Origin of the sequence: Cytobacillus oceanisediminis (assembly GCF_004366035.1) — a bacterium.
GTDB classification, from domain to species: domain Bacteria; phylum Bacillota; class Bacilli; order Bacillales; family Cytobacillaceae; genus Cytobacillus; species Cytobacillus oceanisediminis_C.
In genome coordinates, this window is record NZ_SOEE01000001.1 from 514,539 (window position 1) to 872,687 (window position 358,149).

The window sequence follows — 358,149 nt, forward strand, 5'->3', positions numbered from 1 at the left end:
GAAGTGTTAATATCATGTTTTGAATATTCATAGGACACCTCTTTCTTATTTGTATAAAGTAAAGCTTTATGAACTTAACAGCTGTCTACCCACAGTGCTTCCGTTTTTCTGTGAACATAAAAAACTCCCGTCTCTATGCCCAATGGCATAGGGACGAGAGTTTACCCGCGGTTCCACCCTATTTGCTGCGATTTTGACCGCAGCCTCTTTAGTTGTCGATAGACAATATTGCTCTGGAGCGCCCTTCCTTAACCATCCATGCCCGGCTCCCACTATCCCGGGTTCGCTTTAAATAGAAAAGGTTAAGTACTCTTCTCCTTCACAGCAATTATATTTTATTAATTTGAATCATAGCGGAATGGATTTGAATTGTCAATAATAACAAAAGCCAATGCGCTTCGATTATAAAGGAACGCATTACATTAAATCATTAAACTTAGCCATTTGATTCAGAAACTTCTTTGTCTTCAAGTTTAAGCCTGAATACTCTTCATAATAGGCAGAAATAATCTTTTTCAATTCAGCTTTGGTTTCCGGTTTGACAGAGATATTGCCGAGCCGGGACAAGTCAAAAAAATAAAACAGGCGAAGCAGCTTAATAGTCGCCTGGGACACTTTATAATGATAGGGATCCTTATCAAGGCAGCGGTGACAAATCAGACCGTTTTCCCGGATAGAAAATGCAAAATGCCCGTCAGTGCTTCCGCAGACAGAACATTGATCAAGTACTGGATATAAACCCAGGGCATTCAGCATTTTCATTTCATAAATGTTTGTGAGAATCTCCGGGTCATACCCTTCGTTTATTAAATTTAGCGTTTGATACAGCAATTCGAACAAGAATGGATTGGGCTTCTTATCCTCAATGCTTTTATCAGTCAAATCGACAATATAGCTTGCATATGCCGTCAGAAAAATATCTTCTTTAATGGACCGCATAGATGAAATCATGTCCCCCTGCTGCAGGGTACCCAATCCGCTTCCACGCTGAACTAAGAAATTCCCGTATGTAAAAAGCTGGGTGACAGCAGCAAGTCTGCTGTTCGGCTTTTTCGCTCCTCGTGCCATCACACCAACTTTTCCCCATTCACGGGTATATAAAGTAACAATCTTATTTGTTTCACTATAATTAGTTGTCCTGATGACGATGCCTTCACATTTATCAAGCAACCGTGACACCATCCCTGTCTTTCGACAAACCTATGAGATGGGAAAATCAGCTTCTGCTAGCTCTTCATCATTGCTGCCGGGTATATCCTGAGTTTCCTTTTCTAGCTCCTTGAAGAGAAGATATGTGTCAATATTTCCTGTCTGGGAAAACACTCTCCAGGTAAAATCCATCATCGAAAACCCCACCTTTCAGTTATTTCAACTAGCAATTTCTTTATCCCAATACATTTATCTATATCATAGCCTGTCTTTGTAAAATCATGAGACGAAAATATTGTCAATCACCTGTATGCATATAAATCAGAAATGAATAATAATGTAATTAGGGCTGGGTTTAGTACTCATCTTCACGGAAGCCAAAGTCGCGGAGCTGAGTCATTTTATTGCGCCAGTCTTTTTGAACTTTGACCCATAGCTCCAGAAAAACCTTTGATCCAAGAAGATTCTCAATATCCACCCTTGCTCTTTTTCCGATTTCCTTGAGCATTTTCCCTTGCTTTCCAATCACAATGCCCTTTTGGGAGTCACGCTCCACAATGATTGTAGCCATGACATGAATGACATCCTTATCTTCGCGGCGCTCCATTTTATCAATGGTTACAGCAAGCGAGTGCGGTATTTCTTCTCTTGTTAAATGCAGCGCTTTTTCCCTGATCAGTTCGGAAACGATAAATCTCTCTGGGTGGTCCGTTACTTGATCAGCTGGATAAAACTGCGGCCCTTCCGGAATATATTCTTTAATCTGTCCTAACAGCGTCTCTACATTATTGCCTTCTAAAGCAGAAATGGGGATAATTTCGCTGAACTCGTACTTTTCCTTGTAAGACTCAATAATTTTAAGAAGTTCATCAGGATGTACCTGGTCAATCTTATTGATTACAAGGAAAATCGGTGTACGGACTGATTGAAATTTCTCAAGTATGAATTCTTCACCGCGTCCAAAGCCTTCCTGGGCATTTACCATAAACAGGATGACATCCACTTCTTTAAGTGTATTTTGGGCAACTTTCATCATAAAGTCTCCCAGTTTATGCTTTGGCTTATGGATTCCTGGCGTATCAATAAAAATATATTGTGCGTCATTGGTAGTCAGGACACCCTGAACTTTATTGCGAGTTGTCTGCGGTTTATCACTCATAATAGCAATTTTCTGCCCGATTACGCGATTTAAGAACGTTGACTTTCCTACATTCGGTCTGCCGATTATGGAAATAAACCCTGATTTGTGTCCTTTTGGTGTAGTAGTGTTATTCATGTAAATCCTCCGGTGAAAATGCTCCTGGCAGTAATTCTTCAACTGTTAATTCCTTAATATCCCCTTTTAAGTTGGTTAAAACCACTTTCATTTCAGGCGGACATAATTCGGCTATTACCTGTCTGCATGCACCGCATGGGGGAACTGGACGGGCTGTGTCAGCAACTACAGCTATAGCTGAAAAACTTTTTACGCCATCCGAATACGCTTTAAAAAGCGCAGTCCTTTCAGCACAATTACACATGCTGTATGCAGCATTTTCGATGTTGCAGCCATGAAAGACCTGCCCCTCACTGCTTAATAGTGCCGCTCCTACTTTAAATTTTGAATATGGCACATATGCTCTATCTCTTGCAATCATTGCTTCTTTTATTAGTTGATCGCTGTTCACAATTATTTCTTCCCTTCCTGTAAAGCGAGTTGCTTCCCAAGCCAATAAAACCCAAGGTTTGGACCTCTACTGGGCCTTGTGAAATTAAGCAATGCGCTCAATAGCTTCTTCGGTAAGAAGCAGCCGCTTCTCTTTTATTTTACAACATTTTACTTTGATTTTCATCGTTTGTAGCAAAAACGTAATAAAAAAATTGAATTTTCTAAAAATATCTAGGCTGATTTAATTTTGAACCAGGCCATTGTTATAAAATGAGATTCCACAACATCTCCTCAGCATGCAATATTAACTGCTGTTCTGTCATTTTAGCGGATTCAGTGAGTGTTTTCAAATCCATGCTCTATATTTTTTTCAGCATAATTCAGACTTTGCTGTGTATATAGCAATACCAAAAAGAAAAGCTGCCCATCCGGACAGCTTCACATTACTGCGAAAATATGAGAATTTTAGGAAGAAATATAACTCCGCCTATAATTACACTTACAATTGCATACACCAGTACTGCTCCGGCAGCAATATCCTTTGCTTGCTTTGCAAGGGGATGATACTCTTCTGTAACCAGATCCACAACCCTTTCAATGGCTGTGTTCAGCAGTTCGAGTGAGAGCATGCCCCCGATGGCCAGGAGAATGATCATCCATTCAAGCCTGGAAATGCCAATGAATACCCCAAACATAATAACAGCTATCGACACTGCCAAATGGATCTGCAGATTCCTTTCATCCAATACTGCTGCCCTAATGCCGGAAAAAGCAAACGCAAAGGATTTTAGGACACTGTGTTTTCGGACCTTTCTATCTTGTGAGCCCGAATTCATCTAATATATCCTTTTGGCGGGAAAACATTTTTTTCTCATCTTCTGGATTTTCATGATCATATCCAAGAAGATGAAGGAAGCCATGGACCGCCAAAAAACCAAGCTCCCTTATAAAAGAGTGACCGTACTCCTCCGCCTGCTCCTTCGCCTTTGCAACTGAGATAATGATATCCCCCAGGACTCTCGGCATATCGGCACCAATCAGCTCGATTTCCCCTTCACCCAACTCTTCCATTGCAAAAGAAATAACATCTGTCGGCCGATCTTTATCCCGATACTCCCTGTTAATTTCGCGGATGCGTTCATTGGTCACAAATGTGATGGATACTTCGCTTTCCGGCTCCACAGATTCTTTAGAGGCAGCAAAATTAATTAGCTCTTCAATTTTGGCTATAGCATTTTCCTGAAGCTCATTTGTTTCGTCCAAAAAATCAATATTTAAATTCATGCCTGTTTCACCTTCTGTTTTGTCATTTCAGGATACTCGATACGTGAATGGAAAATCCCGTTTAACGTTTCGCAGAACGAGTGTGAAACGGTTTCCAGCTCTTTTAAGGTTAAATCACATTCATTCAGCTGTCCATCCTGAAGTCTGTCTGCGATTATCTTTTTGACCAGTTCCTCTATTTGTTCTGTTGTAGGATGCGCCATTGAACGGACTGCAGCTTCCACACTATCAGCAATCCCAATTACTGCCGACTCTTTTGATTGCGGTTTTGGTCCCGGATAGCGATAGTCCTCTTCCTTTACTTCCAGTCCATTCTGTTTTGCTTTGTAGTAAAAATATTTCAGCAATGTTGTTCCATGATGCTGTTCGGCAATATCCACTATCTCCTTCGGCATCTTATGTTTCCTCAGCATTTCAGCACCATCGGCAGCATGGGCTATAATAATATTCTTGCTGGTCTGCGGAGGGAGGCGGTCATGCGGATTTTCAATATTAACCTGATTCTCGATAAAAAACTGCGGCCGCTTTGTTTTACCGATATCGTGATAATAGCATCCCACCCTTGCCAGAAGGCCATTCGCCCCAATAGCTTCACACGCTGACTCGGAAAGATTGGCAACCATTACACTATGATGGTAAGTTCCGGGAGACTCGGTCAGTATCTTTCTCAGCAGAGGATGATTAGGATTAGAGAGTTCTATCAGCCTCATAGTAGACAAAATTCCAAAACCTGCCTCGAAATACGGCAGCAGGCCAATTGCCAGCACAGCAGACGAAATGCCTGAAATCAGAGCGATAACAAAGTAAAAGCCATATTCAATCGTATCATAGTGGCCGTTTCTTAAGAAAAGCATTGAAAAGATAACAAGGATGTTTACTGCGGATACAAATAAACCAGCCTGCAAGATTTTGGAGCGGCGATTCTGCTTGCTCAAAAACAATATGGCAGCCAAGCCGCTGCAGAGGATGTAAATGGCTGATGTAAGCTGAAATGTACCCGTGACGCCTTCATTAAAAATTACACTTCCTGCAATAGCCATAATGATCGTATAGTACATGGCAAGCTTTTCATCAATTAGTATTTTGATCAGCATAGCTCCCATGGCTGCAGGGTAAATGTATCCTATTTCTGAATAATCAGCATATTGGAACAGACTGATGACCTTCATCAGCAATATGGATAAGATAAAAATAAGGCTAAACAGCAATAGATAACTTTGCTTTAATTCGCGCTGCACGTTCATTTCATGGAAATAATAATAAAGGGCCGATAAGACAATGACGATTATCAGCGATAGCCCGATAAAAGGCTGAATCGAATTAACGCTGTCAAGGAGTCCGACAAGTTCCAGCTGCCTGTAAATGTCCCGGCTGATCAGCTGATTTTCTTCAACGATTATCTGTCCCTGCAGGATTTTAACCGGCTCGACACTCTCAACAGTCTGCTGCCGTAATTCTTCCGTGGCAGCAGGATCATAAAATTGATTTTGATATATAGCATAACGTCCCAGTTCTATTGCAGCTTTTTTCAAATCTGAATTCAAGCTGGTGAACTTCAGTTCTTCTTCAACCCGCTTTTTTGCGTTCTCCACCTGTTCAGCCGGAATTTCATTATTCATAATTTTATTGATGGCCGTTACCGTAAGGTCTTTTGCAATGCTCAGCTCTCCCTCCTTTGCCTGCAGCAAAGAAAGGAAAACCCCATCTGATACCTCACGTGTTACGTCATCAGTGAGCTTCTCCTTAACCATAGCCAATTTATCTTCAGGACCGGCTCCTGCAGGGTCTGGTGCCTCAACATCTTTATCGGCCTCATTTTGAGCATCTTTCTTTTTCTCTTCAATCTCTTCTTTTACTTCATCGTTCACTTCCGATACGGATCCGAAAATGGAGGTTACCAGGTCAACTCTGTTTTGTGCAATCTCTTTTTTTACAACGTAAATATCCTTAACGTTATTTTCTGCTTCTTTTCTCTTTCTTTCTGTGCTAGCTTTATCCTCTACTGTTATTGGTGACCTTATAGTCTGTTCAGCAACAGAGAACAGACTTAAATCCAGCTTTTCAGGCTTAACATTACTATACATGGAAAAATACATAACAATCCCCAAGAGAATAAATAAGAGAACACGAAAAAAGGTCATATTAAGCAAATTTCTGATTGTTGTCATACTCTGCTGAAGGTTTGGCACATTTACCCCTCCTGTCCTGGGTAAAAAAAATTCCAAAAAACTTTAAAAAGCATTCCAGTATTAATATGTAAAATCATAACAGCTTTGCTGAGAGTTTTCACCAAGAAAAAGGCCTATCTATTAACAGGTTACCTAAACATTTCGTTAATAGCAAATAATTCCATGATAATTCCTGCTGTCATTCATACCGGTAAAATTTTTTACTCAACGAAAAAACCGCCAAAGCAGGCGGTTTAACGGGTCATTAGTTATCTTCTTTTTCGTATGCCTGGATAATCCTGGCCACAAGCGGGTGCCGCACAACATCACTTTGTTCCAAATGAACGAAGGATAGCCCGCTTACACCCTTTAGTATATCTTCAGCCACTATCAGGCCCGATTTTACTCCTTTAGGAAGATCAACTTGTGTTCTGTCTCCAGTAATAATCATTTTTGAGCCGAAGCCAAGCCGGGTTAGAAACATCTTCATTTGGGCTTGAGTTGTATTTTGCGCTTCATCCAGAATGACAAAGGCATCATCTAAAGTTCTTCCGCGCATGTACGCAAGCGGTGCAATTTCAATTGTGCCTCTTTCAATCATTCTTTGTGTATGCTCTGCACCCAATATATCATGCAAAGCATCATACAATGGCCTTAAGTAAGGATCGACTTTTTCCTTCAGATCCCCCGGCAGAAAACCAAGGCTCTCGCCTGCTTCGACTGCAGGACGGGTAAGGATAATCCTTTTCACATTCCCATTTTTCAATGCATTAACAGCCATAACAACAGCCAAATATGTTTTGCCCGTTCCTGCTGGACCTATGCCAAAAACCAGATCATTCCCGCGGATTGCATGAATGTATTGACGCTGGCCTAATGTCTTAACACGAATGGATTTGCCTTTTGCATTTTTTGTGATTTCTTCTTCATATAAATCACTGAAATACTCAAGTGTACCCTTATGAGCCATTTGAAGAGCATACATAACGTCTCTCTGGCTTATATTTATTCCTTTCCGGATTACATAAAGCAGTTTATCCAGAACCTTTCCAACGAGTTCTACCTTGTCCATTTCTCCAGACACATAAACAGATTCTCCCCTGGTTACAATGGAAACATTCAGTTCTTGCTCAATAACTTTTAGGTTTGCATCCGAATTCCCCAATAGGGCAATTGCTTCGTTTGGGTCTTCTAGCTGCAGGTTCATTGTTTTCAAGTCTTCTGTCATTCCGAATCTCCTTGAATAATTGGTTGTCCTTCTGCAATATTCTCAATAATTTGGAAATGTATTGCTATAGTTACTTTACCATTGTCAATTGATTGGTGCAAAACTTTTTCTCCCATAACTTTAGCATTTTCATCTAAGCTGCTTTTTATTTTTTTTCTTGCCAAATCTTTTGCAGCTTCAAATCCCTCTTTATTGGAATAAATTCTTGTGACTTGCTCCCTTTCACGGAACGTTTTATTCACATATGAAATAGGAAGCTCCCATTTCAGGAATTTTACTCTTTGTTCCTTCTCCTCTAGTTCATACTCTTCAAACTCCAGGCTCCCAAACCCCCATATTGGGATCTCAAGATTTCCAATCGTAAGTGCATGCTTGACTTTTTCATTCCCGCTGAATACTTTAAAAGTGCTCTTAAGCGGAAGAATGACTTCAGATTTATACCATGTTTCCCCGAAAATCTCCCCCTTCGAAGGAACAGTCTCTGTTTGGCCCTCTTTCCCGATTATCCCTGAGACCAAAAGCTGCCCTGGCTGAACATGATCGTGTATATCAACGACTGGACGCCCTTCTTCAACAAACATATCTACAATGACTGCTTTCTTCTTTGCTACCAAATGGCGCGGACTTAAATACTCAGGCTTCTTAGGCTCATTTTTCTCTACGACCTGCAAATGGTAGGTTGTCCCTTTTAACTCCACACCTACCCAAGTAATTGCTTCAATATTGTTTGAAAGTTTACGCTGAATAGACTCCACGTTATCGACAAAGAACTGCAGCTTTCCTTTTTTTACCCCCATCTTGTCCAATTCTTTGATAATCTGATATTCAGTTGCAGGATTTGCACCCTTAATCTCTATTCCCCAAACCATATTGGATAAAAGGAGAATGACTGCAAAAAATGCGAGGGCACCAGCAGCAAATCCGCTGTTTTTCAGCAGCCTTTTCATAAGGAATGGAGCTCCTGCCCGCTGCAGGAACTCGATTCTGCAATCGCTGTTCCTGGCGTGGCTCCTTATTTTTTTTACATCTTCCAATTTCATTTTGAAGGTGACTGATTGCGTTCCATGGTTTTTCACATTCCAGATATTGATTTCGCTGCGGGTAAGCGCATTAATAAACCTTTCTATTCCCTTCCCGCTTGCTTTAACTGTTACAAGGCCCCTGTAAAATTCGATCCACTGGTTCTTCATTTCCTTCCCCCTGAATTCTTAATCAGTGTCTGAAATATAAGTTACTGAGTCAATTTTCCCCTCCAGCAGTATTTCTTCTGGCAGTATCGTTTTTATGACGAAGGCTTTCCCTCTAATTAAAAGCTGCCCCTGCTTCAAAAGCAGTCTTAATTCCTTATCTGAAAAAGCCAATAATCCCCTGTGGTTCTCTATATAGATATGGATTTGTCCAATCATTGTGATGCGGGGCAGATCCATCATGACATCTTGAGGAAGCTCCATATTTTTAGTCATCCAGCCGCGGACGAATTGTCCCCACTTTTTTGCCATAAAAAAAGAACCCCCTTTCATCTCATATTTATGAAATGAACGGAGGTTCTAGCACTTATTTTTGATAAGAATAGAATGTATCAATTCTGAAGTTAGATAACTGTCCGCTCCACAAGGAACGCTTCGACAGCAAATTCATCGCACGACCGAAAGCGGCAGCTTTTGGGATGCGCGCCATGCAGACGTTGCCACAGGACGTGGCGATCTTAGTCTGCGTTTCTTCGTGGGCAAGGCGCTTCCGCTTTTCTTATTGTCTCCTGTTCAGGGATCGGTGAGGATTTTTTGATCTTGGAGGCCCAAGAATTTCAGACAAGATAATTCCGTCAACAAGCGACTGTTTCCTAAGCTCAAAACTTCCTGCTCCTGATGGTTCCTTTGGCTGCTCTGCGTTTGTATTGGAAGCTGTTTTCGCTAATGTACTTGCTTTTCTTTCGACAGCTCTCCGCTGATTCTGAAGAGCCTTCATGCTTTCTTCAGCCTGCTGTTTACGCTGCCTGTATTCTTCTTCTATTCTTCTGGCTTTCTCTGCCTGCTGCCTGTATTCTTCTTTTAGCGTTACGGGCAATGCAGAATCTGCCGAAGTTCTTTCTGCCTGCTGCTCCTGCTGTAGTGAACGGGGAGTCTGTTTAACAGGCTTTTCCTTCTTCTTTTTTTTGAAGAAGGAGGAAATGAAAGCTATTAAGGCAATGAGAATAAAAGGATTCTCCAATAAGAATTCCAAGAGAGTTTCCTCCCTTCTCCCAATATGGGATCATTTAGTCATTTTTGCGGCCATTTTTGCCGTCATCACTCATATTGCCGATTGAGTCCCTCATTTCGGTATCAGCTGAGATGTTTTGGATATTCATATAATCCATTACACCAATATTTCCAGAACGGAGTGCTTCTGACATGGCAAGCGGCACCTGAGCCTCTGCTTCCACAACCTTCGCTCGCATTTCTTCAACGCGGGCTTTCATTTCCTGTTCTTGTGCTACTGCCATTGCACGTCTTTCTTCCGCTTTAGCCTGGGCAATCTTCTTATCTGCTTCAGCCTGTTCAGTCTGAAGTTCCGCACCAATGTTTTTGCCGATATCCACATCTGCAATATCAATCGAAAGGATTTCAAAAGCAGTGCCTGCGTCCAGACCTTTTGAGAGAACCGTCTGAGAAATCATATCTGGATTTTCCAAAACCTTTTTATGATTATCAGATGAACCGATTGTAGATACGATCCCTTCCCCGACACGCGCTACGATCGTCTCCTCTCCGGCTCCCCCAACAAGACGGTCAATATTGGCTCTTACAGTAATTCTGGCCTTAGCTTTTACCTCAATGCCATCCATCGCCACCCCTGCAATAAAAGGTGTTTCAATTACTTTAGGGTTAACGCTCATCTGCACTGCTTCCAAAACATCCCGGCCTGCCAAATCAATTGCGGCACTTCTCTCAAAACTTAAATCGATATTTGCACGATGGGCTGCAATCAATGCATTCACAACCCTGTCAACATTACCACCGGCTAAATAATGGCTTTCCAGCTGGTTTGTTGATACATTAAGCCCTGCTTTGTGGGCCTTAATTAACGGGTTAATAACACGGCTGGGGATAACCCGGCGTAGCCTCATTCCAATTAATGTAAAGATACTGACTCTGACACCTGCTGCCAATGCTGAAATCCACAGCATTACCGGTACAAAGGTGAATAATATCCCAAGTAAAATGACACCAAGTACCACGGCAACCAGAACAAATACTGTCCCTGCTTCTAACATATTCCTACCTCCTGATGATTTTATTTATCTAAATCAAGATTAGATACTTCCCTTACAACAATACGTGAGCCTTCTGCTTTAACAACTTTTATTTTTGCCCCTTTAAGGATAAAGCCTCCCTCACTGACAACGTCAATCCGTTCATCCCCGATGACACCTGTACCAGATGGCCTTAGTGCTGTAAGTGCATACCCCTCAAGGCCAATCAGTTCAATTCTGCTCTTATTTGAGATATAGCCTTTTTCTGTATTTGTGCTATCGGTTAATATTATTTTTTTAAAGAATTTCATCTTTTTACCAAACACCTTTATCATTAATATAGATGCCAATATTGAAACTCCCATAGCAATTAAGATAGACATTCCCATATGGGCTGGATTGTCCGCTGCCAGGAACAGGCTGCCCAATACTGCTGCTATTCCAGCTATTCCTGCAATTCCACCAGGAAGGAAAAACTCAGCTATTATTAAACCTATGCCAATTACAAACAGAATTAAAGTTTCATATCCTGCCAAACCGGCCACCATATGGCCATAAAAGAAAAGGAGCAGTGCCGATAATCCCATGAACCCAGGGATGCCGAAGCCTGGTGAATACAGCTCCAGAACAAGTCCGAGGCTTCCGATGGATAATAGAATTGGTATAACGACTGGATGGGTAATAAAACGGGCCACCTTTTCTGCAAAACTTTCATCAATTGTCTGTATTTCAGCTCCCTCAAACCCGAGCACTTTCAGTAATTCCGCCCTTGAATCTACTGTGCCTTCCGAATACCCTACCTCTTTAGCCTGTTCAGCTGTAAGGGTAAGAAGCTTTCCTTTCGGCGCCCCCAAATCTGGCATATCCACCGACTCATCTGCCATAGCAAGGGCATAAACAGGATCTCTGTCCGTTTGTGAGGCAGCACTCTGCATAGCCGCAAACCAGTATGATTCCGCTTTTTTCCCAGCCGTATTCCCCTGCTGGTCAATAATTGCAGCTGAACCCATTGTTGAACCCGGGACCATGTATATTTCATCCGTATTCAAGGCTATATAGGCACCTGCAGATAAGGCCTGCTTATTGACAAAAGATATTGTTTTTACATTTGTCGAGGTTAACAGCCTTCCGATTTGCCCGGCTGCATCCACTGCGCCTCCAGGTGTATTTATTTCAAATATAATGGCTGAGGCGTTTTCTTCTTCAGCTGTTTGGACCGCTCTGTTTAAAAATGCATAAAGCCCTTTTTCCACAGTTTCTTCAATAGGAACAATCAGTACTTTTTCATTATCAGCTTTTCCTTGAAAAGGGCTTCCTAAAAGCAGCAGAGCAAAGAACAATGAAAAGGCGGTTATTGCTCTTCTGGCAATCAACTTTTTCCCCCCTTTAACCGTAAAATTGATTCTACATGTATGTACGATTCAATCATTAAAAAGTTTCATTTTTTATTTTTCCCTATGATTAGTATTTACAAAGCGGCTGTATTATTAGTATAACCTAGAAATGAAAGTAAATCATTCCAGCAGTAATTAAGTCTTCATAGCCTTAAGGGTATGCATAAATTAAGAGACCGCAAAATAAAAAAGACCGTCAGCCAATGGCTTTCGGTCTTTTAATGCATAGTTTTATGAAAGGTGTTGTTGTACAAGTTTATTTACAAGTGAACCATCTGCTTTGCCTTTTACCTTAGGCATAATAGCAGCCATCACTTTTCCCATATCAGCTTTTGATGAAGCACCAGTTTCAGCAACCGTTTCTGCAACAATTTTTGAAACTTCATCTTCAGAGAGCTGTTTTGGCATATATAATTCGACATACTGAAGTTCAGTACGAATTTTTTCAACAAGATCTTCACGACCTGCTTTTTCAAATTCATGGAGGGAATCCTTGCGTTGTTTAACTTCGCGAGAAAGGACAGTCAGCTCCTGTTCTTCGTTAAGATCTTCACCAAGCTTGATTGCTTCGTTTTGAAGCGAAGCTTTAATCATACGAATGACAGTAAGCTTTTCTTTTTCTTTATTCCTCATCGCTTGTTTCATATCTTCATTTAAACGCTCGAGAAGACTCATTACATACACCCTCTCTTACCACTTACGCTTTCTAGCAGCCTCAGACTTTTTCTTACGTTTAATACTAGGTTTTTCGTAGAATTCGCGCTTTCTTGCTTCCTGCAAAGTACCAGTTTTTGATACTGAACGTTTGAAGCGACGAAGAGCATCTTCAAGCGATTCGTTTTTACGAACGACGGTTTTAGACATTCTCTTTCCCTCCCTCCGAGCACAACACACTTACATCAACAACATGGTTTATTCCATGTACCTTGCAATTATAATATAACAGCTTATCAAGGTCAACAGTAATTAGCCTGCTATGAGATTAGTTTTTATTTGATTGTGATTGTTTAATACCCCGTTCATAACATATTAAACAATTTTTGACACTTAAGCATGTCCCAGCATTCTGTCCCATAGTATTAATTGTAGGGGGTGAATACTTGGTCCAGCTGTTATTATTTTTTCTGCTAATCGGGTTATTTATTTATGGTATGACACTTTTAAGGTCAGGTCTATTTAATTTATCTGCCGATTCATTAAAAAAATGGCTGGCAGTGATGACAAATTCACCCTGGAAAGGCCTGGTTATTGGCACAATCGTCACCGCTGTCCTGCAGAGCAGCTCAGCGGTAATGATTATTACAATTGGAATGGTATCTGCACGCATGCTTACTTTCCCCCAGACAATCGGCATCATTTTAGGAACCAACATCGGGACAACATTTACGACAGAATTAATCACTTTTAATATAGAATCTTATATTATTCCGCTTGCTGCTGCCGGAAGCATCCTGGCTGTATTGAAGAAAAACAGCATGCGAAGCACAGGTCTGGCATTGCTGGGTTTATCAGCGGTTTTTGCGGCAATGCGCGGGTTTGAATATCTGGCCGGTTCAGTTAAAGATAATGATATGGTCAATCACTGGCTTCTTACCTTGGATGGGAATTATATGTTCGCAGTAGCGGCTGGAATTGTCCTTACTGCGATTATCCAATCAAGCACCGCAACAACTGGCATTATCATGGGGTTTTTAACTGCAGAAGCAATGGATTTAGATACCGGGATTGCCATAATGCTTGGGTCTAATATCGGAACATGCGTAGACGCTTATTTAGCATCGATCGGTTCCGGAAAAGAAGCAAGGCTGACTGCCTTTGCCCATATCTGGCTGAACTGCCTAGGTGTCGCAGCCTTTTATCCTTTTATTCACGCTCTTGCTGTTCTTGGACAAAGTGCATCCGGTTCCCCGGATGTGCAGCTTGCACACATCAGTGTTTTGTTTAATGTAATATCTTCACTGGTTGTTCTTCCAGTTGCAAATCAGTTTGGAAGGTTTGTCATCAGGCTTCATGACCGATAGAAACAATAAAAAAATGCCGGGAAATCCCGGCATTTTACAACAAGTATATTACTTTGAATTCCGATAACTGTTTAGCTCCAGGCACCGCCGGCCCGAGGTCATAAGCCGATAAACGGGCGCCTTCAGCTTTTCTTAGTAATCCGAATCGCTTGTTAAACCGTTGACAATAGCAGCGCCAGAGCTTGCCCCAATTCTCGTTGCACCTGCATCAATCATTTTCTGTGCATCTTCAGCGCTTCTTACACCGCCTGAAGCTTTAACACCGATTTCCGGGCCGACAGTTTTTCTCATGAGGGCGATGTCTTCTGCAGTTGCTCCGCCTGTTGAAAATCCTGTAGATGTTTTAACAAAGTCAGCACCTGCTTTTACAGAAAGTTCACATGCCCGAACTTTTTCTTCTTCAGTAAGAAGGCAAGTTTCGATAATAACCTTTGTTAATGCTTTTCCTTTGGCAGCATCCACAACCGCACGGATATCTCTTTCCACTAGCTCATTGTCTCCGCCTTTTAAAGCGCCAATGTTAATTACCATATCTACTTCTGTTGCACCGTTTTCGATAGCATTATTTGTTTCAAATGCTTTTGTTTCTGGTGTGGAAGCTCCCAGAGGGAAGCCGATTACCGTGCAGACTTTCACTTCAGTCCCGTTAAGCAAGTCGCTTGAAAGTTTGACCCATGTCGGGTTTACACAAACTGACGCGAAATTGTATTCTTTAGCCTCGGCACAGATTTTTTCAATTTGATCTTTTGTTGCATCGGCTTTAAGTAATGTATGATCGATCATTTTTGCTACGTTATTTGTCATTTTAACTACTCCTTTTAAAAAACAGTTGTACGTACCTCTTACATAATATCACTTAGACAGTAAAATATCGAGCACTATTTATGCTTTTTGTAATCGTTTTCGAAAGTAGTTTTTCCCAAAAGATATTAATAAATTTATCAAAGGCTTTTTTCGCATAGATTGTTGTTTTGCTTATGAATTCATCCTGTTGATTTCAGCAAGGGGCTCTTGCTTTCCGCAGGAAGGAACAAAGAAGCCTCCTCGGCTTCGCCTGCGGGGTCTGCAGGACATTGATTAAGCTTCCTGGAATGAACAACCGCACGAAGGAAATGCGTCAGCATTTTCGAGAATCAAGTGCCCACAGCGAAGATCTCTCAGTAAATAAACTAAGTTATTAAAAAGCAATTAACCTCCAATTCACAATAACAACTGTATAAAAAAAGGAACTACCATAAGGTAATTCCTTTAAACTGCCGCCTCTTTTGTTTCGCTCAAATCATCAAGAACTCTTACAAATTGACCTTCATTGTATGGATATCCAGCTTTTGTAATTTTAACTTTCACAATCTGGCCGACCATTGCTTCTGCCGCCGGGAAGACGACTTTCAAGTAATTGTCAGTGTAGCCGACAAATAAACTGCTGTCACTGCTTTCCTTAAAGCTTTCCTCTGGAATCACTTCAAGAACTTCGTCTTCATACTGAGATGCGTATTCTTTTGCAAGCTGATCTGATAATGCTATCAGGCGATGGACACGCTCATTTTTAACTTCTTCATCAATCTGGTCGTCCATTCTCGCTGCAGGTGTTCCTGTACGCTTTGAATAAGGAAATACATGAAGCTCGGAAAATTTATGTTCTTTAATAAAGTTGTAGGTTTCCATAAATTCTTCTTCTGTTTCTCCCGGGAAGCCAACGATAACATCTGAGGTAACAGCCAAACCCGGGAGAGCTTCCTTCAAGCGCTCAAGACGCTCAGCAAAGAACTCCATGGTATATTTGCGGCGCATTCTCTTTAGGACAGTATTTGAGCCAGACTGAAGAGGAATGTGCAAGTGCCTTACAACTACCTTGGACTGATCCATAACTTCAATAACTTCATCGGTAATCTGACTGGCTTCAATTGAAGAAATTCTTAAACGTTTAAGACCTTTGACCTGAGCTTCCAGATCCCTAAGAAGCATAGCCAGATTATAATCTTTCATGTCTTCGCCATAACCGCCTGTATGGATTCCAGTCAGAACGATTTCTTTATAGCCGGCATCAACCAGCTGCTGCGCCTGGCGGATTACTTCTTTTGGATCCCTGGATCTCATTAAACCGCGCGCCCAGGGGATAATGCAGAAAGTGCAGAAGTTATTGCAGCCTTCCTGAATTTTAAGGGAAGCACGTGTCCGATCGGTAAATGCCGGAACATCAAGCTCTTCGTAGACACGGTTCTTCATGATGTTTCCAACACCATTAATCGGCTGCCGTTCTTGTTTATACTGCTCGATATATTCAAGCATCTTTACTCGATCCTGGGTGCCAACAACAATATCCACACCAGGAATCGCCATAATTTCGGCAGGTGAGGTTTGTGCATAACAGCCCGTTACACAGATAACCGCATCAGGATTTTTCCTGATTGCCCTTCTGATTACCTGGCGGCTTTTCTTATCACCAGTATTTGTAACCGTACATGTGTTAATCACATATACATCTGAAACCGATTCAAAGTCTGTCCGTTCATAGCCAGCTTCTTTGAACAGCTGCCAAATGGCTTCTGTTTCGTAATGATTGACTTTGCAGCCAAGTGTATGAAATGCAACTGCAGGCATCTAATTTCACCCCATTAATTCAAAATGATAGGAAACAGCTGACAGCAAATAGAGAGGTGCTGTCTCTGTTCTTAAAATACGCGGCCCCAATCCGCAGGAAAGAAAGCCTGCTTCCTGCAGCAATGAAACTTCATTGTCAGAAAGCCCGCCTTCAGGTCCGAATACAACCATAAGCGATTGTCCTTTATTCATAGAAGTAAGGGTTTTATAGAGCACAGAGTCCTCTCCCTGCTTCGCTTCTTCCTCAAAGGCAATCAATTTATATGAATAATCTCCAGATAAATTCAGCAATGACTTCAAATCAAGAGGTGCAAACACTTCAGGCACCATGGTCCTGTGTGACTGTTCAGCAGCTTCTTTAGCAATCTTCTGCCATCTCTCTGCTTTTTTCACAGATTTCTTCGCATCCCATTTTACTACTGAACGGGCTGAAGTAAAAGGGATAAAACGGTGTGCTCCCAGCTCAGTGCCTTTTTGAATGATCCACTCAAGCTTATCCCCTTTAGGCAGTCCGCTCACAATCGTAATATTGGCAGGCAGTTCAGAAGACCCTTCAATCCATTGTACAACTTCTGCAGCCACATGTTCATCGGTAATTTCTGCAATTGAGCAAAGTGCACTATTTTGGGATTGATCGACACAGATAATCTGGTCGCCTTCTTTCATGCGCATTACTTTTACAATATGATGGCGGTCTTCCCCTTTAATTAGAAAGACATTTTCCTTTATAGCATTCTCTGTGAAATACCGCTGCACAACCTGCACCCTCTTTCTTGCCTGTCCAGTATACTTCCAACTGTAAAAGGGGGGTAAGTGCATTACCCCCTTTTTCACATTATTACTTTCTCCTTGCCAAAATAGCAACCCAATCTTCCATTTGAATAGTTTCTTCAACTTCAAATCCTGCTGCGGAAATAGCATCTCTTACTTCCTGTTTCTTCTGCTGGATAATGCCTGAAGCGATAAAGTACCCGCCTTCCTTGACAACAGATGCAACATCATCAGTAAATCTGAGAATCACTTCTGCCAGGATGTTGGCAACGACCACATCAGCCCCCTGACTTACACCATCGAGCAGGTTTCCTTGTGAAACTTCAACTATATCCTGCACTTTATTCAGCTTAATATTTAGTTTAGCTGAGTTAACTGCTACTTCATCAAGATCAAGTGCTTTCACTTGCTCAGCACCAAGCATAGCTGCTGCAATGCTTAAAACTCCCGATCCTGTTCCTACATCTACAACTTTATCACCCTGTTTTACTGTTCTTTCGAGTGCTTGTATACACATCACCGTTGTAGGGTGTGTTCCCGTTCCAAAGGCCATTCCAGGGTCAAGCTCTATGATAAGTTCATCACTGCTGACAGGTGTGTAATCCTCCCAGGTTGGGACAATTGTAAAACGTTCTGAAATTTTTACAGGATTATAGTATTTTTTCCAGGCAGTAGCCCATTCTTCTTCATTTACTTCACTAATGCTGACTTTATTTGCCCCAATGTCAATGTTAAATAATATCAGGTTATTGATGGCTTCTTTTATTTCATCGACTGTTTCACCAAGAAAACTGTTTACTGGCAGATACGCTTTTACAATTACGCCTTCTTCAGGATAATCCTGCGGATTGAGCTGGTAGATTTCACCGAATTGGTCCTTTCTTTCTTTTACAAGTTCTAAAGGATCCTCTATTACAACTCCGCTTGCTCCGGCTTCATGCAAAATATTCGAAATCGGTTCAACAGCTTCATTTGCAGTATGAATACTGATTTCTGACCATTTCACTACTACCAACTCCCATTCCTTTATTCACCTTTAAAGGCTCGTTTTACTTTAGAAAAAAAGCTTTCTTCCTGTTCTCCCTGAGGAACTGTTCCACTGACTTCAGCAAATTCGCTTAAAATCTGCTTCTGTTTTTCTGTCAGCTTTGTTGGTGTAATAATACGGACAATTATATGCTGATCCCCTGTGCCGTATCCTCTTACATTTGGAACACCTTTTCCTTTTAGGCGGAATTTGGTTCCTGTCTGTGTGCCAGCAGGAACTTTTAGTTTTACTTTCCCATGCAATGTAGGCACTTCGATCTCATCGCCAAGGGCAGCCTGCACAAACGTTATAGGCATCTCACAATATACATCATCGCCATCACGCTCAAAGAACTCATGTGAACGAACATGGAATACGACATAAAGATCGCCAGGAGGGCCTCCATTTACACCTGGTTCCCCTTGACCAGCCACTCGAAGCTGCTGGCCATCATCAATGCCGGCAGGAATTTTCACATGTATCTTCCTGCGTTTTTGTACTTTACCTGTTCCTCGGCAAGTAGTGCACTTCTCCTTGATTTCTTTGCCGGTACCGTTACAGTAGTGACAAACCCTTCTATTTACTATCTTGCCAAATGGCGTATTTTGTTCTACATTCAGCTGACCAGATCCGTGACAGTGACGGCATGTTTCCGGCTTAGTTCCTGGCTTCGCGCCTGATCCGCTGCAAGTCTCACACACCTCTTCACGCGGAATTTCAATATCAGTCTCTTTGCCAAATACTGCTTCCTCAAAAGATAAGGACATAGTGTACTGCAAGTCTGCACCCTGTCTTGGGGCATTAGGATCACGCCGGCGGGAGCCTCCTCCGAAGAAGGTGCTGAAGATGTCTTCAAATCCGCCGAACCCTTCAAATCCGCCTCCGCCAAAGCCCTGGTTAGGGTCCGTATGCCCGAATTGATCATAGTGGGCCTTTTTCTGGTCGTCGCTGAGGACTTCATATGCTTCTTTAACTTCCTTGAACTTCTCGTCTGCATCAGGCTCTTTATTAATATCAGGATGATATTTTTTTGAAAGCTTTCGATAAGCCTTCTTAATTTCATCCTTGGATGCACCTTTGCTGATTCCAAGAACTTCATAGTAATCCCTTTTACTCATGATTACCACTCCCCGATTCATTTCACATAAAGGTTATTGTATCATTCTCTAAATATATTCCGCAACCGCAATACACACTTCTAATACAGAGAATTATTCATTGGCATTTGCCTCTTCCCCAAAGAAAGGACCCCGTTCCACTCATAGGGCAAGGGGCAAAAACACTTTATGCATTTTTAATGGATTGCTTCAAACAGAAATAAAAGCCAAAGCCAAGAAAAACCTGACTTTGACTTTTGATTTGTACCTGTGACTGGCGTGTAGATCACACCATCATTTAATTGATGAATTATTTATCGTCTTTAACTTCTTCGAACTCAGCATCTACGACATTATCGTCGTCACTTTTGCTTTCAGCGCCTTCTGCGCCCTGTGCAGCTTGAGCCTGCTCATAAAGTTTCATTGTTAACGCCTGGACAACCTCCTGTAAAGCATCTTTCTTCTCACGGATTTCATCCAAATCATTCTTTTCAATTGCAGCCTTTAGGGCATCTTTAGCTTCATTTGCTTTGTTCACTTCAGCTTCATCCACTTTGCCTTCAAGATCTTTTAGAGTCTTTTCAGTAGTGAATACCAGCTGATCCGCTTCATTGCGTAGTTCAACTTCTTCTTTACGCTTCTTATCTGCTTCAGCATTATCTTCAGCTTCTCTTACCATTTTTTCGATTTCTTCATCAGATAAGCCTGTTGATGATTTAATCGTAATGGCCTGCTCTTTATTTGTGCCCAAGTCTTTAGCGCGTACGTTTACGATACCATTTTTGTCGATATCGAAAGATACTTCGATTTGAGGCACTCCACGAGGAGCAGGAGGAATATCGCCTAGCTGGAATCGGCCCAGTGTTTTATTATCTGCAGCCATCGGGCGTTCCCCTTGAAGCACATGGATATCAACAGCTGACTGGTTATCAGCAGCAGTTGAGAACACTTGGGATTTTGATGTTGGGATGGTTGTATTGCGTTCAATCAGCTTAGTGAACACTCCGCCCATTGTTTCTATTCCAAGAGACAGAGGAGTTACGTCCAGCAGGACAACATCCTTAACGTCACCTGTTATTACACCACCCTGAATGGCTGCACCCATTGCAACAACTTCATCAGGGTTAACTCCTCTATGCGGTTCTTTTCCTGTTTCTTTCTTAATTGCTTCCTGTACGGCAGGAATACGAGTTGAACCGCCGACAAGGATAACTTTATCAAGTTCTGAAGGAGTCAATCCAGCATCCTTTAACGCCTGGCGTGTAGGTCCCATTGTGCGTTCTACAAGGTCAGCAGACAGTTCTTCAAATTTAGCTCTTGAAAGTGTAACTTCAAGGTGTAATGGTCCTGCTTCCCCAGCCGTGATAAACGGAAGCGAGATTTGCGTTGAAGTCACACCTGAAAGATCTTTTTTCGCTTTTTCAGCGGCATCCTTTAAACGCTGAAGAGCCATCTTATCTTTGGCAAGATCAATGCCATTCTCTTTTTTGAATTGATCAACCAGGTAGTCAATAATTACTTGGTCAAAATCGTCTCCGCCAAGACGGTTATCCCCGGCAGTGGATTTTACTTCGAATACTCCATCGCCAAGTTCAAGGATAGACACGTCAAAAGTACCGCCGCCAAGGTCATAAACAAGAATTGTCTGGTCTTCATCCATTTTATCAAGACCATATGCCAACGCTGCAGCAGTAGGTTCATTGATGATTCGTTCAACTTCCAGGCCGGCAATTCTGCCTGCATCTTTTGTAGCCTGACGCTCAGCATCGTTGAAATATGCCGGAACTGTGATTACTGCTTTAGTAACATTCTCGCCAAGATAGTCTTCTGCATAAGATTTCAAATATTGAAGAATAATAGCAGAAACCTCTTGAGGCGAGTATTCTTTTCCTTCAATTTCAGTTTTATGATCCGTGCCCATGTGGCGTTTAATGGATATGATGGTGTTCGGGTTTGTAATAGACTGGCGCTTTGCTACCTCTCCGACCTGGCGCTCGCCGTTCTTGAACGCAACAACTGAAGGTGTTGTACGGTTGCCTTCCGGATTTGGAATTACTTTTGGTTCGCCGCCTTCAAGGACAGCGACACATGAGTTTGTTGTACCTAAATCGATTCCGATAATTTTGCTCATGTTCTTTACCTCCCCAAATATGTAGTTATTGATTTACTTTAACCATTGATGGACGAATGACTCTATCCTTTAACTTATAGCCTTTTTGAAATTCTTCGACCACGATATTGGAATCAAAATTCTCATCTTCCACCTGCATCACAGCCTGGTGTAAATGAGGATCGAATTCTTTCCCAACTGCTTCAATCTGTTCTGCGCCTTCTTTTTTAATAGCCTCCAGCAAGCTGCGGTAAACCATTTCCATCCCTTGAAGGATAGATTTAGCCTGTTCATTTTCAGCTTCCATCTGAAGAGCTCTCTCAAAATTGTCAATCGCAGGCAGCAAATCGGAGATTAAGCTCTGTGCTCTATATTTTTCAGACGCTTCAAGGTCAAGCCTTGCACGGCGCCGGGAATTTTCAAAATCAGCCTGAAGGCGGTAGATGCGATTTTCTTCTTCTTCCAGCTTGCCTTCCAGTTCAGCTATTTTCGCTTTCGCTGCCGTAAGCTCTCCATCAGTGCTTCCCTTATCAGTATCGGCTTCTGCTTCTGCCTCCGCAAATACCTCTTCAATAGGAGCCTCATTTCCGGTTCCTTCAGGTTCGTTGGTTTGTTCATTTAATTCTTGGTTTAGTGTGCCTTTCTCTTCTGCCAACATGTTCACCTCCCTTAAAGAATGGATGTTTCTTCGAAATAAAAACCATAAGGAAAGGAGTGGAAAGGTTTTTCCACCCTTAATCAATATCTCCACCATCATCTGTTTTGATACAATTTAGATAAAACAGCTGATAGGTCTGCACTGATATAGTTCAATAAGCTTATGACTCTTGAATATTCCATTCTTGTCGGCCCCAGAATGGCAATGGTACCGAGCTGTTCGGTGCCAATCGAATAGCTTGCTGTTATCAGACTGCAGTTTTCCATTGCTGAATTATTGTTTTCCCGTCCGATTTTTATATTGATCCCTGACTTGTTTTTACGGATTAAATCATATATGCCTTCTTCCTGCTCGATCATATTCATGAGGTTTTTAACTTTTTCTATATCATGAAACTCGGGCTGGCTGAGCATATTTGTTTTCCCGCCGAAGAAAAGCTTATCATAGGCTGGTATCTTGATTGTATCGGCAATTGAATTCAGCATTAAATCATAATTATTGATATGATGCCTTAAAAGAACGGCAACCTCTTTATATAGCTTATTGTTCAGACTTTCCAATGGTGCACCGGCAAGCCGGTCATTAAGGATATTGACAACCTTCTCCAAATCACTGGCATCAATGTTTTCCGGCAAGTGGAACATCCTGTTCTCCACATGGCCTGTATCTGTGACAATAATTGCTATTGCTGTTTCTTTATTCAACGGAACGATCTGAATTTTCTTCAGCTTGTTATCCCTTACTGCAGGCCCGAGGACAATGGATGTATAATTTGTCAGCTCAGATAGAATTTTTGCCGATCTTTGAACGATTTTCTCAAGCTCATAGATTCTTTCCGCAAAGATCGATTGCACTTTGTGGATATCATACTGATTTAATTTTTGCGGGGATAAAAGGTGATCCACGTAGTAGCGATACCCTTTTTCAGATGGAATCCTCCCCGATGAGGTGTGTGTTTTTTCAATAAACCCAAGTTCCTCTAAATCAGCCATCTCATTTCTGATCGTTGCGGAACTAAAAGAAATTTCTTCTTTTTTCGACAAGGTTCTCGACCCGACAGGCTGTGCAGTTTGAATAAAATCATCAACAATTACTTGAAAAATTAATAATTGACGATCTGTTAACACAGTTATCACCTCTGTTAGCACTCTTTGTTACCGAGTGCTAATTCTACTAATAAATTATCAAATCAAACGTGCAGTGTCAATAATTTGGCTTTCTTTTTTCCCGACGCAATACCTATGCCTGATTACCCTATAAAGGACTGGAATACTTCATTTCCAAGGAAACGTCCTCGCCTTGTCAATTTAATATGCTCTTCCCCTGCAACAATTAATTCTTTTTCGGTATGCTGTTTAATTTGGACTTCAAACAGCTCCAGCGGATCTTTGCCAAATCTCTCTTTAAAGCGACTTATTGAGACACCTTCCGTTTTTCTTAGTCCAAGAAACATTTCCTCTTCCATCTGTTCTTCCAAGGGCACTTTATGCTCTTCCAGGATCGGAAGCTGGCCGTTTTCAATAGGCTCCATATATTTTTTCAGGGGTCCGTGGTTTGAACGGCGAAGTCCTTTTACATAGCCATGTGCGCCAGCCCCAAAGCCATAGTACCATTTATTATCCCAATAAGTGATGTTATGCCGGCTCTCATAGCCAGGTTTTGCAAAATTGCTGATTTCATATTGCGCAAAGCCGTGTTTGTCCATTTCTTCCATTAATAATTCATACATCTCAGCTTCCACATCTTCACCAGGAGTCGGCAGTTTTCCTTTCCTCATCAGATTATAGAATACCGTTTTGGGTTCAATGATCAGTGAATAGCCGGAATAATGGGCAATATCCAGTGTAAATGATGTTTCGAGTGTATCTTTAAAATCCTGAAGTGTCTGGCCTGGAAGACTATATATAAGATCGATACTGATGTTATCGAAACCGACTTTTTTTGCAGCTTCAATTGATTGAAAAACGTCTCTTGCTCTATGTGACCTTCCAATTCTTTTTAAGAGTTCATCGTTAAAGGTCTGAACGCCAAAGCTGAGCCGATTGACTCCAGCATCATGCAATATTTGAAGTTTTTCCTCAGAGAGATCTCCTGGGTTAGCTTCGAATGTATATTCTGTGAACGAGTCATAGGGAAGCTGCCTTTTGATGATGCCGCAAAGCTTTTCCAGCTGTTTCTCGTTCAGCGCAGTTGGCGTGCCGCCTCCTACAAAGATAGAATCAAGGCGGGATGCAGGTACTTCTTTCAAAGCAAGATCCATCTCTATGTCAAGAGAGTCCAGATATTCTCCAACTGGCTGGTTCTTCAAGAACACTTTATTAAAATCACAGTAATGACAGATATGTTCACAAAATGGGATGTGTATATAAGCTGCTTTAATCATTTATTTCACTACTTTCATCATTCAATCGCTCTCCAATTAATTTATATAGCTTTTTGAATTTTACCCGTTGATTTCCGCCGGCAGGCACTCATGCTTTCCCACACGGCTGCCGAAGCTCCTCGACGCTCTGCGTCTGCGGGGTCTCCCCTGGTACGCTACTCCCGCAGGACGATGAATAAGCTTCCTTGAATCAACACCGAAAGCAGAAAATGCGGCAGCATTTTCGAGGATCTCGCGCCTTCTGCTCCAATCAACTCAATGGTTTAACTCATTTAGCCACTAGAAAGCAACAAATTTTAAAACACATTCAATTAAAAAGAGGTTAGTGCTGTTATTATTATGACAGCATATCTAACCTCTTAAAACAAAGCAAATATTTTACTTTTTAGGGCTGTTATCGTCCATCTTCAAAACTGCCATGAAGGCTTCCTGCGGAACTTCAACAGAACCAACCTGTTTCATCCGCTTTTTACCTTCTTTCTGCTTCTCCAATAATTTACGCTTACGGGAGATGTCCCCGCCGTAACATTTCGCCAATACATTTTTGCGGATGGCTTTAATAGTTGAGCGGGCTACAATTTTCTGGCCAATCGCCGCTTGAATAGGAACCTCAAATTGCTGACGGGGAATTAGCTCTTTTAACTTCTCAACGATTACTTTTCCTCTTTCATAAGCAAAATCCTTATGAACGATGAAGCTCAATGCGTCTACCTTTTCGGCATTTAACAGAATATCCATTTTAACAAGTTTTGAAGGCTTGTACCCAATTAGTTCATAATCAAAAGAGGCATATCCTTTTGTATTGGATTTCAGCTGATCAAAGAAATCATAAACAATTTCCGATAAAGGAATTTCATATATAATATTTACTCTGGTTTCATCCATGTATTGCATATCAATAAAGATGCCGCGTTTTTGCTGGCAAAGTTCCATTATGGCTCCCACATAATCATTAGGCGCCATCATTGTAGCTTTTACATAAGGCTCTTCGACACGGTCAATCTTTTGCGGATCAGGCATATTGGATGGATTATCCACTTTAACCTCTGTGCCATCAGTCAGGATGACATCATAGATAACACTTGGTGCTGTTGTAATCAAGTCAATTTTGAATTCGCGCTCAATGCGCTCCTGGATGATTTCCATGTGAAGCAATCCAAGGAAACCGCAGCGGAATCCAAAGCCAAGCGCTTGTGACGTTTCAGGCTCAAACTGCAGGGCAGAATCATTCAGTTCCAGCTTTTCAAGGGCTTCACGCAAATCATTGAACTTGGCGCTGTCTATTGGATAAAGTCCGCAATAAACCATCGGATTCAGCTTCCTGTACCCAGGAAGAGCTTCGTCTGCACCATTTTTCGCACTTGTGATGGTATCTCCTACACGTGTATCTCCAACATTTTTGATTGCAGCAGTCAAAAAGCCGACGTCTCCAACTGATAATTCAGCCAATGGAGTGGATTTAGGAGTGAACACACCGACCTCAGTAACTTCAAACTCTTTCCCAGTTGCCATCATTTTTATTTTATCTCCTACTTTTACCGTACCATCCACCACACGGATGTAGGCTACAACTCCACGGTAGGCATCATAAAGGGAGTCAAATATAAGCGCCTTTAAAGGGGCATCCGGATCACCTACTGGAGCGGGCACTTTTTCAACTACCTGTTCAAGGATTTCTTCAATGCCGATTCCTGCTTTTGATGAAGCAAGTACCGCTTCAGAAGCATCCAGGCCGATGACTTCTTCAATCTCATTGCGCACCCGTTCCGGATCCGCACTTGGAAGGTCAATTTTATTGATGATCGGAAGAATCTCAAGATCGTTATCCAAGGCCAGATAGACATTTGCAAGGGTCTGTGCTTCAATACCCTGAGCCGCATCCACCACCAGGATTGCTCCTTCACAGGCTGCCAGACTTCGGGAAACTTCATATGTAAAATCGACGTGTCCCGGGGTATCTATTAAGTGAAAAGTGTATACCTCTCCATCTTTAGCTTTATAATTTAGCTGGACGGAATTAAGCTTGATCGTGATGCCGCGCTCTCTTTCGAGGTCCATGGAATCAAGGAGCTGATCCTTCATTTCGCGTGATGTCAGCGCATTGGTTTTTTCAAGGATCCTGTCCGCCAAAGTCGACTTGCCATGGTCAATATGGGCAATGATCGAAAAATTCCTTATTTTCTCTTGCCTTTTTAGTCTCTCTTCTCTGTTCATTATAAATAATTCAACTCCTACTATAAGAAAAGCGCAAGCGCCTTAAGACAGGCGCCTGGAGCCAAGTGTGGTCAATTTTAAATAGTCCTTTTAGTTTATACACTATTTTTGATTATATCAGTACGTTTGTGAAGATTCAATGCTAAGCTTCACGTCTCTAACCGTTCAAAAAAAATAAGGCTGCCCTCCTGAGCAGCCTACTTTCCGATTATTAAGTCTGTGATGAATGCGACCGATTTTTCTGTCAGCTCTGATAAGCCTTCGGATATACTTTTTCCCAGAGATGAAAAAAAGTTATATGCTTTCATTTCTTCAAGCTTTTCTTTTTTCTGCTGAAGATCATGGCTGGACACATCATTTCCCAGGACAGATGCATGCACTTCACCTTCATTGGTTTCATTTAAGGTTAGGGCACTCTTGAAATCTTCGTCATGGAAACCCTTCATTCTGTGGATTCCTTCATTTGCCTGCTGCATTCCAAATAATACTGAGACAAACATAACCGCTGCCAGAAAAAGAGCTTTTAGCATAAATATTTTCATTCCGCATCATCCTAATACTATTTCTTTTCTGTTTCACCGCCAGCTGATGCATTTACTTCCTCGGCCTGCCAATAATATTCACTGAACACTTCTGCGAGTGCTTCTGCCGAACGGTTTAATTCTTCAAACGTATTATCTACTCCGCCAAATTCAACGAGGATGGCATTCCCAGATAAATCCTGATTGAAGTTGCCATTTGTCCCTGCACCCTCTTTTTTCATGATTCCCCTGCTCAATCCTTTGTACTTAACGTTCAATCTATCATGCAGCTCTTTCGCAAATTTTAAGTTCTTTTCATAGTTCGGGTTATTTCCGCCAATAATGAAAGCTAGTTTGGCATAAGACTCTCCGTTTATTTCTTTCGTTGTGTCTTTTTTTCTTTTTGAATCACGGTGAATATCGATTAGGTAAGACAAATCCCGGTTGGACGTAATTGCAGCCTGGACAACTTCTCTGGATTCCTGGTAGGAACGTCCATACGTTAATCCTTTCTTGCTTAAATTTGCCTGGATATCCGTTTTGTCAACAAAAGTCCCTATTCCTTTGCTCTCCATCTCTTCCTTAAGCTTATCACCAATCTTAGTAACATTAATTTTGGAATGAAAGGCTGCATCAGGATTGGTTACACCCTTCAGATAAGGAAGATAGGATTCCGTATTATGCGAAAAGTAAACATAGACTGGTTTTTTATCACCTGTAGACATCGGAGGTGTTTTCGACTGTTTCGAATCACCATCCGGCTCAAGGCCTTCGGTGTTTTGCAGAGCTGCCTCCTGTTCTGCCTTCAGCACTTCGATAGGAGGAGAAGATTCCACAGGCATGTTTGTATAATCCGTTCCTTCACCAGCAACAAGGATCTTACTGTCATAAATAGAGAAGAATGGAAGCTCCCTTCCCAAAAGGCTTCTGGGATCATCCAAATTGACATTTGTGGATAGCTTGAAAACCAAATTGGCAAAGCCCGGGGGTGAACTGGTTTTAGAAACCCCCTCGAGAAATGAGTGGTTTTCCCATCCAAGAAAATGATAAAGCATTTCTCCTGTCAGGCTGTTCGCAGCAGAATTAACTGAGGAGGAGCTGATTCTGTATTCCGGCTTTAATGAAGTTAATGCTCCGCTTATTGAAAATATCATAAATAGAAAAAGCAAAAATCCGCCTATGGCTTTCAGCAAGCTTGTCCCTTGAATGGTTACTACAAGTCCGTTCGATTTAAAAGGTTTCATTGTTCCACCTCTCCTTGCTAGTCTAGTAAATGTTATGACTTTGCTAGAGAAGATAGAACATGTTATTTCCTATCTGGTATAAAAACCGGCATTATCCTGATTCACTTTTTGATGGAGTGCTGCGTTCAAACCGTTAGCAATTAAATTTGACATATCTTCAATAAATACATCCACTTCCTTTGGAGTCACCATAAGGTTGTGGCCCAAAGGAGAAAGGACTTCATAAATAAGCTTCCGCTTCTCTTCTTCAGGCAAGGTTCCAATCATGCCAAGGAAGGTTTTTCTATGATGTTCTTCCGGGAGGTCGTCATCTGTCAGCTTTTTCTTCTCTCCAAAAGTCATTCCTGCAGGAGCGAGGGCACGTGATGGACGGTCCCCCTCTTTCATTTCCTTGCCGAAATGCTTCAGGATGTAATCAATTGTATCGCTTGTGATGGACACAGCATCAACAACTGTTGGGATGCCAATCGCTATGACAGGTATCCCTAAAGTTTCTTTGCTGATTTCTTTTCGTTTATTCCCGACACCAGAACCAGGGTGAATCCCTGTATCCGAAATTTGAATGGTAGAATTGACTCTTTCAATTGATCGGGAAGCAAGAGCATCAATTGCAATGACAAAATCGGGCTTTGTTTTTTCAACAATGCCATAAATAATGTCACTTGTTTCTATCCCGGTCAGGCCCATTACTCCCGGGGAAATAGCACTTACTGGCCGATAGCCTTCTTCTACGCTTTCAGGCTGCAGCTGATAGAGATGTCGTGTGATAAGCAAGTTTTCACAAACTTGCGGACCCAGTGCATCGGGAGTGACATTCCAATTGCCCAGTCCAACAATTAAACAGGATGCATCTTCATTGATTCCCAGCTGCTTAATAAATTGGGAGAATTCACTAGCAAATACAGACTCCACTTTGTGCTGCAGCTCCGTATCCTGCTGGCGTATGCCCGTCACTTCAAGTGTCAGATATTTTCCTTCTTTTTTCCCCAATGCCTCTGCACCTTCTTTTGTTACTTCAACAAAAGAAATTTTTATATCATTTTCTTCTTTTTCTTTAATTATTACGCCTTCTATTTGGGAAAGATTCTCCTGCTGATGAATATTGTCTTTCTGCCTGTCGGAAATAACCATTTCCCTGGCTTCAATGGCAAGATCCGTTCGGACTGAGTATTGGCTTAAATCTATTGATTCTTTCATATTTATCCCTCACATTCTCAGCTATTGGAAAATAACACACATTATACTAAAATTCAGATATATACTATCATTGCCTTTAAAGTCCAAAAACATGCAGAATCGCCTCCAGCAATTTTGATTACAGAGTATTGCATTATGCCCCCGTGTTTGATAAAATATCACTTGTTCTTAATTATTGTTAATGAATGTGAATGTCGAGTTATAGAATCTCGATGCTTTTTCAGGAGGTGAATGGAATGCCAAACATTAAATCTGCTATCAAGCGTGTTAAAACTAGCGAAGCTCGCAACGCTCAAAACGCTACAGTTAAATCAGCAATGCGTACAGCTGTTAAGAAGGTTGATGCTGCTGTCGTAAACAACGATGCTGCTGCTGCGACTGAATCTTTCGCTGATGCTGCTCGTAAACTAGACAAAGCTGCTGCAAAAGGTCTTATCCACAAAAATGCTGCTGCCCGTAAAAAGTCTCGTTTAATGAAAAAAATGAACTCTTTAAACGCGTAATGTTTGAAGATATTGGCTATCTTAAGGGATAGCCTTTTATTTTACACAAAAAAGCGGTCCAAATGGATCGCTTTTTTTTATGTAATCATCATTACTAATTTTGTCTCAATACTCAAGGTGCTGGAGGCTGTAAACGTAATCTCTTTAAGGATTTTTTTTGAGCGCCTGACTTTGCAGACGAAACAGGAACATTTCAATCAGCATGGTTTTATTCATGCCTCCAGTTTTCATTTGGTAATCTGCATCAGCAAGCAAGCTTATGATCGCTGCAAGTTCTTCGTCTGCAAACATATGCGCCTGTCCAGCTGCAAGTTTCACCCGGAAAGGATGAATCTTTAAGTAGCCGGCAATCTGCTGCTGGCCGTAGCCTCTCCTCGCAAGCTCCTTCACCTGATAAATCAGTCTGAACTGCCCTGTAATAACCGATAAAATCTTAATGGGTTCTTCATTTTGCTTTAATAAATCATAATAAATTCTCAGGGCTTCCTCTATTTTGCGGTGAACAACCTTGTCTACAAGGGAAAAAATGTTTTGCTCTAATGATCTTGATACCATTTTCTCTGCCATTTGTTCATCGATTCGCTTCGTGTCATTCGCATATAAAGCTAATTTATCGATCTCGTTTGTCAAGATAAAAAGGTTGGTGCCTGCCAATGTCAATATTAGCTCAACTGCCGATTCATCAATTTGCACGCCGTTAAGTGCTGCGCGCTCCCTGATCCAGGCTTTCAATTCTCCTTCATTAAGTTTCTTTGCTTCAAGGATTGCAGCCGTTTTTTTCAATTGTTTAGTTATTTTTTTCCGGTCATCCAGCTTTTCTGCAGATGAGGAAAATACCACTACTGAATACGGGGCAGGCTCTTTAAGATAGGCTTCGAGCTTTGACAGATTATGCTCCTGTTTAGCTTTCGATTTTTCTGATGTTAAAAAAACCGGGTTATGTAAAAAGATCAGTCTTCTTTCCCCCATAAACGGAAATGTCTCCGCATCTTCAAGCGCTGTATCGATTGGGGTTTCCTCAAGGTCATAAGAGGATAAATTAAAATCAGCTTCATCTTCGCTTAGCACATTGTTGATCAGAAGCTGCTTCGTTTCGTTTATAAGATAAGGTTCTGTTCCATATAATAAGTAAATAGGAGCAAAACTTTTCGCTTTTATCTGCTTCCAAATATCAAAAACCAATTTCTTTCTCTCCGTTCGCCTTACATTATATTCACTTTATTGCAGTTTAACGGGCAGGGATAAAGCCCCTATCCCGCAGATTGCATGTTCACTATATATCCTAAAGAAGCAATGGCAATTTGACAAGACATAAGAAATTGGCGCCCATAAGAACGCCAATTTCCAATCTATATAGAACGCTGCCGCCTGAGGCCCGGGATACTCAGGAAGCTGCGGTGCACCTTTGTTCTATTATTTTCCCCTTGATGTGCCGGCATATTTGTGACAACTCCTGCTATTGCAGGAAAAGGGCAGGGGAACTCTAGATTTTTTTATTTGAATGACTTATACTATATAGGAAATAGGAGGGGTAGACTGTGAACGAATTTGAAAAGAACGTCCAAAGCAAACGTAATGATGCCATCGACTCTGGAGTAGGATTCATCGTATCATTCGGTTTCTTCGCAACGTTATTTGTTATTGCAACAGTCATTAAATTTTTAGGAGCTTAATGGCTACATAAAGTAAGTAATTGTGTCATACCTCTGACACATCGAGGCTGCTTCAGCAGTCTCTTTTTTTGTGGCTGTAAGTGATAATAGGCATTGAGAGTATAGAAAGGGGGCTGAAGCATTTCTAACATATACTATGGAAGCTGAACGGAAAAGGTTCCTGAATTTCCTTTAAAAACATAGGTAACCGCCCCTTGCTTATCGGTTCTCAGAACATGCACATTAAATTCTTTAAGCCTGCCCATTACATCATTATGAGGATGCCCATACCTGTTGTTTCTGCCTGCAGAAATAACAGCAATCCTCGGGTTAACAGCAGCCAGAAATGAATCTGTTGTGGAGGTTTTGCTTCCATGATGTGCAATTTTTAAAACATCAATTTTCAAATTGGGATAAGATTTAATAAGCTGACTTTCCCCCGTTTCCTCCAAATCTCCTGTAAACAGCCAGTTAAGGCCACCCACTTTGGCAAAAAGGACAATAGAGCCATCATTTTTCCCTGTATACACGTCCTTCATCCGATTTCCAAATGGAGACAAAACTTGAAATGCGGAATCTCCTATTGACCAGTTATCTCCAGCTTTAGTGAATGCAATATTGGCTTTTTTTAATTTAGCCTGAACAATCAAATCCTTTTCATCCTCTGAGATTTCCGCCCCCTGCGAAATCACTACAGACTTTACCCTCATTTCCCTAATCACAGCTGATGCTCCTCCAATGTGATCCATATCCCCGTGAGTCAAAAAAAACTTATCTATTTTACTGATCCCTTTGCTTTTCAAAAATGGCACTACCGTGTCCTTTCCTGTTTCATAAGGATCGCTTCTCATCCTCCAATCCTCAGTGTCAAGCATAAGTGTGCCTCCAGCATCTATCAGATAATTCCCCTTTCCATATGGAAGCTTTATCAGAATGCTGTCCCCCTGCCCAACATCTATAAATGTAATTTCACCGGCAGGATTAAACACATTAGAAAAGTGCTGAATTAGTATGGCGAGGATTGGAAGCACACCGCTCTTGATAAGAACCTTTTTATTTTTTGACCTTTCCCAGCCGGCAAAGAATGCGGGAATCAGCAGCAGATAGACGATCAGCATAATCAGGGATGGCCTGCCAAGGACAATGGCCGAGTTAGGAATGGCCGAAAGTGATTCAGCAATCCAATTTAGAAAACTGATGAGTTTTTCAAATACATTGAGCAATAAATCTGCTTTCCCCCCTGTTAATAAATCAAAAATGAAGAGAATCAACACCACCGGAAGGATTATGGAAGAATATAAAGGCACAAAAATCAGATTGGCAATTATGGAAATAATGGATACCTCATAAAAATGCCACAGAAGAATCGGAATGGCAGCCATCTGGCAAACAAAAGAAACTGCCAGGATAGCAGCGTATGACTCAGAAAATCTTTTGAGGATGATGGGAGCTGAGAGAATAAGCGATAGAGCGACAGCAAATGACAGCTGAAACCCTGCATTATAGATGATATAAGGAGAGATAAAAAGGTAGCCAATAAACACAATAGAGATAACATCAGCTAGTTGAATAGGAGCCTTCAGCTTCTTTGCGAGCAAAACCACAAGCATCATAAACACAGCCCGCAGAACAGATGGTGCTGCCCCTGTCAATATTGCATATAAAGGCAAAACCAATAATAAGATGCTGGTCATTTTTTCTCTGGTGATTCCGGCGCGTATACCAGCAAGAAAGAACATCCCAGCAAGCATACCTACATGAAGGCCGGATATCGCAAGCAAATGGATAATTCCGATTTTCTGATAAGAAGCAATGGTAGTCTGATCAATAAAATCACGTTCGCCGAATACAAGGGCAATAGCCAGTGGAGCAGTCTGTTCAGGAAAATGATCCAGGAGATAATTAATTCCCATCTCTCTTATTTTTAAAATGGTTAATACGAGGCTGCTTTTACGGTAACTGCAATCGGAGAGGTGTAACTGTTCTATTTCGAGGATCCAAAAGATACTGTTGTGGTTTAGATATTCCTGATAGCTGAAGGAATTAGGATTGGTGGATGTTGAAGGGGTCTGTAAGGTGCCATTTACCCGGCATGTCATCCCTGTTCCCAGGTGGTCTGTAAGGGCCTTTTTTTCTGTTTCAGATTTAATTTTATACCTGGCTGCCAGCTTTTCTTTTTTTTCGGCTAAATCAATAAAGACAGTAAGAAGGTCACCATCTATTTTGGCAGATTCTTTCATTGTTATTTCGAACTCGCTCTCATTTCCAGAAAGGCTTGTCCTGTTGTGTTCGGATGCAAATTCACTGCGCATGATTAAGGCAAGGTAAATCATTATCAGAATAGCGGCGTTTTTGGATGATAAAATATTTCTTTTTAGGAGGAAAAAAGCCAGAAGAAAAAAAACGATAGCTATAGCAGGATGAAAAAAAGATGTCAAATTTCCCAGCAGCGAGGCAGCTGCTGCATAGATCCATCTGCCTTTCATATCATTTGCTCCTTTAGTTTTTTGGAAGGAGTAAGACCTAATCATTTCAGGTGCCACTCCTTCAATGGTTTAATTCTGAAAAAGCTTGTCCTTTGTTTCTTTATAGCCTTTCACCAAGTCCCGATCTTTTCCGCTTTTTTCAAGCTCATTTATTAGTTCTTCTATAAAATCACTTTTTTCTTGTTTGCTGTTATCAAAGGACACTTTTTCTGCTATTACCTGTACTGTTTTCACTCCAGCCTTTTCAAAGAGTTCAATTCCATACGGGTGATTTTTATAGTCCTGTGCGTAATAAACTGTTTTAATTCCTGACTGTATTATCGCTTTGCAGCATTGGAGGCATGGAAAATGAGTTACATATATTTCCGCATCAGTTGTAGGTACCCCGAATTTTGCACACTGTAAAATCGCATTCATTTCCGCATGAATGGTTCTGACACAATGGTTATCAATAACATAGCAGCCTTCATCAATACAATGTTCACCCCCGGCAATCGATCCATTATAGCCGCCGGCAATGATCCTCTTATCCCTTACAATGGTTGCGCCTACCGCAAGCCTTGTACAAGTGCTCCTTAAAGCAAGCAAATGGCTTTGCGCCATAAAATATTGGTTCCAGGAAATCCGATCCATCTTGCAGTCTCTCCCCTTCCGTCTTTTGCTCAGGCGTATATGCCCTGGAATTCAAAAACATAGCTTTTTCTCTCAATAAGTGTAAGCCTCAAGCTCGTTAAGGTCAATGAAATGAAATTATTTTACACTAATATGTTCTTTGAGTTTTTCAAAGGTCTTCTCTCCTATCCCTGATATTAATTTCAAGTCCGCAATATCCTTAAAGGATCCATTTGTCTCGCGGTGTTCAATTATGGCTGCAGCCTTAGACGGGCCGATACCCGGCAACATCTGCAGTTCCGATTCATTGGCTTGGTTTAAATTTATCTTTCCGTTATCTTGCTGTCCCCTCACCTCGATATTTTCATATCCGACTGCGGCCTCCTCGAGAACTTCGCCCTTTTCCGGAACATATATGACCATTTCATCCGTAATATTGAGGGCAAAATTGATTTTAGTTCCATCTGCTTTATCAGTCAGTCCGCCTGCTTTTTCCAGCAGGTCTATCACCCTGTCACCTTCTGCCGCTTCGTATACTCCCGGCTTTTGCACAGCACCTTTAATATCTGCCTTCATTGGCTGTGGCATCTGTCCAGCCTGTTCATCACTTTCTGTTTCTATTTCTTTATCATCACCTTCATTTTCCTTTAATTGAACTGCCTGTTCAATCCCAGGAACTTCAGCCTCTTGAACAGGCATGAAAAAATAATAGAGGAAGGCAGCCAATGCAATGGCGGCTCCTGCAAAGTAAATTTTATGTGTTTTTATCCATTCAGGCATTAAGGATCGATCCTTTCTTTTTGGAATAAATGTGTTTTTGATACATATCGTTATATGAGAGAGCTTGCTTTTGAAGGAGGGATAAAGCAATGAAAATCGGAATAATTGGCACAGGTAACATGGGGAGGATACTGACCGAGGCTTTCCTTGATGGCGGAACCGTTTCCCCATCCTCCATGACAATTACCAATCGGACAGCGGCAAAAGCGATGGAAATAAAGGAAACTCATCTGGATATTACCGTTGTAAATAACGCAAGAGAGGCAGCACATCGTTCTTCACTTATCTTTATTTGTGTAAAGCCTCATGATGTGTATAATGTCGTTCAGGACATTTTGCCGTTCCTGTCAAAAGATAAATGTGTAGTTTCAATAACCAGCCCTATAAGTGTAAAACAGCTTGAATCTATTCTGCCCTGTTCAGCAGCCAGGGCGATTCCAAGCATAACAAATCGGGCCTTATCAGGGGTTTCGCTATTATCATTCGGTGAACAGTGCAGCGAGCATTGGAAAGGGATACTTCATAAGCTTTTTGAAAGCATCTCCACGCCTGTCTTTATCGAGGAAAATATTACCCGGGTTTCTTCGGATATTGTCAGCTGCGGACCTGCCTTTTTCAGCTATTTGACACAGCGCTTCATCAATGCGGCAGTTACAGAAACGGAGATTGATAATGAAACAGCTACAAAGCTTGCAGGAGAGATGCTGATCGGACTTGGGGATTTACTGAAAAAGGGTTTTTATACATTGCCGACACTACAGGAGAAGGTATGCGTCAAAGGAGGAATTACAGGAGAGGGAATTAAAATTCTCGAAAGCGAGCTTGGCACAATATTTGAGCACTTATTCCAGGCAACACATTCCAAGTATGACGAAGATCTTGTTGAGGTAAAAAAACAGTATTCTCTTCATTAGCTATTCGATGTTAATGGAAATAATCCTTCTTTTTTCTAAAAAAACAGCCGGATTGCTTCAGACAATCCGGCTGTTATATATATTAATTCCTTTTCTTTGCAATAAAAATAATTCGTTCAGCCTGACTGCCTGGAGGGCCCTCTTCAAAATCTGCTGAAATGTCAAGCAGTTCAAATCCGCATTCCCTAAGCCAGCTTTCATATTGATCAATAGGATACGTACGCTGGAAGTGCAGTTCGTCATAGCGGTTATACTTTCCCGTTTCTTCTTCCAGAACAAAAAATGAAAGATCATGCTCTACAGAATTAGGATATTCCCCCTGATAGCTGTGCCAGATATATGAAATTTCTTCATCATTTTCAGCAAATGTCTGGTTCATAAATATCTGCATGATTTTATAAATGGAGTGGACATCAAATATAAAAAGACCCTCACTTTTCAAATGGGTGTGGACCCGCAAAAAAGTGTCTTTCACCTCTGATTCCGTCTCCAGATAATTTAAAGAATCACAAAAAATGCCAATAATATCAAATTCGCTGAATCCTTCAAGTTCTGCCATGTTCTGCAGGTAAAAGGGGATTTGCAGACCGTTCTCTTCCGCCTTTGCCTGTGCTACTGCCAGCATATCCTCTGATAAGTCCACACCTGTAACATCATACCCCTGTTTCCTTAGCCTTATTGAAAGCTGGCCTGTGCCGCAGGCAAGATCCAGAAGTTTTTTGCCGGGCACATTAAATTTTGCATGCTTTTCATTGACCATTTTAATCCAGCTGTCATAAGGGACATCTTCCATCAGTCTGTCATAGAGATAAGCGAACTTTCCATAGCTCATTGGTTAAGCATGCCCTGAACGTTCTCGATCGGTGCATCGCCCCAAAGTCTTTCCAGATTATAATAGCTTCTTTCATCCTTATGGAAAATATGAGCAACTATATCACCCATATCAACTAGAATCCACCTTGCTTCATCAAAACCTTCCATTCTTTTAACAGCAAACCCATGTTCTTCAGATTTTTCTTTCATTTCCCTAGCAATGGCCTGCACTTGTTTATCAGAGTTGCCGTGGCAAATTACAAAGTAGTCTGAAATCAGGGAAATGCCTTTCATATTAAGTACCGTTATATCTTCTGCCCGTTTATCATCCGCTGCTCTAACTGCTGTCATCAGCAATGTATTTTCATTCATCTAATCAGTCCTCCTTAGTCATTACAAGGTCATTATAAGTTTGGAAGGACGCTGGAAAAACCGGCTGCCCTTTTTTCATTAAAAACATGATGGTATTTTGGACGGCCTTGCTTAAGGCCTTATCCAGATTTGTTTCCGCTAAATCACGTACTTCATCAACACCTGGAAAATGCCTTCCAGGTTCAATATAATCCGCAAGATATATGATCTTTTCAAGAAGTGCCATTCCCGGCCTGCCTGAAGTATGATACCTTATGGCATCCAAAACCTCTTTATCATTAATTCCTGCTTCTTTCTCCGTCAGAAAAGCACCGACGGGAGCATGCCAAAGTTCACTATTGTACTCCAAAAGCTCACTTGGCATTCCTTCCTTAAGGATAATTTCCCTCAGTTCTTCCTTAGGACGGAATTTAGCATAATCATGAAAAATGGCCGCAAGTTCCGCTTTCTTTGTATCAGCACCATATTTCGCTGCAAGGTTAATGGCTGTTTCCATCACCCCTACTGTGTGAAGGTAGCGATGTTCAGTCAGCTGTTCCCTTACAATTGCAAGAGCCTGTTCACGATTCATATAAATGATTCTCCTTTATAAAACTCCTTATAGCATCCGGTACCAGATACCGAATAGTTCCGCCTTCCTTTATACGGCTTCTGATCATACTCGAGGATATCCCCATTTCCGGAACGTCAGCATAAAGAATCGGATACGGAGTCTGCAAATTGTAAGATGGCCTCCTCACTCCTATAAAGGTAATCAATTTAAGAAGTTTGTCAATGTTATGCCATTTGGGCAGATACTCAACCATGTCAGCTCCAATAATAAAATAAAATTGCGTTTGAGGATAGTTTTCCTTCAAAATCCTGATTGTATCGTAGGTAAATGAAGGGCCATCGCGCTCCAGCTCAATCAATTCCAATTTAAAGCCGGGATGGCTCTGTAATGCCAGTTTCAGCATTTTTGTACGATCACCGCTGCTGACATTATCAGACCTCTTTTTATGGGGAGGTTCATGGTTCGGCATAAACCAGATTTCATCCAAACCATGAGAAGACATTACCTCATTCGCGATAATGAGATGGCCTATATGAGGCGGATTAAAGGTCCCTCCAAGTATGCCTACCTTTTCCATTTACTCTCCTCCATACTTCCAGTTTTACGCTTAAGAAACTTACGGCAAGTCGATTTGTTTGTTTTCTTTCGATTCTTTATATAAAACAATTATATTCCCGATGATTTGTACAACATCAGCCTTTGTGCCTTTTGACAGCTGCTGCGCCACCGTATCCCTGTCTTCTTCACAGTTTTGAAGAATTGAAATCTTTAATAATTCACGGGCTTCCAGTGCTTCTCCTACTTGTTTAATCATATTTTCATTTACCCCGCCCTTTCCTACTTGGAAAATCGGGTTTAAATGATGGGCTTTTGATCGTAAAAAACGTTTTTGCTTTCCTGTTAGCATGATAATCCTCCCAGCTGATTTAAAACTTTATGTCTCATTCTTTCAATATCAGGTCCAATGCCAGTCCACATCTCGAAAGCAAGTGCACCCTGATATACAAACATATCGATCCCATTCTGAATTCCCGCACCCTTTTCAGCAGCTTCCATCAGAAGCTTTGTTTCAAGCGGGTTGTATATGATATCACTTACAAAAGCTCCAGGCTTAAGCTTATGTATTGAAAGTGGGCTATGGCCAATTTCCGGATGCATCCCTATCGATGTAGTCTGAACTATAAGATCGTATGTCTCGAGGCTTTCCTCCGCGTCCTGTCTGCTCAGCACTTGCGCTTGAATCTGAAATGGGCAGTCATTAATAATTTGTTCCGCCCTTTTTGGAGTCCGATTACAAATATCCAGAAGCTCAGGACCTTCTTTGGCAATTGTAAAATAAATGGCTCTTGCAGCTCCGCCTGCCCCTACTATGAGCACTTTTTTGTTTTTAATTGGCTGTTTTTGATTCAGCAGGCCTTTTACATACCCGCTCCCATCCGTATTATAGCCTATTAGCTTTCCATCCTGATTGACTACTGTATTTACTGCTCCAATAGCCTCTGCCAGGGGATCCAGTTCATCTAAAAGAGGGATGATAGCCTCCTTATGCGGTACTGTAACATTAAATCCCGCAATGCCCATTGCTCTGAACCCTTTAATAGCATCCGTCAGATTTCCCCTGGATATATGGAATGGCTGATAATGTGCATCAAGACTGTAAGCGGTAAATAGATCATTGTGCATAGCGGGGGACATTGAATGGGAAATCGGGTCCCCAATCACCCCAAACAGCTTTTTCAAAATTCCTCACCCCTTTGAAAAGCATAAGCAGCTGCAGGTCCACAGCCTAAATCAAAGACTTCCTTATCATGGCATGAACACCTTTAGGAACATAAGCAGCTACTTTGGCCCCGCCTTCATTTACAGTAATCCAGCCAAGTCCTGAAAAAACGATATCTGTTTTTGGTTCTTTTATTGTGAATTCATGTTTCACAAGCTCCGGGAAGGTTTCCATTTGTTCTTCCCTTGGGGGTGTGAGCATCTCTCCCGCATGATTCCGATACAGCTCATCGGCCTTTTCCGTTTTGGTGCGGTGAATAGTCAGCTCATTGGAGAAATGGCAAACAAATGAACGTCGGCCACCGGCCATGTAGTCAAATCTTGCCAGACCGCCAAAGAACAGAGTCTGCTCTTCATTCAGCTGGTAAACCTTAGGCTTAATTTCCTTTTTAGGTGTAATAACCTTTAAATCCCTTTTATCTACATAGTGGGCCATTTGGTGATGGTTTATTATACCTGGCGTATCTACTAAAGCTTTTCCGTCAGATAAAGGTATTTCGATGATATCAAGGGTTGTGCCAGGGAAGTGGGAAGTTGTGATGACATCGCCCTCACCTGTTACTTCCTTTAATATACGGTTGATGAATGTGGATTTACCTACATTTGTACACCCTACTACATACACATCTTTTCCTTCCCGATAATGGTCGATAGCTGCTGCAATCTCGTTAATGGAGTACCCTTTTGCAGCACTTGCCAGATAGACTTCTTCCGGTTTTAAACCCAGCTGTTTTGATTCCTGCTTCATCCAGTTAATCAGCTTGTTTGTTTTCACCGACTTTGGCAGAAGGTCAACTTTGTTTCCTACAAGCAGGATTTTATTGTTGCCTACAAAACGGTGGAGCCCAGGAAGCCAGCTCCCGTTAAAATCAAAGATGTCCACAATCTTCACGATAAGTGCATCACTTTGTCCAATTTCATTCAGGATCTTAAGAAAATCATCATCAGTCAAGCTTACATCCTGAACTTCATTATAATGTTTCAGTCTAAAACAGCGCTGGCAAATAATCGTTTCCTTCTGCAGAGCTGAATGAGGAGCATAGCCCAGCTCCTCAGGATTTTCTGTTTGAACTTTTACTCCACAGCCTATGCAAACAAATTGATCTTCACTCACTTCTTAATCCTCCCACTGAATCATTCCTTTTTTTCTGAACCAATTTAATATTCGTCTTTCTACAAGCCGGTTAAATTTTGTAAAAAATCCGTCAGTTTGGGCGACAGGCACGACCAAAATAGTATGGAAGCCGCTTCTGTTCCCCCCCAGGACGTCAGTCAGCAATTGATCACCAATCACAACGGTTTCTTCTTTTCTCAGCCCCATCTCTGATAGAGCTCTTCGGAAGGCCCTGCCCATTGGCTTTCTTGCCTGGTAGATAAATGGAATCTCAAGGGGGTGGGAAAAAGCCTTAACCCGATTTTCATTATTATTTGACACAATGGTAACCTTAATGTTGCTTTGCTTCATTTCTTCAAACCAGCTAATCAGCTTCGGTGTAGCATTTGGCCTGTCCCATTCAACTAGTGTATTGTCCAGGTCCGTGATAATTCCTTTGACTCCTTTTTCCTTTAAACTGTGGGGAGTTATTTCAAATATACTTTTAACATGCTGATCAGGCAAAAAATGCTTTAACACTATATTTACACCTCAATCATATATTCGTATGGTCCAACAATATTGTTCCTCAGCCCTCAAATACCTAACGGGCTTTATTAATAATTAGTTGCATCAGGGTTTTCACTATGGAAAAACACCGATTTTATCATACCCAATTTCATCCGCTCTTTCAAAATAAAAACTGGAGGATACAATCCCAGCTGTTCTATTTTATACGATTCCACAAAATGGGGAAAGACAATCAAAGCTCAGTATATTTCTATGGAATAGATATTATTTATTCTTAAAATAAAAATTTTTCGACAAAAAACAACCGCTCTCCAACCCTGTGGATAACTTTATGCACATAATCCAATATGATTTTTATACTTTTTCCCTTTTTATAAACAAAATAATCACAGGTTATCCACGGTTTCCTGTGGATAAGAGAACAGTTGTTCTAATCGTTTAATTTTGCTAGAGTAGGGGTACAACATAAAATCTTACATTATATGTATAAATTAATTCTTTTAGAACTGAAATATCAAGTGCCTGGAGGTGGGACAGGAATGCGTAAACTGTCAGATGATTTACTAATTGAATCATATTATAAAGCAAAGGAACTGCAGCTTAGCAAAGACTTCATTCGTTTAATCGAAACAGAAATCCACCGTCGCTCACTATCAAACAGCATAAAAGTTACTTCTTAAAAATGGACAAGCCCTTAATAGGGCTTTTTTTATTCTCCATATTTCTTAAAGACTGAAATAACCGGCCCAAACATTCACAATAACGTCCCAATCCGCTCCCCAACTTTAATGTGAGCAGGGGTCCTGATTGACTTTTCAAGTTCGAATTTCCCTTGCTCAAACAGGAGAATGACAGTAGAGCCAAACGTAAAATAGGCCATTTCCTTTCCTTTTTCAAGCTGCTCCCCTTCATGAGTAAGTTCAATGGAATTTACAAACATAGCGCCAACCTTCACAATCCCGATTGCTGCATCTCCATGCCTCACTTCAGTTATGCTCCTGTAATTTTTGGAAAGTGTATCTCTACCATATTTTAATCCCCATTTGTTGACCGGATAAGATTTCAGCCCAAGAATCCATTGATCTGCTACTTTTCCAGTGACCGGGCTGTGTATCCTATGATAGTGGCTCGGACTTAAATAAAAGATCATATAAGTGCCGCCTGCATATTTTCCTGCTTTATTTTCACCCAGCATCTCAGATATGGAATAGTTTTTTCCTTTTACTGAAATAACACGATCCTCCCGGATACTCCCAACATCTTCGATAACAGCATCTACAGGACTGACTGCCGAGTCAGGGCTCACATCTGTTACTCTTGCACCTTCTTTAAGCCTTCTAATGAAAAACTCATGTAGTGTTGGATATTCATGCAGGTTTTTTTCCATTTCACTTTCATTTATATTATAAATCCTTGAAAATGACGGAATGACCCGCCTGCTCAAATTTGATTTTGCAAATTTCTGCAGTATCCCGGATGTCCATCTTCCATTTGTCAATTCAATCAGCAGGCGATATACAGGTTTTAACAAAGGACATGCCCCCTAAAAAATATGTTCTTTACGAACAGGCATAAAAAGCATAGAATAAAATATTATTATATAACATATAAAACTAAGTTTGCCATAGACTTCCTCAGATTTGACGCTTTTTTTATTTTGGCTTTCTTGAAATTCTGTGAATTACTTCTATTTCTTTCCTTCCAGATGGTTCCCAATTAACAGTAAACTTTAACACATTGCCCATAAGAAAAAACTTCTTATAGTCTGCAGGCTGTGATTCCCAGGTGCAAGGAGTGTTTGACATGTTTTTACAGGATGTTCTTGATTTAACCATCAAGAAGCTAAAGGCACAGACAGCAAATATCTTAACTCTGTCTAACCTGTTCTTAGGGTGCTTTGCTATTTTATTTTCTATTAATGACAATTTGAAATTGAGTATGCTGCTGATTTTTATTGCAGCTCTTGCTGACCGGTTTGATGGGATGGCAGCAAGAAAAATGAATATTGAATCGGATCTAGGAAAGCAGCTGGATTCTATGAGTGATATTATTTCTTTTGGAGTTGCTCCTGCACTGCTCCTATACATGGGAGTCCTTTATGATTATGGGGCACCAGGCGCTTTCTTAACTGCTCTATATATCGGCTGTGGAGCTTTAAGGCTAGCCCGTTTTAACATCAGTGACAATAATGGCTATTTTACAGGATTGCCAATAACGGCTGCCGGCTGCCTGGCCACTTTATGCTTTCTGGCAATTCCATATTGGCCTTCACCTTTATTTCTCTTTATCATGCTGACACTTTCCATTCTAATGATAAGCCCTTTCAGGCTGAAAAAAATGTAAAAAAAGCCGTGCTCATATTAAGAGCGCGGCTTCAGCTTTTATTAATTCTCTGTTAATTCCAGGAATTCTTCCACATCGTCCATGCATAATTGAACGGCACCTTCCCAGAACTCAGGCTTTGTTAAATCTGCATTTAAATGCTTCATAGCTAAATCTTCGACTGTCATGGATGCAGTATCCTTTAATAATGCTATATATTTTTCTTCATACCCTTTACCTTCTTTAAGAGCCTGTGCATAAATTCCAAGCGAGAACAAATATCCAAAAGTATATGGAAAATTATAAAATGGCACGCCAGTAATAAAGAAATGGAGCTTTGAAGCCCAGAAAGACGGATGATACTCATCAAGTGCGCTTCCATAAGCTTCTTTTTGGGCATCCGTCATGATTTCATTTAGACGGTCCGCACTTACATTTCCTCGTTTTCTTTCTTCATAGAATCGTGTTTCAAACAGAAATCGTGCATGGATATTCATGAGCAGCGCAACAGACCTTTGCACTTTATCTTCTAAAAGCGCAAGTTTCTCTTCTTCTGTTCCTGCATTTTTCACTGCTGCATCAGAGACAATCATTTCCGCAAAAGTAGAAGCTGTCTCAGCAACATTCATGGCATAATTTCGGTTCAGCAAATGAAGGTCCTTCATCGCGTATGTATGAAAACCATGCCCCAGTTCATGTGCAAGGGTTGAAACATTGGATGGTGTCCCTGAGTATGTCATAAAGATCCTTGATTGACTGCTTTCGGGGAAGTAAGTATGGAAACCGCCTGGCGCCTTTCCTGGGCGATCCTCTGCTTCAATCCATTTTTCTTCAAACGCTTTTTTAGAAAAGGCTGTCATTTCTTCTCCAAAGTGAGCAAACTGCTCAAGGATAAAATCTGCACCCTGCTGATAAGTTAATTTTGTTTCTGACTTGGAGAGCGGGGCATCCAGGTCATACCAGCTTAATTTCTCTAAGCCTAAAAGCTTTGCTTTTCTCTCTAAATATTTAACAAGAGGTGCCTTATTTTCTGAAATTACATTCCACATCGTATCCAGGGTTTCTTTTTTCATTCTGTTTAAGTCCAGAGGTTCTTTGAGGAAGTCGCTCCAGCCTCTTAATTTATATATATTTAATCTAAAACCGGCTAAATGATTTAAGGTTTTAGATAAATAGTCTGACTGGCTGTTCCAGGATTTTTCCCAATTATCAAAAACTTCCTTGCGCAATTTTCTGTCAGGACTTGAAAACTTATTAGCAGCCTGTCCAACTGAAAGCTGCTTTATCTCGCCATTTTCAGTGTAAGGAATTTTTATATTTCCTACTATTACGTCATACATCTGGCCCCATCCGTGGTAACCATCAACTGCAAGAGCATTAATGACAGTTTCTTCCTCTTGCGAAAGCTTTTCTGAGGCATTTTCGCGGCGTTCGTTTAATACGAATGAAAGCTCATTTAAATCCTTATCATTTATAATTTGCTCCCATGAACCTTGATCTAAATTTGCAAGCTTCTGATCAAATGCCGTTAAAGCGTTTTGAAAAGCTGCACTAAGTTCCGTAGTTGCCCCTCTAAGATCTTTCGCTTTCTTATCCTCGGTATTTTGGGCCTGAAGACAGCTCACAAAAGCACCAGCCTGACGCACTTTTCTTGCCGTCTGCTGGAAAAGCTCAATGATTTCGCTTATTTCAGCTGCATCTGCAGCAGAATTAGCAGGCTGCCAGTTATGTATTTGATTAAAAAATAAATCAATATGCTTCCTTGTTTCCAGTAAATGCTGATCAAATTCTGCTGAGTCGCTTCCATCCTTAAAAAAGACATCCAAATCCCAAACTGACGAATAGGCTGTTACAGTCATATAATCCCCCCATAAAAAGTTTCGACTACAGAAATATTATACAGTGATTTTTCCGAAATTTCTATAAATATTCTATAAAAGAGGCCCACACCCCCTGGTATGAGCCAACCGCTGGATATTTCTATCTGAAATAGCCGCCGCCATAGTATGCAAACCCTCCAAAAACAAGCAGCAGGATCAGCAGAACAACTGCGAGGGCCAGCCAGAATCCCCCGCCTCCATAATAACCGCATGGATAAGGAGGGGGAACAGGATAACCGCCATAACCATAAGGCATAACCTTAACCTCCCTTCGCCTTCTATTATTAAGATATGTAATTTATGGACCAGCGTTTAGGCTTTTACACTAAAATATCGGTGAAAAACCGGTATGTTCTTGGCACCTCTCTTAGATTAGTTCATTGGATATACCAGAAGGAATTTTATGGGAGGAGTGTTAAATGAAAATTATCTCAATCTGCAAAAAATGCAAAGGTACAGGCAATATAACAGCATATAAATTCATAAAGAAAACCTGCCCTGCCTGCAATGGATCCGGCAAAGTGACTAAACACCTTTCCGACTTCAAAAAAGAGGAACGAAATAAGACTTTTCTTCACTCTTCATAGGGAGCTATTTAACAGAACCCTTCCCTCAGGCAAGGGTTTTTTATTTTACACTGAAATACTATATAATGACATCGATAATCAAAATAACCGTTAACCCGATATGAATTGGAGTGAAATCAATGAAACAAGGCAGAACGATTTTGGCAGTTCTCCTATTATTGCTCGCAGCTGGCTGTTCTGCTGAGAAAGAGCAAAGTAAAAAAACTGCTGATGAACCATCAAGTAAAACTTCAGATGAGGCTGACTATACTATTATTGAGGCATCAGCTCAGCAAATCGAGCATATTCAAGGAATTGGATACCCGGGAAATGATACTGGACTCTACCTATCGTCCAGCGATGGCTTAAAGTTTTATAAAGATGGCATTTGGCATGAGACCACTTCCCTTAACCATGACTACATGGGTTTTCAGGCAGTCAAAGAGGGATTTATTGTAAGCGGCCAGCCTGATAAGAACTCAGTCATAAAAAACCCTCTTGGTATTGTGAAAAGCACTGATAAAGGAGCTTCTTTTAAAAACCTGGCTTTTAGCGGAACAAGTTCCTTCCCTTTTTTAGCTGCCGGCTACGATACAAATATAATCTACATGATCAACCAGGATAAAAGCGAAGAGCTCGAGGCAGGTGTCTACCGCTCTCAGGACGCAGGAAAAACATGGGAGACAGTCAGCTTAAAAGGGCTTGAGGCCGACACACTTGGAATGATTGCGGCACATCCAACTCATCCGGAAATCATGGCCATGTCCACAAGAAGCGGCATCTTCTTCTCACAGGATAGAGGTGAAACTGTGAAATTAGTATCTGACCCAGTCATGGCTACAGCCCTCGCTTTCACAGAAAATAGCTTGTACTATGCGTATGCGGATCAGGAAAAGGTTCAAATGAGCAAAATCGATCTTGAAACGATGGAAAACTCACAAATTAAAATCCCTTTTCTCAGCTATGATAACCCTATTACATACATTGCTGCCGATAATAAATCTAAGGGAAGGCTTGCAATTTCAACGTATCTCAAAGATTTATATGAATCTGCAGACAGCGGTGCGAACTGGCAGCTTTTATTAAAAAATGGAAGAATTGAATAAATCAAAACGGAAGCGCCTTATCAGAGGAACTTCAACTTAAGACCGCAAATATCCTGTGGCGAACGTTGAAGCCTGCACATCCTGTGCAAGTCCGACAGGCATAAGGCGATTCACACTGGAAACCTCCCAAAGCAAGTTTTGGTCGGGTGAAGCATCTCTGCCGAAGCGTTCCTTGTCCTGATTTCTGGAGTTATTTGACTTATGACCCGAGGGGGCGAGGGGCTTAAGCTGGATGCTGACAATCATTCCGCAGAGGTATTTTCCACCGCTCCATTATATAGGTCCTATACAATTACCAAAGGGACAGTCGAACTGTCCCTTTAGCTGTTATTTTTCCTTTTTTCTTTTTCCGCCCGATAAAACTCATGGAACATTTTCATCAGTGCCCTCTTTTCAATCCGGGAGACGTAACTTCTAGAGATGCCAAGCTCTTTGGCAATTTCTCTTTGTGTTTTTTCTTTTTGCAGGTCAAGCCCGAACCTTCCGACAATTACTTCTTTTTCCCTGTCATCTAAAACATCAATATACTCCTTCACTTTTTCCAGCTCCATATTTAACTGTATCGTATTAATAACATCCTCAGATTCCGACTTAAGAACGTCAATAAGGGATATTTCGTTTCCTTCTTTGTCCTGCCCGATGGGATCATGAAGGGATACATCTTTTTTCGTCTTCTTCAGTGCCCGCAAGTGCATCAGTATCTCATTTTCAATACAGCGGGCTGCATAGGTGGCAAGTTTTGTGCCTTTTCCTTCCGAATAACTCTCGATGGCCTTTATCAGTCCGATTGTCCCTATTGATATCAGATCTTCAGAATCCTCGCCTGTATTTTCGAATTTCTTAACAATATGGGCGACCAGCCTTAGATTATGTTCAATAAGCATATTACGTGCATGCGCATCGCCTGCAGCCATCAATCGCAAGTATTTCTTTTCATCTGCAGGAGACAGCGGTTGAGGAAATGCATTATTTTTTACATAAGATACAAGAAACACAATCTCCTTAACCAAAAACCCGAGTGCAGTTAAAATACCGGACATCGTTCCACCCCCGCTTAGAATGCGTTCAAAAATGTCTATAACTAATTCCTATGTATGGATAGAGTTGTTTTTGTCTGTCCAATAGAGATATTTTCTTCAGAAAATATTTTCTTCTTCATTTACACTGCAATTTGACAAGCTATCTGTCATGATAATAGGATATAATCATTTATAATATCGCTGTTATCCCCAATACATAGCTTTGGAAGAAAGAGGTTTTGATATTTGAATGCCCAGAGAATCATTTTAGCTCTCGTCTTTTTTATTGTTCTGCTTGACAGTCTTGCCAAATTTATTTTCGAAGGTTTTTCTTTAAAAACCTTGATGATATTGCTTGCAGTGTCTGGAATCGTCTTATTTCTCTGGATTTTCCCAAAGAAAAAGGACTGACTTTTCAATTCCAAAGTCAGTCCTTTTTTTTTTAATGCAAGCTACTCCGCTACGCTCACCTCAGCTGATATGATGCAGCCGATAGTGCCGCACACAACCAATCCCATTACGATCCAAAACATCTTTCACACCCCTATTAAATTCCTTATTTTCTTTAATGTAACATGGTTTCTGCATCAGAAAAGGAGAGGAATGTGAACATTCTGTTAATCCGGATCATATGGATCAGTTCCTTTTTTTACGGAATTTCAGGGTTAAAATTAATATATGCAAAGACATGCGCCTTACCTCCTAACCGGTTACAGCTTCGTTAGGTGGAATCTTTCTCCACCCAAAAAATTGCCTGACGTCCTTGTAAAATGTAAAACATTTAGCAAACCACCTTTCCTCATTTTTTATCACTGAAAATTAAAATGGACGGTAAATAGAGAATTGACGATCACGGTTTTGATCGATAATTTTTTTAGCCATTTGTTCGCGAACAACATCTTCTGCTGATAATTGACGTTTTTTTATTGTGACTGTCAAAAATAATATATTTAATGTCATTAGATATTCCACCTCCTCGTTCACATCCAGCCTGAAGGCACAAAAAAGCCGCAAAGAGATACACTCCCAGCGGCCTGGCCATAAGGCATAAAAAACCGCAGGGCACAATTCTCCCTGCGGCATGGATATGTAATGTCAATTAAGCAAATCTAAGCGATCCATTCCATGTAGGTCGAATTTGTAAAATATTTATTTAGCTGTGCCTCTAATACAATTGCCTTTAACATCATTTCATTCGACCTCCTTTTTAGAATTTTTTCACTTATAATGGTAATTATATCCACGATTATATAGTTTGTAAACCTTTTTTGATCATTTTTATTTATTTTTTTATTAAATAAAAAAAACGCCCGGAGATCCGGCCGTCATTTTATTTATTTCCTCATTAGATATTCCTGTCCTTCATCCGTTTCATTCAATTTACTTCGGCATCGTTTTGAAAGGATAAAGAAAAGGATTGAGCCAAACAGGAAAGCTGAAGAAGATCCAGCCATTATATATAAATCAGTAACTGTGTTTGCAGTGTCAGGGATAATCAAACCAATGTAAAAAAATGATCCGACAGCAAGCATAGAAATTGCAAAACGCTTGAAATCCACCATTTTTTCAAATAAATGCTTTGCTTCATTCTTCATTTATTATCACCTTCTATGGAATAAATCTTATAAAAGACTATAATCCTACTTTAACATATATGGCAGCTGTGAAGGTGATGTAAATATTGTAAGCGAGGGAAAAACATCCAAATAAGAAAAGCGGAAGGCGTCTGAAGCTAGACAGTTATCGAAGTTAAAAACATTATAGATTCTGATATTACGAAAAAGACGGCTTCCCATGATGAAAAGCCGCCAAAACACCGTTATCTTTTATTATTGCTTTAGGGCATCCACAATCTTCATTACAAGCGTAGCGGAATGAAGTGCCGCCTTCTCCAAAAATTGCTCAAATGAAACATCGGATTCTTTTCCAGCAATATCAGAGAGTGCACGAATGACAACAAAAGGAGTCTTAAATTGATGGGCAACCTGTGCCACTGCCGCTGCTTCCATTTCTACTGCCTGCAAGTCTGTAAATTTATCACGGATATAATCCACTCTTGCTGGATCATTCATGAAGGAATCACCTGTTGCAATTAACCCTCTGACAACCTGGATATCCCCGATTTCCTTTGCACACGCTTCAGCGATCTGTACCAGACTGCCGTCTGCTTCAAAAGCAGGCGGCAATTGGGGCACCTGACCATATTCGTAGCCAAAAGCGGTAACGTCTACATCATGATGCCTAACCTCCGTGGAGATTACCGTGTCTCCCACATTCAGTTCTGGATTAAAGCCTCCAGCAGAACCCGTATTAATGACAAAATCCGGCTTATATCTCTCCAAAAGTATAGCTGTGGACATGGCTGCATTTACTTTGCCTATGCCTGAACGGAGAAGCACCACTTCCGCACCATTCATTTTCCCTGCTGTATACTCGCACCCGGCGATCGTTTCCTGGCTCTTGTCTTCTATTTTATCTCTAAGTAATGTTACTTCTTCTTCCATTGCTCCAATAATAGCTATTTTCATAAATAAAACCTCTTTCTCATTTTTCTAAGCTTTTGATTGCATTCATCAGTAATAGAGTGCCCATATGCAATATCCAAACTCTATTCTACCATCATAGACGGGATGTTTGCCATATTCGAAAATCCATCCATACAGCCCCTATCCAGAATTGAAAGTTGCCAGACTTAAATGCACACCATAAAATAAATATTGAAACAGTATTGAAGGGAAGGGAATCACAATGAATTTTCAGTTTGATTTGATAGAAGATAAGGTTGAGTTCTTTGAGGCTCTTGCTTTAAAAGAGCTTGAAAAGAAAATAAATGCACAAATTGAGCATAATAAAGCAATTCTTTTAACCGTCCATCACGTTTCCCATCAAATGCATCTCGATGAGAATGGGAGAACGTATTACTCGGCGGTAGTGCACTTTAAGGCAAAAAAATAAGGACGCCACCGGCGTCCTTATTACCTAATTAATTTATTTCATTTAATACTTCCACTTTGGATGGCTTCCAGCCTTCTCCGTCAACCCAGTCAATATAGACGCGGTACTTTTCGCTTTTATCTTTTGTGGAAATTGTCCCAACAGAGCTGTTTGGCCCATTATTGCCAAGGAACCAAACAGTCATATTGCCCTGTTCAATACCTGTAGCATATGAAATGGCACTGAGCATTTCCTGCCAATCCACATGATTTTGATCGTAGACAGCAGTATGTTCTCCGGACTGAGATGTGCCGACTGGTTTCCATGCTGGGTTTTCAATCGTTTTTTCAACATCAGGACCGCTTCCGCCTTCTGTTACGACTTGTTCTTTATCTTCCTCAGACTCATCTTCAGCTTTATTCTCTTCAGCTTTTTTATCTTCTTTATCAGATTCTTTATCTGCTTTCTCTTTGTCTTTACTCTTATCCTGCTCTATGTCATTGTCCTGGTCTTCCCGGTTACTCTCATTTTGTTTCGATTCAGATGCTGTCTGTTCATCAGCAGGAACTGCCTGATCATTATTTCCGCCAAAGAATATTTTGGCTGATACCACAATAATTAGGACGATAACAAGTGCAATAAGACTATTTAAAATAATATTGGTTTTTTTTCTTTTTTCCCGTTTTCCAAAACGGGATTCTCTGCTATTCCCTTTCAAAGCTTTCTCCTCCCCAATCTGTCAGGATTTCAAGTAAATATCAAAAGGATCTGTTGATTTCCGTACAGGCACGCAGCGTACCCGCGGGGAGTGCTGCGTGCTTCCTCGGCTTTGCCTTTGGTGCCTCGCATTCCCTCACTTCCCGCAGGACATTGAATAATCCTGCCTTAATCAACACAGACCGAAGAAAATGCAAATGCATTTTCGAGGATCAAGTACCCTCCGTTCCAATCAACTCAGTGCATAAACTTAGGGCATAAACTCTACATACGTTGAAAGAATCAATATTAATAAAATGAGAATAACTTTACCCAAACAGCGCTGTCAACATTCTAACATGGAATCAGGTTATCTTAAAAGAATTAACCTATAGACGTACTGCAAGCAGTTAAATGGACGACAGCAGCATGCGGAAAGTTACACTATACCATATTTACTTAAGAGTCCGCAGAGCCAGATGGAGGATTTTCTTCATTATGATTATTGTTATAGATTTCTTTCACAATATCTGCAAAAAGCGGATTTACTCCTCCTGTGTCTTCAGTAACTTCCAGGTTTACAGCTACAAGGGCATATTTTGGGTTTTTATAAGGAAAATAACCCGCAAACCATTTATTGTGAAGCTGTTTCCCATCTGCCATTATACCTGTTTCTGCAGTACCCGATTTGCCTGCAACCTCATATGGAAGTTCTTTAAACCAGCGTCCGGTCCCTTCTTCATTTAACACTACTTCCCTAAGCAGCCTTTGAAGCTTCATAGCGGTAAAAGGGGCAATTTTATCTCCCTCCAGCTTCTTTTCCTTGAATTCTATAAGAGATGTACTGTTTTTATATTCTATTTCAGAAGCAACCCGGACCATTTCTTTATCTCCTCCTCTAGCTATAGTTGCCATCATATTGGCAACAGCAAGTGGAGTGGCTCTTACTTCATGCTGTCCGATCCCTGTCAGACCGGCAAAATTACTGTCTTTTTTTGCATCTTCAGACAGAAACACTCGTCCCTTTTCTTCGCCTTGAAGCTGTTTGAAATCATTAAAATGATAAATATCCCCCTGCCAGCTCACAGGACCCATTAATGAAAGTTTTTCTGCATACTCCTCAAGGAGATCCGGGTTAATATCTTTTAGCTCCTTAGCAATGGAAGCAAATGTATTATTGCAGCTTCTGGCAAAGCTATCATTAAAATTCAGCATCCCATGCTGGTATTTAAGATCAGGTTCCCCGTTTATTTTCCTGCTGCAGTCAAATTGCCTTTGCGGATCGTCCAGGCCTTGATCAATTGCCGCAGCTGCCACCACTGTTTTAAAAACAGATCCCATAATTTGCTGTTTAATCATATGATTTACTGTCCCGCTGCTTTCTGCATCAAAAGGATTGTCTTTATTAATAGAAGGACGTGACACCATTGCCAAAACCGAATTAGTCTCTATATCAAGAAGGACAACTCCACCTTTTTTAATCCCATGCTGATCAGCCAATTTTTCGGTCATCATCTGCAAATCGTAGTCCAAGGTTGTTCTAATATTAACCGGATAAAAGGGATTTGCTGGCTCAACATATTTTACATCAATGCCAAACAGCGGGCCGCCAGTCCCATCCACATGATAGACAAGTTTTGATGCCCCTTCAGGAAGCAGAAACTCATCAAAGCTTTTCTCCATGCCGGTTATGCCAATCATTGTGTCAGAAGAAAGATCTTTGTTCGGATATCTTTCATTTAAAACGTTCTGATTTTGTCCGGTAATTCCAATTAGCTGAGATGCAGGCTTCTCAGAACGGCTGTATTTCTTCTCAACAGCAAATACACCCGGAATTTTCAATGCATTGATGTCCTCCATCTGCTCGATTGACAGCTGTATTGGCTTTGGGGTTCCAAAAGCAAAAGGCTCTTTTGCATTCTCAACCGAATGTCGCAAGGAATACTCCGAAGCACCCGTAATCTTAGATATCTTCTTTATATCCCAATCCATTCTTGCAAGGAAGGGGAATAATATAAGAACAGATTTATTTTCAAATGTCATTGGATTTCCGCTGCGATCCAGGAAATTCCCTCTGCCGGCATCAATAATCATTTCCTGGGACCGCTGACGGACACTCGATTCCAATAAGTTGATTTCTCTGTCTGTAAAATGCTCTGTTGAAACCAACTGCAGCTGTACCAATCTGCCCATAAGAAAACAAAGGACCATGAAACTAACGATAAGCCAGCCAACTGCTCTTTTTCTCCACATAAAAAAACACCTCGTCAAAAGTCTTGACGAGGTTTTCTTATTTCAAACCAGCTATTCTTATTTAATAGAAACAATGCGTACGTTCATTTCTCCACCAGGAGTCTGAACAGTCACTTCATCTCCAACTGTACGGCCAATCAGGCTTTTGGCAATTGGTGAATCATTTGAGATTTTCCCTTCAAAAGGATCCGCCTCTGCACTTCCCACGATAGTGTAAGTTTCTTCATCTCCATCCGGAAGCTCTACGAAAGTAACGGAACGGCCAAGTCCAACAATATCTCCGGCCATTTCTTCCTCTTGGATGATCTTTGCATTGCGGATCATATTTTCAAGAGTGGTAATCCTGCCTTCAACAAATGCCTGCTCTTCTTTCGCTGAATCATATTCTGAGTTCTCGGAAAGATCTCCGAAGCTTCTTGCGATTTTTATACGTTCAACCACTTCTTTGCGTTTAACCGATTTTAAATATTCAAGTTCCTGCTCAAGTTTTTCTTTACCTGCTTGTGTCATTGGGAAAACCTTTTCTGTAGCCAAAACCTTCACTCCTTCGAATTACACATTCTTTAAAAGTATGTGTTCTATAAATGTATGTACTTCTTTTTATCATATTTTTAGGAAAATGAACAGGAGCGCGTCCTTTGTTAAAGGGCGCGCAGATCATCTTTTTATGTTCACTGGCTCTGATAAATTTTAAAATGCTGTTCGGCAGCAGCTTAGCCATTCGGTAAAAGGATAAGTCCTATTGAACATTTTCAATGCTATTGTTTCATAAAAATGACTTTTGTTCAAGAATTGTTTGAATTTTTGTGACCATTAAATCGATGGCAACATAATTATGCCCGCCTTCAGGAATAATGATGTCAGCATATCTTTTGGTCGGCTCAATAAATTGATTATGCATTGGCCGTACCACATTTACATATTGTTCAATGACTGAATCCATTGTGCGTCCCCGTTCTTTTATATCCCTGAATAAGCGGCGGATAATACGCAGGTCAGCATCCGTATCTACATATAATTTCATGTCCATCAGATTACGGAGTCTCTCATCCTCAAGGATCAGAATGCCTTCTAAGATGATAACATCCTTTGGTTCGACTTCAATTACCTCTTCGGACCTTGTATGCATGGCATAATCATATACAGGCTTGTTAATCGGTTCATATCTTAGCAGGCTTTCAATATGTTCAATTAGCAGGTCGTTATCAAATGCAAGCGGATGGTCATAATTCGTTTTCAATCTTTCTTCAAAAGGCAGATGAGTCTGATCCTTATAATAATAGTCCTGTTCGATCATAAGGATTGAATGCCCTTTGAAACGGTCATAGATCGCTTTGGTTACGCTCGTTTTTCCTGAGCCGGAACCGCCGGCCACCCCAATTACAACGGGTTTGCGTTTCATTGATTAGAGCTCCTTTCGCATCATGTTGTTAGGGTATACCGGCTTATCAACCTTAAATTGAACAATTTGAAGCGGATGGCGCGCTGCATCCAGCTCATTGCCTTTTTCATCCCATATTTTATCGATGACTTGTGTAAAATTGTCAATTTCAGGACCAAAGAATTCTACTTCTTCTCCAGGCTGAAATTTATTTCTCTGCTGAAGGGTAACAACCTGTGTATCCGGATTGTATTCCAGTACAAGCCCAACGAAATCGATATTCGTCTTTTTGCTATGATTTCCAAACATTTGCTCTTTATACCCAGGAACCCCTTCAAAGAAAGCGGGAGCTGTTTCGCGGTTTGCACATTTATCAAGCTCTTCCAGCCATTCCGGCTTAATCTTGAAGTTATCAGGATCTGCACAATAGGCATCAATCACTTTACGGTACACGGTGACTACTGTTGCAATGTAATGAATGGATTTCATGCGTCCTTCTATTTTTAAGCTGTCAATTCCCAGTTCAATCATACGGGGAATTGATTCAATCAGCTTAAGATCTTTCGGACTCATGGCAAAAGGAGCATCTCCTTCGCTGTATAAAGGAACTTCATTCTCGTCTTCAAGCTGGTATAAATCATAATCCCATCGGCAGGATTGGCAGCAGCCGCCTCTGTTGGAATCACGGGCTGTCATATGATTGCTGAGTGTACAGCGTCCGGAGTAGGCAATACACATTGCCCCGTGGATGAAGGTTTCAATTTCAATGTCTACCTTCTCCTTCATTTCTTTGATTTCCTCCGCACTTGTTTCACGCGCAAGGACGACACGCTCCAATCCTTCTTCTTTCCAGAATTCCACTGCCTTCCAGTTAGATAGGGATTGCTGCGTGCTTAAATGGACTTCTATCTCAGGTGCAACACGGCGGCAGGTTTCAATGATAAGCGGATCTGCTACAATGATTCCTGCTACTCCTGCTTCTTTAAGGCCCAGCAAATACTCCTCAAGACCATCAATATTTTCGTTATGCGCGAATATATTGGTTGTGACATAAATCTTAGCTCCGTATTTTTTGGCGAATTCCACGCCTTCTTTCATTTCTTCAAAAGTGAAATTGCCTGCGTTCGAACGGAGGCCATATTCCTGTCCGCCGATAAACACGGCGTCTGCACCATAGTGGACCGCAATCTTCAGCTTTTCAAGGTTTCCTGCCGGAGCAAGCAATTCAGGCTTCTTTACAATAACCCTTTTGCCGTTGACAATTTCGGAAATTTTCTCCTTTACCGCTGCCATAAAGCTTCCTCCTCTTTCTTTTTAATATAGTCAAATCAGTAGACGGTTTCTTTGAAGAAGAACCCAGTATCAAGCTTACGGTTAGCTGGCTGAATTTCTTCAATTTCACCGAGTAGATCGTCTTTTATTTCATCGTATTGGTCCGGGTCTTCGACACATAGATCAATAGCTTTTCTGTAGAGCTTAGTGACTTCGATAATATATTCAGGACTTTTTAATACCCCGTCAATTTTAAATGAATCAATGCCTGCTTCAATCATTTCCTGCAGTTCATCAATAATGCAGATGTCATTGGGGCTCATAATATGAGTGCCATTTTCATCTTCAAAGATAGGGTATTTGTTTTCCCGTTCCTTATCGTGAAGGAACATGCTTTTTTCCTGTGCGCGGTTTTCAACTTCCAGAGCTTTTCCCTGGTATTCATAATAATTGCCAAGCAGGGAGCGCTTAGATTGGAACATTGCAGTCATGCCATGAACCTGCACTTCAATTTCCACTTCAGCATTTTCTTTTATTTCAATGATGGCATCCATATTAATCTCTCTTGCCAGGACTGCGCGTTTAGCGCCCTTTCTGCCCCAGTAATTGCATGTATACCAGTTTGTTGCAGTAGTTTCAGTATTCCAATGGAGCTTCATGTCAGGGGCAGCCGAGCGGGCTGCCATCAATACAGCAGGATCCCCAAAGATAATAGCATCTGCATTAATTTTTTTTAAGAAACTGATATAGCCCTCGAGTTCAGGCACTTTATCATTATGAAATAAAGCATTCATCGCCACATACACTTTTTTCCCATGCTTGTGGGCAATTTCCACCGTTTTTTGCACATCTTCCCTTGTGAATTCTCCTGCAAGCCTAAGTCCATAACGTTGTTCACCTACAACAAAGGCATCTGCACCAGCCGACACAAGCTGCTCGATATCTTCAACTCTTGCGGGTGTTACTAAGAGTTCAGGTTTTCTCATTGTTATCACCTCTTTTTACTAATTGCCACGCCATCCCCAACAGGCAAAATAACTGTGTGGTATTCAGGATGACTCATTAACCATTTATTAAACACATCAATTTTTTTTACCAGATTCCGGATACGTTTATTTTCTATAACAGGTTCACACACAAGACCTTTAAAAAGGACATTGTCTGTAATGATTACGCCGTCATAAGAGAGATAGCGGGAATATAATTCAAAAAACCGCTGATATTGTCCCTTTGCTGCATCGATAAATATAGCATCATAGGGTCCGTGTTTTATGACATCCTCCTCAACTTCCAGAGCATCTCCCTTTATGATGCGGATTTGCTCCTTTTTCCGGGCTTCATCTATATACTGCTCGGCAAGCTGATAACGTTCCACATCGCGTTCAATTGTAATAATTTTCGCTTCAGGAACTGCAAATGCCATTCTGATTGCAGAATAGCCGATTGCTGTCCCTACTTCCAAAATCGTTTTAGGTCTTTGGATGCGCAAAAGCTGAAGCATCGCCTCAATCCCCGCCAGTTCCATGATCGGAACATTATGTTCCTTGGCGTATTGCTCCATTTTGTCCAGTAACTGGGGTCTTTCAGGTATTATCTCCTCTATATATGCATGCAGCTTATCGTTCATCAAGCTGGCATCACCTCGATCAGACGGAATTTTATTGTCAAGCTGCGGCTCCCAGGAACTCACGGGTCTCAGCCGCTTTTCTATTTAGACATGAAAAAATAGCGTTCACAGATAGGATGTGAAAATGCGCTGTACGGCATTCCGGCTTAGGGTGAGCCAGTATCCATGCTTGTCCGTGATTTACGCTATCGCAAAGCTTTATCGCAGTCCAACGGACAGTAAGACCCCACTCCAAGACTGAATGAAATCAAAGAAGTATATATGAGGTCAAACTGTCCGTAAAGGCCCAAAAGAAGAACAAAGATTAAGACGCCACATCCTGTGGCAACATCTTTGTAACCCACATGCTGTGGGCCTCAACTAACAATTATCGGGGATAAAGCCCCACTAATTGGAGTTTCACTGTATAAAACACCTGATCTATTTTACCATAATTAAAAGGGGAATGCTATATCTGCCCATTCCCCTTTTGCTTTTCAATTATTTGTAATATGCTGTGCTTTCTTTTGGTTATGCTCATCTAGAGTTTTTGAGAAAAGCACTTCTCCTGTAGATGTAGCCAGGAAGTACAGGTAATCTGTCTCTGCAGGCACCAATGCTGCTTCAATCGATGAAACGCCGGCATTGGCAATTGGTCCGGGCGTTAGTCCAGGATACTTATATGTGTTGTATGGCGAGTCGATTTCCAAGTCTTTATATAGGACCCTTGATTTATGTTCTCCATGTGCATAAAGGACAGTTGGATCTGTCTGCAGCGGCATTCCTGTGTCTATCCGATTGTAGAAAACACTTGCAATCTGATCACGGTCTACTTTCGCCGTTGCTTCTTCCTCTATAAGCGATGCCATTGTCAATAATTTGTGCGGGGTGTATTCTCGCTCGTCCATGTCACCTTTATACTCTTTAATAACTGATGCCGTTTTATCGAGCATAACTTTGACAATTTCCTCTATAGACGGATCTTCTTTGTAAAAAGGATAGGTTGCCGGAAATAAGTATCCTTCAAGGGGATACTTAATATTCTGTGCAAGGATTTCCTTTGTCAGCAATTCAGGATATTCTGCCATTAAAGACTCAATAAAAGCTTTATCATTGAGTTTCTTCAAAACGTCTTCAGGCTTTTTATCAGTCTTTTCGGCAATGATTCCTGCAATCTGCTCAAGCTGTTTCCCCTCTGGAATGGTGATCTTGAAAGCCAATTCTTCCATAACCTTACCTGTTTTCAAGCTATCCAGGATTTCCTTCATGTTCATGGAAGGCTTTAATTCATATTCTCCTGCCATGAATCCAGCTTCATTTTTAAATTTCACATAATATTTAAAAACACGTGCATCCCTGATAATTCCATTTTCTTCAAGAACAGTGCCGATTCCTGTTACAGATGAACCGATTGGTATTTCTACTTTCTTTGGCTTATCATTGTCGGGATCAACAGGCTTTAAAGCTGAATTAATATAAAAATATCCGCCGCCAATCACTGCAGCAGCTGAGATTAATAATATGATTGCAACTATCATTACAATTTTCCTGACTACTTTCGCTTCCCCTTGGCGCTCAATCATTTTTTCGCGTATTATTTCTTTTTTTCCTTTTTTATCGTCTGCCGACATCACATATCCCCTCCGTTCCAAAGACGTTGGCTTCTTTTGCAAAAGACAAGCTAAATCATGATGTTATCCAGTAAATTAACCAGTATGCTTGCTTGCCAACAGGCCTAAGAATAACTTCGTATCATCATTTTTGTTTCCTGATACATCTCGGCTTATTATACTATATTTTCTTTTGGAAGTCGCAGGATATTACAAAAACCAAGGTGATTCGCCAATAATTTCAACGCTTTTCATTTTTGCTTTTTTTAATTATAGGCCTTTTGAACCCATATCAGAAATCAAGAGAAAAAGAAAAGCGCAAGCGCCTACCCCCCGATATCTCGAAGGGTAGGCGCTTGCGCTAGACAATTCCTGAAGTAAAAAGATATAAATTCTGATAATAAAATAAAAAACTGGCCCGGGGGCCAGTTTTATTAATCTTCTTGCTCATCAAGGAATGTGTTAAGCATTTCTTCAATTAAATCCCATTCCTCTTCTGTTTCGATTGGCTGCAGTTCGCCGTCCTTGCTGTCTTCACTTGGGCTGAATGCTGATGCATGAATTTCAATTTCTTCATCATCATTTTCATCCGCCCCCACAGGGTAGTAAAGGACATATGACTTGCCGAATTCTTCGGAATCAAACGTGAACAATACTTCGCAAAGCTGCTCGTTGCCTTCCTCGTCAATTACAGTAATATTGTTATCTCCATGGTTCATTTCTGTTCACCTCATTAAATTTGGCTATTTAAAAAGCCTTGTAAAATCATAACGGCTGCCATTTTATCAATGACCTTTTTTCGTTTCTTGCGGCTGACATCCGCTTCAAGCAAAACTCTTTCAGCTGCAATTGTAGAAAGTCGCTCGTCCCATAATACGACTGGAAGACCAAATAGCTTTTCCAGCTCTGAAGCATAGAACTGGCTTGCTTCACCGCGGGGGCCAATGGTTCCATTCATATTTTTAGGCAAGCCGACAACAATTTTACTGACTTCGTGCTCTTTTATTATTTCACTAATTCTTTCAAAACCAAACTCTTTTTCTTCCTCGCTGATTTTGATGGTTTCCAAGCCCTGCGCTGTCCATCCAAGCGCATCGCTTAGAGCGACGCCGACTGTCTTAGAGCCGACATCCAGTCCCATAGTCCGCATGTTTACCCCTCACGCTGCTGTTTTAAGTATGATTTAACCAATTCCTCGATGATCTCATCCCGTTCAAGTTTACGGATGATATTGCGGGCATCCTTATGGCGGGGAATGTAAGCTGGATCCCCGGACAGCAGATAACCGACAATTTGGTTAATAGGGTTATACCCTTTTTCCTGGAGGGCCCCATAAACTTGAAAAAGAACTTCATTCACATCTTGTTCGATTGGTTCTTCAGGAAAATTGAACCTCATTGTTTTATCAAATGAGCTCATATTCTTACACCTCGCTTTTCTGTATGAAGGATGAGGATAGCTTATATATACCGGAACTGAAATCCGGTGAACAGCCAGCTTGTCCAGCTCTTCATAACGGTTTGGCCTGCAGCCTGAATAAACAGAGCGATCAATAAATATGATCTTGTTCCTGACAGGAAAACATGGTGAAGAACAAGCTGTTTCTTCCTGATGATGAACAATCTCTCTTGGTTACCTTCATTTTACACTACTTTTCAGGGATATCAAACGGATTTAACCCATTCTTCCACAAATTGCAGAGCACTTTCAAGTTTTTCCGGATCTTTTCCGCCAGCCTGGGCCATGTCCGGACGGCCGCCGCCGCCGCCGCCGCATTTTGAAGCGACTTCTTTGACCGCTTTGCCCGCATGGAAGCCTTTTTTGATCAGATCATCTGTTACCCCGGCTATTATATTCACTTTACCCTCATTTACACTGCCTAATACAACAACTGCAGATCCGAGTTTTTGTTTTAAATCGTCGGCCATATTGCGCAGGTTATTCATGTCTGACGCCTGGACCTTCTCAGCAAGAACAGTAATGCCGTTGATTTCTTTTGCCTTTGATACCAGGCTCCCTGCTTCAATATTGCCCAATTTCGCAGCTAAAGATTCGTTTTCTCGCTGCAGCTGCTTCATTTCTCCAAGCAGCACATCAATTCTTGAAGATAAATCTTTTGGATTGGTTTTTAATTTGCCTGATGCTTCTTTTAAAACATGTATCTGGTCATTCATCAGCTTGTATGCAGCCTCGCCAGTTACAGCTTCAATTCTGCGAGTTCCTGCCCCAATTCCGCTTTCCGATTGAATCTTAAACAATCCGATTGAAGAAGTATTCCGAACATGGCACCCGCCGCAAAGCTCAAGACTATAATCTCCAACCTGAACAACACGGACAATCTTGCCATATTTCTCTCCAAATAGTGCCATAGCTCCCATTGCTTTTGCCTCGTCAATATCTTTGAAATTGATATCAACATCAAGGCTTTTCCAAATTTGTTCGTTGACAATTGCCTCAATTTTCTCAAGTTCTCCAGAGGTAATTTGCCCGAAATGGGAGAAGTCAAAGCGCAGGCGATCAGGGCCTACCAGAGATCCAGCCTGGTTGACATGGCTTCCCAATACATCTTTTAAAGCCTGATGAAGCAAGTGAGTTGCAGTGTGATTCTTGATTACCTTAGAACGGATTTGCTCATTTACCGAAGCCATTACAGTTGCTTCAGCCTTCAGCGTCCCTTCTTCAATGACAGCTCTATGAAGGTTTTGTCCATTTGGCGCTTTTTGAACATCCTTAATGGACACCTTTAATCCCTCTGTTTTAAGAGTTCCCTGGTCCGCAATCTGTCCGCCGCTCTCTGCGTAAAATGGTGTTTCATTTAAAATCAGCTGGACTTCTTCACCAGCACAAGCTTCATCAATTAGCTGACCGTCTTTTACAATGGCTGCTACTTTAGATTCTGTCTGAAGCTTATCATATCCAACAAATTCGCTTTCAATTTTCAGCTCACCTAATACGCCGCCTTGGACCTGCATGGAATCTACATCCTGACGCGCTGAACGTGCACGCTCGCGCTGTCCTTCCATTTCCTTTTCAAATCCGGCATGATCTACTTTCATGCCTTCTTCTTCCGCATACTCCTCAGTTAATTCTACGGGGAATCCATACGTATCATAAAGCCGGAAGACATCAGCCCCCTGAATCGCAGCACTTCCTTTTTCCTTTTCTTTCTTAATAACAGATGACAGGATGGCCAAACCCTCATGAAGTGTTTCATGGAAACGTTCTTCTTCGTTTTTGATGACTTTTTGAATAAATTCTGTTTTTTCTTTTACTTCCGGATAGAAGTCATGCATTATTTCTCCTACTACCGGCACCAAATCATACATGAATGGCTCATTTATATTGATTTGCTTGGCATATCTGACTGCACGGCGAAGCAATCTTCTCAAAACATAACCCCGTCCTTCATTGGAAGGCAGTGCACCATCCCCCACTGCGAATGCTACAGTGCGGATATGATCGGCAATAACTTTAAATGCAACATCCGTTTCTTTAGAAGCTCCATATTTCTTGCCCGAAATTTCTTCTGTTCCTCGGATAATCGGCATAAATAAATCTGTATCAAAGTTGGTAGGCACATTTTGAACGACAGATGCCATCCGTTCAAGTCCCATACCCGTATCAATATTTTTCTTTGGAAGAGGCGTATAGGTGCCATCCGGATTATGGTTGAATTCAGAAAACACTAGGTTCCAAACTTCTAAATAGCGATCATTTTCACCGCCTGGGTATAGTTCAGGATCTTCCGGGTCATTTCCATATTCAGGTCCGCGATCATAGAAAATTTCTGTATTTGGACCGCTTGGGCCTTCTCCAATATCCCAGAAGTTTCCTTCCAGACGGATAATTCTTTCTTCCGGAACTCCCACTTCTTCCCGCCAGATTTTAAAAGCTTCGTCATCTTCGGGATGAATTGTAACAGATAGCTTTTCTTCTTCAAACCCAATCCAATTTTTATCAGTCAAAAACTCCCAGGCCCAAATAATGGCTTCTTCTTTAAAATAATCACCAATTGAGAAATTGCCCAGCATTTCAAAAAATGTATGGTGCCTCGCTGTTTTGCCTACATTTTCGATATCGTTGGTGCGGATGGATTTTTGGGCATTCGTAATCCTTGGATTCTCCGGGATGACACGGCCGTCAAAATATTTTTTTAGAGTGGCGACACCACTATTAATCCAAAGCAGAGAAGGGTCTTCGTGCGGAACTAGAGAAGCACTGGGTTCAACAGCGTGTCCTTTCTCCTTGAAGAAGTCTAAAAACATTCGGCGTATTTCTGCACCTGATAATTGTTTCATTCTAACCATCCTCCTAAAAATATGTAAAAACTTTTAAAAACAACAAAAAAAGCCCTCATCCCTGGACAGGGACGAGAGCTTGCTCGCGGTACCACCCTGATTATGGAAGAATATGAACAATGACCAGACCTTTATCCAGTTCATAATCTAATCTCCCATCTCTCAGATCCTTAACGCGGATAAACGGCAGGGATTAGCTGCACTCTGGATTAGCTTTCTGTTATCCTTCATCTAGGAGTTCTTTCAGCCTGGGAACTCCCTCTCTAATATGAATGCAATACCTGCATCCACTCAGATGGCCTATAACATACTTTTTCCGTCAACATGATTAATATAGCTTTATAGACGAATTATAGCGATTTATCTTTGTTGTTGTCAACATCATGATGATGTTTCAGTGATTTCTGGTTGTTTATTTTTTAAAAAGTGTTTTTTCGCATGAATGATGCTTACTTTAATGACAGCTAAAATTGGAACTGCAATGATTAAGCCCAATATCCCTGCTGCTTCCCCTCCAGCCAGCAAGGCCAGCATAATGAGAAGCGGATGCATATGAAGGCTTTTTCCGACAATGAGGGGTGATAGGATATTCCCCTCAAGAAACTGAAGAACAATAATGATGCCAATCGTAATTACGATCATCTTGACCGATAAAGCAGAGGCAATGATTACAGCCGGTACCGCTCCGATAATTGGGCCAAAATAAGGAATCACATTAGTAACCCCTATTATAGTGCCAAGCAAAAGAGGGTAGCGCATATCAAAGATCCAGAAAAGCAGGGAAGAAATGGTCCCGATGGCCGCACAAACCAAAAGCTGGCCTCTAATATAGCTTCCCAGGGACTTATCTACATCCCTTAAGAATAAAACGCCTTCCTTTCTCCATTTCCTAGGCGTCAAATACCAGGCAGCCTTTTTCATAATCGAAAAATCTTTAAGGAGATAAAATGAAATGAAGGGAATAATAGCGATAATCACAGCATAATTCAATACATTAAGAAAAAATGAGATTACCTTCGATAAAAGATTATTCAACCGTTTCTCTACCGCTGCAATGACATCATCTATCCTGGTTTGCAGGCCATCAGGCCATGTTGATGTTTTACTCTGAATAAGGTCTATCCATCCCCGGTACTGATTGGCAAATTGAGGAGCATTTTCCGCAAGATCACGCAGCTGGTGAATAAAAGCCGGAATCCCTTTATACAAAGCAAGGCCAATTCCCCCGAAAAATAAAAAATATATAATAAAAACGGCAAGCCCCCTATGAAGGCCAGTTTCATGCAATTTCTCCACAATCGGGTGAAGGAGATATGTAATAAATGCTCCAATGACAAAAGGAATGAATACTGCAAACAAGATTTCCAGAACAGGCATCCATAATGGCTGAAGCTTTAGGAAGACGAAAATCACAATAAACAAGAGAAGCAGAAATCCAAGCCGGTAGTACCATTTCATTTGAATATTCAATATGGCCCGCCTCCTTGTTTTTATTGTGATAGCTTCCTTGGGATTTATACATGTACTTAATAAATAAGCGCAAGTACATCAGCCATTTCATTCCACCAAAAAGCTGGCCCTTGTAAAAGAACCAGCCCCAAAATCATTTTTAGAATAAAGCTTTCGTTATTTTTTTTTGCATGCGTTTCATTTTTCGGCCTGATATCATATTATTTTTTTGCGCGTAATTATAAGCAGCCATGCCTGCCCCAAGCATCATTGCAGAGGTTAATATTTTGTTCAAACTGGCTCACCTCTTTCGTCCATAATTACGAAAGATACCGGCGCTCATCTTCTTCAAATAAATCATCAAGGGAGCTAAGTGTACCATCTTCCTCTACTTGATGAGTATTAATGATCCCCTTGGCCAAGGAAAGTTCTATAAAGCAATTCCAGCAGTAAAATTGGTTAATTCCAATTTTTCCAATATCTTTGCTCTGGCAATTTGGACATTTCAGCACGGATAAGACACCTCACTATTTTACATTTACAATTATGGCGTCTTTTCCAATTGCAGGCGGGTCATCGGTTTTTATGACACGTTTTCCTTCCAGCACATCTGAAAAGAAGCCATCCGACAGTTCGTACCCTACAATCGTGCCCAATTCTTCCTTGAAGTATACATCCTCCAGCAAGCCCAGCCGTTCACCTTCCTGGCTCATAATCATTTTTCCAGTTAACCGGTTATGGGTCTCACATGTATAATCATCTTGTTTTGGCATTGCTTGCAGAACAGAGGAATCTTCAATCATTACTCCATCCCAGCCAAAAGATGCCACGTCCTCAATATTGATGATATATGTCTTTTTCAGAAGAGCGCCCTTTCGCAGCAGTAATCCCTTTACTTTCCCGGTGCCTGAAATGGATAAATCACAAATATCGCCTGCTTTATTGCCGGTTTTCAATTCAAAAACCGGCAAACCTTTTAATAAAGAAAATGTCCGCAAAGAGAATCCCGCCTTCCCGAACATTTATAGTTTTCACCGTTTCTTTAAAAAAATGAAGGAAAACCATTCCCATGGGACCCATAAAGTATTACTAAAACCGGATTGGAAGGTCTGCATAATCATTACCTTCCATTGTACCTTGGCTTATTAAAACGTTCGCTGCGCTCCCCGCCGTCTGCCAGTTCCTCTGAAAATTCATAATCCTGCTGTGGCTGTTTATGGCGTTTCACTCCATGGAGATTGAGAAGAGAGCTTCTGATTTTCTTTTCCACATTTATCTCTCCTTTTCATATTTATTTTCAAACGGCCAAACGGCTCGTCTATTTCTGAGATATACAAAAAGAACAGTCTGTTATTTAGACTGTTCTTATTAGCTATATTCTTTTTCCATAAAATCATACGGTGTTATATTTCCCATTCCTATCATTGGATCGGCTTGGAGAAGCCTTTCTTCGAGGGTTAGGGTTTCAGGCAGGGGCGACTCACCTGTATCTTCCTGCATTGCTTCACCTTTTAATGGGATTGCTTCTCTAAGCTTTTCTGAAAGAGTTGTCAGGCGGGCTTGTTCATCCGCACGTTCCACACCGATTTTCAACGCATCTTCTTCACCGCACAGTATCAAAAATTGTCTGCTGCGGGTAATGGCGGTATAAAGAAGATTTCTTCTAAGCATCCTGTAATAGCTTTTAACAACTGGCAAAATGACGATAGGGAATTCACTTCCCTGGGATTTATGGACTGAACAGCAGTATGCATGTGTAATCTGATTAAGATCCTGCCTTGTGTAAGTAGCTTCCGCACCATCGAAGGATACGACAATCATATCCTGTTTTTCCGTATTTTCCTTTGCGTAAAAAATAGATACAATCTCACCCATATCCCCATTAAACACATTATTCTCAGGCTGATTGACAAGCTGAAGGACTTTATCGCCGATTCTGTATTTCACATCACCAAAGGAAAACTCTTTCCTCGTTCCATCAGGGTTTGGATTTAGTATTTCCTGCAATATTTCGTTTAGCCTGTCAATTCCTGCAGGTCCGCGGTACATAGGGGCAAGCACTTGAATATCCTTTGAGGAATAACCTTTCTTTTTGGCATTCAGGACAACCTTTTCAACAACATCCGCAATTTGGGCCGGCTGGCATTTGATAAAGGAACGATCTGTCTGCTGTGCAGAAATGTTCGCGGGAAGTTTGCCTTTTTTCATTTCATGAGCCAATTCAATGATTGAAGATCCTTCAGCCTGTCGGTAAATATCTGTTAAACGAACGGTAGGAATACGATCTGAACGCAAAAGATCTTTTAAAACCTGGCCTGGACCCACTGAGGGCAGCTGATCTTCATCCCCCACAAGGATTACCTGCATATTTTCAGGGAGAGCCTTGAAAAGCTGATTAGCAAGCCAAACATCAACCATTGAGGTCTCATCTACAATTAAAATCCTGCCTTCCAATGGACTCTCTTCGTGCCGGTCAAACCCTTCGGTCCCATTCCAGCCAAGCAGACGGTGAATGGTTACCGCGGGCAGCCCAGTTGACTCGGCCATCCGTTTTGCAGCCCTTCCAGTAGGCGCAGCCAGCAGGAAGGGAAAAGGCTCTTCCTTTTTATAGTCTTTTGGCTCAAGAGAGCAGCCATGCAGTTCGGCATATAACTCAACAATTCCCTTAATAACGGTTGTTTTTCCTGTACCCGGGCCGCCAGTCAGTATCAGCATAGGAGACATAAGAGCTGTTTGAATGGCTTCCTTTTGGGTCGGGGCGTACTGAACACCCAGACGTTCCTCCAGATTGCCAAGGGCCAAAAGAAATTCCGACTCCGGAAACTGTTCATCATATTGTGTTTGCTTAAGGATCCGTTTAATATTGGTTACAAGTCCCTTTTCAGAAAAATAAAGGGATGGAAGGTATATCTTTTGGCCTTCAGCCATGATTTTCCCTTCCTCTTCAAGCTTAATCAGTTCCTTGGATATATCCCTGTATTCAATTGTATCACGCTTATTTTCTTCTAAAAGCTTCTTCGCACTTTGCAGAAGTGGTTTTGCTTCAAAATAAACATGGCCTGCCTGCATGCTTTCCATTTCAAGTATGTAGAGGCAGGCTGCTTTAATACGATCAGGATGATTACCAGAAATGCCGATTTGATAGCCCAGTTCATCTGCACGGCCAAAGCCGACTCCTTCTATATCCTCAACCAGCTTATAAGGGTTGCTTTGGACAACTTCAATCGTCATTTCTTTATATACTTGATAAATTCTCATGGAAAGCTGCGGGCCAAAACCATATTGATTTAATGCAATCATGGCTTGCTCAAGGCCTTGATGTTCCATAAGCGTGTCGTAAAGCAATTTTGCTTTTTCAGGTGACAGTTTTGGAACCTTATCGAGAAGAGAAGGCTGATTTAGAATGCGTGTAATCGCATCTTCTCCAAGTGTCTCAACGATTTGCTCGGCAGTTTTCTTTCCAATCCCTTTAAATAATTCGCTTGATAAATAATTGGCTACTCCTTGTTTGGTCTGGGGAAGATCTTTCCTGTAATGGCTTGTGTGGAATTGGACGCCGAACTTAGGGTGATCCTTGAATTCACCGTAGAAAATATATGTTTCATGCTCATGCATCTTTGGCAGATAGCCTGTAATGACCGCTTCTTTTTCATCATAAGAGTCATTCGTTTCATCAACCCGAATGCGCACAACCGTATATAAGTTTTGCTCATTATGAAAGATTGTGACAAGATGTCTGCCTTTTATGAACTTTCCTTGTTCGGCAAAAAGATCCATGGAATCCTGTTTCTCCATTTCCTTATCCTCCCCATAATACAACTTTTAGCTCAGGTCACTGCCGCCTTTTTCAATCAGCTTTTTTCCATATCCGGCAAGCATATGATCCGGCTGAATTTCCAGTGCCCTATTAAAGTAAGAGAGTGCTTCATTTTCCTGTTCTTTAAATCCATAAGCTACTCCAAGGTTGTAATAGGCATCTGCATGCTCCGGCTCAATTTTAATGCACTTTTTCATCTGCTGAATTGCTTCATCAATATAATCGAGCTGCGCCAGGCATAATCCATATTGAAAATGTGCTTCGGCATCGTTTTCATTCAGCTCCACACTGCGCTGCAAATAAGGCAAAGCCAGCTTTCCCTGGTCAAGTGCTGTTAGGGACATGCCGAGCATGAAGAAGTTGTCTCCGGTTTCCAGGCCTTTTTTCAATGCTGTTTCAAACATCTTTTTGGCTTCGTCAAACTGCTGCAATTCATAATATAAGTTTCCAGCACTGTAGTACGCAGCACCCGCGTTTCCATCAAGTCCTATTGCTTTTTCATAGAACCTCAGCGCTTTTTCGTTTTCCCCTACAGCTGATAGCACATTTCCAAAGTTAATATAGGAAACAGGATCAGAAGGGTTTTCTTCAATCGCTTCCATAAAAACCTTCGCTGCTTCTTCCCATTTTCCTTCTTGCATATATTGAATACCCATTTGGTTCTTATCCATTATTCATCACTCCATTCAAATCAAAGTATAGCATATTTGAATTTTCCTTTTCCGCTGTCCGCTATTCCCATAATAAAACCCCGATTCTATGTAAGAATCGGGGTCCCTTCTTTTCTTAACCCACATAATCCAGCTGTTTGCCATCTTTGAATATTTTATCAATTGTTCCGCCGCCGAGACACTCGTCACCATTATAAAAAACAACTGCCTGCCCCGGGGTAACAGCTCTGATTGGCTCCTCAAAAATAACTTGTACTTTTCCATCTTCAAGAGTCCGAACCTTAACTCTGCTATCCGCCTGGCGGTATCTGAACTTAGCCGTACATTCAAATTCCAGCGGCTGTTCTGAATGGTTAACCCAGCTGGCATTAACAGCAATAATGGAGTCTGAATAGAGCATTTCATTGTGGAAGCCTTGTCCAACATACAAGACATTCCGCTTCAGGTCTTTGCCGATTGCAAACCATGGTTCACCTGCTCCGCCAATGCCAAGTCCATGTCGCTGCCCAATGGTATAATACATCAGGCCATCATGCTTGCCGACAATCTTTCCATCCATGGTTTCCATATTCCCGGGCTGAGCGGGAAGGTAATTTCCAAGGAACTCCTTGAAGTTACGTTCACCAATAAAGCAAATGCCCGTGCTGTCTTTCTTTGCTGCAGTTGCCAAACCAGCTTCCTTTGCCAGTTCGCGTACTTTTGATTTTTCAATATCGCCAATAGGAAACATAACTTTTTCAAGCTGATCCTGTGTTAACTGATTCAGGAAATATGTTTGATCCTTATTATCATCAAGGCCTCTTAGCATTTTGTATTCGCCATCCCTGAATTCCACGCGTGCATAGTGGCCAGTAGCCAGGTAGTCTGCGCCAAGGCTCATAGCATGTTCAAGGAAAGCCTTAAATTTAATTTCCTTATTGCACATGACATCAGGATTGGGTGTTCGTCCTGCCTTGTATTCTTCAAGGAAGTAGGTAAACACTTTATCCCAGTATTGCTTTTCAAAGTTGACTGCATAATAAGGAATTCCGATTTGGTTGCATACCCGGATGACATCATTGTAATCCTCTGTGGCGGTACAAACACCATTTTCGTCGGTATCATCCCAGTTTTTCATAAAAATCCCGATCACATCGTACCCCTGTTCCTTCAGAAGCAGGGCCGCAACAGAAGAATCAACGCCTCCGGACATTCCGACCACTACCCGGGTATCCTTTGGATCTTTTTTCATCTCTATTTCACCTCAATTCTAAACACTTAGACTTGCTTTGTTTCAACTATCTTATCTATTTAGCCAGCCGCTTCACGATTTTGGCTATTTGTTCTGCAGCTCTTTCAGCTTGTTCCTTTGTGTTAAAGAGGCCGAAGCTGAAACGGATGGAATTTTGCAGTTTGTCTGATCCTTTTCCAAACATGCTGACAAGGACATGGGATGGATCGATGGAGCCTGCAGTACAGGCCGACCCGCTTGATGCTGCTATCCCAGCCAAATCAAGATTAACTAGCATGGCTTCAACATTTGTTCCGGGAAAGCTTAAGTTTAAAACATGAGGCAGGGAATAATCAAGTGATCCGTTCAGTTCAAAAACAGCATCTTCCTGCTTCAGTTTATTCATGAACAGCATCTTAAAAGAATGCAGCTCGTCCCGCTTAGTTTCCATCTCATTCTGAGTGATCCGAACAGCCTCCTGGAAGCCTGCAATAGATGGAACATTTTCAGTTCCTGCCCTGCGCTTCCTTTCTTGTTCACCGCCAAAAAGACGGGAAGAAAGTTTCACATCAGGATGGGCGTATAAAAAGCCGATCCCTTTTGGGCCATTAATTTTATGGGCGGAGACGGAAAGCAAATCCACTTTCAATTCCTGCACATCAATTCTTTCAAGCCCGTAAGCCTGAACAGCATCGGTATGGAATTTAGCAGGATGCTCCGCCAATAACTCACCTATTTCCTTAATCGGCTGAAGCGTCCCTATTTCATTATTTCCGTACATGATGGTTACAAGAATGGTATCCTCCCGGAGAGCATCTTCTACGTCCCTTACCAAAACACGCCCATTTGGATCAACAGGCAAATACGTTACCTCAAAGCCCTGTTTTTCAAGCTCCTCACATGCATGCAAAACCGCATGGTGTTCAATTTGAGTTGTGATAATGTGTTTGCCCCTATGGCGGCAGGATTCAGCTGTTCCAAAAATCGCATGATTATCAGCCTCTGTACCGCCGCTTGTAAAAATAATGTCATTGGTTTTTGCACCAATACTGTTTGCTAAAGCAGATCTTGCTTCATCGACAATATGGCGTGCACTCCGCCCGAAATAATGAATGCTGGAAGGATTTCCATATTCAGATTTCATGACTTCAGTCATCCGTTCAATCACTTCAGGATGCATTGGCGAAGTTGCCGCATGGTCAAGGTATATTCTTTCCAATTTATTTCACCTACTTCATTTCGTCCTGCTGCTTTTATTTCCACATGAATTATTCCCTGATTAAGGACTAAATATAAAACATATAAGCATCCGATTCGCCAGTATCTGTATGGCTGGCAAGATCTTCAAGCGTTGTGTTATCAAGCACATCTTTCACAGCATCACGAATACGCATCCACAGTTCTCTCTTTGCAGGCTCTTCATCTTCAATTCCTTCCACTGGACTGATCGGTCCTTCCAGAACTCTGATGATATCCCCGGCAGTAATCTTTGTCGGCTCTTTCCCCAAAATATATCCGCCGTATGCCCCGCGGATGCTTTTAACAAGACCTGCGTTCCGAAGCGGCGCTATGAGCTGCTCCAGATAGTGCTCAGACAGATCATTCGTCTGGGCGATCGATTTTAGCGAAGTGGGACCCTCCCCATGCTTTTTAGCTAATTCAATCATTATAGTTAACCCATAACGGCCTTTAGTAGATATTTTCATCAGCTTGCACCTCTATCCTTTTCTTTAAGCATTTGATTCGCATAGATATCCTTTTCTCTAAGTTTTGCCAAAAATCGGTCAGTTAAAGCCTGGCACTGCGGCAAAGCAGCCCCGACAATCGGCCCGACTGCCAAACTGAGCACAATGGTGCCCCAGAAAACAGGGCCCCCAAGCTGCCATCCAACAGTCAGTACAGCAATTTCCATTAGACCTCTGACATTTCTGACTTTCCAGCCGGTTTTTGCTGATAAGGCAATCATCAGGCTATCCCTTGGCCCTGCTCCGAGCTGAGCAGAAATATACAGCCCCATTCCATAGCAATAAACCACTATGCCAAAACCAAACACGGCCAATTTTCCCGCCAGCCCATTTGGGGTCTGCATAAATGGCAAAAGCAAATAAGCGTCAATAAACAGACCAATTAGTATCATATTCAAGAATGCACCGGCCTGTGGAAATTCCTTTGAAATCAGTGCTGCAGCAGCCAATATGAAAATCCCAACAATAATGGACCAACTGCCTATCGTCAGGCCTAGCTCATAGTAGAGTCCTACATGCAGAACATCCCAGGGGGTTGCCCCTAAATCAGCTTTAATTAACAACACAATCCCCAGGCTCATAACAAGCAGCCCTATTAAATAAACCAAAAACCTGGGACCGATTTGCCCTTTATTTTTCAGTAACATGTGCCCAACGCTCCCCGCGAGACCTGCAAAATATATAAAGTTTATATCCTTAGTAATATTATAGACTTTTGACATTATAGCATATTTTAGGAGGAAAAGGGGCGGGCCGGGATTGAACTTAGGACAATGCCGGTCTGGCCTAATTGATTTCGCACCGGGAAATGTTATGGTATCTTAAATAGAAAGCGAAAACTTTGCTGAAAATAGATAGGCAGACTGCAGGCTGCCAGCAAAAGGCTGGAGTGATAACTTTGAACATTAAACCTCTTGCATTCCGGATGAGGCCGAGAACGATTGATGAAATCATTGGCCAGGAGCATCTTGTTTCAGAAGGAAAAATCATCTATCGCATGGTGCAGGCAAAGCAGCTGTCATCGATGATTCTGTACGGCCCCCCAGGTATAGGCAAAACCTCGATTGCAAGTGCCATTGCAGGGAGCACCAAATACGCTTTCCGTACTTTAAATGCTGTGACTAACAATAAAAAAGATATGGAAGTGGTAGCGGCAGAGGCCAAAATGTCCGGAAAGGTTATTCTGCTGCTGGATGAAGTCCATAGACTTGATAAAGGCAAACAAGATTTCCTGCTGCCCTATCTTGAAAATGGCAGCATCACTTTAATTGGCGCCACAACCAGCAATCCGTATCATGCAATTAACCCCGCTATCAGAAGCCGATGCCAAATTTTCGAACTAAAGCCGCTGTCTGCTGATGATATAAAAAAAGCACTGACAAGGGCTTTATTGGATAAGGAACGTGGCCTTGGCAATAAACAAACTGAAGTTACCGATGATGCGCTAACACATCTTGCCACCGCTTCAAATGGTGATGTCAGAAGCTCTCTAAATGCATTGGAATTGGCTGTGCTTTCAACTAATGAAGATGAAGAAGGAATCATTAAGATTGATTTGTCTGTTGCAGAGGAATGCATTCAGCGCAAAAGCTTTACACACGATAAAGATGGAGATGCCCATTACGATGTCTTATCCGGTTTTCAAAAGTCCATTCGCGGAAGCGATGTAAATGCGGCATTGCACTATTTAGGAAGATTAATTGAAGCAGGCGACCTGCAAAGCATAAGCAGAAGACTTTTGGTTATCGCTTATGAAGATATCGGCCTGGCATCGCCGCAAGCCGGAGCCAGAACCCTTGCAGCCATAGAAACAGCTGAAAGGATTGGATTCCCGGAAGCAAGGATTCCACTTGCAAATGCGGTTATTGAGCTCTGTCTCTCTCCAAAATCCAATTCAGCATACACAGCATTGGATTCCGCAATAGCGGATATCCGAGCAGGCAAAAGCGGTGAAGTCCCCGATCACTTGAAGGACGCCCACTACAAAGGAGCAAAAGAGCTTGGCAGAGGCATCGGCTATCTATATCCTCACGATTACGAAACAGGCTGGGTCAAACAGCAGTACTTGCCGGACAGAATAAAAAACAAAGTGTATTATCAGCCGAAGAAAACAGGCAAATTCGAACAGGCATTAGCATCTATCTATGAAAAACTCCTTAAATAGCAAAAGGTCTGGCAGCAATGCCAGACCTTTTGCTATTTGCGCTTTTAAGCAGAAACATCCCTTTTATTAAACACATAAAATGCAAGCACCTGGAAAAGCAGGAAGTATATTAATATCATCAGGATGGAAAATCCAATCGTCATTCCGTGAACCATTGGCATTCCTTCAAAATATTGAAGGAGGTCTGTATTGGCAAAAAGGCTGTATTTGGCCCAATCATATTTCATTGCGATCAGCCTTGTGACCTGTCCTCCCATAAACATCAGAAACAGGGAAAGACCTATCGCCAGCGAGCTATTCCTGAAAACAGCAGAAATCATAAAAGCCATGGTTGCAAGCATTAGCATATTAATGGATTTAAGACCATAATAAGCTATCAGATGAAGTCCCATGCTTTGTTCTGTTACTGTTCCGTTGTAATAATATAAATAAGGAAATGCTTTTTCAGGGAATCCAAAGAGGAGTCCGCCCAGCAGTGCTGAATATCCGAAGAGGACGGCCAGCACCAGCAGACCGAATAAAACCACGGTAATATACTTTGCTCCCAGGATTTTTACTCTTTTGATAGGTCTAATCAAAAGAAGTTTGATGGTTCCCCATGTAAACTCGCTTGACACGATTCCCCCGGCAATGATGATCGTAAACAGGCCGGCAAATTCAATCAGCTGTGAGGTATCTGATACAAACCCCCAGACAGAGTATTCCTGATTCGGTGAAATATCATTCTTAATTCTGTATTCGTTAATGGCCATCTCCCTTTGATACTGTTCCTTCATTTCTCTGGGAGCCATTTCCCCCATCTCTTCAAGCTGTTTTTGATAGCTTTCGTTTTGGGTCTGCAGTCCTCTTTTCCATTCCGTATTATCCGGGACTGTACCCCCGCTTTCCTGATACTTTATAAAGGCTCCTGCAACAGTCGTCATAATTAAAAGAAGTCCAATCATGACATATGTGCCCGGGCGCCTAAATATCTTCATCCATTCATTTTGAATCAGTCCGAGCATCACCTGTTCCCCCTTTGTACTCTGTTACTTCCAGAAAACGATCTTCCAAAGTTTTGGTCACTTCACGAATGGAAAATATTTTCATGTCTTCACGGACAAACGCTTTTATCATTTCAGGTATGTCTTCACGGACAAGCGGAAGTATCACACAATTTTCTGTGAGCTGTACAGGCAAACCAGGCTGTGCACGTATTAAAATTCTATTTGCTTTTTCAGGATCATCCACTTCTACTTCATAAATTTTTTCTTTCCCTTGTACAAAATCACTGATGTGCTGAACATCAATCAATTTCCCGTTTTGAATAATGCCGATTCTGTCACACATCATTTCCATTTCAGATAGTAAATGGCTGGAAACAATAACAGCCATTTCTCTTTCTCTTGCAAGCATCCTCAGGTGGTCCCGAATCTCCCTGATGCCTGCAGGATCAAGCCCATTCGTAGGTTCATCCAAAATGAGGATTTTGGGATCATGCAAAAGACACTGTGCCAGACCAAGCCTTTGCCTCATGCCAAGCGAGTATGTTCTGACTTTATCATGAATCCGATCCGCCAGTCCTACTAGCTCAACCGTTTCATTAATTTTTTCTTTAGTTACACCTTTTGACATTCGTGCATAATGAACCAGATTTTGATAGCCAGACAAAAACTTATACATCTCAGGATTTTCCACAATGGCTCCAATATGGGAAACCGCCTTTTCAAAATCTGTTTTGATGCTGCTGCCAAGAATTTTAATGTCCCCGGAAGTAATGCTAATCAAACCCACCAGCATTCGAATAGTGGTGGTCTTACCCGCACCGTTTGGGCCAAGGAAACCGAATACCTCTCCCTTTTTTACCTCAAAGCTGACAGAATCAATAATTGTTCTTCCTTTTATTACTTTTGTTACTTCCTGTATTTCTACAAGAGTATCCATTTAGGTATCCTCCTCCCATCTTTTAAAGTCCAGTTCTTTGCAGACGCCTTTAAAGTCGGGATTATTATTTGGCTTACACTTTGTTATTTTACCTTTCAACAACTGAGAATGGAATATTTTCATGTATTAGGGTGACGATAAGCAAAACAATCGTATTTTCTGAGGTGGTTAAAGGAATGAAGGAACGGAAAGATTTATGGAGACCGGAAGAGGATCAATTACTCGAAGAGACAGTACTTGAATATACATCAAATGGGGATTCAAAAGCATCAGCTTTTAAGAAGGCAAGTACTGAACTCGGCCGTACAGTTTCAGCTTGCCAATACCGCTGGAACACGGTCATAACAAAAAGGACAGATTATGGAACCCAAGAAAGCTCAAGCAATAATGCAGCCAGTCAAACCCATGAAGCTCCTGACACTGTTCCCATTGAAAATTTGGCTCAAGTCATACACTTTTTAAGGAACTTTGCGAAAGCACATCCTGATTCAGAGCAAATCAAGGAAAATAAACGTCTGCACGAAGAACAAATGCACTTAAAGCTTCAAAATCAGCAGTTAATTAGAAGGTTGAAGGAAAAAGAAGCGGAATTTAAAAATCAGCTTATGCAATATGAGGAAATGGCAAGCATCCTGAAAGAAGCCGAACAGCTGCTGAAGCATGAAAGCAATGAAGAGAAAAGAGCTGTTCATTGATTGGAGCAAATCCAGGACATTAAAATGCGGTAAAGACCGGCCTGCAGAAAGCCGGTCTCTTTTCAGTCATTTACACGTGCAATTTTAATATCGCTTAATAGTTCTCTATTTACATAGCTGGCCATGATTAAACCTGCAACAGAAGGAACAAATGCGTTTGAAGATGGCGGCATTTTGGCCTTTCTGATTTCAGCATCATCTTTTCCTACTGTTTTTCGGACGTCTTCCCGGATAACGATCGGGCTTTCATCGGAGAATACAACCGGAACGCCTTTTCTGATTCCTTCTTTTCTCAGGCGTGTGCGGATAACCTTTGCAATCGGGTCAGTATGAGTTTTGAAGATATCAGCAATCTGGAACCTGGTTGGATCCATTTTATTTGCAGCACCCATGCTTGAAATCATTGGAATCCCTCTGTTCAAGCATTCTTTCATTAGATGAATTTTATATGAAATCGTATCGGAAGCATCAACTACAAAGTCGAGTCCATAATCAAAGAATTGCTCATAGGTTTCTTCTGTATAAAACATTTTTAAAGCAATAACTTCACAATCAGGATTGATATCCCTGATTCTTTCTTTCATTAAATCCACCTTTGGTTTCCCGACAGTGGATAATAAAGCGATGACCTGCCTGTTCACATTTGTAATATCAACATCGTCTTTATCAACCAGAACAAGCCGGCCAACACCGGAACGCGCCAGTGCTTCCGCTGCAAAGGAACCTACACCGCCGATGCCCAGTACCGCAACGGTACTATTTTTCATTTTTTCAAGGCCTTCTTTGCCAATAGCCAATTCATTCCTGGAAAATTGGTGAAGCATATATATATCAACTCCATCAGATGTTATTTAATAAGCATGTATATCTTATACCCGATAATGAATATATCATACTTGAATTTTAAAGCAAGTAGTTCTATAGGTTTAATTACATTAACATTTTAAGCAATAATTAAATCGAAGCTTTCTCCTCAATAGTGTTAACAGCGCTATCATAATTAATCCTTATCATCATATCAACAATAACTCAGTTCAAGTACGATCAATATAAACAGGACAAACAAAAAAATCCATGCTCATTAGCATGGATTTTTACACCGTATGTACTAAAGAGTCCCAATCGTGCCGTCGCTGTTGATGCCCTCGTTTTGAACCCGCACTCAGCAGGTGGGTGTCCTGTTTCCTGCGTTTGTAAGTCCTCATCCATGAGGCTTTTACGCTGCGGGAAAACTCCGGACTCCCGAAGGAATAATGTTGGTCAAAATTTCAGGTTTTACAACGAACACATCAGGACTCTTTATTTATTGATATGATCATATCACACGGTTTCTTCTTTTTCAAGCTGATGAAATGGAGCTAATTTGAACAATTTTATCCATTTTATTCCTTATAATTATACATCCTGCTTCAAAATCAGGAGTTACTTCCCAGTTTATTTTTCTGAATAATGAGTTTTCTCCACCATACAATCATTATATAGGAAATTACTCACTTTTTTTCAAATTAAGAGCTAAATGCAAATCATTAAGCTGGGACTGGCTAACTTCACCAGGAGCTTCTGTAAGCACACAGCTCGCACTGGCTGTTTTAGGGAAGGCAATCGTATCCCTCAGATTTGTTCTGCCTGCCAATAGCATGACAAGTCTGTCTAATCCGAGGGCAATTCCGCCATGCGGAGGAGTGCCATATTCAAATGCTTCAAGCAGGAATCCAAACTGTTCAACAGCTTCTTCTTTTGAGAAGCCAAGCACACTGAACATTTTCTCTTGAACGTCTCTTTCGAAAATACGCAATGATCCGCCGCCAAGCTCGTAACCGTTTAATACAAGGTCATATGCTTGTGCACGGACTTGAGCAGGATCTTTATCAAGAAGATCTAAATCTTCTCTGGCAGGCATTGTAAAAGGATGATGGGCTGCATAATAGCGGCCTTCTTCCTCATCGTATTCCAAAAGAGGCCAGTCTGTAACCCAAAGGAAATTAAACTTGCTTTGATCAATCAGATCAAGCTCTTTTCCAAGCTTTAATCGCAGAGCGCCAAGTGCATCTGCCACAACATTTTTCCTATCAGCCACAAAGAGGAGCAAGTCTCCTGGCTCTACTGACAGAGCTGCATAGAATGCTTTTTGCTCATCCTCAGTCACAAACTTGGCAATCGGACCTTTTAAACCGTCTTCTTCCGCTTTTAACCACGCAAGCCCTTTTGCACCATAAACAGCAGCAAATTCTGTTAGGGCATCAATATCTTTTCGTGAATACTTTCCTGCCCCATTTTTTACATTAACGGCCTTAACCTGTCCCCCGGAAGCTACTGCCCCGGCAAATACTTTGAAGCTTGACTCTTTTACTATTTCCGATAAATCCGTCAATTCCATCCCAAATCGTGTATCCGGCTTGTCAGATCCAAAGCGGTCCATCGCTTCCTGATAGGTCATGCGCGGGAATGGAAGCTGGACATCCAGGCCTTTCACTTCTTTCATGACCTTTTTCATCATGTTTTCCATCAGGCCGATGATTTCTTCCTGGCTCATAAAACTCATTTCGATGTCGACCTGAGTAAATTCAGGCTGGCGATCTGCACGCAGGTCTTCATCACGGAAGCATCGTGCAATTTGGTAATAGCGTTCAAATCCGCCTACCATTAATAACTGCTTAAAGATTTGAGGTGATTGTGGAAGAGCATAGAATTCACCCGGATGCACACGGCTTGGAACTAAATAGTCACGGGCTCCTTCCGGGGTGCTCTTCGTTAAGATCGGTGTTTCTACATCAAGAAATCCCTCGCCATTCAAGAAATCCCTCATTGCTTTTGTTACTTGATGACGCATCTTAAAGGTATCAAACATGACTGGACGTCTCAAATCCAGATAGCGATATTTTAGGCGGACATCTTCAGAAACATCCGTTTTATCATCAATGACAAAAGGAGGTGTTTTTGCTTCATTGATGATAGTCACTTTCTCTGCCTTAATCTCAATGCGCCCTGTTTTCAGGTTCTCATTGATGGTGCCTTCTTCACGCGCAATTACTTCTCCCTCTATATCAAGAACAAATTCATTGCGGATCTTTTCAGCTGCTGCAAGAGCTTCAGGGGAAACTTCCGGATTAAATACAACCTGAACAATGCCAGTGCGGTCACGAAGATCCACAAATATCAGACCGCCCAAATCCCGTCGTTTTTGTACCCAGCCTTTTAAGCTTACTTTTTCTCCTATAGCTTTTTCCGTTACTTCCCCGCAAAAATACGTTCGCCCAAACATTCTAATTCCTCCCAAATATAAAACTGATTTATGATTGATAAAGCTCCGTAAATTTTTCAATAAAAGAATCAAGACCAAGTTCTGTCTGTTCTCCCGATTCCATAGATTTTACATTAATTTTGTTCGCTTTAAGTTCATCTTCACCCAAGACAGCAACAAACTTCGCATTCGACCGGTCTGCCGCTTTAAACTGGGCTTTAATTTTTCTGTCAAGATAATCTCTTTCAGCAGAATATCCTGCCATTCGAAGTTTTTGAAGAAGGCCGACTGTGTAATCCTTTGCTTCCTCTCCAAGGGATACAAGGTAGCAGTCAATACCCTTATTAAGAGGCATATCCACCTTCTCTGCTTCAAGAGCAGCAATAAAACGCTCGATACTTAAAGCAAAACCTATTCCCGGTGCTTCAGGACCGCCAATTTCCTCAGTGAGTCCATTGTATCGTCCGCCGCCGCAAAGAGTAGTAATAGCTCCGAAACCTTCAGAATCACTCATAATTTCAAAGGCCGTATGATTGTAATAATCGAGGCCGCGAACAAGATTTGGATCGACGGTAAAGTCAATATCCAGGTTCTTTAAATACCTTTGAACCTTTTCAAAGTAGGCTTTTGAATCATCATTCAAATAATCAATGATGGATGGAGCAGATTTCATAAGTTCATGTTCACGGTCCTGTTTACAGTCCAGGATGCGCATTGGATTTTTTTCAAGGCGATTCTGACAATCCTGGCAAAACTCCCCGATCCGCGGCTTGAAGTGATTGACCAGAGCCTCTCTGTGTGCAGATCGGCTTTCTTTATCTCCCAGGCTGTTCACAATCAATTTAAGCTTTTGCAGGCCCATGCTTCTATAAAGTGACATTGCCAGTGCGATAACTTCCGCGTCAATTGCCGGATCCGCGCTGCCGATCGCTTCGACGCCGAATTGGACAAACTGGCGGAAACGTCCTGCCTGGGGGCGTTCATAACGGAACATGGGTCCCATATAATAAAGCTTTACAGGCTGGCTCGCATCACCGTACATTTTATGTTCAACGAATGACCTTACAGCAGAAGCCGTTCCTTCAGGGCGAAGTGTCAGGCTTCGTCCGCCGCGGTCTTCAAACGTGTACATTTCTTTTTGAACAATATCCGTCGTGTCTCCAACACTGCGCAGAAATAATTCTGTATGTTCAAAAATAGGTGTTCTGATTTCACGATATTGAAATTTCTCACAAAGTTCCCTGGCCTTTTCTTCTATCAATTGCCATTTTTCAACTTCCCCCGGCAAAATGTCCTGCGTTCCCCTCGGTATTCGGATAGACATGAAAATTACCTCCTAATGCAAAATGATAACTATGTATAATTTATCGATCCTTAACGCTTTAGCTAATAGCAGCCATGATCGCAAGCATCGCCAAAATAAAAAAACTCCCGCCTCCTTGTATATTAAATACAAGGGACGAGAGTTTGGTTTTCCCGTGGTGCCACCCTAGTTGAAGCCAATAAATAGACTTCCTCTTTTACAGTTAACGCCTGTTAACGTTCAGCTCCTACTAAAGATCACGCCTTTTCAGAGAGAAACCTACGAAGTGTTCTTTCGTTAAATCATCATGTGAGAATGCTTTCAGCCGGGAGGCACTCTCTCTCTTTTCATGTGGGGTTTAACTACTCTTCTCCATCAATGGTTTATCGAAAAGCAGAAACGCCTTGGTCAGGCGCTGCTGCTAGACATCTAATTGTTTATTTGTCATTTTATTTATATTATAATACGGAGCATTTTCATCAATGTCAAGACTAAAAACATGTTAAGATCGTTCCAGCTTTTTTTTCAGTTTCCTGACATCCTTGAGAGATAGTCCAAACTCTGATGCGAGTTCAATCATGTTTGAGTTTTGTTCTCTTTGTATAAAATCATGAAAATCTACCCCGAACAGCTGATTTTCACCAGATTGTGCAGACATCCCTTTTTCTCCAAATCTCATAGTACTCACCCTTTTTTTATGTAGTCTGTTCTATTCTTTCCATTTTCAGATGAAATGTTTCATAATAGGACAAATTTAATTCCCGGCTAAAAATGATTGCTGATAAACCGATATTAGAAGGGAAATTGCACAAGATGCAGAAGTATTCTAGGACCAAAGTTATCTTGACTGCCGGCACCTGGTTTGTTTTTCTTTTAATAAGGATTTTAATTATGAAAGGAGGCGGCCTGTTGAAGAAAAGAAAACCACTTATTCTCGTGATATGTCTTATCCTTTTGGCTGGCATAACACAGGAGGGTACACAGGTTAAAGCTGAAAACAGTACTGTAACAATCACCACAAATAATCTTAACGTCCGTCAAGGCCCAGGCTTAAGCTACCCCATTCTGGGACAAGCCCAGAAAGGAGATCAATTTAACGCCCTTTCCCGTGAAGGAGATTGGATTAAAATTAATTTCCAGGGTCAAAGCGGCTATGTGGCCAGCTGGCTTATTTCTGATATGACGACCAGTCAGACAGGAGAAAAAGCAGCCAGTACAAATTCCCAGGCAATCATCACAACAGATGGCCTGAGGGTGAGAAAGGGACCTGGTACAAGTTACGGTGTTCTGGGGACTATACAGAAAGGAACAGCCTATAAGGTCAAGAGCACTGAAGGAAGCTGGGTTAAGATCCAAACACCTTATGGAGATGGATGGGTCGCAAATGAATTCGTCCAATACAGCGGCAGCCAAGAGCAAAATTCATCAAGCAGCAGCCAAACCGGGGAAATTACGGCAAACTCCTTAAATGTAAGAAACAAGCCATCGCTTACTAGTGACATCATCGGCAAACTAAATTCGGGGGAGACAGTAGCTGTTATTTCTCAAAATGACAGCTGGACAGAAATCTCTTTCTCAGGCAAGGCCGGATGGATCAGCAGCCAATATATTGCTGTTCAATCCTCACAATCAAAAAGCAAGCCAAAACAGTCGGCGTCCGGGAAATCCGGCACTGTTACGGCAACTTCTTTAACCGTGAGAAATAAAGGATCATTAAATGGGAAACCAATAGGTTCTGTTACAAAAGGACAAACTTTTCCTATTCTTGAGCAAACTGATAATTGGGCAAAGATTGAATATCGGACTGGTTCTTATGGATGGGTAGCAAGCTGGTTCATAGACATGACAGCCGAGAAAAATTCCGGCTCTTCCCAGCAAAGTGTAAACGGAAGTTCTGCAATTATATTACATAACGGATCAAATATCAGAAAAAAAGCGAGCACCCAGTCATCTGTCATTCACAGGGCAAATAAAGGGGACAGCTTTGAAATTATAAGCCTGAATGATGATTGGTATGAAGTTCGCCTTCCAAACGGCGGGACGGGTTTTGTAGCAGGATGGATCGTCAAGGTTGAAGGGTCTGCACCTGCAGTAACAAAACCGGGAGCAGAACAGCACCTGCGAAATAAAACAATCGTCCTTGATCCCGGCCATGGAGGCCGAGATAACGGGACCACAGGGGCACGAGGGACTCGTGAAAAAGATATTACAATCAGGACCGCTCAATTACTGGCAGACAAATTAAGATCTGCAGGTGCAAATGTTATTCTTACCAGAAGCGGAGATACCTATTTGCCTCTTCCTTCCAGAGTAGGCATTTCACATTATCATAATGCAGATGCTTTCATCAGCATTCATTATGACAGCACGCCAGATCGCACTGCAAGAGGAGCGACTACTTATTATTATCATCCTTTTCAACAGGAACTTGCAGCCAATATCCACTCCAATGTAATAGCCATGACAAATCTGAGAGATCGGGGCTATAGAGCTGGAGATTATCATGTGATAAGAGAGAATAAACGCAATGCAGTTCTCATCGAGCTTGGATATCTGAGCAATCCGGCTGAAGAGGCCCTGATTGCTTCTGCACAGTATCAGCAATCAGCAACAGCAGGGATTTATCAGGGACTTGCCCGTTACTTCAAAAATTAGCAAAAAGCCCCGGCAAATGGATGCCGGGGCTTTTTGCTAAATAAAAAAAATCTTACTTGCTTTCTAAAATTAAAGTAACAGGTCCATCGTTGGTTAATTTAACATCCATCATGGCCCCAAATTCACCTGTTTCTACTTTCAGGCCTTTAGCTTCTAAAAACCGGTTAAAAGCATCATAGATTTTTACGGCATGCGCTGGGTTAGCCGCTTCCATGAAATTGGGCCGTCTGCCCTTCCGGCAATCTCCATATAAAGTAAACTGGGAGACCGAAAGAATTTCAGCTTCCTGATCCAGCAGTGAAAAATTCATTTTACCATTTTCATCTTCGAAGACGCGAAGATTGGCAATTTTATCAGCCAGAAATGCAGCGTCCTCTTCCTTATCTTCATGGGTGACTCCAACGAGCAAAACAAACCCCTTTTTGATGCTTCCGACGGTTTTTCCGTCCACCGTTACGCTGGCTTCTTTGCTCCGCTGCACTACAACACGCATTCTATCTGCACCCCTTTAGTTCATAATCCTTCTTACTGCATAAATATCAGGGATTTGTTTAATCCGTTCTACAACCTTTTGCAGGTGGCTGACATTGTGTATGGCAATGGACATATTAATCGTTGCTGATTTATTGCGGTCTGATCGTCCTGATACGGCTGAAATGTTGGTTTTCGTTTCATTAACAGCCTGAAGGACCTCATTTAATAATCCCCTGCGGTCATAACCGGTAATTTCAATTTCAACATTGTATTCTTTCCGGTCATTTAAGGCTGTTTCCCACTCAACCGGGATGAGCCTTTGTTTTGCATCATCCGTTTCTATATTGGGACAATCATCACGGTGTACAGAAACTCCTCTGCCCTTTGTAATAAACCCAACAATTTCATCCCCAGGGACAGGATTACAGCAGCGGGAAAGGCGTATCAGCAGGTTATCAATGCCTGAAACCCGGACACCGGATTCGCGTTTTTTGGCAGATGGAAAAGTCTTCAATTCCGAAACAGCATTTGTAATATCGGAGGTTTGTTCGAGATCGCGTTTCTTGCGCCATTTTTCTGTCAGCCTGTTGGCAACCTGAAGTGCAGTTACTCCGTTATAGCCAACGGCAGCATACATATCTTCCTCTGTGGCAAAGTTGAACTTTTCTGCGACCCTTTTAACATTATCAGATGTCAAAATTTCCTTCAGGTCGAAATCCATATTTCGAATCTCCCGCTCAACAAGCTCTTTCCCTTTTTCCACATTTTCTTCTTTTCTCTGCTTTTTGAAAAAGGTTCGGATTCTATTTTTAGCCTGTGAAGTCTGAGCAAGCTTCAGCCAATCTTTGCTAGGTCCATAGGAATGCTTTGATGTCAGAATTTCGATGATATCGCCGGTCTTCAGTTTGTAATCAAGCGTGACCATTTTTCCATTGACTTTGGCACCGATCGTTTTGTTTCCAATTTCCGAGTGAATTCGATAAGCAAAGTCAATGGGAACGGAGCCGGAAGGAAGTTCGATGACATCCCCTTTAGGAGTAAAGACAAACACCATATCGGAAAATAAATCGATCTTCAGTGATTCCATGAACTCTTCAGCATTTGCAGCATCATCCTGAAACTCCAGGATTTCGCGGAACCAGGTCAGCTTCTCCTCAAATGAAGAGCCCTCATTCACTCTTTTTCCTTCTTTATAAGCCCAATGGGCAGCAATACCAAACTCTGCAATTCTGTGCATATCCATGGTACGGATCTGGACTTCCAGCGGGTCACCTTTTGGCCCAATAACCGTGGTATGAAGAGATTGATACATATTCTGTTTAGGCATGGCAATATAATCTTTAAAACGGCCGGGCATCGGCTTCCAGCATGTATGAATAATCCCGAGAACCGCATAGCAATCTTTAATGCTGCTTACAACAATTCGAACAGCAAGAAGATCATATATCTCATTGAATTGCTTGTTTTGAAGCGCCATTTTTCGATAGATGCTGTATATATGCTTAGGGCGGCCGGATATCTCTGCTTTAATTGAAACCTCTGACATTCTGCCCCTCATGACATTAATAACATCATCTAGATACTCTTCCCGTTCCGCTCTTTTTTTCTTCATCAGGTTTACAATCCGATAATATTGCTGCGGATTTAGGTACCTTAGAGCCGTATCTTCAAGCTCCCACTTAATCTTTGAAATTCCAAGCCTATGGGCAAGAGGGGCAAAAATTTCAAGTGTTTCGTTCGAAATGCGGCGCTGCTTTTCAGCTGGCAGATGCTTAAGTGTCCGCATATTATGAAGACGGTCAGCAAGCTTAATTAAGATTACACGGATGTCCTGGGCCATTGCCACAAACATTTTCCGATGATTTTCAGCCTGCTGTTCTTCCTGTGATTTATATTTAATTTTCCCCAGTTTTGTTACACCATCGACAAGCATTGCCACTTCTGAATTGAAGGCTTCTTCGATATTCTCCAATGAGACTTCGGTGTCTTCAACCACATCGTGAAGAAATCCGGCAGCAACCGTTGATGGATCCATCTCCAGGTCAGCAAGGATGCCTGCCACTTGAATTGGATGGATAATGTATGGTTCACCGGACTTCCTATATTGTTCACGGTGGGCATGCTTGGCAAACTCGTACGCTTTTTTTACAAGCTCTGCATGCTCATCGTTTAAATATTCTTTTGCTCTGTTGATGACTTGCTCGGCGGTCAGAACTTGATCGTTCGCCATGGAATCACCTTTATCTCCCTGAATTTTATGCATTTGCATAATGTAATAATTTTAAAATTGGATTTATAACAAGTTATAAAAAAATTAATATTGCTACTATTATCGAAAAAAAAAGTGAAGATGTAAAGGGATAGACTGTTATTTTTATGGGAATAACAAAAAAAATGTCGATTTTTGTCCGAATTTCTTTATTGTTTTTCCATAATTGGTTTTGGAAGCACTTTATATGTCTATTTTCACAGATAATTAAAAAGAGCACCATTTCGTATGGCGCTCTCTTAGTATGAAAAATTAATACTGCATCAATGTCAGAATATCGTAATCGTCAAGCTTTTTACGGCCGTCAAGGTATGTTAATTCGATAAGGAATGCAATGCCTGCCACTACTCCGCCAAGTTCTTCAACCAGCTTGATGGTAGCATCGATTGTTCCGCCCGTCGCAAGGAGATCGTCTGTGATCAGAACTCTTTGCCCAGGTTTGATGGCATCTTTATGAATGGTTAAAATATCTTTGCCATATTCTAGGCCATAATTAACCTTGACTGTTTCACGGGGAAGTTTTCCTTCTTTGCGGACAGGGGCAAAACCTACACCTAATGAATAAGCAACAGGGCAGCCGATGATGAATCCACGGGCTTCCGGGCCAACAACCAGATCAATTTTCTTTTCACGAGCGTATTCAACAATTTGGTCAGTCGCATATTTATACGCTTCACCGTTGTCCATAAGTGTTGTAATATCTTTAAATTTTATGCCTGGCTTCGGCCAATCTTCAACAATTGTTATATACTGTTTTAAGTCCATTTTTCTTCCTTTGCCTCCTCAAGTTTTACAGCCCCTTGCATAACTTCATCAAACCAGTCTTTGAGCTGCTGAAAGGATGAATAGAGCAAATCGCTCTCAAGAGTGTATTGTGCCTGTTTAAGCTGATAGGTTCGCGAATCAGCTAAATCACGTTTAATTGATGTGTTGTTTAACGAAATGACACCATTATTTATTTTAACAAAATCCAATTCAAAAAACACTTGAGACATAAAATCTACCGTTTCCCTGCTCCATCCCTTAAGCTTCGCTATATCATTCCCATGACGGCTGATATCGATCGAGCCTTTTTTAGCAAGCAGGGCAAAATACCACTTAAAATGATCTCTTGTTGGTATAGTGCTGAAATAGTCACTGTCCTCTTTATAAAAATGAGCATAAATTCTGGCAGGTTTTTTTCCAGAGAATACATGAGCAAGTATTGCCTTTGAAGGCGGCAAATCAGCAATCACGATGTTTGAACCTTCTAGGTTTAAACCTTCTGCATCCTCTTCAGATGTTATTTTCACCATATTTTCCCCTGCATATGTCCTGAACTTGGATATATGTTCCTCATTAAAAAATATCCAAGTTGTGTTTACCTCAGGAATGACGCTTTGAAGCCTTTCGAGCCGCTTTAAACTCCGGATATCGAATAGCTGCCAGGAGTTCACTGCCATATCCTGCAGGAAGATTTGCGGTTTTTTAATATTATTCCACTCATTAATCGATAATTCACCAATAACGGACAGCTTGGAATATGGTGATATTTGTTCGTGCAAATGTCCGAGGCCGAAACCGATTCCATCAAGGGAAGATCCATCATTCTCGATTGTGAGCTTTATATGAGTTTGATCAGATCCGATTTTTCTCATCGCGGCAATATTGGACTCTTTTATCATAACTTTCGGTTTTGGATTTCCCATCCCAAATGGAGCGAGCAGCTGCATCTCTTCTATAGAAGAAAGATTTATATCTTTTAAATGGAAAACTCCATCAATACTGGTTACTGGAATAAAATCTTCCTCGGACAGCTGTTCATTTGCAAGAGTATTCAGTCTTCCTCTGAGGTCAGCGACCGATTCAATTGACAAGGTCATTCCTGCTGCCATTGGGTGCCCTCCAAAGTGAGGAAGGATATCCCGGCATTCAGATAGATTTTTGAACAGATCAAAACCTTCTATACTTCTTGCGGATCCCTTTGCCAGTCCTTTTTCACTATCATAACTAAGAACAATGGCCGGGCGGTAAAACTTTTCAACAAGCTTTGAAGCTACTATTCCGATTACACCGGCATTCCAGCCTTCTTTGCCTACAACAATAACTGAATTCTCACTGATTGGAAAATTTGTTTCGACCTCTTTAATTGCTTGAGCTGCAATATCATTGACAATAGCTTGCCTCTCTTTGTTTAACATTTCAATTTCTTCGGCAATGGCTTGTGCTTCATAAGGATCATTTGTCAGGAGCAAATCCACTGCAGGATCCGCACTTTCAAGCCTGCCGGCTGCATTGAGGCGAGGTCCGATTGTAAAGCCGATGGTTTCTTCACTAATGGATGGAAGTTCTATTCCAGCCGCTTTAAACAAGGCATTCAAACCTGTATTCTTAGTTGATTTCAGCTTTTGAATCCCGCGCTTGGCAATTAGCCTGTTCTCTCCCGTTAAAGAAACAAGATCGGCAATTGTGCCAATCGCAGCTATTTCCAAAAGGTGATCAGGCATTTCACCATTTAGCGCATGTGCAAGCTTAAAGGCTACACCAACGCCGGCCAGTTCCCGAAATGGATATGTGCTGTCCGGATGCTTTGGATGCACAATTGCCAATGCTTCAGGAAGCTCTGGGCCAGGCTCATGGTGATCTGTAATAATCAAATCCAGTCCAAGCTCTTTTGCAGCCTTTGCCTCGTTTACAGCCGAAATCCCTGTATCCACAGTAATAATTAAACGGATGCCGGTTTCAGCCGCATGTTCAAAAGCAGGAATATTAGGGCCATAGCCTTCAGTAAATCGATTCGGTATGTAGAATTGGACGTCAGCACCGAGATCTCTAAGTGCCATCATCATGACAGAAGTGCTTGTCACTCCATCCGCATCATAATCACCAAAAATTAAGATAGGTTCCTGTTTTTCAATTGCTGCTTTTATTCTGGATACAGCTAATGCCATATCTGTCATTAAAAAAGGATCATGAAATTCCTGGTCTTTATCCATTAAAAAATACCGTGCTGAATCAACGGTATCCATCCCGCGATTAATTAACAGCGATGCGGCCAGAGGAGCAATATTCAATTCCTTTGAAAGCTGCTGCACCTTATCCTCCTGTGTTTGCCGAACAATCCATCGCGTTCTTGAATGTAACATACGTTCACCCCTCAGCTTATTAATTATACAAGAGGGGGACATGGGTTTCAATAAGTTAAAATCGGGATATTCCATACAGATCTGGAAAGAAAAATATTAATTGCCTTTTGAGTGCAAAAGAAAAAAACTTGAGCAAAAGCCCAAGCCTCTTTTAATTTAATGTATATCCCTATCCAGTTCTTTTTCAAGTTCTTCTTTATCGGCATGATCCTTTACCTCATTTCCTGCTTTCAGCTTTTCATTTTCCCTTTTTAGTATTCTCACTTTCCTTTGAAGTGAGTAGATTCGAACAAGGCCCACGGAACCCACAATTAGTCCTCCCATAAGGACTGATCCTAAAATCACAAGAATCAGCGGCCACTGGCTTTCCCCAAACAAGTAGTTTACCGTTACATCATCAACATTGATCACTGCAAAAACAGCCACTATTAGTGCAAATAAAAAACCAAATAATAAAGCCCATTGAAACTTCATACAATCCTCTCCCTACTATACTCTCTAATTTATACGTTCTTCACTATAAGGATTAATGTGCACAAATACATTTTGCACATTTTCCAATTCAAGCAGTTTGCGTTTCACCTCTTTGCCGACCCGGTGACCATCCTCAACAGTCATATTCGGATCCACTGAAACTTTAATATCAACAATAACATAATGCCCGTGTTCCCTGGCGTGCAGTTCATCAATCCTTTTAACCTGATCTACGGATTCAGCAGTTTTGCGCATCTCAAGGGTATCTTCCTCATGAAGAACATGATCAAGGGTGCTATGAATCGATTCTTTTCCAAGCTGCCATGCCATTCTAATAACCATAAGGGAAACAATGAGGCCTGCTACAGGGTCTGCATACTCAAGCCATTCAATCCCCATTATACCTCCAATGACCGCACACCCTATTCCAATCAAGGCTGCAATTGAAGAATAAACATCTGAACGGTGTTCATAGGCATTTACAATTAAAGCATCACTGTTAAGTCTCTTTCCCAAATTATACTTATAACGAAACATTGCTTCTTTCACAATGATAGAAACCAGCACGGCTGCTATCGCAATTGCTTTTGGAGGTTCAATTGGCGAAAAAAATGATTCAAATGATGATTTGCCAATTTCAATTCCCACAAGGAACAGCAAGACCGCAACAATTATGGCTGCAATCAATTCAGCTTTTCCATGACCATATGGGTGGTCCTCATCCGGCGGCTGTTTCGCAGCTCTCAGCCCCAAATATACAGCAAAGGATCCGGCTACATCTGAAGCTGAATGAACTGCATCCGCCACCAGCGCTTTACTCCCTGAATAAACTCCTATTCCCCATTTGATGGCAGCAAGAATAATATTGCCCACGATGCCAATCATAGCTGCAAATTCAGCCTTCTTAAAACGATCGTTATTTTCCAAAGCGATACTTCCTTCCTCCCTGTACTTGTTTTTAGTTTATCCTATTTCCCGGAATCATTAACCTTTTTTGTCAAATAGACGGCATCCGGTTTTCCAGATTAATAAAAAAACTCAGGCGTTCGCCTGAGTTTTTTGAACTTATTAAACTTGAGGTTCGTCACTGATTTTGCGTTTTTCTTTAACGGTATGAATAACACCTTTTTCCTTCAGTTCTTTGCCTTTCCATACTGCCCAAAGCTGCGCAGCAAGGAAGATCGATGAATAGGTACCAGCGATTAAACCGATCAGAAGTGCAAACGAAAAGTTTCTGATTGACTCACTTCCAAACACCAATAGCGCGACGACAGTGAATATAACTGTTAAAACAGTATTCACAGAACGGCCAAGCGTTTGGCGAAGACTCTTGTTTACAATATCAGCAATATCTTCAAATGACTTGAGTTTTTTCTTTTTCTGCATATTCTCACGAATCCGGTCGAACGTTACGATGGTATCATTGATCGAATAACCGACTACTGTCAGAACTGCCGCAATGAAGGTAATGTCCACTTCCAGACGGGTGAAGCTAAATACAGCAATGATAAAGAAAGCATCATGAAGCAGCGCGAGAACTGCTGGAATGGCCATCTTGATCTCAAAGCGAATGGTTACATAGATGATAATACCCACAGAGGCTATCGCAAGAGCTTTTAGTGCATTTTTGGCAAGCTCTTTTCCTACAGTCGGTGAAACTGTGCTGACATTCGGATCTTGACCGAATTTTTCATGAAAATGAGTTTTAACTTCTGCTATTTCATCTTTTGTCAAAACATCTTTAAACCTAGCAACACCAATATCTTTCGCATCACCTGAAATGACAATATCATCGGTCTCAATTCCAAGAGCTGATAATTCAGCTTGAAATTTTTCTTTTGTTAAAGTCTCACTAGCCTGCTGCTCGATGCGAGTACCGCTGACAAAATCGATTCCTAGATTTAAGCGGAATATAGAAACAACAATGATTCCTACTGCAATTAAAACAGCAGATAAGATGAAAAATTTCTTGCGGTTCCCTACAAAATCAAATTTATCGAATTTGGTAGGCAAATCCAGGGTATCGTAATTTTCTGCAATATTTTTGATCTCACTTTTCTTAACCCCGAACCAGCCTGGCTTTTTATTCAGTGCTTTACTATGGACCCAAAGCCCAAGAAGCAGCCTCGTGCCGTATACAGCAGTAATAAAGCTTGCCAGGATGCTTATAATAAGCATGGTAGCAAATCCTTTTACAGAACTTGTCCCATACATGAATAATACTGCAGCAGCTAAAATAGTTGTGATATTTGCATCAAATATTGTCGAAAGAGAGTTTTTCCCGCCAGCCTGAAAAGCTGATTTGATTGTTCTGCCCACTTTCATTTCTTCCCGGATTCTCTCATAGGTAATGATATTCGCATCAACTGCCATACCAACTCCCAGAATCAGAGCAGCGATACCAGGCAGCGTCAGTACGCCATTCATCCAGTCAAATACAAGTAAAATCAGATAAATATAAAAAGATAATGTGAGAGTAGCAATAAATCCAGGGAAACGATATACAGCAATCATGAAGATAAAAATAATTGCAATACCGATTATACCGGCAAGAATAGTTGTTTCCATTGCCTGCTCACCGAATTTCGCACCTACAGAAGTGGAATAAACTTCATCGAGCTGTACAGGCAGGGAGCCGGCATTTAATAAATCCGACAGTGTCTGTGCTTCTTCAATCGTAAAGTTCCCAACAATGGACACGGTATCCTGATTAAAGATCTGGCTTACCTGTGGAGCAGATAAGTATTTTGGCTCTTCCTTTGCTGACTCAGCCTGGAATGAATCCTGGCCTTCTTCAAAATCAAGCCAAATGACAAGCAGGTTATTTGGCGCTCCCATATTGACAATTTTTTGAGTTACATCTTTAAATTTGCTGGCACTCTTCAGCTTCAATGAAACACTTGGCTTTCCGTTTTCATCGAATGTCTGCTTTGCCCCATTTTCAGCAAGGTCTGAACCATCCATCATCAATTGATCATTCACATCTCTAAATGATAGATTAGCTTCTGTGGACAAAATTTCCCTTGCCTTATTCTGATCTGTTACTCCAGCAAGCTGAACACGGATCCTCTTATCTCCCTCAATCTGGATATTCGGCTCACTGACTCCAAGAACATTGATCCGCCTGTCCAGTGCTTCGGCAGTACTTGCAAGGACTGCTTTATCAACCTTCTGCCCATCTTTTGGCGTTACCTCATAGAGGACCTCGAATCCTCCCTGCAAATCAAGTCCAAGCTTAATATTTTTTAAGATGTTGTTTGTCGTTGCCCCTGCCAGGCTTCCCAATAATACAACAATCAGGAAAAAGGCAACGATACGGCTGCGCTTTACCATTATGAATAAATCCTCCTTAGCTTATCGCCCGCTTATTGAAATAACAAACACCACTTCAGCATCTGCGAAGCATAATTAACCATACAGGCTTGCGTCGGGAAGCTGCATATTTGTACAATACAGCCTCCCGTAATAAGACTTTTCGTTTAAACCCTAGCCCGCTTTTACCATTCATTCTTATAAACTTCATTCTATGTATGAACAATGACAAGAAAAAGACCGTTTACTCCGCTTTTCATTATGAGACAGATTGTAAAACCTGTCAATTTGTCATATACCATGGTATTTTTTTGTGAAAATTGGAAAATAAACTACTTTAACAATTCCCTTCTTTCTTCTTCATTATCAAAAGCAAAGTCAGCCTCTTTAAAAGCCTCAATGGTAGCATAGTGAATGTATTCGCTCACTTTTACCTCCATTATTTCTTCCACAATTTCAAATAGCCTGACATTTTCTTTTATCTTTTTCCACTTTTTCTTTGTGAGGAATCCCCATAGCTCCTGTTCAGTCACTTTTCTATATCCCAGCAGCCGAAATTCATCCAGTTTGCTTTCCAATGCAGGCTTTACCGTAGTGCGAAAATAATCATATTCATGGCCGATTTTCACTTTCAGCCGCCTCCCCGCCATTATTCACATGGAAATTATGATAGCTTGTCATGCTTTGTCCTCTATCTTGCATATAGATAATTGTATATGATAATACCCATTTTGAGAAGGCAGGGAGTTGAATGTCCAAATTTCTGAAAGGTACCATGATCCTGCTAGCTGCAGGCCTGGTGACCAGGGTCCTGGGCTTTATAAACAGAATTGTCATCGCCCGATTTATAGGAGAAGAAGGCGTTGGCCTTTATATGATGGCTTTTCCCACCATGATTCTTGTCGTCACCATCACACAGCTTGGGCTGCCGGTTGCTATATCTAAGAATGTGGCCGAGGCGGAGGCAAAGGGAGATACAGCAAAAATCAAGAAAATATTAGTTGTTTCCTTAGCGACGACTATCTCACTTTCAATTGTTTTCACTCCTGCTTTAATTTTGCTTGCTCCATTATTATCAGATACACTCTTTACCGATAACCGCACACAGCTGCCCTTGATGGCAATCGCCCCTATCGTGCCAATTATTGCAGTTTCTTCTGTCATTCGGGGTTATTTCCAGGGCAGACAGAACATGAAGCCTGCAGCCTATTCCCAGATGATTGAACAGGTAGTCCGAATCAGCCTGATCGCTTTGATGACTAAGGCATTTCTGCCATACGGAATTGAGTATGCGGCAGCAGGAGCCATGCTTGCAGCTGTCATAGGGGAGCTTGCATCATTGCTTTATTTATTGACTACATTTAAGCTTAAAAAGAAATTCAGAGTCAGGAAACAATTTTTTAAATTTGTGTCTTCCGGAAAAAGTACATTTAACGAATTGATGACCGTTGCCCTTCCAACAACAGGCAGCAGAATGATCGGTTCAGTTGCCTGGTTTTTTGAACCGATTGTGGTAGCACAGAGTCTGGCACTTGCAGGGGTGGCGGCCGCTGCGGCTACGAAGCAATATGGTGCTCTTACCGGCTTTGCCATGCCTCTTCTGATGCTTCCATCGTTTATAACTTATTCTTTGTCAACATCTCTTGTCCCGGCTATCAGCGAAGCAAATTCCCAAAACAATATGCGCCTGATCGAATACCGGCTTCAGCAGGCACTTCGGTTTGCATTTATTACTGGCGGCCTGGCAGTGGTGGTTCTTTATGTCCTTTCCGATCAATTGATGGAAGTAATGTACGGCTCCCCAAGCGGTTCTCATTTTATTAAATTGATGGCACCATTTTTTCTGTTTTATTATTATCAGGGACCGCTTCAGGCAACTTTACAGGCATTAAATCTGGCCCGTGCCGCAATGATCAACAGTCTGATTGGCGCTGCCGTTAAAACGGCAGTCATCTTTCTTCTTGCCAGCCAGCCTGCATTTGGCATCAATGGTGTGGCGATGGGAATTCTGACCGGCACAGTCCTGGTGACCATGCTTCACTTTGCAACCGTACTGAAAGCTATTTCGTTTACTTTTTTCATTAGGGACTATTTAAAGACGTTTATTGCCATGTTTTTGTCAGGAGGCATTGGCTTCTGGATGCTCAAAGATTTACTTTCTCCTGACTTGAATACAGCAGTGAGGGTAATTGTGATTTCTTCTGCCATCGCTTCTGCATACATCATTTTCTTATTATTATTCAAGCTGATTAAAAAGGGGGATCTGATTCGGATTCCATGGGTTGGCAGACTGTTATCAAGGTTTGCATTTAGATAATTTCCGATATCAGAAGGGCCAGCTCAATCTTTCATATCTTGAGCTGGCCCTCAATTTATTTCCTTTTGTCGATCAGATCTACATAAAATTGGCCATTTTCATAGCTGCAGAATGATATACTGGATAACTCTTTATACCCTTCTTTTCTAAGCTCCTGACGCAGCCAAAAGTCACTTTTATTTATCGTTTCCAGATTGGTTTTCTGAATTGTCCCATCTATGATTAAAGGGATCGTAATCCCCCCCTCTTTGCTGTCCTTTTTTTCAAACACTGACAAAGTACCGGAAGATTCAAGGATGGCAAATTCCACATTTGAGATTTTGGCAATATCTTTTTCTCTTAACTGCAGAAGCAGGTCATCAAAGTTATACCGCTGTTTCCTCATGGCATTTTCATCAATTTTTCCTTTATTAATAATAATGGTCGGTTTCCCATCAACGACATCCCTGAACGTTTTGCTCTTCAGGGAAAATATGGCCAGCACAATCTGCACAACCATCAAAAGGAGCATTGGCAGCACGTTTTTCAAGATTTCTGAATCCGGGGTTTCAATCGCTACTACTGCAAGTTCAGCAATCATGATATAGACGACTAAATCCAGGATGCTTAATTCACCAATTTCTCTTTTGCCCATTAGTCTAAAAATGAGAAGAATGACTGCATAGAGAAATAATGTTCTTCCTACAATGATTAGATATTCTTCCACTTCTACAGCACTCCTTTTGATGCAATCCTTTATATCCTTCCGCATATTGAAACTTTTATGATTTTATCAGGCTTTTTCTTTGAACATTTTAGATTCTATTTTTTCATTGTGTGAATATGCTTGTACTAAGGATTAAGCTGAATAGCCTCTGGGGTAAAAGCTGTTCCTATTTACTGATTCAGAAGGGAGAGGGTCAATATAGAAGAGTCAAAGAACTTCGGAAGCGCCGTACTTTATGGAATTATCGCCATTTTTGCCATTGCTGTAGCGAGCAGTCTCATTTTTTCACTGCTTCTGCGGTTTACCTCGCTGCAGGAGTCTTCCCTGCAGTATATTATTACTGCTTTTTCGTTTGTTTCTCTTTTTGCGGGCGGGTTCATTTCCGGAGGTAAAGGGAAGCAAAAAGGCTGGCTGATTGGAGGCTTGACAGGCCTTATTTACTCAATCGTTATTTTTCTATTTCAATATTTAGGACATGACAGTCTATTTGATATGGAGCAAATGATATACCACACATGTTTCACGCTGACTGCAATGATGGGCGGTATATTGGGAGTAAATCTCAACACCAAAAGAACAGCTTAAAAGAAAAGCGGAGGCGCCTTGCGCACCCCCGACACCTCGAGGGGGTAAGTTCCTCCTAAAAGCTAACACTTTTAGTCGTCCGATGAATATGCTGTCGAAGCGTTCCGTGTGGAGCTAGACAATTATCGAGGTTCAAAGTATGTCCTACTATAAAAAAAGAAGGTCCGGAAATTCAGGACCTTCTTTTTTTGATATTAAGATTTTGCTAATACATCTCCAGTTGCCTGCGTTACTTCGCGAATCGCTGCACGATCGTATGTAAGACGGCTTCCGTCACCACATTTAATAACCACTTTGTCTTCGTCGATGGCATCAACGAATCCATGAAGGCCGCCGATTGTAACAACCTTATCTCCCTTTTTCAAATCACCCTGCATTTGCTGAACTGCCTTTTGGCGTTTCTGCTGCGGACGAATTAACAGGAAATAGAATAAAACAAACATCAGCAATAATGGTCCTAATGTTCCTAAAAGCTCCATAGTTTTCCCCCCTTTCAAAGATTGTCCCGCTTTAAGGCTGCTCCTTAAATGAACTCTCTTTTAATATTAAAAGTTCTTCGCGTTAGGCTTATTGAATCCATACCTTTCGAAAAACTCTTCTCTAAAGTCACCCAAACGATCATCTCTAATCGCCTGTCTTACCTGCTCCATTAATTTTAGCAGAAAATAGAGATTATGGTAAGTTGTAAGCCTGATTCCAAAGGTTTCATCACAGCGGATCAAATGCCTGATGTAAGCACGGCTGTAATTGCGGCAAGTATAGCAATCGCAATTCTCATCAATTGGGCCAAAATCTCTTGCAAATTTTGCATTTTTAACAACCAGTCGGCCATTACTTGTCATCAATGTTCCGTTTCTGGCAATCCTTGTAGGAAGAACGCAGTCAAACATATCAATCCCTCTGATTGAACCATCAATCAGGGAATCGGGAGATCCTACTCCCATAAGGTACCTTGGTTTATCAGACGGCAAAAGCGGTGTTGTGAACTCTAGCACACGGTTCATTACATCTTTAGGCTCGCCCACAGATAAACCGCCCACAGCATACCCCGGGAAATCAAGAGAGGTTAAGTCTCTCGCGCTTTGTTTACGCAGCTCCTCATATTCTCCACCCTGTATAATTCCGAAGAGTCCCTGATCATTCGGTCGTTTATGTGCTTGTAAGCAGCGCTCAGCCCAGCGTGAAGTCCGCTCTACTGACTTTTTCATATATTCGAAGGAGGCTGGATAAGGAGGGCATTCATCAAATGCCATCATAATATCTGAACCAAGGGAATTTTGAATATCCATTGCTTTTTCAGGTGATAAAAACAGCTTGTCGCCATTCAGGTGGTTCCTGAAATGAACGCCTTCTTCTTCAATCTTACGGAATTCACTAAGACTGAACACCTGAAACCCGCCGGAATCTGTCAGAATGGCCCGGTCCCAATTCATAAACTTATGCAGGCCGCCTGCTTCTTCTACAATTTCCTGACCCGGTCGAAGCCACAGGTGGTAAGTATTGCTCAGAATAATGCCCGCTCCCATTTCCACTAATTCTTCAGGGGACATGGTTTTTACTGTAGCTAGTGTTCCCACGGGCATGAACACAGGAGTTTCAAAAGATCCATGCGGCGTATGGACCCGTCCCAGACGGGCACCGGTTTGCTTACATGTTTTAATTAATTCATAACGAATTGCAGTCAAGTTGCAGTTCTCCTTCCATTTTAAAAGCTCAGGAGCAATTATTACTGCCTGGCAAGGCGAAAATAATGCTACAAAATGAGCATAGCATCTCCAAAGCTGAAGAACCGATAACGCTCCTCCACGGCCTGATTATAGGCATTCAGTACGTTCTCACGGCCTGCTAGTGCACTTACAAGCATAATTAATGTCGATTTAGGCAGATGAAAATTCGTAATCATGCCATCAATTGCTTTAAATTCATAGCCAGGATAAATGAAAATATCTGTCCAGCCGCTTGATTCTTCAAAACGGCCATTGTGCAAGGAAGCAATGGTTTCTAAAGTCCTCGTGGATGTAGTCCCCACACTGATAATTCTTCCTCCATGCTCACGGACTTCATTCAACAGCCGTGCAGTCCCTTCTGTTACCTGGTAAAATTCAGAGTGCATTTCATGCTCATTCAAATCCTCCACATTAACAGGCCTGAAAGTTCCCAGACCAACATGCAGAGTAATAAAAGCAATATGCACACCCATTTCCTTAATCTCTTCAAGGAGCTCCTCTGTAAAATGAAGGCCTGCTGTAGGGGCTGCAGCAGAACCGCGTTCACGGGCAAACACAGTCTGATAACGGTCACGATCATCAAGCTGCTCCTTAATATAAGGAGGCAATGGCATTTCTCCCAATTGCTCCAGCACCTCATAGAAAATCCCGTCATACTTAAACTCCAGTACCCTGCCCCCATGATCTGAAGTTCCAGTACAAACAGCAGTCAAATTGCCGTTCCCAAACGTTATCTCAGTTCCTTCTTTCACTCTCTTGGCTGGCTTGACCAGCGTTTCCCAGGAATCCCCTTCAAGCTGTTTAAGAAGAAGCACCTCTATTTTCGCACCCGTGCCTGTTTTCTCTCCAAACAGCCTGGCAGGAAGGACCTTTGTGTCGTTCAGCACAAGACAATCTCCAGATTTGAGATAATTTTTAATATCTTTAAATACACTATGCTGAAGATTTCCGGTTTTTTTATCAAGGATCATTAGCCTGCTGCTTGTCCGATCAGCTAAAGGCGTTTGTGCAATTAATTCCTCAGGCAAATGAAAATCAAACCAATCTACTTTCATGATGTCACCCTCTGTTATTCATATAGACTACCGAAGCCTTCCAATAAAATAAAAGATGGCAGAAAGAATAACACTGATCAAAATCGATGTAACGACTGGAAAATAAAATGTCGTATTGCCTTTCTTGATCACTATATCCCCCGGCAGCTTGCCAATATTAATAAACTGGCTTATAAATCCGATCGCAAAAATGATGGCACCAATGACCATCAGCCACTTTGATATGCCGCTCAATCAGCAGGCACCTCCATCTGAAAATGGCGGTACACCAGGCCAGTTACAATTCTTCCTCTTGGCGTCCGCTGAAGAAACCCAATCTGCAATAAATATGGTTCATAAACATCTTCAATCGTGTGTGCTTCTTCCCCAATGGTCGCCGCAATTGTTTCAAGGCCAACAGGTCCGCCGCGGAATTTTTCTATAATCCCTCTTAATAATTTATGGTCAATATGGTCAAGGCCTAAACGGTCAACCTGCAAAAGCTCCAAAGCTTCCTTGGCCAGCGTTTCACCAATCTGGCCATCTGCTTTGACCTGAGCAAAATCCCGGACTCTCCGGAGGAGCCTGTTTGCAATTCTAGGCGTGCCCCTTGACCTTCTGGCCACCTCAATGGCGGCTTTTGGATCTATACCAGTGTCAAGAACCTCAGCTGTACGGACAACAATATCAGTCAGCTGCTCTTCTGAATAGTATTCAAGCCTGCTAAGCACTCCAAAACGATCCCTTAACGGGGCCGATAACGACCCAGCCCTTGTGGTCGCGCCAACTAGTGTAAAGGGCGGTAAGTCCAGTCTGACTGATCTGGCACTTGGCCCTTTTCCGATGACAATATCCAGACAGAAGTCCTCCATTGCCGGATATAGAACTTCTTCGATAGAACGCGGCAAGCGATGAATTTCATCAATAAACAGGACGTCACCAGGTTCCAATGCAGTCAGGATCGCAGCCAAATCACCAGGCCGTTCTATGGCAGGTCCTGCAGTAGTTCTGATATTTACTCCCATTTCATTGGCTATAATGGCAGCCAGTGTGGTTTTCCCCAATCCAGGCGGTCCATATAGAAGGACATGATCTAAGGTCTCCTCGCGTATTCTGGCAGCTTTGATAAAGATCTCGAGGTTCTCCTTTACTTTATCCTGTCCAATATACTGCTTTAGTGTCTGCGGGCGCAGACTCTGTTCAAATGAAAGATCCTGAAGATCAGCTTCACCGGATATTATCCGCTCTTCCATACATAATCACCTACTTAATATCAGCTTAAATGAATCGGACCGGTTACAATACATTACAGTTTTAAAAGCTTTTGCAGGGCCTTCTTTATGTATTGGTCCGTTGTAAGCTTTTCCTTCTTCAGTTCCGGTGTAATCTTTTTCAGTTCCTTATCTGAATAGCCCAGCGCTTTTAATGCAAGCAAAGCTTCTTCCAGGTCTCCTGAAGGCCCGCTTTCAGCCTGAAGTTTATCCCCTGAAAACAGATTAGGGAAAAAGTCAGGTACAATATCCGGCAGCTTCCCTTTCAGATCAAGAATCATCTGCCTCGCTGTTTTCTTTCCGACTCCAGGAAACTTAACGAGGAATGCTTCATCTTCATTTTCAATCGCCTGCACCACCTGTTCCGGTTCACCTGAAGCAAGAATTGCAAGAGCTCCCTTCGGCCCAATTCCGGTAACATTCAGCAGCTTGGTAAACAGGGTCTTCTCCTCCCGAGTCTGAAAACCGTACAATGCCATAATATCTTCCCGTACATAATGATACGTGTATATCCTGACCTCCTGCCCGAACTCCGGGGTATAGCTAAATGGATTGGGCGTTAAAATCTGATAGCCAATACCATTGTTTTCAATAACCACATATTCCGGTCCGATAAAATCCAGCTTGCCTCTTACGAATTCATACAATGCCTTTCTCTCCTCTGATTTAACTGTACCTCATTGTACCATATTATATTTTAGGCACGAAGAATAAAATGCTGAACAGGCTGGGGCAGATACATTGTTTGTGGACGAAAATCCTTTGGTAAGCAGGACGCTTATATCAGCCAATGCCTTAAACTCATTCTATAAATTAACATCCACTTTTATCAATTGCTTCCCGCCTCTTTCAATACCGAGATAACGCAAAGTTTCAGCGGAAGAATGGTGATTATAAATGGACATAATGATTGAAATGGCAATCCCTTTTCTATATGCATGATAGCCAAATGTTTTTCGAAGTGTATGTGTGCCGATCTTCCCTGGAATTCCAGCTTCCTTTGCAGCATTATTTATGATCCGATAGGCTTGCTGGCGGGTAATTGGCTGGTTATTCTTTTTAGATTTGAAAAGGTAATCACATTCAGAGCAATCATGCTGGGTAAAATATTTTTTCAGTTCTTTTTTCACGCTGTTATTTAAGTAAAATGCTTTATTTTCGTCGCTATTGAGATCATTTAAATAAATAAACTCTTTTATCTCCTTCCCATCCCAAACATCACTAATTTTCAGAGATAGCAAATCACTCACCCTTATACCGGTATTTATGCCCAATACAAAAAGCAAAAGATCCCGCTGTGACTGATGTCTTAAAATCTCTTTAATTTTATTTATGCTTTTGATGTCCTTGATAGGATCAACATATTCCACAAGATTCCCTCCTGCAACTAATGTTACATAAGTATAAGCTATCAAAAAATAAGTAACATTACAAATGATTGGTGCAGTTCATAAGAAAAGCGGAAGCGCCTTGCTTACCTCCGACACCTCGAGCAGGAAGACGCTGGAGCTAGACAGTTATCAACGTTCAAAAATAATTACTTTCTTATTGTTTAAAAAAACGGAAACATGCAAGAGAATCCCATTCCCTTGCATGTTTTACTGCATTTTCAATTCGCTTGCTTTTCACCGGCAGTATAGCTTTTAAAGGTCTCCAGAACTTCTACATATCGATCTTTTGTTACAATGGGAATTCCTTTTTTTAATTCTTCACATTTTGTGCTTTCTAATCTCCCTAAATCGATTTGAAAGAAAGACTGAATGATATTTGTTTCTTGCGGCCTTCCATTGAAAATGGTTAAGGTGCCGTCCTCGGTTACACCGAAGTACCCATTTGCTTTTAATAATGGCGATATATCATCCATTTTCCGGCGGAACACCATATAATCTATATCCATATCAACAAGCTGCCATTGATCATATTTAGCCCAGAAATCTTCAAGGGTCCATATGGTTTCCTCTATCGTTTCCTGGCTCACTTCCCCATCCAGATATTCTCTTTCCAAAATGACATCCATCTTAAGCGGCCCTTCAATGTGTTTTTCTGCTGCCTCAGCATATACAGAAGTACCCTCAGATAAAAAGTTGAATGCATCTTTCTGGAAGAAGGGGTAAAAGGAAGCAGCTCCTATTAATAGCAAGCTCCATATGGTTCTCATGATCGATCACCTCGATTAAATAGTAACTTATGCAGCATCCGCCTGAGCTGTTTTCGCTAATCTTTATGATTAGTGTGACCAACATTTTCATGTTTATCCTGAAAAAATTTAATTATGTAAAAAGGGGCAGAGCCCAGCAGCTTTGCCCTCTTTCCTAAATCATTATTTTTCCCTGCGGAATAAACTTTTTAAATCCCAATCAATTTGCTCTCGCGGACCGCCATCACGCAGATTGTTATCAATGTTTCTTAAACGGCTAAACGTTCCTTCGTCTGTTACCACCGTGGCAGATCTCCCGCGTAAATATGGCTGAACCGCTTCATGAATCGCTTCTTTCGTCTGTTCTTCCTTATCATAATCATTCAAGTCTACAGCAATCAAAACATCGCTTCCATAAGTAACAGATCTGACATCTTCAACGTTCGGAACAGAAGCTGCAACGTCGCCAATTTTTTCAGCAAGCTCACCTTCATAAGCTTGATAATAAGAGTTTTTGGCTTGTCGTGTATTGTCATCGAGATGTCCATGATAATTCGCATCGCTATGGCTAAATCGATTATCTCTCCGTAAAAAGCTGCGATCCCTGTCAGCAAGAGGAACAGTAGGGTTTTCAGTATTCTCATTTCTTACTCTTCTTGCATTATTGTCCACCCGGTTGTAGCCGTTATTTTTTCCCTCTCCGCCCAGAGTATGATCCATCATTTCTGTCAGAGGCCCATCATTATCTGTACCATCTTCTACCCGGACATTCCCACCGCGGTTTCCGTGATTTTCATTTGAATAATACCCCATGGGCTGACCAATTTCATTCTTTCGATCAACAGATGCATCTTCATTTGTTCCGCATCCTGCCAATCCCATCGTCATGATGGCAGCAATCGGAACTGCAATTAATTTCTTGTGCAAGCGAAAAACCCCCTCGCTAATATTACAAGCCATGAGCATTTCTGCTCTTTCTTAGCTTGTGAGCGAAAGGAGGCTTTCATTCTGTCCATTTACGTCCAATTTTTTTGTACATTATTTGTTTTTCTCATTGACGGCATATTTAAGAGCCTTAATAAAACGCTGTCTCTCAGCAAACTGACCTACAGTTAAATCCAAAACAGGACGAATCTTTACAGAATCAAGATATGTTCTATCCCTTATTACACGATTCCATTCCCTAAATATATCAGTTGGAAATGCCAATGCATGAAGAAAGCCCTTTTCTTCAAGATTGGATTTAAATATTGAATATTTCCCCAAATCGTCAAATGACCATTTCATAAAAGGGAGGATGCGGTTTGCATACTGCAGGTAATCGGAATGAGGGGTACCTATTGTTATCAGGTCAAAATCAAGCAAATATAAAGATTGATCTTTTGCTCTGAGAAAATTATGATGGGCTACATCACCGTGCAGAATAACCTTCCTCCCGGATTGAAAAAGCCAGGCTTCCTCTTCAATGCCTTTTAAGGCCCAATCTGCCCAGGCTAATAATTCATTAATAATTTCTTTTTGGACAAAATATCTTATTACAGGGAGATTATTAAGGAAAAGGGTCGCTCTCTCTCTCCACTTGTCTGCCTGCCGATATGCCGGCACAACCGTTTGGTAACGGCTTACAAGCTTCTCTGTAGTATCGTGGAAACTCTTCAGCAAATTCAGCCCTTCCAAACGATCCCTCTTCAAAAAATAGGTGAACACTTCTTCCGAAGGCGGGATGTACTCCAGACACCCAAAATATGTCCGGTCAAAAAACAAAGGCGGTTCTTTGGCAATCTCATAAAAAATATATGTTTTTGCAAATCCTTCATTCATTAATGATGAAGTAAATGCCTCCTGAAGCTTTAGCCGGTGATAGGATGAAAATCCTTTCAATATAAAGGCCCGCTCTTGCGTCCTCAGTAAATAAACCTTCTTTCTGATCGGCTTTAACTCTTCAATTTTAAAAGGCAGCTGATCTCGCAAATAGGAGAGGAGACGATTTTGAACTAAATCGTCTCCTCCATTATTAACCGTCGTATTCACTGCTTTCGTCAATGCTTCTTGGCATTCCAAACGCCTCTCCGCCCATTTGGCCAAAACCTGGACCGAATCCTGGTCCAGGACCATAGCCAAATCCCGGACCATATCCCTGCCCTGGACCGAATCCTGGCCCTGGACCGAATCCTGGCCCCGGACCGTAGCCTCCCGGAGCAAATTGCGGTCCTCCACATCCGCAATCATTGGAAGCACCCATCACTGAACCAGGCATTAATGGCTTTTGAGACATACCCGGAGATTCTTCCATTCCCTGCACCTGCGGCATGTGTGGCATTTGATGCGGCATCTGCATTCCCATATCTTCTGCACCCATTACACCCGATGGCATTTGATGCGGCATCTGCGGCATCATTGCTCCTTGCACCTGCGGCATCTGATGCGGCATTTGCATTCCCATATCTTCTGCCCCCATCACACCCGATGGCATTTGATGCGGCATTTGCATTCCCATGTCTTCTGCCCCCATCACACCCGATGGCATTTGATGCGGCATCTGCGGCATCATTGCTCCCTGCACCTGGTGTGGCATCTGATGCGGCATCTGTGGCATCATTGCTCCCTGCACCTGGTGTGGCATCTGATGCGACATCTGCGGCATCATCGCCCCTTGCACCTGATGTGGCATCTGATGTGACATTTGCATTCCCATATCTTCAGCCCCCATCACACCCGACGGCGTTTGAGCCATTGGCATGAACGGTGAAGATTCATCATAATCCGGACTTTCAACTCCAGCCATCATACCCATATGAGGCATTTGATGCTGCGGCATCTGGTGTGGCATCTGCGGCATCATCGCTCCCTGCACCTGGTGTGGCATCTGATGCGGCATCTGCGGCATCATCGCTCCCTGCACCTGGTGTGGCATCTGATGCGGCATCTGCGGCATCATCGCTCCCTGCACTTGATGTGGCATCTGGTGCGGCATCTGCGGCATCATCGCTCCCTGCACTTGATGTGGCATCTGGTGCGGCATCTGCGGCATCATTGCTCCCTGTACTTGAGGATAAGGCATTTGCGGATAACATGGGTTAAAAGGAAACATTGGCTGATATTGACCTCCTTGATGTGTATATAAAGAAGATTCGCTTTCCGGCGATTCAGGACTTTCTTGATTTGAAGCCGTCTTTACCTGCGGAAGGATATTGACTGGTTTAGGCGGGAGCTGGGGCTGTGGCTTGTATTCTGATATAGGCAGTGGTTTTTGCTGTGGTTTTGTTTCTGCAGGCTTCACTGGTTTTTCCTTCACTTTAACCTCTTTAGCCGGAAGCGGTTTCTGCTGCTGCGGTTTAACCTCTTTTGCTGGAAGCGGTTTCTGCTGCTGTGGTTTAACCTCTTTTGCTGGAAGCGGCTTTTGCTGCGGAGCCGGCTGCTGAATATTCATCATATAATAATTATTTATATCAATTTCAGGCATAATAGGCTTTGGCATTTTAGGCGTATAAGGTTTTTTGGGAACTTCTTTTGGTGCAGGTTTTGGCACTTCTTTCGGAATTTCAACCTTTGGCGCCGTTACTTTTGGCATTTCCTTTTTCGGTGCTTCTTTTACCGGCTTTTCCTTAGGTGCTTCAGCTGATGGCATGGTAATAGGTTTCTCTTTGGCAAAAGGTTGTTCTGCTTTTGGCATTTCCTTTTTGGCACCCATATTTATTTTTGCTTCCGGTTTTCCTCCAATAGGAGCCTCTTTTTTTATTGAGCCCCCGCTTGCAGGAACTTTTATTTTCATACCGGGCATAATCATATCAGGGTTGCTGAGCTGTGTATTCATCTTTTTCAGCTCTTCAAAATTCACGCCGTACTTTTTGGCAATCTTCCAAAGAGTATCCCCTTTCTGTACGATATGGATTTTCACTCTGAATTCCCTCCTATGCGTAAGGTGATACTTCCATCACAATGATGGTTAGTAGAACCAATCGGGCATTTACGGGCATTTCATCCATTTATTTGAAAAGTGCAGATTAGTGCCCGTTAAATCGCGATGAGTCCATATAGTGTATGAAGAAATGGGCAAATTGCTAACAATCTACACAAAAAGATATGCATTTTTCCCAGGATTTATGATTCATCGTTTCTTCTAATCCTATTAACAGCAAAGGGCAGCAAGGCAATAAAAAAATCCTCCCGGCGGGGAGAATTTTTTTATTGCCTTAATTTACGCAGAGTATTTCTGTGTAATTTCCGCTGATTTAATGACCTGCTAACCTTATGCAAAGGCTCATGGACGTTCGAGCATCCTATCTAATGCCAATTTAGCAAATGCTGCTGTTTGTTCTTCAACCTGAATTAGATTTTGGCTTTCCCCCTGCTCAATTGCTTCAAGGCACCAAACAAGGTGCGGTAAATCGATTCGGTTCATGGTCAGGCAAGGACACATATGAGGGTTAAGTGAGATGATTTTTTTATCTGAATGCTGGGTGATAATCCTTTTAACCAAATTCATCTCTGTACCGATCGCCCATGAAGACCCAGGTTCTGAATGTTCTATTGCATCTATTATATAATTGGTCGACCCGGCCATATCGGAAAGTTCCACAACTTCCCTTCTGCATTCCGGATGGACAATGATCTTCATTGCCGGATATTGTTCCCGAACTTCTTTGACATTTTCAACAGTAAAGTTTTCATGAACTGAACAATGGCCTTTCCAAAGAATTACTTTAATTTCCTCAAGCGGCCCTTCATATTCCAGCTGATCCGTAACGGGGTTCCATACAGCCATTTCCTCAAGCCCAATTCCGAGGTTAAAAGCCGTGTTTCTTCCAAGATGCTGGTCAGGCAGAAATACAATTCTCGGCTTCTGCTCAAACGCCCAGCTCACCATTTTTTCAGCATTCGAAGAAGTAACTGTTGCTCCCCCATGGCGGCCTACAAAAGCCTTGATGGCCGCAGTAGAGTTTACGTATGTTAAAGGAAGCATTGTATCGCCAAACATATTCTGCAGCTTCGTCCAGGCTCTTTCTGTTTGGCTGATATCAGCCATATCGGCCATAGAGCAGCCTGCGCGCATATCAGGCAATAGCACCTTTTGACTAGAATCTGTTAATATATCTGCCGTTTCAGCCATAAAGTGAACTCCGCAAAACACAATATATTCTGCCTCTGCATTTTCCTGTGAAAGCTGGGCAAGCTTTAGTGAATCACCAGTAGCGTCCGCAAACTGGATGACCTCATCCTTCTGATAATGATGACCCGGAATGAACAGCTTATTCCCAAGCTTATCTTTTATTTCTCTTGCTCGATCCTCCAGTTCCTTTACAGTCATCATTCGATATTTTTCCGGAAGAATATTTGTTTGTTTTTCTGCTGTCTGAAAAATATTCATTTCCTCCATACCCCTTTGCCAATTATGCATATATTTTTTTTAGGACTTTATATCTTTTAACGCCATAACTGTCTAGCTCCACATGGAACGCTTCGACAGCATATTTATCGTACGAAATAAAAGCGTTAGCTTTTAGGAGGAGCGCCTACCCCCTCGGGTGTCTGGGGCAGGCAAGGCGCTTCCGCTTTTCTTATTCAACAGTAACCTTCACACTTATATCAAGTGATTTCACGGAATGAGTAAGAAAACCCAATGAAATAAAATCAACCCCTGTATTGCTGTAAGCTGACAGGTTATCCAACGTGATTCCGCCGGATGCTTCTGTCAGGATCCCCTTCGGCACGCTGCTGATCCACTCATTAATCTCTTCAGGGCTCCTGTTGTCAAACATGATTACATCTGCACCTGCCTCAACTGCTTCAAGGACCTGTTCTTTTGTTTCCGTTTCGACTTCAACTTTTACGATATGCCCAATTTTTGACCGCACTTCTTCCACAGCTTTCGAAATTGAGCCTGCAAAAGAAATATGGTTGTCTTTAATCATGACTGCATCATAGAGGCCATATCGATGGTTAAATCCCCCTCCGCATCTGACTGCATATTTTTCAAGCATTCTAAGGCCAGGTGTAGTTTTTCTTGTATCGCAGATTTTCGTATGTGAACTATTTAATACCCGGACAGCTTCACTTGTTTTTGTTGCAATCCCGCTCATTCTTTGGAGCAGATTTAAGATCACTCTTTCTCCTTTTAATAAATCGGATACAGGCCCTGTAGCTTCAGCAAGGACTTGACCTTTCTCTATCCATTCTCCATCCTTTACGTTTAAATTGACTTCAGCCGCTGAATTCAGCACCTTGTATCCTGACCTGATTATTTCTTCTCCGCAAAAAATGCCATTGTCTTTTGCCAGAAAAACAACCTTTCCTGTCTGATCCTCTCCAAAAATAAGTCCGCTTGTCAGGTCGCGGTCACCGATATCCTCGAGAAAAAACTGTTCAAGTTGCAATCGCAGCTTTAATTTGTTCATTTTTACCATCCTTTTCAGATTTTCGGGATTGAATAATCCTTTTGCCAAGCCATTCAGGGCTTTCCAAAGGATGATCCTGCCGGAAATGACCACCCCGGCTCTCTGTTCTCTTTAATGCAGAATCTGTTATCAGATAAGCTGCGATAAGCATGAAAGCCCGTGTTACTTCCTCTATTGAAAGATCATCAAGTTCTGCTTTAATCCATTCTTCAATTTTGCAGCCTTTAAGCCAGGCAAGCTGATCTAAAAGCCCTTCTTTTGTTTTAATAATCCCTGCATTTTTCATCATTCTCATTTTAATTTCTTGAATTGAAGGCAAACTTTCTTTGATTAGACATCTGAATTCTGTATCGGGAAATGTCAGTCCTTTAGCAGGTTTACTTGACGGCTGCTCATTAAGCCACTCCGCAAGCCTTTTGCCCAAAAATAAACCTTCCAGCAGAGAATTGCTTGCAAGCCGGTTAGCGCCATGTACGCCTGTGCATGCAGCTTCACCAATTGCATACAGGCCAGGAATGCTGGTGCGGCCCAATAAATCTGTTTTAATTCCTCCCATTAAGAAGTGGCTTCCGGGTGAAACCGGAATTTTCCCAATGCTAATATCTACTCCGTTTTGTTCACAGATTTTTGTTATCGCAGGAAATCTGGATTTAAAGTTCTCAATTGAGGAGATATCCAGGAATACGGCTTTCCCATCCTCTAAAGAATGAAAAATTGCCTGTGACACAACATGTCTGGGCGCTAAATCTCCCTGTGGATGAAGTCCTGCCATTACTGGTCTTCCTTCTTCTGTAATGAGCCGGCCGCCCTCTCCCCTGACAGCTTCCGAGATTAGCCCCAATGCTTTACCGTCTTTATAGAGAAGTGTGGGATGAAATTGGATGAACTCCATATCCGCTATCTCCGCACCTGCTCTGTACGCTATGGCAATCCCATCTCCTGTTACGGTATCGGCATTGGATGTATATTCATATAGCTGGCCGCAGCCCCCTGTCGCAAGCACAACATGAGATGAAAAGAATCGATGAATTACACCATTGGAATCTTTTCCTTTTACCCCTATACAACTGCCGTCGGTTTCATTTATCAGCAATTCAAACACAAGAACATTTTCCATGATTCGAACGTTTAGATTTTTCTTTGACAGCATAAAATCAATGACTGTTTTTCCAGTGCAATCCCCGCCTCCATGAACAATTCTGTTTTCTGAATGAGCCCCTTCCATGCCTAATGCAATTGTTCCTTCAGAATTTATATCAAACAGGCATCCCTCTTGATTAAGCTCTTTTATCAAAGAGGGTGCTTCACTTGTCAGGGACAGCACTGCATCAGAATCATTATGAAACCTTCCTGCTTCGAGTGTATCCATGTAGTGCTTGGATGGGTGATCATTTACTCCAAGGGCAGCCGCAATGCCGCCCTGCGCCATATATGAGTTTCCATTTTTTATAGTTGACTTTGTGAGAATAATCACATTCAAGTCCTGTCGCAGCTTCTTAGCCAACTGCAAAGCGGCTACCCCGCTTCCAATAATCAAAACGTCGGCATTCATTATTTTTTACCTCCTGTTTTTACAGGTGTCTTGACACCTATATTTACACAGATTTAGAATTATGACAAGAGGTTTTCGTAGTTTAAGAGGAACTTCTGGCATTTCGAAGGCGCTATTTTTAAGAGAGAGCAGGTGAGAACATGAAATATTTCGATTATGCAGCATCATGTCCGCTAGATCCGGAAGCGGCAGATGCCTATATAAAAGCCTCAACTGAATACTTTGGCAACTCCCGCAGCCTTCATGATACCGGGAGCGCAGCAGAAGGGCTTCTTGAAAACTGCCGGAGAGAATTAGCCATACTTTTGGGAGTTGAGAGTGAAGGAATCTACTTTACCAGCGGAGGTACAGAAAGCAATTTACTCGCTATATTAGCCTTGCTGTCTGCCTCTGAAAAATCAGGAAAACATATTATAGCGGGAATGGCTGAACATTCCTCTATTCATAGTGTCCTAGAGAAATTAAGCCTTGATAAAGGGTATGAAATTACAGAAATCCCTTTTGGAGCGGATGGCCGTATTGACTTAAAAAAATTAAGTTCGTCCATCAGGGATGATACCGTCTTAATTGCCATACAGCATGGCAATCCTGAAATCGGCACATTGCAGCCTGTCCTTGAGATCAGCCAGCTATGCAGGCAAAGACAGATATTTTTGCATAGTGATTGTGTCCATACTTTTGGAAAATCAGATTTAAAAGAAGTCGCCCGCTTTGTTGATAGCCTGTCCTTTTCTGCCCATAAATTTTACGGTCCAAAAGGGGTGGGAGGGGTTTACCTCAAACCCGGCAGGCGGTGGAGCTCCTTCTTACCAGGCGTATCACATGAAAAAGGTTTCAGGCCAGGCACCGTGAACCTTCCGGGAATTGCCGGAATGACAGTAGCTGCACAGAAAGCTTATGTCAATTTAAACAGACATAACAGCCATTTCCAAACTCTGCGTGAAGCACTGCTGAAGGAGCTTGAGTCTTTACAGGAGAAATTTGTATTATACGATTTTTCAGGCTCTTACCAGCTTCCTTCTACATTGGGACTTCGGCTAAAAGGGGTGGAAGGGCAATATATCATGCTTGAATGCAACAGACATGGATATGCCGTATCTACAGGAAGCGCATGCAGCACAGGCATGAAAACTGTTTCTAAAACGATGGTGGCCCTGGGAGTTACAGAAAAAAAAGGCAAGGAATTTTTCCGGATTTCATTCGGGTGGAACACTGATGTTGAGGACGCAAAGTCACTGGGGGAAAAGCTGGCAGAAATAGCCCGGGAACTAGGACCTCTCTAATCTTTTATATTTTGCCGTTTCTTATGTTAGAATGAGACATTATCGGATTATAAGGGTGAGGAAAAATGAAGGAACAAAAAAAGGTGCTCGGAGAGGAGCGAAGGACCTTTCTGCTTCAGCTTCTTAAAGAAAGCGGACAGCCCATTACAGGAGGCGACCTTGCAGCAAAAACAAATGTAAGCAGACAAGTAATTGTTGGGGATATCACCCTTCTAAAGGCAAGAAAAGAGCCAATCATTGCCACGAGCCAAGGTTATATGTATCTTCACCAGGCTTCCCCTGCATCTTCAGCTGAGCGGGTTATTGCCTGCCATCATGACCCCGCGAGGACTGAAGAAGAATTGAATCTGCTTGTCGATCATGGGGTTACAGTAAAAGATGTAAGAATTGAACATCCTGTTTATGGTGACTTAACTGCCTCGGTTATGGTATCAACCCGTCAGGAAGTCAAGCAATTCATGGATAAAATTAAAGCCACAAAAGCTTCCTTCTTATCAGAACTGACAGATGGCATTCATCTTCATACTCTTTCTGCAGCCTCAGAACGGAAACTCGATGAAGCTGAGAAATTATTAAAGGGAGCAGGATTTCTTATTGACCAGGAATAGAGATAATCCTTATTATTTTCAAATAAGAAAAGGATCCGGATATTATGCCGGATCCTTTTCTTTTGCTTAATCCTGAAGAACTTTTGTATTTTTATTGCGAAGCTGAAAGTATGGATAGCTTCCCAAAATCTTAACGCTGCAGCCCAGTGCCTCCAATTCGGCAACTGCCCCAGGGATAAGGACATCATCCTGCTTCATATCCACGTCAATGATAAAGAAGTAATTTCCCAATCCTGTTTTCATCGGCCTTGATTCAATCTTAGTCAAATTGAGATTCCTCCAGGCAAATGCCGAAAGCACTTGATGAAGTGCCCCTGACCTATCAGCCGGCAGCGTCACCATAACAGTCGTCTTGTTCCCGGAAAACTCTTTGCGGTCTTCATTAATTGACAGCTCTTTACTGGATAATACTATGAACTTTGTATGGTTAAAATCAAAATCATGGATATCCTCTTTAACGATCGCCAGTCCATACACTTCTGCCGCTAATTCATTAGCGATGGCGCCTGCACGCAAGTCTGGATTTTCTTTAACATATTGAGCTGCTGCAGCAGTTGAAGTAGTGCTTTCGCAAGGGATTCCTTTCAGCTCTTTATGCAGAAATTTATGGCATTGTGCAATGGCATGGGAATGGCTATAGACTGCTTCAGTTTTATCCCATTCCTTAACATGATCAGGATGGACCATAAAATGCTGGCGAATCGGGGCTGTCAGTTCGCCGATTATTGGAAAATCCACTTCATGGATTAAATAATCCAATGTAATATTTACTGATCCTTCCAATGCGTTTTCAAGAGGAACTACCGCCAGTTCTATTTCATTTTCATTTAATGCATCAAAACAGGCAGGTATCGTTGGGTAGGCAACGGCTGTCTCATTCGGAAATAAACTCCTTGCAGCAATATCTGTAAAGGTGGCCTTCGGGCCCAAAAATCCTATCTTCACGGTAATTACCTCCTTATTCGTCAGACTTATCTTAAATCACTGAAAATTCTCTTTATACTTTACCACTTTAACATATGTATGTAAATTACAAAATAAAAAATTAAAAAAGGGCAGGGCACAGAGCGCATTTTCTCACGCACCCGTCCCCAGCACCTCTACCTTTTCTACAAACTCCAATTTTCGAAGCCTTGCCAAGAGCTCCTCAATCTCGATGCCCATTTCAGTTACATTCAGGGAAAGCGTGACATTTGCCCTTCCCTGGAGTGGAATGGTCTGGTGTATTGTTAGGACATTGCACCCCGATGTAGCCACAACGCCCAATAAATGTGATAAAGTCCCCGATCTGTCTTCCAAATGAAAGAATAAAGTGATCAGCCGTTCTTTGACAACAGTATGGAAAGGAAACACAGTGTCTCTATATTTATAAAAAGCACTTCTGCTCAAATCGACTTTTTGGACAGCATCCCAAACCGATTCGGCTTTTCCCCTTTCGATCATTTCCTTCGCATCCAATGTTTTCTTCATTGCTTCAGGCAAAACATCTTCGCGAACCAAATAAAATTTCTTATCGAATCTATCTTTTCTCATTTCTCCACCCCGTCAATCGAGAAGGTTAGTCAATAAACTCGAATTCATAATCAAGCAGCTTAACGGTATCACCGTCTTTTGCTCCTTTTTCACGAAGAGCATCATCTACACCCATTCCGCGCAGCTGTCTTGCAAACCTGCGGACAGATTCATCTCTTGAGAAATCAGTCATCTTAAAGAGTTTCTCAATAGCATCGCCAGATACGATGAACACTCCTGCAGGATCTCTCGTAATGACAAATTCCGTCTGGTCAGCCTCATGCTTATAAAGAACTCGGTGCACACCTGTGTCTTCTTCTTCTTCATGTGCCAGCGGGAATTCAGGTGTTTCTTCAAGCTTATCTGCAACAGCAAATAATAAATCCCTTAACCCTTGTCTTGTTAAAGCGGATATTGGAAATATCGGATACTCTTCTTCAAGCTGTTCTTTGAATTTTTTAAGATTTTCATCTGCATCAGGCATGTCCATTTTATTAGCCACAATGACTTGAGGCCTTTCAGTTAAACGAAGGTTATACTCTTTTAATTCTTTATTGATGGTTAGATAGTCTTCAAATGGATCCCTGCCCTCAACAGCAGCCATATCGATAACATGCACAATAACTCTTGTTCTCTCGATATGCCGTAAAAATTGATGACCTAGGCCTACTCCCGAATGGGCACCTTCAATTAATCCAGGCAAGTCTGCCATTACAAAGCTGCGGGCGTCTTCAGTCTCAACCATTCCCAGATTGGGAACAATCGTCGTAAAGTGGTATTCCGCAATCTTCGGTCTTGCTGATGATACAACCGACAGGAGCGTGGATTTACCGACGCTCGGAAAACCGACTAAACCAACATCAGCTAAAAGCTTAAGCTCCAGCACAACATCTCTTTCCTGGCCCGGTTCGCCATGTTCGGACAATTCCGGAGCAGGATTTGCCGGTGTCGCAAAACGGGTATTCCCTCTGCCTCCGCGGCCCCCGCGGGCTATGACAGCTCTTTGTCCGTGCTCCGTCAAGTCTGCGATTACTTCCCCTGACTCGGCATCTGATACAACTGTTCCCGGCGGGACTTTAACAATCATGTCTTTTGCATTTCTTCCATGCTGATTTTTAGACATGCCATGCTCACCGCGGGGAGCTTTAAAATGGCGCTGATAACGGAAATCCATTAACGTGCGCAATCCCTCATTCACTTCAAAAACAACATTGGCGCCCTTACCGCCATCTCCGCCGGCTGGGCCTCCATTCGGCACATATTTTTCACGGCGGAAAGCAACCATTCCGTTGCCCCCGTCCCCGCCTTTAACATAAACTTTGACCTGATCGACAAACATATATTATTCCTCCCGTCTGCAGTATGTCCCAATTGTCTGGCATTCAGCCAAATACCGGCACTGACTGGATCCACTCTTACATTTAAGAAATGCCCCAGCCTGCAGAGTTTCACACTTAGTATTGCTTTCTGCGGCGGAAATCACTCTTTGTCATTCGCAATGAATGGCATAAATAACTCCAGTGCAAGCTCCTCTTCAGCTAACTCCTGAACAGCAGCCGTTATGTCATCGTTCTTCTTTTTGAAGAACTGATCCAATTTATCGATATCTGTTAGTATTCCGCTAAAATCAAAAAAGAAACGAGCCCCTTCTTTTTCATGCCTGATGGATACAGATAAATGATTATCATGGTAAGGCCTTACTGATGAGTCCAAAATGGCAAAAAAAGAGCCTGTCCACTCAGAAAGGACAAAGTCATCCAATCTGCCGGAAATGGTATCATCGAGCACCTCATATTCAAGCTGAAAGTAGTGGTTCTCCCAATTATAAGTCAATAAAAGCGAAGCAAACCCAGGCAGGTTTAAATTAGAAAGTCTTGCTTCCTGCTGTGCTTCCACCACGATTTCATCTATGATTTCCTTAGCCCTGTCTACCTTGTTAAGGGAAAGGTTGCCTTTAATTAATTGTATTTTGTTCAGCCAGTCATGCCGGGCATGACGCAGCACTTCAATCATATTCCAGTCTTTTTCCATATATGCACTCCTGTATGGTTATTAGGCTGTCAGAAGACTGTGCTTGCTGTAAGTATATCAAAAAACATAAGTACAGTAAGCAAATTTATGTTAAATAAGAAAATATTGCTTATGCGAAGAAGAGCTGCTGTCTTCTGTAGCTATAAATTCATTAGATAAAATGTGAAGTGCACTGACGGATTTTTGCCAAAAAAAGAAAACCCTAACCTTGTGGGCTAGGGTTTTCTCGAAAAGGCTTACGCCTCTTGAGCTGCAGGATATACGCTCACTTGCTTGCGGTCACGTCCAAGACGCTCGAACTTAACAACACCGTCAACTTTCGCGAATAGTGTGTCATCGCCGCCTTTACCCACGTTTACACCTGGGTAGATCTTAGTACCGCGCTGACGGTATAGGATTGAGCCGCCAGTTACGAATTGTCCGTCTGCACGCTTAGCGCCAAGACGCTTAGAGATTGAGTCACGGCCGTTCTTTGTAGAACCTACTCCCTTTTTAGAAGCGAACAACTGAAGATCTAATTTTAATAGCATTTATTCCACCTCCTGCTTTTTGAAGGTAATCTTTATATACTTTCCGTAGTCTTCTTCAATCGTCTTCAATGAAACAACCATGCCTTCAAGAAGAAGCTGCACTTTCTCATTCATGTCATCCTGTAGATCAGGAAGGACACATCGGAGAAAGCCATCTCCGTGGCTGATTTCTGGTGTCACGCCGGTTAGGGCATGGACAGCATTAATGGCACCAATGGAAACGGCAGATACGCCTGCACAGACGATATCCTTGCCTCTGTTTGCAAAGAATGCATGACCGCTTATTTCAAACGAATGAATATTTCCGGAATCTTTACGAATAATCGTAACTTCAATCATCTGAATCGCCTGATTAAGCGTTGATTTTTTCAATCACAACTTTAGTGTAAGGCTGACGATGACCTTGCTTCTTACGATAGTTTTTCTTTGCTTTGTACTTGAATACAGTGATTTTCTTTTGACGGCCTTGTTTTTCAACTTTAGCTGTAACAGTAGCACCTTCAACTACAGGGCTTCCTACTTTTACGCTGTCTCCGCCAACGAAAAGAACTTTTTCAAAAGTAACTGTTTCGCCTGCTTCAGCGTTAAGCTTTTCGATGTAGATAGCTTGACCCTCTTCTACACGTAATTGCTTACCGCCAGTTTCGATAATCGCGTACATGAACTGCACCTCCTCTTAGACTAAGACTCGCCATCCCAGGCGCCGACACGAAAAGCGGGCTTATGTACCTGTTCTGTGCGGTTGTAGCACGGGTGCGCTACAAACATAACATAAAAATCCTATCATATAATGATTAATCATGTCAATAAGAATTATATGATTCTCTTTGTTTGCACCTAAGTGACTTTATTGCGTGCCTACACAATTATAATGCTAATGGGGTTATTAGGGAAGTGGGAAATACTGCACTAAAAAAGCAGGCGGAGTGGTTAACCCTGCCTGCTTTGATCTAACCTAGCTCATTTGCACTGCCAAACTTACTAATTTCATAAAACGGCTTGCGATTTTCCTTATAGGAAAACACGATTTTTAAGCCAATGCTATCTTCGATTCTCTTTTTATGGGCATCATTTTCCCCTGAGAATACCGCTGCTGTGTCTGGGGTGGTTTCGATTATGACAGCTTCATGGTCATTGCCGCGATGTTCCCACAATTCCCTTTCCAGTCTGAAGGCAATGGTTTCAGCACTCAGCACTCTTCCGGTGCCTTCACATACTTGACACCTTTCGGTAAGTGATTCTGAAATGGCTGGTTTTGTTTTTTTTCGGGTCATCTGGAGGATTCCAAGCGGGGTGAATCCAACGAGATTAGTGCGTCTTTCATCTTTTTTCAGCGCATTTTCCATGGTGGAGAGAATATGCTTCCGGTCAGATGCTTCTTTCATGTCGATAAAATCGATTAGGATCATGCCGCCTATATCGCGGAGCCTGATCTGTCTTGCAGCTTCTTCGGCCGCCTGCTCGTTCGTTTTTAACACTGTATCCCTGCGGTCCTGCTTACCAGCGAACTTTCCGGTATTTACATCGATGACTGTTAAAGCTTCGGTCTCATCAAAAATAAGATATGCGCCAGTTTCAAGCCATACAATCCGTTTCAGCGCTTTATCAATTTCTGCTTCAACATTAAAAGCGGAGAAGATATTTTCCTTGCCAGTGTGCATCCGAATTGGCAGGCTGGTGTGTTTCTGGAGCACACTCTTCAGTGCTAAGTCGTCCACTGCAATTTCTCCGTCAGACATTTTCTTCGCTTCTTCCTTAATTTCATCAATAAAAGAATCCGCTTCGTAAACTTTTCCCGGTTTTTTCTTTGCTTCTGCTGCCAGTAAAAGGTCCCTGTACTCCAGCCTTAGCCTTTCAAGTTCATCTATGAGTTCAATTTCTTTCTTGTTATCACAGGATGTTCTAAAAATCAGCCCTTCATTTTCTTCTTTAGCACGATAGCCAAATTGGCGCCAGCTTTCTCTTGCTTCGCTATCCTCAATTTTCTTGGATACAGCAACATAACGGCCATTTGGCATATATATCAGCGAATCTCCTGAAAACTCAATCACACCTGACAATCTCGGTCCTTTAGTTCCGGCAGCGTCCTTTTCAACTTGAACAAGTATTCTTTCTCCCTGATGGACAAAAGAAGAGATGCTCCGTTTTTCCTTTACTTGCGATTCTTCGGCAGAACAAACATAGGCTGCCAGTTTGTCCCGGTGAATAAATCCGCTTTGATCTTCCCCAATCTCTACAAAAGCTGCATTCAATCCAGGCATTACTTTTGCAACGGTGCCCAAGTAAATGTCCCCTACTGATGAACGCTGCTTCGGCTGATCGATAAATAGCTTCTCGACCCTCTTATCTTTTAAATGCGCAAATCGGCGCTCTCTTGATGCATAATTTACAACTAACATGTCCAAAACTATTTCCTCACTTTAAAACATTATATATTCATGTTAATAAAAATACGCTCTTCAGTAAACATAAAGCAAATCTCCAATTTTAGCAGTCAGCACTTTTTCTGCAAAGCACGCATGCAGCAATTCATTTTCATCTAAAGCACCCTTCTCTTTCCCGTCTTTTTCAACTATGATTGGGTGTTTGCATCCTCGCTGAAATCTTTCCAGAACGTCAATAACCAGTTCTTCCTCTCTTACAACGATTGGTTTTAATGTTCGGAAGTCACTGTGCTTCCCATAGTATCTTTCGAGGAGAAAACGGATAAATATGAATCGGCTCTGCTTCCATTCATGATATAGCGAAAACACCAAAAAAGCGAGGACTACCCATATATTCAGGTTTACTGGAGAGGTCAGCAAAGTTAATATTATGAAACTGATTAGACCCGCAGCCGAAATGAAAAGTGTTTTTCTGTGCGCTTCCGGAAATGCCTGATTAAGAGAAAGCCATAAAAAAACAAGCTTTCCTCCATCCAATGGCCAGACAGGGAGCAGATTAAAAATCAGTATCATTAAATTGAACTGAATAAATAAGTGAAAAATATCTGCAGATACAAAAGAGAGCTCATAAAATAACAGCGCCGCCCCCATCATCCAAATATGCTGAAGCGGCCCTGCTATAATGACTACGATCTCCTCCTTCAGAGGCCGGTTTCCGTGTTCATCCATTTCCGCTACACCGCCAAATGGCAAGAGGGCAATCTTTTTTATTCTCCAGGAAAAAAGGGATGCTGCAGCTGCATGGCCCATTTCATGAACGAAGATAATCAGGAGCAGCATACATAATTCCATAAAATGAGCAGTCGCGACAGATAGTCCGATAATGGCCCATAACAAAGGATGAATATGAATATATTTAATTAATCCTGTTATTTTATTCAAATGGAATCACCTGGATCGGATCTATAAAATCATCATCTTTTTTAATCGCAAAATAAAAAGACCCTTTTTCTCCATCACCAGTGTCACCTGCAATGCCTATACCGGTTCCTTTTTCAACGTATTGATATAAATTCACATTAATTTCAGCCAAATTGCCATACCAGGACTCACTTTTATCACCATGCTGTATAATAACCGTATTTCCGAAACCATCTTTCTTTCCAGCAAACCGCACAAGCCCTTCACTCATTGCTTCAATGGATGCTTCTTTACCTGTTTCGATTGTTATTCTCTGGCCATTATCATTAAAGTCTTCCAGGATTTTTGCAGAAGCAGGCAATGCATACTCACTGTTTTCATCAAGATTCTTCTCATCCTTTTTGCCATCTGAAAATGGGAGCAGAGCCAGTGGTTTTCCGAATTGTTCTTCATACCAGCCGGAAACTGCGGCAAATTGAAAATCCTTCTCCATGGCTGCCTTTACAAAATCTCTTGCAGGATCAAATGTTGCAGCCTGGTTTTTAAAAAGAATAGCTGCGAATAAAAAAATACAGGCAGAAGCAAGCAATTTGAATAGAAATAGTTCCTTTCGAAATAAGGGGTGATTGCCCTCTTCGAGTTTGCTCTCGTATGAAGGCAGCTTACTAAACCCATACCGCTCTTCATCTTCTGTCCAAAGAACAGTTGAATCTCTCTTTTTTGAGAATCTTTCTTTCTCCTTTTTTCTCCGCTCGATTCTCTTGCGTATTTCATCCGCTCTTGAATTCATAATATCCCCACCATTTCTATATAGCTCTATTTGTACAAGTTTATGAGTTGTCCAAATAGAGTATGACTTGAAGTGGGTGTCTGAGATAAAAAAATAAACCGGAGAAGGCTCCCCGGCTAGTTCAATAAATTTAAATTATTTAACACCAAAAAATTTTTTCAGCTTTGAGAATACACCTTTATTCTCTTCTTCAAGTGGCTGAAGCGGAACAGCTTCACCAAGTATGCGGCGGGCGATATTACGGTAAGCAACAGAAGCTTTGCTGTTAGGGTTTAATGCAATAGGCTCACCATGATTGGATGCCTTGATCACTTCATCATCATCTGCGACAATTCCAATTAAATCAATCGACAAATGTGCGGTAATTTCATCGACATCGAGCATGTCGCCATTTTTCATCATATGGCTTCTAATTCTATTTATTATCAGTTTTGGAGCTTCTACATTTTCCTCTTTTTCAAGCAAGCCGATAATCCGGTCAGCATCACGTACGGCTGAAACTTCCGGAGTGGTAACAACAATTGCTTTATCTGCACCAGCGACAGCATTTTTGTACCCCTGCTCAATTCCGGCAGGGCAGTCTATGACAATGTAGTCATAATCCTGCTTTAATTCATCGACCAGCTTTTTCATCTGCTCTGGTGTAACAGCCGTCTTATCACTTGTTTGAGCAGCAGGAAGCAAATACAGCAAATCATCAAACCGCTTGTCTTTAACCACAGCCTGATGCATTTTGCACCGGCCTTCGACTACATCGACCAGATCATAAATAATGCGGTTTTCCAGTCCCATCACCACATCAAGATTTCGAAGGCCAATGTCTGTATCCACCAGGCACACTCTTTTTCCCTGAAGGGCCAGAGCAGTACCTACATTTGCGGAAGTAGTCGTTTTTCCGACTCCGCCTTTTCCGGACGTAATGACAATCGCTTCTCCCATCCTAGCTTCCCCCTTGCAATCTAGTTATATTAGGTCTTAGATGCATTAATACTTGTAATCTATCTACAGTTATTTGATCATTTTCATCTATGTAAGCACATTCCATTTCTCTTTTTTCGTCATCTTGATCTTTGTCTGGAGCCCGATTAATACAATTGCTGATCCTTAATTGGGATGGTTTCATAAGCGAAGCAGCAATCACGGCTTCCTTATTCCCATGGCATCCGGCATGGGCTATGCCTTTTAGCGCCCCCATTATAAAGATGTTTCCTCCTGCCATGACAGTGCCCCCGGGATTTACATCTCCGATAAGAAGCAGATCTCCCGTTACTTCGAGAACCTGACCGGATCGAATCACCTTCGCAACAGATACAATTTCATTTTCTTCCTTCTGTTTTTCAGCTTCTTCTTTGGTAATGACATTGGAGCTTATGGACTCAACGATCAGGTTCTTCTTTTGCCTTATTAACTCCTTCAATTCTTCCTGCTGCTCTTCTGTGAGATAACGGTTGCCGACTTGTACCCTCACTGAAAGAAGCCGGTCTTCAACAGATCTGGAGTTTTCTGAAAGCTTTCTATCAAGTTCTTTCTTCAGTTCTCCATATGAACAGGAATCATCGAGATGCAATGTCAGACCATCTTTCGTCCCTTTTATTGTAACGTTTTGGTTTTTTTTCATTTCAAGATGTTCACCTCAATGATAAGAAACACATAAGTGCTGGCGGCACTCTATTATAAAGCAGTCCATTCACTGCTATTTTTCAACCGCAGGGCCATTCTTTTAAAAACAAATTATGCCAATTATCCCTATCCAATTAGACCATAAAGGTAGAATTCGACAGAAACCTTCTAAATTCCTTTTTTACTAAAAATTATTCATTTAAAAGAAACCGGATTAATCCGGTTTCTTTTTAAATGAACTATGAAATTATATCACTTTAAACGATTAGTCATTTAAGCTATCTGCAAATTTTTCAGAAAGTCTTTTAAATGGATAAACAGCTAAAATAATGAAAATGGCATTTAATATCAGAGTTGGCACGAGGCGTGAAGATAGAAAAGCTGCAAAAACCATATCAGTATGATGAATTAATAAGTTCATCTGGTAGACACCTGCCTCAAGGAGGGTGATGCCTAAAAGCACAATAATGGAAGCCATAGCCATATTCGTCTGAAGAATTTTCATTAGTTTAGTTGTAATAAAAACAATGACTGGAAATAGAAACAGGTATATGCCGATAATTTCCACATACACAATATCAAAAAGCAAGCCGAATAATAAACCGTAAAGAATTCCGTACTTCTTTGAGCCAAAAATGGTCAAAAAAAGCAAGCCGGCCAGCAGGAAACGGGGAACTGCTATTTTTCCGCTGCCTAACAAATCATGCGGAGTTATTTGAACAAATATGCTTTCACCGATAAATAAGGCCAGGAGTATGAGAGGAAGAAGGAATCTTCTCACAGTTCCTCCTCCTTCTCATCAACCATTTCCATTAGCTCAGGCTGTAAAGCACCTCTTTTGACAACCATTACATGTCCAATATCGTAGAAATCTGCCCCCGGCTTAACATAGGCGGTTTGAGTGAGACCAAATTCATCAGGAACAACATCTACAACCTTCCCAATTAGTAAACTTTTAGGGAATACACCACCTAATCCTGATGTAATTACATTTTGATCTTTTTTAATCTTAGCATCATATGGAATCCTCTTAAGCAGAAGGAGACCTTTTTCCTTATCATAGCCTTCGATTAGGCCATATTCACTTTTCTCAGCCTGTATCTCTGCAGAGATGCGATTTGTAGGATCCATTGAACTAAGAAGCTGAACTGTTGAAGTAAAGGTATTGCTGCTTTTCACTTTGCCGATTAGGCCTTTAGATGTAATAACAGCCATGTTCGGTTCAATGCCAGCATTTTTCCCCTTATTAATGATAAGCAATTCATGCCATCTGTCAGGATTTCTTCCTATAACAGTTGCCTGCTTTGGCTCAAATTCACTTAAAGAGTCTTTCTTATCCAGAATCTCACGAAGTTCTGTATTATCCTTTTTCAGCCGCTGAACCTCAGACTCAAGGCGTGCAAGCTCATCCAGCCTTGTCTTTAGCTCTTTATTTTCTTTGTATGTATTTTGCAAGTCTTCGACATTTTCAAAGAATCCTGCCACATAATTTACAGGGCTGGAAACAGCATTTTGTATAAACCCGGTAGTATCTTTTAAAAATTGTTCAGGCCAGGTCAAATTTTCTCTATCTTTTAAAGAAAATCCAATCAATGCCACGAGAATAATAATGCTGACAAGCAAAATAATCAGGCGTTTGTTCAAAAAGAACTGTGGCATCCGTTACACCTCGATTAGTATTTTTTCAGAAAAGATTGCGCCATTCAGGCACTGCTCAACAAAATATAACATATATCTGTAAAATTATCATTTTACTAAGAAAAAGCGGAAGCGCCTTGCCCACCCCTGACAGGCATAAGACGAGCCAGCCACACAGAAAGGCGATCTTTGCCTTTTTGGGAGGATTAGCTTGTGACCTCGAGGGGGAGGCGCTGCAGCTAGACAGTTCTCGAAGTTCAAAATTTTATGCTTTCTTATTTTATAACCAAATTTGAGCCCATGCACTTTTTAAGAAGTGAATGGGCTTTATCATTTTCTTATTCAGGCTTCTATTTATCTGGATTCTTTCGCCTTCGTTTTGAATAAATCGATGTGGTCAAGAGCTTTTCCAGTACCAATTGCGACACAGTCCAATGGGTTTTCCGCTATAAGAACAGGCATTTTTGTTTCTTCGCTGATCACCTTGTCGAGGTTGCGAAGAAGCGCCCCCCCTCCAGTCAGGACAATGCCTCGGTCCATAATATCGGCTGCCAGTTCAGGAGGAGTTTTTTCAAGTGTATTTTTTACTGCATCCACAATCGCATATACAGTATCATTCAATGCTTTTGAAATTTCTTCAGCAGTAATTTCAATAGTTTTTGGCAGGCCAGTCAGCAGATCGCGTCCGCGGATTTCCATATTTTCAACGCCTTCAGGATCTCCAGCAGAGCCAACCTCTACTTTAATGGTTTCTGCTGTACGGTCACCAATCATTAAGTTGTAGGTTTTGCGGATATAATTGATGATCGCGTCATCCATTTCATCACCGGCAATGCGGATGGATTGGCTCGTAACAATTCCGCCCAAGGAAATGATGGCTACTTCGGTAGTTCCTCCCCCGATATCAACCACCATGCTTCCTGTCGGTTCCCAAACAGGGAGATTCGCCCCGATTGCAGCGGCAAACGGCTCTTCGATGGTATAAGCATCGCGTGCCCCTGCCTGGCGGGTTGCATCGACAACAGCACGTTCCTCAACAGCTGTAATGCCGGATGGCACACAAACCATTACATATGGCTTGCCTGAAAAGAAGCCCTTATTTTTATTGGCTTGTTTAATATAATATTTCATCATGACCGCGGTTGTTTCATAATCCGCAATTACGCCATCCTTCATTGGACGGAGCGCGACAATATTGCCAGGTGTACGGCCGATCATATTTTTCGCATCATTACCGACAGCTACAATATTTTTAGTATCTGTCTGCAGTGCTACTACTGACGGCTCTCTGACAACAATTCCTTTTCCTTTAACATAGACAAGTGTATTAGCTGTTCCTAAATCTATTCCAAGGTCTCTAGTACCGATTCCAAACATAAATGGTATCTCCCTTTCTGATACAAATTGCTCATTTTCCTAAGTAAGGTATTCTAATGGAATTTTCTTTAATTTTTCTAGTACAATGAGCCTCCAAAATGCAAGGCATCTCAAAAATCATAACCAATATTATAGCGCAACGTCAAATAAAAACATAGTGTTATAAATACCCTTTTTCCTTTAAACTGACAAATTTATTTTCACCGATGATAAGATGGTCCAGCACATCAATGCCGATTATTTTTCCGGACTCTGCAAGTCTCTTGGTTACTTCAATATCTTCCCGGCTTGGAGTCGGATCACCGCTCGGATGATTATGAATGCAGATAACCGACGCAGCTGACCTGCGAAAGGCCTCTTTAAAGACCTCTCTCGGATGGACAATTGAAGCATTCAGGCTTCCAATAAAGATGGTCTGCTTATGAAGCACCTGATTTTTTGTATTTAAATAAAGGCATACAAAATGTTCCTGAGACAGGAATCGCATATCATGCATGACATAATTTGCTCCATCCTCAGGAGAACGGATAGTATATCTGTCGTCATATGTGAGATTGGAAATCCTCCGGCCGATTTCAACTGCTGCCAGCAGCTGAATTGCCTTTGCCGATCCTATTCCTTTAATGGCCGTTATTTCATCCAAGGATGCATCTTTTAATAGCCGGAGTCCTTCAAAATGGGTTAGAAGCCTGTTCGCTAATTGGAGGACAGATTCATCTTTCGTGCCTGTTCTGAGTAATATCGCTATCAGCTCGTGATTGGATAAGCTTTGCGGACCATTTAGGACAAATCGCTCACGAGGGCGTTCATCTTGAGGGAAATCTTTAATCAATAGAGTATCCGTTTGCATATTTTCCTCCCTAAACTCTGGGGCGAGGGAGCCGAGGATGAAAAAAAGTATATTAAGGAAGCGAATATCCTGCTTTCCTTAGTTCACGAACCGTTCTGGAGACAGGAAGGCCGACAACAGAGAAATAATCTCCATTTATGCTTTTTACAAGCATGCTGCCCATACCTTGTATCCCATATGCTCCTGCCTTGTCAAATGGTTCACCGGTGCCGATATAAGAGTTAATTTCTTCATCTGTTAACTCCCAGAACACCACATCGGTTTTTTCATAAAATGTATTCACATTTTCAGGCGTTACGATGGATACACCTGTGTAAACAGAATGGGTGGCTCCAGCCAGACTTTTGAGCATAGTAAATGCTTCCTTGCTGCTGCCTGGCTTTCCTAAAACATTGCCGTCTTTAACTACAACTGTATCTGAGCCAATTACATATGAATCAGGGTGCTTATTAAATACAGCCTTTGCCTTTCTATGGGCAAGCTCCTTCACGATCTCTCCTGGTGTCAGCACTGGATCAAAACTTTCATCGACATCACTGCTGGAGACTTCAAATTGCAAATGAAGATTTTCAAGAAGTTCTTTTCGCCGCGGGGAAGAAGAGGCTAAAATGAGGTTTTGCATGTAATCACCTTACCTTTATGTATCATATTGGGAGATACAGATTAATCGTATCAAAAAATTGCCAGACAAACAATTTTTAAGAGGTCATTTATAGATATTTTTATCATAAATTATCGAAAAGTGACAAAAAGAAAGAGTCTGTCTAAATTTCCCGAACAGACTCCATTTAATATGTGATATTTCCCAGAAAATATTCGAATCGGATAAAATTATGGCACAATATGCCAGGTGCTTACTGCCCGTCTGACTGGAGCAAAGACTGATAAGCCGCAAGAAATGCCAGCAGGTGCTCCTGAATTTTACCAGCTGATGCAGAATCCCCTGCCTGCTGGTATGTTTCTATTTGCTTCGAGGCATTCAAAAGTTCCTCTCTTATAGATGTCAGGCCTTTATTTTGAATTTGATCTGCCTGCAGTTCATTCACTGCCTTGCTATGATTTTTTATTTCCTGAGCCGTCTCAGGGGCTATTGAGCTGCCGAGAGAGGCACTGGCAGCACCTTTTGAAAGGCTTTGATATAACACCGGAGCAATTTCAGACAGTTTTTTCTCTTCAGCATTCAGCCCTTCAATTGCTTTACCTTCAAAGGCTACTTCCTTTGCAAATACATCAATCCCTTTGCTTTTTAGATCGGCACCTATTTCCTTCGCCTGATCAAGACTTCCGGATACCCCTAAAAAAAGAAAAGTCTGCTCTCCCATTTTTAATGATTGGCTATAAACTCCTTTTTGTGAGTTAGCTTCCTGGACTTGCTCTGCTGCTTCGCTGTTTGACCATACGCCGCCTTGAACTACGTAAGCTGTTAATGTTTCTAATTCTGCGACTGCAGCGGGAGCCTGCTGAACTGATGCTGCCGGAGTTTCTTTAATTGGAGGGGCCACAGTTTCGGCTGCCTGATCGGTAAATACCAGCTTCAGCATGATGAACCCGAAGGTAGTCCCAAGCAGAACAGCAAAAAAGACAGCCAGAAAAATGGATGTTAAGAATCCTTGCTTATTTCTTCCCTGGAATTTCTTAGCCAGTGTACTCAACCCATTTTTAGCCGGTGATTTAGGAGGAGCTGCTATTTTATATTCCTTTATATCCGCATCTTCCGTTTCCTCTGGCAGGATCCAGTCGAAGCTGTCATCCGCCTCTTTGCCGGCCGCTGTTTGTATGGACGCGAAAAATTCAGTTTGTTCCTGCTTTTTCTGTCTATCCAGCTGTCTCGGATCCCATGCTTTTTCCTGCATTTCTTCCTTTTTCTCCTGAAACGGACGGTCCTTGCCATTTATCTTAATCGTAATCGTTTTTTCGCTTTTAGGCTTGTCCATATCTCTTCCTCCTTCCGTGCCGTTTCCTGAATTGTTTTCATCCTAACATAAGGAAAAAAAAAAATAACAAGACTTTTGTCGTCTTGTTACGGAAGGATTTCGTCAAATTTTTCATTTGGATTTTCGGTTAATTTATGTAATTAAAATCAGGATCTAATTTATTTATAAGGATTCCTTCATTGGCATTAAAATAGAAAAATTACAGATTTTATACTCATTAACTTCTTGACAATTCTGAGTATCTCTATAGGACTGCGTGAAAGTACCACTTTATCAATTCATTGCCATAAAAGTAAGCAATTATTGTTCCCAAACCAATAAAAGGACCGAATGGAATTGGTTTTCCCTTTTTCACAACTCCTATAAGCATGCCTATACCACCTAGAAATGCTCCAAACAAAGTGGCTAGAAAAAACGAAAGCATAACAAGCTTCACACCTAAAGCAATACCAATAACTGAGTATAGCTTTATATCACCCCCACCCATGCCGCCTTTACTGATTACAGCTATAAATAAAAGGAGTAAAAAACCAAGCACCCCACCTGCTATACTGTCCCACCAAGGAGAAAGAGGAATAAAAATACGTTCTGCTAATAGGATCACACCAAAAACTAAGAGAACTTTATTTGGAATGATCATATATTTATAGTCAGATACAAATATAATAACCATAAGAGAAACTAACGTCCATGCAACAATCAACTCGGAAGTCCACCCTAAAATTAATGGAGCAGCAGCAAACAAAGTACCTGTCGAAAACTCTATAGCCGGATATAAGGCTGAAACTGACACCTTACAGCGTCTGCATTTTCCACCTAGAAATACATAAGAAAGAATTGGTACAAGCTCCAAATATGATAAAGTTTGCTTACAGTGTTTACAATGTGATCTCGGCTTTACTATTGATTGATTTTCAGGAACTCTTAGGCCAACTACATTGTAGAAGGAACCTAGTATGGTACCGAATAAAAATAATATTATTAAGAGATTTAGCATAAATATTAACACGCCGGTGCAGGTACAAGAAAGCTGATTTCCTGAGTGTCCTATTTTATATAGAGGCCCTCAAATATTGTTATATGCACGCAGCTTGTTTCCTCCTCCTAAATTTGCAAAACTAAAAAATGATCAATTGTATATGAATATACTTGAACAGTATATGTTGAATTCTTATGAACTTCAATGATGTAAATCACTAACATTATACCAATACACTTAAGACAATATATTTAATAGGTAAAACGGTTGATTTGCACAAAAAAATCCTTTTGACAAACAAAAGGATTTTCACTTCACATATTCCGCTACCCTATTTCTCCCTGCCCGCTTAGCTCCAACATATAATGCTCTGTCAGCATGGCGTATAAGGGCCAGTGAATCATCAGCATCTTCAGGTGCAGCAGCTACCCCAATGGAGGCGGTTATATAAACTTTTGTGCTGCTGCTTCTTCCATCGATATTCTGTTTGAGTATGAATGGACGGTTGGCAATGTTCTGCCTGATAAGCTCTGCCCAGCCTATCGCATCGTCTTTGCTGGTTTCAGGCATTAAGACAACAAATTCCTCGCCGCCATATCGGGCAGCAATTCCTGCCGTATTTATTAAATTTGTCAGCCGATCAGCCAGTTCGCAGAGGATTTCATTTCCGCTTTGGTGCCCATAAGTATCGTTCACTTTTTTAAAATGATCGATGTCAAGTATGATGAGTGAAAGGAGTTCTCTTTCACCATTTTGCAATCTGCTGAATTCTTCATTTAATTTAGCTTCTATATATCTATAATTGAATAGTTTCGTTAACGCGCAGCGCTCGCTTTTGGCTTTTGTTTCCTCATAGTGCTTTGCATTCTCTATTGCTATTGCAAAATGTGAACATAAAATATCGACAATCATGAGCTGTGACTTTTCATAGGACCTCTTTTTTGCCGAAGAAAGCAGCAGCATCCCCAATACTTCATTGCTTCGGATTATTGGAACACAAATAAGGCTTTCGGCATCTCCAGGCAAGAATTCCTTAGCAATGCTTTTCCATTTCTTCCTCGAATGGAAAAGGGCAGATTTTCCGGTGCCCAAAACCAATCCGCTGATTCCCTCACTTTTTTTGGTGGGCTTAAGGTCATTCTTCTTCATTTTGCCATGTTCAATTCGGTAAATGGTATGAAGTTCATCGTTATCCTTAATATCAAGAATATAGGCATAGTCAACAGGCAACATTTCGCTCAATTTCAAAATGAAAAGCTCCATAACCTCATTCACATCAAGGCGCTCTGCCATTTGATGCCCTATATCTGCGGCTTTTTGAAGGTAATCAATTACCTTTTCACTTGAGTAATAAAGATGAAGAATGATTGAAAGACTTACAAATGGCACCCCTACAAACAGCAGTGCAAGAATTCCCACTTCAGAATATAAAATGTAAAGGATAAGGCCTATCGGGAATGTTATGAGAGAGGTAATAGTTTCCCATATAAGGTCTTTTTCCAGAAAGGATATTTTCCTGCCATACAATGCAGCCTGAATTACGCTGATCAATACCTGATTTAGAGTAAAATGGATTACAGGGTATGCTGCAGCAACCCAGAAATATTGGGGATTATCTATTAGATCTACGCCTATTTTGCCACCCATTGCAAAGTAAGCCAGCCCGCTCAATAAAGATAAAGTAAAGAACAAAAGTGAGTTAAGCGGCAGACGAAACAGCTGATCCTTTTGTATTTTCAGCCTTAAAAGAAGTACCAGGATCCCCAATTGCACCAATATCATTTCAGCAAGGAGCCCAAAGGTTAAAAACACTGCCATCGTAACCCATTGAATTAAAAAAATTGGTGTATTATTGATTACCATCGGCATGGAAGAAACGAAAAACATCAATATGAAAAAGGCAACCAAACTGATTCCCTGTCCTGAAAAATCTGGAGGGTAAAAATGATAGGTTAGCATGGAACCTGCAGGAAATATTAGTATCCATAATAACCATATTATTTTTTTGGCTTGTGAACTAACTATCTTTTCCCCCTCCTCCAATTTATTCAGGAAAATAGTTGGATAATACGAACATTTTATCAAATTTTCTAACTTTTGTCATATTTCATTTATTATTTTCCAAAAGATTCAAAAGAATAGGTTTCACTTCTGAGAGGAAGTAAAGTGATCCAGTAATAACCAGCACGGTGTTCTTTCCTGCTTCACGCAGTTCAGCCTCCAATAGCTCTTTCCAGTCCGTATGAAACTGTCTCCTGCTGTTTTTACTGAGATTATATAAATCTTCAGCTGCTGCTGCTCTCGGAAACTCAAATTCGGTAAAGTTGATGCGATCTGCAGCAGAATCAAGCTTACTGATCATTTTATCAAGCTTTTTATCAGCAAGCGCAGCGAATACAATATTTTTGCTTTTATCTCCAAAACGGTTGTTCAGCTCAGCAGTTAAGGCAGCTACCCCTTCTTCATTATGCGCTCCATCTATTACCACCAGCGGGTCTTCAGATAGAATTTCAAATCGTCCTGGCCAGAAAGCACTTTTCAATCCGGCTCTTATATGATTTACCTCTATAAGGAAAGCATAAAGTTTATTTAATAGCTCTGCTGCCATTACGGCAAGGGAAGCATTTTCAGTCTGGTGTTTTCCGCTCATTCCTATCTCAAGATCAGGGAAGTTCTGAAAGACTGTCTTTAGGGAGAAGAATTCACCCAGGTTCAGGGAATTATGATCAGAAATAGTAAACTCATTCCCAAGCTGATAAACAGGGGACTTCATGCTTAAAGCTTTATCTTGAATAACAGCGAGCGCTTCTTCTTGTTTAACAGCTGTAATAACACTGATTCCGGGTTTAATTATTCCCGCTTTTTCAAAAGCAATTTCCTCATATGTATTTCCAAGGATAGCTGTATGATCGAGTCCGATGCTTGTAATGATTGATAATACAGGATAGATGATATTAGTAGAATCATACCTTCCGCCAAGCCCCACTTCAAACAAAACGAGATCCACCGGCTGTACATGGCCAAAATATTGGAAAGCCATGGCGGTAATGATTTCAAACTCGGTTGGACCGCCAAGTTCCGTCTGTTCCAATTCAATCGCCAGCGGATATATATCACTAACAAGCCGAACAAGATCTTCATCCTTAATCGGAATACCGTTCAGAGAAATCCGCTCATTAAATTTCTCAAAATATGGCGATGTAAAAGTTCCGACAGAATAACCCGCCTCTTGAAGAATGGATCTTAAAAACGTAACTGTTGAGCCTTTTCCATTCGTTCCGCCAATATGGACGGACTTAATTCTTCTCTCGGGATGCCCGAGTTTTTCCATCATCCATTCCATCCTTTGCAGTCCCGGCTTCATTCCCAGTCTTAGCCTTGAATGAATCCATCCCAGTGCTTCCTCATAAGTAGAAAACATAAAATGCACCTCCGTTATACAGGAAGGAAGACGAATCCTTCATATGGACCCGCCTTCCGCAACTATTAATTATTCTCCTTTTAGCTCTTTAATGCGCGTTTCTACAGCAGCTCTCTTCTCGCTGTAGTCTTGTTCTTTTGCTTTCTCTTCTTCAATTACCTTTTCAGGCGCTTTTTTAATAAAGCCTTCGTTTGAAAGTTTCTTCTGGACTCTTTCAACTTCATTATTTAATTTATCCCATTCTTTCTGAAGGCGGGCAACTTCCTCTTCAATGTTAATCAGGCCTTCAAGCGGAAGGATGATTTCTGCACCAGTCACAACTGCTGTCATTGCCTTATCAGGCGTCTCAACATTAAGAGCCAGCACCAGTTCTTCAGGGTTACAGAATCGTACAATATAGGCACGGTTATTTTCCAGTATGCCCAGAATTTCCTCATCCTTAGCTTTTACCATCATTTTAATCTTCTTGCTCATCGGCGTGTTCACTTCAGCACGGCTGTTGCGGACAGAGCGAATAATTTCTACAAGCAGCTTCATTTCATTTGCAGCCTGATCATCAGTGTAATCACCGTTAACTGCCGGCCATGTGGCAGCCGTAATGGATTCACCTGAATGAGGAAGGTTCTGCCAAATTTCTTCCGTGATAAATGGCATAAATGGATGCAGCAGTCGCATTGTATTGTCCAGAACATATGCCAGGATGGAACGAGTGGTTTTCTTGGCAGCTTCATCTTCTCCATACAGTGGAAGCTTTGCCATTTCTATATACCAATCACAGAAGTCATCCCAAATGAAGTTATATAGCACTCGGCCAACCTCGCCAAACTCGTAGCGGTCAGACAATCTTGTAACCGTCTCAATTGTTTCATTCAAACGGGTTAATATCCATTTATCGGCAACAGACTTTTCACCGCTTAAATCAATTTCTTCGTATGTTAATCCATCCATGTTCATTAATGCAAATCTGGATGCGTTCCAAATTTTATTGGCAAAGTTCCATGTAGCCTCAACCTTTTCCATACTGAAGCGCAGATCCTGTCCCGGCGAGCTTCCTGTAGAAAGGAAATAGCGGAGTGAGTCAGCACCATACTGATCAATTACATCCATTGGATCAACGCCATTTCCAAGGGACTTACTCATCTTGCGACCCTGTGAGTCACGAACAAGACCATGAATTAATACATCCTGAAATGGGCGCTCTCCTGTAAATTCTAGACCCTGGAAGATCATTCGCGATACCCAGAAGAAAATGATGTCATAGCCAGTTACCAAAGCAGCAGTCGGATAGTATCTCTTGAAATCGCTTGAGTCAGTATCCGGCCAGCCCATTGTTGAAAATGGCCATAAGGCTGAACTGAACCAGGTATCCAAAACATCTTTGTCCTGCTCCCAGTTTTCAACATCTTCAGGTGCTTCGTGCCCTACGAAAACCTCACCTGTCTCTTTGTGGTACCAGGCCGGGATCCGATGTCCCCACCAAAGCTGGCGCGAAATACACCAGTCACGGATATTTTCCATCCAGCGCAGATACGTTTTTTCAAATCGCTCTGGAACAAAGTTTACTTTTTCTTCTTTAGTTTGAAGAGCGATGGCTTCATCAGCAAGAGGCTGCATTTTTACAAACCATTGTGTTGAAAGATAAGGTTCAACAACTGCGCCGCTGCGCTCTGAATGGCCCACAGAATGCATATGTTCTTCAATTTTGAAAAGTACTCCTTCTTCCTGAAGATCCTTCACGATTTGCTTGCGGCATTCAAATCGGTCCATACCTTGGTATTTACCGGCTCTGCTGTTCATTGTGCCGTCTTCATTCATTACAAGAATTCTTTCAAGATTGTGGCGGTTTCCTATTTCAAAATCATTTGGGTCATGAGCCGGCGTAATTTTTACTGCGCCTGATCCGAAATCCATTTCTACATAATCATCTGCAACAATCGGAATTTCGCGTCCTGTGATCGGCAGTTTAACTGTTTTGCCGATTAAATGCTTATAGCGGTCATCTTCCGGGTGTACTGCTACAGCTGTATCGCCAAGCATCGTTTCAGGGCGTGTAGTTGCAATTTCGATATGTCCTGAACCATCCGATAAAGGATATCTCATATGGTAGAAGGCACCCTGAACATCCTTATAAATAACTTCAATATCAGAAAGAGCCGTTTTTGTGGACGGATCCCAGTTGATAATGTACTCGCCGCGATAAATCAATCCTTTATTATAAAGTGAAACGAAAACTTCTCTTACAGCTTTTGAAAGGCCTTCATCCAGTGTAAAACGTTCGCGGCTGTAATCAAGGCCCAATCCAAGCTTTGACCATTGCTGGCGGATATGGCTGGCATACTCCTCTTTCCATTTCCATGTTTCTTCTACAAATTTTTCACGGCCTAAATCATAGCGGCTTTTGCCATCATTGCGAAGCTTTTCTTCAACCTTTGCCTGAGTAGCGATGCCCGCATGGTCCATTCCTGGAAGCCATAGAACATCATATCCCTGCATACGCTTCATTCGTGTAAGGATATCCTGAAGAGTCGTATCCCATGCATGGCCGAGATGAAGCTTTCCTGTTACGTTCGGAGGTGGAATCACAATTGTATATGGCTGCTTTGTTTCATCGTCTTTTGCTTCAAAGAACTTACCTTCCAGCCACCAGTCATATCGTCCTTTTTCAATCGCCTGCGGATCATATTTCGTCGGCATTGATAATTCATTATTATCCATGTGTCATTCTTCCTTTCTGAAAAGCAATCCCTAAAAAATAAAAAACTCCATTCGCCATAAAAGGACGAATGGAGTTTGCTTCGCGGTACCACCTTTTTTTCAATCACTAAAGAAAATCAGGGAAAGACATTCTTATAGAGATTGACACTTAAACAGATAACGGATTTCCCGTCTTTTACTACTTGGCTGCTGCCTTTCGCAAAAGATGCTCTAGGGCGACCTTCCAACAGTTTTGCCTGGATAACCTTTCAGCTGCTGGTTTTCCTCTCTAAAAGGCAAATGGCTATTGTACTCTTCCCTGTCTTAGCATCGATATACAATTTTATATATAAAATATACTACCCAATAAAGACTGTTATAGTCAATAAGGATACCCGAGTTTTTTATATATTATTCATTATTTCCATCGAAGTGATGATGATTTTGCCCTGAAAAAGATTTCTTCAGGGGAATTTTAAAATACTGTTGTACAGTAAAGAAACGAAAATAGGCACTTTACCGAAAAATGAATCATAGAATATACATATGAACATTTGGGAAAGGGGCATGCGACAATGAGAAGAAAATATAATCCTTACACACTGCCTCCCTGGTTAAGAACTTTCAGGAATGTGTGTGCACAGTTCATAATCCCGTTCTGTGTTTTTCAAGGCATAAGAACAATATTGCTGCCTACCACCTTTGATGTACTGCTGCTATCGCTGTTCATTCTGATTGCTATCGCTTTCCATCTTCAATTGGTTTAGGAGCCCGCATCTTTTAACTTTGGGCTCCTTCCTGCGCTTGAGCTTCGGCAGCTGCTTTAGCTTCTTGTTTTTGCCTCTCAATCTCATCGATTCTCATTGCAGCATATTCAATATTTTTCAAAAGCCAATACTGCCTTTGCAAATGCTGGACAGCCTTTCTCTCTCCCCTTTTCCCCTCCCCTTTATAATATTGTTCAGCAGCCCTGATAATAGGACCCGGATGAGCAAAGTAGCTTTGAAACAGCAGCATCTCATCGTCTCTAAATGGAAAGTATTTCATATAAGTGTAAATCCACTCTACACATTCTTCTGATCTTTTTGGATAAGTTTTCAGTGTCCTTGATAAAAACGGCAATACATCATGGAGCGGCGATCCCTGTCTTGCATTTTCAAAATTTGTGAAGTACCCATATCCCCTTTCATCGTATAGAAAATGCTCGGTTGAAACTTTCCCATGAATGATTACCGTTCGTGCTTTGTCGTTTTCTTTTGTTTTTTCATACCAATCTTTGAATTTGTTTGTGGAATATTTTAGTGCCTGGCTGACGTCGTGAAAATATAGGGAAAACATTAGCTCAAAAGGAGACATATACTCTTTTCTTTCGCAGGCTTCAATGAATCCCTCTAAAAACTCCTTTTCTTTCTCCCATTCCTGCAAAGTTTTTTCATAATGTTCGGTTCGGTCTTCCTTGTTTATAGGAACTTCCCGCGAGGACAATGTATGCAGTCTAGCCAATTCCCTCAGCATCTGCTGATGCCTCTCAAATCTATCCTCTTTTTCTTCATTAGGCATCCATGGCATTAAATAAAATAATTCATTCTGATGGAGCACCCCATATCTTCCATCCACCGTCGGGTAAATAGGGACGATTCTGTTATAGCCTTTTTGAAAGAGGGTTTGTACATGCCTTATAAAATCAGCTCCATGCTGAGGCTTTATTTTCTTTAAAGCAAACACACCTTTGCTGCTGTAAACCTTCTGAACTCTCCCAAACTCCTCTACAAAATGCGGCTCTAATGAATAATGATTTAAAATAGGGGAGACTTTCCGCAGCCGATTTTTTTCTTCCACCTTAACCACTCACTTTCCAGAATGAGAAAAAATGATGTAATTTTGAAATATATTGGTTAAACGAAAATAGCTGAGCGGGTTATCAATACCTGCTCAGCTTTTAACCATTTAATGGGCTACCGCAACAGGAATGTACAGCACTTGCCCTTCATAAATATCCTGATTGATTTCAAGGTGATTCACCCGTAATAGCTGCTGGGCTGGTATATCATACCTTTCAGCAATGGCATCAATTGTGTCGCCGTTCTGCACAATGCAAACCTTGAGCTTAACATGTTCCTCTGTCTCTTCCTTACGGGCAAAGAACTCTGTTAAAGACATGCTTTTCTTCTTGGAGAGTTTCTTCTTCTTAGCTTCCTGTTCTGAAGAGGATGAGGATTCCTCAGTTTCCTCATGAGTTTCCTGTGCAGCCGCCTGAACAGGTTTCTTTTCAAAGGAAGGACTATCTGATTCGGACGCTTCCGTCATTTGATAGATTTCCTGTGCGGTTGGTGGTGCTTCCTCCTCATTGCGCTGAGAAGAAAAAGATATTTCCGGTGCAATTTTCGGAGTCTGTTCTTCTTCTGGCTGCTCTTGTTTTACTTCGAGCGCTGCCGGCGCTGATGGTTTAATGACGGTCTGCTCTTCCACTTCAGGCTGCTTCCTTGCTTCTGCCTCAAATGGAATATAAACCTCATCGGTTTCTGACTGCTCTTCCTGCGGGTCCTCTTCCCGTATATCTTCCTCGGCAGCAGCGTATACCTGTTCCTCTGTTTGTTCCTCTTTTTCTTCCTCTGTTTCTTCCTCTGTTTCTTCCTCTATTTCTTCCTCTCTTTCTTCCTCTCTTTCTTCCTCTTGCTCCTGTTCTTCTTGCTGATATGACGCCCATTCCTGCTGTATTATTTCTTCTTCCTCTGTCTCCTCTGCAACTTCAGAAGATCTGTTTAAAATCTCTAATTCTTCCGTTTCATTTTCAGTTTCAGCTTCCGCTTCTTCCTCCCATTCTTGAACAGGAACATGCTGCTGATCACCATATAATCCGGTTATGGTTAAATTAGCTGTCAATTTCATACAGCTTCTTTCCGGCAGAACATAATCGAACGACTCTACCGCAACATCAATATCGTAGATGCTTTGGATTCTATTATTCGGTATGGTGATATCGACAGGAAAATAGTGTTTGAATTCACAAATTCCTTCTCCTCTTTCTTCAATTGTCTGAACGAATTTGGTGACTGCCAAATCCTCTTGATCTTCCTCGGATACTTCTTCATCGCTGCGTCTATACTCACCTGCCAGTTCAAGTGCTCCCTGGATTGTTACATATTGATCGCTTTCCTGAATTGTTATATTGGGGTCTAACGAGATGGTAATCAGGTCCGATACTTCCTGTCCTTTTTGAAACCATACTGATTCTTCTAAAGAAAATCGTAAGCACGATGGATTCCCCTGAGACAAAGCGACTCCTCCCTTCGAATCTTTACGTTTAATCACTATGTCATTAACAATCCTATGAGGGATTAGGATACTTTATGATTAGAAAAATAGCGCTCTGAGGGAATCTTAGATAAATTTAGAAAAAAGTAACCATTGATAAGATTTTCTCTCGGCTGCGCATCCAAAGGATGCATAAAGACTCAAATAATAATTACAAGGGCATAAAAAAACACCCATCAATCGATGAGTGTCAAGTCTTGCTTATTTTAATTTTGAAAATGCCTTTTCAGCTGCCTGGATAGTCTTTTCGATATCTTCATCCGTGTGTGCAGTTGAGAGGAAGAGTCCTTCAAATTGGGATGGCGGCAGGAAGACTCCCTGGTTTGCCATTTCCCTGTAGTACTCTGCAAAGAAATCCAGGTTGGATGTTTTGGCTTTTTCATAGTTAATCACATCTTCATTTGTAAAGAAGATGCCAATCATAGATCCAGCACGGTTAATGGTGTGCGGAATATCATATTTTTCAGCAGCTGCTTTAAGCCCTTCTTCCAGTCTGTCTGCTTTTCTTTCGAATTCCTTATAGGAATGTGGAGTCAGCTGGCTTAAGGTCTCGAAACCGGCTGTCATGGCAAGAGGGTTTCCTGATAGTGTTCCTGCCTGGTAAATTGGACCGCTTGGTGCAATCTGCTTCATAATTTCCGCTTTTCCGCCATATGCACCGACTGGTAGCCCACCGCCAATAACTTTTCCAAGACATGTAATATCCGGCGTCACGCCAAAGTAGCCCTGCGCACAATTATAGCCGACGCGGAAACCAGTCATTACTTCATCAAAAATAAGCAGGGAGCCGTTTTGCTCTGTAATTTCTCTTAAGCCTTCAAGAAAGCCTGGCTGAGGAGGAACGACACCCATATTTCCCGCTACCGGTTCCACAATCACACCTGCGATATCGTCTCCGAATTGCTCAAAGGCATATCTTACGCTTTCAAGGTCATTGTAAGGAACCGTAATTGTATTTTTGGCAACCCCTTCGGGAACCCCCGGACTGTCTGGCAGCCCCAAAGTTGCTACACCAGAGCCAGCCTTGATTAAAAGGGAATCGCCGTGGCCATGATAGCAGCCTTCAAATTTCATGATTTTATTTCGGCCGGTATATCCTCGAGCAAGCCTCAAGGCACTCATAGTAGCTTCTGTTCCGGAAGAAACCATTCGTACCACTTCAATGGAAGGCACGCGTTCAATGACCAGCTTGGCAAGCTCGTTCTCGATTTCGGTAGGAGCTCCAAAGCTTGTCCCCATTTCAGCTACTTTCTTTATACCCTCGACCACACGTTCATTAGTATGGCCCAGGATTAATGGGCCCCAGGACAAAACATAATCGATATATTCATTTCCATCGATATCGTAGATTTTAGAGCCTCGTCCGCGTTCCATAAAAATGGGATCCATATTAACTGATTTAAAGGCACGTACAGGAGAGTTTACTCCTCCAGGCATCAATTCGCTTGCCTCTTTAAAAGCCTTGATAGATTTTTCGTAAGAGCGCATGTCATCCCTCTTTTCGTTTAATAAGAAGTTTTCAATTAGCAAGACATCTATTATTAGTCCTGTTCCTTAATCCACCTTGCCGCATCTTTCGCATGGTAAGTAATAATTAAATCACTTCCTGCACGTTTCATGCCTGTGAGCATTTCCATTACGATTTTCTGTTCATCGATCCAGCCGTTCTGTGCAGCAGCTTTAACCATTGAATATTCACCGCTCACATTATAAATCACTATCGGCAGGTTGATGTTGTTTTTAACATCCCGAACTATATCCAGATAAGGCATTCCCGGTTTAACAATCAGGAAGTCAGCCCCTTCCATTAAGTCAGATTCCGCTTCGCGCATGGCTTCCATGCGGTTTGAAGGATCCATCTGATATGCTTTTCGGTCGCCAAATTGAGGTGTGCTGTCAGCTGCATCACGGAAAGGACCGTAGAATGCAGATGCGTATTTAACCGCATAAGACATAATCGGGATATCTTCAAATCCCGCTTCATCAAGACCTGCTCGGATGGCTGCTGTAAATCCATCCATCATATTTGATGGGGCAATTATGTCTGCTCCTGCTTTAGCCTGGCTGACAGCTGTCTGCACAAGCAGTTTAAGTGATGCATCGTTCAGCACTTCTCCATTTTCGATCAATCCGCAGTGGCCATGATCGGTATACTCGCAGAGGCATGTATCAGCAATTACGATAATTTCCGGATATTTAGCTTTTATTAATCTTGCAGCTTCCTGCACGATTCCATGATCATGATAAGCCTGCTGCCCGCATGCATCTTTCTCTTTAGGTATTCCAAATAGGAGCACCGATTTTATTCCAAGAGAAACGACCTCATTCATTTCCTCTTCGAGGTAGTCAAGCGACAAATTGTATATTCCCGGCATTGAAGGGATTTCTCTTTTAATGCTGTCTCCTTCTGCCACGAAAATCGGATAAATTAAATCCTCTGTACGCAAGAAGTTCTCACGGATAAGCGCTCTCATATTCGGACTTTTGCGAAGGCGTCTATGTCTATTAAATTGAAGATCCATTAATTTCCCCTCCTGATTTCTGCCAAGTAGCTAATAATGCTCTTAAGCATGCTATGTACTGTATATTCTTCAGGAACTGCATGAACCTGCAGCCCACAGGCCTTTGCGCGTTCTCTAGTCACAGGCCCGATGCAGCCTACCACACTGTCTTTAACAGCATTCTGATATCCAAGCTCCTTTAAAGCCCCTATAAAATGATCTACTGTGGAAGGGCTGGTAAAAGCAAGAATATCTAACCCTTTTCCTGAAAGCTGTTTTTTTATCAGACCTATGCTTTCACGTGGAAAAGTTGTCTCATAAACAATGATTTCATCAACTTCTGCACCATTTTCCGAAAGGGAGGCTGCGATATAGTCACGCGCCAGATTCCCTTTGGGGATTAATACTTTCATTCCATCTTCTACAAATGGCAAAAAATCCTCAACAAACCCTTCAGCAACATATTCCCGTGGCATAAACTGCACCTTTAATCCCTTATCAATAAGCAATTTCTTAGTCTTCTCTCCGATAACCGCTATGTTAGGGAAAGGCCCGCCCAGACTCAGATTTTCAAAAAAAGTGTCCACAGCTGTTGTGCTTGTGAAAATCACCCAATCATACGTTTGAATCCGCTTATGTGCTTTAAATAAAGCTTCCTTATCCTGCAAAGGCTCGAAAGCAATCAAGGGGATCTCAACTGGTATCCCCCCATAGTTTTGGATGAGAGCCGAAAAGGAGTGAGCCTGCTTTTTCCCTCTTGGCACTAAAACTGTCATGCCTTCTAAAGGGGAAGTCTGTTTCATTGCCCGTCAAGCTCCTCTTTCACCCTGTCAATCAGCTCTTTGGCCCCTTGTTCGGTTAGCTTGGCAGCCATCTTAACACCAAGCTCTTCCGGATCAGAACCTGTTAAGGTCTCCTTATAAATCATTTTTCCATCAGGGGAACCTACAAGTCCGGTTAACTCCATTTCACCTGTATCATTAATTGTGGCAAACCCTGCTATCGGAACCTGGCATCCGCCTTCCATTTTATGAAGGAACGCACGCTCTGCACGTACAGTCTGGTTCGTCTCAGAGCATGTGAATTTATCCAGCAATGCCCGAAGTTCCTTATCACTTTCACGGCATTCAATAGATAGTGCGCCCTGTCCAACAGCCGGTACACAAACTTCCGGTTCCAGGAATTCTGTAACAACATCAGCCGCCCAGCCCATTCTGGAAAGACCTGCTGCTGCAAGAATAATCGCATCATATTCTTCCGTTTCCAGTTTAGATAGTCTGGTATCAATGTTTCCTCTAATCCACTTAATTTCCAGATCCGGACGCTGTGCCAGCAATTGTGCCGCTCTGCGCAGACTGCTTGTTCCTACAATAGATCCTGCCTTTAAGTCATTCAGTTTTATATGCCCTTTGGAAATAAGGGCATCCCGATGGTCTTCCCTTTCAGGAATGCTGCCGATTGTCAGGCCTGCCGGAAGAACAGCGGGCATATCCTTCATGCTATGTACAGCCATATCTATTTCTTCATCAAGCATGGCCTGCTCTATTTCCTTTACGAACAACCCTTTTCCTCCGACCTTTGAAAGGGTAACATCTAGAATTTTATCACCCTTAGTGACAATTTCCTTCACCTCAAACTCAAAGGATGGATCAATGCTTTTCAATTGGCTGATCACCCAATTTGTCTGAGTTAATGCCAGCTTGCTTCGTCTTGAACCTACGATAATTTTTCTCATGACTGCCTCCTGCAATTAAATCTAGCTGCGGCTCCCAGCACCTAGAAGGTCATAAGCTGTTCTGCTCTGCGGCAAACTGCGCCGCGCACCAGCCCATCTTATGCTTGTCGGGGCTAAACAGTCGCCTCCGCTTTTCTATGAATACCAAAAATGGAATGATGAAAGTTTGCCAAACAAAAAGAAGTTAATTAATACAATTAAAAATGATGCCAAATTCCAGAGGGCTAATGATTTTCCATATAGGCCCTTTCCAACTTTCATATAGAGATAAATACTATATAATGCAAGGACAATGAAAGAACCGATCACCTTGGAGTCATACCAGACCATATGGGGCAATTTAATGTAGGCCCACTGAATGCCTAAAATTAAACTTATCATCAGCATAGGTACACCTATTACATTTAATACATACGACATATGTTCAAGCTTTGACAAATCCGTTATCCGGAGCAGCCTGGTTCCCCACTTTTTCCTTTTCAGCAAATCGTATTGAATCAGATAAAGCAATGAAAAAACAAAAGATAGCGAGAAGGCTCCATATGAAAGGATTGCAACCGTTATATGAATTAGCAGAAGTTCTGAGATGAGCTGCTGTGCTTTGACAGCCGAATCAATCTGCACAGGTGCGAATGTATGGATCGCCATTATGATAAAGCCGAGAACATTTGTAAAAAAGACGATGAAATCGACTCTGAGCAGCCTGTTAATTCCCAAAGAAAGAGTGATAAGCACCCAGGCATAAAAGTATAGGCCCTCAAAAATGGTCAATACAGGAAACCTTCCTGTATTAATCATATAAAGTATCAGAAACACCGTTTGAAGCACCCATACAAATGCAAGTAACCAGAAGGCAATTCTATTCGCCTTCCGGTTATGATGAAGAAAATCAATAAAATATAATAAGACACATAGGGCATACAGAACCACCGTTAATTCGTGCAGCCGTGTCATAAAGATATCAGACATGGACAGGACCCCTTTTATGATTGAAAGGAAGTCTGCGTTGAATGAGCGAATGCGTGCTTTGGTTTGGCTGCTGTGTTCACGTTCTGCTGATCTGAAACAAGTTCTTCTATATTAAAGATTTTTACAAATAAGTCCAATGCCTGTTCGGAATCTTTCTGTCCAGCCATTTCTTTAGCTTGTAAAATAGGATCTTTTAATAGCTGATTGATGATGCTCTTTGTATGCTTGTTCAGCACTTTTTTATCACGATCACTCAAATGAGGCAGCTTTCTTTCAATGCTTGTCATGGTTTCACTCTGTATAGCCAGTGCTTTCTCACGCAAGGCGGAAATTACCGGAACAACACCAAGCAAGTTCAGCCATTGCTTGAATTCAACAATGTCCCCTTCAATCATAAGCTGAATCTTCTCGGCTGCCTTTTTACGCTCCTGAAGATTTGCTTCAACAATGCCTTCAAGATCATCAATATCATATAGGAAAACGCTGTCCAGGTCAGCCAGTTTCGGATCCAGATCTCTTGGGACAGCAATATCCACCATAAATAAAGGCTTGCCTTTGCGCATTTTTTCTGCGTAAGCCATCATATCCTTCGTGACAACAAACTCTTTTGCCCCAGTAGAACTAATTAAAATATCAGCTTCAACAAGGGCACATTGAAGCTCATGCAATGTTTTTGCCTGGCCCGCATAGCGGCTTGCGAGATCCTGAGCTTTTTCGAATGTACGGTTAATAACCGTTACTTTACTGGCTCCGTTGGCATGAAGGTTTTGGATTGCCAGCTCACCCATTTTACCGGCTCCTAAAATAAGAACATGTTTATTTTCCAGGGAGCCGAAAATCTTCTTAGCCAGTTCCACTGCTGCATAGCTGACAGAAACTGCATTTGCTCCTATCTCCGTTTCAGAGTGTGCCCGCTTAGCGAGCGTTACTGCCTGCTTAAACAAGTGGTTAAAAACTGTTCCGGTTGTATTTTCTGATTGAGCCTCCAGAAAACTTGTCCTTACCTGTCCTAAAATCTGTGTTTCGCCAAGGATCATGGAGTTAAGACCGCATGCTACCTTGAATAGATGCTCAATGGCCCCATCCTCTTCATAAATAAATAGGAATGGAGAAAATTCACTCTGATCCATTTTGAAATGTTCTGCCAAAAATTCCTTTATATAATAGCGGCCAGTATGAAGCTGGTCCACAACTGCATAAATTTCGGTCCGATTGCATGTAGACAGAATGACATTCTCTAAAATGCTTTTTTTGTCATTTAATGTCTTCATTGCCTCGCCCAATTGTGAAGGATTAAAGGTTAGACGTTCACGGATTTCAACAGGGGCAGTTTTATAGTTTAGACCGACGACCAAGATATGCATTGAAATTGACACCCCCAGAATTATTGCCTAGTTCATTAATATTAATTATATCATTTCTAATTTTTCAATTAACGCTTAAATGTGAACAGATATTGAACTCATATGGTACTATATTTTAAACAGGAGCCTGATCTTAAATAGACAAATACTCCCTTATGTACAGTAACAAAAAAACTTGCCGGATTCAAGTATACCTTATTGGAAGTGGTGTTTTTTATGAAAAATCAGCGTATTTTCCCAGGAATTATTTTACTCGGATTTGGAGCCTACTTTTTCCTTCAGCAGAGCGGATTTACTGCCTTACAGCCTTTCTATTCCTGGCCTACTCTTCTCATTATCGTCGGAGCAGCCTTTTTAATTCAGGGATATGGAGCAAGGGATTATGATTCCATATTGCCAGGTGTCATTTTGACAGGATTTGGCCTGCACTTTCATGTGGTGAACCGCCTGGAAATTTGGCCGGATCACATCGGAACATTCATTCTGATAATTGCTCTCGGCTTCCTCCTTCGGCATCAGAAAACTGGGGCAGGATTGTTCCAGGGCATCTTATTTTTAATTCTTGCCGCATTGCTTCTTTTTTATGACAGGGTTGCAGAGTGGATGGGACTGCTGGAAAATGGTGTTGCTGATGTTTGGCAGTTATGGCCGATTCTTTTAATGTTAATTGGATTATATTTTTTATTAGTGAAGAAAAAATAAAGCGCAAGCGCTCGTTCCTGCGAAGAAGTATTCAATGATGCATATACTTTGTGCTCACCCCCGGCACCTCGAGGGGGCAGGCGATGGAGCTATACAAAAAAAGACAGGGATATTAAACTTTTCCCTGTCTTTTTATATTCAAACTGTTTAGAGTACTGAATCGAGAAAATTTTTGGTTCTTTGTTCTTTTGGATTGTTAAACAGATCCTCCGGATGCCCCACTTCTACAATTCTTCCGTCATGCATATAGACAGCCCAGTCTGCCACTTCTCTTGCAAAGCCCATTTCATGAGTGACGACGACCATAGTCATCCCTTCAAGGGCGAGCTCTTTCATTGTGGAAAGCACTTCCCCCACGAGCTCCGGATCAAGTGCAGATGTCGGCTCATCAAAAAGCATGATATCGGGCTTCATCGCCAGCGCCCTTGCAATGGCTACACGCTGTTTTTGTCCGCCCGAAAGTTTTGATGGATATACATTCTCCTTGTCAGAAAGCCCTACTTTATTTAATAATTCCTGGGCATCTTTCTTCACTTGATCCTTTGGACGCTTTTTCACATGTAAAGGTGCTTCCATCACATTTTCGAGAACAGTCATATGAGGAAATAAATAAAAATGCTGAAAAACCATTCCTACTTTTTCTCTCACTTTATTTAGATCATGTGTTTCTTTTTCAACCTTTTCGCCCTCAAAAATGATATTGCCGCTGTCCTTTAATTCAAGAAAGTTTAAGCAGCGGAGAAGTGTGCTTTTTCCAGACCCGCTTGCACCAATCAGACAAACAACATCACTTTCTTTCACTGTTATATCAATGTCCTTTAGTACATGCAGATCCCCGAATGATTTGTTCAATTTTTCTACCTTAATCATATACGATTCACTCATGCTTCATTCCCCCTTTAATCACTGCTTGCCATTCTTTTCTCAATCATATTTACAAGGATGGAGAAAATAAGTACAAGTACTAAATAGTAAACAGCTACGATCAGCAGATAGCTCATGTAGTCATATTCATTGGAACCGTATGTCGTTGCCACATTAAAGAGCTCGTACATGCCGATAAAGGAAGCAAGTGATGAATCCTTCAAAGCAATGATAAATTGATTGCCAAGAGGCGGCATAGCCCGGCGGAAAGCCTGAGGCAGAATGATCCTTCTCATTGCAAGGCCAGCAGTCATACCAAGCGAACGCCCTGCTTCCATTTGTCCTTTGTCGATGGATTGAATGGAGCCCCTGAAAATTTCGGCTATATAGGCACCATTGTGAAAAGCAAGACCAAGGATAACCGACCAAAACTGTGAAATATCCAATGCTGTCAATCCGAAATAGAAGATGAAAATCTGGACAACAAGCGGCGTTCCCCTTACAAGGAAAATATAGATGTCCGCAATCCATTCCAGAATTTTAATTCTCGAAATCTTTAAAAAGGCAAAAAACAATCCTATAAAAATAGCAATAAACACGGCTACGATGGTTAATTGAAAGGTTAAGAGCATTCCCTTTAAAAATACGGGATATGTATCAATAAACTTTGTAAGCAAATCCACAAAAATCCCCCTTCAGATGGCTATTTCAGTTTGTGTAAAAACAAAACAGGCGAATGTTTGTCACACATCCGCCCGCAATGTTATTCCTTCTCAGGATCAACTGTTATATCTTCACCGATATATTTTTTGCTGATTTCTGTGAGTGTTCCATTCTCTCGAAGAGTTTCAAGAGCTTCATTCACTTTTTCGAGCAGTTCTTTATTGTCCTTTGCAACAGCAATTGCCTGCTCACTGCGGCCCAGCAGCTCTTTGCCTTCGATCTTCATTCCGGCGCCAATCGCTTCTTTACCTGTTACGAAGTCAGTGATGACTGCATCATGTTTCCCCTTGCTCAAGGCCTCCAGGGCGACAACATCACTATCGTAGAACTGGATGTTATCTGTAGCCTCCTCTGCATTTGAAGTGTATGTAGACCCCTTCGATACTGCTATTTCCATGCCTTCGAGGTCGGCAAGCGTTTCAACACTGCTATCTGGACGCACATAAATTTGCGGGCCAGAATAGTAATATGGCGTCGAAAAATTGACGGCCTTCAAACGTTCTTCCGTAATGGTGTGGCTGGCTACCGCTGCATCAAAGCGGCCGGATTTCACACCTTCGACAATACCGCCAAACTTAAATTTATTCTGTACCGGCTCGAGACCGAGTTCTTTTGCTACAGCTTCAGCCACATCAATATCAAAGCCGCTCATGCTTCCATCATCATTTGTATAACTAAAAGGTTTGAACTCTCCCGAAGCCGCGTACGTAAATTTGTCATTTTCTACTAAATCCATTCCGCTTTTAGACGCTTCCTCTGATCCGCATGCCGCGAGGACCAATAAAAAAGCAGCTGCTATAATTCCTTTTAACCAATGTCTCACTAGTCTAAATTCCCCCTTCAGTATCTCTCTTTTATAAATGCCTCTTAACTCTATCATGATTTTAAAATATTCTCAAAATTCATATTTTATGATAATTAATGATATTAAAGAATTTAAGCTGTTCTCATTAACTGACCCTCTTTGAACTCCAATATGACTCCATATCCTCCAGTATTCTGCAAATTCCTCACCCTTCGACAAATATATTATCCTTTTTATTCCATTGTTTTTACTCTCCTGCGGAATATCGAAATGAAAGATCTCCAGGACTAATGACCTAAAGGCAGAAATAACAAAATATCCCGCTGCACAATGCAGCGGGATATTTTGAATTACATAAAGCTTTTCAATGCAGACCAGGCCTTGTCTTTTCCATAACCCGTTTCGGAGGAAAACATAATGATCTGGTCATTTGGATCGATATCCAGTGTTTCTTTCGTGATTTTCATATGTTTTTGCCACTTGGACTTAGGTATTTTATCCGCTTTTGTAGCAATAACTACACAAGGAATATCATAATGCTTTAAAAAGTCGTACATCATGACATCGTCACTTGAAGGGGGATGGCGCAAATCAACTATCAGCACAACTGCTTTTAACTGCTCTCTGCTGGTTAAGTATGTTTCTATCATCTTCCCCCAAGCTTCACGTTCCTTTTTGGATACCTTAGCATATCCATAGCCTGGAACATCAACAAAGTGAAGAATTTCGTTAATAAGGTAAAAATTCAGGGTTTGTGTCTTCCCCGGTTTAGAGGATATTCTGGCAAGTCCCCTTCGATTAAGCATTTTATTAATGAATGAAGATTTGCCGACGTTGGAACGGCCGGCAAGGGCGAATTCCGGCAAATCACTTTCAGGGTATTGATCAGGCTTAACAGCACTGATGACGATTTCTGAGCTGGTTACCTTCATGCTTGAGCACCGCCATTCAGGGCATGTTTTAAGACTTCGTCCACATGTGATACCAATACAAAATCAAGCTCTTCCCTAATGCTTTCAGGGATATCTTCAATGTCCTTTTCATTATCTTTAGGGAGGATGATTTTAGTCAATCCTGCACGATGGGCGCTCAAAGACTTTTCTTTCAAACCGCCAATAGGAAGCACTCGGCCTCTTAAAGTGATTTCCCCTGTCATTCCCACTTCTTTACGGATTGGCTTTCCAGACAGGGCAGAAACCAGGGCGGTTGTAATGGTAATCCCTGCAGATGGACCATCTTTTGGAACAGCACCTTCTGGAACATGGATGTGAATGTCATGCTTTTCATGGAAATTCTCATCAATGCCCAGTTCCTTTGCTTTAGAACGAACATAACTGAATGCCGCTTGAGCAGACTCTTTCATGACATCCCCAAGTTTGCCTGTCAGAACAAGCTTCCCTTTTCCAGGAGAAAGGGATACTTCTATCTGAAGGGTGTCGCCGCCAACTGTTGTATAGGCCAGCCCTGTAGCAACGCCAACCTGGTCTTCGAGCTCAGCCTGACCGTAGCGGTATTTTGGCTTTCCAAGAAACTCTTCAGTATTTTTACCATTCACAATCACTTTCTTCTTTTCGCCGGATACGATAATTTTAGCCGTTTTCCTGCAAATAGTAGCCAGCTGACGTTCCAAGCCCCGGACTCCTGCCTCACGAGTATAATAGCGGACTACCTTCTGCAGGCCATCTTCACGAATCTGAAGCTGTGATTTGGAAAGTCCATGTTCTTTAATTTGCTTAGGCAGCAGGTGGTCTTTCGCTATATGAATCTTCTCCTGCTCTGTATAGCCTGCAATCGTGATAACTTCCATTCTGTCCAGCAGCGGACCAGGGATCGTTCCGAGATTGTTGGCTGTGGCTATAAACATGACCTTTGAAAGATCATATGTTTCTTCAATGTAATGATCACTAAAATTATGGTTCTGCTCAGGGTCTAAAACCTCAAGCATCGCAGATGAAGGATCCCCGCGGAAATCAGAAGACATTTTGTCGATTTCATCAAGCAGGAACACAGGGTTAATCGTCCCTGCTTTTTTCATGCCCTGAATGATACGGCCAGGCATGGCACCTACATAGGTTCTTCTATGTCCGCGAATCTCAGACTCATCCCGGACTCCGCCGAGGGATACACGGACGAAATTGCGGTTAAGGGATGTCGCGATGGAACGTGCAAGGCTTGTTTTACCGACACCAGGAGGCCCTGCAAGACAAAGAATCGGCCCCTTAAGAGAATTCGTCAGCTTTTGCACCGCAAGATACTCCAGAACCCGCTCCTTCACTTTTTCCAGGCCATGATGGTCTTCATTTAGAATTCTTTCCGCCTTCAGGATATCCAGGTCATCATCTGTTGCCTTTGACCATGGCAATGTGACAAGCCATTCGATATAGTTGCGGATAACTGCACTTTCAGCTGAACTGGATGGAACTTTTTCATATCGGTCCAGTTCTTTTAAAGCTGTCAGCTCGACATGCTCAGGCATGCCGGCATTTTCAATCTTTTCCGTCAGCTCAGCTATTTCTCCCGTCTTGCCTTCCTTATCACCCAGCTCTTTTTGGATTGCCTTCATCTGTTCACGCAAATAATACTCCTTTTGCGTTCGCTCCATTGATTTTTTCACACGCTGGCCAATCTTTTTTTCAAGGTTCAGAACTTCTTTTTCATTATGGATGATTTCAATAACCTGGTTCATGCGCTCTTTTACATCTATGGTTTCAAGAATTTCCTGTTTTTCTTTAAGCTTTAAAGGCAAATGGGAAGAAATGATATCTGCCATGCGCCCAGGCTCCTCTATATCTGCTACAGAGGAGTACGTTTCGGCTGAAATCTTCTTCGATACCTTTATGTATTGCTCAAAATATTCAAGCATGGTCCTCATCAATGCCTGATCTTCTACGTCCTTGGTCTCAGGATCCTCAAAAACCTTTACACTAACGGAATAATGTTCGGCTTCTTCCTGAAAATCAATGATTTCCGCTCTCTTAAGCCCTTCAACAAGAACTCGGATTGTACCGTTTGGAAGCTTGAGCATCTGCTTTACACGAGTTAGCGTGCCCATTCCATATAGATCATCTTCTGATGGTTCATCTATAGATATATCCTTTTGTGTTGTTAAGAAAATTAAATGGTCATCTACCATTGCTTTTTCAAGGGCCTGAACCGATTTCTCACGGCCTACATCCAAATGCAGAACCATGGTCGGATAAACAAGCAAGCCCCGAAGCGGCAGGAGGGGGACGATGATTTCTTTCTTTTTCGCCATTCCTTTGCACCTCCAAAATGCATCTTTTTAAACCCTATTATTGCTAATAATTTCTTTGTACAATTCTATCGTATTTAAATAGCAGTGTCTATTAAAGAGAAATTGCTGAAAGCCTGTATTAAAAAGATATTCATTTATAATTACACTTTATCCTTCTTTACGCAAATAAAACTTCGGTTTGTAGCCTAAACTGCAAACCGAAGCTTCTGACCGCGATTAGCGGGAGGCGTTTGTACAGCGAGTTTTCAATAACTGACAAACCCTGAATGGATTACTGGGCCACACATCATATGCTCTCTTTTTTCTTTAATTCGATTGAAGCGGTTATGGCCTGCTCTTTGAGATACTCTTTTTGCAGCGCCGCATCAAATACTTCGTTCAAATGGGATACAGGAATAATCTTAATGCCTGTTATCTCATTTAAGATGGATTGCATATTTTCTTTTGGGATAATTACTGTCTGTGCTCCTGCTTTTTTAGCAGCTTTCACCTTTGGATATACGCCTCCAATTGGCTTGACATACCCGTGAATGCTGATTTCCCCGGTCATAGCTACAGTATTGTCCACTGGCCGTTTATAAATAGCAGAATAAATCCCTGTCGCCATGGCAATGCCTGCAGAAGGGCCGTCAATTGGAACCCCGCCGGGGAAGTTGACATGAATATCATATTCGTCAGCCGGTACGCCCATTGATCTCAAAACAGTAATAACATTTTCAATTGAACCCTTGGCCATACTTTTTCTGCGGATTGATTTTCCTTGGCCGCCAATGCTTTCTTCTTCTACTATGCCTGTTATATTAATACTGCCCTTTTCTTTTGCAGGAATCACAGTAACTTCAATGTCAAGCAAAGCACCTGTGTTCGGTCCATATACAGCTAGCCCATTTACAAGACCAACAGCGGAATGGGAATTGATTTTCCTTTCCATTCTAGGTGAAAGCTGACTCGATTGCACAACCCATTCAATATCTTCATCTTTTATGTAATCACGATCTTCTGTAATCGCTAACCCTGCAGAAATTTGAATCATATTAACCGCCTCTCGTCCATTTCTTGCATAATTGGCGAGAATTCCTAGCGCCTTTTCACTAATGGTGAGATTGACCTTTTCCGAAGCCTTTTTGGCTACAGCGGAAATTTCTTCTTCTGCTAACTCTCTGAAAAAAACCTCCATGCATCTGGAACGAATGGCAGGCGGTATTTCATTCGGAGTCCTGGTGGTTGCTCCAATCAAGCGGAAGTCTGCCGGCAGGCCATTTTTAAAGATATCATGAATATGGGTTGGTATTTGAGTATTTTCTTCATTATAATAAGCACTCTCCAGAAATACTTTCCGATCTTCAAGCACTTTCAGAAGCTTGTTCATCTGAATGGGGTGAAGCTCACCGATTTCGTCAATAAAAAGCACGCCTCCATGTGCATTTGTAACAGCACCCTGTTTAGGCTGCGGAATTCCTGCCTGGCCCATTGCCCCGGCTCCCTGATAAATTGGATCATGAACAGAACCTATCAGAGGATCTGCAATGCCCCTCTCATCGAATCTCGCGGTAGTAGCATCCAGTTCTATAAAAACAGAAGCTGCCTCAAAGGGGGACTTTGCATTTTTCTTGGCTTCTTCCAGTACCAATCTGGCCGCAGCCGTTTTTCCCACGCCGGGTGGACCATAAATAATTACATGTTGAGGATTGGGTCCGCATAATGCCGCTTTCAGAGATTTAATTCCATCCTCCTGCCCCACAATGTCTGCAAAACTGGCTGGACGAACTTTTTCTGATAAAGGTTCTGTTAATGAAATGGAACGCATCTTTTTCAATACATCCATTTCCTTCCTTGATTCACGGTCGATAGAAACCTTTTGTGTCCGCTGGCTCCTAAGCAAATTCCAAAAGTAAAGCCCAATGACAATTCCAAAAAACAATTGGATAAATAAAGCGATCCCCGTCCAACTCATTGTGTTCCCTCCTGCATTATTTGTCTCGTTGATAATGCTAGTATCTCCCTGACTGAGTTGGAATAAACAAGGAATTCATTTAAAAGTAAGCACGGAAAGCGGAAGCGCCTTGACCACGAAGGAACTCAGATTAAAGCCCCACGTCCTCCCAAAAGCTGCCGCTTTCGGTCGTGCGATGTATCGCTACCGTAGCTTTTCCTGTCCTGTGGCAATGTTTGAATGAACCCCCTTCCTTGAGGGCCTCAAGCATAAATTCAGAAAAGCATAAAAAATGGCCATGCCCCAAGGCTGGCCACTTTTTATTATGCTGACGTCTTGCGCTCTTCTTCTACGACTGTTCCGTCCTCCAAAACAAGTTTTGGCGAACCATTTTCAATAACCGTTTCTTTGGTAATAATGCATTTTTTAATATCTTCGCGTGATGGAAGATCAAACATTACATCCAGCATGATTCCTTCAATAATGGAGCGCAGTCCGCGGGCACCTGTTTTTCTTTCAATTGCTTTTTTAGCAATTTCTTCAAGTGCGCCTTCTTCAAAATCAAGCTCAACATCATCAAGTTCAAGCATTTTCTGATATTGTTTGACAAGTGCATTTTTAGGTTTAGTTAAAATCTCAATCAATGCAGCTTCATCAAGCTGGGAAAGGCTTGCAATAACTGGAAGACGTCCAATAAATTCAGGAATTAAACCGAATTTCAGCAGGTCTTCAGGAAGCACTTTTGCAAGAAGATCCTTTGGCTCGATTTCTTTTTGATTCTGGTCAGATCCAAAGCCAATAACCTTTTGGCCTAAACGGCGTTTAATAATTTGCTCAATGCCATCAAATGCACCGCCGCAAATAAACAGGATATTGGTCGTGTCAATCTGGATAAATTCCTGATGAGGATGTTTGCGGCCGCCTTGTGGCGGTACGCTCGCAACTGTCCCTTCCAGAATTTTCAATAGAGCCTGCTGCACACCTTCACCCGATACATCACGAGTAATTGACGGATTTTCCGACTTACGTGCAACTTTATCAATCTCATCAATATAAATGATTCCTTTTTCTGCCTTTTCTACATCATAATCTGCTGCCTGAATAAGCTTTAGGAGGATATTTTCAACATCTTCCCCTACATATCCGGCTTCAGTCAATGATGTTGCGTCTGCAATTGCAAACGGAACATTAAGAATACGGGCCAATGTCTGAGCAAGCAAGGTTTTACCGCTTCCAGTCGGACCGATCATGGCAATGTTACTTTTTGATAGTTCAACTTCATCTATCTTGCTGTTGGAATTGATGCGCTTATAGTGATTATATACCGCAACAGATAACGATTTTTTCGCCTGATCCTGGCCAATTACGTACTCATCCAGAATATCGCGGATTTCAGCTGGCTTTGGCACATCTTTGAATTCCACTTCTTCTTCTGTACCCAGCTCTTCTTCCACAATTTCAGTGCAAAGTTCGATGCATTCATCACATATATATACTCCTGGCCCGGCAACAAGTTTGCGGACCTGATCCTGTGTCTTGCCACAGAAAGAACATTTCAATTGCCCTTTTTCATCATTAAATTTAAACAAATCCTTCACCCCTTGAAAAAACTTCAAAACGATATATTAAGCTTGCGAGATCACATGCAAATAGTTCTTTATTCAGCCTAGAAAGGTTGGGAATTATAATGGACTCTGTGTAATATACGTGCAAACATGCCCTCTTTAATAATTCACACTTTCTTAAAAATCAAAACCTTCAGCAGTTATGTATTGCATTGTAACACATTTTTACAGTGGACAGGAAATGATAACTCTTAAAACATTTCAATTATGTATGCATGCATGTGATGGGATTTCGCAAAGAAAAAACAGGCTGAATTTTATATGTACTTTCATAAGCTTAACCAAAAATGGCTAAATTAAGTCGGCCCCTTGGACCGATAATTAAAATATCTATATATGTATTTGTATTCCTGTCCATGTTCAATATGCCGTAAAACTTTTCACCAGGCAAAAGATACAAGGGAGATTTTAATTATGATTGTCTTGATGGTATAAAACAAGGCACGATATACTCGCGCCTTGTTTCTTATTAAAAGGGAGAAAATTTCTGCTGTCGAAGTTAGACTGCTGTCTAATTCCGCCTCCTTGCTCCTCGTGGTCATAAGCCAAATTACAACTGAGGTTCAACACCTCCTCCGTAATTCGTCTTATGCTTGTCGGGGCAATGCAGTCGGCTCCACTTTTCTTTTATTATGCAACAGTCTTACTATTTTCCACAAGGAAATCTACTGCTTTTTTAATTTGAAGATCTGCTTTTAGGCCTTCAAGGCTTCCAAGAGCTTGTGTGATCTGGTCAGCAGACATATTGTACATTTCTGCCATTTTGTTAAGTTCTTCTGTAACTTCTTCATCGCTTACTTCGATGTTTTCTGCCTTTGCGATCGCTTCAAGAGTAAGGTTAACGCGTACGCGCTTTTCAGCTTCCTCTTTCATTTGCTCGCGCAGTGCAGCTTCATCCTGTCCGGAGAACTGGAAGTATAGTTCAAGGTTCATGCCCTGCGTTTGCAGACGCTGTTCGAACTCCTGCATCATGCGGTTAACTTCTGTGTCAACCATTGCAGCTGGAATTTCCATTTCTGCATTTGCTGCTGCTGCTTCAACAACTGTATCGCGGACATGGTGCTCAGCTTCATGCTTCTTGCTTTCTTCTAAGCGAGATTTGATTTTTTCTTTTAATGCATCCAAAGTTTCAACTTCTTCGTCTGCATCTTTAGCAAACTCATCATCAAGCTCAGGAAGCTGTTTTGTTTTGATTTCATGTACAGTTACTTTGAATGTTGCAGGCTTTCCAGCTAGCTCGGCTGCATGGTATTCCTCTGGGAAAGTAACTTCAACTTCCTTAGATTCTCCAGCCGCTGTTCCAGCCAATTGATCTTCAAAGCCAGGGATGAACTGTCCTGAACCAAGTTCAAGTGAGTAGTTCTCAGCTTTTCCGCCTTCGAAAGCTTCGCCATCAACGAATCCTTCAAAGTCCATAACAACTGTATCGCCAGTTTCAGCTTTTCCTTCTTCTTTAACGGCAAGTTCAGCTTGTCTTTCCTGAAGTGAAGTTAGCTCGCTGTTAACATCTTCATCCGTAACGTTTGTTTCAAGCGGCTTGACTTCAAGGCCTTTGTATTCGCCAAGCTTTACTTCAGGCTTAACAGTAACTGTAGCTTTGAAGATTAGGTTTTTTCCTTTTTCGATTTGCTCAACATCGATTTCAGGACGATCTACCGGCTCAATGCCTGTTTCATCAATTGCATTAGCATAAGCTTCTGGAAGAAGATAATCTACTGCATCCTGGTATAAAGATTCAACTCCGAAACGCTTTTCAAACATTCCGCGAGGCATTTTTCCTTTACGGAATCCTGGAACGTTTACTTGCTTAACTACTTTTTTAAATGCAGCGTCTAAGCCTTCATTCACTTTCTCTGCATCTACTTCAATTGTAAGAACCCCGCGGTTCCCTTCTAACTTTTCAAATTTAGCAGACATACAATCATTTCCCTCCAAAAATCTATTATCATTTCATTCAACACAGAATGTTATGAATATCTCTTGTTTTTCAAGCCATATCCATTAAATAAAAATGTATATATACACATAATACAACCATTATATTATAACATACACTCTCTGTCTTTCAACATTGAAGGCTAAATATTGGGATAAGAAATTTCTTCTATCTTTCTTATAAAGGCAAGAGCCTGTTCAATCTCCTCTTCTGGAGCTTCATAAATATCTCCCAGTTTGCTGAAAGAACTGGTTAAGCCATGGTACTCATATGAAAGCATATGGTATGCCGCCGCCCAGGACGCAGCGTTATCCGGTGAGGCCTCAAGCGGATATAATAGGAAAAAGTGCCTTTCTGCAAGGCTCTTTGTATTTTCATATAATACTGGATCTTCCTGCTCGAGCTGAATCTCCAGTTTGTTGACTATTTTTAACAGCATCGGCTGCTGATGTACCGGGGGGAGTTCAGCAGGAATAACGCGAACACTCTTATCAAATTTTCGAATCGGTACATATTTATCATAACCATGCTCGGTAAGCACATTTAACAGCATTGTTTTAAAGAAAGGATTACCGTCATGCGCTTCAAGATATGCTTTAATATCTTCTATATATGGCCTGATATTATGTTCTGCCAGCTGTGCAGCGATCTGCATTTGGTCATGCTGATCCTGGTAGGAGAACAAATTGAGCTTCCTATTTTTGAATTCCTCCATATCAGGTGCACCAGTCTCGGCTTCAGAAGGTGAAGCAGCCATCTTTCTGCTGAACTCAAGCATTCTGCTGAAATGCTCAAACTTCTCCTTCGGGATCTCCCTCTCTTCAAGGAGAACTTCAATCATTGCTGCAATCTCGCTGTATTGGTGCAGCTGCACAAGGATCATTAAATAAAGGTCCATTACTTGTATGTAATCCCCAATGCCTGTTTGGAGCATTTTATTAGCCAGTTCTTTCGCTTTTTCCAACGCTCCCGCTTCATAATATGCCAGAACAAGCCCGATATGGACATCGGTATTCTCAGGCTCCATCTCCATTGCTTCTTCAAAGAACTGGATCGATTCCTGATACCTTTTCTGCTGAAAGGACTCAAGCCCCTTTTCCAGCAGTCTTTTCTCAAGGCCGGGAAATAGAATGATTTTATTGTATTGTTTTTTCCGTTCCCGCTTTCCCATGTTAATACCGCCTCAATTTATATTTTTGAAGTTAGTGTAGCATGAATCAGCAGAAAAACAAAAAGATTCATGGTTTCCCGCCATGAATCTTTCATACATTCTTACTGTACCGCTAACAGTTTTTCTTCAAAATTTGAAATGCTACTTTCTAATTGAAGGGTAATCTCTATTTCATCCCAGCCATTAATCAGCATTTTCTTCCAGTAATCATTAATAGAGAATGATACTGAAAAACTATGTTCATCTTCAATTACTTGATTCTGCAAATCAACCTTCAATTCGTATGGCTGGCTTTTAGCACACTTGAGCAGATATTCGACTGTTTCAGCCGGAAGAGTAATTGGCAAAAGTCCATTTTTTAAGCAATTTTGATGAAAAATATCAGCAAATGAAGGGGCAATGATGACTTTAAATCCATAATCCCCCAAAGCCCATGGGGCATGCTCCCTTGAAGAACCGCAGCCGAAGTTTTCATTTGCAATGAGTATAGGGGCACCCAGGTTTTCTTCCTTATTCAACTCAAACTCAGGGTTAGGCAGACCATCTTTTGTAAATCTCCAGTCATAGAACAGATACTGTCCAAACCCCGTTTTCTCAATTCTTTTAAGAAATTGCTTTGGGATAATCTGATCAGTATCCACATTTGCTCTATCTAAAGCAGCCGCTTTCCCTTGCAGTGTTTTAAATCCGCTCATCTTGTTCTCCTCCTTTTTATTGAACTGTTTCTGCGCTAAGCAAAGCACCTACGTCCACAAAATGTCCGTACAAAGCTGCTGCAGCCGCCATTAATGGACTGACAAGATGTGTTCTGGCTCCTGACCCCTGGCGTCCTTCAAAATTTCGGTTGGATGTTGATGCACAATGCTCTCCGCTTGGCACAATATCATTATTCATGCTCAAACACATGCTGCAGCCTGATTCCCTCCATTCAAAACCAGCCTGCTTAAAGATAAGATCCAGCCCTTCAGCCTCCGCCTGCTTTTTGACCTGCTGTGACCCTGGAACAACCAGTGCACGGACTTGAGGATGAACTTTCTTCCCTCTAATTATTTCTGCGGCCTGTTTTAAGTCTTCCAGCCGGGAATTTGTACAGGACCCGATGAAAACATGCTGAATCTGGATGTCTTCAATTTTCTGCCCTTCCTGCAGCCCCATATAATCTAAAGCTCTAGAAAGTGATTTTTGTTCAAGCTCGTTTTTGCATTCCTCAAGTTTTGGAAGTTTTTCATTCACCTTGGAAGTCATAGAAGGATTCGTCCCCCAGCTGACCATAGGCGCAATATCTGCTGCATCAATTTGAATGGTTTTATCGTATGCCGCATCAGGATCGGATACAAGCTCTTTCCAATTCTCGACCGCCTGTGCAAATTCAGCTCCTTCTGGTGCATACTTCCGTCCTTGCAGATACGCAAACGTCGTTTCATCAGGACTGACAAGCCCCGCCCTTGCTCCTCCTTCAATGGACATATTGCAAATCGTCATTCTTTCTTCCATTGACATTTTCGCAATGGCATCACCGCAATACTCAATAATATGGCCCGTACCAAAGCCAATTCCGTTTTTGGCAATTATATAAAGTATTACATCTTTAGCGGTAACACCTTTTTTCAGATCGCCATTTATCTCCAGCTTTAATGTTTTAGGCTTGCTTTGCCATAAAGTCTGGGTAGCCATGACATGCTCCACTTCACTTGTTCCAATGCCAAATGCTATTGATCCAAAAGCTCCATGAGTCGATGTATGGCTATCACCGCAAACAATTGTCATGCCTGGCTGGGTAAGACCCAGCTCCGGCCCGATAACATGGACTATCCCCTGTTCAGGACTATCCAGCCCGGCAAGAGGGATGCCGAATTCCAGACAGTTTTTTTCCAATGTAGTCATTTGGTTTAGTGCAACAGGATCATTGATGACTTTTCGGTTATCAGTAGGAATATTGTGGTCAACTGTAGCAAACGTTTTATCAGGCCTTCTGACTTTTCTGTTTTTCATTCTTAAACCTGAAAAAGCCTGAGGGGACGTAACTTCGTGCACTAAGTGGAGGTCTATGTACACCAAATCCGGTTTCCCCTCTTCCCTGTGGACTACATGCTTTTCCCAAATCTTATCTATTATTGATTTTCCCATTCCGTTCCACTCCCTTTTTAAAAGAAACACGGCCGATGAAGGCCGTGTCTCAGTTTTTAAAAATCAGCTGAGACTGTTTCCAGCCATCATTTCAGCTTTATGCATAAGCCCCCATGATATTAAGAATAGCTTCGTTATCCAAAAGGGTAGCCTTTACCTCTTCAATCATTTCAGAAGTAGTAACCACCTTTTTTCCAAATGAAACAATATCTCTTGTACGATAGCCAGCTTCAAGTACTTGATTAACAGCATTTTCAACCGCTTCAGCTTCCTCTTCCATTCCGAAAGATAATCGAAGCATCATGGCTGCTGATAAAATCATGGCAATAGGATTGGCTGCATTCTTACCTTGAATATCCGGTGCTGAACCATGGATTGGTTCATATAAATAAGGCCCGTTTTCCGAAATACTGGCGGAAGGAAGCATCCCTAAAGAGCCAGTCAATACAGACGCTTCATCGCTCAAAATATCACCAAACATATTTTCCGTTACTACAACATCGAATTGCTTCGGATTTTTAATCATTTGCATCGCTGCATTGTCAACAAGCATATGCTCCAATGCCACTTCCGGATATTGCTTTGCAATTTCGTCCGCTACCTCTCTCCACATTCGGCTTGATTCCAGAACATTGGCCTTGTCAACAGAAGTCACCTTGCCACGGCGGCTTCCGGCAAGTTCAAAGGCCAGTTTAATGACACGCCGCATTTCTTCTTTTTGATAAAACAATGTATCTACCACAGCATCTTTTCCGTTTTGCTGGGTCCTCTCGCTTGGCTTGCCGAAATACAGGCCGCCAGTTAATTCCCTGACCATCAGCATATCCACACCCTCAATTACTTCATTTTTTAATGGGGAAGTATCAGAAAGGCTGGAATAATATTGAGTTGGCCGCAGATTTGCATAGAGATTCAATTCCTTGCGGATCTTCAAGAGACCCTTTTCAGGACGAAGGTGGGGAGGCTGCTGGTCCCATTTAGGCCCTCCAACCGCTCCAAGCATGACCGCATCGCTATCTTTGCAAAGCTCCAGTGTTTCATCAGGCAGTGGGGTTCCGGCTGTATCAATAGCAGAACCGCCAATTTTGCCATATGAAAATTGGAATTGATGTCCGAACCGTTCTCCAACAGCCTGCAGGACTTCAATTGCTCCCTTCACCACTTCTTTGCCGATCCCATCTCCTGGAAGTACTGCGATACGTTTTTTCATTTTTAATCCCTCCGTCTGTTTTTTTGTTTATTTTTATAGATTATTGTTTTGGTTATAGTGATGTCAGCACGGGGCACTAAAGCGAACCCGCGGGGAGGAAAGGGAGCTTCTATTAATTCGCCTCTACCGCTTGCGCCTGTGCTTTTTCTTTCATATATATCACTCTATTAACAGCGTTCAAGTAAGCCTTTGAGGATGCTTCGAGCACATCCTGGGCCAATCCGCGGCCGCTGGTTTCCATTCCTTCGTAGTTCAGCTTCACATAAACCTGGGCTAAAGCGTCTCTTCCTGCCCCTACGGATTGAATGCGGTAATCAAGAAGGTTAGCTGATCCATTCAGGCATTTTTCCAATGTGTTATAAAGCGCCTCTATGCTTCCTGCTCCAGTACCGGCTTCCTGGATCACTTCGTTGTTTGATCCTGACAGGGTAACAGTTGCTGTTGGAACAGAGTTCGTGCCATACTGAATTTGGATTCCGATCAAATCATAGAATCGCTGTTCCTTGGAGAGCTTCTCTTCAAGTACGATGGCCGCAAGGTCGTCGTCTGTCATCTCTTTTTTGCGGTCTGCCAAATCTTTGAAAACTGTGAATAGCCGGTTTGCTTCTTCATCTGCTACTTCAAGTCCCAGTTCACTCAGGCGGTTTTTAAAGGCATGGCGTCCTGAATGTTTTCCAAGCACCATGGAATTGGATTGGAATCCGACTAGATCAGGGGATATAATTTCATAAGTTGTTTTTTCCTTCAGTACCCCATCCTGGTGTATTCCTGATTCATGTGCAAAAGCATTTCTTCCGACAATCGCTTTATTGGCTGGTACCACCATGCCTGTCAGCTTGCTGATCAGGCTGCTCGTTCTGCTGATTTCCTGAAGATTCAGACGGGTGGAAGCCTGATAATGATTATTTCGGATATAAAGGGCTACCGCCAGCTCCTCCAATGCCGCATTTCCTGCTCTTTCACCAATCCCGTTAATAGTGCCCTCAATCTGCGTTGCTCCATTTTCTATAGCTGAAAGGGAATTAGCTATGGCCATTCCCAAGTCATCATGGCAATGAGCAGATAAGGATACTTTATCAATAGAAGGAACATGATTTCTTAAATATTGAAAAATCTCTCCATATTCCTGCGGTGTTGTGTATCCAACAGTATCCGGTATATTAATGATCCTCGCCCCAGCCTGGATTACCTTTTCGATTATTTCAGCAAGAAAAGGCAATTCCGTCCTGGTAGCATCCTCCGCAGACCATTGGACGATTGGGAACTTTGAAGCAGCATACTTAACTGTTTCCACTGCTGTTTCAACCACTTCTTCTTTCGTTTTCTTTAACTTATATTGTCTGTGAATCGGAGAGGTTGCCAGGAATGTATGTATCCTTGGCTCAGCCCCGTCCTTCAATGCTCCCCATGCGGCATCTATATCAGAGATAACTGCTCTTGCCAGGCCTGTGACCGAGCAATTTTTAATCGTCTGGGCAATTTTCTGTACAGAAGCAAAATCACCTTTTGACGCTGCAGGAAAACCAGCTTCAATAATATCAACATTCAAGCGCTCCAGCTGCCTTGCGATTTCTAACTTTTCGGAGAAGTTAAGGTTTACACCGGCCGATTGTTCCCCATCTCTTAAGGTTGTGTCAAATATCTTAATTGTTCGCACTTACGACCACTTCTTTCTTCTTGCTGCTATTGACAAACGGCATCATTTTGCGAAGCTCTCTTCCAACCTGTTCGATCGGATGCTCATTTTCTCTTTGATTTACGGCATTGAATACCGGTCTATTTGCTTGGTTTTCCAGAATCCAGCCTTTAGCAAAATTGCCTTCCTGGATATCTTTCAAAACTGCCTTCATTTCTTCTTTCACTCTTGCATCTACCACCCGCGGGCCGCTGACAAAATCTCCCCATTGAGCAGTATCTGAGATGGAATAGCGCATTCCTTCCAGACCGCCTTCATACATAAGGTCAACGATGAGTTTTAGCTCATGAAGACATTCGAAGTATGCCAGTTCCGGCTGATAGCCAGCTTCAGTAAGAGTTTCAAATCCTGCTTTCACCAAAGAGGTCAACCCGCCGCATAGCACTGCCTGTTCGCCAAACAGATCTGTCTCTGTTTCTTCTTTAAACGTTGTTTCCAATGCACCTGCGCGAAGAGATCCAATGGCTTTAGCGTAAGCAAGGGCCAGTTCCTTCGCTTCCCCCGTTACGTCCTGATGGACTGCAAACAGTGCTGGGACACCTGCATCCTGTTCATATGTTCTTCTGACCAAATGGCCTGGTCCTTTAGGTGCTACAAGCAGTACATCACACTCTTTTGGAGGCACAATCTGATTAAAATGGATATTAAATCCATGTGCAAACATTAATGCCTGGGTTGATAGATTTGGTTCGATTTCTTCCTTGTATACTTTTGGCTGGAGTTCATCCGGCAATAAGATCATCACTACATCAGACTGTGCAGCAGCCTCAGCGACCGAATATACCTGGAAGCCGTCTTCTTCTGCTTTTTCCCAAGATTTTCCTTTTCTAAGGCCGATTACAACTTCAACTCCGCTGTCCCTCATGTTTAACGCATGCGCATGTCCCTGAGAACCGTATCCGATGACCGCTACTTTCTTTCCGTTTAAATAAGCTGCATTTGCATCTCCGTTATAATACATTTTTGCCATGTTTTATCTCCCTCTCCGATTAAAATAATATTTTAGTATTAGATTTATTAAACAATGGAATATGATTTGGACTGCTGTGAAGTACGCTGTGTTCCTCTAGGGAATGCCGTTGTTCCCGTCCGGGCAAGCTCTTTGATTCCATAAGGTTTAATGAGTTCAATGAAAGCTTCTACTTTATCAGATTCACCTGTAATCTGAACAGTCATGCTATCCTTGCTGACATCAATAACAGAGGCTCTGAAGGGTTCAATCAAGGAGTATATTTCATTCCTTGTATAAGGGACCGCCTGAACTTTAATGAGGGCGAGCTCCCTTGCCACTATCGATTGATCCGTGATATCAGTCACTTTTATCACATCGATTTGCTTGTTTAGCTGTTTAGTAATTTGTTCACTGGCACTGGAGTCCTCAACATGGACCACACAAGTGATGCGCGACATCCCTTCATGTTCAGACAGGCCAACTGAAATGCTCTCAATATTAAAGTTTCTTTTGGAAAATAAATTTGTGATTCTGTTTAGAACACCCGGCCGATTCATCACAGTCAGGCATATGACTCTTTTCATGGTTTTACACCTGCCATTTCATGAAGTCCTTTCCCAGGTGCAATCATCGGATACACGTTTTCATCCGGATCCACCCGGAAGTCGATAAGTACTGGTTCGCGGTTATGAAGCACTTCATCCAATAATTCTTCAGCTTCTTCTTCAGATTGAATGACATATCCTTTTATTCCGTAAGCTTCTGCCAATTTTACGAAAGATGGCTGTACTGGAATTTTGCTGTGAGAGAAACGGGATTCATAAAATATCTCCTGCCATTGCCGAACCATGCCAAGGGCCATATTATTAAAAATTATAATTTTCACCGGCAGGTTCATTTCCTGTATAATGGCAAGCTCCTGTGTTGACATCTGGAACCCTCCGTCTCCGCAAATAGCGAGTACGCATGCTTCCGGGTCGGCCAGCTGAGCTCCGATGCTGGCGGGGAAACCAAACCCCATTGTACCAAGCCCTCCTGATGTCACCCATCTGTCTGCCTTATTAAAGCGGTAGTATTGGGCTGCCCACATTTGATGCTGTCCTACGTCTGTTACGACGATGGCATTCCCTTCCGTTTTTGAATGGAGCATTTCCATGACTTTCTGAGGCTTTAATCGTCCAGATTCTTTATCATAGAAATATGGATATTCCTCCTGCCACCTCAGGATGGTTTCCATCCATTCTTTATGGGCCGGGGGTTTTCCATCCTGCAGAATCAGCTGCTCAAGAGCTTCTTTTGCATCTGCCACAATCGGAATGGACGTTGGAACGTTCTTGCCGATTTCAGCAGGATCAATATCAATATGGGCGACTGTTGCATGTGGTGCAAAATGCTGTAAGTTTCCTGTTAGTCTGTCATCAAATCGGGCTCCAATATTTATCAGCAAGTCACATTCTGTGAGTCCCATATTGGCTGTATAACAGCCATGCATCCCTGCCATTCCGATAAATAATGGATGATCTGCGGGGAACCCGCCGAGGCCCAGGAGTGTGTGAATAACAGGAACCTGCTGCTGCTCTGCGTACTCTTTTAATTCTTTGGATGCTCTTCCATGAAGCACGCCAGCACCAGCCAGGATGACAGGCTTTTTCGATCTGCTGACCGCTTCAGTTAATTTCCTTATTTGCAGGTAATTTGGTTTTAATGTCGGCTGATATCCCGGCAGATTCACTTCCTTTTCTTCCTCAGGCTGATCTGAAACTCCCGCAGCAATGTCTTTAGGGATATCGATCAGTACCGGTCCTGGCCTGCCGGTTGAAGCTATATAAAAAGCTTCTTTAATAATTCTCGGGATATCTTCAATGCTGCGGACCTGATAATTGTATTTTGTAATTGGAGTGGTTATCCCCAGGATATCTGCCTCCTGAAAGGCGTCTGATCCAATGACTCCCGTTGCCACCTGGCCTGTAAAAACAATCAGCGGAAGTGAATCCATCATTGCGTCTGCAAGCCCGGTAACAATATTAGTGGCTCCTGGTCCTGAAGTGGCAATTACAACACCCGGCTTTCCAGATATACGGGCATACCCTTCAGCAGCATGAATTCCTCCCTGTTCATGACGCGGCAGCACATGAAGAATCTTTGAATGATACAGTTTGTCGTAGAGTGGAAGAACAGCTCCTCCAGGATAACCAAAAATCACTTCAACATTTTCTTTCTCCAAGGCTCTTAATAACAGATCAGCACCGGTGACAGGATGTGTCTCCGTTTTTGTTTCTGTTAAGGCAGCTTCCTGCAGCATTTGTTGATAACCTCCTCATGTTTTTTTAACTCCAATATAAAAAGCCCTTCCACCCCTAAAGACACCTATCGATTGTAGGTATAAGGGATGAAAAGGCTTTGATAACCTGTTCCACGGTACCACCCTGATTCACGCTTATAGTGCGTGCACTCATGAACAGCCACATGCTGTCCGTTTTGATAACGGGTGAAGAACACCCGGCAGCCCCTAATCGAACATCTTTCAGGACTGCGCTCAGAGGTGAGTTCATTTTAAGAGGGCATTACCGGTTTTCAGCAGGTCCGGCTCTCTGTGAATGCCTGTCATAAAACTACTTATCCTCTTCTACGCTTTTCCTATTCTGAGATTTTGATCTCATTACACTAACGCTTTAAATCATTGAATTATTAAATAAAAAAAACCCAAAATACTTATTACAAGAATGATTTCACTGAGATGAAGGTTATAATTCTATTTAACTTAAAGGTGTGAATTTCTTATATTGAGGACTATCTTACGCCCATTTTTATCAGCCGTCAACACCCTTTTTATGAATTATTTGATAATTTCGATTAGTCTGTTTTTGTGTATCCGCTTACATTGTTGATATATTCACATTCTCTGGGACAAAAAAATTTTAGATAATTTTTTTATTAAGGGAAATAACACCTGAAATGCGGTTTGAAAATTTAAGAAATTCTAAAATATTTAAGTACTGAAGGCTCTGCTGGCAGACTTCTGCCATTAAAACTAAATTAAAAATAAAAAAACTCACCAAAAAGGTGAGTAAGAATTCGGTAAGATATGTAGTGCTGCCAGATGTGTAAATGGCGTCCCAGGAGAGATTCGAACTCCCGACCGACGGCTTAGAAGGCCGTTGCTCTATCCTGCTGAGCTACTGGGACGTATTGAATATTATTTCTTGATTGAGAATTAATTAACTCAACGACAAGATTTATTATATTAGACAAATGTTAAGAAGTCAACACTTTGTAAGATATTTTTTTATTATTGAGGGAAGACTGGCTTCCCTCAGTTATTATATTCAAATTAATCGCTTTTTACCAGGGAAAAATTTTGTGTCAGTTCAGGAATTTTCCCATTAGATAAGTCATACACATCCAGTGTAACAATCTTTCCCCTGGCTTCCAGTATGACATATGTTTTTTCCTTTCTTCCTCTCGGCAGCCGTATGCTCCCAGGGTTAATAAATAATATCCCATTAGACATTTCAGCTCCCAGACCATGTGAATGGCCAAAACATACGATATCTGCTTCCATTTCACGTGCCTTGTATGAAAGATTCATTAAGGTAGACTTAACGGAATATCTGTGGCCGTGTGTGACAAAAAAGCGGAGTTCTCCAGCTTCTTCTATTCTATCCTCCGGGAATGCTGCCTCAAAGTCACAATTTCCTCTTACAGCAGCGTAGCCTCTTAATGATTCATGATCTGCCTGAAGCTCAGAATCTCCGCAATGAATCATCAGATCCATATCAGGATGCATTTCGCGGATTTGGCTGAGTTCAGAGGTTAACCCATGGCTATCACTGACTATCAGAACCTTCATGAGTACTCAGCTCCGGCCACGAAAGAAGGAAGCAGCTCCTCCAGCTGTTTGAGAGCATTCGCCCTATGACTGATCTGGCTTTTTTCCTCCGGCATTAATTCAGCCATTGCTTTATCTTTTTCTTCCGCAAAGAAAATAGGATCATAGCCGAATCCATTAGTCCCTCTCTTTTCTCTTAAGATATGGCCTTCACAAGTCCCTGCAACTGTTACAGTAGTTTTTCCGGGTGCAGCGATTGCAAGAGCGCAATAGAACCGCGCCTGCCGCTGATGATCCGGAGTGCTTTCGAGCTCATCGAGAACCTTTTCCATGTTTTTCTGGTCGTTTTTTTCTTCTCCTGCATAGCGGGCGGAATAGATGCCTGGCTTTCCACCTAGAGCATCAATGATCAATCCAGAATCATCGGCAATTACCATTCTCCCAAAAGCTTCAGAAACGGCTTCCGCTTTCAGAATGGCATTCTCTTCAAACGTGCTTCCTGTTTCCTCTACATCGTGAAAATCAGGATAATCCAGCAGCGTTTTAACTTCATACCCAAGAGGTTTGAACATCCGTTCAAACTCTCTGGCTTTGCCTGCATTTTTGGTTGCGATAATCACTTCCTGCATGCTATGACCTCCCCTCCAGCTTTTCTCTTTTGCTTTGAATGCTTTCTGTGATATTCACTCCAAGCGCAGCCTTTTGAAACTCAAACAGCTCTGATATGCCTTCCTGTGCAGCACCCAGCATTTCCTGCAGCTGGGTATAAGAAAAAGTCGCTTCTTCACCCGTTCCCTGAAGCTCCACAAACTCACCGCTGCCAGTCATAACGATATTCATATCTACTTCCGCTGAGGAGTCTTCAATATAATTCAAATCCACTGCAGTCTGCTTGTTTTTAAGAATTCCCACGCTTGTGGCAGCAAGAAAATCATTGATTGGGTAGTGAGTAAGCTTCTTGCTGCTGTAAAGTTTATCCATCGCCTGTGACATAGCGACAAAGGCTCCTGTAATGGATGCTGTCCGGGTCCCTCCATCCGCCTGGATTACGTCGCAATCAAGCCAAACCGTTCTTTCGCCAAGTGCTTCAAGATCCACCACTGCACGGAGAGCACGGCCGATCAGACGCTGGATTTCCATTGTTCTCCCTGAGATTTTCCCTTTTGCAGATTCCCTGATATTTCTCTGTTCGGTTGCTCTTGGAAGCATGGAATATTCAGCTGTTATCCAGCCTTTCCCCTGTCCCCTCATAAAAGGAGGGACCCTCTCATCGATACTTGCTGTGCAAATCACCTTCGTGTCTCCCACAGTTATAAGGACAGAGCCCTCAGGATGCTTTAAGTAATCTGTTTCAATATGTATAGGCCTAAGCTGCTTCGGTTCACGTCCATCTGCACGCATAAGCTGATTCCCCCTTCTTTTGCTTATGTTAAAAAAATTATTTAGCCAGGGCATCGCCCTAAGTATGTTTTTGTCCAGGTACATTGGCATGCCTTCATTTTACCAACAAAGAAGAGGCGGCATTAAATGCCAACCTCTTTTTCCTGTTACTATATAGTATAACAAAATCTGCACTATTAAAAACTTCCTGTATTCACATTTTCAGGGCGGGTTACAGGCTCAGATAGTTTTTGGCCATCCTCATTGACAATCTCTGCTTTGCCATCGACTGTGACAGCCACGCTTTCGATGCCCTTTTGTTCTGTCAGTGAAAGGACAAGTGCATTCAGCAAGTGCTTGGAAATCATTTTCTCTTCGAAGCTGCTGAAAACATTCTCATTGAAGTTTAATGTGACTTTTCCTTCTTCAACTTTTGGAGCGTCAAGCAGCTCTACATCCGGAAGGAAGTCTGTCACCAGATTGGAAGCATAGTTCGGCCCTTTTATCAGTTCGGATACAACCGCTTCAACTTTATTGTCGATATCATTGCTGACACGCTTGGTGACAGGCACGTAATAATAGTTTTCTTCATCCCCGCCCAGATAATAAACGGTAATCGGCTTCGTATTCGTGATATCCACTACTTCCGTTGTATCCATGTTTATTCCATTGGCTCTGCTCAACGCCGAACTGACCGGAGTGCCATTCACAGGCATCTCCTTTAATTCATGTCCGTTTAATGTCAGCTTAACTTTATCAATGGAATCAAATTGTGTAAGTGTCCAAGTAATTGATTGGAGAATATTCTTTTCATCTTCCTTAGCATATTCCTTAAATTCTTTTGAAAAATCGACGGTTGCAACTTTATCTTTAATATTTACAGAAACTTTTGTATCAGCCGGAAGGACTGCACGGAAATCATTAGGAAGAAGCTCTGTAACGGGTCCGTTTTCTACCAGGTACTCTAACGCCTGTGTTGCAACTGAATTAGTTTTTGGCAGGTCAATAGTCTGGGGAACGACATACCCGTTCTTATCAATCAAGTAAAGCTCTGTTTTAAGATTTGCCGTAACCCCCTCTTCATTTTCGGCTGTTTCTTTTCCAGCTGTTTCTTCGGCAACACTCTCGCCTTCATCAGTATAAGATACTGCTTTTGGCGGATCGACTTTTTCCTTCCCCTGGCTTCCAAACAATCCGCAGCCTGATAATAGAACAGATGATACCAGCACAGCTGACACTATTGACGTTTTTTTATTTATAGACATACATAATCCCCCCTGAGACAGTTTGTACTACATGTATACGAGCCTATCTGAAATTTAGACCGGCTTTTGGGATAAAAGTGTTAATAGATTTTTGACAAATTTGGACACAACCGAAAGAGAGGTGTAAAATGGCATCCATTAAAAAAAGAAGCCCCATAAGGAGCTTCTCTGTCATATTTGTTTCAGCAGTTCATCTTTTACCAGGACGGCTTTGATTTTAAAATAATCTATTTCTTCCGGAAGTTCTTCTTTGATTGGTTTAAGTTTGTCTCTTCCAGCTTTTTCAGCAGCCTCTAAAACCAGCTTTTCTTCCGTTTCATTGAAAATATCTGACCAGTCAATTACATTGCCTTCTCTGATAGAGCGAAATATATGCTCTTGAATTGTTATCGGTGAGAAATTTCGCTTTTTGGCTATTTCTTTTATTGAGTCCCCATCCTTGTAATAGTCAAAGGAAATCTGATAGCTTGGGCGATCATCTATTGGTTCCTCTGTTTTTGAAGGTGCTTCTGCAGCATGCTTGGGCGAAATATCATGCACTTCGGCATATTCTCTGATAGCCTGGATAAAGTCTTTCCCATACTTTTCAAACTTCATTTGCCCTACACCTTTAATATTTAACATCATGTCCTTGCTGACGGGAAAATAGCGGCTCATGTCTTTTAATGATGCATCAGTAAATACTACGAAAGGAGGGACATTTTCCTCATCTGCAATCTTTTTCCTGAGTTTTCTCAGCATCTCGAACAGCTCATTGTTTTCCTCTGTCTCCTGAACAGGCACCGGCTCACTTATTTTCATAAATAACTTTTTCTGCCCCTTCAACACAGGAACCACACTGGCAGACAGCCTTACTGTCGGATATTTTCCATCTGTTAAAACCAGATAATCCTCAGCCAGCAGATAGTTTATCATATCAGCAATCTCTTTTTCTTTGCGGTTTTTCAGCAAGCCAAATGTTGAAAGTTTATTAAAGTTCATTTCGCGGATTCTCTTGTTATTGGAGCCTTTCAAAACCTGGGTTGTCAAAGTAATGCCAAATCTTTCTCCCATCCGCTTAATGCATGAGAAAATCATTAAAGCTTCCTGAGTAATATCCATGCTTGTCCGTTCATCCAGACAGCTGCTGCATTTGCCGCATCGAAGGGGATCAGCATTCTCATCAAAATATTCAATGATATAGGACTGGAGGCATTTTTCTGTATGGCAGTAATTAACCATATCCTTAAGCTTGCTGTATTCCTGCTCCATTTTTTGTTGATTCAGGCTGCTTTCATCTATCAAAAACTTCTGCAGCTGGATATCCTGAGGGGCAAACAGCAGGTAGCATGTGCTATCCACGCCATCTCTGCCAGCCCTTCCCGCTTCCTGATAATAGGCTTCAATATTCCGCGGAAGATTATAGTGGATGACATATCTGACATTGGATTTATCAATCCCCATTCCAAAAGCATTCGTGGCGATCATAATGTCTGATTCATCGTATACAAAGGCATCCTGTGCTTCTTTTCGTTCTTCTTCCTTTAAGCCTGCATGATACTTGGCAGGTGAGCAGTCCTTGCTTTTTAAAAATTGGTACAGCTGGTCCGTTTCCTTGCGGCTTGAAGTATATATAATTCCCGCTTCGTTTTTATGTTTCTTGATGGTCTGCAATAAAAAGTCTCTTTTGTTAACACCTTTCAAAACGTGGAAAGATAAATTCTCTCTTGCAAAACCGGTAATGAACGTATATTCCTCTCCGATATTTAAAAGCCTGCGAATATCATCTGCGACGTCACGGGTTGCTGTTGCTGTCAAAGCAGCGATTACAGGTTTCTGGTTCAAGCTGTTAAGCTCTGCGACAACAGAACGATAACTTGGTCTGAAATCATGGCCCCATTGAGAGATGCAGTGCGCCTCATCAAAGACGATAGCACTAATTGAAATACCATTTAATAATTCCAAAAAGGCCTTGGAACCAAATCGTTCCGGGGCCACATATACGAGCTTATATACACCATTGCGTATTCCGGCCACAACATGCTGATATTCGGCAGAAGACAGCGTGCTGTTGATAAAAGCAGCCGGGATGCCTGCAAGGCTAAGAGCATCTACTTGATCTTTCATCAGGGAAATTAATGGAGAAATTACAATGGCCGTTCCGGGGAGTACAAGAGCGGGTATTTGGAAGCAGATTGACTTTCCGCCTCCAGTTGGGAGAATGCCAAGAGTATTGGTTTGAGAAAGGATATTTTGAATAATCTCCTGTTGACCAGGGCGGAAAGAGGTATATCCAAAATATTTTTTAAGATAGTTTTCGGCTTGTGCCAGCAAATTGATCACCAACTCAACTAATATATTTTGTCTTTCATTCTCATGATACCAAAGCTTTTTTAAAATGTAATCCTAAAAGAAAAAAACACCTTCTGAAAAAGTTCAGAAGATGTCTGCATTTATTAAAGCGATATTTTTTCTACGGTATTTACAGGAAACCCCAGCCACTTTGAAGCAATTTTAGAAAAAATGGCTGTTGAGCCCGTTGTGCAAAATTTATATTCAGGGTTCTCTGCAGCAGCTTTTAGCATTCCATAGTGATGCAGAATGGTACTTGCTTCCCTTGCTGTTTCTTCACCGGAACTGATGACATTTACGTCTTTTCCCATTACATTTTTTATAATTGGTTCTAATAAAGGATAATGGGTACATCCGAGAATAAGTGTATCCATTCCTTTGCCTTTAATAGGCTGAAGAGTCTCAGCCACGATTTTTTTGGCAACAGATCCTTCATACTCACCGCTCTCTACAAGAGGAACGAATTTAGGGCATGCCAGACTATGCACATCAGATTTCCTGTTTAACTGAATCAGCGCATTTTCATATGCCTTGCTTTTGACTGTGCCTTCTGTGCCAATGACACCAATTTTATGATTTTTTGTTACTTTTATAGCTGTTCTGGCCCCAGGGAAAATGACACCGATAACCGGTATCGTGAGTTCCCTGCGTATTTCTTCAAGGGCTACAGCAGTAGCAGTATTACAGGCAATGATCAGCATTTTAATATTTCTGTCAAGCAAGTATTTCGTCATTTGCCAGGTAAAAGATTTTACCTCGTCACCAGGCCGGGGGCCATAGGGGCATCGGGCTGTATCTCCAAGGTAAACAATATCTTCATTTGGCAGCTGCCGCATGATTTCTTTTGCGACTGTTAAGCCTCCGACTCCGGAGTCAATAATTCCTATAGGTTGTTTCACAAGTACCGCCTCATTCTCCTCGCATATCATGGTGTAATTTCATTAAGTTATCTTTTAAGAACAAGACCTCATTATGTGATGAATTTTTCAGAACTTCTTTTAGATAATCCTGGCGTTTTTTTATAACTTCTTCAATAATCCGTTCTCCCTCTTCAAGCAGGTGGATCCTGACCACTCTTCGGTCATTTGGGTCTTTAACCCTCTTCACAAGGGTGTTTTTCTCCATTCGGTCAACAAGATCTGTTGTCGTGCTGCATGCAAGATACATTTTGTTTGATAGTTCACCGATGGTCATATCGCCTTCTTCAAAAAGCCATTGCAATGCAACAAACTGAGGAGGGGTAATGGTGAAATCACTTAGAATTTCCCTTCCCTTCTGCTTGATAATGCCGGATATGTATCTTAAGTCTTTCTCAATTTCAGCTACAACATCATTTATTTCATTTGTTTTAGGATCTTCAAGCTTCATTCTTAAACACTCCCATTTAAGCTTTTACGACGTTTTCTGCCCTTGTGCATTTATTTTCACCTTTTTCCGTATAAATTTCAAGATAGAAATAAAACCAAATAATGAAAAAATCCCTTTATAAATGTGATAACCGGCTTCCCAGAAGGATAGCCGGTCTAAATTAAAGTTCTAGCTCTCCCATTCGAAGGAGCTCTACAACAGCTTGTGATCGCCCCTTTACACCAAGCTTTTGCATGGCATTGGAAATGTGGTTCCGAACCGTTTTTTCACTTATAAACAATTCACCAGCGATTTCCCTTGTTGTTTTATCTTGTACTAACAATTCGAATACTTCTCTTTCTCGTTTGGTGAGTAACGGCTTGTGAGTATATTCATTCTCCTTCAAGTATTGTAACCCTCCTTGCCTTTCGCCAGCTATGAACCGCGGGATGGGTATATATTTAGTCACCATATCATATGTCAGCAAAACAGCCGAAGTGACTATATTTAGTGAAAGGAGAAAGTTATTTTCAAAAATGTGCCATTTGTGCCGCTAGGCTCGTACTTTAACCCCGCTTTTCAGCATTTCTTTCATCTCTGCGGTCCAAGGCACACCCTTGCCTGTCACCTTTGATATCTGCACCATCGTGCCCCTGCCGGTGAAGCAAACTGAACCGTCTGATTTCTTGCCCATATAATGAAGATCAACAGAAGAATTACCTATCGAAGCAGCTTTTACATAAATTTGTATCTCTTCATCAAAGAAAACCTGGCAGATAAAATCGCATTGGAGGTCTGCTACGACTGGTATGGTTTCATTATCATGTTTTACCCAGTCCTGCATAAAGCCTTTGCTTTTGAAGAATTCTATCCGTGCTTCTTCATAATATGTAAATGGAACGGTATTGTTCAAATGTCCAAACATATCTGTTTCAGAAAATCTGACTTTTACTGGATGGAAGAAAATAAATTCTGCTTCCCATTTTTTAAAATCGTCAATATAGCTCAATTTTTTCATGTTGGTTCCTCCCGGCTATTTATGAATGAGCGCTCACTCTGTTGTATTCCATTATAGTGTTTTTTGAATTATTTGAAAACCATTCCGCATGTGTTAAAATATAATGCCTCTACTCAAATTATGAAAAATTCATTCTGCCCGTTGATTTCCGCTGCAGGCACTCGAGCTTTCCCACGGGGCTGCCGACGCTCCTCGTCGCTTAGCATCCGCGGAGTCTCCCTTGGTACTCTACTCCCGCAGAACGTCGAATAAACTTCCTTGAATCCACACCGCATGAAGAAAATACGAATGCATTTTCGAGGATCTCGCGCCTTCCACTCCAATCAACTCAGTGGTTAAATTTAATTAGCTGCTCAAAGAAACAAATTATACGAATATAGCCTAAAAAACCCCTCTCCAAAAAGGAAAGGGGTTTTAAGATTTTTAGATCTGGTCGCTTCCAAAGAAGTTTTTGAAAGACTGGAATGTTGTATCGCGGTTAAGTGCCGCAATGGATGTTGTTAAAGGAATGCCTTTCGGACAGGACTGTACACAGTTTTGAGAGTTTCCGCAGTTGGCTAGTCCGCCATCACCCATGATTTGCTCCAGGCGTTCTGCTTTATTCATTTCACCAGTTGGGTGAGCATTGAACAAACGAACCTGTGATAAAGGAGCTGGCCCAATAAAGTCAGATTTGCTGTTTACATTCGGGCATGCTTCCAGACAAACACCGCATGTCATGCACTTTGATAATTCATATGCCCATTGGCGCTTTCTCTCAGGCATACGCGGTCCAGGTCCCAAATCATAAGTACCATCGATCGGGATCCACGCTTTAACCTTTTTCAGGGAGTCGAACATACGGCTTCTGTCGACCTGCAGGTCACGGACTACAGGGAACGTGCGCATCGGCTCAAGACGAATCGGCTGTTCCAGCTGATCTACAAGTGCCGTGCAGGACTGGCGGGGCTTTCCATTAATAATCATTGAACATGCACCGCAGACTTCTTCCAGGCAGTTCATATCCCATGCGATTGGAGTAGTATGTTCACCCTTCACGTTGACCGGATTACGGCGAATCTCCATAAGGGCAGAAATAACATTCATATTTGGACGGTAATCTATTTCAAACTCTTCCTGATAAGGGGCTGAATCAGGAGTATCCTGGCGGCTGATTACAAAACGGACTGTTTTTGTTTTTGTTTCTTGCATGGATTAATTCTCCCCTTTCTTTTTGGAATAGTCTCGCTTACGCGGTTTTATTAAGCTTACATCAATGTCATCGTAATGGAATGCAGGAGCGGAATTTGCATCGACAAACTTCGCCATTGTTGTTTTCATGAATTCCTCATCGTTACGCTCCGGGAAATCCGGCTTATAGTGTGCACCGCGGCTTTCATTACGGTTGTAGGCACCAATAGTAATAACACGAGCCAATTGAAGCATATTCTGCAATTGGCGCGTAAAGCTGGCACCCTGATTGCTCCATTTCGCAGTGTCATTAATATTGATGTTTTTATAGCGCTCCATAAGTTCAACAATTTTTTCATCTGTTTTCAAAAGCCTGTCATTGTGGCGGACAACCGTAACATTGTCTGTCATCCATTCACCAAGCTCTTTATGAAGGACATATGCATTCTCTGTGCCATCAAGAGACATGATATTATTCCATTTTTCTTCTTCCTGTTTTACGTGGCGGTCAAATAATGATGATGGCAGATCTTCAGCACTCTTATCAAGGCCGCTGATATATTTGACAGCATTCGGACCTGCTACCATACCGCCGTAAATGGCTGATAGAAGGGAGTTAGCACCCAAACGGTTGGCACCGTGCTGTGAATAATCACATTCACCTGCAGCAAATAAGCCAGGAATATTCGTCATCTGATCATAGTCAACCCATAGTCCGCCCATTGAATAGTGGACAGCAGGGAAGATTTTCATTGGCACTTTACGAGGGTCTTCACCCTGGAATTTTTCATAGATTTCAATAATTCCGCCAAGCTTAATATCAAGCTCTTTAGGATCTTTATGGGAAAGATCAAGATAGACCATGTTTTCCCCATTAATGCCAAGCTTCTGGTTAACACACACGTCAAAAATTTCACGGGTTGCAATATCACGAGGCACCAGGTTTCCATAAGCAGGATATTTCTCCTCAAGGAAATACCATGGTTTTCCATCTTTATATGTCCAAACTCGTCCGCCTTCACCACGTGCAGATTCACTCATTAGGCGAAGCTTATCGTCTCCAGGAATAGCGGTTGGGTGAATTTGAATAAATTCTCCATTTGCATAATAAGCACCCTGCTGATAAACAATCGAGGCAGCTGAGCCTGTGTTAATAACAGAGTTAGTGGATTTACCGAAGATAATTCCCGGTCCGCCGGATGCCATAATAACGGCGTCAGCAGCAAAAGACTTAATCTCCATAGAAGTCAGATTCTGGGCAACGACACCCTTACAAGCTCCATCATCGTCGATTACTACCCCTAAGAATTCCCAGCCTTCGTACTTTGTTACTAATCCTGCAACTTCATGGCGGCGGACCTGCTCGTCCATCGCGTAAAGAAGCTGCTGACCTGTTGTAGCACCAGCGAATGCTGTACGGTGATGCTGTGTTCCACCAAAGCGGCGGAAGTCAAGCAGCCCTTCAGGTGTACGGTTGAACATAACACCCATACGATCAAATAAGTGAATAATTCCTGGTGCAGCCTCTGCCATCGCTTTAACAGGCGGCTGGTTTGCCAGGAAGTCTCCGCCATAAATTGTATCGTCAAAATGAATCCAAGGAGAATCGCCTTCCCCTTTTGTATTTACCGCTCCGTTGATGCCGCCCTGGGCACAAACAGAGTGAGAACGTTTAACCGGCACTAAAGAAAATAATTCAACCGGAGTCCCGGATTCTGCAACTTTAATTGTCGCCATTAAACCGGCTAAACCGCCGCCGACAACTATAACCTTTCCTTTACCCATAGTGACTCACTCCCTAATTACTAATACAACTTTGAAAAGCGCAGAGCGCCTGCCTATCGCGCTTAAAGCCAGACCGCTCTCAAAGCTGCAATATTATTGGCACGTTATAAACCCGAAGTCTAATAGTCTTTTATTGGCTTTAAATAAATGCTGTAAGAGCACGTACACCAACAATAGATAATGCAATGAAAATTCCGATCGTTACATAAGTGGAAATAACCTGTGAACGAGGAGATACTGTAATTCCCCAGCTGACAAGGAATGACCAAAGCCCATTAGCAAAGTGGAAAATCGCAGAAATGACTCCAATAATATAGAACCAGAACATAAATGGATTAGATAGGATGTTCTCCATCATCTGAAAGTTAACTTCTGCTCCAAATGCAGCCTGTACACGTGTTTCCCAAACATGCCATGCAACAAAAACCAGTGTAATGACACCTGAAACACGCTGCAGCATAAACATCCAGTTGCGGAAGTATCCATATCTGCTTGCGTTATTTTTTGCAGTAAAAGCAATATAAAGTCCATAGATTGCATGGAACAGCAAAGGTAGATAGATTACAAACGTTTCAAGGAATATTCTGAATGGAAGACTTTCCATGAAATGCGCTGCATTATTAAAAGATTCCTCTCCCCCTGTTGCAAAATGGTTCACTACAAGGTGCTGCACCAAAAACAAACCAACCGGTATAACCCCAAGTAATGAATGCAATCTGCGATTAAAAAACTCACGATTACCTGCCATAAACTTTCCCCCCCTGATTTTAAAAAAATGATGCTGAGCCCCCGCTCAGGACATCATCTCGAAAATGTTATTCATTTTCTTACAATTATGTGACATGTCCATTTTACTCCCAAGATAATAGAGCGTCAAGAAAACGGATACATAAAATGTTCCATATTAATAAAATTTTTAAAAAATATTTACGGCTAAAAAACATATATTATTCTGTGGTTCAATCTGACCTAGTTGCTGCTCTCCAGTATACTGAAATAGTAATTATTTCTATGCAAATCGTTCTATTTTTTCCCGAATTGATATTAACTCCCTCAGCATATTGTATATAATAGAATCATAGAAAGAGGGGAGACTATTGAGCGAATTAGCATCTGCGAAATCCACTAATGAAAATCACATACAGTCAGTTCCGGTTTTTGGCTATGAACTAATCCGGGAAGTGCTGCTGCATGACCTTTTGGGAAATGAAGCACCGGAAATTTTATATTGGGCCGGCAAAAGGATCGCACGCATGTATCCTCTGGAAACAGCCGGCCAGATTGCCGAGTTTTTTATAAATGCCGGCTGGGGAAATCTTTCCATCGCAAACGAATCGAAACATGAAATTGAAATGGAATTATCAAGCCAGCTGATTGCAGAACGCTGCAAAAAGAACCATAACTGCTCCTTTCAGCTTGAAGCCGGATTTATAGCCCAGCAGATTGAACTTCAAAAAGAAGTCATTTGTGAGGCATTCGAACATCCCCGCAAAAAAACTGGCAAAATCCTTATTACAGTGAAGTGGGACAAAAAGGATCCTGCTGAGTAATATCATATGTACAAACAATAAGCTATCAATTTTGATAGCTTATTGTTTGATATTCCTGGAATTAAGCCTTAACCGGAGAAACCGACAGCTTGAATGCATCATGTAAAGCATCAACTGCATCAATCATTTTGCTGTTTTCAACAACCGCCGATACTTTAATTTCTGATGTGCTTACCATTTTCACCGTTATTTCATTCGCGGAAAGTACTTCGAACATTTCTGCAGCCACACCCGGATTGGAAATCATGCCTGAGCCAACAATCGAAACTTTAGCAAGGCCGGATTCCCACTCAATTCTGTCATAATTTAATTGTTCTCTATGCTTTTCCAGCACTTTTACTGTATCTGTGAGATCTTCATTCTTTATTGAAAATGAAAGGTTTGTCGTCTGAGCCTCTGTCATGCTCTGGATAATGATATCAACGTTAATGCGATTTTTGGCAAGCGCCGAGAAAATAGTAGACAATCCAGTCAGTGAATTAGGAAGGCCAAGAATCGTCACCCTTGTTATATCATCCTCAAAAGCCACACCGCGCACGACTAAGTTTTGTTCCATTTTTACTTCCTCCTCAATGATTGTTCCGGCTTCCTTCTCAAGGCTTGAACGCACTTCAAGGGGAAGTCCATAATTTTTAGCAAATTCGACTGCTCTTGGATGGAGCACACCTGCCCCCAAATTGGCCAGTTCAAGCATTTCATCATAAGATACTGAATACAATTTTCTGGCATTCTTTATATAGCGGGGATCTGATGTAAATACCCCGGTAACATCAGTATAAATATCACATTTATCAGCTTTAAGTGCTGCAGCCAGTGCAACAGCCGTTGTATCAGAACCGCCTCGTCCAAGTGTGGTGATGGAACCATCTTCAGTCATCCCCTGGAAGCCTGCCACAATCACAATTTTCCCCTTGTTTAATTCACCCTGAATGGTGCCCTGATCAATATTCACTATCCTCGCATTGCCATGGACTGCTTCTGTTTTAATACCTGCCTGCCCCCCTGTAAAAGAGACGGCGGGATGACCTTTCGCATTTAAAGCCATCGCCAATAAAGAGATGGTCACCTGTTCGCCGGTTGTTAGCAGCATGTCCATTTCCCTTTTATCAGGTGAGGGGGAGATTTCCCTGGCCATGCCAACCAGCTGATCAGTTGTTTTGCCCATTGCCGAAACAACCACAACAACATCATTTCCCCGATTTTTTTCTTCAATTACCCGATTGGCAACATTTTGAATTCTGTCTACAGTCCCCACGGAGGTGCCCCCGAATTTCTGCACAATGATTCCCACAGCTTTCCCTTCTTTCTAAAGAACTAGTAACTTTGTGATTTGCCGTCCTATGTAAGTGAAGCATGACAGTTCACTCTGCTGTATTTGACAATGGCCTTAACTTTAAAATACCCTTTTGGGCAATAAAAAAAGCAATGGAATAGTTTACTATCCCATTGCTGTGCAGCCAAAGTATAAAAATGAGCAAACACAGTGAGATAGCTCTCCAGGACGGCATTGTCCTGACAATCCTGCATTTGTTCAATGCAGAACCAGCAGAAAAAATGATGAGATTTTCTCCACTTCGGCGAACGTACCCTTTCAAAGCTTTTCATGGAAGCTCATTCTTCTCCAAGCTTTTACTGATGAAGTTCGCACCTCTACCTTCACTTAACGATTCGGTTCACAGTCCAGAAACTTTGTTTGAACTAAATGAACATACGCTTTATCGCTATAAAGTGATATTGATATAAAGTTTGAATTAGTATAACATATCTGAAATTTTCTGTCTATATCCATTTATGACTTAGGATTTCCACTTTGTTCCTCAAGCCTCAACTTCAATTCATCAGCAACATTCTCAGGAATGCCTATTTTCCTAAACTCCTCAATTGGTGCTTCTTTCATTTTCTTTACAGATCCAAATGCTTTCAGCAGCTGTTTCTTTCGTTTTTCTCCTATGCCGGGAATATCATCAAGAATAGATTGAAAGGCACTTTTTCCACGAAGCTGGCGATGAAAAGTAATCGCAAAACGATGCACCTCGTCCTGAATTCTCTGAAGCAGATAAAATTCCTGGCTGTTCCTTGCAAGCGGAATAATTTGAAGAGGATTACCAAATAAGAGCTGAGAAGTCCTGTGCTTTTCATCCTTCACCAGGCCTGAAATCGGAATATCCAGTCCGAGCTCATTTTCAAGCACATCCCGTACAGCTTCAACATGCCCTTTTCCCCCATCAATCATAATTAAATCCGGAAGCGGCAGCTCTTCTTTCAATACCCTTGTATATCTGCGCCGGACCACTTCTCTCATGGATTCATAGTCATCAGGGCCTTTAACGGACTTAATTTTATATTTACGGTATTCTCTTTTCTCTGGTTTGCCATCAATAAAGACGATCATGGCTGAAACAGGGTCCGTTCCCTGGATATTTGAATTATCAAATGCTTCTATCCGGTGAGGAGTATAGATTCCAAGCTGATCCCCCAGATTTTCTACAGCCTTAATTGTCCGTTCTTCATCACGCTCAATTAAAGAAAACTTCTCCTGGAGAGCAATTTTTGCATTTTTATAAGCAAGCTTCACCAGGTCCTTTTTTTGTCCGCGCTGCGGTTTTAGCACTTTAACATCCAGAAGCTGTTCTGCCATTACAGCATCAACCGAATCCGGTGCCAATATTTCACGCGGTTTAAAGTGGTTTGTTTTTATATAAAACTGGCCGAGGAAAGTTAAGATTTCTTCTTCCGGCTCATTATAAATAGGGAACATTGATACATCCCGTTCAATGAGTTTACCCTGTCTGATGAAAAATACCTGAACACACATCCATCCTTTATCAACCGCATATCCAAATACATCCCGGTCTGTAAAGTCTGTCATTGTCATTTTTTGCTTTTCCATCGTTGCATCGATATGGGCAATTTTATCCCTGAGCTCCTTCGCCCTTTCAAAGTCCAATTCTTCTGCAGCTGCTGTCATTTTTGCAGTCAGGTCTTTTTTAATCTCTTTGTATCCGCCATTCAAGAATTTTGCAATCTCATCTGTCATTTTCTTATACTGGTCTTCACTTACGGCCTTCACGCATGGCGCAAGACATTGGCCTAAATGATAATAAAGGCAAACTCTGTCCGGAAGAGTTGAACATTTGCGGAGAGGATAAATTCGGTCGAGCAGCTTTTTTGTTTCATTGGCAGCCTGCACATTGGGATAAGGTCCGAAGTATTTTCCCCTGTCCTTTTTTACTTTTCTGGTTGTAATCAGACGGGGATGGCGTTCGGCCGTCAATTTGATAAAAGGGTAACTTTTATCGTCTTTCAGCATTACATTATATTTCGGATCATATTTCTTGATCAGATTCATCTCAAGGATCAATGCTTCCATATCTGAAGAAGTGACAATGTACTCAAAATCTACGATCTCATTAACAAGTCTTAATGTTTTTCCGTCATGTGAGCCTGTGAAATAGGATCTTACACGGTTTTTCAGGATTTTTGCCTTCCCCACGTATATAATGGTTCCCTGCCTGTCTTTCATCAAATAACAGCCCGGCTGGGCAGGAAGCAGCATCAGTTTATTTTTTATCGTATCATTCATGGCACTTCACCTCCCCGGTTAAAACTTTTTACTGAAGTTCTATTTATACATTATTTGATCTGCTCATTTTGGGGTGCAAGCTAGAAATAAAGCTAGTTTGCGCTGGCAGCAAACCAATATTATTTAGCCTCTAAAATGCAGATGGCACATTATTACCATCTTATTATATCAGCCTGGAAACCTGCAGCATAACAACAAAACACATATGACAAAAAAAATCCCGATGTCCTCTTGGGACACCGGGAAAATTCCTTATAAATTAAGCGTGTTTTGAAAGTAATTCAGCAAGAGCTTCTTTCGGCTGGAAACCAACCACTTTATCTACAACTTCACCGTCTTTTAGAACGATTAATGTCGGAATGCTCATTACGCCAAACTTGCCAGCAGTTTCCTGGTTTTCATCAACATCTAATTTTACAATTTTCACTTTATCGCCCATTTCAGAATCAAGCTCTTCTAAAACAGGAGCGATCATTTTACAAGGGCCGCACCAAGGAGCCCAGAAATCTGCCAATACTAATCCCGAACCAGTCTCAGCAGTGAAGTTTTGGTCAGTTGCGTGTGTAATAGCCATTTGATATGCCTCCTAAAATTTAACTCAAATACTAACGACAGTATATCATCGTTTATTATATGTTGCGAACAATCTGCTCGATCGTAATTTACCCTATTTGGAGCAGATTATTCTCTTTCTTTCCCTGTTGGCTCTATGTATAATGGGCGGCCATCAGCCGCCCATTATTTATACTATCTTATGCGTTTACTTTAAGCTTTTTGAATTCTTCAGTTAACAGCGGAACAACCTCAAACAGATCTCCAACAATACCGTAATCAGCTACTTTAAAAATATTGGCTTCCGGATCTTTGTTAATGGCTACGATTACTTTTGAGTTGGACATCCCAGCTAAATGCTGAATAGCGCCGGAGATACCGCATGCAATATATAGATCAGGTGTTACAACTTTACCGGTTTGGCCAATTTGCAGAGAGTAGTCGCAATAATCAGCATCACAAGCTCCGCGTGATGCACCCACTGCTCCATTTAGAACCGAAGCAAGTTCTTTTAATGGCTCAAAGCCTTCCTCGCTCTTAACGCCGCGGCCTCCGGCAATAATAACCTTAGCTTCGGATAAATCAACGCCTTCACTGGCTTTGCGGACAATTTCCTTTATGATTGTGCGAAGATCTTTGATTTCTGCGGCAACAGAAGCAACATCTCCTGATCTTGATTCATCTTTCTCCAATGGAGCTATGTTGTTTGGACGAATTGTTGCAAAGAGGAGGCCATCTGTAACAATTTTCTTTTCAAATGCTTTGCCTGAATAAATCGGACGTGTGAACACCAGGTTGCCGCCTGCCTCTTCAAGGCTCGTTACATCAGAGATTAAACCTGACTCCAGCTTGGCAGCGATTTTAGGAGCAAGATCTTTCCCTAATGCTGTATGTCCAAAAATCAGGCCTTCGGGACTTTCGGAATCAATTACAGCCATTAAAGCCTGTGAAAAACCGTCAGGAGTATATTGCTTCAGCTTTTCATCTTCAACAGTTACAACACGGTCAGCACCATAGTGAATCATTTCATTAGCTAAAGCGCTTACAGAATCACCAATTAAAACACCTACAACTTCTCCGCCTTCTGACGCAGTCTTACCAGCTGCAACAGCTTCGAAGGATACATTACGCAATGAACCGTCACGGACTTCACCTAACACTAATACTTTTCTAGCCATATGTTTTACCCCCTGCGTTATTATTATCAGTTATTGATGATCAGACAACTTTGGCTTCAGTATGAAGAAGTTTTACTAGTTCCTTAACTTGATCTTCCAACTCGCCTTCAAGAACTTTTCCTGCTTCCTTCTTAGGCGGCAAATAGATCTCAATTGTTTTTGTTTTGGCTTCAACATCGTCCTCATCAAGATCAAGATCGTCAAGCTCAAGCTCATCAAGCGGCTTCTTTTTTGCCTTCATAATTCCCGGCAAAGATGGATAGCGCGGCTCATTTAAACCCTGCTGGGCAGTAACCAATAATGGAAGTGATGTCTCAATTACTTCCGAATCCCCTTCAACATCGCGCACTACTGTCGCAGAGCTGCCATTGATATCAAGCTTTGTAATAGTTGTTACATAAGAAATGCCCAAAATTTCTGCTACACGAGGTCCAACCTGTCCCGAACCCCCATCAATTGCTACATTTCCTGCAATGATTAAATCAGCATCTTTGTCTTTCAAGTATTCGGATAAGATTTTTGCAGTCGTGTACTGATCTCCATCTTCAAGATCATCTTCTGTATTAATTAATACAGCTTTATCGGCACCCATCGCAAGAGCGGTACGGAGCTGCTTTTCAGCTTCTTCTGTTCCCACGGAAACAACCGTCACTTCTCCGCCATTCGCATCCCGAACCTGGATTGCTTCTTCAATTGCATATTCATCATATGGATTAATGATAAATTCAGCGCCATCTTCATTGATTTTGCCGCCGGAGATTGTAATTTTTTCTTCAGTATCAAATGTTCTCTTCATTAATACGTAGATGTTCATGATTTCCCTCCTAGTAATTAAGCATTGTCATAAAACAAAGCCATTAATTAAAACATTTCTTCACTTCGAAAGATTGAAAATATTTAACGCATACAGAAAGGCTAATCTGCTTGGATCAGCCCGCTTTTTAGAATTGAGCGGGCGCTCGCTCACAGACCATAATTTAACCAATGAATCTTCTGAAGATTAAATCATCCTCATACAAGTTTATTATAATAGATTATGAGGATGAATGTAATCTTTCGGCACAAAACTTTTTAAAACACTATTTTCCGGTAAAGCTTGGTTCACGCTTCTCAATAAACGCAGATATGCCTTCCTTGCCATCTTCAGAAACAAATACTTCTCCAAACAATTCTGCTTCTTTTTTAACACCTTCGTAGAATTGCCCCGTCTTTCCGTAGTTTAAGAGCTCAATGGCCGCCTTGATCGAACCAGGGCTCTTCTTGGCAATCTTTTTCGCCATATTATACGCATTGTCCAACAGCTGCTCCTCAGGATAGGAATGGTTAGCCAGACCATATTGCACGGCCTCAAGCCCGGTAATTGGGTCACTTGTGAAAAGCATTTCTGCTGCACGCGCAGCACCTACATATCGGGGAAGGCGCTGAGTTCCGGCAAAACCAGGAATTAATCCAAGCTGAAGCTCTGGAAGGCCCAGCTTTGCGTTTTCAGCTACGAGACGGAAATGGCAGCCCATGGCAAGCTCCAAGCCGCCGCCCAATGCCGCTCCATGAATCGCTGCAATAATTGGTTTAGGGAATTTTTCCATTCTTTCAAAGAGATCCTGTCCATAAGTCGCCAAGCTTGAAAAATCTTCACCGCTTTCAATGGTTGTAAATTCTTTAATATCAGCACCTGCTGAGAAGAATCTGCCTTCTCCATGAATAAGGATTACCCTAATTTCTTCATTATCTTCAACTTCATCCAGGACAGCTGAAAGCTCTTTCAATAGACCTGATGAAAGAGCATTCGCGGGCGGACGTTCAATAGTAATCGTCGCCACGAAGTCCTGATGGGACCATTTTAGATATTCCATCTTATCCCTCCTGATTATATTATGGAGCACTTTATCTGCCTCAAAGTTTTCCGCACCCTCCGATCAAAAGTTTATGAACAGGCTTTGCCAATGCAGTAAGATCATATTTTTGCTCATTCATTACCCATGTGGTCACTGTTTCATCCATGGTGCCAAAAATCATCTGGCGCGCCAGCCTAATGTCCAGATCAGCTGGAAACTCACCGCTCTCCCTGCCATCAGCAAGAATTCTTTCCACTAAAGCAAGGTATCCTTTGAGCACCTCATTAATTTTATGGCGAAGGTCTTTATTGGACTGCCTCAATTCGAGCTGGGTTACAATTGCCAGATGCCTGTCTTCCGAGAGCATTCTAAAGTGTGATTCTACCATCATTAATAATTTCTCTGCAGCTTTTTCTTTTCCTGCAATTTTTTCTTCAATTTTCTCAACAAAGTAGCCCATTTTATCCTGAAAGAGGGATATTAATATATCTTCTTTGTTTTTAAAATATAAGTATATGGTGCCATCAGCGACACCAGCCTGTTTGGCAATTTTTGATACCTGTGCCTGGTGATATCCATTTTCAGCGATCACGACTACAGCCGCATCAATAATTTGCCGGTATTTAGGCTTTGTTTTTTTCAAGCGGTTCCCTCCTTTCAGAATAAACAGGTGCATTGATTTTTTAGAAGCAGCAGGGCTGGAGTAATATCATTCCTGCTGCCGGGATTGGCCAATCAGCTTCGTTTATTTTTAATTTTAAAAATCAATCTGAAATGAATGAATCATCATTCATATTTTTATAATAGTAGGACAATTCATTTGTGTCAAGAAATTATCCCTAGAAATATATTTTATTATTACATTTCTTTTATGTCTGGACAAGCTTAACGGCTCAAAAATAAAGAGCCGATTGAAAATCGGTCTCTGAAGTTAAGCCCGCTTTTCCTCTTCTTCTTTGAATTTCTTTTTTTCTTCATCTACTAATGCCCTTCTCAGTATTTTTCCAACAGCTGTCTTAGGAAGCTCCTTGCGGAATTCATATAGCCTTGGAACCTTATATGCTGCAAGATGCTTTCTTGCAAACTCATCCAGCTCTTCTTCCGTTGCTTCTTTGCCCTCTTTCAGCACAATATATGCTTTTACTGTTTCTCCGCGATATGGGTCAGGTATACCTGCAGCAATCACTTCCTGTACGGCTGGATGCTCGTATAGCACTTCCTCTATTTCACGAGGATAAATATTGAATCCCCCTGCAATAATCATATCTTTCTTCCTGTCCACTACATAGAAGTATCCATTCTCATCCATATAGCCCAAGTCACCTGTAAGCAGCCAGCCATCTCTTAAAGCCTGTGCTGTTTCTTCCGGGCGGTTCCAATATCCTTTCATTACCTGAGGACCTTTAACTGCAATTTCGCCAACTTCTCCTGCCGGAAGCGCTTCTCCCGTTTCCAGTGAAAAAATGGCTGCATCTGTATCAGGCCACGGGACACCTATACTGCCTTTGACACGGGGGCGATCCCATAAGAAATTCGCATGTGTAACAGGTGAAGATTCCGTCAAACCATAGCCCTCGACAAGTTTTCCTCCTGTTATTTCTTCAAATTTCTGCTGGACTTCAACGGGCAGGGCAGCAGATCCGCTGATGCAAGAGTCTATGGAAGATAAATCATATTTTTTTATATCCGGATGGTTCAATAACCCAATGTAAATCGTTGGGGCACCGGGGAATAAGGTTGGTCTCTGCTTATGAATAGTTTTCAGGGTCGTTTCCGGATCAAATTTCGGAAGGAGGACCATTTTGTGAGCATCCATAACAGATAAGATCATAACTGTTGTCATTCCATACACGTGAAAGAACGGAAGTATGCCCAGCACTGTTTCCTCGCCGCGCCTGCACTTATAAAGCCAGGCTTTACACATAGCTGTATTGGATACAAGATTGCTGTGCGAAAGCATGACACCCTTTGGAAAACCGGTTGTGCCGCCTGTGTATTGCAATAATGCCAAGTCTTCTTCAAAATCGAAGTCATGCATTTTCATCGGTTCAGCCGGCCTCTTTAAAATTTCCGTCAGCAAATGGTTATGCCCTTCATGTTTTACATTTACGACAATGCCATACTGTTTTTTCTGGATAAAAGGATATATTAGATTTTTAGGGAATGGAAGAGCCTCTTTGACAGCGGTTACAATTATATGATTCAATTCTGTCTGCGGCACCACTTTGCTCACTTTCGGATATAATATATCCATTGTAATGATTGCTTTTGCTCCCGAATCTTTCATTTGATATTCCAATTCCCGTTCCATATACAGCGGATTTGTCTGGACAACAACCCCGCCTGCCATCAAAATTCCATAATAGCTGAAAACGGACTGAGGAGTATTCGGAAGCATGATCGCTACGCGGTCCCCCTTTTCAATTCCAAGATTCTGCAAATATGCAGCAAGCTTCAGGGAAGATTCATATATATATTTATATGTGAATTCCTTTCCCATAAAGTGGATGGCTATTTTCTCCGGAAATTCTTCTGCAGCACTCTTCAAATAATCCTGTACCGGCTGTTTGGGATATGACAAGGTTGAGGGGATTTCTGCCGGATATTGCTTGAGCCATGGGTTTGCTTCTGCCATTTTGTCCCTCCTTTGTTTCATGCCCATAAGAAAAGCGCAAGCGCCTTGCCCACAAAAGGAACACACACTAAGAACGCCACGTACTGTGGCAGCGTCTGTATGACCCCGAGTCCCTAGGAGCCGAAACAAGACAAGCTTGTGACCTCGAAGGGGTAAGCGCTGGAGCTAGACAGTTATCGAAGTTCAAAGTTATACTTGCTAACTTTTAGAAAAACGATGGACATCCTCTGAACTTTTAGAAGATTCTAATTGTTCAACCTTATTATAATATAATGCTGGTTCTATGACAATTAGAATAAGACCTTACACTCAGGAAGATATTTTTTCAGAGGGCTGTCCAGCCTATCGGGGATATTCTTTTTAATGGACATAATAAAAAAATCGCCATATATACTGGCGATTTTTCCATATCTCTATATCACAAAAATATTATGCTATGAAAAATATATAAATGGCTCCTATAAGAAGAAACACTCCGCTAAGAACCAGCAGAACCTTTGCTAACTTTTCCAATGTTAATTCTCTCCTTATGATAAACCTGCACCGATGACATAAGACAATCCGATAGACAGCACCATGGAAATAAAACCGACTGCCCTATTATTATTTTCAATTTCTTCGTCAATTCTAAACTTAGGTGTTAAAAATTCAAAAATGAAATAGCCGATCAATAATAGAAAAAATCCAAAAACTCCCCAGGTAATCATTGTCAGCAAGGTATCATTATGCATGATGGAATGCCTGAAAATATTGGCAATCCCAAAAATTTTTCCGCCGGTCGCCATTGCTACAGCGATATTTCCATTTTTGATTTCTTCCCAATTGCGATACTTGGTAACTAATTCAAAAATAGCTAAAAAAACAATCATACATAAAATGACTACACTATAATAAGCAGCTGTCTGAATAAATTCATTTTCCCAAAATTCTTTCATTTCCATTCTCCCCGCTGGAATTTAAGTACCCTCCCCCCTAATAAAAAACAAAGGGGAGCGGGTGTCAAAGCTTATTTAAATTCAACGACAGTAACCCCTGTGCCGCCTTCTCCTGCTTCACCAAATCGAATTTTTTTAACTGACCTGTGATTTTTTAGATATTCCTGAACACCCTGCCTTAAAGCACCAGTCCCTTTACCATGAATGATGGAGACACGGGGATATCCAGCCAAAAGGGCATCATCTATATATTTCTCCACTCTTAAAAGTGCGTTTTCATACCGTTCACCCCGTAAATCAAGTTCAAGGCTCACATGAAAATCTTTGCCTTTAACTGTTGCCACCGGTTTTGTTTCAACAGGTTTTGGACTCTTAACATATTCTAAATCCCTTTCAGCAACTTTCATTTTCAAGATGCCGATTTGAACCTGCCATTCATTGTCAGACACCTTTTCAAGCAAATGCCCTTTTTGTCCAAAACTCAGAACTTTTACCTCGTCGCCTGCTTCAAACACATGTTTATTATTCTTTGGCTTTAATTTATTCTTGGCTGAGCTCATCTGCGGTGCAGCTTCGGACAGACGTTTCTTTGCTTCTATCAGCTCATGTTCCTTCACTTCAGCATGCTTCTCTATGCGCATTTTTCTTAAATCGCGGATAATTTCTTCTGCTTCTGCCTTGGCTTTCTCAACGATATCCTCAGCTCTCTCTGCTGCTTTCTCATGCATTGCATCTTTTTCCTCATAAAATTCTGCCATTTGCTTTTGCAGATCTTTATGAAGTTTTTCTGCACTTTTCAAAAAGTCATTGGCTTCTTCCATGTCAGCCTCTGCTTGTCTTCGGCTTTCTTCAAGGGATGCAATCATATTTTCAACCTGATTTGTATCTGCTCCAATATAGGATCTTGCGGTCTCAATCACTTGATCCTTGAGCCCAAGCCGTTTTGATATTTCAAAGGCGTTGCTTCGGCCTGGAACCCCAATCAGCAGCTTATAGGTTGGACTAAGCGTTTCAATATCAAATTCAACACTGGCGTTGATAACTCCTTCTCTGTTATAGCCATAGGCTTTCAGTTCAGGATAATGAGTTGTGGCGATAACTCTTGCCCCCCGCTTGTATACTTCGTCAAGAATAGAAATCGCCAGGGCAGCACCTTCCTGCGGATCTGTACCTGCACCAAGCTCATCGAATAATACCAGACTATTGAAGTCAACCTGGTCAAGAATATCCACGATATTAACCATATGCGAAGAGAAAGTACTCAAACTTTGTTCAATTGACTGTTCATCCCCGATATCAGCATAAACATTTCCGAAAACAGCCGTTTCAGAACCATCCAGCGCCGGGATCTGCAGACCTGCCTGAGCCATCAATGTACAAAGCCCCACTGTTTTTAATGTAACTGTTTTACCGCCGGTATTTGGTCCCGTAATGACAATGGTAGAATATTCAGCTCCGAGCTTAATATCATTTGCCACTACCTCATCAATAGGAATAAGCGGATGCCGGGCTTTAAATAATGAAATTTTCCCTTCATTATTAATTTTCGGCTTGGAGGCCTTTATGCGTTTACTGTACCTGGCTTTAGCAAACATAAAATCTATTTCCCCAAGCACATCTACAATGGTCTCCAGTTCACTGCTGTTTTCAGCGGCCTGTACTGACAGAGCAATGAGAATCCGTTCGATCTCCTGCTGTTCTTTTACCCTGATTCCCTGCAATTCATTGTTCAGCTGGACAATGGACGCGGGCTCAATAAATAATGTCTGGCCAGAGGAGCTTTGGTCATGGATAATGCCGCCGTAATGTCCCCGGTACTCCTGCTTTACAGGTATGACAAAACGGTCATTGCGGATTGTAATAATCGCATCAGAAAGCATCTTTTGGGCACTGGAGGAGCGAATCATGCTCTCCAGGCGCTCTCTAACACGTGATTCTTTCGTGCGCAGCTGATTTCGCAGAGAACGGAGAGACTCGCTTGCACTGTCAAGCACTTCTCCATTGTCGTCAACCGCATTGCGGATAGACGTTTCCAGGTCAGCCAGTACAATAATTTTATCTGTATATCCCAGCAGGATCGGCAGGCTGCTTTCTTCTTCGGCAAATTCCTCGATGAATCTTTTCATCTGCCTGCTTGCATGAATCGTGCTGGATATCTGGTTAAGTTCCTGGGGACTAAGCATCCCTCCAATGACCGCTCTCTTCACATGAGGGCGAATATCGAAAATGCCTCCAAGCGGTACATTCCCCTTAATTCTAAGAACTGTCACGGCTTCATCTGTCTCTTCCTGCCTGCGGATAACTTCTTCATAGTCAGTGGAGGGACGAATATTTAAGGCCTTTTTTCTTCCCAAGGATGAAGAAACGTGCTCAAGCAGCTGTTCCTTCACTTTATTGAACTCAAGTATCTTCAATACTCTTTCTTGCATGAGGATTTTCCCCTTTCATGCCCAATTTCCTACTGGCGTTCTTTCAGAAATTTGAGCAAATCTTCTGTTTCCATGGCATTTAGAACGGATTCCTTCTTGATCCATCCCTTCTTTGCCGCAGAAACGCCGATTTCCATGTGATTTAAAGTGTCTATTTTATGTGCATCCGTATTAATCACTATTTTCACACCGGCTTCCTGAGCTTGTCTGATATGCTCGGAAGCAAGGTCCAGCCGGTTCGGATTTGCATTCAGCTCAAGGGCTGTATTTGTTTCCTTTGCAAGCTCAATGAGCAATTCCATGTCTACTTCATATCCTTCCCTGCGGCCGATCAATCTTCCCGTAGGGTGGGCAATTATGTCAACATGGGCATTCTTCAGCGCTGTTTTCAAGCGAGCCATGATTTTTTCCTTCGGCTGTGAAAAAGAAGAATGAATGGAAGCAATGACAATGTCCAATTCTTCTAGAAGTTCATCATCATAATCAAGTGATCCATCGGGCAGAATATCCATTTCCACTCCTGACAGAATCGTGAAATCATCGAATTGCTCATTAAGCCGCTTTATTTCTTCTTTTTGACTGCGAAGTCTTTCAGCAGTCAAACCGTTCGCCACTTTCAAGTACTGAGAATGGTCTGTTATAGCCATATATTTATAGCCGCGGGCCCGGCATGCTTCAATCATTTCCTCAATAGAATAGGCGCCATCACTCCAGGTTGAGTGCATATGTAGGTCACCCTTAATATCTTCAAGAGATATTAATTCCATGTCTTGCTTATATTCATCCACTTCTTTCCCATCTTCTCTGATTTCAGGAGGGAAGAATGGCAGTCCAAAATGGGCGTAAAATTCCTCTTCATTTTTAAAAGTAAGGATTTCACCTGTTTCTGTGTTTTCAACTCCGTATTCACTGATTTTTTCCCCGCGCTCTTTTGCAAGCTGGCGCATTCTGACATTATGATCCTTTGATCCAGTAAAATGATGGAGTGTTGTGGCAAATTCATGCGGCTGAACTAAACGGAAATCAGCCGATATATCATAGGAATGTTCAAAAACAACGGAAACCTTTGTATCTCCTGCGGCAATCACTTCTTTAATCCCGGATAAACTTAATAACTGCTCTTTGACTGAAGCAGGATTGTCTGTAGCTATAATAAAGTCGAGGTCTTTTATTGTTTCCCTCATTCTCCTTAAGCTTCCTGCCCTTGAGTATTTTTCTATATCCTTCATTTCCTCCAGGGCCGCTTCTATGCCTTCTGCTATAGGCAGCATGTATGCAAGCGGCAGCCGCTCTGGTCTTGTTCCTGCGTTTTCAAGGGCAGCGAGTATTTTTTCTTCCGATTTTTCCCCAAAGCCTGCAAGTCCGCGGACCTTTTTATTGCGGCACGCATCCTCAAGATCTGCGGCATTTTCGACGCCCAGCTCTTTATATAGCTTGGCAATTTTCTTGCCGCCCAGTCCAGGGAGCTGAAGAAGAGGAATTAATCCAGAAGGCACTTCTTCTTTTAATTCATCCAGAACAGAGGACTTTCCTTCTTTTATATACTCCTCAATAACAGCAGCGGTTCCTTTCCCGATGCCGGATAGCTTTGTAAAGTCTTTTATTTCAGTCAAGCTTTCATCGTTTGATTCAAGGGCCAGTGCCGCTTTTCGGAACGCAGCTGTTTTGAAAGGGTTTTCTCCTTTTAATTCCATATAAACAGCGATTGTTTCTAAAAGCCTCACAACATCTTTTTTATTTATACTCACGAAAACCACCTGCCTGTATCTGTATTCGTATCCGTATTATCTCTTATTTTGCGTTGGAACTTCAAATTATGGCTATCTCTAAAAGCCGCTTGCTAAGTTTAACCTTTAAATATTGCCCGTTGTTTCCGCGTGGAGGCACAGAGCTCCCCGGCTTCGCCAATGGGGTCTCCTGCTCCCTCTCCTCCCGCAGTACAGTGGATTTAGTTAGTTTGCGGCTTAAATCCACAAAACTTATATTAACAGCCTTTCAAAAAGAAAACTTCTCTAGAAATAGAGAAGTTACGCAGCCATATATTCAACCCACATTTCTTTGAGCTGGTTAGAGAGAACAGGCGTATTCTTAACCATTAATTCTGCCATAAAGGAATTATTGATCGGCCCCTGCAGCACTTCTATTGGAACCAGTGCGGCTATGTATAATAGAATAAACATGATAAGATAGACTTCGATAAATCCAAGAATGCCGCCAGCCCAAACATTCAGCTGTTTTAGGACAGGAAGATGGGCAACAAAATCAAGCATGCTTCCAATAATCTGCAGTAAAATTCTTACCGCAAAAAAAATCACGACAAATGCAATGGCGCGATAGTAAGCATCTTCAAGATCTGCATTCTCAAATAACGTCTGAATCGCCGAGTCACTGCTAAAGCTGGGATATGGCACCCATAAGGTAAGCTTAGGTGCTAGCTCGCCGTAATACATACGGGCTACAATGAAAGCAATAATGAATCCAGTCAAATGAATTAATTGGAGGATAAATCCTCTTTTCAATCCTATAAAAAAGCCCAAAACCAAAATAATGATAATTGCAAGATCCAGCATGACTACTTTCCGTCCTTTACTCTATTTAATTCGTTTTCCAGCCGTTCCAGACGGTCTGTTAGCTTTATATAATCATTAACAGCATTGACTGCGGTTAGCACGGCTAACTTACTAACGTCGAGTGAAGGATTCTTCGAACTGATCTCACGCATTTTATCGTCAACCAGCGAAGCGACAAGGCGAACATGGCTGGAGCTCTCTGAGCCTACTATTACATATTGCTGTCCATAAATATCTACACTTGTGCGATTTCTTTGTATCTCTGACAACGTCCATGCCCTCCTTTTTTAAAGAATCCTAATCAATATCATAACATGAACGTATATTGGTGGGAAGTCAAAGCATGTCAAAAGAGCTCAGTTCTTAAGAAAAGCGGAAGCACCTTGCCCACCCCCGACAAGCACAAGACGAGCCGCCCGGAAAGGCGTTCTCTGCCTCTTTGGGAGGTTTGGCTTGTGACCTCGAGGGGGTAGGCTGCTTGCGAAAGACAGTTATCCAAGTTCAAGATTATGCGGAATCTTTGTATTACTCCCCCCAAAAAAGCAGCAGATTCAAACAGTTAACAAAGATGAGGAGAATTAATATGAGCCAAGTAGTACTTTTAAAAAAAGCAAATGAAATCTCAGAAATGATGGCCTATTATTCAGGCAGACTAAATGACAAGCAGCCTCCTGGAAGCGTATTTGCTGCAAAGGTGCCAGGATGTTCAATCACTGCCTATAAATCAGGGAAAGTCCTCTTTCAGGGCAGCGGAAGTGAAACAGAGGCAAAAAAATGGGGAGATACCGCACGCTGTGCACAGCCGAGCAAAAAAAACAGCCCTGCAGCTGCCAACTTGCCGGAAAATATCAGTTCCCTTTCTGTAATAGGATCAGACGAAGTGGGTACCGGCGATTATTTTGGCCCCATCACGGTTGTTGCAGCTTACGTAAAAAAAGATCAAATCCCTTTGCTGAAGGAGCTCGGAGTTAAGGACTCCAAAAATCTGGGAGATGAGAAAATCATTGAAATCGCAAAACAGATAAAGGATATCGTTCCCCACAGCCTGTTAACCCTGCATAATGAAAAATACAATAAGCTTCAGCAATCAGGGATGTCACAGGGTAAGATCAAAGCATTACTGCACAATCAGGCAATCGGGCATGTTTTAGGGAAAATTGCCCCTGAAAAGCCTGAAGCCATTTTGATTGACCAGTTTGCAAAGGAAGAGGTTTACTTCAACTATTTGAAAAACCAGCAGACCATTCAAAGGGAGCGGGTCTTTTTCAGCACAAAAGCGGAAGGAATCCACCTGGCAGTTGCAGCAGCATCTATCCTGGCCCGCTATGCGTTTGTGCGCCACTTTGAAAATCTTAGCACAAGGGCCGGTTTCCGGCTCACTAAAGGCGCAGGTCCGAAGGTTGATGAAGCAGCAGCCCGGCTGATCAGAGAAAAAGGGCGTGAAGCATTGCCTTCTTTTGTAAAACTGCACTTTGCAAATACTGAAAAGGCGATGAAGCTTTATAGCAGGAAGTATAATTGATAATGAAGCAGCCAATTTAAGGAGATTGGCTGCTGTTTTACTGTTTAAGAGAACCATAACCTATTTGGAATATATATTTATCAGCCAAAATGAGAGTTTTATTGCCAAATGAGCTCTTTTAACGGCCAAATAATGAAAAATGAAAAGGCAGCCCTCGGGCTGCCTTCTTCATTTTATCCTCTCAATACCGCTCCGGCTTTTTCCTTCACAGCATCCAACACTTTATCATGTGCTTTTGTAACATCTTCATCCGTTAGTGTACGTTCAGGATCGAAGTATTTAAGGGAGAAAGCAATTGACTTTTTGCCCGGCTCCATCCGTTCGCCTTCGTACAGGTCAAAAACATGAACGTCTTTTAATAACTTGCCGCCAGCTTCTTTAATGATTCCTTTAAGCTCGCCCGCTGCTGTTCCCTTATCTACTACAAGGGCAATATCCCTTGTGATGGAAGGGAAACGCGGGATAGCTTCATACTGCAAAGGTGAAACTTCTTCTTCGAGGATTGCTTTTAAGGAAAGCTCAAACGCATATGTTTCTTTCAAATCAAGCTCTTTTTCCACAGTCGGATGGATTTGGCCGACAAATCCCACTGATTCCCCGGAAAGCAATACTTCTGCTGTTCTTCCAGGGTGCATCCCATCCTTTTGTGCCTGATGGAATTCAGCCTTATCGGATAGTCCCAGCTTATCAAATAATCCCTCAAGAATTCCTTTTACAGCGTAAAAATCAACCGGCTTCTTTTCTCCCTGCCATGGGTGGCTGTGCCATAAGCCAGTAACCGCTCCAGCAAGGTGCTCACGCTCTTCTGGCAGATCCTCTTCTCCATTATTGGAGAGGAACACCGCTCCTGTTTCATAAACAGCCAGACTGTCGTTCTGGCGTGCAGAGTTATATTTTAATACTTCTAGAAGCTGCGGAACAATACTTAATCGGAGCAGGCTTCGATCTTCACTCATAGGCATTGCCAGCTGCACAGGTTTGCGCTCTTCCAGTGCATATTGAGTCGCTTTTGCTTCATTTGTTAGAGAATAGGTTACTGCCTGGTAAAGTCCTGCACCTTCAAGGTAGCGGCGGACCATTCTGCGTTTGTTCTGGTATTCAGTTAGATGCCCTGGTGTAGAAGATCCAACCGGTAAAGTGGATGCCAGATTGTCGTAGCCAAATAAGCGGCCAACTTCTTCAATAAGGTCTTCTTCAATCGTAATGTCGCCTCTGCGTGTTGGAACTGTAACAGTAATCGTATCGTTATCAGTATTTGTTTCAAATTGAAGACGGGCAAATATATCCTCTACTTCTTTCATGGATAATTCAGTGCCAAGTACACGATTGATTTTTTCAAGCGTTACAGACACTACAGCAGGTTCCACCTGCAGTGCATCAGCTTCCACAGATCCTTCAAGCACTTCCCCGCCAGCATATTGTGCAAGTAATTGAACAGCTCTTTCTGCAGCAGCTCTAACTCTGTTCGGATCTACACCTTTTTCAAAACGGGCACTTGCTTCGCTTCTTAAGCCATGATCTTTTGAAGCTTTTCTAACCGTTGCCCCTTTAAAATAAGCTGATTCGATAAGGACATTTTTAGTATCCGACTGTACTTCAGAATTTGCCCCGCCCATGACACCGGCAAGTGCAATGGGTTCTGCCCCATTTGTTATTAAAAGGTGATCTGAGGTTAACTCACGCTTGGCATCATCAAGAGTGACAATCACTTCACCATCTCTTGCTTTGCGGACAAGGATTTGCTTTGATTCCAGCCGGTCATAATCAAAAGCATGAAGGGGCTGGCCGTATTCAAGCAGAATGTAGTTTGTGATGTCCACCACGTTATTGTGAGGACGAATGCCCGCCGCCATTAAACGAGCCTGCATCCATACAGGAGATGGACCTATTTCTACATTTTTTACAACCTTCGCAACGTAAAGAGGATTATCTTCTTTTGCTTCAACCTGAACTTCAATATAATCAGAAGCCTTTTCAGAAGAAGTATCAGCCTGCGGCTCAGGAATCTTTACTTCTCTTCCTAAAATGGCTGCTACTTCATAGGCAACACCCAGCATGCTTAAGCAGTCAGAACGGTTCGGAGTCAGCCCAAGCTCAAGGATCTGGTCGTCACGATTAAGCTGCTCAAGAGCATCCTGGCCAACTTCTGTATCATTAGGGAAAACATAAATGCCTTCAGAGTATTCCTTTGCAATCAGCTTGCTTTCAATGCCCAGCTCTTGAAGCGAACAGATCATTCCATTTGATTCTTCACCTCGGAGCTTCGCACGCTTAATCTTGAAATTGCCTGGAAGCACAGCTCCAACGGTAGCCACGGCCACTTTCTGTCCCTTATCCACATTTGGGGCACCGCATATGATTTGTACAGGCTCATCAGCTCCTGTATCAACTAAGCATTTATTCAGCTTATCAGCATTTGGGTGCTGTTCTCTTTCAAGGACATGCCCTACAACAACACCTTTGATTCCTTCATTCAAAACCTCTACGCCTTCAACTTCAATACCGCTTTTTGTAATCTTTTCTGCAAGCTCTGCAGGTGTAACGCCTGATAAATCAACATATTCCTGCAGCCATTTATATGAAACGAACATTTATGATCCTCCTCTTTTATTGTCCAGCTCCGACTCCTAACCCCTCGAGGTCATAAGTCATTCTGCCGTGAAGGTTAAAGAACAACCTTCCTGTCAGCTTGCCTTATGCTTGTCGGGGTTGAACAGTCGCCTCCGCTTTTCTAATTACTCGTGAATTGAAAATTGCTTTAAGAAACGTACATCATTTGTATAGAAGTGGCGAATATCATCCACACCATACTTCAGCATGGCAATTCGCTCAGGTCCCATCCCGAATGCAAAGCCTGTGTATTTCTTAGAGTCGAAGCCTGCCATCTCAAGAACATTGGGATGAACCATTCCGGCGCCAAGAATTTCAATCCAGCCAGTGCCTTTACATACACTGCAGCCTTTTCCACCGCAGATTTTACAGGAAATATCCATTTCCACAGATGGCTCTGTAAACGGAAAGAAACTTGGACGAAGACGGATTTCCCTGTCATCCCCGAACATTTTCTTCGCAAACACTTCCAGTGTCCCTTTCAAATCGGTCATTCGGATGTTTTCATCTACAACAAGCCCTTCTATTTGCATGAACTGGTGGGAGTGTGTAGCATCATCATTGTCACGGCGATACACTTTTCCCGGACAGATGATTTTAACCGGCCCTTTGCCTTCATGTTTCTCCATTGTTCTTGCCTGTACTGGCGAAGTATGGGTACGAAGAAGAATCTCTTCTGTAATATAGAAGGAATCCTGCATATCGCGGGCAGGGTGGCCTTTAGGGAGGTTCAATGCTTCAAAATTATAGTAATCTTTTTCAACTTCAGGGCCTTCAGCTACTGTATAGCCCATTCCAATGAACAAGTCTTCAATTTCTTCAATAATACGTGTCAGCGGATGATGGTTTCCTGATTTGACAGGACGTCCAGGAAGAGTAACATCTATCTTTTCAGCAGACAGCTTTTCCTGTACTGCCGCTTCCTCAAGATGCTTCTGCTTTTCTTCAATTCCCGCAGCAATACTGTCTCTTACTTCGTTAGCAAGTGCTCCCATTTTAGGGCGCTCTTCCGCAGACAGTTTCCCCATTCCTTTTAGAACTTCCGTTATTGGACCCTTTTTGCCCAGGTAAGAAACACGGATGTCATTTAATTCTTTTAAATCAGCAGCAGTGCTGATTTTTTCCAACGCTTCAGTTTGCAGTTCCTTTAAACGCTCTTGCATCTAAATATCCTCCTTGAAATGAATATTTTTACTTTTTTAGCCAAAATAAAAAACCTCTATCCCCATAAAGGGACGAGGTTTCGCGGTACCACCCTTTTTAACACATATATGTACTTCATGCACGTGTTCACTTCATTGGGATAACGGCTTATGCCGGTACATCTTTACATGGAAAAGCAGAAGTGGCTTAGGATGAACTTCAACTAAGAGCCGCCACTTCCTGGGGCGAACGTTGAAGTCAGCACATCCTGCCTATGTCCCACAAGTAAACCTTGAGGGGCTAGCCGCTGCAGCTGGACAGCTCACCAGAGCGCCAACAATACTTTTCAATGGTCCCGATGCCAACTCAGGAGGTGAATGTTCCCTTGCATTTCCTGTAAAAATGCTTTCAGTCTTAGGCATTTTCTCCCTGAAAAGGCTGACTGCAAGGTAATGGTCTCCGTCATCGTTTTGTTATTATAATTTTGCTGTTAATTATATTACATTCTTGAGGCTGTTTCAAACGGTTTTCAAAAAATTGCCGCCCATTTTCTATTTTCTTAAGTGATAAAGAAGAATTCCGGCAGCCACCGCCACATTTAGTGATTCGCTTTTCCCGAATATCGGTATATAAAGGTTTGCTGCTGTATTAGCCAGAAGCTCTTTATTCACCCCATTTCCTTCATTTCCAACGAGCAGCGCGAAGGAATCAGAGGACTCATACATCGTGTATTCCTGGGCATTTTCCAAAGCGGTTCCATAGACAGGGACTTTACTTTCTTTCAGTCTGCTGATCCAATCAGACAGATTCCCTCTTAAAACCGGCAAATGGAAGTGACTGCCCTGTGCAGAGCGGAGCACCTTTGGGTTATATGCGTCAACGCTTCCTTCACCCACAATAACGGCATCGATACCAGCAGCATCAGCCGTCCTGATCATCGTACCCAGATTGCCTGGATCCTGCACGGCATCAATTAATAAAAACTGTTTTCCTTTCACTTCCTCAGAGGATCGTTCCTGACTGCAGACAGCAAAGATTCCCTGCGGCGTTTCCGTATCCGCCAGCTGTCCGATGATTTCTTCTGTAACCATTGTTACAGGGATGTCGCCATAATCCCATCCGGGAGGCATGTCTTTATTTTCACTAATGATTATTTCAGCTATTTGATTGGCTTTGAGTGCTTCTTCCACTAGATGAAAGCCTTCAACCAAAAAGGTTTCTGTTTTGTCCCGCTCTTTTTTGGTTAAAAGTTTCTTCCATTCTTTAATTTTTGGGTTTTTTGCAGATTGTATATGCTTCAACACGGTCTCCCCTTTTATAGAAAATCCCGCACAACCGGAATTTCTTATACAGTTTTCTCATTATAGCCTATTTGAAATACATAATAAAAGCGAAATTAGAGAAGATAATAACGAATTAAATCTGGAAGGAGTGCATTAAAGTGAATTTAAACCTGCGCAATGCCATTTTACACAATGTTTCAGGGAACTCTCAAGACGAACTGAAAGATACGATCGTAGATGCCATTCAAAACGGGGAAGAGAAAATGCTGCCTGGATTAGGTGTTTTGTTTGAAGTAATTTGGAAAAACTCTTCAGAGGAAGATAAGCTGGAAATGCTTCAAACTTTGGAGAGCAGCCTTAAATAAAATGGAAAAACTCCGGTATAGCTCCGGAGTTTTTTAATTCTGCTAATAAGAAAGGAAAAAACTTTGAACTTCGATAACTGTCCAGCTCATGCACCATCACTCTCAGGTCTAAGCCAATCAGCGGGCGCCTTCCGCTTTCTTATTCAAAAGTAATTCTGTCCACTGTTTCCCGATCAAGCTTCTTAATCACTTCAGCAATAAGCTTAACGGCATTTTCATAGTCATCGCGGTGAAGCATTGCTGCATGGGAATGGATATAGCGTGTTGCAATAGTGATGGAAAGTGATGGAACTCCATTATGAGTAACATGAATGGCTCCTGAATCTGTTCCGCCGCCAGCGATGGCATCAAATTGATAAGGGATATTCAGTTCATCCGCAGTATCTGTTACTAGATCACGAAGACCTTTGTGCGAGACCATTGATGCATCATAAAGGATAATTTGCGGCCCTTTGCCCATTTTGCTCATGGCTTCTTTTTCAGAAATCCCTGGTGTGTCACCTGCGATTCCCACATCTACACCAAATGCGATATCCGGCTCGATTTTTTGGGCCGAAGTGCGGGCTCCGCGAAGTCCAACCTCTTCCTGAACCGTTCCTACACCATATACTTCATTTGGATGATCAGCATCTTTCAATTGCTTAAGCACATCAATGGCAATTGCACAGCCGATGCGGTTATCCCAAGCCTTTGCCAATAGCATCTTTTCATTATTCATAACCGTAAACTCAAAATATGGAACCACCATGTCACCAGGCTTTATTCCCCATTCTTTCGCTTCTTCCCGGCTGGAAGCACCAATATCAATGAACATGTCTTTAATTTCAACAGGCTTTTTCCGCGCATCCGGTGACAGGATATGCGGAGGCTTAGAACCAATTACCCCGGTGATATCTCCCTTGGACGTTACAATCGTCACACGCTGTGCAAGCATAACCTGTGACCACCAGCCCCCAACTGTCTGGAAGCGGATGAAGCCTTTATCATCAATGTTTGTTACCATAAATCCAACTTCATCTAAGTGGCCAGCAACCATGATCTTAGGGCCGCCTTCTTTGCCGGATTTTTTAGCAATCAGGCTTCCCAGCCCATCTGTTGTCACTTCATCAGCATATGCTGTTATGTATTTTTTCATAACCTCGCGCGGTTCGCGCTCATTTCCCGGAATTCCTTTGGCATCCGTTAAGTCTTTAAGCATGGTTAGCGTTTCATCTAATTTAGCCATCATTTCGACTCCCTTAATATTTATTCAACCCTATTATACAGAACATGCGATTTAATATAAAGAATTATCAGACGGATATTTTCTCCGCCTGCAGGATTAGTATCCTTCAGCCTGCCTTTTATAATTTACTTCATTCTTATCTATATATGCTTTTTCTATATGTGAAGAGTTAAAACCAAGCATTTCCCCTAGCTGTAAATAGGCAGCAATAAGCTCTTTATAATCGTCCAGGGAACGGCTTGTCCGAAACTGTCCGATTCCAGTATAGACAGACAAAAACTGGCCATTCACTGACTCCGCCTTTTCCAGTGGAGCAGCATATTCCTTTTCATCGTCAAATCCGCATTCAATTCCAAGTGATAAAATAAAATGTATACCGTCTACAAACTCTTCCAATACTGTTTCCTGAGGTGAGGATGGCTTATGGCTCCAAAACTTGAAGCATCTTGTCTCATTTGCAAGCTCTCCCAATTCAACCAGCAGCGCAAGCACCTTACGTTCAAATAAATCTTCTTCCTCTAAACCGTGATTTGATTCTATATGGCTGTCCAGCCCTTTTTGCATTTGAAATAATAGCTGATAATTCATTTTCCACCATCCTATATGAAATAAATGATTAACATACAAAATTAGCCTATCAAAAAAATTATAACAAATCGCAAAAAAGTTGAAACTTTTTTTAATCTCATCCGTAAAGTAAGGAAAATAATAATGGAGGGCTGGTTAATATGTGGCTCCTGCGTATGCTATTGTTTGCTCTGATTCTTTTTCTTATATACACCGCGGTAAAATATCTGCTGAATTCTAAGAGAAAGCTCGAGCTTGCCCACGAACAGAAACGATATTATTTTTGGGATGACCAGGATAATGTCAGGAAAAACTTCCTGATTACGTATAAAGGGGTTTTATTTGAGGGCGAAAAATATCTGGGAACCACGGACAATGCTTTTGATGTGGTCTCCATTTTCATCTGGCCGCATAATACATCGGCCCTTAAAGGGATGGTAAGGGAGGATTTTCTTTTTATAGAAAGAAAGATAACCGAGGCTTATCCCACTGCAAAAATTGACTGGAAAAGCCCTGTGAAGGAATTTATGCATAAAACAGCTTCACCAGGAGATGAAATTAAAGACCATTTATAATAAAAAACGTTCGGCAGCCCCGAACGTTTTTTTATGCTGCTTTAAAGAATTCCTTCCATTTGATGACAGTCACCTTTTCCCTCAGCACAAATACTAAAACAGAAAGGGAAATCAAAATCAGAATAATCATTGAAGGAGTGAATCGGCTGATGAATTCACCAAAAACGGTATAAAAAACAGCCAGCGGCAAATTGGTGATCCAAGAATTTTTTAAATATTGATCAAAACCCTTATTCCTTTCCATAAGACAAAAGTTCAATAAATGGTAATGAATAAATGGGATGAGCCTTAAAACCGCAACCTGACCGACAGTCAAATTCCGGTATTCCCCGAACCACCTCGTTTTTAGCAATGAAAGCTTTTCATGTGTCCTCGGCATTTTTGTGATCAAAAAATAAAAAAGAATGCTGCTGATCATCAGACCTGCAACGGAGAAAACAGAACCAAAAAAACTTCCGAACAGAACTCCTCCAGTTATGCAGACAAGCGGTACCGGAATGAATAGAAACTGCCTGATGATATGAAAAAAGATAAAAACAATGGGAGCAAGAATTCCAGCAGTCTCAGCCATGGCAAACAATAGAATCAATTGATCATTCATGCCTTCACCTCTCCCCGATGTCTTTCCTGCTGTTCCCTAAAGCTTATGGATAGCCCTGATTGTTTATGACAAGAGAATAACCAGGTACACAAGCAAGCCTGCTTCAAGCATCGCCAGAATAGGCAGTCCCCATTTAAACTGCACATGCTTTGTTTTATGCCTGAAAGTCTTCATTCCGAGAGTCATTCCCGCAGCCCCGCTCAAAATGGCTGTGATCCAGAGATTTTTTTCGCTGATTCGATACTGATTCCGTTTCGCCTTCTCCTTATCAAGCTTCATCAGATAAAAACCAGCCACATTCATAATCAGATAGATAAGAGCAATTGTCTTGACCATGAGCTTTCTCCTTTATTATGTATTAAGTCTTTATTGAGCTTAAATGAAACGAAAGCATCTGTCCATTTAGAGCAAAATAAAAGCCATTCCCGCATTTAAGGGAATGGCTATTTTATGAAAAATTATTACTTACTTGCTAAGCTGCTGCTTTGCAACTGATGCTAATTCAGCAAATGCTTTTTCGTCAGCGATTGCTAATTCAGCAAGCATTTTGCGGTTAACTTCGATGCCAGCAAGCTTTAAACCATGCATTAAACGGCTGTAAGAAAGACCGTTCATGCGAGCTGCTGCGTTGATGCGAGTAACCCAAAGTTTGCGGAAGTCGCGCTTTTTCTGGCGACGATCGCGGTAAGCATACATTAGGGATTTCATAACCTGCTGGTTAGCAACTTTATATAATGTATGTTTTGAACCGAAATAACCTTTAGCTAATTTAATGACTTTTTTACGACGTTTGCGAGTAACTGTACCGCCTTTTACACGTGGCATATTATTTCCCTCCTAATTTCGAGATATTACTTAAGATTTACTAGTAAGTTACGGATGCGCTTGTAATCGCCTGAAGAAACAAGAGTTCCTTTGCGAAGCTTACGCTTTTGCTTTTGAGATTTGTTTGCGAACATATGGCTTCTATAAGCGTGAGAACGCTTCAGTTTACCAGAACCTGTTCTTTTGAAACGCTTAGCAGCGCCGCGGTGAGTTTTCATTTTTGGCATTGGGAATTCCTCCTCTTACTTGTCGTTTTTCGGTGCTAAGACCATAAACATGCTTCGGCCATCCATTTTTGGATGTGATTCCACTACTGCAACTTCATTGCATGCTTGTGCAAATCGGATTAAAACACGCTGGCCAATTTCCTTATGCGTAATGGCACGACCTTTAAATCGGATCGATGCTTTTACTTTATCGCCTTTTTCAAGGAATTTAATAGCATTGCGAAGCTTTGTATTAAAGTCATGCTCTTCAATAGTCGGGCTAAGACGAACTTCTTTAATACTGATAATCTTCTGGTTTTTGCGAGCTTCTTTATCTTTCTTCTGCTGCTCGAATTTGAACTTTCCGTAGTCCATGATACGGGCTACCGGAGGTTTCGCACTCGGTGCAACCAGAACAAGATCCAGATTGGCACGAGAAGCAATTTCAAGTGCGTCGAATTTTGATTTAATACCTAACTGCTCGCCGTTTTGGTCGATAAGACGGACTTCGCGGGCGCGAATGCCCTCGTTTAACAACATATCTTTGCTAATAGCTAGACACCTCCAAGGTTTAATGCGAACACAACGTTTGGGTCAAGAAAAGCGCAAGCGCCTGCTGGAGCAGACAGCTTTATAGCTGCCAGCTCCACCGGACCAAAGCTGAATCGCAAGTTATACAACATTTCTCTTCCGGAGCGGAAGCAGAGCTGTTTTAACCAAATAAAAAAGTGCGGATGAAAACACCCACACTTACGTTTATAAACAGAAAATGTTCACGTAAAACCTGCCAACTGCACTTTGCGTCAATCAGGTGAGAAGCGGGTGCTTCTTCTTTTCCTCAAACTGTATTCAATTTACCTTAGCTACTATATCACAAAGTATGATTTTGTGTCAAACGAATAACTTTTATCACAACGAAGAAAAGCATAACAAAATTAAGCGCTTTTGGCAATATGATTTTAATATTTTTTCAAAATGAATTTAATGCCATATTTCTGGTTTGCACCAGCTGACTTGGATATTACAGATTCTGCATGTTGTCACGAAGACTTCACAAAAAAAGGGCCGCAGGTCATGCAGCCCTTTTTCATAGTTATCGTTTAACTTCAGCTTTTAGTGCTGAGATGAAATCTTCAAATGAAACCGTTTCTGATTTTTGCTCTCCATATTTACGGACATTTACAGCTTTTTCAGCTACTTCATTGTCCCCAACAACAAGCATGTATGGAGTCTTTTGCATTTGCGCTTCGCGGATCTTATAGCCGATTTTTTCATTGCGGTCATCCAGTTCTACGCGGAAGCCCTCTGCCTGAAGCTGCTCCTGGACTTGTTTTGCATAATCAAAGTGAATATCAGGAGAAACCGGAATGACCTGGACCTGAATCGGGGCAAGCCAAGTTGGAAACGCTCCCTTATACTCTTCAATCAAGAATGCCACAAAACGCTCCATAGTGGAAACGACACCACGGTGGATAACGACGGGACGATGAGGCTTTCCATCTTCAGCTACATAAGTCAGGTCAAAACGTTCAGGAAGCAAGAAGTCCAGCTGGACAGTGGATAATGTCTCATCCTTGCCAAGCGCAGTTTTAACTTGAACATCCAATTTCGGGCCGTAGAAAGCTGCTTCTCCTTCTGCCTCAAAATAGTCAAGACCGATTTCATCCATGGCTTCTTTAAGCATGGCCTGTGCTTTTTCCCACATTTCATCGTCATCAAAGTACTTCTCAGTATCCTGTGGATCTCTGTATGAAAGACGGAATGAGTAATCATTGATATCGAAGTCTTTATATACTTCAAGAATCAGGTGTACTACGCGCTTAAACTCTTCCTTAATCTGATCAGGGCGGACAAAGATATGAGCATCGTTCAGAGTCATGCCGCGTACACGCTGAAGGCCCGATAGTGCTCCTGACATTTCATAACGGTGCATTGTTCCAAGCTCTGCAATACGGATTGGCAGTTCACGGTAGCTGTGGATGCCATTCTTATAGATCATCATGTGATGCGGGCAATTCATAGGACGAAGAACAAGCTGCTCGTTATCCATTTCCATGACAGGGAACATGTCTTCCTGATAATGATCCCAGTGCCCGGATGTTTTATAAAGATCTACACTTCCCATGATCGGAGTATATACGTGGTCATAGCCCAGTCTTTCTTCCTTATCAACGATATAGCGCTCGATATTGCGGCGGATTGCTGCCCCTTTTGGAAGCCACATCGGCAAGCCCTGTCCAACTTTTTGCGAATTCATGAACAAGTTAAGCTCTTTGCCGATTTTACGGTGGTCACGCTCTTTCGCTTCCTCAAGGAGACGCAAATGCTCGGCCAGGTCTTCTTTCTTAAAGAAAGCTGTTCCATAAATGCGCTGAAGCATCTTATTGTCACTGTCGCCTCTCCAGTAGGCGCCAGCAATACTTAATAACTTAAACTCTTTTAGTTTGCCAGTCGATGGAACGTGGACTCCGCGGCAGAGATCAAAGAACTCGCCCTGCTCATAGATTGTCACTGTTTCATCTTCAGGAATAGCTTCAATCAGTTCAAGCTTGTATTCATCACCAATTTCCTTGTACATCTGAACCGCCTCATTACGGCTGACTTCCTTGCGGACAACGTCAAGGTTTTCATTAATGATTTTCTTCATTTCTTTTTCAATCACAGGAAGGTCTTCTGGGGAAAGTGATTCTTCCAGGTCGATGTCATAATAAAATCCGCCTTCAATGACAGGACCTACCCCAAGCTTTACATTTTTATATAAACGCTTGATTGCCTGCGCCATTAGATGGGCAGTACTGTGGCGAAGAACCTCCAGCGCATCGTTTGAGTCCGGTGTTACAATTTCAATAGCTCCATCCTTTTCGATTGGACGGCGAAGATCATACATTTCTCCATCCAGCTTGCCGGCCATTGCCTTTTTCTTCAGGCCCGGGCTGATTGAAGCTGCAATATCTTCTGTTGTCGTTCCCTTTGGAAACTCCTTTACAGCTCCATCTGGAAACGAAACTTTAACAACTTCTGACATGATATTTCCTCCTTATTTATAAAGTGAAACTCCAATCCTCCTAAAACGCGTTATACACTTAAAAAAATAAAAAAACCCGTCCCTAAAAAAGGGACGAGTTGTATTTAACACGCGGTTCCACCCTACTTCTCGTTCTCTTAGAAGAAAAACGACTCTGTAGTAAGATAACGGTCTTTTCCCGCCAGCCCATTTCCTGGCTGGAGTTCAGAGGCGGTAAGCATTCGAATCGTGTTAGGAAGGTTTCAGCCCTGCCTTCCCTCTCTTTAAACCGTATTAGAATACCCATATCCTCATCGCAACTTTTGCTCGATTTTTATAATATGTACGTTATTATAGTTTGTTATTTCAGGAAAATCAAGGGTATCTTTTACATTTTTCTTCATTGGCATAAGAATGGGCGTTTTGAAAGTTATAGAAGGCTTCAATAGAGCTTAATTCAAGTCTTTCTTCAAAAATATTGCGGATTGTTCTGACCAGCGGCTGCTCGAAATCATCTGAATACAGATAAATGGCGGAAGGTGCAATTGAAAGCAGAGGCGCAATCGTAACGGAATCCACATATACAGGATGATTGGATAATAGCTTGCGGTCAATCATTCTTAATAGCTCTCCTCGTTTAATTTCGCACAAGTGCTCATCATAAAAATAAACACCTTCATCCATAACGACATGAATCGTATTAATCTTTGGCTGCTTTCCTGACAGGAAATCTCTCAATGTATGAATAAACATCTGATATTCCTGCTCCATTTTATATTCATCGATGGAAACTTCAACGTATTTGGTCATTTCATTCATAAGCGGCCGCATTCGGAATTTTACGAAAGAATCAAAAGAAAAGGAAATGTTATTCTGGAACAGCTGATCAACTGCACTCTTCAAGCTTTCTTTTACATCCAGGCCACTGACAAACGCGGCAAGATCCTCCCGGCTTCCTTCCAAAATAGAGTGAATAATTTCAAGAATCTGCTGCTGTTCACCTTCATCCTCATAATAATAATGCTCCATCAGTATCCGTTTAAACCAATCATCCTGCTTCTGGTTCACTATAAATTGAAAAAATACTTCCTTAACAATATTCAGGACATCGCCGTTATTTTCTGCAGAGACTCTGACTATATGTTGATCTTCAAAATGAAGAATATTATTATCACATTGACAAAAAGACTGCAGCTGCTCATAAAGATGCTCATAAAAATTCCTCGCATCCGTGCTGCTTTGGAAAATGATTTCGATCAACCAAATCCCCCCTTTATACAAATCTCTGTTCTATGTATATGGCGGACTTGGCCAAGTTAGAAGTAGGATTAGCCTTTTAGTGCATTAAACTATAAGAAAAGCGGAAGCGCCTTGCCCACCCCCGGCGTCTCGTGGGGGCAGGCGCTCCTCCTAAAGGATAACGCTTTTAATCGTGCGATGGATATTCTGCCGAAGCTTTCCCTGTAGAGCTAGACAGTTATCAAAGTCCCAAGGTATGATTCTTACTTTATAATAAAAGCTGCCGGAAGTTTTATCGGCAGCTTAATATGTTATGCTCTTCTGTTCGGTCCTTCCACAAGCACTGGTTCAGCAAGGTATTTAATACGCTCCATGATTCTCCTTGCCTTCATTTTCTCTTCCTCTCCGCGCTGGCTGTAGGAGAGATGATGTTCGAGACCCTTCAGGTCGAAATTGGAAGTAAAGAAGGTTGGGAGGCTTTCCTGCATGCGGAACTGCAGAATCGGCCCTAAAATCTCATCCCTTGTCCAGCTGGACATGGTTTCTGCACCAATGTCATCGAACATTAAAACCGGTGCTTTTTTAATGGTTTCTATTTTACTGTTCAGAGTTTGATCTCCAATTGAATTTTTCAATTCCCTGAATAGTTCAGGAACGTATACAATCATGGAGGATACTTTCTGGCTTGCAAGCTTATTAGCGATAGCACCAAGCAAATAAGATTTGCCTACACCGAATTTTCCATAAAAATAAATTCCTTTTCCCTTGGATCCCGGCTGGTAGTCCATAACAAAAGATGCCGCTTTATCAACGGCCTCAATGCGATCGTCATCATCATATATGGAATCAAAAGTGGCATGAAGGATATCAGATGGTACATATAAACTCTGAATTAATTTTTCGTTTCTCCGCTGCTCATCGTGCATGACCTTGCGCGGGCACTTATCATATTTCAGATCGACTGACCCTCTTTGAATCACAAGCTCCGGATGATAGCCCTGCATAAAGTTCACACAGCCCTCCAAGCTAGGACATTTATTGCACTCCTTGCTCTGCTGTGTATATTCAAAGAGTTTGCTAAGGCTCTTTTCAACCATCTCAGATGTCAATTCATCCCGATGAGTTTGGATAAATGCCTTCACTTCAGGGTGATTAAGCGTTTGGTTTCTCATTTTCTCATACCTTTTTTGAAAACCTTCATTGCCCGCAAGGCGTCTTAATGTTTCATTGATTTTCTCCATCAATCAGTCACCTCCTGTGATCGCAGTTTTTTTAATTTTTCGTTAAGCTCCCTCTTTTTCATTTCCAGCTCATACTGTTCCTTTTCGCTGTTTTGCTTCTGAGACTCTTTCTTTTTGGCGGCTGCACTGCCTTTTTCATCAAACCAGTCCGGCAGCATCTCCGTCCTGATCGGCTTCTTTTTGTTTCCAGCTGTGCTGGCTGTTTTCTTTCCTTCCGCCCAATCCAGGTATTGCCGGTGTTCTTTCTTAGCTAAATCAATAGCTTCCTGGGGTGTTTTTATTTTCTTTCTTGCCCAGTGGCCAGCTATTTTTTCTACGTAGCCTTTGGTCAATTTCATATCTGTTTTGAGCATAACATATTGAATCAGAACATTAATTACCCCGGGCAAAAGCTTTTGCTGGAACATGACATCTTCAATAATCTGCAGATCACCTTTCGATGGCTCTGCCCCTCCGGATATATCCTTTAAAAGCTGCCTTGGTGAGGTGATCTCCAAATAACGGATCAATTCTTCTTCCTGGGTTTCAGGCTGTTTTTTATGAGTCTGATGGATGGCAGGATGAACCCTGTCAATCAGGGATGGCAGCTGGTCCTGATTTTGGAATTGATACCAATCCCGTGCAGATTTTCTTAACTCCTCAATGTCTATCTCATTATCTTCATTTACAGCGCTGATGACGATATTTTTCATTTGAATAGGGTCGATTCCGTACAAAAAGGCAAGATTGCTGATGGATTCCTTTACTTTAACTGTAATGGCCTTTTTCGGTACAAGCGATTCATTCAGCCCTGCCTGAAGCAGTTCAAAATTAAAATCTTCATTCCCGATTTGAATGCCTTCCTGCTCCTGCCTTCCAATATACCCTTCCCCCTCTGATTCATTCATCAGCTGCACCACTTCATCGCCAACCTCAAAAGTACCTGGGTGTCCTGATTTAAATACATCCTGAAAAGCCTTGGTTACTTCCTCATACCCTGTGGCTGTCATCACCTTCTGATCTGAGAAGAAGCGCTTCAGCCTCATAAATTGGTTTCTGCCCAATTTCTTATAAAGATAAATATTGAGCATGCCATCAAGGAAAAATTGTTCAGGTGTCAGCGGGGGGAGCAGTTCATAAATAAATGACCTTGTCTCCTCATCTTTGTTTACGTATACCTTTAAAAGTCCTATCCCTTCAAGCTTGAGGCGGGCTTCATATATATCCTTAAGCCCCATGTCCATGAAATTCATTAAACTATGGTGTGAATTAGAAGATGACCATAGCCTATTTTCTTCAAGTTCCGCCCATAATGTCATATATAAACTGAAGCATACAGAGCCAATGAGCGGCTGGTATAACAGCGTCAGCACTTTTCGGTCATAATCATGCAAAAGCCCGCTGGCTGCTACTGTATATCGATCAATGGGGAGCATCTCCTGCCAATGCTGGGCCATGGTGTTCACCTTTTTCTATTAAGAATATTTTTTACACTTATTAATCTCAAAAGCATATACCGTAAAAAAAGAGCCAAAGAAGTCCTTCAGCCCATCAAACTATTTCATTAGAAATCAGAGACAGCGGCAGCTGACCTGATTTAAGATTGTTCTTTTTTGATTAATTCTTTGAGTTCATCAATAAAAACATTGATATCCTTAAATTGCCTGTATACCGATGCGAAACGGACATATGCCACATCATCCACATTTGCGAGCCTGTCCATGACCATTTCGCCAATTTCATCGCTTTTTATTTCGGAGACACCGTTGCTGCGGAGCTCTTTTTCCACTTCAAAAGTAATGTCCTCCAGGTCCTTTAGGGCAACCGGCCTCTTTTCACATGCTTTAATAAGGCCTCTCAGTATTTTTTCCCGGCTGAATTCCTCTCTGGTGCCTTCTTTTTTCACAACGATTAAAGGAATTTCTTCCACTTTTTCAAAAGTCGTAAACCGGTATCCGCATTTCTCGCATTCCCTTCTGCGCCGAATGGACCTGCTGTCATCAACAGGACGGGAATCGAGAACACGGGTATTATTGTTTTGGCATGAAGGGCATCTCATACAATCAGCTCCGAATTCTTTTATAAGTAAGTTATTTTGCTGGCGTTAGACCAATTACCGAATTTTATTTGTTACTCTTATCTTATAAAAAAGGAGTTGTCAGTACAAGTACTACTATTTATCTGCGTTTCTTGCAGAACCGAGAAAATCATGCCGTTTATTCACCTTTTCATAAATGGAAAGAGCTTCTCTCTTAAGGATTGGGTGGACACCTGCCGGAGAGGATTGCTCAGTTGAGATATTGATATCTACCGCCGTTTCGAAAGGCCTGACAGTCACGACTGTGACAATGGCAAAACAAGATTTAATTTTCTTAATTTCTGCTGCTATCTCGCCGCGTTCTCTGGAAATGCTGAGAATGTTCACATTTTGGTCTGCTTTAAATAAATCTTCGATCGTTTGCATCATTTGAGCTGTATTAGTTCTATAATATCTTGTAGTGAGCTCAGGATCAGAGTGGTTTTCATTTGTTTCACACTGCTTTTTATAGCGGCTGGCAAATTGCCTGAAAATAGACATCCTCTTTCCTCCGTTATTTATTATGTATCCTTATTGTACTATTTTTTACAAATGTCTCATAGATTCTTGTTTATCTTACATATTATGCCCGTTAATTTCCGCTGCAGGCACTCAAGCTTTCCCTCGGGACTGCCGACGCCCCCGACGCTCTGCGTCTGCGGGGGATTCCATTGTACGCGACTCCCTCAGGAAGTTGAATAAACTTCCTTGAATGAGCATTTTCGAGGATCTCGCACCTTCCGCTCCAATCAACTCAGTGAATAACTCATTTAGAAGATTAAAAACAATAAATTGAAGTTTTATACTCCGGGCAAAATAAAAAGAGGTGTATTAAATACACCTCTGGATTGCCTAAGATCATTCTGTTATTAAAGTACTTGAGCTTGTTTAACTTGAACTGGACCCATACCGCGAGGAATTTCGATATTCTCACGCGTTTGAGCTCCTAACGATTCTGCAATAAAGTCTGCAGCGATGTTAGGGTCAAGATCTCCACACGTATACACATCAATGCTGGCATAGCCATGCTCCGGGAAGCTGTGAATAGTTAAATGAGATTCAGAGATGATAACCACTCCGCTTACACCCTGTGGCGCAAACTTATGAAATGCAACCTCGCGAATTTCAGCACCAGATTTTAATGCAGCATTTACGAATGTCTGCTCAATAAAATCCATATCATTTAACTTTTCAAAATCGCATCCCCAAAGTTCTGAGATTACGTGACGACCCATAGTTTCCATATTCAAATTTCCCCCTTTAAACTTTTAAGCTATTAATTAATGAAATTCCAGATTTAAACTGGTCCATAACTACCACGGGGGAAAGTTAGTCCAGAGAGGTCCTAACCCTTTAAGTAGCTACCATACCAAAACCTCGGAGAAGTTCACGAGGATTAGTATACTTTGTTTAATTTCTTTTTGCAACACATTGTTTTACATTTTTTTTGGCAAAATCTTTGAAGGCTTTGTCCTTCTCAGGATTTAATTCTGTCCAATAAAAGGAGCCTGCCGGGGAATGGCAGGCTTAAGGGTATGGGTAGTTTTATATTGAGAGAAACTGGCAATTAACCAATTTTTACTGCAGATGCCTGAAAAAGTTCCTGTGCAACAAATTTTGTTAAATCTACAACGCGGCAAGAATAGCCCCACTCATTATCGTACCATGCAAGTACCTTTACTTTGCTGGTGCCGATTACCATTGTTGATAATCCATCAATGATGGCAGAGTGTTCATTTGTGTTGAAATCAATTGAAACCAATGGTTCGTCAGTAATATCAAGGATACCGTGCAGCGATCCCTGTGAAGCAGCTGCAAAAGCCGCATTCACTTCTTCTATTGTAACGTCGCGCTTTAAGTCCACCACGAGGTCAACTAAAGATACGTTAGGCGTTGGGACACGGAGTGCCATTCCATGCAATTTGCCCTTTAAGTGAGGCAATACCAGCGACAATGCTTTTGCGGCACCAGTGGAAGTCGGGATTATGGACTGTCCGCAAGCACGGGCCCGGCGCAAATCCTTATGCGGGTTATCAATATTTTTTTGGTCGTTAGTATATGCATGAACTGTTGTCATAAGTCCGTTTTCAATGCCAAATTGTTCATCAAGGACTTTTGCAACAGGTGCAAGGCAGTTTGTTGTACATGATGCATTTGAAATAATATCATGTTCTTCAATTTTTAATGCGCTTTCATTTACGCCCATAACAACAGTCACATCTTCATTTTTTCCAGGAGCAGTAAGTATTACTTTTTTAGCCCCGGCTTCAAGGTGAAGAGCTGCTTTATCACGTGAATTGAACTTTCCTGTAGCTTCAATGACGATATCGATGTTCAATTCTTTCCACGGAAGTTCTTCAGGATTCCTGTTGCTGACAAGCTGAACACTTTTGCCGTTCACTACAATAGCATTGTCTTCCGGAACAACACTTCCTTCGAATTGTCCGTGGTTTGTATCATATTTAATCAAGTGTGCCAAAGTTTCAGCTGGATAACTTGCATTTATGGCAACCACTTCAAGATTTTCATCAAGGATGGCTTTTCTAAAAACCATACGTCCAATTCTTCCAAAACCGTTAATCGCTATTCTCGCCTTCATGTTACGGCCCCTTCCGCATTAGTGTTATACTTTTGTTACCCTAAGATGTAATTAGTATAACATATTAAAAATCATTTGTGATGGATTAAATGCGGATTTTTTAATGTTTAACAATTCAGAAATATGAGCTCTTTACTTTCAGCAGGTTTTATGGGGGAATGTGCAAAAATACTGAAACATAATGTTTATTTTTGTCATACTAATTGGGTATTAAATGCAACAAAAAAAAGAGCCTGTAACAGGCCCTTAGATAGCATTCCATTTTCTTAAAATACTCCACAATTGTTTCTCTGTTTCTTCAATCCTGCCATTATTATCAATTACAGCATCGGCCAATGCCTTCTTTTCCCTTAAAGGCATTTGGGAACGGATTCTTGCCATTGCTTCTTTTTCGGAAAGCTGATTTCTTTGCATCAGCCTCTGCAGCTGTATACCTTCATCTGCATAAACTAATAATGTTTTGTCGCACATGTATTGTAATTTACTTTCAAATAAAAGCGGTATATCTAAAATAATCAGCTGTTCATTACGGCTGATTGCTTGTTCCTTTTTGGCTGTCATTCTTTTGCGGACGGCAGGATGTACAATGCTATTTAAGGCTTTCCGCTCATTTTCATCATGAAAAATAACGGAGCCCAGTTCTGCACGATCAATTGAACCGTCTTTGAGGAGAATGCTTTCCCCAAAATGACGGACAATTTCCTGATAAGCTTCTTCTCCTTTTTCAACAGCTAATCTGGCTTCTATATCCGCGTCGATTACAGTGTACCCTTTTTCGATTAGGAGAGATGAAACGGTGCTTTTCCCGCTTGCAATCCCGCCTGTCAAACCTACAATCAGTGACATAGTGTGTTCCTTTCATATAAAATGCTAGATTTTTAATATCCCGATTACGATTAAAATAATTCCAGGGATGAATGAAAACTTATGAACCCATCCGCTTTTGGAGAAGAGGGATCCTACTTGCATTCCCATAAACACAAACAGAGAACTCATAACGGCGACAGTCATTGCCAGGTAGAAAGGTGAGTATCCAAGCATGGCTGCACCGATTCCAGCTCCGAAAGCATCAAGGGATAAAGCAAGCCCGAGCATAAGTGCTTCAATTCCTGTGATGGTTCCGGATTTGTCAAAATCAGCGGACATCGGCTTTTTCAGGATATTAATGACAAGCCCAAGAGATTTGATTTCCAGGTTCACAATCGTTTTTTCATGCGGCAGGACATCCTTAACTTTTTCCGGCCTGAAAAATTGATAAAGTACCCAGGCACCGAGAAAAATAAGTATAACTCCCCCTAAACTTTCAGCTAAAGCCGGAGATAAAAAGGCTTCTATAAAATGGCCAATTGTCATGGCAGCCATTAATATTAAAGCTGAACAGCAAGCGATTATACTGATCGATTTAAATGGTATGCTCATTTTCCTTAAGCCATAGGTTAAACCGACACTAAAACTGTCAAGACTGACAGCAAAAGCAAGTATCAAAAGAGAGAATGTATGCGCCATAGAATAGAGCTCCTTCCTGTCAATCGCTAAGATAGTATATGGAAGAAGCCCATCCAATGTTATTCGAAACGCATTTCAGCTCTATTCTGCATTATTATTTTTTCTGGCAGGCCGGACAGTAAACTGTCCCCCTGCCTCCTGTCACGATCCGCTCAAGCGTGCTTCCGCAGACTTTGCAATCTTCCCCTTTTCGCCCATACACAAAAAGTTCGAGCTGAAACATGCCAATTTGCCCTTGGGAATTAACATAGGAGCGTATGGTGCTCCCTCCCTTTTCAACTGCTTCCCTCAAAGTATCCGCAATCTCTTTGTGAAGTGTCTCCAATTCACTCCTTGTTAAGCTATTTGCCGCTCTTTCAGGATGTATTCGTGAACGGAATAATGCTTCATCGACATAAATATTTCCTAACCCTACGATCGTTTTCTGATCGAGAAGTGCAGTTTTGATATTGCGGGAGGTCCGTGCAAGTCTCGCAGCAAGGTCGTCTGCTGTAAACTCTTCCGCAAATGGTTCCGGTCCAAGGTGTGCCAGCGGAAGAGTCGTAAATTCTTCGCCCTTTGCATATAAGTGCATCGTTCCAAATTTACGGACATCCTTATATCTGAGCTCAGTGCCATCTGTAAAATGAAAAATCACATGAGTGTGTTTTTCAACAGGATCTTCTTCTAAAAAAAGTCCGTACCTGCCTTCCATTCTCAGATGGGACACAAGGGCATAATCATTGGTATAGAGTATTAAAAACTTTCCTCGCCTGCCAATGTCCTGAAAAATTTGACCTGCTAAAGCATCCTTGAATTGGCCAGCCTCTTCCGGATGCTTAACCATTTTGGGCCAGAAAACCGAAACATGTGCAATGGTTTTGCCGATCACCAATTCCTGCAATGTTCTTCTGACCGTTTCAACTTCTGGAAGTTCCGGCATGGTCCTCCCTCCTTTGTAAATCAGTTAAAAATGCTTGGGACTTTGCTTTATGATATATTTTGAATCCTGTTTGCTGGGGTGTAACTTTCCGCTGCAGGCACTCGCTTTCCGCGGGGCTTCCGGGAGCCTCCTCGGCGCTATGCGCCTGTGGGGTCTCCGTGGGTTCGCCACTCCCGCAGGAGTCTCGCACCTTCCACTCCAATTAACACGATCTTTAATAGCACTTAGCATATCACAACAAGAAAAATCATTTTAGGTGAATTACTTGCAAAGTAAATTCCTCAAGATCAACTTTTATTTCGCATCAAACCACGTTGGCCCAAAGGAATAATCCACTTTAAGCGGAACTTTTAATTCTACTGCATTTTCCATAACGTCCGGTACGATTTTTTTGAGCGTCTCTATTTCATCCTCTGGCACTTCAAAGATCAGTTCATCGTGAACCTGCAGTAAAAGGCGGGCTTTGAGTTCTTCTTTTCTTAGGCGGTCAGCCATATCAATCATGGCTTTTTTAATTATATCTGCCGCGCTTCCCTGGATCGGTGTATTCATGGCGGTTCGTTCCGCAAAGCTTCGAAGGTTGAAGTTTCGGCTAGTGATTTCAGGCAGATACCTTCTTCTGTGAAGAAGGGTCGAGACATATCCTTTTTGTTTAGCATCATGGATAATATCATCCATATACTGCTTAACGCCAGGATAACTTTCCAGATAGCGGTCAATAAATTTACCCGCTTCTTTCCGTGTGATGCCTAGGCTTTGGGAAAGGCCATAATCACTGATTCCGTAGACAATTCCAAAGTTAACTGCCTTTGCATGGCGCCGCATATTGGACGTAACTTCATTGGCATTAACGTGGAATACTTCCATTGCCGTTTTCGTGTGAATATCCATATCTTCAATAAATGCTTCAATCAGCTTTTCATCATCTGCAATATGAGCCAGTACTCTCAGTTCAATCTGCGAGTAGTCTGCTGCAAAAATGGCCCAGCCAGGTTCTGAAGGGACAAATGCCTGCCTGATTTTTCGCCCTTCCTCCAGACGGATCGGAATATTCTGCAGGTTTGGATCTGTTGAACTTAACCTACCTGTCTGTGTAAGAGCCTGATTAAATCTGGTGTGGACTTTGCCTGTTTCATAGTTAACCACCTTAAGCAGGCCTTCAATATAAGTGGATTGAAGTTTGCCAAGCTGGCGGTAATGCAGGATGTCCCGGATAATTTCATGGCTGTTCTCAAGTTTCTCCAGGACATCAGCAGATGTGGAATAACCTGTTTTTGTTTTTTTAATGGCGGGCAGCCCTAATTTTTCAAAAAGGATCACTCCGAGCTGTTTTGGAGAATTGATATTAAAGGCTTCCCCGGCAAGCTCATGTATGCGCTTTTCGATTTCATCCAATTTGGAGAGCAGGTCTTGTCCCATTGTTTTCAGGCGCTCAAGATCCACTTTAATACCGGTTGATTCCATATCAGCCAATATCAGAGACAGCGGCATTTCCAGGTCATAAAACAGCTCGGATTGCTGGTTTTCCTTCAATTCACTATCCAGTTTTTCCTTCAATGTCATCAAGGCCGCTGCTTTCCTTGCCAAATGCCCGGCAAGTTCCTTTTCTTCCGGAATCCGTCTTTTTGCTCCTTTTCCGTAAAAAGCTTCATCAGATTGAATCGCGTTATAGCCATGATTTTTTGCTATAGAGGCCATATCTTCAATAGTCTGAGACGGGTTAATAAGATAAGAAGCAATATAAAGGTCAAAATCAGCACCTTTTAAATGAACACCATGATGCCGGAGTGAGACTTCCGATCTTTTGGCATCATAGACTGTCTTCTTTTTGGTTTCATCTTCAGCCCATCTTTTAAAAACATCTGACTCTAAAGCCGTATCTTTGGAGAAGAAGAAATTCCCCTTAGCATTCGCAACGGAAAAACCAATGATGTCTGCATAATGGTAATTATCTTCTAGAAGCTCGACATAAAATGCATTTTCATCTGTAAACATCTCTTCCTTAATTTCATCTGCAATGATAAATTCAATTTCTTCAAGATTTTCTTCGACCGCTTCTGTGTCACCGCCAAGCTTTTCCAGTAAAGAGTTAAAGCCTAATTCTTTAAAGATGCTTATGACTTTTTCTTTTTCAAAACCTTCATATTCAATGTCTTCAATTCTAATTTCAACTGGGGCTTCTCTCGTGATAGTGGCAAGCTCTTTGCTCATTAAAGCTTGATCCCTGAATTCTTCCAGCTTTTCCTTCAGTTTTTTTCCGCTCACCTTATCAACTGACTCCAAGAGCTCTTCAAGGGTTCCAAACTCTTTGAGCAATTTAAGGGCTGTTTTTTCTCCCACTCCTGGAACACCTGGGATATTATCTGAACTATCTCCCATTAGACCTTTCATATCAATAATTCTGTCAGCCGTGATTCCGTATTTTTCTTCTATATGAGCTGGTGTATATTCTTCAATATCAGTAATTCCTTTACGGGTAATGCTGACTGTTACAGCATCGGAACTTAACTGTGTCAAATCCTTATCCCCTGATATAACTTTTACTTCACATCCATCTTTTTCAGCTTGAAGCGACAAAGTTCCGATGATATCATCAGCTTCATAGTTTTCCAGTTCATATCTGGAAATTCCGTAAGCATCCAGCAGCTCTCTTATATAAGGGAACTGTTCGGACAGCTCAGGCGGAGTTTTCTGCCTTCCTCCTTTATACTCGCTGAAGGTTTTATGGCGGAAGGTTGTTTTTCCGGCATCAAATGCCACAAGGAGATGAGTTGGTTTTTCATCCTCGAGAATCCTTTGCAGCATCATGGTAAATCCGTAGACAGCATTTGTATGTATTCCTTTATCATTGTTTAAAAGCGGCAAAGCAAAAAATGCCCGATAAGCGATGCTGTTGCCATCAATCAGAACAAGCTTTTTTTTATCCAACTAATATCTCCTCCTCTTAAGAAAAGCGCAAGCGCCTTGCCCACAATAAAAAAGCCGACATTTTCCTTTATTCTATCATGAGCAGATAGAGAAAGAAAAATAACGGCTTTGGGGTTAAAAGTAATTAATCCGTATACCCCATCAGCAGTCGGGCATATGGTGAGTCCGAAGGGAGAACAATTACAGTCTCGCCATTAATGGTCTTTTTATAGGATTCAAGCGTGCGGTATAAGGAATAAAATTCAGGATCCTTTGAGAAGGCTTCGTTGTAGACTTTCGCAGCTCCCGCTTCTCCTTCCGCGCGGATCGTTTCAGCATCTGCCTGGGCCTTGGCCAGCATTTCCCTGACATTCCTATCCGTTTCAGCAATGATGATATTCTTCTGGGCATCACCCTTGGACAGGTATTCCTGGGCTGTTGACTGGCGCTCTGAAATCATCCTGGTGTACACGGACTGTTCGTTTTCAGAAGGTAAATCTGTTCGTTTAATTCGGACATCTGTTACTGTGATTCCATAGTTATCATTAGAAAGCAATTCATTCACTTTAGTAGTAATCTGATCATTCAATGATCCCCTTGATGACTTTTCATCATTAATTATTTCATCATAATTCAGCCGGCCCAATTCGGAGCGGGTCACGGAGTAGATGAACTCTTCCATTCTGGCCTCCGCCCCCTCCAATGATCTGGCGTTTGAGATCATTTTCTTAGGGTCATCAATTTTCCATACTGCATAATTATCAATAATCATGACCTTTTTATCCTTTGTATTGATTTCAGCTTCGGACACGTCATAAGTCATTTGGTATTTTGGGAGCGTGGAAACACTTTGAATAAATGGTATTTTGTATGTTAATCCAGGCTCGCTCTCAATCCTGACCACCTCACCAAATTGCCGGATGACCCTGTACTCCCCTTCCTTTACAATAAAAAGGTTGCTGAAAAGAATTGCGAGTGCGGCAATGACAAGCACAAGGATGAGTCCAAGTTTGGTATAACTTCTCCACTTGAAATTCCCGCCCCGCTCATTGATATTTACGACATTTTGATCACTCATTATCCGCACCAGCTTCCTCTTTCGGTTTGGTCTGTTCTTTCTCAAGCGGCCTGATCGGGAAATATTTCATTGTATTTCCATCGTCATTCATAATGTAAATTTCAGCACCTGGAAGGACTTGCTCCAGCGTTTCAATGACAAGCCGCTCTCTTGTGATGTCAGGATTATTCTTGTATTCTCCATACAATTTATTAAATACCGCCACATCTCCACGTGCTCTCTCCAGGCGCGCCGCTTTTTCACCTTCCGCTTTGGAGGCAAGAGCCTCCTTCTCACCTTCTGCTTCATTCATTCTCTGGTTCTTATATTTTTCTGCTTCATTTTTTTTGGTATTGGCGGTTTCCCTCGCATCCGTTACATCCGTAAAGGCTTTTCTGACATCATCATTCGGCAGTTCCACATCCTGCAGTTTGACTGCAAGAACGGATATGCCAATATCATATTTTTCAATTAAAGAGGTTAGGAGCTCTCTGACATCAGCTTCAATCTCTGCTTTTCCTGAAGTTAGCGCATCATCAATTTTAGATCCGCCTATAATACTTCTTAAGGATGAGGAAGTAGCATCATATAGGATTTCTTCTGGGTCTTCAGCATTATAAAGATATTTTTCCGGATCCGTAATTTTCCACTGTACAACCAGATCTGCCAGAACGATATTTTCATCACCGGTTATCATCTTTGTCTCATCAGGAAAATCCTTTATTTGTCCATCTTTTTCTTCATATCCAAACTGCAGCGAAAAAGTTTCTTTTGAAAGCTTCTCCACGCTTTGGACAGGCCATGGCAGTTTGAAATGAAGTCCCGGCTCCGTAATGCCTTCCTCCACTTTCCCAAATGTTAAAATGACTGCCTGATCCGATTCATCGACGGTGTACCATGTTGTAAAGGCAACTATACTTAACATAACAATTGCCAGAATTAGGCCTGCGATTGTATAAATCCGCTTTAAGCTGACCATTTCCTCTCCCCTTCCCTAGCACTCTTTCTATAACTTTTCATACGATTTATTTACGTAAAGGTTTCATAAATATGACAAAAGTTAAAGAAAGAAGGAAAATCAGCAAAAATGAAAAAGGCGAAAGCGGGGTCAGCTTTCACCTTTTTCTATGGCTCCTTGGATGAAGGGGTTTAACAATTATGATTTTATCAGCGGAATGTAAAGGGGGCATAAATCTGCTGTAAAATTAATGTAAAGTTAAACCTGCCACTTCATCCATTTTTTTCATTATTCATTTTAGGAAGTTCAATTATAAAGGAGGTGCCTTTGCCGACCTCACTCTTTACTGAGATGGATCCTTTATGTGCTTCAACCAGATGCTTTACGATGGCAAGGCCAAGTCCTGTACCGCCGGAATTCCTGCTTCTAGCTTTATCCACCCGATAAAAACGTTCAAAAATACGAGGGATTTCACTGGCTTCAATTCCAATCCCCGTATCCTTTATTTCAGTCAAAACTGTGCTTCCGGTCTTTGCCGCCGAAATATAGATGACCCCCTGATTCGGCGTATATGAAATTGCATTTGATATGGTATTTATAAACACCTGCTTAAGCCGGTGAACATCACCTTCAATATATACCGGTTTTTCATCTCTCTGATATTCAAAAACAATTTCCTTTTCTGCTGCTTTCCCTTTCATAATGGCCATTACATCTTCGAGCACATCAGTCAGATCCAGCTGCTGAATGGAAAGGCTGAATCCTTGCTTTTCTATTTTCGATAGATCCAGCAAATCCTGAATAAGAGATTGAAGCCGATCACTTTCCTTCAAAATGATACTGAGGAAATCATTTAGAGCCTGTTTGTCTTCCATCGCTCCATCCAAAAGAGTTTCCGAAAAACCCTTTATAGAGGTTATAGGTGTTTTCAATTCATGAGAAACGTTTGCTACAAAATCCTTCCTCATCTGCTCAAGCTTTTTCAGTTCTGTAATATCATGAAAAACAAGTAAAATCCCTTTCCATTCATCATTCGTGCCAATAATCGGGACTCCATATACTTCAAAGTAACGCCTTTCGATATTAACGGGAATAATAAGCTGTTTTTTTACTTTCTGCTCAGTCATGAAAATTTCTTCAACCATTTCGGTAATACCTTTGTGCTCAATCACTTCATAATAGAGTTTGTAAAGATATTCAGAAGGATTTGCATTGAAAACCTCTTTGTATGGCCGGTTCATTAAATTAATATAGCCTCTGCTGTCAATAAGAATCAGGCCGCTTCCCATGTTTTCAATGAGAGCCCCAAGCCGATCCTGCTGCATTTCCTGGGACTTCACCATTTCCTGAAGATTCCTTGCTAATACATTGATAGACTTACTCAGCATACCTGTTTCGTCTTCCTGATCTTCATATGTTCTTGCCCGGTAGTTTCCCTTTGTAAGTTCAATTGCAACCTTTGTGGCTGACTCGATAGGTTTTGTATACCGTGCCGTAATTCTTGATCCAAGCAGAATAATAACAAATAAAGAAAGGCCCAGGCTGATAGTCAAAATCCACCAAATCTGCTGGTAAGCCTTTTGGAATTCAGCCATCTTTGTGCTTAAGAAGATATAGCCCTCCTTCTCGCCATTTATCATGACAGGCTGCCAATAATAGTGCAGGTTAAACCCTCCGGCCACTTCCAATCCTGATTCATTTGCAGATTCCTTTTTTAATACTTCTAATATAATTTCCTGATGCCTGCTTTGTGTTGTCTCACTTTTGACGCTGCTGTCCATTAGTATTCTGCCCTGGCCATCAGTAGCAGTTACACGCAAATCAAGAATGGCTCCGAACTCATTGACCTTATCAAGGCTAAGGGATCCAATGCCTCCGTTGCCCTCAACATAGCTCGATACCAGTTCAGACTCTTTTTGCAGCCGTGCATCAAATGTTTTTAGATAATAGCTTTTAAAAAGCTGGCCTAAAAGAAGGCCTAACGCAATTAAAACAACCAGAATTAAAGTGAGCAATGCGAATAGCAGGCGGGTGCGAAAGGTGTTCATTCTCCTTTAGGCTCCTCCAATTTGTAGCCCAGTCCGCGAATGGTCTTTATATATACAGGTTTTTTAGTGTTTGTTTCAATCTTCTCTCTTAAATGGCTAATATGTACATCAACGATTCTTGTATCTCCCGCAAAATCATAATTCCAGACTGCGCTAAGAAGCTGATCCCTTGTAAGAACACGGCTCTTATTCTTGGCAAGATATAATAGCAATTCAAATTCCTTCGGAGTTAATTCAAGGAGTTCTTCTTCAAAATAAGCTTCATAATGCTGTGGAAATATCTTCAGGCCGCCAATCCTCAAAGAATCGCCATCTTCTGTTTTCTCCTCAGCAGCCTCAGGCACAAATTGAGTTCTCCTTAAGATGGCTTTAACTCTGGCAACCACTTCGCGGGGGCTGAAGGGTTTTGTCATGTAATCATCCGCACCAAGTTCAAGTCCAAGTACTTTATCAAATTCATCATCCTTGGCAGTCAGCATCAAAATAGGTGTCCCAATTTTCTGCTGTCTAAGCTGTTTGCATACTTCAATTCCATCAAGCTTTGGAAGCATAAGATCAAGTACAATTAGATCCGGCTTTTCAGAAATGGCCAGATCTTTTCCTTCCTGGCCATCCATGGCTGTGATCACTTCATAGCCCGCCTGCTGCAGGTTATATTGAAGTAAAGTTACGATAGATTGTTCATCATCTACAACTAGAATTTTCTTATCCATACGATCCTCCGAGTGAATGAATTACCCCTGTTTGAAACCTCAGCTGAAACAGCACCATTGGAGTGTCAGCGATCTTTTTAAAAGCAGGTATCCCTCCTGCCTATCAAACCCCTATTTACCATATACCTTTATTATAATATATTTCATGATTTTTTTTCGGATCAATTGTGGGATAGGACTGGATTCATAAAAAAAAGATGTGCGTTTTCTGCACATCTTTTTACTATCAGAAATTATCCAGAGCATTCCCATCCATCGGCTGAGGCTTGTATGGCGGGCATATAAGGAGCTGTCCGTTAATAACCGTCTGCTCCTCTTCATTTGTCCCCTGTACCTTAATTTGTACGGTGTGACTTGAGGTGTTCACTTCTATTACCTCGAATAAAAATTGAACTGTGCCATAATGAAAGACAGGCTTCACATACTCGATCTCCTGCTTTAAAACATGGCTTCCTGGCCCCGGCAAATATTTTGATATGGCAGAGTTAATGATGCCATTCAGCATAACACTTGGCACAATCGGTTTTTTATAAGGTGTTTGTGAGGCATAGTCATGCTGGATATATAAAGGGTTTGCATCGTTCGTTAAGCCCAGGTACAGCAATAGGTCCTTATCTTCTATTTTTTCTGTAAGCGTCAGTTTTTCGCCAACAGATATTTCATCAATGGTTCTTCCCAGTTTTCTTTTTTTTCCAAGCAGCATATCTTAGCACCTCCAAGTATTGTAACCGTTTACATAGTTGCTGTAAAAAATAGACTGTAAAATATTTTAAATTATTCAGTCTATTTTTTATATGATATCATTTTATACTATTTCCCAAAAGGGCTTCCAGTAAAAAAATTCGGAGAGTCGACCCCGAATTTTTTTACTATCTATTTCCGAAATCATTGACTGGCTTAAGAATTCTGCAAGCTGATTCAGCACGGGTCACTTGCTTTCTGCGGGGCGGGCGGTGAGCCTCCTCGCCGCTTTGCGCCTGTGGGTTCTCACCAGGACATTGAATAATCTCCCTTGAATCAACACCGCACGAAGGAAATGCGATAGCATTTTCGAGGATCAAGTGACCTCCGCTCCAATCAACTCAGCGATTAAACTGAGACAGCTGAATTGAAAACACTAGCCATCTTTCCTTAGTATGCTAACACTTCCATTACCTTGCGAACTGACTCTGCCGATTTATCGAGGGCAGCTTTTTCCTCGCTTGTCAGTTCAAGTTCGATTACTTTTTCAATACCGTTTGCTCCAAGGATTGCAGGCACACCCAGATAGATTCCTTCGTAGCCATATTCCCCTTCCAGGTAAGCAATGGAAGGCAGTACGCGTCGCTGATCTTTAAGGATAGCTTCACACATTTCCACAAGGGAAGCAGCCGGAGCATAGTATGCACTTCCATTGCCTAATAAGTTGACGATTTCCCCGCCGCCTTTACGCGTGCGCTCAACAATGGCATCAAGACGATCTTTTGAAATTAATGTTTCCAAAGGAATGCCGCCTGCATATGAATAGCGGACTAGCGGAACCATATCATCACCGTGTCCGCCAAGTACGAATCCTGTAATGTCTTTAACAGACAAATTCAGTTCCTGGGCCACAAATGTGCGGAAACGGGCAGTATCAAGAACACCCGATTGGCCAATTACACGGTTTTTGGGGAAGCCTGATTCTTTGAAGACTGTATAGGTCATCGCATCCACTGGATTAGTCAGAACAACAATATAGCTGTTTGGGGAATGTTTTAAAATCTCCTGAGCTACACTTTTCATAATCTTTTGGTTCGTTTGCACAAGGTCGTCCCGGCTCATGCCTGGCTTCCTGGCTATGCCTGCTGTAATAACGACAATGTCAGAGTCCTTTGTATCTTCATAGCTGGACGTACCCGTGATGTTCGCATCGAATCCTTGAACAGGACTTGCTTCAAGCATATCAAGAGCTTTACCCTTTGTCGGATTTTCCATTTGCGGTATATCGACCAGTACAACGTCTCCAAGTTCCTTTTGGGCAAGCAAAAATGCGGTTGTTGCTCCAGTAAATCCCCCACCGATTACAGAAATCTTTTTGCGTTTCAATGACATGAGCAGTTCCTCCTTTAGGAAATGAAAGTATCAGGAATTTGCATTCCTTATGTAAGAGCTGTTTTATTAAAACAGTCATCCTATTAGCTTTACACATTCATCACTTACAAAAATCGCCAGCTGTCCAGCTGCAGAAGTTTCCCTAAGAAGCAATCTAAATAACACTGCAGAAATAGTATATTAGCCAAAAGCGCCTTTTATTAAAGGCGCTTTTGTTTTTTTACTCCATATTTTTAATTAATTCGTCTGCAAATTCAGAGCATTTCACTTCAGTTGCTCCATCCATTAGACGGGCAAAATCATATGTTACGACTTTTGAAGCAATAGATTTTTCCATAGATTTAACGATCATGTTTGCAGCTTCGTTCCATCCAAGGTGTTCAAGCATTAATACACCTGAAAGAATAACAGAAGAAGGGTTAACCTTATCAAGGCCAGCATACTTTGGAGCTGTACCATGAGTTGCTTCGAAGATCGCATGTCCAGTTTCATAGTTAATGTTAGCTCCTGGAGCAATACCGATGCCGCCAACCTGTGCAGCAAGTGCGTCAGAAATATAATCGCCGTTCAAGTTCATTGTCGCAACAACATCAAACTCTTTTGGACGGGTAAGGATCTGCTGAAGGAAAATATCAGCAATCGCATCTTTAACAATAATTTTGCCGGCTGCTTCTGCTTCTGCCTGTGCTTTGTTCGCAGCTTCAACACCCTGCTCATCTTTAATGCGGTCATATTGAGCCCAAGTGAATACTTTTTCTCCGTACTCCCTTTCAGCAAGCTCATAACCCCAATTTTTAAAGGCACCCTCAGTAAATTTCATGATATTGCCTTTATGTACAAGTGTTAGAGATTTGCGGCCTTCTTTGATTGCATACTCAATGGCAGCGCGTACAAGACGGCTAGTTCCTTCTTCTGAAACAGGCTTAATGCCGATGCCTGAGGTTTCCGGGAAGCGGATCTTATTAACGCCCATTTCATCCTGAAGGAATGAAATTAGCTTTTTAACCTCATCAGAGCCTTTTGCATACTCGATGCCGGCATAGATATCTTCAGTATTTTCACGGAAAATAACCATGTCAGTATCCTGAGGGCGCTTAACTGGAGAAGGAACTCCTTCAAACCAGCGGACCGGACGCAGGCACACGAATAGGTCAAGCTCCTGGCGAAGCGCAACATTCAGGGAACGGATGCCGCCGCCGATTGGCGTTGTTAATGGTCCTTTAATCGCAATAAGATATTCATTGATCAAATCAAGTGTTTCCGAAGGAAGCCACTCACCAGTCTGATTGAAAGCTTTTTCTCCTGCTAACACTTCTTTCCAGACAAGCTTGCGCTCACCTTTATATGCTTTTTCAACAGATGCATCCAATACACGGGAAGCTGCTGCCCAAATATCAGGACCTGTTCCGTCTCCTTCGATAAAAGGAACGATTGGATTGTTTGGTACGTTTAATACACCATTAGTAACTGTGATTTTTTCACCTTGCATTGTTATACCCTCCATTTTGAAAAGTGCGAGCATCAGCCTTTTTATTTATATAGTTTACGGCACGATGCTGCATCAGTATATCAGAATCAAAGGTTAGAAGGCATTTGCCCCTAACCTTTTTCCTGCTCTCTCTATTACAGCAATTTTTTGATAAAAAGTAAAATGCTGAGTAGTAATTTTAGTTCTATTAATCTGCTTTTTCTGCTTTTTAAAGACCTCTTTGCTCTACTGGAACGTATTTTTGCATTCCCGGGCCAGTATAGTCAGCACGCGGGCGGATCAGACGATTATTTTCATATTGTTCGAGAATATGAGCCAGCCAGCCGGAAACGCGGCTTACAGCGAAAATCGGCGTGAACAGGTCGTGGTCGATTCCCAGGCTGTGGTATACGGATGCAGAATAGAAGTCGACATTTGGCGGAAGTTTTTTCTCTCCGGTAACAATCGCTTCAATTTGCGTGGACATTTCGTACCAGTGTGGTTCCCCTGTAAGTTCTGTAAGCTTTTTGGACATTTCTCTTAAGTGCTTGGCACGAGGGTCGCCCTGACGGTATACACGATGCCCAAAGCCCATGATTTTCTCTTTCTTTTCAAGCTTTTCACGGATATATGGCTCCACATTTTCAAGAGTGCTTATTTCAGTAAGCATTTTCATTACGGCTTCATTGGCACCGCCATGCAGCGGCCCTTTTAAAGCGCCAATTGCAGCTGTAACTCCGGAATAGATATCTGACAATGTGGCTACACATACACGTGCAGTAAAGGTGGAAGCATTTAGTTCATGGTCAGCATGAAGAACCAGCGCTTTATTAAATGCTTCAATTGCGATTGGCTCAGGCTCTTTGCCTGTAAGCATGTATAGGAAGTTGGCTGCAAATCCAAGATCTGTTCTAGGAGCAATTGGCTCAAGGCCTTTTCTTACTCTAGCAAATGCCGTTACGATAGCAGGCATTTTAGCTTGAAGGCGAATTGCTTTTTTATAATTTGCTTCTACATCCATCTGGTCTGCTTCTTCATCATAAAGTCCCAAAAGAGACACCGCAGAACGCAGAGCAGCCATTGGATGCACTTTGTCGATTGGATATGTTTTAAAATGGTTCAGAACTTCCTCTGGAAGAGAGTAGTTTGCTGCAAGCTGACTCTTTAACTCATCCAGCTGGGATTGAGTAGGAAGCTTTCTGTGCCATAAAAGATAAATAACCTCTTCAAAGCTTGCATTTTCAGCCAAATCATCAATATTGTAGCCTGCATAGGTTAATGTATCGTCTATGATGGAGCTGATAGACGAAGTAGTAGCTACTACCCCTTCAAGACCGCGTGTTACTGTCATACCGAATCTCTCCTTTACATAATAAAATTTCCCCATACCCATTTTTGTCTGTACATTAAACATAAGTAAGCCGAACCTGATTTTTCATTTTTCAGAAAAGCTTCCTTGTCATGTCCACATTCTGTTTTATCTTTACTATGAACACTTTTATAGGGCTGCTGGACAGCCATTGCAAAGCCGGCTGTATTAGCCGATCTACAGACCAAAACCATGAAAGGTGAAACTTCCATTTAGTGAAAGGGCACTCCCTGATATACGGAAGAAATAAACTTTCTTTTGGCGTGCATTCCATCGAGCGGTTGCTCGGTACTCTTTAAAAAAAAGAAAATGCTTACATTTTTTCTGAATAGAAAAAATAAAAATATATTAATAACATTTTAATAGAGCTTAACTGAATATAATAGGTACCGTAAAATAGGTTACGCTTACAAGTCCTATTATAAACAATTATCTGACTTTTGTGAACGAAAAGCACTTAAAATGTTAAAAAATATTATTTTCCAAAAAAAGTTTATTTACAATAATGCCCAAGGGCAATAAGAAAAGCGGAAGCGCCTTGCCCATCCCGACACTTGAGGGGATAGGCTGCTTGCGCTAGACAGATATTAAAGTTCCAAGTTTTCTTTCTTCTTAAAAAAATCGATCATGAGCACAGTATCGATCATTTAAAGAGTTCAAAGATTTTCATTGCCATATACGCAATTCCTGCCCCTATTAGAGGACCGACGGCAACACCTTTAAAAAGGGAAACAGCAAGAATGGTCCCAAGAACAAGAGCAGTTGTTATATGAGGGTCTTCCGCCAGCAGAACGATGCCGCCTTTTGCCAAAAGCGCAACTGCAACCCCTGAGATAAGGGCAACCCATGCATAAGGGGATTTGAACGCTCCGCCTAAATCACGGAAGCCGATTTCACCGCTTGCTATTGGTGCCAGGACAGCGATTGTAATAATGGTTACGCCCCAGTTAATCCCTTTGGACTGCAGGAATGAAAAGGCTTTTGAATCGAGGCCGGCTGCTTTAAGGACAATCAATACAAAGACAGCAATGATCAATGATTGATTTTTTGCTATTACACCAATACCCAGCAACAGAATCAAAAAAATGAGCGATTGGGAAAACATTTGCTAATTCACCTGCCAGCTTTCTATATTATCGTAACATAATTTAATTCATTTTAATAATTTCTGAGTTCTTTACCTGATTTTAATAAATAGAATAAGTATTACTAGACAATAGCTAATTATTTTTAGCTTCATCAAAATTGATGTATGATATGACTAATAACATTACATAAAAACGGCAGCTGCAATGACTTAGTCTGTTCTAATTAAATAAGGAGGCTATTACTTGAACCCGGCATATATCTATCGGACCGTAAGATTTTTCTTTGTCATTGGAGTAGTGATCTTAAGTCTCTATGCTTTCTTATATTTATCCAAAGTGACTTACCCTTTCATTATCGGACTGGCCATTGCCTTTCTCATAAATCCCTTTGTCAACATGATGGAAGTTAAATGGAAAATCCCAAGGGCTCTTGCAGTCCTCATTGCTTTGATTCTTATCTTTGCCATTTTTGCTGGATTAATCACATTACTGGTGGCAGAGATCGTATCAGGTGCAGATTATTTGGCAAAAGTCGTACCGCAGCACCTCGATACTTTAATTGACTTCATTGAGCAGTTCTTTGCTGGGCAAATCATTCCTCTTTATAACCAGCTTGCAAGTTTATTTAATAATCTTGGCACAGGCCAGCAGGATACCATAATGACAAACATAGAAAATGTCGGAAAGCAATTTGGCTCCACCCTGGGAGATTTTATCCAGGCATTCTTCGAGAAAATCCCAAATATCCTTTCCTGGTTTCCCAATGCAGCAACTGTCCTGATATTCTCGCTGCTGGCCACTTTTTTCATCAGCAAGGATTGGCATAGGCTTTCAGGCCTCTTCAGCCGCATACTGCCCAGCCGTGCAAAAAAGAGCGGCAGAACTGTATTTGCCGATCTGCAGAAGGCCTTGTTTGGCTTTGTCAAAGCGCAGGCTACCTTAGTATCCATCACGACTGTTATCATACTTGCCGGACTGCTGATTTTGCGTGTCGATTACGCTATTACAATTGCACTTGTGACTGGCCTTGTCGATATCATTCCCTATCTCGGAACAGGGCTGATTTTTGTGCCATGGATCATCTATGAGGCAATCGGCGGAGAAATGAGCAGGGCAATCGGACTTGGCATTCTTTATATCATCGTATTGGTACAGCGGCAGATTATGGAGCCAAAGATCCTTTCATCAAGCATTGGACTTGACCCTTTAGCTACCCTGATTGCTTTATTTGTCGGTTTTAAACTGATTGGATTTCTGGGCTTAATCGCCGGGCCGGTTACTCTTGTACTCATCACAACTCTTCATAAAGCTGGAGTATTCAGGGATATCTGGTTGTTTATAAAAGGCAATGATGAAGCAGATTAAGCTGAAGAACCTGAATGTGAGCATCGCCTTCAATCAGGCTATGTAATGGATTGCCTATTTGGCACTTGCCTAACCAAAAGATGTGAAGGCGTCGGAAAATACAATGCCCAATAAAAGAAACAAGCCGCTCCAATTTAAAGGAGCGGCTTTATATATAGCTATTTTCACCTGATTATCGTGATCGTTCCCTTGTTCATCCATTTTTTCAGACCTAAATACAGGATGTTTTTAAATACTTTTCTTGCAGAAGGGAGAAGCAATGCAAATCCTAATGCATCTGTAATAAATCCCGGTGCAAGTAGCAGGGTGCCTCCAATAAGGATGCAGGCCCCATCAAGAATGGCATCTCCAGGCACTTGCCCGCAGCGAAGCTGATCCTGTATTTTTCTGATTGTATCAAGGCCCTGTTTTTTGGCCAGATAAGCACCGAGAACGCCTGTAAACAAGATAACCGCAAGAGTAGGCCATAGCCCAATTGTGTTCCCTGATAGAAGTAAAACACCAATTTCAGCAGCAGGAACGATTATCATCAGCAAGAGAATGTAGCGCATCAAGCCACCTCTATTTTGTATAAGACTTACCTTTATTATACCAAACATGGAACTGATAATATAACAATTTGTCTGCCCAGGCATCAAAAAAAGGAAGGGCAGCCCCTTCCTTTTTTAATCCTTACAGCACGCTTGCGTGGCCGTTATAAATTACGCCGCGCTGAGAATCGACTGTAACTTCCTGTCCATCTTTGAGAAGGGTTGTTGCTTTTTCAACCCCTACAATGACAGGTATGCCAATATTAAGGCCTACAACAGCTGCATGACTTGTAAGTCCGCCTTCTTCTGTAATAAGTGCACTGCATTTTTCAATAGCAGGGACCATTTCACGGTCAGAACCGATTGTAACCAGAATAGACCCTTCTGTTACTTTTGCCAATGCTTCCTCTGCATTTCTCGCCACAACGACTTTTCCAAAGGCTGATTTGCGCCCGATTCCTTGTGCCTTAGCCAGGATATCCCCCACCACATGAATTTTCATTAAATTGGTGGTACCAGCTTCACCAACAGGCACACCAGCTGTAATAACCACTAAATCTCCTGATGCAACAATTCCGCTGTTCACACTTTCCTCAACTGCAATATCAAGCATATCATCTGTAGTAGACGCTTTTTGGCCAATTTGAGGATAAACACCCCATGTTAAAGATAAGCGCCGTGATACATAGTCGTTTGAAGTAACGGCAACAATAGGAGCTTTTGGACGGTACTTTGAAATCATTCTTGCTGTATGGCCGCTCTCAGTCGGTGTAATAATTGCGTTAACATCCAGGTTTAGAGCTGTATGTGCCACTGATTGTCCAATGGCATCTGTAATGTTATGCTCATTATCTTTGCTGCGGTTTGATAGAATTTCTTTATGATCTAAGGCAGATTCTGCTCTTGATGCAATGTTGTGCATCGTCTGAACAGCCTCGACAGGATAAGAGCCTGCAGCCGTTTCACCGGATAACATGATAGCATCAGTACCATCAAAAATGGCATTTGCTACATCACTCGCTTCTGCGCGTGTTGGACGGGGGTTGCGCTGCATGGAATCCAGCATTTGTGTTGCAGTAATAACAGGTTTACCCTGTGCATTGCACTTTTTAATTAATTTCTTTTGCACAAGCGGAACTTCTTCTGCTGGAATTTCGACACCAAGGTCTCCGCGCGCTACCATAAGACCGTCAGAAATTTCAAGAATTTCATCAATGTTATCTACACCTTCCTGATTTTCAATCTTAGGAATGATGTTGATATAAGAGGCGTTGTGCTCTTCAAGCAGCTGTCTGATTTCCAAAACATCAGACGCTCTGCGGACAAAAGAAGCAGCAATGAAATCTACGCCCTGTTCGATTCCGAAGATGATGTCCTGAGCATCTTTCTCCGTTATGCCAGGAAGATTCACAGATACACCCGGAACGTTGACGCCTTTTTTATTTTTAAGTGTTCCGCTATTTAAGATTTTTGTGTGAATTTCACTGCTGGCTTTATCGATTTTTGTCACTTCAAGTCCAATTAAACCGTCATCAAGCAGAATTTTGCTTCCTGTGTGTACATCTTCAATTAGCCCTGCGTATGTAACAGAAAACTTTTCTGCTGTTCCTTCAACCTCGTTCATGGAGATAATAATGTTTTCCCCAGCTCTCAGTTCTATCGCACCTTCAAGCATATTGTTTGTGCGGATCTCCGGTCCTTTTGTGTCTAAGAGGATCGCTACTGTCTTGCCGGTCTTTTCCGCAGCTTCACGGATGTTCTGAATTCGCTGTCCATGCTCCTGGAAATCACCATGAGAAAAATTTAACCGGGCAACATTCATGCCTGCTTCAATAAGCTGTGTTAACTTTTCAACACTTTCACTGGCAGGTCCAATAGTACAAACGATTTTCGTTTTACGCATTTTAATTTACCTCCTGATTTGATGCAGCTTGATTACAAGAAAAGCGGAAGCGCCTTGCCCACCCCCGACAAGCACAAGACGAGCCTCTCGGAAAGGCGTTCTTTGCCTTTTTGAGAGGATTTCTCGAAATGTGGAGGCGACTGCCCAGAGACGACAGGCATAAGACCCTGAGTCCCCGGGAGCCGAAACAAGACAAGCTTGTGACCTCGAGGGGGTAGGCGCTGGAGCTAGACAGTTATCTTGTCAGCACAGGGCCCTTTGGGCGCATCGTGCTGGTTTATATGTGACAAAATTAAATAGACAGCTCTTTCGAAAGTTTGTATAGGTCCAGGTCAAGTGTATGCTCTCTATCCAATATTTCTATTATATCATGGTCAACAAGTTTATTATTTTGAATTCCTACTGCACGTCCGCCTTTGCCTTCAAGGAGAAGTTCTACTGCATGTGCTCCAAGGCGGCTTGCCAGCACCCGGTCGAATGCAGTTGGGGATCCGCCCCTCTGCATATGGCCAAGTACAGACACCCGTGTATCAAAGTTTGTTGTTTCCTTTATTTGCTTGGCAAATTCCACTCCGCTGCAGACTCCTTCTGCTACCACAATGATACTATGCTTTTTGCCGCGTTCATGTCCCTTTTTAAGTCTCTCTGCAATTTCATCCATACTATAGCCTGCTTCAGGAATGAGGATTGTTTCCGCACCGCCTGCTAATCCTGCACATAAAGCGATGTCTCCTGCATCTCTTCCCATTACTTCAATGATAAACGTTCTTTCATGGGAAGTAGCCGTATCACGGATTTTATCAATTGCATCAATAACCGTATTTAAAGCTGTGTCAAAGCCAATAGTATATTGGGTTCCCGGAATATCATTATCGATGGTGCCAGGTACGCCCACACAGGGAAATCCTTGCTCTGTCAAAGCTTTTGCTCCACGGTATGAACCGTCCCCTCCAATTACCACAAGACCTTCAATGCCGTGCTTATTCATCTGTTCAATGCCTTTTTGCTGGCCTTCTCTTGTTTTGAACTCTTCGCTTCTTGCCGAATGAAGGACTGTGCCGCCGCGATGGATGATATCACCAACCGAACCAAGGTCAAGCTTCTTAATATTCCCTGACATTAAGCCGGAATATCCGCCATAAACACCATACACTTCAATATTATGATAAATCGCTTTACGGACAACTGCTCGTACAGCTGCATTCATGCCAGGAGAATCGCCGCCGCTTGTTAATACTCCTATTTTCTTCACAATAATCACCCCGAATGTAATTTATATAAAAATAAGAAAGCGTGTTGTCTGCTGCGCTGTTTTTTAACAGCCTATAAATCATGGACACGCCTGCCCAGGAATTTTACTTGTAATATAGGCTCTTTATGTAAAGCAGAGCATAGTCTGCTTATCTTATTATTGAACAAAACGCTATTGAATATTTCTAAAATACCATGAAGAAGGGATCATCTCAACTTAATCAGGCAAATTCAAGGAAATACAGAATTGTCGGGTAACTGAAAGCGTTTTATACAAGAAAAGCGGAAGCACCTCGCCCACTTTTGGAAGGCAGATTAAGAACTCCGCGTCCTGGGGCAATGTCTGCATGACCCTCATCCTGTTGGCCTCAAGCACAAGATGATCCTCAGGGAAAGGCGTTCTTTGCCTTTTGGGAGGGGGCAGGTGCTGGAGCTGACAGTTTTCCACATCGGAATTTACATCATTTTTCTTTTGACAAGCCTGCAGTATAAGCCTCCCGCTGACATAGATGGCTTGTGCAATGGAATAGGCAAAAAATAAAAGCGTGCCCGAAGGCACGCTTTTATTTTACCCCAATAAATTCCTTTAAAAACGAATATTCACCAATGGATTTGAACTTGTTGTACCGGTGGTCGATAAGCTGATCTTCAGAAAGATTCATCAAATCCTTCAATGATTGATAAAGGACCTCTCCGATTTCTGCAGCCTGCACCTTTACATCTTTGTGGGCTCCGCCCTTTACCTCTTCGATAATCTCATCTACAACACCTAATTCTTTTAAATCCGGAGCAGTAATTCTCATGGATTCTGCAGCCTTTTTGGCCTGCGTGGCATCTTTCCAGAGAATGGCAGCAGCTCCTTCTGGAGAAATAACCGAATAAGTGGAGTTTTCAAGCATATGAATATGGTTTCCCACACCGAGAGCCAGCGCTCCGCCGCTTCCCCCTTCACCGATGACGATACAGATAACAGGCACCCTAAGGCTGGCCATTTCAAACAGGTTTTTTGCGATTGCCTCGCTCTGTCCGCGTTCCTCTGCGGCTTTCCCAGGATAGGCACCCTTTGTATCAATGAAACAAATGATCGGCCTTCGGAATTTATCTGCCTGCTTCATGAGTCTTAATGCTTTGCGGTACCCTTCGGGATGCGGCATTCCAAAATTTCTGCGGATATTCTCTTTTGTGTCTTTTCCGCGCTGATGCCCAATGACAGTAACCGGAAGGCCCCTAAACTTTGCAATGCCTCCAACAATGGCTTCGTCATCCCCAAAAGCACGATCTCCATGACACTCGAAAAAATCCTCAAAAAGATAGGAGATATAGTCCTGGGTGGTTGGCCTTGCAGGATGTCTTGCAATCTGTACACGATCCCACGGTTTCATATTTTCATATATATCGGTTTCTAATTTCTCCAAGCGCGCTTCCAGCTTCTCTATCTCAGAGGATAGGTCTACATCGGCTGTTTTTGTAAACTCTTTTAATTCAGCAATCTTTTTTTTCAGCTCCATAACCGGACGTTCAAATTCTAATTCTCCTGCCATTGGAAGTCACCTCCTGGTTGATGTATCGATAAAATGGCTGATATCTTGTCCTTTAACTCTGTTCTGGGGATGACTGCATCCAATTGTCCGTGTTTTAATAAGAATTCTGCTGTCTGGAAGTCTTCCGGCAGTTCTTCACGGATCGTTTGTTCTATGATTCTGCGCCCCGCAAAGCCAATCAAAGCACCAGGTTCCGCCAAATTGTAATCTCCCAGTGAAGCAAAGCTTGCAGACACACCGCCTGTAGTCGGATGAGTCATGATGGAGATAATCAGACCTCCATTATCACTGAATCTTTTTAAGGCTACACTTGTCTTAGCCATTTGCATCAGGCTCAAAACGCCTTCCTGCATTCTTGCTCCGCCTGAAGCGGTAAATATAATAAAAGGAACTCCCAATTCATCAGCTTTTTCAATGGCACGGGTAATTTTTTCTCCAACTACTGAGCCCATGCTTCCCATTCTGAATGTGGAATCCATAACGGCCACTGCTATTTTTTGGCCATTTACAGTGCCTGTCCCAGTCACTACCGCTTCATTAATTTTTGTTTTTTCCCGATCTTTTTCCAGCTTTTCAATATAATCCGGGAAATTAAGAGGATTTTCAGATATCATGTTTGCGTTAATTTCCTCAAAGCTACTGGCATCCAAAAAGCTTTCCAAGCGCTCTTTTGAATTCATGGTATGGTGGTATTGACAATGGAAACACACTTTAAGGTTCTTAACCAATTCTTTTGTATACATGATCTTCTTGCAGTTCGGACACTTTGTCATGATTCCTTCCGGCACATCCTGCTTTGCCGTTTCCGATGGAATGGTTGCATATTTCTTCTTCTTCGTCTTAGTGAAAATATCTTTAAGCAAGATGAAACCTCCCTGATATTCGCTGAATCATTTCCATTAATTTCAATAGTGGTCAGACCACCGATTTAAAAATGAATGCCTAACTCTCCTAGGCTCCATTTATGCTTGTCTGATTATTTAAATATAGAGGATATCAGCTATAAAATCTGCAAAAAATTGTCGTTAGCTTTTCGACAATTTTCTCAGATTTCTATATACACGAATAACTTCGGATTCATTTCTGGAAATCAATGTCTCAATCAGCCTTGCATATTGTTCCCTAGTTACCATCATTGTCTCCAGATCCAAAGAATTATAATAATCTTTAAGGATAATCCAGATGCGGAGGAAAAGATGATTATCTGCAAGTGTGACAATTTCCAGGAAAAAGTCATCATCTGAGTAGTCTGCTTCAAGAGACCACTTTTTGAACCTAAGAAGCTGATCTTCCCCAGCCTTTTGAATGATTAGCCATAAACAATCAAGTTCGATCAGAAACTTGGTTTCTTTAACATCTCTTATGGATTTCTTATCCTGAAGAATAAACGTGCTGAGCAGCTGTACGAGCTGATGTCCTCTAAAATCCCTCATAAAAGTCCCCTCACCCCTCCTTGTCTCTATTAAGCCAAGAAGTTCAAGGGCTCTTAATGCTTCCCGTACGGAAGAGCGCCCGACACCCAGGCGCTCTGACAGCTCTCTTTCAGAAGGCAATCGATCTCCAGGCTTAAGTCCGTCATGTTCAATCATGGACCTAAGCTGTTTGACAATGCCGATATATACCTTCGTGTTATTTTGAGGTGGATTCACGTATGGAGTCACTCACCTTTTCCAATTACAGCAAGTTGCTTCGTTTTTTCCTTTACTTCTTCAGGATCCACTTTAATGCGGGCAACACCTGTTTCCATAGCTGCCTTTGCCACAGCGGCCGCAACTGCAGGCGCTACACGGGGATCGAATGGCCCAGGGATGACATAATCCGCATTCAGTTCATCCTGATGAACCAAATTGGCAATGGCTTCCACAGCAGCTACTTTCATTTTCTCATTGATATGAGTTGCACGGACATCCAGAGCTCCTCTGAAAATTCCAGGGAAAGCCAGCACATTATTGACCTGGTTCGGAAAGTCGGATCTTCCTGTACCAACTACCATCGCTCCAGCAGCTTTCGCTTCTTCTGGCATAATTTCAGGAGTTGGATTGGCCATAGCGAAAATAATCGGGTCCTGATTCATAGCACCAATCATCTCTGCCGTTAACGCTCCTGCCACAGAAACACCGATGAATACGTCTGCACCTTTAATAACATCAGCCAGGCTTCCCTTGGCATTCTCACGATTCGTATATTTCGCTACTTCATTTTTTATCTCATTCATTCCCTGTGGGCGGCCTTCATAGATGGCACCCTTCGTGTCACACATAATAATATCGCGAACACCATAGCTATAAAGAAGTTTAATGATGGCAATTCCGGCCGCACCCGCACCGTTTGCCACAACCTTAATTTCATTCATTTTCTTTCCCGAAAGCTTCAAGGCATTCACAAGACCTGCAACAGTCACAATGGCCGTGCCATGCTGGTCATCATGGAAAACAGGAATATTTGTTTCCTTTTTTAGCCGCTCCTCTACATAAAAGCAATTTGGAGCAGCAATATCTTCAAGGTTTACGCCTCCAAATGTAGGTTCAAGAAGTTTTACAGTCTCAACGATTTTATCAACATCGGTCGTATTGAGGCAAATTGGGAATGCATCCACTCCTGCAAAACTTTTGAATAGTACAGCCTTACCTTCCATTACAGGAAGGGCGGCTTCCGGTCCGATATTTCCTAATCCCAGCACAGCTGTTCCATCTGAAACAACCGCGACCATATTACCTTTCATCGTATATTCATAGACCGTTTCCGGCTTATCATAAATCTCCTTGCAGGGCTCAGCAACCCCCGGGGAGTAAGCAAGGCTTAAGTCTTTGGCATTTCGCACCTGTACTTTTGATTTAGATTCCAATTTCCCTTTATTAGCTCTATGCATATGCAGTGCTTCTTCGCGTAAGGTCAAAATTTTCACTCCTCATATTCCGGATAGGATTTATATATATAAACATAGATCGACGGACAAATATCTGCTGCCGCTCTGCCAGATTATCAGATGGCGCAGGGCTTATCTTTCGCTTCAGTGGTCAGACCAGTTTATTTTTCTTCTTACAAATATACCATAATTGTTATTGTTGTAAAGGCTAATTACTTTAAAATGACGTTATTCTGCCCAAGCACTTTCATAAGCAAATGAAGGAAATCTTCTGATGGCGAGATCAGGTCCTCTTCACCCAGGCGGATGGTTTTTCGGGAGCTTTCATAATATAAAACCACCTGAACCCGGCCTTCATTTTTCTTAAATAACTCTTTAAGCGAACGAAGATTTTCAGATGTTTCCCGATCCTCGGTAATCCTTAAATATAAAACCGGATCCTTGTTTTGCATTTTTTCAATTGCTTCCTTCACATCATCAAGATGCTGGACAATCAGCTGCTTCTTTCCGTCCCGTTCCTCTATCCTTCCTTCCGTAAAGACGATGCTTCCCTGGGAGCATAGCATTGAAAATCGGTTAAACACCTTTGGAAAAACAACTGCCTCCATATCCCCCGTCTGGTCGCTCAAGGATAGAAATGCCATTGGCTCTCCTTTTTTCGTACGGATCTTTTTCACCTCGGATAAATATGCAACTGTTTTTGCCTTATTTGCATTTCTTTCGAGTTCAAGCAGCGGACTGGCATCCAGCAGATGAAAAGATGATTCGTAAATTGAAACCGGATGATCTGATAAATACAGGCCCAGCACATCTTTTTCAAATTTCAGCTTGTCCTCGGAACGGATCGGATCTACTTCGGTATATTTAGGCTTAGGAAAAAATTCATCATCCTCAAAAAAATCAGCTTGATCGTCTTCCGGCATAACAAGCTGGGCATGTTCCGCAGCCACATCCAGACTTGCAAGCAGAACAGCTCTATCTTCCCCAAATTCATCAAAGCTGCCTGAATGAACCAGGGATTCGAGGACCTTGCGATTAACAGCTTTTGTTGAAACCCTTATGCAAAAATCAAACAGATCTTCAAAGCGCTTATTTTTCCTAGCCTGAAAAATATCCCTTAAAGCTGCAGCACCTACGCCTTTTATGGCTGCAAGACTATACCTGATTGAATCTTTCTCTACCAGAAATGAATAGCCGCTTTTATTTATGGATGGCGGGCTGAGCGCCAAACCCATCTGTTTCAGTTCTCCGATATACTGGGCAATCCTGCCTTCATTGCCTACTGCTGAAGTCAGCAGTGAAGCCATAAAGTAAAGCGGATAATGAGTTTTTAAATATGCCAGCTGATAAGCTATGAAACTGTATGCAACCGCATGGCTCCGGTTAAATCCATAGTTTGCAAACCGGACAATCAGATCATATATATCATGAGCAGCTTGTTCATTATAGCCTTTCTTCACCGCTCCCCCTACAAAATGGACACGCTCACGGTCAAGCACTTCTTTTTGCTTCTTGCTGACTGCTCTCCGAAGCAAATCGGCTTCACCCAGTGAAAATCCTGCCATTTTTGCAGCGATTTGCATAATTTGTTCCTGATACACGATGACACCATACGTATTTTCAAGAATAGGCTTCAAATCAGGATGCGGATATATAATCGGCTTCCTCCCTTGCTTTCTATCAATAAACAGCGGGATATTTTCCATTGGGCCGGGGCGGTAAAGGGCATTGACAGCCACAATATCTTCAAAGCGTGTTGGCTGAAGCCTTGTCAGAACACTTCGCATCCCCTCAGACTCAAGCTGGAAAATGCCTGTAGTATCTCCTCTTCCCAAAAGACTGTATACTGCCTCATCATCCATGGGAATGTTTTTTATATCAATCTGTGTGCCTGTCTTTCTCTGAATAGAGCTTAAGATATTCTCGATTAGTGTCAGGTTCCTAAGACCGAGAAAATCCATTTTTAATAGGCCGACATCCTCAAGATGTTCCATCGAGTATTGGGTCAAATAAACATTCTCATGTCCCTTTTGAATGGGAATGGCCTCAACCAGCGGGTGCTCGCTGATTACAATACCGGCAGCATGAGTGGATGTGTGCCTTGGGAGACCTTCCAGTTTGATAGCCGTTTCAAAAAGTCTGCGATTTAAATCGGATTCCTCGATGAATCTTCTTAAAGGCTCTGATTCTTTGTAAGCCTCTTTGAGACTGATGCCCAATTTGGAAGGTACTTTTCTTGAAAGCATGTCCAGCTCTTTCGGATTAAGCCCAAATGCCCTGCCGACATCCCGTAGTGCCGCCTTAGCTGCTAATGTTCCAAACGTAAGAATTTGAGCAACATGGAGCTCTCCATATTTCCTGGACACATACCGAATCACCTCATCCCTTCTGTGATCCGGGAAATCGATATCAATATCAGGCATGGAAATTCTTTCTGGATTAAGGAACCGCTCAAATAATAACTGATGCTCAATTGGATCCACATCTGTAATATATAAGACATAAGCAACCATCGAACCGGCAGCAGATCCCCGCCCCGGACCGGTTAAAATCCCATTTTCTCTCGAAAACTTCATAAAATCCCAAACGATTAGAAAATAATCGCTGAACTTCATGTTATTAATTATATTCAGCTCATACTGCAAACGCTCCCTATGCTCACCATCTGCATCCGGATATCTGTCAGCAAAACCCTTCCAGCAAACTTCTGCCAATAGCTCATCGGCACTCATCCCTTTTACAGCAGGGTATTTAGGGAGGTTCTGTTTATCCAGCTCAAGCATTACATTGCATTGCTCTGCTATCTTAATCGTATTTTCCAAAGCATCCGGATAACCCGATAACAATTCTGCCATTTCCCCGGATGACTTTAAATAATACTCATCACTCTTCAGCCGCTCTCTCGCTTCATCCTGAAGCTTTTCTCCATTTTTAATGGCCAGCAGGCACTCATGGGCAAAAGCATCTTCTTTCTTTATGTAACAGACACCATTTGAAGCCGCCAGGCCAATCCCGGTTTCCCCGGAAAGCTGAACCAGAAGTTCATGGTTTTTTTTCTCTTCACGCAGTCCATGATCCTGTATAGCTAAAAAGAAGGAATGCGGATCGAAAAGACTGCTGAAAAGTTCAGCTGTTCTTTTTGCCTGGCCGTATTCACCTGCCTCAAGATAGTGTTCTATCTCCCCATCAAGGCCGGGAGTTAAAGCAAACAATCCTCCTGCATAGTGCTTAAGCCATTTAACAGGGATGCCTTCAGGCGATTTTGTCTGGACTGTGCTTGTGATTTTTAATAGATTCTGAAAACCCTGTCTGTCTTTAGCCAAAAGAACCATCGGATAAGCTTCCCCTTCGGATACCTCGCTTAATACATCCACAGAGAGGCCCAGGATTGGCTTTATGGATTGCTTAAGACATTCTTTATAAAAGGCAACAGCTCCGTACATGACATTCCGGTCCGTTAAAGCCAGGGCAGGAAACCTGTTTTCCCTGGCGCCTGACACAAGCTGTTCTACTCTTGCCGTGCTCGATAGCAGGCTATAAGCGCTATATACATGAAGGTGAATAAATGACACGTTTCTCACACCCTTACTTACTCTGTATTTTCATTATAGAACGCCCGTTTCCAAAAAGAAAATATGTTCTCTTTCTAACGGCAGCTAAAAAACATATTTTCCTAAGTTTGTCCATATGATGAAGTATCAAGATAATTCTGGCAGGGCCATTCCTGCAGCGAGGATGGATGATATGAATACCCAGCCCTTTTTTTCCACTTTAATTGATAGTTATTTTATTGCTTTCGGTGTTTTGATAGGAGGTTCAATCATTGGAGGTATGGCTGCTTTTCTGACAGGAAAGCCTCCTTTAAATCAAATCTTCCAGATTTCTAATATGATACGCATCTGGGCTATCATTGCAGCAATCGGAGGAACCTTTGATACAGTTTACAGCTTTGAAAGAGGTGTCATGGACGGACAGACAAAGGATATATTTAAACAATTCATGCTGATCCTTTCTGCTCTCGGAGGGGCCCAGACAGGCGCCATGCTTATTAACTGGCTTACTCAGGAGAACATTTCAGCATGAGGATACCGCCTTACTACCGATTGCCATCCTGGCAGCGCTTTTTAGCAGGAATGGCCATAGGAGGCATCATCAGCTGGTTTATTTTTTTATTTGTTTTTGGACAGTGGCAGGAGAGATACAGCAAAGAAATCAAGCTTCAAAAGGATGCTATTTTTGAATTGGAAAAAGATAAGGAAATCTGGCAAGAGGAATTCAAAAAACTAAATAAAGAAAACCAGAAAAAACTGACTGTCCAGGATATATCCATTAAAATTGTCAACAGCGAAAAATATAAATTGGATTCCTTCAGTGTTTTTCAGCTGGAAGATGAAATAAAAGAGGATATTAGCATGATGGTTGCCAAAGACATCGATACTGTTTACAAAAGCAGCGAACTGATCAAGAAAATAATAGAAAATAAAACACATCGGGTAAATGAAAAGAGATACCGGGTGGAAGTTAAAGAACTGGTCATCTATACAACCGTCTCAATTGAATTAAATATTATGCTGGATTAATGCCCGGCTTTTGCCGGGCATTAGATGTTAGTTAGCTTTGCAGACATCCTCCAAATCTCTTACAACCGATTCCATCTCTTTCCATGAATAAATGGAAGCTCCGGCAGCAAGAGGATGTCCTCCGCCATTATACTTTCTTGCAACTTCATTAATAATTGGACCCTTCGAACGGAACCGCACACGGATTTGATCGCTCTCCTCAATAAAGAAAACCCAAGCTTTTATTCCCTTCACATCGCCAAGAATACTTACAAGCAGGGAAGCTTTAGAAGGTACTGCCTGAAATTCTTCGAGCAGCTCTTTTTTCAGGATCATGACAGCTGCCCCGCTGTCTCTCATTTCAAAGTTCTGCAGCACATAGCCCTTCAATTTAACAATATTTGCGTCCAGCTCGTACATCTTATCAAACAGTTCCGGCCGCGAAAAATTATAGTGAATCAGTTCACCTGCATATGAAAACGTCTTTTCTGTCGTGCTTGGATAGAGGAAACGGCCAGTGTCCCCTACTATTCCGGCAAATAACACTCTAGCAGCTTCATCAGACATTTTCAGACCCTGATCTTTGCCGAAAAGATAAAACTCATAAATCATTTCACTGGTCGAGCTTGCATCCGTATCAACCCACATCATATCTCCATACGGATCCATATTCGGGTGATGATCAATTTTGATCAGTTTATTACCCGTTCCATATCTATCATCACATATCCGTTCCGCATTTGCTGTATCACAGACAATGACCAGCGCCCCATTATATGTATCATCAGATATCTCATCCAGCCTTCTCATATAATGAAGTGTTTCTTCTTCCTTCCCCACAGTGAAGATTGACTTTTCAGGGAATGAAGCCTTCAGAATTTCAGCAAGACCTCCCTGTGAACCATATGCATCCGGATCAGGACGGACATGCCTATGAATAATGATTGTTTCATATTTTTTAATTTCATCAAGTATCTTTTGTTTCATGGCGCGCTCCTTTTTTCTGAATACTACTTTATTTTTACCACATCATCGTGAAAAGAAAAAGAAAACACAGCACGCTTATGGCAATTTTTTAATAATGAAGGTAAAATAATAAGAGATTGTCGAAACTTGGAGGTTATGAAATGCCTATCTTTGTTATCCTGATTATTCTCTCTTTTTCTTTCTATATTTTCTACAAAGTGAAATTCTTCAGAAGCAGACAGCCGGCTGAAAGACAATGGATATCAGCCAAGTCCAGGATTGCGCTTGGAACATTCGTCGCCATATTTGGCGTTAATCAGCTGTTTTTATACAATACAACAACAGCTCTCATTGTGGGAATTGTGTTTATCCTTGTTGGAGTATTAAGCATATGGGGCGGCATAAAAGCATATAAGTTTTACATGCCTCATGCTGCAAAAGAAGTTGAGCAAGCAAGGAAAAGTTAAATTTAAACCGTACTTCCGAAAGAGCTCTGCAAAAAAAGCCGTTCAAAATGTGAGCGGCTTTTTCTTCATTAGTAAGAAAGGATATCCTTGAACGTGATTACTTTCTAGCGCAAGCAGCCTGCCCCCTTGGGGTGAGGCCCCAGGACAAGGAAGTCTTCGTCAGCATAAACATCGCACGACCGAAAGCGGAGCTTTTGGGAGGATGTGGTTCTTAGTCTGCGCCTTTGTCGGCAAGGGGCTTCCGCTTTTCTTATTTTAATGTCTGTCAATAAGCTGGCACATCATCATCGCCTTGCCTACAAGGACACCTTCGTTAAAAACTTCCACATCCACTTTTCCGAACTTCCGTCCTACTTCCAATACTTTTGGATAGATTTCAAGCATACTGTCGATTTGAACAGGCTTAATAAAGTAGACCGTCATATTTTCAACTACGAGATCACCTTTTTTATAGCTTCTTAACACTCTGTTTGCAGCTTCCGAAACAATGGTTGTAAAGACTCCATAGGATATGGTTCCAAGGTGGTTGGTCATCTGGGGAGTAACCTCACAGCGATAAACGTCATCCCCTTTTGTTTTTCCCCGAGTCATAACCAGCTGGTTGGTGACTATGTCGTCAATTGTTTCACCCACCTGCGGCTGCCTTTGGATCATCTGCAGCGCCTTCAGCACGTCCTGACGGCTAACAATCCCTTCGAGTTTATTGGCTTCATCTATCACAGGAAGCAATTCAATCCCTTCCCATACCATCATATGCGAGGAAGACGCAACGCTCGTTTTTCCGCCAACCGTCATAGGGTTTTTGGTCATAATTTTTTCAATAAGCGTTTCTTTATCATGTCCCATAATATCCTTTGAAGTGACAACTCCCTGCACTCTTAGATTACTGTCGACAACCGGGAATCGGCTATGGCCGGTTTCACGATTGTACGTTAGCCAATCTGCAATTGTATCGGTTGTTTTCAGGAAAATCGCTTCTTCCAGAGGAGTCAGGATATCTTCAACAAGTACAATCTCCTTTTTGATCAGCTGGTCATAGATAGCCCGATTGATCATAGTTGCCACTGTGAAGGTGTCATAGCTGCTTGAGATCACAGGAAGCTGCAGGTCGTCAGCAAGCTTTTTGACATGGTCTTCTGTATCAAAGCCCCCAGTAATTAACACAGCAGCCCCAGCCTTCAAAGCTAATTCGTGTGCCTGGGTCCGGTTTCCGACAATCAGCAGGTTTCCGGCATCCGTGTACCTCATCATCGCTTCAAGCTTCATCGCTCCAATAACAAACTTGTTCAGTGTTTTATGGAGACCGGCTCTTCCTCCGAGCACCTGGCCGTCAACGATATTAACAACTTCGGCAAAAGTAAGCTTCTCAATATTTTCTTTCTTTTTCCGCTCAATTCTTATTGTCCCAACACGTTCTATTGTACTGACATATCCCTTATTTTCAGCATCCTTAATTGCTCTGTATGCAGTCCCTTCACTCACTGCGAGCGCCTTGGCGATCTGTCTGACCGATATCTTTTCTCCAATTGGCAGTTCATCAATGTAATGTAATATTTGCTCATGCTTAGTAGCCAAGACTTTCACCCTCTACAAATTATTCCTTATTTTTCATTATAAGGGTAAAGAGGCCTTGATACAATTGACTTCGCCAATCTTAAATTATCTCAGTCTAACGGGCAGTAAAACCCCACTGATTGAAGTTTCACTTTATCTGCCGAAGGAACGCACCCGCTTCCTGTCTGCCATTTTGCCCGCCTGTTTTCCCGAAGCAGCCGCTTTTTTCGGGGCAAACAGCAATGCAGTCAGGTTTCCGGCAATGACAAAAAGGGCAAGGGCCAGCCAGCTGATGGCAAAGACCCCTTCAGTCCCTCCATTAAACACACCCATTCTAGGAGCGGCATAATAAAGCATCAATCCGCACAGCAGCAAACATAGCAAATATCGATTTTTATTCAATCTAGCTTCCTCCTTTATCCTATCCTCCCTAAAATGTATGCGGACAGGCTGGGAAAATGATTGATTTTTAGTCATAAAGACAAACGCAGCCTCCTTCAGAAGCTGCGTTTTCATATTATAATTCGATTGAATCTCCTGCTTCCAGCACCTGCCCGACTCCTGTTTCCAGCATGCTGATGAATTTATGCGGATCCTGCCTTATTGGCGGGAACGTGTTGAAGTGAATCGGAACCACCTTTTTGGCGCCAAGGAGTTCTGCTGCGTATGCTGCATCATCCGGACCCATAGTAAAATTGTCTCCGATCGGCAGAAATGCCAAATCTATCGGATGCCGATCGCCAATTAACTTCATGTCAGAGAATAACCCTGTATCCCCTGCATGATAAATCGTTTTTCCTTCTAAAGTGATGAGAACACCAGCCGGCATTCCCAAATAAATGATTTCCTGATTCTCTGTCTCGAGGCCTGTTCCATGAAATGCTGGTGTCAGCTTTACTCTTCCGAAGTCAAAATCATATCCGCCGCCGATCGACATTCCATGCGCGTTAACCCCCTGCCAGCCCAGATAGGTGGCAAGCTCAAAGTTGGCAATGACAAGACAATCATTCCGCTTTGCCAGTTCAATCGTGTCCCCAAGATGGTCACCATGTCCATGGGTGACAATGATGACATCTGGCTTTTGATCCTCAGCTTTTAAGTCTGTCAAGTCATTCCCGGTAATAAAAGGATCTATTAAGATGGTTTTTCCCTGTGATTCGATTTTCACTATGGCATGGCCATGAAATGATACTTTCAATTTTATGCTCCTCTCTAATTTTAAGTTATGTAAGTTACTTCAACGAAAAACAAGTTATTCCTGCTTTCTTTATAATATATACCCGAATTGGCAATCTTTAAAAAGTTTACATTTTCTTATTTAGTTGCTACTCTCAAAGTATCAGTACATAAGGAGGTTCACTATGAATAACAGATTGCAGAAATTGTCACAGTGGATGAGGGAAAATGATATCCAGGTCACCTTTGTAACATCACCGGATAATGTTTTTTATTTAAGCGGCTTTTTAAGCGATCCACATGAACGCTTGCTTGGGCTGGCTGTTTTCCAGGAAGAAGAGCCTTTCCTCGTATGTCCGGCCATGGAAAAAGAAGATGCCAAAAAAGCAGGATGGAGCCATGAAATTATTGGCTACAGCGATATTCAGAACCCTTGGGAATTTATCCAGACATCCATACAAAAAAGAGTTGGTAAGGTAAATAAAGCAGCAATCGAAAAAGAGCATATGAATGTAGAGCGGTATGAAGCCATTTCTGCTCTGTTCAGCGGCGCTTCATTCGCTTCGGCAGAAGAAAAGCTTCGTCAGCTTCGTATGGTTAAAGATGAAAAAGAATTGGAAATCATTCGCGAAGCATGTGAACTGGCTGATTTTGCGATTGAAACAGGCTGTGCCGAGATCCAGGAAGGAAAAACGGAACTGGATGTTCTGGCTGCAGTAGAATATGCGTTAAAGAAAAAAGGCGTTAATGAAATGTCTTTCTCTACCATGGTCCTGACGGGGGCTAACGGAGCTTCTCCTCATGGCACACCAGGAATGACGAAGATTCAAAAAGGGGATTTAGTCCTGTTTGACCTCGGAGTTGTCTGGAATGGCTACTGCTCAGATATTACTAGAACTGTAGCTTATGGTGATATCAATGATAAACAAAAAGAAATTTATGATACCGTCTTAAAAGCTCAGCTTGCAGCTGTTGAAGCGAGCAAGCCGGGAGTCACTTGCGCAGATATTGACCTGACAGCTAGAAACCTGATAGCAGAAGCCGGCTACGGCGAATATTTCCCGCATCGATTGGGCCATGGACTAGGTGTGAGCGTTCATGAATATCCTTCATTAACAGAAACAAACTCACTTTTGCTTGAAGAAGGTATGGTATTCACCATTGAGCCAGGAATCTATGTCCCAGGCGTTGCCGGAGTGCGGATTGAAGATGACCTTGCTGTAACAGCAGACGGAGTTGAAATTTTAACCAAGTTCCCGAAAGAGCTTCAGGTTATTAAATAGAAATTTATAAAATCCCACAGAAAATCCGGAGCTATTCAGCCCCGGATTTTTTATGAAATAAGTGTATAAAATCAGCATTCAGATAAGTGTCTATCTCGAGCCGATAAGCGGGCACCTGAAGCTTTTTCTATTGCTGTTCCAATTGCGTAATCGTATCTGAATAGTCAAGGCTATGGGCTTCAGCTACCGCTTTGTATGTCACATAACCATTTAATGTATTAACTCCCTTTAATAAAGCCTCATTATCCAGACATGCCTGCTTGTAGCCTTTATTCGCAATTTGTACTGCATATGGCACTGTCACGTTGGTCAGTGCAAGAGTGGATGTTCTGGGAACTGCTCCAGGCATATTAGCCACTGCATAATGAACTACGCCATGCTTTTCATATGTGGGATTATCATGTGTTGTAATTCGATCAGTTGTTTCGAATATTCCACCCTGATCGATCGCAATGTCCACGATTACAGAGCCCGGGTTCATCGATTTAATCATATCCTCTGTGACAAGCTTTGGTGCTTTTGCTCCCGGAATAAGTACGGCTCCAATCACGAGATCTGAATCCTTAACAGCTTCAGCGATATTGTAAGGGTTAGAGATCAGAGTTGTTACATCTATTCCGAAGATATCATCCAGCTGCCGAAGGCGGTCGGGATTCAAGTCAATCATTGTGACCTTTGCCCCAAGGCCTATTGCCATTTTTGCAGCATTGGTTCCAGCAACCCCGCCGCCGATAATGGTAACATTTCCACGCTGTACACCTGGTACCCCCGATAGCAGGATTCCTTTCCCTCCATGTATTTTTTCTAAAAATTGGGCTCCTACCTGAGCTGCCATTCTCCCGGCTACTTCACTCATTGGAGTCAATAGAGGCAAACTCCGGTTGGGAAGCTGGACTGTTTCATAAGCGATGCCAGCTACTTTCTTATCAATTAAAGCACTTGTCAAATCAGGTTCAGCAGCCAAATGCAGATATGTAAAGAGAATTAACCCTTCCCGAAAATATACATATTCGCCTGGTATCGGCTCTTTTACCTTCATGACCATATCCATTGACCATGCCTCTTCTGGAGTTTGAACAATATGTGCACCAGCACTTATATAGTCGTTATCCGAAAAACCGGAACCTGTCCCGGCATCTGCTTCGATGTAGACTTCATGTCCAAATTGAATGAGATTCATAACCCCAGCAGGGGTCATAGCAACCCTGTTTTCATTGTTTTTTACTTCCTTTGGAACTCCGATACGCATGCTGCATACCTCCGTATTGTAAGTGATGTACCTATTAACTTTATATGGCAATTTGATGGAAAAGTATACAATTGCTTTGCCCATTTTTTCTTTTTCCGCATTCTTAATCCTCAGCTAAAAAGCTCTCATGATTTATGAGAGCTTTGCTTCTTTTACTTATTGTAGATACCCTTCATTCCGTTCGTGAGCTTCCATGTCAAACTCGGCATTCGGCTGATCAATAACACCGCTGTTATAGGCATTCATGATTTGTGCGCTAACTTCATTTGTACCCTGCTCATCAAAAAAATATGCGGATCCTGCTTGTGGTTCTCGCTTTTCCATCCTCATCTGCTCCTTTAATATATTTTTATCAGCCTTACTATTGTTCGATTTTTTGTTACAGATATTCAGATTTAACAGCTGTATAATATAGGTAAAGGAGGAGATACAAATGGGCATGAAGTATAAAAACATATTAGTCGCTGTAGATGGTTCAACGGAAGCAGAATGGGCTTTTAAAAAAGCGATTGAAATTGCGAAGCGCAATAACGCTTCTCTTGTATTGGCACATATCATTGATACCCGCACCTTTGCTACTGTTGAAGCCTATGACCGTACAATAGCTGAAAGGGCTGACCGTTTCGCTACTGAATTAATGGAAAAATACAAAAGAACGGCAATGGATGCAGGCATCGAGAATGTAACATATGAAGTCGATTATGGTTCCCCAAAAGTGAAAATCCCAAAAGATATTGCAAGAAAGCACAACGTCGACCTGATCATTTGCGGTGCAACAGGCATGAACGCAGTTGAACGTTTCATCATCGGCAGTGTATCTGAACATATTACCCGCTATGCCCGCTGTGATGTCCTCGTTGTCAGAACGGATAAGGAAGATGAAAAATAGAAAAAATGGCGCTGCCTTTTGCAGCGCCATTTTTTCATTATTTATTGGCAATCTCTTTAATGCCGAGAGATTCCTTCGCTTTATCAATCGCGATGCTTACTTGTTTGAATCCTGTCCCGCCTGCACTATTTCTTCTTTTGACAGCTGTATAAGGATTCAGTACTTCATAAATATCTTCTTCGAACAATGAATGGGCGTTCTTGAAATCATCAAGCGGCAAATCTCCAAGGAAGCATCCCTTTTGTACACAGACAAGAACCAGTTTCCCGACAATCTCATGCGCTTCTCTGAATGGAATGCCTTTATCAGATAGATAATCCGCCAATTCAGTAGCGTTGGAAAAATCATTTTTAGTTGCTTTTTCCATTTGCTCTTTTTTAATCTTCATGGTGCGGATCATCCCTGCAAAGATTTTCAGCGAACCTGTGACTGTCTTTACAGTGTCAAACATCCCTTCCTTATCTTCCTGCATATCTTTATTATATGCTAGCGGCAGACCCTTCAGTACTGTCAGCAGCCCCATGAGGTTACCGTATACACGCCCCGTTTTACCGCGGATGAGTTCCGCCATATCCGGATTCTTCTTCTGCGGCATAATGCTGCTGCCGGTTGCAAAGCTGTCATCCAGTTCAATGAATTGAAACTCCTGGCTTGACCAAAGGATGAATTCTTCACTTAAACGGGACAGATGCATCATCAGGATTGAGCTTGAGGATAAAAACTCAAGAATAAAGTCTCTGTCGCTGACCGCATCCAGGCTGTTCTCATAGATCCCTTCAAATCCCAGAAGTTCAGCCGTATACTCACGGTCAATTGGGAAAGTGGTGCCAGCCAGAGCCCCTGCTCCAAGAGGAGATAAGTTTATTCTCTTTAAGCTTTCAGAAAAACGCTCTTTGTCCCTCTCAAGCATCCAGAAATAGGCCATTAAATGGTGGCCGAAAGAGATCGGCTGGGCCCGCTGCAGATGAGTATAGCCGGGCATGATGGTTTCCACATTATTTTCAGCCTGGATGATTAACTCTTCCTGCATTTCCTGGATCAATTCAACAATCTGCTCCACCTGCTTGCGCAAGTATAAATGCATATCTGTTGCCACCTGGTCATTTCGGCTCCTTGCGGTATGAAGTTTACCGCCGACAGGCCCAGACAGTTCGGTCAAATGACTCTCAAGATTTAAATGGATATCTTCAAGCTTTACTGAGTAAGCCAGTTCATCCTTAACTGCTTTCTCTTTAAGCTGCTGAAGGCCTGTTTTGATTTTTTGAGCTTCGTCTTCTGTGATGATTCCTGTTTTAGAAAGCATGGCAACATGGGCCATGCTTCCTTCGATATCTTCCATAACCAATTCCTGGTCAAATGAAATCGACGCTCCGAACTCATCTACCCATTCTTCAGCAGATTTTGTGAATCTGCCTCCCCATAATTTTTTCACACTGTCACCTTCTTGCTGTTTTGAACAATGCTCTGTACCTTTGTAGGCAATCCCCAAAGCTTAATAAAGCCCACTGCCGCATTATGGTCAAATTCATCATCAGAAGTATAAGTTGCTAACTTTTCATCGTACAGGGAATAAGGCGATTTTCTTCCTTCAACAATCGCATGGCCTTTAAACAGCTTCACTCTTACTGTTCCTGTAACAAAGGTTTGTGTCTCTTTCAGGAAAGCTGTTAAAGCATTGTTAAGCTGAGAGAACCACAATCCCTCGTATATAAGCTCAGCCACTTTTTTCTCAATAACCGGTTTAAAGTGGGCCATTTCTTTTACCATCGTTAAATCCTCAAGCTCTTTATGTGCTTTAAGAAGTGTCATTGCTCCCGGACACTCGTAAACTTCACGGGACTTGATTCCGACAAGCCGATTTTCCACATGATCGATACGCCCAACTCCATGCTTGCCTGCAACCTCATTCAGTTCGGCAATAAGCTCGGAAAGCTTCATACTTTTGCCATTCAAGCTGACTGGTACACCCTTTTCAAAGCCGATTTCAACCGTATCAGGTGTATCAGGTGCTTTTTCAAGAGAAACAGTAAGATCGTATGCATCTTCCGGAGGAGCTGCCCATGGATCTTCCAGGACTCCGCACTCATTGCTTCTGCCCCATAGGTTTTGATCAATGCTGTATGGAGAATCCAGATTAATTGGGATGGGGATATTGTTTTGTTTTGCATATTCAATTTCTTCCTCACGTGACCAGCTCCACTCACGAACCGGAGCTAACACCTGAAGATCAGGGTTTAGGGCCTGTATTGCCACTTCAAAACGAACCTGGTCATTTCCTTTGCCGGTACATCCATGCGCGACTGCTACTGCACCTTCTTTTTCTGCTACTTCAACAAGCTTTTTGGCAATCAGCGGGCGTGAAAGTGCAGAGACTAATGGATACTTATTTTCATATAAGGCATGTGCCTGCAGCGCTATTAATGCATATTCATTAGCAAATTCCTCTTTTGCATCAATCACATATGATTGGACAGCTCCAACAGTTAAAGCTTTTTTCTGGATAAAGTTCAGATCTTTTCCTTCACCAACGTCAAGGCAGCAGGCAACAACAGCATAACCTTGATCCTGCAGCCATTTAACCGCAACTGATGTATCCAAACCGCCCGAGTATGCAAGAACAACTTTATTTTGTGACATTTATATTTCCTCCTTAGATTATACGTATAAATATACAGATAAATTATGTTTTTATTCATTTATTATTCTCTTACTTTAACAACCTTTTCTTTAAAAATCAATACTTATTCTAAAAAATGTATAAAAATAAATATAATTTCCCCAATAAAAAAAGGCAAAAGGCCCATTTTGGCTTTTGCCTGTAATAGTTTAGTCATTTAATGCATCATAAACCGCTGAAATTACACTTCCATACTGACTGATGCTGTAGATGTCACCTTGAAACTTATGCGGATCTTTTAATGGATCGATGACTGGAGAATGTTTTTTATTTGTCAGGAGTGCGATAGCTAAATTATTTTCCCTGTCTATCACCGTTACCGTTCCTGTCCAGCCAGTATGCCCAAATACCTTTTTCCCGGCATACTGGCTGAACATCCACTCCATACTTGAATCTCCGTTCAGACGCCAGCCTAACCCATATGTAGGATTCATATCATATGGTTCTACAAACTTATCAATTGTTCGTTTATCAAATATCTTTACATTTCCATAGCCCCCATCATTAAGCATCACCTGCATCAGTACAGCAAGATCTGAAGTTGTGGAAAAGAGGCCAGCATGCCCGGATATTCCATCCATTGAATAAAAAGACTTCTCATCATGGACCTCTCCCTGGAGAGTATAGGTCCGGATATTAGGGAAGGAAATGACCCCATCCCTGGTGTTGCCGTGTAATTCAGTTGCAGCGAAATCCTTTTCTTTGAATCCCTTGCGGAGCGGATTAAATAATGTTTGCTTTAACCCTAAAGGCTTATAGATTTGATTCTCAGTATAATCGTCAAGCTGCATTCCCGTTATATTTTCAATAATAAATCCCAGCAGCATATAGTCAATGTCACTGTAAACCTGTCTGGTGCCAGGTTCATACTGAAGGGGAGTTTTTAAAATCATGGAAAGCGTTTTACTGCGTTCCTGGGAATACAATTCTCCCGCCCTTTCAGGATTATGATAATGGATGCTTGAAGGAAACCCGGCAGTATGATGAAGCAAGTCGATTATCCGGAGTTCACCTTTCCCTTTTATTTCATCGTCCGCTGAATCTTTAAATGCAGGAAAATAATGCTGAATTTTTTCTTCAAGATTGATCTTTCCTTCACTGACAAGATGCTGCAGTGAAAAGTTAACGGCATACATTTTCGTGTTTGATGCTAAATCAAACATGGTTTTTGTCTTCATTTTCAGCGGATGATTTAATGGATCTGATTCATCAAAGGTTTTGGCTGAACCATATGCGGAGTTTTTAACTATCTTTCCATCTTTAATTACGACCAAAGCTGCTCCTGGAAAACCATTTTCTATTTCTCCCTCGATCAGCTTATCAACCTCGCTGAGCTTTTTGGAAGAAAAGCCTGCATCCTCGGGGCGCTTTGCTTTTGACAAAGTTGGATATTCTAATGGTTTTTTATGTTTAAAGACATGTTCTTCTGAGCTGCTGCTATCTGTTATGCCCAATTCTTCTCCTAAGGCTGCAATGGGATAAGGCAAAAGCAAACTCAACACCAGGCCAAAAACTGTTAAGCGTGTTATAAACCTTTTCATATTCTCCCCCTTTTAAATTATTTAAATATTCTTAATAATTAATATGTTAGCCGATTTCTATTAAATCTGTAAACCAAGCCCATAGCTTTTCCGTCAAATCAGTACTTGTGAACCAAGTTCACGTATTTCCATTAGTTCCATAGTAGTGTCTGCAAAAAAAGATTCAATACTAAAACATCCATGCACCATAAACACCTTTATAGTAAAATAAAGACAAGATTATCGTTTGGGGGATTCATAATGGAGGAGCATTTTTCACATAATCACCGTCTTGGCATTCCTATACCCGCCTTTGACCGGGATTGGGATGAATATTCACCAAAAACACAGCAGTTGATCCTGTTTCATTGGGAAAAAATAAGAGGCAGGATTCCAGATCGTATTGCTGAGCTTGAAGCGGGTATCAACAGGAAACAGGCTGAGCTATCAGATGAGGGTAATTTCGAAAGATCATGCAGACTTAACAGTGAAATTTCAGAACTGGCATCAGTCATAAATGATCTGTGGCTATGGTATCGAACGAATCAGGATATTACAGGGAAAATGCATTCATAAAAAAGCGGAAGCGCCTTGCCCAAGAAGGAATGCAGACTAAGAACCCCTCGTCCTCCAAGAAGCTGCCGCTTTCAGTCGTGTAATGTTTAATGCTGCCGAGGCCTTCTTTGTCCTGTGGGCCTCAACTTGAGGGGGAGGCTGCATGCGCTAGACAGTTCTCAAAGTTCAAAAATTATAATTCCCTATCTTCTTAAAAAAAACCTTTCCGCATCGGAAAGGTTTTTTGCCCTTTATAAATCTTTTCTTAGTTCCCTGACAATATGCCCGAGTTCAGGCAAAATCAGCTTATTCATCGCAAGGCGAACTGCCCCGGATGATCCTGGTGTTGAGAAAACGGCTTTATTTTGCACTGTGCCTGCAGCAGCTCGTGAAAGAATGGCCGCAGACCCGATATCTTCCGTATAGCTTAGCATCCTGAACAATTCGCCGAATCCGTCAATTTCTTTATCAAATAATTCTCTTACTGTCTCAATAGTGACGTCTCTTAACGCAATTCCAGTGCCTCCATTTGTAAGCACAGCATCAATGCCGGGGTTTCCACACCCTTTTAATACGGCCTTGCGAATGAGACTTCCTTCATCCTTGACGATTTCATAGTCAGCTATGACATGTCCTGCCTCTTCCAGCAGGCGGATCATCAGCTTTCCGCTTTTATCCGTTTCCTTATCTCTCGTATCACTCACGGTGACCACTTTGCACCTAATTTCTTTTGGCGCTTCTTTTTTATGCTCGAATGTACTCATTTGGCATCACCTTTACTTAAAAATCATAGTTATCCGGGAGTTTACCGCTGATTGTTTTTTCTATGCAAATATCTCATTTGATAATACTTATGAGCGAAATCTGTTACCTTTCTTGTCAGCTGATAATTAGTTCCGGCTCCAATGGCCATGCTGATGAAAGGAATTCCTTGAACGGATTTTCTCCGAAAAAAGTAAATAGCCATCGCTTTAAAAAGCTGCTTCATTGGCTGCTCAATCCAGGTTATATCAGTCAATTCTTCTTTTCCTTCATAAAAATAGAATTCTTCCTGATTCTTCAGCTCGTTCATTAATTCTTCCCAAGCGCTGCCCTGCATGCGCGGCGGCAGTGTTGCAGCGTGAAAAACCTTAAGAGAGCTCATCATTTCGAATGGTGTATTGACTTCAAAACCATAGGTCATCGCAATCAGCTGGACCGCACGAAGATTAATAACCGCCATAGCAGGAATATCTGTACCCAGCATGAGTGAGCTGCCTGAACCTGCAATGCCGCCTTGCGCAAAAGAATAAAGACGATGCCGGGCAATCTGCTGTTGAGCTATGTATTGAAGCTGGTCGATAGTCAATTGCTTAAGGTCTTCAATCGTCTCAATATCAGAATGAAAAACACGGCCTGCCGTCAAAATGCGTTCTTTCGCATCCATTTGAAGCTGTGAGCCTTGAATAAGCGCATGAAGATGAAACAGCCAGCTATCCATTGCTGAAAAAAACTGCTGCTGAACTTCTTCAGGCAATAGTGAGAAAGACCTTTCCAATGATTTATCATAAACCATTTCCAAATCATTGGGCTCATAATTCAACAGATTGTTCTCCCATTCCTGAATACCGGTCAAAACACTTTCTTCCCGTTCGTTCAATGGCATCGCAATACCTCCCAAAACATTTTTTCTTGGACTCAGTATAGCATAAGTCAGATGATGAATTCTCCTTCCGCCTGGCGGGCACTTAATCTCAATAAAACAAAAAAGCAAGAGCGTTAAGCCCTTGCTTTGTTATGATTGTTATTTAGACAATCTTAATACATCACGTGCAATCATGACTTCTTCATTTGTTGGGATAATCATGACTTTAACTGGTGAATGAGGGTAGTTAATGAACGCTTCTTCACCGCGTACTTTATTTAATGCAGGATCCCAGTATACGCCCATGAATTCCAGCCCCTGCAGAACACGATCACGGATGACATCACTATTTTCACCGATTCCGGCTGTGAAGATGATCGCATCTACGCCATACATTCGGGATGCATAGGATCCGATATATTTATGGATTCTGTTTGCGAATACTTCAAGAGCCAATTCTGCTCTTTCATTTCCTTCAACAGCTTGAACTTCAATATCGCGAAGATCACTAGAGAAACCGGAAACACCCAGCATACCGCTCTTTTTATTAAGAACGTCAAGAACTTCATCTGCATTCTTCCCCGTCTTTTCCATAATGAATGGAATAAGTGCAGGGTCAATGTTACCTGAACGCGTACCCATTGTAACACCCGCTAACGGAGTGAATCCCATTGAAGTATCGATTGACTTTCCGCCTTCAATTGCAGTAATACTCGCTCCATTTCCTAAATGGCAGGAAATGAGGCGAAGCTGTTCAAGCGGACGGCCAAGCATTTCTGCAGCACGCTCTGATACATATTTATGTGAAGTGCCATGGAATCCATACTTTCGAATGCCATATTTCTCATAATACTCATATGGCAAGCTATATAGGAATGAGCTTTCAGGCATTGTCTGATGAAATGCTGTATCAAATACGGCCACTGCAGGCACATTTGGAAGAACCTGCTGGAATGCTTTAATTCCCGTAATATTTGCCGGGTTGTGAAGAGGTGCAAGTTCAGAAAGTTCATCTATTTTCGAAAGCACTTCTTCCGTAATGACTACAGAATCGTTAAATGCCTCACCGCCGTGTACAACACGATGGCCAATGCCTTCAATTTCATCAAGAGATTTAATAATCCCAAGATTTGTTAATTTATCAAGCAGGATTTTAACCGCAACTGCATGATCAGGAATATCAGTTACTTCCTTGATTTTTTCGCCATTTACAGAAATATTGAAGACTGCGTTATCCAGCCCAATACGCTCGATTAATCCTTTCGTAATAACTTCTTCACTCGGCATGTCAAATAATTGAAATTTTAACGAAGAACTGCCGGCATTGATTGCTATGATTTTTGCCATAAAGCTACCGCTCCTTTAGAAGATGTTCAAAGGGACTTCATTGTCTCTCCAAACCCATACTTTTATATAACAATGTGTGATACGACACTAGAAGTAATACAACTTTATTTTGTGCATCGTCCACAATTAATATCTCTCAATTTTCCATTTAAACACTGTAAGCAATACATTTCAAGAAGCACCTTGCAATGGTATCGTTTACATGATAAATTAAATATTTTCTGATACTTCCCTATATTAATACATTTAAAAAAGAAGCCGGCAAAATGCTCGGCTTCTTTTCGTTTATCCTTATTTGCTTTCTTTAAACCAGACATCAATTTTCTTGAGAATTTTTTCAGCTTCTGCTGTTTTGGATAAGCTGGGCAAGTTGACCAGCAGAGCCTGCTTAGGCGGAGTGACTCCATCCCCTTTTTTCTGAAGGATAAATATGCTTTTGGCCGCTTTTTCATTTTTGAACATGGTAAGCGGAAGCTGGACCAAACCTTGAATATAGGCATTTTCCTTAATGAATTCATGCAGCTTTGGTGCCTGTTCACTTTCAAACAGCCCATTTGGAATGATAAAAAATAAATATCCTCCAGATTTGACATGATTCATGCTCTGCTCAATAAATAAGTGATGGGAATAGGAATTTCCCTCATCTGCTTTTAACTTATACTCAGCTGAACGGACATCATTCGGATAATAGCCAATAGGCAGATCACTCACTACAGCATCAGCAGCTTCTATAAACAGGGGCTCAAGGCTATCCTGGTTAAAAAATTGAATGGGATGTTCCTGTAAATTGGCATTTATATAAGCAAGCTTAATTAATAAATCGTCAATCTCAATCCCAGTTGCCTCAACGGTTTTATCCTTTTGGTGATTCATAACGGTTGTCAATAAATTTCCTGTTCCTACTGCAGGATCCAGCAGGCGAAAACTTTTTTCCTGAATGAATTTTTCGACCAGATACCCCATTAGCATGCCTACTGCATCAGGAGTCATTTGATGATTTGGCTGGACGTTTTCTTTCATGCCTTTTAATATGGCAAGCTGAAAGGATTTTCTAATCTCTTCTTTTGTGCAGCTGCTTAAGTTAATGGATTCATAACTCTTCCTAAGCCTTTTAACTGTTAATTCGCTAAGCTCATCTTGAAGAATGCTTTCATGGAATAAATTCTCTCCTGTTTCAGCAAGAGCTTCCAGGTATGTAGAATGCAGTTCTTCCTGCATAATTGTAGCCGTTTCATTTAAAATCGTAAATAAATCCTCAACCGGAGTTATTTTCACAGCTTATTCCTCCCGTCCTTATTCTTTTTCCTATTTTAAATGGCTTTTGTTTCATTCACAAGTTTGGTGCAGAGTGAAGAAGTGAAAAATCCTATAGAATGTTGTTTATCTAATAAATGATGCCCGCTGATTTCAGCTCGGGGCACTTGCTTTCCGCAGGGAGGAATGAGAGCCTCCTCGGCTTCCCATGCAGGGTCTCTCAACTCCCTCTCATCCCGGAGAACATTGAATATGCTTCCTCGAACTACACTGCACGAAGAAAATGCGGTAGCATTTTCGAGAATCAAGTGCCCTCCGCTCCAATCAATTGGTTAAAATTAGTTTGCAGCTAATTTCTTACGAAAAACAGCTAGAATAACATCTGAATCAATCAGGAAGCCAACAGCATAAAAAATAAAGCTCCGGAACAAATCCGGAGCTTTCAATATTCGTATAATTATTTCGCTTGCTTAGCAGCTTCAACGGCTGCTTCATAGTTTGGATGATCTGTTGCTTCACTTACATATTCCGCATATGTAACTGTGTCATTTGAATCGACAACAAAAACAGCACGAGCCAATAGGCGAAGTTCCTGGATGGCAACCCCATAAGCTTCTCCGAAAGAAAGGTCACGGTGATCGGAAACGGTTTGAACATTTTCAATGCCTGCTGCTGCACACCAGCGTTTTTGAGCAAATGGAAGATCCACGCTTACCGTAAGAATCTTAACATTGTCAAGCTTGGAAGCTTCTTCGTTAAAACGGCGTGTCTGCGCATCACAAACTCCCGTGTCAATAGAAGGAACTACGCTGATTAGACGCACCTGCCCTTTTGAATCAGCAAGTGTTACTTCAGAAAGGTCATTAGCCAGCACCTTGAATTCAGGAGCTTTATCTCCAACTTTTACTTCATTGCCCAGCAATGTTACAGGATTTCCTTTGAACGTAATAGATGCCATTTAAATCGTCCTCCTTAATCACTTATGTACAGTGTAAATAATATCTTTTCAGAATCTTTTTTGCAATTATTAAGGCTGTATTCCAAGAAAAAAGTTAACTCTCCCTGGGAAAGTTAACTTCCTTTTCTTAGATATCAAGGTCTTGTTTCTTGCCGCTGTACTCATCATTGTTTTGATTCTGAGGCTGGCTTTGCTGATTGCCGTTTCCTCCATCTTTCTTGTTGAACATTTGCTGAATTTTATCGACGGCCTGTGGAGCAAGATCAAGAATTTTCTCATATAAATGAGTGCTTTCATCCAGATGAACCATTTTCACCCCTTGAGAATTGACAATCAAAAAGGCGATTGGAGTGATGGAGACACCGCCGCCGCTTCCGCCGCCAAACGGGTGGCCCTTTTCCTCGCCTGATTGTCCATCAAGCATGAACTCGCTTCCTCCTGCGGCAAAGCCAAAGCCGACCTTTGAAACGGTTAAAATTACACTTCCATCAGGGGTTTCTACTGGATCCCCAATTATGGTGTTAACATCAATCATCTCTTTCAGGTTTTCCATGGCAGTTGTCATAAGACCTTGAATAGGATGGTCAGACATTCATTGCTCCTCCTTTTTTATACAGTTTTAGTACCATCATCAGATAAGGCAGAAAGCGGCTTTGTCCTGAAGTCGGGCCGTTCGCCTTTCCAATATTTGATCAGTTTAATTCCTGCTAACATAGCATGCCCGACACGAAAATGAATCATACATGAAATGGCTGTTTGTGAGACGGAAAATTGGAAATGGGGAGTGACAGTGATACTGGGAGGCGTTTTCAGCTTCATATAATGACTTATTAATCCAAGAATGCTCCCTTTTATCGCCCAGAGAGCTCCAGTAAGCATCCCCGTATGGGCTGCATCCCCAAGGCCAGCAAATGTATGCCATTCAAGATTCCGGATGGTCACACGCTTTAGAAATTTCCGTATTATTTTGTGAAGAGACACGATATGATTTATCATTGATTTCGTATCATGCAAACTATTAATAAGATCTCTCGCGGAGAATTGCTGTGTATCTTGTTTAGGAGCATCATCCTGTGGTCCAGCCGCTGTTTTATCCTTAACAACAATAGTTGGCGAGTTATCATCAACTTTTATTAGAGGGACTTCTATTTTGTATCTGATCAGGCCGAACCAGGCTTTGAATTGAATTTTTAAATGGTCATTATCATTTCCATGATAAAAATGAATATATATCTTTAGTTTTGTTGCCATGATTAGAATTAAAAGAAGTATGAGGACAATTACGGCAATCAGAAGCCACTTCACTTTTTTCATCCCCTTTCAGCATTGTATTATGCCCAACTGAAAAAAAATAAACCTGCCACCAAACGGTGACAGGCTTCCTTTTCTCAGTTATAGACTTGTTCATTTTGCCTTTCATGAACTACAGAGGTATCTGCAAAAAGATCATGCAGTCCCTGTTTCTTCGGCAGGAATGCTACAATCACATACCCGACAAAAATGGTCGCTGATATAAAACGGCCGATCCATTCCCGGAACAGAATTGTGCTCCATGTCAGTTTCTTTCCTTTAAGATTTACTACCTTTAAACCAAATACCATTTTACCGAGCGTCTGGCCAAAAAACTTTGTCATCAGCACAAAATAGGCATAAAACGTAATGGCAGTAGCTATGGAAATTGGAGCAAACAAATTGCTTTCATGCAGAGGAATATCAAGCGCTCTAAAAATTGGATTAATCAATATCCGGTCAACACTGCCAACCACAACTAAATCTAAAAGATAAGCCCAAAATCTCATCCAAAACCCGGCAAACCTGAATGGTTTCTCAGTTTTCTGAATGGGGAGGGTTTCTGCTTGTGTGATCGTTTCATTAACAGCTGGATCTGCTTCATCAGGGGCTGGCTCATCCCTGCCTTCACCCTGTAATGAAACAGGACGGGCAAGCTCTCTTTCATTCTGTTCATTTGAAGTCATTTTCTCTCCACCTCCCTATTCAGCATAAAGATACATTAAACGCGGTGAGTTTGGCTGAGATAACAATTTCATCATCCCTGCCATTTCCAGGTCATCACCCATGATTTTTCGTGCTCCCATGCTGAACATGGAGCCGAACCCAAAATTCTCAGTGTACTTTACAACCTGGGCACCATCTAATTTATGGTCTTTCTTTAATTGGTCAATTACATCATCGTCATAGCCAAAACCGTCGATTAAATTCAGTTCTTTCGCCTGACGTCCGTCATAAATACGGCCATCAGCAATTTCTTTAACCTGTGCCTCAGTTAGTCCGCGGCCTTCCGAGATGACTTTAACAAACCCTGCATATGAATTATCAATCATGGATTGAAGGATTTTTCTTTCCTCATCTGTCATATCCCTGGTAGGGCTCATAATATCTTTATACGGCCCGCTCTTAATCGTTACAAACTCGACACCATACTTTTCTGCAAGCCCTGCATAATTATAGCCCTGCATGATAACACCCAGCGAACCAGTCAATGTCTCGGGGCTCGCAAATATCTTGTCAGCCGGAGCGGATATATAATAGCCTCCGGATGCAGCCATTGACCCCATTGATATGTATACCGGCTTCTTTGTTTCTTTTTGAATTTCCACAATCTTATCATGAATTTCGGCGCTTTCCACTACCCCTCCGCCTGGAGAATTAACCTTAATGACAATCGCCTTTACTGTGCTGTCTTCTTTCACATATTCAAGATTATCCATGAATCCTTTGTGATTATATCCCGGGCTTGCAAATAACGAAGCTGCATCTCCTGTATCCTGAATCACTCCATTTACATCAAGCACGGCTATCTTTTTCTGTGCATTTCCCTCTTCAATGACTTCTTCCAAAAATGCTTCATTGCTTCCTGCAAACAGTTCATTTACCGAGCTTTCAAAATCTGTAAATGCAAATGCAGTTACAAAGTTCAGCACAACGGAAAAAACAAACAGTCCTGCTGCTATTCCTAGTGCAGCCCAACGTTTTCCATTCATTGTGAAATCCTCCTTTTAATATGCTTTCTCCTTTACATAATCAGCCGCCTTGTGCCTTGTTTGACTGATTATGATTCCCAGAAAACCGATTCGTCACATATTCTTCATACGTATAAACTTTTAAAATGTTTCAAAAAAAGGTAAACTGAACTCAGGCAACCATAATCATAGCAAAATATGAATTATTTGGGAAAGAAAATCATCAAGGACATTTCCCCCCCTGGGATTCCACAACCTTTATTACTGTTTGGAGGAATGAATATGCCTGAAAGACGCAATATATACTTTTATCATAAAAAAGATGAAGCAACAATGGAAAAAGTAGCACCGCTTTATAGCCTGGCTGAGGAGCATGCCTTTACCATAGTGAATGACTTCAAACAAGCAAATATCATTGTAAGCATCGGGGGAGACGGAACGTTTTTGCAGGCTGTCCGCAAAACTGGCTATAGGGATGATTGTTTGTATGCCGGAATTTCAACGACTGGCAGCCTGAGCCTGTACTGTGATTTCCATCTCGATGATACTGCCAAGATGGTAGAGGCAATGACAAATGAACAAGTAGAAGTAAGACGCTACCCCACTATTGATGTTACGGTTGATGACCAGACATCGTTTCAGTGCTTAAATGAATTCAGCATCCGTTCTGCCATCATTAAAACTTTAGTAATCGATGTCTTTATCGATGATTTTCATTTTGAAACGTTCCGCGGGGACGGAATGATTGTTGCCACCCCAACTGGAAGCACAGCCTATAATAAATCTGTAAATGGAGCTGTTGTTGACCCGCTGCTTCCCTGCATGCAGGTGAGCGAACTCGCTTCACTGAATAATAATCGCTATCGCACACTCGGATCTTCCTTTCTCCTGAGCGGAAACAGAAAGCTTACCCTAAAGGTGGTTCAAGATGGCAACGACCATCCTACAATGGGAATGGATAACGAAGCCCTCAGCATCCAGCATGTAGAAAAGATTGATATTAAACTTAGCGACAAAATCATTAAAACCGTAAAACTGAAAGACAATTCCTTTTGGGAAAAGGTTAAGAGGACATTTTTATAAGAAAAGCGAAAGCGCCTTGCCCACCCCCGACACCTCTAGGGGGTAGGCGCTGGAGTTAGACAGCTCGACGTTCAAAGATTATACCTTCTAATATATAAAGAAAGAGTTTCGCATGGTGGTGCGAAACTCTTTTTCTATATGCCTATGCCTTTTCCGCGCTTTAGTTTTGTTTCCCAATGGACAAAGAGTTTTGTCCTAGAAACAGAGTAAATCGTTAAGGCCAGCCAAATAAACATAAAGGAAAGCAAGTGAAGTTTTGTAAAGTGCTCATGATAAACGAAAATCCCCAGAATCAGAGTAATTGTCGGCGCAATATACTGCAGAAAACCAAGCATGGACATCGGTATCTTTTGTGCCCCTTTAGCAAAGTACAATAGCGGTACTGCTGTGGCGGCGCCTGCTCCTATTAGGAGCAAGTCGGAGCTTAGCGAAACATGCAGGAATGCCTGTTTGCCATCCATGAAAAGAATAACCATATAAATAAATGCTATTGGGGTCACTACAAGTGTCTCAAGCGTTAATCCAACTGCTGAATCTACCTTTATAAGCTTTTTGGCAAGCCCATAAAGACCAAAGGATAAAGCGAGGACAATGGCTATCCAGGGAAACCGCCCGTAGCTGACAGTCAAAATCATAACCCCTGCAAACGCAAATCCAAAAGATATATATTGCGCCGTTGATAGTTTCTCTTTAAAAACTACCATGCCCAGAATCACACTTACGAGCGGATTAATATAATAGCCAAGACTAGCCTCAATCATCTGATCGGTATTGACCGCCCAAATATATAAAAACCAGTTGGTGCTGATCAGAAGGGAGGCAATTATAAGGGCGTAGAGCTGCTTTCTATTTGTTTTAAATCCTTTCAGCGTTGCAGCAAAATCATTCCATTTCTTCGATGCCAGCAAGATCATCAGCATAAAGAAAAACGACCAAAAAATCCTGTTTGCCAAGATCTCATCTGCTTGAACGTGATCTAAAAACTTCCAATAAACCGGGAGAATGCCCCATAAAAAGTAAGCAAACCCTGCGTATAGAGCTCCCGTTTGCACTTCATTATTTTTCATTGCCGTTTCCTCAATTCTTTCTAGTATCGAAATATTTATATTATACTTCTGCCATAAAAGTATTTGCAATCATTTTCCTGGCAAAACGATGCCAGGCACCTGCAGAATAGGCGCCTGGCACTTTCACTTATGCTTCGTATACTATTATTCCGTCAATAACGGTTTTGTTAACTGAAATAGCGGCAATTTGCCCTATTGGCATTTTAAAGATGTCTTCATTCAATATGGTGAAATCTGCCAGATATCCTTCTTTTATAATACCTCTATCATTTTCATGGGATGCGGCATATGCACTGCCTTTTGTGAATAAGCTTACTGCTTCATAAACAGTTAACGCTTCACTTGGGTAAAAGACCGTATTATGCGGATCATCTATATTTGTTCTTGTAACAGCCGCATGAATTCCAAGGAACGGATTGGCCGGCTCAATAGGTGCATCAGAACCTCCTGCACAATGTATCCCTTCTTTCAGAAGTGTCTTCCATGCGTAACAGTACTCCATATGTTCTTCACCAATCCGGTCAATCACCCATGGAAAATCTGAAGCTGTAAATCTAGGCTGGATATCAAGAATTAAAGGCAGCTTTTTAGCCCTGTCTATAAGATCTTTGCGCAGAATTTGTGCATGAATGAGCCTGTCTCGCCCCAAACCTTCCAGTGGGTGCTTTTCTATCGCATTTAATGCCATTTCAAATGCCAAATCCCCAATCGTATGGACGGCAACCGGCAATTCATGCTTGCGGGCTTTCTCCACTAATCCATCAAGCTGCTCCTGTGAAAAAATGGCAACTCCCGAAGTGGATGGGTCATCTGCATACGGATGGCTTAATAAAGCTGTTCTTCCGCCCAGGGCTCCATCGGCGAATATCTTCATAGCTCCAAACTCTATATGGTTACTTCCCTCTAAATACCCTCCGCCTGATTCCTTCATTTCATCCGCAACCTCATGATGAACAAGCAGATGTGCACGGAAAGATAGACCATCCTCCTCTATTACCTGCTTGAAAGCCTGATAAGTTTGGCTGAATCCTCCATAATAATTGAGATCCTCAGTATGTCCTCCTGTCAGCCCAAGCTTATAGGCATCTTTAATAGCCGCATGAAGCGACTTCCTTAAATAGCTATCTGATACAGTCGGCATCACATTAAATAAAAGCTCCTGGGCCTGGTCCTTCAAAAGTCCATTTAGTTTCCCAGATTCATCTTTATCGATTACTCCTCCTGGGGGACATTCAGTATCTTCAGTAATATTTGCTTTTTCTAATCCAAGGGAGTTCACTGCAAGGGCATGTCTGCACACACGTTTCAGCATGACAGGATGCTTCGGAACAAATTGATCAAGCTCTGAAGCATAAATAGGCTCCGGCTGATCCCATAAATTTTCATTCCAGCCTTCCCCAATGACCCACTCTCCCTCTTCTATGGTCTCTGAAAATTCCTTTACAGCCATAAGAACTTCCTGCTTTGATGTGTGTTTAGATAAGTCGAGCCTTATTAACCTTTCACCATGCCCGATTAGATGCATATGGCTATCCACAATTCCCGGCAGCATGGTGCTTCCCTGCAGATCTATCTCATTTTGAATCTCTTCTTTATATTTGCTTTTTAAATCTCTCAAGACGCCAATTTCAATAATTTGGCTTCCTTCTGTATAAACGGACTCTATCTGATGACCTTCCTGCTGAAGGGTATAAATTGAGCCCCCATGCCAAAGCGTTCCCATAAATCTTTTCTCCTTTAATAGAGTGAAACTTCAATTAGTTTGGGTCCTTTTTCCACTGATAGTTAGTTGAGGCCCACAGGAAGTGGGTCACAAAGACGTTGCCACAGGCCAAGGAAAGCTGCGGCAGCGATACATCGCACGACCGAATGCGGCAGCTTTTGGGAGGACGTGGCGTTCTTGGTCTTTGTTCTTCTATCGGACCTTTACGGGGAGTTTGCCCCCCACCTCATTTATCACACTGAGTGTTAAAGTGGGGGTCTTACTGCCCTTAAGACTGCGATAACCTAAAAGTTCACATTTACCATAGTATAACAAAAATACAGGCGGAATTCCCGCCTGCATTTTTTACACATTTAGTTTTGTGCGGAAGCAGTTTCCGCTTCTTTTTTCCGTAATTCCACACGCATAATTTTTCCTGAAGTAGTTTTAGGAAGCTCTGACAGAAATTCAATTTTCCGAGGGTATTTATAAGGAGCTGTCAGCTCTTTTACATGTTCCTGCAGCTGAGAAACAAGGTTAGGTTCGCTTTGGTCCACACCTTCCCTTAATACAACGAATGCTTTAACGATTAATCCGCGCACTTCATCCGGACTCCCCACAACTGCACACTCAGCTACATATGGATGCTTTACAAGCGCATCTTCCACCTCGAAAGGTCCAATAGTATAGCCTGAACTGATAATAATATCATCCCCGCGTCCCTCAAACCAGAAATAGCCATCTTCATCTTTCTTTGCTTTATCTCCGGTAATATAGTAATCACCGCGGAATTGCATAGCTGTTCTTTCCGGATCTTTATAATAATTTTTGAAGAGCGCAGGAGTTTCGACATGGACAGCGATATCTCCTACCTCACCAACAGCACATACCTCACCTTCTTCATTAATAATGTCAACTCTGTTGCCTGGGGTCGGTTTGCCCATTGAACCTGCTTTTAGCTCCATATCCTTCGTAATGCCGACAAGCAGGGTATTTTCTGTTTGTCCATACCCATCACGGACATTTACGTTAAAATGTTTTTTGAATGTATCAATCACTTCGCGGTTTAGCGGTTCACCGGCTGAAACAGCACTATGAAGCGCCGGCAGCTTGTATTCATGAATATTATCTGCCTTTGCCATCAGCCTGTATTCAGTCGGCGTACAGCAAAGTACGTTTACCTGGTAATCCTCTAACAGCTGCAGGTATTTCTTCGGCTCGAACTTTCCATTGTAGACAAGTCCGGTAGCACCAGAACCCAGAACAGAGAGGAATGGGCTCCAGATCCATTTTTGCCAGCCAGGGCCTGCTGTTGCCCATACTGTATCGCCTTCATTAATGCATAGCCAGTTCGGTGCTGCTGTTTTTAGGTGAGCAAATGCCCAGCCATGTGTATGTACTACACCTTTAGGATTTCCTGTTGTTCCTGATGTATATGAAAGGAACGCCATGTCATCCCGGGATGTATCAGCCAATGAAAGGTCATCGGAAGCCTTTTTCATTTCCTCATCCAGCTGAGTCCAGCCATCTGCGTTTCCGCCTATCACAAACTTCGGCAGTGCTGCAGCTTCCTTAATATCTTTAAATTGATCAACATATGGATAGTAACTTACAATACCTTTTACATCCCCATGATTAATTCGGTATTGCAGATCTTTTGACCGAAGCATTTCTGAACTTGGTATGACGACAATTCCGGCTTTTAGTGATGCAATGTAAACCTGATACGCTTCAATCAGTCTTGGAACAATGATCAGAATAACATCCCCTTTATTCAGACCATTTTCCAAGAAAACGTTTCCAATTCTATTTGCATTTAGGATCAGTTCACTGTATGTAATCTCTTTCTTTTCTCCCAGTTCATTTTCCCACTTTATTGCAAGTTTGTCCTTATCTCCGGCAAACCGCTCCATTTCTGATACGAGATTGTATTTCTCCGGTGCAATTAATTCTTCCCGTTTCATCAAATCTCCCCCTGACAATTTCATATGCTGGTGTCTGAACTTGGATGTGAACTCTATAGAAATTATTATACTAAATTATTATAAAATTTTAAATTATTTATTTTTTGAAAAATAATTTTTGCGCAAAAATAAGGAGCAGGAATGATTCCTGCTCCTTGTAGCCATATTATTTAATTATCTTTGGAAACCGCCTAATTGCTGTTCAGCCATTTGAACTAAACGCTTAGTGATTTCTCCACCTACAGAACCGTTAGCGCGAGAAGTAGTTTCAGCACCAAGGTTTACACCGAATTCAGTAGCGATTTCGTACTTCATTTGGTCAAGAGCCTGTTGTACTCCAGGAACTAGAAGTTGGTTTGAGCTGTTGTTGTTTGCCATGTGATTTTCACCTCCTTGTGAGTATAGAATGTGTAGAATCACATGGCCATATACACTAATTAATTGGTAATTGTTGTATTATTTTTGAAGTTAAATTTAACAATTGCTGTTTTGGCATATAGATGAAGACCGTTGATTTCCGCTGCGGTCACTTGCTTTCCGCGGGGAGGAACTGGAAGCTTCCCGGCTTCGCCTGCCGGGTCTCCCGCTCCCTCTCCTCCCGCAGGTGCTCCGCTACAATTAACTCAGCGAAATAAAACCTGTATCCGCCACTTAACAATTAACCTGCATTTAGATCAAAATAGCTCCCCAAAAGACTCTTCATTGCGCGATTGAGGTTTAATAACCATCTTTTCGGTATCCTCAACTGCTTTTGCGATGAGCGGTTCGAAGTCAACAAAGCTTTCGAAGCGGCGGACTTTGTCGCGTTTTGGTTTTGTTTTTGGGGATGATGGGACAAAAACGGTACAGCAATCTTCAAATGGCCTGATGGATATATCGTGAGTATCGATGCTTTGAGCAATCTCGATGATTTCTGATTTATCCATTGTGATAAGAGGACGAAGGATAGGTGTTGCAGTCACATCATTAATGGCAAACATGCTCTCGAGTGTCTGGCTGGCTACCTGTCCTAGGCTTTCCCCAGTGATGATGGCTAGACCATCATTTTTATTGCGTATTTCATCAGTGATCCGGAGCATTAATCGTCTTGTAGCCGTCATCGTATAATTCGACGGTACCTGCTGATGGATCAGCTGCTGAATCTCTGTAAATGGGACAATATGGAGTACAACGGTTCCAGCAATATTAGCAAGTTTTTCAGTTAAATCAATTACTTTTTGCTTTGCACGCTCACTCGTGAAAGGCGGGCTGTGAAAATGGACAGCTTCAATTTCCAATCCTCTCTTCATGGACAAGTAACCAGCTACCGGACTGTCAATTCCCCCAGAGAGCATAAGCATGGCCTTTCCGCTGGAACCTGCAGGAAGTCCGCCAGCCCCTTGAATAGTTTCGCATGATAGGTAAGCCGCCTCTTCGCGAACTTCAATTTGCAGATTTATATCCGGTTTTTTCACGTTCACTTTTAGCCCCGGCACATTCTGCAGGAGGTGTCCGCCAAATTCATGGTTAAGTTCATCTGTATTTAAAGGGAAACTTTTATCCGCTCTCTTAGCCGTAATTTTGAAAGTCTTTCCTTCTTCAAAATGTTTTAAGAACAACCCTAACGCGGCTGCCTTCATTTCTTCGATATTTTTAGTGGTTTTAACAGCAGGACTGAAAGACTGTATGCCAAAAATGCCCCTAAGGCGATCAGAAATCTCTCTGCCATCTGCACCATTCATAACAACGTACATCCGGTCTCTTGTAGATTCTATCTTGATCCCGGGAAATTCATTGAGCACATCGAATATGCTTTTTCTTAATTTATCCACAAACATATTCCGGTTTCTGCCTTTTGTGGAGATTTCTCCATATCGTATAAGTATACGATCATAATTTATCATGATTTCATAACCTCTCTTAGCCTAATAACGTTCTCTTTTACTGCCTCAATAAAAACCTCTGCCTCTTCCATTGTATTATCATAAGATAAGCTGATCCTGACTGCACTTTTTGCATCTTTTTCAGGGATTCCCATAGCCATCAAGGTGCTGCTGGCAGCAGCTTTCTTTGAAGAGCAGGCACTTGTAGTTGATATATATATCCCGCGCTCTCCTAAAGCGTGGACAAATACCTCTGCTTTGAATCCTTCTATGGAAAAATTCACAATATGAGGAGCAGAGTTTTTTTCGGGAGTATGGACAGTAATACCCTCGATTTTATTCATTTCCTCAAAAATATACCTTTTAATGGATAAAATTTGGCTCAAACGCCTTTCCATATTATTTATTGTCAGCCTTAGCGCCTTTGCCATTGCTACAATGCCAGCTACATTTTCTGTGCCGCTTCTCATTTTCCATTCCTGATTGCCCCCGGATAATAACGGTGAAAGACGAAGACCATCACGAATGAACAAAACCCCATTCCCCTTCAAACCATGGAATTTATGAGCCGATATCGTACACAGATCCACGCTTGCTTGATAAAGATCAAGAGGAACCTTGCCGATTCCCTGGACATTATCTACATGAAATACCACTCGCGAATGCTTCTTCAGCATCTCTCCAATTTCCTTTATTGGCTGAATGGAACCAATTTCATTGTTTACATGCATGACAGAGACTAAAATAGTTTCCGGTGTAATTTCCTTTTCAATGTCTTCAGCATGGACAATACCGTTTTTATCCGGTGCAATGATGGAGATGCTGCAGCCCAATTCCTTCAGCTGATCCATCGCTTCCTTCACTGAAGCATGTTCCAATCCAGTTGTGATAATGTGGCGGCCTCTTTTTCTATGCATTAGAGCCGTTCCTTTTATTGCAAGATTATTGCTCTCTGTCCCTCCGGATGTAAAATACACCTCATTATGCTTAACATTTAGCAGATGAGCAATTTGCTCACGTGCCTGCATCAGCAGCCTCTCAGCTTTTCCGCCGAATCCATGCAGGGAAGAGGGATTCCCAAAGTATTCTGAAGAAACCTTTATAAAAGATTCAAGCACTTCTTTATATGGTTTTGTCGTTGCACTGTTATCAAAATATATCACGGACTTCTCCTTTCCGTTAAGAAAACCCTTTAGCCAACTGTAAATCATATCATAACCACGTAAAATTGGAAATGTAATTAAAGCTTTTGTTTTTTTCTTTACTATTAAATTATTCAAGTTTGTACAGTTTAACCAAATGAATGAATTGCTGCCCCAGTGGAAAGCTGTTAACATTGCACTGTGAGTAAGGACAGCTCCAGTTTATTATTATAAAATACTTAATATTAAGACTTCGAATTTTTTCGACATTTTTTTTAGCACCTGTGCTAATATGAAAATGTTCTAAACATTAAGATATGGAACCATTTTCAGGAGGATATATATGGAGAATAAAACATTGGCACCAAAACAAATTCTCGCCGTCGGACTCATGTTATTTGCTCTATTCTTTGGGGCGGGGAATATGATTTTCCCTCCATTCCTGGGACAATCTGCCGGCACGAATGTATGGACCGCTATTATCGGATTTTTAATTACAGGGGTCGGATTGCCTCTATTAGGCATTATTGCCATTGCCAAAAATGGCGATTTACAGACTATTGCAAGCCGGGTACACCCTTTATATGGAATTATTTTTACGATTATTATGTACTTAGCTATCGGGCCATTTTTCGGAATTCCGCGTACCGGAACTGTTGCTTTTGAAATAGGGATCACTCCGTTCTTGTCTGAAACCGCTTCCAATAGTACTTATACTTTATTGGCTTATACCATTGTCTTCTTTTGCATTACAGCATGGCTTTCTTTGAATCCATCGAAGTTAGTGGATAGAATCGGGAGTATTTTCACACCTGCACTCCTCATAATCCTTGCTGTCCTGGTGATTAAAAGCTTCATTACTCCAATGGGCGAATTAAAAGCGCCAATGGGGGCATATGAAGAGGGGCCGTTCTTTAAAGGCTTCATTGAAGGCTACCTGACTATGGATACAATTGCAGCTTTAGTATTTGGTATTATTGTTATTGGTTCAATACAGGGCATGGGTGTGACAAATAAACATTCACTGATGAAAATATGCATTACAGCCGGACTTATAGCAGCTGCTGGTCTTGCGGCAGTATACTTGTCCCTTGCATTTATTGGGGCATCAAGTATGGAAGCTATAGGTCAACTTGATAATGGCGGCGCTATCCTATCCGCTGCTTCTCAGTACCTATTTGGTCCTGCTGGAGCATTGATCCTTGGATTGGCCATTACGGTAGCATGCCTAACAACATCTGTCGGACTCGTTTCCGCTTGTGCGCAGTACTTTCATAAGCTGCTTCCAAAAGTACCTTATAAAATCATTGTTATCATTCTTTCGCTGTTCAGCATGGTGGTTGCAAACATTGGTTTAACTCAGCTGATTCAACTTTCATTGCCAATCTTAATCATAATTTATCCTCTGGCCATCGTACTGATCCTGCTTTCCTTTATGCACAATGCATTTAATGGATACTCTTCGGTATATATAGGGGCTTTAATTCCCACAGGCTTAATTAGTTTTGTGGATGGGCTAAAAACTGCTGGAATGGATGTATCCGTTATCACAGACTCACTGCAATTCCTGCCATTCTTTGCTGAAGGAATCGGCTGGATAGTGCCTGCCATTGCAGGAGCTGTTATAGGTTACTTCCTGGCAATGGCTTTCGGAGAATCTAAAAAGCCAATTGCAGTAAATGACTAAACAAAAAACCAGATCCAACCGGATCTGGTTTTTTAGTGCTCAGTAATCATTTCTTCTATTCTCTTGATCGCACCCGGCTCGACCTCTTCGATCGAAGCTGCAGCCTGCTCCAGTGCTGATTTATATTCATAGCTTCTGAATGAAGCTTCTGCTTCCTTTAACCCTTTATCAATAGATGGATATCTGCTTCTGTATCGGTTTCCATATTGAATGACTTTCTCTGCTAAAAGGATCGTCTCAATCATATCACCCACTGAATCAGCAGCCTTATCGACAGTAAGCACAGCAACTTCAAGATATTGCTGAACCGCAGGAATATTCAATGGTTTCTCATCGAGTTTAGCCAGCACATTATCTATGCTTTCTTTCGCATCCTGGATCAAATATTTATATTCCTGGGAAACTCCGGGCACATTGTTTTTGGAGATAAGCCTTATCGTTTCTGCCACTTTCTTGCTTAACTCTTTCACCTTTTCCCTTGCAGACATCTCGTCTTTTCTTAAGGCCTGGAGCATTTCCGCAAAGGCTGTCTGCTCATCTGAAATTTCCTCAATGTGTTCCTTGATTTCAGCAAGTTCTTCTCTCAAGACTGTATGGGGAGTACTCCCGCTATTAAGCTTATGCTCCAGCACTTCGAACTTTTTGAAGAGCTGAGTTATTTTTTTCTCCAGGTGGATTTGAATTTCCAGATCCTTGTCTGGAACATGATAGCTATTCCTGATAGCCGTTATCTCTGTCTTAAGCTGATTATTCATATCTTTATTATTATAAAGCATGTTTCTTGTTGCCTCATCCTGTTGACTCAAGTAATGTCTGGCATGTACTTCCTTTTCGAGCAGATCATACAGAAGTTCAATATTATCTTTAATCTCTTCGACTCCTTTTTGAACTTCCTCGATTTGCGCTTGATCAATGGAGCCGGCATATCCTTTTACTTGTTCTTCAAGCCTCTCAAGTTCTTTATCTAGTTGAAGGTGATCAAGCAGATACCCCTGATCCAGCATTTCCTTGTACCCATCCCTTAACTCTTCCAGCTGGGAAGGGATCTTGGATTGACACTCAACCATCAGATTGGGAATAGATTCCATTTTAACCTGAGAATCCTCAAGCAGGGCTTTGATCACTAAAAGGGTTTCACGAGCTTCAAGGTAATTGCCCTTCTCGGTTTTCTCATCGAATTCTTCAAATTTGGCCAATGCTTCATCCAGCTGTTCTTCAAGAATTTTTTCTGATTTACCGAATGTATGGCGATGCGCAAGCAGAGACTTTTTGCATTGGCGATACATTTCTTTCAGTTCTTCAATTTCCGCTCTATTTTTTTCTTCACTGCCTACCAGCTCATTTAATTCACTCAGCAGATTTTTTATGCTTTCTTCAATCTCAGTTAATCTCTTCTCTATTCTCTGCTGGATTTCCTGGGAATTCTTAAAGCGGTATTTATCGATGCTCTCTTCAGCATCAAATAACAATTCCTCCACATCCGGGAGCTGTGATGTTACGATCTCATCCCATTCATTTCTCCAGCGCTCAAATAATTCTTCTGTCTGGCCCGTCATATTAAGCTTTTTCACTCTTGACATCTCATCCAGGACTGGGCGGTCCGTTATGTCCATTTTCCATGTTTCCAGCCTGTCAATTTCCTTATAATGTTTTTTCTTTAAAAAATAACCCGTGAGATATAGGCATAAAAGAATGACTATAACTCCAATGATGTATTCCATTTTAAAGCCCCCTGTTCTGTTCCCGAGCCAATATGTATATGTAAAGTTTTTATTTAAGAAATATCAAATGCCCGCGGGCGTTTTTTCATTTTCACATGTTATTTTCAATGCTTTTATGATACCATGTAAACGACATTTTTTGACTATTTATTTCATATTTTTATGAATTTCTTCTTTTATATCTTGTCTAAATTGCTATTTTCGGAAAATACTTGGAACATCCGTATTTTTTTATTGAACTATATGAGCTGTTCAAATACAAACAATTCGCTTTTTATAAAAGATTTCCTTCTTTATTTAAGAGATATGTTAAAAAGTGACTTGAGTACTGGATAAATGAAACTTCAAACAGCGGGGTTTCTTCCCGACTGTTTGTTAGTTGAGGTCCTCAGGAAGTGTGTCACAAAGACCTTGCCACAGGACATGGCGTTCTTAGTTTGTACTTCTTTCGGGCCTTTACGGGCAGTTTGACTCTCTCGATTCCTTCTAAGATACCTTAGAGTTTAACTGCCCGTTAGACTGCGATAAACATTTGCTGAAAGGAAGTTCTCCATATGCTAAAAGACGGACACATCCACACTCCCTATTGTCCGCATGGGACAAAGGACGCATTGGAAGATTATGTTGAAAAAGCAATAAATCTGGGTTTTAAAGAAATTTCATTTACTGAACATGCTCCGCTCCCTGAGGGCTTTGAGGATCCCGCACCTGCTTGCGACAGTGCGATGCGCAAGGAGCATCTTGAGAAATATTTTATTGATATATCAAGGGTGAAAGCTGCTTATCAAGGGAAAATCAGGATTAATGCGGGGCTTGAAGTGGATTATATTGAAGGCTTTGAACAGGAGATCCGCAAATTTCTTGATATGAACGGGAGATATATGGATGACTCTATTTTATCTGTACACTTTCTAAAGCATGGAAGCCGCTACGAATGCCTGGACTACAGTCCCGATGTTTTTGCAAAGATGATCGAAGAATACGGTTCTATTGAAGCAGTTTATATGAATTATTTCCGCACCCTGCTTTTATCTATAAAAGCAGATTTGGGGCCGTATAAACCAAGAAGGATTGGGCATATAACCCTGGTGAAAAAATTCCAAAAAAAATATCCCGCTGATCGGGAATTTAGAGAGGAAATATACCAAATCCTTGATGAGGTGCAAAATCAAGGCTATGAACTCGACTATAACGGAGCCGGTTTCTCCAAGCCGTTATGCAAAGAGTCCTATCCTCCCGATTGGGCTGCAGAAGCAGCGGCCCAAAAAGGCATTTCACTGATTTATGGGTCCGATTCTCATCAGGCAAAGGAAATGGGTCAGGGCCTTGATTGGATGAAACACCTATAAATGCTTTTAGAGCACAGCAGCATAAGGTTTTCCGGCATGATTGCACAGGACTCCATCAACCCAATTGAAGATCTCCTTCGTGTATTTGTCTGCGAAATATTTTTCATGGGGAAATACATGCAGAACTTCAGCCATATAATGTGTGTTCAAAAATGGCATGGACAGGAGTCCTTTCAGCTGGACAATCATATAATTGGCTGTATGGATACGAAACTCTTTTGTTTTCATTCCCCTTTCCAGCACCTTGCCAAAATAAAACTTCTCCTTTGCTAAATAAGTGGACATGATTTCCCTTACCACTTGGGAATCTATAGAAATTTCCCGAAGTATCAATCTTGTTAAATGGCTATGTTCAAATTGATAAACCATGATATTTTGCGCAATTTTTTTCAGGCTAAAAGCCGCCCCCTGCTCAAGAAATGAAAACCCCTTCTCTATCTCCTGAATATACCCTTCAAAAAATTCAGTAAAGCAATATTCAAGCAGCCCGTGTTTATTATCGAAATAGTATGCGATATTCGCTGGATTCGTCTGCGCTTTGCCTGCAATATCACGGATGGAAGTCCCTGAGAAACCTTTCGTATTAAATAAGGATATAGCGGCCGACACAATTGCCTCTTTTGAATTTTTTTTCATCTTTCCCGCCTCGCTTTCTTTTGTAACGTCTCTGTTCCTGCACATATGAGCGAATAATAAATTATGGGTTTAATCAAAAACGGATTTGTTGTGATAATTAAACATTCTTGCTAAAATCGTCTTATCCTTTTTAAAGTTCTCGACAATGTCTATCTAATTTCCTGTTCATCTGCCAGGAAATTCATATATCTATGAGAAAGTAAGGTGAATTGTGATGTTTAGTGTCGAATCATACAAGGGAACCCGTGAAGAAAATTATCAATTATTGATTAAACAGCTCTCTGCTCTTCTTGAAGGAGAAACGAACAGCATTGCAAATCTAAGCAATGCATCAGCACTTCTTAATCAATTCCTGGACCGTACAAACTGGGTAGGATTTTACCTGATGGAAGAAGGCGAGCTAGTTCTCGGGCCATTTCAGGGTCTGCCGGCATGTGTAAGAATCCCCCTTGGTAAAGGCGTTTGCGGGACAGCTGCCAAGCAAATGGAAACAGTCCGTGTTGAAGATGTCCACCAATTTCCTGGACATATCGCCTGTGACGCAGCTTCACAGTCTGAAATCGTCATTCCGCTAGTCAAAGAGAGCAATCTTCTTGGTGTGCTGGATATTGATTCTCCAGAAAAAAACCGGTTTGATGAACTTGACCAAAAATACCTGGAAGACTTCTCGGAAGTACTTATATCATTCCTTTAACAGAATGGCAAAAAGGAGATGACCGTATCTGAGGCCATCTCCTTTTACTATTAGACTCCTTCGAGTGCCTGGGACAGGTCATCCCTGATATCTTCAACTGACTCAAGCCCAACTGAAAGCCTCAGCAGCGTATCTTCAATGCCCATTTTTTCACGTGATTCCTTTGGAACCACTGCATGAGTCATAGTAGCAGGGTGCTGAATTAATGTCTCAGCATCTCCAAGGCTCACGGCAATTTTAATAAGATTCAGCCGGTTCATAAATTCCTGGGCAGACTCTTTCCCCCCCTTTAGAGTAAAAGAAATCATCCCGCCAGGTCTCCTCATTTGTTTTTGCGCAATTTCAAAATCTGCATTATTGCTGTCTCCAGGAAAATAAACTTTTTCTACTTTTGGATGTGCCAGCAAGTATGATGCAAGCCGTTCCGCATTGTCACAATGCCTGTCGAGCCTGACTGCAAGTGTTTTCAATCCCCGCAGAAGCAGCCAGGCATCAAAAGGTGAAATAATGCCTCCAATGTCTTTTTGAGTCGTCATGGAGACTTTATCCAAAAATTCTTTAGGGCCTATTACAAGCCCGGCAACTACGTCACCATGGCCCCCAATGTATTTTGTCGCACTATGAATGACAATATCACATCCCAGTTCGATCGGATTCTGCAAATATGGCGAACAGAAGGTATTATCCACTACAACTGGAATTCCTTTCTCTCTCGCTGCTTCTGCAACCATTTTCAGATCCACTAATTTCATTGTCGGATTTATTGGTGTTTCAACATATATACAGGCAGTCTCCGGTTTAATTTCATCAAGCAGCTGCTGCTTTGACTCCATAGCTGAAAAATCATGGCTGATTTGAAATTTTTCCTTCATCATCTCCAGGAGTCCAAATGTACATCCATAAACTCCCTGAGAACATAAAATATGATCACCTGTTTTGGTTAAAGCAAACAGGACAGCTGAGACTGCAGCCATACCAGACCCAAAAGCAAGGGCTGCTTCCCCATTTTCCAGTGCAGCCATTCTTTCTTCAAGCATTTTAACTGTTGGATTGCCCAGACGGGAATAGATATAGCCTTCTTCTTCACCGGAAAAACGTTTTTCCCCCTGCTGTGCTGTCTCAAATGTAAAAGTTGACGTCTGGAATATTGGCGGTGCGAGGCTCCCCTTGAACCTTTCAGCATCGTATCCTTCATGGATGACCTGCGTCTCGAAGTTAAACCGATGTTTCCTATCCATTTTACCTCTCCTTTTCGTTGCAAACGCTTACATTATTATCTATAATAAACTTCTCTTTTCAGCATATGATAATAGTATATTTTTTGAAAGTATTTTGTTTTGGAAAAGTATCAATAAAGACTGCCTTTCCAAAGGCAGTCCCTAGATATATGAATCTGCAGCCGACTCAATGATCACTTTATTTTTCCCTGTATTTTTGGCGGTATATAATGCCCTGTCAGCCCTCTTAAAAAGCGCAGCATATGAATCTTTTTTCCCCCTGCTCCAATACGAAACACCGCATGAAATGGTTACCTGGGGATCTGTGATTTGACATACCTTTCTGACAAGCCGTTCAGCAATAAGTGCTCCCGCAGGCAATGAAACACCGGGCAGGTAAAGAGCCAGCTCCTCTCCGCCCCATCTTGCGCCAATATCAGTGCTGCGGATATTTCTGTTAATTAAATCGGCAACTTGAATAATGATTTCATCGCCAACCTGATGTCCGTATGTATCATTTACCAATTTAAAATCATCTATATCTACAAGCATAAATGTTCCTTCATGATCTTCATTCATGGACTGATGAATCCGATCATCCAGATAATTTCGGGAATATAGCTTCGTTAAGTGATCCGTTACAACCATCTTTTCAAGCTCTTCTCTAAGCATTGAATTGGTAAAGGCGAGCGTGGAATGATGAATCAAAGACTGGAGAAGCTTGAAAGTTTCAAATGAAAAATGATAAGGTGAAGTATGCATGACAAGGGCAAATCCCTTTAATACTCCAGATTGGGTCATTGGAACAGCCATGATCGATTTATAAAAGCTGGCCGTACCCTCGAACTGTAAAGAAAAATCCCCAATAAAAAGAGACTCTTTCTCCTTGATGATCTTTTTCCTTATATACTGAATATAGACTTCTGCCTCTTTGGTTTGAAAAAATTCAGTACTGCCCTGGATTATATTCACATCTGCACTATCAGAAGTTATCAAGATGAAACCCGCTTCTTCAGCATCAAAGGAATGCAGAATCTGATCTGCCATGAAGTTCATGGTTTCTGTCAGGCGCAAATTCGAATTCAGGCGGTGGGAAGTTTCGTTAATTAATTGAAGGTCCGCTATCAATCGCTTGGATTGCTGATAAAGCTGCGCATTCTCCAGTGCACTGCCTGCAGTATTGGCCAGAAGCGTGATAAATTCAATTTCATTTTTAGGGAATATGATGGTATTAGGCGCAATGACCTGAAGCACTCCATAAACCCCCTGCTTCCCTTTTAAAGGGGCATATAAGATAGAGCGCATTTCCTGCAGGGAATCTTCAAATTGAACAGCTCCTGTGACATATGCCTGCATGGCCGCGATGTTTTCGCTGTCATATTCAAGGTCTCTGATGGGCAGATCCCCATGATTATTGTTATCCTGAGACAGCAGAAGATAATAGGTAAAAGTGGGGTACATTTCCTGCAGAGTATAAATAATCTCCCCCAGCACCATATCCATATCCATTGAGGAATGGAATTTCTCCGTAACTCTATACAGCTGTTTATAACGTTTTTCTTCTGATGCAATTTTGGCCAGACTCTGAGCTTTATCAAGAAATTGCCCGCATTCTTCGCTAAGCTCCTGAATTACTTTTTCTGTATAGGAATGAAAACAGCGTGATTCACCTGTTAAAATCATGCATCCCAGCAGCTGGCCTCTCTTTACAAGAGGAATCATTATTTGTTCTTCCTTAATCTCCGTGCTTAAACTCTGCAACTCTCTGTTATTGTTAGCCCATCTTTTTAAATCATTTGAAAAAGCAGGTGAAAGCAAAGCATCCGGGTTCGTGGAAGCTTCTGCAAAAAACTCCTGCTTCCATTCATTAAAGACGTACAGAGTTATATCACCCGCTCCGGTAAGGGCTTTAATGGCAGAGAGCATTTCATTCAGCAATTTTTCATAGTGAAAGAAACCGTTCTCCGTATCGATAATGTCAAAAAATCGGCTTTTTAAATTAAGTATGATTTGGCGTTCAAGTGTATCCATCTTTATTATCACCTATCAAATGTCTCAGATCATGAATCTATAAACCAATAAGGTATATTATAACGAATAAGAATTAATATTTTCGGCATACATGTGGCTATTTCGTTTCAACTTTCCTAAATTCATAACTTTTAATAAAAGTAATTGCAGCAAGAAGCACACATTAAAATAAAAAAAGCGAAGCTGCATTCCCTTTAATCTAATAATTCCAATTTTTTCTTTATTATATCATATCTTTCAAGTTGACTCTTTATTAAGTTTTCTAATTTCAAGTGAATTATGGCACAGGACAAAATCTTCGCTTATAATTTAAACATCCTTTAAATATGAAGAAGTAAAAAATAAAATCATCTTGACTTTTATCCTCTAAAAATTATATAATACTCCTTGTGTAAAATATTGCAGCCTATGTGAGCACCTTGATGCACTCATTTTGTTCCTCAACCAGAGTTTTCTGGGGATGGGGTACTGTGTAACCCTCTGCTGCTAGGGCGAAGGTACATGAAAACAAAATGGACATGATTGTTGTGCGCATCTGTTTCTGTTTTTATTTTACCCAAATAAAAACACAAAAGGAGGAGTCTTAAATGGCTCGTTATACTGGTCCAAGCTGGAAATTATCCCGTCGTCTTGGAATCTCTCTAAGCGGAACTGGTAAAGAATTAGAAAAGCGTCCTTACGCTCCTGGACAACATGGTCCAAACCAGCGCAAAAAATTATCTGAATACGGATTACAATTGCAGGAGAAGCAAAAGCTTCGTCATATGTACGGAGTAAATGAGCGTCAATTCCGCAATTTATTCGATAAAGCTGGCAAAATGCCTGGTAAGCACGGTGAAAACTTCATGATTCTTCTTGAATCACGCCTTGACAACGTGGTTTACCGTTTGGGTCTTGCACGCACTCGCCGTCAAGCTCGCCAGCTAGTTAACCATGGTCATATCATGGTTGATGGATCTCGCGTTGATATTCCATCATACCGCGTAGCACCTGGTCAAACAATTACACTTCGCGAAAAATCTCGCAGCCTTGACATCGTTAAAGAAGCGATCGAAGTTAACAACTTTGTACCTGACTTCGTATCTTTCGATGCAGACAAGCTAGAAGGAACTTTCACTCGCATGCCAGAGCGTTCTGAACTTCCAGCTGAAATCAACGAATCTCTAATCGTTGAATTTTACTCTCGTTAATAATTTAAAAACTGCCGATGCATTTCGGCAGTTTTTTTGTTGTCCGGAAAACGCTGAGATAACTTAAATCCCTCCGTTACAGGAGGGATTTTAAGTTAGTATTTAATTAGGAAATATTTCTTCTTTCCGCGGCGAATGACAGTAAATTGGCCTTCAATCTTGTCCTTATCAGAAAGAGTGTAGTCAAGCTCAGTTATGCGTTCACCATTTACTGAAACAGCGCCATTCGTCACATCTTCACGTGCCTGGCGTTTGGATGGGGAGATTTTGGCAGCAACAAGCAAATCAACGATCCCCAATTCTTCGCCTTCAGAATGCTCATAAGATGGAACATCCTTAAAGCCTTGTTTAATCTCTGAAGCAGAAAGGTTTTTAATTTCTCCGCTGAATAACGCTGCTGTAATCTTGATAGCCTGTTCCAATGCTTCATCCCCATGAATCAGGCGTGTCATTTCTTCAGCAAGTGTTTTTTGGGCTTTGCGGAGATGCGGTTCTTCCTGAACAGCTTTTTCAAGGCCTTCAATTTCTTCACGGGATAAGAATGTAAAGAACTTAAGGTATTTGATTACATCCGCATCTGCTGTGTTAATCCAGAACTGGTAAAACTCATAAGGAGATGTTTTCTCCGGGTCAAGCCAGATTGCTCCGCTTTCCGTTTTGCCGAATTTTGTTCCATCCGCTTTCGTAACCAAAGGTATGGTCAGGCCGTATGCCTTGGACCCTTCAGGCGCCATTTTGCGGATGAGCTCCAGGCCTGTTGTGATATTCCCCCATTGGTCGCTTCCGCCAATCTGCATTTTGCAGTTATGGTTCTCATATAAATGAAGGAAATCCATGGCCTGCAGGATCGTGTAAGTAAATTCAGTAAAGGAAATTCCCGTTTCCAGTCTGGAGGAAATGGTGTCTTTAGCGAGCATGTAATTGACTCCGACATGTTTCCCGTAATCACGCAGGAATGTAACAATATCCATGGAGCCTGCCCAATCATAGTTGTTAACCATGATTGCACCATTTTCACTTTCAAAGTCAAAAATTCTTTTTAGCTGGTTCTTTATGCAATCCACATTATGCTGTACAGTTTCCAGCGTCTGCAGGTTCCGCTCTTCGCTTTTACCGCTTGGATCTCCAATCAGGCCAGTGGCTCCGCCTACTAGAACGATTGGACGATGGCCTTCCTTTTGAAAGCGCCTTAATGTTAAAAACGGCAGCAGATGCCCGATGTGCATGCTGTCAGCTGTTGGGTCTACACCACAGTATAAAGAGATTGTTTCTTTTCCGAGTGTATTCTCAATGCCCTCTTCATCTGTCTGCTGGTAAACAATCCCTCTCCATTGCAAATCTTCAAGTAAACTCATCTTAACTCCTCCTAATTAACGGCTATTTTCAAGGCATTAACAGGGTATCACCCATACAAAAAACGCCCCTGCAAATATGCAGGGACGCATGATCATTTTTGCGCGGTACCACCCAAATTGAGGACAGCTGTCCTCCACTCTTTCAGAATAACGGATAATCCGTCCACTGCTATAACTGCTGGGCAGGTTGACAGTGAAAGCTCAGGGAGGTAATTCATCCTTCTATTTGTACCGGCTCGCAGCGAACGCCGGCTTTCTGAAACAGGGATAGAAGCATTACTGGATTCCCATCAATGCCTGTAAAATATTTTAACGTCTAAGATAAAACATTTTTATCATAAAAATCAGCCAAATGTCAAATGCCTATGCGAAAAAAGGAAATTTCAGATAAATGGCGAACCTTGTCATATTACTATGTCGCAATATGCTATAATAGATGTGATTTTAGGGGGATTGATACGATGAAAGAAAAGTTTCAGATGTTATTTGACAAATTGAGGCAAACTCCGGGCCTTTTCGGGAATAAAAAAGCAGCTAAAGGAGCGAGTATAACGTACCAGGTTATCTGGAATCTTACTTTGCTTTTTATCATACTGGCTGTTATTGGCAGTGCGTTCGCGGGAGGACTGGGAGCTGGTTATTTCGCGTCGCTGGTAAAGGATGAACCCATCCGATCCTATGCAAGCATGAAAAAAGATATTTATGACTATGAAGAGACATCGCAAATATACTTTGCAAATAACGTATATTTAGGAAAACTGAGAACAGACCTTGAACGTGAGGAAGTCAAGCTTGATGAGGTTTCGGAACACTTAATTAACGCAGTTGTGGCTACTGAAGATGAATATTTCTACGAGCATGACGGAGTAGTGCCAAAAGCGATTATGCGCGCATTGTTCCAGGAAGTAACTAATTCATCTGTTCAATCCGGCGGAAGTACACTTACACAGCAGCTGATAAAAAACCAAATCTTAACGAATGAAGTCTCTTTCGAGCGGAAAGCAAAAGAGATCCTGCTTGCTTTGCGACTGGAGAAATTCTTTGATAAAAAAGAGATATTGGAAGCATATCTGAATGTATCTACCTTTGGAAGAAATGCATCCGGACGTAATATTGCCGGAGTTGAAGCAGCTGCCAAAGGCATTTTTGGGGTGAGTGCAAAAGAATTAACCTTGCCTCAGGCCGCATTCATAGCGGGGCTGCCGCAGAGTCCATTCGGCTACACTCCTTTTACAAGGGAGGGAACGGTCAAAGAGAATCTGGAACCAGGCTTCTCCAGAATGAAAACCGTTCTGAAAAGAATGTATGACGACGGAAAGATTGACCAGAAGCAATACGAAGAAGCTCTGGCTTACGACCTGACCAAGGATTTCACTACGCCTTCAGAAAGCCCCTTGGAAAAGTATCCATATTTGACGTATGAAATTGAAGAGCGTGCAGTAAACATCATGACTAAAATTCTCGCAAAAAATGATGGATACGAAGAGCAGGACTTAAAAGAGGATGACGAGCTCCGAGAGGAATACAGGACTCTGGCAGACCGGACGATCCGCCAGAATGGCTTCCAGATCCATTCGACGATCAACAAAGATATTTATGATAAAATGCAGCAGGTGAAAAATAACTACCCTTATTATGGGCCAGACAAACCTGAGACGATCAAGGACCCAGAAACCGGCGAAGATAAGCAAATCATGGAGCCCGTAGAGGTTGGAGCCATTTTAATTGAAAATAAAACCGGTAAAATCATCAGCTTTGTCGGCGGACGCGATCACAAACGCGAGCAGCTGAATCATGCTACAAGCGCTCTAAGACAAAATGGTTCAACCATGAAGCCGCTTTTAGTCTATGCTCCAGCAATGGAACTTGGAAAAGCAGCACCCGGGACCACTCTGCCTGATGTGCCGCTATATCTAAGCCCAGGATTAAATAGGCCTTGGCCAAAGAACTATACGAATACCTATAGCGGGCTCGTATCAGCCAGACAAGCACTTAAGCATTCATACAATGTCCCAGCTGTAAAGCTTTATAAGGATATAGTCGGACAGCGGCCTGCCGCTTACCTGGAAAAGATGGGCTTTACCTCTCTGATCGGTCCTGACTATACAAACTTGTCTACATCCATTGGTTCTTTGGAATATGGAGTAACTGTTGAAGAAAATACGAATGCCTTTACTACATTTGCCAACGGCGGGAAGTTTATTGACGCCTATATGATTGAAAAAATCACAGACAAAGACGGGAACATAATATTCCAGAATAAATCCGAGCCTGTTGATGTATTCAGTCCGCAGACAGCATACCTTACAATCGATATGATGAGAGACGTTATTAACAGCGGAACTGCCACATCGATTAAGAGCAGATTGAAGTTCAGTTCCGACTGGGCAGGGAAAACCGGTACTGGTACTGAATTCATAGATGCATGGTTCGTGGCATCCAACCCGAATGTCACTTTCGGCATATGGTCAGGATATGATACGCCTAAATCATTAAAAGCCCCTGGACCGTTAAGCTATAGTTTGCGCAATAACTATCTCTGGGCGGATTTGATGAATGCAGCATATGACGTCGCACCTGACCTTGTTGATCCGAGCGATAGCTTTAAAATGCCGGGCGGAATCGTAAGGCGTTCGTTCTGCGCCATTTCAGGCCTTCTGCCTTCAGAGGCATGTTCTAAAGCTGGCCTAGTCGAGACTGATTTATTCAATGCCAAATTTGTCCCAACAAAAGTTGATGATAGCCTTGGCAATGGAAAACTTGTACGAATTGGCGATAAAAAATATATGGCACTTGATTCAACACCACAAGAGTTTACTGAACCTGGAATGGTAATAAATCCGGATTATATTCAAAAACTTTTCGGCATTAAAGCAAATCTAAGTACTCTAATTCCGAATAAAGAACGCTGGAAGAGTATTCTAACAAGTGCAGATCAGCTCAAAGACAATGGCAAAGCACCAGCGGCCCCAAGTATAAAAGCTTCAGGCCAAACCATTACGTGGGGAGCACATCCTGAAAAAGATGTCATTGGCTATCGCGTTTACAGCGGAGGTAAAAAAGTTGCTACAATAAAAGCCGGCTCTTCCTTAAACTACAAGGCTGGAAGCGGCTCTATCCATGTAACAGCCGTTGACATTGCCGGCAAAGAGTCTGCTTCTTCCAATGTAGTAGAAATCGGCAAGAAAACGGAAGAAGAGAAGCCGAAAGAGGAAAAGCCTAAAGAAGAAAAACCTAAAGAAGAAAAGCCAAAAGAGGAGAAACCAAAAGATCCTCCTCCAGCCGAGGAAAAGCCTGATGCTGAGAAACCATCAGAACCCGGTGAAGGTGAAGAAACTAATTAAAGAAAAGCAGAATCCCAAACAGGGCTTGGGATTCTGCTTTTTCTTTATAAAATAACATTGCCAAATATATATTCTGGATACTTTGCTAAACAATAATATAAAAAAGTTTATAACTATCAGCCTATAAAGAATAACAAAGACCGCTGCTCATTTATGCAGCGGTCTCCTCTATTAATCTTCCATAGTAGACAAATCGCCAGTAGGCAGGTCCAGTTCCCATGCTTTAAGCACCCGGCGCATAATTTTGCCGCTTCGGGTTTTTGGAAGTTTGTCGCGGAATTCTATTTCACGCGGGGCTGCGTGGGCAGCAAGGCCTTTCTTAACAAATTGACGGATATCTTCCACCAGTTCTTCAGAAGGCTCATGTCCGTCTCGTAAAGCAACAAATGCCTTTATTATTTCACCTCGGACAGGATCCGGCTTGCCAATAACGCCAGCTTCTGCAACAGCCGGGTGTTCGATAAGCTTGCTCTCCACTTCAAACGGCCCGACGCGTTCACCAGATGTCATGATAACATCATCTACACGACCCTGGAACCAGAAGTATCCATCTTCATCCATATATGCTGAATCTCCCGAAACATACCAGTCTCCCGGCATAAAATAAGATTCATATTTTTGCTCGTTATTCCAGATGGCATTCATCATGGAAGGCCAGCCTTTTTTAATCGCAAGGTTACCCATGCGGTTTGGCGGCAGCTCATTTCCCTGATCATCGACAATGGCTGCTCTAACACCCGGAATCGGCTTACCCATGGAGCCCGGCTTAATCTCCAGGCAAGGATAGTTGCAGATGAGCTGCGCACCTGTTTCTGTCATCCACCATGTATCATGGATGCGCATATTGAATACTTTCATGCCCCATCTGACTACTTCAGGATTTAACGGTTCGCCGACACTGAGTACATGACGAAGGGAGCTTAAATCAAACTTTTTAACAACCTCATCACCTGCCCCCATCAGCATGCGGAAAGCGGTCGGAGCACTATACCAAACTGAAACGCCATACTCCTCAATCATTTTATACCATGTCTCCGGATTAAATCTGCCCCCGACAATAAGGTTTGAAGTCCCTGTCAGCCACGGGCCGAAAATGCCATATGAAGTACCGGTTACCCAGCCAGGGTCAGCAGTGCACCAATATACATCTTCCTCTTTTAAGTCCAGCACCCATTTAGCAGTCTGATAATGCTGAATCATGGCATTATGTACATGGAGAACTCCCTTTGGCTTGCCTGTAGAGCCGGAGGTATAATGCAAAATAAGGCCATCTTTTCCGTCAACCCATTCAATTGGAAGCTTTCTGCTTGATTCAGCCATCCTTTTATTAAAGTCCACATATGGGCCAATTTCCTCAATATTTTCCCCAACAAGGAAAACATGCTTTAAGGCAGGCAGCTGGTCAACAGGCACACGTTCCAAAAGCTCAGGTGTTGTAATCAGAACTTTTGCTTCACTATCATCAAGCCTGTCACGGACTGCCCCTTCCATAAATGCTTCAAAAAGAGGACCCACAATGGCTCCCAGCTTAATAGCTCCCAATACGGCAAAATAGAGTTCAGGAGAACGCGGCATAAAAATGAAAACCCGGTCTCCTTTTTCAACATCGCCATATGCTTTTAATGCATTTCCCGCTTTATTGGATAGTTCCTTCATTTCTTTGAATGTATATTTCTCATTTCTCTGTCCATCGCGATAATAAAGGGCAACCTTATTTTTTCTGAAAGATTCCGCATGTCGGTCAATGGCCTCATAGGCCATATTCATGCGGCCGGTTTCTTTCCAGGAAAATTCTTTCTCTGCATCAGCCCAATTAAAATTTTCATAAAGCTCATTATAGCTTTTTAAATTGAAATCCCCTTGTGTTACTGGCAGCGCTTCCACTTTCATATATAATTATCCCCCTTATTTAAGATTTGATATTATTATAGTATAAACATTATATTTTCTCAATTTTTAAAATTTTATAGCGAGAAAAAATTACTTATGAACCAAATAATAAATTGTCACAAACTGATTTAAATTACACAGAAAATTATGTGAAAGCGCTTTATCCCCCGTGTTTTTATGTATAATAGAAGTTACATTGATCATGTCTATGGCGGTGAATAAATGGAACATAAAAAAACTTATAATGCAAAAGAATTAAAAACAGCCAATGGAAAATTAATCATTGAGGGGCCAATTTCACCTGAAAAATTGGCAGATTATGAGTTTCACAAGGATCTTGTTGCTTTCAGGCCTCCGGCTCAGCAGCATAAAGCCCTGGTTGAAATTGCGGGATTGCCGGAGGGAAGAATTATAGTGGCCCGTGACAGGCATACCATTGTCGGCTATGTAACTTACTTGTATCCAGACCCTCTCGAGCGCTGGTCTGAAGGAAAAATGGATGATTTAATAGAATTGGGTGCAATAGAAGTGATCCCTGCTTTCCGAGGTTCAGGGACAGGAAAGAACCTGCTGAAAGTATCCATGATGGATGACGCAATGGAAGACTATATTGTTATAACGACTGAATACTATTGGCACTGGGATTTAAAAGGAACTGGCCTGAATGTATGGGAATATCGGAAAATCATGGAAAAGATGATGAATGCAGGCGGTCTTGAATGGTATGCCACAGATGACCCTGAAATCAGTTCTCATCCTGCAAATTGCCTAATGGCCCGCATTGGAAAAAGAGTGGATCAGGATTCAGTGCAGCAATTTGACCGCTTGCGCTTTATGAATCGCTTTATGTATTAAATTTATGTATTAAATCTTAATAATAGCGTCAATACATAATTCATGCCTGTATTCAGACTATTTTTTCGGCATGGATGTATCTCCATATATTTTATAAGGAGGCATTTAAAGTGATTGTTGAAGAAATTATGAAAACGGATGTCACGGCCTTGTCAAAGGAAGACACCATCGCCGACGCCATAAGAATTATGAACGAAAAAAGAATTCGGCATTTGCCTATAACAGATGAAGCGGGCAGATTGCAGGGACTTGTAACAGATAGGGACATCCGTGATGCCACTCCTTCTATTTTTCATACAGAACTATTTAAGGAAGATCTGCAGAGACCATTAAAAATGATTATGAAGACAGATATCATTACCGGACACCCTCTTGATTTCGCTGAGGAAATTGCTGCGATTTTTTATGAACAGCGGATTGGCTGCCTGCCAATATTAAACGATAATAAGCTGGTCGGAATTGTCACAGAAACCGATTTGCTTCATACGTTAGTTCAATTGACTGGAGCACATCAGCCAGGTTCGCAGATTGAAGTAAAGGTGCCAAACAGGGCAGGCATGCTGTTTGAAATCGCTGAAGTCATCTGCAAAAGAAAAGCAAATATTCAGAGTGTCCTAGTTTACCCTGACAAAACGGATGATAAATACAAAATACTGGTGATAAGGGTACAGACAATGAACCCTACGCTTGTAGTAGAAGATTTGAAAAAAGCAGGCCATCATGTTTTATGGCCCAGCCTGCCGGGGATTTCACTATGATACATGATTCAGTATTTATTTTTTCGGAAGACCTGCTGAACTACAAATTCAGCAAAAATCATCCTTTTAATCAGATAAGGCTGAAACTGACACTCGATTTGCTCAAAAACATCAATGCCATTGAAGACTGTCATATTATTCCTCCGCGCCAGGCTTCCGATGAAGAGCTTCACTTGATTCATGATCCTAATTATGTGAATGCTGTCAAGCTCGCTGGCCGGGGAAATCTTCCAGAGGATATCTGTGAAAACTATGGTCTTGGAACAGAAGACACACCTATTTTTCAAAACATGCACGAAGCAAGCTCTCTTTTAGTAGGAGGCACTCTGGCAGCCGTCGATGCAGTCATGAGCGGCCGTGCTAAGCACGCACTTCACCTTGGCGGCGGCCTTCATCACGGTTTTCGGGGGAAAGCTTCTGGATTTTGCATCTACAACGATAGCTCCGTAGCCATAAAATATATTCAGGAAAAGTATAAAGCCCGTATTCTTTATGTCGATACAGATGCCCATCATGGGGATGGTGTCCAATGGTCATTTTATGATGACCCGGATGTATGCACCTTATCTATACATGAAACAGGCAGATACCTTTTCCCCGGAACCGGAAATGTAAATGAACGAGGACAAGGGAAAGGATATGGATTCTCTTTTAATATTCCCGTGGATGCATTTACTGAAGACGATTCCTGGCTTCACGCATACCGTACAGCTTTTCGGGAGGTTGCAGAATTTTTCAAGCCTGATGTGATTCTGACGCAAAATGGTGCTGATGCACATTATCTTGATCCTCTTACCCATTTGTCATCTACTATAAAGATTTATAGGGAAATTCCGAAACTGGCCCATGAAATTGCCCATGAATATTGTGATGGGAAATGGATTGCCGTCGGCGGCGGGGGTTATGATATTTGGAGGGTTGTTCCCCGGGCATGGGCCATGATATGGCTGGAAATGACTGAAAACTCTAATTGTTACGGTAATATACCGGAGGAATGGATCAACAAGTGGAAAGAACACGCACCTGTCCCTCTTCCCCTGGAATGGGATGATCCTGCTGATTTATATAAGCCTATCCCCCGCAAGAGCGAAATAACTGAAAAAAATGCCCGGACAGTTGACAAAGTTCTTTATCCGATCCGAAACAGAACAATGACAGAATCTTTATAAGAACAGCGGCCGGAAACATTTTACCGGCCGCTGTTCATTTCTGCATATGTAAATAAACAGGTCTGACTATTGACAGACCTGTTATCAATTATGATTATTGTTATCTTCATTAAATTTCGGATCAGAAATAATGATTTCAACACGCCTGTTTTTCTCCCAATTCTGCGGTCCGGAATTAGGGACGATAGGACGGGTTTCCCCGTAGCCGATAGCCATAAACCTATGACTATCAAGATTATGCTTTTCTGTTAAATATCTGATTACAGTACTAGCCCTTGCTGCAGATAATTCCCAATTGGACGGATATCTGTAAGTAGTTATGGGTCGGTCATCAGTATGTCCCTCCACCTTCACAAGGTTTGGCATGTTTGCTAAAAGGGTTCCTACTTTATCCAGGAAAGAGTATGAACTGTCTATCAGACTTGCATCTCCAGATTCAAATAAAACCTGTTCCTGCAGAACGAGAACAACCCCCCGTTCCGTCCTGTTCGCCACAATCACTTTTTCTAATCCATTCTTATCCAAGAAAGACTGAATCTCCGTCAGAAGCTCATCAAGCGAATCCGATTGCCCGCTATCTTCATTTTCTTTTATTTCTTCATTTTGTTCCGGGTTCTCTGCAGGAATGATGGACGGCTGGAAATCCAGCACTTGTCTGTCCCGGAAAGAATCGGATAATGCCTGAAACTTCATTAAATCAATCTGGGACATCGAAAACAGCAGAATAAAAAATACCAATATCAGTGTGACGAGATCGGAGAAAGTCACCATCCATCTTGGAGAGCCTTTTGGAGGCTCCGGAGATCTTCTCCTAGGCTTCATAATCGAGTGCCTCCCCCTCATTCACAGCTTTCTCCAAATCTCTCCGTTCTTCTGAGGATAAAAAGGCGCTCAGCTTTTCTTCCAATATTCTCGGATTCTGCCCGGATTGAACACCAATAACCCCTTCAATAATAATCTGCTTCAAAAAAACTTCCTTCTCTGTCTTTAAAGCCAGCTTTGCTGCCATCGGCAGAAAAACCAGATTGGCCAGCAGGGAGCCATATAAAGTAGTCAGTAAGGCAAGAGCCATATTGGGCCCAAGTGTGGAAGGATCATTCAAATTTTTCAGCATCAGAACCAATCCGATCAAGGTCCCTATCATCCCCCACGCCGGAGCGTACTCACCGGCTCTTTCGAGAATGCTTCTCCCTTTTCTGTGCCTCTCTTCCATCGCCATAATTTCGGCATTCATAATGTCAGTAATGACATCTGGCTCTATACCATCCACTGCCAGGTAAACGCCTTTTCGAATGAAAGGATCTTCCACCTTCCCGATTTCAACCTCAAGCGATAACAGCCCTTCACGCCGGGCACGCTCAGAGAGTTTGACAAAAGTTCCAATCAGCTCGCCAACGCTTTGCTCTTCACTGGAAAAAACCTGCTTAAAAACGGTGCCCATATGCCTGATATCTTTTAAAGGAAAACTCACAAGCAGCCCGGCTATTAAACCGCCCAAAACAATAAGAATTGAAGAAGGGTCAACAAAGGATAAAAAACCATCAGCTCCTCCATTCCACATGATTCCAAAAATCAGCATAGCAAGCCCCACCATTAACCCTGCCGGTGTTAAAATATCAACCTTTCTCATACTCTCTCTCCCTGATCCATTGCGAATTGCCATTAGTAATGGTTTATTTATGTCCCCGAAAACAGGTACGATAGCTTAAAATTTGGCAGAAAGAAACGCCTTTAAATAAGGCGTTTCTCTTTCTTCTTATATCGGCAAGTCCATTATTTTGTTGAGCTTCGCTCTTCAATTCGGTGAGGAAGTACAACAATTTGCTCATCGACTGATTCTTTATTCATAAGTTTCGTAAGCAATCTCATGGCAACTGCACCAATATCATACAATGGCTGTACGACTGAGGTCAGCTGTGGACGGACCATTAATGCCAGCCTGGTATTGTCAGAGCTGATGACCTCAAAGTCTTTCGGGATATTATACCCTTTATCCTCCGCCCCGTGGACAATTCCCAATGCCATTTCATCAGATCCTGCAAAAATAGCTGTTGGACGCGGATCTGCCTCAAGCAGCTTTTCAAAAGCTTCTATACCTGAATCGTACGTATAGTCTCCTTCAACCACCAATTCATCGCGGAAGGAAACTTCAGCTTCTTCCAGTGCCCGCTTATATCCTGCAAGCTTTTTTTCCTGATTAATCGGCTCGCGAAGGGGTCCCACCACAATAGAAACATTTTTATGGCCTTTTTCAATAAATGACTTGGTAACATCAAATGCTGCCTGTTCATAATTAATATTTACAGATGGAATTTTGCCTGTTTCTTCAATAGATCCTGCCAGTACAATCGGGACAGGTGACTTTTCAAACTCTTCAACATGCTCGGACGTAATATTGCCGCCCATGAAGACTATTCCATCCACCTGCTTCCCGAGCATAGTATTGAGCAAGTGCAGTTCTTTTTCAATATTTTGGTCGGAATTGCTGAGAATGATATTGTATTTATACATTGTCGCAATATCCTCTATGCCCCTTGCCAGTTCTGCAAAAAAGGTGCTGGAGATATCGGGAATGATCACACCGACCGTAGTCGTTTTTTTGCTTGCCAATCCTCTTGCAACCGCGTTGGGGCGGTATCCAAGCCGGTCAATTACTTCCATTACTTTTTTTCTTGTTGCAGGCTTAACATTCGGGTTTCCATTTACAACACGAGAAACCGTTGCCATTGATACATTCGCTTCTCTTGCCACATCGTATATTGTTACATTCATTACTTACACTCCTTCTTTAAATAGCGGTCACTTCAATTACTTTATATTTTACAGCAACACGACGTAACCTACTCATTTTTTATCCTAATTTGTGAGTGGTTACACATGTACAATTATGTATTTAATCATACGACAGTCCAGGAATTGCCGCAATGTCAAGGCTTGTTTTTTTGAAAAAAACTTAATTTTGCACTTTAAATGTAAAAAAAGAACCTCCTGCTACTAGCAGAAGGCTCTCCATATTTATATGGCTATACTTTCAGCAATGCTGAAGATTGAAGCTCAGCCATGAATTGATCAAATTGATTCAAGTCCATTTGCTGCGCTGAATCTGATAGGGCAACGGCCGGGTCTGGATGAACTTCTGCCATCACACCATCTGCGCCGATTGCCAGCGCTGCTTTTGCTGCTGGAAGAAGCAAATCTCTGCGGCCTGTTGAATGGGTAACGTCAACCAGTACTGGCAAATGTGTTTCCTGCTTAAGAATAGGCACAGCCGAAATGTCCAGTGTATTGCGTGTAGCACGTTCGTATGTGCGGATTCCGCGCTCACATAGGATGATCTGTCCATTCCCCTGGGACATGATATATTCCGCTGCATTGATGAATTCTTCAATTGTAGCTGCAATCCCGCGCTTTAAAAGAACCGGTTTGTTTACAGCCCCCGCTGCTTTTAATAGCTCGAAGTTTTGCATGTTTCTTGCCCCGATTTGAATGACATCAATATAATTTACAGCCGTTTCAATATCATTAGGGCTTACGATTTCAGAAATAACTGCCAGATCGTATTCATCAGCCACTCTTTTTAAGATTTTTAGACCTTCAAGGCCAAGACCCTGAAAATCATATGGCGATGTTCTTGGTTTATATGCGCCTCCGCGAAGGAGCTTAAGTCCTTTTGCTTTAACAGCTTCAGCAACAGTTGCCACCTGCTCATAAGATTCAACTGCACAAGGGCCAAAAACAAGATGAGGTTTGCCGTCCCCTACTTTTTCACCCTTTAGGTCTACAATCGTATTTTCAGGCTTCTTTTTGCGTGAAACAAGAAGCGCCTTTCTATGATCATCTTTTTGAAGTTCAAGACCAGCTTTAAAAATTTCCTTGAACATATGCTCAATTGTTGAATTTTCAAAAGGACCGTCATTATGCTCTTTTATCAAGTCCAGCATCTTGCGTTCCCGGACAGGATCATAACGATAAACCCCTTGTGTTTCCTTTACTCTGCCGATTTCCTGAACAAGTTCTGCTCTTTCATTGATCAAAGCTAAAAGCTGGAGATTCAGCTCATCCACTCGATCACGAAGTTTATCTAGCTCCTTATTGCTCATTTCCTGTCCCTTCCTTTCGAATCTGAATTTAAGCCGTGCTGGTTTCAGGATTTGCACATATCGCGCCTCTAAATGCGCAACACCGTTAAACATTTCCATCTTTCTCTTTTACGGCCACTGGATATGTGATACATTTTTTATAATTAGGGTTATTATATATGAATTATTCAGACATGTCACGAAAAATTTCTTTATTAATTAAACGCTTTTAAGTGATAAAGCGATTTCAGGGCATTATTTAAACATTCTATGACAATTTTACAAAGAAGGTGTACTGCTTTGGACGAACAGAAAAAGCTTTTTGCACTGGATATCGGCACCCGCACGGTGGTTGGAATTATTCTCGAGGAAAACGGCGGGCAATTTCATGTGAAAGACATCGTGATTAAGGAGCATGCAGAAAGGGCCATGCTAGACGGACAGATCCATGATGTACTCGCTGTATCAAAAATTATAGCAGAAATCAGGAATGAACTGGAAGCAAAACACGGCCCATTAAAAAAGGTGTGCGTTGCAGCGGCAGGCAGGGCTTTAAAAACAGAAAGATCTGAAACAGCTATCAGTATTAAAGGAAAACCGATGATGCAAAAGCAGGATATACTTCACCTTGAATTAAGTGCAGTTCAGCAGGCACAAGCAATGGCTGCAGAAAAACATGAAACTGAAAAAAGCTATTATTACTATTGTGTTGGATATTCCGTTTTATACTATCGTCTTGATAGAGAAGAAATCGGCAGTCTGATTGATCAGCAGGGGGATGAAGCATCCGTTGAAATCATTGCTACCTTCCTGCCCAAGGTTGTAGTGGAATCACTAATCTCAGCTCTTCACAGGGCTGGCCTGGAAATGGAAGCTTTGACACTTGAGCCAATCGCAGCTATTAATGTACTAATCCCTCCTTCGATGAGAAGGCTGAATGTTGCTCTTGTTGATATCGGTGCCGGAACGTCCGATATTGCCATTACAGATATGGGCACAGTTACAGCTTATGGAATGGTGCCTGTAGCAGGCGATGAGATAACTGAGGCAATCAGTGACCAGCTTCTCCTGGACTTTCCTTTAGCCGAAAAGGCAAAGAGAGATTTGCATTTATCGGATACAATTACTGTCAAGGATATTCTCGGCTTTCAGACAGAAGTCAGCAGGGAAGAGACAATTGAAAAAATTTCTCCTGCGCTTGAACGTTTGACAAATTCCATCTGCGATGAAATTCTGCAGCTGAATAATAGGCCGCCCAAAGCTGTCATGCTGGTAGGGGGCGGGAGCTTAACACCTGGACTTCCTGAAAGGATAGCACAAAGATTGGGCCTTCCGGCGAATAGAGTTGCAATTAGGGGAATTGACGCCATTAGCGGGCTTAATTTACCGGATTTTACAGACAAAGGCCCTGAACTTGTCACCCCAATAGGAATAGCCATCGCTGCTAAAAAAGCTCCGGTCCAATATTGTACAGTTTACGTCAACGATCAGCCTGTCAGGCTATTCGAGGTCAAGAACCTGACAGTTGGGGATTGTCTCCTGGCAGCAGGCATTAAAATGAATAAGCTTTACGGGAAACCCGGACTCGCCATGATAGTCAAACTAAATGGGCAAAGCGTTACGATTCCAGGAAGCCATGGAGAAGCTCCTGTCATTAAACGCAACTGCCTTACAAGTGCTTTAGATGAAGAAATCAAATCAGGGGATATCATCACTGTTTCAAGAGGACGTGACGGATTGCCTGCAGAAGTCCGCATAAAAGATTTGATTGATGAGGTTCCGGAAAAGTCTATCACTATTAACGAAAAGCAGTACACAATCCAGCCTGCTATTACCTGTAATGAAAAAGCTGTCCCGCTTGAACAAATCATTGCTGATCGTGATAAGGTGGAGTGCAGAATTCCGGACACATTTGAAGAAGTCTTAAGAAACTTGAACCTAAACTTTTTATTAAACGAGCTTACACCTTTTAGAATCAGCATTAATGAAAAGGAGACATTTCTCCCTCGCCATACCGGAAAGCTTTTTAAAAACGGCCTTGAGGCGAATTATCATAGCATAGTAGACGATGGTGACAATCTGCGAATTGAAAAAAGAGGCACATTATCAGTAAAGGAATTAGCAGATATAAAGCAGCTGGAACTACATCAGAGGATCCCGGTCATGTTTAACGGTAAGAAATTAGAGCTTTCCAGAGGAATACTTGAATTTCAGAGGGAAGGAGCTGTCCTAACCGAAGATGATGCGATCCATGCTGGAGACGCGATAACAATCGTGAAAAAACCAAGGTCCCCCTTTATTTTCCAGGATATCTTCAGCCATGTTAGTATAGATATGCCTGCAGCATCTTCTGGAAGCTTCGTTCTCTTGAAAAATGGGGAAAAGGCATCTTTTCATGAACCTATAGAGCCTGGTGATCACCTCAAAATCGTGTGGCCTGCCATAAATAATAAAAATTCAAATGTGAAGTATATATAAGAAAAGCGGAAGTGCCTTCGGAACAAGCCAAAAACGCTTTTTCCTGCGAAGAACACCCAAGGAAGCTCTACGCTGGTGCTCACCCCCGGCAAGCACAGGTTAAGCCTTCCGGAAAGGCGTTCATTGCCTTTTTGGGAGGATTGCTCGAAATGTTGAGGCGACTGCCCTTTCAAGGAACGCAGACTAAGAGCGCCCGTCCTGTGGCAGCGTCTGCATGACCCGCATCCTCCCAAAAGCTCTCGCTTTCGGTCGTGCGATGTTTATGCTGACGAAGCCTTCCTTGTCCTGTGGTCCTCAGGCATAAGACGGTTCCTGCAAGAAGGCCGTTTTTCCTTTTGGAAGGGAACGGCTTTGATCCCGAGTCCCTGGGAGCCGCAACTAGACAAACTTGTGACCTCGAGGGGGCAGGCTGCTTGCGATAGACAGTTATCGAGGTGTAAAAACTTTATATTTTCTTGTTTGATAGCAAAAACCCATCCGATTGGATGGGTTTTATCTGTTTTCCTTAACAGCATTCACCAGGGAATCATATGTAATCTTCCAATGTGATGCATGCCAGGCAACATCTCCATTATTAAATAGTATGGCCTGAGGAGACTCATGTTTGATATGAAAAGCTTCTGCAATGTGATTTGACAAAGGACGATCATCCTGTACAACTAAGTAATAAGCATTTACATCTTGATGATCTTTTACAAAGCTTTCGTATTCTTCATACGCTGCGCCGCTCACCGGGCAAGTGGAACTGTGTTTTAAAACCAGCAGCTGTTCTCCCGATTCTACTGCTTGATTAAAGGATTCATGGCTATCAAATTTTTTCATTTTCTTGCCTCCTCAACTAAGCCAGGCAAAGCCTCGCTCTTTAAATTAAATAACGGTGAAGTAATCGTACCACTTCACCGTTGGTTAAACAAATATAATTAATTATACTTTTGCTCGGTTTCGTCAAAAGCCTTTTTCGTCTCCTCCAGCTTCATTTGGATTTCCGCATCATTTACTGGTGCGTTCCCTTCTGCCTGGAGTGTCTCGTTAGAGATGGCCTCTCCATTTTCTTCAGCTCCCCCGTTTGCAGCAGCTTGTCCATTTTGAGCGTCTTTCATGCTTTTTACTTTATTAACGAGTTCATTGGATTGCTTTGTCACCGATTGGGTCAGCACAGTTGTTTTTTCTTTTGCAGCATTAGCCAGTTCGGTACCTTTTGTCATAGCTGTTTCACGGTACTGTCCCGACTTTTCTTTTAATAGGGCAGCCTTTTCGCTTAAATCGCTCTGAAGCTCTTTGCCTGATTTAGGAGCCAGGAACAGAGCGGTAGCTGCGCCAACCATGCCTCCGATTAAGGCACCAATCATGAAATCTTTCGTATTGATATTTTCATCTGTTTTGGCCTGATTTGAATCAAATTGAGTACGGTCTTGGCTATTCATTCTCCTTTTCCTCCTTTAAATCTAGTATCTTGATCTTTCTCTCTGGCGTTCAGGCGGAAGCATCTGTTTCTCGCTGACGTTGTACTGATAAGGGTCTTCTTTTCTCATTTTCCACTTATCCTTGATTTCAAGGAGAACATTGCTCCACTGTACCACCTGTGAGATTTTATCTTTATTCTGTTCAAGCTGTGTGTTTACAGAAGATGTGATTTTCTGAATAGATCCATTAAATTTGCGGACGGAGTCACCAACTTCTTTTACCGCAGTCACGACACTGTTCAGGTTTTCAGATTTCTGCTGAATGTCTGTAGCCAGTGAATTAGTTTTATGCAGCAGGACTGTGGTTTCCTTCGTGACACCATCTAATTGCCTTTCAAGGCCTGCCAATGTGTGTGATACGTTATCTAATGTCCCTTGTAAGGATTTTAACGTTTTCGCCAGATATATGACCAAAACAAGAAATGCTATAGCAATGACTGCTACACTTAAGTATAAAATAATTTCCAATTCTTACACCTCCGGTTGTCTGTATACTAACTTTTTACCCAGATGCACTGCCTCTAAACCAGGAGTACATTAATAGATTCCACTTGTGAAGTCCAAATTCCTTCTCTAACAGGTATTTTCATCAGTTAAAGTAAATTTTAGCACAATTGGAAAAGGTTAAACAAAACCTTTCATTTCGGGTACAATATTAGTTGTCGGAAAAATAAATTTACTGGAGGTATTTATCGATGAAAGATCCCCGTATTGCAAAACTGGCAAAAAATTTAATTAACTATTCAGTCCGACTTCAGAAAGGCGAGAAGGTCCTTATTGAAAATTTCGGACTGCAGAAGGAATTAGTGACCGCGCTGGTTAAGGAAGCATATGCAGCTGGAGGATACCCGTTTGTTTCCTTAAAAGATCATCAGGTTGATCGTTCCCTGCTTTTAGGGGCACAGGAAGAGCAATTCAATATGATGGCTGAGTTTGAAGCAAATGTTATGAGCAAAATGGATGCATACATAGGACTGCGCTCCGGGGAGAACATCAACGAGCAGGCTGATGTGCCGGATGATAAAATGAAGATCCATGGATCAACCATCGGACAAAAAGTGCATAGAGAAATCCGCGTGCCAAAAACGAAATGGGTGGTTTTGCGTTATCCTAATGCTTCCATGGCCCAGCTGGCTAAAATGAGTACAGAGGCATTTGAAGATTTCTATTTTGATGTCTGCAATTTGGATTACGGCAAAATGGACAAAGCAATGGACAGCCTTATGGAATTAATGAATAAAACCGATAAAGTCAGAATAACTGGCCCTGGAACAGATCTATCCTTCTCGATTAAGGATATTCCGGCAATCAAATGCTCAGGCCAAATGAATATCCCTGATGGAGAAGTCTATACTGCCCCTGTACGTGAGTCTGTCAACGGCGTCATCACCTATAACACTCCATCTCCGTACCATGGTTTTACATTTGAAAATGTAAAACTGACATTCAAAGACGGGAAAATTATTGAAGCGGAAGCCAATGACAGCGAACGCATCAATAAAATCTTTGATACGGATGAGGGTGCGCGCTATATTGGTGAATTCGCTATCGGGGTTAATCCATACATTCTTCATCCGATGCAGGACATTCTGTTCGATGAAAAAATTGACGGAAGCTTCCACTTCACACCTGGACAATGCTATGACGAAGCCTATAATGGCAATAAATCCAATATTCATTGGGATATGGTCAACATCCAGCGCCCTGACTATGGCGGGGGTGAAATCTACTTTGATGAGGTATTAATCCGTAAAGACGGGCGATTTGTCATTAGTGAACTTGAAGCATTAAATCCGGAGAATTTAAAGTAATAAAAAAGCCTCAGGTGTCATCGGGCTTGACCCATGAGCCGACGGCGCCTGGAGCTGGACAGGTATCAACATTCAAAAATCATATAGAAAAGGATGCTTCCTTACCGGAGCATCCTTTTTTATGATTTTATATTTGGTTTTCGTATGCCTGCTGGAATTTTTGGATATCCCCGGCACCCATAAACATAATTACGCTATCTTCATGATTCCTTAGTACAGCCGTTTCTTCTTCATTTAGAATTTGTGCATTGGGAATTTTGGCCTTTAAGTCATCAATCGTAAGTTTTCCATGGTTTTCACGGGCAGAGCCAAAGATTTCGCAAAGATAAACTTTGTCAGCCAAATTAAGACTTGATGCAAAATCATCAAGAAAGGCCTGGGTTCTCGTAAATGTATGCGGCTGGAAAACTGCAACCACATCCTTTTCAGGATACTTTTGTCTGGCAGCTTCTACTGTTGCCTTAATTTCTGTCGGATGGTGGGCATAGTCATCAATAATTACCTGAGAGCCCACTTTCTTCTCGGAAAATCTTCTTTTCACCCCTTCAAAGGAAAGAAGCTGTTCCTGGACAATCTTCGCATCGATCTCTTCATAATGGCAAAGAGCGATAACAGCTAAAGAGTTCAACACGTTATGGTCTCCATAAGCTGGGATAGAGAAAGTCTCATAGAAGGTGTTGCGGACAAATACATCAAATGTTGTTCCTTCTGTAGTTTTAACTACATTGCGTGCCTGAAAATCATTATCTTCTCCAAAACCATAGAATACCACAGGCACTTTTGCCTGGATTTTTTGCAGCTGCTCGTCATCACCGCATGCGAAAATCCCCTTATTCACTTGCCATGACATTTCCTGAAAAGCAGAAAACACATCTTCAATGTTGGCAAAGTAATCAGGGTGGTCAAAATCAATATTCGTCATTATTGCATAATCAGGATAGTAAGAAAGGAAATGCCTTCTGTATTCACAAGCTTCGAAAACAAAATATTCCGCTTCCTTGTCCCCTTTGCCCGTACCGTCTCCAATAAGGAATGAAGTTGGTTTTGCGCCTCGCATTACGTGCGCAAGCAAGCCTGTAGTGGATGTTTTCCCATGAGCTCCCGTCACAGCAATGCTCGTAAAATTCTTCATGAAATCACCTAAAAAGCGATGATAACGCACAACAGGCAAACCAAGCTTCATTGCTTCCTCAATCTCTTCATGTGTGTCCGGATATGCATTCCCGGCGATTACCGTCATGCCCGGCTGTATGTTTTCCTTTTGAAAGGGAAGGATCTTTATTCCGGATTTTTCAAGTGCCACCTGAGTAAAAAAGTGTTTCTCAAAATCGGAGCCTTGAACCTGATAATTCATATCATGCAGAACTTGTGCCAATGCACTCATTCCAGACCCCTTAATACCTACGAAATGGTAAATAGTCATATAAAGAACCTCCAACCATCGTATATCTGTAAAACAGTATATGACATATATCTAGTTTTGCGCATATCCCCTAAGAAGACATGCTTCCATGACTGTGCTGCTAAGCTTTTCCGCTGTCACTTTTATTTACTTACACTTTAATGTATTGAATCATTATATCATTAATCGATTCTAAAAACTATGTAACGTATTGCCAGCTATTTATTCCCCAGAAATAAAAAATAAAACATTAGATTTCAGGAAGGCTCTCCACGTAAGGTCAGGAACCTTTAATTTTGACTTCGAAAAGGCTCTCGTTAAACGGTTAACCGCCTCATTACTTTGAATAGAAATAAATGGTCCAATAGGAAGATCATACATCTGGATTGGTATTCTTCTAATAAAATACCACCCTATTGACAGGTCCGGCTGGAACACCCCGTGCTGACTTAAGAGGAAAGAAGTGTTATCTTCCACACCAGAGGCGGAGATTTTCTCTTGACTTACATCTAAAATCCGGATGGGTTCCATGACTGATGTTAAAAAGAGAGCCCCCTGAATGAGATCTGACTCTGAAAGCTGCCTGTAATTGTTCTTTAAGAACAGACTAAACATAGTTGAGCCTTGAATGGTTTTATAATCAAAGAGAAACCAATCCTGAAAAACTTCCTGCTGAATAGGCGAAAAAGCCGCTTCAGGAGCAAGACCGAGCGTTTTCCGAAATAAATGCTTTGCCCGGACTTTCTCTCTGATATTAGCCGTCCGTTCCGTATAATCCTTGCTTAATGTGTATAAACGCAGAGCATTATTCTCTCCCTGAACCTGTTTAGCTTTACGGAAAGAATGTAAATCCAGAATTGAGCCGTCCATATCCATTTAGGATGCTCCTTACTTTCTTGTAAATAGCGTTCTGTTAATCAACCTTTTCAAGGCGGGGGTTTGGACGATAACGGCGTCCTGCCTTAGCTGCATGCTTACCGTCAATCATTACATTGTCTCCAGTGAATCCTGTGGTGATCTTCAGCAGGCTGCTTCCAATTCCATAGGTATCAACAGGAACACCCTGTTCTTCAAATTCACGGATTCGGGATTCAGTAAAACCGCCGCTCACCACAATCTTCACATGTTGGAACCCTTCATCATCCAGTGCTTTTCTTAAAGCAAAAATCAGTTCTGCATTGACCCCGCGCGGGTCAAACGTTCCCAGCAAATGCTGATTTCTTAAGAAATATTGATCAATCATGGTTCTTGATGTGTCAACCCGGACACCTTTAAGCTCTTTGCCAAAGGCTCTTGCCACTTTCAGGGAATCGGTGATGGCATCATTGTTGTAGTCTACCAGAGCTACTAAATCGTCTTCAGGAAACGTCTCCTGATAAGCCTTAGTAGATGCAACGATATCTCCCTCGAACATTTGGATCAATGCATGCGGCATTGTTCCCATGCCTTTTTTGCCCCACCATTCATTCATGGCATGCGTGGCCTGGGCTGTTGCACCCCCAATAAAGGCTGCATAGCCATCTCCTGCCTGGGTGATATAATGATCATCCCGGTCCCCCATGAAGATGACCTGCTTTTGAACACCAGAAACACCTGCTGCTTTCACCACATTATAGACATTCGTAGCAACTGAAGTTCTTCTGGCCAATATGCCGTCAATTATTCCTTCGAGATATCCGAAATCCTGATATCTTCCTGTTATGGTTAAAACTGTTTCAAAGGGTGAAATCTTGTCACCGTCTTTTAATGAATGGATTTCCAGATCATCCGGGCGGTCCGCAAATGTTTTTAGTAGCGCAATGACTTCATCCGTACCGCATAGAACGGCATGATTTTTTTGGAAAAACTGCATGGTTACGATTTTATCCTCGTGAAATTTCTTAACAATTTCTCTTGTCTTAAGGAAGTAAACCGCTGAAAACCAGCCATCTCTTACACGTTCATCGAATTTAAAAGTCTGGTTTGTCAGACGTTTGATTTCTCCTTTAACCTTCATTTCAATTTCCTTCATCCCTAAAGCTCCTTAGAAACATTAAAGAAAGCAGGTGCGCCTGCTGACTTGTGTTTGCAAGGAGCAGGCCTCTATGCCGGCAGCCCGCCAGCTTAAGAATGCTTTCTTCGTTTATCGTAGTTGTTATTCATATTATTTTAAACATGCAAGTAAAGAATACCATGGATTAATTTAATGTACTAGTCTCTTGTATAGATTCAAGATCAGCTTCTGTAATGAGGACATCCCTTGGCTTGCTGCCTCTATTTTCAGAAATGAACCCTTGTTTTTCCATCATATCAATCAGCCTGGCTGCCCTATTATAGCCTATTTTAAATCTTCTTTGCAGGCTTGAAGTGGAAGCTGCTCCCTGATCAACAACAAACTCGCATGCTTCAAAAAATAACTCATCCTCTTCTTCTATTGCATGAGCTTTTTTCAGAAGTTCTTCCTGCTCAAATAAATAGTCAGGATCGCGTTCCCTCCGTACATGAGCAACCACATCATCAATTTCTTTATCTGAAACAAATGTCCCCTGCAGCCTCACTGGCTTTGAGGAGCCGTTTTCAAGGAAAAGCATATCTCCCCGGCCAAGCAATTTTTCAGCTCCGCTAATATCAATGATTGTTCTTGAATCGATTTGGGATGACACAGAGAATGCAATTCTTGTAGGCACATTCGCCTTGATTAAACCGGTAATAACATCCACGGAAGGACGCTGGGTTGCGATAATCAGATGAATTCCGCAGGCACGGGCTTTTTGTGCAATCCGGCAAATGGCTTCTTCCACATCGGCCGGCGACATCATCATTAAGTCAGCCAGCTCATCAATCACAATGACCATAAATGGCAGCTTCTCTGAATATTGCTGATGCTCTTCTGCCAGCTCATTAAAACGGTTTATATCTCTCACACCTGCATGGGCAAACAACTCATATCTGCGTTCCATCTCCTCGACAGCCCACTTCAAGGCTGCCGTTGCTGCTTTTACATCGGTAATAACCGGGCTGACCAAATGTGGAATTCGATTATATGGTGCAAGTTCGACCATTTTTGGGTCGATCAGAAGAAGCTTCAATTCATCGGGACTCGCCTTATACAGCAGGCTTACCAGGATCGTGTTAATACAGACGCTTTTCCCCGACCCCGTTGCACCGGCAATCAAACCATGAGGCATTTTCCGTAAATCCGTCACAATCGGCTTCCCTGAGATATCAAGCCCCAGCACAGCCGTTAATGGGGATTGGCCAGTCTGGAACTCCGGGGTGCTGATGATCTCACTAATAAATACCGGACGGCTTCTCTGGTTTGGAACCTCAATGCCGATTGTATGCTTTCCTGGTATTGGCGCTTCGATCCGAATATCCCTTGCTGCCAGACTCAGCTTTATATCATCTGAGAGGTTCGTGATTTTATTCACCTTGACACCTGGTTCAGGCTGTACTTCAAACCTTGTTACAGAAGGTCCTTGAGTAACATTAACCACCCTCGCCCTGACATTGAAATTTTGCAGTGTAGAGTTTAACATCTGTTCCTGTTCGTAAAGCCAATCGGAAGCTTCCTCCATGATTACTGGCGATGTCAGCAATGTCTGGGAAGGGAATTGGTAATAAAAAATTTCTTCGTCATCCTGATATGTCTGTTTATCTTCAAATCGGTCCATTTCTGAAGCAGGCGGCGACTGCTCTGCAGGTTCTTCCATAGGCAAATGGTTCTTCGGTGGATGATCCTCGATCTTTTCTGCTGCAGCAGCAGACTGCTGGATATTTTCTGGCGGAAACATAGCGATATTATTTTTTTTTTCATCTGACGGTCTTGCCATCTTATCCTGCTGATTCAGTTTTTTTCTGTCATTATTCAGCATGATGACATTAAATGGAATTGACCCTCTTGATGAAGAATTCTTCTCTTCCTGGACATTTTCTTCCTGCTGCGGGGTTGAAGCAGTAGACTTTGTTTCCGTTTCTAGGCATTCATTTATATCTGCAGTCTGTTTTTCCTCTGCATCCTCAGCCCTGTTTGTATCAGAAATCAGCTCAGCCTGAGAAGAGAACGAGCCTGTTATTTCCCCGCTATCTTCAGGATCAGAACTTAATTCAGCTTTATCAGGCGTCTCCGGTCCTTCTGCTTGTGAGTTTCCTTCTTCTAAGTTTATATGGATAAACTTTTCCGAGTCACTTTTAGCATCAATCCCTAAATCGTTATGGAATTCATTTTTTTCTGCATCCTTTTCAGCTTCAATCTCAAGGATCGCATGAGATCTCAATTCGCTCTTTCCTGAGAGTTCTGCTGTGTATTCTTCTTTTTCTTCTTCGTGCAGAGCCTCTTCAATCAAGTTTGCGAGCGATCTGCTGATTTCCGATTCTTTTTTATGACCTATGCGATCCTCACTGCTGGGAGATTCATCGTCTGGTCTGGAAGATCCAAGCTGTCTGGCAGGTTCCTTATGATCTTGCCAGGCAGGATGTGCTTCTTCATGCTGCTCTGTTTTTTGGTAATCTTCAGGTACTTCAAACATTAATTCAGACGCTTCACCTATTTTGTATCTTTTTGCTGCAGGTTCCTCTGTTTCCAATGCAGAAGCCTGTGCCTGGAAAGCTTTCTGTTTATCGGAAATGACAGTTTCTCTTTCATCAACCGAAACAGCATCGGTTACCTTCGGCCGATTGGGAGGAGTCTGCTGAATTTTGCGCATAACCTCATCGTATGTAAGTTCCCTGTGGTTATATTCCTGTTCCCCGTTATCTGAATTATCTTTCTGGGCATTTGGCCGTGGTCTCTTAAATCCATATATCGGAGATGGAATTTCTGTTGGCTGGAAAGGCCTTTTCTTGCTCGCAGCCTCTCTTTCATTACGGGTCAGAATTTTTTCTTCACTGGCAGGTGCTGGCGCAGCCTTCCTTTGCCGCTCCCTATCTGCGGAACGAGGAGACCTTTTTTCATGGATTGGAGTATCCACAGGCTTTTTCTGCCATTCCGTTTCTCCTGCCCTGGATTTCCGTTTTTCAGTTTTATTTACAGGCTTCCCACGATTATGATCCTGTCGATTATGATCCTGTCTTTGCTGCCTCTTATTCTCCCGTTCTGCTTCATGGTCAGGTATGACCGGAAAACGGAATTGGCCTTTAGGGTATTGATAGACTACTTTAGCATCTATGTCTCTTGAACTTTCTTTTGTTCTTTTAGAAGTCGGCTGCTTTTCATAGTTAGGCTCATCTGCATGTTCTTCAAATTCCTCATATTCTTCCTCATCACTTTTAAACACATGGAATAGCTTTTTAATCCAGCTCATTTATATCAACTCTTTCTATTAAAAACTTTGTTAGACTTTCTATATTATTTTAGCAGTTATTCACAGATTTTGAATAAGAAATCCGAGAATGAGTCCTTATAAAGACAGAATGGGTAAATTTACAAACAAACTAAAGGCTACAGACATACTTTCGACTCAGGCGGGTGATTAAAGGTTCATAAGTAGAGATTTACAAGGAACTGTTTAACATTCATATAAAATAACTGATCTATATTAATCATTCGGTAATGACTCCTGGAGGTTTATTGCCTTGTTTTCAGGAAGAATCAGTGCGTTAAACAAAAAAAGGACCACATTGCTGTGACCCTAAAAACCTACTTCTTTTTATTCTTACCCAAAATAAATATTGGTTCAAACTCTCCATTCTCATATAGGAATGACAGGGAAGTAATCGGCACTCTGCCGCTCGCAAAGAAACTCATAGTCATTTGGGCGAGAACGTCATAGCCTGTTTCATTTTTTATATCAGCAATGATCAATACGTCTTGATGCGGAACGGCAACAGCCATGGATCCTTCTGCTTTCCTGTCCATTTCTTTAATAAAGGAATCATTCAGTATTCTGCTTGCATCATATCCATCATTTTTGTTTAAGAAATAGAAAGTATTGCCTGCAACAGTATCCGATTTCATATCTGTCGACAGGGATCTTACGTTGAAAAGAGCCGTTTCTCTAATTCTTTCCGGATCCCAGCCCTCTTTTTCCATAAGCTTTGCATCAATGAGGCGATACGTATTTCCGAGATCGAGCGCATAGTAAATTCGTGTTTCAGCCGTATGTTCATCCGTCAAAAAAGGAATGCCTTCCTGTGACTCAACTGGAAATGAGGTTGATCGGATGACAGGAAAAATATTTTTTTCATGTCCCGACAAATGGGCATCCTCCACCATTGCTTCCAGGCCTTCCTCCACATAATAAACTACTTCGTCAATCGCTTTTTCCTTTTGCTCCTGCCATTTAGCAATAATGCCCGGAAGAGAGATAGTAATTCCTTTTCCAGTGTCCTTATTTTCGATTCTGAGCTGATCTTTTTCCCTGTCAAAAGAGAAAGTCCGGTTTTCTTTTGCTAAGCGCTGCTCCAAATCATTTTTCATCTTTTTGCTATCCATTTTCATATATAAGCCCCTCCTTATGGGGATTGATTTCCGACTATCATTTTACACTAATAAACCCTCCTGCTCAAAAGAGATGCAGGAGGGCCTAAAAGCCGAAGCTCCTTTCCCACCCCCGACACCTTGAGAGGGCAGGAGCTGGAGCTAGACAGTAATCAAAGTAAAAATTTGAACACTAAATGTACGCAGGCTTATTGTTCAAGAGTTTCAATAAAGTTTTCAATTTCTTCCTGGGTTTTGCGGTCTTTGCTGACAAAGCGGCCAAGTTCCTGGCCATCCCTGAATCCAATAAAGCTTGGGATCCCAAAGACATCAAGCTCAATGCAAAGATCAATGAATTGATCGCGATCTACATAAATAAAAGTGTATTCCTTATATTTTGCTTCAATTTCAGGCAATACCGGGTCAATAACCCGGCAATCCGGACACCAGTCAGCTGAAAACATGAAAATATGTTTCCCATTGCTGCGCATCTCATTAAATTGCTCTGCTGATTCCAGTTTTTTCACTTTTTTTCGCCCCCTGTGCTGATATGCATGTCTCCAAATTGGATCCAGCCTTTTTTCCTCATATATTCAGATAATATCAGGCTGATAAGCGCCGGTCCAATAAAATGCAATATAATGACCTTCATCCAAACATCTGAACCAAAGCCCATCGTTGTAAAAGTCATTATCTGGCCAACCAGCCCGCTTGTTCCCATGCCTGCTCCTGCAGCATTGTTCTCCATTAGCCAGACGGTCGTTCCGAAGGGTGCCAGGACCGCACCTGCAAGGGTAGGAGGAATAAGAATACGCGGATTTTTAATAATGTTAGCTACCTGCAGCATGGATGTTCCTATTCCAATCGCTACTAATCCGCCCATTTTATTTTCCCTGAAGCTGCTCACTGCGAATCCGACCATTTGTGCTGCACAGCCAATCGTGGCAGCTCCTGCTGCAACTCCGTGCAGATCAAGCATAAGCGCAATGGCGGCTGAAGAAATGGGAGCCGTCAAGGCAAGGCCCATTAATATCGCCACAATGATGCCCATGATGATTGGCCTTTGCTCTGTCCCCCACATGATCAGGCTGCCAAAGCTCTTCATTCCATAATCGATCCCAGGGCCAATTAATGTTGAAACGATATAACCTGCCATAATTGTAACCAGCGGTGTTACAATGATATCAACCTTTGTTTCCTTACTGACCAGTTTTCCAAGCTCTGTGGAAATAAGGGCAGCCGCGAAACTCCCTGCCGGACCGCCAAGTGCCGCGCCGGCAGCCCCGCTGGCAATAGCAGAAAAGATAACCAGAGGCGGCGCATTAAGTCCGTACGCAACTGCAACACCAATTGCAGGTCCCATAAGCCCCATAGCCAGAGTGCCCATATCCTGCAGATATTTGAAATCTGTCTGTTGTCCAATTGTCTTAATAATTAGCCCAATGATCAGCGAAGCGAATAATCCAAGGGCCATGCTGCTCAGTGCATCTATAAAATATACTTTAGGTGAAAGGGTTACCCCTTTTCTATTCAGAAAGGCTCTCATTATTTTCCCCCTATGTAAAAGTTCTGCAACTATAAGATAACACATGTAAAGACACTTGTAATATAAAATCTTTTGTATTCTTATTGTTCTTTATAATAGGGGTTTTCTATCATAATTTATTAAAAATAAATTCTTTTAAAAAAATGCAAAACAAAAACGAAGGACATTGCCCTTCGCTTTAGTTCTTCACCTGGACAGAATTAGCAATCTCCATCATTGCAGCGGCCTCTGAGGATAAATTTCTGGTCCCAGCCTGCGTAGATAATTTTACTCCGCCAATTCCGACTACCAATTCATGCTCGTCTTTTTTCCCGCTGTTGATTAACAGGAAGCCATTATGTCCATCTTTTGTATACGTCTCTTTAACTTCATATTCATCTTTTTGCTTTATGGTAGCATCATATACAACCTTGCTGTCCGGACCTTCGTGCTGGTTGTAAAAAAGGATATACCGTTTGGAGCCATTTTTTAAAATGATGTTATTTGGACTTTCCTCTTCTACTTCGTAGCCGAAAGGCAAATAATATTCTATATCTTCAAACTCATGATTTGTCTTTTCAGGTGATAGGTTAAATGCTTCCTCTGCAGCATTCTTTGCGGCAGCTTGCTCTTCTTCCAAGGATGCTGAACAGGCACTGAGCAGTATAAATGAAATTAATAAGAGCAAGGCTGCGGTGAATCTTTTATACATAATAAAGTCCCCTCCTTGCATGGAATCTCATATTCTTCCCTATCATACATTTCTTCTTAATAGTCTGACAACCCTTCATATAAGGATTGAGAGCCTTTTAACTGCGTTACTTCTTAGAAGAAATGTTAAAATATAAGAATATTGCATAAAGGAGGAAATAGAATGGAAATAACCGTCTATTTAGCAGGTGAAATACATTCCAATTGGCGCAATGAATTAAAGGAGAAAGCTAAATCACTTCAGCTGCCTGTTCATTTTACAGGCCCTATGGAAAACCATGACCGTTCTGATATGATCGGAGAGGAAATTCTCGGGAAGCAGCCGGATGCAATCTTCCGTGATGAAGCCGCTTCAAGCATCAATAACTTAAGAACACAGCTTCTTATGCAAAAATCAGATCTGGTGATTGCTTTGTTTGGTGAAAAGTATAAACAATGGAACACTGCCATGGACGCAAGTGCTGCTGCTGCACTTGGAAAACCGCTGATCCTCATCCGTCCCAATGAGCTTCATCACCCTTTAAAGGAGCTGTCAAGTAAAGCAAATGTTACAGTTGAAACGGTCAACCAGGCCTTGAAAGTTTTGTCGTACATCTTCGAAACCGAATAGAAAAAAGGGGGTTAGCACTATGCTAGCCCCTTTTTCTATATTCATATTGTCCAATAAGAAGCTTCATGACATGTGAGAACATGTCAGCACGATTAATTTGCCCATTTGTAAAAATCCCAACAGCTCCTTCATTTTTGCGGACATTTTCTTTTTTTGCGTAATCATCCATTACAGGGCCAAGTTCTTCGCCAGCCAAAAGCCGGGCTGCAACCCCATCAGGTAGAGGAATCCTGGCTCCGCCAGCAATAATCGGAGGCTGCCCTTTTTCCGCCAGAGCCCCCCAATTACAGAGAAATAGCCCGTATTCTGTTTTTTGCACACCGCCCTCGAGGCCAATACCAATTTGTCCGCGGGATGCTTGGAGTGATCCATATGCTCTGTTGATGGCCCCTTTTATGGTTTCTTCATCCGAGAATGGCTGGTCGTTCACTCCTGAGGGCACATCTTCGGACATAATAACAGCTTCATAATGGCTAAAAGCAGTTTGTACTGCCAAAATCTTTGCGGGATTTTTTGAACCAATGATGACTTTCATGAGAGCTCCTTTCTTATTACAGGAAAAAGAGACAGCATCTGCTGTCTCATCTGCTTAACTGTTTTGACGGATGGTTTCTACTGTTGAACGGTCACAGGCTTTTACTAATTTAACAAGCAATTCCTTTGCTGCTGCATAATCATCGACATGCACAATGGATGCATGTGTGTGAATATAACGGGAGCAAATGCCGATTACTGCACTTGGAACACCTTCATTGGATATGTGAACTTTACCTGCATCTGTTCCGCCTTGCGAGACAAAATACTGATAAGGAATGTTGTTCGTTTCAGCTGTATCCAGAACAAATTCCCTCATGCCGCGGTGTGTTACCATTGAACGGTCCAGTATCCGCAGAAGTGCTCCTTTGCCTAAATGGCCGAACTCGTTTTTATCCCCGGTCATATCGTTGGCAGGACTTGCATCCAAAGCAAAGAAAATATCAGGATTAATCATATTTGCTGCTGTCTGTGCACCTCTTAAGCCAACCTCTTCCTGAACTGTTGCTCCGGAATAGAGAATATTGGGAAGTGATTCACTCTGGACTTCCTCTAAAAGTTCCACAGCCAAACCACAGCCGTAACGGTTATCCCATGCTTTCGCCAGGATTTTCTTTTCATTTGCCATTGGTGTAAATGGACAAATCGGCAGAATTTGCTGTCCTGGCTTAATGCCTATTCTTTTCGCATCTTCATGGTCATCTGCACCAATGTCAATCAGCATATTCTTTATTTCCATCGGCTTGCTGCGCTTTGCTTCGTCTAAAAGATGCGGAGGAATTGAACCGATAACTCCTGTCACCGGTCCATTATCTGTAATAATCTGGACTCTTTGTGCCAGCAAAACCTGGCTCCACCAGCCTCCCAGTGTCTGAAAACGGATCATGCCATTATCTGTTATGGAAGTGACCATGAATCCAACTTCATCCATATGGCCTGCCACCATAACAGTCGGGCCGCTTTGATCTCCTCTTTTCACGCCAAAGATGCCTCCAAGCTTATCCTGAACGACTTCTTCTGTATACTGGCTGATTTGTTCGCGCATGAATTTCCGTACTAAATGCTCGTTTCCAGGCGCCCCTGGCAACTCTGTCAATGTATTAAAAAGCTGCAATGTTTTTTCGTTCATTATTATTCTCCTTTATCAATTTCCAAATTAATTGGCTATGCAGATATGTATAATTTCATTTTACAGAACTTTCATACGTCTTTCCAGCATTACAGGCAGGAAACTTCGATTGGCGAAATTTAAGCTGTGTATTATTTATTTTAGTTCAAGCCTATTTTTGATAAGATAGAATTGGAAAACAGAAAAATTTGTAAAAATGTACTGCTTATATCATCAGCCTGGGGAGGTGCAATTATGAATTGGAAGTCATTTATCTTAGGTGTTGGGGTTGGTTTGGCAAGCGGATACGCAGCCAGGGAATTGCTGTCGCAAAAAACTGCTGTTTCCCCTGAGAAAGCTTTGGCAAATGCAAAGGATGCATTTAAACAGGAAGGGCCGATAAGCGGATCATGGATTCATATGAAAGCTGAACCTTATGAAAAAGGACATTTAAAATATCAGGTTTATAAGGGCGGCATTTCGAAGTTTTCGGGTGAAGAAGCCGAGCAATATGAATTCATTGCCGACGCAGAGACTGGAACCATTTTGGACGTTTTTCCACTGCATTAAGAAAAGCGCAAGCGCCTTGCCCACGAAGGAACGCAGACTAAGAACGCCACGTCCTCCCAAAAAGAAGTGTTTTTCCTTCTAAAAGGAAACGGCTTTTGACCCGAGTTCCTAGGAGCAGCAACAAGACAAGCTTGTGACCTCGAAGGGGACGCTGCTTGCGCTAGACAGTTATCGACGTTCAAAGTGTATTAAAAAATCCCCGGATGGGGATTTTTTTAACTTTGTTTCTTTTCCACCTTCTCAGCAATATTTCCTGATTCATCCCACTTGACTGCCCTGTAAAAAGCATCATGGTAAAAAGTAAACCATGCATTTCTTTTCAGCCCGTATCCCATCCATTTTTCCTTAGCACTTATGGAATCCATCGGGTAGTCATCGTAAGCAAGAACCCAAAGTACATTCGCATGGGCATGAGTTGGCATGATATCAGCCATATGAATGACGGTCTCATCCTCATCTTCGATAACAAGTATAGAATGTCCATCACTATGGCCGCCTGTATGCACCAATTTAATAGGGCCGAGCGCCCACTCTCCTTCAAAGACTTCCACCTGATCCTGGATGGACTCCCAGTTTTCTTTCCAATATGTATTCCTTGAACGAATATTAGGATTTCTCATTTCTTCCCATTCCACTCGTGATGCAATGATTCTGGCATTTGGAAATACAGAAGAAAATTTTCCTTCTTCCGGTTTTGTCAGACCGCAGGCATGATCAAAATGAAGATGCGTCATAAGGATATAATCGATGTCCTCGGGTGACAAGCCGTGCTTTGCTAAATCCTGTTCAGCAAAAGACTCTTCAAGGGCTCCGAAATTCCTCTTCTGTTTATCATTCAGCTTCCCGTTTCCAAGACCCGATTCGACTAAAATATTTTTACCGTCAAATTGAATAAGGATGGGATCTGTTCTCAGTTCGATCTGATTATTTTCATTGCAGGGATATCTTTTAGACCACAAAGGCTTAGGGACGACTCCAAACATGGCTCCGCCATCAAGATGTGTTACACCTCCGCGAAGCCAGTACAGCTTTATGTTCTTTAACTCCAATGCTTCCATCATTATCTCCTCCATTTAAGTTTTTCTGAGCAAGCGCTCGCTTTCCCCTTATCTCATATTAACATTTAAGCGCTTACTTGTAGAAATATTTAAATTATTTCACGCACAAGCAAACAGCGAAATATAGCAATACCAAAAAAAAAGCCTATCCATCGGGATAGACTAGCTTATCTGTATTGAACTTCACATCTGAATATACGGCTTCCTCTTGAAGAAAACTTCTCTTCATATTCGGTCATGATGTTTCCTTCATAATCGCTATTATGAAGGTCCAGGCTGACAAATGTAAGAAGCATGCCATACTCGGAGAAACTCATAAGAGACGATTCAAATAATCCCTGGTTATCAGTCTTAAAGTGTATTTCCCCTTTATCCCCAAGGATATTTTCATAAATCTCCAGGAAGCTTCTATAAGTCAGCCTGCGTTTTGCATGGCGTTTCTTTGGCCATGGATCTGAGAAATTGAGATAGACACGATTGACTTCGCCTTTTTCAAAGTAATCCCGAAGATCATTGGCATTTACATTCAGAAGCTTTACATTTGGAAGTTCATCCTCGATGATACGATCCAGAGCAGTAACGATGACGCTGTCAGCGAGCTCAATTCCAATATAGTTGGTTTCCGGGTTTGCTTTTGCCATTCCAGTTATGAAACGGCCTTTTCCTGTCCCAATTTCTATATGAAGGGGCTGATCTTTATCGAAGGCTTCCTTCCACTTTCCTTTATATTTTTCAGGTTCTGAAATTACGTATTGTGGATATTCGGCTAATTTATCTTTCGCCCAAGGTTTATTTCGCTGTCGCATGTTGACACTCCTAAAAATTAATATCGTTCAAACAATATCATGCCTATCGCAGTGATGCAACTTTATTTTCAGGGGGATTACTAAAGTCGTTCATCCCTTGTTTGTAGTTTAACCCAATGGCACTCAAACACCTAAATTACCATCCGCCAATGAATAAATAAAAAAAGGAATCCACAACCTAAAAGTGAATTCCTTTTGTTTTTATTTTCAGCTTCAATAGAAAGGGTGCTTTTCATGCCGCTTGGACACCAGGATCAATTAAATTTATTAAAAGATATTTTAAGCAATCATCAGACAGATTGCTGTGGCTCTATTTCAGAATGTGAACAATTGGAACGATTGGTTAAATCATTAATGATCAACGGAAATATTAATCAAAACGTAAAAACAGTATTAGAAGAAATTTATGAATACAGTCAGCACGGGATTAATTCTTCCCAATTGGATACTCACATTGAATCCCATCAGAATGAATTATCACAATGGGTACAGGATATAGATCAATTTTCGTAAATATTAAAGGAGCTCATCCAGATAGGAAAGCCATTTTTCCATTTCCTGGTATCTGAATTTATTTTTATGCCATTGGATCGATGTCAAAGTCTGTGCAATCACATACCATTTCATGCGGAGCAGCAAATTATCTGTCAATTGAATACCATACCGCTCAAGCCAATTTGGCCATTCTTCTTTAGGAATATACCAATACAATAGCATTCCCAGATCAATGGCCGGATCCGCTATCATGGCTCCATCCCAATCAATCAAGTACAGCTGGTTGTTTTCCGAAAGCAGCCAGTTGTTATGATTCACATCGCAATGGCACACCGTATTTTCCTCACAGTGGATATGCGAAACCTCTTTCTTCAGGAAATCGACTGACTGAATAACAGCAGCCTGCTCCTTCAGATCACAATCCAGTTCTTCCTCAATCAAACACAATAGGGTTTCGGGCTGCAGTGGAGACTTCCCCATTCTTGTCAGCATACCAAGCAGCGGCTTTGAAGAATGAATTTTTCTCAAGAGCTTTGCCACGCTTTCCTGATTCATGTCAGAAGCTTTTAGCTCTCTTCCATTAAGCCATTGCTGGGCAGTTATAACATCCCCATTTTCCATTCTTTTTGTCCAGATAAGTTTCGGGACGATTCCTTCCGCAGACAGAACCGCCAGGAAAGGAGAGGAGTTTCTTTTAAGAAAGAGCCTCTGCTCTTCGTGCTTTGCATAGAAGGCTTCCCCTGTCGCCCCTCCGGCGGGAACAATCTCCCAGTCATGTCCAAATAAATGTTCCAAAATTGTTCACCTGCAATTTAGTAAGCCATTGTAGAAAAGCGCAAGCGCCTTGCCCACCACCGACAAGCACAAGACAGGCCTCCAAGAAAGGCGTCTTTTGCCTTTTTAGGGGAATCTGCTTGTGAGCTCGAGGGGGTAGGCTGCTTGCGCTAGACAATTCTCGAAGTTCAAATAATAAAAAGTTGAAAAATAAGCCCTGTTTTTTGCAGCAAGACTTATTTTGCCATGGCCAATAAAAAGGCCGTTGCTTAATAATGTTTAGTTCTATTCGACTATAATGCATTTTCGCCAATATAGCTGTTTATCAGGTTAATTAAGTAAAGCACCTATAAGCACAAAGTAATCAGCAAAGACAAACCAGCAATGTTTGGGGACTTTAAAATAAAAAAAAAGCTATTGATGTTAGTCCCTCACAATAGCCATCTTTATAAATTTTATTCTTACTGGCTTTTTTCGTCAAGTGCATCTATTTAGGTTTACGGAATATCATCTGAAAAAATGAAGATTTTTCTGGTCGATTCATCAGTATTTTCTTTTTAAGGATAATATTTGAAATAATAGTACTGAACAGTAGTACTTCTATCTTCTGCAAACCAATACATATGAACATAATGGCGGTATTTCAAATCTGGTGTTAATCTTGCGAATAGTGGAAATACCGGCTTCACGTTCATCCGCAATAAGGTCCCAATCCCCTTCCGGGAGAAATATTTCTTCTTCAGTCATTAAAGGATTGATAATAACGGCTGCATGGCTGCTCTCGGTATTTTGATCACTGCTTGTTAACACATAACCTAATAGCGGTTTTTTAATATCCAGAAACTGCATGGAATTCCGGATCATTTCTGCATTGGCAAGCCTGAAAAGAGGAATTGACTTTCTTATGCTGATCAGGCCTTTAATATATTCAACATTATTTAAGTAATGGGATTTCCTTTCCCAGTCCAGATTATTGATGGAATCTGGAGCACGGTAGCTGTTTCCATTTCCTTCTTTGGTCCGAAAAAATTCCTGTCCGCTATGCAAAAATGGAATTCCCTGGGAAAGAAGAACCATCGCTGTTGCCAAGCGGTGCTTATGCTGCTGCACAAGAGGATCCGCATTTTCAGAACAAACCTGTATTTTATCCCATAGGGTATGATTATCATGCGATTCCACATAATTTACAGATTGGGAAGGGGAAAGGAAAATGCCTTTTTCCTTTTTTTCAAGGCCAATGCTTCCAGCCAATACCTGCTTTGCCGCATCATAGTAATGCTCATTCCCCAATGCATAACCTTTATCATATAAATTAAACGTACTGCCTTTGATGGAATCTCTGAACCAGTCATTGAATTGGCCGATTCCCGGCAGCTTTTCCTGGTTGCGGATGCTTGCTTTTTTGTCATCCGGTATAGGGGTATTTAAATCCCAGCCCTCACCAATAATAATGACAGACGGGTCAATCAATTCCGCATTCTGGCGAACTTCATTCATCGTTTCAATATCGAGTATACCCATCAAATCAAACCTGAACCCATCAATTTGATATTCCTTCATCCAGTATGATACGGAGTCAACAATAAATTTCCGGGCCATCATGCGTTCCGAAGCAAAGTCATTTCCAACACCGGTGCCATTTGATGGCATTCCATATTCATCATGCCGGAAGAAATAACCCGGTACGATTTTTTCAAAAGAAGAATGCTCGCGAATATAAACATGATTATAGACTACGTCCATAATGACTCTAAGTCCCTGGGAATGAACAGCCTGAATTAAGGCTTTCAATTCTCTGATCCGCGAATAGGGATCTAGAGGATCTGTAGAATAACTTCCTTCTGGAACATTAAAATGTAGCGGGTTATAACCCCAGTTATATTCTTCTTTTGGACTTTTTTCATCCACACCTTCAAAGTCATGGACCGGCAGAAACTCAATATGAGTAATGCCGAGCTGCTTGACATATGACAGGCATGTAGGCTCCCCATCTCTGCCAACGGTATTTGTTTCTCCCGCTCCTAAATAGAGGCCTTTCTGTACTGCCCCGCTCGCAGGATGAATGGTAAAATCCCTAATATGCGTTTCATATATGATGGCATCTGTGGGCTGCAGAAGCGGCGGAAGCTCCGGCTTTTTAATTTTTGTATTTTCCAGATTGACTACCGCACCATATTCCCCATTTATAGCCGAAGAGACTGCGTATGGATCAGCAGCTTCTTTCCACTCCAGGTTAATGCATACAAGGAAAGAATAAAGAAAACGATCCAGGTCGCCATTTACATCACAGCTCCAGACTCCTCTCTCTTCTCTGCTCATCGGAATAAGCTCAGCTTCCTCCTCCAATGCTCCTTTAAGCTTCAGCTTTACCTTTGCAGCTGTCGGAGCCCAGAGCCTGAAATGCGTCTTTTCTTTGCTGTACGAGAAGCCCAGCGGACCGTCATAATAGAATTTCTCATCAAAATCACTTGTACGAATAACAGCACCAATTTGCAGATCTGTTTTTCCCCCATATTCATCCACTATCCAATATTGTTTCCCGAATTCCGCTTCATGGTCTATTCTGCATGTATATTTAACGGCATCCTCAATCGCCATGCTTTTCAATATTTCAACAGGAAACTCTTCTTCCCAGTCAGTAAGGAGAGAGAACCCGGAAGAACGTCCCTGATGATAGCTGAAAGGAAGTATGATCGTAATGATGTGCATTTCGTCTAAGTATGCATTAAAAGTCCGTTCAATCGTTATCATTCCGAATTCATCTCCTTTACTTAGTCGGACGGTATTTTAAGAGCAGCTCTCTCCCAAAATCAACACCCATCTTTTACGTTGCCTATAATTACAGGAAGGGCTCCGGGGCAAACAGAGGCTGAAATCGGTGTGCTGCCTAAAGCCTCGCCATCTGCGTGAGCAGGAATGGGGTGTGAAGATCTAATAATGACATTCTGGCCCTGAAGAACTGTGACTTCTTTAAATTCTATATGACGCCCCTTGAAGACGGAGGCAAATACAAACAAAATTTTTATTCTTGATATATTGTGGACGACCGTAACATTTAGAATTCCATCAAAAGGATTTGCATCAGGGGAAATCATCATACCGCCTCCATAGAATGGCTGATTGGAAATAGTAATAAACCAGGCAGAATCAAAATGGAGTTTTTTGCCATCAATGACGATTTCAAGATTAGAGCATTTATAGGTAAACAGCTCTTTTACAAGAAAGAGAGCGTATACAAATTTGCCCAGAGATAACTGATTTAAAATACCTTTCACCTTTGAACTGTTTACTTTCCGGGAAATCAGTGCATCAAATCCAGCACCCATATTATTAATAAAATATGTTTTTTTCCCATCTATGTGCCTAATCATTCCGATATCAGCTTTTACAGAAGAATGACTGATCCCTTTAAGAATTGCTTTTAAAGATTCTGCCGGGTCTTTAGGAACTCCAAAGCCCCGCGAGAAATCATTCCCAGATCCTCCCGGAATAAATCCAACGGTCACATTCTGATGACCCACAGCGCCATTCATAACCTCATGAACCGTCCCGTCTCCTCCCACAGCAACAAGATATAATCTTTGCCCGCCCGCCTGTTCTGCATAGATTTTTGCCAATTCCCTGGCATGGCCCTGATATTCTGTCCTGGCTGCAGAGAAAGGGATATTTTCCTCTTTCAGCATCTGCTCAACTTTTTTCCAGACTTTCAGGCAGGAGCCATTTTTCGCCTGCGGGTTAATAATGAACTTAAGCTCTTCCCTGCTATGGGCTTTATCCTCGAGGAAATCTTCATGATTCATCCCGATTCTCCCACTCCAGCCTTTTGACTGATGCAGTCTGGCAATATTGAAGCAGTGCCTGTGCTCCTTTTAGTTGAACATGCTTGAGAGGCGAACGCTGGCTTCTCATTGTCTGAAACCATTGATCATAGGTCCTTTTCTCGATTAGCTGAACATCAATAGGAGCTGCCGGATAATCAATATAGCCATTTCGGGTAAGTAAAGCCTTTTTAATCGGCAATTCAATAGAATGAATTTCAAATATTTTTCGGACAATTTTTTCAGTCCTATTTAATGCAAGCAGCGGATTCAGAACCTTCTTTTCTTCCCCTTTTCCCTTTTTTGTCCAGAATCTATCCTTCGAACCTGAGAATACTGCTGAATCTTCTTCCTCCAAAAAGCTGATGCACCATACCTCTGTCGGGCTTATAACAATGATTTCTGTTTCCACAGGAGCCTTTTTCAGCAGAAAGATCGGATTGAACATGACAAGATACGTATCCGGATATCTCTGCAGAAAATACTTTAGCTTTTCATCATAATAGTAATGCTTATCGGGAAATGATTTTTCCGTTAATGTGGAGGTTGCCCATTTCATCTGAAATCGGTAAAGCTGGTCTAGAAACTGGTGTTTTAAATTATCAATTGTTTCTGGACGCACGGCAAAGGAGGCTTCAAATTCAAGGACGTCTTCTTCCTTTGTCACCTCATCCCCGACAGCCTCATATTCCTCTAATTCTTCATTTTTCCCCCGTTTTAATAAACCCTTTAGCTTTTCCATCAGCGGCTCTTTTTCTTCTTCAAGCCACTCTGCTGTGCCGGCTGTATATCGCTGCCCGGACTCAGGATTAAATGATTCATTTGCTTCCCATGCTTTATGCCATTTATCCCACTGCTGTTTTTTTAGTCTGACAAAACGGGAAGGATATACAAAAATGTCCTGCTGGTAACGTGAAACATAATCCTGCAATTTAATTAACTGTCCCATTCTCCTAGCCCTGCTTTCGTTTATACTTTCTATCTCTAATTATTCATTTATGTTCTTTTTATTTTGCCCGTTGATTTCCGCTGCAGGCACTCGCTTTCCACGGGGCTGCCGGGTGCCTCCTCGACGCGACGCGTCTGCGGGATCTCCCCTGGTGCGCTACTCCCGTTGGAATCTCGCACCTTCCGCTCCAATCAACTCAGTGATAAATATTTTATATTCTTTCAATTGCAGCAATTTCACCTAAGCCGTTATTCATTAATAGTATGTATTTATTTTATTCCGCCAGGAGCGGAAAGATGGCAATGCTTTCATATTTCGGTGTTTTATCCAGATGGGTCTGGTATAGGACGACTTCTGAAGCCTCAAATTCAAGGGGCCCCTCCTTGAATGGACTGTTAGCGTACAGCATGCTTTCCTGAAATGGATGAGTGCCAGCCCATTTTCTTGCCATAGTGATATGAGGTTTAAATGGTCTTGTCTCCAATTCAAAGCCCGCTTCTTGACATGCTGAATATACTTTCGATCTTAAATCTTGGAGATGTTTCTCCTGCTGTGTTCCACACCAGAAAATTCTTGGTGCGTCTTGTTTTCCAAATACGCCAAGTTTGCAGATATGCAAGGGAAATCTTTTTTCGTTTCTGATTGAGGCAGCGACAAGCTTGGCTGCTTTCTGCAGTTTTCCCTGCGGTGCAGACCCAAGAAATGCTAGTGTAATATGATAATCCTCTTGATGGACCCAGCGGCTAAAAGGCAGCTCTGGACTTAAAATTCCACAGTATTCTTTCAACTTACCCTTTGTTTCAACCGGTAATTTCAACGCAAAGAAAAAATGAGCATTCATTTGTTTGGACACTTAAGATTCCTCCATATTTTCACTTATTTTAACAAACATCAGTTAAAATTGGCAGATACTTTCTGTTTGACCTCCTATTTTAAGTATTCTTCCAATTCCTTTTGATTTGATTGGAATAGTCTGTTTTAGTATGATGGATATATTATGAATAGTTATAGATTTCCTTTGTTAGGATGAAAATAAACAGATGGACGTAAAATAACAAAGTATTAAACTTCCTTGTTATTACAGTCTTATTTGAAAGGGAGAGTCAGATGAAAGTTGTCAACAATCTCGCGGACTTAATTGGAGATACTCCACTAGTAAAATTAAACAAGCTCGCCCCTGAAAATGGAGCAAGCATCTATGCTAAGCTCGAATTCTACAATCCAAGCCGCAGTGTAAAAGACCGCGCGGCTTATAATATGATTGTCGAAGCTGAGAAAGCAGGTTCATTGAAACCAGGTTCAACCATTATTGAACCAACCAGCGGAAACACCGGCATCGGGCTTGCAATGAATGCAGCAGCACGTGGCTATCAGGCCATTCTGGTTATGCCTGATACCATGACGGCAGAGCGCATCAACCTTTTGAAAGCATATGGAGCAGAAGTTGTCCTGACTCCTGGAGATGACAAAATGCCCGGTGCAATAAAAAAAGCAAATGAGCTGGCTGAGGAAATCCCAAACAGCTTTGTACCGATGCAATTTGAAAATAGCGCTAACCCTGATGCACACCGCCATTCAACAGCAGTCGAAATTATTGAGGGCATGAAGGACATCGGCAAACCACTTTCTGCCTTTGTTGCCACGGCAGGCACCGGCGGCACGATTACCGGCACAGGAGAAGTCCTGAAAGAGCATTATACAGGGTTGGAAGTACATGTTGTAGAGCCCAAGGGCTCACCTGTCCTATCGGGCGGAAAGCCTGGCAGGCACAAGCTTGTTGGCACAAGTCCCGGATTTGTTCCGGAAATTCTCAATACGGATGTTTATGATGAAATCCATCAAATCAAAGATGAAGAAGCATATGATACGACGCGCAGAATGGCAAGAGAAGAAGGGATTTTAGTCGGTCCATCCTCAGGAGCAGCCTGCTATGCTGCCATCCAGGTTGCAAAAAGGCTAAAGCCGGACGATGTTGTGGTATTCATCGTTTGCGATACAGGAGAAAGATACCTTTCAAGCGATCTGTTTCAGTTTGAATAAGTAAGTTAAAAGACCAAGACCCCAGGGATTACTCCTGGGGTCCGTTTGTTTTAGAACTATCTAATTTTAACTGTCAAACTGCCGCACTGTTTTTCAATTGCCTCTTCAAAAAGGTTCTGTAATTTATTTGTGATTGGACCAGGACTTCCATTACCAACCGGCTTTCCTTCAATCTCTGTAATCGGAGTAATTTCAGCTGATGTACTGGACATAAAGACTTCATCCGCGTCCAGCAGATCATCCTTTGTAAAAGCAGATTCTTCAAGTGATACTCCATTTTCCATGCAGATCTCATTGATCTTACGGCGGGTAATGCCATTTAGGATCAGATTTGTTGCAGGGTGCGTATATAGTGTCCCATCTTTTACAATCGCTATATTGGAAGAACTTCCCTCAGTCACCGTATCTCTGCGATGCTGAATTGCTTCAAAGCAGCCCAATTGTGCTGCTTTTTGCTTTGCCATAATATTGCCAAGCAAGTTCAGACTCTTTATGTCACAGCGCAGCCAGCGTATGTCTTCAATCAAAATAGCCTTAACACCATTTCTCATGCTCTCAACAGGTCTTGAGGTTTCACGGGTATAGGCGGTAAGCACCGGTGCAACGTCTGCACCAGGATAAGCATGATTTCTTGGAGAAGTCCCCCTGGAAACTTGCATATATACTATTCCCAGTTCAAGATTATTCCTTTCGATCATCTCTCTAAGCATCTGTTTAAGCTGCCCTATAGAATAAGGGATATCGAGCTCTATTTTACTTCCGCTCTCAAGCAGCCTTTCGAGGTGCTCATCTGCCGTGAACATTTTTCCGTTATAGACGCGGATTACTTCATAGACGCCATCACCAAATTGATAGCCCCGGTCCTCGATATCTACTTTCGCTTCAGAGCGCTCGATCAAGTCACCGTTCAAAATGACATATTCCATTTCTCTGACACTCCCTGTAAGTGGTTTGTTTGTCTAATCTATTAGCTGTTTATGTAAAATCTTTCAGCCATCATATCAGGTTTTAGAGCTATTTCGCAAGTTCATAAATCGCTTGTGCATAAATAGCAGCAGCTTTTATTAAATCCTCAATAAACACATATTCATCTTTTTGATGTGCCACGTCTTCCCTGCCAGGGAAAAGCGGGCCAAACGCCACACCAGACTTCAAGGAACGTGCATATGTGCCCCCGCCAATTGATAAAAGCTCTGCCTTTTCGCCAGTCTGCTGTTCATACACTTTTTTCAGGGTTTGGATAAGAAAATCATCTTCTTCCACATGATGCGGCTTGGCATCAGTGAAATTCTCTAATCTGAAATGTTCTTCTTCAATCAATGACTGAAGCTTATTTTTTGTATCCTCCATATTGTTACTGATGGGATAACGTACATTAAAGCCTAAACGGCCGCCATCTTCTTTCGTATATGAAAGTTTTCCTACATTAACGGTTAAATCACCGGTAATCTCATCCGTACAGGCGATGCCAAGCTTTCTTCCTCTGGAATCATCACATAAGTATCGTGATACAAACTGAAAATATTGGCATGCTTTCTCATCCAGCTGAAGGGATGCCAGGAATGATGCCATTAAAATACCTGCATTTTTCCCATTATCAGGCTCCATCCCATGAGCCGATACTCCCTGAAGCTCCAGAATCAGTTCGCCGTTATCTATGTAATACTTTCCTTCAAGCTCAGTCTTTTTCAGGAAATCAATATACCTTTGCACCACTTCAGTGTGTTCTAGATGGACTACAAGACTGGCTTTTGCAAAATCAGGAACCATGTTATATCTTCTTCCTGATTGGAAATGCACGACCTCTGCCAATACTTCCCTGTCTGTTTCTTCGGTATGGCTAATTTGGACGAGATCAAAATCAGAGAGGCCTTTTTCTGCATAGATGATTGGGAAATCTGCATCTGGTGCAAATCCCATTGCTGGCATTTCCTCGTGTTTAAAATAATGCTCTACACAGCGCCAGTCACTTTCTTCATCTGTTCCGATAATCATTCGGACCCGTTTGCTTAAAGGCAGCTCCAATTCCTTTACAATTTTCATAGCATAATAAGCAGCCATCGTTGGGCCTTTGTCGTCAATCGCCCCTCTGGCAAAAATCTTTCCATCGCGAATTTCTGCACCAAATGGGTCGCTAGTCCAGCCATCTCCTTCAGGAACTACGTCGACATGACAAAGTACACCCACAATTTCTTCACCCTCGCCAAATTCCAGATGACCAGCCAGGCTGCCGACATTTTTGACAGTGAATCCATCCTTTTCTCCAAGTTCAAGCATGAAAGCGAGCGCTTCCTTTACACCTTCACCAAGGGGTGCATCATCTGCTGCATTCTCTTCATCCAGCAGGCTTTTAATTCTCAAAAGTTTTTGAGTATCTTCAATTAAAGCGTCTTTTCGGTTATTAACCTCTTTTTGCCAATCCAATACGTTCATAAAGTTACCTCCTTATCCTGATTTGAACATCTATGATTACCCATTATAACCCATTTTGCCTGCAATTTGCTTATGGGACTGTGTAATAAAAACATACCTTTATTATGCACCAGGAATGCTGAACCTTGCCAAGATGATTGTCAAAACGCTTACTATCAGACCTAAGATCAAAATGGCAAGGAAGAATAAGGCTATGACCGTTCTATTCCTTGCAGTGAAATAGAAATCTTTATCACTATATTTTTTCGTAAAGGGATGGGACATAATGGATTTATCCCAGGTAATCGAAAGCCATGAATACATTAAGAAAAGGAAGATACCCGACACAATTACTTTTATCCATAGTGGAGGAATGGCAATAATCCCCGCTGCGCTTACAGAAATGATTTGAAAATAACTGAAAATATATGAAGGATTCCGTATGAAAATCTTTATGAATAATTCTATCAGGCCCTTAATGGGTGTTCTCTTCTTAAAGATCCGTCTGGAGTTTCTGAATAATATAGGTCTTGTCCTCATTGAAATAGCAGGCTTTTCTATTTCTGGAGCCATCATAAATATCCATTTGATATACTTTGTTTTTTCCTCCTGCTCAAGCATAATTTCAAAGTCTGCGGCCGATATCCTTTTCTGCATCTGGGAGACTCTCGTTAAGGTGCCGGAAAGCAGCACTGCCGAAATCATGTAAACCGGAAAGTCTGCACCGAAATTCCACAGTGAATAGACGAGCTGGCTGAACCAGCTCAATAATACAAAAAGCACAAAGCCAATTACATATCTTCTAAACTTCCCTTCAATCCCTTTCAGATAATAGGAAACTGCCATAATCGCCCATTTCAGAGTAATGAAAAATGTCAGCAGAGCAATGATTTGACTCCATTGCAAAAAATAACTGTTCTTCAGAAAGGGAAGAAGAAGAGCTATCATCGTGCCTGTACTGACTGCCTGGAAGAAAAGTGAATAGCCAAATCCCCATTTTCTTAATCCCAAATAGAGGCTCTTATTTTTCACCAGAAACACTTTATCAGCTTCTTGTGTAAATGGGCGAAAGTTACCCAGCCATGAAAAAATATAAAGCAGGAAGAAAAGGAGAAACATTGGCAAGTTTGCAATCCATTCCGGCGTTTCTAACCACCAGGAGCGATATATCATTCCAAAGATGACAGCACCGGGGACAATGAGATAAACCATGATGGTCCAATCTGCAATGGAACGGAAAATACCAAACTGATACTTCCAGCTATTGATTAACCTTCCAAGAAAGAGCGAACTACTTTTCATTGTCATTTCCCTCTGCAATCTGATGAAAGCAATCATAAAGCGAACCAGCCAAAAGATCGCATTGCTGCCTGATATCGTCTAATGAGCCGGAAGCCTTCAACTGGCCATCATGCACAATTAGAAAGCGGCTGCACACTTTCTCTGCCGTATCAAGTACATGGGTAGACATAAGAATGCCTGCTCCCCTTTGTCTCTCTCTTTCAATTGATTCCAGAAACAGTTTCATAGCATTAGGATCCAGCCCAATAAACGGTTCATCAATAATATAGACATCCGGCTTGGCAATCATCGCAAGAATCAGCATGGCCTTTTGCTGCATTCCCTTTGAATATGTACCGGGAAATTTATAAGCGTGTTCAGACAGATTATACTCCTTCAAGAGCTCTGATGCCCTCTTCTTATACTGGATTTCCGGCAGTCTCTCTACGGCAGCTGTAAAATCCAAGTGTTCCCACAATGTCAGCTCATCATAAAAAATGGGGCGTTCAGGTATATAGGAATATTTAACTCCCTGCTTAAATTCCACTGTCCCCTTTTTATGTTCCAATAATCCCAGGATTGTTTTAATCGTTGTGCTTTTTCCTGCCCCGTTAGGACCTATAAGGCCGATTAATTCCCCTGCTTTTAAATCAAAATTTATATTATGTATGATCGGTTTTCCATTTTCATAGCCTGCTGATGCAATATCGACGTTTAATAAGTTCATATACTCTCCTCCTGACTATACATACGGATATAATTGGAAAAGGTTTGCTCTTTTTCATATATTCTTTAAAACCATAATAAACCTGCCCCTTCAAAGGGGCAGGTTTATTATGGCTGGAGGATATCCATTAATTCTGTATTTTCAAAGTCTGCAGCGTAATCATAGGCTGTATAGCCATCCGCATCTTTCACAGCGGGATCTGCACCATATTCCAGGAGAAGCATGGCCATTTCAGTATCCTCATTAAATACTGCACTCATTAAAGGAGTGGTTTGATAGTTATCTGCCGTATTAGGCTCTGCTCCATTTTCCAGCAAAAGGGCAGCACTGTCATACTGGCCATAAGAAACAGCCCAGTGTAAGGCAGTATTGCCATCTGCATCCATTTCCTCAGTATCCTCCCCATCAGCCAGTAAAGTGTGGATCATTTCAGTATCATTTTCACTCGCTGCATTCATTAGAGCGGTAGTTCCTTCAATGCCCATAACTGTTTCAGTCCACAAATCCATTTTTTTAAGTGATTTATACCCAATCCAAAGTCCGCCGGAAAGAATAGTCAGCGTCAGGACTGATCCTGCTATCCCCAGCCATATCCTGCCCTTTGGTTCTTTTAACTCAACTGTAGATTCTTCAGCAAAAACTTTTGATAAAGCATAAATTCTTTTTGGCAGGTGAGGATGGGTGGAAAGTTTCTCATTCAGCCAGACAAAAAATCCAGTTTCCGTTTGGAGCTGCTCCATGTACGCCTGCTTATTGACCTTAGGATAAAGTTCTTTTCCAATGGCAAGCATCGTCAAGGCATCTCTAGATGCTTCAAACGACTTTATATAAAAGGCAGCATAACGATCACATGTATACTCGCATGCTCTTAAATACGCATTCCCAAGGAATGGAACCCACATAGCAGGGAGCAGAAGAAGGCTTATAATAACATGCTTTCTTTTTAAATGAGCAAACTCATGGGCCAGGACGAACAGTACTTCCTTTTCAGCTCCCCGAGCAGTCAATTCAAAAATACCAGAATATAAGACAACCATATTTCTTCTGAAAAACCTTGTAGCAAAGGCATTTAAGACACCTTCAGACTCAATCACGTATATATCCGGCAAATCTTGCAGACCCATTTCCTTCGAAGTTAGCACTGCTTTTTCATAAATCTCCGGAAATTGCTTCTCACTTATTCTTACTCCGTTTCTTCTGATGCCGCCCACCATAATCCCATGGAACAGAAGAGATACAAGAATTAATGCCAAAATAATCACAATCCCAATAATAGAGAATGCCAGTAAAATATAAGACAAAATGCTAAATAAAGCAACGAATGCAAAATAAATATTTTCCTTCGGGTATACCAGGCGATTTCTCAGCGAGTGAGTTTCCATTACACTTTCTTCCTTTCAATCTCTTTTAAATATACCAATTGATTATAATCAAAAAACAAATTTTAGGATATAGAAACTTCCCTGAGTGATTATTTGAATTTTCAGTACATAATTTAAGCCCCATCTGCCATAAGGTATAGTAATAGTCCCTTTTCCTATCGAGGTTTAATCGAAAATAATTAGGGAATTGAACATACATTAAAAAGGAGGGAAACGTAAAGACTAAAATACAAGCAGCATTATAAATATTTTGTAAAATTGTATCCTTAAAGTAGAAATAATCAGATAATAGCGTTACAATATAGTCAGAGGTATGACATCTTGACTAAAATAACCAGAATACAAAGGGGTTGTCTGGGGAAAAGAAAACTACATATGATTGAAGGAAAATCCTTCAATGTAGCTGTCGGTTGCAGGAAATTGCCATGGGGTTTGAAAAAAGGATAGGGAGTGGTTTTTTGAAACCTTCAACTAACCGGATGTTAAACCGTGTAAAATCCGTCTACATGTTTATAAGTAAGCGCGGAACTGTAACAACTCAGGAGCTTGTAGAGGAATTTGGTATTACTCCTCGCACCATTCAAAGAGATTTAAATGTCCTCGCCTACAATGACTTGGTTAAGAGTCCGAGCAGAGGCAAATGGACCATAACTCAAAAGAAAGTAAAGATGTCATCTTAACAATCAAAGCATAACCAACCTAATAAATAGAAAATCGCCCTGCTGTCAGGGCGATTTTTCCGTCTCATCTCACTTCATAATTCATCAGCTTATCAAGCTCTTCATCAGTCAATTCCCGATATTCACCCAATTCCAATGTTTCATCCAGCTCAAGCGGGCCCATTGATAATCTCTTTAAATAGATGACTCTTTTGCCCACTGCCTCAAACATTCTTTTGACCTGATGAAACTTTCCCTCCGTAATGGTTAATTCAATTTCAGATGTCATGCCGGATTTAAGGATTTCCAGCTCCCCAGGCTTGGTTTCATAGCCGTCATCCAATATAACCCCTTTTTTAAATGCGGCAATATCATCAGCTGTGACTTCCCTGTCTATGACTGCAAAATAGGTTTTAGGAACATGCTTCTTTGGAGAAAGCAGCCGATGGGCCAGCTGGCCGTCATTGGTCAACAGCAAAAGCCCTTCTGTATCCTTATCAAGGCGCCCTACTGGAAAAGGAGAAAAAACAAGGTCTTCCATCCCGAGCAGGTCCACCACGGTTTCAAATTGAGAGTCCTCTGTTGCGGAGATGACGCCTGGCGGTTTGTTTATCATCAAATAAATGAATTCCTTATATTCAACCTTTTCGCCATTAATGATGACAGCATCCTGTTCAGGATCGACCTGGTGCTTGGGATCCTTTACTTTTTCCTCATTAACCGTTACAGCTCCATCCTTTAATAGCTTTTTAACATCCTTACGGCTGCCGTAGCCCAGATTGGCCAGCATTTTGTCAATTCTCATGGCTGCCCCTCCCTTTTAATCCTAATTAATCTGGTTTAAATTAATATCACGTTATTAAACGGTTCTCTTTTTCTTGTATTAGTAAATATTCTGTCCGTTGATTTCAGCACGGGGCACTTGCTTTCTGCGGGGTCTCATCTGTCCCCTGCTCCCGCAGGACATTGAATAAACTTCCTCGACTGAACACCGCACGAAGAAAATCACCAGCATTTTTCGAGGATCATGTACCCTCCGTTCCAATCAACTCAGTGCTTTGTATATTGTTTTCTAAAACGTTCTTTAAAAAAGGCCCCCATCATGGAGACCTTCTATTTTTATGCCTTCAATCTTAATTTCTTAAGCATTCTATCGACTCTTGATCCGAACAGGAGATAGATTAATTTAGTTCTGAAGCTTAGGTAGAAATAGACTCCCGCTCCAGCTGCTGCGCAGATGATGACAATGATGATAGCCTGAAAATTGGATGCCGGCGATAAGAAGGCAGTTGTGATTTTATAAACCACTCCTGCAGCAATGTACATGCATGCAGTAAATAATACAATCAGCATTCCTCGTCTTAAGACAAGCTTGAAGGGATATTTTGCAAATGTTTTAATTACGAAAAGGTTAATTAAAATAGCTACGATATAGCCAAGAGCGGTTGCAAATACGGCTCCCTGTGTTTCGAACAGTTTTATGAGCGGAATATTCAATGATAGCTTTACCAGCAGGCCTGTCAGCAAACTTAAGATTGTAAAACGCTGCTCATTGATTCCCTGCAGAATGGCTGCAGTTACCGAATAATAAGCAAAGAGAATCGCCACTGGTGCATAAGTTCTCAACACCTCAGTACCCAAATCTTTATGCTCATAAAATAGGGTGAAAACCGGCTCAGCAAGCAGGGATAATCCTGCTACGGCAGGAAGAGTCAGAAAAAGAAGCACCTGGAAAGTCTGGTTAAGCTGGCGGTTTAAATCTGACCTATCTTCATCCATAAATGCTTTCGTCACACTTGGCACAAGCGTCAGCGAGAAGGCTGTGGCAAGCGAGACAGGAATGATGACCAGCTTATGCGTCTCAAAGTTCAGGACAGAAAAGGCTGCTACTGCATTTTTCGATTCACCGATGGCATCCATCGCTCTGGTAAATGTTATCTGATCGATAAACTGAAAGAGAGGATTCGCGAGACCCACAAATACAAACGGTGCGGCATAAAGAATGATTTCTTTATATATTTCCTTTAAGGAAATATCAACGGTTCCTTTATCTTCTTCAAGCAGTTTATCCAAATGCGGCTTACGTTTATACCAATACCAGAATAATACCCCGAGGCTTCCGAGTCCGCCAATAAAGGCAGCAAAAGTAGCGACACTGATCGCTGCAGTCAGTGAACCTTCCATTACATTTAAAACGACATATGCACCTGCAAGAACGAACAGGATGCGGACAATCTGCTCCACAACCTGTGAAACGGCAGTAGGACCCATTGACTGATGTCCCTGAAAGAACCCTCTTATCAAACTCATGAACGGAATAATAATCAGGGCAAATGATACCGCTCTAATTACAGTTGTTACATCTTTAACACTAACCTCAACGTCTTTCCCGGCCAGTGTCATTTCGGCAACTGCTGGAGCAAGGAAGAACAGGATCAGGAATGAAATGATTCCGCTTGCCGTCATGACAGCCAGACCTGATTTGAACAGCTTTCGTCCGACTGCATATTCCTCTATTGCATTATATTTAGAGATAAACTTTGAAACAGCAAGTGGAACCCCCGCTGTTGCAACACTAATAAAGATTGTATAAGGTGTATACGAAAAGGAATAAAGGGCTGTCCCTTCCTTCCCCACAATCTGGTAAAAAGGAATAACATAAAACAAACCAAGAACCTTCGAGATAATGGTGCCAAGCGTAAGGATGAAGGTTCCCTTTAAGAGCTTAGATGACATATAATCCCTTCCTTTATGAAATGCGGAAGCGCCTTGCCAGCCTCCGACATCTCGAGGGGGTAGGCGCTCCTCCTAAAAGCCAGCGCTTTTAGTCGAGCGATGATAAAGCTGTCGAAGCGTTCCCTTTTGAGCTGGACAGTAATCGACTTTCAAAGCTTTCTCTCTTATTTAAAAAACTAAAGCATGCAGGCTTTTACAGCCTGTGATTGCCAAAACAATTCGCAGTAAGTTCGTCAATTTTCTATCTTTTTAGACACACTATTTGTAGTGTACTCTTCTTACAGAGGAAATTCCACTTGCAATACCGTATTATGGGGCATTATTTTTAGAAATAGGATATTTGATTTATAATGTAGCTATTGCTTTTATAGCGAATCAAGATAAGTTGGTGAAAATATGAAATATGATGTAATAGTTATAGGCGGGGGTCCTTCGGGATTGATGGCAGCAATCGGTGCTGCGGAACAGAAGGCAAAAGTTCTTCTGATTGACAAAGGAAACAAGCTTGGAAGGAAGCTTGCCATTTCCGGAGGAGGCCGGTGCAATGTCACCAACAGGCTTCCAGTGGATGAAATCATTAAGCATATTCCCGGCAATGGCCGTTTTTTGTACAGTGCATTCTCCATTTTCAGCAATGAGGATATTATCCGCTTCTTTGAGAATTTAGGAATTAAGCTGAAGGAAGAAGATCACGGGCGGATGTTTCCTGTTACCGACAAAGCACAATCTGTTGTTGATGCCTTGATCTCAAGGCTGAAGGAGCTGAAAGTCGATATCAAAACGAACAGCCCTATCCAGGATGTTCACTATGAAAATGGCAGGGTGAAATCGGTTGAATTAAAAACAGGCGATGTATATGAAGCAGATTCAGTTGTAGTTGCCGTCGGAGGAAAATCAGTCCCTCATACCGGCTCAACTGGCGACGGCTATGCATGGGCGCAAAAAGCTGGCCATACGATTACAGAGCTTTTCCCAACCGAGGTTCCGCTGACATCTTCTGAGAATTTTATTAAAGAGAAAATGCTGCAGGGATTGTCGCTCCGGAGTGTGGCGCTTAGTGTTTTAAACCCTAAAGGAAAAGTGCTCATAACCCATCGGATGGATATGATTTTTACCCATATTGGCATTAGCGGCCCGGCCGTCTTGCGCTGCAGCCAATACGTGGTGAAAGCGATGAAGAAGTGGAACTTAAAAGAAGTGGTCATGAATTTAGACGCAATCCCGGATATGAAAGAAGAGCCTCTTTTTCAGGATGTGTCCAAAAAGATCAAAGAAGAGCCAAAGAAAAGTATTAAAAATCTCTTAAAAGGGATGCTGCCCGAAAGATATCTTTTGTTTCTTCTTGAGCAGAACGGAATTGATCCGTCCTCACAGGGAGCTTCGATTTCAAACGAAAAGATCAGAAGCTTTGTAAAAGCCTGCAAATCTTTTCAGTTTAAAGTAAATGGGACGCTGCCTCTCGATAAAGCCTTTGTTACCGGCGGAGGGGTTTCCGTAAAAGAAATTGAACCGCAAACAATGGCTTCAAAGTTGATGGAAGGACTTTTCTTCTGCGGAGAAATTCTGGACATCCACGGCTACACAGGCGGGTATAATATCACATCCGCACTTGTAACAGGCAGGTTAGCCGGATTAAACGCAGCAGTTTCAGCTAGGATCGTATAATAAAGAGAGCCTGATGCTCCTCAGACATCAGGCTCTATATATAACCATGGCAGAGAAACAATAAATTTGTTCATCTTCATCCTCTTGCACTGCGGCAACATTATATTTTATATCCAGCAGCTTTTTTTCCTCAATCTTCTCCAGAAAATGATTCATATCCTTTTCCAGATCTTTTTCATGTTCATGATCAAATAACTTTACCTTAATCACAGGAAACTTCCTTTCAGATTTTTTTATCAGCTTGTCCAATTTTCTGAATTTTTAAAACTAAAACACAAAAAAACGAAGCCTGCTGCGGCTCCGCTCTTCTCTATTTTGTTTCACCCTGCCAGTTCAGCATGCCCCCGGTCATATTGCGGACTTTATATCCCTGGTCCTGCAAATAGTGGCATACGTTTCCGCTGCGACCACCGGAACGGCAAATAATAATGTACTCCGTATCTTTATCAAATTTATCAAGATTCTCAGGTATCGTGCCCATACGGATATGTCTCGCCCCTGGAATCATGCCGGATGCAACCTCTTCATCTTCCCTTACATCGACAAGCTCAAGTTTCTCCCCTTCTTCAAGCTTTTTTTGCAATTCTTCTGTTGTTATCTCTTCAATACGTTCCAATCCTAACACCCTTTCTGAAAAGCCTTTTAAATAGAACTTAGCATTAAATAATGCTGCCACTCCTATAATACCCTATATGGGACGAAAAATATAAATAGGAAGTTTCTATAACACAAATACAAAACCACCTCTGACAAATAGAGGCGGTTTCATCTGGTATACCTTAATTTGCAACGATATTCACAAGTTTACCAGGCACAGCGATGACTTTACGAACGGTTTTTCCGTCAATTTGTTCTTTTACTTTATCATCGCCCATTGCGATTTGCTCCAATAAATCTTTTTTGGCATCGGCTGGAACCATAAGCTTTGCTTTTACTTTGCCGTTGATTTGGATAACGATTTCGACTTCATCATCTGTCATTTTAGCTTCATCATATGCAGGCCAAGCTTCATACGCAATGGATTCACCATGCCCTAATTTAGACCAAAGCTCTTCGGACATGTGAGGAGCAATAGGTGAAAGCATTTTAACAAAGCCTTCTGCAAAGGTCTTTGGAAGCACATCTGCTTTATATGCTTCATTGATGAATACCATCATTTGAGAAATAGCTGTGTTGAAACGCAGCCCCTCGTAGTCCTCAGTTACTTTTTTCACCGTTTGGTGGTAAACCTTTTCAAGGCTGCTGCCTTCTTCGATGTCCTTAATTCTCGGACTTAATTCACCAGTCTCTTCCACAAACAAACGCCAGATCCGGTCAAGGAATCTTCTTGAACCATCCAATCCATTTGTAGACCATGCGATGGAAGCTTCAAGAGGTCCCATAAACATTTCGTATAGACGAAGAGTATCAGCACCATGGCTTGCTACAATTTCATCCGGATTAACGACATTGCCTTTTGATTTACTCATTTTCTCATTATTTTCCCCAAGAATCATACCTTGGTTAAATAACTTTTGAAACGGTTCCTTCGTATGGACAACTCCCACATCATAAAGGACCTTGTGCCAGAAACGGGCATATAGGAGATGAAGAACCGCATGTTCAGCTCCGCCGATATAAATATCAACCGGAAGCCATTCTTTTAATTTCTCAGGGTCTGCAAGAGCTTCACTGTTTTTCGGATCAATATAGCGAATATAGTACCAGCAGCTGCCTGCCCATTGCGGCATTGTGTTGGTTTCCCTGCGGCCTTTTTTGCCTGTTTCAGGATCCACGACATTAACCCACTCATCGATGTTGGCTAATGGTGACTCTCCAGTGCCGGATGGTTTGATTTCCGTTGTTTTTGGAAGCACTAATGGCAGCTGATCTTCCGGCACGGCAGTCATTGTGCCATCTTCCCAGTGGATCACTGGAATCGGCTCGCCCCAATAGCGCTGGCGGCTGAATAGCCAGTCACGAAGACGATAAGTAACCTTCTTAGTGCCAATGCCTTTCTCTTCAAGCCATTCGATCATTTTCTCAATCGCTTCCTCTTTGTTTAATCCATCAAGGAAATCTGAGTTTACATGCTCGCCATCGCCAGTGTACGCTTCTTTTTCAACATCTCCTCCGGCAACGACTTCTTTAATAGGAAGATCAAATTGCTTGGCGAACTCATAGTCGCGCTCGTCATGAGCTGGAACCGCCATGATGGCCCCAGTTCCATAGCTGACTAAAACATAATCTGCAATCCAGATTGGCATTTTTTCGCCATTGACCGGGTTAATCGCATAAGCGCCAGTGAAGACACCTGTTTTTTCTTTAGCAAGATCTGTCCGCTCTAGATCGCTCTTGCTTTTTACTTTGTCAATGTAAGCCTGAACTGCCTCACGCTGCCCATCTGCTGTAATTTTTTCAACAAGCACATGTTCTGGAGCAAGAACAGCATATGTTGCACCATATAATGTGTCAGGTCTTGTGGTGAAAACAGTGAACGTGCCATCATGGTCTTCAATATTGAACGTTACTTCTGCTCCTTCAGAACGGCCGATCCAGTTTCGCTGCATATCTTTAAGGCTCTCTGGCCAATCCAATAAATCAAGATCTTCAAGCAGGCGATCCGCATAAGCCGTAATTTTAAGCATCCACTGCCTCATTGGACGGCGTTCTACCGGATGGCCTCCGCGTTCACTTTTTCCGTCAATGACCTCTTCATTTGCAAGTACTGTTCCAAGTGCGGGACACCAGTTAACAGCTACTTCATCGATATATGCAAGTCCTTTTTCATAAAGCTTTAAGAATATCCACTGAGTCCATTTATAGTATTCAGGGTCTGTTGTGTTTACTTCACGATCCCAGTCATATGAAAAACCTAAAGCCTTAATCTGGCGGCGGAAGGTGTTGATATTCTGTTCTGTGAATTCAGCAGGATCGTTTCCTGTATCAAGGGCATATTGCTCGGCAGGCAAACCAAATGCATCCCAGCCCATTGGGTGAAGGACATTATAGCCCTGCATGCGCTTCATACGGGAAAGGATGTCTGTTGCCGTATATCCTTCCGGGTGACCGACATGAAGTCCTGCGCCTGAAGGATAAGGGAACATATCAAGCGCATAAAACTTGCGCTTGCCTTTATCTTCAGTTGTTTTGAAAGTTTTATTTTCTTCCCAGTAGCCTTGCCACTTTTTTTCAATCTCCTGATGATTGAAACTCATTTTTGTTTCCTCCTATTATTGAAAATAAAATCAGGCTCTTTTCTTGTAAACCGTTTTTTGGCTTATGAATATTGCCCGTTGATTTTAGCAGGAAGCACTTAGCGAACCCGCGGGGAGAGAGGAGAGCCTCCTCGGCTTCCGCCTGCGGGGTCTCTAACTTCCCTCACTTCCCGCAGGAATTGAATGAGCACCGCACGAAGAAAATGCGTCAGCATTTTCGAGGATCAAGTGCCCCCCGCTACAATCAACTCAGATAGTTAAACTTAGTCTGTAAGCAACGAACTTTACAAAACAGCCTAAAAAATAAAACAAAAAACCTCTCATCCCAAAAAAGGGACGAGAGGATTATGTATAAATCTCCCGCGGTACCACCCACATTAGTGAACATGTCACTCGCTTCATTCATCCTTAACGCGGAAAACGGCAAGCATTACTGGTCCTTCACACTTGCTGCTCCAAGGCGAGTTCATGATGTGCCCGGCTGACTTGCACCTTCCGTCAACTCTCTAAAACGGGCTGTTGCACCACTACTGCTCCTTATCTAAGCATTTTAGTATAAGAATATGACTATTGTAATAAATTTCCCGCCAGGATGCAAGTAGGCTTATCCTGACAGGAATTTAATAACTAGAATATGCAATGCTTTTCGAAATGTGATTGTATTTACTGAACAGTATATCCTCCATCGATAACTGCCGCCTGTCCTGTAATTCCTTTAGCACCGTCACCAGCCAAAAAAATAGCATAATCCGCAATCTCTTCTACCGTCAGCAGCCTCTTTTGCGGCACTAAGGGATAAATAACTTCTTCCAGCGCTTTTTCAATAGGTACATTTCTTGTTTTAGCAAGATCATTCAGCTGATTTCTTACGAGTGGTGTATCTACATAGCCCGGGCAAATGGCATTAACCGTAATGCCATCTTCAGCAGCTTCCAATGCTGCGACTTTAGTAAGGCCTATAACGCCATGCTTGGCACTGTTATAAGCTGCTTTCCCCGCGAATCCAACAAGACCGTTAATGGATGCCATGTTCAGAATACGGCCGGACTTTTGTTTTTTCATAACGGGTATGACATGTTTAATGGCCATGAACGGTGCAGTCAGCATTACTTTGATCAGAAACTCGAATTTCTCAGTAGGAAAGTCTTCAATAAAGGAAACATGCTGCAGCCCTGCATTGTTAATGAGCACATCCAAGGCACCGAATTGGCTGACAGTTTCATTGATGGCCGCTTGTATATCAGACTCTAAGGTCACATCACATTTAAGCCCGATTGCTTCAAAACCTTCATGCTGCAAATTTTCTGCAGCTTTTTTCACGGCCTCTTCCTGAATATCTGTCAGAACAATTTTCGAGCCGTGTTCAGCAAATCTCTTGCCAATTTCATAGCCAATTCCCTGCGCTGCACCGGTTATAAAAACTACTTTATTTTGTACCATGAATAAGCTCCTTTCAAAAACAAAGCCGGGGCTCCATTGTATGAGCCCCTGCCGAAATTAGATTCCCAGACCAAGTGAGAATAAGATAATAGCCAATGCTAACCCAATTAGTGGAACAATTACCGTTACAGCAGCCACAGCCCCATATGCAGCCTGATGAGATTCCCCGCAGATAGCCCGTACAGTGGTAACAACATAGCCATTATGCGGCAAAGAGTCCAGGGCACCAGATGAAATGGCAACCGTTCTGTGCAGGGCTTCTGCATTGACGCCCATGTCCATATAATGCGGGGCCAGAATCGGCAATGCAATGGCCTGCCCGCCTGAAGCTGAACCGGTCATGCCGGCGATAACACTTACTGCTATGGCACCGCCTATCAGCGGGCTTCCAGGAATGCTTGTCATCCAATCTACAGCTGTGGCAAATGCAGGCACTGCCTTTGCCACTCCGCCAAACCCGACAACAGCAGCTGTATTCCCTATCGCTATCAATGCGCCTAATGTCCCATCAGACACAGCATTCCAGAAATTTGTGAAATACTTTCTATTCAATAGATATGTGGCAATAACTCCGCCCAGTAATGCAAGAATAAGTGCAGATTGTGCAAGAGAGTCATGGAATATAAATGAGATAATTAAAACGACAGCTAATGGGAGAACTCCCATAAGAGGGTGCGGTAATTCCTTATTCTCAGTTACAGGATCCTGCTTGCGGGATTCAAAGGTTTCTCCTTTGTTTACAGCCTTTGTGATCATGCGCTTCAGCCACCAGTAGCCAAAAATCATCATGAACACAGCGACAATTAAGCTGACTTCCCAGCCTGCATATGGAGTCGTTCCAAGAAATTCAATCGGAATCCAGTTTTGAATTTCCGGTGAACCCGCAGAAGTCATCGTAAAAGTTACAGATCCAAAGGCAAGTGCTGCTGGGATGAACCTTCTTGGAAGATTTGCCTGTTTAAATAAACTTAATGCCATTGGATATACGGAGAAAGCAACTACGAATAAACTGACTCCGCCATAAGTTAAAATAGCACAGGAAGCGACAATGGCAAGAACGGCATATTTCATTCCGAGCTTATCCACTACCATTTTGGATACACTGTCAGCCGCACCGCTGTCTTCCATTACCTTCCCAAAAATTGCACCCAATAGGAACATTAGGTACCATGATGTAACAAACCCTGAAAAGCCGGACATATAGTTCCCGACCAAATTGGCCTCTCCTTCACCTGCCAGCTGCGGAAATAATGGCATGCCGCTAAAAAGAGCTACAAACAAGGCAGATAACGGCCCGACAACCAGCAGGTTCATTCCCCGCATAGTCAGGAAAATCAGCAGGGCAAGCCCGCCTATTAATCCAATCATACTTAGCATTTCATTTCCCCCTTTGTTTTTAAAAATAGGCTGTTTTCGCAAGGTTTGCTGCTATTTGTATACTATTTACTGAGTTGATTGCAGCGGGACAGGAGAGACCTCGCGGAAAGCGAGCAGCCTGGAGCGGAAATCAACGGACAACATGAATAGGCGAAAAACAACAATTTATACGAAAAGAGCCTAAAAATAAGAAAAACTTTTCATCCCCTTTCTTTGAAAACGTTTGCAGAAAAAATCAGAAAAATAACTTGCTGAGAAAAGATAATGCAAGAGTCGTGCCAACTTGAAATGCTTGCAGATAAAGGGAATTGTGAACAATTAGTGAATCCTTTTTCCAGGATTCTGGAATACACAGGGAACAAGTCCACTGATATAATAGACTAGTTTTCTGATAATTACGTCTAATACTGGGACTAAGTGTACATAAAATTACTAGAATGAAAACAGTCCAGAATTCTGGAACATATTCCGAATTTCTGGACTGTTAATCTTATTCAATTCCATATTTCTTTAGTTTTTCATACATAGAAGATTTACTGATGCCTAGAGCTTTTGCAGCTTCTAATCGGTCCTGGTTATATTTGCTCAAACTTTGGGTCAATATCCGCTTTTCTGTTTCTTCCAGAATGTCCTTCAAGTTCTTTTTTCCAACGGGATAAACAGCAGATTCTTTCATGTAATCCGGCAATGATTCTGTAGTGATACTTTCATTGCTTGTTAAATGAATGGATGCCTCAATTACATTTTCAAGCTCCCTAATATTGCCGGGCCAGCTATATTGATGAAACTTTTCAATTACCTCGTCTTCAATTGCACTAATTCTCTTTCCCGATTTTTTTGTTATTTTCTTGATAAAGCTATCGATTAGGAGTGATAAATCTTCCATCCTGTCGCGCAAAGAAGGAATCATGAACGGCACAACATTAATCCGATAGAATAGATCCTCCCTAAAGCGCTTTTCTTCCATCATTTTTTCGAGCGGTCTGTTCGTTGCAGCGATAATCCGGACATCTACTTTAACCGGAGAAGTCGAACCCACGCTTTCAATCTCGCCTTCCTGCAGGGCACGCAATAACTTCACCTGCATATTAAGCGGCATATCTCCGATTTCATCCAAAAATAAGGACCCTCCATCAGCAAGCTGGAATTTCCCCTTTTTACCTCCCTTTTTTGCACCTGTAAAAGCACCTTCTTCATAGCCAAACAGTTCAGACTCCAACAGATGTTCCGGGATGGCTCCGCAGTTAATTTTCACAAATGGCTGATGGCTCCTGTTGCTGAGCTGATGTATGCTGTGTGCAAATAGTTCTTTTCCAGTCCCGCTTTCCCCGCGGATTAATACGGAGATATCACTGGCTGCCACCATTTTCACCTTTTCTTTAAGACTATGAATCTGGCTCGAGTTTCCCAGAATATCATCAAGGCTGTATTTTACACTTGGATCAATTTCCTGGATAAAGCTCTGGATTTTTGTCAGCATGCTCTTTACATGGCTGTTCATCTGCATCCATTCCTTTGTATCTCTAAAAAAGACTGTCCCGAAAGCGCCAATTACTTCGCCATCAGAAAAAATGGGAATGCGATTTGCTATCATATAGTTGCCTCTTATATATTGCAGGTCTGCAATTTCTTCCTTGCCTGATTCTGCCACTATATGCATACGTGAATTTTCAATTACCTCAGACACATGCTTCCCCAGAACCTGTTCCCTCTCCACTTCCAGAAAATCGCAATAATTTTTATTAATGTAAATAATCGTTCCTTCTTTATTCACAACTACAAGCCATCCAAAAGCGTTCTCAACAATGGTTTCGACAATCTCCACAGGCAGATCGAATAATGCACTTTTCATTTGAATCCCCTCATTTAGGACAATCTACTATTTATGATTACCATTTTATCATATTTTTCTGAAAACAAATTCACTTCAATGGGTATTCTTATTGCTTTTACTGCCCATAACATTAGTAATCGGCAGACATGGGAGGTGTTTCAGATGAAAGGCATCTATCTGATTAATCCGCACTGGCAATATGGAAACAAATCAAAACAGGAATGCGTTCAAGTGCAAAAACAGGCGCTGGAAACCTATATTAAGGACCATAATATTTTTACAGTGAAACTAAATCAATGGCAGCTGAATGAATATTACACCATTCCTCATGCCCTTTTGTATGATTTGAAGCAAAAGAAGGCAGATCTGGATGTCCTGCTTCTTTATTCAGAAGAGGTTCTCGAAGATTTTATCAATTCTTATCCAGCGAGATGGCTGATTTTGAAAAGCTTCTTCAATGAAGTTGTATTTGCTGATAAGAAAAAAGAAAATTACTTTGAAGGTGCCGGTTAAGAATTAAAATTTCAAAAAACCTGCAGCGCACAACTGCAGGTTTCTTTCTTATGATACATGCGCCAATTTTTTAGGCTCCTTCAATTTCCGGTCATAAACAAGAGTTGTCAGAATGGCAAAAATAAATAAAACTATTAATACAGCAAACAGCATGGAGATTCCGTAAAGGTCAACCAGAATTCCCCCCAGTAAAGGCCCGATCATCCTTCCGCCTGTAGCGGTGCTGTTTACGATTCCCTGGTAAAAACCTTCCCGCCCTTTAGGAGCAAGCTGGTTGGCAATAGTCGGAACCGCTGGCCATATTAGCATTTCGCCAATCGTCAGAATAACCATGGCTGTGATAAAAGCTGAGAATTGCTCGGCACTTGCTGCAGCAGCAAATGAACCTATAAATATGACCATGCCCGCGACCATCTGAACCTTAAGTGTTTTAAACCATTTTACCAAAGCACCGATAAACGGCTGACCCAATACAATCAGGGCTCCATTTATAGTCCACAGCAAGCTGTATTGCTTTAAAGAAATATTCAATTCCTGTGTATAAGCAGCAATAGTCGATTGCCATTGCACATATCCGACCCAGCACAATAAATAGCCTGCACATAATATGAGCAGCGCATAAAGCTTGGTATGATTTTTAACCTTCCGATTTTCCTGAAGGATGGAGGTCTGCTGACCTGAAACAGTATTTATTCCCCTGTATCCCAAAACAGCGATCAGTAAAAAAACGATATACATGACAGTATTGGCCAGAAAAATCAACTGAAAAGAGTACGAAGCCACAAGACCGCCGAGAGCAGCACCAATGGCAACACCGGCATTCTGAGCTACATAAATGGCATTGAAAGCTTTGCGGCCGCCTTCCTTCCAGACAGATCCCGCCATCGCAAACATAGAAGGAAAAACAATGCCAGATCCAAATCCAACAAAGGTGAGGAACCCCACGTATGCAGGCCAGCCGTGCCAAAAGGTTAAACCGAGGAGCGCCATTACCGTGATGACAATTCCAAGAAGAATTGAACGATAGCCGCCTATTTTATCATATAGGCTTCCCCCTATTAAATTTCCTGCGACGCTGGCAGCTGCGTTCACCATCAAAACCAGGCCGGCAACCGATAAGGACTTGCCTAAGTGGTCATGAATGTAAATTGTATTAAGAGGCCACAAAAAAGAAGATCCGGTTACATTCACTGCCATCCCAATAATTAAAAGCCATAAGGTCCGCGGCATAAGATTACGCCCCTTTTTCCAAATTTTTTTATGTCAGCCGGCATATTACCAGCCGGTACTATTTCGAAATCCAAAATAATTTTAGTTGGTTTTTCATGTCCTTGCAATAGGTTTTCATTCGATTTTAATAGACAGAATACTTCTTCTTTTATAGTTGAAGCTGAATGTGGATTTTTAGAATGCACCTATTAAGAATAGTTCGTTAAACGGCACAAAAATAAAGCCCCGATTTTGAAAAATCAGGGCTTTCCATATTTCATAAAATAATTAGAGTTTGAATGTCGATAACTGTCTAGCTCCATAAGGAATGCTTCTACAGCTTTATCATCTAAAAGCGCTTAGGGAGAGCGCCTCTCCCCCCGGGGTCACAAGCTTGTCTTGTTGCGGCTCATAGTTGCAGGGCTCGACTATGCTTGTCGCCCCTGAGCAGCCGCCTCCACATTTCGGTTTGTCTTGCTGAGGCTGGCGGGGGTGGACTTCCGCTTTCCTTATGATGATTGTTCCGGCTCAGGGTGAAATTTTGATTTTACAGGCTGGCCGCCTGACTTTTCATAGTTCTTTTTCGACTGCTTTACCGCATCAAAATCCCGGCCAAGTTCAACGTCCTGACTATTGGCGCCATTGCGGGTCTTTTGTTCCGGATTGTTTTGTTTTGAGCGCTTTTTTACCATCTGTGGACCACTCCTTAATGAGGAAGTATTATCATCTGATTTTGGAGCTGCTGCAGTTGCAGCCTCATCCGGTGAAGCTGTTCCCGCTGCTGGGAGTTGGCGCTGTGGGCCATCTGGGTTATATCATTATAAGCAGCTTCCAAAGATTGAAGTGCATTGGAGTATTCGTTATCATTGTAATGCTCCTGTGTCCTGCCTGATTCAAACTGCTCCTGGGCAAAACGGATTGCATCCTCACACTGCTGCAGAAGTGTATCCATCGATTCACGGGTTGCCATTATCTGTTCCCCTCCTTAAAGAATGGGTCTAGAAGCTTGCATGCTTCAATAATTAGTTTGTTCATTTTTCCGTAATCCTTACCACTCTATTTCCTGCCAATTCCCCCTTGGATAAGGTTTTGGGTCATGTTAAGATTAATTTTATGAAATCCTTCATATTTATTTTTACCTTATAGATTACTCTTTGAAAAAGGAGGGATAATTGTGGATAAAGTAAATCCTTTTCCATATGCATCCGATAATAAACGGTACCACACATGGAATTATCATTTGCGTAATGAATTTGGACATAAAGTTTTCAAGGTGGCACTCGATGGCGGATTTGATTGCCCCAACCGTGATGGCACGGTCGCACATGGAGGATGTACATTCTGCAGTGCAGCCGGATCGGGAGACTTTGCCGGGAACCGTGCTGATGATTTGGAAACACAATTTAATGCAATAAAAACAAAAATGCATCATAAATGGAAAGACGGAAAATATATGGCTTATTTTCAGGCCTTTACGAATACTCATGCCCCTGTGGAAGTGCTTCGTGATATGTATGAGAGAGTGCTTGAGCAGGACAGAGTAGTCGGACTGTCTATTGCGACCCGGCCAGACTGTTTGCCTGATGATGTAGTCGAATATCTGGCAGAGCTTAATCAGCGGACTTATCTCTGGGTAGAACTGGGCTTACAGACTGTGCATGAACGGACTGCCCTTTTAATTAACCGCGCTCATGATTATCAATGCTATGTGGAGGGAGTAAACAAGCTCCGCAAACATGGCATCCGCATCTGTTCCCACATCATTAATGGCCTTCCGCTTGAAACACCGGTTATGATGATGGAAACCGCACGGGAAATTGCTAAGCTGGATGTGCAAGGGATTAAAATTCATCTCCTTCATTTATTAAAAGGAACCCCAATGGTTAAACAATTTGAAAAAGGTATGCTTGAGTTTCTGTCTCTTGATGAGTACGTAAACTTAGTATGTGACCAGCTGGAGATTTTACCTCCGGAAATGATTGTCCACCGCATAACAGGAGATGGGCCAATCGACTTGATGATCGGGCCAATGTGGAGCGTAAATAAGTGGGAAGTGCTAAATAGCATTGATGCGGAATTAAAGCGAAGAAACAGCTGGCAAGGAAAACTTTACAACCCAAGCCAAATGGAGGCATTGTCATGAAGCTTGAAAGAATCTTACCTTATGCAAGACAGCTGCTTGAGAAAGCAGTATCACCGGGAGATATCGTTATTGATGCCACTTTGGGCAACGGACATGATACAGTATTTCTGGCGGATCTTGTAGGACATAATGGAAGAGTTTACGGTTTCGATATTCAGGAAGAGGCTGTCCAGAATACAAAAATACGCCTGGCTGATCATAACCTGTCAGACAGGGCTACCCTTTTCCATACAGGACATGAATTCATTCTTGAGAATGTGCCGCCTGTGCATCATGGAAAAATAACCGCAGCCATTTTTAATTTAGGTTACCTGCCCGGCGGTGATAAAGATATTGTCACCCGTCCGCAGACAACCATTTCTGCCATCGATCAGCTTTTGGAACTAATGGCTCCGGAAGGGGTTATCCTTTTAGTGATTTATCACGGCCATATTGAGGGAGCTGTTGAGCGTGATTATCTGCTCAGATATGTAAGGCAGCTGGATCAAAGCATCGTCCATGTATTGCAGTATCAGTTTATTAATCAAAAAAATAACCCTCCGTTTATTGTAGCCATTGAAAAACGGTAAAAGCCTGCAAAAAAAGCAGGCTTTATATTATTTTTCAATTGCTCCTGAAAAGCCAGCAGGCATCATCTTCTGCAAAGTACGGTAAGCTCTGCCGTTCACATAAAAGAAAAAGCTTACCATGCCGCCTGTTCTGATCATGCTTTTGGCTAGTCTTCTGACATTCCGCTGATTCCGGACCTTCTCATCAGATAGATAAACCCCGAGCAAGCCTCGATTAATCAGTTTATGGAAATGTTTATGAGGCAGCTTTTCGGTATGCTTATCTGCTTCGGCAACAAAATGCTTCAATCTCGAAAACAGTTTTTCTTCGTTTTCATAGTAAAAGCAAAAATTCAAGTCTCCACCGGCTTTGTCCTCCTCCTGATCAATCAGATAATCAAGAAGAATGTGGAGACCCTGGATGTATGGAAAATATCCATTTCGTATATTTACCGCATGCTCCGCTTCAAAATCATCTCTCAGTGCGTAGGAAACAAGGCAAAAAATACCCAAAGTTGAACCCGAGCAAGCAGAGAACTCATACCATTCCATCTCAGGAATATCAGACCGATATTGGTCAAACCAATTCTGAAGACGGGGAACTCGTTCTTCCACCACAACATGCTTATGTATTTGCAGATCACAATAGTAACGGCATAATTCAAGCAGATGGCTTTTTATATGTGTATAATGCCTCAGACTGGACAGCACTTCCCTGCAGACTCCTGCCAAATCTGCAAGATAGTTTCCATCATCCTGTTCATTTCTCAGCCTATAATAATTTTTATCTGCAGCATCCGTATCGAGGGCATCCTCCATTGACTCGTGCAGTGCCGCAAAGTCCCGGGGATCAAGCGAGGTGCTCCGGTCGCAGAGATTGTCCAAATAATCACTGATTGTCTGATATGCGACGATGAACTTAACCGCTTGTTCATATTTTTCCTTGGCCATTAATGACATAATAGCTCCGCCTTCACAGTGGAAGGTTTTATGCTCAATGCTGGCAAGAGCCTGCTTTCTTAACTCCGGATCAGGAATTGCTTCCGCTCTGCTTTTCCAATATGCTAGTTCCTTATGTACAGCAGGAAGAACCTTCCTGTAGACATGTGACATTAAGCTAATTGGCATGGAAGGGACACTCATGATATGATAAACCTCCTTTTGCTTAAGATAGGTGAGCAGTTCTTATGCTATGCCTGCACCCTCCATAATTAAAACCCCGTCCTTAAACCACATAGCCAAGCGCTTTTAATTGGCTGTTCACAAAATCCTTTGCGTATTCAAAGACTTCTTCACGTTCAGGTTCATTAAAGACTTCGTGGTAGCATTTAGGCCATTCTTTGAACCTTTTCTCTGAGAAGGGCGCAAGGTTAAACCATTCTCTGACAGTTGTTTTATTCACGATTTTATCATCGCCGCCCTGCAATACGAGGAGGGGCACATCCTGGATTTTATCAAGATTCTCAAAAGCAAGCTTTATTGCAGAAACAAGTTCCCTGTACCACCTGACCGACACTTTTGTCACATAAAGAGAATCATTTAAATCAGCATCAAGGACGTCCTGATTCCGCGTCGCCATGTCCACGGATAATCCGGCATCCATTTTCAGGCCTGGCATCACAGAATTGAGTCCAAGCGATAAGAAGTTCAGGAATTTCGAAGGCTGTTGAACCAAGCCTAAACATGGAGAAGACAAAATTACTCCAGCGAGATTCATTCTTTCCTCTTGCAGCAGGCGAATGGCAATCAGACCGCCCATGCTGTGCCCTAAAAGAAAGACCGGCAATTCAAATTCATAGGCAGCGTGTACCCAATCCTGAACTTCAAGTATATATTCATCAAAGGAATCAATATGGCCTCTTCTGGACCTTGAAGTCATCCCCTGGCCAGGAAGATCTCCCATAATGACATGGAAACCGGCCAAGCGCCACATTTCAATCAGCCAGCCATAACGGCGGTGATGCTCCATTGCCCCATGCACCATGACAATAACGCCATTTGCATCTCCTTCAGTTTCCCATTTCCACATAGTCAATCCTCCCAGCCTTTTTTCCGTACTGTCTTATGTATATATATTATAGCCTAGATGCTAAAATTGTTCATGAATCAGCCCTTTGTAAAATTGGAATTCTTTTTGCCAAAACAACGTTTATCATGCCTCTTATGATAAAATCAAAATAATCAAACTGCATATAGGAGTGTTTCACATGATCTATCCATATAAAGATAAAGAACCTAAAATTGCAGAATCCGCATTTATTGCAGATTTTACTACCATTACCGGCGATGTTGAAATTGGCGAGGATTCCAGCGTTTGGTTCAACTCCGTTATACGCGGAGATGTAGCACCAACAATCATCGGCAAAAAAGTCAATATCCAGGACAATTCCGTCCTGCATCAAAGCCCGAATAATCCCCTGATATTGGAAGATGAAGTGACAGTTGGCCATCAGGTAATCCTTCATAGCTGTGTTATCCGCAAGAGGGCTTTAATAGGAATGGGCTCAATTGTATTAGATCAGGCTGAAATCGGAGAGGGAGCATTCATTGGTGCAGGGAGCCTTGTTCCACAGGGAAAGAAAATCCCTCCCAATACACTTGCTTTCGGAAGGCCTGCAAAAGTGATCCGCGAGCTGACGCCAGAAGATATCAAAGATATGGAAAGGATCAGCAGAGAATACGCCGAAAAAGGGCAGTACTATAAGTCTTTGCAGAAAAAGCCTGAATAACTCACCTGCCCCCTATTATTAATAGAATGGGAAAATAGCCGATAATAAACATAAGGCAATACCAATGGGCGGGTGAAGAAATTGAAGATTTATATTGCGGCAATTGTTCTTTTCTTATTTTTAATAGTGATATTCAGAAAAACCATGTTAAAAACGGCACCAATGTTTTTACTTGTCTTCATCCTGATTTCTGGTGCATTTATTTATGACAACCTTTCAGGCAGCCAGCCTGCTTCAGCTGTAAATCAAATTAAATCATGGCTGTCTGAACCTGCTGAGAAAGCCAGCTCTTTCCTTGGACACAACACTGCCGTAATTAAGATCAAGGAAGAAACAATTATAAATGCACCCGCAGTCAATCAGTTTCCTGAGCTCCCCAGAGGATGCGAAGTGACGAGCTTATCCATGCTCCTTCAGCATGCAGGGATACAGGCTGATAAAATGACACTCGCTAAAGAAATAAAGAAAAATCCTGAGCCTTATCGCATAGAAAACGGAAAAATCTACTTCGGGCACCCGAATGACGGATTCATAGGCGATATGTATTCCTTTGATAATCCAGGTCTCGGTGTTTATCATAAACCCGTAAAAGAGCTTGCGGAAAAGTACATGCCTGGCTCCATTGAAGACCTTACCGGATCCGATTTTGAAGACTTAAAGATCCATCTGTCAGACGGCAGGCCTGTCTGGGTTATTATCAACACAGCCTATAAACAGCTTTCTGATGACTTTTTCCAGACCTGGCATACGCCAAGCGGAAAAATCCAGGTTACCTATAAAGAGCATTCAGTCCTGCTCACAGGCTATGATCAGGAATACATGTATTTCAACGACCCGCTCACAGGTGAGAAAAATAAAAAAGCACTCAAAAATGATTTTGAAAAAGCATGGGTGCAGATGGGCAAACAGGCTATTACCTATCTCCGATAAGAAAGGCGGAAGCGCCTTGCCCAAGAAGGAACGCAGACTAGGATCGCCACGTCCTCCTAAAAGCTGTCGCTTTCGGCCATGCGATGTTTATGCTAACGAAGCCTTCCTTATCCTGCGGGTGAAATTCTATACATTCCTATAATTAAATAAAAACGTCCACCAGATTTGAACTATACCCCAGATAGTGGACACTGATAAAAAAGTGCCCCTTTCTGGGGTTTTTTGTGTTTCAATAGTTTTAATGAATAGGGCGGAGGATTT

Annotated in this window: 334 protein-coding genes, 1 tRNA gene, 1 other RNA gene, 1 riboswitch and 8 other annotated features (1 of these 345 cut by a window edge); of the genes, 50 read left to right on the plus strand and 286 right to left on the minus strand. The window is 41.8% G+C overall.

Annotated elements, in window-relative coordinates; translation table 11 throughout:
- The 16 genes from glyQ to rpsU form a co-directional block, all read right to left on the minus strand.
- Positions 1–31: the start of a glycine--tRNA ligase subunit alpha gene (gene glyQ / locus DFO72_RS02720; RefSeq protein WP_113882800.1), read on the minus strand. It extends 860 nt beyond the left edge of the window; the window shows 31 of its 891 coding nt (coding positions 1–31); it begins with the start codon at positions 29–31; the stop codon falls past the left edge of the window.
- A 115-nt stretch (positions 32–146) separates the two neighbouring features.
- Positions 147–332, minus strand: a binding site (T-box leader).
- 85 nt (positions 333–417) lie between these two features.
- Positions 418–1,170, minus strand: coding sequence for a DNA repair protein RecO (gene recO / locus DFO72_RS02725; protein ID WP_009332995.1), 753 nt, complete (start codon positions 1,168–1,170; stop codon positions 418–420).
- Between the two features lie 30 nt (positions 1,171–1,200).
- Positions 1,201–1,344, minus strand: a complete 144-nt coding sequence (locus DFO72_RS02730; RefSeq protein ID WP_009332996.1) for a YqzL family protein — start codon at positions 1,342–1,344, stop codon at positions 1,201–1,203.
- 160 nt (positions 1,345–1,504) lie between these two features.
- Positions 1,505–2,425: a GTPase Era gene (gene era / locus DFO72_RS02735; protein WP_113882799.1), complete on the minus strand. Its 921-nt coding sequence runs from the start codon at positions 2,423–2,425 to the stop codon at positions 1,505–1,507.
- Positions 2,418–2,816, minus strand: a complete 399-nt coding sequence (locus DFO72_RS02740; RefSeq protein ID WP_113882866.1) for a cytidine deaminase — start codon at positions 2,814–2,816, stop codon at positions 2,418–2,420. Before DFO72_RS02740 ends, era begins: the two co-directional genes overlap by 8 nt.
- 424 nt (positions 2,817–3,240) lie before the next feature.
- A complete protein-coding gene (locus DFO72_RS02745) occupies positions 3,241–3,633 on the minus strand; it encodes a diacylglycerol kinase family protein (protein WP_113882798.1) in 393 nt (130 codons plus the stop codon).
- Positions 3,611–4,081, minus strand: a complete 471-nt coding sequence (gene ybeY, locus DFO72_RS02750; protein WP_113882797.1) for an rRNA maturation RNase YbeY — start codon at positions 4,079–4,081, stop codon at positions 3,611–3,613. The genes DFO72_RS02745 and ybeY overlap by 23 nt, the downstream gene beginning before the upstream one ends.
- Complete coding sequence (locus tag DFO72_RS02755; RefSeq protein WP_113882796.1) at positions 4,078–6,270, minus strand: HD family phosphohydrolase; 2,193 nt, start codon at positions 6,268–6,270, stop codon at positions 4,078–4,080. Before DFO72_RS02755 ends, ybeY begins: the two co-directional genes overlap by 4 nt.
- A gap of 244 nt (positions 6,271–6,514) precedes the next feature.
- Positions 6,515–7,477: a PhoH family protein gene (locus tag DFO72_RS02760; RefSeq protein ID WP_009333002.1), complete on the minus strand. Its 963-nt coding sequence runs from the start codon at positions 7,475–7,477 to the stop codon at positions 6,515–6,517.
- Entirely contained in the window at positions 7,474–8,667 is a 1,194-nt protein-coding gene (yqfD, locus tag DFO72_RS02765; RefSeq protein ID WP_113882795.1) for a sporulation protein YqfD, read from the minus strand. Before yqfD ends, DFO72_RS02760 begins: the two co-directional genes overlap by 4 nt.
- Before the next feature lie 18 nt (positions 8,668–8,685).
- Positions 8,686–8,976, minus strand: a complete 291-nt coding sequence (yqfC, locus tag DFO72_RS02770) for a sporulation protein YqfC (protein ID WP_009333004.1) — start codon at positions 8,974–8,976, stop codon at positions 8,686–8,688.
- A 247-nt stretch (positions 8,977–9,223) separates the two neighbouring features.
- Positions 9,224–9,697: a hypothetical protein gene (locus DFO72_RS02775; RefSeq protein WP_113882794.1), complete on the minus strand. Its 474-nt coding sequence runs from the start codon at positions 9,695–9,697 to the stop codon at positions 9,224–9,226.
- A 34-nt stretch (positions 9,698–9,731) separates the two neighbouring features.
- Positions 9,732–10,730 (minus strand): flotillin-like protein FloA, encoded by a 999-nt coding sequence (floA, locus tag DFO72_RS02780; protein ID WP_009333006.1) that lies wholly within the window; start codon positions 10,728–10,730, stop codon positions 9,732–9,734.
- Positions 10,731–10,750: 20 nt separating this feature from the next.
- Positions 10,751–12,082, minus strand: coding sequence for an NfeD family protein (locus DFO72_RS02785; RefSeq protein WP_113882793.1), 1,332 nt, complete (start codon positions 12,080–12,082; stop codon positions 10,751–10,753).
- Positions 12,083–12,334: 252 nt separating this feature from the next.
- Positions 12,335–12,778, minus strand: a complete 444-nt coding sequence (locus DFO72_RS02790) for a GatB/YqeY domain-containing protein (RefSeq protein WP_113882792.1) — start codon at positions 12,776–12,778, stop codon at positions 12,335–12,337.
- Positions 12,779–12,793: 15 nt separating this feature from the next.
- On the minus strand, positions 12,794–12,967 hold the full coding sequence (gene rpsU, locus DFO72_RS02795; RefSeq protein WP_009333009.1) for a 30S ribosomal protein S21: 174 nt from the start codon (positions 12,965–12,967) through the stop codon (positions 12,794–12,796).
- A 236-nt stretch (positions 12,968–13,203) separates the two neighbouring features.
- Here rpsU and DFO72_RS02800 point away from each other — a divergent pair, with 236 nt between their 5' ends.
- Positions 13,204–14,124, plus strand: a complete 921-nt coding sequence (locus DFO72_RS02800; RefSeq protein ID WP_113882791.1) for a Na/Pi symporter — start codon at positions 13,204–13,206, stop codon at positions 14,122–14,124.
- Positions 14,125–14,256: 132 nt separating this feature from the next.
- Here DFO72_RS02800 and deoC read toward each other — a convergent pair whose 3' ends face one another.
- From deoC to gpr, 13 genes are all read right to left on the minus strand, one after another.
- The gene (gene deoC / locus DFO72_RS02805) at positions 14,257–14,928 is read right to left on the minus strand and encodes a deoxyribose-phosphate aldolase (RefSeq protein WP_113882790.1); all 672 of its coding nucleotides are present in this window, start codon (positions 14,926–14,928) and stop codon (positions 14,257–14,259) included.
- A 444-nt stretch (positions 14,929–15,372) separates the two neighbouring features.
- The gene (gene mtaB / locus DFO72_RS02810) at positions 15,373–16,725 is read right to left on the minus strand and encodes a tRNA (N(6)-L-threonylcarbamoyladenosine(37)-C(2))-methylthiotransferase MtaB (RefSeq protein WP_113882789.1); all 1,353 of its coding nucleotides are present in this window, start codon (positions 16,723–16,725) and stop codon (positions 15,373–15,375) included.
- Positions 16,726–16,731: 6 nt separating this feature from the next.
- Positions 16,732–17,481, minus strand: a complete 750-nt coding sequence (locus DFO72_RS02815) for a 16S rRNA (uracil(1498)-N(3))-methyltransferase (RefSeq protein WP_113882865.1) — start codon at positions 17,479–17,481, stop codon at positions 16,732–16,734.
- 82 nt (positions 17,482–17,563) lie between these two features.
- A complete protein-coding gene (prmA, locus tag DFO72_RS02820; protein WP_113882788.1) occupies positions 17,564–18,502 on the minus strand; it encodes a 50S ribosomal protein L11 methyltransferase in 939 nt (312 codons plus the stop codon).
- A gap of 20 nt (positions 18,503–18,522) precedes the next feature.
- Positions 18,523–19,641 (minus strand): molecular chaperone DnaJ, encoded by a 1,119-nt coding sequence (gene dnaJ, locus DFO72_RS02825; protein ID WP_113882787.1) that lies wholly within the window; start codon positions 19,639–19,641, stop codon positions 18,523–18,525.
- A 289-nt stretch (positions 19,642–19,930) separates the two neighbouring features.
- Complete coding sequence (gene dnaK, locus DFO72_RS02830; protein WP_113882786.1) at positions 19,931–21,751, minus strand: molecular chaperone DnaK; 1,821 nt, start codon at positions 21,749–21,751, stop codon at positions 19,931–19,933.
- 25 nt (positions 21,752–21,776) lie between these two features.
- Positions 21,777–22,388, minus strand: a complete 612-nt coding sequence (grpE, locus tag DFO72_RS02835; protein WP_113882785.1) for a nucleotide exchange factor GrpE — start codon at positions 22,386–22,388, stop codon at positions 21,777–21,779.
- Between the two features lie 95 nt (positions 22,389–22,483).
- Entirely contained in the window at positions 22,484–23,515 is a 1,032-nt protein-coding gene (gene hrcA / locus DFO72_RS02840) for a heat-inducible transcriptional repressor HrcA (RefSeq protein WP_113882784.1), read from the minus strand.
- 122 nt (positions 23,516–23,637) lie between these two features.
- Complete coding sequence (hemW, locus tag DFO72_RS02845) at positions 23,638–24,771, minus strand: radical SAM family heme chaperone HemW (protein ID WP_113882783.1); 1,134 nt, start codon at positions 24,769–24,771, stop codon at positions 23,638–23,640.
- Between the two features lie 378 nt (positions 24,772–25,149).
- A complete protein-coding gene (lepA, locus tag DFO72_RS02855; RefSeq protein ID WP_113882782.1) occupies positions 25,150–26,985 on the minus strand; it encodes a translation elongation factor 4 in 1,836 nt (611 codons plus the stop codon).
- 197 nt (positions 26,986–27,182) lie between these two features.
- Positions 27,183–27,527, minus strand: a complete 345-nt coding sequence (locus DFO72_RS02860) for a YqxA family protein (RefSeq protein WP_113882781.1) — start codon at positions 27,525–27,527, stop codon at positions 27,183–27,185.
- Between the two features lie 17 nt (positions 27,528–27,544).
- On the minus strand, positions 27,545–28,750 hold the full coding sequence (spoIIP, locus tag DFO72_RS02865; RefSeq protein ID WP_113882780.1) for a stage II sporulation protein P: 1,206 nt from the start codon (positions 28,748–28,750) through the stop codon (positions 27,545–27,547).
- Between the two features lie 69 nt (positions 28,751–28,819).
- Positions 28,820–29,947: a GPR endopeptidase gene (gpr, locus tag DFO72_RS02870; protein ID WP_113882779.1), complete on the minus strand. Its 1,128-nt coding sequence runs from the start codon at positions 29,945–29,947 to the stop codon at positions 28,820–28,822.
- A gap of 236 nt (positions 29,948–30,183) precedes the next feature.
- On the opposite strand from gpr, the gene rpsT reads away from it, so the two are divergent.
- Positions 30,184–30,450 (plus strand): 30S ribosomal protein S20, encoded by a 267-nt coding sequence (rpsT, locus tag DFO72_RS02875; protein ID WP_113882778.1) that lies wholly within the window; start codon positions 30,184–30,186, stop codon positions 30,448–30,450.
- A gap of 144 nt (positions 30,451–30,594) precedes the next feature.
- Here the strand turns inward: rpsT and holA are convergent, their stop codons facing one another.
- On the minus strand, positions 30,595–31,632 hold the full coding sequence (gene holA / locus DFO72_RS02880; RefSeq protein ID WP_113882777.1) for a DNA polymerase III subunit delta: 1,038 nt from the start codon (positions 31,630–31,632) through the stop codon (positions 30,595–30,597).
- A 356-nt stretch (positions 31,633–31,988) separates the two neighbouring features.
- Here holA and DFO72_RS02885 point away from each other — a divergent pair, with 356 nt between their 5' ends.
- A complete protein-coding gene (locus tag DFO72_RS02885; RefSeq protein ID WP_019382872.1) occupies positions 31,989–32,123 on the plus strand; it encodes a YqzM family protein in 135 nt (44 codons plus the stop codon).
- 134 nt (positions 32,124–32,257) lie between these two features.
- Here DFO72_RS02885 and DFO72_RS02890 read toward each other — a convergent pair whose 3' ends face one another.
- From DFO72_RS02890 to DFO72_RS02900, 3 genes are all read right to left on the minus strand, one after another.
- Positions 32,258–34,588 carry a DNA internalization-related competence protein ComEC/Rec2 gene (locus DFO72_RS02890; RefSeq protein ID WP_113882864.1) on the minus strand — a complete coding sequence of 777 codons (2,331 nt, stop codon included), beginning with the start codon at positions 34,586–34,588 and terminating at the stop codon, positions 32,258–32,260.
- A 69-nt stretch (positions 34,589–34,657) separates the two neighbouring features.
- Positions 34,658–35,221, minus strand: coding sequence for a ComE operon protein 2 (locus tag DFO72_RS02895; protein WP_113882776.1), 564 nt, complete (start codon positions 35,219–35,221; stop codon positions 34,658–34,660).
- A gap of 117 nt (positions 35,222–35,338) precedes the next feature.
- Positions 35,339–35,980 (minus strand): helix-hairpin-helix domain-containing protein, encoded by a 642-nt coding sequence (locus DFO72_RS02900; protein WP_113882775.1) that lies wholly within the window; start codon positions 35,978–35,980, stop codon positions 35,339–35,341.
- Between the two features lie 89 nt (positions 35,981–36,069).
- Here DFO72_RS02900 and comER point away from each other — a divergent pair, with 89 nt between their 5' ends.
- Positions 36,070–36,894 (plus strand): late competence protein ComER, encoded by an 825-nt coding sequence (gene comER, locus DFO72_RS02905; protein WP_113882774.1) that lies wholly within the window; start codon positions 36,070–36,072, stop codon positions 36,892–36,894.
- Between the two features lie 82 nt (positions 36,895–36,976).
- Here the strand turns inward: comER and DFO72_RS02910 are convergent, their stop codons facing one another.
- Genes DFO72_RS02910 through DFO72_RS02945 form a run of 8 tightly spaced genes read right to left on the minus strand, consistent with a single transcriptional unit; the run spans position 36,977 to position 42,044 of the window.
- On the minus strand, positions 36,977–37,726 hold the full coding sequence (locus DFO72_RS02910) for a class I SAM-dependent DNA methyltransferase (RefSeq protein ID WP_113882773.1): 750 nt from the start codon (positions 37,724–37,726) through the stop codon (positions 36,977–36,979).
- The gene (gene rsfS, locus DFO72_RS02915; protein WP_113882772.1) at positions 37,723–38,079 is read right to left on the minus strand and encodes a ribosome silencing factor; all 357 of its coding nucleotides are present in this window, start codon (positions 38,077–38,079) and stop codon (positions 37,723–37,725) included. The genes DFO72_RS02910 and rsfS overlap by 4 nt, the downstream gene beginning before the upstream one ends.
- A gap of 4 nt (positions 38,080–38,083) precedes the next feature.
- Positions 38,084–38,650, minus strand: coding sequence for a bis(5'-nucleosyl)-tetraphosphatase (symmetrical) YqeK (gene yqeK / locus DFO72_RS02920; RefSeq protein ID WP_113882771.1), 567 nt, complete (start codon positions 38,648–38,650; stop codon positions 38,084–38,086).
- Positions 38,640–39,209 carry a nicotinate-nucleotide adenylyltransferase gene (locus DFO72_RS02925; protein WP_113882770.1) on the minus strand — a complete coding sequence of 190 codons (570 nt, stop codon included), beginning with the start codon at positions 39,207–39,209 and terminating at the stop codon, positions 38,640–38,642. Before DFO72_RS02925 ends, yqeK begins: the two co-directional genes overlap by 11 nt.
- Positions 39,210–39,248: 39 nt before the next feature.
- The gene (yhbY, locus tag DFO72_RS02930) at positions 39,249–39,539 is read right to left on the minus strand and encodes a ribosome assembly RNA-binding protein YhbY (protein WP_113882769.1); all 291 of its coding nucleotides are present in this window, start codon (positions 39,537–39,539) and stop codon (positions 39,249–39,251) included.
- The gene (gene aroE / locus DFO72_RS02935) at positions 39,533–40,372 is read right to left on the minus strand and encodes a shikimate dehydrogenase (RefSeq protein WP_113882768.1); all 840 of its coding nucleotides are present in this window, start codon (positions 40,370–40,372) and stop codon (positions 39,533–39,535) included. Before aroE ends, yhbY begins: the two co-directional genes overlap by 7 nt.
- Positions 40,373–40,418: 46 nt before the next feature.
- Entirely contained in the window at positions 40,419–41,525 is a 1,107-nt protein-coding gene (gene yqeH, locus DFO72_RS02940; protein WP_113882767.1) for a ribosome biogenesis GTPase YqeH, read from the minus strand.
- 3 nt (positions 41,526–41,528) lie between these two features.
- Positions 41,529–42,044 carry a YqeG family HAD IIIA-type phosphatase gene (locus DFO72_RS02945; RefSeq protein ID WP_113882766.1) on the minus strand — a complete coding sequence of 172 codons (516 nt, stop codon included), beginning with the start codon at positions 42,042–42,044 and terminating at the stop codon, positions 41,529–41,531.
- Between the two features lie 530 nt (positions 42,045–42,574).
- Here DFO72_RS02945 and DFO72_RS02950 point away from each other — a divergent pair.
- The gene (locus tag DFO72_RS02950) at positions 42,575–42,715 is read left to right on the plus strand and encodes a sporulation histidine kinase inhibitor Sda (RefSeq protein ID WP_113882863.1); all 141 of its coding nucleotides are present in this window, start codon (positions 42,575–42,577) and stop codon (positions 42,713–42,715) included.
- A gap of 74 nt (positions 42,716–42,789) precedes the next feature.
- Here the strand turns inward: DFO72_RS02950 and DFO72_RS02955 are convergent, their stop codons facing one another.
- On the minus strand, positions 42,790–43,566 hold the full coding sequence (locus DFO72_RS02955; protein WP_113882765.1) for a phosphatidylserine decarboxylase: 777 nt from the start codon (positions 43,564–43,566) through the stop codon (positions 42,790–42,792).
- 272 nt (positions 43,567–43,838) lie between these two features.
- Between DFO72_RS02955 and pssA the strand changes: the two genes are divergently transcribed.
- Positions 43,839–44,378 carry a CDP-diacylglycerol--serine O-phosphatidyltransferase gene (pssA, locus tag DFO72_RS02960; protein WP_113882764.1) on the plus strand — a complete coding sequence of 180 codons (540 nt, stop codon included), beginning with the start codon at positions 43,839–43,841 and terminating at the stop codon, positions 44,376–44,378.
- 41 nt (positions 44,379–44,419) lie between these two features.
- Here pssA and DFO72_RS02965 read toward each other — a convergent pair whose 3' ends face one another.
- Both DFO72_RS02965 and DFO72_RS29260 read right to left on the minus strand, forming a co-directional pair.
- On the minus strand, positions 44,420–46,216 hold the full coding sequence (locus DFO72_RS02965) for a M3 family oligoendopeptidase (protein ID WP_113882763.1): 1,797 nt from the start codon (positions 46,214–46,216) through the stop codon (positions 44,420–44,422).
- Positions 46,217–46,337: 121 nt separating this feature from the next.
- Complete coding sequence (locus DFO72_RS29260; protein ID WP_166672411.1) at positions 46,338–46,493, minus strand: hypothetical protein; 156 nt, start codon at positions 46,491–46,493, stop codon at positions 46,338–46,340.
- 450 nt (positions 46,494–46,943) lie between these two features.
- Between DFO72_RS29260 and DFO72_RS02970 the strand changes: the two genes are divergently transcribed.
- On the plus strand, positions 46,944–47,909 hold the full coding sequence (locus tag DFO72_RS02970; protein ID WP_113882762.1) for a F510_1955 family glycosylhydrolase: 966 nt from the start codon (positions 46,944–46,946) through the stop codon (positions 47,907–47,909).
- A gap of 320 nt (positions 47,910–48,229) precedes the next feature.
- Here DFO72_RS02970 and sigK read toward each other — a convergent pair whose 3' ends face one another.
- The 4 genes from sigK to mtnN all read right to left on the minus strand — a co-directional run bounded on the left by sigK (position 48,230) and on the right by mtnN (position 51,456).
- Positions 48,230–48,949, minus strand: a complete 720-nt coding sequence (gene sigK, locus DFO72_RS02975) for an RNA polymerase sporulation sigma factor SigK (protein ID WP_009333047.1) — start codon at positions 48,947–48,949, stop codon at positions 48,230–48,232.
- A gap of 798 nt (positions 48,950–49,747) precedes the next feature.
- Positions 49,748–49,888, minus strand: a complete 141-nt coding sequence (locus DFO72_RS02980) for a YrzI family small protein (protein ID WP_113882862.1) — start codon at positions 49,886–49,888, stop codon at positions 49,748–49,750.
- A 374-nt stretch (positions 49,889–50,262) separates the two neighbouring features.
- Complete coding sequence (locus DFO72_RS02985) at positions 50,263–50,523, minus strand: YrhC family protein (RefSeq protein ID WP_113882761.1); 261 nt, start codon at positions 50,521–50,523, stop codon at positions 50,263–50,265.
- 234 nt (positions 50,524–50,757) lie between these two features.
- Positions 50,758–51,456, minus strand: a complete 699-nt coding sequence (mtnN, locus tag DFO72_RS02990) for a 5'-methylthioadenosine/S-adenosylhomocysteine nucleosidase (RefSeq protein WP_113882760.1) — start codon at positions 51,454–51,456, stop codon at positions 50,758–50,760.
- Between the two features lie 220 nt (positions 51,457–51,676).
- Here mtnN and DFO72_RS02995 point away from each other — a divergent pair, with 220 nt between their 5' ends.
- Complete coding sequence (locus DFO72_RS02995; protein ID WP_113882759.1) at positions 51,677–51,883, plus strand: YrzA family protein; 207 nt, start codon at positions 51,677–51,679, stop codon at positions 51,881–51,883.
- Between the two features lie 28 nt (positions 51,884–51,911).
- Here the strand turns inward: DFO72_RS02995 and DFO72_RS03000 are convergent, their stop codons facing one another.
- The 23 genes from DFO72_RS03000 to DFO72_RS03105 form a co-directional block, all read right to left on the minus strand.
- Positions 51,912–52,580, minus strand: a complete 669-nt coding sequence (locus DFO72_RS03000; protein WP_113882758.1) for a YrrS family protein — start codon at positions 52,578–52,580, stop codon at positions 51,912–51,914.
- A 437-nt stretch (positions 52,581–53,017) separates the two neighbouring features.
- Positions 53,018–54,811 (minus strand): peptidoglycan D,D-transpeptidase FtsI family protein, encoded by a 1,794-nt coding sequence (locus tag DFO72_RS03005; protein ID WP_113882757.1) that lies wholly within the window; start codon positions 54,809–54,811, stop codon positions 53,018–53,020.
- A gap of 57 nt (positions 54,812–54,868) precedes the next feature.
- Positions 54,869–55,345: a transcription elongation factor GreA gene (gene greA, locus DFO72_RS03010; protein WP_009333053.1), complete on the minus strand. Its 477-nt coding sequence runs from the start codon at positions 55,343–55,345 to the stop codon at positions 54,869–54,871.
- 232 nt (positions 55,346–55,577) lie between these two features.
- Positions 55,578–56,213 (minus strand): uridine kinase, encoded by a 636-nt coding sequence (udk, locus tag DFO72_RS03015; protein WP_053434308.1) that lies wholly within the window; start codon positions 56,211–56,213, stop codon positions 55,578–55,580.
- Between the two features lie 3 nt (positions 56,214–56,216).
- Positions 56,217–57,485, minus strand: coding sequence for a peptidase U32 family protein (locus DFO72_RS03020; protein WP_113882756.1), 1,269 nt, complete (start codon positions 57,483–57,485; stop codon positions 56,217–56,219).
- Between the two features lie 35 nt (positions 57,486–57,520).
- Complete coding sequence (locus tag DFO72_RS03025) at positions 57,521–58,450, minus strand: peptidase U32 family protein (protein WP_113882755.1); 930 nt, start codon at positions 58,448–58,450, stop codon at positions 57,521–57,523.
- 5 nt (positions 58,451–58,455) lie between these two features.
- Complete coding sequence (locus DFO72_RS03030) at positions 58,456–59,091, minus strand: O-methyltransferase (protein WP_113882861.1); 636 nt, start codon at positions 59,089–59,091, stop codon at positions 58,456–58,458.
- A 476-nt stretch (positions 59,092–59,567) separates the two neighbouring features.
- Positions 59,568–60,701 (minus strand): endolytic transglycosylase MltG, encoded by a 1,134-nt coding sequence (mltG, locus tag DFO72_RS03035; RefSeq protein WP_113882754.1) that lies wholly within the window; start codon positions 60,699–60,701, stop codon positions 59,568–59,570.
- 413 nt (positions 60,702–61,114) lie between these two features.
- A complete protein-coding gene (locus DFO72_RS03040; protein WP_009333059.1) occupies positions 61,115–61,399 on the minus strand; it encodes a DUF1292 domain-containing protein in 285 nt (94 codons plus the stop codon).
- Between the two features lie 14 nt (positions 61,400–61,413).
- Positions 61,414–61,830 (minus strand): Holliday junction resolvase RuvX, encoded by a 417-nt coding sequence (ruvX, locus tag DFO72_RS03045; protein WP_181782297.1) that lies wholly within the window; start codon positions 61,828–61,830, stop codon positions 61,414–61,416.
- A 2-nt stretch (positions 61,831–61,832) separates the two neighbouring features.
- On the minus strand, positions 61,833–62,099 hold the full coding sequence (locus tag DFO72_RS03050) for an IreB family regulatory phosphoprotein (RefSeq protein ID WP_009333061.1): 267 nt from the start codon (positions 62,097–62,099) through the stop codon (positions 61,833–61,835).
- A 245-nt stretch (positions 62,100–62,344) separates the two neighbouring features.
- A complete protein-coding gene (gene alaS, locus DFO72_RS03055; RefSeq protein ID WP_113882753.1) occupies positions 62,345–64,978 on the minus strand; it encodes an alanine--tRNA ligase in 2,634 nt (877 codons plus the stop codon).
- Between the two features lie 381 nt (positions 64,979–65,359).
- On the minus strand, positions 65,360–66,448 hold the full coding sequence (locus DFO72_RS03060) for an AI-2E family transporter (RefSeq protein WP_113882752.1): 1,089 nt from the start codon (positions 66,446–66,448) through the stop codon (positions 65,360–65,362).
- A 139-nt stretch (positions 66,449–66,587) separates the two neighbouring features.
- Positions 66,588–66,722 carry a YrzQ family protein gene (locus DFO72_RS03065; protein ID WP_083390473.1) on the minus strand — a complete coding sequence of 45 codons (135 nt, stop codon included), beginning with the start codon at positions 66,720–66,722 and terminating at the stop codon, positions 66,588–66,590.
- Positions 66,723–66,747: 25 nt separating this feature from the next.
- Positions 66,748–66,939, minus strand: coding sequence for a hypothetical protein (locus DFO72_RS03070; protein ID WP_113882751.1), 192 nt, complete (start codon positions 66,937–66,939; stop codon positions 66,748–66,750).
- A 15-nt stretch (positions 66,940–66,954) separates the two neighbouring features.
- Positions 66,955–67,425 (minus strand): PRC-barrel domain-containing protein, encoded by a 471-nt coding sequence (locus DFO72_RS03075; protein WP_113882859.1) that lies wholly within the window; start codon positions 67,423–67,425, stop codon positions 66,955–66,957.
- A gap of 122 nt (positions 67,426–67,547) precedes the next feature.
- Entirely contained in the window at positions 67,548–67,697 is a 150-nt protein-coding gene (locus DFO72_RS29265; protein WP_166672413.1) for a hypothetical protein, read from the minus strand.
- Positions 67,698–67,795: 98 nt separating this feature from the next.
- The gene (gene recD2 / locus DFO72_RS03080) at positions 67,796–70,222 is read right to left on the minus strand and encodes an SF1B family DNA helicase RecD2 (RefSeq protein ID WP_113882750.1); all 2,427 of its coding nucleotides are present in this window, start codon (positions 70,220–70,222) and stop codon (positions 67,796–67,798) included.
- 27 nt (positions 70,223–70,249) lie between these two features.
- On the minus strand, positions 70,250–70,915 hold the full coding sequence (locus tag DFO72_RS03085; protein WP_113882749.1) for a tetratricopeptide repeat protein: 666 nt from the start codon (positions 70,913–70,915) through the stop codon (positions 70,250–70,252).
- A gap of 115 nt (positions 70,916–71,030) precedes the next feature.
- The gene (gene mnmA, locus DFO72_RS03090; RefSeq protein ID WP_113882748.1) at positions 71,031–72,146 is read right to left on the minus strand and encodes a tRNA 2-thiouridine(34) synthase MnmA; all 1,116 of its coding nucleotides are present in this window, start codon (positions 72,144–72,146) and stop codon (positions 71,031–71,033) included.
- Positions 72,147–72,201: 55 nt separating this feature from the next.
- Positions 72,202–73,344: a cysteine desulfurase family protein gene (locus tag DFO72_RS03095; protein WP_113882747.1), complete on the minus strand. Its 1,143-nt coding sequence runs from the start codon at positions 73,342–73,344 to the stop codon at positions 72,202–72,204.
- A gap of 67 nt (positions 73,345–73,411) precedes the next feature.
- On the minus strand, positions 73,412–73,831 hold the full coding sequence (gene cymR, locus DFO72_RS03100; RefSeq protein WP_009333072.1) for a cysteine metabolism transcriptional regulator CymR: 420 nt from the start codon (positions 73,829–73,831) through the stop codon (positions 73,412–73,414).
- Positions 73,831–74,517 carry a YczE/YyaS/YitT family protein gene (locus DFO72_RS03105; protein ID WP_113882746.1) on the minus strand — a complete coding sequence of 229 codons (687 nt, stop codon included), beginning with the start codon at positions 74,515–74,517 and terminating at the stop codon, positions 73,831–73,833. Before DFO72_RS03105 ends, cymR begins: the two co-directional genes overlap by 1 nt.
- A gap of 251 nt (positions 74,518–74,768) precedes the next feature.
- On the opposite strand from DFO72_RS03105, the gene DFO72_RS03110 reads away from it, so the two are divergent.
- Entirely contained in the window at positions 74,769–76,034 is a 1,266-nt protein-coding gene (locus DFO72_RS03110) for a replication-associated recombination protein A (protein WP_113882858.1), read from the plus strand.
- Positions 76,035–76,078: 44 nt separating this feature from the next.
- On the opposite strand, the gene DFO72_RS03115 is transcribed toward DFO72_RS03110, so the two are convergent.
- Together DFO72_RS03115 and DFO72_RS03120 are read right to left on the minus strand one after the other, a co-directional pair.
- Positions 76,079–77,038 (minus strand): ABC transporter permease, encoded by a 960-nt coding sequence (locus DFO72_RS03115; protein WP_113882745.1) that lies wholly within the window; start codon positions 77,036–77,038, stop codon positions 76,079–76,081.
- The gene (locus DFO72_RS03120) at positions 77,016–77,957 is read right to left on the minus strand and encodes an ABC transporter ATP-binding protein (RefSeq protein WP_113882744.1); all 942 of its coding nucleotides are present in this window, start codon (positions 77,955–77,957) and stop codon (positions 77,016–77,018) included. The genes DFO72_RS03115 and DFO72_RS03120 overlap by 23 nt, the downstream gene beginning before the upstream one ends.
- A gap of 176 nt (positions 77,958–78,133) precedes the next feature.
- Between DFO72_RS03120 and DFO72_RS03125 the strand changes: the two genes are divergently transcribed.
- Entirely contained in the window at positions 78,134–78,652 is a 519-nt protein-coding gene (locus tag DFO72_RS03125; protein ID WP_113882743.1) for a hypothetical protein, read from the plus strand.
- Between the two features lie 62 nt (positions 78,653–78,714).
- On the opposite strand, the gene DFO72_RS03130 is transcribed toward DFO72_RS03125, so the two are convergent.
- From DFO72_RS03130 to DFO72_RS29270, 5 genes are all read right to left on the minus strand, one after another.
- On the minus strand, positions 78,715–79,476 hold the full coding sequence (locus DFO72_RS03130; RefSeq protein WP_113882742.1) for a tRNA threonylcarbamoyladenosine dehydratase: 762 nt from the start codon (positions 79,474–79,476) through the stop codon (positions 78,715–78,717).
- 287 nt (positions 79,477–79,763) lie between these two features.
- Positions 79,764–79,951, minus strand: a non-coding RNA gene (gene ssrS / locus DFO72_RS03135) — 6S RNA.
- 187 nt (positions 79,952–80,138) lie between these two features.
- On the minus strand, positions 80,139–81,914 hold the full coding sequence (aspS, locus tag DFO72_RS03140) for an aspartate--tRNA ligase (protein WP_113882741.1): 1,776 nt from the start codon (positions 81,912–81,914) through the stop codon (positions 80,139–80,141).
- A 28-nt stretch (positions 81,915–81,942) separates the two neighbouring features.
- Positions 81,943–83,217 carry a histidine--tRNA ligase gene (hisS, locus tag DFO72_RS03145; protein WP_113882740.1) on the minus strand — a complete coding sequence of 425 codons (1,275 nt, stop codon included), beginning with the start codon at positions 83,215–83,217 and terminating at the stop codon, positions 81,943–81,945.
- Positions 83,218–83,345: 128 nt separating this feature from the next.
- Positions 83,346–83,584: a binding site (T-box leader), on the minus strand.
- 114 nt (positions 83,585–83,698) lie between these two features.
- Positions 83,699–83,875, minus strand: a complete 177-nt coding sequence (locus tag DFO72_RS29270) for a hypothetical protein (protein WP_026041802.1) — start codon at positions 83,873–83,875, stop codon at positions 83,699–83,701.
- A 230-nt stretch (positions 83,876–84,105) separates the two neighbouring features.
- On the opposite strand from DFO72_RS29270, the gene DFO72_RS03150 reads away from it, so the two are divergent.
- Positions 84,106–85,851, plus strand: coding sequence for an SH3 domain-containing protein (locus DFO72_RS03150; RefSeq protein WP_113882857.1), 1,746 nt, complete (start codon positions 84,106–84,108; stop codon positions 85,849–85,851).
- 52 nt (positions 85,852–85,903) lie between these two features.
- On the opposite strand, the gene dtd is transcribed toward DFO72_RS03150, so the two are convergent.
- From dtd to DFO72_RS03190, 8 genes are all read right to left on the minus strand, one after another.
- Positions 85,904–86,344: a D-aminoacyl-tRNA deacylase gene (gene dtd / locus DFO72_RS03155; protein ID WP_113882739.1), complete on the minus strand. Its 441-nt coding sequence runs from the start codon at positions 86,342–86,344 to the stop codon at positions 85,904–85,906.
- Positions 86,345–86,359: 15 nt separating this feature from the next.
- Complete coding sequence (locus DFO72_RS03160; protein WP_113882738.1) at positions 86,360–88,555, minus strand: RelA/SpoT family protein; 2,196 nt, start codon at positions 88,553–88,555, stop codon at positions 86,360–86,362.
- Positions 88,556–88,846: 291 nt separating this feature from the next.
- Positions 88,847–89,359, minus strand: a complete 513-nt coding sequence (locus DFO72_RS03165; RefSeq protein ID WP_113882737.1) for an adenine phosphoribosyltransferase — start codon at positions 89,357–89,359, stop codon at positions 88,847–88,849.
- Complete coding sequence (gene recJ / locus DFO72_RS03170) at positions 89,350–91,719, minus strand: single-stranded-DNA-specific exonuclease RecJ (protein WP_142724929.1); 2,370 nt, start codon at positions 91,717–91,719, stop codon at positions 89,350–89,352. Before recJ ends, DFO72_RS03165 begins: the two co-directional genes overlap by 10 nt.
- A 156-nt stretch (positions 91,720–91,875) precedes the next feature.
- Positions 91,876–92,193, minus strand: coding sequence for a LapA family protein (locus DFO72_RS03175; protein WP_113882735.1), 318 nt, complete (start codon positions 92,191–92,193; stop codon positions 91,876–91,878).
- A gap of 24 nt (positions 92,194–92,217) precedes the next feature.
- Positions 92,218–93,120 (minus strand): cation diffusion facilitator family transporter, encoded by a 903-nt coding sequence (locus DFO72_RS03180; RefSeq protein ID WP_113882734.1) that lies wholly within the window; start codon positions 93,118–93,120, stop codon positions 92,218–92,220.
- 141 nt (positions 93,121–93,261) lie between these two features.
- A complete protein-coding gene (gene secDF, locus DFO72_RS03185; protein ID WP_113882733.1) occupies positions 93,262–95,526 on the minus strand; it encodes a protein translocase subunit SecDF in 2,265 nt (754 codons plus the stop codon).
- Positions 95,527–95,837: 311 nt separating this feature from the next.
- Entirely contained in the window at positions 95,838–96,134 is a 297-nt protein-coding gene (locus tag DFO72_RS03190; RefSeq protein ID WP_113882732.1) for a post-transcriptional regulator, read from the minus strand.
- Between the two features lie 122 nt (positions 96,135–96,256).
- On the opposite strand from DFO72_RS03190, the gene spoVB reads away from it, so the two are divergent.
- Positions 96,257–97,822: a stage V sporulation protein B gene (spoVB, locus tag DFO72_RS03195; RefSeq protein ID WP_113882731.1), complete on the plus strand. Its 1,566-nt coding sequence runs from the start codon at positions 96,257–96,259 to the stop codon at positions 97,820–97,822.
- A gap of 55 nt (positions 97,823–97,877) precedes the next feature.
- Here spoVB and DFO72_RS03200 read toward each other — a convergent pair whose 3' ends face one another.
- The gene (locus DFO72_RS03200) at positions 97,878–98,528 is read right to left on the minus strand and encodes a DUF421 domain-containing protein (RefSeq protein ID WP_113882730.1); all 651 of its coding nucleotides are present in this window, start codon (positions 98,526–98,528) and stop codon (positions 97,878–97,880) included.
- A gap of 198 nt (positions 98,529–98,726) precedes the next feature.
- On the opposite strand from DFO72_RS03200, the gene DFO72_RS03205 reads away from it, so the two are divergent.
- Positions 98,727–99,113: a TIGR04086 family membrane protein gene (locus DFO72_RS03205; protein WP_113882729.1), complete on the plus strand. Its 387-nt coding sequence runs from the start codon at positions 98,727–98,729 to the stop codon at positions 99,111–99,113.
- A gap of 194 nt (positions 99,114–99,307) precedes the next feature.
- Here the strand turns inward: DFO72_RS03205 and yajC are convergent, their stop codons facing one another.
- The 14 genes from yajC to nadB all read right to left on the minus strand — a co-directional run bounded on the left by yajC (position 99,308) and on the right by nadB (position 113,229).
- Positions 99,308–99,592, minus strand: a complete 285-nt coding sequence (gene yajC, locus DFO72_RS03210) for a preprotein translocase subunit YajC (RefSeq protein WP_113882728.1) — start codon at positions 99,590–99,592, stop codon at positions 99,308–99,310.
- Positions 99,593–99,658: 66 nt separating this feature from the next.
- Positions 99,659–100,798 (minus strand): tRNA guanosine(34) transglycosylase Tgt, encoded by a 1,140-nt coding sequence (tgt, locus tag DFO72_RS03215; protein WP_113882727.1) that lies wholly within the window; start codon positions 100,796–100,798, stop codon positions 99,659–99,661.
- A 68-nt stretch (positions 100,799–100,866) separates the two neighbouring features.
- Positions 100,867–101,895 (minus strand): tRNA preQ1(34) S-adenosylmethionine ribosyltransferase-isomerase QueA, encoded by a 1,029-nt coding sequence (gene queA / locus DFO72_RS03220; protein WP_113882726.1) that lies wholly within the window; start codon positions 101,893–101,895, stop codon positions 100,867–100,869.
- Between the two features lie 27 nt (positions 101,896–101,922).
- Entirely contained in the window at positions 101,923–102,129 is a 207-nt protein-coding gene (locus DFO72_RS03225; RefSeq protein WP_009333097.1) for a DUF2905 domain-containing protein, read from the minus strand.
- Positions 102,126–103,127 carry a Holliday junction branch migration DNA helicase RuvB gene (gene ruvB / locus DFO72_RS03230; protein ID WP_113882725.1) on the minus strand — a complete coding sequence of 334 codons (1,002 nt, stop codon included), beginning with the start codon at positions 103,125–103,127 and terminating at the stop codon, positions 102,126–102,128. The genes DFO72_RS03225 and ruvB overlap by 4 nt, the downstream gene beginning before the upstream one ends.
- A gap of 53 nt (positions 103,128–103,180) precedes the next feature.
- Complete coding sequence (gene ruvA / locus DFO72_RS03235) at positions 103,181–103,792, minus strand: Holliday junction branch migration protein RuvA (protein WP_113882724.1); 612 nt, start codon at positions 103,790–103,792, stop codon at positions 103,181–103,183.
- A gap of 159 nt (positions 103,793–103,951) precedes the next feature.
- Positions 103,952–104,515 (minus strand): tyrosine-type recombinase/integrase, encoded by a 564-nt coding sequence (locus tag DFO72_RS03240; protein WP_113882723.1) that lies wholly within the window; start codon positions 104,513–104,515, stop codon positions 103,952–103,954.
- A gap of 239 nt (positions 104,516–104,754) precedes the next feature.
- Positions 104,755–105,303: an intercompartmental signaling factor BofC gene (locus DFO72_RS03245; protein WP_113882722.1), complete on the minus strand. Its 549-nt coding sequence runs from the start codon at positions 105,301–105,303 to the stop codon at positions 104,755–104,757.
- A 162-nt stretch (positions 105,304–105,465) separates the two neighbouring features.
- The gene (locus DFO72_RS03250) at positions 105,466–106,209 is read right to left on the minus strand and encodes a YhcN/YlaJ family sporulation lipoprotein (protein ID WP_113882721.1); all 744 of its coding nucleotides are present in this window, start codon (positions 106,207–106,209) and stop codon (positions 105,466–105,468) included.
- Positions 106,210–106,320: 111 nt separating this feature from the next.
- Positions 106,321–107,343 carry a phosphotransferase gene (locus DFO72_RS03255; RefSeq protein WP_309472963.1) on the minus strand — a complete coding sequence of 341 codons (1,023 nt, stop codon included), beginning with the start codon at positions 107,341–107,343 and terminating at the stop codon, positions 106,321–106,323.
- Positions 107,297–109,180, minus strand: a complete 1,884-nt coding sequence (gene safA / locus DFO72_RS03260) for a SafA/ExsA family spore coat assembly protein (protein ID WP_113882720.1) — start codon at positions 109,178–109,180, stop codon at positions 107,297–107,299. The genes DFO72_RS03255 and safA overlap by 47 nt, the downstream gene beginning before the upstream one ends.
- A gap of 363 nt (positions 109,181–109,543) precedes the next feature.
- On the minus strand, positions 109,544–110,650 hold the full coding sequence (gene nadA, locus DFO72_RS03265) for a quinolinate synthase NadA (RefSeq protein ID WP_113882719.1): 1,107 nt from the start codon (positions 110,648–110,650) through the stop codon (positions 109,544–109,546).
- A 190-nt stretch (positions 110,651–110,840) separates the two neighbouring features.
- Positions 110,841–111,677, minus strand: a complete 837-nt coding sequence (nadC, locus tag DFO72_RS03270; RefSeq protein WP_113882718.1) for a carboxylating nicotinate-nucleotide diphosphorylase — start codon at positions 111,675–111,677, stop codon at positions 110,841–110,843.
- Positions 111,646–113,229, minus strand: a complete 1,584-nt coding sequence (nadB, locus tag DFO72_RS03275; protein ID WP_113882717.1) for an L-aspartate oxidase — start codon at positions 113,227–113,229, stop codon at positions 111,646–111,648. Before nadB ends, nadC begins: the two co-directional genes overlap by 32 nt.
- A 140-nt stretch (positions 113,230–113,369) precedes the next feature.
- Here nadB and DFO72_RS03280 point away from each other — a divergent pair, with 140 nt between their 5' ends.
- Positions 113,370–114,512 carry an IscS subfamily cysteine desulfurase gene (locus DFO72_RS03280; RefSeq protein ID WP_113882716.1) on the plus strand — a complete coding sequence of 381 codons (1,143 nt, stop codon included), beginning with the start codon at positions 113,370–113,372 and terminating at the stop codon, positions 114,510–114,512.
- A gap of 65 nt (positions 114,513–114,577) precedes the next feature.
- Complete coding sequence (locus tag DFO72_RS03285) at positions 114,578–115,120, plus strand: transcription repressor NadR (protein ID WP_113882715.1); 543 nt, start codon at positions 114,578–114,580, stop codon at positions 115,118–115,120.
- Between the two features lie 66 nt (positions 115,121–115,186).
- On the opposite strand, the gene pheA is transcribed toward DFO72_RS03285, so the two are convergent.
- The 22 genes from pheA to DFO72_RS03395 form a co-directional block, all read right to left on the minus strand.
- Complete coding sequence (pheA, locus tag DFO72_RS03290) at positions 115,187–116,065, minus strand: prephenate dehydratase (protein ID WP_113882714.1); 879 nt, start codon at positions 116,063–116,065, stop codon at positions 115,187–115,189.
- 132 nt (positions 116,066–116,197) lie between these two features.
- A complete protein-coding gene (locus DFO72_RS03295) occupies positions 116,198–116,653 on the minus strand; it encodes an ACT domain-containing protein (RefSeq protein ID WP_113882713.1) in 456 nt (151 codons plus the stop codon).
- Between the two features lie 25 nt (positions 116,654–116,678).
- Positions 116,679–117,971 (minus strand): GTPase ObgE, encoded by a 1,293-nt coding sequence (gene obgE / locus DFO72_RS03300; protein WP_113882712.1) that lies wholly within the window; start codon positions 117,969–117,971, stop codon positions 116,679–116,681.
- Between the two features lie 140 nt (positions 117,972–118,111).
- On the minus strand, positions 118,112–118,663 hold the full coding sequence (locus DFO72_RS03305; protein ID WP_113882711.1) for a sporulation initiation phosphotransferase B: 552 nt from the start codon (positions 118,661–118,663) through the stop codon (positions 118,112–118,114).
- A 236-nt stretch (positions 118,664–118,899) separates the two neighbouring features.
- Complete coding sequence (rpmA, locus tag DFO72_RS03310; RefSeq protein ID WP_009333115.1) at positions 118,900–119,193, minus strand: 50S ribosomal protein L27; 294 nt, start codon at positions 119,191–119,193, stop codon at positions 118,900–118,902.
- Entirely contained in the window at positions 119,194–119,532 is a 339-nt protein-coding gene (locus DFO72_RS03315; RefSeq protein ID WP_113882710.1) for a ribosomal-processing cysteine protease Prp, read from the minus strand.
- Positions 119,533–119,545: 13 nt separating this feature from the next.
- Positions 119,546–119,854 carry a 50S ribosomal protein L21 gene (gene rplU / locus DFO72_RS03320; RefSeq protein WP_035331309.1) on the minus strand — a complete coding sequence of 103 codons (309 nt, stop codon included), beginning with the start codon at positions 119,852–119,854 and terminating at the stop codon, positions 119,546–119,548.
- Between the two features lie 13 nt (positions 119,855–119,867).
- Positions 119,868–119,947 (minus strand) — a sequence feature (ribosomal protein L21 leader region).
- Between the two features lie 196 nt (positions 119,948–120,143).
- A complete protein-coding gene (locus DFO72_RS03325; RefSeq protein WP_113882709.1) occupies positions 120,144–121,592 on the minus strand; it encodes an Rne/Rng family ribonuclease in 1,449 nt (482 codons plus the stop codon).
- Positions 121,593–121,652: 60 nt separating this feature from the next.
- Positions 121,653–122,519, minus strand: coding sequence for a M50 family metallopeptidase (locus DFO72_RS03330; protein ID WP_113882708.1), 867 nt, complete (start codon positions 122,517–122,519; stop codon positions 121,653–121,655).
- Positions 122,512–123,288 (minus strand): M23 family metallopeptidase, encoded by a 777-nt coding sequence (locus tag DFO72_RS03335; RefSeq protein ID WP_113882707.1) that lies wholly within the window; start codon positions 123,286–123,288, stop codon positions 122,512–122,514. The genes DFO72_RS03330 and DFO72_RS03335 overlap by 8 nt, the downstream gene beginning before the upstream one ends.
- 135 nt (positions 123,289–123,423) lie before the next feature.
- Positions 123,424–124,227: a septum site-determining protein MinD gene (gene minD / locus DFO72_RS03340; RefSeq protein WP_113882706.1), complete on the minus strand. Its 804-nt coding sequence runs from the start codon at positions 124,225–124,227 to the stop codon at positions 123,424–123,426.
- Between the two features lies 1 nt (position 124,228).
- The gene (minC, locus tag DFO72_RS03345; protein WP_113882705.1) at positions 124,229–124,906 is read right to left on the minus strand and encodes a septum site-determining protein MinC; all 678 of its coding nucleotides are present in this window, start codon (positions 124,904–124,906) and stop codon (positions 124,229–124,231) included.
- Between the two features lie 267 nt (positions 124,907–125,173).
- Positions 125,174–125,689, minus strand: coding sequence for a rod shape-determining protein MreD (mreD, locus tag DFO72_RS03350; RefSeq protein ID WP_113882704.1), 516 nt, complete (start codon positions 125,687–125,689; stop codon positions 125,174–125,176).
- A complete protein-coding gene (gene mreC, locus DFO72_RS03355; protein ID WP_009333128.1) occupies positions 125,686–126,567 on the minus strand; it encodes a rod shape-determining protein MreC in 882 nt (293 codons plus the stop codon). Before mreC ends, mreD begins: the two co-directional genes overlap by 4 nt.
- Positions 126,568–126,900: 333 nt before the next feature.
- On the minus strand, positions 126,901–127,923 hold the full coding sequence (locus tag DFO72_RS03360) for a rod shape-determining protein (RefSeq protein WP_113882703.1): 1,023 nt from the start codon (positions 127,921–127,923) through the stop codon (positions 126,901–126,903).
- A gap of 160 nt (positions 127,924–128,083) precedes the next feature.
- Positions 128,084–128,773 (minus strand): RadC family protein, encoded by a 690-nt coding sequence (radC, locus tag DFO72_RS03365; RefSeq protein WP_113882702.1) that lies wholly within the window; start codon positions 128,771–128,773, stop codon positions 128,084–128,086.
- A gap of 52 nt (positions 128,774–128,825) precedes the next feature.
- On the minus strand, positions 128,826–129,395 hold the full coding sequence (locus DFO72_RS03370) for a Maf family protein (RefSeq protein ID WP_113882701.1): 570 nt from the start codon (positions 129,393–129,395) through the stop codon (positions 128,826–128,828).
- Between the two features lie 232 nt (positions 129,396–129,627).
- Positions 129,628–130,707, minus strand: a complete 1,080-nt coding sequence (locus DFO72_RS03375) for an SPOR domain-containing protein (protein ID WP_113882700.1) — start codon at positions 130,705–130,707, stop codon at positions 129,628–129,630.
- A gap of 244 nt (positions 130,708–130,951) precedes the next feature.
- Positions 130,952–131,704: a prepilin peptidase gene (locus DFO72_RS03380; RefSeq protein ID WP_113882699.1), complete on the minus strand. Its 753-nt coding sequence runs from the start codon at positions 131,702–131,704 to the stop codon at positions 130,952–130,954.
- A gap of 291 nt (positions 131,705–131,995) precedes the next feature.
- On the minus strand, positions 131,996–133,645 hold the full coding sequence (locus DFO72_RS03385) for a sensor domain-containing diguanylate cyclase (RefSeq protein ID WP_113882698.1): 1,650 nt from the start codon (positions 133,643–133,645) through the stop codon (positions 131,996–131,998).
- Positions 133,646–133,793: 148 nt separating this feature from the next.
- Positions 133,794–135,107, minus strand: a complete 1,314-nt coding sequence (locus DFO72_RS03390; protein WP_113882697.1) for a bifunctional folylpolyglutamate synthase/dihydrofolate synthase — start codon at positions 135,105–135,107, stop codon at positions 133,794–133,796.
- Between the two features lie 69 nt (positions 135,108–135,176).
- A complete protein-coding gene (locus tag DFO72_RS03395; protein WP_113882696.1) occupies positions 135,177–137,822 on the minus strand; it encodes a valine--tRNA ligase in 2,646 nt (881 codons plus the stop codon).
- 57 nt (positions 137,823–137,879) lie between these two features.
- Positions 137,880–138,136, minus strand: a binding site (T-box leader).
- Positions 138,137–138,376: 240 nt separating this feature from the next.
- Between DFO72_RS03395 and DFO72_RS29835 the strand changes: the two genes are divergently transcribed.
- Positions 138,377–138,568, plus strand: coding sequence for a hypothetical protein (locus tag DFO72_RS29835; RefSeq protein WP_019380294.1), 192 nt, complete (start codon positions 138,377–138,379; stop codon positions 138,566–138,568).
- 13 nt (positions 138,569–138,581) lie between these two features.
- Here the strand turns inward: DFO72_RS29835 and ysxE are convergent, their stop codons facing one another.
- From ysxE to hemA, 8 genes are all read right to left on the minus strand, one after another.
- Entirely contained in the window at positions 138,582–139,640 is a 1,059-nt protein-coding gene (ysxE, locus tag DFO72_RS03405) for a spore coat protein YsxE (protein WP_113882695.1), read from the minus strand.
- Positions 139,641–139,748: 108 nt separating this feature from the next.
- Positions 139,749–141,077: a stage VI sporulation protein D gene (gene spoVID, locus DFO72_RS03410; protein WP_113882694.1), complete on the minus strand. Its 1,329-nt coding sequence runs from the start codon at positions 141,075–141,077 to the stop codon at positions 139,749–139,751.
- Positions 141,078–141,317: 240 nt separating this feature from the next.
- Positions 141,318–142,604 carry a glutamate-1-semialdehyde 2,1-aminomutase gene (hemL, locus tag DFO72_RS03415; protein ID WP_113882693.1) on the minus strand — a complete coding sequence of 429 codons (1,287 nt, stop codon included), beginning with the start codon at positions 142,602–142,604 and terminating at the stop codon, positions 141,318–141,320.
- A 53-nt stretch (positions 142,605–142,657) separates the two neighbouring features.
- Positions 142,658–143,638: a porphobilinogen synthase gene (hemB, locus tag DFO72_RS03420; protein ID WP_113882692.1), complete on the minus strand. Its 981-nt coding sequence runs from the start codon at positions 143,636–143,638 to the stop codon at positions 142,658–142,660.
- Positions 143,638–144,420, minus strand: a complete 783-nt coding sequence (locus DFO72_RS03425) for a uroporphyrinogen-III synthase (RefSeq protein WP_113882691.1) — start codon at positions 144,418–144,420, stop codon at positions 143,638–143,640. The genes hemB and DFO72_RS03425 overlap by 1 nt, the downstream gene beginning before the upstream one ends.
- A complete protein-coding gene (gene hemC / locus DFO72_RS03430) occupies positions 144,417–145,352 on the minus strand; it encodes a hydroxymethylbilane synthase (protein WP_113882690.1) in 936 nt (311 codons plus the stop codon). Before hemC ends, DFO72_RS03425 begins: the two co-directional genes overlap by 4 nt.
- Positions 145,353–145,487: 135 nt before the next feature.
- Complete coding sequence (locus tag DFO72_RS03435; RefSeq protein WP_113882689.1) at positions 145,488–146,321, minus strand: cytochrome c biogenesis protein; 834 nt, start codon at positions 146,319–146,321, stop codon at positions 145,488–145,490.
- Positions 146,322–146,335: 14 nt separating this feature from the next.
- Entirely contained in the window at positions 146,336–147,685 is a 1,350-nt protein-coding gene (gene hemA, locus DFO72_RS03440) for a glutamyl-tRNA reductase (RefSeq protein ID WP_113882688.1), read from the minus strand.
- Between the two features lie 216 nt (positions 147,686–147,901).
- Here hemA and DFO72_RS03445 point away from each other — a divergent pair, with 216 nt between their 5' ends.
- Positions 147,902–148,387, plus strand: a complete 486-nt coding sequence (locus DFO72_RS03445) for a LiaI-LiaF-like domain-containing protein (RefSeq protein WP_113882687.1) — start codon at positions 147,902–147,904, stop codon at positions 148,385–148,387.
- Positions 148,388–148,534: 147 nt separating this feature from the next.
- On the opposite strand, the gene DFO72_RS03450 is transcribed toward DFO72_RS03445, so the two are convergent.
- The 29 genes from DFO72_RS03450 to DFO72_RS03590 form a co-directional block, all read right to left on the minus strand.
- Complete coding sequence (locus DFO72_RS03450) at positions 148,535–149,272, minus strand: amino acid ABC transporter ATP-binding protein (RefSeq protein WP_113882686.1); 738 nt, start codon at positions 149,270–149,272, stop codon at positions 148,535–148,537.
- Positions 149,273–149,286: 14 nt separating this feature from the next.
- Positions 149,287–149,934, minus strand: a complete 648-nt coding sequence (locus DFO72_RS03455) for an amino acid ABC transporter permease (protein WP_113882685.1) — start codon at positions 149,932–149,934, stop codon at positions 149,287–149,289.
- Positions 149,935–150,014: 80 nt separating this feature from the next.
- Complete coding sequence (locus tag DFO72_RS03460) at positions 150,015–150,797, minus strand: transporter substrate-binding domain-containing protein (protein WP_113882684.1); 783 nt, start codon at positions 150,795–150,797, stop codon at positions 150,015–150,017.
- A 332-nt stretch (positions 150,798–151,129) separates the two neighbouring features.
- Positions 151,130–151,711 carry a ribosome biogenesis GTP-binding protein YihA/YsxC gene (yihA, locus tag DFO72_RS03465; RefSeq protein WP_113882683.1) on the minus strand — a complete coding sequence of 194 codons (582 nt, stop codon included), beginning with the start codon at positions 151,709–151,711 and terminating at the stop codon, positions 151,130–151,132.
- Entirely contained in the window at positions 151,708–154,035 is a 2,328-nt protein-coding gene (gene lon, locus DFO72_RS03470; RefSeq protein WP_113882682.1) for an endopeptidase La, read from the minus strand. Before lon ends, yihA begins: the two co-directional genes overlap by 4 nt.
- Before the next feature lie 286 nt (positions 154,036–154,321).
- Complete coding sequence (lonB, locus tag DFO72_RS03475) at positions 154,322–155,989, minus strand: ATP-dependent protease LonB (RefSeq protein ID WP_113882681.1); 1,668 nt, start codon at positions 155,987–155,989, stop codon at positions 154,322–154,324.
- A 302-nt stretch (positions 155,990–156,291) separates the two neighbouring features.
- Positions 156,292–157,557 carry an ATP-dependent protease ATP-binding subunit ClpX gene (gene clpX, locus DFO72_RS03480; RefSeq protein WP_113882680.1) on the minus strand — a complete coding sequence of 422 codons (1,266 nt, stop codon included), beginning with the start codon at positions 157,555–157,557 and terminating at the stop codon, positions 156,292–156,294.
- Between the two features lie 666 nt (positions 157,558–158,223).
- A complete protein-coding gene (gene tig, locus DFO72_RS03485) occupies positions 158,224–159,510 on the minus strand; it encodes a trigger factor (RefSeq protein WP_113882679.1) in 1,287 nt (428 codons plus the stop codon).
- A gap of 161 nt (positions 159,511–159,671) precedes the next feature.
- Positions 159,672–160,700, minus strand: coding sequence for a tetratricopeptide repeat protein (locus DFO72_RS03490; protein ID WP_113882678.1), 1,029 nt, complete (start codon positions 160,698–160,700; stop codon positions 159,672–159,674).
- Between the two features lie 101 nt (positions 160,701–160,801).
- Positions 160,802–161,395, minus strand: coding sequence for a 3-isopropylmalate dehydratase small subunit (leuD, locus tag DFO72_RS03495; RefSeq protein ID WP_113882677.1), 594 nt, complete (start codon positions 161,393–161,395; stop codon positions 160,802–160,804).
- Between the two features lie 16 nt (positions 161,396–161,411).
- Positions 161,412–162,827, minus strand: a complete 1,416-nt coding sequence (gene leuC, locus DFO72_RS03500; protein WP_113882676.1) for a 3-isopropylmalate dehydratase large subunit — start codon at positions 162,825–162,827, stop codon at positions 161,412–161,414.
- A gap of 97 nt (positions 162,828–162,924) precedes the next feature.
- Complete coding sequence (gene leuB / locus DFO72_RS03505) at positions 162,925–164,037, minus strand: 3-isopropylmalate dehydrogenase (RefSeq protein ID WP_113882675.1); 1,113 nt, start codon at positions 164,035–164,037, stop codon at positions 162,925–162,927.
- Positions 164,038–164,149: 112 nt separating this feature from the next.
- A complete protein-coding gene (locus DFO72_RS03510; protein WP_113882674.1) occupies positions 164,150–165,694 on the minus strand; it encodes a 2-isopropylmalate synthase in 1,545 nt (514 codons plus the stop codon).
- The gene (gene ilvC / locus DFO72_RS03515; protein WP_113882673.1) at positions 165,681–166,703 is read right to left on the minus strand and encodes a ketol-acid reductoisomerase; all 1,023 of its coding nucleotides are present in this window, start codon (positions 166,701–166,703) and stop codon (positions 165,681–165,683) included. The genes DFO72_RS03510 and ilvC overlap by 14 nt, the downstream gene beginning before the upstream one ends.
- A 47-nt stretch (positions 166,704–166,750) precedes the next feature.
- On the minus strand, positions 166,751–167,269 hold the full coding sequence (gene ilvN / locus DFO72_RS03520) for an acetolactate synthase small subunit (RefSeq protein ID WP_009333175.1): 519 nt from the start codon (positions 167,267–167,269) through the stop codon (positions 166,751–166,753).
- Positions 167,266–168,987 (minus strand): acetolactate synthase large subunit, encoded by a 1,722-nt coding sequence (gene ilvB / locus DFO72_RS03525; RefSeq protein WP_113882672.1) that lies wholly within the window; start codon positions 168,985–168,987, stop codon positions 167,266–167,268. Before ilvB ends, ilvN begins: the two co-directional genes overlap by 4 nt.
- Positions 168,988–169,067: 80 nt before the next feature.
- Positions 169,068–169,323, minus strand: a binding site (T-box leader).
- A gap of 471 nt (positions 169,324–169,794) precedes the next feature.
- A tRNA-Arg gene (locus DFO72_RS03530) sits at positions 169,795–169,871 on the minus strand.
- A gap of 145 nt (positions 169,872–170,016) precedes the next feature.
- Positions 170,017–170,535 carry a metallophosphoesterase gene (locus DFO72_RS03535; RefSeq protein ID WP_113882671.1) on the minus strand — a complete coding sequence of 173 codons (519 nt, stop codon included), beginning with the start codon at positions 170,533–170,535 and terminating at the stop codon, positions 170,017–170,019.
- On the minus strand, positions 170,532–171,143 hold the full coding sequence (locus DFO72_RS03540; RefSeq protein ID WP_113882670.1) for an XTP/dITP diphosphatase: 612 nt from the start codon (positions 171,141–171,143) through the stop codon (positions 170,532–170,534). The genes DFO72_RS03535 and DFO72_RS03540 overlap by 4 nt, the downstream gene beginning before the upstream one ends.
- 1 nt (position 171,144) lies before the next feature.
- Positions 171,145–171,915 carry a ribonuclease PH gene (gene rph / locus DFO72_RS03545; protein WP_113882669.1) on the minus strand — a complete coding sequence of 257 codons (771 nt, stop codon included), beginning with the start codon at positions 171,913–171,915 and terminating at the stop codon, positions 171,145–171,147.
- Positions 171,916–172,091: 176 nt separating this feature from the next.
- Complete coding sequence (locus DFO72_RS03550; protein WP_113882668.1) at positions 172,092–173,159, minus strand: GerMN domain-containing protein; 1,068 nt, start codon at positions 173,157–173,159, stop codon at positions 172,092–172,094.
- A gap of 171 nt (positions 173,160–173,330) precedes the next feature.
- On the minus strand, positions 173,331–175,472 hold the full coding sequence (gene recQ / locus DFO72_RS03555) for a DNA helicase RecQ (RefSeq protein WP_113882667.1): 2,142 nt from the start codon (positions 175,470–175,472) through the stop codon (positions 173,331–173,333).
- 122 nt (positions 175,473–175,594) lie between these two features.
- Complete coding sequence (gene racE, locus DFO72_RS03560) at positions 175,595–176,389, minus strand: glutamate racemase (RefSeq protein WP_113882666.1); 795 nt, start codon at positions 176,387–176,389, stop codon at positions 175,595–175,597.
- 10 nt (positions 176,390–176,399) lie between these two features.
- The gene (locus tag DFO72_RS03565; RefSeq protein WP_009333183.1) at positions 176,400–176,858 is read right to left on the minus strand and encodes a MarR family winged helix-turn-helix transcriptional regulator; all 459 of its coding nucleotides are present in this window, start codon (positions 176,856–176,858) and stop codon (positions 176,400–176,402) included.
- Between the two features lie 160 nt (positions 176,859–177,018).
- Positions 177,019–177,243 carry a helix-turn-helix domain-containing protein gene (locus DFO72_RS03570; protein ID WP_009333184.1) on the minus strand — a complete coding sequence of 75 codons (225 nt, stop codon included), beginning with the start codon at positions 177,241–177,243 and terminating at the stop codon, positions 177,019–177,021.
- Between the two features lie 147 nt (positions 177,244–177,390).
- Positions 177,391–177,855, minus strand: a complete 465-nt coding sequence (locus DFO72_RS03575) for an acyl-CoA thioesterase (RefSeq protein ID WP_113882665.1) — start codon at positions 177,853–177,855, stop codon at positions 177,391–177,393.
- Between the two features lie 423 nt (positions 177,856–178,278).
- Complete coding sequence (gene sdhB / locus DFO72_RS03580) at positions 178,279–179,046, minus strand: succinate dehydrogenase iron-sulfur subunit (RefSeq protein WP_009333186.1); 768 nt, start codon at positions 179,044–179,046, stop codon at positions 178,279–178,281.
- A gap of 3 nt (positions 179,047–179,049) precedes the next feature.
- Positions 179,050–180,810 (minus strand): succinate dehydrogenase flavoprotein subunit, encoded by a 1,761-nt coding sequence (gene sdhA / locus DFO72_RS03585; RefSeq protein WP_113882664.1) that lies wholly within the window; start codon positions 180,808–180,810, stop codon positions 179,050–179,052.
- 139 nt (positions 180,811–180,949) lie between these two features.
- Positions 180,950–181,558, minus strand: a complete 609-nt coding sequence (locus tag DFO72_RS03590) for a succinate dehydrogenase cytochrome b558 subunit (RefSeq protein WP_113882663.1) — start codon at positions 181,556–181,558, stop codon at positions 180,950–180,952.
- Positions 181,559–181,907: 349 nt separating this feature from the next.
- Between DFO72_RS03590 and DFO72_RS03595 the strand changes: the two genes are divergently transcribed.
- Positions 181,908–182,360, plus strand: coding sequence for a YslB family protein (locus DFO72_RS03595; protein ID WP_113882662.1), 453 nt, complete (start codon positions 181,908–181,910; stop codon positions 182,358–182,360).
- 61 nt (positions 182,361–182,421) lie between these two features.
- Here DFO72_RS03595 and DFO72_RS03600 read toward each other — a convergent pair whose 3' ends face one another.
- The 13 genes from DFO72_RS03600 to zapA all read right to left on the minus strand — a co-directional run bounded on the left by DFO72_RS03600 (position 182,422) and on the right by zapA (position 198,346).
- Positions 182,422–183,651, minus strand: coding sequence for an aspartate kinase (locus DFO72_RS03600; protein WP_113882661.1), 1,230 nt, complete (start codon positions 183,649–183,651; stop codon positions 182,422–182,424).
- A 190-nt stretch (positions 183,652–183,841) separates the two neighbouring features.
- A riboswitch (Lysine riboswitch) is annotated at positions 183,842–184,021 on the minus strand.
- Positions 184,022–184,149: 128 nt separating this feature from the next.
- A complete protein-coding gene (gene uvrC, locus DFO72_RS03605; protein WP_113882660.1) occupies positions 184,150–185,943 on the minus strand; it encodes an excinuclease ABC subunit UvrC in 1,794 nt (597 codons plus the stop codon).
- Between the two features lie 259 nt (positions 185,944–186,202).
- Positions 186,203–186,517: a thioredoxin gene (gene trxA / locus DFO72_RS03610; RefSeq protein WP_113882659.1), complete on the minus strand. Its 315-nt coding sequence runs from the start codon at positions 186,515–186,517 to the stop codon at positions 186,203–186,205.
- Between the two features lie 178 nt (positions 186,518–186,695).
- Positions 186,696–187,673 (minus strand): electron transfer flavoprotein subunit alpha/FixB family protein, encoded by a 978-nt coding sequence (locus DFO72_RS03615; protein ID WP_113882658.1) that lies wholly within the window; start codon positions 187,671–187,673, stop codon positions 186,696–186,698.
- Positions 187,674–187,713: 40 nt separating this feature from the next.
- On the minus strand, positions 187,714–188,487 hold the full coding sequence (locus DFO72_RS03620) for an electron transfer flavoprotein subunit beta/FixA family protein (RefSeq protein ID WP_113882657.1): 774 nt from the start codon (positions 188,485–188,487) through the stop codon (positions 187,714–187,716).
- A gap of 265 nt (positions 188,488–188,752) precedes the next feature.
- Positions 188,753–189,526, minus strand: coding sequence for an enoyl-CoA hydratase (locus tag DFO72_RS03625; protein WP_113882656.1), 774 nt, complete (start codon positions 189,524–189,526; stop codon positions 188,753–188,755).
- Positions 189,527–189,566: 40 nt separating this feature from the next.
- Positions 189,567–190,151, minus strand: coding sequence for a TetR/AcrR family transcriptional regulator (locus tag DFO72_RS03630; protein WP_113882655.1), 585 nt, complete (start codon positions 190,149–190,151; stop codon positions 189,567–189,569).
- A gap of 288 nt (positions 190,152–190,439) precedes the next feature.
- Positions 190,440–192,143: a long-chain-fatty-acid--CoA ligase gene (locus DFO72_RS03635; RefSeq protein ID WP_113882654.1), complete on the minus strand. Its 1,704-nt coding sequence runs from the start codon at positions 192,141–192,143 to the stop codon at positions 190,440–190,442.
- A gap of 527 nt (positions 192,144–192,670) precedes the next feature.
- On the minus strand, positions 192,671–193,078 hold the full coding sequence (locus DFO72_RS03640; RefSeq protein WP_113882855.1) for a DUF350 domain-containing protein: 408 nt from the start codon (positions 193,076–193,078) through the stop codon (positions 192,671–192,673).
- A gap of 71 nt (positions 193,079–193,149) precedes the next feature.
- A complete protein-coding gene (locus tag DFO72_RS03645; protein ID WP_113882653.1) occupies positions 193,150–195,507 on the minus strand; it encodes an endonuclease MutS2 in 2,358 nt (785 codons plus the stop codon).
- A 29-nt stretch (positions 195,508–195,536) separates the two neighbouring features.
- A complete protein-coding gene (polX, locus tag DFO72_RS03650; protein ID WP_113882652.1) occupies positions 195,537–197,255 on the minus strand; it encodes a DNA polymerase/3'-5' exonuclease PolX in 1,719 nt (572 codons plus the stop codon).
- Between the two features lie 279 nt (positions 197,256–197,534).
- Positions 197,535–198,077, minus strand: coding sequence for a CvpA family protein (locus DFO72_RS03655; protein WP_113882651.1), 543 nt, complete (start codon positions 198,075–198,077; stop codon positions 197,535–197,537).
- A gap of 2 nt (positions 198,078–198,079) precedes the next feature.
- Complete coding sequence (gene zapA / locus DFO72_RS03660; protein ID WP_113882650.1) at positions 198,080–198,346, minus strand: cell division protein ZapA; 267 nt, start codon at positions 198,344–198,346, stop codon at positions 198,080–198,082.
- A 314-nt stretch (positions 198,347–198,660) separates the two neighbouring features.
- On the opposite strand from zapA, the gene rnhC reads away from it, so the two are divergent.
- The gene (rnhC, locus tag DFO72_RS03665) at positions 198,661–199,599 is read left to right on the plus strand and encodes a ribonuclease HIII (RefSeq protein WP_113882854.1); all 939 of its coding nucleotides are present in this window, start codon (positions 198,661–198,663) and stop codon (positions 199,597–199,599) included.
- Positions 199,600–199,772: 173 nt separating this feature from the next.
- Here rnhC and pheT read toward each other — a convergent pair whose 3' ends face one another.
- From pheT to DFO72_RS03680, 3 genes are all read right to left on the minus strand, one after another.
- Positions 199,773–202,190 carry a phenylalanine--tRNA ligase subunit beta gene (gene pheT / locus DFO72_RS03670; RefSeq protein ID WP_113882649.1) on the minus strand — a complete coding sequence of 806 codons (2,418 nt, stop codon included), beginning with the start codon at positions 202,188–202,190 and terminating at the stop codon, positions 199,773–199,775.
- 144 nt (positions 202,191–202,334) lie between these two features.
- Positions 202,335–203,372, minus strand: coding sequence for a phenylalanine--tRNA ligase subunit alpha (pheS, locus tag DFO72_RS03675; protein WP_009333205.1), 1,038 nt, complete (start codon positions 203,370–203,372; stop codon positions 202,335–202,337).
- A 531-nt stretch (positions 203,373–203,903) separates the two neighbouring features.
- Positions 203,904–204,653, minus strand: a complete 750-nt coding sequence (locus DFO72_RS03680) for a TrmH family RNA methyltransferase (protein ID WP_113882647.1) — start codon at positions 204,651–204,653, stop codon at positions 203,904–203,906.
- A 140-nt stretch (positions 204,654–204,793) separates the two neighbouring features.
- Between DFO72_RS03680 and sspI the strand changes: the two genes are divergently transcribed.
- A complete protein-coding gene (gene sspI / locus DFO72_RS03685) occupies positions 204,794–205,000 on the plus strand; it encodes a small acid-soluble spore protein SspI (protein ID WP_035330267.1) in 207 nt (68 codons plus the stop codon).
- Positions 205,001–205,139: 139 nt separating this feature from the next.
- Here sspI and DFO72_RS03690 read toward each other — a convergent pair whose 3' ends face one another.
- Positions 205,140–206,225 carry a M42 family metallopeptidase gene (locus DFO72_RS03690; protein ID WP_113882646.1) on the minus strand — a complete coding sequence of 362 codons (1,086 nt, stop codon included), beginning with the start codon at positions 206,223–206,225 and terminating at the stop codon, positions 205,140–205,142.
- Between the two features lie 96 nt (positions 206,226–206,321).
- Positions 206,322–206,813 (minus strand): dUTP diphosphatase, encoded by a 492-nt coding sequence (locus DFO72_RS03695; RefSeq protein ID WP_113882645.1) that lies wholly within the window; start codon positions 206,811–206,813, stop codon positions 206,322–206,324.
- Between the two features lie 140 nt (positions 206,814–206,953).
- Between DFO72_RS03695 and DFO72_RS03700 the strand changes: the two genes are divergently transcribed.
- Complete coding sequence (locus DFO72_RS03700) at positions 206,954–207,367, plus strand: sigma-w pathway protein ysdB (RefSeq protein ID WP_113882644.1); 414 nt, start codon at positions 206,954–206,956, stop codon at positions 207,365–207,367.
- Between the two features lie 31 nt (positions 207,368–207,398).
- Here the strand turns inward: DFO72_RS03700 and DFO72_RS03705 are convergent, their stop codons facing one another.
- The 27 genes from DFO72_RS03705 to DFO72_RS03835 all read right to left on the minus strand — a co-directional run bounded on the left by DFO72_RS03705 (position 207,399) and on the right by DFO72_RS03835 (position 235,264).
- Positions 207,399–207,968: a TVP38/TMEM64 family protein gene (locus tag DFO72_RS03705; RefSeq protein ID WP_113882643.1), complete on the minus strand. Its 570-nt coding sequence runs from the start codon at positions 207,966–207,968 to the stop codon at positions 207,399–207,401.
- 63 nt (positions 207,969–208,031) lie between these two features.
- Complete coding sequence (locus tag DFO72_RS03710; protein WP_113882642.1) at positions 208,032–208,304, minus strand: DUF1294 domain-containing protein; 273 nt, start codon at positions 208,302–208,304, stop codon at positions 208,032–208,034.
- A gap of 129 nt (positions 208,305–208,433) precedes the next feature.
- Positions 208,434–208,793, minus strand: coding sequence for a 50S ribosomal protein L20 (gene rplT / locus DFO72_RS03715; RefSeq protein WP_009333214.1), 360 nt, complete (start codon positions 208,791–208,793; stop codon positions 208,434–208,436).
- Between the two features lie 26 nt (positions 208,794–208,819).
- The gene (gene rpmI / locus DFO72_RS03720) at positions 208,820–209,020 is read right to left on the minus strand and encodes a 50S ribosomal protein L35 (protein ID WP_009333215.1); all 201 of its coding nucleotides are present in this window, start codon (positions 209,018–209,020) and stop codon (positions 208,820–208,822) included.
- A 15-nt stretch (positions 209,021–209,035) separates the two neighbouring features.
- A complete protein-coding gene (gene infC / locus DFO72_RS03725) occupies positions 209,036–209,539 on the minus strand; it encodes a translation initiation factor IF-3 (RefSeq protein ID WP_113882641.1) in 504 nt (167 codons plus the stop codon).
- Positions 209,540–209,715: 176 nt separating this feature from the next.
- Positions 209,716–209,839 (minus strand) — a sequence feature (ribosomal protein L20 leader region).
- Positions 209,840–210,092: 253 nt separating this feature from the next.
- Positions 210,093–212,024: a threonine--tRNA ligase gene (gene thrS, locus DFO72_RS03730; RefSeq protein ID WP_113882640.1), complete on the minus strand. Its 1,932-nt coding sequence runs from the start codon at positions 212,022–212,024 to the stop codon at positions 210,093–210,095.
- 354 nt (positions 212,025–212,378) lie between these two features.
- The gene (gene ytxC / locus DFO72_RS03735) at positions 212,379–213,263 is read right to left on the minus strand and encodes a putative sporulation protein YtxC (protein WP_113882639.1); all 885 of its coding nucleotides are present in this window, start codon (positions 213,261–213,263) and stop codon (positions 212,379–212,381) included.
- A 290-nt stretch (positions 213,264–213,553) separates the two neighbouring features.
- Positions 213,554–214,483: a primosomal protein DnaI gene (gene dnaI / locus DFO72_RS03740; protein WP_113882638.1), complete on the minus strand. Its 930-nt coding sequence runs from the start codon at positions 214,481–214,483 to the stop codon at positions 213,554–213,556.
- The gene (locus DFO72_RS03745) at positions 214,483–215,919 is read right to left on the minus strand and encodes a replication initiation and membrane attachment family protein (protein ID WP_113882637.1); all 1,437 of its coding nucleotides are present in this window, start codon (positions 215,917–215,919) and stop codon (positions 214,483–214,485) included. Before DFO72_RS03745 ends, dnaI begins: the two co-directional genes overlap by 1 nt.
- A gap of 140 nt (positions 215,920–216,059) precedes the next feature.
- Positions 216,060–216,521, minus strand: a complete 462-nt coding sequence (nrdR, locus tag DFO72_RS03750) for a transcriptional regulator NrdR (protein ID WP_113882636.1) — start codon at positions 216,519–216,521, stop codon at positions 216,060–216,062.
- 114 nt (positions 216,522–216,635) lie between these two features.
- Entirely contained in the window at positions 216,636–217,040 is a 405-nt protein-coding gene (locus DFO72_RS03755; protein WP_113882635.1) for a hypothetical protein, read from the minus strand.
- Positions 217,041–217,408: 368 nt separating this feature from the next.
- The gene (gene speD, locus DFO72_RS03760) at positions 217,409–217,783 is read right to left on the minus strand and encodes an adenosylmethionine decarboxylase (RefSeq protein WP_009333223.1); all 375 of its coding nucleotides are present in this window, start codon (positions 217,781–217,783) and stop codon (positions 217,409–217,411) included.
- A gap of 323 nt (positions 217,784–218,106) precedes the next feature.
- Positions 218,107–219,138, minus strand: a complete 1,032-nt coding sequence (locus DFO72_RS03765) for a glyceraldehyde-3-phosphate dehydrogenase (RefSeq protein WP_113882634.1) — start codon at positions 219,136–219,138, stop codon at positions 218,107–218,109.
- Positions 219,139–219,384: 246 nt separating this feature from the next.
- A complete protein-coding gene (coaE, locus tag DFO72_RS03770; RefSeq protein ID WP_113882633.1) occupies positions 219,385–219,984 on the minus strand; it encodes a dephospho-CoA kinase in 600 nt (199 codons plus the stop codon).
- A 24-nt stretch (positions 219,985–220,008) separates the two neighbouring features.
- The gene (ytaF, locus tag DFO72_RS03775; RefSeq protein WP_113882632.1) at positions 220,009–220,644 is read right to left on the minus strand and encodes a sporulation membrane protein YtaF; all 636 of its coding nucleotides are present in this window, start codon (positions 220,642–220,644) and stop codon (positions 220,009–220,011) included.
- 94 nt (positions 220,645–220,738) lie between these two features.
- The gene (gene mutM, locus DFO72_RS03780; RefSeq protein WP_113882631.1) at positions 220,739–221,566 is read right to left on the minus strand and encodes a DNA-formamidopyrimidine glycosylase; all 828 of its coding nucleotides are present in this window, start codon (positions 221,564–221,566) and stop codon (positions 220,739–220,741) included.
- 294 nt (positions 221,567–221,860) lie between these two features.
- Entirely contained in the window at positions 221,861–224,494 is a 2,634-nt protein-coding gene (polA, locus tag DFO72_RS03785) for a DNA polymerase I (protein ID WP_113882630.1), read from the minus strand.
- A 124-nt stretch (positions 224,495–224,618) separates the two neighbouring features.
- Positions 224,619–225,551 (minus strand): protease modulator HflC, encoded by a 933-nt coding sequence (gene hflC / locus DFO72_RS03790; protein WP_113882629.1) that lies wholly within the window; start codon positions 225,549–225,551, stop codon positions 224,619–224,621.
- Positions 225,544–226,509 carry an FtsH protease activity modulator HflK gene (gene hflK / locus DFO72_RS03795; protein ID WP_113882628.1) on the minus strand — a complete coding sequence of 322 codons (966 nt, stop codon included), beginning with the start codon at positions 226,507–226,509 and terminating at the stop codon, positions 225,544–225,546. Before hflK ends, hflC begins: the two co-directional genes overlap by 8 nt.
- Before the next feature lie 251 nt (positions 226,510–226,760).
- Positions 226,761–228,536: a two-component system histidine kinase PnpS gene (gene pnpS, locus DFO72_RS03800; RefSeq protein ID WP_113882627.1), complete on the minus strand. Its 1,776-nt coding sequence runs from the start codon at positions 228,534–228,536 to the stop codon at positions 226,761–226,763.
- Positions 228,533–229,249, minus strand: a complete 717-nt coding sequence (locus tag DFO72_RS03805; protein WP_113882626.1) for a response regulator transcription factor — start codon at positions 229,247–229,249, stop codon at positions 228,533–228,535. Before DFO72_RS03805 ends, pnpS begins: the two co-directional genes overlap by 4 nt.
- Before the next feature lie 226 nt (positions 229,250–229,475).
- Positions 229,476–229,952 (minus strand): MaoC/PaaZ C-terminal domain-containing protein, encoded by a 477-nt coding sequence (locus DFO72_RS03810; RefSeq protein WP_113882625.1) that lies wholly within the window; start codon positions 229,950–229,952, stop codon positions 229,476–229,478.
- A gap of 166 nt (positions 229,953–230,118) precedes the next feature.
- Entirely contained in the window at positions 230,119–230,310 is a 192-nt protein-coding gene (locus DFO72_RS03815; RefSeq protein ID WP_113882624.1) for a hypothetical protein, read from the minus strand.
- Between the two features lie 70 nt (positions 230,311–230,380).
- On the minus strand, positions 230,381–231,322 hold the full coding sequence (mdh, locus tag DFO72_RS03820) for a malate dehydrogenase (RefSeq protein ID WP_113882623.1): 942 nt from the start codon (positions 231,320–231,322) through the stop codon (positions 230,381–230,383).
- A gap of 220 nt (positions 231,323–231,542) precedes the next feature.
- On the minus strand, positions 231,543–232,811 hold the full coding sequence (icd, locus tag DFO72_RS03825) for an NADP-dependent isocitrate dehydrogenase (protein ID WP_113882622.1): 1,269 nt from the start codon (positions 232,809–232,811) through the stop codon (positions 231,543–231,545).
- Between the two features lie 208 nt (positions 232,812–233,019).
- On the minus strand, positions 233,020–234,141 hold the full coding sequence (gene citZ, locus DFO72_RS03830; RefSeq protein WP_113882621.1) for a citrate synthase: 1,122 nt from the start codon (positions 234,139–234,141) through the stop codon (positions 233,020–233,022).
- 661 nt (positions 234,142–234,802) lie between these two features.
- A complete protein-coding gene (locus DFO72_RS03835) occupies positions 234,803–235,264 on the minus strand; it encodes a DUF441 domain-containing protein (protein WP_113882619.1) in 462 nt (153 codons plus the stop codon).
- Between the two features lie 226 nt (positions 235,265–235,490).
- Between DFO72_RS03835 and ytvI the strand changes: the two genes are divergently transcribed.
- Positions 235,491–236,612 (plus strand): sporulation integral membrane protein YtvI, encoded by a 1,122-nt coding sequence (gene ytvI, locus DFO72_RS03840; protein WP_113882618.1) that lies wholly within the window; start codon positions 235,491–235,493, stop codon positions 236,610–236,612.
- A gap of 164 nt (positions 236,613–236,776) precedes the next feature.
- On the opposite strand, the gene DFO72_RS03845 is transcribed toward ytvI, so the two are convergent.
- From DFO72_RS03845 to dnaE, 9 genes are all read right to left on the minus strand, one after another.
- Positions 236,777–237,163 carry an FxsA family protein gene (locus DFO72_RS03845; RefSeq protein ID WP_113882617.1) on the minus strand — a complete coding sequence of 129 codons (387 nt, stop codon included), beginning with the start codon at positions 237,161–237,163 and terminating at the stop codon, positions 236,777–236,779.
- A 121-nt stretch (positions 237,164–237,284) separates the two neighbouring features.
- On the minus strand, positions 237,285–239,045 hold the full coding sequence (pyk, locus tag DFO72_RS03850; protein WP_113882616.1) for a pyruvate kinase: 1,761 nt from the start codon (positions 239,043–239,045) through the stop codon (positions 237,285–237,287).
- Between the two features lie 292 nt (positions 239,046–239,337).
- Positions 239,338–240,297, minus strand: coding sequence for a 6-phosphofructokinase (gene pfkA / locus DFO72_RS03855; RefSeq protein ID WP_113882615.1), 960 nt, complete (start codon positions 240,295–240,297; stop codon positions 239,338–239,340).
- Positions 240,298–240,513: 216 nt separating this feature from the next.
- Complete coding sequence (locus DFO72_RS03860; protein WP_113882614.1) at positions 240,514–240,855, minus strand: hypothetical protein; 342 nt, start codon at positions 240,853–240,855, stop codon at positions 240,514–240,516.
- A 4-nt stretch (positions 240,856–240,859) separates the two neighbouring features.
- The gene (gene accA, locus DFO72_RS03865) at positions 240,860–241,837 is read right to left on the minus strand and encodes an acetyl-CoA carboxylase carboxyl transferase subunit alpha (RefSeq protein WP_113882613.1); all 978 of its coding nucleotides are present in this window, start codon (positions 241,835–241,837) and stop codon (positions 240,860–240,862) included.
- Positions 241,822–242,700, minus strand: a complete 879-nt coding sequence (gene accD, locus DFO72_RS03870) for an acetyl-CoA carboxylase, carboxyltransferase subunit beta (protein ID WP_113882612.1) — start codon at positions 242,698–242,700, stop codon at positions 241,822–241,824. Before accD ends, accA begins: the two co-directional genes overlap by 16 nt.
- A gap of 162 nt (positions 242,701–242,862) precedes the next feature.
- Entirely contained in the window at positions 242,863–243,426 is a 564-nt protein-coding gene (locus tag DFO72_RS03875) for a FadR/GntR family transcriptional regulator (protein WP_243856056.1), read from the minus strand.
- 68 nt (positions 243,427–243,494) lie between these two features.
- Complete coding sequence (locus DFO72_RS03880; protein WP_113882610.1) at positions 243,495–244,733, minus strand: NAD(P)-dependent malic enzyme; 1,239 nt, start codon at positions 244,731–244,733, stop codon at positions 243,495–243,497.
- A gap of 182 nt (positions 244,734–244,915) precedes the next feature.
- Positions 244,916–248,275, minus strand: a complete 3,360-nt coding sequence (gene dnaE, locus DFO72_RS03885) for a DNA polymerase III subunit alpha (RefSeq protein WP_113882609.1) — start codon at positions 248,273–248,275, stop codon at positions 244,916–244,918.
- 115 nt (positions 248,276–248,390) lie between these two features.
- Here dnaE and DFO72_RS03890 point away from each other — a divergent pair, with 115 nt between their 5' ends.
- Complete coding sequence (locus tag DFO72_RS03890) at positions 248,391–248,786, plus strand: YtrH family sporulation protein (RefSeq protein ID WP_019383072.1); 396 nt, start codon at positions 248,391–248,393, stop codon at positions 248,784–248,786.
- A complete protein-coding gene (gene ytrI / locus DFO72_RS03895; RefSeq protein ID WP_113882608.1) occupies positions 248,783–249,283 on the plus strand; it encodes a sporulation membrane protein YtrI in 501 nt (166 codons plus the stop codon). Before DFO72_RS03890 ends, ytrI begins: the two co-directional genes overlap by 4 nt.
- Positions 249,284–249,310: 27 nt before the next feature.
- On the opposite strand, the gene DFO72_RS03900 is transcribed toward ytrI, so the two are convergent.
- Positions 249,311–250,249 (minus strand): DHH family phosphoesterase, encoded by a 939-nt coding sequence (locus DFO72_RS03900; protein ID WP_113882607.1) that lies wholly within the window; start codon positions 250,247–250,249, stop codon positions 249,311–249,313.
- Between the two features lie 140 nt (positions 250,250–250,389).
- Between DFO72_RS03900 and DFO72_RS03905 the strand changes: the two genes are divergently transcribed.
- A complete protein-coding gene (locus DFO72_RS03905) occupies positions 250,390–250,695 on the plus strand; it encodes a YtpI family protein (RefSeq protein ID WP_113882606.1) in 306 nt (101 codons plus the stop codon).
- 255 nt (positions 250,696–250,950) lie between these two features.
- Here DFO72_RS03905 and DFO72_RS03910 read toward each other — a convergent pair whose 3' ends face one another.
- From DFO72_RS03910 to DFO72_RS03920, 3 genes are all read right to left on the minus strand, one after another.
- Positions 250,951–252,270 (minus strand): CBS domain-containing protein, encoded by a 1,320-nt coding sequence (locus DFO72_RS03910; protein ID WP_113882605.1) that lies wholly within the window; start codon positions 252,268–252,270, stop codon positions 250,951–250,953.
- Between the two features lie 132 nt (positions 252,271–252,402).
- Entirely contained in the window at positions 252,403–252,651 is a 249-nt protein-coding gene (locus tag DFO72_RS03915; RefSeq protein WP_113882853.1) for a hypothetical protein, read from the minus strand.
- A 115-nt stretch (positions 252,652–252,766) separates the two neighbouring features.
- Positions 252,767–253,447, minus strand: coding sequence for a metal-dependent hydrolase (locus tag DFO72_RS03920; RefSeq protein WP_113882604.1), 681 nt, complete (start codon positions 253,445–253,447; stop codon positions 252,767–252,769).
- 163 nt (positions 253,448–253,610) lie between these two features.
- Here DFO72_RS03920 and DFO72_RS03925 point away from each other — a divergent pair, with 163 nt between their 5' ends.
- The gene (locus DFO72_RS03925) at positions 253,611–254,708 is read left to right on the plus strand and encodes a M24 family metallopeptidase (protein WP_113882603.1); all 1,098 of its coding nucleotides are present in this window, start codon (positions 253,611–253,613) and stop codon (positions 254,706–254,708) included.
- A 127-nt stretch (positions 254,709–254,835) separates the two neighbouring features.
- Here the strand turns inward: DFO72_RS03925 and ald are convergent, their stop codons facing one another.
- Positions 254,836–255,957 carry an alanine dehydrogenase gene (gene ald / locus DFO72_RS03930; RefSeq protein WP_113882602.1) on the minus strand — a complete coding sequence of 374 codons (1,122 nt, stop codon included), beginning with the start codon at positions 255,955–255,957 and terminating at the stop codon, positions 254,836–254,838.
- 156 nt (positions 255,958–256,113) lie between these two features.
- Positions 256,114–256,281: a hypothetical protein gene (locus DFO72_RS29275; RefSeq protein WP_166672414.1), complete on the minus strand. Its 168-nt coding sequence runs from the start codon at positions 256,279–256,281 to the stop codon at positions 256,114–256,116.
- 109 nt (positions 256,282–256,390) lie between these two features.
- Here DFO72_RS29275 and DFO72_RS03935 point away from each other — a divergent pair, with 109 nt between their 5' ends.
- Entirely contained in the window at positions 256,391–256,846 is a 456-nt protein-coding gene (locus DFO72_RS03935) for a universal stress protein (RefSeq protein WP_113882601.1), read from the plus strand.
- Between the two features lie 37 nt (positions 256,847–256,883).
- Here the strand turns inward: DFO72_RS03935 and argH are convergent, their stop codons facing one another.
- The 3 genes from argH to pbp4b all read right to left on the minus strand — a co-directional run bounded on the left by argH (position 256,884) and on the right by pbp4b (position 261,064).
- A complete protein-coding gene (argH, locus tag DFO72_RS03940; protein ID WP_113882600.1) occupies positions 256,884–258,278 on the minus strand; it encodes an argininosuccinate lyase in 1,395 nt (464 codons plus the stop codon).
- Positions 258,275–259,483, minus strand: coding sequence for an argininosuccinate synthase (locus DFO72_RS03945; RefSeq protein ID WP_113882599.1), 1,209 nt, complete (start codon positions 259,481–259,483; stop codon positions 258,275–258,277). Before DFO72_RS03945 ends, argH begins: the two co-directional genes overlap by 4 nt.
- A 189-nt stretch (positions 259,484–259,672) precedes the next feature.
- A complete protein-coding gene (pbp4b, locus tag DFO72_RS03950; RefSeq protein WP_113882598.1) occupies positions 259,673–261,064 on the minus strand; it encodes a penicillin binding protein PBP4B in 1,392 nt (463 codons plus the stop codon).
- 240 nt (positions 261,065–261,304) lie between these two features.
- Here pbp4b and DFO72_RS03955 point away from each other — a divergent pair, with 240 nt between their 5' ends.
- The gene (locus DFO72_RS03955) at positions 261,305–261,619 is read left to right on the plus strand and encodes a hypothetical protein (protein ID WP_113882597.1); all 315 of its coding nucleotides are present in this window, start codon (positions 261,305–261,307) and stop codon (positions 261,617–261,619) included.
- A gap of 230 nt (positions 261,620–261,849) precedes the next feature.
- Here DFO72_RS03955 and DFO72_RS03960 read toward each other — a convergent pair whose 3' ends face one another.
- From DFO72_RS03960 to sppA, 9 genes are all read right to left on the minus strand, one after another.
- Positions 261,850–262,362 carry a MogA/MoaB family molybdenum cofactor biosynthesis protein gene (locus DFO72_RS03960; protein WP_113882596.1) on the minus strand — a complete coding sequence of 171 codons (513 nt, stop codon included), beginning with the start codon at positions 262,360–262,362 and terminating at the stop codon, positions 261,850–261,852.
- 41 nt (positions 262,363–262,403) lie between these two features.
- Entirely contained in the window at positions 262,404–263,243 is an 840-nt protein-coding gene (locus tag DFO72_RS03965) for an EcsC family protein (RefSeq protein ID WP_113882595.1), read from the minus strand.
- A 138-nt stretch (positions 263,244–263,381) separates the two neighbouring features.
- A complete protein-coding gene (locus DFO72_RS03970) occupies positions 263,382–264,569 on the minus strand; it encodes an acetate kinase (RefSeq protein WP_113882594.1) in 1,188 nt (395 codons plus the stop codon).
- Between the two features lie 291 nt (positions 264,570–264,860).
- Complete coding sequence (locus DFO72_RS03975) at positions 264,861–265,844, minus strand: class I SAM-dependent methyltransferase (protein ID WP_113882593.1); 984 nt, start codon at positions 265,842–265,844, stop codon at positions 264,861–264,863.
- Between the two features lie 436 nt (positions 265,845–266,280).
- Positions 266,281–266,781 (minus strand): thiol peroxidase, encoded by a 501-nt coding sequence (tpx, locus tag DFO72_RS03985; protein ID WP_009333282.1) that lies wholly within the window; start codon positions 266,779–266,781, stop codon positions 266,281–266,283.
- A gap of 127 nt (positions 266,782–266,908) precedes the next feature.
- On the minus strand, positions 266,909–267,373 hold the full coding sequence (gene ytfJ, locus DFO72_RS03990) for a GerW family sporulation protein (RefSeq protein WP_113882591.1): 465 nt from the start codon (positions 267,371–267,373) through the stop codon (positions 266,909–266,911).
- A gap of 17 nt (positions 267,374–267,390) precedes the next feature.
- Positions 267,391–268,086, minus strand: coding sequence for a DUF2953 domain-containing protein (locus DFO72_RS03995; RefSeq protein WP_113882590.1), 696 nt, complete (start codon positions 268,084–268,086; stop codon positions 267,391–267,393).
- An 83-nt stretch (positions 268,087–268,169) separates the two neighbouring features.
- Positions 268,170–268,757 (minus strand): RDD family protein, encoded by a 588-nt coding sequence (locus tag DFO72_RS04000; protein WP_113882589.1) that lies wholly within the window; start codon positions 268,755–268,757, stop codon positions 268,170–268,172.
- Positions 268,758–268,772: 15 nt separating this feature from the next.
- Positions 268,773–269,783: a signal peptide peptidase SppA gene (sppA, locus tag DFO72_RS04005; protein ID WP_113882588.1), complete on the minus strand. Its 1,011-nt coding sequence runs from the start codon at positions 269,781–269,783 to the stop codon at positions 268,773–268,775.
- Between the two features lie 261 nt (positions 269,784–270,044).
- Here sppA and DFO72_RS04010 point away from each other — a divergent pair, with 261 nt between their 5' ends.
- Positions 270,045–270,845, plus strand: a complete 801-nt coding sequence (locus DFO72_RS04010) for an NAD kinase (RefSeq protein ID WP_113882587.1) — start codon at positions 270,045–270,047, stop codon at positions 270,843–270,845.
- Positions 270,846–270,979: 134 nt separating this feature from the next.
- Here DFO72_RS04010 and rarD read toward each other — a convergent pair whose 3' ends face one another.
- From rarD to DFO72_RS04040, 6 genes are all read right to left on the minus strand, one after another.
- Positions 270,980–271,912, minus strand: coding sequence for an EamA family transporter RarD (gene rarD / locus DFO72_RS04015; RefSeq protein ID WP_113882586.1), 933 nt, complete (start codon positions 271,910–271,912; stop codon positions 270,980–270,982).
- Positions 271,913–272,039: 127 nt separating this feature from the next.
- A complete protein-coding gene (locus DFO72_RS04020; RefSeq protein WP_113882585.1) occupies positions 272,040–273,635 on the minus strand; it encodes an amidohydrolase in 1,596 nt (531 codons plus the stop codon).
- Positions 273,636–273,988: 353 nt separating this feature from the next.
- Positions 273,989–275,578: an acyl-CoA synthetase MbcS gene (mbcS, locus tag DFO72_RS04025; RefSeq protein WP_113882584.1), complete on the minus strand. Its 1,590-nt coding sequence runs from the start codon at positions 275,576–275,578 to the stop codon at positions 273,989–273,991.
- A gap of 174 nt (positions 275,579–275,752) precedes the next feature.
- Positions 275,753–275,956: an alpha/beta-type small acid-soluble spore protein gene (locus DFO72_RS04030; RefSeq protein WP_035330326.1), complete on the minus strand. Its 204-nt coding sequence runs from the start codon at positions 275,954–275,956 to the stop codon at positions 275,753–275,755.
- A 296-nt stretch (positions 275,957–276,252) separates the two neighbouring features.
- Positions 276,253–277,461, minus strand: coding sequence for a tRNA uracil 4-sulfurtransferase ThiI (gene thiI, locus DFO72_RS04035; RefSeq protein ID WP_113882583.1), 1,209 nt, complete (start codon positions 277,459–277,461; stop codon positions 276,253–276,255).
- On the minus strand, positions 277,458–278,603 hold the full coding sequence (locus DFO72_RS04040) for a cysteine desulfurase family protein (protein ID WP_113882852.1): 1,146 nt from the start codon (positions 278,601–278,603) through the stop codon (positions 277,458–277,460). Before DFO72_RS04040 ends, thiI begins: the two co-directional genes overlap by 4 nt.
- Positions 278,604–278,925: 322 nt before the next feature.
- Here DFO72_RS04040 and brnQ point away from each other — a divergent pair, with 322 nt between their 5' ends.
- A complete protein-coding gene (brnQ, locus tag DFO72_RS04045) occupies positions 278,926–280,269 on the plus strand; it encodes a branched-chain amino acid transport system II carrier protein (protein WP_113882582.1) in 1,344 nt (447 codons plus the stop codon).
- Between the two features lie 32 nt (positions 280,270–280,301).
- Here brnQ and ezrA read toward each other — a convergent pair whose 3' ends face one another.
- Positions 280,302–281,990, minus strand: coding sequence for a septation ring formation regulator EzrA (gene ezrA, locus DFO72_RS04050; RefSeq protein ID WP_113882581.1), 1,689 nt, complete (start codon positions 281,988–281,990; stop codon positions 280,302–280,304).
- Positions 281,991–282,544: 554 nt separating this feature from the next.
- Between ezrA and hisJ the strand changes: the two genes are divergently transcribed.
- A complete protein-coding gene (gene hisJ / locus DFO72_RS04055; protein ID WP_113882580.1) occupies positions 282,545–283,339 on the plus strand; it encodes a histidinol-phosphatase HisJ in 795 nt (264 codons plus the stop codon).
- A 6-nt stretch (positions 283,340–283,345) separates the two neighbouring features.
- Here the strand turns inward: hisJ and refZ are convergent, their stop codons facing one another.
- Entirely contained in the window at positions 283,346–283,975 is a 630-nt protein-coding gene (gene refZ, locus DFO72_RS04060; RefSeq protein ID WP_113882579.1) for a forespore capture DNA-binding protein RefZ, read from the minus strand.
- 214 nt (positions 283,976–284,189) lie between these two features.
- Here refZ and DFO72_RS04065 point away from each other — a divergent pair, with 214 nt between their 5' ends.
- Complete coding sequence (locus DFO72_RS04065) at positions 284,190–284,669, plus strand: GAF domain-containing protein (protein ID WP_113882578.1); 480 nt, start codon at positions 284,190–284,192, stop codon at positions 284,667–284,669.
- A 50-nt stretch (positions 284,670–284,719) separates the two neighbouring features.
- Here the strand turns inward: DFO72_RS04065 and megL are convergent, their stop codons facing one another.
- Positions 284,720–285,907 (minus strand): methionine gamma-lyase, encoded by a 1,188-nt coding sequence (megL, locus tag DFO72_RS04070; RefSeq protein WP_113882577.1) that lies wholly within the window; start codon positions 285,905–285,907, stop codon positions 284,720–284,722.
- 141 nt (positions 285,908–286,048) lie between these two features.
- Complete coding sequence (locus DFO72_RS04075) at positions 286,049–287,917, minus strand: sensor domain-containing diguanylate cyclase (RefSeq protein WP_113882576.1); 1,869 nt, start codon at positions 287,915–287,917, stop codon at positions 286,049–286,051.
- A gap of 587 nt (positions 287,918–288,504) precedes the next feature.
- Here DFO72_RS04075 and rpsD point away from each other — a divergent pair.
- A complete protein-coding gene (rpsD, locus tag DFO72_RS04080) occupies positions 288,505–289,107 on the plus strand; it encodes a 30S ribosomal protein S4 (RefSeq protein WP_009333317.1) in 603 nt (200 codons plus the stop codon).
- A 95-nt stretch (positions 289,108–289,202) separates the two neighbouring features.
- On the opposite strand, the gene tyrS is transcribed toward rpsD, so the two are convergent.
- Positions 289,203–290,462, minus strand: a complete 1,260-nt coding sequence (tyrS, locus tag DFO72_RS04085) for a tyrosine--tRNA ligase (protein WP_113882575.1) — start codon at positions 290,460–290,462, stop codon at positions 289,203–289,205.
- A gap of 77 nt (positions 290,463–290,539) precedes the next feature.
- Positions 290,540–290,765: a binding site (T-box leader), on the minus strand.
- Between the two features lie 158 nt (positions 290,766–290,923).
- Here tyrS and DFO72_RS04090 point away from each other — a divergent pair.
- Positions 290,924–293,806 carry a transglycosylase domain-containing protein gene (locus DFO72_RS04090; protein WP_113882574.1) on the plus strand — a complete coding sequence of 961 codons (2,883 nt, stop codon included), beginning with the start codon at positions 290,924–290,926 and terminating at the stop codon, positions 293,804–293,806.
- A 171-nt stretch (positions 293,807–293,977) separates the two neighbouring features.
- Here the strand turns inward: DFO72_RS04090 and acsA are convergent, their stop codons facing one another.
- Positions 293,978–295,696 (minus strand): acetate--CoA ligase, encoded by a 1,719-nt coding sequence (gene acsA / locus DFO72_RS04095; protein ID WP_113882573.1) that lies wholly within the window; start codon positions 295,694–295,696, stop codon positions 293,978–293,980.
- Between the two features lie 222 nt (positions 295,697–295,918).
- Between acsA and DFO72_RS04100 the strand changes: the two genes are divergently transcribed.
- From DFO72_RS04100 to DFO72_RS04110, 3 genes are all read left to right on the plus strand, one after another.
- On the plus strand, positions 295,919–296,551 hold the full coding sequence (locus tag DFO72_RS04100; protein ID WP_113882572.1) for a GNAT family N-acetyltransferase: 633 nt from the start codon (positions 295,919–295,921) through the stop codon (positions 296,549–296,551).
- 110 nt (positions 296,552–296,661) lie between these two features.
- Positions 296,662–297,309: an acetoin utilization AcuB family protein gene (locus DFO72_RS04105; protein WP_113882571.1), complete on the plus strand. Its 648-nt coding sequence runs from the start codon at positions 296,662–296,664 to the stop codon at positions 297,307–297,309.
- Positions 297,306–298,478, plus strand: a complete 1,173-nt coding sequence (locus tag DFO72_RS04110; RefSeq protein WP_113882570.1) for an acetoin utilization protein AcuC — start codon at positions 297,306–297,308, stop codon at positions 298,476–298,478. The genes DFO72_RS04105 and DFO72_RS04110 overlap by 4 nt, the downstream gene beginning before the upstream one ends.
- 84 nt (positions 298,479–298,562) lie before the next feature.
- On the opposite strand, the gene motS is transcribed toward DFO72_RS04110, so the two are convergent.
- The 4 genes from motS to DFO72_RS04130 all read right to left on the minus strand — a co-directional run bounded on the left by motS (position 298,563) and on the right by DFO72_RS04130 (position 302,578).
- The gene (gene motS / locus DFO72_RS04115) at positions 298,563–299,300 is read right to left on the minus strand and encodes a flagellar motor protein MotS (RefSeq protein ID WP_113882569.1); all 738 of its coding nucleotides are present in this window, start codon (positions 299,298–299,300) and stop codon (positions 298,563–298,565) included.
- The gene (gene motP / locus DFO72_RS04120; protein WP_113882568.1) at positions 299,290–300,108 is read right to left on the minus strand and encodes a flagellar motor protein MotP; all 819 of its coding nucleotides are present in this window, start codon (positions 300,106–300,108) and stop codon (positions 299,290–299,292) included. The genes motS and motP overlap by 11 nt, the downstream gene beginning before the upstream one ends.
- A gap of 143 nt (positions 300,109–300,251) precedes the next feature.
- A complete protein-coding gene (ccpA, locus tag DFO72_RS04125; protein WP_113882567.1) occupies positions 300,252–301,250 on the minus strand; it encodes a catabolite control protein A in 999 nt (332 codons plus the stop codon).
- A 251-nt stretch (positions 301,251–301,501) separates the two neighbouring features.
- Positions 301,502–302,578: a bifunctional 3-deoxy-7-phosphoheptulonate synthase/chorismate mutase gene (locus DFO72_RS04130; protein WP_113882851.1), complete on the minus strand. Its 1,077-nt coding sequence runs from the start codon at positions 302,576–302,578 to the stop codon at positions 301,502–301,504.
- A 279-nt stretch (positions 302,579–302,857) separates the two neighbouring features.
- On the opposite strand from DFO72_RS04130, the gene pilM reads away from it, so the two are divergent.
- Positions 302,858–305,035 carry a cell division protein FtsA gene (gene pilM / locus DFO72_RS04135; RefSeq protein ID WP_113882566.1) on the plus strand — a complete coding sequence of 726 codons (2,178 nt, stop codon included), beginning with the start codon at positions 302,858–302,860 and terminating at the stop codon, positions 305,033–305,035.
- A gap of 492 nt (positions 305,036–305,527) precedes the next feature.
- Here pilM and ytxJ read toward each other — a convergent pair whose 3' ends face one another.
- From ytxJ to DFO72_RS04150, 3 genes are all read right to left on the minus strand, one after another.
- Positions 305,528–305,857 carry a bacillithiol system redox-active protein YtxJ gene (gene ytxJ, locus DFO72_RS04140; RefSeq protein ID WP_113882565.1) on the minus strand — a complete coding sequence of 110 codons (330 nt, stop codon included), beginning with the start codon at positions 305,855–305,857 and terminating at the stop codon, positions 305,528–305,530.
- 98 nt (positions 305,858–305,955) lie between these two features.
- Positions 305,956–306,459: a YtxH domain-containing protein gene (locus tag DFO72_RS04145; protein ID WP_113882564.1), complete on the minus strand. Its 504-nt coding sequence runs from the start codon at positions 306,457–306,459 to the stop codon at positions 305,956–305,958.
- Positions 306,460–306,480: 21 nt separating this feature from the next.
- Positions 306,481–306,966, minus strand: coding sequence for a DUF948 domain-containing protein (locus DFO72_RS04150; RefSeq protein WP_113882563.1), 486 nt, complete (start codon positions 306,964–306,966; stop codon positions 306,481–306,483).
- A gap of 227 nt (positions 306,967–307,193) precedes the next feature.
- Between DFO72_RS04150 and DFO72_RS04155 the strand changes: the two genes are divergently transcribed.
- Complete coding sequence (locus DFO72_RS04155; RefSeq protein WP_113882562.1) at positions 307,194–308,309, plus strand: aminopeptidase; 1,116 nt, start codon at positions 307,194–307,196, stop codon at positions 308,307–308,309.
- Positions 308,310–308,436: 127 nt separating this feature from the next.
- On the opposite strand, the gene murC is transcribed toward DFO72_RS04155, so the two are convergent.
- From murC to DFO72_RS04195, 8 genes are all read right to left on the minus strand, one after another.
- On the minus strand, positions 308,437–309,732 hold the full coding sequence (gene murC / locus DFO72_RS04160; RefSeq protein ID WP_113882561.1) for a UDP-N-acetylmuramate--L-alanine ligase: 1,296 nt from the start codon (positions 309,730–309,732) through the stop codon (positions 308,437–308,439).
- Between the two features lie 201 nt (positions 309,733–309,933).
- Positions 309,934–310,587 (minus strand): hypothetical protein, encoded by a 654-nt coding sequence (locus DFO72_RS04165; RefSeq protein ID WP_113882560.1) that lies wholly within the window; start codon positions 310,585–310,587, stop codon positions 309,934–309,936.
- A 37-nt stretch (positions 310,588–310,624) separates the two neighbouring features.
- A complete protein-coding gene (locus DFO72_RS04170; RefSeq protein ID WP_113882559.1) occupies positions 310,625–311,722 on the minus strand; it encodes a nicotinate phosphoribosyltransferase in 1,098 nt (365 codons plus the stop codon).
- Positions 311,723–311,888: 166 nt separating this feature from the next.
- Positions 311,889–314,993 (minus strand): DNA translocase FtsK, encoded by a 3,105-nt coding sequence (locus tag DFO72_RS04175; RefSeq protein WP_113882558.1) that lies wholly within the window; start codon positions 314,991–314,993, stop codon positions 311,889–311,891.
- A 335-nt stretch (positions 314,994–315,328) separates the two neighbouring features.
- Positions 315,329–316,129, minus strand: coding sequence for a DUF1444 domain-containing protein (locus DFO72_RS04180; protein ID WP_113882557.1), 801 nt, complete (start codon positions 316,127–316,129; stop codon positions 315,329–315,331).
- Between the two features lie 188 nt (positions 316,130–316,317).
- Positions 316,318–316,635 (minus strand): thioredoxin family protein, encoded by a 318-nt coding sequence (locus tag DFO72_RS04185; RefSeq protein ID WP_243856048.1) that lies wholly within the window; start codon positions 316,633–316,635, stop codon positions 316,318–316,320.
- Positions 316,632–317,654 (minus strand): PTS transporter subunit IIC, encoded by a 1,023-nt coding sequence (locus tag DFO72_RS04190; RefSeq protein ID WP_113882555.1) that lies wholly within the window; start codon positions 317,652–317,654, stop codon positions 316,632–316,634. Before DFO72_RS04190 ends, DFO72_RS04185 begins: the two co-directional genes overlap by 4 nt.
- 178 nt (positions 317,655–317,832) lie before the next feature.
- Positions 317,833–318,345: a hypothetical protein gene (locus tag DFO72_RS04195; RefSeq protein WP_113882554.1), complete on the minus strand. Its 513-nt coding sequence runs from the start codon at positions 318,343–318,345 to the stop codon at positions 317,833–317,835.
- Between the two features lie 162 nt (positions 318,346–318,507).
- Between DFO72_RS04195 and DFO72_RS04200 the strand changes: the two genes are divergently transcribed.
- On the plus strand, positions 318,508–318,954 hold the full coding sequence (locus DFO72_RS04200; RefSeq protein WP_009333344.1) for a YtoQ family protein: 447 nt from the start codon (positions 318,508–318,510) through the stop codon (positions 318,952–318,954).
- Positions 318,955–318,976: 22 nt separating this feature from the next.
- Here DFO72_RS04200 and DFO72_RS04205 read toward each other — a convergent pair whose 3' ends face one another.
- Positions 318,977–319,489: a DUF84 family protein gene (locus tag DFO72_RS04205; protein WP_113882553.1), complete on the minus strand. Its 513-nt coding sequence runs from the start codon at positions 319,487–319,489 to the stop codon at positions 318,977–318,979.
- A gap of 54 nt (positions 319,490–319,543) precedes the next feature.
- Entirely contained in the window at positions 319,544–320,617 is a 1,074-nt protein-coding gene (locus DFO72_RS04210; RefSeq protein WP_113882552.1) for a M42 family metallopeptidase, read from the minus strand.
- Between the two features lie 234 nt (positions 320,618–320,851).
- Between DFO72_RS04210 and DFO72_RS04215 the strand changes: the two genes are divergently transcribed.
- Positions 320,852–321,166 carry a PepSY domain-containing protein gene (locus tag DFO72_RS04215; protein ID WP_113882551.1) on the plus strand — a complete coding sequence of 105 codons (315 nt, stop codon included), beginning with the start codon at positions 320,852–320,854 and terminating at the stop codon, positions 321,164–321,166.
- Between the two features lie 215 nt (positions 321,167–321,381).
- On the opposite strand, the gene DFO72_RS04220 is transcribed toward DFO72_RS04215, so the two are convergent.
- Positions 321,382–322,224: a YtnP family quorum-quenching lactonase gene (locus DFO72_RS04220; protein ID WP_113882550.1), complete on the minus strand. Its 843-nt coding sequence runs from the start codon at positions 322,222–322,224 to the stop codon at positions 321,382–321,384.
- A gap of 167 nt (positions 322,225–322,391) precedes the next feature.
- The gene (gene trmB, locus DFO72_RS04225; RefSeq protein ID WP_113882549.1) at positions 322,392–323,030 is read right to left on the minus strand and encodes a tRNA (guanosine(46)-N7)-methyltransferase TrmB; all 639 of its coding nucleotides are present in this window, start codon (positions 323,028–323,030) and stop codon (positions 322,392–322,394) included.
- Between the two features lie 234 nt (positions 323,031–323,264).
- On the opposite strand from trmB, the gene DFO72_RS04230 reads away from it, so the two are divergent.
- On the plus strand, positions 323,265–323,543 hold the full coding sequence (locus DFO72_RS04230) for a YtzH-like family protein (protein ID WP_009333350.1): 279 nt from the start codon (positions 323,265–323,267) through the stop codon (positions 323,541–323,543).
- Positions 323,544–323,546: 3 nt separating this feature from the next.
- Here DFO72_RS04230 and DFO72_RS04235 read toward each other — a convergent pair whose 3' ends face one another.
- The 5 genes from DFO72_RS04235 to thpR form a co-directional block, all read right to left on the minus strand.
- Positions 323,547–324,320, minus strand: coding sequence for a phosphotransferase family protein (locus DFO72_RS04235; RefSeq protein ID WP_113882548.1), 774 nt, complete (start codon positions 324,318–324,320; stop codon positions 323,547–323,549).
- Between the two features lie 579 nt (positions 324,321–324,899).
- Entirely contained in the window at positions 324,900–327,050 is a 2,151-nt protein-coding gene (gene pulA / locus DFO72_RS04240) for a type I pullulanase (protein WP_113882547.1), read from the minus strand.
- A gap of 59 nt (positions 327,051–327,109) precedes the next feature.
- Positions 327,110–328,099, minus strand: coding sequence for a diacylglycerol/lipid kinase family protein (locus DFO72_RS04245; RefSeq protein ID WP_113882546.1), 990 nt, complete (start codon positions 328,097–328,099; stop codon positions 327,110–327,112).
- Positions 328,089–329,066 (minus strand): NERD domain-containing protein, encoded by a 978-nt coding sequence (locus DFO72_RS04250; protein ID WP_113882545.1) that lies wholly within the window; start codon positions 329,064–329,066, stop codon positions 328,089–328,091. The genes DFO72_RS04245 and DFO72_RS04250 overlap by 11 nt, the downstream gene beginning before the upstream one ends.
- 274 nt (positions 329,067–329,340) lie before the next feature.
- Positions 329,341–329,919, minus strand: coding sequence for an RNA 2',3'-cyclic phosphodiesterase (gene thpR, locus DFO72_RS04255; RefSeq protein WP_113882544.1), 579 nt, complete (start codon positions 329,917–329,919; stop codon positions 329,341–329,343).
- A 254-nt stretch (positions 329,920–330,173) separates the two neighbouring features.
- Here thpR and cysK point away from each other — a divergent pair, with 254 nt between their 5' ends.
- Positions 330,174–331,106, plus strand: a complete 933-nt coding sequence (gene cysK / locus DFO72_RS04260; RefSeq protein ID WP_113882543.1) for a cysteine synthase A — start codon at positions 330,174–330,176, stop codon at positions 331,104–331,106.
- 56 nt (positions 331,107–331,162) lie between these two features.
- Here the strand turns inward: cysK and dat are convergent, their stop codons facing one another.
- The 5 genes from dat to DFO72_RS04285 form a co-directional block, all read right to left on the minus strand.
- Positions 331,163–332,032, minus strand: coding sequence for a D-amino-acid transaminase (gene dat / locus DFO72_RS04265; RefSeq protein ID WP_113882542.1), 870 nt, complete (start codon positions 332,030–332,032; stop codon positions 331,163–331,165).
- An 88-nt stretch (positions 332,033–332,120) separates the two neighbouring features.
- Positions 332,121–333,539, minus strand: coding sequence for a dipeptidase PepV (pepV, locus tag DFO72_RS04270; RefSeq protein WP_113882541.1), 1,419 nt, complete (start codon positions 333,537–333,539; stop codon positions 332,121–332,123).
- A 102-nt stretch (positions 333,540–333,641) separates the two neighbouring features.
- Positions 333,642–334,820: an ABC transporter permease gene (locus tag DFO72_RS04275; RefSeq protein WP_113882540.1), complete on the minus strand. Its 1,179-nt coding sequence runs from the start codon at positions 334,818–334,820 to the stop codon at positions 333,642–333,644.
- Entirely contained in the window at positions 334,810–335,526 is a 717-nt protein-coding gene (locus DFO72_RS04280; RefSeq protein WP_113882539.1) for an ABC transporter ATP-binding protein, read from the minus strand. Before DFO72_RS04280 ends, DFO72_RS04275 begins: the two co-directional genes overlap by 11 nt.
- A gap of 107 nt (positions 335,527–335,633) precedes the next feature.
- The gene (locus DFO72_RS04285) at positions 335,634–336,908 is read right to left on the minus strand and encodes a M48 family metallopeptidase (protein ID WP_113882538.1); all 1,275 of its coding nucleotides are present in this window, start codon (positions 336,906–336,908) and stop codon (positions 335,634–335,636) included.
- 458 nt (positions 336,909–337,366) lie between these two features.
- On the opposite strand from DFO72_RS04285, the gene DFO72_RS04290 reads away from it, so the two are divergent.
- On the plus strand, positions 337,367–337,588 hold the full coding sequence (locus tag DFO72_RS04290) for a DeoR family transcriptional regulator (RefSeq protein WP_026041817.1): 222 nt from the start codon (positions 337,367–337,369) through the stop codon (positions 337,586–337,588).
- Between the two features lie 64 nt (positions 337,589–337,652).
- Here DFO72_RS04290 and DFO72_RS04295 read toward each other — a convergent pair whose 3' ends face one another.
- Positions 337,653–338,372: a pseudouridine synthase gene (locus tag DFO72_RS04295; protein ID WP_113882537.1), complete on the minus strand. Its 720-nt coding sequence runs from the start codon at positions 338,370–338,372 to the stop codon at positions 337,653–337,655.
- A gap of 314 nt (positions 338,373–338,686) precedes the next feature.
- Complete coding sequence (locus DFO72_RS04300) at positions 338,687–340,303, minus strand: putative polysaccharide biosynthesis protein (protein ID WP_113882536.1); 1,617 nt, start codon at positions 340,301–340,303, stop codon at positions 338,687–338,689.
- 396 nt (positions 340,304–340,699) lie between these two features.
- On the opposite strand from DFO72_RS04300, the gene DFO72_RS04305 reads away from it, so the two are divergent.
- Complete coding sequence (locus DFO72_RS04305) at positions 340,700–341,968, plus strand: NAD(P)/FAD-dependent oxidoreductase (protein WP_113882535.1); 1,269 nt, start codon at positions 340,700–340,702, stop codon at positions 341,966–341,968.
- Between the two features lie 27 nt (positions 341,969–341,995).
- Here the strand turns inward: DFO72_RS04305 and DFO72_RS04310 are convergent, their stop codons facing one another.
- From DFO72_RS04310 to DFO72_RS04335, 6 genes are all read right to left on the minus strand, one after another.
- A complete protein-coding gene (locus DFO72_RS04310) occupies positions 341,996–342,178 on the minus strand; it encodes a sporulation protein Cse60 (protein WP_009333366.1) in 183 nt (60 codons plus the stop codon).
- Between the two features lie 100 nt (positions 342,179–342,278).
- Positions 342,279–342,584, minus strand: coding sequence for a rhodanese-like domain-containing protein (locus DFO72_RS04315; protein WP_113882850.1), 306 nt, complete (start codon positions 342,582–342,584; stop codon positions 342,279–342,281).
- 163 nt (positions 342,585–342,747) lie between these two features.
- Positions 342,748–345,165, minus strand: coding sequence for a leucine--tRNA ligase (gene leuS / locus DFO72_RS04320; RefSeq protein ID WP_113882534.1), 2,418 nt, complete (start codon positions 345,163–345,165; stop codon positions 342,748–342,750).
- Between the two features lie 329 nt (positions 345,166–345,494).
- Positions 345,495–345,718, minus strand: a binding site (T-box leader).
- Positions 345,719–345,828: 110 nt separating this feature from the next.
- Positions 345,829–346,605, minus strand: coding sequence for a 3-hydroxybutyrate dehydrogenase (locus DFO72_RS04325; RefSeq protein ID WP_113882533.1), 777 nt, complete (start codon positions 346,603–346,605; stop codon positions 345,829–345,831).
- Positions 346,606–346,662: 57 nt separating this feature from the next.
- On the minus strand, positions 346,663–347,982 hold the full coding sequence (locus DFO72_RS04330) for a GntP family permease (RefSeq protein ID WP_113882532.1): 1,320 nt from the start codon (positions 347,980–347,982) through the stop codon (positions 346,663–346,665).
- Positions 347,983–348,472: 490 nt separating this feature from the next.
- Positions 348,473–349,834: a sigma-54 interaction domain-containing protein gene (locus DFO72_RS04335; protein ID WP_113882531.1), complete on the minus strand. Its 1,362-nt coding sequence runs from the start codon at positions 349,832–349,834 to the stop codon at positions 348,473–348,475.
- 144 nt (positions 349,835–349,978) lie between these two features.
- Here DFO72_RS04335 and DFO72_RS04340 point away from each other — a divergent pair, with 144 nt between their 5' ends.
- Complete coding sequence (locus DFO72_RS04340) at positions 349,979–350,329, plus strand: hypothetical protein (protein ID WP_113882530.1); 351 nt, start codon at positions 349,979–349,981, stop codon at positions 350,327–350,329.
- A 48-nt stretch (positions 350,330–350,377) separates the two neighbouring features.
- On the opposite strand, the gene DFO72_RS04345 is transcribed toward DFO72_RS04340, so the two are convergent.
- The 3 genes from DFO72_RS04345 to DFO72_RS04355 form a co-directional block, all read right to left on the minus strand.
- On the minus strand, positions 350,378–351,559 hold the full coding sequence (locus DFO72_RS04345) for an MDR family MFS transporter (RefSeq protein ID WP_113882529.1): 1,182 nt from the start codon (positions 351,557–351,559) through the stop codon (positions 350,378–350,380).
- Between the two features lie 488 nt (positions 351,560–352,047).
- Entirely contained in the window at positions 352,048–352,230 is a 183-nt protein-coding gene (locus DFO72_RS04350) for a hypothetical protein (RefSeq protein ID WP_009333374.1), read from the minus strand.
- Between the two features lie 14 nt (positions 352,231–352,244).
- On the minus strand, positions 352,245–352,508 hold the full coding sequence (locus tag DFO72_RS04355; RefSeq protein WP_009333375.1) for a YtzC family protein: 264 nt from the start codon (positions 352,506–352,508) through the stop codon (positions 352,245–352,247).
- Positions 352,509–352,712: 204 nt separating this feature from the next.
- Here DFO72_RS04355 and DFO72_RS04360 point away from each other — a divergent pair, with 204 nt between their 5' ends.
- Both DFO72_RS04360 and DFO72_RS04365 read left to right on the plus strand, forming a co-directional pair.
- On the plus strand, positions 352,713–353,681 hold the full coding sequence (locus DFO72_RS04360; protein ID WP_113882528.1) for a TIGR01212 family radical SAM protein: 969 nt from the start codon (positions 352,713–352,715) through the stop codon (positions 353,679–353,681).
- Positions 353,678–354,250: a class I SAM-dependent methyltransferase gene (locus tag DFO72_RS04365; protein ID WP_113882527.1), complete on the plus strand. Its 573-nt coding sequence runs from the start codon at positions 353,678–353,680 to the stop codon at positions 354,248–354,250. The genes DFO72_RS04360 and DFO72_RS04365 overlap by 4 nt, the downstream gene beginning before the upstream one ends.
- Before the next feature lie 27 nt (positions 354,251–354,277).
- On the opposite strand, the gene DFO72_RS04370 is transcribed toward DFO72_RS04365, so the two are convergent.
- On the minus strand, positions 354,278–355,372 hold the full coding sequence (locus DFO72_RS04370) for a tetraprenyl-beta-curcumene synthase family protein (protein WP_113882526.1): 1,095 nt from the start codon (positions 355,370–355,372) through the stop codon (positions 354,278–354,280).
- Positions 355,373–355,454: 82 nt separating this feature from the next.
- Positions 355,455–356,258, minus strand: coding sequence for an alpha/beta hydrolase (locus DFO72_RS04375; protein WP_113882525.1), 804 nt, complete (start codon positions 356,256–356,258; stop codon positions 355,455–355,457).
- 178 nt (positions 356,259–356,436) lie between these two features.
- On the opposite strand from DFO72_RS04375, the gene DFO72_RS04380 reads away from it, so the two are divergent.
- Both DFO72_RS04380 and DFO72_RS04385 read left to right on the plus strand, forming a co-directional pair.
- Entirely contained in the window at positions 356,437–356,958 is a 522-nt protein-coding gene (locus tag DFO72_RS04380) for a gamma carbonic anhydrase (RefSeq protein WP_113882524.1), read from the plus strand.
- Positions 356,959–357,039: 81 nt separating this feature from the next.
- Positions 357,040–357,888 (plus strand): C39 family peptidase, encoded by an 849-nt coding sequence (locus tag DFO72_RS04385; protein WP_113882523.1) that lies wholly within the window; start codon positions 357,040–357,042, stop codon positions 357,886–357,888.
- Positions 357,889–358,149: the final 261 nt, after the last annotated feature.

What these genes read in the sequence shown, in the direction of transcription:
- DFO72_RS04350 (WP_009333374.1), bottom strand. Translation starts at nt 352,230, where the DNA reads ATGGTAAAAAAGCGCTCAAAACAAAACAATCCGGAACAAAAGACCCGC.
- DFO72_RS04375 (WP_113882525.1), bottom strand. Translation starts at nt 356,258, where the DNA reads ATGTGGAAATGGGAAACTGAAGGAGATGCAAATGGCGTTATTGTCATG.
- DFO72_RS03375 (WP_113882700.1), bottom strand. Translation starts at nt 130,707, where the DNA reads ATGGACAAGCCTAAAAGCGAAAAAACGATTACGATTAAGATAAATGGC.
- DFO72_RS03360 (WP_113882703.1), bottom strand. Translation starts at nt 127,923, where the DNA reads ATGTTTGGAATCGGTACTAGAGACCTTGGAATAGATTTAGGAACAGCT.
- DFO72_RS03550 (WP_113882668.1), bottom strand. Translation starts at nt 173,159, where the DNA reads ATGTCTATAAATAAAAAAACGTCAATAGTGTCAGCTGTGCTGGTATCA.
- gpr (WP_113882779.1), bottom strand. Translation starts at nt 29,947, where the DNA reads ATGAAAGAATCAATAGATTTAAGCCAATACTCAGTCCGAACGGATCTT.
- DFO72_RS02980 (WP_113882862.1), bottom strand. Translation starts at nt 49,888, where the DNA reads ATGACATTAAATATATTATTTTTGACAGTCACAATAAAAAAACGTCAA.
- infC (WP_113882641.1), bottom strand. Translation starts at nt 209,539, where the DNA reads ATGTTGTTAAACGAGGGCATTCGCGCCCGCGAAGTCCGTCTTATCGAC.
- DFO72_RS03535 (WP_113882671.1), bottom strand. Translation starts at nt 170,535, where the DNA reads ATGAAGGTTCTGATAGTCAGTGATAGCCATGGGTTAACCTCTGAACTC.
- nrdR (WP_113882636.1), bottom strand. Translation starts at nt 216,521, where the DNA reads ATGAGATGCCCTTCATGCCAAAACAATAATACCCGTGTTCTCGATTCC.
- comER (WP_113882774.1), top strand. Translation starts at nt 36,070, where the DNA reads ATGAAAATCGGAATAATTGGCACAGGTAACATGGGGAGGATACTGACC.
- yqeK (WP_113882771.1), bottom strand. Translation starts at nt 38,650, where the DNA reads ATGAATCGTGAACAGGCTCTTGCAATTGTAAGGGAACAGCTGACTGAA.
- DFO72_RS02950 (WP_113882863.1), top strand. Translation starts at nt 42,575, where the DNA reads ATGCGTAAACTGTCAGATGATTTACTAATTGAATCATATTATAAAGCA.
- DFO72_RS02745 (WP_113882798.1), bottom strand. Translation starts at nt 3,633, where the DNA reads ATGAATTCGGGCTCACAAGATAGAAAGGTCCGAAAACACAGTGTCCTA.
- DFO72_RS03105 (WP_113882746.1), bottom strand. Translation starts at nt 74,517, where the DNA reads ATGTTACTGAAAAATAAAGGGCAAATCGGTCCCAGGTTTTTGGTTTAT.
- DFO72_RS03020 (WP_113882756.1), bottom strand. Translation starts at nt 57,485, where the DNA reads ATGGCAGCGGTAAAGGAGAAAATTTCCGAAATTGTCAACGGCAAAAGG.
- ilvC (WP_113882673.1), bottom strand. Translation starts at nt 166,703, where the DNA reads ATGGCAAAAATGTATTATAACGGAGATGCAAATGCAGCTTATTTAAAC.
- tpx (WP_009333282.1), bottom strand. Translation starts at nt 266,781, where the DNA reads ATGGCATCTATTACGTTCAAAGGAAATCCTGTAACATTGCTGGGCAAT.
- DFO72_RS03245 (WP_113882722.1), bottom strand. Translation starts at nt 105,303, where the DNA reads ATGAGAACCATATGGAGCTTGCTATTAATAGGAGCTGCTTCCTTTTAC.
- DFO72_RS03445 (WP_113882687.1), top strand. Translation starts at nt 147,902, where the DNA reads ATGAAAAATCAGCGTATTTTCCCAGGAATTATTTTACTCGGATTTGGA.
- DFO72_RS02730 (WP_009332996.1), bottom strand. Translation starts at nt 1,344, where the DNA reads ATGATGGATTTTACCTGGAGAGTGTTTTCCCAGACAGGAAATATTGAC.
- mtaB (WP_113882789.1), bottom strand. Translation starts at nt 16,725, where the DNA reads ATGCCTGCAGTTGCATTTCATACACTTGGCTGCAAAGTCAATCATTAC.
- era (WP_113882799.1), bottom strand. Translation starts at nt 2,425, where the DNA reads ATGAATAACACTACTACACCAAAAGGACACAAATCAGGGTTTATTTCC.
- DFO72_RS03700 (WP_113882644.1), top strand. Translation starts at nt 206,954, where the DNA reads ATGTGGCTCCTGCGTATGCTATTGTTTGCTCTGATTCTTTTTCTTATA.
- DFO72_RS03425 (WP_113882691.1), bottom strand. Translation starts at nt 144,420, where the DNA reads ATGAAACAGACTTCCCCTTTAGAAGGCATGACAGTTTTAGTGCCAAGA.
- ruvX (WP_181782297.1), bottom strand. Translation starts at nt 61,830, where the DNA reads ATGCGGACTATGGGACTGGATGTCGGCTCTAAGACAGTCGGCGTCGCT.
- DFO72_RS04065 (WP_113882578.1), top strand. Translation starts at nt 284,190, where the DNA reads ATGTTTAGTGTCGAATCATACAAGGGAACCCGTGAAGAAAATTATCAA.
- DFO72_RS02910 (WP_113882773.1), bottom strand. Translation starts at nt 37,726, where the DNA reads ATGAGCTATGGAAAGTTCGCTTATCTCTATGACAGACTGATGGAAGAT.
- DFO72_RS03955 (WP_113882597.1), top strand. Translation starts at nt 261,305, where the DNA reads ATGGAGGAGCATTTTTCACATAATCACCGTCTTGGCATTCCTATACCC.
- DFO72_RS03835 (WP_113882619.1), bottom strand. Translation starts at nt 235,264, where the DNA reads ATGTTTTCCCAATCGCTCATTTTTTTGATTCTGTTGCTGGGTATTGGT.
- ilvB (WP_113882672.1), bottom strand. Translation starts at nt 168,987, where the DNA reads ATGCTGCAGGAAGCTGCCTTAACAGAAACAAAAACGGAGACACATCCT.
- DFO72_RS03315 (WP_113882710.1), bottom strand. Translation starts at nt 119,532, where the DNA reads ATGATTGAAGTTACGATTATTCGTAAAGATTCCGGAAATATTCATTCG.
- DFO72_RS03705 (WP_113882643.1), bottom strand. Translation starts at nt 207,968, where the DNA reads ATGAATGATCAATTGATTCTATTGTTTGCCATGGCTGAGACTGCTGGA.
- DFO72_RS04345 (WP_113882529.1), bottom strand. Translation starts at nt 351,559, where the DNA reads ATGCCGCGGACCTTATGGCTTTTAATTATTGGGATGGCAGTGAATGTA.
- hisJ (WP_113882580.1), top strand. Translation starts at nt 282,545, where the DNA reads ATGCTAAAAGACGGACACATCCACACTCCCTATTGTCCGCATGGGACA.
- DFO72_RS03130 (WP_113882742.1), bottom strand. Translation starts at nt 79,476, where the DNA reads ATGCTTCACCAATTTTCCAGGAATGAATTGGCTATTGGCAAAGAAGGC.
- DFO72_RS02970 (WP_113882762.1), top strand. Translation starts at nt 46,944, where the DNA reads ATGAAACAAGGCAGAACGATTTTGGCAGTTCTCCTATTATTGCTCGCA.
- DFO72_RS03175 (WP_113882735.1), bottom strand. Translation starts at nt 92,193, where the DNA reads ATGAAGTTTCAATGGGCTTTATTATTTGGTTTTTTATTTGCACTAATA.
- DFO72_RS03755 (WP_113882635.1), bottom strand. Translation starts at nt 217,040, where the DNA reads ATGTCTATTTTCAGGCAATTTGCCAGCCGCTATAAAAAGCAGTGTGAA.
- spoIIP (WP_113882780.1), bottom strand. Translation starts at nt 28,750, where the DNA reads ATGAAACCTTTTAAATCGAACGGACTTGTAGTAACCATTCAAGGGACA.
- coaE (WP_113882633.1), bottom strand. Translation starts at nt 219,984, where the DNA reads ATGTCACTGATTGTAGGTTTGACAGGCGGGATTGCAAGCGGGAAAAGC.
- lonB (WP_113882681.1), bottom strand. Translation starts at nt 155,989, where the DNA reads ATGAGTTGGACGGGGATCGCTTTATTTATCCAATTGTTTTTTGGAATT.
- DFO72_RS04175 (WP_113882558.1), bottom strand. Translation starts at nt 314,993, where the DNA reads ATGAGCTGGATTAAAAAGCTATTCCATGTGTTTAAAAGTGATGAGGAA.
- DFO72_RS02900 (WP_113882775.1), bottom strand. Translation starts at nt 35,980, where the DNA reads ATGCCTGAATGGATAAAAACACATAAAATTTACTTTGCAGGAGCCGCC.
- DFO72_RS03810 (WP_113882625.1), bottom strand. Translation starts at nt 229,952, where the DNA reads ATGCTGCTTGGAAAAAAAAGAAAACTGGGAAGAACCATTGATGAAATA.
- hisS (WP_113882740.1), bottom strand. Translation starts at nt 83,217, where the DNA reads ATGTCTATCCGAATACCGAGGGGAACGCAGGACATTTTGCCGGGGGAA.
- grpE (WP_113882785.1), bottom strand. Translation starts at nt 22,388, where the DNA reads ATGTTGGCAGAAGAGAAAGGCACACTAAACCAAGAATTAAATGAACAA.
- DFO72_RS04190 (WP_113882555.1), bottom strand. Translation starts at nt 317,654, where the DNA reads ATGAGAGCCTTTCTGAATAGAAAAGGGGTAACCCTTTCACCTAAAGTA.
- motS (WP_113882569.1), bottom strand. Translation starts at nt 299,300, where the DNA reads ATGAAGCCTAGGAGAAGATCTCCGGAGCCTCCAAAAGGCTCTCCAAGA.
- recD2 (WP_113882750.1), bottom strand. Translation starts at nt 70,222, where the DNA reads ATGGAGAAACAGGATTCCATGGATCTTTTTGCCGAACAAGGAAAGTTC.
- DFO72_RS04075 (WP_113882576.1), bottom strand. Translation starts at nt 287,917, where the DNA reads ATGGATACACTTGAACGCCAAATCATACTTAATTTAAAAAGCCGATTT.
- DFO72_RS03960 (WP_113882596.1), bottom strand. Translation starts at nt 262,362, where the DNA reads ATGAGTACATTCGAGCATAAAAAAGAAGCGCCAAAAGAAATTAGGTGC.
- hemC (WP_113882690.1), bottom strand. Translation starts at nt 145,352, where the DNA reads ATGAGAAAAATTATCGTAGGTTCAAGACGAAGCAAGCTGGCATTAACT.
- DFO72_RS02790 (WP_113882792.1), bottom strand. Translation starts at nt 12,778, where the DNA reads ATGAGTCTTCTCGAGCGTTTAAATGAAGATATGAAACAAGCGATGAGG.
- DFO72_RS04200 (WP_009333344.1), top strand. Translation starts at nt 318,508, where the DNA reads ATGGAAATAACCGTCTATTTAGCAGGTGAAATACATTCCAATTGGCGC.
- pnpS (WP_113882627.1), bottom strand. Translation starts at nt 228,536, where the DNA reads ATGAACACCTTTCGCACCCGCCTGCTATTCGCATTGCTCACTTTAATT.
- refZ (WP_113882579.1), bottom strand. Translation starts at nt 283,975, where the DNA reads ATGAAAAAAAATTCAAAAGAGGCAATTGTGTCGGCCGCTATATCCTTA.
- DFO72_RS04215 (WP_113882551.1), top strand. Translation starts at nt 320,852, where the DNA reads ATGAATTGGAAGTCATTTATCTTAGGTGTTGGGGTTGGTTTGGCAAGC.
- ytxJ (WP_113882565.1), bottom strand. Translation starts at nt 305,857, where the DNA reads ATGAAAAAATTTGATAGCCATGAATCCTTTAATCAAGCAGTAGAATCG.
- mbcS (WP_113882584.1), bottom strand. Translation starts at nt 275,578, where the DNA reads ATGAAACGGGAAGAATTAATTGCACCGGAGAAATACAATCTCGTATCA.
- leuB (WP_113882675.1), bottom strand. Translation starts at nt 164,037, where the DNA reads ATGAAAAAACGTATCGCAGTACTTCCAGGAGATGGGATCGGCAAAGAA.
- motP (WP_113882568.1), bottom strand. Translation starts at nt 300,108, where the DNA reads ATGAGAAAGGTTGATATTTTAACACCGGCAGGGTTAATGGTGGGGCTT.
- rpsD (WP_009333317.1), top strand. Translation starts at nt 288,505, where the DNA reads ATGGCTCGTTATACTGGTCCAAGCTGGAAATTATCCCGTCGTCTTGGA.
- DFO72_RS03030 (WP_113882861.1), bottom strand. Translation starts at nt 59,091, where the DNA reads ATGAACGATAAGCTGCATGCATATATAGAGGAGATAATACCTGAAAGA.
- DFO72_RS03295 (WP_113882713.1), bottom strand. Translation starts at nt 116,653, where the DNA reads ATGAGAAAAGATAGATTCGATAAGAAATTTTATTTGGTTCGCGAAGAT.
- DFO72_RS03965 (WP_113882595.1), bottom strand. Translation starts at nt 263,243, where the DNA reads ATGCCATTGAACGAACGGGAAGAAAGTGTTTTGACCGGTATTCAGGAA.
- DFO72_RS04245 (WP_113882546.1), bottom strand. Translation starts at nt 328,099, where the DNA reads ATGAATCATGAAGATTTCCTCGAGGATAAAGCCCATAGCAGGGAAGAG.
- ytrI (WP_113882608.1), top strand. Translation starts at nt 248,783, where the DNA reads ATGAGGATACCGCCTTACTACCGATTGCCATCCTGGCAGCGCTTTTTA.
- DFO72_RS03575 (WP_113882665.1), bottom strand. Translation starts at nt 177,855, where the DNA reads ATGAAAAAATTGAGCTATATTGACGATTTTAAAAAATGGGAAGCAGAA.
- rpmI (WP_009333215.1), bottom strand. Translation starts at nt 209,020, where the DNA reads ATGCCAAAAATGAAAACTCACCGCGGCGCTGCTAAGCGTTTCAAAAGA.
- hflK (WP_113882628.1), bottom strand. Translation starts at nt 226,509, where the DNA reads ATGGTCAGCTTAAAGCGGATTTATACAATCGCAGGCCTAATTCTGGCA.
- DFO72_RS04365 (WP_113882527.1), top strand. Translation starts at nt 353,678, where the DNA reads ATGAAGCTTGAAAGAATCTTACCTTATGCAAGACAGCTGCTTGAGAAA.
- DFO72_RS03970 (WP_113882594.1), bottom strand. Translation starts at nt 264,569, where the DNA reads ATGGCAAAAATCATAGCAATCAATGCCGGCAGTTCTTCGTTAAAATTT.
- DFO72_RS03285 (WP_113882715.1), top strand. Translation starts at nt 114,578, where the DNA reads ATGAAGGAACAAAAAAAGGTGCTCGGAGAGGAGCGAAGGACCTTTCTG.
- rplU (WP_035331309.1), bottom strand. Translation starts at nt 119,854, where the DNA reads ATGTACGCGATTATCGAAACTGGCGGTAAGCAATTACGTGTAGAAGAG.
- mltG (WP_113882754.1), bottom strand. Translation starts at nt 60,701, where the DNA reads ATGTCGGCAGACGATAAAAAAGGAAAAAAAGAAATAATACGCGAAAAA.
- DFO72_RS03620 (WP_113882657.1), bottom strand. Translation starts at nt 188,487, where the DNA reads ATGAACATCTACGTATTAATGAAGAGAACATTTGATACTGAAGAAAAA.
- DFO72_RS03490 (WP_113882678.1), bottom strand. Translation starts at nt 160,700, where the DNA reads ATGGGAAAGCGGGAACGGAAAAAACAATACAATAAAATCATTCTATTT.
- megL (WP_113882577.1), bottom strand. Translation starts at nt 285,907, where the DNA reads ATGGATAGGAAACATCGGTTTAACTTCGAGACGCAGGTCATCCATGAA.
- DFO72_RS02965 (WP_113882763.1), bottom strand. Translation starts at nt 46,216, where the DNA reads ATGACTGTAACAGCCTATTCGTCAGTTTGGGATTTGGATGTCTTTTTT.
- sigK (WP_009333047.1), bottom strand. Translation starts at nt 48,949, where the DNA reads ATGTCCGGTATTTTAACTGCACTCGGGTTTTTGGTTAAGGAGATTGTG.
- DFO72_RS03085 (WP_113882749.1), bottom strand. Translation starts at nt 70,915, where the DNA reads ATGGATAAGAACCAAATGGGTATTCAATATATGCAAGAAGGAAAATGG.
- DFO72_RS03640 (WP_113882855.1), bottom strand. Translation starts at nt 193,078, where the DNA reads ATGAAAGAATTTTGGGAAAATGAATTTATTCAGACAGCTGCTTATTAT.
- DFO72_RS03805 (WP_113882626.1), bottom strand. Translation starts at nt 229,249, where the DNA reads ATGGATAAGAAAATTCTAGTTGTAGATGATGAACAATCTATCGTAACT.
- DFO72_RS04280 (WP_113882539.1), bottom strand. Translation starts at nt 335,526, where the DNA reads ATGAACTTATTAAACGTCGATATTGCATCAGCAGGCTATGAAAATGGA.
- DFO72_RS04220 (WP_113882550.1), bottom strand. Translation starts at nt 322,224, where the DNA reads ATGGAAGCATTGGAGTTAAAGAACATAAAGCTGTACTGGCTTCGCGGA.
- DFO72_RS29275 (WP_166672414.1), bottom strand. Translation starts at nt 256,281, where the DNA reads ATGGAAAAGCGAGAACCACAAGCAGGATCCGCATATTTTTTTGATGAG.
- dnaK (WP_113882786.1), bottom strand. Translation starts at nt 21,751, where the DNA reads ATGAGCAAAATTATCGGAATCGATTTAGGTACAACAAACTCATGTGTC.
- DFO72_RS04300 (WP_113882536.1), bottom strand. Translation starts at nt 340,303, where the DNA reads ATGTCATCTAAGCTCTTAAAGGGAACCTTCATCCTTACGCTTGGCACC.
- rpmA (WP_009333115.1), bottom strand. Translation starts at nt 119,193, where the DNA reads ATGCTATTAAAATTAGATCTTCAGTTGTTCGCTTCTAAAAAGGGAGTA.
- lon (WP_113882682.1), bottom strand. Translation starts at nt 154,035, where the DNA reads ATGGCGAAAAAGAAAGAAATCATCGTCCCCCTCCTGCCGCTTCGGGGC.
- DFO72_RS04380 (WP_113882524.1), top strand. Translation starts at nt 356,437, where the DNA reads ATGATCTATCCATATAAAGATAAAGAACCTAAAATTGCAGAATCCGCA.
- DFO72_RS03710 (WP_113882642.1), bottom strand. Translation starts at nt 208,304, where the DNA reads ATGGTCAAGACAATTGCTCTTATCTATCTGATTATGAATGTGGCTGGT.
- DFO72_RS03380 (WP_113882699.1), bottom strand. Translation starts at nt 131,704, where the DNA reads ATGCTAAATCTCTTAATAATATTATTTTTATTCGGTACCATACTAGGT.
- DFO72_RS04165 (WP_113882560.1), bottom strand. Translation starts at nt 310,587, where the DNA reads ATGGATATGGACGGCTCAATTCTGGATTTACATTCTTTCCGTAAAGCT.
- deoC (WP_113882790.1), bottom strand. Translation starts at nt 14,928, where the DNA reads ATGACAAATAACGTAGCAAAAATGATCGATCATACATTACTTAAAGCC.
- DFO72_RS03040 (WP_009333059.1), bottom strand. Translation starts at nt 61,399, where the DNA reads ATGAACCATGGAGATAACAATATTACTGTAATTGACGAGGAAGGCAAC.
- ccpA (WP_113882567.1), bottom strand. Translation starts at nt 301,250, where the DNA reads ATGAATGTAACAATATACGATGTGGCAAGAGAAGCGAATGTATCAATG.
- pepV (WP_113882541.1), bottom strand. Translation starts at nt 333,539, where the DNA reads ATGAACGTATTGGATTGGCAAAAAGAGGTTAATAACCGAAAAGACGCT.
- rpsU (WP_009333009.1), bottom strand. Translation starts at nt 12,967, where the DNA reads ATGTCTAAAACCGTCGTTCGTAAAAACGAATCGCTTGAAGATGCTCTT.
- DFO72_RS04230 (WP_009333350.1), top strand. Translation starts at nt 323,265, where the DNA reads ATGCCGCTTGGACACCAGGATCAATTAAATTTATTAAAAGATATTTTA.
- DFO72_RS03845 (WP_113882617.1), bottom strand. Translation starts at nt 237,163, where the DNA reads ATGCGCTACATTCTCTTGCTGATGATAATCGTTCCTGCTGCTGAAATT.
- citZ (WP_113882621.1), bottom strand. Translation starts at nt 234,141, where the DNA reads ATGACAGTAACACGCGGTCTTGAAGGGGTAGTAGCTACTACTTCGTCT.
- DFO72_RS04285 (WP_113882538.1), bottom strand. Translation starts at nt 336,908, where the DNA reads ATGGAAACTCACTCGCTGAGAAATCGCCTGGTATACCCGAAGGAAAAT.
- DFO72_RS04020 (WP_113882585.1), bottom strand. Translation starts at nt 273,635, where the DNA reads ATGGGAACGCTTTGGCATGGGGGCTCAATTTATACCCTTCAGCAGGAA.
- leuS (WP_113882534.1), bottom strand. Translation starts at nt 345,165, where the DNA reads ATGAGTTTCAATCATCAGGAGATTGAAAAAAAGTGGCAAGGCTACTGG.
- DFO72_RS04250 (WP_113882545.1), bottom strand. Translation starts at nt 329,066, where the DNA reads ATGGGACAGTTAATTAAATTGCAGGATTATGTTTCACGTTACCAGCAG.
- yihA (WP_113882683.1), bottom strand. Translation starts at nt 151,711, where the DNA reads ATGAAGGTAACCAGCTCAGAAATCGTCATCAGTGCTGTTAAGCCTGAT.
- DFO72_RS03280 (WP_113882716.1), top strand. Translation starts at nt 113,370, where the DNA reads ATGAAATATTTCGATTATGCAGCATCATGTCCGCTAGATCCGGAAGCG.
- DFO72_RS03645 (WP_113882653.1), bottom strand. Translation starts at nt 195,507, where the DNA reads ATGCAAGAAAGAGTATTGAAGATACTTGAGTTCAATAAAGTGAAGGAA.
- DFO72_RS02860 (WP_113882781.1), bottom strand. Translation starts at nt 27,527, where the DNA reads ATGAAAATATTTATGCTAAAAGCTCTTTTTCTGGCAGCGGTTATGTTT.
- DFO72_RS03450 (WP_113882686.1), bottom strand. Translation starts at nt 149,272, where the DNA reads ATGAGTGAATCGTATATGATTAAGGTAGAAAAATTGAACAAATCATTC.
- alaS (WP_113882753.1), bottom strand. Translation starts at nt 64,978, where the DNA reads ATGAAACAATTATCAGGTGCAGAAATACGCCGAATGTTTTTAGACTTC.
- minC (WP_113882705.1), bottom strand. Translation starts at nt 124,906, where the DNA reads ATGAAAAAAAACCAAAACGTTACAATAAAAGGGACGAAAGATGGTCTG.
- tig (WP_113882679.1), bottom strand. Translation starts at nt 159,510, where the DNA reads ATGTCTGCTAAATTTGAAAAGTTAGAAGGGAACCGCGGGGTTCTTACA.
- nadA (WP_113882719.1), bottom strand. Translation starts at nt 110,650, where the DNA reads ATGAATATTTTTCAGACAGCAGAAAAACAAACAAATATTCTTCCGGAA.
- DFO72_RS03115 (WP_113882745.1), bottom strand. Translation starts at nt 77,038, where the DNA reads ATGCTCGGACTGATTCAAAATGAATGGATGAAGATATTTAGGCGCCCG.
- speD (WP_009333223.1), bottom strand. Translation starts at nt 217,783, where the DNA reads ATGGAAACTATGGGTCGTCACGTAATCTCAGAACTTTGGGGATGCGAT.
- accA (WP_113882613.1), bottom strand. Translation starts at nt 241,837, where the DNA reads ATGGCAGGAGAATTAGAATTTGAACGTCCGGTTATGGAGCTGAAAAAA.
- DFO72_RS04100 (WP_113882572.1), top strand. Translation starts at nt 295,919, where the DNA reads ATGGAACATAAAAAAACTTATAATGCAAAAGAATTAAAAACAGCCAAT.
- acsA (WP_113882573.1), bottom strand. Translation starts at nt 295,696, where the DNA reads ATGAAAGTGGAAGCGCTGCCAGTAACACAAGGGGATTTCAATTTAAAA.
- udk (WP_053434308.1), bottom strand. Translation starts at nt 56,213, where the DNA reads ATGAAACGCAAACCCGTTGTAATTGGGGTGGCCGGCGGTTCCGGCTCA.
- sppA (WP_113882588.1), bottom strand. Translation starts at nt 269,783, where the DNA reads ATGAATGGAAAACGTTGGGCTGCACTAGGAATAGCAGCAGGACTGTTT.
- queA (WP_113882726.1), bottom strand. Translation starts at nt 101,895, where the DNA reads ATGAAAGTAGATTGGTTTGATTTTCATTTGCCTGAGGAATTAATTGCA.
- dnaI (WP_113882638.1), bottom strand. Translation starts at nt 214,483, where the DNA reads ATGGAGAAAATCAATGAAACATTAAGACGCCTTGCGGGCAATGAAGGT.
- DFO72_RS03945 (WP_113882599.1), bottom strand. Translation starts at nt 259,483, where the DNA reads ATGTCACAAAATAAAGTTGTTCTTGCATACTCGGGCGGTTTGGATACA.
- DFO72_RS02760 (WP_009333002.1), bottom strand. Translation starts at nt 7,477, where the DNA reads ATGACAGAAGACTTGAAAACAATGAACCTGCAGCTAGAAGACCCAAAC.
- DFO72_RS03385 (WP_113882698.1), bottom strand. Translation starts at nt 133,645, where the DNA reads ATGCTAACCTATCATTTTTACCCTCCAGATTTTTCAGGACAGGGAATC.
- pulA (WP_113882547.1), bottom strand. Translation starts at nt 327,050, where the DNA reads ATGATAACGATTGAACGGACTTTTAATGCATACTTAGACGAAATGCAC.
- DFO72_RS03390 (WP_113882697.1), bottom strand. Translation starts at nt 135,107, where the DNA reads ATGTTTTCTACTTATGAGGAAGCACTGGGATGGATTCATTCAAGGCTA.
- brnQ (WP_113882582.1), top strand. Translation starts at nt 278,926, where the DNA reads ATGGAGAATAAAACATTGGCACCAAAACAAATTCTCGCCGTCGGACTC.
- DFO72_RS29260 (WP_166672411.1), bottom strand. Translation starts at nt 46,493, where the DNA reads ATGCCTTATGGTTATGGCGGTTATCCTGTTCCCCCTCCTTATCCATGC.
- DFO72_RS03890 (WP_019383072.1), top strand. Translation starts at nt 248,391, where the DNA reads ATGATGAAGTATCAAGATAATTCTGGCAGGGCCATTCCTGCAGCGAGG.
- minD (WP_113882706.1), bottom strand. Translation starts at nt 124,227, where the DNA reads ATGGGAGAAGCGATTGTCATTACGTCCGGAAAAGGCGGAGTCGGAAAA.
- DFO72_RS03745 (WP_113882637.1), bottom strand. Translation starts at nt 215,919, where the DNA reads ATGGCCCAGCATTGGCAGGAGATGCTCCCCATTGATCGATATACAGTA.
- ald (WP_113882602.1), bottom strand. Translation starts at nt 255,957, where the DNA reads ATGCGTATCGGAGTTCCAAAGGAAGTAAAAAACAATGAAAACAGGGTT.
- aspS (WP_113882741.1), bottom strand. Translation starts at nt 81,914, where the DNA reads ATGTTTGGGCGAACGTATTTTTGCGGGGAAGTAACGGAAAAAGCTATA.
- leuD (WP_113882677.1), bottom strand. Translation starts at nt 161,395, where the DNA reads ATGAGCGGATTTAAAACACTGCAAGGGAAAGCGGCTGCTTTAGATAGA.
- pyk (WP_113882616.1), bottom strand. Translation starts at nt 239,045, where the DNA reads ATGCGTAAAACGAAAATCGTTTGTACTATTGGACCTGCCAGTGAAAGT.
- rplT (WP_009333214.1), bottom strand. Translation starts at nt 208,793, where the DNA reads ATGCCACGTGTAAAAGGCGGTACAGTTACTCGCAAACGTCGTAAAAAA.
- ytfJ (WP_113882591.1), bottom strand. Translation starts at nt 267,373, where the DNA reads ATGTCTGACCATCCTATTCAAGGTCTTATGACAACTGCCATGGAAAAC.
- ilvN (WP_009333175.1), bottom strand. Translation starts at nt 167,269, where the DNA reads ATGAAAAGAGTCATATGCCTGACTGTGATGAATCGGCCGGGTGTTCTA.
- nadB (WP_113882717.1), bottom strand. Translation starts at nt 113,229, where the DNA reads ATGAATGCCGACGTTTTGATTATTGGAAGCGGGGTAGCCGCTTTGCAG.
- rnhC (WP_113882854.1), top strand. Translation starts at nt 198,661, where the DNA reads ATGAGCCAAGTAGTACTTTTAAAAAAAGCAAATGAAATCTCAGAAATG.
- DFO72_RS03370 (WP_113882701.1), bottom strand. Translation starts at nt 129,395, where the DNA reads ATGCAAAACCTCATTTTAGCCTCTTCTTCCCCGCGGCGAAAAGAACTT.
- ybeY (WP_113882797.1), bottom strand. Translation starts at nt 4,081, where the DNA reads ATGAATTTAAATATTGATTTTTTGGACGAAACAAATGAGCTTCAGGAA.
- DFO72_RS04000 (WP_113882589.1), bottom strand. Translation starts at nt 268,757, where the DNA reads ATGACTTCAAATGAACAGAATGAAAGAGAGCTTGCCCGTCCTGTTTCA.
- murC (WP_113882561.1), bottom strand. Translation starts at nt 309,732, where the DNA reads ATGACTATTTACCATTTCGTAGGTATTAAGGGGTCTGGAATGAGTGCA.
- DFO72_RS03900 (WP_113882607.1), bottom strand. Translation starts at nt 250,249, where the DNA reads ATGAAACAAAAGATACTTGATGAAATTAAAAAATATGAAACAATCATT.
- icd (WP_113882622.1), bottom strand. Translation starts at nt 232,811, where the DNA reads ATGCAAGGTGAAAAAATCACAGTTACTAATGGTGTATTAAACGTACCA.
- DFO72_RS03695 (WP_113882645.1), bottom strand. Translation starts at nt 206,813, where the DNA reads ATGAATTATCAGCTATTATTTCAAATGCAAAAAGGGCTGGACAGCCAT.
- pssA (WP_113882764.1), top strand. Translation starts at nt 43,839, where the DNA reads ATGTTTTTACAGGATGTTCTTGATTTAACCATCAAGAAGCTAAAGGCA.
- DFO72_RS04340 (WP_113882530.1), top strand. Translation starts at nt 349,979, where the DNA reads ATGAAAGGCATCTATCTGATTAATCCGCACTGGCAATATGGAAACAAA.
- DFO72_RS03765 (WP_113882634.1), bottom strand. Translation starts at nt 219,138, where the DNA reads ATGAAGGCGAGAATAGCGATTAACGGTTTTGGAAGAATTGGACGTATG.
- DFO72_RS03335 (WP_113882707.1), bottom strand. Translation starts at nt 123,288, where the DNA reads ATGAATTCAAGAGCGGATGAAATACGCAAGAGAATCGAGCGGAGAAAA.
- DFO72_RS03025 (WP_113882755.1), bottom strand. Translation starts at nt 58,450, where the DNA reads ATGAGAAAACCTGAACTCTTAGTAACACCCGCAAGAGTTGAAGATATC.
- DFO72_RS04325 (WP_113882533.1), bottom strand. Translation starts at nt 346,605, where the DNA reads ATGGTACAAAATAAAGTAGTTTTTATAACCGGTGCAGCGCAGGGAATT.
- mnmA (WP_113882748.1), bottom strand. Translation starts at nt 72,146, where the DNA reads ATGAAAAAAGATCCAAAGGATACCCGGGTAGTGGTCGGAATGTCCGGA.
- obgE (WP_113882712.1), bottom strand. Translation starts at nt 117,971, where the DNA reads ATGTTTGTCGATCAGGTCAAAGTTTATGTTAAAGGCGGGGACGGGGGC.
- yhbY (WP_113882769.1), bottom strand. Translation starts at nt 39,539, where the DNA reads ATGCTAACAGGAAAGCAAAAACGTTTTTTACGATCAAAAGCCCATCAT.
- mreC (WP_009333128.1), bottom strand. Translation starts at nt 126,567, where the DNA reads ATGCCACAGTTCTTTTTGAACAAACGCCTGATTATTTTGCTTGTCAGC.
- ytaF (WP_113882632.1), bottom strand. Translation starts at nt 220,644, where the DNA reads ATGGCGCATACATTCTCTCTTTTGATACTTGCTTTTGCTGTCAGTCTT.
- DFO72_RS02995 (WP_113882759.1), top strand. Translation starts at nt 51,677, where the DNA reads ATGAATTTTCAGTTTGATTTGATAGAAGATAAGGTTGAGTTCTTTGAG.
- DFO72_RS03395 (WP_113882696.1), bottom strand. Translation starts at nt 137,822, where the DNA reads ATGGATAATAATGAATTATCAATGCCGACGAAATATGATCCGCAGGCG.
- dtd (WP_113882739.1), bottom strand. Translation starts at nt 86,344, where the DNA reads ATGCGTGTTGTAGTGCAGCGGAGCAAAGAAGCCAGCGTAACGGTGGAC.
- yajC (WP_113882728.1), bottom strand. Translation starts at nt 99,592, where the DNA reads ATGGAGCTTTTAGGAACATTAGGACCATTATTGCTGATGTTTGTTTTA.
- yqfD (WP_113882795.1), bottom strand. Translation starts at nt 8,667, where the DNA reads ATGAAGAACCAGTGGATCGAATTTTACAGGGGCCTTGTAACAGTTAAA.
- floA (WP_009333006.1), bottom strand. Translation starts at nt 10,730, where the DNA reads ATGTTAGAAGCAGGGACAGTATTTGTTCTGGTTGCCGTGGTACTTGGT.
- DFO72_RS02890 (WP_113882864.1), bottom strand. Translation starts at nt 34,588, where the DNA reads ATGAAAGGCAGATGGATCTATGCAGCAGCTGCCTCGCTGCTGGGAAAT.
- mtnN (WP_113882760.1), bottom strand. Translation starts at nt 51,456, where the DNA reads ATGAAAATAGCTATTATTGGAGCAATGGAAGAAGAAGTAACATTACTT.
- DFO72_RS03050 (WP_009333061.1), bottom strand. Translation starts at nt 62,099, where the DNA reads ATGAGCTCATTTGATAAAACAATGAGGTTCAATTTTCCTGAAGAACCA.
- pbp4b (WP_113882598.1), bottom strand. Translation starts at nt 261,064, where the DNA reads ATGAAAAGGTTTATAACACGCTTAACAGTTTTTGGCCTGGTGTTGAGT.
- mutM (WP_113882631.1), bottom strand. Translation starts at nt 221,566, where the DNA reads ATGCCGGAACTTCCAGAAGTTGAAACGGTCAGAAGAACATTGCAGGAA.
- hflC (WP_113882629.1), bottom strand. Translation starts at nt 225,551, where the DNA reads ATGAGTGATCAAAATGTCGTAAATATCAATGAGCGGGGCGGGAATTTC.
- dnaJ (WP_113882787.1), bottom strand. Translation starts at nt 19,641, where the DNA reads ATGAGTAAAAGGGATTACTATGAAGTTCTTGGAATCAGCAAAGGTGCA.
- DFO72_RS04335 (WP_113882531.1), bottom strand. Translation starts at nt 349,834, where the DNA reads ATGAAAAGTGCATTATTCGATCTGCCTGTGGAGATTGTCGAAACCATT.
- pheS (WP_009333205.1), bottom strand. Translation starts at nt 203,372, where the DNA reads ATGCAAGAGCGTTTAAAGGAACTGCAAACTGAAGCGTTGGAAAAAATC.
- DFO72_RS04180 (WP_113882557.1), bottom strand. Translation starts at nt 316,129, where the DNA reads ATGAAAATGGATAGCAAAAAGATGAAAAATGATTTGGAGCAGCGCTTA.
- DFO72_RS29270 (WP_026041802.1), bottom strand. Translation starts at nt 83,875, where the DNA reads ATGAGATTTGGAGAAAAAGGGATGTCTGCACAATCTGGTGAAAATCAG.
- DFO72_RS03565 (WP_009333183.1), bottom strand. Translation starts at nt 176,858, where the DNA reads ATGAAGCTTGAAGATCCTAAAACAAATGAAATAAATGATGTTGTAGCT.
- DFO72_RS04295 (WP_113882537.1), bottom strand. Translation starts at nt 338,372, where the DNA reads ATGAGAATTGACAAAATGCTGGCCAATCTGGGCTACGGCAGCCGTAAG.
- DFO72_RS04275 (WP_113882540.1), bottom strand. Translation starts at nt 334,820, where the DNA reads ATGAAAAGTAGTTCGCTCTTTCTTGGAAGGTTAATCAATAGCTGGAAG.
- tyrS (WP_113882575.1), bottom strand. Translation starts at nt 290,462, where the DNA reads ATGAGTTTACTTGAAGATTTGCAATGGAGAGGGATTGTTTACCAGCAG.
- leuC (WP_113882676.1), bottom strand. Translation starts at nt 162,827, where the DNA reads ATGGGAAAATCAATAATAGATAAGATTTGGGAAAAGCATGTAGTCCAC.
- sdhB (WP_009333186.1), bottom strand. Translation starts at nt 179,046, where the DNA reads ATGCAAGAAACAAAAACAAAAACAGTCCGTTTTGTAATCAGCCGCCAG.
- DFO72_RS04170 (WP_113882559.1), bottom strand. Translation starts at nt 311,722, where the DNA reads ATGAAGGAAATTGAAATGAAGGTTAAAGGAGAAATCAAACGTCTGACA.
- DFO72_RS29835 (WP_019380294.1), top strand. Translation starts at nt 138,377, where the DNA reads ATGAGAAGAAAATATAATCCTTACACACTGCCTCCCTGGTTAAGAACT.
- DFO72_RS02985 (WP_113882761.1), bottom strand. Translation starts at nt 50,523, where the DNA reads ATGAAGAATGAAGCAAAGCATTTATTTGAAAAAATGGTGGATTTCAAG.
- hemB (WP_113882692.1), bottom strand. Translation starts at nt 143,638, where the DNA reads ATGGATCTTCAATTTAATAGACATAGACGCCTTCGCAAAAGTCCGAAT.
- DFO72_RS03590 (WP_113882663.1), bottom strand. Translation starts at nt 181,558, where the DNA reads ATGGCAGGTAATCGTGAGTTTTTTAATCGCAGATTGCATTCATTACTT.
- ruvB (WP_113882725.1), bottom strand. Translation starts at nt 103,127, where the DNA reads ATGGAAGAGCGGATAATATCCGGTGAAGCTGATCTTCAGGATCTTTCA.
- DFO72_RS03540 (WP_113882670.1), bottom strand. Translation starts at nt 171,143, where the DNA reads ATGCAGGAAGTGATTATCGCAACCAAAAATGCAGGCAAAGCCAGAGAG.
- DFO72_RS03165 (WP_113882737.1), bottom strand. Translation starts at nt 89,359, where the DNA reads ATGGACTTAAAACAGTATATAACAATTGTTGAAGATTGGCCGAAGCCA.
- nadC (WP_113882718.1), bottom strand. Translation starts at nt 111,677, where the DNA reads ATGAACAAATTAAAGCTGCGATTGCAACTTGAACAGTTTTTTCTCGAG.
- DFO72_RS03625 (WP_113882656.1), bottom strand. Translation starts at nt 189,526, where the DNA reads ATGGAATATCTAAAATGGTCCCATCAGGACTTCGTGGCGACGATTACT.
- DFO72_RS04370 (WP_113882526.1), bottom strand. Translation starts at nt 355,372, where the DNA reads ATGAGTGTCCCTTCCATGCCAATTAGCTTAATGTCACATGTCTACAGG.
- DFO72_RS04155 (WP_113882562.1), top strand. Translation starts at nt 307,194, where the DNA reads ATGAAAGATCCCCGTATTGCAAAACTGGCAAAAAATTTAATTAACTAT.
- DFO72_RS03435 (WP_113882689.1), bottom strand. Translation starts at nt 146,321, where the DNA reads ATGTCTGATATCTTTATGACACGGCTGCACGAATTAACGGTGGTTCTG.
- uvrC (WP_113882660.1), bottom strand. Translation starts at nt 185,943, where the DNA reads ATGAATGATACGATAAAAAATAAACTGATGCTGCTTCCTGCCCAGCCG.
- DFO72_RS04330 (WP_113882532.1), bottom strand. Translation starts at nt 347,982, where the DNA reads ATGCTAAGTATGATTGGATTAATAGGCGGGCTTGCCCTGCTGATTTTC.
- DFO72_RS03125 (WP_113882743.1), top strand. Translation starts at nt 78,134, where the DNA reads ATGAAGGAACGGAAAGATTTATGGAGACCGGAAGAGGATCAATTACTC.
- DFO72_RS04010 (WP_113882587.1), top strand. Translation starts at nt 270,045, where the DNA reads ATGCCTGAAAGACGCAATATATACTTTTATCATAAAAAAGATGAAGCA.
- lepA (WP_113882782.1), bottom strand. Translation starts at nt 26,985, where the DNA reads ATGAACAGAGAAGAGAGACTAAAAAGGCAAGAGAAAATAAGGAATTTT.
- DFO72_RS04210 (WP_113882552.1), bottom strand. Translation starts at nt 320,617, where the DNA reads ATGAACGAAAAAACATTGCAGCTTTTTAATACATTGACAGAGTTGCCA.
- DFO72_RS03305 (WP_113882711.1), bottom strand. Translation starts at nt 118,663, where the DNA reads ATGGAAAAAGACTGGAATATGATTGAAGTGCTGCGTCATGCCCGGCAT.
- mdh (WP_113882623.1), bottom strand. Translation starts at nt 231,322, where the DNA reads ATGTCATTGAAACGCAAAAAGATTTCTGTAATCGGTGGGGGATTTACT.
- DFO72_RS03615 (WP_113882658.1), bottom strand. Translation starts at nt 187,673, where the DNA reads ATGGCTAGAAAAGTATTAGTGTTAGGTGAAGTCCGTGACGGTTCATTG.
- spoVB (WP_113882731.1), top strand. Translation starts at nt 96,257, where the DNA reads ATGTCCAAATTTCTGAAAGGTACCATGATCCTGCTAGCTGCAGGCCTG.
- thrS (WP_113882640.1), bottom strand. Translation starts at nt 212,024, where the DNA reads ATGTCAGAAGTTGTTAAAGTTTCGTTTCCAGATGGAGCTGTAAAGGAG.
- cysK (WP_113882543.1), top strand. Translation starts at nt 330,174, where the DNA reads ATGAAAGTTGTCAACAATCTCGCGGACTTAATTGGAGATACTCCACTA.
- DFO72_RS03925 (WP_113882603.1), top strand. Translation starts at nt 253,611, where the DNA reads ATGAATAACAGATTGCAGAAATTGTCACAGTGGATGAGGGAAAATGAT.
- DFO72_RS03935 (WP_113882601.1), top strand. Translation starts at nt 256,391, where the DNA reads ATGGGCATGAAGTATAAAAACATATTAGTCGCTGTAGATGGTTCAACG.
- secDF (WP_113882733.1), bottom strand. Translation starts at nt 95,526, where the DNA reads ATGGTAAAGCGCAGCCGTATCGTTGCCTTTTTCCTGATTGTTGTATTA.
- sdhA (WP_113882664.1), bottom strand. Translation starts at nt 180,810, where the DNA reads ATGGGTAAAGGAAAGGTTATAGTTGTCGGCGGCGGTTTAGCCGGTTTA.
- DFO72_RS03635 (WP_113882654.1), bottom strand. Translation starts at nt 192,143, where the DNA reads ATGGCAGAAGCAAACCCATGGCTCAAGCAATATCCGGCAGAAATCCCC.
- hemA (WP_113882688.1), bottom strand. Translation starts at nt 147,685, where the DNA reads ATGCATATCTTGGTCGTCGGTCTAAACTATAAAACTGCCCCTGTTGAA.
- rpsT (WP_113882778.1), top strand. Translation starts at nt 30,184, where the DNA reads ATGCCAAACATTAAATCTGCTATCAAGCGTGTTAAAACTAGCGAAGCT.
- DFO72_RS04195 (WP_113882554.1), bottom strand. Translation starts at nt 318,345, where the DNA reads ATGTATAAAAGATTCACCGCAGCCTTGCTCTTATTAATTTCATTTATA.
- trmB (WP_113882549.1), bottom strand. Translation starts at nt 323,030, where the DNA reads ATGCGACAGCGAAATAAACCTTGGGCGAAAGATAAATTAGCCGAATAT.
- DFO72_RS03690 (WP_113882646.1), bottom strand. Translation starts at nt 206,225, where the DNA reads ATGGCTAAATTAGATGAAACGCTAACCATGCTTAAAGACTTAACGGAT.
- DFO72_RS03160 (WP_113882738.1), bottom strand. Translation starts at nt 88,555, where the DNA reads ATGGCGAACGATCAAGTTCTGACCGCCGAGCAAGTCATCAACAGAGCA.
- recJ (WP_142724929.1), bottom strand. Translation starts at nt 91,719, where the DNA reads ATGTTACATTCAAGAACGCGATGGATTGTTCGGCAAACACAGGAGGAT.
- DFO72_RS03005 (WP_113882757.1), bottom strand. Translation starts at nt 54,811, where the DNA reads ATGTGGAGAAAAAGAGCAGTTGGCTGGCTTATCGTTAGTTTCATGGTC.
- DFO72_RS04145 (WP_113882564.1), bottom strand. Translation starts at nt 306,459, where the DNA reads ATGAATAGCCAAGACCGTACTCAATTTGATTCAAATCAGGCCAAAACA.
- ezrA (WP_113882581.1), bottom strand. Translation starts at nt 281,990, where the DNA reads ATGGAATACATCATTGGAGTTATAGTCATTCTTTTATGCCTATATCTC.
- DFO72_RS02895 (WP_113882776.1), bottom strand. Translation starts at nt 35,221, where the DNA reads ATGGATCGGATTTCCTGGAACCAATATTTTATGGCGCAAAGCCATTTG.
- DFO72_RS03875 (WP_243856056.1), bottom strand. Translation starts at nt 243,426, where the DNA reads ATGATTGAACATGACGGACTTAAGCCTGGAGATCGATTGCCTTCTGAA.
- DFO72_RS04030 (WP_035330326.1), bottom strand. Translation starts at nt 275,956, where the DNA reads ATGGCAAACAACAACAGCTCAAACCAACTTCTAGTTCCTGGAGTACAA.
- thiI (WP_113882583.1), bottom strand. Translation starts at nt 277,461, where the DNA reads ATGATAAATTATGATCGTATACTTATACGATATGGAGAAATCTCCACA.
- DFO72_RS04110 (WP_113882570.1), top strand. Translation starts at nt 297,306, where the DNA reads ATGATACATGATTCAGTATTTATTTTTTCGGAAGACCTGCTGAACTAC.
- hemL (WP_113882693.1), bottom strand. Translation starts at nt 142,604, where the DNA reads ATGCGCTCTTACGAAAAATCTATCAAGGCTTTTAAAGAGGCAAGCGAA.
- DFO72_RS04130 (WP_113882851.1), bottom strand. Translation starts at nt 302,578, where the DNA reads ATGAGCAATAAGGAGCTAGATAAACTTCGTGATCGAGTGGATGAGCTG.
- DFO72_RS04355 (WP_009333375.1), bottom strand. Translation starts at nt 352,508, where the DNA reads ATGGCAACCCGTGAATCGATGGATACACTTCTGCAGCAGTGTGAGGAT.
- rarD (WP_113882586.1), bottom strand. Translation starts at nt 271,912, where the DNA reads ATGAAAAATAATGAAGTGCAAACGGGAGCTCTATACGCAGGGTTTGCT.
- radC (WP_113882702.1), bottom strand. Translation starts at nt 128,773, where the DNA reads ATGCAAACGGATACTCTATTGATTAAAGATTTCCCTCAAGATGAACGC.
- DFO72_RS02925 (WP_113882770.1), bottom strand. Translation starts at nt 39,209, where the DNA reads ATGGAAAAGGTAGGCATACTTGGAGGGACCTTTAATCCGCCTCATATA.
- yqfC (WP_009333004.1), bottom strand. Translation starts at nt 8,976, where the DNA reads ATGGCAAAAAAGTGGGGACAATTCGTCCGCGGCTGGATGACTAAAAAT.
- DFO72_RS03325 (WP_113882709.1), bottom strand. Translation starts at nt 121,592, where the DNA reads ATGTTAGTTGTAAATTATGCATCAAGAGAGCGCCGATTTGCGCATTTA.
- DFO72_RS04305 (WP_113882535.1), top strand. Translation starts at nt 340,700, where the DNA reads ATGAAATATGATGTAATAGTTATAGGCGGGGGTCCTTCGGGATTGATG.
- DFO72_RS03120 (WP_113882744.1), bottom strand. Translation starts at nt 77,957, where the DNA reads ATGGATACTCTTGTAGAAATACAGGAAGTAACAAAAGTAATAAAAGGA.
- DFO72_RS04205 (WP_113882553.1), bottom strand. Translation starts at nt 319,489, where the DNA reads ATGAAAGTCATCATTGGTTCAAAAAATCCCGCAAAGATTTTGGCAGTA.
- DFO72_RS04090 (WP_113882574.1), top strand. Translation starts at nt 290,924, where the DNA reads ATGAAAGAAAAGTTTCAGATGTTATTTGACAAATTGAGGCAAACTCCG.
- rsfS (WP_113882772.1), bottom strand. Translation starts at nt 38,079, where the DNA reads ATGAATGAAAATACATTGCTGATGACAGCAGTTAGAGCAGCGGATGAT.
- hemW (WP_113882783.1), bottom strand. Translation starts at nt 24,771, where the DNA reads ATGATTAAAGCAGCTTATATACACATCCCATTTTGTGAACATATCTGT.
- DFO72_RS03905 (WP_113882606.1), top strand. Translation starts at nt 250,390, where the DNA reads ATGCCTATCTTTGTTATCCTGATTATTCTCTCTTTTTCTTTCTATATT.
- cymR (WP_009333072.1), bottom strand. Translation starts at nt 73,831, where the DNA reads ATGAAAATATCTACTAAAGGCCGTTATGGGTTAACTATAATGATTGAA.
- DFO72_RS03655 (WP_113882651.1), bottom strand. Translation starts at nt 198,077, where the DNA reads ATGCTGGATCTTGCAATTATCATTATTTTGGTTTTGGGCTTTTTTATA.
- pheT (WP_113882649.1), bottom strand. Translation starts at nt 202,190, where the DNA reads ATGTTCGTTTCATATAAATGGCTGCAGGAATATGTTGATTTATCAGGC.
- trxA (WP_113882659.1), bottom strand. Translation starts at nt 186,517, where the DNA reads ATGGCTATTACACACGCAACTGACCAAAACTTCACTGCTGAGACTGGT.
- dat (WP_113882542.1), bottom strand. Translation starts at nt 332,032, where the DNA reads ATGGAATATGTCATTTTGAACGGTGACTTGATCGAGCGCTCTGAAGCG.
- rph (WP_113882669.1), bottom strand. Translation starts at nt 171,915, where the DNA reads ATGCGTGCAGATGGACGTGAACCGAAGCAGCTTAGGCCTATACATATT.